The sequence below is a fragment of the Bacillus sp. z60-11 genome (genome assembly GCF_046464135.1).
In the GTDB taxonomy this organism is placed as follows: Bacteria; Bacillota; Bacilli; order Bacillales; family Bacillaceae; genus Bacillus; species Bacillus sonorensis_A.
In genome coordinates, this window is sequence record NZ_JBIYSN010000002.1 from 1 (window position 1) to 452,217 (window position 452,217).

At 45.6% G+C, this 452,217-nt stretch carries 487 protein-coding genes, 1 tRNA gene, 1 other RNA gene, 13 pseudogenes, 4 riboswitches and 1 other annotated feature (1 of these 507 only partly in view); of the genes and pseudogenes, 105 read left to right on the top strand and 397 right to left on the bottom strand.

All coding sequences use genetic code 11. The annotated features are described in order from the left end of the window. The first annotated feature begins 214 nt into the window (after nt 1–214). On the top strand, nt 215–415 hold the full coding sequence (gene cspD, locus ACINLD_RS06615) for a cold-shock protein CspD (protein WP_003153604.1): 201 nt from the start codon (nt 215–217) through the stop codon (nt 413–415). 55 nt (nt 416–470) lie between these two features. Here cspD and ACINLD_RS06620 read toward each other — a convergent pair whose 3' ends face one another. After that, on the bottom strand, nt 471–653 hold the full coding sequence (locus ACINLD_RS06620; protein WP_077736596.1) for a hypothetical protein: 183 nt from the start codon (nt 651–653) through the stop codon (nt 471–473). Nucleotides 654–813: 160 nt separating this feature from the next. Here ACINLD_RS06620 and ACINLD_RS06625 point away from each other — a divergent pair, with 160 nt between their 5' ends. Beyond that, a complete protein-coding gene (locus tag ACINLD_RS06625; protein ID WP_026587548.1) occupies nt 814–1,080 on the top strand; it encodes a DUF2564 family protein in 267 nt (88 codons plus the stop codon). Between the two features lie 35 nt (nt 1,081–1,115). Here the strand turns inward: ACINLD_RS06625 and ACINLD_RS06630 are convergent, their stop codons facing one another. Both ACINLD_RS06630 and ACINLD_RS06635 read right to left on the bottom strand, forming a co-directional pair. Further along, a complete protein-coding gene (locus tag ACINLD_RS06630; protein WP_026587549.1) occupies nt 1,116–1,301 on the bottom strand; it encodes a zinc-finger domain-containing protein in 186 nt (61 codons plus the stop codon). Further along, nucleotides 1,294–1,975: pseudogene (locus ACINLD_RS06635) on the bottom strand (reverse transcriptase-like protein). Before ACINLD_RS06635 ends, ACINLD_RS06630 begins: the two are co-directional and overlap by 8 nt. Before the next feature lie 76 nt (nt 1,976–2,051). Here ACINLD_RS06635 and ACINLD_RS06640 point away from each other — a divergent pair. The 3 genes from ACINLD_RS06640 to sspL are packed head-to-tail and all read left to right on the top strand — an operon-like array spanning nt 2,052 to nt 3,327. Further along, nucleotides 2,052–2,753: a queuosine precursor transporter gene (locus ACINLD_RS06640; protein WP_026587551.1), complete on the top strand. Its 702-nt coding sequence runs from the start codon at nt 2,052–2,054 to the stop codon at nt 2,751–2,753. After that, nucleotides 2,743–3,138, top strand: coding sequence for a reverse transcriptase-like protein (locus ACINLD_RS06645; RefSeq protein ID WP_026587552.1), 396 nt, complete (start codon nt 2,743–2,745; stop codon nt 3,136–3,138). The genes ACINLD_RS06640 and ACINLD_RS06645 overlap by 11 nt, the downstream gene beginning before the upstream one ends. A 42-nt stretch (nt 3,139–3,180) precedes the next feature. Further along, entirely contained in the window at nt 3,181–3,327 is a 147-nt protein-coding gene (gene sspL / locus ACINLD_RS06650; RefSeq protein ID WP_026587553.1) for a small, acid-soluble spore protein L, read from the top strand. A 13-nt stretch (nt 3,328–3,340) separates the two neighbouring features. Here sspL and ACINLD_RS06655 read toward each other — a convergent pair whose 3' ends face one another. From ACINLD_RS06655 to ACINLD_RS06715, 13 genes are all read right to left on the bottom strand, one after another. Beyond that, nucleotides 3,341–4,228 (bottom strand): 5'-3' exonuclease, encoded by an 888-nt coding sequence (locus tag ACINLD_RS06655; RefSeq protein WP_026587554.1) that lies wholly within the window; start codon nt 4,226–4,228, stop codon nt 3,341–3,343. Nucleotides 4,229–4,321: 93 nt separating this feature from the next. Continuing rightward, entirely contained in the window at nt 4,322–4,471 is a 150-nt protein-coding gene (locus ACINLD_RS06660) for a hypothetical protein (RefSeq protein WP_179115717.1), read from the bottom strand. A 78-nt stretch (nt 4,472–4,549) separates the two neighbouring features. Further along, nucleotides 4,550–4,819: a YpbS family protein gene (locus ACINLD_RS06665; RefSeq protein WP_077736594.1), complete on the bottom strand. Its 270-nt coding sequence runs from the start codon at nt 4,817–4,819 to the stop codon at nt 4,550–4,552. A 67-nt stretch (nt 4,820–4,886) separates the two neighbouring features. After that, nucleotides 4,887–8,453, bottom strand: a complete 3,567-nt coding sequence (locus ACINLD_RS06670) for a dynamin family protein (RefSeq protein ID WP_077736593.1) — start codon at nt 8,451–8,453, stop codon at nt 4,887–4,889. Nucleotides 8,454–8,589: 136 nt separating this feature from the next. Next, nucleotides 8,590–8,679 carry a Fur-regulated basic protein FbpC gene (gene fbpC, locus ACINLD_RS06675; RefSeq protein ID WP_035428152.1) on the bottom strand — a complete coding sequence of 30 codons (90 nt, stop codon included), beginning with the start codon at nt 8,677–8,679 and terminating at the stop codon, nt 8,590–8,592. Between the two features lie 62 nt (nt 8,680–8,741). Beyond that, on the bottom strand, nt 8,742–9,245 hold the full coding sequence (locus ACINLD_RS06680) for an isoprenylcysteine carboxyl methyltransferase family protein (RefSeq protein ID WP_026587557.1): 504 nt from the start codon (nt 9,243–9,245) through the stop codon (nt 8,742–8,744). 1 nt (nt 9,246) lies between these two features. Next, nucleotides 9,247–10,350: a type III polyketide synthase gene (locus ACINLD_RS06685; RefSeq protein WP_077736592.1), complete on the bottom strand. Its 1,104-nt coding sequence runs from the start codon at nt 10,348–10,350 to the stop codon at nt 9,247–9,249. Between the two features lie 52 nt (nt 10,351–10,402). Then, nucleotides 10,403–10,954 carry a GNAT family N-acetyltransferase gene (locus ACINLD_RS06690; protein WP_077736591.1) on the bottom strand — a complete coding sequence of 184 codons (552 nt, stop codon included), beginning with the start codon at nt 10,952–10,954 and terminating at the stop codon, nt 10,403–10,405. Between the two features lie 72 nt (nt 10,955–11,026). After that, nucleotides 11,027–12,343, bottom strand: a complete 1,317-nt coding sequence (locus ACINLD_RS06695; protein ID WP_077736590.1) for a nucleobase:cation symporter-2 family protein — start codon at nt 12,341–12,343, stop codon at nt 11,027–11,029. Further along, the gene (locus ACINLD_RS06700) at nt 12,340–12,924 is read right to left on the bottom strand and encodes a xanthine phosphoribosyltransferase (RefSeq protein WP_026587561.1); all 585 of its coding nucleotides are present in this window, start codon (nt 12,922–12,924) and stop codon (nt 12,340–12,342) included. The genes ACINLD_RS06695 and ACINLD_RS06700 overlap by 4 nt, the downstream gene beginning before the upstream one ends. Nucleotides 12,925–13,042: 118 nt before the next feature. Next, nucleotides 13,043–13,142, bottom strand: a riboswitch (purine riboswitch). Between the two features lie 139 nt (nt 13,143–13,281). Then, nucleotides 13,282–14,784, bottom strand: coding sequence for a carboxypeptidase M32 (locus ACINLD_RS06705; RefSeq protein ID WP_179115716.1), 1,503 nt, complete (start codon nt 14,782–14,784; stop codon nt 13,282–13,284). Between the two features lie 124 nt (nt 14,785–14,908). Further along, nucleotides 14,909–16,828, bottom strand: coding sequence for an ATP-dependent DNA helicase (locus ACINLD_RS06710; protein WP_077736588.1), 1,920 nt, complete (start codon nt 16,826–16,828; stop codon nt 14,909–14,911). Between the two features lie 110 nt (nt 16,829–16,938). Continuing rightward, complete coding sequence (locus tag ACINLD_RS06715; protein WP_179115715.1) at nt 16,939–17,115, bottom strand: hypothetical protein; 177 nt, start codon at nt 17,113–17,115, stop codon at nt 16,939–16,941. A gap of 273 nt (nt 17,116–17,388) precedes the next feature. On the opposite strand from ACINLD_RS06715, the gene ACINLD_RS06720 reads away from it, so the two are divergent. Beyond that, entirely contained in the window at nt 17,389–17,883 is a 495-nt protein-coding gene (locus ACINLD_RS06720; RefSeq protein WP_077736587.1) for a hypothetical protein, read from the top strand. Between the two features lie 107 nt (nt 17,884–17,990). Here the strand turns inward: ACINLD_RS06720 and ACINLD_RS06725 are convergent, their stop codons facing one another. The 8 genes from ACINLD_RS06725 to ACINLD_RS06760 all read right to left on the bottom strand — a co-directional run bounded on the left by ACINLD_RS06725 (nt 17,991) and on the right by ACINLD_RS06760 (nt 25,433). Further along, a complete protein-coding gene (locus ACINLD_RS06725; protein WP_026587565.1) occupies nt 17,991–19,142 on the bottom strand; it encodes a class I SAM-dependent RNA methyltransferase in 1,152 nt (383 codons plus the stop codon). 94 nt (nt 19,143–19,236) lie between these two features. After that, an RNA gene (gene rnpB / locus ACINLD_RS06730) (RNase P RNA component class B) lies at nt 19,237–19,623 on the bottom strand. A 49-nt stretch (nt 19,624–19,672) separates the two neighbouring features. Beyond that, on the bottom strand, nt 19,673–19,972 hold the full coding sequence (gpsB, locus tag ACINLD_RS06735) for a cell division regulator GpsB (RefSeq protein WP_026587566.1): 300 nt from the start codon (nt 19,970–19,972) through the stop codon (nt 19,673–19,675). Nucleotides 19,973–20,052: 80 nt separating this feature from the next. Beyond that, complete coding sequence (locus tag ACINLD_RS06740; RefSeq protein ID WP_026587567.1) at nt 20,053–20,604, bottom strand: DUF1273 domain-containing protein; 552 nt, start codon at nt 20,602–20,604, stop codon at nt 20,053–20,055. A gap of 97 nt (nt 20,605–20,701) precedes the next feature. Continuing rightward, nucleotides 20,702–20,995, bottom strand: coding sequence for a CotD family spore coat protein (locus tag ACINLD_RS06745; protein WP_410206964.1), 294 nt, complete (start codon nt 20,993–20,995; stop codon nt 20,702–20,704). Nucleotides 20,996–21,257: 262 nt separating this feature from the next. Beyond that, nucleotides 21,258–22,544 carry a ribonuclease H-like domain-containing protein gene (locus ACINLD_RS06750; RefSeq protein WP_077736585.1) on the bottom strand — a complete coding sequence of 429 codons (1,287 nt, stop codon included), beginning with the start codon at nt 22,542–22,544 and terminating at the stop codon, nt 21,258–21,260. Nucleotides 22,545–22,552: 8 nt separating this feature from the next. Continuing rightward, nucleotides 22,553–24,826 (bottom strand): DEAD/DEAH box helicase, encoded by a 2,274-nt coding sequence (locus ACINLD_RS06755; protein WP_035428154.1) that lies wholly within the window; start codon nt 24,824–24,826, stop codon nt 22,553–22,555. A 100-nt stretch (nt 24,827–24,926) separates the two neighbouring features. Continuing rightward, complete coding sequence (locus ACINLD_RS06760) at nt 24,927–25,433, bottom strand: PTS glucose transporter subunit IIA (protein ID WP_026587571.1); 507 nt, start codon at nt 25,431–25,433, stop codon at nt 24,927–24,929. 178 nt (nt 25,434–25,611) lie between these two features. Here ACINLD_RS06760 and ACINLD_RS06765 point away from each other — a divergent pair, with 178 nt between their 5' ends. Beyond that, nucleotides 25,612–26,031: an Hsp20/alpha crystallin family protein gene (locus tag ACINLD_RS06765; protein ID WP_026587572.1), complete on the top strand. Its 420-nt coding sequence runs from the start codon at nt 25,612–25,614 to the stop codon at nt 26,029–26,031. An 18-nt stretch (nt 26,032–26,049) separates the two neighbouring features. On the opposite strand, the gene ACINLD_RS06770 is transcribed toward ACINLD_RS06765, so the two are convergent. After that, nucleotides 26,050–26,466 carry a YppG family protein gene (locus ACINLD_RS06770; RefSeq protein ID WP_026587573.1) on the bottom strand — a complete coding sequence of 139 codons (417 nt, stop codon included), beginning with the start codon at nt 26,464–26,466 and terminating at the stop codon, nt 26,050–26,052. Nucleotides 26,467–26,647: 181 nt separating this feature from the next. On the opposite strand from ACINLD_RS06770, the gene ACINLD_RS06775 reads away from it, so the two are divergent. After that, nucleotides 26,648–26,848 (top strand): YppF family protein, encoded by a 201-nt coding sequence (locus ACINLD_RS06775; RefSeq protein ID WP_026587574.1) that lies wholly within the window; start codon nt 26,648–26,650, stop codon nt 26,846–26,848. A gap of 29 nt (nt 26,849–26,877) precedes the next feature. On the opposite strand, the gene ACINLD_RS06780 is transcribed toward ACINLD_RS06775, so the two are convergent. Both ACINLD_RS06780 and ACINLD_RS06785 read right to left on the bottom strand, forming a co-directional pair. Next, entirely contained in the window at nt 26,878–27,252 is a 375-nt protein-coding gene (locus ACINLD_RS06780) for a YppE family protein (RefSeq protein WP_236251137.1), read from the bottom strand. Between the two features lie 54 nt (nt 27,253–27,306). Continuing rightward, entirely contained in the window at nt 27,307–27,534 is a 228-nt protein-coding gene (locus ACINLD_RS06785) for a YppD family protein (protein ID WP_026587576.1), read from the bottom strand. 204 nt (nt 27,535–27,738) lie between these two features. On the opposite strand from ACINLD_RS06785, the gene sspM reads away from it, so the two are divergent. Next, on the top strand, nt 27,739–27,843 hold the full coding sequence (sspM, locus tag ACINLD_RS06790) for an acid-soluble spore protein SspM (protein WP_026587577.1): 105 nt from the start codon (nt 27,739–27,741) through the stop codon (nt 27,841–27,843). A gap of 32 nt (nt 27,844–27,875) precedes the next feature. Here sspM and ACINLD_RS06795 read toward each other — a convergent pair whose 3' ends face one another. After that, nucleotides 27,876–28,808, bottom strand: coding sequence for a DUF2515 domain-containing protein (locus ACINLD_RS06795; RefSeq protein WP_051290419.1), 933 nt, complete (start codon nt 28,806–28,808; stop codon nt 27,876–27,878). Nucleotides 28,809–28,886: 78 nt separating this feature from the next. Between ACINLD_RS06795 and recU the strand changes: the two genes are divergently transcribed. Both recU and ACINLD_RS06805 read left to right on the top strand, forming a co-directional pair. Beyond that, nucleotides 28,887–29,483, top strand: coding sequence for a Holliday junction resolvase RecU (gene recU, locus ACINLD_RS06800; protein WP_026587579.1), 597 nt, complete (start codon nt 28,887–28,889; stop codon nt 29,481–29,483). Nucleotides 29,484–29,541: 58 nt separating this feature from the next. Continuing rightward, the gene (locus tag ACINLD_RS06805) at nt 29,542–32,196 is read left to right on the top strand and encodes a PBP1A family penicillin-binding protein (RefSeq protein WP_026587580.1); all 2,655 of its coding nucleotides are present in this window, start codon (nt 29,542–29,544) and stop codon (nt 32,194–32,196) included. Between the two features lie 33 nt (nt 32,197–32,229). Here ACINLD_RS06805 and ACINLD_RS06810 read toward each other — a convergent pair whose 3' ends face one another. The 18 genes from ACINLD_RS06810 to ACINLD_RS06895 all read right to left on the bottom strand — a co-directional run bounded on the left by ACINLD_RS06810 (nt 32,230) and on the right by ACINLD_RS06895 (nt 48,472). Next, a complete protein-coding gene (locus tag ACINLD_RS06810) occupies nt 32,230–32,724 on the bottom strand; it encodes a YpoC family protein (RefSeq protein ID WP_026587581.1) in 495 nt (164 codons plus the stop codon). Next, a complete protein-coding gene (nth, locus tag ACINLD_RS06815) occupies nt 32,721–33,383 on the bottom strand; it encodes an endonuclease III (protein WP_026587582.1) in 663 nt (220 codons plus the stop codon). Before nth ends, ACINLD_RS06810 begins: the two co-directional genes overlap by 4 nt. A 17-nt stretch (nt 33,384–33,400) precedes the next feature. Next, complete coding sequence (locus ACINLD_RS06820) at nt 33,401–34,096, bottom strand: DnaD domain-containing protein (RefSeq protein ID WP_026587583.1); 696 nt, start codon at nt 34,094–34,096, stop codon at nt 33,401–33,403. A 75-nt stretch (nt 34,097–34,171) separates the two neighbouring features. Next, nucleotides 34,172–35,464 carry an asparagine--tRNA ligase gene (gene asnS / locus ACINLD_RS06825; RefSeq protein WP_077736584.1) on the bottom strand — a complete coding sequence of 431 codons (1,293 nt, stop codon included), beginning with the start codon at nt 35,462–35,464 and terminating at the stop codon, nt 34,172–34,174. Between the two features lie 160 nt (nt 35,465–35,624). Next, complete coding sequence (locus tag ACINLD_RS06830; protein WP_026587585.1) at nt 35,625–36,809, bottom strand: pyridoxal phosphate-dependent aminotransferase; 1,185 nt, start codon at nt 36,807–36,809, stop codon at nt 35,625–35,627. A 22-nt stretch (nt 36,810–36,831) separates the two neighbouring features. Then, nucleotides 36,832–37,317 (bottom strand): cell wall elongation/penicillin-binding protein regulator TseB, encoded by a 486-nt coding sequence (gene tseB, locus ACINLD_RS06835; RefSeq protein WP_026587586.1) that lies wholly within the window; start codon nt 37,315–37,317, stop codon nt 36,832–36,834. Nucleotides 37,318–37,325: 8 nt separating this feature from the next. Continuing rightward, on the bottom strand, nt 37,326–37,496 hold the full coding sequence (locus ACINLD_RS06840) for a YpmA family protein (RefSeq protein ID WP_076758946.1): 171 nt from the start codon (nt 37,494–37,496) through the stop codon (nt 37,326–37,328). Nucleotides 37,497–37,662: 166 nt separating this feature from the next. After that, nucleotides 37,663–40,440 (bottom strand): ATP-dependent DNA helicase DinG, encoded by a 2,778-nt coding sequence (gene dinG / locus ACINLD_RS06845; protein ID WP_410206965.1) that lies wholly within the window; start codon nt 40,438–40,440, stop codon nt 37,663–37,665. Nucleotides 40,441–40,573: 133 nt separating this feature from the next. Next, a complete protein-coding gene (gene panD, locus ACINLD_RS06850) occupies nt 40,574–40,957 on the bottom strand; it encodes an aspartate 1-decarboxylase (RefSeq protein WP_026587588.1) in 384 nt (127 codons plus the stop codon). Nucleotides 40,958–40,959: 2 nt separating this feature from the next. Beyond that, nucleotides 40,960–41,823, bottom strand: a complete 864-nt coding sequence (panC, locus tag ACINLD_RS06855) for a pantoate--beta-alanine ligase (protein WP_026587589.1) — start codon at nt 41,821–41,823, stop codon at nt 40,960–40,962. Further along, complete coding sequence (panB, locus tag ACINLD_RS06860; RefSeq protein ID WP_026587590.1) at nt 41,820–42,659, bottom strand: 3-methyl-2-oxobutanoate hydroxymethyltransferase; 840 nt, start codon at nt 42,657–42,659, stop codon at nt 41,820–41,822. The genes panC and panB overlap by 4 nt, the downstream gene beginning before the upstream one ends. A 233-nt stretch (nt 42,660–42,892) precedes the next feature. After that, the gene (locus ACINLD_RS06865; RefSeq protein ID WP_077736582.1) at nt 42,893–43,876 is read right to left on the bottom strand and encodes a biotin--[acetyl-CoA-carboxylase] ligase; all 984 of its coding nucleotides are present in this window, start codon (nt 43,874–43,876) and stop codon (nt 42,893–42,895) included. Then, on the bottom strand, nt 43,861–45,054 hold the full coding sequence (locus ACINLD_RS06870) for a CCA tRNA nucleotidyltransferase (RefSeq protein WP_077736581.1): 1,194 nt from the start codon (nt 45,052–45,054) through the stop codon (nt 43,861–43,863). The genes ACINLD_RS06865 and ACINLD_RS06870 overlap by 16 nt, the downstream gene beginning before the upstream one ends. Continuing rightward, nucleotides 45,014–46,192, bottom strand: coding sequence for an N-acetyl-alpha-D-glucosaminyl L-malate synthase BshA (bshA, locus tag ACINLD_RS06875; protein WP_026587593.1), 1,179 nt, complete (start codon nt 46,190–46,192; stop codon nt 45,014–45,016). Before bshA ends, ACINLD_RS06870 begins: the two co-directional genes overlap by 41 nt. A 2-nt stretch (nt 46,193–46,194) precedes the next feature. After that, nucleotides 46,195–46,893 carry a bacillithiol biosynthesis deacetylase BshB1 gene (gene bshB1 / locus ACINLD_RS06880; RefSeq protein ID WP_026587594.1) on the bottom strand — a complete coding sequence of 233 codons (699 nt, stop codon included), beginning with the start codon at nt 46,891–46,893 and terminating at the stop codon, nt 46,195–46,197. Then, on the bottom strand, nt 46,886–47,299 hold the full coding sequence (gene mgsA / locus ACINLD_RS06885; RefSeq protein WP_026587595.1) for a methylglyoxal synthase: 414 nt from the start codon (nt 47,297–47,299) through the stop codon (nt 46,886–46,888). Before mgsA ends, bshB1 begins: the two co-directional genes overlap by 8 nt. Before the next feature lie 19 nt (nt 47,300–47,318). Then, complete coding sequence (dapB, locus tag ACINLD_RS06890) at nt 47,319–48,122, bottom strand: 4-hydroxy-tetrahydrodipicolinate reductase (RefSeq protein ID WP_026587596.1); 804 nt, start codon at nt 48,120–48,122, stop codon at nt 47,319–47,321. Between the two features lie 11 nt (nt 48,123–48,133). Continuing rightward, nucleotides 48,134–48,472, bottom strand: a complete 339-nt coding sequence (locus ACINLD_RS06895) for a nucleotide pyrophosphohydrolase (RefSeq protein ID WP_026587597.1) — start codon at nt 48,470–48,472, stop codon at nt 48,134–48,136. Nucleotides 48,473–48,608: 136 nt separating this feature from the next. Between ACINLD_RS06895 and ACINLD_RS06900 the strand changes: the two genes are divergently transcribed. Then, a complete protein-coding gene (locus ACINLD_RS06900) occupies nt 48,609–49,478 on the top strand; it encodes a YitT family protein (RefSeq protein ID WP_026587598.1) in 870 nt (289 codons plus the stop codon). A 43-nt stretch (nt 49,479–49,521) separates the two neighbouring features. On the opposite strand, the gene ypjB is transcribed toward ACINLD_RS06900, so the two are convergent. From ypjB to ACINLD_RS07080, 36 genes are all read right to left on the bottom strand, one after another. Next, a complete protein-coding gene (ypjB, locus tag ACINLD_RS06905; protein ID WP_026587599.1) occupies nt 49,522–50,322 on the bottom strand; it encodes a sporulation protein YpjB in 801 nt (266 codons plus the stop codon). A 77-nt stretch (nt 50,323–50,399) separates the two neighbouring features. Further along, nucleotides 50,400–50,948, bottom strand: coding sequence for a DUF1405 domain-containing protein (locus ACINLD_RS06910; protein WP_163170580.1), 549 nt, complete (start codon nt 50,946–50,948; stop codon nt 50,400–50,402). Between the two features lie 276 nt (nt 50,949–51,224). Next, a complete protein-coding gene (locus ACINLD_RS06915) occupies nt 51,225–51,992 on the bottom strand; it encodes a menaquinol-cytochrome c reductase cytochrome b/c subunit (RefSeq protein WP_026587601.1) in 768 nt (255 codons plus the stop codon). A gap of 30 nt (nt 51,993–52,022) precedes the next feature. Continuing rightward, nucleotides 52,023–52,697 carry a menaquinol-cytochrome c reductase cytochrome b subunit gene (gene qcrB / locus ACINLD_RS06920; protein WP_026587602.1) on the bottom strand — a complete coding sequence of 225 codons (675 nt, stop codon included), beginning with the start codon at nt 52,695–52,697 and terminating at the stop codon, nt 52,023–52,025. Between the two features lie 2 nt (nt 52,698–52,699). Next, entirely contained in the window at nt 52,700–53,206 is a 507-nt protein-coding gene (locus ACINLD_RS06925; protein ID WP_026587603.1) for a ubiquinol-cytochrome c reductase iron-sulfur subunit, read from the bottom strand. A gap of 145 nt (nt 53,207–53,351) precedes the next feature. Next, nucleotides 53,352–53,798: a YpiF family protein gene (locus tag ACINLD_RS06930; protein ID WP_026587604.1), complete on the bottom strand. Its 447-nt coding sequence runs from the start codon at nt 53,796–53,798 to the stop codon at nt 53,352–53,354. A gap of 81 nt (nt 53,799–53,879) precedes the next feature. Further along, a complete protein-coding gene (locus tag ACINLD_RS06935) occupies nt 53,880–54,419 on the bottom strand; it encodes a ReoY family proteolytic degradation factor (protein WP_026587605.1) in 540 nt (179 codons plus the stop codon). A gap of 68 nt (nt 54,420–54,487) precedes the next feature. Further along, a complete protein-coding gene (locus ACINLD_RS06940) occupies nt 54,488–55,762 on the bottom strand; it encodes a tetratricopeptide repeat protein (RefSeq protein WP_026587606.1) in 1,275 nt (424 codons plus the stop codon). 214 nt (nt 55,763–55,976) lie between these two features. Then, a complete protein-coding gene (gene aroA, locus ACINLD_RS06945; RefSeq protein WP_026587607.1) occupies nt 55,977–57,263 on the bottom strand; it encodes a 3-phosphoshikimate 1-carboxyvinyltransferase in 1,287 nt (428 codons plus the stop codon). Nucleotides 57,264–57,273: 10 nt separating this feature from the next. Next, nucleotides 57,274–58,389 (bottom strand): prephenate dehydrogenase, encoded by a 1,116-nt coding sequence (locus tag ACINLD_RS06950; protein ID WP_077736579.1) that lies wholly within the window; start codon nt 58,387–58,389, stop codon nt 57,274–57,276. 49 nt (nt 58,390–58,438) lie between these two features. Continuing rightward, nucleotides 58,439–59,521: a histidinol-phosphate transaminase gene (gene hisC, locus ACINLD_RS06955; protein ID WP_026587609.1), complete on the bottom strand. Its 1,083-nt coding sequence runs from the start codon at nt 59,519–59,521 to the stop codon at nt 58,439–58,441. Between the two features lie 12 nt (nt 59,522–59,533). Then, entirely contained in the window at nt 59,534–60,337 is an 804-nt protein-coding gene (gene trpA, locus ACINLD_RS06960) for a tryptophan synthase subunit alpha (protein ID WP_026587610.1), read from the bottom strand. Next, entirely contained in the window at nt 60,306–61,532 is a 1,227-nt protein-coding gene (trpB, locus tag ACINLD_RS06965) for a tryptophan synthase subunit beta (protein WP_077736578.1), read from the bottom strand. Before trpB ends, trpA begins: the two co-directional genes overlap by 32 nt. Then, nucleotides 61,513–62,169, bottom strand: a complete 657-nt coding sequence (locus ACINLD_RS06970; protein WP_026587612.1) for a phosphoribosylanthranilate isomerase — start codon at nt 62,167–62,169, stop codon at nt 61,513–61,515. Before ACINLD_RS06970 ends, trpB begins: the two co-directional genes overlap by 20 nt. After that, nucleotides 62,162–62,926, bottom strand: a complete 765-nt coding sequence (trpC, locus tag ACINLD_RS06975; protein WP_026587613.1) for an indole-3-glycerol phosphate synthase TrpC — start codon at nt 62,924–62,926, stop codon at nt 62,162–62,164. Before trpC ends, ACINLD_RS06970 begins: the two co-directional genes overlap by 8 nt. Next, nucleotides 62,919–63,935: an anthranilate phosphoribosyltransferase gene (trpD, locus tag ACINLD_RS06980; RefSeq protein WP_026587614.1), complete on the bottom strand. Its 1,017-nt coding sequence runs from the start codon at nt 63,933–63,935 to the stop codon at nt 62,919–62,921. The genes trpC and trpD overlap by 8 nt, the downstream gene beginning before the upstream one ends. Beyond that, nucleotides 63,907–65,454, bottom strand: coding sequence for an anthranilate synthase component I (trpE, locus tag ACINLD_RS06985; protein ID WP_026587615.1), 1,548 nt, complete (start codon nt 65,452–65,454; stop codon nt 63,907–63,909). Before trpE ends, trpD begins: the two co-directional genes overlap by 29 nt. Nucleotides 65,455–65,697: 243 nt before the next feature. Further along, on the bottom strand, nt 65,698–66,081 hold the full coding sequence (gene aroH, locus ACINLD_RS06990; RefSeq protein WP_026587616.1) for a chorismate mutase: 384 nt from the start codon (nt 66,079–66,081) through the stop codon (nt 65,698–65,700). Continuing rightward, complete coding sequence (gene aroB / locus ACINLD_RS06995; protein ID WP_026587617.1) at nt 66,078–67,166, bottom strand: 3-dehydroquinate synthase; 1,089 nt, start codon at nt 67,164–67,166, stop codon at nt 66,078–66,080. The genes aroH and aroB overlap by 4 nt, the downstream gene beginning before the upstream one ends. Further along, nucleotides 67,166–68,338: a chorismate synthase gene (gene aroC / locus ACINLD_RS07000; protein WP_026587618.1), complete on the bottom strand. Its 1,173-nt coding sequence runs from the start codon at nt 68,336–68,338 to the stop codon at nt 67,166–67,168. Before aroC ends, aroB begins: the two co-directional genes overlap by 1 nt. A gap of 71 nt (nt 68,339–68,409) precedes the next feature. Beyond that, on the bottom strand, nt 68,410–69,177 hold the full coding sequence (locus ACINLD_RS07005; RefSeq protein WP_026587619.1) for a CheR family methyltransferase: 768 nt from the start codon (nt 69,175–69,177) through the stop codon (nt 68,410–68,412). 152 nt (nt 69,178–69,329) lie between these two features. Further along, nucleotides 69,330–69,776 (bottom strand): nucleoside-diphosphate kinase, encoded by a 447-nt coding sequence (ndk, locus tag ACINLD_RS07010; protein WP_077736577.1) that lies wholly within the window; start codon nt 69,774–69,776, stop codon nt 69,330–69,332. Between the two features lie 124 nt (nt 69,777–69,900). Next, nucleotides 69,901–70,863 (bottom strand): heptaprenyl diphosphate synthase component II, encoded by a 963-nt coding sequence (hepT, locus tag ACINLD_RS07015; RefSeq protein ID WP_026587621.1) that lies wholly within the window; start codon nt 70,861–70,863, stop codon nt 69,901–69,903. A gap of 29 nt (nt 70,864–70,892) precedes the next feature. Continuing rightward, nucleotides 70,893–71,591 carry a demethylmenaquinone methyltransferase gene (locus tag ACINLD_RS07020; protein WP_026587622.1) on the bottom strand — a complete coding sequence of 233 codons (699 nt, stop codon included), beginning with the start codon at nt 71,589–71,591 and terminating at the stop codon, nt 70,893–70,895. A 5-nt stretch (nt 71,592–71,596) separates the two neighbouring features. Continuing rightward, nucleotides 71,597–72,370 carry a heptaprenyl diphosphate synthase component 1 gene (locus ACINLD_RS07025; RefSeq protein WP_026587623.1) on the bottom strand — a complete coding sequence of 258 codons (774 nt, stop codon included), beginning with the start codon at nt 72,368–72,370 and terminating at the stop codon, nt 71,597–71,599. A 131-nt stretch (nt 72,371–72,501) separates the two neighbouring features. Beyond that, nucleotides 72,502–72,732: a trp RNA-binding attenuation protein MtrB gene (mtrB, locus tag ACINLD_RS07030; RefSeq protein WP_026587624.1), complete on the bottom strand. Its 231-nt coding sequence runs from the start codon at nt 72,730–72,732 to the stop codon at nt 72,502–72,504. A gap of 21 nt (nt 72,733–72,753) precedes the next feature. Next, nucleotides 72,754–73,326 carry a GTP cyclohydrolase I FolE gene (gene folE / locus ACINLD_RS07035; RefSeq protein WP_026587625.1) on the bottom strand — a complete coding sequence of 191 codons (573 nt, stop codon included), beginning with the start codon at nt 73,324–73,326 and terminating at the stop codon, nt 72,754–72,756. A gap of 195 nt (nt 73,327–73,521) precedes the next feature. Further along, entirely contained in the window at nt 73,522–73,800 is a 279-nt protein-coding gene (gene hbs, locus ACINLD_RS07040) for a non-specific DNA-binding protein Hbs (RefSeq protein ID WP_003183006.1), read from the bottom strand. 392 nt (nt 73,801–74,192) lie between these two features. Then, on the bottom strand, nt 74,193–75,671 hold the full coding sequence (gene spoIVA, locus ACINLD_RS07045) for a stage IV sporulation protein A (RefSeq protein WP_026587626.1): 1,479 nt from the start codon (nt 75,669–75,671) through the stop codon (nt 74,193–74,195). A 188-nt stretch (nt 75,672–75,859) separates the two neighbouring features. Next, nucleotides 75,860–76,588 (bottom strand): hypothetical protein, encoded by a 729-nt coding sequence (locus tag ACINLD_RS07050; RefSeq protein ID WP_077736576.1) that lies wholly within the window; start codon nt 76,586–76,588, stop codon nt 75,860–75,862. Between the two features lie 20 nt (nt 76,589–76,608). After that, nucleotides 76,609–76,812: a DUF2768 domain-containing protein gene (locus ACINLD_RS07055; RefSeq protein WP_026587628.1), complete on the bottom strand. Its 204-nt coding sequence runs from the start codon at nt 76,810–76,812 to the stop codon at nt 76,609–76,611. A gap of 323 nt (nt 76,813–77,135) precedes the next feature. Further along, nucleotides 77,136–78,173 carry an NAD(P)H-dependent glycerol-3-phosphate dehydrogenase gene (locus tag ACINLD_RS07060; RefSeq protein WP_026587629.1) on the bottom strand — a complete coding sequence of 346 codons (1,038 nt, stop codon included), beginning with the start codon at nt 78,171–78,173 and terminating at the stop codon, nt 77,136–77,138. 14 nt (nt 78,174–78,187) lie between these two features. Continuing rightward, nucleotides 78,188–79,498: a ribosome biogenesis GTPase Der gene (gene der / locus ACINLD_RS07065; protein WP_026587630.1), complete on the bottom strand. Its 1,311-nt coding sequence runs from the start codon at nt 79,496–79,498 to the stop codon at nt 78,188–78,190. Between the two features lie 131 nt (nt 79,499–79,629). Next, nucleotides 79,630–79,824, bottom strand: a complete 195-nt coding sequence (locus ACINLD_RS07070; RefSeq protein ID WP_026587631.1) for a capping complex subunit for YIEGIA — start codon at nt 79,822–79,824, stop codon at nt 79,630–79,632. After that, complete coding sequence (locus tag ACINLD_RS07075; protein WP_026587632.1) at nt 79,821–80,720, bottom strand: YIEGIA family protein; 900 nt, start codon at nt 80,718–80,720, stop codon at nt 79,821–79,823. Before ACINLD_RS07075 ends, ACINLD_RS07070 begins: the two co-directional genes overlap by 4 nt. Further along, nucleotides 80,717–81,319 (bottom strand): hypothetical protein, encoded by a 603-nt coding sequence (locus tag ACINLD_RS07080; RefSeq protein ID WP_026587633.1) that lies wholly within the window; start codon nt 81,317–81,319, stop codon nt 80,717–80,719. The genes ACINLD_RS07075 and ACINLD_RS07080 overlap by 4 nt, the downstream gene beginning before the upstream one ends. A 72-nt stretch (nt 81,320–81,391) precedes the next feature. Here ACINLD_RS07080 and ACINLD_RS07085 point away from each other — a divergent pair, with 72 nt between their 5' ends. After that, nucleotides 81,392–81,523 carry a YpzI family protein gene (locus ACINLD_RS07085; protein WP_077736575.1) on the top strand — a complete coding sequence of 44 codons (132 nt, stop codon included), beginning with the start codon at nt 81,392–81,394 and terminating at the stop codon, nt 81,521–81,523. A gap of 32 nt (nt 81,524–81,555) precedes the next feature. Here the strand turns inward: ACINLD_RS07085 and fni are convergent, their stop codons facing one another. The 17 genes from fni to ACINLD_RS07170 all read right to left on the bottom strand — a co-directional run bounded on the left by fni (nt 81,556) and on the right by ACINLD_RS07170 (nt 98,021). After that, entirely contained in the window at nt 81,556–82,605 is a 1,050-nt protein-coding gene (gene fni / locus ACINLD_RS07090; protein WP_026587634.1) for a type 2 isopentenyl-diphosphate Delta-isomerase, read from the bottom strand. Between the two features lie 13 nt (nt 82,606–82,618). Further along, on the bottom strand, nt 82,619–83,767 hold the full coding sequence (rpsA, locus tag ACINLD_RS07095) for a 30S ribosomal protein S1 (RefSeq protein WP_026587635.1): 1,149 nt from the start codon (nt 83,765–83,767) through the stop codon (nt 82,619–82,621). 220 nt (nt 83,768–83,987) lie between these two features. After that, nucleotides 83,988–84,668 (bottom strand): (d)CMP kinase, encoded by a 681-nt coding sequence (cmk, locus tag ACINLD_RS07100; RefSeq protein WP_077736573.1) that lies wholly within the window; start codon nt 84,666–84,668, stop codon nt 83,988–83,990. Nucleotides 84,669–84,747: 79 nt separating this feature from the next. Then, nucleotides 84,748–84,924, bottom strand: coding sequence for a YpfB family protein (locus tag ACINLD_RS07105; RefSeq protein ID WP_163170561.1), 177 nt, complete (start codon nt 84,922–84,924; stop codon nt 84,748–84,750). 161 nt (nt 84,925–85,085) lie between these two features. After that, entirely contained in the window at nt 85,086–86,438 is a 1,353-nt protein-coding gene (gene ypeB / locus ACINLD_RS07110) for a germination protein YpeB (protein WP_077736572.1), read from the bottom strand. 17 nt (nt 86,439–86,455) lie between these two features. Next, complete coding sequence (gene sleB, locus ACINLD_RS07115) at nt 86,456–87,367, bottom strand: spore cortex-lytic enzyme (protein ID WP_372709714.1); 912 nt, start codon at nt 87,365–87,367, stop codon at nt 86,456–86,458. 317 nt (nt 87,368–87,684) lie between these two features. Beyond that, a complete protein-coding gene (gene prsW / locus ACINLD_RS07120; protein WP_026587639.1) occupies nt 87,685–88,353 on the bottom strand; it encodes a glutamic-type intramembrane protease PrsW in 669 nt (222 codons plus the stop codon). Nucleotides 88,354–88,430: 77 nt separating this feature from the next. After that, the gene (locus tag ACINLD_RS07125) at nt 88,431–89,399 is read right to left on the bottom strand and encodes an asparaginase (RefSeq protein WP_026587640.1); all 969 of its coding nucleotides are present in this window, start codon (nt 89,397–89,399) and stop codon (nt 88,431–88,433) included. Nucleotides 89,400–89,504: 105 nt separating this feature from the next. Further along, the gene (locus ACINLD_RS07130) at nt 89,505–90,470 is read right to left on the bottom strand and encodes a YpdA family putative bacillithiol disulfide reductase (protein ID WP_026587641.1); all 966 of its coding nucleotides are present in this window, start codon (nt 90,468–90,470) and stop codon (nt 89,505–89,507) included. Between the two features lie 87 nt (nt 90,471–90,557). Then, nucleotides 90,558–91,832: a Glu/Leu/Phe/Val family dehydrogenase gene (locus ACINLD_RS07135; RefSeq protein ID WP_026587642.1), complete on the bottom strand. Its 1,275-nt coding sequence runs from the start codon at nt 91,830–91,832 to the stop codon at nt 90,558–90,560. 195 nt (nt 91,833–92,027) lie between these two features. Continuing rightward, nucleotides 92,028–92,612: a genetic competence negative regulator gene (locus tag ACINLD_RS07140; RefSeq protein WP_026587643.1), complete on the bottom strand. Its 585-nt coding sequence runs from the start codon at nt 92,610–92,612 to the stop codon at nt 92,028–92,030. 153 nt (nt 92,613–92,765) lie between these two features. Beyond that, complete coding sequence (locus tag ACINLD_RS07145) at nt 92,766–93,536, bottom strand: metallophosphoesterase (protein ID WP_077736571.1); 771 nt, start codon at nt 93,534–93,536, stop codon at nt 92,766–92,768. Between the two features lie 87 nt (nt 93,537–93,623). Continuing rightward, the gene (locus tag ACINLD_RS07150; RefSeq protein WP_077737215.1) at nt 93,624–94,013 is read right to left on the bottom strand and encodes a YpbF family protein; all 390 of its coding nucleotides are present in this window, start codon (nt 94,011–94,013) and stop codon (nt 93,624–93,626) included. Between the two features lie 122 nt (nt 94,014–94,135). Further along, nucleotides 94,136–94,894 carry a LysM peptidoglycan-binding domain-containing protein gene (locus ACINLD_RS07155; protein WP_026587646.1) on the bottom strand — a complete coding sequence of 253 codons (759 nt, stop codon included), beginning with the start codon at nt 94,892–94,894 and terminating at the stop codon, nt 94,136–94,138. After that, nucleotides 94,830–95,480, bottom strand: coding sequence for a CPBP family intramembrane glutamic endopeptidase (locus ACINLD_RS07160; RefSeq protein WP_026587647.1), 651 nt, complete (start codon nt 95,478–95,480; stop codon nt 94,830–94,832). Before ACINLD_RS07160 ends, ACINLD_RS07155 begins: the two co-directional genes overlap by 65 nt. After that, nucleotides 95,474–96,970, bottom strand: a complete 1,497-nt coding sequence (locus ACINLD_RS07165) for a RecQ family ATP-dependent DNA helicase (protein ID WP_026587648.1) — start codon at nt 96,968–96,970, stop codon at nt 95,474–95,476. The genes ACINLD_RS07160 and ACINLD_RS07165 overlap by 7 nt, the downstream gene beginning before the upstream one ends. Next, complete coding sequence (locus tag ACINLD_RS07170; protein WP_077736570.1) at nt 96,963–98,021, bottom strand: helix-turn-helix domain-containing protein; 1,059 nt, start codon at nt 98,019–98,021, stop codon at nt 96,963–96,965. Before ACINLD_RS07170 ends, ACINLD_RS07165 begins: the two co-directional genes overlap by 8 nt. 265 nt (nt 98,022–98,286) lie before the next feature. Here ACINLD_RS07170 and ACINLD_RS07175 point away from each other — a divergent pair, with 265 nt between their 5' ends. After that, nucleotides 98,287–98,535 carry a ferredoxin gene (locus ACINLD_RS07175; RefSeq protein WP_003183064.1) on the top strand — a complete coding sequence of 83 codons (249 nt, stop codon included), beginning with the start codon at nt 98,287–98,289 and terminating at the stop codon, nt 98,533–98,535. A gap of 80 nt (nt 98,536–98,615) precedes the next feature. Here the strand turns inward: ACINLD_RS07175 and ACINLD_RS07180 are convergent, their stop codons facing one another. Beyond that, nucleotides 98,616–99,200 carry an ECF transporter S component gene (locus ACINLD_RS07180; RefSeq protein ID WP_026587650.1) on the bottom strand — a complete coding sequence of 195 codons (585 nt, stop codon included), beginning with the start codon at nt 99,198–99,200 and terminating at the stop codon, nt 98,616–98,618. Between the two features lie 157 nt (nt 99,201–99,357). Next, a riboswitch (FMN riboswitch) is annotated at nt 99,358–99,492 on the bottom strand. A 253-nt stretch (nt 99,493–99,745) separates the two neighbouring features. On the opposite strand from ACINLD_RS07180, the gene serA reads away from it, so the two are divergent. Continuing rightward, complete coding sequence (serA, locus tag ACINLD_RS07185) at nt 99,746–101,323, top strand: phosphoglycerate dehydrogenase (protein WP_026587651.1); 1,578 nt, start codon at nt 99,746–99,748, stop codon at nt 101,321–101,323. Nucleotides 101,324–101,470: 147 nt separating this feature from the next. Here the strand turns inward: serA and ACINLD_RS07190 are convergent, their stop codons facing one another. The 20 genes from ACINLD_RS07190 to ACINLD_RS07285 all read right to left on the bottom strand — a co-directional run bounded on the left by ACINLD_RS07190 (nt 101,471) and on the right by ACINLD_RS07285 (nt 121,451). Further along, nucleotides 101,471–102,211, bottom strand: coding sequence for a peptidoglycan DD-metalloendopeptidase family protein (locus ACINLD_RS07190; protein WP_256860384.1), 741 nt, complete (start codon nt 102,209–102,211; stop codon nt 101,471–101,473). 130 nt (nt 102,212–102,341) lie between these two features. Beyond that, nucleotides 102,342–103,466, bottom strand: coding sequence for a hypothetical protein (locus ACINLD_RS07195; protein WP_026587653.1), 1,125 nt, complete (start codon nt 103,464–103,466; stop codon nt 102,342–102,344). Then, entirely contained in the window at nt 103,402–103,986 is a 585-nt protein-coding gene (gene sigX, locus ACINLD_RS07200) for an RNA polymerase sigma factor SigX (RefSeq protein ID WP_026587654.1), read from the bottom strand. Before sigX ends, ACINLD_RS07195 begins: the two co-directional genes overlap by 65 nt. Nucleotides 103,987–104,252: 266 nt before the next feature. Then, complete coding sequence (locus ACINLD_RS07205) at nt 104,253–105,170, bottom strand: LCP family protein (RefSeq protein ID WP_077736569.1); 918 nt, start codon at nt 105,168–105,170, stop codon at nt 104,253–104,255. A 72-nt stretch (nt 105,171–105,242) separates the two neighbouring features. Further along, complete coding sequence (locus tag ACINLD_RS07210; RefSeq protein ID WP_077736568.1) at nt 105,243–106,079, bottom strand: polysaccharide deacetylase family protein; 837 nt, start codon at nt 106,077–106,079, stop codon at nt 105,243–105,245. 333 nt (nt 106,080–106,412) lie between these two features. Next, on the bottom strand, nt 106,413–107,534 hold the full coding sequence (locus tag ACINLD_RS07215) for a WD40 repeat domain-containing protein (protein ID WP_179115714.1): 1,122 nt from the start codon (nt 107,532–107,534) through the stop codon (nt 106,413–106,415). Continuing rightward, nucleotides 107,534–108,985, bottom strand: a complete 1,452-nt coding sequence (locus ACINLD_RS07220; RefSeq protein WP_077736566.1) for a sensor histidine kinase — start codon at nt 108,983–108,985, stop codon at nt 107,534–107,536. Before ACINLD_RS07220 ends, ACINLD_RS07215 begins: the two co-directional genes overlap by 1 nt. 3 nt (nt 108,986–108,988) lie before the next feature. Further along, entirely contained in the window at nt 108,989–109,690 is a 702-nt protein-coding gene (locus tag ACINLD_RS07225; protein WP_026587659.1) for a response regulator transcription factor, read from the bottom strand. A 438-nt stretch (nt 109,691–110,128) separates the two neighbouring features. After that, nucleotides 110,129–111,910 carry an ATP-binding protein gene (locus ACINLD_RS07230; protein ID WP_026587660.1) on the bottom strand — a complete coding sequence of 594 codons (1,782 nt, stop codon included), beginning with the start codon at nt 111,908–111,910 and terminating at the stop codon, nt 110,129–110,131. Continuing rightward, complete coding sequence (locus tag ACINLD_RS07235; protein ID WP_077736565.1) at nt 111,907–112,629, bottom strand: response regulator transcription factor; 723 nt, start codon at nt 112,627–112,629, stop codon at nt 111,907–111,909. The genes ACINLD_RS07230 and ACINLD_RS07235 overlap by 4 nt, the downstream gene beginning before the upstream one ends. Before the next feature lie 140 nt (nt 112,630–112,769). Beyond that, entirely contained in the window at nt 112,770–113,945 is a 1,176-nt protein-coding gene (gene ccsB / locus ACINLD_RS07240) for a c-type cytochrome biogenesis protein CcsB (RefSeq protein WP_077736564.1), read from the bottom strand. A 24-nt stretch (nt 113,946–113,969) separates the two neighbouring features. Then, a complete protein-coding gene (locus tag ACINLD_RS07245; protein ID WP_026587663.1) occupies nt 113,970–115,598 on the bottom strand; it encodes a cytochrome c biogenesis protein ResB in 1,629 nt (542 codons plus the stop codon). Then, nucleotides 115,598–116,131 carry a thiol-disulfide oxidoreductase ResA gene (resA, locus tag ACINLD_RS07250; RefSeq protein ID WP_026587664.1) on the bottom strand — a complete coding sequence of 178 codons (534 nt, stop codon included), beginning with the start codon at nt 116,129–116,131 and terminating at the stop codon, nt 115,598–115,600. Before resA ends, ACINLD_RS07245 begins: the two co-directional genes overlap by 1 nt. 88 nt (nt 116,132–116,219) lie before the next feature. Next, complete coding sequence (gene rluB / locus ACINLD_RS07255; protein ID WP_026587665.1) at nt 116,220–116,954, bottom strand: 23S rRNA pseudouridine(2605) synthase RluB; 735 nt, start codon at nt 116,952–116,954, stop codon at nt 116,220–116,222. 157 nt (nt 116,955–117,111) lie between these two features. Then, nucleotides 117,112–117,648 carry a spore maturation protein gene (locus tag ACINLD_RS07260; protein WP_026587666.1) on the bottom strand — a complete coding sequence of 179 codons (537 nt, stop codon included), beginning with the start codon at nt 117,646–117,648 and terminating at the stop codon, nt 117,112–117,114. Between the two features lie 4 nt (nt 117,649–117,652). Beyond that, a complete protein-coding gene (locus ACINLD_RS07265) occupies nt 117,653–118,240 on the bottom strand; it encodes a nucleoside recognition domain-containing protein (RefSeq protein WP_026587667.1) in 588 nt (195 codons plus the stop codon). Then, nucleotides 118,228–119,379, bottom strand: a complete 1,152-nt coding sequence (locus ACINLD_RS07270; protein WP_077736563.1) for a D-alanyl-D-alanine carboxypeptidase family protein — start codon at nt 119,377–119,379, stop codon at nt 118,228–118,230. Before ACINLD_RS07270 ends, ACINLD_RS07265 begins: the two co-directional genes overlap by 13 nt. Nucleotides 119,380–119,507: 128 nt before the next feature. Next, nucleotides 119,508–119,996 (bottom strand): YpuI family protein, encoded by a 489-nt coding sequence (locus ACINLD_RS07275; protein ID WP_026587669.1) that lies wholly within the window; start codon nt 119,994–119,996, stop codon nt 119,508–119,510. 113 nt (nt 119,997–120,109) lie between these two features. Further along, a complete protein-coding gene (gene scpB, locus ACINLD_RS07280) occupies nt 120,110–120,703 on the bottom strand; it encodes an SMC-Scp complex subunit ScpB (RefSeq protein WP_026587670.1) in 594 nt (197 codons plus the stop codon). Continuing rightward, a complete protein-coding gene (locus ACINLD_RS07285; protein ID WP_026587671.1) occupies nt 120,693–121,451 on the bottom strand; it encodes a segregation/condensation protein A in 759 nt (252 codons plus the stop codon). Before ACINLD_RS07285 ends, scpB begins: the two co-directional genes overlap by 11 nt. 180 nt (nt 121,452–121,631) lie before the next feature. Between ACINLD_RS07285 and ACINLD_RS07290 the strand changes: the two genes are divergently transcribed. Beyond that, a complete protein-coding gene (locus ACINLD_RS07290) occupies nt 121,632–121,727 on the top strand; it encodes a YjcZ family sporulation protein (protein ID WP_077736562.1) in 96 nt (31 codons plus the stop codon). 139 nt (nt 121,728–121,866) lie between these two features. Next, nucleotides 121,867–122,394 carry a DUF309 domain-containing protein gene (locus tag ACINLD_RS07295; protein ID WP_077736561.1) on the top strand — a complete coding sequence of 176 codons (528 nt, stop codon included), beginning with the start codon at nt 121,867–121,869 and terminating at the stop codon, nt 122,392–122,394. 10 nt (nt 122,395–122,404) lie between these two features. On the opposite strand, the gene ACINLD_RS07300 is transcribed toward ACINLD_RS07295, so the two are convergent. The 8 genes from ACINLD_RS07300 to ACINLD_RS07335 form a co-directional block, all read right to left on the bottom strand. Beyond that, nucleotides 122,405–122,779, bottom strand: a complete 375-nt coding sequence (locus ACINLD_RS07300; RefSeq protein ID WP_026587673.1) for a GNAT family N-acetyltransferase — start codon at nt 122,777–122,779, stop codon at nt 122,405–122,407. Between the two features lie 101 nt (nt 122,780–122,880). Continuing rightward, on the bottom strand, nt 122,881–123,345 hold the full coding sequence (ribE, locus tag ACINLD_RS07305; RefSeq protein WP_026587674.1) for a 6,7-dimethyl-8-ribityllumazine synthase: 465 nt from the start codon (nt 123,343–123,345) through the stop codon (nt 122,881–122,883). Nucleotides 123,346–123,379: 34 nt separating this feature from the next. Beyond that, the gene (locus ACINLD_RS07310; protein ID WP_077736560.1) at nt 123,380–124,576 is read right to left on the bottom strand and encodes a bifunctional 3,4-dihydroxy-2-butanone-4-phosphate synthase/GTP cyclohydrolase II; all 1,197 of its coding nucleotides are present in this window, start codon (nt 124,574–124,576) and stop codon (nt 123,380–123,382) included. 19 nt (nt 124,577–124,595) lie between these two features. Next, entirely contained in the window at nt 124,596–125,243 is a 648-nt protein-coding gene (gene ribE / locus ACINLD_RS07315) for a riboflavin synthase (protein WP_077736559.1), read from the bottom strand. Between the two features lie 11 nt (nt 125,244–125,254). Further along, nucleotides 125,255–126,325, bottom strand: a complete 1,071-nt coding sequence (ribD, locus tag ACINLD_RS07320) for a bifunctional diaminohydroxyphosphoribosylaminopyrimidine deaminase/5-amino-6-(5-phosphoribosylamino)uracil reductase RibD (RefSeq protein WP_142246149.1) — start codon at nt 126,323–126,325, stop codon at nt 125,255–125,257. A 138-nt stretch (nt 126,326–126,463) separates the two neighbouring features. Beyond that, nucleotides 126,464–126,614, bottom strand: a riboswitch (FMN riboswitch). A 101-nt stretch (nt 126,615–126,715) separates the two neighbouring features. Beyond that, nucleotides 126,716–127,060 carry a hypothetical protein gene (locus ACINLD_RS07325; protein ID WP_026587678.1) on the bottom strand — a complete coding sequence of 115 codons (345 nt, stop codon included), beginning with the start codon at nt 127,058–127,060 and terminating at the stop codon, nt 126,716–126,718. 490 nt (nt 127,061–127,550) lie between these two features. Next, a complete protein-coding gene (locus tag ACINLD_RS07330; RefSeq protein ID WP_077736557.1) occupies nt 127,551–127,988 on the bottom strand; it encodes an Hsp20/alpha crystallin family protein in 438 nt (145 codons plus the stop codon). 151 nt (nt 127,989–128,139) lie between these two features. Continuing rightward, the gene (locus ACINLD_RS07335; RefSeq protein WP_026587681.1) at nt 128,140–128,577 is read right to left on the bottom strand and encodes a peptidylprolyl isomerase; all 438 of its coding nucleotides are present in this window, start codon (nt 128,575–128,577) and stop codon (nt 128,140–128,142) included. A 111-nt stretch (nt 128,578–128,688) separates the two neighbouring features. On the opposite strand from ACINLD_RS07335, the gene ACINLD_RS07340 reads away from it, so the two are divergent. Next, nucleotides 128,689–128,850 carry a hypothetical protein gene (locus ACINLD_RS07340; protein WP_179115713.1) on the top strand — a complete coding sequence of 54 codons (162 nt, stop codon included), beginning with the start codon at nt 128,689–128,691 and terminating at the stop codon, nt 128,848–128,850. Nucleotides 128,851–129,007: 157 nt separating this feature from the next. After that, nucleotides 129,008–129,904, top strand: coding sequence for a DUF1002 domain-containing protein (locus tag ACINLD_RS07345; RefSeq protein ID WP_026587682.1), 897 nt, complete (start codon nt 129,008–129,010; stop codon nt 129,902–129,904). 69 nt (nt 129,905–129,973) lie between these two features. Here ACINLD_RS07345 and ACINLD_RS07350 read toward each other — a convergent pair whose 3' ends face one another. Together ACINLD_RS07350 and lysA are read right to left on the bottom strand one after the other, a co-directional pair. After that, complete coding sequence (locus tag ACINLD_RS07350) at nt 129,974–130,762, bottom strand: poly-gamma-glutamate hydrolase family protein (protein WP_026587683.1); 789 nt, start codon at nt 130,760–130,762, stop codon at nt 129,974–129,976. Nucleotides 130,763–131,003: 241 nt separating this feature from the next. After that, entirely contained in the window at nt 131,004–132,326 is a 1,323-nt protein-coding gene (gene lysA, locus ACINLD_RS07355) for a diaminopimelate decarboxylase (RefSeq protein ID WP_026587684.1), read from the bottom strand. A 380-nt stretch (nt 132,327–132,706) separates the two neighbouring features. Between lysA and ACINLD_RS07360 the strand changes: the two genes are divergently transcribed. Further along, nucleotides 132,707–133,024, top strand: a complete 318-nt coding sequence (locus tag ACINLD_RS07360) for a hypothetical protein (RefSeq protein ID WP_026587685.1) — start codon at nt 132,707–132,709, stop codon at nt 133,022–133,024. Between the two features lie 44 nt (nt 133,025–133,068). On the opposite strand, the gene ACINLD_RS07365 is transcribed toward ACINLD_RS07360, so the two are convergent. The 19 genes from ACINLD_RS07365 to ACINLD_RS07455 all read right to left on the bottom strand — a co-directional run bounded on the left by ACINLD_RS07365 (nt 133,069) and on the right by ACINLD_RS07455 (nt 147,617). After that, nucleotides 133,069–134,556 (bottom strand): spore germination protein, encoded by a 1,488-nt coding sequence (locus tag ACINLD_RS07365; RefSeq protein ID WP_026587686.1) that lies wholly within the window; start codon nt 134,554–134,556, stop codon nt 133,069–133,071. Beyond that, complete coding sequence (locus tag ACINLD_RS07370) at nt 134,510–135,118, bottom strand: stage V sporulation protein AE (RefSeq protein ID WP_026587687.1); 609 nt, start codon at nt 135,116–135,118, stop codon at nt 134,510–134,512. The genes ACINLD_RS07365 and ACINLD_RS07370 overlap by 47 nt, the downstream gene beginning before the upstream one ends. Nucleotides 135,119–135,124: 6 nt before the next feature. Then, nucleotides 135,125–135,475, bottom strand: a complete 351-nt coding sequence (gene spoVAE / locus ACINLD_RS07375) for a stage V sporulation protein AE (RefSeq protein WP_026587688.1) — start codon at nt 135,473–135,475, stop codon at nt 135,125–135,127. A 1-nt stretch (nt 135,476) separates the two neighbouring features. Further along, a complete protein-coding gene (gene spoVAD / locus ACINLD_RS07380) occupies nt 135,477–136,496 on the bottom strand; it encodes a stage V sporulation protein AD (protein WP_026587689.1) in 1,020 nt (339 codons plus the stop codon). Between the two features lie 12 nt (nt 136,497–136,508). Further along, a complete protein-coding gene (spoVAC, locus tag ACINLD_RS07385) occupies nt 136,509–136,958 on the bottom strand; it encodes a stage V sporulation protein AC (protein ID WP_026587690.1) in 450 nt (149 codons plus the stop codon). Between the two features lie 13 nt (nt 136,959–136,971). After that, nucleotides 136,972–137,397 carry a stage V sporulation protein AB gene (locus tag ACINLD_RS07390; RefSeq protein WP_026587691.1) on the bottom strand — a complete coding sequence of 142 codons (426 nt, stop codon included), beginning with the start codon at nt 137,395–137,397 and terminating at the stop codon, nt 136,972–136,974. Beyond that, nucleotides 137,387–138,007 (bottom strand): stage V sporulation protein AA, encoded by a 621-nt coding sequence (locus ACINLD_RS07395; RefSeq protein WP_026587692.1) that lies wholly within the window; start codon nt 138,005–138,007, stop codon nt 137,387–137,389. Before ACINLD_RS07395 ends, ACINLD_RS07390 begins: the two co-directional genes overlap by 11 nt. Nucleotides 138,008–138,169: 162 nt before the next feature. Then, a complete protein-coding gene (gene sigF / locus ACINLD_RS07400; RefSeq protein ID WP_026587693.1) occupies nt 138,170–138,937 on the bottom strand; it encodes an RNA polymerase sporulation sigma factor SigF in 768 nt (255 codons plus the stop codon). A 12-nt stretch (nt 138,938–138,949) separates the two neighbouring features. Then, nucleotides 138,950–139,390, bottom strand: a complete 441-nt coding sequence (gene spoIIAB / locus ACINLD_RS07405; protein ID WP_026587694.1) for an anti-sigma F factor — start codon at nt 139,388–139,390, stop codon at nt 138,950–138,952. After that, on the bottom strand, nt 139,387–139,740 hold the full coding sequence (gene spoIIAA / locus ACINLD_RS07410; protein ID WP_026587695.1) for an anti-sigma F factor antagonist: 354 nt from the start codon (nt 139,738–139,740) through the stop codon (nt 139,387–139,389). The genes spoIIAB and spoIIAA overlap by 4 nt, the downstream gene beginning before the upstream one ends. Before the next feature lie 93 nt (nt 139,741–139,833). Further along, complete coding sequence (locus ACINLD_RS07415) at nt 139,834–141,006, bottom strand: D-alanyl-D-alanine carboxypeptidase family protein (protein WP_026587696.1); 1,173 nt, start codon at nt 141,004–141,006, stop codon at nt 139,834–139,836. A 152-nt stretch (nt 141,007–141,158) separates the two neighbouring features. Beyond that, nucleotides 141,159–141,974: a purine-nucleoside phosphorylase gene (locus tag ACINLD_RS07420; RefSeq protein ID WP_077737214.1), complete on the bottom strand. Its 816-nt coding sequence runs from the start codon at nt 141,972–141,974 to the stop codon at nt 141,159–141,161. 20 nt (nt 141,975–141,994) lie between these two features. Then, nucleotides 141,995–143,179 (bottom strand): phosphopentomutase, encoded by a 1,185-nt coding sequence (deoB, locus tag ACINLD_RS07425; protein WP_077736555.1) that lies wholly within the window; start codon nt 143,177–143,179, stop codon nt 141,995–141,997. 192 nt (nt 143,180–143,371) lie between these two features. Further along, nucleotides 143,372–144,262: a site-specific tyrosine recombinase XerD gene (gene xerD / locus ACINLD_RS07430; RefSeq protein ID WP_026587699.1), complete on the bottom strand. Its 891-nt coding sequence runs from the start codon at nt 144,260–144,262 to the stop codon at nt 143,372–143,374. A gap of 6 nt (nt 144,263–144,268) precedes the next feature. Continuing rightward, complete coding sequence (locus tag ACINLD_RS07435) at nt 144,269–144,493, bottom strand: YqzK family protein (protein WP_026587700.1); 225 nt, start codon at nt 144,491–144,493, stop codon at nt 144,269–144,271. A gap of 118 nt (nt 144,494–144,611) precedes the next feature. Continuing rightward, on the bottom strand, nt 144,612–145,061 hold the full coding sequence (locus ACINLD_RS07440; protein WP_026587701.1) for a Fur family transcriptional regulator: 450 nt from the start codon (nt 145,059–145,061) through the stop codon (nt 144,612–144,614). A 118-nt stretch (nt 145,062–145,179) separates the two neighbouring features. Beyond that, nucleotides 145,180–145,836: a stage II sporulation protein M gene (gene spoIIM / locus ACINLD_RS07445; RefSeq protein ID WP_026587702.1), complete on the bottom strand. Its 657-nt coding sequence runs from the start codon at nt 145,834–145,836 to the stop codon at nt 145,180–145,182. 118 nt (nt 145,837–145,954) lie between these two features. Continuing rightward, nucleotides 145,955–147,286, bottom strand: a complete 1,332-nt coding sequence (locus ACINLD_RS07450) for a PTS sugar transporter subunit IIC (RefSeq protein WP_256860482.1) — start codon at nt 147,284–147,286, stop codon at nt 145,955–145,957. A 31-nt stretch (nt 147,287–147,317) separates the two neighbouring features. Continuing rightward, nucleotides 147,318–147,617 carry a PTS sugar transporter subunit IIB gene (locus tag ACINLD_RS07455; RefSeq protein ID WP_077736553.1) on the bottom strand — a complete coding sequence of 100 codons (300 nt, stop codon included), beginning with the start codon at nt 147,615–147,617 and terminating at the stop codon, nt 147,318–147,320. A 299-nt stretch (nt 147,618–147,916) separates the two neighbouring features. Here ACINLD_RS07455 and ACINLD_RS07460 point away from each other — a divergent pair, with 299 nt between their 5' ends. The 3 genes from ACINLD_RS07460 (at nt 147,917) to ACINLD_RS07470 (ending at nt 150,609) form a co-directional block, all read left to right on the top strand. Next, on the top strand, nt 147,917–149,353 hold the full coding sequence (locus ACINLD_RS07460; protein ID WP_372709710.1) for an NCS1 family nucleobase:cation symporter-1: 1,437 nt from the start codon (nt 147,917–147,919) through the stop codon (nt 149,351–149,353). A gap of 122 nt (nt 149,354–149,475) precedes the next feature. After that, complete coding sequence (locus ACINLD_RS07465; RefSeq protein ID WP_077736552.1) at nt 149,476–150,027, top strand: GNAT family N-acetyltransferase; 552 nt, start codon at nt 149,476–149,478, stop codon at nt 150,025–150,027. A gap of 21 nt (nt 150,028–150,048) precedes the next feature. Then, nucleotides 150,049–150,609 carry a GNAT family N-acetyltransferase gene (locus ACINLD_RS07470; protein WP_077736551.1) on the top strand — a complete coding sequence of 187 codons (561 nt, stop codon included), beginning with the start codon at nt 150,049–150,051 and terminating at the stop codon, nt 150,607–150,609. A gap of 890 nt (nt 150,610–151,499) precedes the next feature. On the opposite strand, the gene ACINLD_RS07475 is transcribed toward ACINLD_RS07470, so the two are convergent. From ACINLD_RS07475 to ACINLD_RS07490, 4 genes are all read right to left on the bottom strand, one after another. Then, the gene (locus ACINLD_RS07475) at nt 151,500–152,306 is read right to left on the bottom strand and encodes a TylF/MycF family methyltransferase (RefSeq protein WP_026587708.1); all 807 of its coding nucleotides are present in this window, start codon (nt 152,304–152,306) and stop codon (nt 151,500–151,502) included. A 123-nt stretch (nt 152,307–152,429) separates the two neighbouring features. Continuing rightward, nucleotides 152,430–152,885, bottom strand: coding sequence for a GNAT family N-acetyltransferase (locus ACINLD_RS07480; RefSeq protein WP_026587709.1), 456 nt, complete (start codon nt 152,883–152,885; stop codon nt 152,430–152,432). 21 nt (nt 152,886–152,906) lie between these two features. Beyond that, nucleotides 152,907–154,070, bottom strand: a complete 1,164-nt coding sequence (locus tag ACINLD_RS07485) for a TIGR00375 family protein (protein WP_026587710.1) — start codon at nt 154,068–154,070, stop codon at nt 152,907–152,909. Next, nucleotides 154,067–154,624, bottom strand: a complete 558-nt coding sequence (locus tag ACINLD_RS07490) for an NUDIX hydrolase (RefSeq protein ID WP_142246147.1) — start codon at nt 154,622–154,624, stop codon at nt 154,067–154,069. The genes ACINLD_RS07485 and ACINLD_RS07490 overlap by 4 nt, the downstream gene beginning before the upstream one ends. 77 nt (nt 154,625–154,701) lie before the next feature. On the opposite strand from ACINLD_RS07490, the gene mciZ reads away from it, so the two are divergent. The 4 genes from mciZ (at nt 154,702) to ACINLD_RS07510 (ending at nt 156,843) form a co-directional block, all read left to right on the top strand. Next, on the top strand, nt 154,702–154,824 hold the full coding sequence (gene mciZ, locus ACINLD_RS07495; protein ID WP_026587712.1) for a Z-ring formation inhibitor MciZ: 123 nt from the start codon (nt 154,702–154,704) through the stop codon (nt 154,822–154,824). 79 nt (nt 154,825–154,903) lie between these two features. Then, nucleotides 154,904–155,512 (top strand): TetR/AcrR family transcriptional regulator, encoded by a 609-nt coding sequence (locus ACINLD_RS07500; protein WP_142246108.1) that lies wholly within the window; start codon nt 154,904–154,906, stop codon nt 155,510–155,512. Between the two features lie 7 nt (nt 155,513–155,519). Beyond that, nucleotides 155,520–155,864 (top strand): DoxX family protein, encoded by a 345-nt coding sequence (locus tag ACINLD_RS07505; RefSeq protein WP_026587714.1) that lies wholly within the window; start codon nt 155,520–155,522, stop codon nt 155,862–155,864. A gap of 58 nt (nt 155,865–155,922) precedes the next feature. Beyond that, nucleotides 155,923–156,843: an aldo/keto reductase gene (locus ACINLD_RS07510; protein ID WP_077736548.1), complete on the top strand. Its 921-nt coding sequence runs from the start codon at nt 155,923–155,925 to the stop codon at nt 156,841–156,843. Between the two features lie 40 nt (nt 156,844–156,883). On the opposite strand, the gene ACINLD_RS07515 is transcribed toward ACINLD_RS07510, so the two are convergent. After that, nucleotides 156,884–157,114, bottom strand: coding sequence for a YqkE family protein (locus ACINLD_RS07515; protein ID WP_026587716.1), 231 nt, complete (start codon nt 157,112–157,114; stop codon nt 156,884–156,886). A gap of 158 nt (nt 157,115–157,272) precedes the next feature. On the opposite strand from ACINLD_RS07515, the gene ACINLD_RS07520 reads away from it, so the two are divergent. Beyond that, entirely contained in the window at nt 157,273–158,202 is a 930-nt protein-coding gene (locus ACINLD_RS07520) for an alpha/beta hydrolase (RefSeq protein WP_026587717.1), read from the top strand. A gap of 21 nt (nt 158,203–158,223) precedes the next feature. Here the strand turns inward: ACINLD_RS07520 and ACINLD_RS07525 are convergent, their stop codons facing one another. Both ACINLD_RS07525 and ACINLD_RS07530 read right to left on the bottom strand, forming a co-directional pair. Further along, on the bottom strand, nt 158,224–158,463 hold the full coding sequence (locus ACINLD_RS07525) for a YqkC family protein (protein WP_026587718.1): 240 nt from the start codon (nt 158,461–158,463) through the stop codon (nt 158,224–158,226). Nucleotides 158,464–158,476: 13 nt separating this feature from the next. After that, the gene (locus ACINLD_RS07530; protein ID WP_026587719.1) at nt 158,477–158,800 is read right to left on the bottom strand and encodes an iron-sulfur cluster biosynthesis family protein; all 324 of its coding nucleotides are present in this window, start codon (nt 158,798–158,800) and stop codon (nt 158,477–158,479) included. Between the two features lie 111 nt (nt 158,801–158,911). Here ACINLD_RS07530 and ACINLD_RS07535 point away from each other — a divergent pair, with 111 nt between their 5' ends. Further along, entirely contained in the window at nt 158,912–159,109 is a 198-nt protein-coding gene (locus ACINLD_RS07535) for a CDGSH iron-sulfur domain-containing protein (RefSeq protein ID WP_026587720.1), read from the top strand. Nucleotides 159,110–159,126: 17 nt separating this feature from the next. On the opposite strand, the gene ACINLD_RS07540 is transcribed toward ACINLD_RS07535, so the two are convergent. From ACINLD_RS07540 to ACINLD_RS07550, 3 genes are read right to left on the bottom strand one after another with little or no spacing between them, the layout of a single operon-like run. Next, nucleotides 159,127–160,095 (bottom strand): GNAT family N-acetyltransferase, encoded by a 969-nt coding sequence (locus ACINLD_RS07540; RefSeq protein ID WP_077736547.1) that lies wholly within the window; start codon nt 160,093–160,095, stop codon nt 159,127–159,129. Continuing rightward, nucleotides 160,092–160,448: an antibiotic biosynthesis monooxygenase family protein gene (locus tag ACINLD_RS07545; protein ID WP_026587722.1), complete on the bottom strand. Its 357-nt coding sequence runs from the start codon at nt 160,446–160,448 to the stop codon at nt 160,092–160,094. Before ACINLD_RS07545 ends, ACINLD_RS07540 begins: the two co-directional genes overlap by 4 nt. A gap of 11 nt (nt 160,449–160,459) precedes the next feature. Beyond that, complete coding sequence (locus tag ACINLD_RS07550; RefSeq protein ID WP_026587723.1) at nt 160,460–160,930, bottom strand: GNAT family N-acetyltransferase; 471 nt, start codon at nt 160,928–160,930, stop codon at nt 160,460–160,462. A gap of 469 nt (nt 160,931–161,399) precedes the next feature. On the opposite strand from ACINLD_RS07550, the gene ACINLD_RS07555 reads away from it, so the two are divergent. Further along, nucleotides 161,400–162,035, top strand: a complete 636-nt coding sequence (locus ACINLD_RS07555) for an esterase/lipase family protein (RefSeq protein WP_026587724.1) — start codon at nt 161,400–161,402, stop codon at nt 162,033–162,035. Nucleotides 162,036–162,222: 187 nt separating this feature from the next. Here the strand turns inward: ACINLD_RS07555 and ACINLD_RS07560 are convergent, their stop codons facing one another. Continuing rightward, nucleotides 162,223–162,435: a hypothetical protein gene (locus ACINLD_RS07560; protein WP_026587725.1), complete on the bottom strand. Its 213-nt coding sequence runs from the start codon at nt 162,433–162,435 to the stop codon at nt 162,223–162,225. A gap of 283 nt (nt 162,436–162,718) precedes the next feature. Here ACINLD_RS07560 and nikA (ACINLD_RS07565) point away from each other — a divergent pair, with 283 nt between their 5' ends. Genes nikA (ACINLD_RS07565) through ACINLD_RS07590 form a run of 6 tightly spaced genes read left to right on the top strand, consistent with a single transcriptional unit; the run spans nt 162,719 to nt 169,014 of the window. After that, nucleotides 162,719–164,260: a nickel ABC transporter substrate-binding protein gene (nikA, locus tag ACINLD_RS07565; protein ID WP_026587726.1), complete on the top strand. Its 1,542-nt coding sequence runs from the start codon at nt 162,719–162,721 to the stop codon at nt 164,258–164,260. Beyond that, on the top strand, nt 164,257–165,198 hold the full coding sequence (nikB, locus tag ACINLD_RS07570; RefSeq protein ID WP_026587727.1) for a nickel ABC transporter permease: 942 nt from the start codon (nt 164,257–164,259) through the stop codon (nt 165,196–165,198). The genes nikA (ACINLD_RS07565) and nikB (ACINLD_RS07570) overlap by 4 nt, the downstream gene beginning before the upstream one ends. Continuing rightward, nucleotides 165,195–166,031: a nickel transporter permease gene (nikC, locus tag ACINLD_RS07575; protein WP_077736546.1), complete on the top strand. Its 837-nt coding sequence runs from the start codon at nt 165,195–165,197 to the stop codon at nt 166,029–166,031. Before nikB (ACINLD_RS07570) ends, nikC (ACINLD_RS07575) begins: the two co-directional genes overlap by 4 nt. Before the next feature lies 1 nt (nt 166,032). After that, complete coding sequence (locus ACINLD_RS07580; protein WP_026587729.1) at nt 166,033–166,875, top strand: ABC transporter ATP-binding protein; 843 nt, start codon at nt 166,033–166,035, stop codon at nt 166,873–166,875. Next, entirely contained in the window at nt 166,872–167,657 is a 786-nt protein-coding gene (locus tag ACINLD_RS07585) for an ABC transporter ATP-binding protein (protein WP_026587730.1), read from the top strand. Before ACINLD_RS07580 ends, ACINLD_RS07585 begins: the two co-directional genes overlap by 4 nt. A gap of 16 nt (nt 167,658–167,673) precedes the next feature. Further along, the gene (locus ACINLD_RS07590) at nt 167,674–169,014 is read left to right on the top strand and encodes an MATE family efflux transporter (protein ID WP_077736545.1); all 1,341 of its coding nucleotides are present in this window, start codon (nt 167,674–167,676) and stop codon (nt 169,012–169,014) included. A gap of 37 nt (nt 169,015–169,051) precedes the next feature. Here the strand turns inward: ACINLD_RS07590 and ACINLD_RS07595 are convergent, their stop codons facing one another. The 4 genes from ACINLD_RS07595 to ACINLD_RS07610 all read right to left on the bottom strand — a co-directional run bounded on the left by ACINLD_RS07595 (nt 169,052) and on the right by ACINLD_RS07610 (nt 172,155). Next, nucleotides 169,052–169,690: a FusB/FusC family EF-G-binding protein gene (locus ACINLD_RS07595; RefSeq protein WP_026587732.1), complete on the bottom strand. Its 639-nt coding sequence runs from the start codon at nt 169,688–169,690 to the stop codon at nt 169,052–169,054. A gap of 226 nt (nt 169,691–169,916) precedes the next feature. After that, nucleotides 169,917–170,255, bottom strand: coding sequence for a YolD-like family protein (locus ACINLD_RS07600; RefSeq protein WP_026587733.1), 339 nt, complete (start codon nt 170,253–170,255; stop codon nt 169,917–169,919). Nucleotides 170,256–170,270: 15 nt separating this feature from the next. After that, nucleotides 170,271–171,533, bottom strand: coding sequence for a DNA polymerase thumb domain-containing protein (locus tag ACINLD_RS07605; protein WP_026587734.1), 1,263 nt, complete (start codon nt 171,531–171,533; stop codon nt 170,271–170,273). Nucleotides 171,534–171,720: 187 nt separating this feature from the next. After that, on the bottom strand, nt 171,721–172,155 hold the full coding sequence (locus tag ACINLD_RS07610; protein WP_077736544.1) for a DUF6376 family protein: 435 nt from the start codon (nt 172,153–172,155) through the stop codon (nt 171,721–171,723). A 695-nt stretch (nt 172,156–172,850) separates the two neighbouring features. On the opposite strand from ACINLD_RS07610, the gene ACINLD_RS07615 reads away from it, so the two are divergent. Both ACINLD_RS07615 and ACINLD_RS07620 read left to right on the top strand, forming a co-directional pair. Continuing rightward, nucleotides 172,851–173,060 carry a YqzH family protein gene (locus ACINLD_RS07615; RefSeq protein WP_026587735.1) on the top strand — a complete coding sequence of 70 codons (210 nt, stop codon included), beginning with the start codon at nt 172,851–172,853 and terminating at the stop codon, nt 173,058–173,060. A gap of 124 nt (nt 173,061–173,184) precedes the next feature. Then, nucleotides 173,185–174,426, top strand: coding sequence for an MDR family MFS transporter (locus tag ACINLD_RS07620; protein ID WP_026587736.1), 1,242 nt, complete (start codon nt 173,185–173,187; stop codon nt 174,424–174,426). Between the two features lie 40 nt (nt 174,427–174,466). On the opposite strand, the gene ACINLD_RS07625 is transcribed toward ACINLD_RS07620, so the two are convergent. From ACINLD_RS07625 to ACINLD_RS07690, 14 genes are all read right to left on the bottom strand, one after another. Next, nucleotides 174,467–174,868 (bottom strand): VOC family protein, encoded by a 402-nt coding sequence (locus tag ACINLD_RS07625; RefSeq protein ID WP_026587737.1) that lies wholly within the window; start codon nt 174,866–174,868, stop codon nt 174,467–174,469. A 20-nt stretch (nt 174,869–174,888) separates the two neighbouring features. Next, the gene (gene coaA / locus ACINLD_RS07630) at nt 174,889–175,848 is read right to left on the bottom strand and encodes a type I pantothenate kinase (protein WP_026587738.1); all 960 of its coding nucleotides are present in this window, start codon (nt 175,846–175,848) and stop codon (nt 174,889–174,891) included. 307 nt (nt 175,849–176,155) lie between these two features. Further along, on the bottom strand, nt 176,156–177,121 hold the full coding sequence (locus ACINLD_RS07635) for an ABC transporter permease (protein ID WP_077736542.1): 966 nt from the start codon (nt 177,119–177,121) through the stop codon (nt 176,156–176,158). Continuing rightward, entirely contained in the window at nt 177,099–177,761 is a 663-nt protein-coding gene (locus ACINLD_RS07640; protein ID WP_026587740.1) for an ATP-binding cassette domain-containing protein, read from the bottom strand. Before ACINLD_RS07640 ends, ACINLD_RS07635 begins: the two co-directional genes overlap by 23 nt. A 115-nt stretch (nt 177,762–177,876) precedes the next feature. Next, a complete protein-coding gene (locus tag ACINLD_RS07645; protein WP_026587741.1) occupies nt 177,877–178,365 on the bottom strand; it encodes a hypothetical protein in 489 nt (162 codons plus the stop codon). A 393-nt stretch (nt 178,366–178,758) separates the two neighbouring features. After that, nucleotides 178,759–179,370: an undecaprenyl-diphosphatase gene (locus ACINLD_RS07650; RefSeq protein WP_026587742.1), complete on the bottom strand. Its 612-nt coding sequence runs from the start codon at nt 179,368–179,370 to the stop codon at nt 178,759–178,761. A gap of 115 nt (nt 179,371–179,485) precedes the next feature. After that, on the bottom strand, nt 179,486–180,220 hold the full coding sequence (locus ACINLD_RS07655) for an ABC transporter permease (protein ID WP_026587743.1): 735 nt from the start codon (nt 180,218–180,220) through the stop codon (nt 179,486–179,488). Next, complete coding sequence (bcrA, locus tag ACINLD_RS07660; RefSeq protein ID WP_026587744.1) at nt 180,213–181,133, bottom strand: bacitracin resistance ABC transporter ATP-binding subunit BcrA; 921 nt, start codon at nt 181,131–181,133, stop codon at nt 180,213–180,215. Before bcrA ends, ACINLD_RS07655 begins: the two co-directional genes overlap by 8 nt. Before the next feature lie 79 nt (nt 181,134–181,212). Next, the gene (locus ACINLD_RS07665) at nt 181,213–182,247 is read right to left on the bottom strand and encodes a sensor histidine kinase (protein ID WP_077736541.1); all 1,035 of its coding nucleotides are present in this window, start codon (nt 182,245–182,247) and stop codon (nt 181,213–181,215) included. Next, on the bottom strand, nt 182,234–182,953 hold the full coding sequence (locus ACINLD_RS07670) for a response regulator transcription factor (RefSeq protein WP_026587746.1): 720 nt from the start codon (nt 182,951–182,953) through the stop codon (nt 182,234–182,236). The genes ACINLD_RS07665 and ACINLD_RS07670 overlap by 14 nt, the downstream gene beginning before the upstream one ends. 138 nt (nt 182,954–183,091) lie before the next feature. After that, complete coding sequence (locus tag ACINLD_RS07675) at nt 183,092–183,598, bottom strand: DUF3189 family protein (RefSeq protein ID WP_026587747.1); 507 nt, start codon at nt 183,596–183,598, stop codon at nt 183,092–183,094. Between the two features lie 55 nt (nt 183,599–183,653). Further along, nucleotides 183,654–184,379: a poly-gamma-glutamate hydrolase family protein gene (locus ACINLD_RS07680; protein ID WP_077736540.1), complete on the bottom strand. Its 726-nt coding sequence runs from the start codon at nt 184,377–184,379 to the stop codon at nt 183,654–183,656. A 432-nt stretch (nt 184,380–184,811) separates the two neighbouring features. Then, complete coding sequence (locus ACINLD_RS07685) at nt 184,812–185,594, bottom strand: SDR family NAD(P)-dependent oxidoreductase (protein ID WP_026587749.1); 783 nt, start codon at nt 185,592–185,594, stop codon at nt 184,812–184,814. A gap of 10 nt (nt 185,595–185,604) precedes the next feature. Then, nucleotides 185,605–186,558 carry an MBL fold metallo-hydrolase gene (locus ACINLD_RS07690; RefSeq protein WP_026587750.1) on the bottom strand — a complete coding sequence of 318 codons (954 nt, stop codon included), beginning with the start codon at nt 186,556–186,558 and terminating at the stop codon, nt 185,605–185,607. 144 nt (nt 186,559–186,702) lie between these two features. Continuing rightward, nucleotides 186,703–186,905 (top strand) — a binding site (T-box leader). A 44-nt stretch (nt 186,906–186,949) separates the two neighbouring features. Between ACINLD_RS07690 and proC the strand changes: the two genes are divergently transcribed. Then, entirely contained in the window at nt 186,950–187,771 is an 822-nt protein-coding gene (gene proC, locus ACINLD_RS07695) for a pyrroline-5-carboxylate reductase (RefSeq protein ID WP_410206966.1), read from the top strand. A 35-nt stretch (nt 187,772–187,806) separates the two neighbouring features. On the opposite strand, the gene ACINLD_RS07700 is transcribed toward proC, so the two are convergent. Next, the gene (locus ACINLD_RS07700) at nt 187,807–189,429 is read right to left on the bottom strand and encodes a M20/M25/M40 family metallo-hydrolase (protein ID WP_077736539.1); all 1,623 of its coding nucleotides are present in this window, start codon (nt 189,427–189,429) and stop codon (nt 187,807–187,809) included. 133 nt (nt 189,430–189,562) lie between these two features. Here ACINLD_RS07700 and namA point away from each other — a divergent pair, with 133 nt between their 5' ends. Further along, nucleotides 189,563–190,633 carry an NADPH dehydrogenase NamA gene (namA, locus tag ACINLD_RS07705; RefSeq protein ID WP_236251272.1) on the top strand — a complete coding sequence of 357 codons (1,071 nt, stop codon included), beginning with the start codon at nt 189,563–189,565 and terminating at the stop codon, nt 190,631–190,633. 128 nt (nt 190,634–190,761) lie between these two features. Then, nucleotides 190,762–191,529, top strand: coding sequence for an alpha/beta fold hydrolase (locus tag ACINLD_RS07710; RefSeq protein ID WP_026587754.1), 768 nt, complete (start codon nt 190,762–190,764; stop codon nt 191,527–191,529). A 38-nt stretch (nt 191,530–191,567) separates the two neighbouring features. Here ACINLD_RS07710 and rpmG (ACINLD_RS07715) read toward each other — a convergent pair whose 3' ends face one another. Further along, on the bottom strand, nt 191,568–191,717 hold the full coding sequence (gene rpmG / locus ACINLD_RS07715; RefSeq protein ID WP_006637447.1) for a 50S ribosomal protein L33: 150 nt from the start codon (nt 191,715–191,717) through the stop codon (nt 191,568–191,570). Nucleotides 191,718–191,836: 119 nt separating this feature from the next. Beyond that, the gene (gene rnz, locus ACINLD_RS07720; RefSeq protein WP_026587755.1) at nt 191,837–192,757 is read right to left on the bottom strand and encodes a ribonuclease Z; all 921 of its coding nucleotides are present in this window, start codon (nt 192,755–192,757) and stop codon (nt 191,837–191,839) included. A 246-nt stretch (nt 192,758–193,003) separates the two neighbouring features. Here rnz and zwf point away from each other — a divergent pair, with 246 nt between their 5' ends. Continuing rightward, nucleotides 193,004–194,467: a glucose-6-phosphate dehydrogenase gene (zwf, locus tag ACINLD_RS07725; RefSeq protein ID WP_035428361.1), complete on the top strand. Its 1,464-nt coding sequence runs from the start codon at nt 193,004–193,006 to the stop codon at nt 194,465–194,467. Between the two features lie 242 nt (nt 194,468–194,709). Here zwf and ACINLD_RS07730 read toward each other — a convergent pair whose 3' ends face one another. The 9 genes from ACINLD_RS07730 to brnQ all read right to left on the bottom strand — a co-directional run bounded on the left by ACINLD_RS07730 (nt 194,710) and on the right by brnQ (nt 204,194). After that, complete coding sequence (locus ACINLD_RS07730) at nt 194,710–196,692, bottom strand: TRAP transporter permease (protein ID WP_026587757.1); 1,983 nt, start codon at nt 196,690–196,692, stop codon at nt 194,710–194,712. After that, a complete protein-coding gene (locus tag ACINLD_RS07735; protein WP_236251139.1) occupies nt 196,685–197,212 on the bottom strand; it encodes a DUF1850 domain-containing protein in 528 nt (175 codons plus the stop codon). The genes ACINLD_RS07730 and ACINLD_RS07735 overlap by 8 nt, the downstream gene beginning before the upstream one ends. 83 nt (nt 197,213–197,295) lie before the next feature. Then, on the bottom strand, nt 197,296–198,291 hold the full coding sequence (locus ACINLD_RS07740; protein ID WP_026587759.1) for a TAXI family TRAP transporter solute-binding subunit: 996 nt from the start codon (nt 198,289–198,291) through the stop codon (nt 197,296–197,298). Nucleotides 198,292–198,690: 399 nt separating this feature from the next. Then, the gene (locus tag ACINLD_RS07745; protein ID WP_077736538.1) at nt 198,691–199,668 is read right to left on the bottom strand and encodes an ornithine cyclodeaminase family protein; all 978 of its coding nucleotides are present in this window, start codon (nt 199,666–199,668) and stop codon (nt 198,691–198,693) included. Nucleotides 199,669–199,744: 76 nt separating this feature from the next. Then, complete coding sequence (locus ACINLD_RS07750; protein ID WP_077736537.1) at nt 199,745–200,926, bottom strand: NAD(P)/FAD-dependent oxidoreductase; 1,182 nt, start codon at nt 200,924–200,926, stop codon at nt 199,745–199,747. Continuing rightward, entirely contained in the window at nt 200,923–202,155 is a 1,233-nt protein-coding gene (locus ACINLD_RS07755; protein ID WP_077736536.1) for an NAD(P)/FAD-dependent oxidoreductase, read from the bottom strand. Before ACINLD_RS07755 ends, ACINLD_RS07750 begins: the two co-directional genes overlap by 4 nt. Next, nucleotides 202,148–202,489, bottom strand: a complete 342-nt coding sequence (locus tag ACINLD_RS07760) for a (2Fe-2S)-binding protein (protein WP_026587763.1) — start codon at nt 202,487–202,489, stop codon at nt 202,148–202,150. The genes ACINLD_RS07755 and ACINLD_RS07760 overlap by 8 nt, the downstream gene beginning before the upstream one ends. Continuing rightward, a complete protein-coding gene (locus ACINLD_RS07765; protein ID WP_026587764.1) occupies nt 202,486–202,755 on the bottom strand; it encodes a (2Fe-2S)-binding protein in 270 nt (89 codons plus the stop codon). Before ACINLD_RS07765 ends, ACINLD_RS07760 begins: the two co-directional genes overlap by 4 nt. Nucleotides 202,756–202,838: 83 nt before the next feature. Continuing rightward, a complete protein-coding gene (brnQ, locus tag ACINLD_RS07770; RefSeq protein WP_077736535.1) occupies nt 202,839–204,194 on the bottom strand; it encodes a branched-chain amino acid transport system II carrier protein in 1,356 nt (451 codons plus the stop codon). 602 nt (nt 204,195–204,796) lie between these two features. Here brnQ and ACINLD_RS07775 point away from each other — a divergent pair. Next, nucleotides 204,797–205,345, top strand: coding sequence for a helix-turn-helix domain-containing protein (locus ACINLD_RS07775; protein ID WP_077736534.1), 549 nt, complete (start codon nt 204,797–204,799; stop codon nt 205,343–205,345). A 117-nt stretch (nt 205,346–205,462) separates the two neighbouring features. Here ACINLD_RS07775 and ACINLD_RS07780 read toward each other — a convergent pair whose 3' ends face one another. From ACINLD_RS07780 to ACINLD_RS07820, 9 genes are all read right to left on the bottom strand, one after another. Beyond that, nucleotides 205,463–206,176 (bottom strand): GntR family transcriptional regulator, encoded by a 714-nt coding sequence (locus ACINLD_RS07780; RefSeq protein ID WP_026587767.1) that lies wholly within the window; start codon nt 206,174–206,176, stop codon nt 205,463–205,465. 120 nt (nt 206,177–206,296) lie between these two features. Beyond that, the gene (locus tag ACINLD_RS07785; RefSeq protein ID WP_077736533.1) at nt 206,297–207,712 is read right to left on the bottom strand and encodes a glycoside hydrolase family 1 protein; all 1,416 of its coding nucleotides are present in this window, start codon (nt 207,710–207,712) and stop codon (nt 206,297–206,299) included. Between the two features lie 15 nt (nt 207,713–207,727). Beyond that, nucleotides 207,728–209,044 carry a PTS cellobiose transporter subunit IIC gene (gene celB / locus ACINLD_RS07790; protein ID WP_026587769.1) on the bottom strand — a complete coding sequence of 439 codons (1,317 nt, stop codon included), beginning with the start codon at nt 209,042–209,044 and terminating at the stop codon, nt 207,728–207,730. A 37-nt stretch (nt 209,045–209,081) separates the two neighbouring features. Beyond that, on the bottom strand, nt 209,082–209,414 hold the full coding sequence (locus ACINLD_RS07795) for a PTS lactose/cellobiose transporter subunit IIA (protein ID WP_026587770.1): 333 nt from the start codon (nt 209,412–209,414) through the stop codon (nt 209,082–209,084). A gap of 5 nt (nt 209,415–209,419) precedes the next feature. Next, nucleotides 209,420–209,728 (bottom strand): PTS sugar transporter subunit IIB, encoded by a 309-nt coding sequence (locus ACINLD_RS07800; RefSeq protein ID WP_026587771.1) that lies wholly within the window; start codon nt 209,726–209,728, stop codon nt 209,420–209,422. A gap of 147 nt (nt 209,729–209,875) precedes the next feature. After that, nucleotides 209,876–211,534 (bottom strand): alkaline phosphatase, encoded by a 1,659-nt coding sequence (locus tag ACINLD_RS07805; protein WP_026587772.1) that lies wholly within the window; start codon nt 211,532–211,534, stop codon nt 209,876–209,878. Nucleotides 211,535–211,675: 141 nt separating this feature from the next. Beyond that, on the bottom strand, nt 211,676–212,461 hold the full coding sequence (locus ACINLD_RS07810) for an SDR family oxidoreductase (protein ID WP_026587773.1): 786 nt from the start codon (nt 212,459–212,461) through the stop codon (nt 211,676–211,678). Between the two features lie 118 nt (nt 212,462–212,579). Further along, nucleotides 212,580–213,989 (bottom strand): NADP-dependent phosphogluconate dehydrogenase, encoded by a 1,410-nt coding sequence (gene gndA, locus ACINLD_RS07815; protein ID WP_026587774.1) that lies wholly within the window; start codon nt 213,987–213,989, stop codon nt 212,580–212,582. Nucleotides 213,990–214,075: 86 nt separating this feature from the next. After that, nucleotides 214,076–215,332: a DNA polymerase IV gene (locus ACINLD_RS07820; RefSeq protein ID WP_026587775.1), complete on the bottom strand. Its 1,257-nt coding sequence runs from the start codon at nt 215,330–215,332 to the stop codon at nt 214,076–214,078. Nucleotides 215,333–215,411: 79 nt separating this feature from the next. Between ACINLD_RS07820 and ACINLD_RS07825 the strand changes: the two genes are divergently transcribed. Together ACINLD_RS07825 and ACINLD_RS07830 are read left to right on the top strand one after the other, a co-directional pair. Then, complete coding sequence (locus ACINLD_RS07825) at nt 215,412–215,693, top strand: hypothetical protein (protein ID WP_026587776.1); 282 nt, start codon at nt 215,412–215,414, stop codon at nt 215,691–215,693. Nucleotides 215,694–215,746: 53 nt separating this feature from the next. Further along, complete coding sequence (locus tag ACINLD_RS07830) at nt 215,747–216,574, top strand: membrane protein insertase YidC (protein WP_372709193.1); 828 nt, start codon at nt 215,747–215,749, stop codon at nt 216,572–216,574. A gap of 109 nt (nt 216,575–216,683) precedes the next feature. Here the strand turns inward: ACINLD_RS07830 and ACINLD_RS07835 are convergent, their stop codons facing one another. Both ACINLD_RS07835 and ACINLD_RS07840 read right to left on the bottom strand, forming a co-directional pair. Further along, nucleotides 216,684–217,802 carry a tripeptidase T gene (locus ACINLD_RS07835; RefSeq protein ID WP_026587778.1) on the bottom strand — a complete coding sequence of 373 codons (1,119 nt, stop codon included), beginning with the start codon at nt 217,800–217,802 and terminating at the stop codon, nt 216,684–216,686. Between the two features lie 19 nt (nt 217,803–217,821). Continuing rightward, nucleotides 217,822–219,351: an acyl-CoA carboxylase subunit beta gene (locus tag ACINLD_RS07840; RefSeq protein ID WP_026587779.1), complete on the bottom strand. Its 1,530-nt coding sequence runs from the start codon at nt 219,349–219,351 to the stop codon at nt 217,822–217,824. Nucleotides 219,352–219,448: 97 nt separating this feature from the next. Between ACINLD_RS07840 and prli42 the strand changes: the two genes are divergently transcribed. After that, nucleotides 219,449–219,550, top strand: coding sequence for a stressosome-associated protein Prli42 (prli42, locus tag ACINLD_RS07845; protein WP_372709190.1), 102 nt, complete (start codon nt 219,449–219,451; stop codon nt 219,548–219,550). Between the two features lie 108 nt (nt 219,551–219,658). On the opposite strand, the gene ACINLD_RS07850 is transcribed toward prli42, so the two are convergent. From ACINLD_RS07850 to ACINLD_RS07870, 5 genes are all read right to left on the bottom strand, one after another. Continuing rightward, nucleotides 219,659–220,618, bottom strand: a complete 960-nt coding sequence (locus ACINLD_RS07850; RefSeq protein WP_026587780.1) for an aromatic acid exporter family protein — start codon at nt 220,616–220,618, stop codon at nt 219,659–219,661. Nucleotides 220,619–220,690: 72 nt separating this feature from the next. Then, on the bottom strand, nt 220,691–221,413 hold the full coding sequence (locus tag ACINLD_RS07855; RefSeq protein WP_026587781.1) for an amino acid ABC transporter ATP-binding protein: 723 nt from the start codon (nt 221,411–221,413) through the stop codon (nt 220,691–220,693). Beyond that, nucleotides 221,406–222,068 (bottom strand): amino acid ABC transporter permease, encoded by a 663-nt coding sequence (locus tag ACINLD_RS07860; RefSeq protein WP_077736531.1) that lies wholly within the window; start codon nt 222,066–222,068, stop codon nt 221,406–221,408. The genes ACINLD_RS07855 and ACINLD_RS07860 overlap by 8 nt, the downstream gene beginning before the upstream one ends. 90 nt (nt 222,069–222,158) lie before the next feature. Continuing rightward, nucleotides 222,159–222,923 (bottom strand): transporter substrate-binding domain-containing protein, encoded by a 765-nt coding sequence (locus ACINLD_RS07865; RefSeq protein ID WP_026587783.1) that lies wholly within the window; start codon nt 222,921–222,923, stop codon nt 222,159–222,161. A gap of 223 nt (nt 222,924–223,146) precedes the next feature. Next, nucleotides 223,147–223,584 (bottom strand): BrxA/BrxB family bacilliredoxin, encoded by a 438-nt coding sequence (locus tag ACINLD_RS07870; protein ID WP_026587784.1) that lies wholly within the window; start codon nt 223,582–223,584, stop codon nt 223,147–223,149. Between the two features lie 183 nt (nt 223,585–223,767). Here ACINLD_RS07870 and ACINLD_RS07875 point away from each other — a divergent pair, with 183 nt between their 5' ends. Beyond that, the gene (locus ACINLD_RS07875) at nt 223,768–224,670 is read left to right on the top strand and encodes a YegS/Rv2252/BmrU family lipid kinase (RefSeq protein WP_026587785.1); all 903 of its coding nucleotides are present in this window, start codon (nt 223,768–223,770) and stop codon (nt 224,668–224,670) included. 25 nt (nt 224,671–224,695) lie between these two features. On the opposite strand, the gene ACINLD_RS07880 is transcribed toward ACINLD_RS07875, so the two are convergent. The 8 genes from ACINLD_RS07880 to ACINLD_RS07915 form a co-directional block, all read right to left on the bottom strand. Continuing rightward, nucleotides 224,696–225,955 carry a dihydrolipoamide acetyltransferase family protein gene (locus ACINLD_RS07880; RefSeq protein WP_077736530.1) on the bottom strand — a complete coding sequence of 420 codons (1,260 nt, stop codon included), beginning with the start codon at nt 225,953–225,955 and terminating at the stop codon, nt 224,696–224,698. A 21-nt stretch (nt 225,956–225,976) separates the two neighbouring features. After that, a complete protein-coding gene (gene bfmBAB / locus ACINLD_RS07885) occupies nt 225,977–226,960 on the bottom strand; it encodes a 3-methyl-2-oxobutanoate dehydrogenase subunit beta (protein ID WP_026587787.1) in 984 nt (327 codons plus the stop codon). A gap of 13 nt (nt 226,961–226,973) precedes the next feature. Beyond that, complete coding sequence (locus ACINLD_RS07890) at nt 226,974–227,966, bottom strand: thiamine pyrophosphate-dependent dehydrogenase E1 component subunit alpha (protein ID WP_077737212.1); 993 nt, start codon at nt 227,964–227,966, stop codon at nt 226,974–226,976. A 22-nt stretch (nt 227,967–227,988) separates the two neighbouring features. Then, the gene (gene lpdA / locus ACINLD_RS07895) at nt 227,989–229,410 is read right to left on the bottom strand and encodes a dihydrolipoyl dehydrogenase (protein ID WP_077736529.1); all 1,422 of its coding nucleotides are present in this window, start codon (nt 229,408–229,410) and stop codon (nt 227,989–227,991) included. Continuing rightward, nucleotides 229,400–230,506, bottom strand: coding sequence for a butyrate kinase (gene buk, locus ACINLD_RS07900; RefSeq protein ID WP_026587790.1), 1,107 nt, complete (start codon nt 230,504–230,506; stop codon nt 229,400–229,402). Before buk ends, lpdA begins: the two co-directional genes overlap by 11 nt. Before the next feature lie 34 nt (nt 230,507–230,540). Continuing rightward, complete coding sequence (gene bcd, locus ACINLD_RS07905; RefSeq protein ID WP_026587791.1) at nt 230,541–231,635, bottom strand: branched-chain amino acid dehydrogenase; 1,095 nt, start codon at nt 231,633–231,635, stop codon at nt 230,541–230,543. Nucleotides 231,636–231,638: 3 nt separating this feature from the next. Continuing rightward, entirely contained in the window at nt 231,639–232,550 is a 912-nt protein-coding gene (gene yqiS, locus ACINLD_RS07910) for a phosphate butyryltransferase (RefSeq protein ID WP_026587792.1), read from the bottom strand. A gap of 127 nt (nt 232,551–232,677) precedes the next feature. Further along, a complete protein-coding gene (locus ACINLD_RS07915; protein WP_142246145.1) occupies nt 232,678–234,744 on the bottom strand; it encodes a sigma 54-interacting transcriptional regulator in 2,067 nt (688 codons plus the stop codon). Between the two features lie 153 nt (nt 234,745–234,897). On the opposite strand from ACINLD_RS07915, the gene ACINLD_RS07920 reads away from it, so the two are divergent. Then, entirely contained in the window at nt 234,898–235,143 is a 246-nt protein-coding gene (locus ACINLD_RS07920; protein ID WP_077736527.1) for a DUF2627 domain-containing protein, read from the top strand. A gap of 36 nt (nt 235,144–235,179) precedes the next feature. On the opposite strand, the gene ACINLD_RS07925 is transcribed toward ACINLD_RS07920, so the two are convergent. From ACINLD_RS07925 to ACINLD_RS08075, 31 genes are all read right to left on the bottom strand, one after another. Continuing rightward, complete coding sequence (locus ACINLD_RS07925) at nt 235,180–235,908, bottom strand: glycerophosphodiester phosphodiesterase (RefSeq protein ID WP_077736526.1); 729 nt, start codon at nt 235,906–235,908, stop codon at nt 235,180–235,182. Nucleotides 235,909–236,060: 152 nt separating this feature from the next. Continuing rightward, nucleotides 236,061–236,681, bottom strand: coding sequence for an N-acetylmuramoyl-L-alanine amidase (locus ACINLD_RS07930; protein WP_035428363.1), 621 nt, complete (start codon nt 236,679–236,681; stop codon nt 236,061–236,063). 35 nt (nt 236,682–236,716) lie between these two features. Beyond that, nucleotides 236,717–237,025 (bottom strand): hypothetical protein, encoded by a 309-nt coding sequence (locus ACINLD_RS07935; RefSeq protein WP_026587797.1) that lies wholly within the window; start codon nt 237,023–237,025, stop codon nt 236,717–236,719. A 421-nt stretch (nt 237,026–237,446) separates the two neighbouring features. Then, the gene (locus ACINLD_RS07940; RefSeq protein WP_236251141.1) at nt 237,447–238,016 is read right to left on the bottom strand and encodes a serine O-acetyltransferase; all 570 of its coding nucleotides are present in this window, start codon (nt 238,014–238,016) and stop codon (nt 237,447–237,449) included. Nucleotides 238,017–238,360: 344 nt separating this feature from the next. After that, a complete protein-coding gene (gene spo0A, locus ACINLD_RS07945; protein ID WP_026587799.1) occupies nt 238,361–239,161 on the bottom strand; it encodes a sporulation transcription factor Spo0A in 801 nt (266 codons plus the stop codon). A gap of 290 nt (nt 239,162–239,451) precedes the next feature. Beyond that, a complete protein-coding gene (spoIVB, locus tag ACINLD_RS07950; RefSeq protein WP_026587800.1) occupies nt 239,452–240,735 on the bottom strand; it encodes a SpoIVB peptidase in 1,284 nt (427 codons plus the stop codon). Nucleotides 240,736–240,915: 180 nt separating this feature from the next. After that, the gene (recN, locus tag ACINLD_RS07955; RefSeq protein ID WP_077736503.1) at nt 240,916–242,646 is read right to left on the bottom strand and encodes a DNA repair protein RecN; all 1,731 of its coding nucleotides are present in this window, start codon (nt 242,644–242,646) and stop codon (nt 240,916–240,918) included. A 29-nt stretch (nt 242,647–242,675) separates the two neighbouring features. Continuing rightward, nucleotides 242,676–243,125 (bottom strand): transcriptional regulator AhrC/ArgR, encoded by a 450-nt coding sequence (gene ahrC, locus ACINLD_RS07960; RefSeq protein WP_026587802.1) that lies wholly within the window; start codon nt 243,123–243,125, stop codon nt 242,676–242,678. 106 nt (nt 243,126–243,231) lie between these two features. Continuing rightward, nucleotides 243,232–244,077 carry a TlyA family RNA methyltransferase gene (locus ACINLD_RS07965; protein ID WP_026587803.1) on the bottom strand — a complete coding sequence of 282 codons (846 nt, stop codon included), beginning with the start codon at nt 244,075–244,077 and terminating at the stop codon, nt 243,232–243,234. Continuing rightward, complete coding sequence (gene dxs, locus ACINLD_RS07970; RefSeq protein ID WP_026587804.1) at nt 244,074–245,975, bottom strand: 1-deoxy-D-xylulose-5-phosphate synthase; 1,902 nt, start codon at nt 245,973–245,975, stop codon at nt 244,074–244,076. The genes ACINLD_RS07965 and dxs overlap by 4 nt, the downstream gene beginning before the upstream one ends. 261 nt (nt 245,976–246,236) lie before the next feature. Next, complete coding sequence (locus tag ACINLD_RS07975; protein ID WP_026587805.1) at nt 246,237–247,127, bottom strand: polyprenyl synthetase family protein; 891 nt, start codon at nt 247,125–247,127, stop codon at nt 246,237–246,239. Further along, on the bottom strand, nt 247,117–247,377 hold the full coding sequence (locus ACINLD_RS07980; RefSeq protein WP_077736502.1) for an exodeoxyribonuclease VII small subunit: 261 nt from the start codon (nt 247,375–247,377) through the stop codon (nt 247,117–247,119). Before ACINLD_RS07980 ends, ACINLD_RS07975 begins: the two co-directional genes overlap by 11 nt. After that, a complete protein-coding gene (gene xseA, locus ACINLD_RS07985; RefSeq protein ID WP_026587807.1) occupies nt 247,370–248,719 on the bottom strand; it encodes an exodeoxyribonuclease VII large subunit in 1,350 nt (449 codons plus the stop codon). The genes ACINLD_RS07980 and xseA overlap by 8 nt, the downstream gene beginning before the upstream one ends. 71 nt (nt 248,720–248,790) lie before the next feature. Continuing rightward, entirely contained in the window at nt 248,791–249,639 is an 849-nt protein-coding gene (gene folD, locus ACINLD_RS07990; protein ID WP_026587808.1) for a bifunctional methylenetetrahydrofolate dehydrogenase/methenyltetrahydrofolate cyclohydrolase FolD, read from the bottom strand. Between the two features lie 16 nt (nt 249,640–249,655). Further along, a complete protein-coding gene (gene nusB, locus ACINLD_RS07995) occupies nt 249,656–250,045 on the bottom strand; it encodes a transcription antitermination factor NusB (protein WP_077736501.1) in 390 nt (129 codons plus the stop codon). 290 nt (nt 250,046–250,335) lie between these two features. Then, on the bottom strand, nt 250,336–250,719 hold the full coding sequence (locus tag ACINLD_RS08000) for an Asp23/Gls24 family envelope stress response protein (RefSeq protein WP_035428366.1): 384 nt from the start codon (nt 250,717–250,719) through the stop codon (nt 250,336–250,338). Between the two features lie 47 nt (nt 250,720–250,766). After that, nucleotides 250,767–252,119: an acetyl-CoA carboxylase biotin carboxylase subunit gene (accC, locus tag ACINLD_RS08005; RefSeq protein WP_026587812.1), complete on the bottom strand. Its 1,353-nt coding sequence runs from the start codon at nt 252,117–252,119 to the stop codon at nt 250,767–250,769. Nucleotides 252,120–252,131: 12 nt separating this feature from the next. Continuing rightward, nucleotides 252,132–252,617, bottom strand: a complete 486-nt coding sequence (accB, locus tag ACINLD_RS08010; RefSeq protein WP_026587813.1) for an acetyl-CoA carboxylase biotin carboxyl carrier protein — start codon at nt 252,615–252,617, stop codon at nt 252,132–252,134. A 174-nt stretch (nt 252,618–252,791) separates the two neighbouring features. Further along, the gene (locus tag ACINLD_RS08015) at nt 252,792–253,442 is read right to left on the bottom strand and encodes a SpoIIIAH-like family protein (protein ID WP_026587814.1); all 651 of its coding nucleotides are present in this window, start codon (nt 253,440–253,442) and stop codon (nt 252,792–252,794) included. 3 nt (nt 253,443–253,445) lie between these two features. After that, nucleotides 253,446–254,129: a stage III sporulation protein AG gene (gene spoIIIAG, locus ACINLD_RS08020; protein ID WP_026587815.1), complete on the bottom strand. Its 684-nt coding sequence runs from the start codon at nt 254,127–254,129 to the stop codon at nt 253,446–253,448. After that, the gene (gene spoIIIAF / locus ACINLD_RS08025; protein WP_026587816.1) at nt 254,122–254,751 is read right to left on the bottom strand and encodes a stage III sporulation protein AF; all 630 of its coding nucleotides are present in this window, start codon (nt 254,749–254,751) and stop codon (nt 254,122–254,124) included. The genes spoIIIAG and spoIIIAF overlap by 8 nt, the downstream gene beginning before the upstream one ends. 13 nt (nt 254,752–254,764) lie before the next feature. Beyond that, nucleotides 254,765–255,973 (bottom strand): stage III sporulation protein AE, encoded by a 1,209-nt coding sequence (gene spoIIIAE, locus ACINLD_RS08030; protein WP_026587817.1) that lies wholly within the window; start codon nt 255,971–255,973, stop codon nt 254,765–254,767. Nucleotides 255,974–255,997: 24 nt separating this feature from the next. Then, a complete protein-coding gene (gene spoIIIAD / locus ACINLD_RS08035) occupies nt 255,998–256,393 on the bottom strand; it encodes a stage III sporulation protein AD (RefSeq protein ID WP_256860478.1) in 396 nt (131 codons plus the stop codon). Between the two features lie 12 nt (nt 256,394–256,405). Next, complete coding sequence (gene spoIIIAC / locus ACINLD_RS08040; protein WP_026587819.1) at nt 256,406–256,612, bottom strand: stage III sporulation protein AC; 207 nt, start codon at nt 256,610–256,612, stop codon at nt 256,406–256,408. A gap of 22 nt (nt 256,613–256,634) precedes the next feature. Then, nucleotides 256,635–257,150, bottom strand: coding sequence for a stage III sporulation protein SpoIIIAB (gene spoIIIAB / locus ACINLD_RS08045; protein ID WP_026587820.1), 516 nt, complete (start codon nt 257,148–257,150; stop codon nt 256,635–256,637). Beyond that, nucleotides 257,144–258,067, bottom strand: coding sequence for a stage III sporulation protein AA (gene spoIIIAA, locus ACINLD_RS08050; RefSeq protein WP_077736500.1), 924 nt, complete (start codon nt 258,065–258,067; stop codon nt 257,144–257,146). Before spoIIIAA ends, spoIIIAB begins: the two co-directional genes overlap by 7 nt. Nucleotides 258,068–258,159: 92 nt before the next feature. Further along, a complete protein-coding gene (locus ACINLD_RS08055; protein WP_026587822.1) occupies nt 258,160–258,441 on the bottom strand; it encodes a YqhV family protein in 282 nt (93 codons plus the stop codon). Between the two features lie 145 nt (nt 258,442–258,586). Further along, nucleotides 258,587–259,144 carry an elongation factor P gene (gene efp / locus ACINLD_RS08060; protein WP_026587823.1) on the bottom strand — a complete coding sequence of 186 codons (558 nt, stop codon included), beginning with the start codon at nt 259,142–259,144 and terminating at the stop codon, nt 258,587–258,589. Between the two features lie 30 nt (nt 259,145–259,174). Continuing rightward, nucleotides 259,175–260,236, bottom strand: coding sequence for a M24 family metallopeptidase (locus tag ACINLD_RS08065; protein WP_026587824.1), 1,062 nt, complete (start codon nt 260,234–260,236; stop codon nt 259,175–259,177). Between the two features lie 12 nt (nt 260,237–260,248). Then, nucleotides 260,249–260,683 (bottom strand): type II 3-dehydroquinate dehydratase, encoded by a 435-nt coding sequence (gene aroQ / locus ACINLD_RS08070; protein ID WP_026587825.1) that lies wholly within the window; start codon nt 260,681–260,683, stop codon nt 260,249–260,251. Between the two features lie 92 nt (nt 260,684–260,775). Next, nucleotides 260,776–261,312 (bottom strand): YqhR family membrane protein, encoded by a 537-nt coding sequence (locus tag ACINLD_RS08075; RefSeq protein WP_026587826.1) that lies wholly within the window; start codon nt 261,310–261,312, stop codon nt 260,776–260,778. A 250-nt stretch (nt 261,313–261,562) separates the two neighbouring features. On the opposite strand from ACINLD_RS08075, the gene ACINLD_RS08080 reads away from it, so the two are divergent. Next, nucleotides 261,563–262,516, top strand: coding sequence for a DUF1385 domain-containing protein (locus ACINLD_RS08080; RefSeq protein WP_077736499.1), 954 nt, complete (start codon nt 261,563–261,565; stop codon nt 262,514–262,516). Nucleotides 262,517–262,556: 40 nt separating this feature from the next. Continuing rightward, a complete protein-coding gene (locus tag ACINLD_RS08085) occupies nt 262,557–262,943 on the top strand; it encodes an SA1362 family protein (RefSeq protein WP_026587828.1) in 387 nt (128 codons plus the stop codon). On the opposite strand, the gene ACINLD_RS08090 is transcribed toward ACINLD_RS08085, so the two are convergent. The 3 genes from ACINLD_RS08090 to ACINLD_RS08100 form a co-directional block, all read right to left on the bottom strand. Beyond that, on the bottom strand, nt 262,940–263,815 hold the full coding sequence (locus tag ACINLD_RS08090) for a patatin-like phospholipase family protein (protein ID WP_026587829.1): 876 nt from the start codon (nt 263,813–263,815) through the stop codon (nt 262,940–262,942). The two genes, ACINLD_RS08085 and ACINLD_RS08090, sit on opposite strands and share 4 nt — an antisense overlap. A gap of 121 nt (nt 263,816–263,936) precedes the next feature. Further along, on the bottom strand, nt 263,937–264,365 hold the full coding sequence (gene mntR, locus ACINLD_RS08095) for a transcriptional regulator MntR (RefSeq protein WP_026587830.1): 429 nt from the start codon (nt 264,363–264,365) through the stop codon (nt 263,937–263,939). 91 nt (nt 264,366–264,456) lie between these two features. Then, nucleotides 264,457–265,293: a biotin/lipoate A/B protein ligase family protein gene (locus ACINLD_RS08100; RefSeq protein WP_026587831.1), complete on the bottom strand. Its 837-nt coding sequence runs from the start codon at nt 265,291–265,293 to the stop codon at nt 264,457–264,459. Between the two features lie 175 nt (nt 265,294–265,468). On the opposite strand from ACINLD_RS08100, the gene ACINLD_RS08105 reads away from it, so the two are divergent. Beyond that, a complete protein-coding gene (locus ACINLD_RS08105) occupies nt 265,469–265,855 on the top strand; it encodes a rhodanese-like domain-containing protein (RefSeq protein WP_026587832.1) in 387 nt (128 codons plus the stop codon). Nucleotides 265,856–266,016: 161 nt separating this feature from the next. Here the strand turns inward: ACINLD_RS08105 and ACINLD_RS08110 are convergent, their stop codons facing one another. From ACINLD_RS08110 to gcvT, 6 genes are all read right to left on the bottom strand, one after another. Beyond that, nucleotides 266,017–266,898 carry a glycine betaine ABC transporter substrate-binding protein gene (locus ACINLD_RS08110; RefSeq protein WP_026587834.1) on the bottom strand — a complete coding sequence of 294 codons (882 nt, stop codon included), beginning with the start codon at nt 266,896–266,898 and terminating at the stop codon, nt 266,017–266,019. Further along, complete coding sequence (gene opuAB / locus ACINLD_RS08115) at nt 266,898–267,752, bottom strand: glycine/proline betaine ABC transporter permease subunit OpuAB (protein ID WP_026587835.1); 855 nt, start codon at nt 267,750–267,752, stop codon at nt 266,898–266,900. Before opuAB ends, ACINLD_RS08110 begins: the two co-directional genes overlap by 1 nt. A 1-nt stretch (nt 267,753) precedes the next feature. Further along, entirely contained in the window at nt 267,754–269,010 is a 1,257-nt protein-coding gene (gene opuAA, locus ACINLD_RS08120) for a glycine/proline betaine ABC transporter ATP-binding protein OpuAA (RefSeq protein ID WP_026587836.1), read from the bottom strand. A gap of 345 nt (nt 269,011–269,355) precedes the next feature. Then, on the bottom strand, nt 269,356–270,816 hold the full coding sequence (gcvPB, locus tag ACINLD_RS08125) for an aminomethyl-transferring glycine dehydrogenase subunit GcvPB (RefSeq protein WP_077736498.1): 1,461 nt from the start codon (nt 270,814–270,816) through the stop codon (nt 269,356–269,358). Beyond that, nucleotides 270,809–272,155, bottom strand: coding sequence for an aminomethyl-transferring glycine dehydrogenase subunit GcvPA (gene gcvPA / locus ACINLD_RS08130; RefSeq protein ID WP_026587838.1), 1,347 nt, complete (start codon nt 272,153–272,155; stop codon nt 270,809–270,811). The genes gcvPB and gcvPA overlap by 8 nt, the downstream gene beginning before the upstream one ends. 30 nt (nt 272,156–272,185) lie before the next feature. Continuing rightward, entirely contained in the window at nt 272,186–273,280 is a 1,095-nt protein-coding gene (gene gcvT, locus ACINLD_RS08135) for a glycine cleavage system aminomethyltransferase GcvT (protein ID WP_026587839.1), read from the bottom strand. A gap of 232 nt (nt 273,281–273,512) precedes the next feature. Further along, nucleotides 273,513–273,615, bottom strand: a riboswitch (glycine riboswitch). 248 nt (nt 273,616–273,863) lie between these two features. On the opposite strand from gcvT, the gene ACINLD_RS08140 reads away from it, so the two are divergent. The 4 genes from ACINLD_RS08140 to sinR all read left to right on the top strand — a co-directional run bounded on the left by ACINLD_RS08140 (nt 273,864) and on the right by sinR (nt 277,072). Further along, nucleotides 273,864–275,543 carry a DEAD/DEAH box helicase gene (locus tag ACINLD_RS08140; protein WP_077736496.1) on the top strand — a complete coding sequence of 560 codons (1,680 nt, stop codon included), beginning with the start codon at nt 273,864–273,866 and terminating at the stop codon, nt 275,541–275,543. A 3-nt stretch (nt 275,544–275,546) separates the two neighbouring features. Next, nucleotides 275,547–276,341 (top strand): YqhG family protein, encoded by a 795-nt coding sequence (locus tag ACINLD_RS08145; RefSeq protein WP_077736495.1) that lies wholly within the window; start codon nt 275,547–275,549, stop codon nt 276,339–276,341. A 185-nt stretch (nt 276,342–276,526) separates the two neighbouring features. Continuing rightward, nucleotides 276,527–276,703, top strand: coding sequence for an anti-repressor SinI (sinI, locus tag ACINLD_RS08150; RefSeq protein WP_026587842.1), 177 nt, complete (start codon nt 276,527–276,529; stop codon nt 276,701–276,703). Nucleotides 276,704–276,736: 33 nt separating this feature from the next. Continuing rightward, the gene (gene sinR, locus ACINLD_RS08155) at nt 276,737–277,072 is read left to right on the top strand and encodes a transcriptional regulator SinR (protein ID WP_006637528.1); all 336 of its coding nucleotides are present in this window, start codon (nt 276,737–276,739) and stop codon (nt 277,070–277,072) included. A gap of 109 nt (nt 277,073–277,181) precedes the next feature. Here sinR and tasA read toward each other — a convergent pair whose 3' ends face one another. The 3 genes from tasA to tapA all read right to left on the bottom strand — a co-directional run bounded on the left by tasA (nt 277,182) and on the right by tapA (nt 279,354). After that, nucleotides 277,182–277,976, bottom strand: a complete 795-nt coding sequence (gene tasA, locus ACINLD_RS08160; protein WP_026587843.1) for a biofilm matrix protein TasA — start codon at nt 277,974–277,976, stop codon at nt 277,182–277,184. 68 nt (nt 277,977–278,044) lie between these two features. Next, complete coding sequence (gene sipW, locus ACINLD_RS08165) at nt 278,045–278,629, bottom strand: signal peptidase I SipW (RefSeq protein WP_026587844.1); 585 nt, start codon at nt 278,627–278,629, stop codon at nt 278,045–278,047. Next, a complete protein-coding gene (tapA, locus tag ACINLD_RS08170) occupies nt 278,626–279,354 on the bottom strand; it encodes an amyloid fiber anchoring/assembly protein TapA (protein ID WP_077736494.1) in 729 nt (242 codons plus the stop codon). The genes sipW and tapA overlap by 4 nt, the downstream gene beginning before the upstream one ends. Nucleotides 279,355–279,623: 269 nt before the next feature. Between tapA and ACINLD_RS08175 the strand changes: the two genes are divergently transcribed. Beyond that, nucleotides 279,624–279,941: a YqzG/YhdC family protein gene (locus ACINLD_RS08175; RefSeq protein ID WP_026587846.1), complete on the top strand. Its 318-nt coding sequence runs from the start codon at nt 279,624–279,626 to the stop codon at nt 279,939–279,941. Nucleotides 279,942–280,026: 85 nt separating this feature from the next. On the opposite strand, the gene ACINLD_RS08180 is transcribed toward ACINLD_RS08175, so the two are convergent. The 9 genes from ACINLD_RS08180 to ACINLD_RS08220 form a co-directional block, all read right to left on the bottom strand. Then, on the bottom strand, nt 280,027–280,212 hold the full coding sequence (locus ACINLD_RS08180) for a YqzE family protein (RefSeq protein ID WP_026587847.1): 186 nt from the start codon (nt 280,210–280,212) through the stop codon (nt 280,027–280,029). A gap of 71 nt (nt 280,213–280,283) precedes the next feature. Continuing rightward, nucleotides 280,284–280,649: a competence type IV pilus minor pilin ComGG gene (gene comGG / locus ACINLD_RS08185; protein WP_026587848.1), complete on the bottom strand. Its 366-nt coding sequence runs from the start codon at nt 280,647–280,649 to the stop codon at nt 280,284–280,286. Between the two features lie 13 nt (nt 280,650–280,662). Beyond that, nucleotides 280,663–281,151: a competence type IV pilus minor pilin ComGF gene (gene comGF / locus ACINLD_RS08190; protein ID WP_277691019.1), complete on the bottom strand. Its 489-nt coding sequence runs from the start codon at nt 281,149–281,151 to the stop codon at nt 280,663–280,665. After that, a complete protein-coding gene (gene comGE, locus ACINLD_RS08195; protein ID WP_277691020.1) occupies nt 281,060–281,407 on the bottom strand; it encodes a competence type IV pilus minor pilin ComGE in 348 nt (115 codons plus the stop codon). Before comGE ends, comGF begins: the two co-directional genes overlap by 92 nt. Continuing rightward, nucleotides 281,391–281,834: a competence type IV pilus minor pilin ComGD gene (comGD, locus tag ACINLD_RS08200; RefSeq protein ID WP_236251143.1), complete on the bottom strand. Its 444-nt coding sequence runs from the start codon at nt 281,832–281,834 to the stop codon at nt 281,391–281,393. Before comGD ends, comGE begins: the two co-directional genes overlap by 17 nt. Next, on the bottom strand, nt 281,834–282,127 hold the full coding sequence (gene comGC, locus ACINLD_RS08205; protein ID WP_026587852.1) for a competence type IV pilus major pilin ComGC: 294 nt from the start codon (nt 282,125–282,127) through the stop codon (nt 281,834–281,836). The genes comGD and comGC overlap by 1 nt, the downstream gene beginning before the upstream one ends. A gap of 14 nt (nt 282,128–282,141) precedes the next feature. Further along, nucleotides 282,142–283,179 (bottom strand): competence type IV pilus assembly protein ComGB, encoded by a 1,038-nt coding sequence (comGB, locus tag ACINLD_RS08210; RefSeq protein ID WP_410206967.1) that lies wholly within the window; start codon nt 283,177–283,179, stop codon nt 282,142–282,144. Next, nucleotides 283,166–284,233 carry a competence type IV pilus ATPase ComGA gene (comGA, locus tag ACINLD_RS08215; protein WP_409444622.1) on the bottom strand — a complete coding sequence of 356 codons (1,068 nt, stop codon included), beginning with the start codon at nt 284,231–284,233 and terminating at the stop codon, nt 283,166–283,168. The genes comGB and comGA overlap by 14 nt, the downstream gene beginning before the upstream one ends. A gap of 169 nt (nt 284,234–284,402) precedes the next feature. Continuing rightward, nucleotides 284,403–285,254: an STAS domain-containing protein gene (locus ACINLD_RS08220; RefSeq protein ID WP_409444621.1), complete on the bottom strand. Its 852-nt coding sequence runs from the start codon at nt 285,252–285,254 to the stop codon at nt 284,403–284,405. A gap of 118 nt (nt 285,255–285,372) precedes the next feature. Between ACINLD_RS08220 and ACINLD_RS08225 the strand changes: the two genes are divergently transcribed. Beyond that, nucleotides 285,373–285,444, top strand: a tRNA-Gln gene (locus ACINLD_RS08225). Nucleotides 285,445–285,504: 60 nt separating this feature from the next. Here the strand turns inward: ACINLD_RS08225 and ACINLD_RS08230 are convergent. Beyond that, the gene (locus ACINLD_RS08230; protein WP_035428189.1) at nt 285,505–285,882 is read right to left on the bottom strand and encodes a Spx/MgsR family RNA polymerase-binding regulatory protein; all 378 of its coding nucleotides are present in this window, start codon (nt 285,880–285,882) and stop codon (nt 285,505–285,507) included. 208 nt (nt 285,883–286,090) lie between these two features. Here ACINLD_RS08230 and ACINLD_RS08235 point away from each other — a divergent pair, with 208 nt between their 5' ends. Next, complete coding sequence (locus ACINLD_RS08235) at nt 286,091–286,336, top strand: DUF2626 domain-containing protein (protein WP_026587856.1); 246 nt, start codon at nt 286,091–286,093, stop codon at nt 286,334–286,336. A 41-nt stretch (nt 286,337–286,377) separates the two neighbouring features. Here the strand turns inward: ACINLD_RS08235 and ACINLD_RS08240 are convergent, their stop codons facing one another. Further along, the gene (locus ACINLD_RS08240) at nt 286,378–287,016 is read right to left on the bottom strand and encodes an MBL fold metallo-hydrolase (protein WP_026587857.1); all 639 of its coding nucleotides are present in this window, start codon (nt 287,014–287,016) and stop codon (nt 286,378–286,380) included. Between the two features lie 158 nt (nt 287,017–287,174). Here ACINLD_RS08240 and ACINLD_RS08245 point away from each other — a divergent pair, with 158 nt between their 5' ends. Further along, nucleotides 287,175–287,348 (top strand): DUF2759 domain-containing protein, encoded by a 174-nt coding sequence (locus tag ACINLD_RS08245; protein ID WP_003183486.1) that lies wholly within the window; start codon nt 287,175–287,177, stop codon nt 287,346–287,348. Between the two features lie 75 nt (nt 287,349–287,423). Here the strand turns inward: ACINLD_RS08245 and ACINLD_RS08250 are convergent, their stop codons facing one another. From ACINLD_RS08250 to ACINLD_RS08265, 4 genes are all read right to left on the bottom strand, one after another. Beyond that, entirely contained in the window at nt 287,424–287,735 is a 312-nt protein-coding gene (locus tag ACINLD_RS08250; protein WP_026587858.1) for an MTH1187 family thiamine-binding protein, read from the bottom strand. 16 nt (nt 287,736–287,751) lie between these two features. Then, entirely contained in the window at nt 287,752–288,861 is a 1,110-nt protein-coding gene (locus ACINLD_RS08255) for a hypothetical protein (RefSeq protein WP_077736427.1), read from the bottom strand. 55 nt (nt 288,862–288,916) lie between these two features. Further along, nucleotides 288,917–290,041 carry a M14 family metallocarboxypeptidase gene (locus tag ACINLD_RS08260; RefSeq protein WP_026587860.1) on the bottom strand — a complete coding sequence of 375 codons (1,125 nt, stop codon included), beginning with the start codon at nt 290,039–290,041 and terminating at the stop codon, nt 288,917–288,919. A 413-nt stretch (nt 290,042–290,454) separates the two neighbouring features. Next, nucleotides 290,455–290,718 (bottom strand): hypothetical protein, encoded by a 264-nt coding sequence (locus tag ACINLD_RS08265; RefSeq protein WP_142246103.1) that lies wholly within the window; start codon nt 290,716–290,718, stop codon nt 290,455–290,457. Between the two features lie 237 nt (nt 290,719–290,955). Between ACINLD_RS08265 and ACINLD_RS08270 the strand changes: the two genes are divergently transcribed. After that, nucleotides 290,956–291,039, top strand: a complete 84-nt coding sequence (locus ACINLD_RS08270) for a putative holin-like toxin (RefSeq protein WP_201278511.1) — start codon at nt 290,956–290,958, stop codon at nt 291,037–291,039. A 282-nt stretch (nt 291,040–291,321) separates the two neighbouring features. Here ACINLD_RS08270 and ACINLD_RS08275 read toward each other — a convergent pair whose 3' ends face one another. The 12 genes from ACINLD_RS08275 to ACINLD_RS08330 all read right to left on the bottom strand — a co-directional run bounded on the left by ACINLD_RS08275 (nt 291,322) and on the right by ACINLD_RS08330 (nt 302,158). Continuing rightward, on the bottom strand, nt 291,322–291,552 hold the full coding sequence (locus ACINLD_RS08275) for a hypothetical protein (RefSeq protein ID WP_051290388.1): 231 nt from the start codon (nt 291,550–291,552) through the stop codon (nt 291,322–291,324). A 230-nt stretch (nt 291,553–291,782) separates the two neighbouring features. After that, nucleotides 291,783–292,727, bottom strand: coding sequence for an iron-hydroxamate ABC transporter substrate-binding protein (locus tag ACINLD_RS08280; RefSeq protein WP_026587862.1), 945 nt, complete (start codon nt 292,725–292,727; stop codon nt 291,783–291,785). 181 nt (nt 292,728–292,908) lie between these two features. Continuing rightward, nucleotides 292,909–294,819, bottom strand: coding sequence for an LTA synthase family protein (locus tag ACINLD_RS08285; RefSeq protein WP_277691024.1), 1,911 nt, complete (start codon nt 294,817–294,819; stop codon nt 292,909–292,911). A gap of 180 nt (nt 294,820–294,999) precedes the next feature. After that, nucleotides 295,000–295,971 (bottom strand): ROK family glucokinase, encoded by a 972-nt coding sequence (locus ACINLD_RS08290; RefSeq protein ID WP_026587864.1) that lies wholly within the window; start codon nt 295,969–295,971, stop codon nt 295,000–295,002. 26 nt (nt 295,972–295,997) lie between these two features. Next, the gene (locus tag ACINLD_RS08295) at nt 295,998–296,195 is read right to left on the bottom strand and encodes a YqgQ family protein (protein WP_026587865.1); all 198 of its coding nucleotides are present in this window, start codon (nt 296,193–296,195) and stop codon (nt 295,998–296,000) included. 99 nt (nt 296,196–296,294) lie between these two features. Further along, a complete protein-coding gene (locus tag ACINLD_RS08300; protein WP_026587866.1) occupies nt 296,295–297,749 on the bottom strand; it encodes a spore germination protein in 1,455 nt (484 codons plus the stop codon). 74 nt (nt 297,750–297,823) lie between these two features. Further along, nucleotides 297,824–299,362 carry a rhomboid family protein gene (locus ACINLD_RS08305; protein ID WP_026587867.1) on the bottom strand — a complete coding sequence of 513 codons (1,539 nt, stop codon included), beginning with the start codon at nt 299,360–299,362 and terminating at the stop codon, nt 297,824–297,826. An 89-nt stretch (nt 299,363–299,451) separates the two neighbouring features. Next, nucleotides 299,452–299,625 carry a hypothetical protein gene (locus ACINLD_RS08310; protein ID WP_201278477.1) on the bottom strand — a complete coding sequence of 58 codons (174 nt, stop codon included), beginning with the start codon at nt 299,623–299,625 and terminating at the stop codon, nt 299,452–299,454. A 56-nt stretch (nt 299,626–299,681) separates the two neighbouring features. Further along, a complete protein-coding gene (locus ACINLD_RS08315) occupies nt 299,682–300,242 on the bottom strand; it encodes a 5-formyltetrahydrofolate cyclo-ligase (RefSeq protein WP_026587868.1) in 561 nt (186 codons plus the stop codon). A 49-nt stretch (nt 300,243–300,291) separates the two neighbouring features. Beyond that, nucleotides 300,292–300,441: a 50S ribosomal protein L33 gene (rpmG, locus tag ACINLD_RS08320; RefSeq protein ID WP_077736422.1), complete on the bottom strand. Its 150-nt coding sequence runs from the start codon at nt 300,439–300,441 to the stop codon at nt 300,292–300,294. Nucleotides 300,442–300,542: 101 nt separating this feature from the next. Continuing rightward, nucleotides 300,543–301,670, bottom strand: coding sequence for a glycosyltransferase family 4 protein (locus ACINLD_RS08325; protein WP_410206968.1), 1,128 nt, complete (start codon nt 301,668–301,670; stop codon nt 300,543–300,545). Further along, nucleotides 301,667–302,158, bottom strand: coding sequence for a hypothetical protein (locus tag ACINLD_RS08330; RefSeq protein WP_409444619.1), 492 nt, complete (start codon nt 302,156–302,158; stop codon nt 301,667–301,669). The genes ACINLD_RS08325 and ACINLD_RS08330 overlap by 4 nt, the downstream gene beginning before the upstream one ends. Before the next feature lie 176 nt (nt 302,159–302,334). On the opposite strand from ACINLD_RS08330, the gene ACINLD_RS08335 reads away from it, so the two are divergent. Both ACINLD_RS08335 and ACINLD_RS08340 read left to right on the top strand, forming a co-directional pair. Further along, entirely contained in the window at nt 302,335–302,685 is a 351-nt protein-coding gene (locus ACINLD_RS08335) for a hypothetical protein (protein WP_026587871.1), read from the top strand. Then, the gene (locus ACINLD_RS08340) at nt 302,682–303,176 is read left to right on the top strand and encodes an endolytic transglycosylase MltG (RefSeq protein ID WP_026587872.1); all 495 of its coding nucleotides are present in this window, start codon (nt 302,682–302,684) and stop codon (nt 303,174–303,176) included. Before ACINLD_RS08335 ends, ACINLD_RS08340 begins: the two co-directional genes overlap by 4 nt. 89 nt (nt 303,177–303,265) lie before the next feature. Here ACINLD_RS08340 and pstB (ACINLD_RS08345) read toward each other — a convergent pair whose 3' ends face one another. From pstB (ACINLD_RS08345) to ACINLD_RS08385, 9 genes are all read right to left on the bottom strand, one after another. After that, nucleotides 303,266–304,045, bottom strand: a complete 780-nt coding sequence (gene pstB, locus ACINLD_RS08345; RefSeq protein WP_409444618.1) for a phosphate ABC transporter ATP-binding protein PstB — start codon at nt 304,043–304,045, stop codon at nt 303,266–303,268. Between the two features lie 13 nt (nt 304,046–304,058). After that, nucleotides 304,059–304,880 (bottom strand): phosphate ABC transporter ATP-binding protein PstB, encoded by an 822-nt coding sequence (pstB, locus tag ACINLD_RS08350; RefSeq protein ID WP_026587874.1) that lies wholly within the window; start codon nt 304,878–304,880, stop codon nt 304,059–304,061. A 15-nt stretch (nt 304,881–304,895) separates the two neighbouring features. Beyond that, a complete protein-coding gene (pstA, locus tag ACINLD_RS08355; RefSeq protein ID WP_410206969.1) occupies nt 304,896–305,783 on the bottom strand; it encodes a phosphate ABC transporter permease PstA in 888 nt (295 codons plus the stop codon). Then, nucleotides 305,783–306,712, bottom strand: coding sequence for a phosphate ABC transporter permease subunit PstC (gene pstC, locus ACINLD_RS08360; RefSeq protein ID WP_077736417.1), 930 nt, complete (start codon nt 306,710–306,712; stop codon nt 305,783–305,785). The genes pstA and pstC overlap by 1 nt, the downstream gene beginning before the upstream one ends. 75 nt (nt 306,713–306,787) lie before the next feature. Further along, entirely contained in the window at nt 306,788–307,705 is a 918-nt protein-coding gene (locus tag ACINLD_RS08365; protein ID WP_026587877.1) for a phosphate ABC transporter substrate-binding protein, read from the bottom strand. A gap of 203 nt (nt 307,706–307,908) precedes the next feature. Next, complete coding sequence (locus ACINLD_RS08370; protein ID WP_026587878.1) at nt 307,909–310,026, bottom strand: peptidoglycan D,D-transpeptidase FtsI family protein; 2,118 nt, start codon at nt 310,024–310,026, stop codon at nt 307,909–307,911. Nucleotides 310,027–310,135: 109 nt separating this feature from the next. Beyond that, nucleotides 310,136–311,422 carry an MFS transporter gene (locus ACINLD_RS08375; protein ID WP_409444617.1) on the bottom strand — a complete coding sequence of 429 codons (1,287 nt, stop codon included), beginning with the start codon at nt 311,420–311,422 and terminating at the stop codon, nt 310,136–310,138. A 122-nt stretch (nt 311,423–311,544) separates the two neighbouring features. Further along, nucleotides 311,545–312,153, bottom strand: coding sequence for a superoxide dismutase SodA (sodA, locus tag ACINLD_RS08380; protein WP_026587880.1), 609 nt, complete (start codon nt 312,151–312,153; stop codon nt 311,545–311,547). 186 nt (nt 312,154–312,339) lie between these two features. Then, nucleotides 312,340–312,825 (bottom strand): DUF456 domain-containing protein, encoded by a 486-nt coding sequence (locus tag ACINLD_RS08385; RefSeq protein WP_026587881.1) that lies wholly within the window; start codon nt 312,823–312,825, stop codon nt 312,340–312,342. A gap of 150 nt (nt 312,826–312,975) precedes the next feature. Between ACINLD_RS08385 and ACINLD_RS08390 the strand changes: the two genes are divergently transcribed. From ACINLD_RS08390 to ispG, 3 genes are all read left to right on the top strand, one after another. Further along, complete coding sequence (locus tag ACINLD_RS08390) at nt 312,976–313,734, top strand: DUF1189 domain-containing protein (RefSeq protein WP_077736416.1); 759 nt, start codon at nt 312,976–312,978, stop codon at nt 313,732–313,734. A 74-nt stretch (nt 313,735–313,808) separates the two neighbouring features. Beyond that, entirely contained in the window at nt 313,809–314,111 is a 303-nt protein-coding gene (locus tag ACINLD_RS08395) for a LysM peptidoglycan-binding domain-containing protein (protein ID WP_026587883.1), read from the top strand. A gap of 106 nt (nt 314,112–314,217) precedes the next feature. Then, on the top strand, nt 314,218–315,336 hold the full coding sequence (gene ispG / locus ACINLD_RS08400; protein WP_142246142.1) for a flavodoxin-dependent (E)-4-hydroxy-3-methylbut-2-enyl-diphosphate synthase: 1,119 nt from the start codon (nt 314,218–314,220) through the stop codon (nt 315,334–315,336). Between the two features lie 35 nt (nt 315,337–315,371). Here ispG and ACINLD_RS08405 read toward each other — a convergent pair whose 3' ends face one another. Continuing rightward, a complete protein-coding gene (locus tag ACINLD_RS08405; protein ID WP_026587885.1) occupies nt 315,372–315,746 on the bottom strand; it encodes a hypothetical protein in 375 nt (124 codons plus the stop codon). Nucleotides 315,747–315,884: 138 nt separating this feature from the next. On the opposite strand from ACINLD_RS08405, the gene ACINLD_RS08410 reads away from it, so the two are divergent. Then, entirely contained in the window at nt 315,885–316,469 is a 585-nt protein-coding gene (locus ACINLD_RS08410) for a hypothetical protein (protein WP_077736415.1), read from the top strand. 53 nt (nt 316,470–316,522) lie between these two features. Here the strand turns inward: ACINLD_RS08410 and ACINLD_RS08415 are convergent, their stop codons facing one another. From ACINLD_RS08415 to ACINLD_RS08435, 5 genes and pseudogenes are all read right to left on the bottom strand, one after another. After that, nucleotides 316,523–316,951, bottom strand: coding sequence for a Fur family transcriptional regulator (locus tag ACINLD_RS08415; protein ID WP_026587886.1), 429 nt, complete (start codon nt 316,949–316,951; stop codon nt 316,523–316,525). Beyond that, complete coding sequence (locus ACINLD_RS08420; RefSeq protein ID WP_026587887.1) at nt 316,929–317,789, bottom strand: metal ABC transporter permease; 861 nt, start codon at nt 317,787–317,789, stop codon at nt 316,929–316,931. Before ACINLD_RS08420 ends, ACINLD_RS08415 begins: the two co-directional genes overlap by 23 nt. Then, complete coding sequence (locus tag ACINLD_RS08425) at nt 317,789–318,109, bottom strand: AAA family ATPase (RefSeq protein WP_409444678.1); 321 nt, start codon at nt 318,107–318,109, stop codon at nt 317,789–317,791. The genes ACINLD_RS08420 and ACINLD_RS08425 overlap by 1 nt, the downstream gene beginning before the upstream one ends. A 6-nt stretch (nt 318,110–318,115) precedes the next feature. After that, nucleotides 318,116–318,541 (bottom strand): annotated as a pseudogene (locus tag ACINLD_RS08430) (metal ABC transporter ATP-binding protein); the annotation flags it as partial. Nucleotides 318,542–318,708: 167 nt separating this feature from the next. Beyond that, on the bottom strand, nt 318,709–319,590 hold the full coding sequence (locus ACINLD_RS08435) for a YitT family protein (RefSeq protein WP_077736414.1): 882 nt from the start codon (nt 319,588–319,590) through the stop codon (nt 318,709–318,711). 122 nt (nt 319,591–319,712) lie between these two features. Between ACINLD_RS08435 and ACINLD_RS08440 the strand changes: the two genes are divergently transcribed. Next, entirely contained in the window at nt 319,713–319,967 is a 255-nt protein-coding gene (locus ACINLD_RS08440) for a DUF2624 domain-containing protein (RefSeq protein ID WP_026587890.1), read from the top strand. A gap of 25 nt (nt 319,968–319,992) precedes the next feature. Here the strand turns inward: ACINLD_RS08440 and ACINLD_RS08445 are convergent, their stop codons facing one another. Then, a complete protein-coding gene (locus ACINLD_RS08445) occupies nt 319,993–320,886 on the bottom strand; it encodes a deoxyribonuclease IV (protein ID WP_026587891.1) in 894 nt (297 codons plus the stop codon). 11 nt (nt 320,887–320,897) lie between these two features. After that, nucleotides 320,898–322,217 (bottom strand): DEAD/DEAH box helicase, encoded by a 1,320-nt coding sequence (locus ACINLD_RS08450; RefSeq protein ID WP_077736412.1) that lies wholly within the window; start codon nt 322,215–322,217, stop codon nt 320,898–320,900. Between the two features lie 253 nt (nt 322,218–322,470). On the opposite strand from ACINLD_RS08450, the gene vrrA reads away from it, so the two are divergent. From vrrA to ACINLD_RS08465, 3 genes are all read left to right on the top strand, one after another. Beyond that, nucleotides 322,471–323,103: a VrrA/YqfQ family protein gene (gene vrrA, locus ACINLD_RS08455; protein ID WP_077736411.1), complete on the top strand. Its 633-nt coding sequence runs from the start codon at nt 322,471–322,473 to the stop codon at nt 323,101–323,103. Between the two features lie 117 nt (nt 323,104–323,220). Further along, nucleotides 323,221–324,165: a 4-hydroxy-3-methylbut-2-enyl diphosphate reductase gene (locus ACINLD_RS08460; RefSeq protein WP_026587894.1), complete on the top strand. Its 945-nt coding sequence runs from the start codon at nt 323,221–323,223 to the stop codon at nt 324,163–324,165. Nucleotides 324,166–324,390: 225 nt separating this feature from the next. Next, on the top strand, nt 324,391–325,968 hold the full coding sequence (locus ACINLD_RS08465) for a Na+/H+ antiporter (protein WP_077736410.1): 1,578 nt from the start codon (nt 324,391–324,393) through the stop codon (nt 325,966–325,968). A gap of 191 nt (nt 325,969–326,159) precedes the next feature. On the opposite strand, the gene ACINLD_RS08470 is transcribed toward ACINLD_RS08465, so the two are convergent. From ACINLD_RS08470 to rpsU, 25 genes are all read right to left on the bottom strand, one after another. Next, a complete protein-coding gene (locus tag ACINLD_RS08470) occupies nt 326,160–327,281 on the bottom strand; it encodes a Nif3-like dinuclear metal center hexameric protein (protein WP_077736409.1) in 1,122 nt (373 codons plus the stop codon). Continuing rightward, complete coding sequence (locus ACINLD_RS08475; protein ID WP_077736408.1) at nt 327,274–327,990, bottom strand: tRNA (adenine(22)-N(1))-methyltransferase; 717 nt, start codon at nt 327,988–327,990, stop codon at nt 327,274–327,276. The genes ACINLD_RS08470 and ACINLD_RS08475 overlap by 8 nt, the downstream gene beginning before the upstream one ends. Nucleotides 327,991–328,111: 121 nt before the next feature. Then, a complete protein-coding gene (gene cccA, locus ACINLD_RS08480; RefSeq protein WP_026587898.1) occupies nt 328,112–328,471 on the bottom strand; it encodes a cytochrome c550 in 360 nt (119 codons plus the stop codon). Between the two features lie 368 nt (nt 328,472–328,839). Further along, nucleotides 328,840–329,961: an RNA polymerase sigma factor RpoD gene (rpoD, locus tag ACINLD_RS08485; RefSeq protein ID WP_003183609.1), complete on the bottom strand. Its 1,122-nt coding sequence runs from the start codon at nt 329,959–329,961 to the stop codon at nt 328,840–328,842. 202 nt (nt 329,962–330,163) lie between these two features. Continuing rightward, nucleotides 330,164–331,987, bottom strand: a complete 1,824-nt coding sequence (gene dnaG / locus ACINLD_RS08490) for a DNA primase (protein WP_077736407.1) — start codon at nt 331,985–331,987, stop codon at nt 330,164–330,166. Between the two features lie 32 nt (nt 331,988–332,019). Continuing rightward, nucleotides 332,020–332,511: a YaiI/YqxD family protein gene (locus ACINLD_RS08495; RefSeq protein WP_026587900.1), complete on the bottom strand. Its 492-nt coding sequence runs from the start codon at nt 332,509–332,511 to the stop codon at nt 332,020–332,022. 264 nt (nt 332,512–332,775) lie between these two features. Further along, complete coding sequence (locus ACINLD_RS08500) at nt 332,776–333,588, bottom strand: pyruvate, water dikinase regulatory protein (protein WP_026587901.1); 813 nt, start codon at nt 333,586–333,588, stop codon at nt 332,776–332,778. Between the two features lie 25 nt (nt 333,589–333,613). Continuing rightward, nucleotides 333,614–334,252 (bottom strand): helix-turn-helix transcriptional regulator, encoded by a 639-nt coding sequence (locus ACINLD_RS08505; RefSeq protein WP_026587902.1) that lies wholly within the window; start codon nt 334,250–334,252, stop codon nt 333,614–333,616. A gap of 200 nt (nt 334,253–334,452) precedes the next feature. Then, entirely contained in the window at nt 334,453–336,492 is a 2,040-nt protein-coding gene (gene glyS / locus ACINLD_RS08510; protein WP_026587903.1) for a glycine--tRNA ligase subunit beta, read from the bottom strand. Beyond that, nucleotides 336,485–337,372 carry a glycine--tRNA ligase subunit alpha gene (glyQ, locus tag ACINLD_RS08515; protein ID WP_026587904.1) on the bottom strand — a complete coding sequence of 296 codons (888 nt, stop codon included), beginning with the start codon at nt 337,370–337,372 and terminating at the stop codon, nt 336,485–336,487. The genes glyS and glyQ overlap by 8 nt, the downstream gene beginning before the upstream one ends. 352 nt (nt 337,373–337,724) lie before the next feature. After that, a complete protein-coding gene (gene recO / locus ACINLD_RS08520) occupies nt 337,725–338,495 on the bottom strand; it encodes a DNA repair protein RecO (RefSeq protein WP_077736406.1) in 771 nt (256 codons plus the stop codon). 37 nt (nt 338,496–338,532) lie between these two features. Further along, nucleotides 338,533–338,676: a YqzL family protein gene (locus tag ACINLD_RS08525; protein WP_077736405.1), complete on the bottom strand. Its 144-nt coding sequence runs from the start codon at nt 338,674–338,676 to the stop codon at nt 338,533–338,535. Between the two features lie 156 nt (nt 338,677–338,832). Beyond that, on the bottom strand, nt 338,833–339,738 hold the full coding sequence (era, locus tag ACINLD_RS08530; protein ID WP_026587906.1) for a GTPase Era: 906 nt from the start codon (nt 339,736–339,738) through the stop codon (nt 338,833–338,835). Further along, nucleotides 339,719–340,129, bottom strand: a complete 411-nt coding sequence (locus ACINLD_RS08535) for a cytidine deaminase (RefSeq protein WP_026587907.1) — start codon at nt 340,127–340,129, stop codon at nt 339,719–339,721. The genes era and ACINLD_RS08535 overlap by 20 nt, the downstream gene beginning before the upstream one ends. 133 nt (nt 340,130–340,262) lie before the next feature. Next, the gene (locus ACINLD_RS08540) at nt 340,263–340,643 is read right to left on the bottom strand and encodes a diacylglycerol kinase family protein (protein ID WP_026587908.1); all 381 of its coding nucleotides are present in this window, start codon (nt 340,641–340,643) and stop codon (nt 340,263–340,265) included. Then, nucleotides 340,621–341,097: an rRNA maturation RNase YbeY gene (gene ybeY / locus ACINLD_RS08545; RefSeq protein ID WP_026587909.1), complete on the bottom strand. Its 477-nt coding sequence runs from the start codon at nt 341,095–341,097 to the stop codon at nt 340,621–340,623. Before ybeY ends, ACINLD_RS08540 begins: the two co-directional genes overlap by 23 nt. Next, entirely contained in the window at nt 341,094–343,178 is a 2,085-nt protein-coding gene (locus ACINLD_RS08550) for an HD family phosphohydrolase (RefSeq protein ID WP_142246141.1), read from the bottom strand. The genes ybeY and ACINLD_RS08550 overlap by 4 nt, the downstream gene beginning before the upstream one ends. Before the next feature lie 109 nt (nt 343,179–343,287). Further along, nucleotides 343,288–344,247: a PhoH family protein gene (locus ACINLD_RS08555; protein WP_077736404.1), complete on the bottom strand. Its 960-nt coding sequence runs from the start codon at nt 344,245–344,247 to the stop codon at nt 343,288–343,290. Beyond that, on the bottom strand, nt 344,244–345,440 hold the full coding sequence (gene yqfD / locus ACINLD_RS08560; protein ID WP_026587912.1) for a sporulation protein YqfD: 1,197 nt from the start codon (nt 345,438–345,440) through the stop codon (nt 344,244–344,246). Before yqfD ends, ACINLD_RS08555 begins: the two co-directional genes overlap by 4 nt. A gap of 16 nt (nt 345,441–345,456) precedes the next feature. Continuing rightward, nucleotides 345,457–345,738, bottom strand: a complete 282-nt coding sequence (yqfC, locus tag ACINLD_RS08565; RefSeq protein ID WP_026587913.1) for a sporulation protein YqfC — start codon at nt 345,736–345,738, stop codon at nt 345,457–345,459. Nucleotides 345,739–345,801: 63 nt separating this feature from the next. Next, nucleotides 345,802–346,239: a hypothetical protein gene (locus ACINLD_RS08570; protein WP_026587914.1), complete on the bottom strand. Its 438-nt coding sequence runs from the start codon at nt 346,237–346,239 to the stop codon at nt 345,802–345,804. Nucleotides 346,240–346,268: 29 nt separating this feature from the next. Further along, nucleotides 346,269–347,261, bottom strand: coding sequence for a flotillin-like protein FloA (gene floA / locus ACINLD_RS08575; RefSeq protein WP_026587915.1), 993 nt, complete (start codon nt 347,259–347,261; stop codon nt 346,269–346,271). Between the two features lie 24 nt (nt 347,262–347,285). After that, nucleotides 347,286–348,611: an NfeD family protein gene (locus tag ACINLD_RS08580; protein WP_035428196.1), complete on the bottom strand. Its 1,326-nt coding sequence runs from the start codon at nt 348,609–348,611 to the stop codon at nt 347,286–347,288. Between the two features lie 144 nt (nt 348,612–348,755). Further along, a complete protein-coding gene (locus tag ACINLD_RS08585) occupies nt 348,756–349,202 on the bottom strand; it encodes a GatB/YqeY domain-containing protein (RefSeq protein WP_026587917.1) in 447 nt (148 codons plus the stop codon). A gap of 14 nt (nt 349,203–349,216) precedes the next feature. Continuing rightward, nucleotides 349,217–349,390, bottom strand: a complete 174-nt coding sequence (gene rpsU, locus ACINLD_RS08590; protein ID WP_003183654.1) for a 30S ribosomal protein S21 — start codon at nt 349,388–349,390, stop codon at nt 349,217–349,219. A 185-nt stretch (nt 349,391–349,575) separates the two neighbouring features. Between rpsU and ACINLD_RS08595 the strand changes: the two genes are divergently transcribed. Beyond that, nucleotides 349,576–350,511, top strand: coding sequence for a Na/Pi symporter (locus tag ACINLD_RS08595; protein ID WP_077736403.1), 936 nt, complete (start codon nt 349,576–349,578; stop codon nt 350,509–350,511). A gap of 91 nt (nt 350,512–350,602) precedes the next feature. Here the strand turns inward: ACINLD_RS08595 and mtaB are convergent, their stop codons facing one another. The 12 genes from mtaB to gpr form a co-directional block, all read right to left on the bottom strand. Continuing rightward, entirely contained in the window at nt 350,603–351,958 is a 1,356-nt protein-coding gene (gene mtaB / locus ACINLD_RS08600) for a tRNA (N(6)-L-threonylcarbamoyladenosine(37)-C(2))-methylthiotransferase MtaB (protein ID WP_026587919.1), read from the bottom strand. A 2-nt stretch (nt 351,959–351,960) separates the two neighbouring features. Beyond that, a complete protein-coding gene (locus ACINLD_RS08605) occupies nt 351,961–352,728 on the bottom strand; it encodes a 16S rRNA (uracil(1498)-N(3))-methyltransferase (protein WP_026587920.1) in 768 nt (255 codons plus the stop codon). Nucleotides 352,729–352,752: 24 nt separating this feature from the next. Next, the gene (gene prmA / locus ACINLD_RS08610) at nt 352,753–353,688 is read right to left on the bottom strand and encodes a 50S ribosomal protein L11 methyltransferase (protein ID WP_026587921.1); all 936 of its coding nucleotides are present in this window, start codon (nt 353,686–353,688) and stop codon (nt 352,753–352,755) included. A gap of 23 nt (nt 353,689–353,711) precedes the next feature. Next, the gene (gene dnaJ / locus ACINLD_RS08615; RefSeq protein ID WP_077736402.1) at nt 353,712–354,839 is read right to left on the bottom strand and encodes a molecular chaperone DnaJ; all 1,128 of its coding nucleotides are present in this window, start codon (nt 354,837–354,839) and stop codon (nt 353,712–353,714) included. Between the two features lie 181 nt (nt 354,840–355,020). Next, nucleotides 355,021–356,853, bottom strand: coding sequence for a molecular chaperone DnaK (gene dnaK, locus ACINLD_RS08620; protein WP_077736401.1), 1,833 nt, complete (start codon nt 356,851–356,853; stop codon nt 355,021–355,023). 23 nt (nt 356,854–356,876) lie between these two features. Continuing rightward, nucleotides 356,877–357,464 carry a nucleotide exchange factor GrpE gene (grpE, locus tag ACINLD_RS08625; protein ID WP_026587924.1) on the bottom strand — a complete coding sequence of 196 codons (588 nt, stop codon included), beginning with the start codon at nt 357,462–357,464 and terminating at the stop codon, nt 356,877–356,879. Between the two features lie 80 nt (nt 357,465–357,544). Beyond that, nucleotides 357,545–358,576 (bottom strand): heat-inducible transcriptional repressor HrcA, encoded by a 1,032-nt coding sequence (gene hrcA, locus ACINLD_RS08630; RefSeq protein WP_026587925.1) that lies wholly within the window; start codon nt 358,574–358,576, stop codon nt 357,545–357,547. 80 nt (nt 358,577–358,656) lie between these two features. Next, nucleotides 358,657–359,796, bottom strand: a complete 1,140-nt coding sequence (gene hemW, locus ACINLD_RS08635; RefSeq protein WP_077736400.1) for a radical SAM family heme chaperone HemW — start codon at nt 359,794–359,796, stop codon at nt 358,657–358,659. A 58-nt stretch (nt 359,797–359,854) separates the two neighbouring features. Beyond that, complete coding sequence (gene lepA / locus ACINLD_RS08640) at nt 359,855–361,693, bottom strand: translation elongation factor 4 (protein WP_026587927.1); 1,839 nt, start codon at nt 361,691–361,693, stop codon at nt 359,855–359,857. Nucleotides 361,694–361,835: 142 nt separating this feature from the next. After that, entirely contained in the window at nt 361,836–362,159 is a 324-nt protein-coding gene (locus tag ACINLD_RS08645) for a YqxA family protein (protein WP_026587928.1), read from the bottom strand. 15 nt (nt 362,160–362,174) lie between these two features. Continuing rightward, nucleotides 362,175–363,380 carry a stage II sporulation protein P gene (spoIIP, locus tag ACINLD_RS08650; protein WP_026587929.1) on the bottom strand — a complete coding sequence of 402 codons (1,206 nt, stop codon included), beginning with the start codon at nt 363,378–363,380 and terminating at the stop codon, nt 362,175–362,177. Between the two features lie 115 nt (nt 363,381–363,495). Beyond that, a complete protein-coding gene (gpr, locus tag ACINLD_RS08655; protein WP_409444614.1) occupies nt 363,496–364,602 on the bottom strand; it encodes a GPR endopeptidase in 1,107 nt (368 codons plus the stop codon). Between the two features lie 207 nt (nt 364,603–364,809). Between gpr and rpsT the strand changes: the two genes are divergently transcribed. After that, on the top strand, nt 364,810–365,076 hold the full coding sequence (gene rpsT, locus ACINLD_RS08660) for a 30S ribosomal protein S20 (RefSeq protein WP_026587931.1): 267 nt from the start codon (nt 364,810–364,812) through the stop codon (nt 365,074–365,076). Nucleotides 365,077–365,236: 160 nt separating this feature from the next. On the opposite strand, the gene ACINLD_RS08665 is transcribed toward rpsT, so the two are convergent. From ACINLD_RS08665 to holA, 3 genes and pseudogenes are all read right to left on the bottom strand, one after another. Then, nucleotides 365,237–365,530: an RNA polymerase alpha subunit C-terminal domain-containing protein gene (locus tag ACINLD_RS08665; protein WP_026587932.1), complete on the bottom strand. Its 294-nt coding sequence runs from the start codon at nt 365,528–365,530 to the stop codon at nt 365,237–365,239. 170 nt (nt 365,531–365,700) lie between these two features. Then, nucleotides 365,701–366,031 (bottom strand): annotated as a pseudogene (locus tag ACINLD_RS08670) (winged helix-turn-helix transcriptional regulator). A gap of 218 nt (nt 366,032–366,249) precedes the next feature. Continuing rightward, nucleotides 366,250–367,272 (bottom strand): DNA polymerase III subunit delta, encoded by a 1,023-nt coding sequence (gene holA, locus ACINLD_RS08675; RefSeq protein ID WP_409444676.1) that lies wholly within the window; start codon nt 367,270–367,272, stop codon nt 366,250–366,252. A 234-nt stretch (nt 367,273–367,506) separates the two neighbouring features. On the opposite strand from holA, the gene ACINLD_RS08680 reads away from it, so the two are divergent. Beyond that, nucleotides 367,507–367,638: a YqzM family protein gene (locus ACINLD_RS08680; protein WP_026587934.1), complete on the top strand. Its 132-nt coding sequence runs from the start codon at nt 367,507–367,509 to the stop codon at nt 367,636–367,638. Between the two features lie 111 nt (nt 367,639–367,749). On the opposite strand, the gene ACINLD_RS08685 is transcribed toward ACINLD_RS08680, so the two are convergent. The 3 genes from ACINLD_RS08685 to ACINLD_RS08695 form a co-directional block, all read right to left on the bottom strand. Beyond that, nucleotides 367,750–370,080, bottom strand: a complete 2,331-nt coding sequence (locus tag ACINLD_RS08685; protein WP_277691095.1) for a DNA internalization-related competence protein ComEC/Rec2 — start codon at nt 370,078–370,080, stop codon at nt 367,750–367,752. A gap of 6 nt (nt 370,081–370,086) precedes the next feature. Beyond that, on the bottom strand, nt 370,087–370,656 hold the full coding sequence (locus ACINLD_RS08690; RefSeq protein ID WP_077736398.1) for a ComE operon protein 2: 570 nt from the start codon (nt 370,654–370,656) through the stop codon (nt 370,087–370,089). A gap of 68 nt (nt 370,657–370,724) precedes the next feature. Beyond that, nucleotides 370,725–371,354: a helix-hairpin-helix domain-containing protein gene (locus ACINLD_RS08695; protein ID WP_077736397.1), complete on the bottom strand. Its 630-nt coding sequence runs from the start codon at nt 371,352–371,354 to the stop codon at nt 370,725–370,727. 83 nt (nt 371,355–371,437) lie between these two features. Between ACINLD_RS08695 and comER the strand changes: the two genes are divergently transcribed. Then, the gene (gene comER / locus ACINLD_RS08700) at nt 371,438–372,259 is read left to right on the top strand and encodes a late competence protein ComER (RefSeq protein WP_026587938.1); all 822 of its coding nucleotides are present in this window, start codon (nt 371,438–371,440) and stop codon (nt 372,257–372,259) included. 67 nt (nt 372,260–372,326) lie between these two features. Here comER and ACINLD_RS08705 read toward each other — a convergent pair whose 3' ends face one another. From ACINLD_RS08705 to ACINLD_RS08740, 8 genes are read right to left on the bottom strand one after another with little or no spacing between them, the layout of a single operon-like run. Continuing rightward, nucleotides 372,327–373,082, bottom strand: coding sequence for a class I SAM-dependent DNA methyltransferase (locus ACINLD_RS08705; protein ID WP_277691101.1), 756 nt, complete (start codon nt 373,080–373,082; stop codon nt 372,327–372,329). Further along, complete coding sequence (rsfS, locus tag ACINLD_RS08710; RefSeq protein WP_026587940.1) at nt 373,082–373,435, bottom strand: ribosome silencing factor; 354 nt, start codon at nt 373,433–373,435, stop codon at nt 373,082–373,084. The genes ACINLD_RS08705 and rsfS overlap by 1 nt, the downstream gene beginning before the upstream one ends. A 13-nt stretch (nt 373,436–373,448) precedes the next feature. Beyond that, nucleotides 373,449–374,012, bottom strand: a complete 564-nt coding sequence (gene yqeK / locus ACINLD_RS08715) for a bis(5'-nucleosyl)-tetraphosphatase (symmetrical) YqeK (RefSeq protein WP_026587941.1) — start codon at nt 374,010–374,012, stop codon at nt 373,449–373,451. Further along, nucleotides 374,002–374,571: a nicotinate-nucleotide adenylyltransferase gene (locus ACINLD_RS08720; protein WP_026587942.1), complete on the bottom strand. Its 570-nt coding sequence runs from the start codon at nt 374,569–374,571 to the stop codon at nt 374,002–374,004. Before ACINLD_RS08720 ends, yqeK begins: the two co-directional genes overlap by 11 nt. A gap of 20 nt (nt 374,572–374,591) precedes the next feature. Beyond that, a complete protein-coding gene (gene yhbY / locus ACINLD_RS08725; RefSeq protein WP_026587943.1) occupies nt 374,592–374,882 on the bottom strand; it encodes a ribosome assembly RNA-binding protein YhbY in 291 nt (96 codons plus the stop codon). Further along, entirely contained in the window at nt 374,876–375,712 is an 837-nt protein-coding gene (gene aroE / locus ACINLD_RS08730; protein WP_026587944.1) for a shikimate dehydrogenase, read from the bottom strand. Before aroE ends, yhbY begins: the two co-directional genes overlap by 7 nt. A gap of 18 nt (nt 375,713–375,730) precedes the next feature. Further along, nucleotides 375,731–376,831 carry a ribosome biogenesis GTPase YqeH gene (gene yqeH, locus ACINLD_RS08735; protein WP_026587945.1) on the bottom strand — a complete coding sequence of 367 codons (1,101 nt, stop codon included), beginning with the start codon at nt 376,829–376,831 and terminating at the stop codon, nt 375,731–375,733. A 3-nt stretch (nt 376,832–376,834) separates the two neighbouring features. Continuing rightward, the gene (locus ACINLD_RS08740; protein WP_026587946.1) at nt 376,835–377,353 is read right to left on the bottom strand and encodes a YqeG family HAD IIIA-type phosphatase; all 519 of its coding nucleotides are present in this window, start codon (nt 377,351–377,353) and stop codon (nt 376,835–376,837) included. Between the two features lie 363 nt (nt 377,354–377,716). Between ACINLD_RS08740 and ACINLD_RS08745 the strand changes: the two genes are divergently transcribed. Continuing rightward, a complete protein-coding gene (locus ACINLD_RS08745; RefSeq protein WP_026587947.1) occupies nt 377,717–377,857 on the top strand; it encodes a sporulation histidine kinase inhibitor Sda in 141 nt (46 codons plus the stop codon). A gap of 113 nt (nt 377,858–377,970) precedes the next feature. On the opposite strand, the gene ACINLD_RS08750 is transcribed toward ACINLD_RS08745, so the two are convergent. From ACINLD_RS08750 to ACINLD_RS08765, 4 genes are all read right to left on the bottom strand, one after another. After that, nucleotides 377,971–378,117, bottom strand: a complete 147-nt coding sequence (locus ACINLD_RS08750; protein WP_179115706.1) for a hypothetical protein — start codon at nt 378,115–378,117, stop codon at nt 377,971–377,973. A gap of 80 nt (nt 378,118–378,197) precedes the next feature. Continuing rightward, a complete protein-coding gene (locus tag ACINLD_RS08755) occupies nt 378,198–378,929 on the bottom strand; it encodes an SGNH/GDSL hydrolase family protein (RefSeq protein ID WP_035428200.1) in 732 nt (243 codons plus the stop codon). A gap of 136 nt (nt 378,930–379,065) precedes the next feature. Then, complete coding sequence (locus ACINLD_RS08760) at nt 379,066–379,821, bottom strand: GNAT family N-acetyltransferase (RefSeq protein WP_026587949.1); 756 nt, start codon at nt 379,819–379,821, stop codon at nt 379,066–379,068. 12 nt (nt 379,822–379,833) lie between these two features. Then, entirely contained in the window at nt 379,834–380,199 is a 366-nt protein-coding gene (locus ACINLD_RS08765; protein WP_026587950.1) for a DUF2294 domain-containing protein, read from the bottom strand. 309 nt (nt 380,200–380,508) lie between these two features. Here ACINLD_RS08765 and fdhF point away from each other — a divergent pair, with 309 nt between their 5' ends. Both fdhF and ACINLD_RS08775 read left to right on the top strand, forming a co-directional pair. After that, a complete protein-coding gene (gene fdhF / locus ACINLD_RS08770; protein WP_409444675.1) occupies nt 380,509–383,448 on the top strand; it encodes a formate dehydrogenase subunit alpha in 2,940 nt (979 codons plus the stop codon). Between the two features lie 19 nt (nt 383,449–383,467). Next, nucleotides 383,468–383,947, top strand: coding sequence for a DUF1641 domain-containing protein (locus tag ACINLD_RS08775; RefSeq protein ID WP_409444613.1), 480 nt, complete (start codon nt 383,468–383,470; stop codon nt 383,945–383,947). Nucleotides 383,948–384,004: 57 nt separating this feature from the next. Here ACINLD_RS08775 and ACINLD_RS08780 read toward each other — a convergent pair whose 3' ends face one another. Beyond that, on the bottom strand, nt 384,005–384,184 hold the full coding sequence (locus ACINLD_RS08780; RefSeq protein WP_051290390.1) for a hypothetical protein: 180 nt from the start codon (nt 384,182–384,184) through the stop codon (nt 384,005–384,007). A gap of 356 nt (nt 384,185–384,540) precedes the next feature. On the opposite strand from ACINLD_RS08780, the gene sigK reads away from it, so the two are divergent. Beyond that, nucleotides 384,541–385,266, top strand: a complete 726-nt coding sequence (gene sigK / locus ACINLD_RS08785) for an RNA polymerase sporulation sigma factor SigK (protein WP_003183729.1) — start codon at nt 384,541–384,543, stop codon at nt 385,264–385,266. A gap of 50 nt (nt 385,267–385,316) precedes the next feature. Here the strand turns inward: sigK and ACINLD_RS08790 are convergent, their stop codons facing one another. Both ACINLD_RS08790 and ACINLD_RS08795 read right to left on the bottom strand, forming a co-directional pair. Beyond that, nucleotides 385,317–385,724, bottom strand: coding sequence for a hypothetical protein (locus ACINLD_RS08790; RefSeq protein ID WP_410206970.1), 408 nt, complete (start codon nt 385,722–385,724; stop codon nt 385,317–385,319). Nucleotides 385,725–385,894: 170 nt separating this feature from the next. Beyond that, nucleotides 385,895–386,503 carry an FMN-binding negative transcriptional regulator gene (locus ACINLD_RS08795; RefSeq protein WP_245117905.1) on the bottom strand — a complete coding sequence of 203 codons (609 nt, stop codon included), beginning with the start codon at nt 386,501–386,503 and terminating at the stop codon, nt 385,895–385,897. A gap of 146 nt (nt 386,504–386,649) precedes the next feature. Here ACINLD_RS08795 and ACINLD_RS08800 point away from each other — a divergent pair, with 146 nt between their 5' ends. Together ACINLD_RS08800 and ACINLD_RS08805 are read left to right on the top strand one after the other, a co-directional pair. Continuing rightward, entirely contained in the window at nt 386,650–388,041 is a 1,392-nt protein-coding gene (locus tag ACINLD_RS08800; RefSeq protein WP_410206971.1) for a PLP-dependent aminotransferase family protein, read from the top strand. Between the two features lie 201 nt (nt 388,042–388,242). Further along, nucleotides 388,243–388,506, top strand: a pseudogene (locus tag ACINLD_RS08805) (RNA polymerase subunit sigma-70); the annotation flags it as partial. A gap of 105 nt (nt 388,507–388,611) precedes the next feature. Here ACINLD_RS08805 and ACINLD_RS08810 read toward each other — a convergent pair. The 7 genes from ACINLD_RS08810 to ACINLD_RS08840 all read right to left on the bottom strand — a co-directional run bounded on the left by ACINLD_RS08810 (nt 388,612) and on the right by ACINLD_RS08840 (nt 394,618). After that, nucleotides 388,612–389,844: an alanyl-tRNA editing protein gene (locus tag ACINLD_RS08810; protein WP_077736382.1), complete on the bottom strand. Its 1,233-nt coding sequence runs from the start codon at nt 389,842–389,844 to the stop codon at nt 388,612–388,614. Nucleotides 389,845–389,867: 23 nt separating this feature from the next. Then, nucleotides 389,868–390,974: a D-TA family PLP-dependent enzyme gene (locus tag ACINLD_RS08815; RefSeq protein WP_077736381.1), complete on the bottom strand. Its 1,107-nt coding sequence runs from the start codon at nt 390,972–390,974 to the stop codon at nt 389,868–389,870. After that, a complete protein-coding gene (locus ACINLD_RS08820; protein ID WP_256860377.1) occupies nt 390,971–391,312 on the bottom strand; it encodes a RidA family protein in 342 nt (113 codons plus the stop codon). The genes ACINLD_RS08815 and ACINLD_RS08820 overlap by 4 nt, the downstream gene beginning before the upstream one ends. A 65-nt stretch (nt 391,313–391,377) precedes the next feature. Further along, nucleotides 391,378–392,352: an asparaginase gene (locus ACINLD_RS08825; protein ID WP_026587964.1), complete on the bottom strand. Its 975-nt coding sequence runs from the start codon at nt 392,350–392,352 to the stop codon at nt 391,378–391,380. 42 nt (nt 392,353–392,394) lie between these two features. Continuing rightward, a complete protein-coding gene (gene thrC / locus ACINLD_RS08830; protein WP_026587965.1) occupies nt 392,395–393,498 on the bottom strand; it encodes a threonine synthase in 1,104 nt (367 codons plus the stop codon). A 74-nt stretch (nt 393,499–393,572) separates the two neighbouring features. After that, nucleotides 393,573–393,947: a RidA family protein gene (locus tag ACINLD_RS08835; protein WP_077736379.1), complete on the bottom strand. Its 375-nt coding sequence runs from the start codon at nt 393,945–393,947 to the stop codon at nt 393,573–393,575. A 5-nt stretch (nt 393,948–393,952) separates the two neighbouring features. Beyond that, entirely contained in the window at nt 393,953–394,618 is a 666-nt protein-coding gene (locus tag ACINLD_RS08840; RefSeq protein ID WP_077736378.1) for a transcriptional regulator, read from the bottom strand. 228 nt (nt 394,619–394,846) lie between these two features. On the opposite strand from ACINLD_RS08840, the pseudogene ACINLD_RS08845 reads away from it, so the two are divergent. Then, nucleotides 394,847–395,021: pseudogene (locus ACINLD_RS08845) on the top strand (sigma factor-like helix-turn-helix DNA-binding protein); the annotation flags it as partial. Between the two features lie 816 nt (nt 395,022–395,837). Here ACINLD_RS08845 and ACINLD_RS08850 read toward each other — a convergent pair. From ACINLD_RS08850 to yidD (ACINLD_RS08875), 6 genes and pseudogenes are all read right to left on the bottom strand, one after another. Next, on the bottom strand, nt 395,838–396,128 hold the full coding sequence (locus ACINLD_RS08850) for a hypothetical protein (protein WP_077736376.1): 291 nt from the start codon (nt 396,126–396,128) through the stop codon (nt 395,838–395,840). Between the two features lie 345 nt (nt 396,129–396,473). Continuing rightward, complete coding sequence (locus tag ACINLD_RS08855) at nt 396,474–397,070, bottom strand: class I SAM-dependent methyltransferase (RefSeq protein WP_026587970.1); 597 nt, start codon at nt 397,068–397,070, stop codon at nt 396,474–396,476. A 244-nt stretch (nt 397,071–397,314) separates the two neighbouring features. Further along, on the bottom strand, nt 397,315–397,938 hold the full coding sequence (locus ACINLD_RS08860; RefSeq protein ID WP_077736375.1) for a L,D-transpeptidase: 624 nt from the start codon (nt 397,936–397,938) through the stop codon (nt 397,315–397,317). A 213-nt stretch (nt 397,939–398,151) separates the two neighbouring features. Further along, complete coding sequence (locus ACINLD_RS08865) at nt 398,152–398,568, bottom strand: GNAT family N-acetyltransferase (protein WP_163170564.1); 417 nt, start codon at nt 398,566–398,568, stop codon at nt 398,152–398,154. A gap of 272 nt (nt 398,569–398,840) precedes the next feature. Further along, nucleotides 398,841–399,683, bottom strand: a complete 843-nt coding sequence (locus ACINLD_RS08870; protein ID WP_077736374.1) for a sialate O-acetylesterase — start codon at nt 399,681–399,683, stop codon at nt 398,841–398,843. Nucleotides 399,684–400,194: 511 nt separating this feature from the next. Then, nucleotides 400,195–400,419, bottom strand: a pseudogene (gene yidD, locus ACINLD_RS08875) (membrane protein insertion efficiency factor YidD). Nucleotides 400,420–401,181: 762 nt separating this feature from the next. On the opposite strand from yidD (ACINLD_RS08875), the gene ACINLD_RS08880 reads away from it, so the two are divergent. Next, nucleotides 401,182–401,517, top strand: a complete 336-nt coding sequence (locus tag ACINLD_RS08880) for an MmcQ/YjbR family DNA-binding protein (protein ID WP_026587972.1) — start codon at nt 401,182–401,184, stop codon at nt 401,515–401,517. A gap of 599 nt (nt 401,518–402,116) precedes the next feature. Here ACINLD_RS08880 and ACINLD_RS08885 read toward each other — a convergent pair. From ACINLD_RS08885 to phoB, 6 genes and pseudogenes are all read right to left on the bottom strand, one after another. Continuing rightward, nucleotides 402,117–402,686, bottom strand: a pseudogene (locus tag ACINLD_RS08885) (flavin reductase family protein). 25 nt (nt 402,687–402,711) lie between these two features. Next, complete coding sequence (locus ACINLD_RS08890; protein ID WP_201278478.1) at nt 402,712–402,876, bottom strand: hypothetical protein; 165 nt, start codon at nt 402,874–402,876, stop codon at nt 402,712–402,714. An 82-nt stretch (nt 402,877–402,958) separates the two neighbouring features. Then, nucleotides 402,959–403,804: a MerR family transcriptional regulator gene (locus ACINLD_RS08895; RefSeq protein ID WP_026587974.1), complete on the bottom strand. Its 846-nt coding sequence runs from the start codon at nt 403,802–403,804 to the stop codon at nt 402,959–402,961. A gap of 176 nt (nt 403,805–403,980) precedes the next feature. Further along, nucleotides 403,981–404,365 (bottom strand): annotated as a pseudogene (locus ACINLD_RS08900) (GntP family permease); the annotation flags it as partial. Nucleotides 404,366–404,645: 280 nt separating this feature from the next. After that, entirely contained in the window at nt 404,646–405,353 is a 708-nt protein-coding gene (locus ACINLD_RS08905) for a DUF4352 domain-containing protein (RefSeq protein WP_026587976.1), read from the bottom strand. A 68-nt stretch (nt 405,354–405,421) separates the two neighbouring features. Next, on the bottom strand, nt 405,422–406,810 hold the full coding sequence (gene phoB / locus ACINLD_RS08910) for an alkaline phosphatase PhoB (RefSeq protein WP_026587977.1): 1,389 nt from the start codon (nt 406,808–406,810) through the stop codon (nt 405,422–405,424). 371 nt (nt 406,811–407,181) lie between these two features. On the opposite strand from phoB, the gene nikA (ACINLD_RS08915) reads away from it, so the two are divergent. The 8 genes from nikA (ACINLD_RS08915) (at nt 407,182) to desR (ending at nt 415,625) form a co-directional block, all read left to right on the top strand. Then, complete coding sequence (nikA, locus tag ACINLD_RS08915) at nt 407,182–408,801, top strand: nickel ABC transporter substrate-binding protein (protein ID WP_410206972.1); 1,620 nt, start codon at nt 407,182–407,184, stop codon at nt 408,799–408,801. A 9-nt stretch (nt 408,802–408,810) separates the two neighbouring features. After that, a complete protein-coding gene (gene nikB, locus ACINLD_RS08920) occupies nt 408,811–409,755 on the top strand; it encodes a nickel ABC transporter permease subunit NikB (RefSeq protein ID WP_077736370.1) in 945 nt (314 codons plus the stop codon). Next, entirely contained in the window at nt 409,752–410,582 is an 831-nt protein-coding gene (nikC, locus tag ACINLD_RS08925; RefSeq protein WP_026587980.1) for a nickel ABC transporter permease subunit NikC, read from the top strand. The genes nikB (ACINLD_RS08920) and nikC (ACINLD_RS08925) overlap by 4 nt, the downstream gene beginning before the upstream one ends. Before the next feature lie 17 nt (nt 410,583–410,599). Continuing rightward, complete coding sequence (gene nikD / locus ACINLD_RS08930; RefSeq protein WP_026587981.1) at nt 410,600–411,418, top strand: nickel import ATP-binding protein NikD; 819 nt, start codon at nt 410,600–410,602, stop codon at nt 411,416–411,418. A gap of 31 nt (nt 411,419–411,449) precedes the next feature. Beyond that, nucleotides 411,450–412,271: a nickel import ATP-binding protein NikE gene (gene nikE / locus ACINLD_RS08935; RefSeq protein WP_026587982.1), complete on the top strand. Its 822-nt coding sequence runs from the start codon at nt 411,450–411,452 to the stop codon at nt 412,269–412,271. Between the two features lie 445 nt (nt 412,272–412,716). Next, nucleotides 412,717–413,775 carry a fatty acid desaturase DesE gene (gene desE / locus ACINLD_RS08940; RefSeq protein ID WP_026587983.1) on the top strand — a complete coding sequence of 353 codons (1,059 nt, stop codon included), beginning with the start codon at nt 412,717–412,719 and terminating at the stop codon, nt 413,773–413,775. 118 nt (nt 413,776–413,893) lie between these two features. Further along, nucleotides 413,894–415,006, top strand: coding sequence for a sensor histidine kinase (locus ACINLD_RS08945; RefSeq protein WP_077736368.1), 1,113 nt, complete (start codon nt 413,894–413,896; stop codon nt 415,004–415,006). 19 nt (nt 415,007–415,025) lie between these two features. Next, nucleotides 415,026–415,625 (top strand): two-component system response regulator DesR, encoded by a 600-nt coding sequence (gene desR, locus ACINLD_RS08950; RefSeq protein ID WP_026587985.1) that lies wholly within the window; start codon nt 415,026–415,028, stop codon nt 415,623–415,625. 544 nt (nt 415,626–416,169) lie between these two features. On the opposite strand, the gene ACINLD_RS08955 is transcribed toward desR, so the two are convergent. Continuing rightward, nucleotides 416,170–417,219: an NAD(P)/FAD-dependent oxidoreductase gene (locus tag ACINLD_RS08955; protein WP_409444603.1), complete on the bottom strand. Its 1,050-nt coding sequence runs from the start codon at nt 417,217–417,219 to the stop codon at nt 416,170–416,172. 630 nt (nt 417,220–417,849) lie between these two features. Between ACINLD_RS08955 and ACINLD_RS08960 the strand changes: the two are divergent. Continuing rightward, nucleotides 417,850–418,294: pseudogene (locus ACINLD_RS08960) on the top strand ((2Fe-2S) ferredoxin domain-containing protein). A gap of 10 nt (nt 418,295–418,304) precedes the next feature. Continuing rightward, entirely contained in the window at nt 418,305–419,297 is a 993-nt protein-coding gene (locus tag ACINLD_RS08965) for a CobW family GTP-binding protein (RefSeq protein WP_026587988.1), read from the top strand. Nucleotides 419,298–419,588: 291 nt separating this feature from the next. Here the strand turns inward: ACINLD_RS08965 and ACINLD_RS08970 are convergent, their stop codons facing one another. The 3 genes and pseudogenes from ACINLD_RS08970 to hemB all read right to left on the bottom strand — a co-directional run bounded on the left by ACINLD_RS08970 (nt 419,589) and on the right by hemB (nt 421,607). Then, a complete protein-coding gene (locus ACINLD_RS08970) occupies nt 419,589–420,383 on the bottom strand; it encodes an MBL fold metallo-hydrolase (RefSeq protein WP_409444602.1) in 795 nt (264 codons plus the stop codon). Continuing rightward, nucleotides 420,380–420,624, bottom strand: a pseudogene (gene yidD, locus ACINLD_RS08975) (membrane protein insertion efficiency factor YidD). Before yidD (ACINLD_RS08975) ends, ACINLD_RS08970 begins: the two are co-directional and overlap by 4 nt. After that, a complete protein-coding gene (hemB, locus tag ACINLD_RS08980) occupies nt 420,621–421,607 on the bottom strand; it encodes a porphobilinogen synthase (protein WP_410206973.1) in 987 nt (328 codons plus the stop codon). The pseudogene yidD (ACINLD_RS08975) and the gene hemB overlap by 4 nt, the downstream one beginning before the upstream one ends. A gap of 112 nt (nt 421,608–421,719) precedes the next feature. Between hemB and sufU the strand changes: the two genes are divergently transcribed. The 4 genes from sufU to ACINLD_RS09000 all read left to right on the top strand — a co-directional run bounded on the left by sufU (nt 421,720) and on the right by ACINLD_RS09000 (nt 424,948). Next, on the top strand, nt 421,720–422,160 hold the full coding sequence (gene sufU / locus ACINLD_RS08985) for a Fe-S cluster assembly sulfur transfer protein SufU (protein WP_409444672.1): 441 nt from the start codon (nt 421,720–421,722) through the stop codon (nt 422,158–422,160). 314 nt (nt 422,161–422,474) lie between these two features. After that, the gene (locus ACINLD_RS08990; protein ID WP_409444671.1) at nt 422,475–423,428 is read left to right on the top strand and encodes a metal ABC transporter substrate-binding protein; all 954 of its coding nucleotides are present in this window, start codon (nt 422,475–422,477) and stop codon (nt 423,426–423,428) included. A gap of 42 nt (nt 423,429–423,470) precedes the next feature. Continuing rightward, nucleotides 423,471–424,178: a metal ABC transporter ATP-binding protein gene (locus ACINLD_RS08995; RefSeq protein ID WP_409444601.1), complete on the top strand. Its 708-nt coding sequence runs from the start codon at nt 423,471–423,473 to the stop codon at nt 424,176–424,178. Next, nucleotides 424,124–424,948 carry a metal ABC transporter permease gene (locus tag ACINLD_RS09000; protein ID WP_026587995.1) on the top strand — a complete coding sequence of 275 codons (825 nt, stop codon included), beginning with the start codon at nt 424,124–424,126 and terminating at the stop codon, nt 424,946–424,948. The genes ACINLD_RS08995 and ACINLD_RS09000 overlap by 55 nt, the downstream gene beginning before the upstream one ends. Nucleotides 424,949–425,216: 268 nt before the next feature. On the opposite strand, the gene ACINLD_RS09005 is transcribed toward ACINLD_RS09000, so the two are convergent. After that, a complete protein-coding gene (locus tag ACINLD_RS09005) occupies nt 425,217–425,606 on the bottom strand; it encodes a tautomerase family protein (protein WP_077736363.1) in 390 nt (129 codons plus the stop codon). 377 nt (nt 425,607–425,983) lie between these two features. On the opposite strand from ACINLD_RS09005, the pseudogene ACINLD_RS09010 reads away from it, so the two are divergent. The 4 genes and pseudogenes from ACINLD_RS09010 to ACINLD_RS09025 form a co-directional block, all read left to right on the top strand. Further along, nucleotides 425,984–426,226: pseudogene (locus tag ACINLD_RS09010) on the top strand (gluconate permease); the annotation flags it as partial. A gap of 376 nt (nt 426,227–426,602) precedes the next feature. Further along, a complete protein-coding gene (locus ACINLD_RS09015) occupies nt 426,603–427,616 on the top strand; it encodes an AraC family transcriptional regulator (RefSeq protein WP_077736362.1) in 1,014 nt (337 codons plus the stop codon). Between the two features lie 50 nt (nt 427,617–427,666). Beyond that, a complete protein-coding gene (locus tag ACINLD_RS09020) occupies nt 427,667–428,461 on the top strand; it encodes an SDR family NAD(P)-dependent oxidoreductase (RefSeq protein ID WP_409444599.1) in 795 nt (264 codons plus the stop codon). Nucleotides 428,462–428,724: 263 nt separating this feature from the next. Then, complete coding sequence (locus ACINLD_RS09025) at nt 428,725–429,522, top strand: thermonuclease family protein (protein WP_409444598.1); 798 nt, start codon at nt 428,725–428,727, stop codon at nt 429,520–429,522. A 132-nt stretch (nt 429,523–429,654) separates the two neighbouring features. Here the strand turns inward: ACINLD_RS09025 and ACINLD_RS09030 are convergent, their stop codons facing one another. The 3 genes from ACINLD_RS09030 to ACINLD_RS09040 form a co-directional block, all read right to left on the bottom strand. After that, the gene (locus ACINLD_RS09030; protein ID WP_179115757.1) at nt 429,655–431,430 is read right to left on the bottom strand and encodes an acid phosphatase; all 1,776 of its coding nucleotides are present in this window, start codon (nt 431,428–431,430) and stop codon (nt 429,655–429,657) included. A gap of 221 nt (nt 431,431–431,651) precedes the next feature. Beyond that, nucleotides 431,652–434,198, bottom strand: coding sequence for a heavy metal translocating P-type ATPase (locus ACINLD_RS09035; RefSeq protein WP_409444597.1), 2,547 nt, complete (start codon nt 434,196–434,198; stop codon nt 431,652–431,654). Nucleotides 434,199–434,200: 2 nt separating this feature from the next. Next, nucleotides 434,201–434,530, bottom strand: a complete 330-nt coding sequence (locus ACINLD_RS09040; protein ID WP_026588001.1) for an ArsR/SmtB family transcription factor — start codon at nt 434,528–434,530, stop codon at nt 434,201–434,203. 405 nt (nt 434,531–434,935) lie between these two features. On the opposite strand from ACINLD_RS09040, the gene ACINLD_RS09045 reads away from it, so the two are divergent. Both ACINLD_RS09045 and ACINLD_RS09050 read left to right on the top strand, forming a co-directional pair. Next, the gene (locus tag ACINLD_RS09045; protein ID WP_026588003.1) at nt 434,936–435,697 is read left to right on the top strand and encodes an MBL fold metallo-hydrolase; all 762 of its coding nucleotides are present in this window, start codon (nt 434,936–434,938) and stop codon (nt 435,695–435,697) included. Nucleotides 435,698–435,919: 222 nt separating this feature from the next. After that, entirely contained in the window at nt 435,920–436,018 is a 99-nt protein-coding gene (locus tag ACINLD_RS09050; protein ID WP_236251279.1) for an ester cyclase, read from the top strand. Nucleotides 436,019–436,252: 234 nt separating this feature from the next. On the opposite strand, the gene ACINLD_RS09055 is transcribed toward ACINLD_RS09050, so the two are convergent. From ACINLD_RS09055 to ACINLD_RS09085, 7 genes and pseudogenes are all read right to left on the bottom strand, one after another. Continuing rightward, entirely contained in the window at nt 436,253–437,032 is a 780-nt protein-coding gene (locus ACINLD_RS09055) for a sulfite exporter TauE/SafE family protein (RefSeq protein ID WP_026588004.1), read from the bottom strand. A gap of 101 nt (nt 437,033–437,133) precedes the next feature. Beyond that, nucleotides 437,134–438,546 (bottom strand): rhodanese-like domain-containing protein, encoded by a 1,413-nt coding sequence (locus ACINLD_RS09060; RefSeq protein ID WP_409444596.1) that lies wholly within the window; start codon nt 438,544–438,546, stop codon nt 437,134–437,136. Nucleotides 438,547–438,675: 129 nt separating this feature from the next. Then, nucleotides 438,676–439,875, bottom strand: a complete 1,200-nt coding sequence (locus ACINLD_RS09065; RefSeq protein WP_026588006.1) for an FAD/NAD(P)-binding oxidoreductase — start codon at nt 439,873–439,875, stop codon at nt 438,676–438,678. A 188-nt stretch (nt 439,876–440,063) separates the two neighbouring features. Beyond that, nucleotides 440,064–440,708, bottom strand: a complete 645-nt coding sequence (locus ACINLD_RS09070; RefSeq protein ID WP_026588007.1) for a response regulator — start codon at nt 440,706–440,708, stop codon at nt 440,064–440,066. Next, nucleotides 440,683–441,753, bottom strand: coding sequence for a PAS domain-containing sensor histidine kinase (locus ACINLD_RS09075; protein ID WP_026588008.1), 1,071 nt, complete (start codon nt 441,751–441,753; stop codon nt 440,683–440,685). Before ACINLD_RS09075 ends, ACINLD_RS09070 begins: the two co-directional genes overlap by 26 nt. Before the next feature lie 477 nt (nt 441,754–442,230). Then, nucleotides 442,231–442,329 (bottom strand): annotated as a pseudogene (locus tag ACINLD_RS09080) (thioredoxin); the annotation flags it as partial. A gap of 135 nt (nt 442,330–442,464) precedes the next feature. Further along, the gene (locus ACINLD_RS09085) at nt 442,465–443,301 is read right to left on the bottom strand and encodes an alpha/beta hydrolase (protein ID WP_026588010.1); all 837 of its coding nucleotides are present in this window, start codon (nt 443,299–443,301) and stop codon (nt 442,465–442,467) included. 643 nt (nt 443,302–443,944) lie between these two features. On the opposite strand from ACINLD_RS09085, the gene ACINLD_RS09090 reads away from it, so the two are divergent. Next, complete coding sequence (locus ACINLD_RS09090) at nt 443,945–444,466, top strand: hypothetical protein (protein ID WP_077736356.1); 522 nt, start codon at nt 443,945–443,947, stop codon at nt 444,464–444,466. 322 nt (nt 444,467–444,788) lie between these two features. On the opposite strand, the gene ACINLD_RS09095 is transcribed toward ACINLD_RS09090, so the two are convergent. Continuing rightward, nucleotides 444,789–446,024 (bottom strand): cytochrome P450 family protein, encoded by a 1,236-nt coding sequence (locus tag ACINLD_RS09095; protein ID WP_409444595.1) that lies wholly within the window; start codon nt 446,022–446,024, stop codon nt 444,789–444,791. A gap of 197 nt (nt 446,025–446,221) precedes the next feature. Between ACINLD_RS09095 and ACINLD_RS09100 the strand changes: the two are divergent. After that, nucleotides 446,222–446,343 (top strand): annotated as a pseudogene (locus tag ACINLD_RS09100) (gfo/Idh/MocA family oxidoreductase); the annotation flags it as partial. 71 nt (nt 446,344–446,414) lie between these two features. Here the strand turns inward: ACINLD_RS09100 and xynB are convergent. Further along, nucleotides 446,415–448,016, bottom strand: coding sequence for a xylan 1,4-beta-xylosidase (gene xynB / locus ACINLD_RS09105; protein ID WP_409444594.1), 1,602 nt, complete (start codon nt 448,014–448,016; stop codon nt 446,415–446,417). A gap of 36 nt (nt 448,017–448,052) precedes the next feature. After that, nucleotides 448,053–449,426, bottom strand: coding sequence for an MFS transporter (locus tag ACINLD_RS09110; protein ID WP_026588014.1), 1,374 nt, complete (start codon nt 449,424–449,426; stop codon nt 448,053–448,055). Between the two features lie 362 nt (nt 449,427–449,788). Here ACINLD_RS09110 and ACINLD_RS09115 point away from each other — a divergent pair, with 362 nt between their 5' ends. After that, on the top strand, nt 449,789–450,583 hold the full coding sequence (locus tag ACINLD_RS09115; protein ID WP_026588015.1) for an SDR family NAD(P)-dependent oxidoreductase: 795 nt from the start codon (nt 449,789–449,791) through the stop codon (nt 450,581–450,583). A gap of 33 nt (nt 450,584–450,616) precedes the next feature. Here the strand turns inward: ACINLD_RS09115 and ACINLD_RS09120 are convergent, their stop codons facing one another. After that, a protein-coding gene (locus tag ACINLD_RS09120) for a GH32 C-terminal domain-containing protein (protein ID WP_409444593.1) crosses the window boundary here: on the bottom strand, nt 450,617–452,217 show its 3' portion. 433 nt of this gene lie beyond the right edge of the window; 1,601 of the gene's 2,034 nt are visible here — the last part of the coding sequence; its start codon lies off the right edge, out of view — the gene reads right to left on this strand; the stop codon is at nt 450,617–450,619.

The following is a 452,217-nucleotide window of genomic DNA, read 5'->3' on the forward strand; positions in this document are numbered from 1 at the left end:
TGATCAAGCAATACGAATTCGGCTTCGTTTTGAGAAGAATTTCTGGTGTAGAACATTAGCAAAACACCTTCCTTTTAAGTCCTTTTCTTTATTATAAAATGAAGAAATGGATGATTTAAGGAAAAAATAAAAGACTGTCGAGATTTTCTCGACAGTCTGATGATGAAAATTTTTTTTAGCACTTTGTGCTACAGTACTAGGAGGATTAAGCAATATGCAAAACGGTAAAGTAAAATGGTTTAACAATGAAAAAGGCTTCGGCTTCATCGAAGTTGAAGGCGGAGACGATGTATTCGTTCATTTCACTGCAATCGAAGGTGAAGGATACAAATCTCTAGAAGAAGGACAAGAAGTTTCTTTCGAAATCGTTGAAGGTAATCGTGGACCTCAAGCATCTAACGTTGTGAAGCTATAAGCGAATCAAGACAAAATGAAACTTCAAATAAGAGGAGAGGCTGTATAAGCCTCTCCTATTTAATTTTCAGCTGAATTTCAATGGCCAGGATGTTTTGCTTCAGCCTCTGCTCAATTTCCTCGATGTTTTTCTCCAGAGAAGGCCGGCCTTTTTTCGCGATATCCACAAGCTGTTCCAGATCTTTATATACCTCCACAAATGTCTTGTGAAGAACGGTTTGCAATTCACTACGTTCCACTTTTACAGGCTCCTTTTTTGACTAAGATACCTAAATTAGTAATATAGACTTATATTTTTCAGGTTCAATAGTTATATCGGATTAATTTTATGATATTTTTTCTTTTTTGGCACATAAAAATGCTTCTTTTTTTAAAAAATAAAGCCGGAGGTGTTTGATCATGAAATCAGAGCGTCACGATGATATCAATACAGGGTTCAATCAGCGAAAGCAGCTTGAATTAGCTGTGGAAACCGCGCAAAGAACAACGGGGATGGCGACTAGGCAAAACAGCTCCACCCTGCTGAAATCGGCTTATCAATCAATTGAAGACGCAAGAAAACTGTCACAGTCTGAAGAATTGTCCGCTTTGGATGAGGATTTTTTACATCAGCAGCTGGCGATATTAAATAACTGTGAACACCAGCTTGACGAAGCACAGCATTAAAAACAAAAAAACCGCCATAAAGCGGTTTTTTTCTGTCAGTTTTTATTTGTCAGCTCTTCTCCATATGTACGGAGCTTTTCGCCGACTGTGCATTTTGAAATGCAGAATGCATGTGCATACGTTTTACCGTATTCTTTTCTGAAATGTTTTTTGATAAAACACCCATCACAATACGTATCATGCAAATGGGCGAGTTCTTTAAAAATCTCCTTCTTATCCAAGGCTTTCATCTCCGTTATTGATCTAATTTCGTGCAGCTTTCCACCATGGTATGCTCAAGCATTTTTTTTGCAAGCTGATCCGCTTCCTTATTGTCTTTGCGGCTGATTTGCATATAGGTCGGTGTGAGCTTTAAGCGATTGAGCTGTTTTTCGATTCTGTCCAGCCACTTCGAGTGAACCGGATCATAGCATGGCCAATTTCCTTCGAGCTGATTCAGCACGACAAGCGAGTCCCCTTTGATGACGACGGAATTCCGGCTTGCGCCAAGATCTCTCAGCTCGTTTACGGCTTCATAGAGAGCTGCATACTCCGCCTCGTTGTTTGTCGTCAGCCGGAAGCTTTTATTTTTTCTGATCCGATACCTCTCCCCGCCGAGGGAATAGTATATCACGATGCCCAAACCGGCAAGCTGGCTCTCTTTGTCATAGCTCCCGTCAAAAAACACCGTGATGTCATCCGGTTCGTGCGCAAGCTCTTCTTTTAGCTTTTCGAGCTCTTTCAGCGTCCAGAAGCTTCCCTTTTCGTCCTCAAATTCGAGGTCTTTGACATACGGATATTGAGAAAGCTGGCGGCCGAGCGTTACAGCATCATTTGTCTCAATCCATTCGTCAGCCGTAAATGAAACGGATGGCGATGCTTTCAATTTTATTTTCATACATGCTCTAAGTTTCACAAAATCACCTTTATTCAAATCTTGGCTTGTTATGCTATAATCAAAACAGTTTATTTTAGAAAGGAAGTACCTGTTCTTGTATAACGATTTGCTTTGGATTGGTTTTGCAATCATTCATTTTATCATTGTTCTCTTTTTTTTCAAACGATTTGGCAAAATCGGCTTATTTGTCTGGATCGGATTTGCGACAGCTGCGGCGAATATCGAAGTCACAAAAACAGTCGAACTGTTCGGCCTGACAGCAACGCTCGGCAATATCTTGTACGGCAGCGTGTTTTTTGCGACAGATGTGATCAATGAAAGATATGGCAAAGAAGAAGCGAAAAAAGCCGTTTCACTTGGCTTTTTCATCCTGATCAGCCTGACCGCCGTCATGCAGGGGGCACTGCTTTTCAAGCCGCATCCGTCTGATATCGCACAGCCGGCGCTTGAGACGATTTTCGGATTTCTGCCGCGCGTTGCGCTTGGAAGCCTGCTTGCGTATATCATCAGCCAAACCCTTGATGTTTATGTATATTCGGGGATCAGAAGGTTATTTCCTTCCGATCGCGCCTTATGGCTGCGCAATAGCGGGAGCACCGCCGTCAGCCAGCTTCTCGATACATTGATTTTTACGAGCGTCGCTTTTATCGGCACATATCCTGTTGGTGTCTGGGTGGAGATTTTTATCACCACATATGTGTTAAAATTTGTCGTCGCCCTTTTGGCAGCGCCTTACGCTTATGCCGCCAAAAAGATCACCCCTCTGGATGAAAGGAGTGAAACCGATGCCGGTTGAGGTATATATTGACGGAGCAAGCGCCGGCGATCCGGGCCTTTCCGGACTTGGCATCTTTATTAAAAACGGGGCACAGTCTGAATCATTTTCTCTGCCCGCCGGCCGATTAAGCAATCACGAAGCGGAATTTTCGGCTCTGATCGAAGGGATGAAGCTTTGCGCCGAAAGGCAGTACCCGATTGTTTCGTTTCGAACAGACTCTGAGATCGTTGAGCGCGCGGCGGATTTGGAATTTGTCAAGAACGAGGCATTCAAGCCTTACCTTGATGAAATTCTCCGTCTGAAGAAAGCTTTCGATTTGTTTTTTATTAAATGGATCCCTTCCAAAGACAATCAGACGGCTGACAAATTGGCGAAACAAGCGATTTTGCTCAATTCCGAGTAAAAGCGGCTTTTTTTGCGCATCATAGTCCTTGAGGTGGTTCAAGTGGATAAACAACAGCCTGCCGGAAAAGGCCGTCTGACCGGCGGAGTTACGCCGCAGGGAGACATTGTCACAAACCGGCATAACCAGCACACAGATCCAAAAACCGAGCTTGAAAACAGGGCGAAAAAAAGCAATACAAAACATTAGAGAGATCGATTGTTTAACCGATCTCTCTTTTTTCCATTTTTATAAGCAGTGGTTCAATGCCCCTGATCTGATGCATTCTCAGCATGTCCCTGGCCTTGTCAAGCGACAGCGAAAAGTCGGCATCTTCCAATGAACACGACAGCGGCACATCGCATTTGATTTCAGCGAGTATTTTAGACAGTTTGAGGTCTTCAAGGCTTTCGGCGATTTTCTTCTGCTGGCTTTTTGTCAGCTGATCGAGGTTTTCAAGCATCTTTTCCACGGTTGAATACTCCCTGATCAGCTTGTAAGCCGTTTTTTCGCCGATTCCTTTGACACCGGGATAATTGTCGCTAGCATCCCCCATCAGCGCTTTAACATCGATCAGAGCATTCGGCTCGATGCCTGTTTCTTCAACAAATGTATCTTTTGTATACACTTTGTAGTTGCCGATCCCTTTTTGCATCAATGCGACTTTGACAGTGCCAGCCAAAAGCTGCAGCAAGTCTTTATCTCCCGTGAGGATGGTGATATCCGCTTTTTCGCGGAACAGCGCTGACAGCGTGCCGATACAGTCATCCGCTTCAAACCCCGCGAGGCCAATGTTTAAAACACCCAGCTCTGCTGCGGCTTCCTTTGCCAGGTCAAACTGGGGAACCAATTCAAGCGGCGGCTCGCCGCGATTTGCTTTATAATCCTTAAATAAATCATTGCGGTATGTTTTGCTCCCCATATCCCAGCAGCAGACGACATGGCTCGGTTGAAACGCCTCCACCGCCGTCAGCATATGCTTTAAAAAGCCGTGAACCCCGTTTGTGGGAATTCCTTTATCATTCATCATAAAATTCCGGTGTACCGCCGTTGCGAAGAACGACCGGAATAAGAGCGCCATCCCGTCAATAAGCAGCAGCTTCTTCGTCATCACTTTAAAACTTCCTTTCACTATACAATGCACCTATTGTACCACAGGAGCAAAAATGATCAAAACAGCGCCCAAGGACGCTGTTTTGATTGGTTATTCCTGATGGTTTTTCTTGTTTGAGATCATCTTCGCGGCTTCCATTTGCGCATAAGAATCAGAAGAAAACTCGGTATTAAAACCGTTTTTCTTTTTAGCGTTATTGTTGCGCTGCGCATTTGCATTGCCGAGCTTTGTTCTTCCCATTAACCTTCACCTCCAGCGGGCGGCTTGGATCTATTTTTTGCAATAAATCGAAAGCGCACTCGCGGAAGGATCAACCAGCTATGCGCGCGCGCTTTTACGGCTGACATATTCCTCGATCATTTCTTTGGTTACAAGCCGCCTTTCCGGGACGATGCCCTTCTTGGACAGTTCGTTCATTTTCGCCGTAATGTGATTGATGTTCTCGGTGGAAAACGGTTCATGTCGTTCACACTTGATCACGGCTTCCTCTATCGCTTTTTCTCTTTCCTGTTCGAGAAGAATGAACGCCTTGATATGCTGGTGCTGTTTTTTGGAATGTGCTGATATCGCTTTATGGACGTCTGTCATCGGTTTATCCCCTTCTCTTTTTATTTAGTCTATCATGCTTTCTTTCATGTATCCACATTCAAATTGGCTATGAATCGATCCCGGAGAGCCATTCACCCGCTGACGTATAGGCCTTTTCGATTTTGTCCCTGTCACCGCTTTCTAAAGGTTCGTGGAAATACGTTTCTTTTTGCTCGCTGATCTGCGTGAAAGCGGCCTGAACAGCAGCCTCCTCCAGATGGCGCGCGCTTTTTTCGGCGCGGCTGAAAAAAGCCTGTTTTTGCTCTTCAACCCAGTCGGCTGTTATCTCGGAAAGCTTTGAGGTGAGCGCTTCGATCAGCCTCGCTTTTCCATTTTGCTGAAAAAATGACTTCGGTGCTTTGAATGGTTTCAGCTCATCTTTAAACAATCCCTCATCTGCCGGAGGCTCCGCCCATTCTGCGCTGTTGCCTTCCGGAGACTCTGGGGCGATATGAACGGAAAAGTATGGATTGTCCGCTATTCTCTGCTTGATGGCCGCAATCCACTGCTTGTCGGTGATGCTGATCATCTCCTGCTCCAGCCGAATGTCGAGGGCTTTCAGTTCCTGCACGCATTCAAACGCATACTCCTTCAAACAGCTTTTCAAAGCTTTTTGCAGATTGTGCAGCCAACTCCCGTTTTGCAGGCCGGGATGAATCGCTGCTTTGAACAAATCATGCGCATAAAAAGACAGGCGCTGCTTCATATAATAAAATTGCTCTTCGATATCTTTTTCGATCATCTGAAAAACGGCGGACCCTTTTTCGACCTCGGCTATCGCTGTGCATGCGGCTTCATAGGCCTTCGCGATTCGCTTTTTCTCGGCTTCCGCTTCTTGTGCGGAGCGATGGAAAGAGCGGCGGAGCTGAATCACTGTCTCGCACAGCTTTTTGCCTTCATATATCAGCTGATCGACGGCCGCTTTTGTCAAGCCGTTTTCAATAAAATCGTCGAGCGCTTTTTTCAAGAAGCCGAAATGGTTAAACGACGAGGATTGACCGCTCAGTTCCTGTTTGCTTGAGACGTGATAGAAATGCGGATGCTGAATCCCTTCTTTCAGAAGCTCTCCCCTCACATATTCTTCGACTGTCCTCAATTCTTGCGAGCTTTCAGCCAGATCTGCCGCGTTTAAAATAAAGAACATTTTATCCAAGCTGAAAGCGTCTTTGATTAATCCAAGCTTTCGCAAAAACGACCGGTCCGCTTTGGAAAACGCATGCTGGTAATATGTGAGGTAAAGGAGGGCGTCAGCATCTTTCATATACTGAAAAGCGAGCTCAGTATGCCGCTTGTTGACGCTATTGGCCCCTGGCGTGTCGACAATCGTGATTCCTTTATCGGTGACAGGTGTGTGCAAATAGACGGTCACTTCCCGCACGACGCAGGCCGTTTCCTCTTCAGCCACATAGGGCTTTAGCTCGCCTGAGGCAATCGTTAATATATCCTGGCTTATGATAAAGTCGCGGAATCGTTGATACGCCTTGGCAAAATGTTCTGTGATGAGACGTTCATCATCATCGAGCTTGCCTTTTTTCAATAGGTGCTCAAGCTTTTCCGCAAGAGTGCCTCTTTTTAGAGCGGATATTTTCCCATCTAAAAGCTGATCCAGTTCGGCGGCGATTTCCGCTTCTGTTTTAAAGGATACATCAGCCGTCCCGTCTTGTTTGGCTCCCTTCGGTTTTGTGATTTTATTGATCGTTGCCGTTGTCGGCGTCGGAGAGGACGGGAGCACTTTTTGGCCGCAGAGCGCGTTGGCAAAAGAGGATTTGCCTGAACTGAAAGCGCCGAAAAGCGCCAATGTGAACTGTCTTGACTGAAGCCGCTCCGTTTTTTGCAAAAATGCCTCCCTCTGCTTTTGTAAAATCGGGATGCCTTCTAGATGACGGGCGAGCTCTGCAAATTTTTCCATGTATTCTGAAACGTTCATTTTTTGTATCTGTGTCTTTTCCGCAATGTCTGTTTTTTGGGAAATTCCGCTGTCACAAGGCGCGGCGGTCGCAAATGAATCTAGCACCGCCGCTTTTTCGGCCGCGTACCAGCCGCCTTGATCGGTGCCGTCTCCTCCGTTTTCCCACAGCTCCCAAAGACGTTTTGCCTTTTGATATGATTGCTGCTGCTGCTTCAGCCGTTCTTCTAATGCGGCGAGCTTCGCTTTTTCTTCTTCATATTTGCCTGTTGCCGCCTCCATGGCCCGCATTTCGTTTTGCTCCAGCAAGCTTCTAAACTGATCAATGAGCGGCTGAGCGCTCCGTTTTGCCTCTCTTCTGATGTTTTCAGCCAGATCCTTTGTATAGTTCAGCACATATTCAGACGTCAGTGAAGCCCCTTTTTTCAGCGAACGGAGCAAGTGGTCTTCACCTATGTCTGTCGTGAACTGCAAAGTTTGCTGCAGCAAATCATCGCTCTTAACCTCATAGCGGTTCATGTACGTTTTCAACACTTCTATGATGTGCCAGTCGATTTCAGCCTGGACCCTATTTTGGACGTCTGAAAGAAAGGCTTTTTTGCGCTTTTGTTTTTCTTCAAGCGTTTTCGTTTTGCTGAAAATAAACCCTTTTTTAAAGCCTTTATCGGTTGATTCCAAATAGGATGCTGCAAGCTCCCTCATATGAAATGGGGTTACATTCGCATTTTGAATGATGGTTTGGATTTCTTTTCTGATTTGTTCCTCCGCCTGTAGACGTTGATCTGCGGATTTGGCCAGCTGCTCATTCAGCGACTCGACTATGTTGGCCTGGGAAGCGGTTTCTTCGGCAAGGGATGAGTCCTCATCAGTGATGAGCATCTCAGCATGCTCATTCATTAAACGGACCACTTTTTGCTCGGTATAGGAATCCAATTGTTGTCCAGCCTGATGCTGCAGGCGCTTCAGCACGTCACGCAGCCGCTTGAATTCATTAAGAGGGTGTTCAATATCTATTACCGATGTAAAAAAGAGATGATCCTCGCCGATTCCCTCTTTCTTCAGCATGTTAAGGACCTCATGTTTATAGCTGGCGAAATCCGTTTCTGTTTCATCGTGACGGTCAACTTGGTTGACGATAAAGTAGATGTTCGGAATTTTTTCTTTTATTGAACGAAGAAAATTGATGTTTTCCTCAGAGTGGACGTGATTGTAATGAACGACATAAAACAGTGCATCGGCCTGATGAAGAATCGAAGAGGCCGACAGAAAATGGGCGTCATCTGTTGAATCAATTCCGGGCGTGTCAATCAGGACGGCGTGAGGCTCGAGTCCGGAAAACGGCCCCTCGATTTCCACCATTTCAATTTGGCTGCCATCCTTGCAGTAGACCTGCACTTTTTGTTTGTCATAAGCGCCCTTTAGCTCGGCGTATTTCCCATCGGTCGTGTGGAGCGCGGTTTTCAATTCTCCCCGGCGGACGAGGACGAGATTCGCGCTTGTCGGAATCGGACTGGTCGGCAAAACGTCTTCCTGAAGCAGCGCGTTGACCAAAGACGATTTTCCCGCCGAATAGTGGCCGGTTAAAGCGATGTAAACTTCTCTTTTTAGCCATTTTCGGATGATGCCCGCAAGCTGTGCCGCCCGCTTGTGATCTCCGTTTTTCTTCAGCTCGCTGAAAACAGCTCCGGCTCTTTTCGCCAGATCGTCTTTTATGTTGATGTGTGCCATGATTCTTACCCCTTTTATGCTTTGTTGTTAGCCACCTTAGCCCTTTTCCCCCATTTTACACAACATTTGTGTACTTTTGTTCACATTTTGCAAGAAAACATAAAAAAAGCCGCCGTTACAGCAGCTTTGCTTTATTTTATGCGGAGCGCTTGGCTATCCCCTTTAAGACAAACCCGATCAATAAGCTGTATGTACTCACAGCTGCCAGAAGAAAAAACATCGTCATAATCGCTCACCATCCTGTAATGAGAATGTTTTTCATTATTATACACGAGGTGAGAATCATTTTCAATGGCATAATTCTTTCAGCGCCCTTTCTTCGGCACGGATGCGGATCAACATCAAGACGGCATTTGAAACCGTGAATATTACTGCGGTTAAATACGCCTGAAACAGCAAGGGAAGGAGAAGCAATTCAAGGGCTACAGCCACATAATTCGGATGTCTGATCCACCGGTACGGACCTTTTCGAATAAGATCCGTTCTTGGGATGATGAGAATTTTTGTGTTCCAGCACTTTCCTAAAGAAAACAGTGACCAGTAGCGAAGCACCTGAACGAGGACAAGCCCCGCCAAAATGAGCGCTGCAGATGGTGCGGTTCCGCGCTGAAAAATGATATGTTCCCAAATCAAAGAAATGAAAAAGAGGACATGCATGGCGACGATATACGGATAGTGGTACTTGCCGTATTCGACAGCCCCCCGCTTGAACGCGTATTTTTCATTGCGCTTTGCAACCGCAAGCTCAATCAGCCGCTGGCCGATAAAGATGATCACAATCGTCCAAAACATGTCAACCACTCTCTTTTTGCGTCCATTCCATCAGGAGAAGTTCTGAAGAGAAGCCCGGACCCAGCGCTCCCATAAGACCGTATGTTCCTGATGGGGGGGTGTTGTTTAGCATATACTCTTTGAGACAATACAAAACGGTTGCCGAAGACATATTGCCGTGCTTCGCCAAAATCTTCCGTGAGCTTTCAAGGTGTTTTTCAGAAAAACCCAGACTTTCTATATAGGCATCAAGCACTTTTTTTCCGCCCGGATGAGCTAAAAACACCTCGATGTCGGGAAAACCGACATGCTTCTGCTTGAGAAAGGCTTCTACATCCGTCTTAAAATGGGTCTTGATCAAGGACGGAATATCCCGGGAAAAAACGACTTGAAAACCGCTGTTTGCAATCTCCCAGCCCATCACATCTTCAGTGTGTTTTAAAGTGACCGATTGTGAACCCCGCACTTCCGGAAGCGTGTGAAGCTTGGAGAAAGCGGTCTCCGCTTTTGTTCCGCACATTAAAACAGCGGCAATTCCATCGCCGAATAGCGATGTGCCGATGAGATTGCTTTTCGTTTTATCCTGTACTTGAAATGTCAAACTGCACAGCTCCGCCGCGATGACGAGGACATGGGCCTTCGGAAAGGCTTTGCAGTACTCAAATGCACGGGCAATGCCTGATGCTCCTCCCGCACACCCGAGCCCCCAGATCGGAATGCGCTTCGTCCGATTTGAAAAGGGAAGAATGTTCATGAGTCTCGCTTCTATGCTGGGAGTTGAAATGCCGGTTGACGACACAAAAAAAACCGCTTCAATGTTTTCAAAAGGGCATTCATCTGTAAGAAACCGCTCATCGGTTAAGCACTTTGTGACGGCATCGGCACTGTGCTGAAGAGCCGTCTCTATGTACGCCTGATTTTTTTCCCTGAAGCTCTTTTCTTCTTTATACCATTCCAAAGGCATGACAAACTGCCTTGACTCGATTTCTCCATTTTTGAATGAAGCGAGCAGGCGATCAATGTCTTTAAAAGAATGTTTGAACATCTCCTTGGCAAATCGTGCGGCCTCTTCCTGATCCACATGAAAACGGGGAATGCTTGTTCCCGCCGATACGATATAGGCCATAGCACCACCTCTACCCTACAGCGTCTCCCAAAAAAAAATCTGTATGCAATCCTCATCTGGCTGACTCAAAAAAATAAGCCATCAGCACCTCGTCTTCAAAAATTCCGTTTGCCAAAATTTGTTCCTTTTGCACACCCTCGATGATGAATCCGCTTTTTTTATATAATGCAAGCGCCGCTTCATTTGAAGGAAACACAGTCAGACACAGCTTATGGAGCGAATGGCGCCTGCACCAATCGAGTGTGTAGGACATGATTTTTTTGCCGATTCCAAGCCCCTGTGCCCTGCTGTGAAGCCATGTTCTGAACAGGCCGGTGTGCTTTTTCATCTGAAGTTCGCCGCGGATGACTCGGGCGATTCCATACACCTTTCCGTCCATTTCCACAGCCGCATACATATTATCCTTTTCTCTCATCTCATGGATAAAAGCCGTTTCTTCCTCAAGCGTCCGCGGACGCTCCTTTTGAATGTAGACGCCGGAATTCATCACATCCGCGACCGCTTCAATGATATCTCCCGCATCTTCCGGGCGGACGGGGCGGATCACTGCCTCTTTGCCGTCTTTTGTCCGGATGTGTTCGACATGCTCTTTCTCTGTACCCATCGGATAAGCCCCCCTTTTATACCGATAGTATGTCTTTTGACAGAACAAAAAAACCTCACGAATCGTGAGGTTTTAAACGGCGGATTTTTCGCCTGCTACCGTATCATGGCGCTCAATCGGACGGGAGAACGGGCGGATATGAAAGATCATATTCAATAAAATGGCGGTGAAACTTCCTGCGACAATCCCGTTTTCTGTCAAAAGCTTAAGCGCATCCGGAAGGTTTTGAAACATTTGCGGCACGACTGTCACGCCAAGGCCGATTCCGACTGAGCAGGCAACGATCAAAAGGTTCTCCTGTTTAGCAAAATCAACTCTGCTCAGCATCTTAATGCCGTAGGCGATGACCATGCCGAACATCGCCACCATAGCGCCGCCGAGCACCGGTTTTGGGATAATGGTCGTCAGGGCCGCGGCTTTCGGAAACAGGCCCAAAAGAATGAGAAATCCGCCTGCCAGAGCAATGACACTGTTCTTTTTGACGCCTGTCAGCTGAACGAGCCCGACGTTTTGCGAATAAGCCGTATAAGGAAAGGCATTGAAAATCCCGCCGAATAAAACGGCAATCCCTTCTGCTCGATATCCTTTTGCTAAATCTTTTTCCGACAGCTTTCTGTCCGTCAAATCACCCAATGCAAAGTAAACGCCTGTCGACTCGACAAGGCTGACGATTAATACAAGGGTCATCGTGATGATTGGTGTGATTTCAAACACGGGAGTGCCGAAATAAAAAGGATGAATCATCTGCATCCAGCCCGCGTTCGCCACTTCAGTAAATTCGACCTTCCCCATCAGGCTTGCTGCAGCTGTTCCGACAATGAGTCCGATCAAAATGGAAATCGATTTTAAAAACCCTTTTGTAAAACGGTATAAAAGGATAATCACCAAAAGAACCGAAAAGGCCAAAGCAAGATTTGACAGAGCGCCGAAGTCGCTGCTGTTTTCTCCTCCAGCCATGTTGTTCATGGCAGCGGGAATCAGCGTAATACCGATCACCGTCACGACAGATCCGGTGACAACCGGAGGGAAAAACCGGACCAGCTTTCCGAAGAAAAAGGAAAGAATGATGATGATCACACCTCCGGCTATAATGCTCCCGTAGATGGCGGGAATCCCGTATTTTCCGGCAATCGCAATCATCGGAGAAACAGCCGTGAACGTACAACCCAGCACGACTGGCAAACCGATACCGAAAAAGCGGTTTTTCCAGACTTGAAGCAATGTCGCCACCCCGCACATCAGAATATCGGCAGATACAAGGTAAGTGAGCTGCGCCGGAGTCAATCCGAGGGCATCTCCGACAATAAGCGGAACCACAACAGCTCCCGCATACATGGCGAGGACATGCTGAATACTTAGTGAAACGGCTTTACCGGCTGTGAGTTTCATGAACGAACCTCCTGTAAAAAGGTGACTTTACCGCCTGCAAGCGAGGCGATTCTTGCCAGTGACTCGACCCTGATTCCAAGTCCATCCAGTTCTTTTCTTCCGCTTTGAAATGATTTTTCGATCACGATTCCGATGCCGCTGACCTGTGCACCGGCTTGTTCGATGATGGAGACGAGCCCTTTTGCGGCTTGTCCGTTTGCCAAAAAGTCGTCAATGACAAGAACTTTATCATCTTTTGACAGATGGCTGGCCGATACGGCAATCGTGCTTTCTGTTTTCTTCGTAAATGAATAGACAGAAGCCGTCAGCAGATTTTCCGTCAATGTGAGAGATTGCCGCTTTCTTGCAAAAACGACCGGTACGCCAAGCTTCAACCCCGTCATGACGGCAGGTGCGATTCCAGAAGATTCGATCGTGACAATTTTCGTAATTCCTTCGCTTTGAAAAAGAGAAGCGAACTCTTCGCCGACGGCGAGCATGAGCGCCGGATCAATTTGATGATTTAAAAAAGCATCAACCTTCAGCACATCATCTGATAAAACAGTGCCTTGCTCTCTAATTTTTCGTTTTAGCTGTTCCATGAATAAACCCTCCGTTTATTGAAATGCCCTTTAACAAAAAAAGCATTGCCTGCTCAGTTCGACATACTGAGCGGGCAATGCTAAAAAAGACGAAAACCGTCTGCTGCATCAAGACGTTCGTTTACATGCGCCCACTCATAGTCGGACATTTACGGTGTCCGGTAGAAACTTGCGTGCCATATCCACGCGATTATACGAGTGATATAATGTATCAAATTATAACAACTTTCGCCCGGATTGGGAAGACTAAAACAAAAAATAACGAACCCGCAAGGTAAATTCAGAGGGAATCGTTCGTATTTAACAGAAAATTCAGACCTAAAAACCCTCCCGATACACCGGGAGGGTTTTTTTCGATTACAAATACAAGCTCGTGTATTTTTCTTCCAAGTAGCGGATTAAATAGCGGACGTTCAGTTCTTCGCCTGTCGCTGACTTTATCATATCAAGCGGTTTTTTTCTTTTGCCGTGGATATGGACGTGATCGGTCAGCCACTGTCTGATCGGCTGAAGATCGCCGTTTTCAATAAGCATGTCGAATTCCGGAAGATCTTTCAGCATGCTTGATTTCAGCTGCGCGGCATACATATAGCCGAGCGCGTATGAAGGGAAATAGCCGAAGTCTCCGCCGGACCAATGGACATCCTGCAAGATTCCCTTGGCATCGTCAGGCGGTGTAATCCCAAGATATGCTTCATATTTGTCGTTCCAAAGCTTTGGAAGATCCTCGACAGATGCTTCACCGCTGAAAATCGCCTTTTCAATTTCGTAGCGAATCATGATATGAAGCGGATATGTCAGCTCATCGGCATCGACCCGGATGAGTGAAGGCTTTGATTCATTAACCGCTCTGTAAAATCCTTCGGCTGTGACATCTGCAAATTGTTCGGGACAGACATCTTTGATTGTATTGAAATACCGTTTCCAGAAGCCTTGATGTCTGCCGATGAAGTTTTCGTAAAACAGAGATTGCGATTCGTGGATTCCCATTGAGGCCCCGTCTGCCAAATTGGTCCCGCTTAATGCTTCATCGATATTTTGTTCATAGATGGCGTGCCCGCACTCGTGAACCGTTCCAAAAACCGCTGAGCGTAAATCGGATTCGTTAAAGGCTGTCGTGACCCGGGCGTCCCCGCGGCTGATCGTCACCTGGAACGGATGAACCGTCTCATCAAGCCGTCCGGCATCAAAATCATACCCGAGCTCCCTTAAAAAGAAGTTGCATAGTTCGCGCTGCTTTTCTTTTGGAAAATGCTGATGCACAAAGCTTGTATCCGGTTTTTTCGGGCTTTGGGCGATCTTTTGGACGAGCGGTACGATCGCCTCGCGCAATTCGGCAAAAAGGCTGTCCAGCGCCTCCACGGTAACCCCCGGCTCATACAAATCCAAAAGCGCATTATAAGGATGCCCTTCATACCCCCAATATGTAATAAACCGTTTTTTAAAGTCGATGATCTTCTCCAAATAAGGGGCGAACAGCGAATAATCAGAGGCTTTTTTCGCTTTTTCCCAGACCGATTCCGCTTTGGATGTCAGCGTGGTATATTCTTTGAATTCGTCTTCGGGAATGTTGCAGTTTAGATCATACTCCTTTTTGGCTTCTTCAACCGCTTTCTGCGTATCAAACGGCAAGCTGTTTTTTTGAGCCCATAATTGATCCAGGAGCTCCTTCATCCGCTTTGATGTTTTCATTTGAAAAACATCGGCGGACAGCTGGCCGATCGCTTCAGCCCGGTGCTCTTCCCCCTTTTTCGGCGCACCGGTTCTCATATCCCAGTACATGACATTAATCGCTTGTTCATACTGGCTGATTTTTTTCAATGTGTCTAAAAATTCTTTTTCGTATGTATTGATGCTCATCATACCATCCTCCTCTTCCCATTGATGTTGATGAATTGTAATCAGACTAATGGAAATATTTACGAAAGTCAACTTTTTTGCAGTCGGCCGCAAAAAAAAGAAAAGCGAAAAAACCGCTTTTCTCTTACATATAGACGGGCTGAACAGAGAGAACAGCCTCCACCTCTTTTATGACGTCCCATTCTTTTTCATCTGCTATGAAAATGCCGATCGTGCCGCGGTCTTCATTTGACCGGATCAAACGTCCGATTCCCTGGCGCAGCCTTAACAGCATGTAAGGAAGATCGACTTCACGAAAAGCGTTTGCCACGCTGCTCCGCTTCGCTTCAAAGACCGGATCATGCGGCGGAAAAGGAAGCGACCAAATGATGACATTTTCCAGCGACGCGCCCGGAATATCGAGCCCTTCCCATAGATGGACAGAGCAAAGAACCGACTCTTCAATCGTTTGAAATTTTTGCACGATCGTGCTGATTTCTTCATCGCCTTCAAAATAGACTGGAAACGGCAGTGTTTCCCGGGATGCTTGCTGTTTAAACGCTTCAAGCTCCTCAAATGACGGGAACAGGATAAGCGTTCTCCCTCCGGATTCTTTCATGCTTGCAATGGCCGCATGTCCTTTTGATTCCGCGTCATCCATTCGGTGGATATGCACTTTCATCTGCTCTTCATAATCGTAAGGCGAATCGACCGTGAGCGATAGATAGTCGCGGATGCCGAGGCTCTTCGCCAAGTAATCGAAAGATCCGTTTTCCGATAATGTCGCGGAAGAAAAAATGAACGGAATCTCTTTGGAAAACACTTTCTCTCCAAGGACTTCCGATACCGTCCTCGGCATGACAACAAATGTCGATTCAAACTCTTTTTGTTCCAGCCAGCTGATCGCGTTCTTTCTGTACAAGGAAAGAGAATAAGCCATCTGCTCAAGGTATTCTTCGACGACTGTCAGCGCGTACTGGTCAATCGTGTACAATTCCCCTTCAAAAACGAGCGCTTCACCGATTTTTTCAAGCAATTCGTACAGCTCGCCGGCCGCGCTCTTCACTTTGGCATGATCCTTGATCCGCAGGCGGTCTGAACCTTCCGCTTTTTCAGCGCTCTCTTGAAGCAGGCTGAAAAATTCATCATTGACGCGGAGCGCTTCTTCCACAAGCTCTGCAAATTCCTCCCTGATGTCATTTCCGAGAAGGCGTTCAAGAAACATTTCCAATGTGGATTGTTTCACCCGGTATGTGAGCGCTTTTTGCGCCGCAAATTCAAGGAGATGTCCTTCATCAAAGACGACCGCGCTGTGGTCAGGCAAAAGCGGAAGCTGTCCTTCGCGCTTTCTCGCTTCCTCTGTCCAGACATGCTCCATGTAGAAATCATGAGAACAGATAATGAAGTCCGTTGATTTCCGGTAATGGTCTCTTGACAGCGTCAGACCGCAGCGGTGCCGCATATCACAAGTCAGACAGTCTTGAAATGAATCATAACCGATTTCGGCCCATTCATCATTTGACAGAGCCGAATATTCCTTGCGGTCGCCGTATGGATAAAATGACTGCATGCCTTGGGACTCATGAACAAATTGAGGCAGCGCCTCATACAGATCAAGCCATTTCTCATCATCAGAGCGCTGCATCGTTTTCTCCAGCTTTTTCAAGCATAAATACTGGTCATGGGATTTGCTGAGCCGTGCGTCGATCGTCAGACCCAAGTGTTCGGAGATTTTTTGAATGTCCCCTTCTTTTTTGACAAGCTGCTCGATCAGCGTCTCGTCCGCACAGGCTATCACCGCGGGCTTCCCCGTATACCTGGCATAACTGAGTGCAAACAGAAGATAAACAAGCGTTTTTCCCGTTCCGACACCCGCTTCGGCAAACATGACGTTCTTTTCTTTAAATGCCCGCTCTAATTGAAAGGCCATAAAGATTTGCTCGTCACGCAAATCAAATCCCTTTTCAGGAAGAATATCGTAAAAGACATCACCAATCCAATTGTTCAGTTCTTCATAAAAATTTTTTGTTTTTGTTAAAGAAAAAGGCAGACGAGATGCTGTCACCCTGCTCCAACCCCCAACTATCAAGTTCTCAGAATTACTATCCTATCACTACGGCTAGAAGAATTCAACAAGAAAAAATTTCGCTAAAAAAAGCGGGGGGCCAGAAGCGCTTATTTCCGGTTAACCAGGTACGTCTGAAAGGGATGGTCTGTTGATTCCATATGACTGATCGCGTTTTTCAGATCTTCCTTTGCATATGTAAGCCGTTCTTCACCAAGGCTTTCCAGCTTGTTTGTTGTAGCCTCAAGCGCTTTTTGAATCATGTCGATATGCTCGTTGTTTAACATAACGTCACCTCTATACGAATGGAATAATCCCGAGTATATGCAGGATGATCCGCTTTTATACAGGCTGTTTTCACATTTTTTGCAAAGCTGTTTCCAGCGGCGAATGGCGTCTTTTCAGGAATTTGTCAACGCCTCTCACATCCCGGTGTTCTTGAAAAAGAGAGCTTTTGCTAGACAATGTGCTTTTGATCCAAAGCAACAACCCAGTCTATTCCATTTTTTCATCATATTCTGTAGGGAATTTAAAAATTATAGACAAAAGGTGGAGAGTTTATGTATTACTACGTACCGGCAAAAAAAGATTATTGGGATTATGATCCTTATCAAAAGCATGATGACTATTGCAAGAAAGATTTCTATTATCACGAGCCGTGCAAAAAGCATGATGACTTCTCTAAGAAAGACTGCTACCATCACGAGCCGTGCAAAAAACACCATGATTCCTACAAGAAAGACTGCTACTATTATGAGCCGCACAAAAAGCATGACGACTATTACAAGAAAGACTACTACTATTATGAGCCGTGCAAAAAATATGATGACTCCTATAAGAAAGACTGCTACTATTATGAGCCGCACAAAAAGCATCACGACTCCTACAAGAAAGACTGCCACTGCTATGAGCCGTGCAAAAAAGACTACGGATATGACCATTGCAAAAAAGATTATTACGATTATGAGCCGCGTAAAAAAGACTGCTATTACCGCGAGCCTCGCAAAAAATATGATCATTCATACAAAAAGAAAAATGATTCATGGATCGTCTAGTGAATCATTGGTTTAACCATACCTTCCTTATCTAATCAGAAACCCCGCTTCTTTAAAAGAGCGGGGATTTTCTCCAAAAAAAGACGGCTTTTACCCGGCAGTCCGATTTATTCAGCTTTTTTTGGCCTTGGCGGCCTTTTGCCCCAATACTGATAATAATCCGTTTTAATAAAGCCGTTAAAAAGCTTTCGTTTTTTTGTCGCTTTTTTTCCGTAGCATTCCTCAAACCGTTCATTTGAAGTCAGCATATAAACAGACCATGTATCAAGCCCGGCAAATGCTTTCCCCATGTCCCTGTACATGTTTTCAACCGCCTGCTTTTCGCCGAGACGCTCGCCGTACGGCGGATTTCCGACAATGACACCATATTCCGCTTGTGTCGTAAAATCCTTTACCTGCATTTGTTTAAAATGAATGAGATCAGAAAGACCGGCTTCTTCGGCATTCGCTTTGGCGATCTCGATCATGCGGTGGTCGATGTCGTGCCCAAAAATGGCAAGCGGCTGATCGTAATTCGCCTTTTCTTCGACTTCCAGTCTCGCTTGATCCCAAGCCTCTTTTCCGATCCATTCCCATTTTTCAGAGGCGAAATCCCTGTTGAATCCCGGTGCGATGTTTTGTCCGATCAAAGCCGCTTCGATCGGAATCGTTCCCGAACCGCAAAACGGATCAACAAACGGCCTGTCCGGGGTCCAATTTGTCAGCAGGATGAGCGCTGCGGCGAGGGTTTCTTTCAGCGGAGCCTCCCCCTGGCCTGTACGATAGCCCCTTTTATGCAAGCCAACTCCTGATGAATCAAGCGTAATCACCGCTTTATCCTTCAAAAGCGAGATCTCTATTTTGTATTCAGGACCCGTTTCCTCAAGCCATTCGCTTTGCTTTCCGAATTGTGCTTTCAGCTTTTCGGCAATCGCTTTTTTCACGATCCGCTGGCAGTCGGGCACACTGGCGAGAACCGATTTGACCGATTTGCCTGTCACGGGAAAGGTCGCATTCTCAGGAATAAAGGCGCTCCAGTCAAGTGCTTTCGTTTTTTCAAACAACTCATCAAATGTTTTCGCCGTAAATTCGGCAACCTGGACCTTGACCCTGTCCGCCGTTCTCAGCCACAGGTTGGCTCTGCAGATGGCAAGAGCATCGCCTTTAAAAACCACTTTTCCATTGTCAACGGTACAGTCGTATCCGAGTTCCCGCACTTCTTTGGCGACGATGGCTTCGATGCCCATCGGCGCGGTTGCGATTAATGTAAAGGTTCTCATCATATCACCTGTTTTTATGTATTTTTTACATGATAAAAGCTCTCCTTTTGGCGGAGAGCTTATACATGTTCATGATCATTAATGGTGTGTAACGTTCTGTAAGCCATGTTTTGTTCCATCGTACTGCGGTCGGCTTTTTCAGCCTCGTACTCAGGTGGTAATCATCTATCTACAGAGTCATCTCTGTCCTTCTTTCCGTTCAATTCCTTCCAGAAGGTTCCCCTACCAAAATTTGGGTTTCTCGCTCGAGGGGTTTACCGCGTTCCACTCTCACCATTTCTAGTGAGACTTCGTCACTGTGGCACTTTCAAGGATACTCAGCCATATCTGAAAAGACGTAGGCTTTTTTCCTGCCGTCAGCCTGATACAGGCTGCCCTAGCTTATGGTTTCGCTAGGCACGAACACTACGGGCATCTCAGCACCGTGCGAGCATGGACTTTCCTCTACAGATTCAAAGATCTGCAGCGATTACCCGAACGTTAAGACATCCACTATTATACCCTACTTCCCATCAAAGGACAAGGTTTTTTCATTCATCGTATAATTTACTTCCAAATACATGTTTTTCCAAGTTGGACAGCCGTTTCAAGATATCAAAATTGGTCGTATTGGATTGTGCAGGCTGTCTCTTGCTGGCTTCTTCCAGCTGCTTTTTCAAATTCAGGTTCTCCTGCTGCAATTCCTCGATTTCCTGGTGGAAGGCTTCATAGTCTTTAATCACCATGTCCAGAAATTTATCAACATCTTCCTGTTTGTAGCCTCTGACGCCTGTTTTAAATTCTTTTTCTAAAATTTCTTTAGCAGAAAGCTTCACTTTATCAGCAAGCATCTTTTTCACCTCATATCGTGAATCATCATCTTATATTTTTTCAGAAAACGTGTGTGATGTCAAATTTTCTCTCCGGCTGTTTATTCTTCTGAAAAGCTGTGTTCTTCAACGGTCACTCTCAAATCATCCATCGTAATCGTGTAGATCGGATAATCGCGTTTTTCCTGGGCTTTTTTGGCCTCGTTCAGCATGTAAACCGGAGACCCTTCCACTTCTTCATCATAAAGAATCAGCAAGCCGTCAGATTTTTCAATAAAAAAACGGTTTTTCTGCCTAAATTGAACAGGGCTTTCATACGGCCTGTGCGTCAGGCTTTCCGTGTAGTCGCTTTGAGCTAATACGTCTTCATAAAGCTCCTTGTTTTTCTCATTCCAGTTCTTTTCCTGTTCCAAAAACGGAGTGATCACCGCCACCTTCAGCTCCGGATACTCTTCCTGAAGGGAAAAAGCGACCTGTGCCGTCCAGATTTCCGCTCCAAGCTGACCTGAGATGAGAATCCATTCGAGCCCTTCATCAAGCAAAGCGAGCATCCGGTTTTCAATGGCTTTTTTTATGTAAAAAAGGGCTTGATCATCTTGTTTAAATACTCCGATTTCAAACGGCTTGTACCCTGTGACAGCCAACACTTTCATTTGATCACCTGCTAAAAAATGGGGCCGGAATCCGCCCCATCTTTTGAAATATTCTGTTTCCGATCTTGATTCATCCTCGCAAAACGTCCGTCATGTTTTAGTAAGGGCCCATTCCCATTCCTGGACCCATTCCCATTCCTGGGCCCATTCCTGGGCCCATTCCCGGTCCTGGTACAGGTTCCTGTCCCGGGCTGACAAAATGCTGGTGGGAGGCCTCATTGACAGATGATTGTGTTTGCGGATAGTAATGGACGTGCTGAAAATGCTGATGATTAATATTGGTTGTATGCTGCGGATGAATGTGCGGAACGATCGTATTGCTTTGCGTATGATTATAACAGCATTGTGTAGGATGAACAATCGGCGACATCATGTTTGGTTTACAGTGCATGAACAAATCCCCTTTCCTAAAGCTTCTATATACACTACTAAACTATGAAGCAAGGGGTAAACATGTACTAATATAAAAACCTATTTTAAAAGTAAGCGATAAAGCTTTCCTTGAAATTGGTCAAAACAAAAACGATAAACAAGACAACGACAAAAAACAAATAAAACAACCCCTTATACATATCAGCGCTCCCTTCAAACATTTCTAACGTCATTTTACAAGAATCGCTCCGTTTCTACAATCCAAAACATGTTTCCAATGTTTACAGGCGAAGATCGTCGCTTCCTGCGCTTGCCCGGGGAATATTTTGCCCGTATTTCCTCTTCAATCGCTGACGGCGGAGGTCAAGGGCTTCTCTTTCTCTTTCCGTCAGCTCAACCTTTTCCGGGCTGCACCGCTCAAGAAGGTGCTGTGTCGTTCTTAAAGCCGCCGGTATATCGCGAACTTGATGTTCAAAATATTTGGCGAGCTCAATGCCGGCCCGGAAGACGGTCTTCCCGTCCGCGCCATTTTGCAGCTTCACCCATAGTCCGGCGGCTTTTTCAAGCTTGCCTTGTTTTTTATATTGCATCGATAAATCAAACGAGGCCCGTTCAGACTGTTCAAAACGCTCGAGTTCAAGCTCCTTTAGCTGCTCTGTCGCAAGCTCGGTTTCCCGGTTGGCCATGAGCCATTTAGCCAGCGCGTATTTTTCATTTGCTTCCGGTGTCTGATCAGGGGAAAGAATTTTCTTCGAGATATGGATATAAAGCGTAATTAAAGACAGGACGTCAAGCTCATTGTGATGCAAAACGCCTTCAATGATCTCCGGCCGTTCTTCCTTTAAAAATTGAAAATAGATCATCGGCGCGAGATACCCCGGTGTATCCTCCGTCCGCTGAACGCCGAGCTCTTCTTTTTCCACGGTGCTTAAAGACACGCGGTCGAATTTGTGCTTCCAGAGCCGCCGCGCCCCGTGAAGCAGGTCAAAGTGGCCGAAATCCGGGAGCTCGGGAACCCTGTCGCGGATCAGCGTGTGCCTCGTTTTGACCTGGGGCCAGTCAAAAGCTCGTCCATTATAAGTGACTAGCGATTTGATATCGACCTCGCTCAAAAAACTGTGGTAAAGCGCCGCTTCGTTTCCCGGCTTGGGCAATAGATGCTGTTTGACGACGACTTTGTCATCATAGACCCTGGCATGTCCGAGGAGGAAGATCGTGTTGCCCGCTCCCCCTCCGAGCCCGGTTGTTTCCGTGTCAAAGAAAAAAAGCTGGCTCGGGATGTATCCTTTGCTTGAAAGGTCGTGGGATACACCGCTCTGATTCCATTGATTGACCGTTTCATGAAGCTCGGCAAACGAGTACTTTCCGTGAACATGTGTCAGCGGATATTCGACTTCACGGATCAGGCAATAGCCGTCTTCAAACACGTACGGCCTTGCGCCGAGAGCAGTCCATTCTTTAGAAAACGAAGGGGCGGGATGCGCATTCTTGTCAGCTTGCTTTTCTTCTTTTTTTTGCGTATTTCCCAGGTGATGCTTAAAACGGTTAAGCTTTCTTTTTAAAGACATGTTCAACCTCAACCTTTCCAGCTTTCTAAAAGGCGCAGCGCATTGTCTTTGGTCTGATTGGTTTCACCGTGGACACCGATGCATGACGGACAGCCTGACCGGCACGGGCATTTGGCAATCAGCTGATGCGCTTCTCTGATGATGTTCGGCATTTGTTCGTAAACCTTCTCAGATAATCCGACGCCTCCGGGATAACGGTCATATAAAAAAATCGTCGGCTTTTCATTATGGACGGCTTTAATTTGCGGAAAAACATGCAAGTCAGACGGATCGCACATGACCTTGAGGGCGGCGACATATCCGAGGACATTCGCAGCCCCGAGCAAAGCCTCTTCCAATTTGATCTCGTTCCAATTCCGGCGCTCTTCGTCATTCACCTGCACCCAGGCAGCATTTGTGTGGAGCTCCTCTTCAGGGAGGTGAATCGGACCGGAGCCGATATTTTCATGTGTCTCAAATTTTATTTTTTTGAAAATAGTCGCCTTCGCTTGCACGGTGACATCGCCAAAACCGAACGCTGCCATATCTGTTTCCTTTATTTTATCTATTTCCAGCACTTTCAGCATGACGGCGAGATTGGCATCCGTATAATAGTCGGCTTTCACCTCGCGGACGAACGCTTTTTTCTCCTCCCAATCGAGCTTTTCCACCTGGTATTGAACCCCTTGATGCAAATAAATAGCTTCATCGTGCAGCAATGTCATCGCACTGAACCTGTCCATTTCACCAATCACTCGCGCCTTTTCACGTCTGGACTGGTCAATAATGACAACATTCTCCTGTGATGCCGATCTCAGGCTGATGCCGTGGGCCGGAAAGGCGTCATTCATCCAATGGTATGTGTCGCCGTTTAAGTACAGCACCCTTTCTTCAGCCAAATATTCTAAAATATCTTCTACTTCCGTCTCGCCAAAAGTCTCGTTTCGCTTGAAAGGAAGTTCAAACGCGGCGCATTTGAGATGATCGACAAGGATCACAAGATTGTCCGGGTTAATGACGGCCGTCTCCGGATTTTGTTTGAAGAAATAGTCCGGGTTTTGCACAATGTATTGATCAAGCGGCGCCGAGCTTGCCACCATGACGATCAGCGCTTCATTGTGCCTTCTTCCGGCCCTGCCGGCCTGCTGCCAGGCGCTTGCAATCGTCCCCGGATATCCCGTCATAATACAGGTTTGCAGCTGGCCGATATCGACGCCGAGTTCAAGGGCGTTCGTACTGACGACACCTTTGATATCCCCGCTGCGCAGCCCTTTTTCAATGGTCCTTCGTTCGTGCGGCAGATATCCCCCTCTGTATCCCTGGATGGAGTGGGCGCCGACAATCGGCTTCATGACATCCTGCAAATATGTCAAAATAATTTCCACCCTGACTCTGCTCCTTGCGAAAACAATCGTTTGAATCCCGTTTTGCAAAAATTCGGAGGCAAGCTTTCTGACTTCAAGTGTGGCGCTTTTTCTAATGTTCAGCGAGCGGTTGACAATCGGCGGATTATAAAATAAAAAGTGCTTTCTTCCCGCAGGAGCGCCATTTTTGGCAATGAGATGCATCGGCTGTCCTGTCAGCGTCTCGGCGAGCTCCAAAGGGTTGGCGATCGTCGCGGACGTGCAGATAAACTGCGGTTTGCTCCCGTAAAACGCGCAGATCCGTAAAAGCCTCCTGATGACGTTGGCAACATGGCTTCCGAAAACGCCCCGGTAGACATGAAGCTCATCAATCACGATATATTTCAGGTTTTCAAACAATGACACCCATTTCGTATGATGGGGCAAAATCGCCGAATGCAGCATGTCGGGATTGGTGATGACGATATGTCCGGCTTTTCTCACCTTCTGCCTTATCGCAGGCGACGTATCTCCGTCATACGTATAGCAGTTGATGGATGCATCGATTTCATCAATCAGTTCATTCAGCTCGCTTTTTTGATCCTGTGACAAAGCCTTGGTTGGAAACAGGTACAGAGCCCGGGCATCGGGGTCTTCCGTGATCCTCTGAATGACGGGAAGATTGTAGCAGAGCGTTTTTCCAGATGCTGTCGGCGTCACAAGCGTGACGTTTTTTCCGTTTTGACTCTGGTAAAACGCGTCAGCCTGATGGGAATAAAGCTTTTCAATTCCTCTTTTATGTAAAGCATGAACGATTTTTTCATGCAGTTGTTCCGGAAAGTCGCGGTAGTCCGCTTCCTTTTTCTCGATTGTATGCCAATGAACAATTTGTCTCTTGAAAGCTTCGTCTTCTTTCAGAAACTGGATGATATCGGTCAAATTTCGTTTTTGAAACAACATTGTCACCTCTTCTCTTATATTTTAGCGAATGTCCGTTCGTTCTGGAAGAGGTGATGGCAAGAAAAATAAAAAGCAGAGAATCGCTCTCTGCCTTTCATCTTTACTTGACTTTAAGCTCCATCAGCTTCGTCTCACTTTTTTTCGCTTCTTGTTCTTCATGCTTTGTCACGCGCTCCAGCACATCGCCGTTCATGATGACGATCGGCGTAATCGTGCTGCTCGCCTTCTCTTTGATCAGCTCCAGGTCACAAGTCATTAAAGGATCTCCGACACTCACTTTGTCGCCTTCTTTGACATGGGCGGTAAAGCCTTCACCTTCCATATTCACGGTTTCCAGCCCAATGTGGATCAAAATCTCCACCCCTGACAATGAGCGGATACCGATGGCATGCTTTGTATGAAACAGCTGGATCACTTCTCCGTCAACCGGTGACACGATCTCTCCGCTGGAAGGCTCAACGGCGATTCCGTCGCCCATCATTTTTTGAGAAAAAACGGGATCAGGCACTTCCGAAAGCGCCAGCACTCGTCCATCTACTGGGGAAAATACGGTTTCTTCTTTCACTTCATCCTGTTTTTGACCGATACCGAATAATTTTTTCAGCAAGACAATTGGGCTCCTTTCAATCAATATGCCTCTGTTTTCGCCTGGAAAAAGAGGGGCGATTGAATATCATTCTTTGGATTCCCCACTATTTAACCACACTTTCAAAATCCCATCAATTAATAACCATATGAACAGCTCCTGCATAAGCTGAAAATAAAATTTGAGGAGGTGGTCAGACATGGATTCTAAGGAAAATGAAAATCATTCCCTCAGCAAAAAGGACGATTTTCAAGAGGCCATTGAACAATTATTTTACGCCTCTCCTTTTCACGAAATCTTAAATTCATTCCAAAAACTCATATCTGATCAGCTGGAGTCCGCACGCATTTCAATGGAGATCAGAGAAGAAAACGGAGCGCTTTGTGTCGACATTGCTGTCCCGGAATCCTTTCAAAACGGTGACATCATGATCGAAGCGAAATCGAGATATTTGCATATCGCATTAAAAGAAGAAGCCAAAAACGGTGACTCGTCATCATGCACAAGCTTGTCAAGAACCATCCTGCTTCCTTATCCGGTGCGTGAAGAAACGATGAAAACCTCGTGGAAAGGCAATGTTCTCACCGTGACATTCCCAGACGTAAAAAAGCATGAATGATTTTCATCCATGCTTTTTTTATTTAAAGAATCCCATAAAGCTTTTGGCAAGCGTCCCCATCTGGTTGACCGTGTTCATCATTAAACCGGCCGTATCCATCATTTTGCTAAAATCAAGCTGTCCGTTCTTTTTCTTAAATTGCGACAGAAAGCCCTGAAACTGGGAAGGCTGATGGAGATTTGGCCGCGGCGACGGATATGGGTTCGGGTAAGGAGTGATATGAAATGGCTGGATCTGCTGATGAACGGGCTGCTGATAGCTTGAATACGGATCAACATATGGCTGTTCATAAGCCGGCGGACGCTGGACTGGTGCAGAATATTGGAACGGTTCTTGGTATTGCTGGAGGTACTGGTTCGTGTCAAGCTGCGGATGAACGGGATAATACGGCTGTTGACCGGAAAAGGGGTATCTGGCGTCTCTCCTCTCTTCCATCTTTCATCTCTCCCTTTAGAGCCCTTTTTTTATCAGTGTATGACATGGGGGCAATTCCCGTTCCAATGGGCTGTCACAATTCTGTCAAAAAGTGTCGAAAGTTTTAATTTTTGAAAAACAGAAAAAAGTCGAATTGTTATGGTACTATATTATTAATACGAAACGAGAGGGGATGCACCACATGAACGTATCATACTTAAGAAATTGTTTTGCCGAGATGAAGCAGTACGAGACAGACTGTATGAATAAGCTGATGGATTTTGCCAAGTTTTTGTATATCCAGGGGCATCTGACATTAAACGAATTTCGCACGAGTATGAAAGTTCTTGAAGCCAATGGAGCACAGCACCCTGCCTATGACATACATTCAGACGCCGGCTGAACCGGCGATGGAAAAAGACGACCGGGAATTTATCCCCGGTCGTCTTTTTCAATGTCGTCTTCAAGATGTTTCAATGTATAAAGCACTGATTCGGCAAGATCTTTAAAGCGTTTTTTATGAATTTTGCCGAAATATGACTGCAGCACGATCTCATTCAGGTTTTCCTCAACCGCTCGCAGCTGTTCTTCATACAAGTACTTCGGGCGATATGCCTTAATATATGATAAACTTTCTTGCAGCCAGCTCTTCACTGCTTGTTCAGACCGCTCCACAGACGGTTTGACGACGCTGAAAAAGTCGTGCTCCGCGCCTTCCTCTCTGCCCTTTTGATAGCGGGCTTCCGCTTCTTTTGCCAGGGCGATCAGTTCCCGTGTTTTCTCAAGAAGAGATTGTTTTTCCAACATGCTCACCTCAAATGCTATCGTATCAAAGGAAAAGGTTCGGCACAATGAAAGAGGCTAAGCGGACTCCTCATGAGGCTTGACACCCATCAGCGTGCTGTTTAGGCAGGATGAAAGCTCCGTCAGTTCCTTTTCAATGAGATCAAGCCGTTCGTTCCAAGCTTTGCTTTTTTCGTCTTTCTCCCTGGTGACGGCGTCTGTCAGCGCTGTTTCCGCAGATTCCAGTTCTGTTTCCGTTTCCAAAAGCATTTGAAGGACCGAATCTTTGCTTACAAATCCGCTCATTTGCTTCCCTCCTTTTTAATAGCCATCTATCTTTTCTTCCTTTCCTCCGGCCTTTCCTTCACAGCTGACAAAACTAGAAGGAAAATGGCAAAGAAAATCAATTTCCCAAAAGAACGCCCGCGAATTCGACAAAGCGGGTTCTGCGAAAAATGGTATGAACGGCGCTTTTCCTGAGAAATCTATAGAGGTAAGGAGGTGCCCGCTGTGGAAAACAACAAAAAGAAATCACCTGCGAAAACCAAACCTGACGTGAAACAGACGGATACATTGGATAAGAAATTAGGCGGACCAAACCGGCCGTCCACTTAAAAAGCAAGGATTTTCCTTGCTTTTTTCTTTTGCTATTTTTTTTTCAGCAAGCGTTCCAGAGAAAAAACAGCCTCGAGCTGCCTCCTCTTTTGAAAATACCATTCCGTTAGTTCAATCGTTTTCGGCAGCTTTTCATCGCGAAACATCCCCTCCTTATCTTCCCCGCGAAACCAATCGCTTTTTGATCCGTCTAATGAATGGGTGATGACTGGATAACAGGTTCGCAAAAACGGCGAAGATCTGGATTTCACACCGGCCCAGCGCTCCATATCAAAGCGCGAGCCGGTATGCGGAACATAGGATGTAAAGTGGAAGAAAGACGGGAAAAGCTCAGGGCTGAACAAAAGCCGGCTTAATTGCTTGCCGAGCTTGATCCGTTCTTTTAAGCTTGTAAACCGCTTGACAGACACTCCGTAAAAAACGCCTTCAACCGTAGGAAAGATGACCGTGTTGAAGTGAAACCATTCATAAACCTGAAAAGGAATCGTGTGAAAAACATTCTTTTTGAACAGAGGATTTTGTATAATAGGAGTTTGGATAGTGTTTTGTTCATTGATGATGAGAGCGTACATGAGCCTTTTTTGATCGCGCTCGCGCCAAAATCGCTCCCACTCCGTTTTCATGAACAAAGACACGCCCAATCCGGGAAGCAAATCAAACAGCGGCTGTCCGATATCTTTGGACCACTGATATAAAAGAAGCTGCGGATAAGCGTCAGAAAAAATCAGCCAGTTCGCCCGTTCATATGTGATGAACAGCCATTTCTGCTGAAAAGCCGAAAGGCCGATCTGAAACAGGCGTCCTTTTAAATCGGTCATCGACCAGCCTGCATTACGGGAAACAAATGACGCCAAAAGCGACCACTTGATCTCCGGATGGCGGTCAAAGTAGCTTTTATAGGCATATGTCCGCGAAATATTATCTTTATTCAGCTTTCCGGTCAGCTCTAGTATATGACGCGTCAGCTCTCCCCCGGAGAATCTGTTTCGCAAGACCACCACTTCCGTTTATGTCCAGATTTTTTTAAAAGGAGGATGAAGAAAGTGATTCGCTATCCGAACGGCAAAGCCTATCAGCCGAAAAATGCTGCCTCATCCTTAAAAAAGAAGCCGTCATACAGCAATCGCGGGATGACCCTCGAAGACGACCTGAATGAAACGAATATGTATTATCTCAATCATTCGATTGCGGTGATTCATAAAAAACCGACACCTGTCCAAATTGTCCAGGTCGACTACCCGAAACGAAGCGCGGCAGTGATCAAAGAAGCCTACTTTAAACAGTCGTCAACGACTGATTATAACGGGATTTATAAAGGGCGCTACATCGATTTTGAAGCGAAAGAAACAAAGAGCCGGACATCGTTCCCCCTGCAAAATTTTCACGATCACCAGATCGAGCATATGAAGCAGGTGGTGGCCCAGGACGGTATTTGCTTTGTTATTATATCCGCATTTGAAGAAATTTATTTTTTGGAAGCAGAAAAATTATTTTATTTCTGGGACAGAAAGCAGAAAAACGGCAGAAAATCGATTCGAAAAGATGAACTGCAGGAAGCTGCTCATCCCATTTCACTTGGATACTCGCCAAGAATTGATTATATTAAAGTTATTGACCAGTTGTATTTTTCGCCATCATAAATTATGATTTTAAAGTCATGTGAGCGGAAAGGTTTTAACTACGAAAGGTTGAGATGTTATGTCAGATCAATTTAACAGCCGCCAGGAACGGCGAAAAGCCCAACAGGGCAAAAGCAGGTCTAATACTCATACGAAACCCAAGAAAAAGAAGAAAGCAGGACTTTTTAAGAAAATCCTTTTATCTATTTTGATCATTGGCGTCATCGGCCTGATCGCCGGAGGCGTGACGTTTGCAGTCATGATTGCAGACGCACCGTCGCTTGATGAGTCAAAGCTGAAAACGCCTTACTCATCCATCATTTATGATAAAAACGGTAAAGAAATAGCAGAAATCGGTGCGGAAAAACGGACATACGTGTCGATCAAAGATATACCCGACACTGTGAAAAACGCTTTTCTCGCCACTGAAGACGCCCGTTTTTACGACCACCACGGAATCGACCCGATCCGCATCGGGGGAGCGCTTGTCGCAAACCTTGAAGGCGGCTTCGGCTCAGAGGGCGGAAGTACGATCACACAGCAGGTCGTGAAAAACTCCCTTCTTTCACATGAAAAAACGGTCAAACGGAAAGTTCAGGAAGTATGGCTTTCATTCCAGCTTGAAAGAAAATATTCAAAAGACGAAATCCTTGAAATGTATTTAAACCGGATTTATTTCTCGCCGCAAGCCTATGGTGTCGGCAAAGCGGCTGAGCAGTTTTACGGGGTGAAAGACTTAAACGACTTGACAGTGGAACAGGCTGCAACACTCGCGGGAATGCCGCAGAGCCCGAATAACTACAACCCGATCAAACATCCGGAACAGGCCGAAAAAAGACGGAATGTCGTTTTAAGCCTGATGAACAAGCATGGCTTCATTTCCGACGCAGACTACAACAAGGCGAAAAAAGTATCGGTGAAAAAAGGCCTTGTTTCTTCTGAGGAGTATGCAAAATCGACTTCAAACAAATACAGCATGTTCGTTGAACAAGTCGTGGAAGAAGTTGAAGAGAAAGCCAACGTAAATCCTGGTAAAGACGGATTAAAAATTTACACAACGCTTGATACAGAAGCACAGGACTATGTAAATGAGCTCATGGACGGCGATTTAATCCCGTACACTGATAAAATGCAGGCCAGTATCACCCTGCTTGATACGAAAACCGGAGAAATCCGTGCGGTCGGAGGCGGTCGAAATCGAAAGGCCGGCAACTACAACTACGCAACCCAAGGAAGAACCCAGCCGGGCTCAACGATCAAACCGATCCTTGACTACGGGCCTGTCATTGAAAACAAAAAATGGTCGACTTATGAGCAGATTAAAGATGAAGAATATACGTATTCAACAGGGACACCGATCCACAACTATGACAACCGCCACAAAGGCTGGATGTCGATGAGAGCGGCGCTTGCCGATTCAAGAAACATCCCGGCTTTAAAAGCGTTCCAGGCAGCCGGCAAAGAAAACATCGTCAAATTTGCCAGCAACCTCGGCCTTTCGATTGATTCAGATGAATTAGTTGAATCATATGCGATCGGCGGCTTTAAAGATGGTGTGTCTTCTATGGAAATGGCAGGAGCGTACAGCGCCTTCGGCAACAACGGCTATTACAATGCGCCGCACACCGTCACAGCCGTGGAATTCAGCGACGGTACAAAGCTTGACCTAACGCCTGAATCAAAAGCAGCCATGAGCGATTACACCGCCTACATGATGACGGATATGCTGAAAACGGCCGTTCAAACGGGAACCGGAACCGCCGCCCAAGTCCCTGGCGTTACAGTGGCCGGGAAAACCGGGACAACGAACTTCCCTGAGGATATCGTCAACAAATACGGCTTAAACCCGAATGGTGCAAAAGATTCGTGGTTTGTCGGCTACACACCGCAATATACGGCAGCCGTCTGGACCGGAAAAAAAGGCTACAATTCGCTTAATACGAGCGAACAGCAAATCGCCAAGCTCTTGTTTAAAAAGCTGATTACCGAAGTCGACGACGGCAGCGGCTCATTTAAGAAGCCGGACAGCGTTGTCGAGGCGACCGTCTTAAAAGGATCAAATCCGGCGGTCTTGGCCAGCAGCAATACGCCGAGCGACAAAAAGGTCACCGAATTATTCGTGAAAGGCACACAGCCGACGACTGTTTCGAAAAAATATGAGGAAAAAGAAGAAGCTTCCAAGCCGACCGGCTTGAGCGCGGAATATGATGAATCATCAAAAAGCATCAAGCTGTCATGGTCTTACTCAGGTGAAGACGATGATGACGTCACATTTAAAGTCAAACAGTCTGTCGACGGCGGCGGATACAGCGAGATTCAAAACAGCAGTGCTAAAGAAGCCGTGATTCCGAACGCGAAAGAAGGATCTGTCTACAGGTTCCAGGTCACAGCCGTCACCGAGGATAATGAAAGCGATCCTGCTTCTGTGACGCTTCAAGTCAACGCTGCCAGCGACGATGAATCAAAAGAAGATGAACAGAAACAGCAGGACGATGATAAACAGAAGAATGATCAAGACAAGGACAAACAAAATAACGGAAACAGCAATCAGCCGGATGACAAAAAGCAGAATCCCGGCGATACGAACAATGGCAACCAAAACCCAGGCAATTCCGACAATAATGGCAGAAAAGATGATGAAGACCAGGATGATTCTCCTGACAATGGAACGGGCAATGACAAAGATCAAACCAATGATCCCGGAAGCCAGACGGAAACTCAATCCGGCACTTAAACAAAAAGACCACTCACACGTTGTGAGTGGTTTTTATTTATTCATCGCCGCATATTTATAAAACTGTTTTTTCATTTCCGTAAACAGTTCGTCAAGCTGAATAAAACAATGATATTGAGTCGGCTTGAGCAGGATAAATTCGAGCCGCTCCGTCCAATTGATCGGCTTGACGGGAAAATGTTTTTCAATGAGTGACTCCCAGTTCAGCGTAGTCACAGGCTCCCCCATCGTCCAATGGAAGCATGCGATCAAACAGCATATCCCGCCAAGCATCTCATCCTGGCTGCATCTCGACTTCCTCGTTTGAAATACGGGGAGAAGCCTTTCTTTCGTATTCTCCCAAATGTCAAAAAGGAGCGGCACCCATTCCTGCTGATCTTTCCATGGTTTGTGCGCCCCTTCTTCCGGCGAGAAATCAAAGTGGAGCGGATTTGCTGAAAGCACCGCAAACCGGTCACCGTTTACAGGTTTTCGGGCGCGTTCTCTCAACGTTTTTTCATAGGCATCTAACAGCGATACACTTGTCACGGCAGCTTCACCAGCCCTTTTTTATACCGTTTCTGCCCTTCCCTGCACAAAGAAAACAGCGGACATGTTTCACATTGCGGCCTTTGCGCCTTGCAGTGGTAACGTCCGAAAAAAATGAGCCGATGATGGGTGACCGACCATTCGGACTCAGGTATTTTTTTCATCAACGTTTTTTCCACTTCTGTGACTGAATCTTTCCAGCGGCAAAAGCCGAGCCTTTTTGACACGCGCTCGACATGTGTGTCCACGGCGATCGCCGGAACGCCGAAGGCAACGGAAACGACGACATTGGCGGTTTTTCTCCCGACGCCCGGCAGCTTTACCAGCTCGTCCCTGTCGCGCGGAACGTCTCCTCCGTATTCTTCAAGCAGCATTTTGCAGAGCTTTTGGATATTTTTCGCTTTATTGCGGTACAAGCCGATCGATCTGATATCCTGCTGAAGCTCTTCAAGCGGGACGGCTAGATAATCTTCAGGCTTTTTATATTTTTTAAAAAGCGTTTTTGTCACCTTATTGACCAGGGCATCTGTGCATTGTGCCGATAAAGCGACGGCGATGACAAGTTCAAATGGATTGTCGTGGACCAGTTCGCATTCAGCATGCGGAAACATGTCACCTATGGTTTCTAAACAATACTCGATTTGTTTTTTCGTTAACATCTCTTCACCTTTTCACTTTAATGTTCAAGCCAATTGTAAAAAGGAACCTGTCTTGTATACTCCTTTTGATCGCTTTGCCGTGGCGCCTTCCGCCTGAATTTTTGGCTGTAGCTTGCGGCTTGTTCAACTGTTGTGATTCCGTTTTTCTTCCATTCGAAAAGAATGCGGTCGATATAGCGGAAATTCAATTTCCCCAACATGACGGCCTCTTTCAGCGCCTGCTTAATCATTTGCACATCGTGGTGATCCTGGTCAAGCCAGATGCTGAGCGTCTCGCATTCCAACGGAGACAAAGGTCTTGCAAACTCTTCTTCAAAAATCGTGTAGAGGCTTTTTTCTTCCCCTCTATTCTGTTCGTGCTGTTTTTCCTTCTCCTCCATTTCGAGATAATCAAAAAGCTTGCCCCAAAGAGGCTCAAGCGAATATTTTTCATACTTGATGCCATTCTGGTCTTCGCATTCTTCTATATAGATAAAGCCTTTTTGGATAAACATCCTCAGCATATTCATGCATTGTTCGGTGGCGATCGTCATCGTTTTGCTCAACTCTTCGGGAGTTGGAAACAATGAGCCTCTTTCCACATGCATTTTGATGTTTAACAGCAGCATAAACTCTGTTTCATTCAGACCAAGCTCACGGTAATTGCTGAAGAGCAGATGAGGAATGCTGACAGATCCCATTTCCTGCATCTTGATAAATTGCTGTTTTTTCATTTGATACACCTCTTACCTTCCAGTATATCATGGATGACTGTGAAAAAGTCTCCTGTAAAAGCAGGAGACTTTTTTTTAAGGATATAAGCGATTTAAGAGTCTTGGGAACGGAATCGTTTCGCGTACGTGCGGCGCGCCGCTGATCCAGGCCACCGTCCGCTCCAATCCGAGGCCGAAGCCTGAGTGCGGAACAGAACCATATTTTCGCAATTCCGCATACCATTGATAAGCGTCAGATTCTAAACCGTGTTCTTTCAGCCGCGCTTCAAGAAGCTCAAGATCATGGATGCGTTCTGACCCGCCGATGATTTCACCATAGCCTTCCGGTGCGATCAAATCGGCGCATAACACAACATCCTCTCTGTCAGGCGCAGGCTGCATATAAAACGGTTTTAATGATGTCGGATAATGTGTGATGAACACAGGCTTGTCATAGCTTTCGGCAATCGCCGTCTCATGAGGCGCCCCAAAGTCATCTCCCCATTCAATATCATCAAACCCTTTTTCCTTCAGGAACTGAACCGCTTCATCATAGGTGATTCGCGGAAACGGCGCTTTGATCTGTTCAAGTTTGGACGTGTCCCTTCCGAGCGTATTCAGCTCGATTTTGCAGTTTTCAAGCACGCTTTGAACGATAAAAGAGACGTAATTTTCCTGAACTTCGAGGTTTTCATTGAACTCGACAAAAGCCATTTCAGGCTCGATCATCCAAAATTCGATCAGATGGCGCTTCGTTTTGGATTTTTCCGCTCTGAACGTCGGTCCGAATGAGAAGACTTTTCCTAAAGCCATTGCAGCGGCTTCCATATAAAGCTGGCCGCTTTGGGACAGATAAGCGTCTTCATCAAAATACTTCGTCGCAAAAAGCTCTGTCGTTCCTTCAGGAGCGCTTCCGGTCAGAATCGGCGGATCGACTTTGACAAAGCCTTCCTTATTGAAAAACTCATATGTAGCGCGAATGATTTCGTTGCGGATTTTCATGGTCGCATGCTGCCGTTTTGATCTGAGCCACAGATGTCTGTGATCCATCAAAAACTCAGTTCCGTGTTCTTTAGGTGTGATCGGGTAGTCCTTCGCTTCATGAATGATTTCAAGCGAAGTCACGGCAAGCTCGAATCCGAGAGGTGAACGCTCGTCTTCTTTGACAATGCCCTTCACATATAAAGAAGTTTCCTGTGTGACCGTTTTAGCGGTTTGAAACACCTCTTCAGCCACTTCAGCCTTAACGACGACGCCTTGGATAAAGCCTGTTCCGTCTCTAAGCTGTAAAAACGCAATTTTACCGCTTGAACGTTTGTTCGCGATCCAAGCGCCGATTGTCACTTCTTCACCAACATGTTTGTACACTTGGTTGATTGTTGTTTTCACTATCGTTTCCCTCCAAAACACGAGAAAAAGGGTCTCTCCCTTTTCTCTCTGACATCCATAACGTATATTATACCTTTTTTGAACGGATCAGGTCAATGCAGTTCAGACCCGGAGTCGGTGCCGCAAAAAAGCGTCCGGGCAGACGGACGCTTTTATTGCCTTAGCGGCTGTGATTGACGACAAAGCGGCGGATTCGCTTTACCGCTTCTTCCAAAAGTGACAGGGATGTGGCATATGACAAACGGATATTATCCGGTGCGCCAAACCCTGATCCGGGAACAATCGCGACTTTCTCCTCTTCAAGAAGCGCTTCTGCAAACGTATCGACGCTCGCAAAACCGCAGGCTTCAGCTGCCTGTTTCGCATTCGGGAACAAGTAGAAAGCCCCTTCAGGCTTAAGGCAATTCAATCCAGGAATGTCGATCAGCAGTTCATATACTTTGTTGAGCCGTTCTTCAAATGCTTTTCTCATTTCTTCCACAGGCTCTGACGGACCATTATATGCGGCAATGGCTCCGTATTGGGCGACTGATGTCGGATTTGAAGTGCTGTGGCTGGCAAGGTTTGTCATCGCCTTAATGACGGTTTCGTTTCCTGCGGCATAGCCGATTCTCCATCCTGTCATACTGTGCGATTTTGAAACGCCGTTGATGATGATCGTTTGATTTTTAAGCTCGGGAGAAAGCTGTGCGATCGACACATGTTTTTTCCCGCCGTATATCAGTTTTTCATATATTTCATCGGAGACGATTAAAATATTGCGGCGGAGACACACTTCACCGAGGGCTTTCAGCTCGTCTTCGGTATACATCATGCCCGTCGGGTTGCTTGGAGAATTGATGATCACCGCTTTTGTTTTTTCCGTTACGGCCTCTTCGAGCTGCTCCGGAGAAATTTTGAAGCTGTTTTCTTCAAGCCCTTCCACAAATACAGGCTTGCCGCCTGCAAGCTTCACCTGTTCAGGGTAGCTTACCCAATACGGCGTCGGAATGATCACTTCATCTTCCTCATCCAGCAGCACTTGAAAAAGTGTGTAAAGAGCATGTTTTGCACCTGTGCAGACAATGATTTCAGACAGGCTGTATTCGATTCCCTGATCGCGCTTGAATTTTTCGCTGATGCTTTCTTTAAGCGCGAGAAGACCGCCGGACGGCGTATATTTTGTGTGCCCTTCATTCATGGAACGGACAGCCGCGTCAATGATGTGCTGCGGTGTATTAAAGTCCGGCTCTCCGGCGCCAAGGCCGATCACATCGTGTCCTGCCGCTTTTAATTCTTTCGCTTTTGCAGTGATTGCCAATGTTGCAGACGGTGTTAACGCTGATACTCTTTTAGCTAGATTCAACTTGATTTCCCCCTGTTTCATCTTATGGCGTAATATTTTTGTGAATTTTTCCGTTTATAAAGTCCACATAACTTAAACTGTACTGCCCATCTTGATTTAAGTATGTAACTTCCCACAATAGCACATTGCCTTCCCTTGCCAAGTGCACCTCTTGAAGCGATGACATCAGACCTTTATCCTGGACCGCTTTTGCGGCCTGGCGGCTTGTGATGCCATCCGATGCGTTTTTAACTATCGTTTTCTGCTTTTTGTCAGCCGGTACCCAAACGTACATTTTTTCGCCTTTTTTATTTTTGCCTATGACGATGTACTGCTTTTCTTTGCCGACAAATGTTTCTACATTGTCAACTTCTTTTAAGCCGGCTTCCTTTTTCGCCGTTTCAGCAGCTTCTTCATGGCCGCTTTCCTTTTGGCTCATTGCTGTCTGGTAGACATTCGCCCCCGTAAGAATGGCCGTTACAAAGATAATACCAAATATCAGTATGAAAATTAATGTTTTTTTGCCCATTTTTCCTCCTATGTACGATAAATTGTAAAAATGGCCTGTTTTTGATCCTCTTCGTCAAGGGCGAGTCCAAACATTAAATCATCCCGTTTGAGCGTCCGGTTTAACAGATCGACGATTTTGTAAAGATCTTCTGAGTGCTGCACACTGACGGTTGAAAGAATTTCAATTTTATTGTCCATATTCAAATACCTCCGAGACGAAACAATTATTGTCATTCATACTCTGTCTGGCATAGGCCATACTAGTTGTTACAACGGGAATCCCGTTTTAGATAGACAGCCAAAAAATAAACCTTAATCCACACCATTTTTTCAAGAGGAGCCGCTTTCATGCGGCTTTTTACATTTAAGTCCTGAAGACATAGTCTTCCAGCTCAAGAAGCGTCGGCTCTTCGATTGAAGCGGGAGGCAGCGCCTGCAAAAATACTCTGCCGTATGATGATGTCCGGATTCTGCGGTCAAGGATGACGACTGTACCGCTGTCTTCCTCAGTGCGGAGGAGCCTTCCGATTCCCTGCCTGAAGGTTAAAACCGCTTCGGGCAAAGAAACAGCTTGAAACGGGCTTTCCCCCATTCGCTTCGCCCTTTCACACTTCGCCGATTCCACCGGATGGTCAGGCGGTCTGAAAGGGAGCCTGGCGATGATCAGCGTTGTCAGTTCATCACCGGGAAAGTCAACACCTTCCCAAAAATGATTGGTGCCGAGAAGAACGGCATGCTGATATGATTTGAACAGTTTCATGATCTTGACAGGACTTCCGCCTGAAATGCCCTGAGCCAGCAATTGACAAGGAAAGTCATCATCATTTTTCAATTCCTGATATACCGAGCGCAGCATGTCATGAGACGTAAACAAAACGAGCGTTTTCGCGTTCTGCTGTCTGGCCAGCGATTTAATGGACCGGGAAACGTCATGAATATAGCTTTCAGGATGATCATTGATCGGACTGATGTCGGTTGGAATCAAGATTTTCATACGCTTATCATAAGAAAAAGGCGACTCGATTTGCAATGTCCTCGGATAGAAATCGTTTAAACCAAGCTTTTTAATCATATAGCTGAATGAGTTTTCCACAACGAGGGTCGCCGAAGTCAGAACAACGCTCTTTTTCTCGGTGAAAAAACGATCGGCGAGCAATTCGCCAGCATCAAGCGGCTGTGCATAAACCGATGCGGCATTTTTGGCCCCTTTTGCATCGATTTCAATCCAGACGACTTCATCTTCTGCAGGATCAAAAAACAAACGGCCGAGCTTTTTTCCATATTCCTCGAGATAGACCATGCACGATTGGTATTCTTCCAAAAGAAACGCCTGACGGCTCGTAAAAGAAGACTTTTGCTCAGAAAGCTTTTCCATTTGCTCGACAAACAGCCCGTGCATATCAAACAGCATGGCACACAGCCTTCTGGCTCCTTCCTCAAGCCTGTTCCACGCCCTGCCCTGTTCTTTTCCGACCTTATAAAGAAGACGATTCAGATCGTTTTTTGGTTTCCTGCGTTTAACAAAAGAATGGACTGAAGTAAAGAACATATCGCTTTCTTCGAGAAGCTGACTGAGCCATTCATCCATTTGAAAGAAGGACTCTGAAGTGAAGCCGGCGGACCGAAACAGCCGCTCGGCTTTTTTTAACAGCCCTTTCTGCTTCAAGGTGCCGAGCTGCATCAGTTTTTTGTGCAATGAAACATAGTCGGCCCTCGCGCCAAACTGTTCACCCGCTACCCGTTCAAAGTGGTGGGCTTCATCAATGATCACCGTATCCGCGTGCATGGTGCGTTTATTCGCTTCGTCAGTCAACAGGAGGGCATGGTTGGTAATAATGAGATCGGCTTGTTTAGCCTTCGCTTTGGCCCGTTCATAAAAACAGTATTCCCTTAACGGAGCGTTGCGCGCAAATGATCGATCATCATATGAGATTCTGTCCCAAAGCAGTTTGCCTCCGGAGGGCAGATTGAGTTCAGACAAGTCTCCCGTTTCAGTATCGGTAAGCCAAACAAGGATTTGCGCCTTGGCGAGAACGGCATCGTAATTATCATCTTCCTCCTGCAAAATATGCTCGAATTTGTGAATCGATATATAATGGGAGCGCCCTTTCAAAACCGCCGCCTTGATCGGAAACGGAAAGACCTGCTCCAAAAGCGGGATATCCCGGGTTAAAATTTGCTGCTGCAACAATGTTGTAAAGGTGCTGATGACGACCGGTTTTCCGGTCTGTCTGGCGCGCAGGGCTGCAGGTACGAGATATCCGATCGTTTTGCCGATTCCCGCAGCAGCTTCAATCAGGACATGCTCATGATGATCAAAAGCGGTCCAAACCTCTTTCATCATTTTGGTTTGCCCTCTTCTATTTTCAAAATGCTCAAGCAATGAGCGAAGGCCGCCGTCCTCTTCCCAAATCAGCGGATCAGCATTGACGGGTTCGCGTTCTTCCCCGCGCTCTTCCATTGTTTGCACAGGCTCTTTAATCACAAATGAACCGGTCTTTATATAGCCTGCTTCAAGTTCTGCTCGGCTATCCTTCTCATGAATCAAACGGTCCAAAAGCTCCTGCGCGTCGCTGATCAAGTGCCAGGATAACCGCCTGATCGCTTTTAGAACAGGCAGAGGGAGCCGCTTCAGCTTCTCAAGCATATGCAGGAAGATCAAAGCGGTCAATTCCGCGTCACTGTCAGCCCTGTGAGGATTTTCATGCTGCAGGTTCAGCTCTTCACTCAGCTCTGTCAGTTTATACCCGTCAAAACGGGGAAATACGATTCTTGCCAGTTCTACCGTATCAAGTACATCGCATTCAAGTTCATCAAAGCCTGCCCGCATTAGCTCATGTTTCACAAAGCCGAGGTCGAAGTGAATGTTGTGGGCGATAAAACAGCTGCCGCTGAGGAGTTCATATATCTCTTCGGCAATGGCCGAAAACGGTTCTTCGCGTTCAACCATCTCGTTTGTGATTCCCGTCAGCTGTTCAATAAAAGCCGGGATCGGCTGATCCGGATTCACATATTTGGAGAAACGTTCGGTAATCTGTCCATTTTCAATGACAACCGCTGCAATTTGAATTATTTTATCGCCTTTTTTGGGCGAGTTCCCTGTCGTTTCCACATCAATTACTACATATCGTTGATTGTACATTAAATGGACACCTCAATTTTGTTGCGTTCGACAAAAGTGTAACACGTTTTGGAAAGATGCGGGAGCCGCTCAGTAAAAAAAGGCGGACTGACCGATGATCTATCCACATGAAAGCCCCCTAAGGCAAAGGGGGCTACAGAATGGTGCGGGCCGGCTCTTGACCCAGGATTTGCTCGATTTCGTTCTTTTCGTTCAAAACGGCTACTTTCGGCTTGTGGGTCTTTGCCTCTTCTTCAGACATCATTGCATAGGAGACAATAATGACGACATCTCCGACCTGTACGAGACGAGCTGCCGCGCCATTTAAGCAAATGACGCCGCTTCCCCTTTCACCGGGAATAATATATGTTTCCAGCCGGGCTCCGTTATTATTATTTACAATTTGCACTTTTTCATTTGCCATCATTCCGACAGCATCCAATAAATCTTCATCGATCGTTATGCTGCCGACATAATTTAAATTGGCTTCCGTTACTCGCGCTCTGTGCAGCTTGCCGCTCATTAACGTTCGGTACATGATCAATCCTCCTTTCGATCCAACGGGATATCGACGATGATATTATCAATTAAGCGGGCCTTTGAAAATTGAACGGCAACCGCTATGATGATTTTTCCAGCCAGTGTTTCCCGTTTTTCCAGATCGGGATAGGAATAAACATCTGCATAATCGATGACACCGCTTGTTTTTTCTATATGAAGGCGGACCTCTTTCTTAACGGCCTCCGGGTCCCGTTCCCCTTCCCGAATCAGCCGGGCTCCGCGCTTGAGCGCTTCATAAAGAGCGGGCGCTTCCTTTCGTTCATCCGCATTCAGATTGACATTGCGGGAGCTTTTGGCAAGCCCGTCTTCCTCACGCATCGTTTCAACCGGAACGAGCTCAATATCCATAAAGAAATCAGTGATCAATCCGTCAACAACTGCCACCTGTTGAGCATCCTTCATTCCAAAATAAACCCTTGTCGGAGCCGTGAGGTTGAACAGCTTCGTCAAGACGGTTGCAACACCGTCGAAATGCCCTTCCCTTGACCGTCCGCAAAGGACATCCGTTCTTTTTTTCACATTGACGATGACGGTTGATTCCTGTGGATAGATATCCGCCGCGCTTGGCGTGAACAATATATCCACTCCGCCTGCTTTGGCCAGCTTCCTGTCTCTTTCAATATCTCTTGGATAAGCTTCAAAATCTTCACCCGGGCCGAATTGCAGAGGATTGACGAAAATGCTCATGACCACGATGTCATTGTGTTTTCGCGCTTCTTTCACAAGCGACATGTGGCCTTCATGAAGAAATCCCATTGTCGGCACAAAGCCGATTGTTTTTCCTTCTTTCCGGTATGATGTTGTCAAGTTTTGTATATCTTTTGCGCGGTGGATTTCAATCATGATGATTTGCCTCCGTATAATCCTTCCAGCACTTCATGGTCGATGCGGAAGGAATGCGCGTCTTCGGGAAAAAAGCGGTTTCTCACATCTTTAACATAACCGGTAAGCGCTGCTTCAATCGGCTGATCGATTTGCGCATACTGTTTTACAAATTTAGGCGTCCGGCTGACTCCGTGTCCGAGCACATCATGGTAGACGAGAACCTGTCCGTCCGTACCTGCGCCGGCTCCAATGCCGATGACCGGAATGGTGAGCTCTTTTGCGATCCGTTCGGCAAGCGCCGCCGGGACGCACTCAAGAACGAGTGCAATCGCTCCTGCTTCTTCACAGCGCCGGCTGTCATCTATTAGTTTCCGAGCGCTTTCTTCGTCTTTCCCCTGGACTTTATAGCCTCCGAGAACGCCGACGGATTGAGGTGTCAGGCCCAAATGGCCGACCACCGGGATTCCGCCCCTAGTCAAAGCCGCAATCGTGTCAAACACACCGTCACCGCCTTCAAGCTTCAAGGCATCGGCACCGCTTTCCTGCACGATTTTCATCGCGTTTTTCAGTGCACTTTCCTGTGAGCAGTGGTAGGACATAAAAGGCATATCCGTGACGATGAATGTATCCTTTGCCCCGCGTTTGACGGCCTTTGTGTGATGAATCATGTCCTCGACAGTGACATAGACAGTCGAATCAAGACCGAGAACGACCATTCCAAGAGAATCGCCGACAAGGATCATGTCCACTCCGGCTTGTTCGGCAAGTTTCGCCGCCGGACAGTCATAAGCCGTCAGCATGACGATTGGCTCCCCGTGCTGTTTCATTTTTAAAAAATCAAGTTTTGTCTTCATGTTTCTCCTCCTCTTCATTCAGAGGAGATGAGCTGCCGTTTTTTCGGACAGTAAAAAAACCTTCCGCTAAAAGAAGGATTTTTTGACTCCGCGATCGGCAAGAATCATCCCTCTGTCCCAGTCCTTTTTTGGATCAAGGCAGACTTTTTTATTCCGCAATATTTCCTAAAAGGTGCAGTTCCCCAAGGATACTGCCCAACCGAAGTATACCAAAAACCAGCCGTTTCTTCCAACTAAGAAGGACTGATTTCGATATCGGCGGAGTATATTTTTTGTATGCCTTTACTTGTTTCCAGAAGCAGAACACCCTCATCGTCTATGCCGAGCGCTTTGCCGTGAAACGTTCCATTCAGCGTCCTCGCCGTCAATTCGCGGTGCAATGATAGAGCGTAGCTTTCCCACAACAGCTTGATCGGCTGAAAACCGTGGGTAAGATAGTCTCTGTACCGTTTTTCAAATGTTAAAAGAATCGTCTGAATCAAGGCCGCCCTGTCGACCTTTTTGCCGCCTGAAAGCCGGAGGCTTGTGGCCGTCTCCTGCAATTCTTCCGGGAAATCGTCTCTCAGCTGATTGACATTGATCCCCGTTCCGACAATGACGGAATGAACCTGGTCGGCCTCGGCCTGAAGCTCAGTCAGAATTCCGACCGCTTTTTTGCCGCCGATTAAAATATCGTTCGGCCATTTGATTTCCGCGCTGATGCCGGTTGCTTCTTCGATCGCCTGAACAAGGGCGACTGCGGCCAAAAGGGTCAGCTGCGGCGTTTTTTGCACAGGGATTTCCGGCCTGAGGATGATGCTCATCCAAACGCCGTTCCCTTTAGGAGAATGCCAGCCTCTCGCCATTCTTCCCCTTCCTTCGGTCTGCTTGTCGGCGACGACGATCGTTCCTTCCGCGGCACCGTTGTTCGCCAGTTCATGAGCGATTTTTTGAGTTGAAGCCACGACGTCTTGAAAATAAATGGTTTGTCCCATTTTTTCCGTTTTTAAGCCGAGTCTGATTTCGTTTTCGCTGATTTTATCAGGCTTTTTTTTCATTTTGTAGCCGAGCTTTCGGACGGCTTCCAGCTCGTAACCCGATTTTCTTAAGTCCTCGATATGCTTCCAGACCGCCGTTCTGGAACAGCCGAGCTCCTCGCTGATTTTCTGGCCCGAAATAAATTCACCGTCAGCTTCTGTAAACAATTGAATCAGTTTTTTCCTTAAGTTTGATTGCATCCTTTTAGCCACTCCTCTATGGCTTTTTTTCGATTGGCAAGTTTCCCGTGCAGTACGGCCTGCTCAATTCGTTTTAAATCTTCAGATACCCATTTTCCAGGCGCTTTTTTCCTGAAGTTGACGAGATCCCCGCCGGTTACGGCCAAATCTTTCAGACTTTTGATCGGAAGCGCCTCGTACGCCTGCCTCACTTCAGCTAAACGGCGCTGATCGACTTCACGGCACTCATTCAGCATTTGAATCGTCAAGGCGGAAATCAGCGTCTCTTCCCCCGCTTCATACATGGAGGCCACATCCCACTTCTGCCCGATCCGGGCCGCGGTCTGCACCGCTTGTTTGATGACTTTGCCGGGCAGCTTCCACTCTTTTAAAAAGCCGTGTGCATCGGCAGGATCGATTGACATTAGAATCACGAAGGCCGCCCAGATGTCCGCTCTTCTTTCAAGTTTGAAAAAAGGAAAACGGCCGGCAGCCTGGATGTCTTCTTTTTTACCGTCCAGTCCCGGGAGTTCTCTGAAAAGGCCTGTTTCAGCTGCCGCTTTTAGCGCCTGTCCAGCCGCTTTTCCTTTTAAAAGCTTTTCAAATTCAGCCGTTTTCCGTTCTGTGGAAATATGCGCCAAAAGCCCGCTGTTTTCAAAAATCGCCTGTTTTGTGTTCGGCGAAAGCCTAAATTCAAGCTGGCTCATAAAACGAAGCGCCCGCAGCATGCGGAGCGCATCTTCATGAAAGCGCTCCGCCGGGTCGCCAACGGTTTGAATCAGCTTTTCCTTGATATCGTGAAGGCCGCCGAAATAATCGATCAGCCGTCCTTCAGCATCCATGGCCATCGCATTGATCGTCAAATCGCGCCGCTTCAAATCTTCCTTCAGCGATTTGATGAACTTAACGCCGCTCGGCCTTCTGAAATCCTCATATTCAAGCTCAGCGCGAAATGTTGTCACTTCATAAGACTCACCATCCATCAGCACAATGATCGTCCCGTGTTCTTTGCCGACATCAATCGTTTTCGGAAAAATGTTTTCAATTTCTTCCGGAGGTGCGTCTGTTGCGATATCCACATCGCCGACGGACCGGTTCATATGCGTGTCCCTCACCGCTCCGCCGACAAAATATGCCTGCCAGCCGTGCTTTTCCAGCTCATGAAGGAGAGGAAGAGCTTTTCGAAAGAGATCCTCCATTATCCGACTCCTCCTCTATCAATTGTTGATAAATATCCTCATACTGGCTGATGATGCTGCCGGAAGAAAAACGCTCCTTAATGTTTTTCAGCGCTGCTTGTGCAAAACGATGATGCAGACCGTCATCTGTTAAAAGTCGAACCGCCTTTTCAGCCGCATCATCAACATCTCCGACATTCACCAAATAACCGGAGGTTCCGTCTTTAATTACTTCCGGGATGCCTCCGATATTTGTGCCGATACAAGGAACACCGCAAGCCATCGCTTCGAGCAGGACAAGACCGAAGCTTTCCTTTTCAGAGAGAAGCAGCTTTAAATCGCTGATCGCGTAAAGCTCTTCAAGACTGTCCTGTTTCCCGAGAAAAAGGACATCGTCTTTTAAACCGAGCTGCCGGACGAGCTGACAGATGACCGTCATTTCAGGTCCATCACCGACAAGAAGCAGCTTCGCTTGCAAGTGTTTGACAATACGGCTGAACACATGGATGACATCCTGAACGCGCTTGACCTGTCTGAAATTCGAAACATGGATGACCACTTTTTCCTCAGGGGAAATCCCGTACTGCTCTTTTAAAGAATGACGGTCCTGTTTGACATAAACGCGTTCATCGACAAAGTTGTAGATGGTTTCGATTTTTTTGTCCGGCTTGATTAAATCATACGTCTGGGCCGCGAGAGCCGATGAGACCGCCGTTACGCGGTCGGAGGATTCGATCGCAAATTTGATCAGATCCTTTAAAGACGGGTCGTATCCGAGAACGGTAATATCTGTGCCGTGCAAAGTCGTAACCGTTTTGATATTTCCGTCAAGCATTTGTTTTGCCAGGAAAGCGGAAATCGCGTGAGGCACCGCGTAATGGGCATGCAGAACATCAAGCTGTTCACGTTTTGCCACTTCCGCCATTTTGCTGGCCAAAGCCAAATCATACGGCGGGTACTTAAACACGGCATATTGATTGACTTCGACTTCATGAAAATAGATATTGGAATACACTTTATTGAGCCTGTGCGGAATGCTGGATGTAATAAAATGGATTTCATGTCCTTTTTCCGCCAGCAGCTTGCCGAGTTCTGTCGCGATGATGCCTGATCCGCCGACGCTCGGATAACACGTGATTCCGATTTTTAGTTTTTTCATCATCAGCCCCCAAATAAATCATTGTTTAACAAAAGCGTTCCCTTGGAAAAGAATCCTTCCGCATATTGGACGCCGGCTTCTTTGCCCAACAGCTTCTCCCTGGCCTCAACCGTTTCAATATAGCCGTTTGTCAACGGTGTTTCCACTGATTGCTGCAATCGGCTGAACTGGCTCTTGTACGCCTTGAGGCTTTCGATTTTCACATTGATCGTCTCGGAAATATCGATGACAAATTCAGGTTTATGAAAACCGTTGATCATATAGTAGTAAATATTCTGCACTTTGTGCGCCGGCTGTTTGTTTTGATCTTCATATTTATGTATTCCGGCGGAAAAAACCGCTTCTTCGACGATGTCTGCCGCATGCCCATGGTCAGGATGCCGGTCTTTTTGATAAGGAACAAAGACGATCTTGGGCTTATACTTCCGAATGACGGAGACTGCTTCCCTGATTGCTTCCTGGCTGAGGAACAGCCCTCTGTCAGGAAGTGCGAGGGAAATCCGCGGACTGGCGCCCAAAATGTCAGCCGCCAGTGCCGCTTCGCTTTTTCTCGTATCGACAGTACCGTTTGAAGACAATTCAGCCCGGGTTAAATCGCAGATGCCGATTCGATAACCTTTTTTAGTATATTTGGCAATGGTTCCTCCCATGCCGATTTCCACATCGTCGCTATGTGCGCCAAAAGCCAGTATATCAAGCATCCTGATCCACGCCATGAACAAGCTTTCGAAAATCAAGCGCACCTTCTTCAACAGACCGGATCAAAATTTCCGCCGTTCCCATATTGGTTGCAAGCGGGATCGCATATACATCGGATAAACGGATTAATGCCGACACATCAGGTTCATGCGGCTGGGCAGTCAGCGGGTCCCGCAAAAAAATAACGAGATCGATGTCATTCTTTGCGATCATCGCGCCAATCTGCTGATCTCCGCCAAGCGGTCCTGATTGAAATCTCTCGATGGGCAGTCCTGTCGCTTCCGTGATTTTCAAACCGGTTGTTCCCGTTGCAAACAGTTCATGTTTTTTTAGGATGTGTTTGTAAGCGGTTGTCAGTTGAATCATATCCTGTTTTTTGCGGTCATGGGCAATTAAAGCGATTTTCAAAGCGATTTCCCCCTTTTTGTTACTCTATAATATTTTCCAGGCCGTAGACAAGCTGATCGATTTTCATGACTTGTTCAACAGCCAATTTCACCCCGGACATAAAGGATGCGCGGTTATATGAATCATGGCGGATTTTAAGAGTTTGGCCGTCTCCGCCGAACAGCACTTCCTGGTGGGCGATCAGTCCCGGCAAACGGACGCTGTGGAGGCGGATTCCGTTTTGCTCTGCACCTCTTGCGCCCGGCAAAATTTCTTGTTCATCAGGATGGCCCTGCTGTTTCGCTTCGCGGACTGCCGAAATCATTTCCGCTGTTTTCAAAGCTGTTCCGCTTGGCGCATCGAGCTTTTGATCATGGTGCTGCTCGATGATTTCAACATCGGAAAAATAGCTGGCGGCCATCTGTGAAAACTTCATCATCAGGACGGCCCCGAGCGCAAAGTTGGGCGCAATGATCGCACCGATCCCTTTCTCATCCGTCAGCTCCATCAGCTCATTCAGGTCGCTTTCAGAAAATCCGGTCGTTCCCACGACAGGACGGACGCCGTGCTCCAAGGCGATTTTGGTATGGACCTTGCCGATTTCCGGCGTTGTTAAATCGATCAGCACATCCGGAGCTGTTTCTGAAAAACATTCGTATATGTCTGTATATATGACGGCCTCTGACCGGCAAGGCATCACATCTGCCAGCTTCTCCCGATTGTATGTACGGTCTATTGCACCTCGCAGCTCAAAATGAGGGGTGTCTTCTACAAGCTTAACCGCTTCGCTTCCCATTCTTCCTCGCGGTCCTGCTATGACGATTTTGATTGTTTCCTTTGACATATGAATCTCCTCTACTTTCCTTCTTCTTTTCTTGTCCAGCGGTCTTTGTCACGGGTGTTGAATTTCTCCATGACCATATCATGCGCTTCATCCAATGATATATGAAGCGAATTGGCCAGACAAACCAAAACAAACAGAACGTCTCCTATTTCTTCGTCAATTTTCTTTTCAGCTTCTGTTTTTTTCTTTGGCTTTTCTCCGTAATGATGGTTGACTTCCCTCGCCAGTTCTCCGAGTTCTTCTGTCAGCCTGGCCATCATCGCAAGCGGACTGAAGTAGCCCTCTTTAAATTGGCCGATATATTCATCAACCTCACGCTGTATCTCTTTCATCGTTTTTTCCTTCGCCATTCGGTAAAACCTCCTGTCATCTCTTACATGTTAGCGAATTCAAACAAGTTTGACAAATGTTTAAAACGGGTTTGCTGTTTTAAGTGGGATAAACTATAATATTAACGCCAGCTTATGGAAGGAAAGGGGTTTTTTTATGCTCGGAAATATCAGAATGAAAAACGTCTTGTTTATATTGGCAGGTGCCGCAGTGTTTTCTTTTGGACTCGTGCATTTTAACATGCAGAACAACCTTTCGGAGGGCGGTTTTACCGGAATCACTCTGCTGCTTTACTTTTTGTTTCATATTGATCCTTCCATTTCCAACCTGGTATTAAACATTCCGGTTTTTATTATCGGCTGGAAGCTTCTTGGGCGAACGGTTTTTTCCTACACCATTCTCGGGACAGTCGGCTTGTCCGTGTTTTTGTGGATTTTCCAGCGTTATCAGATCCATATGCCCCTTCAGCATGACCTTGCGCTGGCCGCACTTTTTGCCGGAGTTTTTATCGGAACAGGGTTGGGGATTATTTTTAAATACGGGGGAACGACAGGCGGCGTCGATATTATCGTACGGCTCATCAACAAGTATTTTCAAGTCCCGATGGGAAAAGCGATGTTTGTTTTTGATGCCTGTGTCATCACGCTGTCGCTGATTTTTTACCTTTCCTATAAGGAAGCCATGTACACGCTTGTCGCCGTATTTGTCGCTTCCAAAGTGATTGATTTTATGCAGGAAGGCGGATACGCGGCAAAAGGTGCCACCATCATTTCTGAAAAGAACGATCAGATTCAGCAAAAAATCATTGAAGAAATGGAAAGAGGTGTCACCGTTTTAAAAGGCCAAGGTTCTTATACGAAAACAGAGCGGGATGTATTATACTGCGTCGTCCCGAAAAACGAAGTGTTCCTGTTGAAAAATGTGATTACTTCCATAGATCCGCATGCATTTGTCGCTGTAAGCGATGTTCATGATGTACTCGGGGAAGGTTTTACATTGGATGAAAACAAAAACCCCATCACCTGACCCTCAAAAAGCAAAAAAGAAGCTCTCAGATGATAGGAGCTTCTTATTTCGGCCAATCTTTTTCTCTTTTTTTGCGCTTGTCCCCTTCTGCTTTATACTTTCTGAACCCCACATATGTCAGGGTGGATAAAATGATGCTTCCGGTTGTCAAAATGACCCACAACAAGGAAGGGTCTGCGTCATCTTCCTCCACCTGATTAAAGACATCTTCCAAGTCTTTTTCCAGCATCGTCAAACGCTCAAGCTTGCTGCTTTCCGTCATCTGCTGAAAATCGCCGTGATCGACAACTTCAATATGGTTGGATACATTCTTTAACTGCTTCGGCGAGATATCAATCGTTAAGCTCGGATAAATCGTTTCATACAATGATAAAAAATGATTCCACTTTTCCCGAAACGTCAGGCTGTCTTCTTTCTGAATACCGGCTTTTAGCGCCCTGAATGAATCCATGATCGGTTTTTTTAATGAACCCCAAAGCGGATCATGATCGGATTCGATGGCATCCATCAGCATTCTAAACTGGGCAGCGGTTTTGAACTTGTCATTTTTCGCCATTCCTTCGTTTTCCAGGCTTTTCAGCAGATCGTGGTATGCCAGGTTAACCTGGCGGATCTCGGAACCTGTCATCACATCTTCAGCCCCGTCTCTCTTTGCGGTTTTCAGCCGCTTTTCAAAATATTGAAGAATCTGAACTGCCTCCTCATACTGAGCCTGTCTTGTTAATTGGAATACCGTATCAGACAGTTCGGTCAGCTCCTCTAAAGCGGATGAATCTTCCGCTTTTAAACCGTTCGCAGGAACAACAAGCGCAAGCAGCATGCAAAGGATCACCTTTCGTATCATTCACGGTCCCTCCCACTCCTTCTATTAAATCGTATGAAGAGAGGGACAAGGTTAGACCAAGATTGTTGAGCAAACCTTTACAGTTTGAATGCTTTTTTGGACAGGACAAGGTAATAGGCCAAGCCGATCGAAGCAATGCTGAGCCAAAATGTAAAATAGCCGATTTGCGGCATGTATTGATCAAGCATCGAATAATTGGGCATCATTCCAAACACATAATCAATGATGTCATTGTGCAGCGTCCAAACTGCCGCAAGCGCCAAATGCCATCCTTTGAACCGGTAATATGGTGCATACAGAACACCTTGCACTGCCATGGCAAAATGGGATGCAATCAGCATATATCCCGTCCAATGCAGGCTTCCGGTCGTCACAAGCACGAGGATATTCATGACAACGGCCCAGAGGCCGTATTTGACGAGCGTCACAAGCGCAAGCGCTTCAAAGAGAGAAGCGTTGCTCTTCAATAAAAGGCCGATTAGGACAAATAAAAAAAACAGGGTGGCTGTCGGGCTGTCAGGGACAAAGATCAAAAATTTTGCAGGTGTATTCGTCAGCTGGGGAAGATACCAATAATAGCCGTACACCGTTCCCAAAAAATTAATGATCAAAAGCATGATCGTCATCGGCTTTTGCCCAAGTATGTAAGATATCAATTTCAAACGAATCAACTCACAGTCTCTTTAAATCAAAAAATACGGCACGGGTCACTTCCTCAGGGATATGTCTGGAAAATATCGGACGCGACAGAACCTTTTTTGGCTCGCAAACGGCCCTATACATTCAGATGTCCAAACATGAAAGAGGCCATCGACATCGTCGACAGCCTTGAGAGGCTGACCAAGCGTCAGCTTCAGCTCTATCAAGAGTATAGCCTGCCTTTATCATCTTGACAACACTTTTTACTTGGCTGTTGTTTCAGAGATGAACTTAGACAGTTCTTTCAGTTCTTTATCTGATCCTTTAAAGACGCCGGCTGGCATTTGTCCCTTTCCTTCTTTGGCGATTTTCGCAATTTCTTCAGGAGACAATCCGTTATCGACGAGAGACGGTCCGGCGGCCCCTCCCTGCATATTATCTCCGTGGCATGAGATACAGCCCTGCTCCTGGTAAAGCTTGTAGCCTGCTGCACTCGTATCAATATCGGCTTCCTCTTTGATTTTCCCCTGCTCTTCAGCGGCGGCCCAATCGTGGGTGGCAACCGACTGCCATGTTAAGAAAACCGTCGCCGCCAGCGCTAAAAGCATTAGCCCTACGGCAACCGGGCGTTTATAAGGCCTTCTCTCTGGGCCCCTGTCGAGAAACGGGGCCAACAGGAGCGCCCCGAATGCAATCGCCGGAATGACAATGGCGCCGACCACCGTATACGGTCCGGCAGCATATTCATACTTGAGCAATTGGTACAGAAATAGAAAATACCAGTCTGGCAAAGGTATGTAGCCGGTATCCGTCGGATCCGCCATCCGCTCGAGCGGAGGTTCGTGAACGACTGTCAGCACAAGAAAACCGATGAGAAAAACCGCGCCGACAAGCCATTCTTTAAGCAGAAAGTTCGGCCAGAACGCTTCCGTTTTTCCCGGAAACTCGGAATAATCTTTTGGAATATTCGGTTTTCTTTCCGCCGGAATCCTCGAATCTCCGACAAATTTCATTCCTTTTCCCCTTTTCATGCCATCCCCTCCTTCTTTTGAGTCATTTGCTTAAAGCGGCCCTGAAATGCCTTGCTTCCGAATCATGATAAAGTGTGCTGCCATAAGGGCGAACAGAGCGGCTGGCAGGAAAAAGACGTGTATGGCGAAAAAGCGCGCCAACGTCTGAGCGCCGACAATATCAGGATGACCGGCAAGCAGTGTTTTGATTTGCGACCCGATCAGCGGTGTCGCTTCAGCAATCTGCAAACCGACTTTCGTCGCAAACAGAGCTTTCATATCCCAAGGCAGAAGGTAGCCTGTAAATCCTAACCCGAGCATGACAAAGAAGATCAGCACGCCGACGATCCAGTTCAGCTCCCTCGGCTTTTTATAAGCCCCCTGGAAGAAAACCCTCAGCGTATGAAGAAACATCATCACGATGACCAAGCTTGCCCCCCAATGATGCATCCCTCTTACGATCTGCCCGAATGCCACTTCATTTTGCAGGTAATAAACCGATTCCCAGGCGTTTTTAATGTCGGGAACATAGTACATCGTCAAAAACATGCCGGAAAGAACCTGAATCACCGTTACGAAAAACGTCAGTCCCCCGAAGCAGTATACAAAGGCGGAAAAATGGTGAGCGGGATTGACATGTTCAGGAACTTCATGATCGGCAATATCCCGCCAAAGCGGCGTGATATCCAGTCTTTCATCAACCCAGTCATAAATTTTGTTTAGCATGATCACCCTTCCTTCCTCGGCTTGGCTTTTCCTAAGTAAAGAAAGCCGTCTTTAACCTCTTGCTCATAGCGGTCTAGCGGAGCCAGAGGCGGAGTTCCGGGTACGTTGGTACCATCCTTTTCATAAAGCCCGTAATGGCACGGACAAAAGAACTTGTTCGGATTTTTAGGATCGCTGTTCCAGTTGACCGTGCACCCCAAATGTTTACAAACCGGTGATAAAGCTACAATTTCTTCCCCATTTTTGAAAACCCACGCAGACCTCGATTCTTCAGACTCGTACCAGGCGTCGACTTGCTTGATTTTAAAGTCGAAGCGCTGCGGTTCATTTGTCAGTTCATCAACGCTGACAACCTGAACCATGTCCTGTTCCTCAGTCGGTCTTAAAACCGGATCGAGCGCGAAGCGAACCATAGGCATGAGCATTCCGGCCGCCATAAAACCGCCGACTCCGGTCAGCGTGTAGTTCAAAAATTGACGTCTGGATACCCGATGTCTTTTTTCGCTCATCTTCATATCCCCCCTCAAGTCCCCAGCTACAATATAACTGAAATAGAAAAAAATTCATGAACTAGGACACCCTCATAATATATCAATATTTTAGGAAGGTCAACATTGCCAAAATCATTATCCAAAGGAAATGTAAGTGTTTTTATTAAGAGTTCCAATTTTGTAACAAAATGTTCAATATTTGCTCAATTTGGTCTTCCAAAAGCTTTTGCTTTAATGAATCTTTCATATGTTCGAGAGGAATCGCCGGAATCCAAAGCAGTTTCTGCTCATTTCCAAGCACTTGCTTCCAGCGCTCGTCCGTCGTCAAAAACACGATGTGCCGGAAATGCCGAGCTGCCATTTCCTCCAGATCAGCAAGATCCTCGGCGCTTTTCTCATCAGCGTGCAAATATGTATAGGGCGGAAACAGGTAGACGCGGCCCTTCAGCTGCCTCTCCAGCTCCTCTGCCAGTATAGACGTAAATTCCCCTTTTGATACGGCCGATTTGAATTGATCCCCCAACTGAACCGAAATCAGCGGGATCACGGCTGTATCGATATATTCTTTTGCATTCAGATAAACATCCGCATCATGCGCATTCCATTTCACGCTTCCGACTCCTCCTTATGACAGCGCTTACTCCGCCAGTTGAACAAGCCTTGCGTTTCGGCAAGGCTTGTTATTGGCGATTTATCGCAGCTGATTCAGTTGTTTCGCAAGTTTTTCGAAGCTTTCTTTATCTTGGCGGTCTAGTGCTTCATCTATTTCCCGCAGCAGCTTTTGTCTCTGAAATGTAGAAATGGAGTGCTCCAAAATCTGTTCAGCGACAATCTTATCTTTTTCATTTTCGTACAGGTCTTTCGGAATATGCGGATTAGCTTCCAAAACAGCCGCGTATTCCGGTGAATTATAAGCTGAACGGAAATTCAGCTGGATGAAGAGATCCTGCTGCTTATTCAGCCTGATATCATGAAACGATTTCTCTGCATCGGTCGTCATGACGTTTTCTTTATAAAAACGAAAAGGCACTTCTTCGACACAGTGGGTGGACATGATAATGCCCCTTGGGCAAAATTCGGCCTGCTCGACAAAATGCACTTTTTCCATCAGCGAGTCATGGCTCATTAAATAATTCAGAATCCATACACACTCTCTACGCTTTAGCTGATAGTGGTTTAAAAACCAGCGGATAAAATCTTTTTTTTCATTGACAGAAACAGGGGTCTGCATGTTATTCCCTCCTCTATCGCATCTTGTGTATTACATTAATAATTCCACACAAACCGGTCATATCCTTCTTATTCAAAGGAATTTTCGTCTTCGATTCTGAAAATCATCTCCTGGGTTTCCGTGTCTGCGGGGTTAAGCTCTGCCAGCTTTTTCAACAGCGGCAGCGCTTCTTTCCGCCTTCCTTCTTCAAGCAAAAAGCGCGAATACTCGTAAAGGAAATCTCCGTCATCCCGATAGTGCTCAAATGCGCTCTCATATTCCTGCGAAGCCTTCCCATACTCTTCCTCCCCCCTGTAAGCCGAAGCCAGAAACCAGCTGAATTTAGGGTCATCCTCGCCGTATTTGCGGACTTCGTGAACAAGGTCAATGATCCCCTCATAGTCTTCTTCTTCGAGGTAAAGAGCGAGCAGGGTTTGGACAGCTTCAATATAACCTGGATCAAGCGCCAGCGCTTCACGAAGGAGATCTGCCGCTTCTGAATGCCTTTTCGTTTTAAGGGCTGCTTTTGCTGCAGAAAGGTAAAGCTCTTTATTGAATTCATCTACGCGGATACCTTCTTTTGCCGTTTCAAAGGCCTCCTCATAAAGCCCCTCGGCTTCGTAGCTGTTCGCCAAAGGTTTATAAAGCGAAGAATAGGACGGATCCATTTCCTTGAGCTCTGTCAACTGCTTGATCGCAGTTTTAGAATACCCCGCTTTCCAAGCGGTAAAACCGAATCCGAACAGCGTATTGGGCTCCGGATTTTCCTGAGCGGCTTTTTCATACCATTCCAGCGCTTCTTCAAACTCCCCTGACGAGCTCAATGATTCAGCCAGCCTCTGATAAACATTGACACCCCCGATGACAGCTTTTTCACGGGCTGCTTTTTTGTATTGCCGCACCGCTTTTCCGTAAGCCCCTTGAGTAAAATACAACTCTCCCAAAGCAAAATCGATCACCGGTTCATCTGTCAAAATCGATTTCGCCTTCAAGAGCTTCTGCTCGCTGACTTCAAACAGTCCTTGCATCTGATAGAGATCGGCCATCAAGAGCAGGCTTTCCGGGTATGCCTGATCTGTTTCCGGAATCGTTTCCAGGACCGCGAGCGCTTTTTCTTCCTGATCGGTTTCAATGAGGAGCTCAGCATAAAAACAAGTCAGTTCTGTTTCTTCCGGATAAAGTTCATGCAAATCATTCACAATGGCAATTGCTTTATCAACAATTCCCCATTCATAGTACAGCTGGGCTGCTATTAATTTGTCTTCATCATGAAGACTGGACTCGATATCAGCAAGCTTTTTCAATCCGCTTTCCGTATGGCCTGCTTCAACTAATTTTATGGCTTCTTGAATCGAAGTATTCAAATCTAAACGTCCCTTTCTTTCGTCAAATCATCGCCTGCTCTCTTTTAGGCAATACTTTGTAAGATTATTTTTATCATAATTCACTGAAGGCGTTGTCGGCAAATTTGTTGCCCGGGTTTTTGTAAGAAAAGGGGAAGCGGATAGATTTCGCTTTAAGACAAGCTATGCTGTCATGCCCCGTTTTATGCGTAAAAAAGCCTGGAGCACGGAGGCTTCAGGCTTTTTTTGCAAGCTTTTCGATATGTTCAAAAAATGTCGGATACGATACGCTCACAGCTTCCGGATGTAAGATGTCGATTGGATGTTCACAGATCAAAGCGGCAATTCCAAGCATCATGCCGATGCGGTGGTCGCCATGGCTGGAAACTTCCGCTCCGCCTTTCAGCTGCGTCTTTCCGTAGATCTTCATGCCGTCTTCGGTCGGCTCGATACGCGCGCCAAGTTTTTTCAGCTCGGATGCGACGGTATCGATTCGGTTGGTTTCCTTCACCTTCAGTTCGGCGGCGTCTTTAATGATCGTCATCCCTTCAGCCTGTGTAGCAAGCAGGGCGATGATCGGAATTTCATCGATCAGCCGCGGAATCAAATCACCGGAAATTTCCGTGGCTGTCAGGGGCGCCGTCTTGATTTTCAAGTCGCCGTATGGTTCGCCGCTTGCGGCATCATTCGGCTCGATTTCGAGATCCGCACCCATCTTTTCAAGGACATCGATGATTCCCGTTCTTGTCGGGTTTAACCCGACATTTTTCAGAACGATTTCACTGTTTGGCACAAGCGAACCTGCTGCAAGGAAAAATGCCGCTGATGAAATATCTCCAGGGACGAATACATCGGCTGCCTTTAACGTCTGTCCCCCTGTAATCGAAACAGAGGTGTCGCTTTCCTCGAGCGTAACGCCGAACATCGAGAGCATCCGCTCTGTGTGATCTCTTGATTTGTGAGGTTCTGTCACCGTCGTGGTGCCGTCGGCCTGAAGTCCGGCGAGGAGGACGGCCGACTTGATTTGCGCGCTGGCAACAGGTGACTGAAAATCGATCGCTGTCAGATTGCCGCCCCGGACAGAAAGCGGTGTGTATTCTCCCCCGGCGCGGCCGTCGATTTTTGCACCCATTTGCTGAAGCGGTTCTGTTACACGCTTCATCGGCCTTTTGGCGATGCTTTCATCCCCAGCCACTGTACTGTGAAACGGGCGGCCGGCCAAAATGCCCAGCATCAGTCTGATCGTCGTTCCGGAATTTCCGACGTCAAGAAGCTCTTTCGGCTCAGAGAGCTGATCAAGCCCTTTGCCGTAAACCGTGACGTCGCTTTCGTTCTGTTCGATGCCAACGCCCATTTTTTTGAAGCACTCGATCGTGCTCAAACAGTCTGCTCCCGGCAAAAAGTTTTTGATGACGGTTTTTCCTTCTGCAATGGCGCCAAACATAACAGAACGATGGGAGATCGACTTATCCCCCGGAATATGAAGTTCTCCATTAAGTGAACTGACTTTTCCTCTTTTCATTTGTTCCACCTCAATCAGCGTAAAATGTTTCATATTTTGCGCGCGTTTGAATGCATTTTTCAGCTCGTTTGCGATCTTCGTCAGATTGAAAACTGATCCGGAGAACACCGTTTATCTCTTCCCTTGTCTCGATAATCCGGATGTTCGTGATGCTGATTTGTTCCTCGGCGAGAATCGCCGTTATTTCCGAAATGACCCCCGGATGGTCAGGGACATCGACATAAAGATCGTAAAAGGAAGGGATCGCGCCTTTTTGCCGCAAAGGCAGTTCATCACGGTATTCCTTCGCCTGCCGGAAAAATTCAAACAGCCCGTCTGCATCTTCATTTTCAACAAAAGACTGAATTCTGTCCAGCTCCTGCTTCCATTCGTCAAACCGCTCGATAATTTTGTCTTTATTGTGCAGAAGAATGTCCCGCCACATCGCCGGACTGCTTGAAGCAATCCGCGTAATATCGCGGAAACCGCCTGCGGCAAAACGTTTGACGAGCGGATACTGGTCTTCGAATTTGACCGTCTGGTGGACGAGGCTGGCCGCCACGATGTGAGGGAAATGGCTGATGACGCTTGTGACGGCATCATGCTCTTCCGGAGTCATTTCCACAAACTTTGCATTTGTCCCTTTTAAAAGCTCTTTTAACGAGGCGACGGCTTCTTTGTCGGCGGACCGGGAAGGCGTCAGAATATAGAACGCATTTTCAAACAGCAGTTCTTTGGCAGCGGCTACTCCTGATTTGTGGGAGCCGGCCATCGGATGGCCGCCGATAAACTGATACTCGTTAGGCAAAACTTTTTCAGCATGGCTGACCACCTTCTGCTTTGTACTGCCGACATCGGTAATCAGCATCCTTTTCTTCATGCCGGATGCGGCCAGCTCATCGAGCATGTAGAGCGTCTGTTCGACGGGTGCGGCTAGAATAACCGTCGATGCTTCTTTGATTCCTTCTAAAAAAGAAGCGGCCGGGGCGTCAATGACACCAAGCTTCTGTGCGGCTCTTGCCTGCTCTCCGGAAACATCAAATCCGATGATCCTTCTTTCCGGATGCTCCTTTTTAATAGCTAGGGCAATGGAACCGCCGATTAAGCCCAAGCCGGCCAAAAATATCGTTTCATTTGATTGAGTCATGATTATCACCTGGTTCAATAGACTAAAGAGGTGACTGAAACATCACCTCTTACAACATACCGGCTAAAGTTTTTAAAAACGCTTCGTTTTGTTGTTTCGTGCCGACGGAAATTCTGATATAAGTCGGGAAGCCGAGCGCATTTCCGGATCTGACGATATAGCCCTTTGTAAGCAGTTCGCGGAAGAGATCGTCGCCATTCCGCTTAAAGTCGATCAGCACAAAGTTCGTTTGTGAAGGAAAATACTTCAGCCCATGCTCAGAGCAGAAATCGTAGTACTGCTTAAGCCCTTCATTGTTTTTCCTAACACAATCTTTGATAAACGCCTGGTCGCCAAGGGCGGCCAGCGCGGCAGCCTGACCAAGCCGATTTGTATTAAACGGCTGTCTCGCCGGTTCAATCGCCTGAACCAGCTGTTCTGAAGCGATGCCGTATCCGACCCTTAAAGCAGCCAAACCGTATGCTTTGGAAAACGTTCTGAGAATCATCAGATTCGGGTAGCGTTTTAAAAGCGGAATGGTCTCCGGATAATCCTCTGCTGTTACATATTCATAATACGCTTCATCGACAACAATGAGCACGTGCTCCGGCACTTTTTCCAAAAAGCGGAGCAGCTTTTGCTCTGATTCATAAGTGCCGGTCGGGTTATTCGGGCTGCAAACCCAGACGACCTTCGTTTGTTCATCGATCGCCTCAAGCATGGAATCGAGATCATGACATCCGTCCTCAAGCAGATCGATTTCCCGGATCTCTGCACCTTCGATGACTGCATTATGTTTGTATTGTGAGAATGTCGGGTTCGCCATGACGGTGTTTAGACCCGGCCCCAGCAAAGAACGGGAGATGATCTGAATGACCTCATCTGTCCCGTTTCCTAAGATGATGTTCGTTTCGTTTACGCCAAGGTGCCCCGCAAGCTTTGTTCTCAGTGCGGCGCTATAGCCGTCTGGATAAAGCGCCATTTGCTGGATTTCAGTCTGAATCGCTTCTTTGGCCGCTTCTGAACAGCCGTACGGATTTTCGTTTGAAGCAAGCTTGACGACTTTTTCCAGATTGAATTCTTTTTTGACCGCTTCAATCGGTTTGCCTGGCTGGTAAGGCTTTAACTGCTTTAATTGTTCTTTGATTTGCAAGATGCTGTCACCTCATTTTACCATGTGCGATACGCTGAATGTTTTAGCGTATTCCTCAAACGTTTTTAGGGCTTGCTCTCTTGTCTCGAGATTTGTGAGATCTTCTTTCAGCTCCTCGATTTTTCTGACAAGAGCGCTTCCTACGACAACACCGTCTGACAGTTCGTTCATCATCTCCACTTGTTTAAAGCTGGAAATCCCAAAACCGACGGCAACAGGGACGGAGCTTTTTTCTTTTACAGATCTGATAAATGAAGAAACAGAATCGTCAAATTCGTTGCGCACACCTGTGACACCGAGCGAAGACACGCAATAGACAAACCCTTCGGCCTGCTCTGCGATTTTTTGAATGCGGTTTTCGCTTGTCGGCGCGACAAGCGAAATATATGTGATACCTTGCTTCTTACACTCCTGCTGCAAATATACGCTTTCTTCAAAAGGCAGATCCGGAACTAAAAGTCCGTCAATTTGATTTTGTCGCAGTAAAGCGAAAAAGTGATCTGTATCTAATTGTAACACAGGATTGTAATACGTAAAGAGAATAATCGGGATATGGACGCCGTTTTTTTTCATTTCACCGCCGAGCTTGATCGCTTTTACAATGTTCATATCGTTGTCAAGCGCGCGTTTGGAAGCGCGCTGAATAACGGGTCCGTCGGCAAGCGGATCAGAATATGGAACACCGAGTTCAAGAGCCGATGCGCCCGCTTCCTGAAGGGATTTTGCCAGTTCGATCGAAACCTCCGGCAGCGGATCTCCGGCTGTAATAAACGGAACGAATAGTTTATCTGACGACTGATTTTTCAGATTGAACATCTTTATTCACCTCTTCTTCCAACACCTTCATCAAGGTGTGGACGTCTTTGTCTCCCCTGCCTGACAGGCAAACCAGAATACTTTTTTCTCCCGGCATTTCTTGTGCCATTTCAAATGCTTTAGCCAACGCATGGGCCGACTCGATCGCCGGCAAAATGCCCTCTGTCTCCGCAAGTTTTTTTAATGCCGAGACAGCCTCGCCGTCTGTTACCGATTCATAGCGGACGCGGCCTGTATGATGAAGATGGGCGTGCTCAGGACCGACGCCCGGATAGTCGAGTCCGGCCGAGATGGAATACGGTTCAATGATCTGACCGTATTCATCTTGAAGCAGATAGGTCAAAGAGCCGTGTATCACACCTTTGGTACCTTTTGTAATCGTGGCGGCATGAAGGGGCGTGTTGACGCCTTTGCCCGCAGCTTCAACACCGATCAGCTCGACAGGCTCTTCAATAAATGAAGTGAACATCCCGATTGCATTGCTTCCGCCGCCGACACAGGCGACCACTTTATCGGGAAGTTTCCCCTCCGTTTCATAAAACTGCGCCTTCGCTTCATCACCGATCATCCGCTGAAATTCTCTTACAATATAAGGGTATGGATGCGGCCCGACAACTGACCCGATCATATAAAAATGATCCTGGCAATGCTGGACCCAGTATCTGATCGCTTCGTTTGTCGCGTCTTTCAACGTTCCATTTCCGCTTGAGACCGGGACGACTTCCGCCCCCAAAAGCTTCATGCGGAAAACATTGAGCGACTGTCTTGCAACATCTTCCTCACCCATAAACACGATGCACGACATGCCGAACTTTGCGGCCACGGTTGCCGCGGCGACTCCGTGCTGTCCGGCACCTGTTTCAGCGATCAGCTTCGTTTTTCCCATTTTCTTAGCGAGCAGCGCCTGGCCGAGCGCGTTGTTGATTTTATGGGCGCCGGTATGGTTCAAATCCTCGCGCTTCAAATAAATTTTCGCTCCGCCCAAGCGCTTTGTCAGCTGGTCTGCAAAGGTCAGAGCGGTCGGGCGTCCCGAATATTCAAATAACAGTTTTTTGTATTCCTCTTGAAATGAAGGATCATCTTTTAATTGACGAAACGCTTTTTCGATTTCTTCCAAAGGCTGCATGAGTGTTTCCGGAACAAACTTCCCGCCAAAATCACCAAATCTGCCTTGTTCATTCGGATATGAATACATGATTGTACATCCTTTCTTCTAAAAGGTTGATCAGCTTTCCGCTTTTATGCCCGTTCTCTTCAATTCCGCTTGCCAGATCGATGCCCGGCGGCTCCCAGCGCAGAAGATCTGCTACGCTTTCGGGATTGACGCCTCCGGCAATCAACAGGCGCTTACCTGCCCCGGCAGCCGTTTCTTTATATTCCGGGACGCTTTCCCATGAAAATGAAATGCCTGTTCCTCCCCTCATGCCCTTTACGGAAGAGTCAATGACAAACCCGTCTGCATAGGGTGCGGCGGCTTTCATTTTCGCGATCGTTTCGCTACCGTGGTGAAGCGCCTTCCAAATCTCGCAATCTGTTATACTTCTGAGATGCTTGATATCCTCCACCGTTTCATCCCCGTGAAGCTGAATGACGTCCAACCGAACGTCTTTTACAATTTCGGCGATGCGGCGGCAATCCTCATTGACAAACACGCCGACAAGCTTTTTTTCTCCCGTATCAACCTGACTGCGCCAGCTTTTCACAACGGCGGGATCTGCCGCCCGTTTGCTGTCCGCAAAAATAAATCCAAGGTAGTCCGCCTTCGATCGGACCGTCAGCCGCAAATCTTCCAAAGAATGAATCCCGCAATATTTTAAGCTTGGTCTATTCATCGCCGGCTTCTCCGAATAAAGCATGGACCGCTTTCAGCTGTGACGCCTCTCTCATCAAGGATTCCCCGACAAGTACGGCTTGCGCCCCACAGGCTTTAACAAATGTGAGATCCTCCTTTTTGCCGATGCCGCTTTCGCTGACAAGAACGGTGCCGTCCGGAACCAGTTTCGCGACCTGTTCCGTCTGGCTGACGGAAGTTTCAAAGGTTTTTAGATTTCGGTTGTTCACACCTATGATCTCAGGCGTAAAGACGTTTAAGATCCCTTCAAGCGTCCCTTCCCCATGAACTTCAACGAGCACATCCATTCCTTTTTCAACAGCTTCTTCATGAAGTTCGAATAGTTTTCCGGGCTCAAGCGCCTCGCCGATCAGCAGGATCGCATCAGCTCCGATGCGGCTCGCTTCTTCAACCTGAATCGAATCGATGATAAAGTCCTTTCGCAAAACAGGCAGGGAAACCGTGCGCTTCACCGCTGACAAATAATCGTTTCTTCCTTGAAAAAAAGGAGCGTCCGTCAGCACAGACAAACAATCGGCGCCCGCCTGTTCGTATTGTTTCGCAATCGCTTCCGGCTGAAAATCCGCTTGGATGACTCCTTTTGAAGGAGAAGCTTTTTTGACTTCGGCGATTAACGCGACAAATCGGTTTGGAGACAGGAGAGCCTTTTTAAATGACCGCTTCGGCAGATTCAGATCCTCCGGCAGCATGATATTCAACAGATCTTCCCGTTTTCTTTCAATAATTTGATTAAGCATACATCTCTTCCTCTTTCTGTTTTAATCGCTCCAGCTGGCTGAGCGCTTCACCGCTTGCGATGGTTTCAAGCGCCATTTCAACCCCTTCTTTCAAACCGCCCGCCTGACCGGCGACATACAAAGCGGCTCCGGCGTTGAACGCAGCGATGTGAAGCGCCGATTCAGCACTCCGGTTTTTCAGGATATCGATGATGAGGCGGCCGCTCTCTTCAGGCGTCTCTACCTGGATATCGCTAAACTTCCCCGCCGGCAGCCCCACATCGTTCGGGTCGACGGTATATTCATATCTTTTGCCGTCTTTCAGTTCTATCACATCTGTCGGCGATGTGATGGACAGCTCATCAAGGCCGTCCCTGCTGGAAACCAACAGGACATGATCCGGTTCAAAGGATTCTAAAGCTCCGGCCATCAGCTTCGCTTTCTCAAAGGAGTAGACGCCGATGACCTGGCGTTTCGCCTTCATCGGGTTGCTGAGCGGTCCAAGCAGATTAAACACCGTTCTAAATCCGAGAGCCTTTCTCGGCACGGTGACATGCTTCATGGAAGAATGATAGCTTGGCGCATATAAGAACCCCATATTGCGCCGTTCAATACTGCGTTTTGTTTCCTCAGGCGTCGTCTGTATGGAAACGCCGAGGTATTCCAGCACGTCCGCACTCCCGCTTTTCGAAGAAACCGATCGATTTCCGTGTTTGGCAATTTTAGCCCCGGCGGCTGACGCAATAATGGCTGCAGCAGTGGAAATGTTGAAAGTCGAATTGCCGTCTCCACCCGTCCCGCACGTATCGACAACACGTTCAGGACCGGCGATTGTAAAAGCTTTCTCCCGCATCGCTCTGACAAAACCGGTGACTTCTTCGACGGTCTCCCCCCGGTAGGCGAGAACGGATAGCAGCCCTCCAATTTCAGCTTCAGTCAGTTCACCGTTCATCATCAGATGCATGATGTTGTTCGCTTCTTCTTCATTCAGTGTGCGGCCATTAACGCATGATTTCAGCAGTTCGTTCATTGCCGTCCTCCTCCTTTTCCAGAAACATATCCTCAGCTATTTGGATCGTTTTCAGCAAAGCACCGGCCTTATTACACGTTTCTTCCCATTCATTTTCGGGGACTGAATCAGCCACAATCCCCGCACCGGCCTGGATGGAGGCCACACCGTCTTTGACGCTCATCGTGCGGATCGTAATGCAAGAGTCAATATTGCCGTCAAAGCCGATATAAGCGATGCATCCTCCATACGTTTCCCTCGGGGCGGGCTCCAGCTCATTTAAAAGCTGCATCGCCCTGATTTTCGGCGCCCCTGTCAGCGTGCCGGCGGGAAAAGCGCTCATTAAAGCGTCAACCGGATGGACATCTGCTTTCAGCGAACCGGTTACGATCGATATAATGTGCATGACATGGGAGAAGGAAACGATTTTTGTAAACTCGGGCACCTGAACCGATCCGTATTCGGCGACTCTGCCGATGTCGTTTCTCGCCAAATCGACGAGCATATAGTGCTCGGCTTTTTCTTTTTCATCTGCCAAAAGCTCTTTTTTCAGGCGCTCGTCTTCGGCATGGTCTGCTCCTCTTTTTCTCGTTCCGGCGATCGGATGGATTTCAAGATGGCCGTTTTGGACGTGGATCAGCCGTTCCGGGGAGCTTCCGACAAGCTCGCGGTCAGGCAGCTTGATATAGTACATGTATGGCGACGGATTGATCATTCTCAGCACTCTGTACAGCTCGAAGGAACTGACATTGACCGGGATATCAAACCTTTGGGAAAGCACTCCTTGAAAGATGTCCCCCGCTCTAATGTACTCTTTTAATCGTTCGACATCGGCTAAAAACTGCGGTTTTTCATATGTTGATTGAACATGTTCAAAGCTTGGAGTGTCATACCGTCCTTGCGGGAGAAAAAGCTCTTTCGCCGTTTTTCGGTCTGCCAGCCTTTTTGTAAGTTTTTTCAGCTCATTTTTAGCCTGTTGAAACAACAGCGATTTTTCGTTCTCTGTTTCACTGCCGTTAAGCCTTACATATTGAATAAAGTGCAGTTTTTTCTGCTCATGATCATAAGCGATCATGGTGCTGCAGACAAACAGCAGACATTTTGCCATCTCTGTTTCCTTTTCATGCCTTTTGATGGCCGGCTCAACAAGCGGCATCAGATCATAGCTTAAATAACCTACGGCGCCGCCGGTAAACGGTATATCAAGATCAGGCGCCTTAATTAAGCATGTTTCCGACATCCATTGAAGAACTTCCTTTAGCTGTGAAGCGGTGTATAGCTTCTCCATGTCCTCTCCGCAAGCATGAAACCGACCGCATTCTTCTTTAATCGTCAAAAAAGGGCGGAGTCCGATAAACGAATATCTTGACCATGCCGATGTGTCGTCTTTGCTTTCCAGCAAATACACGATGTCATTTTCAAGCTTTTCAACCATTTGAACAGGTGTCAGCGTATCGACGGAAAAGCTTTCTATAATGGGAATCGTTCTAAAATGTGAAGTGTCCTCCATAAACGAGGAAAAATCGCTTTGATATGTCAATGGTTTCTCACTCCTTTTTCAGGCGGAGGAGAATGAGAAGAAGCCTCTGAGGCAGACAAATTGATTGAAATGTGGGGAATAATAAACAAACCCAAAAGAACAGCGTCTTTTGGGTAGAATTTGATAAACGTTTTGTCTCAGCTCATCTCAACTCATTCTCTAACTACCCTAGTCTCATACTCAGCTTTCATTGTCAAACCTATATACACACTCCTGTGTATTTCCAAGGTTTCTACAATCGTATTACAATTCAGTCTTTTTTGTCAATGATAAATCTGGTCTGAGTGTCACCGCTTTTTCCAAATAGACGTGCCGGACTTCATCCTGGCGCTTTTCGGTCTGAACCGTCATCATCACCCTGATGCATTGTTTAAGACCATGCTCAACATCCATTTCCTGCATGCACATGACGGGGACGTGCTGCCAACCGTCAAACGTTCTGACGACTTTGGCAGGAAAAGCGGCGTGAATGTCGGAAGTAGCCGAGATCAAAATCTGCACCACTTGCTCAGGTTCGATTTTATTTTCAACAATCATTTTTTCGATCAGCTGCTTCGTTTTCGCCGTGATCTCTTTGTCTGTATCTTGTTCAACAGTTGTCGCTCCCCGAATCCCGCGCATCATCATTCGTCTCCCTCCAATCTCCACAGATTCAGCCATCGTTCGATTTCCCGAGCTTCAAAGGAGCTGAGATGTACACTGCCGATCTCATCAAGCAGGACAAATTGAATGATTCCACCGCGCGTTTTTTTGTCATTCATCATTCGGTTGACCAGCGCTTCTGTTGATATCTCTTTTTTCACGCTTCCCGGGTAGCCGAGCTTTTGCAGCCAGTTTGACATGCCTTTGACATCAATCGGAGCATTCAGGACCTTTTCACTGACAAACAAGGCGAATTGCATGCCTAAGGCAACGGCGTCTCCATGCGTGATCTCTCCATATCCATATTCGGCTTCAACAGCATGGCCGAGCGTATGCCCAAAGTTTAAAAAGGCTCTGATTCCGGCTTCACGCTCATCTTTTGAGACGATCGCCGCTTTTATCGAAATGCCTTTATAAACCATTTCATTCAGCTGTTCATTTGTCACTTCTTCGATCGAGTCTATTTTCAGAAGGTCTTGCAAGAACGATTCGTCGTGAATAAAAGCGTGCTTGATGACTTCGGCCATCCCCGACCTCATTTCTTTTTCAGGGAGAGTTGCCAGGCATTCCGTATCGTAAATCACCGCTTTCGGCTGATGGAAAGCGCCGATTAAGTTTTTGCCGAGCGGATGGTTGATGGCGACTTTGCCGCCGACCGCGCTGTCATGTGAAAGCAGAGTCGTCGGGAATTGAACATAATCGATGCCTCTCATAAAAGTCGAAGCCACAAATCCCGCAAGATCACCGACGACACCTCCGCCCAGCGCCAAAATGCATGATGAACGGTCAAGCTGAAACTGAATGGCTTCCGTTTGCAGCATCATGAACATATCGATCGATTTGGCCTGCTCGCCGCTGGGGACGGCTACCTTCTTCACTTGCCATCTGCTTTGGAGTAGATTGAACAGCTCTGTTCCGTAGCGTTTGTCAACTTCTTCATCGGTAATCAAAAGCAGTTTTGTCATGGGAAGGTTTAAAGATGACAAAAGCTCAGCCGCGTTTTTTCTGATTCCCCCTCCGATAAAAACCGGGTAAGACAGAGATGCGGTTTCGATTTGAAGTGATTTCATTAAAACTCCCTCGCAAGTCTTCTCATTTTCTCGACGTTTTCAGCGATGCGATCCATTTGATCGACGCCAAACTGTTCGACGACCGCATTGGCGATCTCCCATGCCACTACAGCTTCTGCCACAACGCTTGCCGCAGGGACAGCACAGGAATCGGAACGTTCAATGCTGGCTGTGAACGGCTCTTTCGTCTCGATGTCAACGCTTTTCAGCGGTTTATATAATGTCGGAATCGGCTTCATAACGCCTCTGACGACAATCGGCATGCCTGTTGTCATTCCGCCTTCAAGTCCGCCCAGACGGTTCGTGGCCCGCGTATAGCCTTTTTGTTCATCCCAAATAATTTCGTCATGGACTTCACTGCCGTTTTTCCTTGCCGCTTCAAAACCGATGCCAAATTCAACGCCTTTAAATGCATTGATGCTTAAAACAGCAGCCGCGAGCTTGCTGTCGAGTTTCCTGTCATAATGAACATAGCTGCCGACTCCGACCGGAACTCCTTCGACGATCACTTCGACGATTCCGCCGATGGAATCTCCGTTTGCTTTCGCCTCGTCGATCGCTGCCATCATTTTTTTGCCCGCTTCCTCGTCATAGCATCTGACAGGAGATTCTTCCGTCACTTTTTGCAGCTCTTCGATTGAAGCGTAATTTGTTTGTTCGGCCTTGACGCCGCCGATTTCAAGCACATGGCCGGCCACTTTTATGCCGAGCTGTGAGAGAATCTTTTTAGCGACAGCACCCGCCGCAACCCGAACGGTTGTCTCCCTTGCGGAAGAACGCTCAAGCACATTTCGCATATCCCTGTGGCCGTATTTGATCGCGCCGTTTAAATCGGCATGACCAGGTCTCGGCCTTGAAATCTGGCGCTTCATTTCGCTTTCCTCTTCGGCTGTAATCGGTTCGGAGCCCATGATTTTCGTCCAATGCTTCCAGTCATTGTTTTCAACGACAAGGGCGATCGGCGATCCGAGAGAACGCCCGTGCCTTACGCCGCTTGTAATTTGCGCCTCATCTTTTTCAATTTGCATCCGCCGTCCGCGACCGTAGCCTTTTTGACGTCTCTGCAGCTCATAGCTGATGTCTTCTTTCGTGATTTGAAGTCCTGCTGGAACCCCTTCAATAATTGTCGTAAGCTGCGGGCCGTGAGATTCCCCGGCTGTTAAATACCTCATGCTTTCGTTCTCCCTTCATCACATTAACGCTTTTAAGTAAAACTATAACATAACCTCTTATAAAAAGTCAGCTAACTTTTTTGATAGAAAAACGTATCTGTTGACCGGAAACCGTATTTTTCCGGATTGAAGATCTGTTCGGTGCTTCCCACAAACAAAACGCCGTTTTTCTTCAGACTTTTGCCGAATTTATGATAGATCGTCTCTTTCGCATCCTCCGTAAAATAGATTAATACGTTTCGGCATACGATAATATCAAAGTCTTTTTCGTAAGGATCAGCCAATAAATTGTGTTTTTGAAAGCGGATGTTTTTTCGAATGTCATCTTTAACGGTAAAACGGCTTCCATTTTGTGTGAAAAACCGTTCCTTCATTTCTTTCGGCACTTCCTGCAGGGATCTCTCCTGATAAATTCCTTCTTTTGCTTTGGCAAGCACCTTGTCATCAATATCAGTGGCGATGATTTGATAGTCTGACAGATCCTTCTGCCTGCTTAAAATCATCGATAATGTATAAGGCTCTTCTCCCGTTGAGCACGCCGCACTCCAAACCTTCAGTGTTTTGGAAGGCTTTAACAGCGGAAGAATCGTTCTCTCGAGCACATCCCATCTTTTATAGTTTCTGTAAAATTCAGAAACATTAATCGTCATCCTGTCTAACGTCTCCTGCAGAAGACGGTCATTCTTTTCAAGGGCGAGAGCAAACTCCCGAAAATCGCCAAATCCCTTCTTTTCATAAAGGGATGTCAGCCTTCTTTTCATTTGCGCCTCTTTATATAATGCCAAGTCAACACCCGTCATTTTTTTCCATTTATCAACGAAGAAGCTGTAATTGTCCATGTTTTCTCTCCTAATCCATCATGCTGATATGACTACAATTATAGCCTGTTTTCCTGAGAATTTGTACGTTTAAAATGAAAAAACGCCCGCTTCTTCGAAAAAGGGAAAGCAGACGTTAAGTTCCATATAAAAAATCAGCTTTTCAGCTGATTTTAGTAGATCCATTGGTTCATTAATTTTTCGTGTTCAACAAGTTCATCCTGTTTAAAAAACAAATTGATTTCGCGAAGTGCGCTTTCAGGAGAATCTGAACCGTGAATGATATTTTTCCCGACAATCATGCCGAAATCCCCGCGAATTGTACCCGGAAGCGCTTCCTTAGGATTCGTTTTCCCGATCAGCTGCCTGGCGATCGCAATCGCGTCTTCACCTTCCCATACCATGGCAAATACGGGACCGGATGTGATAAAGTCAACAAGCTCTCCGAAAAAAGGCTTCTCTTTATGCTCTTTATAATGCTCGCCTGCCGTCTCCTCTGAGACCTTCATCAGCTTGGCTCCGACTAAATGTAAGCCCTTACGTTCGAATCTTGACAAAATCTCGCCGATCAGCTGACGCTGAACGCCATCAGGTTTTACCATTACAAAGGTTTTTTCCATATTCGATTCTCCACCCCACTGTTATGTATAGGCTTTCAACACTACATCGGAAATATAACATTTTTCAATCAATTAATCAATAAAGGGTGGAGAATATTCATACTTTTGACTCAATTGCCGCCGCCTAGAATTTTCGTTTGCCAATATATTTCGCAATTTGTCCCAACGCTTTCCTGGCGCGGCTTTTCGGAAGCGTTTCAAGCAGGCGGAACGCCTTATTTAAATACATTTCACTGACTTTGAACGATTGTTCAATAGCATCGGTTTGTTTCAGATCTTCGATCAGCGGTTTGATTTGTTCAGGTGTCGTTTCACTGTTGACCAGCTTTAGGCGGGCTTTCAGTTCAGGCGATTTGAGCGCGTACAGAACAGGAAGCGTAACATTCCCCTGAAGCAAATCGCTGCCTACGGGCTTGCCAAGCTCTTCTGCGCTGGATGTAAAGTCGAGAATGTCATCAATGATCTGGTAAGACATTCCAACATAGTAACCAAACCAGTAAAGGGTTTGATGAATCTTTTCTCCGGCGCCGGCGGCGATGGCTCCAAGCTGGCAGCTCGACGCGATCAAAAGCGCCGTCTTGCGTTTGATCCGCCTTAAATAGGTTCTGAGGTTCTGCTCCATGTTATATTTATCTTTAATTTGTTCAATTTCTCCAAGACAGACTTCAACGATCGCCTTGGATAAAATTTCGTGGGCTTTCGGCTCGTTTATTTTTGTCATGGATTCCAGCGAACGGGCGAACAGATAATCGCCGGTATACATCGCAATCCGGTTATCCCACTTCGCTTTGATTGTCGGCTGTCCCCTTCTCAGCTCCGCATCATCGATGACATCGTCGTGGACGAGCGAAGCCATATGTATCAATTCCAATGAAACGGCGACATTTTTAATTTTGCTAATGTCGTATTCACCAAACATGCCGGAAAGCAGAACGAACACAGGACGGATCCGTTTGCCCCCGGCCTGCAGCAAATGAAGGCTCGCTTCACTCAGCAAAGGATAGTCGGAGTGCACGGTTCTTTCCAGCTCTTTTTCTATTAAATCAATATCGTCATTCAAAAAAGAATATAACGTTGTCAATTTCATTTCGATTCACCCGAGAGTTTCAGTAGTCATCATCGCTTCCAGCCGACATGTGTAGCAGCTACACCGCCTGTAAAGGGATGATATTGAACATTTTCTAATCCGGCCTTTTCAAATAAAGCGGCAAGCTCTTTCATACCCGGAAATTCCCTGGCGGACTCTTGAAGCCAGGAATACTCTTTATAGCTTTTGGCAAAGAGCTTTCCAAACACAGGCATAATAAAGCGGAAATACAGAAAGTAAAGCTGTTTGAATCCGAACATTTCCGGCTGGGACGTTTCAAGGCATATGACCCGACCGCCCGGTTTCGTGACCCGGGCCATCTCTTTTAGGACAGTTAAATAGTCAGGTACATTGCGAAGGCCGAAGCCGATGGTGACATAGTCGAACGTATTGTCCGGAAATGGAAGCTCCATCGCATTACCGTGGATCAGTTCGATCTGGCTGTAGTTCTTTGTTTTTTGCTCGGCGATGCTCAGCATATTTTTGCTGAAATCAAGGCCTTTGATCTCGCCATTTTCTCCGGCAGCATCCGCCAGCGCGATCGTCCAGTCCGCCGTTCCGCAGCATACATCAAGCGCTTTGGCTCCTTTTGGAACATTCATGATCCGCATCGTTTTGTCGCGCCATTTTTTATGCTGCCTGAAGCTGATAACGGAATTCATCTGATCGTAATTTTTATAAATTTTTTCAAACACGCCATGTACGCGCTGTTCTTTTGACTGCTCCATGATGGTTACCCTTCTTCCACTTTCTGATGATAAGTTCGTTTTTCAGGCCTGATCGCTTGCAGGCGGTCCAAAAGCCATTTCTGAAAGGCCGGCTTCTTTGCAAGGGATTGGTCAATCTGCAGCTTGGCTTTTGCATAAGCCGCGTCTGCCAATTGCCCGCATGAAGCCTCTTCCGGAAACTCTTCCTTTAAAATCGTCTCAAGCAAACGGGAGTCCGAAGCTTTTTCTTCGGCCGCAAACCTTTTAAACACAAGAAAGTCGTTGGCAGCTGTTTTCCAGTGAGGCAGATAAAAGTGGTCGGCGAGATGATGAAAAAGGGCAGCTTCTACGATGCTGACGCTTTTTGTCAGGCTGTTTAAGTCTTTTGCGGAATGATCATAAAGCCTAATTTTGTGTTCATTGATTTCTTTAATAGCGGCAGCCAGCGTCCGAATCATATAGATATCCTTCATTCCCGATAACAGGGAATAGTACATGCCGCTGAAATAGTCCCCGGCCAAAACCGTCAGCTGCCGGTTTTTATAGTCATCTTGCTTGATTGAAGCTGCGGTCGTGACTTCATCATGGGTGTCAAGGGCTGTTTGAACAAGCATCGCCGTTAAAATGTAATTTTCTTTGTCAGCTTCTTTTAATTCCGTTTCATCAAACAGGGCATAAAAAAGAAACAGCTTATCCTCATCCACTTTTGGCGCAGTCAAATGCTTGGCCAGATAAGGATGTGAGAGCTTTTGATTCAGCTTGAATTTCAAATGAGATAATTGTCCGTAGATGTCTTGCAAAGATATCACCCTTGTCCCAAAATTCGCAGTTTTTCTCATGATTGATTATATGCAGCGGAGAAAGTTTTAGTATATCATACTATGATAAAAAATAATCTTTTACGGCGCCTGAATAGGCTGAAAGATGTGCGCTATTTTTTCGCTTCGCTTTTCATTTCGCCGTAAGCTGTTTGAATCAAAGCCTCGCCGCGCACCTTTATGGCGGAGGTATGCTCTGTAAACTGGCAGATCATCACTTCGCCTTTGTCGAGCTTTTCAGAATGATGAAATCTCGTGTCTGTTCCTCTCGTGAGGCCGATCACGTTTACGCCGTCTTCAACGGCCTTGATCACCACATAGTCATTCGATTGAATATTGCTCATGTTCATCGCACCTTCTCATTTTTAATCGTGATGTTTAATGAGCTCCAATACTTCGGAGCGAGCGGCTACATCTTGTCTGAATGTTCCTCTTACAGCAGAGGTGACGGTTTTGGCCCCGGGCTTTTTCACGCCCCGCATCGTCATGCACATATGCTCAGCTTCAACGACGACCATCACGCCATGAGGCGTCAGCGTGTCCACGATGCTGTCTGCAATTGTCGACGTAATCCGTTCCTGCAGCTGCGGACGCTTCGCCACCGCTTCAACTGCTCTCGCCAGTTTGCTGAGACCGGTGACTTTTCCCCCCTTGGGAATATAAGCGACATGCGCTTTCCCGTAAAAAGGAACCAAATGATGTTCACACATGGAATAAAAGGGAATATCTTTAACAAGAACAAGCTCTTCGTGGTCTTCGCCAAAAATCGTTTTAAAATGCTCTTTCGGATCTTCGTTTAGACCCGCAAATACTTCGGCATACATCTTCGCGACCCGTTTTGGTGTATCAAGAAGGCCTTCGCGGTTCGGGTCTTCACCGATCGCTTCCAAAATCTGACGGACAGCTTGTTCAATTTGTTCTTTGTTGATTTCTCTCATTGTATTATCCTCCAGAAACGCATACATTTAATTCAGATTCTAGCACAATTCAGCTTATAAAAGCAAAATGAAAGGTATTGAACCGGGAAAAAAGAATCTCATCTGAAAAATATGAAAAGCCCCTTTTAAAAGGGGCTTTCCTGTGAAGAAACAATACGGTATGTATAACGCGTAAAAAACGGCATATACATACGATTATTTGCCTGCTACAGCATCTTTAAGCGCTTTACCTGGTTTGAAAGCAGGCACTTTGCTTGCAGGGATTTCGATTTCTTCACCTGTTTGAGGGTTGCGTCCTTTACGAGCAGAGCGCTCACGAACCTCGAAGTTACCGAAACCGATCAATTGAATTTTTTCACCGTTTTTAAGTGCATCTAAAATTGTATCAAAAACAGAATCAACTGCTTTGGTAGCGTCTTTTTTAGATAATTCGCTTGCTTCTGCAACCGCATTGATTAGTTCTGTCTTGTTCATGCATTTCACCTCCTCCCAAAAGATATCAATCAATAGATTATCATCATTTCTTCACAGTTCAACCTGTTTCTATACCTGTTTGAACAGAAATTTCAACTCAATATAGAAAAGGCATTTCACAGCTTTCAGGTGAAAATTTCACTTTTAGAGGAACGATTGTCCAACAAAGTGAAGATTTTCTGTATGTAGATTAACACATATGAAAAGCCATATCAAGCATTTTAAAGCTATGATCCCTTATTCGTCAAGGTTTAAGGCAAAATACGGCGAACGAATATTCCTGTTTTTCCTTTTTTCATCAGATTCTCTCCTATATTTCCAGCCCGCTGCGCCGACATTTGTACATAAACACAATAAAAAAAGACCTCCCGTATATAAAGAGGTCTTCCCTTTTATAAGATGATCGCAATCAAGCCGCCTGAGCCTTCGTTAATGATGCGCTCCAGCGTCTCCTTCAGCTTGTATCTTGCATTCTCCGGCATGAGAGACAGCTTTGCCTGTATGCCTTCCCTGACGATTGAGCTGAGGCTTCTGCCGAAAATGTCGGAATTCCAGATAGACAGCGGATCGTCTTCAAAGTCCTGCATCAAATACCGGACAAGCTCTTCGCTTTGTTTTTCCGTCCCGATGATCGGGGCGAATTCGCTTTCTACATCGACTTTGATCATGTGAATCGATGGCGCTACCGCTTTCAGGCGAACGCCGAATCTCGATCCCTGCCTGATGATTTCCGGTTCATCAAGGCTCATGTCGGTTAATGCCGGTGCAGCGATTCCGTAGCCGGTCTGTTTCACCATTTTCAAAGCGTCTGACACCTGGTCATATTCCGTCTTGGCATGGGCAAAGTCCTGCATCAGCTGGAGAAGATGGTCTTTTCCCCTGATTTCAACGCCGACGACTTCCCTTAAGATTTCATCGTACAGATCATCAGGAGCGTACAAATCGATTTCTGCGATCCCCTGCCCCATTTCAATTCCGGCGAGGCTTGCGCGCTCGATGAAATCAAATTCGCTGAAGTGCCCTACGACGCGGTCAACATCTCGTAATCTTTTAATATCTTTGACGGTCTCTTTTACTGAATCCTGATAGTTTTCCCGCAGCCAGTGATTTTCCTTCAGCACCATGACCCAGCTCGGAAGATTGACGTTTACTTCAAGAACCGGGAACTCGTAAAGCGCCTCTCTGAGAACGCTTAAGACATCGGCTTCTCGCATGCTTTCCACACTCATCGCCAGCACCGGAATATCATATTTTTCCATCAGTTCATTTCGAAGCGCCTCTGTTTCAGGATGATATGGACGGACGGAATTGATCACCATGATGAACGGTTTGCCAACCTCTTTCAGCTCATCGATCACCCGCTCTTCCGCCTCAATGTAATCCTGTCTGGCAATTTCGCCGATCGTACCATCGGTCGTAATGACGACGCCGATTGTAGAATGCTCCTGGATAACCTTTCTCGTGCCGATTTCCGCCGCTTCATGAAACGGAATCGGCTCCTCATACCAAGGCGTGTTGATCATCCTTGGGCCGTTTTCATCTTCATAGCCCTTCGCTCCAGGGACAGTATAGCCGACACAGTCTACAAGTCTTATATTCACATCGAGTCCGTCACTGACATGAACTGACATCGCCTGATTCGGAACAAATTTCGGTTCGGTTGTCATGATGGTTTTGCCAGCGGCGCTTTGAGGGAGCTCATCTTGTGCGCGCGCCCGGTCTGCTTCATTGTTGATATTCGGGAGCACCACTAGCTCCATAAATTTTTTAATGAACGTAGATTTTCCTGTGCGTACGGCTCCTACGACACCTAAGTATATATCGCCTCCTGTTCGTTCAGCGATATCCTTGAAAATATCGACCTTTTCCAAGTGATCCCCTCCCGGACTTCCAATCCTTTTCAATTTTTTACTTCTTCATCAATCAAAAACAGGACATTACAGTGTATGACGTTGTCCTATTTCAATATGACAGCTCAGGGAAATTTTTTCGGCATGCATGAAAAAACCTTTCTCCTTATTGTATGCTGCGGAGAAAGGTTCATGACTAATTCTTGCGCTTACCGTTTAGGTTGTTCTAAAAAAACCGGTTCCTGCTTATCATTGACGCTGTATTTCACAGAAAACGCCGGCACGAAAGGCGTTTCTTTCCACATGACATCCTGGATTTCATCACCCGGTTTTAAAGCCTTTTTTGATTTTTTCAGCAGTTTGGCCAAATCCATCCGGTAATCTACTTGTATGTCGCCTTTTTGATCGACAAGAAGCGGCAGTGAATCGCCTGTTACCGGACTTGTGACAGAAGGGGGTTCTTTCAGCCCCAGCTTCTGATAATCGAGTGTAAATAAATTTTTCGCTACGACTTTTTCATACGGGGGATACCGATGCTGATCTTTGTACATTTCGATCCGAAGCTTCAATTCCTTGACCGCTTCCGACATTTTCACGTCAATAAGCTTGACCGTCGGATTTTTTTCAACATCTACGAGAACATATACATACTCTCCGCCGTTTTCATAGGAAGTGCCGGGAGGCTCCTCCAAATACCGCGGAGACAGCCTGTTAAAATCGATAGGATATTTTTGATAGATTGGGATGGACATATCTTTTGTTTTAATCGGAAGGAGCCCGCCTGTCGCTTTCCTGAATTCGTCGACCGCGGCCTGCACTTCATTGAGCTGATGTTGATAGGGGACGTTGTTTTTCGCTCTTTTTTGTTCAGGGTATAAACATCCGCTTAAAAGAATGGCTGTGAGCAAAAGTGTGAACAGTACGCTGATTGTTTTCATATGCATCTTCCTTTTGAACATTATTCATTAACGGGACCGCTGAAGACGACGAAAAAAACGATCACGCCCGAGATCAGCATGCATGTATAAGCCAGAAACGACGTGACGATTTTGAGAAAAGGATTTTTGAATTTGTACCTGCTTATGTATATGGCAATCACCGCTAAGAACATCAGGCCCATCGCTCCTAAGGCAAACCACATTTTTAACAGACCGGGATTCACGCTAAAAGCCCTCCTTCTATCATTCTCTTGTGTTGTAAGCGTTATATTTCATTTTATATAAGAAAAACCAGAAGTTCAACAGCTTTTCCAATTTTTAAGAAGCGGGCATAGGCAGTAAAAAAACCTGAAGCAAAGAGGGGGACTTTGCTTCAGGCTTGTGAATGGTGACTATATAACCCAATGATTAGATACAGCTCTTCCAGACTTCGATTCTATTTTATGCAAGTGTTCGGACAAATGTATCCTCTCTTGCCTAAGTCTCCAAATGTTTCAGTTTTTTAAAAACGAACCTGGAGGAGAGCGTTAACGCCATTTCGGGCTGGTCATTTGATTTGATTTTCGAACGTGTTCACAAGATCTTCCATCTCGTGTGTTTTCACTCTTGCCATCAATGATTCAACGGCAATATCAACTTTTTTGCCATCAAATAAAACTTTATGCAGCGCTTCAGTGATCGGCATTTTGACGTCATATTTTTGTGAAAGCTGATATGCCGCTTTAGTCGTGCGTACCCCCTCAACGACCATCCCCATTTCTTTCAGAACTTCTTCAAGTTTGAAGCCTTTACCCAGCATATTACCGGCCCGCCAATTTCGTGAATGAACGCTTGTACAGGTAACGATCAGATCGCCGATTCCGGCAAGGCCTGAGAATGTCAGCGGATTTCCTCCCATTTTCGTGCCCAGGCGTGCGATTTCCGCCAAGCCTCTTGTGATTAAAGCGGCTTTTGCATTATCGCCGTATCCCAAGCCGTCGGCAATTCCAGCGGCAAGCGCAATCACGTTTTTCAGCGCACCGCCGACCTCTACTCCGATAATGTCCGGGTTGGTATAGACGCGAAAATTCTGATTCATAAACAAATCCTGAATGGTCTGTGCGACTTCGATGTTTTTCGAGGAAACCGTGACTGTTGTCGGGTGTCTTAAACCGACTTCTTCGGCATGGCTTGGACCGGAAAGGACGACGATGTCTTCCCGTAATTCGGCAGGAATTTCGTCTTCCATCATCTCTGAAATTCTGAGCAGTGTGTCAGGTTCGATTCCCTTTGAAACATGGACGAAAATCGTTTTTTTCTTAATAAAGGAGACAGCCTCTCTGAGAACCTCCCGGATCGCCTTCGTCGGAACGGCGACAATGATCGTTTGCACATCGGCCAATGCAGCCTGCAGATCCGTAGTACCGCAGACGGCATCAGGGAGTTTGACTCCCGGCAGATAATCTTCGTTTTCATGTTTTTCATTGATTTGCTTAATCAGCTCTTCGCGGTGTCCCCATACGCAAACATCGTGGCGATTGTCCGCCAGCACAAGGGCCAATGCTGTTCCCCAGCTTCCGGCTCCTAAAATCGATACTTTAGTCATTCCACTACACCTCTTTATTTTCTTGCTCTTGCGAAAATCTTGATCGGTGTTCCTTCAAATCCAAACGCATCGCGTATCCGGTTTTCCAAAAAGCGCTCATAAGAAAAGTGCATCAGCTCCGGATCATTGACAAACACGACAAAAGTCGGCGGCTTAACAGCCACTTGGGTCGCATAATAGATTTTCAAGCGGTTTCCGTTGTGGGTCGGCGTCGGATTCATGGCGACCGCATCCATAATGATATCATTCAGGATGTTCGTCTGCACCCTCATCGAATGGTTTTCACTTGCCGTCATGACGGCCGGCATCAGCGTATGAATCCGCTTTTTGGTTAGGGCGGACATGAACAGTACAGGCGCGTAATCTAGAAACAGAAAGTGATCTCTAATATTTTGCTCAAATTCCTTCATTGTCCGCTCATCTTTTTCGACCGCATCCCATTTGTTCACGACGATGACGACGGCTTTTCCCGCTTCATGCGCATAACCGGCAATCTTCTTATCCTGTTCAATGATGCCTTCCTCACCGTTTAAAACGACGACGACGACCTCTGAGCGGTCAATCGCTTTTAAAGCTCTGAGCACACTGTATTTTTCAGTTGACTCATAGACCTTGCCTTTCTTTCTCATCCCGGCCGTGTCAACGATGACAAAATCGCGCTGATTGTATGTAAACCTCGTGTCAATCGCATCTCTTGTCGTTCCGGCAATATCGCTGACGATCACGCGCTCTTCGCCGAGCATAGCGTTGACGAGGGACGATTTTCCGACGTTCGGACGTCCGATCAGGCAAAATTGCACCACTTCATCTTCATATCTCGTTTCCGGAATGTTTTTAAAATGTTCGCTGACGGCATCAAGCAGATCCCCGAGGCCAAGGCCATGCGTACCTGAGATCGGATACGGCTCCCCAAAGCCGAGCGAATAAAAATCGTAAATATTGGCCCTCATTTCCGGATTATCAAGTTTATTGACCGCCAGGACAACCGGCTTTTTCGTCCGGTATAAAATTTTCGCGACTTCTTCATCAGCAGCTGTGATCCCTTCGCGTCCATTCGTCATGAATATAATCACATCCGCCTCTTCCATAGCGATTTCCGCCTGATGGCGAATTTGCGCGAGAAACGGCTCATCACCGATTTCAATTCCACCGGTGTCAATCAGATTAAAATCATGGTTCAGCCATTCGGCAGAGCTGTATATCCGATCCCGTGTCACACCGGGTGTATCTTCCACAATCGAAATTCTTTCGCCCGCGATCCGGTTAAAGATCGTGGACTTCCCAACATTGGGTCTTCCAACTATGGCTACGACAGGTTTTCCCATAGTACCCTTCCTTTCAATTCTCTTCAGGAGCATTGTCAAATAATCATCGTGAAGAAAGAAACCCTTCTTTGTTCATGCAGAAGGGCTTAACTCATATATTATATCAATTTCTAAAGAGATCACAACTCTAATCAAAAATGTTTCACAATCAAATACAGATCATCCCCTATCCCATGGGCGATTCCGTCGAGAATGGCCTCAAGGTTTTTGGCATAGGTATCCATTTCCTCCTTGTTGTCGCAAAAAAACACGGCTGTGCCTCCAATCACCCGATCTCGCCTTGTTGTGACGACTGCCAAAATAAATTTTTCGATCGACTCGCTCATTTTATCACCTTACCGTGCTTTTCTTTTATAAATTCCATCGGCACCCGAATGGCATTTTCAAGCGTTGGGACATCTCCGATCACTTTGATGGCCATATCCTTATCCCTGATGGTCGGAAGGACAAATACTGCGACTCGCCCGTCATTTAAATCCCTTTTCGCTAAAGGGGTGAGCGACGGTTCCCCTGAATCCCTGTAGACGCCGAGTACATTTGAGACATCGAATAATATCGCCTGCCTTTGGCCGAGATTGGCGAGCGTCACCGCTGAATTAAAATTTTTCGGCTTCAATATGAAGCCCATGCCATGTTCAAGGATCAACTTTTGCTTTTCGGGAATACCGATGTTCATGATGTAAATATCGTCGACATACAAGCCTGCGCCCTCAAAATGCGGCTTTTGATACTCTATATCGGCAATGTGCTTAATAAAACTGCCGGACATTAAAATTCTCCCGGCGATAAAACAGATCACGACAACCGCAAGCCCTGCCCATACGGAAGAAAAAAGGATATAGGCCAAAGTCGTTAAAAGCGATGTGAAAATGACGATATAGTTCCGGCTTTCAAAGGCTATCGCAATCCCTTCGATGTATGTGCTCCCTCTTGAAACGAGCTCATAGCCGTCAAGCTGTGTCAAAGTTTCCCTTTCCATATTGCGGACATCCCTGAATTGGGTGGCAGCCAGCGTTAAAAAGGTGATCGCTGTATAATCGGACTTTAATATGGACGGTATGATGATCGCTCCGATGCTTGCAGCGATCATCGCCAGTGCGATATGGATCGTTTTCCCGTGAAGATAGGTGGGATACTGGCGATAATCGGTCCTCAGCATATACACTCTGACGCCAATACCTGCTGTTATTCCCAAGATAATCGGATAAGTATAATGAGTCATGACATTTTTGTTGCTCCTTTATTCAATCGCTTCCATTTTTGATGAATCTGTTGGACAAGCCGCTCATATTGGGAAATCCCATACACGAGAACGATGCCGGCTGAGCACATGGACAGCCAGGTATATCCGCCGACAACGATGTCCCCGTAAAGCTTTCTGATGATAAGCGAGTACAAAAGCTCCCCCTGGCACATGCCAAGTACAAACAGCGCCAGGCGGCTGGCGAAGCTTTTTTCAAAAGCCGCCGTCATGATCATAAACAATACGATGATCAGCCATTCAGGCTTTAGGATAAACCAAACCGGATCATATAATGCAAAAAGAAACAAAAAGCCGTAGGCAAACACCATTGCAAGATGGAGAAACAGGCGCTTGATGCTTTTGTGAATCGACTGATAGCCGCCCATGATCAAAGCGCCTGTAAAAAAAAGCAGATACGCCGCATTAAAAGACAAGGAGAAGTGCAGCTGATACATACTTAAAATAATGTTGAGCAAAATAAATGCCGAAGCAAATAAACGGCTCCTGTTTTTCTTTAGGATAAACGTTGTCAAAACCCACAAAAACCACATTGACCAAAAGTAATAAAATTGTTCCATTTTTCCATCCTCCATATTTCAGTATGGAGCGGCTGACCGAATTTTAAACCTGTGTAAAGGAGGGGAGCAGGAATGGGAAAAGACAGGCAGGAAAAGAAATTGAGAAAAGACAGGCGCACCGAGTCTGACCGGGATCAGTCCATCAGGCATAACGGAGCGACCTCTCTCGAAAGCGCTGAAGAAGCACGCAGGCGAAACCCATAAAAAAACCGGCTTGGTTAACCAAGCCGGTTTTTTTAACGCAAACTGTAAGCGGAAGGATCAATACCTCTTGCTTTCAGCCAATGATATGTCTCCCCTTTTATGACGAGAGGAGCTTTTTTGAGTTCTTCAATGGTCTGACAGCCCAAAACGGTCATGATCCTTTTCAAATCTTCGATCAGGCTTGTGATTTCCTCGACTAAAGCGTCTTCGCCTGATTCTGTCAGCACCTTAAGAAAATAGCCGGCCATGCCTGCAGCAGACGCTCCTAAAGCAATCGACTTTGCCAGATCAAGAGCATCCTGAATCCCCCCTGAGGCGATAACCGGACGATTCCTGAAGGCAGAGCAGACCTCGGCTACACTTGCAGCTGTCGATATGCCCCATTGATTGAAAAACCTGACCGCTTTGTCCCTGCGCAGATTCTCGATTTTTGAAAAATTCGTTCCGCCAAAACCGCCGACATCCACCGCTTGCACCCCTGCTTCAAACAGTTTGGCAGCGGTGTCCCTGCTCATGCCAAAGCCCACTTCTTTCACAGAAACGGGCACAGAGACTTTGCGGCAAATGTCCTCGATCTGGCGCAGTCTGCCGGTGAAATCGCGGTCCCCTTCAGGCATGACCATTTCCTGAATGACATTGAGATGAATTTGGAGCATGTCTGCTTCAATCATATCAACGGCTCTTTTTGCCTCATCAACCGTCGCTTCGCTTCCTAAATTGGCGAACACAAGCCCATTCCGGTTTTCTTTACGGACAATTTCATAAGAGGGCCGTTCATCAGGGTCTTTTAAAGCGGACATTTGCGATCCTACGGCAACGGGTATGTTCACGGCTTTGGCCGCTCTCGCCAGCGCTTTGTTAATCTCAAGCGTTGCTCGTCCCCCTCCGCCGGTCATTGCATTGATAAAAATAGGCGAACTTAAGAACAGTTCGCCTATTTTTGTTGAAGTATCAACTTGTGACAATGCCGTTTCCGGAAGGCTGACGTGAACAAATGTAATATCATCAAACCCTGTCTCGCGTTTTTGTCCGGTGGACAAGGCGTGTTCAATGTGTTCCTTTTTTCTCTCGGCTCGCGTCACCATTATCACCAAATTACTTTAATTTATTCAGTTTATCTCCAATCATTTCACCAAGCTGGAATCCTGTCGATTCTTCCTTCGCCTGATATTGGCGGTAATCTTCCTGTTCAGCTTTTTCATTGTTTTCTTCAAGCTCTTTCATGCTTAAAGAAATCCGTTCTTCGGCTTCATTGACATCGAGAACTTTAACCTTCACGTCCTGGCCTTCTTCAAGCACTTCGTGAGGTGTTCCGATGTGTTTATTTGAGATTTGGGAGATGTGAACAAGTCCTTCAACCCCAGGAAGCACTTCGACAAAAGCACCAAAGCTTACCAAACGCTGCACTTTACCGTCAAGGACGTCTCCAGGCTTCACTTTTTCGCCGATGTTCGCCCATGGTCCAGGAAGCGTCTCTTTGATCGATAATGAAATTCTTTCATTGTCGCGGTCAACTGAGAGGACCTTGACTTTGACTTCCTGGCCTTCTTCAACAACGTCTGACGGTTTCTCAACGTGTGAATGGGAAAGCTGGGAAATGTGGACGAGGCCGTCAATGCCGCCGATATCAACGAATGCTCCGAAATCGGTCAAACGCTGCACCTTGCCCTCAATAACCTGTCCGGCTTCCAATGTCTGCAGGAATTCCTGCTTTCTTTCGGACTGCTCTTTTTCAACAACCGCGCGGTGGGATAAAATCACGCGGTTTTTATCTCTGTCAAGCTCAACGACGATTAATGTAAGCGTCTTTCCTTTATAATCTGCAAAATCTTCAACAAAGTGTGCTTCGACAAGTGACGCAGGGATAAATCCGCGCACGCCTATATCGACCACAAGACCGCCTTTGACGACGTCTTTGACTTCGGCTTCAAACACTTCTTTTGACTCAAATTTTTTCTCTAGGTCTTCCCAAGCGCGGTCTGCATCAACAGCACGTTTTGATAAAATCAATGCATCGTCTTCCACTTTTGTTACTTTTAATTCAAGCTCATCGTCGATATTCACGACATCTGACGCTTTTTCAACATGGAGACTTGATAATTCACTGATTGGGATAATACCGGTTTGCTTGCAGTTGGGGATGTCAACATCAACATGCTTGTCCTCAACTTTCGTTACAATACCTTTCACCACATCTCCAACCTCTGGCACCTGAACATCAATTTGATTCATTTCCTCTGTCATTTCAATAACCTCCTTGGTCCAAACCTACACAGCTTTTGTGAAAACGGTTATTCCGAACCGGATGCAACACCCAGTCCGGACAGCCGAATATGTATTCAAGAACCATTCAAAAATGGATATTTGAATGTTCTATAAAATGATTTATTATTACTAACTTCTAATAAAAGCCTGTGTTTGTCAAGTCAAAACATGTAGACAATAAGTAATTTGCCCGGAATTTTTATTTTTGAGCCTTTTTGTCTACAATTTGCAAAATTTTTTCAGCCACCTCATCAATGGACAATGATGTCGTATCGATTTCAAGCGCGTCTTCCGCTTTTCTTAAAGGGGAAATCTCACGCTCGGAATCCAGCTTGTCGCGGCGTCTGATTTCTTCTGCAAGCGTTTCATAGTTTACATTGTACCCTTTTTTGACGTTTTCTTCAAAGCGGCGTTTCGCCCGCTCTTCAACGGACGCCAAGAGAAAGATTTTCACTTCCGCATCCGGAAGCACATGTGTGCCGATGTCACGGCCGTCCATTACGACTCCGCCTTTTTCGGCAAGCTGCTTCTGCCTTTTTGTCATCTCTTCGCGAATGCCCCCGTGTTTGGCGACGATCGACACTTGATTGCTTACATCGTCCGTTCGGATGGCTTCCGTTACATCCTCGCCTGCGATATATACCTTCTGCTCCCCTTCTTTTGTAACCGAGAGATCGATGACGGCGCCTTTCAATAAAGCCGTCAGCGAGGCTTCATCTGTCAGATCGACGCCCTTTTCGAGCGCTAAATACGTGATGGCCCGGTACATAGCGCCCGTATCAATATAAACATAGCCCTTTTTTTTAGCCACGATTTTCGCCACTGTGCTTTTTCCGGCAGCGGCCGGGCCGTCGATTGCGATACATAATTTCTTTTCCATAATTCCTCTCCTTGCTCTCTGGTACTCCTTATAGGATTGTATCATGTTCTAGGTGAAAAAGGGGAGATTTTCATGTGATTTACGGTTTAAATGTCTCGATCCATTCGCCGATTTTCATTTTGTTGACACCTTCATACTGCACGACTTTTGACAGATAAGGCTCGGCTTTTGAAAAATGAAAAAGAAGCTGGACACATAATAAAATCAGGCCTTGCACGATGAGAATTTTCAGCAGTATACGCTCAATTGTCTTCATAATGATTCCTCCGTGGAGACGTCCGGAAAACACCGGATCGCGCCATTTTTCAGGAAACGGCAGATGAAGCCGCTTTCCATACCATCAGTATGGAAATGTTCGGGTTTAATTATTCCACATGCCAAAAAGGAAAAGGCAGATGAGCGCCTTTTCCTTTTTGTTTAAAGATCCTTGTAGATTGGTTCCGCACTTTTCATTTTTTCGATTTTCTCTTCGCTGCCGTCATCGGCGTTGATGAACATTCGGAAGGTGTCATTTTCGATCGTACCGAGTATTTCATAGCATAACACTTCCTGAGAAAGGTCGTTTGTAATCAGTGCGAGGCGCGTTTCCTGAACCTTCACATTCGGGTTGAGGTTCGCTTTCGCTTTTTCCGGCGTCAATTTAGGCTTCGGCAGATCTCTTTTTTTATGAGCCGTGAGAAAATCCTTGGCGTTAAAGCCGACGATTTCACCGTCATCAAGAGCGACTTTGATCCGGATGCTGTCCGGATAAAGCCATACATCATCCTGGACCGGGACGAATGAAAAGACGCCGATACCGTCATATTGCGAGCTTTCATCCATTTCCAGTTCGCCGACGTTATAGCCGTTCTTTTTCAAAAACTGAAGCGCCCGGTTTGATGCATCATTCAAACTGATTTTTTCGTCTTTGATCTGTTTATTTTGGATGAGATAAACCGGATATCCGCCTTTTTCTGTAATATCCATATAAATATCAGCTTTTTGGTCAGGGTCTTTCATGCTGATGCTGTAGACATCCCTGTTCGTTTTCTTCCCGCTTTTTGCCACTTTGATATTATGGTTTTTATCCGGGGCGAACTTTTGGGCAATTTTGCGCGCTTCTTTTTCGGTTATTTTTTCACCCTCTAAATGACCGTATCCCTGCTGCTCTTTTTTCATGCTCGTCTTTGTGCCCGCGCCAAAATCGCTTTCCGAAATGGCGCTTGCGCTTTTTTCCACCGTTTTAAAGCCGTTGATAATCGTGTTGTCGCTCTGCTTTTGCCCTGATGCCAGCGCAAGCTCGACGTCCATCCATCTTAAATTATTGTCAATGACCAAATGCTGGACATTGCGCAGCTCATTTTGTATATCCTTTGCATTTTCATAAAGCTTGTTTAAAGAGGCGTACTCCTTTTTGCTCAGCGGCTCTTTATCAAGGTCCCGCACCGCTGCTTTATAGCTGAAATCCCCGACGTTTGCCAAAAACTCTTCCGTTTTGTTAAAAGGCATTAACGTCAGCGGCAGCTGGCTGACATTGTTGTGCGCTTCAGACGTCGTTTTCCACACTTCCGCCAAAGCGGGAGACAGCGTTTTTTTGCTGTTCATGGCAAGCGTGCTGCCGATTTTATCATGGAGCTGGTCCACCTGATAGGTTAAATCGTGGAACGCCCGCTGATAATTGTTTTCTGCGTGCAGGAGCACCGCATCTTTTTCCTGATGTTCTTTATAGCCCCAATAGCTTGTTCCGACAATGGCGATTCCTAAAACGGCGATTAATATTCCTCTGATCAATTGATAACACCTCGCTTTTATTCACAGAAAATGTGTTTGCCGATTCTTTTGATTTGAGGTCTTCCCCATATCCATGAGCTTGTGGCCGTATCGGGATTAAAATAGTACAAAGCGTTTTCCGAAGGGTCCCATCCGTTGATGGCATCAAGCACGGCTTTTTTCGCCGTTTCATTCGGCGTCATATAAATTTGCCCGTCAGCCACAGCGGTAAATGCCAGCGGCTCAAAAATAACGCCGGCAACTGTATTTGGAAAAGTGGAGCTTTCAAGCCTGTTTAAGATGACAGCCGCAATCGCAACCTGGCCGTCATACGGCTCCCCGCGCGCTTCTCCGTAAACCGCCTGGGCCAAGAGGTTGATGTCATTGTTTGAAAAACCGCCCGGCATGTTGGCAGCCACGGCATCTTGTTTCTTAGGTGCAGCATCCTTCGGCTTAGCCTGCTTTTTCGGCTGTTGAGGAGCTGCCTGCTGCTGTTGCTGCGCGGTATCCTGCTTTGGAGCGCCCTTTTGGCGCTGTCTGGCTTCCGCCTTCTGTCTCGCCTGACGCTGCACCTCTTTCGAAGGCTTCGTCTGATACTTCAGCGGCATACCGCCGTAATGTGTGAATTGATTGCCTTTTCTTAGCTGTCTGTGAACATAGTCTTTGTAATATTTCGTATGATTGATCAAATATCGTTTCGTTTTCGGACCGACGAGACCGTCAGTCTCATTTAATCCAAACTGATGTTGAAAATTGCGGACGGCCCAGTATGTCGCCCATCCATAAACTCCGTCAATTTTGCCATTATAATAGCTGTTATATTGAAGTCTTGCCTGCAGTTCAATCACATCATCCCCCGTTGCCCCCCGCTGTATCACCTGATCAGAAAAGGCGGAGCTTTTTTGACTGAATGGAAGTGAAAGACTGATGGCCATAATGGTACAAAACATGACTCTTAAACAAAAAGAACCTTTCGACTTCATGTTTTAAGCCTCCTCCAGCATTTTTGTATCCATATCTTTTGTAGAGAGGCAGATTTTATACACGCTTTCCTTTCTGTTTCATCCGCGGCAAAAAAATGGCAGGAACGCGATTTCAGCCAATAAAAAAAGCCGCCTCATTGGCGGCTGTCGAATTTTTGTCGTCCTTTCGCGGACTTTCAGCGGTGTGAGGACGCGGCTGTTCAGGAAGGACGTCCTGAGCCATCAGCCGCCGTTTCTCAGCACACCTGTCAACAAATATCAGCACTGAACCGGTTGACGAACGGCTAGAACTGCAGCGGCTGTTCTCCGGCATTGACTGAGCGGGCTTTTTTTGCTTTCCGCAAACCGAACCACCAGAGAAAAGCCATAAACGGCAGTATAAAATAAATCCAGTTGTTCAAGGCAAGAAGAATATAGTCATAAAGGCCGTGCAAAACGGCCGGGATCAGGAGCGAGAGCAAAAGCCATTTCCTCATCGTTTTCCGGGTTGAAAAACGGGCTTTGCCGATATAAAAACCCATGATCACGCCGAATAAGGCATGGCTTGAGACAGGGAGCAAAGCGCGCATGAATGCGTGCTCCACCCCGTTTCCGATGAGGTATAAAATATTTTCCAGCGTGGCAAACCCCAATGAAAGGCTTGTCCCGTAAACGATTCCGTCATAATGTTCATCAAAGTCGGCATGCTGAAAAATGCTGATCATCAGCAAAAACCACTTTAAAAATTCCTCTAAAAATCCGGAAGATAAAAACGAAATCAGAAAGCTGCCCTCGGAAATGTGTTCTTTTTCCAAAACATACTGTATAAACATTGTCGGAAAAACGAGCAAAACCCCCAGTATAAAGAGGCGGATCACCATATGAATGGGCTCTGATTCATATTTTTCCTTTAAGTAAAAATACATTAACAATGCGATTCCGGGAGCTATGCCTGCGGAGATAATTCCGAACATGAGGAAACCTCTTTCCTTTTCATCTGATTCTATCCTATCATGATTCGGAAGGTTTTGAAATTGAAAAAGACGCTCCGTTAGTAGCAGAACTTTTCCTTTATGCCGCTCTCATAGCTGGCAAGCAGAACCGCCAATTTCATCCTCGCTTTTTTGCTGTCGTAATCTTTGCCTAATATGACGCCTTTCTTTACCAAATCATAGCAGCTGCCGGCATAGTCATAAGTGGTATAAACTTCGCCTTCCTCAGCGCTTGTCGTGATGACGATATATACACCCCTTTTTAGCGCATCCTCAATATCCGCCATCATCTTCGGGGTCACCTGTCCCCTTCCGACCCCCTCCAGCACGATGCCGCTAGCGCCTTCATTTACAGCAGCGCGGACAAATTTTCCGTCTGCATCGAGATAGCATTTGATAATATCCACTTCCGGGAGAGGCTTTTTCAGTTGATGAACGTCCCGTCTTAATGGTTTTTGATAAACATACACTTTATCATTGTCAATGATCCCCAGATAGCCAAAGCCAAAAACGTCAAAGCCCTGCAGATTGGAGGCATGGACTTTTTTGACATAGCGCGCATTAAATATTCTTTCGTTAAATACAACAACCGTGCCGGCTCCCATGAGTTCCTTGCTGCATGCCGTATAGACGGCGTGCCTGATGTTTGAATAGGCGTCACTTCCCTGCTGCTCGGGAGCGCGCTGCGAGCCTGTGACAACGACAGGCCGGTCATCCTGGATTGTTAAATCTAAAAAATACGCCGATTCTTCAAGCGAGTCTGTCCCGTGCGTGACAACGGCTCCGTTATAAGTCGGGTCCTGAAAAGCCTGTTCGACCGCGTGTTTAAGCTCCAAAAGATGCCGAAAGGTGATATGCATGCTTGGAAGCTGAAATGCCGGGAACACATCAATCTCAACATCTTCAGGAAGGTTGCAGATTTTGGCCAGCTCCGTCCCGCTGATAGCTCCCGCAGCAAGTCTTCCGCTTTCGGTTTTTCTGCTTGCGATCGTTCCGCCTGTTGTGATGAGAGCTACTTTGTTTTTCATCTCGTGCCGCCCCTTTTCGTCATGATCTGTGTGCCGATAAAAAAGAGCACATCTATGTATAGAATGTGCTCTTCTTTCCGCATTACACATCATGAAGCGGGAAATTTAGATCCGTTTGGCGATTTCAGCGGCGATTAAACCGCCGTGAAAGCGGCCGTTTTCAATGAAAATTTCATTGGCATTGTTGCCCGCTGCGATCACACCCGCTATAAAAATGCCATCCTCATTCGTTTCCATTGTGTCTTCATTGAAAAACGGACGGCCTGTTTCAGCATCGATCTGAACGCCCATTTTTTGCAGGAAGCTGTGGTCGGGATGATAGCCAGTCATCGCGAATACGAAATCGTTTTTGATGCTCTCCTCCTGCCCGTCAACCGTAAAAATCAGCCGGTCCTCCGTAATTTCTTTGACGACCGCACGGAACTCCATCCGGATTTTTCCGTGTTTGACAAGGGAGACAAATTCCGGAAGAATCCACGGTTTGATGCTTGAAGAATACTCTTTTCCCCTGTATAAAACCGTAACCCTCGCGCCTGCTTTCACAAGCTCCATCGCAGCGTCAACACTCGAATTTTTCCCGCCGATGACCGCTACATCTTTATCAAAATATGGATGGGCTTCTTTGAAATAATGAAAAACCTTCGGAAGATCCTCACCCGGTACATTCATATAGTTCGGATTGTCGTAGTACCCGGTCGCAATGATGCAAAAAGAGGCCAAATAAGTGTCTTTGGACGTTTCTACTTTAAACTGGTTCTTTTCGGTTTTCGTTACGGAATGAACCTTTTCAAAAGCGTTAATTCTCAATTTTTTCCGTTTCGCGACTTCTCTGTAATAAGACAGCGCCTGGTTTCTGACCGGCTTGTGATTCTCGGTGATAAATGCCACATCGCCAATCTCCAGCTTTTCGCTCGAACTGAAAAAGGTCTGGTGTGTAGGATATTGATAAATACTGTTTACAACATTTCCCTTTTCAATGATGAGAGCGTCCACCCCGATCTCTTGCATGTGGATGGCTGCAGAAAGCCCGCAGGGGCCGCCGCCGATAATGATCACTTTTTCTTCTTTCATGTTCCGTTCATCTCCTGTCATATCCGAAAAACAAAAAATCTCCTATTTTAGGATAGGAGATTTTTTGACTTGTTGCAAATGCTATGCTTAAATCCAGCCTCTGAACCTGGATGCTTCCGCCATCTTGCGGACGCCCACCATGTAGGCGGCCAGCCGCATGTCGATTCTGCGGTTGTGGGACATTTCATAAATATTATTAAATGACTTCACCATCATTTTTTCCAATCTTTCTTCCACTTCTTCTTCCGTCCAGTAGAAGCCCTGATTGTTCTGCACCCATTCAAAGTAGGAAACCGTCACACCGCCCGCGCTTGCCAGCACATCAGGCACAAGCAAAATATCGCGGTCGGAAAGGATTTTCGTCGCTTCAAGCGTTGTCGGCCCATTGGCGGCTTCTACAACGATTTTCGCTTTGATGTTGTGCGCATTTTCCGCCGTAATTTGATTTTCAATCGCTGCCGGCACTAAAATGTCGCACTCCAGTTCAAGCAGCTCCTGATTTGTAATCGTGTCATTGAACAGCTTTGTGACGGTTCCAAAGCTGTCACGGCGGTCAAGGAGATAATCGATGTCAAGTCCGTCCGGATCGTACAGACCGCCGTATGCATCGGAAATTCCGACGACTTTCGCCCCTGCATCATACATGAATTTCGCCAGGTAGCTTCCCGCATTTCCGAACCCCTGCACGACGACAGCAGCCCCTTCTATTTCGATGTCCTTTTTCTTCGCCGCTTCTTTAATGCAGATTGTAACCCCTTTTGCTGTCGCAGATTCTCTGCCGTGAGAACCACCTAAAACGAGCGGTTTTCCGGTAATGAAACCCGGAGAGTTGAATTCATCGATTCTTGAATATTCGTCCATCATCCATGCCATGATTTGAGAATTAGTAAATACATCGGGAGCCGGTACGTCTTTTGTCGGTCCGACAATTTGGCTGATCGCCCGAACATAGCCTCTGCTTAGACGTTCCAGTTCAGGAAAGGACATATCCCGCGGATCACAAATGATCCCGCCCTTTCCGCCTCCATATGGAAGGTCGATGATGCCGCATTTCAGACTCATCCATATAGAAAGCGCTTTAACTTCATTTTCTGTAACTCCCGGATGGAAACGGATGCCGCCTTTTGTCGGCCCTACTGCATCATTGTGCTGAGCGCGGTATCCCGTAAAAATTTTAACAGACCCATCATCCATGCGAACCGGAATTTTCACCGTTAAAAAACGAATCGGTTCTTTTAATAATTCATACACTTCTTCCGGATACCCTAATTTTTCAAGCGCCTTATGTATCACCGTTTGCGTTGATTTCAAAACGTCGAGTGTATTTTCTTCAGTATGACCGGTGTTTTGATCGGCTACCATTTTCAGTTAACCTCCTAAAGTCTTTCTGGCATGTTGTCCTTTCAGAGAATAGTATACACCCTCGCACTAATGATGCAAAGAACAATCAACCATTTTTCGTGAAAATATTCGAGAAAAATCTTATTTGTTATATTCTTATTTTCGGCAGAAAAAAACTGCTGTTTAACACAGCAGAAAAACTTTTGTAAATGCGGTCTATTTAAAGTATGTCTGAATGGTCTGGACGGCGTTGTTTTCCATGATTTTATTCCCGTATTCCTGAAGCCTGTAAATGGTTAAAGTTGTCGGGCTTCCATATTCGGCAAGGATTGAGATCACGCCGTCGACGGAACGGGAGTCGAAATCGTCGAGGCTCAGGAAGTATCTGTTTTCATAGTGATACACCGTGCCGCCTTGGATTCCGATCCGGTCGAGGTTTTTAGACAGCTCGATCAGATGCTCAAACGTTTGGAATTCATATATAATGTCAACACTTTCGCCAAGCTTGACCTGCATTTCGATATAATCCTCATCATACTCATTATCATCTTCATCTGTTTCTTGATTTTTGGTGACAATGATGACCATTCCTTGTGCCTGAAGAGAATACACTTCCACAGCAATTGGGCCATTCGCTTCAAACCCGAGCTCTGTATTCGCTTCGTTCATCATGTCTTTAAACAGCTGCTGAACTTTAAATGAGTCCTTCCAAAGGTCTTCTTTCGTCAGCCCCCGGTCTGTCAGATCATCAAGTGTCAGAAAAATCTTGATCTTATTGTAATTTAGACGCTCAAGCCGCATAACGTTCCCTCCTGCCTCTTCTTGCACACATCATATATCTTATTATATGGAGATGATGAGTCATAGGTTCTTAATTTTGATACCAGTTTACACTGTGTTTGGGTGGAAGACAAGCACTACGCCGTCTTTTCGTCCGTTTTCACTGAAAAATGCTTATTTATGTTTTGGTACGAGCTTGATGAGATGGGTTTCAGGTCGCGCCCCGAGCCTTAACGGAAGCTTAGTCGTCCCATAGCCGTTGCTGATCAGGTAATATGCTTTGTGAACGGTTCCCGTTCCCCCTTTTTCATAAAAGCCCAGCCTGCCGATGCGAATTTGCCCGCCGTGTGTATGTCCGCTGAATACGGCGTCAATTCCGTCGGTCTCCTGTATTTGATGATGAATCGCCGGATTATGTGATAATAAAAGGGTCGGAGCCTCCTTTTGGATGCGGCGCACCGCCTCCTGATAATCATCCAATTCAAGCCTGATATCGTCGACTCCGCAAATATTGATGACTTCAACGTCATGATCGTATAAAACCGATTCATTGCGCAAGGCCGTGACACCATACTTCTCAAAAATAGCGGACAGCCTCTCCTGATCGACTTCATAATCATTGTTTCCCCACACAAAATACGTTTTTCCAAGGCTTGAAAGCCTTTTGATATTGTCTTCAATCGCCTGAAATGAAACGCCCTCTTCCGCCAGGTCGCCGCCGATGAACACGAGCTTAACCTTCTGCTCTTTCACTTTTTCAATGATTTCACTGCTGACGGTTCGTCTGTGAATGTCCGAAATAAAAAAGATGTTCAGCGGCTTTTTAAGTCCCCCGATCGGAAACAGACAAGAGACGATCCTCTCTTCTTTGGCGATGGCCGACATTTTCCAAATAAACGCGATGCCGCAAATCAACGCAACCATTAAGATGAGTATACAGATCATACCGATTCTCCATTCATTTTGGCTTTTTCTATAAGACGCTCTGATAAAAAAAGACGTTTCTCTTCTTAAGAAAACGTCTTCTTTCTTTTATTTGCTTTCGAAATAAAGGTTGATGTCATACTCTTGTTTCATGATCTTAAATACCGTTTCCCTTGATTTCCACATGTCAGGCTGAGGCCATAAATCCGTGCTTTTCTGAATAATCTCGCATCTCAGCTTATGGAATTCCCCCTCCGCTTTATCTTCCTTCTTTTTGAAATAATAAGCGGTGCTGTAGGCGAAAGCGGCCGACATGATCCAAAACAGGTAAATCGAATCATTGAGCACCTCGGATAAAAAACCGTTTTGCCCCAGTCCTTTCGCAGCAAGAAACAAACAAAACGAAGCGGCGCAAATCAGGGCGGCTGCCTGCCATCTGATTGTCTGCTTTCGGTAGTTTTCATACTTTCGCTTCCTTTTAATCAAACCGCGGAGCATTTGTATTGTAGGTTCGTCGGTAAAACGATCCAGTTGATCAAGCGCGCTTCCCACAGATCCTCACACCTTGTCCTATTTGTTAGTACAATGTATATGAAGATGCCGCGGGGATCATGCCATGGTTAATAAAAAGGGATATCCAGCACCTGTCCCACATAGACATCGTTGCCGGATAATCCGTTGTAGTTGCGAATGATTGCTTCTCCTGACCGATCCTTATAATATTTCATGGAAATTCTGAAGAGGTTTTCTTTTTCAGCGACCGTATGCTGAATCACCTTTTTCGGCTTTGGTTCGGGGGATTTTTGCGCCGGCTCTGATCTAGCTGTGTTTTTCTCTGCTGCCGCCCGCTTTTCCGAAGTTTTGGCTGTTTCTTTTTCTTCAGGTTCAGGCGCAGCCTTTTTTTCGGCCGGCTTTTGTTCAGCTTTTTGCTTTGGCTTCTCTTGCTTTTCGGCTTTTTCACTTTCCTTCGGTTTTTCTTCTTGGGAGGCAGCTGCAGCGGACTGGGCGTCTGCTTTTTGATCAGCCGACTGGCCGCTGTCTTGTTTTTCATTGAGCATCCCTGTCTCCCCCGATTTCTCATAAAACACATCATCATACTGGCCGGGCTCAGGATCGGAACCGTTTTGGTTCAGCATATACATGAACACAAGAAAAACGATGATCGGGATGAAAAAAAACATGACAGCAAGCGATGTAAATAAAGGATTTCTGTTTTTATTCTTTTTCCGGCTGTGTTTCTTTTTTTCACGATAGGACTGCCTGGATGGGAGCTCATCAGAGATCTCCGGCTCCGCCGGAGGCTCCCAGCTGAAGTCAGCCCGGGCTTTCTCCTGCTCCTGTTTCTTCCTTTTCCTCTCTATCCTGGACATCTCCGCCATGTGAACTCCTCCTTACATGTAGAAAACGAATCTGGCACGCAAATACAACATCAATCAAAAAATGCGCCGTGACAGGTACGAATAAGTTATCTGTCTGTTGAAAGCTCAGTCCGAGCAAAAAGCTGATCGAAACAACCATGACAAAAAGCAGCCATTTTTTCAGATAGCGAAAATGCAATATCGCAAAAATGATGCTTGCAGTCCAAATGCCGAAATGAGTCTGGATGACGCCCCTGAACAATATTTCCTCGGTAAACGCGATAAACAGCGTCAGGATCAGAATATGCGGATATGACCGGTTTCGAAAAAGCTTCTCATTAATCCCTTCATCGTCATACATATGCCGGGGAACCCATTTCATCACTGCAAGATCCGCCAGGATCACGAAAAACGCTAATGGAATCCCAAAAGTCAGGATGTTTAGGTCGAACAATTGCCAAAGCGAGAAAAAATCGCCGGCATCGGCAAATAAAAAGACGCCAAAAAGCATGGCCAACACCAGCATCAAAATTTGCGAAAAATAGAGCTGCTTCAACATTTCCCCGTCTGAAAGCCGCCTGATGATGTCGCTCTGTTTTTTCAGCATAACCGATCACGGCTGGCTGCGAATATCCTATCCAATTCCACATTCCAGGCTGTTAATGTATTCATCAATGGACGATCTCCTTTAATTTCATATGCTGCAAGATCCAATCCGCAATATGTACAACAGGCTGAATCACCCGTTTTTTGCGGCTTTCGTTTTTCATTAAAATAAGCCAGCAGGTTTTCGCGGAAGCATTCTTCGTTTTCGGTGATCGCTGCGAAACCCGCCATCTTTTCTAATTTCAGCTGTTTGCGCCTGTCCATTTCCCGGTGGATCAGCTTACGGCCGTCATCGCCTAAATGGCGAACCTTAACGTAAAGGTGTGCGAAATGGCGGGCTTGCGTTTCTGTCAATCCCGATTGTTCGAGGATTTCTCTCAAACTACGTTCATCCTGCCGGTCGGCAAGCTTTTCATATAAAAAGCCGATCTCGCTTTGGCTGAGAGATTCGGTTTCAATCAGCTGTTCTTGAATGCCTTCATCTCCCGGGGCTTTCAAGAGGATGCTGATGCTCTCTTTCCCGTCGCGGCCCGCACGTCCGATTTCCTGCATAAAAGCTTCCGCGGTCTGCGGGAGGCTGAAATGGATCACGTATCTGACATCCGGCTTGTCAACCCCCATTCCAAAGGCGTTTGTACAGCAGACGGCATCAAGCTGATTGCGGATGAATTGCTGCTGGATGAGCATTCTGTCTACCGGATCCATGCCGCCGTGATAATGTCCCATCCTGAGCCCTGTCTCTTCAGCCAGCCTGTCAGCGAGCTCCTCAGCCCATTTTCTCGTGGGACAATAGATAAGGCCCGGCCCTTCCAATTTACGCACCAGTTCAACAAGCCTTTCCGCCTTCTCGGCTGCATCGTGCAACTTTTCAATATGGAGGGCGATATTCGGCCTGTCCACAGAATGAATGATAAATTGGGCTTTTGTCGTCTTGAGCATCCTGGAGATATCCTTTAATGTTTCCTCAGTAGCCGTCGCTGTAAGCGCCAGAGTGACCGGGTGGCCCAGCCGCGTTTTAATGTCGCCAAGCTTCGAGTAGTCGGGCCTGAAATCGTGTCCCCATTGCGAAATACAGTGGGCTTCATCTACGACAAAAAGGCTGATATTCATGGCTTCAAGCCGGCTCATCATCTGCTCGGACTGGAGTGCTTCAGGTGAAATATAAAGGAATTTCAGGCGGTGAAGCTGTCTTAAGATGTAGTCTTTTTCCTGATAGGTCAAGGCGCTGTTATAAGCGGCCGTCCTTTTTTCGCCGCGCATCTTCAGCTGCTGCACCTGATCTTCCATTAATGAAAGCAGCGGGGAAACGATCAGCACCATTCCATCCGCCAAAAACCCGGGGAGCTGGTAGCACAGCGATTTCCCTCCTCCAGTGGGAAGCATCGCTACCGTATCCCGCCCTTGCAGAACGCTTTTGATGATCGTTTCCTGTCCCTTTTTGAACGAGCTGTAGCCGAAATGGCGGCGAAGGGCCTGATGCAGCTTATCCATGGCGGCTCACCGTTTTCGACAGGGCCAGACGGATTTTAAAATAGCTGAATCGGCCCCCAAGACCTTCTTTAATATGTCTGATTTTATTGGTTTGATTGGTTTGTGCATAATCGGCAATGATTTTCTGCTCCTCTTTTGAGACATAGCTTTCAATGGAAAAAGCCGGGTCATGAATAGCGATTTCCACGATATGATCCTCGATCGTCGCCTTTTTCAGCTTCCGGATTTCCGCAATCCGATCGATGGATTTGCCTTCTTTCACGAGAAACAGCGTTTTTCTCGTCGATTGTGTCAGCGCATCTTTCAATGGGATGTCTTGAATCAGCGATTGCAGAGCAGGACTTTCACCATTTTGGGCGGATTGAATAAAATAGTGCAGCACATCCCAAAACAGCGCATATATGTACCATTCATCACGATGCATCTTTTCCGCAAGCTGTTTAACAGTAAAGCCGGCCTTTTGAGCCGATGTCAAAGAATGCACAAAAACGGAAGCCTGTTCGTGATGGTTCAATGCCTGAAGCCTTTCTTCCAGTTCCTTGTGAAGGCGTGCGGCCGTTTCTTCGGAATTGCGGTTTTTCAAATAGCGCTTGACCCAGTTTTGAATCTGGTAATCTTTTGTGATCGGCAAATAAACGCGCACACCGTGAAGCCTGTTTGACAGCACCTGGATTAATAGAGACATCCTCGCCCACATGATTTTGGCGGCCGCATGATAATATGCCCCGTGAAAGTGCGGCGGCCATGGATTGTTGCTGAAGCAGCGGGCGAGTTCATCCGCGCCGCTCTCAGTGACAGTATAAGCGTCAGTTCCCGTTTTGTCGGCAATCAACGATTCCCGGTTCAATTTTTGAACACTTTCGTTTAACCGGTCTCTCGAAAGGGATGGACAAAATCCGAAATATTTTGAGACGGCAAACAAACCGGCGTCTTGTATCGTCTGTGACGATCTTTTCCCTTTTAATAAATGAAACACGGCGCTTTTCGACCGCTCTCCTTTCATAGACGAAAGGATGTCGAGGACAATGGCGTCAAAAAAATGAACCGACATAGCATCACCTGCATTCTTTTAGGACAGCATTCGAGATTTTTCTTCTTTTATTTTAACAGATTTTGCGGAGAAATCGATGTTTAAACTCATTTAAAAGGGGTATGTTAGCAGTAGAACCCTTATGTGATAAGCATTCTCAGTATTTTTGAGTTGAAATGTCAGATTAACACCATTACAATAAGGAATGGGAATAGGTTTCATATCGGATAGATAGAGGGTTAAACCATTTGTTCCACCGAAGAACAATCTGGGAGGTTTTTTATTCATGCCAAAATATACAATTGTAGACAAAGATACGTGCATCGCATGCGGTGCTTGCGGTGCAGCGGCTCCTGATATTTACGACTATGATGATGAAGGAATCGCATTTGTCACGCTTGATGATAATCAAGGTGTCGTCGAAGTTCCTGATGTCCTGGAAGAAGATATGATGGACGCGTTCGAAGGCTGCCCTACTGACTCAATTAAAGTAGCGGATGAGCCGTTTGAAGGCGACCCGCTTAAACACGAATAGAGCAAACAAATATCCGGCGCTCCTTCCGCCGGATATTTTTAAAGCAAAGCCCGGCGTTTCCCGCGCCGGGCTTCTTTAAATTATAATTGTTTGGCCATGCGCACATTTTCTTTCAGCCACGGCTTCAGCTGAAGGAAAATCGCGGTGGACACTAAAGCCACTGCAAGGCCCTTGATGATATTAAAAGGCAAAATGCCTGCCAGTATCGTTGTCTTCAGCGCGCCTGCCGATAAAGCCGGAGCGTTTAAGAACCATGTGTAGGCAGGGAGAAACAAGACATAATTTAAGATGCTCATGGAAAGTGCCATCAAAATTGTCCCTGCAAAAAGAGCTGTCACAAATCCTTTGGCGGAATTTGTTTTTTTCAGCAGCAAAGCGGCCGGCATGATAAACAAGACTCCGGCGACAAAGTTTGCCGTCTGGTCGATCGGTACACCTGATGCACTTCCCGCAATAAAGTAATTCAGCACATTTTTCACCGCCTCAACGGCAATTCCCGCCCCGGGACCATACAATATAACAGCGATTAATGCAGGGATGTCGCTGAAGTCGATCTTTAAATATGGAAATGCGCCTAAAATCGGAAAGCTCAGCATCATTAAAATAAATGCAATGCTGCTCAGCATACTGATGGAGACGAGACGTCTCACCCTGGTGTGTTTCATTTTTTGTCACTCTCTCCTTTTCGATCACATCTCACGAAAAGAGGAATGGTTCTTCCCCCGCCTAAACACAAAAAACCCGCTTTTTAACGAAAGCGGGGCGGTTTTAAGACAGGTCGAATAAACGTTTGAAAGCATTTCATTTCAAAACGCGCGGAACCTCCATCTTCTCCCATCCAGACTATACTGTCGGCTTCGGAATCGCACCGAATCCTGCCTTAAAAAGGCTCGCGGGCTTAGAGCGTTTAAACTCATCACCGCCGGTAGGGAATTTCACCCTGCCCCGAAGATTGATCTGTATTTTTTAATTTTGATATTATTATAAATTAATTGTGAAGAAATGTACAGATCGATGCTCATAGGACCAGCAGTTTTCGGCGCAACGCGAGCCGTATGAAGAAAGCGCTATCTCTCATTTGTGCAAAAACCGCACATTCACAGTATTTTCATTTTTAATTTTCGTCTTTTGCCGAAAACTCATTGACACCTTTTATGGAATATGGTAAATTATCAGATATTTATGACGTCTATTTAGGAGGAAATCTTACATGTTTCGAGTATTGGTCTCAGATAAAATGTCAAGCGACGGCCTTAAACCATTAATGGAAGCAGATTTTATTGAAATTGTTGAAAAAAACGTCACTGAAGCGGAAGACGAGCTGCATACGTTTGACGCTCTGCTGGTCAGAAGCGCCACGAAAGTAACGGAAGAACTGTTTAGCAAGATGACCTCATTGAAGATCGTCGCCAGAGCAGGAGTAGGCGTAGACAACATCGATATTGACGAGGCGACAAAACACGGCGTCATCGTCGTCAATGCGCCAAACGGAAACACGATTTCAACCGCTGAGCATACTTTCGCTATGTTTTCAGCGCTGATGAGGCATATTCCGCAGGCGAATATCTCTGTTAAGTCCCGGGAGTGGAACCGTTCCGCCTATGTCGGTTCTGAGCTTTACGGCAAAACGCTGGGCATCGTCGGAATGGGGCGCATCGGAAGTGAGATTGCGAGCCGCGCCAGAGCATTCGGAATGACGGTTCATGTATTTGATCCATTCTTGACACAGGAAAGAGCAAGCAAGCTCGGCGTTAATGCGAACAGCTTTGAGGAAGTCCTGGCTTGTGCGGATATCATTACCGTCCACACCCCGCTGACGAAAGAAACGAAGGGGCTTTTGAATAAGGAAACCATCGCCAAGACGAAAAAAGGCGTGCGTCTTGTCAACTGTGCACGGGGCGGTATCATTGATGAAGCGGCCCTTCTTGACGCGCTTGAAAGCGGACATGTCGCAGGGGCGGCTCTCGACGTCTTTGAAATCGAACCTCCTGTTGATTCAAAACTGATCGATCACCCGCTGGTCATCGCGACTCCGCATTTGGGAGCTTCCACAAAAGAAGCGCAGCTGAATGTAGCCGCACAAGTGTCGGAAGAAGTGCTCCAGTACGCACAAGGAAATCCGGTGATGTCCGCGATCAACCTTCCGGCCATGACAAAGGATTCCTTCCAAAAAATCCAGCCTTATCATCAGTTTGCCAATACGATCGGAAGCCTCGTTTCCCAGTGCATGAACGAACCGGTTCAAGATGTGGCCATCGATTATGAAGGCTCCATCGCAAAGCTTGAAACATCGTTTATTACGAAAAGCCTTTTGGCCGGATTCCTGAAGCCCCGCGTAGCGGCTACAGTCAATGAAGTCAACGCCGGAACCGTTGCAAAAGAACGCGGCATCAGCTTCAGCGAAAAGATTTCTTCCAATGAATCAGGATATGAAAATTGCATATCTGTTAAAGTGACAGGCGATGTCACAACATTTACGTTAAGAGCAACATATATTCCTCATTTCGGCGGACGCATTGTCGCATTGAACGGCTTTGGCATCGACTTTTCTCCAGCCGGACATCTCGTCTACATTCACCATCACGATAAACCTGGGGTGATCGGTCATGTAGGTGCGATTCTCGGAGATCACGACGTCAATATCGCAACGATGCAGGTCGGACGAAAAGAAAAAGGCGGCGAAGCGATCATGATGCTTTCATTTGACCGTCATCTGGAAAACGAGATTTTAGATGAGCTGAAAAACATCGCAGGCATCGTCTCTGTTAAGGTAATCGACCTTCCGTAAACAGTGAGCGGAACTCAGGAAAGTGTCTTTCCCGAGTTCCGCTTTTTTTATGTCGTTCTTTTCAGGAGCTTTCCATAATTTTAAGCGGCTGCCGGGGATAGATCTCATCCCCTTTCAAATCGTTCCACTCCTGAATCCTCCTGACGGTTACACCCATTTTATCAGCAATCTGACCAAGCGTGTCTCCCTTTTGGACGATGTAAGTGCTTTGACCAGCATGACGGCCGTGGTCTCGCGAAGAAGCAATTTCTGCCCAATGTAGAGATGCGAATCGGCCAGGCCGTTGATTTCCATTAGCTTCTCGACAGATATCCCGTTTTCTTTGCTGATCCGCCACAACGTATCTCCTTTTTGCACGGTGACGGCCCAACCTTTCTCAGCATCCCCTTGCTGAACATGAACAGCATTTTGCTGAAACGCCTGTTCATGGTAAACCGCCAGCGGATTAATCGCATTTTTCTTATTTTCCGTCCATGAACCATGGTGCATTTCAAAGTGGAGGTGGGTTCCGGTCGATATGCCGGTATTGCCGATGATGCCGATTTCTTCACCTTTTGCAACGCGGTCATTCTTCTTTTTCAGACGTTTGCTTAAATGGGCATATACGGTTTCATACCCATTATCATGTTTGATAAAAATCACTTGGCCGTAAGAATCGGATCTGTACGATTTGCTGATCGTTCCATCTGCCGCTGCCAAAACGCTTTCTCCTTCAGGAGCAGCGATGTCCAGTCCTTTATGCTTGCCGCCTCTTGTACCAAATGGGTCGGTGATCTCGCCTTTTATCGGCTCGATCCATTCCGAGGCTTCGGCTGCCGGCGGGTTTAAGGCAAAACCTGATATCCATATTGCTGCTAACAGGAAGTGTAGATGTCTAAGCTGTTTCAAGTGGTCTAGGCCTCCTATGGCCTCCTATTACATGCATCTTTCGGTAAAAATTTCTCTTTTTGGCGACAGCTTAGTATAATTCCAAATCCATTCTTTTTATACATCAAAAAAAGACCCATACGGGGTCTTTTCAGTTTTCTATCGTCATCGGATTCGGCGCATATGGAACCTGTACAGATTTTGACAAGTCATAGCTTCCGATCCTGTCGATTTTCGCATTTTCAAATCTGACTTGATTAAATCCAAAGTCCTTTGCTGTCAGGAGCAGACCTTCCACCATTAAGATGTCATCGGTTTGATTTTGAATGTCTGCAGCGGATGAGAATTGGATGACAAGCTCTTTTCCTTTTTCCTGAACATCTTGAATGAGCTTATCTCCGGTTATAATCGATTTTAAATGAGAGCCGCTTTCCGCTGTTTGCATCATTTTGACCGCTTCTTCTATACTTTGATACGATTCTTGTGACGGTGCGAGAAATCGCTTGCCGTCAGAACTTTCATATAAAAAATAGCCTCTTTGCCCCTGATGTGTGATCGCAATGTCTGCCTCCATTCCAAAAGAATCGTATTCAGCGCCAGACTCGCCTCCGTTGGATGACACAAACAATACAGAGTCATAGGACCCCCATTTAAAGGTTTGATTGATGGTTTCCCTCAACAGATTGAAATCCTCTTCAGAAAGCCCGGGGATCTTTTCATTGACTTGGATCGTCACTTTTTTGCTCTTTTTCTCTTCGCTGAATGTCACCTGATCAAGATAGGAAGTGTTGAATGATGTAAACTGGTCGACATCCAGCCGAGTGTAGGCATCCAATGCATCTTCCATATCATTGATGGCGACGTTTTTACGAAGGCTGATCGGCACAACGACAGACTTGGAATCATCAACAAATGCAAAGGTGATATAGTTGTCTTTTTGCTCGCGCGGGACGACAAAGGTGCTTGAAACTGCTGTGTCCGCGGTATCGGCCATCTCCTTTTTGCCGCTTTGGGGCTGCACCACAGAGGGCATATTCGCGTCAGAACCGTTTTGGGATCTGATTTGGTCGATTAATTGAGGAGACATCAGCATCAGAAGAAAGAGAACTAAAACCGTCGCAGCAACTGCGCCCGCCCGCTTTTTAGGCAATTTATGTTTCGGCTGTGCCAAAACCAACTTTTGATAGATCTGATTTGCCGAACGGTTATCCTTAACCGTTGGAAGTTGGCTTAGTAACGCCTTTAGCCGTTCTTCGTTCCATTCTGACTTCTTCATCCTTTTGATCCTCCTTCAAAAGCTCCATCTGTTTACGAAGCACTTTCAGACCGCGGTGCTGAGTCGTTTTCACCTTGCTTTCAGAAAAGTTTAAGGCTTTCGCCGTTTCTGAAATCGAATAGCCTTGAATGAACCGCAAAACAATGACAGATCTCTGGTCCAGCGTACATTTATCCAGCGCCGCAAAAATTTCTTTCAGATTTTCGCTCTGCATCACGATGTCTTCAGGCAGAGGCTTTCGGTCTTTTACCTCTTGTTTATCCCAGTCAAACGTCCCCAAAATCCGCTGGCGGATCGTCTGCTGCTTTCTGAACCAGTCGATTGCGACGTGACGGGCAATCGAAAGAAGCCAGGTTTTTTCGCTGCTTCTGCCTTCAAATGTCTCATATGAGTTCAAAACGCGGATATATACTTCCTGCACCAAGTCTTCCGCCTGATTTTTGTCTTTTACCATATAAAATAAGAATTGAAATAAATCCTGATGGTATTGATCATATATTTTCTGAAAGGTTTCTTCCACCGGAAACCCCTCCGTTCAATTTATTGTCGTTTGTCAATCGAAAAAAGTTACATTACAACTATTACAACTATATTACGGTTATATGAAATATGGAAGGGGATTTTGATAAAGTTAAGGTTAATTTTAACTAAACTAAAGCATAAAAGCACCCGTTCTAAATGAACAGGTGCCAAGCTTATAAGGAACCCTCGTTTTCACTAAGTGCGCTTTCGTTCTCCATATCGGCAAGTTGGCGGATTCTTTGACATGGACTGATTTCTATCCGTTTATGACTTTAAATCCAATTGTCGGCGTAGCTTTTTTGAGACCCCCTTTCTCTTTTCGTCAGTCACCAGGTGGTACCATAAGCCGTCAACTTTTTTATCTTCACCTTCAATTTCTATTTGTTTAATATCCTGACCAGCTTCTTTATAAGAGCTTTGAATATCGATCATGTTGTCAAGTGTTAAGTTCGTTTTGACGTTTTTTTCTAATGCCGTTAAAATCTCTTGATAGTTTGCTAATGATTTTAATTGTGCACCTTCATGAATAATTTGGTTGATAATCTCACGCTGACGCTCTTGACGTCCAAAATCACCGCGGGGATCGTCTTTTCTCATCCGGGCATATGCAAGAGCGGTCTGACCATCAAGATGTTGTTTCCCTTTTGCTAGATGCACCCCTTCAAGGGTAAAATCAATATGATTATTCACCGTAACTCCGCCAACCGCATCTACAATATCTTTAAACCCTTCCATATTTACTTTGATATAATAATTGATGGGAATGTTCAAAAATTGTTCCACAGTTTGAATAGTCCCTTCAATTCCGCCATAGGTGTACGCCGAATTCATTTTGGAAAAGGTATTCTTAGATTTTATAAATACCCTCGTATCACGCGGAATACTTGTCATTGTCGTTTTTTTTGTCTTCGGATTAACAGTGACCACAATCATCGAATCCGGACGGCCTTTATCACCGGGGCGCTCGTCTATCCCCAATAAAAGAATGGATATCGGATCGTGTGAAGCAGCTGCATTCTCCTTCTCGGATTCACGATGAAGAGGTTCGTACATATGACTGATTGATTTTGCCACGTTACGGTAAATGCCGTAAGACACCAAACCGCCACTAGATATCAATAGAACTAGAACCAGCAATATTATATTTTTCATTTTTAATTTTCTTTTTCTCATTTTCACTATCCCTTCCTTGTCGATGCCTGCTCATATTGCTTCCGCAGTCGAAACCGTTATCGTTCTCTGATTATTGTTGATTTATGAATTCCATCTAAAATGAACCGGCTTTATCGAATCGTGAATGGCTTTCATTTCATACCCGTTTTCTTGTAAGTATTTCAATAATTTTTCCAAATGCGCTGCAGTCGTCGGTTTTTCATGCATTAATACGACAAGCGGCTCAACTCCGGTCAGGTTATTGACTTGCTGAATCGCATTATTGACGAATTGACCATTTGTATTTGCAGACTTCCAGTCCTCTGAATCAACCGTCCAATCCCAAATGTTAAAATGCTCACGCCTAATGACTGCCTGAAATGGACCCGTAATATAAGGCTTTGATCCATATGGCGATCTGATCAAATGTGTGTTGACGTTTGCTGTTTCTTTGATCGTTTTAAGCGTATCGTTCATTTCTGCCGCAAAGCTTTCGGGAGATTGATAGATTTTCGATACTTGATGCGTCACTCCGTGTGACCCAACGGAGTGGCCGTTCTCCACCATTTTCCTCACGATTTCCGGATTTTGTTCGATATTAGGTTTTAACATAAAAAACGTCGCTTTTGCATGATATTGACTGAGCAAACTTAGAATTTTTTCTGAAGCAGCCGGGTTTGGCCCGTCATCAAATGTCAAATAGACGACCTTTCCGATTTCCGGCGGTGTTTGTTTACTTTCCTTTTTCTCTGCTGTATGTTTGCTCCTTTCCGCCACCTGCTCTGAAGCGGCGGCACTTCCTTTTATTGACTTCTGCTTTGAACCTGCAAGTGCATTCCAAGACATGCATAACAAAGTCACACCCAGGACAGTCAGCATACCCAACACTATTTTTCCTAGCCTGTTCAATTTATGAACTTTTCTTGGTGAATTCGACACTTTTTCCAACTCCTTGACTGTAGATATGATCACTAGGTTTCTTGTAAACTCGTCACATACAAATGACAATTTTTTAGTTTTGCTGATTAAAAACAAAGTTTGCTAAGAAGGATGCTCTTTTAATATAAGGGGAAGATATCGCAGAAGTTCGACCAACTTGTAAACAAAATGTCACAAAAAGAAGGGAAACATCATTTTTTTCGGGGATAAAAAACAAGGACTTATTACCCTGTTTGACATGATGTGATCGTAATCAACAGGAGAACATCACGAGGTAAGAAAAAAACCTTATTTCGGTATGAACTGAAATAAGGTTTTTTAGAGAACAATCGGTTATTTAAATGTGATGATATAAGCTTGATCATCAAAAAATCGCGCTGAAGCACTTTCCGTAGAAGAATACTGGTTTTGCGCATTCACGAGCAGGCTGTTGCCATCGGGACTCCAATATATTTCTGACGGTATGGTGCCGTGGTATACCGGTTCTTCATACAGGATATTTTTTCCTTGAAGCTTACCTGCATAAATACTGTCTTTATCATTCAAAAAGTAAGCGATTTTCTTTCGGTCATTTGAAAATGTGAACGCGGCTACTTTTTCGAGCAGAGCAGAAAGCTCGCCGTTTCGGCGATCGTATTCGTACAGGGTTTCCCCGGTACCGAGGAATACAAATTGATCATTGTTTAACCAAACAGGCTCGCCAAGGCTGTTTTGACGCTTGTCCTGAATATCGATGCGATTGCCGTTAACGGTTCCCATCATGATGCTTTCTTTCTTCCCCATCTGTAACACGGTAAGCAGCAAGCCGCGTCCATTATCAGAGATGTGAACTCCCGTAAGCGAATCTTTCTCGGCAAAACCCTTCAATAAATACGTTTTGTGCGTTTTGGAATCTGTATCGAAAACATGAAGGCTAGTCTGACCATCTTGCCCGGCATCTATGACTAGATAACAAACGTATTTGCTGTTATTTGACCATGAAACATCTTGGACATAAACCTCACTGCTTGAGGCGAAACTTGCGATTTCCGTTTTTTTCCCGTTTACCAACGAGATCAGATTCATTGACGCCTTATTTGATGACACGGTTACCCCGGCGATACTCTTTCCGTCCGGAGACACCTTTAGGTTGGACGTATTGCTTTCAATCCCTTGCAGATTTTCAGCTTTTTCATAAGGGGAGGATAGACGCTGAAGACGGTGTTTTGCACGTTCAGATGTCTCATCTCCCTTGAAAAACCCAACGACGGAGTCCGATGAAGACCATCCAAGCAACTGATCTGCTCTTGGAAGGCGATATATTGTTTTTACTTGAAAGGGGCGGTTCTTCTGAACATTCTCTTCCTTGCTTGGTATAATAATGGTTTCCGAGCGTTTTCCCACATTATAACTGGACACGATAATAACGAGAAACAACAGCACCCCTGCCCATATGATAAATGGTTTGTTCTTCATTATTTCTCAACCTTTGCGTAAGCTAATTCAACCTGAATCGTTGTATCGTTTTCCTTGTAGAACATCTCAATAGTTCCTCCGTGTTCATCAACAATTGTTTTCACAATGCTTAATCCCAAACCTACACTTCCCTCTTCCGTGATCTTTTGGTTGACCGAATAAAAGGGCTGAAACATTTTAGAGTGTTGGTTATGTTCAAATGGAGCACTCGGATTCTTGAACGTAAAAAGAACTTTTTCTCCAACGATCCCGGCTTTAATGATGATTTCCGAATGGGATAAGCTGTATTTGATCGCATTGTCCAGCAAATTGATAAAAAGCTGGCGCAGCCTATTCACCTGACCGTGAACGTATAGATCTTCTTCAATGCCACAGGTGATCGTTTTCTTATACCGTTCCGCCCGAAACTTCATCGATTCGCAAACATCTTTTAAAATGTCCCCTGCGTCGATTCTGGCAAACTGATCATCCTTGGACACTTCCCGGGATACTTCAAGAAGCTTGATCACCAAATTGTGCAGGCGCCGGCTTTCTTCAACAATGTGGTTCATTCCTTTATCAAAAAATGCCCGATCCGCTTCCCCTTTTGCTTTTATGATCTCGGCATATCCTTGGATGGAAGTCAAAGGTGTTTTCAGCTCATGCGTCATATTGTCAAAAAAGCGTTTCTCTTGCTCGTTCAGTTCCTTTAAGCGATCCCGATCCCTTTCAATGGTTGAAATCTGTTCTTTAATCCTGTTGATCATATCATTGAAATTGACGGCAAGCTGGCCAATCTCATCTTTTCTCTGAAAGTGGATATCCACATCCAACTTGCCCTTTTTGACTTGTGATGAAGCCTCTGTCAGCTTCACGAGCGGAATCGTGATATGTCTGGAGAGGATATAGGAGAAAAGAAACGCCGCCACAAATATGGCAAGGGCGATGTAAAAAACGATATCGAGAATCTCTCCGCTTTGCTTATAGAGCAGGTCAAAATCTTTCGAAAAACGCAATATGCCTACTTTTGTTCCGTCAATGACAACTGGATATGAGAAAAATACCTCCGCTTTATTTCGATCATAGGTGATATGATAGGCGGTCTTTCCTTTGATAGCCTGTTTAAGATCATCATCACTTCCTTCGGAAAACACCTTTTTGTCGGAAGAAGACAGCAAAGTGCCATCCACGGTATAAACACCGACATTGCTTCCTGTAGAGTGATTTAAATTATCCACCATTTCATCGGCCATATCGCCAAAATAAAGTTCATTGTTTTTATAATGATTGATTAAAAATGCTTGGTTTACATACACGGTACTGTTTTTTTTCAATTCGACCAAATCCGATGTCACAATGTTTTCATTACTCGACCAAATGACGTTCTTGACCGTGTGATTGAGCACAAGGAAGGAGAGAGAAAAAATCAGAAAAAAGCCCACAATAAACTTGCCCTTGATGGTGCGTAACACGCTCTACTCCTCCTGCTTCTCGAATTTATATCCGATGCCGAACACCGTTGTGATCAAGTCGCTTGCATCAAGCTTTTTACGGAGTCTTTGAATATGGGTATCAACTGTACGTGTATCCCCGGCAAAATCGTATCCCCAGATGAATTCCAAAAGCTCTGAACGCGTGAAAACTTTTCCGCGATGGCCAATCAAAGTCATGAGCAAATCAAATTCTTTAGGAGTCAATTCGACTGCCGTTCCGTTTTTTGTCACAAGCCTTTCACCTGGAACAATCACAATATTTTTAAAGCGAATAACATCCTCTTTTACCGTTTCCTGCTCATTCAAATGATGAGCTTGTTCGAGACGGCGAAGAATCGTACGAATTCGGGCCACAACTTCGCGCAGATCAAACGGCTTTGTAATATAATCGTCGGCCCCGAATTCCAATCCAAGTACTTTATCCGTGATATCTGACTTTGCTGTGATCATTAGTATCGGAATATTGTAGCTCTCGGTTACTTTTTTACAAATATCCAATCCGCTGCAGTCCGGCAGCATCCAATCGAGAAGCAGAAGATCAGGTTTGGATTGATCTATTTTACTCATTCCTAACGAACCGCTATTGACAGTACACGTTTCAAACCCTTCCGCCGCCAGCCCGTAAGAAAGCAAATCAGCGATTGGTTCATCATCTTCAATAATTAGTATTTTGGTTTTATCCATTAAACATCACTCATTCCCTGTCTCATGCGCTTATTTTGCATTGCATCCTTCTATAGAGATTATACATAAATCCAGGCTAAAGTCTTCATTAGATGGACTCCACCTGATTCATTCCTCCCCAATCAATAGGGGATGGCTGCCATACTCCCGCTTTAAGCGGAAGCGGACTTTACGGTTTAGAAAAAAACGGACTGCCTTTATAGGGTATCAGAATGGAAACGACTATTTCCATATGCACTTACGACTATGAAAATTTCCGGCTTTTCGCATTCTCCGCCCGTTTTATTTTCATCTTCTCACTCTTTTAACGACAACGAAGACCTAAATGTTTCAAGGTGAGCGGAATGTTTACAAATTGGTTACATTTTTGCTGAAAAACATAAACACCTGTTCGAAATGAACAGGTGCTCTCTGTTTCTTATGGAACAATATTCTTCGTCAAATTTGGCCAGCATCTTTCCTTTTTCTTGGAATATAGAACGTAAATGTCGTTCCTTCATTCAGCCTGCTGTGGACCGCGATCGATCCGTTGTGCGCATCGACGATGTTTTTGACGATCGCAAGTCCGAGACCTGTTCCGCCTTTTCCCCTTGTTCTCGCTTTGTCGGCTTTGTAAAAGCGTTCAAAGATAAACGGAAGGTCTTCTTCCGGTATACCGCTTCCCGAATCTTTTACGGCAGTCTTCAAGCCGCTTGCGGCGGACTGCACTTCAACATGGACGGTGCCACTTGCATTTGTATGGCGCAACGCGTTGTCAATCAGATTGGTCAGTACCTGCTCCATTTTGTCCGGATCAAACTCAAATTGCGCTTCCTGCAAATCGAGATTGTGGGAGAGGGTGATCTCCTTGTCTGCTGCCACTCCATAAAACTTGCGGAACACCCTCTCGAAAAATTCTTTGAGCTCAACAGTTTCCACATTTAAGGAAATATGTCCAGCTTCCATTCTGGCAAGATCAAGCAAGTCGTTTACCAATCTGCCCATTCGCAAAGATTCATCATAAATCACCTGGGCGATTTCCTTTTTCTCTTCTTCAGAGCTGGCGATATCATCCACTATGGCTTCGCTGTACCCTTGGAGCATCGAAATCGGTGTTCTCAGCTCATGGCTGACATTGGCGATAAAATCTTTTCTCAGCTTGTCGAGCCGTCGTTCCTCTGTCATATCCCTCAAGACGGCGACAGCTCCGCGCACATGTGCCTGGTTGTAAAGCGGGCTCATTAAGAGCACCCATGACCTTCCCTGCAACGTCATTTCAATCATCTGTTCTTTTTCCGTGCTGACGGTGTTTTGAAACAGTTCCCTCGCTTCGGGAGGCAGCTCATGTCCCTCTTTTACATTCATGTTCTGCTCATAATACCACGCCTGCAAAAAGCGCTCTGCCGGAGGGTTGGTGACAAGGATCGTGCCGTCGATATTGATGGTGATCACACCGTCGGCCATGCTGCTTAAAATGTTTGATAAATGCTCTTTTTCCTGATTTAAAGCCGTAATATGAAACTTCAGCTGGCGTCCCATTTGGTTAAAAGCGATCGCCAACTCGCCGATCTCATCCTGCGTTAAAATCGGAATTTTCGTGTCAAACTTTCCTTTGGCCAAATCCTGTGCACCTTGCCGCATTTTTCTGAGCGGGTAAGTGATCCGGCTTGACAGGAAGAACGCGAAGATCGTCGTCAAAACGATCGCGATCGCCGCAGCAAAAAGGATATATCTTGTCGTATGCTGTGTCGTATCCTTGACGGCGAGAAGCGACTGGGAAATAAACACCATGCCCCCGTTATCGCCTTTCCCGTATGGAACACCGACAATCAGCTGATCGTTTTTATGGTTTTTGAGGGCCAGCCGCTTTTGCACTTTTTGATGATGGGTGAGCGCATCATTCAAATCGGAATCCCGTTTGATTTCCTTTAAAGTGATCTGGGACACCTTTTCATTTTTGCGCGGAGAATTCCAATATTCATCATCACTTTTTATGATCGCGATACTCGTCAGTTCATCCGCAAGCTCCCATGAGATGGACCTGGCGACCTCCTGGTCTTTGTGGTTTTCCATAATCACAGCCACTTTGCTGGCGAGCTTCGTCAGATCGGCCTCCGCTTCATCGACATGGTAGTTTTCAATGAATTCAAGCAGAAAAACGGTAAGAATAAATAAGACAAATGAAACCAAAAGAAGGATGGTAAACCAGAGCTTACCAACGACACTCTTCCAAAACTTCATTCGTTTCCGACCTCAAATTTGTAACCGACACCCCACACTGTGACGATTTTTTTGGCCGCCTTCGGAGAGACTTTGTTCAGTTTTTCACGTAAACGTTTGACATGGGTATCGACCGTTCTTAAATCCCCGAAAAACTCATACTGCCAAACTTCTTTGAGCAGCTTTTCGCGGTCGTAAACTTTATCAGGGGTTTTTGCCAAAAAGTAAAGAAGCTCATACTCTTTCGGGGTCAGGCTGACCTCTGTTCCGTCTGCCATGACTCTGTGAGCATCATGGTCGATGGACAAATGAGAAAAAACAAGAACATTCTTTGCTGTTGTATCCGTATTGAGATAAGAGGTTTGCGATGATCTTCTCAAGAGCGCTTTGACCCTCAACACCACTTCCCTCGGGCTGAAAGGCTTGACAATGTAATCATCTGTACCGACCTCAAATCCCTGCACCCGGTTGGCTTCTTCCCCTTTTGCCGTCAGCATAATGATCGGTGTCGCTTTTTTATCTCTGACTTGGCGGCACACTTCGATACCGTCCGTACCCGGCATCATCAAATCGAGCAGGATCAGATCATAGTGGTTGCCAAGCGCTTTTTCGATGGCTTCATCACCGTTTTCGGCTTCTTCAATCACATAATTTTCTCTTTCAAGATACATTTTTAAAAGACGTCTGATTCTTGCCTCATCATCTACTACTAATATTTTTGTCTCTTTTGTCTGTTCCATCGTAAACCTCCTGAATTGAATCTTCTTACATTCATTTTATTAGAAAAATGATAGTAATCCAAGCTGAGATTATTCCTCCATTTGACAAAAAACATCCGGAAGGTTCAGGAACCTCCTGAACCTTCCATTGCCTTCAATGGTTATGCATACGAATGTAGCCCTGCGATCACAAGGTTTACAAAAATAAGGTTGAACATAATAATGGCAAAACCGATCACGGCAAGCCATGCCGACTTTTCCCCGTGCCAGCCTCTTGAAAGCCTGAGATGCAGATAGGCGGCATAAAATAAAAAGGTGATCAGCGCCCATACTTCTTTTGGATCCCAGCCCCAGAACCTGGTCCAGGCCAGCTGCGCCCAAATCATCGCAAAAATAAGCGCGCCCAGCGTGAAAACGGGAAAACCGATGGATACGGAGCGGTAGCCGATTTCATCGACAAGATCGAGATTCACATTCTTCACCAGCGGCTGTAACAGCTGGCTGACACGTTTTCTGATGATCAATCTGATCAAGCCGTAAAGCAACATACCGGCACCGAATGACCAAATGACCGTATTCAGCTTGCGCCCGGAAAAAACAGGCGGCACATTGAAAAGCGGCTCCATTTTTTCCTTTGTCAAAAGCTCTCCCTTATTCGGGCCGATGAGCGCAGGAAGCTCGTAAACCATGACATCTTCCTGACCGTTTTTATCGATCCACTTGAACTGCGCCTCATAACCCCCTATTCTGAATGCGGTGGTTACAATGATGAATGCAAGCGTCGTCACGAGCATAAACATCACAAACTCAAGCCAGAACGTTTTTTTACCCGGTTTTGATTGATCGACATGCTTGAGCAGAAAGATGGCGCCGGCGACAAAGCTGATGGCGAGTATCGCCTGCCCGAGCGCAGCCGTTGTCACATGAATATACAGCCAGCTGCTTTGCAGCGATGGTATCAGCGGCGTAATATCAGTCGGGAACATGCTGGCATATGCGATTAAAAGCAGGACAACCGGCAGTGTAAACAGCCCCAAAGCGGAAAGCTTGTAAATAAAATAGATGATGAGAAAGGCCAGTACCAGCATCATGCTGAATGCCGTTGTGAATTCAAAGAGATTGCTGACCGGAGCATGTCCTGATGCGATCCATCTCGCAATAAAATATCCCAGCTGGCATACAAATCCGGCGATCGTGATCAAAACGGCGATGGATGCCCACCGGTTCTTTTTTACTGGCGCTGATGTTTTGCTTCTGATTGAGCCGCCAAAAAAGAAGACCGCTGCGAGATACAAGAGAAATGCCGCGTACAATAAATTGCCGCTAAGCTCTGCCATGAAAACCCCTCCCTATGCTGGCGTTTATTTTTTTTCCTTCAACAGTTCTTTTTGGTCGGCCGGTTCGCTTATCCCCGTGTCCGCCAGTACTGTCTGAAAGTCTTTTTTCAACCCGTACCAGTTTTTGTTTGTATGTCCGCTGGCGAGCACCTGTCCGTCTTGCGTTCTGAGCCAAATCCTTCTGTGGTGCCAATACATACCTTGTATAACACCGATCATAAAGATGATGCCGCCTGTCATGAGCACCCATAGTGTCAAATCTTTTCTGACCGTAAGCCCTGAGAGGTTCTTCGTTTCAACATGGTCAAACTTCATTTTGTATTTGTTGTTGTCAGAGCCTTCTATCGTCTCCTGAATCGCTACAAAGCTCTTTTCCCCTTTAGGCCTGTCCGGCGCGGTGATCTGAAAAACGAAAGCCGGATTGTTCGGATTTCTCGTTTTCGTGCTCGGTTCACCGGCTTTATTAAAATAAAAATCTGGCAGATAGCTTGCGAGATGCACCTTGTAACCGTTGCCAAGATCGTAGTCCGACTTCGGCTCCAGAAGGTCGATCGACACCTTGCCGAACGATTTCCCGCTGTCTTTTTCGATAAGCTGGAACACCATCTTGTCGAGCTCGCCTTCCCTGTAATCCAGCTGATAAAGCGCAAAAGAATCGAATTTCAGCGGATCGTTGACTCTGATCGTGTCGTTTTTCACTTTTTTTAATTCAGGGTCTTCACCGGGAAGGCTGGCATGTTCACTTTCATAAAGTTCGACATCTGTCTGAAAATTCTTCGCCACCATTCCGTCTCCGGCTTTATTGATCGCTTCCGAAAATACTTCTTTTTCCTTTTCACTCTTGTACATTTCCCTTTTAAACTGGTGGTTCTTCAGATAGTAGCGGCCGTCCGTACCCGGAATAGGGACGGTTTCCCCTTCCCTGATCCAAAGGGTTTCATCGACATACATACCCGGAACAAAACGAAGCATGACACCGATGAGGAAAATGATCAGACCGACATGATTGACATAAGGGCCCCATCTTGAAAAACGCCCTTTTTCAGCAAACAGGTTGCCGTTTTCCTCCTTCACGCGGTAGCGCTTTTGTTTCAGCCGCTCGATGATTTGCGTCCTCACGCTTTCAGACATGACGGAATCGGTCCGGCTGAACAGCCTCTGCCTCTCCATAAAATTCGGATTGCGGATCACTCCCTGATTTTTCAAGGCCCTGTACAGCGGGACGACGCGGTCAAGGCTGCAAATGACCAGGGAAACGCCGATTGAGGCGACGAGGATGATAAACCACCATGAGCCGTAAAGGTTGTGAAACCCGAGAAGATAATAGATTTGTCCCAATAGTCCGTATTGTTCTTCATAATATGTATCAGCCTGCGCACCCGGCGGCAAAAACATTTCCTGCGGAAAAATCGTTCCGAAAGCCGAAGCGGTGAGCGTAATCACGATCAGCCAGACGCCGACCTTTACAGATGAAAAGAAGTTCCAAATTTTATCTACAATCGTTTTATTGTAAGTTTGGGAGCGCCTCGCGCTGCCGTCATATCGCATATCAAGGAGTTTGGCGTCCTGTTTTTTCAGCGGCTTTCCGCACGATTCGCACAGAACGGTTCCTGTCGGATTTACATGACCGCATTCGCATTTGATTTCTTTCATCATGATGATCCCTCAGGCTTGATCATTGTCATGTAATCATGGATCATGCGCTCCGTCATTGTCCCTGTGACCACTTTGACGATCTCGCCTTCCGGGTTGATCAAAAATGTGGTCGGAAGCGGGGTGACATCGTACGCATCCACCACCTGCCTGTCCTTGTCAAGCACCACGGGAAAATTGACGCCGTAGGCTTTCATAAAGTTTTGCACGGCAAGGTTTGATTCCCCGACATTGACGGCAACGATCTCCACTCCTTGATCCTTAAACTCCTTATACTGTTTAGCCATATAAGGAAATTCCTTTTTGCATGGTTCACACCACGTTCCCCAAAAGTTTAAAAAGACCCCTTTGCCTTTTAGTTCGTCCAGCTTGAGACGGTTTCCGTCCACATCCTCCAGCGAGAAATTGGGCGCTTTCTCCCCCACTGCCGCGCTTTCGTTGTTTTGAAATACAGCGCTGTAAAGCGTATAGCCAAGCGCCGCCAGCAAAACAAGGAGAATGACTGTCCGAATGTAAAAACGCTTTTTCTTCATATTCCGCCCCCTCATTTAGACACTCAGTATCATTATAGCATCCTGATACTGACTGCCTTTTTTCTTTTTTTGAAGGTTGTGTGAAAATTTAGAAAGCATGTTTGCCGTGTTCCGCCATGGCCCTGAGCCTCTTTACTTCATGCGGTGTCAGCTCTCTCTTCTCTCCCGTTTTCAGCCCCTGCAGATTCAAAAAGGCGTATTCCTCCCTTTTCAGTTTGACCACTTCATGGCCGATCGCTTCAAACATCCTCCGCACTTGCCGGTTGCGTCCTTCATGAATGGTAATTTGGACGATGCTGGTTTGCTTTTTCTTGTCGAGCGAAAGCAGTTTCACTTTAGCCGGGGCGGTTTTTCCTTCCTCAAGCTTGACGCCGCGCTCGAGCGTTTTTAAGTTTTCCTTTGCCGGGATGCCTTTCAGCTTGGCCACGTACGTTTTGTCGATCTGGTATTTCGGGTGCATCAATTTATTGGCGAAGTCCCCGTCATTCGTCAGCAGAAGCAGTCCGCTTGTATCATAGTCGAGCCGTCCGATCGGGTAAATCCGCTGCGGAACCTCTTGGAAAAAATCGGTCACCACTTTCCGCCCTTTATCATCTTTCACCGCGGAAATCACGCCCCTCGGCTTATAAAAGAGGAAATAAACCGGCTCTTCGGATTCAAGCTGAATGCCGTTTACTTCTATCCGGTCTGAACTCGTCACTTTGACGCCGAGCTCTCTGACTGTTTTGCCATTGACCGTCACTTTTCCTTCTTTTATCAGCTCTTCCGCCTTTCTTCTTGATGCAATTCCGGCGTGAGCGATCACTTTTTGCAGTCGTTCCATATCTTTCACCTCATGTATTATCTTACTTTTTTCCAATTCAACAAACAAGCATTCAGTGCGGCTTGTTCGCGTAAAAACCTGAACTCCGCCCTTTAATGTATCCTTTCTCAGCCCAAAAGTAAAACAGTTTTGGCCAAAAAGCAAAAAAAGCGCCTGTTTAGGCGCTTCCAAACAACAAGGCAACAATGATGACAGAAGCGATGACACCCGCTAAATCGGCAAGCAGGCCCACCTTTAAAGCATCCCCCATTTTTTTGATTCCAACCGCCCCAAAATAGACGGTCAGGACATAAAGGGTCGTGTCAGTCGATCCCTGCATGACGGAGGCAAGACGGCCGATAAACGAATCAGGCCCGTAAACGGCGATCAGATCTGTCGTCATGCCGAGCGCCGCCGTTCCTGAAATCGGCCGGATCAAGGCGAGGGGCACGACCTCTGTCGGCATGCCGACGGCAGTAAAAACGGGTTTCAATATATCCATAAAAAAATCGAGCGCCCCGGAGGAGCGGAAAACCGTGATCGCCACAAGCATCCCGACCAGGTAGGGGATGATGGAAAACGCAATTTGGATCCCTTCTTTTCCCCCTTCTACAAACGCTTCATAAGTCGGAACTTTTTTAAATGTGCCATATAAAAGAATCGAGGCGATGATAAACGGGATAAGGGCTAAAGAAAGCCAATTGATGAATTCCAAACGCTCACCCCTTCTTTTTTCTTCTATAATAAAAATACCTGTCGATGATAATCGCAACAATTCCTGATATCAGCGTCGCCAAAATCGTCGGTCCGACGATGTCTGTCGGCGATTTTGAATCATAAGTCATTCTGACCGCAATCACCGTCGTCGGAATGAGTGTAATGCTTGACGTATTGACCGCCAAAAAGGTGATCATCGAACGGCTCGCCTCGGCGCGGTTTTGATTGAGCGCCTTCATTTGTTCCATCGCTTTGATGCCGAGCGGTGTCGCCGCGTTGCCAAGTCCGAAAAAATTGGCCATTAAATTGGATAAAATGTACCCCATCGCCGGATGGTCGGGAGGAATATCAGGAAACAGCTTTGAAATGAACGGACGGCACATGCGGCTGAATTTGTCGAGGAGCCCGGACTGCTCGGCTATTTTCATCAGCCCCAGCCAGAAGACCAGGACACTCATCAGTCCGATCGCGATGGTGACCGCTTCTTTCGCTCCTTTAAATACAGCTTCGTTCACTTCTTGAACCGTTCCGTTCACAAGCGCAAACACAAGACCGATGACCGTTAAACCGACCCAGATTATATTGACCATGATGGACCGCCCGCCGCTTTTTTAAAAACAGATTGAAAGGTATCAAGGAACGATTTTTTCGGCTTTTTGTTCCGTTCATTTTCATAGTACACAGGCAGGTCGGCAATCGTTTTTCCGTCCAGTTTCACCTTCATCCTGCCAATGATGTCCGGAATCGCTTTTTCGTTTTTCCGCCAAGATTTCTTCGGCTCGAGAAGTTCTAAGTCGATCTTCACCTCGTCTTTTTCCTCATCGCTTAAGAGATACTTGACATCGCGTTTAATAAAAACTTTGCTTCCATAAAACGAATCCCGCAGCCTGTGAATTTCTCCTTTTTTGGCAACAACATACGTTTTATAATGATCGTAACAATAGCTGAACATATTGATATGATCATTCCAATCATCAGGAGCGTTGATCGTGACCGCGATCAGATCTGTGCCGTCTTTAGAGGAAGTGGATACGAGCGTGCGCTTTGCAAGCTTTGTGTACCCCGTCTTGCCCCCTGTGCTGTAGCGGTACAAGCCTGTTAAAAGCTTGTTTTTGTTTCTCCAGATTCCCTGCATCGTTTCCGCTTTGTAATGCTTTGTTCCGGCGATTTTTCGGTATGTCTGATTTGTCATCGCATATTTTGTCAAAAGCGCCATGTCATATGCGGTTGAATAATGGCCGTCATGATCATCAAGACCGTGGGGATTGCGAAACACGGTGTTTTCCATCCCGAGATCGGCCGCTTTTTGATTCATCATATACACAAAGCCTTCAAGACTGCCGCCGACGTGTTCGGCAATCGCCACGGCGGCGTCATTTCCCGATCTCAGCATGAGACCGTATACAAGGTCTTTTAGCTTAACTTTTTGTCCGCTCGTCAAATATATGGAAGAACCTTCCGTACCTGCAGCCCTGTCTGAGACTGTCACGGTATCCTCCAATTTTCCCGACTCGATCGCCAAAATGGCCGTCATGATCTTCGTGATGCTTGCAATGCGCCGCTTTTCATGTTCATCCTTGGCAAATAAAACCCTGCCGGATTGACCGTCTATGACAATTGCGCTTTTTGCGCTGACATGAATGGAAGCCTCTGCTTCAGCGATTTGAAAAGAAGAGAAAAAAAGAAAAAAAAGAATGGCCGCTGCTGCAGTTCGTTTTAGAAAGCGCATTTTTCTCACGTCCTTGTTGTTGTTTGTACAAGTTTATGCGCTTGTCTAACCGATATGATCATCAAATGTGCAATTCTTAAAAAATCGCATGAAAAAACTCCCCCTCAAAAGGGAGAGTTCGGGTAATTTTATCTTGGATGAACCACCTTCATCTGATAGTCCGTTGCATAGTATTCCAATTCTTCTCTCATCGATTGGTATCCCGTTTCAAGAGAAGCCATCAATTTTTTTAATGAGGCCGGCGCTGGTTCGTGAAAGCGAATGGCGTGCCTTCCCGTATAAGCTGCTCTGCTGTCTTCATACCACGTTTCTTTTTTCGGTGTAAAAAATTCCTCTATGCATCGATGATAAATCTGATAGAGCGTCCTTTCCGCCGCAGCATCCCGAAAAGGCTCCTGCTGCAGCATGACTCGACAGGCTGAAAGTCCTTCTTCACAGTAGACCGTAAGCTTTCTTAAATTGCTGAGGACATCCCGGAAATAGGCGCTTCGTCCCGGTTCTTCCGTTTCCAGAGATGAAAGCGTTGTTTCGTTCAAATAATCGCTCAGCGTCTGAACAGCCTGTGATAAAAATTCCTCTGCCTGCTCGGTTTGGGCTCTTGCCATAGATTTTCCCATTGGTGTCGGCACCCTCTCCTCATCGCTTTGTTACAATCGTATTCTTACGTCGTTTAAATTAAACATAAAAAATACGATAATATATATTATCATACTTCGTTCTTAAGGTGAATCTATTTTAAATCTTCAAACGTCTGATTGAAATTCTCGAAGAATAAATCAGCTTCCTCCTGCACCCCGTCTTCTTCGACGTTTTCAGGCAGCGGCGGAAGTTCTTCAAGCGCCTTTAATCCAAACTGCTCTAGAAATGTGTCTGTCGTTCCGTATAAAATCGCCCGGCCCGGCCCATCCGCTCGTCCTACTTCACAGAGCAGCGCTTTTGCGACAAGGCTTTGGAGAATCCGTTCGGATTTAACCCCCCTTATATCTTCGACTTCAGCCCTTGTAATCGGCTGTTTATATGAGACGATGGCCAACACTTCAAGCGCCGCCTGGGAAAGCCCTTTTGAAGGAGCTTCGATCAGCTTTTTCAAATAGACGGCAAATTCTTTTTTTGTCGAAAGCATGTAAGTGTCTGCGTATTCAACAAGCTCAATGCCTCTGTCTTCCTGTTCATAGCTTTCCTTTACGTCGTGCATAATATCCTGAAGCTCTGTTTCATCGATTTCCAAAACGGATAACAGCTGTTTTTTGGTAAGGCCTTCGTCTCCCGCCGCATAGAGCAACGCTTCGACAATGGCCTTCCAATTCACGATATCAAGCGTCATGAATCGCTTCACTCCCTGTGATGTAAATATCTGAAAAATTATGTTCCTGTTCAATGATGATCAGCTGATTTTTCATCAGCTCCAATATCGCTAAAAACGTCACGACCAAATGCTCTTTTTGTTCATACGGAAACAGTTCCGTAAAGTTGATTCTTTTTCGGGCCGATTTCAAATTGTCGACGATTTGCGCCATTCTTTCTTCGATCGGGATTTCCTGCCTTGAAATCCTCGTTTCCGAAGGACGGCTGATTTTCTTCCGGTTCAGCACCTTTTGAAATGCGCCGAGCATATCATAAACCGTTACCGAAAGCTTTTGTTCGCTCAGCTTGATTTCCTTGGCGTAGCTGCTTAAGTCGCTCGGCGGTTTGGCGAACGATTTTTGCCGCTCTTCTTCACGCTCTTTTAAATTTTGCGCCGCACTTTTGTACTTTCTGTACTCTATCAATTTTTCAATCAATTCTTCTCTCGGGTCCTCTTCCTCTTCAAGAAACTCCTCATCAAACAGCTCTTCTTCTTGTTTCGGAAGGAGCATCCGGCTTTTAATGCTGAGCAGGGTGGCGGCCATCACCAAATATTCGCTCGCTACATCTAACTCAAGCTCACGCATCGTATGCACATATAATAAATATTGCTCGGTTATCTTCGCAACAGGTATGTCATAAATGTCTATCTCGAGCCGATTGATAAGATGCAAAAGCAAATCCAACGGTCCTTCAAACGCCTCGATTTTCACCTGATATTCCATGATCATTTCTCACCATTTTCACAATCGCTTCTTTGCCGGCCTAAACTGGCTACCCTTAAGTATAAATTACGCGTCTATCCGAAGTCCAATATAATTTACAAAGCCTCGGGAGGCATCCGCCTATACAAATTGAGAAATACACACATAGAATATGGTGAATTCTTAAATAGAGGAGGGAACAGCATGAGCGGTCAAGGCTTCGGCTACGGCGGAGGTTTTGCTTTGATTGTGGTTCTGTTTATTTTGTTAATTATTGTAGGAGCCGCATGGATCTATTAATATAAAAACGGCTGATCGCCATGAGCGTCCGCAATAAACGGACGCTCATTTTCCTAAAAACTCGCGGGCACTCCCTCGCGTTTTTTCTTTGCCGGGTTCTTGTGATACACTTGAACGGAAAAGAAAAGGAGGCTGTCGGATGTATCCCGAAGCTTACATCGATTATCTGGCTGAATTTCATGGATCAAGGGATTATTTTGAGTGCCATGAAATTTTGGAGGAACATTGGAAAAAAGAACCTCCGGGAGCACGGAAGCTTTACTGGGTCGGTTTGATCCAGCTGGCCGTCGCCCTCTACCATCAGCGGAGAAACAACTTCACCGGCGCGAAAAGGTTAATGGCAAACAGCATCCGCATTCTCGAAGGCGAGCAGACGGCCGTTGAATCACTCGGATTAGACTACAGCCGGCTCATCAGCCTGCTAAAGCATACTTACCGAAAAATCGAATCGCATTCTCCTTACGAAAGCATCATGCTTCCCATTGCAGACAAGGCGCTTGAGGAGCGATGCCGAAAAAAATGCGAACAGCAATCCTATCCATGGGGGCGGACAAGCGTTGTACAGGACGCCTTCCTCATCGATAAACACCGGCTGAGAGACCGGAGTGAAGTGCTGGCCGAACGGGAAAAAGAAATCGCGCGGCGAAAAAAGAGCAGAGGCCGATAGCAGCCTCTGCTCATTTGTTATATGTGATGTCTTCATTTTCGTGATCCTGACAGCGTTCAAAAAATCCTTTCGTTAATTCATTCGGAACCAGCGGTTTTGGGTCAAACATCTGCGAAACGGCCGATACCATTTTTTTGCCGATTCCTTGATGACGGTGAGACGGGTTTACACTGATATGCTTAATTTCAACTTCTTCTTCTCTTTTTTCTACTCCTACACAGCCGACGATATCCTCGCCTTCTTTCCAGAGGAAAAGCTGTCTTTCAGCGTCCGTTTCATAGTCTTTTATTGTCTGCTGAAGCTGCTTGACATCCTTCTCATTCGGCATGAACGAAAGGAGACCCATCGCAATCTTTTCGAATGACTTTTTATAACGAATTAACATAAATACCCCTCAATATATCAAAATGTGGATCTTACGAAGGCTAGTCGCTTCACATCACATTATAAACATTTTTAATACCTTTTTAAACTCTTTTTCGGCAATTATTGAAGCGACCGGGTCAGGTTTGCCATTTCAATCGCCGCAACAGCAGCCTCAGCGCCTTTATTGCCGGCTTTCGTTCCGGCGCGTTCTATCGCCTGCTCTATCGTTTCAGTCGTCACGACTCCAAAGATGACCGGAACACCAGTCGACATGCCGCTTGCTGCGATTCCCTTTGCCGCTTCATTGCACACATAGTCATAATGGCTTGTCGCCCCCCTGATCACCGTACCCAGCGTGATCACCGCGTCATACTTTTTCGTTTCAGCCATTTTTTTCGCGATCAATGGAATCTCAAATGCACCGGGAACCCAGGCGACATCGATATCATCAGATTTGACCCCATGTCTTAAGAGCGTATCTTCTGCACCGCTTAACAGCTTGCTTGTAATAAAATCGTTGAATCTTGATACGACAATGCCGATTTTCAAATCTGTTCCAACTACATGGCCTTCAATTTTATTCATATGAATCCCGTCCTTTTTTGTGATGATTTCTGTATTAAAAATGAAGCATATGCCCCAGTTTTGATTTTTTCGTTTTTAAATAATGTTCGTTGTCTTTGTTCGCTTCCATCTGCAGCGGAATTCTGCCGGCGATTGTTAAACCGTAGCCTTCAAGACCGGCAATTTTCCGCGGATTGTTCGTTAAAAGCTTCATGTTTTTCACGCCTAGATCCCTTAAGATTTGAGCGCCGATGCCGTAATTTCGCAGGTCTGGACGAAAGCCAAGCTGTTCGTTTGCCTGTACGGTGTCATAGCCTTCCTCCTGAAGCTTGTAGGCCTTCAGCTTATTGATCAGACCGATGCCTCTTCCTTCCTGCCGTAAATATACGAGGACGCCGCGGCCGGCTTTTTCAATTTGCGACAGCGCGGCGGCGAGCTGCGGACCGCAGTCACAGCGGTGAGAGCCGAAAACATCGCCCGTCAGACACTCTGAATGAACCCTGACAAGCACAGGTTCGTCACCAAACGGAACATCCCCTTTGACAAGGGCAATATGCTCTTTATTGTCAATTTCGTTTGTGTAGCCAAACACCTTGAAGGTGCCGAAATCTGAAGGAAGCGTGATGCCTACTTCGCGGTTGATCAGCGTTCCTTTGCTGTATCGGTATTCGATGAGATCTTTGATCGTAATCATTTTCAGACCGTGCTGATCAGCAATTTTTTTGAGCTCCGGAACCCTCGCCATCGTCCCATCTTCATTCATGATCTCGCAAATAACGCCGGCAGGCTTGGAACCGCACGCCGCCGCAAGGTCAACGGCCGCTTCCGTATGCCCTGCTCTTTTGAGCACGCCGCCTTTTTTCGCGATCAGCGGGAAAATATGCCCCGGTCTTTTAAAATCAAGCGGGCCGGCGTTTTCGTCGATCAGCGACATCACCGTCAAAGAGCGCTCCTGAGCGCTGATTCCTGTCTTTGTCTCACGGTGGTCCACACTGACCGTAAAGGCGGTGTGATGAGCATCTGTATTTTCATCCACCATCGGATGAAGGTCGAGCCTTGACGCGATCTCTTCGGTCAGCGGCGCACAAATCAAGCCTCTTCCATGGGATGCCATGAAGTTGATCACCTCTGGTGTCGCATGTTCGGCCAATGCGACGAAGTCACCCTCATTTTCCCTGTCTTCATCATCGACCACGATGATAACTTTCCCCTGCTTTAGATCGTGTATCGCTTCATCAATTGTATGAAACATGGGCATGCGCCTCCTTTCATCAAAACCCGTTTTCTTTTAAAAATGCTGCAGTGATTGTCGGTGTCTGCTGTTCTTGATTTTGCTGGTGAAGAAACCGGTAAATGTATTTGCCGATCATATCGCACTCAATATTGACGATGCTTCCGACCTTTTTTTCCGGAAAAATCGTTTCATCCAGTGTGTGCGGAATGAGCGAGACAGTGACTTGATCCTCGGTCAATCCGAAGATCGTCAGGCTGACGCCGTCAACGGCGATGGAGCCTTTTATAACAAGCATTTTCGCCAATGCTGGATCAAGCTTTAAATCATAGTATACGGCGTTTTCCGCTTTTTCTATCCGGACAATGGTTGCCGTGCCGTCGACATGCCCCGACACCATGTGGCCGCCAAAACGGCCGTTCGCCGCCATCGCCCTTTCCAGGTTGACGGCACTGCCTTTTTTCAATGTGCCGAGCGATGTCGCTTTCAGCGTTTCCAGCATGACGTCGGCGGTAAACTGACCTTTTTTAAAATCATTGACGGTCAGGCAGACTCCGTTGACCGCAATGCTGTCGCCAAGCTTGACATCTTCGGTCACTATGTTTGATTGAATGACTAAAGACATGGCGTTTCCTGCCTTTTTCAAGTCTAAAATCGTTCCGACTTCTTCAATGATGCCTGTAAACATGGGCCACCACCCTATTCTTTTATCGGTTTAGCTGCCAGTTTTACATCCTGGCCGATTTTCGTAATGGTTGTGAATTGTAATAAGGGGACATCTTTCATCGATTGAAAGCCTTCACCGGAGATGGCACTGGGAGAAGAAAACCCTCCGATTAATTTTGGGGCAAGATAGAAGATGATCTGCTGATAAAGTCCTTCTTTGACAAAGCTTGCATGAACGGTCGATCCGCCTTCAACATAGACAGAAGCGATGCCGTTTTCCGCCAGATGCTGAAGCACTTCCTTTACTGAAATCGACTCGTTGTCGAAAACAATGATCTGAACGCCTTTTTCCTCGAGATGGCGGACGATGTCTGGATCGGCCTTGGATGTCGTGTAAATCCAAGTGGGCGCTTCTTTGTCATGAATCACCTTGGCGTCAAGCGGAATCGTCAGGCTGGTGTCGAGTATCACCCTGACCGGCTGATTCACCACATCGGGCAGCCGGCACGTCAGACTCGGGTCGTCCGCTTTTATTGTGCCCACACCGACTAAAATACTCTGATGATTTTTTCGGTACTTATGAGCATCCATCCTGGCTTCACTGGAGGTGATCCATTTGCTGTCGCCTGTACTTGTAGCCGTTTTGCCGTCAAGGCTTGCAGCGGCCTTTAATGTAACATACGGCAGTCCCGTCCGCATGAAATGCATGAATTTTTCGTTCAGCTCTTCCGCCTGCTCTTTGAGAACACCTGTCGTCACTTCAATTCCGGCTTCCTGCAGCATCTTGATTCCTCTTCCGGAAACAAGCGGGTTCGGATCTTCGGCAGCAACAACGACTCTGCTGAGCCCGGAGCGAATGATCAGCTCCGCGCATGGCGGCGTTTTTCCGTAGTGGCTGCAAGGTTCAAGCGTGACGTATATCACAGCTCCTTCTGCATGGCGCCCCGCCATTTGAATGGCGTGCACTTCAGCATGCGCTTCACCGTATTGTAAGTGGGCCCCCATTCCGACAACCTGACCGTCCTTTACGACGACAGCTCCGACAAGCGGATTGGCGCCGGTCTGCCCCTCGCCCTGTTTTGCCAGCTCTAATGCGAGATTCATATAATCCTCGTCCTTCAATTCCTTCCCTCCCTTCTTTTGTAAGCTTCACGCAAAAAACCCCGGAATATACATTCCGGGGTTTAATTTTTGTGCATGAGAAATAAAACTATGCATGACAATATTTTTCACATAGTTTACATCATCCTTCTCCCATCCAGACTTTCACTGTCGGCTTCAGCTTTTCACTGAATCCACCGCCTGCATAGCGCAGAGCGGGTCACGGGCTCTAAAGCGTCTCCAAAGCTTTACTACCGCCGGTCGGGATTTTCACCCAGCCCCGAAGGATACAATCGATATTTTCTTGTCCTTATGCGTATTATAGCGGCCCGATGTCGAAATTGCAATGAAAACCGCTTTCTATAGAAAAAACCCTCTGCAGGCAGAGGGCCGTTAGTTCGTCACCTTGACGACTTTTATCAATCCTTCGATTCTGTTTGAATTGCTGAAATATGCTTTGACTTTGTCTCCTTCTTTAATATCGGACAAGTCCTGATCGAGATTTTTCGCATCAAAAATAATTTTTGTTCCGTTATCAGCAATTCCGTGGTACTCAGTACCATCAATTTTAGTTATTTTATATTGATGAATGGTATAGTCTTTTTCTCCGGATGAGACCGTTTGACTGAGCGCTGTTGAAGCATCCTGCATGCTTCCGTTTTTTAAATAGTAGAAGCCCCCTGCCAGCACGGCGGCCAAAATCATCAGCACCGTGAGCTTGACTTTTATTTTCCCCATGATCAAAACCTCCAGAACACATTCTGAACTATCATATGTTTTTTCACTTTATTTGATGAAATAAAAACATTTTCGATTCAGACGGAAAATATGTGGTTTCTAAGTATAACGCAAAATAGTGGCAAATCGTTTCATATTCGGGAGAAATACTCCTTATAACCTACGAATGTACATTCTGTCTTCAGGGGTTGATAGGTCATTAAGACTAAAACGAGACTAAAAGACTACAAAGCCCGATCTGCCTCTTTCACCCGAGCCAAAATCGCCGGGAAGCTTTGCCCGGGGAACACCTGCCGATAACTGCAGATCTGCTGAACGGGCCATTTGATGCAGAATTTCAACAAAACACGCGCTGGCTTACCTATTATTATAAAAAAAGCCCATCCATCCTTCCAGAAAAACGCCGTGTTTTTTGTGTCGCTGTTCCTTATCAGGCGCCGAACCTAAAAAAGATCCCCAGGCAGGAATCTTTTTTGCAAGACGCACCGTCTCAGTGAAATTCAACATCTATTTTTCTTTTATGGTCTTGGTTTTCCTTTGGCATCCTTACTTCAAGCACCCCGTTTTTATACGATGCTTTTATACCCTCATGGGAGACAGAAGCCGGAAGCATCACAGATCTGTGAAAACGGCCGACAAACCGCTCCTTTCTGTGCATGTTTTCTTCTTGCACTTCATTCGATCTGTTGACAGACCCGCTGATGTGCAGCATGTTGTTTTCAACATCAATATGAACATCTTCCTTGCTTTCAAGCCCCGGAATATCACAGGAGGCCACGATTTCATTTCCGGTTTCATGAACATCCACCCGAATGTCGCCGAACCCGTGCTCTCCTCCGGCATTTGCCGGAAAGTCCGCAAACACCCTGTCAAACTCTCTTCTGATCGTATTTAAATGTTTAAATGGGTCATAAGGTACTAACGGCATCTTTTTTCCTCCTCCTTGTTCTCATGCCTTATTCGTTATGATTCATTACTTTTTACATATTTATACATACAGAATCACCTAAGGGATGGGTGGCGGGCGATCTATAAAAAAAACAGCCCGCATATACCGGGCTGTTTCAAACATTTATGTTTTATGCGTCGTACACTTCGACTTTTTCCATTCCTTGTCCCTGCTCCATTGAAGTCACAGCATCAAGACCTGATGTGACTTTGCCGAAGACCGTGTGAACGCCGTTCAGGTGCGGCTGTGGCTCATGGACGATAAAGAATTGGCTGCCGCCTGTGTCTTTGCCGGCATGCGCCATTGAGAGAGAACCGGCTTCATGTTTATGGGGATTTCCCTCTGTTTCACATTTGATCGTGTAGCCGGGACCGCCTGTTCCTGTGCCGTGCGGGCAGCCTCCCTGGCTGACGAATCCCGGAATGACGCGGTGAAATTTCAGTCCGTCGTAAAACCCTTCGTTCGCAAGTTTTTCAAAGTTGGCGACAGTGCCTGGCGCTGCCTCCGGATATAATTCAAACTCGATTTTTTTGCCGTTTGTTAATTGTATGTATCCTTTTTTAGCCATCTTGATTCTCTCCTTTCATTTGACAAGGCTCATTATATCACAGAAGGGAATCGCAGAGCCAATGCCGAAGCAAATATACACGGCATCTTTTTTCCCGAGGAGGGCTTATAATTGTTGGAACTCTTAATGGCTCCAATGGCTGTCATCGCGATCAGCGTCATATTGTTATCCTGTTTTATGGCTTCTGTCAAAAATTCAAGAACGATCGCCGAACAAAATGAGATCATCATTGATATTTTGCGAGACATCAGGAAGGAACTGAAAAAGAAGTGATTGAATGAAAAGGCGGGTGTAACAAGCAAATCATTTTGAAACCTCCCCCGCTTTTTATCCGTCTATATTGTCGGAATGGATAAATTCGTTCCGGCAGGCTTCTATCCCCTACAGCAATTTCTGCCTGAAGCCTGCATTTTTAAGGAGGGCATTTAGCTTGAAAAAAACACTACTTGGAATTTGCACAGCATTGTGTCTGCTCATCTTTCCGCAGGTCAGCTTTGCTGACGCCGCAGCGGGAGACGTGATTATTACACTGGGAAAAGACCTGTCAGCTCAGGACAGACAAAAAGTGCTGAATGAAATGAATGCGCCTGATAACGCGACGATCATTGAGGTGACAAATGCTGAGGAGCATAAATATTTAGGAGATTATATCCCGAAAGCGGACATCGGCACTAGAGCGATATCTTCTTCTTCGATTACGATAGCGAAAAAAGGCACCGGTTTGGAGGTCCAAACGAACAACATCAGCAAAATTACCGATGAAATGTATTTAAACGCGCTGATGACGGCAGGAGTCAAGGATGCCAAAATCTATGTCACCGCGCCTTTTGAAGTATCCGGAACAGCCGCTTTAACAGGGCTGATGAAAGCGTATGAAACAACTTCCGGCAAAGAGATTTCCGAAGATGTCAAAAAAGTCGCAAATGAAGAGCTTGTCACCACTTCTGAGCTCGGCCAACAAATCGGCGCTGACAATGCATCAGCACTGCTGGCCAAAGTCAAAGAAGAAGTCGCGAAAAACGGCGGTTCACAATCGAAGGAAGAGATAGAAAAAACGATTGATCAGGCTGCATCTGATTTGGGCATTACATTGACAGATGAACAGAAAAAATCGCTTCTGTCATTGTTTGACAACATGAAAAACATCAACATCGACTGGAACCAGGTTGGAGACCAGCTTGACAAAGCCAAAGACAAAATCACTAAATTCCTAGATTCTGAAGAAGGGAAAAATTTCATTCAAAAACTGATCGATTTCTTTATTTCCCTGTGGAATGCCATCGTTTCCGTCTTCACGGGCGGCGGCGCTTCGGAATCTAATGGATGATCGAATCTATAGTAAAAACACCTCCTTTGATTGCAGGAGGTGTTTTTCTATGAAAGAAGAGAAACTCTCTCAGTCTTGATAGTTTTTCTGAATGAAATCTGCTAACAGCTTTGTGAAGCGGTAAAATGCCGGATTTTGCGTGGACGCCCTGTCTTTCAGTGTGAAGACATCGAATAAAGATTTTCGAAAACCGGTGCTCATTTCAAGCTGGATGCTCAGTCCTGAAATGGATTTGTTGGCGATATTGTCCGGATGGGTTCCGGCATATTTGTCATCGGTGTCAAGCATTTCGGCGGCAAATCCCGCTTTGTTCAATTCGATGACCAGCCGTTTGATTTTTGTGCGGTCTGTCCCGCCCACTTTAATCAGACGTTCCTCCCCATAGTACCCGTGAAGCGACATGATATATTCATGGCTTGCAGCCATCTCGAGCGCTGTTGGCTCGTCGAAGCGGGTGCTTGTAATATGAAGCACACTGTTTCCTGAGGATTTCAGCCCTTCAAACAGGTACATGGAATAGCTTCTGGACAATTCGTTGGCTATTTCGCTTGTTCCCGGTTCTATTCCGCCCCCGTGGATTGCCATGATCAACATCCGGCTGCCGCCATGTTTGGCAACGATTCGGTAATCGGCCGGGTCTTCATGATTTTTTAGTTCTGCAAAGCTGTCATATTGATCAGCGGATTGTGAAGAAAATCCGTGAGCCGCTATTGAAAATGGGAATGAAATCACAGCTAAAATTAATAAAATATTCACAAATCTGTTGATTGCTGTAAATGACTTTGCTGTGTTACAATCAACACATTGCTTCAGGCAATGGAGCATGCGGTGGAGTAGGGATACTTTGGCCGGTTTCATCTACTCCGCCTCTACATCTGAAATCCTTCGCATTTTGATCATGTACTGAACCATCTCCTTTTGTTAAATTTTTGTTAAATTCCCAATATTATATACAATTAGCCCGGATGCTGTTCTATGTATGACATGTTCTTTTTCATAAAAAAAAACACTTCCAAAAATCTGAAAGTGCTGTTTGACATTGAGCCCCGCCGCGAACGCATGAAAAAAGGAGATACCCATCGTGAGCATCTCCCTTTTGTTATGACTGTTTGACTTTCGACTTCAACGGCAGGTCCAGTTTGACAATATCTTCATAAGACTCCCTCTGAATGACGAGCTGCGCTTCCCCATCTTCAACAAAGACGACGGCCGGGCGCGGAATCCGGTTGTAATTGTTGGCCATGCTGTAGCCGTATGCACCGGTGCAAAAAACAGCAAGAACATCGCCGTCGCGGACTTCCGGCACCTCTAAATCCCATATCAGCATATCGCCGCTTTCACAGCATTTGCCGGCAATCGACACCGTATCATCACAGGCAACATTCATTCTGTTGGCGACCGCTGCTTCATATTTTGCTTCATAAAGCGCCGGTCTGATATTGTCGCTCATTCCTCCGTCAATCGCCACATATTTGCGGATGCCGGGCACCTGCTTTTGCGAACCGATCGTATAGAGCGTCGTTCCCGCATCTCCGACGAGCGACCGGCCAGGTTCGATCCAGATTTCCGGAATGTCAAAGCCGAAGTGTTCGGCGTTTGCTTTAACCGCCTCAATAATTTTCTTGACATAAACATCTGCACCCAACGGCTCATCCTCTTTTGTATAACGGATGCCGAAGCCGCCGCCAAGGTTGAGCACGCTCGGGATAAAGGAGTAGGATTCCCGCCACTCTGCGAGCTTTTCGAAAATTTTGTCTGCAGCCAGAACAAAGCCCGCCGTATCAAAGATTTGCGAACCGATGTGACAATGTACGCCAAGCAGCCGGAAACCCGGTGCGCGGAGTACCTGCTCGATGGCTTGTTCCACCTGCCCGTTATGCAGATCAAAACCGAATTTGGAATCTTCCTGACCTGTCGTAATGTAATCATGTGTGTGCGCTTCAACTCCCGGCGTAATTCTGAGCAATACATCCACAGTTTGTCCGGAGCGTTTGCACAGCTCTTCCGTGATGGCAATCTCGTGAAAATTGTCGAGCACAATGCAGCCGATTTGATGCTGAAGCGCCATTTCGATTTCCTGCGGACTTTTATTATTTCCATGAAAATGAATCCGTTCTGGCGGAAAGCCTGCTTTGATCGCTGTAAACAGCTCTCCGCCTGAAACAACGTCCAATGACAGCCCTTCTTCATCGGCAAGCTGAATCATCGCCACAGATGAGAACGCCTTGCTTGCATAGGCGACTTGCGCCTTCAAACCGGCTTCCTGAAACGCTTGTTGGAATTTCCGGGCGCGTTCCCTGATCAAAGCTACATCGTATACATAAAGGGGAGTTCCATATTTTTCTGCTAATGATAGAACATCAACACCGCCGATTTCGAGATGTCCTCTTTCATTTTGTCTGCTGGTACCATGTAAAAACAATTGTCATCCCTCTTTCTCTATCTATAAAGGTGAAAGGAACAGTCCGGATCACTGCCCGATGCATCTTTCGCTTCATAGTGCAATTTCTTATGTTGTATTATAACATTTCGTATCAAAATCTAAACCACCATTTGTCTAAATTTTCTCGCTTTAAATTGAAAATGATTTCCATTCTTCTCTATTAACTCTAGCATAACAGAAAACAGCAATCGATCGAAATAGGCATTCTCAACATCTATGCGATATTGAAAGCCCGGCTTCATGCGGCTTCCAGAAAAAAATGAAAAATTGGGCGCTTCACCTATACAGGTAGGCACTTATCTGAATATACACATAAACAGAGTGTCAAGAAAAAATCATGTCAGAAAGAGGGTTTCAGCATGTATCAACACATTTACCCCCACCCTCCTCTTCCAGCCTATATGTATGAGGAGAGGCACGATCCATATGGGGCACCTCCGTACGATGAACTGAGAATTTATGAGCCATATGAAGGCCAGATTATAACCGCCCCTGCCAATACAAGGTTCTGGCGGAGAGGCACAGAGGTATTCCTTCATTCGTCAACCATTGATCCGTCCGGCCGCGAAATGCTGTACATCGTCTATCCGATCAGACGGCAGAACAATATTTGCAGCCTCAGGGCGGTGGCGATATCAGCCAATGAATACAGAGGAATGCAAAGATACGGATATTAAAAAAAGAGGCTTTTCATTTATGATAAGCCTCTCTAAAGTGATGGTTAAGAATGTTTCGGCTGCCTGACCCTGTTTTTCGGGTGAACAATACTCGGCCTCACTTTCCCTCCCGGAACGGATGTGCGGACAAGGACGTGCCAAAACGCTTTCCCGTTAAAGGGGAGGAGCGGCCAGAGATACGGCGTTCTCAAGGAACGGATGGAAGTCATCACAACGGTTAATATCGTTAAGCCGACGACAAACCCCTCGACCTTAAAGATGGCGACAAGGATCAGCATGAAGAGCTTCACCATTTTGTTCGCCAGGCTCAGCTCATAGCTCGGGGTAGTATAAGCGCCGATCGCTGACAAGGCCACATATAAAATGACTTCAGGGGAAAACAGTCCGACATCGATCGCGATATCGCCGATCAACACGGCGGCGATCAGACCCATGGCCGTTGACAGCGCCGTCGGCGTGTGAATCGCCGCCATTCTTAAAAACTCGACCCCGAGATCGGCTAAAAAAATCTGCATAATGATCGGGATGTGTGATTCTTTATTTAAGCCGATGTATGAAAGGTTCTTCGGTAAAAGCGACGGTTCAATGACAAACAAAAGCCAAAGGGGCAGCAAAAAGGTAGAGGCAAAAATGCCGAAAAAGCGCACCCATCTTAAAAACGTGCCGACAGCCGGCGTCTGCCTGTATTCCTCCGCATGCTGAACGTGATGAAAAAAAGTGGTCGGCGTGATGATGACGCTCGGCGATGTATCGACAATCACGATCACGTGCCCCTCCAGGATATGGCTGGCTGCCACATCCGCTCTTTCCGTAAATCTGACAAGCGGAAAAGGGTTGAAACCCTGGCCGACGAGAAATTCCTCGACCGATTTGTCAGACATCGGCAGCCCGTCGATTTTCACGTTTTCAATCTCTTTTTTTAAAACCTTGACAAGATCCGAGTCTGCCACATCTTCCAAATAGCAAAGGCAGATATCAGTCTTGGAGCGCTCCCCGATATGAAGCATTTTATAGCGGAGGCGTTCATCCCTGATCCGGCGCCTGATGAGAGCCGTGTTGACAATGATGTTCTCGACAAACCCGTCCCTCGCCCCGCGCACGACTTTTTCCGTATCAGGCTCTTCCGGCGTTCTTCCCGGATAGCTTCTGACATCGACAATAAAAGCGAAGTCCGCTTCTTCGACGATGATAGCGACCAGTCCGGACAGCACTTGATCGACAGCTTCATCAAGCGTTTTCGCTTTTGACACCTGCTGATTCAGCAGCCTGTTTTCAACGATTTCTTCAGGATCGCCCGACTCTTTTTCCGAATCATTCAGGTGAACCAGTTCTCTTAACAGGTGAATGATGTATTGCGTGTCACATAATCCGTTCACATAATAAAGCTGAACTTCACGGTCAAGGACCATGACCTTGCGGACGCCCAGGTCAAAGCTCTCCCCCATGCCGACGAACTTCTTAAAATACGCTTCATTCTTAGAAGGATCAAGGAATATTTTTGTCTTCTCTTTCTCTTTTGGCTGAGCACTCATGATACCCGCTCCTTTCTAAAATGAGCTCGACCGCTTTCATTGTGATCGGCGAACCTTTTTTCACATCGTCCTTTCTGCCCATTTTTCCAATATCGCCGATGCCGACGACAATCGGCACATCAAGCTGGTCAAGACAATAGACCGTATCACCGTTCATCCGCTGCACATCAAATTCTCTCACACCGTGTTTATCGACTCCGTATTCTGTCAGCTCACCCTCCGCATCAATCGACACATCGACTTTTGTCCACTCTGCATAATGGGTCTTTGAGGCGACGGCGATAACGCCGAGGACTTCGATATCGGGATGCTTCGCCACATATTTCATGGCCGCCTCCCCCGGTCCTTCCCCTTGCAGGCCGGAATCGTCAAACATGACAAAAACGGGATCATGCGGCGTTTTCAAAATCAGCGAAACAAGCTCGGGGCCGGTTTTCACGCTTGGGTTTCCCATCGATTGGGAAATCGAGCGGCCTCCCGTCTTCCTTGCTGCATATTCAATGGCTTTTGCAGCGTATATATCGCCGTCTGTGACCAAAATGACCTTGCGTTTTGCTGTCATCTTTTTTTATCCTTTCGGTTTAAAAATCACGGCTACGATAAAGGCGAACAAAATAGCGGCGGAAATACCGGCGGATGTCAATTCGAATATTCCCATTCCAATCCCGATCAAGCCGTGTTCTTTTGCCTGATGCATCGCTCCGTGCAAAAGGGAGTGTCCGAAGCTGACGATCGGCACCGTTGCGCCTGCTCCGGCAAAATCAATAAACCTGTCGTAGATGCCGAACCCGTCCAGAATCGCTCCTGCTACGACAAAGGTTGACATGACATGAGCCGGCGTCAGCTTAAAGATATCTAGCAGCAGCTGTCCGATGACACATATCAAGCCGCCCGCAATAAATGCAATCACATACTCCATGTTAGGCACTCCCCCTTTCGGATCGTTCAAATACGACGCCATGCGCAATGCAGGGAATCGATTCTTTTTGCTGGATAATGGTCGGGCTCAGAAGCGCACCCGTGGCGACGACAAGCACCTTCTGAAGCCGTCCCGCTTGGATTTCTTTAAAGATATGGGCGAATGTGACGACGGCCGAGCAGGCGCAGCCGCTTCCTCCTGCAAACACCTGCTGATCAGGCGTATAGATCATCAGTCCGCAATCATTGTGCTTTGTCCCGACATTGATCCCTTCTTCTTTTAAAAGGTCCTTTACAATCGGGCTGCCGACGCCCGAAAGATCCCCGGTCAAGATCAAATCATAATCATCCGGGGTGCGGCCCATATCTTCCAAATGCTGTTTAATCGTATCCGCAGCGGCAGGCGCCATTGCCGACCCCATGTCCTGTGAATCTGTAATGCCAAGGTCGATGACTTTGCCGACCGTTGCACTGGTGATTTGAATATCGCCCGGATCTTGGCTGAGGACGACCGCACCGCTTCCCGTGACGGTCGAAGTCGCGGTGCCCGGCTTTTGCCCGCCGTATTCGGTCGGATAACGAAACTGCCTTTCGGCTGTGGCATTGTGGCTGCTTGTCGCGGCGAGCGCGCGTTTTGCAAAACCGCCGTCGATCAATGCCGAGCTGATCGCAATCGATTCCATGGAGGTGGAGCATGCGCCAAATAAACAAAGAAACGGAATCTTCAAATGTCTCGCTACATAGTTGGCTGTCACATTTTGATTGAGCAGATCTCCGGCTAAAAAGATATCAATGTCTTCCTTTTTGAGGTTTTGTTTCGACAAGGCGGCCTGAATCGCGTCCTCCATCAGCTTTCGTTCCGCCATTTCCCAATTTTTTTGGTTGCAATGCATTTCATCGTATGAATGATCAAATAAATGTCCTAAAGGCCCCTGCTTTTCTTTTGGCCCAACAGCTGTTCCGCTCGAATTAACATACAGCGGATTTTCGAATTCCCATGTTTGTTTTCCCTTCAGTTTCATGATGTTTTCCTCCTAAAACAGCTTGTCAAAGCAAAAGCGGATCAACCCGACAATATACGCGGCCACAACGCCGAAGACGATGACATTGCCGGCCAGTTTAAACATATTGGTGCCCACACCGAGAACATAGCCTTCACTTTTATGCTCAAGCGCCGCACTGGTCATGCTGTTGGCGAACCCCGTCACAGGAACGGCCGACCCCGCACCTGCAAACTGTCCGATTCTGTCATAGATCCCAAGCCCTGTCAAAAGGGCGGATATTAAGATAAGTGTGGCAACTGTAGGGTTTCCCGCCGTTTTTTCATCAAAATGAAAAACGGCCATATAAAAGTTTTGAAAGGCCTGACCGATCGCGCAGATCAGCCCCCCGACGAGAAAAGCCTTAATACAGTTCAGCACATAAGGCGGGGAAGGCTGATACTCTTTCACTTTTGACTGATAATCACCTTTTAAACTTGACATCATAATCCTCCTTTTATGACAGATGAACAAAGATAAGCCATTGAAACAGCGATCCGAGAATTTTCCCGAACACGATGGCCATCAAAAGAATTAAAATCCTGTCCCCCATGCCGATCCGCTTTGCCAAAATCGGCAGGACGTTCAGCACTTCTGTAAGCGCAGCTGCAAGCATTCCGATAAAAACGCCCGCGAGAAGCCCGATTGGAATGAGCAGCCATTTGGATAAAAAAAGCCGGGTCATATTCAACGATTCCCAGCCTCCAAAAACGGCGCCCAAAATAACAGCCCATTCGTACGCCTGGATAAACGCCCCGGTTTTCGTCAGCTGGGTCAGCCTCGGAATAATGCCAAGGACCGTAAGGAAAGCGACAAATCCTGATCCTACCGCGATCCCTCCCGCAAAACCGAGAAAGATGATCAAGAGCGTATTAATGATCATGAATATCCTTTGTCGTTTCTTTATTTTCGTTCATCGCCACATACTGATCCAAATCAAGCTGATATTTAAACATCTCGACTTCCAGCGGACTGGGCTCCTCATTGAAACGTTTTTTAAATAAGTGGTTAAAAAACAAAATCATACCGAGGCCGAGGCCAATGCTGTACGGTATCTGCAACAGGTATGGATAACGATTGATCTTCCCCGTCACCATTTCATAGAGCAGAATATGCACGTCCCTCATGCTGACATCTTCATGAAAATTCATGACCGCAAGGCCGGCGCCGACAAACAAAAGCAGCCAGACAGCGATGAACAGCACTGGGGATAAATTCCGTTTTGGATATTGGATCTCCACGATGGTTTCAGAGCTGCCGACGGTTTGGACATCAAGGTCTGGACACGATATATGTATGGCTTCGATCACCTTCATCACATCCAGAACTACCATGCTTTGATCCGATTTCTTTACCTGGTAAACAGGCAGCTGTTCAAGCTTTTCCTTAAACCGACGGTCTCCCGCCACCTGTGCGATATGGCCGAGCCTGATCAATTCATCCGGATCTGCCTTGAGCCGGTGGCGGAGTCTGATAAAAACTTGACGTTCCATCTGGGTCACTTCCTATATGATGGTTATGGTTGTAGTATGTGGTTCATCCCATTTACGCATTCAGCAAGCTGCCAAAGTCCATAAATTACCACACGCAAAAAAGCCGGCCTCAGGAGAAAGCCGACATTTCAAGTTAAGGAGGCCGCCGTTAACGGCAGCCCTTTAGTTTTCCGAATGATCCATTTTGTTTTTGATCTGTTTCAAGATTTTTTTCTCGAGTCTTGATACTTGAACTTGTGATATGCCGAGGCGGTCGGCTACTTCAGATTGCGTCTTGTCCTTGTAGTACCTTAAATAAACGATCAGCTTTTCCCGCTCGTCCAGATCTTTGATGGCTTCCTTCAGAGCGATTTTGTCGAACCATTTATCCTCGGACTGATCGGCAATCTGGTCGAGAAGTGTGATTGGATCTCCATCGTTTTCATAAACCGTTTCATGAATGGACGAAGGAGAACGAACGGCTTCCTGAGCCATCACGACCTCTTCAGAGCTGATCTCAAGATGCTCGGCGATTTCCTGGACGGTCGGAATTCGTCCGTTTGACTTTGAGAGTTCATCTTTCGCCCTCCTGATTTTATTGCCGAGTTCCTTTAGCGATCTGCTGACTTTGACTGTCCCGTCATCCCTGATAAACCGCTGAATTTCGCCGATAATCATCGGAACAGCGTAGGTTGAAAACCGGACATCATAGGAGAGATCGAATTTGTCGACGGATTTCAAGAGGCCGATACAGCCGATTTGGAAGAGGTCGTCGGGCTCATAGCCCCTGTTCAAAAAACGCTGAACGACAGACCAAACAAGACGCATGTTTTTTTCTATGAGGAGGTCTCTTGCTCTTTGATCGCCGTTCTGGCTGTTTTTAATCAGTTCTTTTACCTCGTGGTCTTTAAGCTGAGTGTTCTGGTTTTCTTTTTTAACCTCCACATCCATAACAAATCTCCCTTAATTGCAAAGCGCTTTGCTTTTTGATAAGTGCTTTGTTAAGTGTATTGTGGTCCCCATCTCAGGTGAGGAGTCAATCGTGATGTCGTCCATGAAATTTTCCATAATCGTAAAGCCCATTCCAGACCTTTCAAGCTCCGGCTTGGTCGTGAACAGCGGCTGGCGCGCTTCCTCCAAATCGGTGATGCCGATGCCTTCATCGCGAATCGTTAAATAGACGGTATGGTCTTCAAGGGTGACAGAAATGTATACGTTACCCTGGCCTGAGTTTTCATAGCCGTGGATGATCGCATTTGTAACCGCTTCTGAGACAACCGTTTTAATTTCGGTTAATTCATCCATTGTTGGATCAAGCTGTGCAATGAAAGCGGCAACCGTCACCCTGGCGAATGATTCATTTTGGCTGAGCGCGGAAAACTGAATGTTCATTTCGTTTTTCATGACGCCACCCCCAATGTGACAAGCGCATGCTGTTCCGACTGCTCCAGACGGATGATTTTGAACAGGCCTGACATATCGAACAGGCGCTTGACCGCAGGGGAAATCGCACAGACGATCATCTCTCCGCCCACCTGTTTAATTTCCTTATATCTGCCCAATATGACACCTAGACCTGAGCTGTCCATAAACGAAAGGTCTTCAAGATTCAAAACAATGTGGCGGATGCCGTACTGCACGAAATGATCGCTGACTTGTTTTCTTAAGGTTTCTGCTGTATGGTGATCAAGTTCACCTGTTAACCGAACGCAAAGCACGGATTCTTTGACGTTAAAGTCGATTCCGAGGCTCATCCTCATTCCTCCTTGATTTAAATCGGATAATGAGTGTTTCGATTCAGACTTTGCAAATTCCTTCACCATGACAAAACTAGTGGCCGTTCGGCATTATTCACTCCACTTTGTCCAATTTGTCATCGTCCGTTTGAACAGTGTCCACATGCCTGCTTTTTCCATATCTTTTTCTGCGACAAGAGGGCTTTCATGGAGCACCTTGCCGTCTTTTTTGAGGACGAGGGTGCCTAGTTCTGTGCCTTTTTTGACAGGCGCTTGAGTCTCGTCTTTCAGTTTGACCTCTTTTTTGACGGATTCCATATTTTCACCTTTTTTCGTCAAAAGGGAAATCGGTTCTGATGTCACGAGGTTGATGTTTTGATCGCGGCCTTTATTGACCTTCAATTCGGAAATGACTTCACCCCGCTTATACATCGGATGTGTTTCATATTGACTGAACGCGTAATCGAGCATTTTTGTGACTTGCGCATTCCGATCCTTTGGCGTGCTTGCGCCGAAAACAACGGCGATCACGCGCATGTCTCCTTTTTTCGCCGAAGCCGTCAGGCAGTATTTGGCTTCATTTGTGAATCCTGTCTTGACTCCGTCGACACCCGGATAAAATTTGATAAGCTTGTTTGTATTGACCAGCCAGAATTTTTTATCCGAATCTTCTCTCAAGTAGTCTTCATATGTGCCCGTAAACTTCGTGATTTTATCATATTTTAAAAGCTCTTTGGCCATGATGGCCATGTCATAAGCCGTGCTGTAATGGCCTTCTTCAGGAAGACCTGTCGTGTTTTGAAAAGATGTATCTTTCAGGTCCAGCTCAGCCGCTTTTTCATTCATTCTTTTGACAAATTCCTCTTCAGATCCGGCAATATGCTCTGCCATGGCTACAGAGGCGTCATTTCCCGACCCGATGGCGATTCCTTTCAGCATGTCTTCAACGGTCATTTCTTCACCGGGTTCAAGGAAAATCTGCGAACCGCCCATTGATGCGGCGTACTCGCTTGTTCTGACCTTATCCTTCATTTTAATCTTGCCTTCATCAAGGGCTTCCATGATCAAAAGCATGGTCATGACCTTTGTCATGCTGGCCGGCGGAAGCTTCTCATGGCTGTTTTTGTCATACATGATTTTTCCGGTGTCCCGTTCGATCAGAACGGCGGATTTCGCTTCATGAGCAAGCTCCGTCGATTTCTTTCCACTTTCTTTGGCAAACGCGGATGGCGCTGTCATAAGGATTATCGTAAAAATCAGCAATTTGGATAAATGACGTTTCATCACCCAGACCTCCATTTCGTAATCCTTTTTATTTTTTCCAAATCAGGTGGATTTATACGGATATTTTGGTAAAAATTTCTCCAAATCTCAAAAGAAAAAGCCAATGTCAGCTCTCTTTTTTAGAACTGGCATTGGCTTGGATGATCGTTTATTTATTGCATTTGACCGATTTTCGCAACGGCGGCTTTGACAAACCGTAAAAAGTCGGCTTTTACTTTTTCTGTTACCTCGATGACTTCATCGTGTGACAACGGCTGATCGAGAATCCCGGCGGCCGCATTTGAAATGCATGAAATACCAAGGACGCGGAGGCCGGAATGCCTTGCGACGATGACTTCCGGAACGGTTGACATACCGACGGCATCGGTGCCGATCGTTCTGAGAAAACGGACCTCGGCCGGTGTTTCATAGGACGGGCCGGAAACCGCCGTGTATACACCCTCTTGTACGCTGATGTCCAGCTCCTCGGCTGTTTTCTTCGCCATTAGGCGAAGCTCTCTATCATAAGCCGACGACATATCTGGAAATCGTACGCCAAGCGCTGAATCATTGGGCCCGATCAGCGGGTTCGTTCCCATATAGTTGATGTGATCCGAGATGAGCATCAAGTCGCCGGGACGGAATGATTCATTCACACCACCTGCAGCGTTTGTAACGATTAATGTCGAGACGCCAAGCTCTTTCATCACTCTCACAGGGAAGGTCACCTTATCGAGAGAGTAGCCTTCATAAAAATGAAAGCGTCCTTGCATTGCGACGACTTGCACATTGTCAAGCTCGCCGAAGACAAGCTGTCCGGCATGACCTTCAACAGTAGAGACCGGAAAGTCGGGGATGTCTTCATACGGAATGTGAACGGCATCTTCAATCTCATCGGCGAGCACACCGAGGCCAGATCCCAAAATCAAACCGACAGCCGGTTTGTGCTCCGTCTTTTCTTTAATATATTGCGCGGCATTTGAAATCATCTGTTTCACGTCGTTTCCTCCTATTTCAGCAGGGATAAAAAGCTTTTTCCGTATGTCGGCATTTTCGTGTTAAAGTTGTCGGCGATGGTCGCGCCGATATCCGCGAAAGTGTCGGCGAGCGGAAGCTGCCCCGTTTGTTTATGTTTCTTGCTGTATACGAGAAGCGGAACATATTCCCTTGTATGGTCCGTCCCGTGGTGGATCGGATCATTTCCATGGTCGGCGGTGATGATGAGCACATCATCTTCCCGCATTTTTTCAAATACCTCCGGAAGCCTTGCGTCGAATTCTTCGAGCGCTTTTCCGTATCCTTCAGGATCACGGCGGTGTCCGAATAAGGCATCAAAATCGACGAGGTTGACGAAGCTGAGGCCGGTAAAGTCCGCCTCAAGCGTTTGGATCAGCTTGTCCATCCCGTCCATATTGGATTTTGTTCTGAGCGATTCTGTAATGCCCTCGCCGTCGTAAATATCGGAAATTTTGCCGATCGCAATCACGTCAAAGCCGTTATCTTTCATTTCATTCATGACGGTTCTGTCAAACGGTTTCAACGCGTAGTCATGACGGTTCGGCGTCCGTTTAAACTCACCCGGCTTGCCGACAAACGGCCGTGCGATGACGCGGCCGACCATATATTTTTCATCAAGCGTCAGCTCGCGGGCGATCTCGCAGATCTTGTAAAGCTCATCAAGCGGCACCACTTCTTCGTGGGCGGCAATCTGCAAAACGGAATCCGCTGATGTATAGACGATCAGCGCCCCTGTTTCCATATGTTCGGCGCCGAGTTCGTCTAAAATCGCCGTCCCTGACGCCGGCTTGTTTCCGATCACTTTTCTTCCCGATCTTTTTTCAAGTTCATTGATCAATTCATCAGGAAAACCTTCGGGAAATACCCGGAATGGTTTGTCTATGTACAGCCCCATGATTTCCCAATGACCCGTCATGGTGTCTTTTCCATTTGAGGCTTCTTTCATTTTGCCGTGGTAGGCAAGCGGCTGATCTGCCACCGGCACTCCTTTGATCTCGCGGATGTTGCTGAGCCCGAGCTTCGCCATGTTCGGCAGGCTGATGCCTCCCATATGTTCAGCTATATGGCCTAATGTATCCGCACCCTTGTCATTAAATTTTTCAGCGTCAGGCGCTTCACCGATCCCGACGGAATCCATAACGATTAAAAATACGCGGTTGTAATGATATGCAGGCATTTGATGGCCTCCTTTTTCCTATGATCTTTATGCTTGGCATAAAAAAACCAAAATACCGCTATTAGCCAAGTATAAACCGTTTACACAACGGTTGACAATACGAACGGAAATAGTGAGAAACTTCCCGCAATTCGTACGCCAAAAAAGCCTTCCCCCGGCAAATGAAAAACCGCGCCTTGTTCTCTAGCGCGGCTATGCCCGGGGATGATACTGCTTATAGACGTCTTTCAGTCTCGTTTTCGTGACATGGGTATAGATTTGCGTCGTCGAAATGTCGGCATGTCCGAGCATTTCCTGTACCGCCCTGAGATCGGCGCCGTTTTCAAGGAGATGAGTGGCGAATGAGTGCCTTAAGGTATGGGGAGTGAGCTCTTTTTGAATCCCCGCCTCCAAAGCGATTTTCTTTAAGTTTTTCCAAAACCCCTGCCGGCTCATCTGTCTGCCGTGATGGTTCAAAAACAGGGCGTCTTCCGTGTTTTTCTTCAAAAGCTTTCCCCTGGCCTTTGAGAGGTATTCTCCGATGGCATGTGAAGCCGCTTCGCCGAGCGGAACGATCCGCTCTTTCCTCCCTTTTCCGAAGCAGCGGATAAACCCCATCGACAAGTGGACATCGGAAAGCTTCAGTTCGATCATCTCGCTGACGCGGATACCTGTCGCATACAATAACTCCAGCATCGCTTTATCCCTGTACCCGAACGGGCTGGTGAGCTTCGGCGTGTCCAGGAGGATTTCGACCTCCTGTAAAGACAACACTTTCGGAAGCGTCCGTTCCGTTTTTTGCGATTCGATATGGACGGAGGGATCCTGGGCGGTCACTTTTTCTCTCAGCAGAAACTGGTGAAAGGCGCGGATGGAAGCGAGATGTCTGGCGATTGTCCTGCCCGATTTTCCGGCGTCTTTCAAATGCTTTAAAAACTGGATAATGTGGAGTCTTGTCACCTGATTGAGAGAAGTGAGACCTTCCGTTTTCTCCAAATGTGCGGCATAGTTGTTCAAATCCCGTTCATAGCTGACAACCGTGTTGTGGGAAAGCCCTCGTTCAACAACGGCATAATGGATAAAATCTTTAATATGAACTTTCACGCTATTCTACTCCCCGTTTAAATAAAAAAAGATTAACCGGTCAAACCAGCTGTTCTCGTCGTCTCCTTCCATCGAGGCGACCTTCATAGCGGCTCCTTCCGGTTTATCATACCGATGATAGTTTTCATACTCTGAATTTATCCATATCATAGCATAATAAAACAAGACGGTAAAACCGGTAAACAGCACGAACACTTTGATCATGTCGGCAGCCGTTTTCAGCATTTTCATCGCTCTCAGGTCCCTTCTTTTGATTCCATTACTAAAACTTATGCCAAAAGAGACAAGTTTTATACGTATGAATCAAAAAAGAACCCGCTCAGAGATGAAAGGGTTCTCGCTATCCGGTCTATTCCGCTTCTTTTTGCTGGCAGTCATGGCAGATACCATGGAATGTCAGCCTGTGGTCTTTTATTTTAAATTTCCAATCCTTTTCAACGATGTCTTCAACATCTTCAAGCAAATCTTCTTCAATTTCGACGACCGATCCGCATTCCATGCAGACGAGATGGTGGTGGAAATGAGCGGCTCCTTCTTTGCGAAGGTCATACCTTGACACACCGTCGCCAAAGTTGATTTTATCTACCACTTTTAATTCGGTTAATAATTCAAGCGTACGATATACTGTGGCAAGACCAATCTCAGGAGATTTCTCTTTTACGAGGAGGTATACATCTTCTGCGCTTAAATGGTCTTCCTCATTCTCAAGCAGCACCCTTACAGTTGCCTCGCGCTGAGGGGTGAGTTTATAGCTGGAAGAATGCAATTGTTTTTTAATTCGATCGATACGTGTTTCCATTGACTTTCCCTCCTACGCCGCATTACCTAGCTTATTATATCAAAATGGACGCGGAGAGCCAACTATAATCATTATAAATTGATAAACAAAATGAATATTTTCTAATAATGATTATAAATTAATGCTGTTTCGGCAAAATGTAGTTTGTCAATTTTTCCATCAACAGCGGTGAAAGATAAGCTTCCAATAATGAGGATGCAAAAGACATCGAAAGAATCAGCAAGAGGACAAGCGCGTACCGTCCAAACCATTGGGCCGGCGCTTCCGTGATGCTCCGCTTCACAAACAGCTGCCTGATGAGCCTGAGTGAAAAGGCAATCGCGCATGTGCCCATGATCAGGTAAGCCGGGATCAGAAGGACGTTTTGCGGGAGCACTGACACGAACGACAGGAAAAAACCGTTGATTCCCATTTGATTCACTAAAAAGCCGACTGTAAATCCGACGACGATCCCTTTTAAAAAAACCATGATAAAAATCACGGGCAGTCCGATGATCGAGATGCCGAGAATCCACATCAAACCCAAATATTTTATATTATGAAGAAAGCTTTGTACAAACATTTCCTTTGAGCCTGCCGCTTTTCCCTCGGAGAGCTGTCCAAAAAACCGGTTCAAATAATAGAACAAATCTTCTTTTTGGCTGATCGTCATACTGTTCACGATCACCGCGCCGAAAATCACACCCATCAAAAATAATACCGAAACAAATAAATAGATCGACAGATGATCCTTCAAATGCTGAAATATCTGTTCTTTCATCGTGTGTTTTCGCATCGTTCTTCCTCCCAGACGCTCTTTTGATTTTAATAGATTGTATGAGAGAAACGAGAACGGCATGACTTTTTTTAAAAAATAAAAGGAAGGCTTCAGGCAAGGCCTCCCTTTACGAGTGTTATGATTCTCGTTTTTCAGGCTGCTGATCCCCGCCGAGATTCGCTGTCTGATTGGCGGCGATCACAAACGGTAGATAGATGATCGTTGAAATGGCCAGACAGAGAAGCCCGACACCAAGCGCAATCCAATTGCCGCCCGTCCCGAGAAACGGAATCAGCGGGCCCGGGGTCGTCCACGGAACGGCATAGGCGATCGGCGGAATGATCTGAAACTTGATAAACAAATACCCGACGACAGTATTGACTGCCGGCACAATGATAAAAGGAATCATAAAGATCGGATTTAATACGACCGGCAGCCCGAAAATCACAGGTTCATTGATATTAAATAATCCCGGACCGATCGAAAGCTTGCCGATATCTTTGTAATCCCGGCGCTTTGAAGCGATAAAAATCGCGATCAAAAGCCCAAGCGTCATCCCTGAACCCCCGTAATTTGCAAAAGCGTCATTAAGCGCCCATGTCTCCGGGAAAGGAGCATTCCAGGCAGATCCCGTCTTCGCCGCGAAAGCGAGATTTTCCAGATTGGCTTCGGCAAAAATCGTTTCTCTGATCGCCGCGATCGTATTGGGCCCATGGATCCCGAACAGCCAAAGGAAATTGGCGACGACACCGAGAAAGACAACCGTGAAAATATTGGTGCCCATATCCCTTAACGGCGCTTGCAGAACGGTATAAACCAGTTCGTGCAGACCGTTTTTCGTCAGCGATGTCAGCGCGAAGCTCAAGATGGCAAAGCCGATGGTGATAAAAATGATCGGAAACAGCACTTTGAACGTCCTTGCCACCGCCGGCGGAACTTGCGGGGGCATCTGAATTTGCAGACGCTTGGCGTTTGAAAGTCTGCTGAACACTTCACCGACGATGATCCCGATGATCAATGCGACAAACAGGCCCTGGGCGCCGAGCCATTTCATTGTTAAAAAGCTTTCGTTTTCGATCAGGCGATACGGCGCATAAATGATAAAATAGCAGGAAACAGCCGTCAGGCCAGCCAGCAGCTCATCCGTTTTCATGGAGATCGCTAAATTGCGCGCTACGAGAAACACGACAAAGATCGACATAATGTCAAGCGATCCCCGTAATACAGGCGTGAAAACCGCCTGATAATCGGCTAAATTCGGAAACCATTTTTCAAGAAACAAAATTTTGGCGATGAACCCGTCCGGCGACAGGATGGCAAAGTTTAATAAGATGATAATGGAACCTGCCATAATAATCGGAAAGGATAAAATAAAAGCATCGCGTATCGCACAGATGTGTCGTTGTGAATTTAGTTTTGCCGCGATCGGAACTAAAAACCGTTCGACATTTCGTTCAAATTTCTCCATAAATCCGCTCAAAACACTGATCCCCTCCTTTTTATTCAATAAGCGCTAAAGCTTTTTCCAGCACGGCTTTGCCGTCCATTGTTCCGTAATCGCGCATGTCGATCACTCTAACGGGAATGTCTCCCGCTATTGATTCAACCTGGGATTTTTGATATCTGACCTGTGGACCTAAAAGAACGATGTCCGCGGAAGCAGCGGCGCTCCCAGCTTCTGAAACGGGCAAAGCGATGATGTCGACCTCTTCCTTCAGCACCTCTGCATGCTGTTTCATTCTGCTGACGAGCAGGCTCGTAGACATCCCCGCTGCACAGACCAATACAATTTTCTTCACATTGACCCCTCCTCATAGTGATCCGTACAGAAAGCGTTTTCATATTTGTGGATAAACGCCTTCCCGGTCTTTTATCCTATGAATGAAATAAACAACTGTTTCATAAAAAGCGAATATTTTTGCTCGCCCCTCTCCGGCATGTCTGATCCTGCTTTTAGTTAACCTTCATAAACGCTGCAAAAAAATTGTTTAGTTTGTCTGATGGAATTTTCAGATTCTTAAGTTATATTTCTTAAAAATGGAAGATCGGGAGGGATGACATGAAATCTAGCAGTCAAGAAAACATTCGCGGAGAACATATGCTGATGAACAAGGATTTGCTGCCTTTAAAGCCGGAGGAGCGCAACTGGAAAGCCGTCAATTTTGCCTCGATTTGGATGGGATGCATCCATAACATCCCAACATATGCAACAGTGGGCGGGCTCATATCTATCGGGCTTTCCCCGTGGCAGGTGTTGGGGATTATCGCTGTTGCTTCCCTTGTCCTCTATATCGCCCTTGCGCTGAATGGCCATGCCGGCGCGAAGTACGGCGTTCCCTTTCCCGTGCTGATTAGATCTTCCTTCGGGATTTTCGGCGCTAATATTCCAGCGCTTCTTCGCGGTTTTGTCGCGATTATGTGGTTTGGCATTCAAGCTTTCGCCGGCAGTACGGCGATTCACATCCTGGTTTTAAATCTGTGGAGCGGCTTTGAAAACATCGGCGGGGATTGGAATTTGTTTGGCCTTCGCTTGCCGGGCCTTTTGTCGTTTATTTTCTTTTGGGGGATCCATCTGCTCGTGCTTCACCACGGCATGGAGTCGATTAGGAAGTTTGAAGTCTGGGCCGGCCCGCTCGTTTATCTCGTTTTTGGCGGTATGGTATGGTGGGCGGTCGATATCGCAGGCGGACTTGGCCCCATCTATCAACAGCCGGGAACATTTCATACATTCGGCGACTTGATTTGGCCTTTCCTGGCCGGAGTGACGGGAATCATCGGCATCTGGGCAACGCTGATTTTGAATATTCCCGATTTTACGAGATTTGCCTCAAGCCAAAAGGAACAGATAAAGGGGCAGTTTTACGGTCTGCCGGGCACATTCGTGCTATTTGCCTTTGCAAGCATCACCGTCACGTCAGGTTCACAAGTGGCCTACGGCAAGCCGATTTGGGACGTGGTCGACATTTTGAATCATTTCGATAATCCGTTGATCATCGCGCTTTCAGTCATTACGCTCTGCATTGCCGCCATTTCGGTAAATGTCGCGGCAAACATCGTCTCTCCCGCCTATGATTTGGCGAATGCGCTGCCGAAATATATCAATTTTAAGCGCGGAAGCTATATGACCGCAGGCTTTGCCCTGTTTACGTTCCCGTGGAAGCTGATGGAGAATGAAGCAAGCGTGTTTTCCTTTCTCGGCACGATCGGCGGAATATTGGGGCCTGTCGCCGGTGTGATGCTTGCCGATTATTACATCATCCGCAGGCGCACGCTTCACATCGAAGAGCTCTACTCTCTAAACGGGAGGTACACGTACTATAAAGGCTACAATTACCGCGCATTTGCCGCAGTCGGGCTCGGAGCGTTTATGTCTCTGATCGGGACATACTTGCCGGCTTTGAAGCCGCTCTATGATATTTCATGGTTTTCAGGCGTGCTTCTCGCTTTTGCGGCATATGTCTTTTTAATGCGCATCCATCCACCCGGCGCCCTTAGAGATCAAACCGCTGATTACGCTGCCGAAAGCAATGGATAAGGTTAAGGCCGTAAGCTATAGACCGCGAAAGCGACCACCGCGGTCTATTTTTGTTATATTCAGTCATTTTCAACTAAAGAATGTGATAGACTATTGGATATAAAAAATGATTGGAGTACCTCATGAACGAAAAACACTTTGATGTCAAAGGGCTGAGCTACATTGTCAGGCCCGCCGGACGACAAGATGCAAAGGAATTGTCGGCTTTAAGGGTACAGATCGATGGAGAAACCGAATATTTGGACAGGGAAAAAGGTGAAGGCTTTATTGATGAAGCGGACTTTAGAGAACTGATAAAAAAAGACAGCGAACATGAACGCCGCTTGTTTTTAGTGGCGGTCGCGCAAAACAAAATCGTCGGCTTTTCAAGATGTGCCGGACAGGATTTAAAACGCTTCTCTCATCAAGTGGAGTTTGGTATATGCGTGCTGAAAGAGTTTTGGGGATACGGCATCGGAAACCGCCTTTTAAACGAATCGATTGTTTGGGCCGACACCGCAAGCATTCAAAAAATAACCCTGCGCGTGTCGGAAACAAATAAGAGGGCTTTTAGTCTATATCAAAAGCTTGGCTTTGAAATAGAAGGAATTTTAAAAAAAGACAAGCGGCTTTCTGACGGCACATATGAAAACACGATTGTGATGGGAAGATGGCATGATGAACAGGGCATTTAAGAAAAATTGGAGGAGACCCGTATGAATCCGATACTGCTTGATTTTCCGGACAGCTTTGAAACCCCGCGCTTTTTTGTCAGAGCTCCAAGGGCAGGCGACGGCGCGGCCGTCCATGACGCCATTCGAAAATCGTTGCCTGAGCTGAAGCCGTGGATGCCGTTTGCCAGGGAGCTGCCGAAGGCGGAAGAAACAGAAATCAACGTCAGACAGGCGCAGGCCGATTTTATTTTGCGGAAGGATCTGAGAATGCATATTTTCCATAAAGAATCCGGCGCTTTTATCGGCAGCACCGGCCTTCACCGCATGAACTGGGAAGCGAAGCGGTTTGAAATCGGCTATTGGTGCCATTCCGAATTTGCCGGAAAAGGATATATGACAGAAGCGCTCAAGGGCCTCATCGATTTCGCAAAGAACGCTCTCGGGGCAAAACGGCTCGAAATACGCTGTGACAGCACCAATCACAGAAGCAGAAAAATGGCTGAGCGGCTCGGTTTTCAGCTTGAAGCGGTTTTGCATCATGACGATCTTTCGAATGACCTGAGCGAATACAGGGATACTTGTATTTATGCCGCCGTATGTTAAGGTGTATTTTTTCCTTGAAATACAGTCAATGATATCATCAAGTCGGTTTTGAGCCGTGGATTCACCAAGCCCAGGAGCAGAGCATTAGAAAAGAGGATGTGCTGTGAAAAACGTTTGATCGGATTGGAAGAGGTTTGGTGTTTTGATACTTTTTCATGACCTTCTTTCAGAATCACGAATGATAATTCGTCCTGCTGAACGCGTTTTTTCAATTGAACTACAGAAAAAATTCCTATGGCCTATAAGGGTTTTATCATATACCTTTTCACTCGTTTCAAAATCCTTCGAAATACTAGAGCACTTAAAAATATAGCAAATAAAACAGTTCATACTTCATTACTTAAATCATATACAGAATTAAGAAACAATACTGCGATGATATACAGTGTTAAAAATATGTAAAACAACACTTCTCGTGTCCACCTCTATTCGTTTAAGAGCTTGAATTTGTTATTGTACCATGGATCCAAAAAGTGATAAAAATTCCCATACACATGGCAAAGAAAAAAATCTCTCTTTCCCTTCTGCTCAAATAAGAAAATGAATTTTGCATGAAAGGGCAAGCGAGCAAGTAGTTATAGACCCTCCAATGAGAAATACGCGCGCTTTGCGATGTTATGAAAAATGCGGTTTTAAAAAAGTGCGAATCCTTCCGAAATTAACTGCATGAGGCGAGCATCAAGATTGCGTGTTGATGGAATACAACAAACAAACTAAATCTCATCTCCTTTCACAACAGCCGCCTATTGCAAAGACGTCGCTCCCCTTCACCCGGTTTCTTGAATATTTTCCGGTATAACCTTAAGAAAAATGTACAGAAAAGAACTCGGAGAGTGAATCGATTTGAAAAAAGGTGCATCTAACCCTGAAGATGCACCTTCGGTTTTCCTTTACGGCTTTCGCCAATAAACGGAGTATGGATCGATGGGAACGAGCACGGATTGATCCAGCCCCTGTTCTTTCAGGAAATCAAGCACGGCTGCGCGGCATCCTTTTAGAGTGAAGTCATCAATAATGATAAAGCCGCCTTTTGACACCTTGTCATATAAATTGGACAGACTATCCATTGTCGATTCATACATATCGCCGTCAAGCCGCAAAATGGCGAGCTGGTCAATTGGAGCTTCAGGCAGCGTGTCTTTGAACCAGCCTTTCAAAAATTGAACGCCCTCATCAAGCAAGTCGTATTTTTGAAAGTTTTGTTTCACTTCCTCGAGCGAAACCCTTAAAAAATCAACCTTATGATGCCGGTCCCCCGTGTCTTGCGGGTATTTTTCGATGTCCGGCGCCGGCAGGCCTTCAAAGGAATCCGCCACCCACACTTTGCGGTTATCGACTCCATGCACTTTCAAGAACCCTTTCATAAAAATACAAGCACCGCCCCGCCATACACCTGTTTCGATGAAATCTCCCGCTATGTCTTCTTTCAATACCGTTTCCATGCACATCTGCAAATTGTTCATACGCACCCGGCCGATCATGCTGTGGGCAATCGGCGGCCAGTCCGTTCCCGCTTTGCGGGATTCAGGATTAGGAGCGACACAGCGCACAATTTTTAGATTGTTCCATCCGATCCTCCTTTGCAATTCATGCGGGACAGGTACATTGACCGGTATATAACGTTCATGCTCCTGCCAAATTTCAAATAAAATGGCTTTTTTTAATAGCTCTACATACATTTGCTCAGCCTGTTCCATATCATAAATGCCTCCTGTGCCAAACATTATATTTAGCATCTTATGTGTGATATGAAAGTCAGGTTCTGGTTATTTCAGCCAAAGAAAAATCCTCCTTTAGAAAAGGGAGGATTTTTCTCTGTTTTATTTTTTCTGTTGGACATTCTTGAGCATATCGACATGTGGGATGCCGTCTTCTAAATAGACTTCCGAAACTTCCGTAAATCCAAATGAGCTGTAAAAGGAGCGCAGATGGTCCTGGGCGCTGATTTTGACAGCCTTCTCTCTCCACTCGCTTTCCAAAAAACCGAGCGCCTTTTCAAGAAGCGTCTGCGCGTATCCCTTGCCTCTGTCCTCTTTGCGGACGATCACCCGGCCGATTGACGCCTCTTCATAAACCGCTCCGCCTGGAAACAGCCTGCAATAGGCCAATATCTCACCTTTTTCCTCTAAAAATAAATGGTGGGCCAGCTCATCCAAATGATCAAGTTCATGGTACGGACAGTTCTGCTCGACGACAAAGACGTCTATTCGCAGCTTTATGATGCGATACAGCTCGTCTTTTGACAAACCTTCAAAAGATTTCAGCTTCCACTCCATTCTCTTCCTTAAGTCTCCTTTTTACATTTGTACTTTTCCGTAGGTCCCTCCGCCTCCCGCTTTTAGCTCAAGCTCACCTTTTCTCGCTTTGATCACAAGCTCGGCCGTTTGCGGACGGAGCATGCCGAAAAGGTCGCTTTCCTCGGCGTAATGAAGAATATTCATTTCCGTTCCGAAGGCCTCTTTCAGCTTCTGAATCGTTTTCGGGCCGACGCCGGGGAGGAGCTGAAGCGGCACCTGGTGCACATAAGGCGGACGCTTGACCGGGCTTGTATGTTGATCGTACAGCTCTTTTAAGCGGGTGCTGACCCCTTTTGTAAACTTTGTGCTGCCGCATGCTGCGCATTCCGTTTCGCCGGCTTCTTTTAGGCGGCTGCATTTCTCACAGGCAGTCTGATAATACTTGCCAAGCTGCGGATTCATTCCGTAGTTAGCCGCGATGCGCCGCCCTTCCTCATTCTTCAAAGCAAGCGAAAATTCTTTAAAGCTCGCCTGCTTCAGCAGCAGCTTATTGTATTCCCTGCCGATTTTTGCGAGAGAATGGGCGTCGGAATTGGTCAAAAAAGCATACCGGTTCAGTTCAGACACATGCGAGGCCATTTCTGTGTCACTGCTCAGTCCGAGTTCGACCGCATCGATCAGCCGCTCATCAAAGACCTCTTTCAGGGAGTACCTGACTCCTTTTCCGTACAGGCTCTTATGCGGCGTGAAAATATGAGCGGGAATAAACAGACCGCCCAGTTCTTTGACCTTCTCCTGAAGGCGGACGCCTGTCTCATAGATGCGCTGTGAGCTGAGATGAATGTTTGTGACCCTTTCGGAGAGCCAGTCGGAAAACTGCTTCATCCTCTCGATCGTCGGCATGAACGCCAAGACGTGAATCGGCCCGCGGCATCTGCCATCATAGATTTCCAATTCAGATCCGCATAACAGCACAGTCTCTTTATATTTGATTCCGCCGTCTTCAAGCTCGGCATAGCGTCCGGACGCCACTCCTTTTTCGATTTCGGCCAGCACCTCAGGCGAATGGCAGTCGATAATGCCGATCAACCCCATTCCTTTATGTTCGCTTGCTTCAATTAAAATCTCGTCAAGCATGAGCGAGCGGGCCGCCGTTATTTTCACCGGCCTTCCTGATTCGGTCTGCCCGATATGGATATGCATGTCCGCAAAGATTTCTTTCATTTTTTTGCTTGCAAGGCTCTCTTAAGCTCAAGATACTGGATGGCATAAGCTGTCTTCGCATCGTAGATGTCCTGGCTTTCCATCATCTTCAGCGCCCCGTCAAGCGGCACCTCCATTACTTCAACAAATTCGTCTTCATCAAGTTCGCGCTTTTCTTCCAGAGGTGTCAGCCCTTCCGCCAAGTACAGATGCACCAGTTCGTCGGCAAACCCCGGAGATGTATAGAAAGCGGTGATTTTTTTGAGCACGGACGCCGTATACCCCGTTTCTTCTTCAAGCTCCCGCATTGCGGTATATTCAGGCCTCTCCCCTTTTTCGAGCTTGCCTGCCGGAATTTCGACAATCGTCCGTTCAAGCGCTTTTCTGTACTGTTTGACGAGGATGATGTTGTCTTCATCGGTCAGTGCCAAGACGGCCACAGCACCGGGATGTTTGACGATTTCGCGCTTGCCTGTTTTGCCGTTCGGCAGTTCGACATCTTCCAGATACAGATCAATTACCTTGCCTGAAAAAAGCTTTTCTTTTGATATTGTTTTCTCCTCTAAGCGTTTCAGTTTGATCATCTCCTAAGTTCTGTTGCTGCTGTTTATCCCATACATTTTATCATACACCACGAAAAGGGGGACGCGCCATGAAGATCTACCGTTTAGCCGACAGAATCGTGATGTCGGGAAAAGCGTGGGAGATCCGCGCCAAGCTGAAAGAATACGGGCGGATGTATGAATATGTGAGAGAATGGATTTCAGATCAATAATTGACAACCTATGATGCGATATGAAATAATACTCGTCAGTAACATTACTGACGAGTATTATTATGTGAGGCGATTCAATGTGGAAAATGAAAAAGGACGAAAAGGAAAGGAAAGCAGACAGCGATTGCTTAAAGTGGCGGCAAATGAATTTGCCAGCCGGGGATTTCACGACACAAAGGTGAGTACAATCGTCAAAAAAGCCGGACTGACCCAGCCCTCCTTCTATCTTTATTTTCAAAGCAAAGATGCCATCTTCAAAGAGTTAATCACCGATTTTCATACGAGTTTAAAAAAGCAGATCGAGTCCTTTCGCTTAGAAAGTGGAATCGAACGAAAAGATGTTGCAAAACGGGTGTTGTCTGCTGTAGAAACCGTTTTTATGTTTCTGGCTGAAGACCCGGATTTAACCCGCATCGGCTTTTTTCTCAATCCGGAAGCCAAACAAATCAAAAGGGATTTGACGGTGGCGCTGAAAGAAAACTTAGAAGCTGAACAGCGGCTCGGCTATTTTCGCTCCGGGTTGGATATGGAAACCGTTGCGGAATGCCTGATCGGGATAATCGAACACCTGACAGACTTATACTTGCTTACAGGAACAAAAGATCCGGCGGGTCTGGCGGCACACACAGTCGACCTTTTCATACACGGCATGCTGCCGTCTCCTGAACAGCCAGCGGAAACGGAGTGAATCTCAGATGGTATTGCTTTTTTTAAAAATCGGTTTGGCGGCGTTTATGTTGACTGGAGGCGTCATCAAGGTTTTACACGTTCCATTCCAAGTGGAACATTGGCGCCATTATCAATACCCGTTATGGTTTCTTTCAATGACAGGGGGTCTTGAAATCGTTGGGGCGCTCGGCATGGCATGGGGAGTGTGGAATCCGTATTCGGCTCTTTCTTCAGGGGTGTTGTTCTCCATTCTCATGATCGGAGCCATCCATGCTCACATATTCCGGGCCCGCCAATCTTTTTTAATGGCCATTCCCGCGGCAGTCTGTTTCATTTGCTCTCTGGCCATCGTGATAATGGAGCTGATTTAGTTGAAAACTTCGCTTCTTTGTATTACGTTCAAAGTAGCAGAAAAGGAGAGTGAAGCATATGGAAAAACGAACGCTTGGACGATCTGAATTAAAGGTGAGTGAAGTCGGCCTCGGCTGTATGTCCCTCGGAACAGACAAACAGCGTGCACGGTCCATCTTGGATGAAGCATTGGAGCTTGGCATCAATTATGTCGATACTGCCGATCTGTACGACTTTGGATTAAATGAAGAAATGGTCGGTGATGCAATCAAGGCGAGGCGCCATGACGTCATCCTCGCCACCAAAGCGGGAAACCGCTGGGAGGAAGGAAAACCGGGCTGGTTTTGGGACCCGAGCAAAGCGTACATAAAAGAAGCTGTCAAACGGAGCTTGAAGCGCCTGCAAACGGATTACATCGATCTCTATCAGCTTCATGGCGGAACGATTGAAGACAATATCGACGAAACGATCGAAGCGTTTGAAGAATTAAAGCAGGAAGGCGTCATCCGCTATTACGGAATTTCTTCGATCCGTCCGAATGTCATCAAAGAATACGTCAAAAAATCGAATATCATCACTGTTATGATGCAGTACAGCTTGCTCGACCGCCGGCCTGAGGAATGGCTGTCCTTCCTGGAAGAACACGGAATCAGCGTCATCGCAAGAGGACCGCTTGCAAAAGGTCTCCTCACCGAAAGACCTATTTCCCAGGCAAACGCCAATATCAAGAAAAGCGGTTATTTATCTTATTCTTATGGCGAGCTGATCAAGACAAAAGCTGATATTGAGAAAACGGCGCCGGATCTGACCGCAACCGAAACCGCCATGAAATACGTTCTCGCCCAGCCTGCTGTTGGCGCGGTCATCCCGGGGGCAAGCAAAATCCCGCAGCTTCGGGAAAACGTCAAATCTGTCGGCGGACGCCGTCTGACAGACCAGGAAATCAAAGCGCTGCGCTTTTATACGAAGCGCGGCGTGTATACCGCCCACCGCGGCTAGAAAACATGACAAAGCACCGTCTCACACAGACGGTGCTTTGTTATTTATACTGTCTCCAGTCGAGCCCGCTTTCATTGAGCAGTTCTTCAAAGGTTTTATTTTTTTCCTTTTCTTTTCTCTGTTTGATGAGACGCTCTTTCTCGCGCTCTTTTCTTTTTTCGTCTTCTTCTTTTAATTCGTTTTTCATTTGCTGAAGCTGCTGTTTTAGATCGTCGGCGAGCGCATCTTTCAGCTGCTGTTCATGTCGCGGCTCCTGTTTTTTCTTTGCCATGCGATTCCCTCCTCCTCCTTCGTTTGTGATGATAGTTTATCAGGAGCAGCCCATTTTCCACAAGCGGAAGGTCGTGAGGTTTTTTTACATATTTTCACGTTTTGATATGCTAAGATAGACTGCAGAAGCTTTATTTTACAGAAAGGAAGAAACAGCTGATGTACATTTTGTTTGCCGTGCTTGGGGCGGCGCTCCTGCTTCTCTTCACACTGGGCATCTATTTTACGAACCAAATCATGTATATTAAAACACGGACAAATCAATTCATTCTCGAACGGGAAACGGCGGACGGCCATTATGCGGAGGAAGAGTTTGAGGCCCTGCCCAAGGAAAGCATCACCCTGCGCTCTATTTACGGCTATGATATTAAAGGATACTATGTCCACCCCAACAAGACGAAAAACACCGTCATCATCTGCCACGGGGTCACCATGAATTTGCTGAATTCTATTAAATATATGAATTTGTTTTTGGAGCTCGGCTGGAATGCCGTCATCTATGACCATCGCAGACACGGGATGAGCGGCGGAAAAACGACAAGCTACGGCTACTATGAAAAACATGACTTGAAAACGGTGGTCGACTGGCTGAGAAAACGGAACGGGAATGATGCGCTCATCGGCATCCATGGCGAATCAATGGGCGCCGTGACGACGCTACTATATGCCGGCATGGCCGATGACGCTGCCGATTTTTATATCGCCGACTGCCCGTTCGCTACTTTTGAAGAGCAGCTGATCTACCGTCTGAAGGAGGATTTCCGCCTGCCCGGCACGCCGATTCTCCCGCTTGCCAACCTTTTTTTGAAATGGCGGGACGGCTACCGGATCCGCGATGTTGCGCCTCTTTCGGTCATCGATCAAATTCATAAGCCGGTGCTGTTCATCCACAGCAAAGATGACGACTACATCCCGGCGGAATCAAGCGAGACGCTCTACGAGAAAAAAACCGGGGAGAAACAGCTGTACATCGCCGAAAAAGGAGCGCACGCGATGAGCTACACGCAAAACCGGAACAGCTACAAAAAAGCGGTTCGGGAATTTCTCCAGAACGTCACAGGCATGAACAAAGAAAGCGAACGGGCATAAAGACCCATTCGCTTTTTTGCATTACAGGATATCTGTAATGTCTTTCATATTCTCGCCGATCCAGGCAATGGCCGACTCAATCGTATCGAATTCCTTTGTTTCAAAGGTCATTTCATCCTGAAGGAGCCAAACATCCTTTTGGACGGATTCTGTTCCGCCGATTGACCAATGGAGAAGGCTGTATGGATGATTTTGATGTAAAAACGATACCCATGTTTTGTTTTGAGCGGTTTGTTTTAACGATTTCACCTTTTGATTCAAAAAAAACGCCACCCTATTTCACTAAAATACTCATTCTCGGAGAAAGCACCTGGGCCGGACTTTTCAGCATCAGCGCCCCCGCTTTCTCATAATAGTCGATCGTCATCGCTTCATCAAAAAAGACTTTTTGCGATGATTGGATATAAACGGGAATCCCGTTTGTTTTTAACGGCTCACATGTTCCCGACAACTCGTCTGTCAGCCAAAGGACGGGAACGCCGCTGACCGCGCATCCGCAGCCTTCTGAATCATAGCGGAGCTGGATTTTTTTATCCGGGTAGGCCGCTTTCGCTTGTTGAATGGCTTGTTTGGCCTGTTCGGTGATTTCAAGCTGCATCATATCATATCCTTTTGTTTTATTTTACCGACATTGTACCACATGATCAGGCCAAAGCGCATGGTTTCCGGGCTTCAGACATACATATGGAAGAGGATCGGAGGTGGAGAGATGTCAAAAAAAGCGCAGATTAAAGTGATGGATCACGGCGGATTCAGAGTGACGGGAGAAGTTGAACTGATCGACATGGAAGGAAATCCATTTCCTAAAAAAGCGGCTTTTTCCCTGTGCAGATGTGGAAAATCGCTGAAAATGCCATATTGTGACGGAAGCCATAAAGGCACGTTCGACTCTTGTGTCAGAGCCTGAAGCCGGAAGGGGCGTCACTAGTCCCTTTCGGCTTTGCCCCACCCTTTAGCCAGACGCTCCGTCTCTTTGATCCAGCCGGCTTTGCCGTTGACATAGCAATTGATTTGCCGCGGAAACCTCTTCGCCAGCCTTTTTTTCAATTCTGCGTACTCTTCCGCCCGCTCCGGATGGGCGATTAAATAATCCCTAAACAATAGATGCCGCCTGATATCAGGATGCCCGCTTTCATAAATGTGCACGTGGTGTGTCCGGTTTCGCCCGCCTTTTTGAAAATATCTTCTTCCTGGAATACCGTTTTCACCTTTCGCTTCATAGCCGAGCAATTCCATCCCTTTTTCAAAGCGGGCGCAAGATCCGATATCCTTCACTTCGAGCAAAATATCAATGACCGGTTTGGCGCTCATGCCCGGAATCGACGTGCTGCCGATATGATGGGTGTGAACAATTTCATCACGGTAAAGCGCTTCAAGCTGTCGCTTTTCTTTGATAAATTCATGCTTCCACTCTTTGTGGTAAGGCACGACTTCAACCTTTCTCGGCGCATGCAGAAAAAACTTTGAAAGAACAACCCCTTTTTCAGGCTCAAACTGCTCCATCTCAGTAAACCCCAGCTTTTGATACAGCGCTTTTGCCGGTTCATTGCGCGCTCCTGTGGTCACCTCGAACACCTCTGCTTCATCTTCCATCAGGACATAGTGAAGCAGCGCCAAGGCGATCCCTTTTCGAACATGAGCTGGATGAACGGCCAGCCTGCAAATGACAAGCTTTCCAGCCGCTAATGTGTATGAAGCTATTCCTGTCAAGACTCCGCCTTCAAACGAGCCGATAAATGTTTCATCTGTGTTGCTGATGTCAGAGACCGTTTCATACAGCTGCGGAATCCCGTCAAATTGAATGATCTCCGCTTCTTTTTGATAGGCCGGGATTTGAACATTTAAAATGAAGCGGGCGGTATCAGGATCTTTTTGATTGAGCAATTGAATCATCGCGATTCCTCTCTATCGACACCCTCAGCTTCCGAAAAACGTGCGCTTTCCACCTTCGCTACGCGCACCGCAAAGTCAGCATACCATTCTTTTCGTCCCCTTTCCTTCGCGTGCAAGTGTTCTGTGTGATACTTCCAGCCGTCAATGGCTTCAAGGCTTTCCCAATAGGAAACCGTTATCCCGTTGCCGTTTTTGTCCTTCACACTTTCCGCTCCCAAGAAACCGGGCTGGGCTTCGGCGAGCTTTACCATGTGTGCGGCCGTCTTTTCGTAGCCGTTATCCCCATCTGTTCTGACGGATGTGAAAATCACCGCGTAATACGGCGGCTCAGGTGTTTTTGAAATCATGTTCATCCTCCTTTTGTTCACAGCTCTTTTACAAACAGAACACGATCTTGATTCGGTCCGTCATAATTTGAAAACACATGGATGCCGTCCGATATTTTATCTCCTTTTTCGATTGAAAATCCCATTTTCCGGTGATAAGCGATGGACACTTTGTTGACAGGCGAAGTGATGCAACGGACTGTCTTGCACTCCGCCTCCTTCGCTTTCCGGTAAAAGGCTTCATAAAGTTTTTTGCCGACTTGGATTTTTCTGTAATCCGGATGAACACCGACAAAATGAATATACGATTCTTCCGGATTAGTCTGTGATAAAAAGCCGATCAGAAAGCCGATCAAATCTCCGCCTTTCTCAGCTATAAAACTCGTATGTTGAAAATGGTCGAAAAATAATCTCGGCAGTTTATCCTGCATGTTCCTTCCGCCCCACCAATCGTTAATGACCGGTGCAACCTTTTCATAATCTGCAGCTTCGGCATGGCGAATCAGCACTGTTCAACTCCCCCTTGTCACCTGAATGTTTCACTCGGACTTCTACCGGTACTCGTTCCTTGTTGCCTCCGCAATCAGCTTGTCATGATAATCGGCATCCCTTTTGCCGCGGGTGGAAAGGATTGCGAGCACAATCGGGTCACCTTGCACCCTTGCGGATCACCCCTTTATCAATAGATATTATGTTCTATTATAACGTTTTTTTCTTCCGCTCCGCCATTTTAATACGTCAGCAGATTAATAGGATAAAGCTCTTAGTTCTTATTCAACAGAACAAACATTTCCGCTCCCCTCTGGGAAAGCTCCTCTCTCCTTGTCCTAAAGAGGTCAGCAGGAAGCGGCGGGAAAGTAGTGTTTCATATACTGCTCTTTTTTCGGGTGGAAAAATAGATAGATGTACACTTCTTTGTCATATGTTCGTTTTATAGAATTGTCGTTGTGAATTTACTATTATTGAGGAGGAGAGACAATGCGTCGTCATTCATTTTTATCCATTCTATTGATTTGCATGCTGTCTGTTGTTTCCGTATTTTCGCTAAGGACTCCAACAGCTTCCGCCGCTTCCCACAATCCCGTTGTCATGGTTCACGGCATCGGCGGAGCCGATTATAATTTCATCGGCATCAAATCGTATTTGCAATCTAACGGGTGGTCAAGCAATCAGCTTTATGCCGTCAACTTTTTCGATAAAACCGGAAACAACCTCAACAACGGGCCGAAACTATCTGAATACGTCAAACAGGTCTTAAATAAGACGGGAGCGGAGAAAGTCGACATCGTCGCCCACAGTATGGGCGGGGCCAACACCCTCTATTACATTAAAAACCTGGACGGCGGAGATAAAATAGAAAATGTCGTCACGATCGGAGGAGCGAACCGGTTGGTCACAAACAAAGCGCTGCCGGGAACCGATCCTGATCAAAAGATTTTGTACACATCCATTTACAGCACGAGCGATCTCATCGTCTTAAACAGCCTTTCTAAATTGGAAGGGGCCAAAAATATCCAGATCTCGGGCGTAAGCCATGTCGGTCTGCTGTTCAGCAGCAAAGTGAACGCCCTCATCAAAGAGGGTCTGACAGGCGGAGGCCAAAATACCAATTAATGTGAAAAACCTTGGAGAGACAAGCCTCTTCAAGGTTTCACTTTTAGAAAGCACCATGTACGGTTTAAACTTTTCATCCGCGCAAAGCCCCTCTCTTTTTGTCCACCTGACGTGAAATAAAAAGGACTCTAAATAAACGCACCCTGTGATCGTTCATTCAGTGTCCGCGGAAGCCCACCGGTATGTTTTATTCTACAATGATTTCAAAGACTCTTTGTTCAAGGTTGTATTTAGCATCCTGGAAGGAAAATTTATAATCATCCGTTTCAGCATCAGGTGAAAGCCAAGCTCCGTATTTTCTGATTGTCTGGACGATATCTTCAATTTCAGCGGGAGTGAATTCTCCGATGTCCGTGCCTTCATTTTCGGCAGTATGGCGTATTTTAACTGTAATCCGCATCACTATGGCTCCTTTCACTTGCTGTTTCAACATCTTATTAACAGCATATTTTTTTTCTCTGAAAATCGTGCCATTAACTCTTTCGTTTCACATTATTCGGGCTTTCTTTTTTACAGACCTTTTTTTAGGGAAAAGCCGGCCTGTCCGACGATAAAATTGTGATCATGCAGAAGCCCCGCTAAAATCCAAATTGCCGGGGCAAAAATTCCTGTTTACAAAGGAGAAAATATCCCCTATGATAATGAAGATAAATCGTAACTATTACTTTTTGGAGGTGTAACATATGAATTACATAGCAAAGCGCTTCATCATGCCGATTGTTTCCCTTTTCCTGCTCGCTTCCTGCTCTCTCGGAGGCGCTGATTCAACCGCTGAAAACCAGGAAGGTGATGCGAAGAAACTCACCTTTCTTTTCAATATTCCTAGTCAAACCCTTGATCCGAATTTGGATGTCAATTATACCGCCGTCCGTGCAGGTGTCAGCGAAACGCTTGTCAAAATCAGTTCCGAGTTAACCATCGAGCCGTGGCTGGCAAAGGATTGGAAAAGCAAAGACGGGCAGACGTGGATTTTCACTCTTAAAGGCAATCTGACGTTTCAAAACGGCAAAAAAGCGGATGCAAATGCGGTAAAAGCGTCTTTGGAACGAACGATACGCGACAGCGAAGCCATGAAGAACGCTTTAAAGATCAAAGACATGAAAGCGGATGGACAAACATTGACCATTACAACGCAAGAGCCTTTTCCCGAATTCCCTTCAGAATTGGTTCATCCGAATACATCGATCATCGACGTCAGTGCGGGCGATATCGCTCAAAAACCGGTCGGAACAGGGCCTTTCCAAGTTTCCTCCTTTGAGGCCGGCCATAAGATTGAACTTGAACGATATGACGATTATTGGGACGGAAAACCAAAGCTGAAGCACGTCACATTCGCGTTTAATGAAGACGCAAACGCCCGCGTCATGGCTCTTCAGTCAAAAGATGCCGACATTATTTACAGGCCGAGTATTGAGAATATTGAACATATTCAAAAGGATTCATCAATTATTGTTGATTCGGTGCCGAGCCTGCGTGTTCACCAGATTCTCTACAATACAAAGAAGGAGGAGCTCGCCGATCGTCACCTGCGCCGAGCCTTTGATGCATTATTGGACCGCAAAGAAATCGCAGAAAGCATTTTAAACGGACATGCCCAGCCTGCGGACGGCCCTTTTTTGGCCGACTTCCCGTTTGCCTCTGGCAAGGTTCAGAAGCCAAGCGGACTGAAAGCTGCAAAAGCGGAACTGAAAAAAGCGGGCTACCAGCTTGAAAACGGCAAAGCCGTGAAGGATGGAAAAGCCTTATCTTTTACACTGCTAACCTATCAGTCTCGTCCGGAATTGCCTTTAATCGCGCAAATACTTGAGTCAAATGCGAAGGAACTGGGTATTTCGATTAAGATTCAGCAGGTGGAAAATATCGACGAGTATTTGGCGAAAAACAAGGATTGGGATTTGGCGACATACAGCTCGATGACCGCGCCTAGAGGCGACGCCGGCTATTTGCTGAACACCGCCTATATACCGAATGGCGCTTTAAACTACAGCGGGATCGAAAATCAAACCTTGATCAAATGGATTGAGGAATTCAACCGTACCATTGAGGAACAAAAGCGGAACCGCCTCGCCAAAAAAGCGGCTGAATTGATCGAGAAGGAGACGCTGAACTCTTTCCTCGTCACTCCGCAAAACATCACAGCCTATCAAAAGGATGTATTAAACTGGAAAACCAGCCAAAGTGAATATTATATGCTGACGAAGGATTTGGATGTGAAAACGAAATGAAGCAGATTGCCAAGCGGCTGTTTGAACTGATCCTGTTCTTATTCATGCTTTCATTTATCAGCTTTGTCTTTATGAAAGCAGCTCCCGGCGATCCGGTGAAACAGATGCTTCGCGTGGATGACGTGGCAGTGACAAATGAGCAGATAGAGGAATTCAGAGAAGAACTCGGATTGAACAAACCGGTCTATATTCAATATTGGAACTGGTTTAAGCGTTTTTTCCAATTTGATTTAGGACATTCCTATACGACCCGCCAGCCCGTCATCGACGAGCTCGGCCAAAAGTTCCCGGCGACATTGCTTTTGACCGGTACATCTCTTCTCATCATGCTGCTGATTTCCGTGCCGGTCGGAACGCTTTCCGCTTTATACCGGGATCGATGGGTCGATCATCTCGGCCGCTTGCTCGCTTTAGTCGGAGCCGCACTCCCCAGCTTTTGGCTCGGATTGATTTTGATTGATCTTTTTTCAGTGAGGCTGAATTGGCTGCCGTCGATGGGGGCCGGAACGTTCAAACATCTGATTCTCCCCTCTCTCACGCTTGGAATCGCAATGTCGGGCGTTTATGTCCGGCTTGTGCGGTCAAGCTTAATTGAAAGCCTTGGACAGGATTTCATCAGGTCGGCAAGGGCACGCGGCATCAGTGAAGCGAGAATTTTCTTCTTTCATGCGTTTCGCCACTGCCTGATCCCTGTGATTACGATATTCGGGACGAGCCTTGGCAGCCTGCTCGGCGGAACGGTGATTATTGAAGTCCTTTTCGCCTTTCCCGGCGTCGGCAAGCTTGTCGTTGATGCCATCATTCAGCGCGATTACCCGATCATCCAGGGCTATATTCTTTTCATGGGAATCACAGTCGTTCTGATCAATCTTTTGGTTGACCTCTCCTATCGGTACCTCAATCCGGAAATTCGCTTAAAGGAGGCTGGACGCCGATGAGAAAAAACGTCAAACACGTATTCCGCTCAAAAACAAGACTGCCAGAACTTATACTGCTGCTGTTTTTTGCCGCACTGTTTACAGCCCCCTTCTTTTTGCCGTTCGATCCGCTCCGCACCGATATGGCAAACCGGCTCCAGCCGATCAGTATTCAGCATTGGCTCGGGACCGATCATTTGGGAAGGGACTTATTTTCCCGGATGGTCGCCGGTGCGAAAGCGACGGTCGGCACCGCCTTGGCCGCGATTCTGATCTCCGTTTTCATAGGTGTTCCCGCCGGACTCGCCTCCGGCTTTTTCGGCGGACGGCTGGACCGGATTATTATGAGAATCGTTGACGCTGTTATGGCATTTCCCGAGTATATTGTCGCGATTGTCTTAAGCGGTTTGCTTGGCCCGGGCCTGATGAACTTAATATTGGCCGTCGTCGCTGTCAAATGGGTCGGCTATGCGAGGCTGGTCCGCAGCACGGTTTTTGCGGAAAAACAAAAAGACTATATCGCTTTGGCCGAGCTCACGGGCTTACGGTCCGGAGCGATTTTAAAAAAACACCTGCTGCCCCACGTTCTCGGGAATGTTTCTGTGCTTGCCACCCTTGACATTGGAAAAACGGTGTTAATGATTGCCGCCCTGTCCTATATCGGACTGGGTGCCCAGCCTCCATACCCGGAATGGGGCGCCATGCTGAACGACGGAAAAAACTACTTTTTGCATGCGCCACAGCTCATGATGATCCCCGGCTTTGCGATCATGCTCATCGTCCTCTTGTCAAACCTGTACGGCGATCGCTTAAGAGACCGGTTTGATGTCAAAAACAACAAAGGAGTTTCTTAATATGCCGATTTTATCCATTGAGAGCTTATCGATCAGCTCTCGGCAGCAAACCATTGTCAAAAACGTTTCTTTTTCGATTGGCGAAGGGGAATGGCTCGCGCTGCTCGGGGAAAGCGGCAGCGGAAAAAGCCTGACCGCGTCAGCCATCACCGGGCTGCTTCCGGACGGATTAACGGCGTCCGGCGGAGATGTGCGATTCATGGGGCATCATATGCTTCAGGCCGGCCGCAAAGCGCTCCAGCGCATGCGCGGAAAAGAGATCGCCTGCATTTTTCAGGATTCTCACGGGGCATTCACCCCTTTTATAAGAGTCGGAAGACAAATTGATGAAATGGTCAAAACACATACGAATTGGCCGAAGAAAAAGCGAAAAGAAGCGATTCTCCGCTCTTTTCAAGATGTCTCTCTTCCGGAAAACAGAGTATATGAAAGCTACCCGTTTCAATTGAGCGGCGGACAGCTGCAAAGGGCTGCGATCGCTCAAGCGATGGTGCTCCGGCCGAAGCTTTTAATCGCCGACGAACCGACGACGGCTTTGGACAGCATCACGGCGGCGGACGTTTTAAAGCAGTTGGCCGTACTGCGCGATAAAACAAACTGTGCGATCCTTTTTATCACCCATGACTTGAGGCTTGTCAAAAAATATGCCGACAAGGCGGCCGTCATGCAAAACGGGGAAATTGTTGAAACCGGCTTAACCGCCGACTTCATCAACCATCCAAAACACGAATACACGAAGCGTCTATTCGCGGCCGTTCCGCCGCTTGAAAACCCTCCGCTCAGGCTGATGGCACAGCCTGCAGAAAAGAAAACGGCGCTTTCGGGAACAGGAGGTGCTTCATGACCCATCCAGAGGAGACCATCCTTCGTGTCAGCAATCTGACAAAACATTATGCTTGCGGCCACAAAGCGGTTGACAGCGTATCATTTTCCATTCGAAAGGGTGAATGTCTCGGGCTTGCCGGTGAAAGCGGCAGCGGGAAAAGCACCCTCGCCCGCTGCCTCCTGCTGCTGGAACAAATCGATCAGGGAGAGATTTGGCTTCATCAACATCGCTTGAGGAGCATAAACAAAAAAGAAGTACGCAGACAGCGCCGGAAGCTTCAGGCTGTTTTCCAACATCCAGCCGCATCATTAAATCCAAAGCTGAACATCATCGATTCATTAATGGAGCCGTTGGATGTTTCCAAACAAGACATACCGCCATTTTTAGAGGATTGCAGAGGCAGCCGCCGGCTGGCCGCTGAACGGCTGTTTTCCATGGTCGGTCTAAAGCCGCCCCTTCTTGACCGCTATCCCCATGAATTAAGCGGTGGACAGCTGCAGCGGGTTATGATCGCCAGAGCCATCAGCACCCAGCCTTCTTTCATCATCTTTGATGAGCCTACGGCAAGCCTTGATGTCACGAGTCAGGCGAAAATCCTGAACCTTCTCAAAGATTTGCAGGACGAGATGGGGCTTTCCTATTTGTTTATTTCCCATGATCTTGCGGCTGTCCACTTCATGAGCCATCGCATCATGGTGATGAAAGACGGGCAGATTGCCGATCAATTTGCAAAAGAAGAGCTGTTTTCCACAGGAAGGCACCCTTATACAAAAAAGCTGCTTCAGGTGTTTCAATCTTAAGGGGGGTTACAAAAAAATGAATCACAGGCATTATCTTGCGGTGGCCGTTCCGCTGATCATTTCAACGATCACCACTCCGCTGCTCGGAGCGGTTGATACGGCGGTGGCCGGACAGCTTTCTTCCCCTGCTTACATCGGCGGCGTTGCGGTTGGAACGATGATCTTTAATACGATGTATTGGCTCCTTGGTTTTTTAAGGGTGAGCACATCGGGATTCGCCGCTCAGTCGCTCGGCGCCCAAAACAGGTCGGAGAGCGTGCTGGCTCTCGCCCGGCCCGTTTGCATTGCGTTTTTTGCCGGACTGATGTTCATCCTTTTGCAAAAACCCCTTGAATATACGGCGCTGATCATGATCCAGCCGGATCAGCACACGGCGGAATTTGCCTCGCAATATTTTTCGCTCAGGATTTGGGGAGCTCCTTTTGCTTTAATGAGCTATTGCATTCTCGGCTGGCTGATGGGAATGTCCCTCATCAAAGTGACATTGCTTCTGCAAGTGTCGATGAATATCTTAAATATCGCCCTTGATATCGTCTTTGTTTATGTCTTTCATATGGAAGTGAACGGCATCGCGGCAGCCACCCTGATTTCAGAATTGACGGGCTGCCTGATCGGCTGCTGGCTTGTGAAAAGAAATGCCGCCATCTCGTTTAAACTTCCGCCTGTCAAGCTGTTGTTCGACCCAAAACCGTTTAAAAAAATGATGATCGTCAACCGTGATTTATTAATCAGAACATTGTGCCTGCTGACGGTTTTCAATTTATTTACGGCTAAAGGGGCTGATTTCGGAGCTGAAATTTTGGCCGCAAATGCGATCTTGATCCAAATTCATTACATGATGGCTTACGTTTTTGACGGGTTCGCCAATGCATCAAGCATTTTTACAGGCAAAGCTGTCGGGAGAATGGATCGGGAGCTCTATGCCCGCACGCTTTCCCTTTCGACCCAGTGGGCGCTTATCTCTGCAGTGCTGCTTTCGGCCGGCTATTTTCTCTTGAAAGATGCAATCATTCCTTTATTTACACCGCTTGAAAGCGTCCTGGAAGCGGCGAAAACATATGATGTTTGGATTGTTCTCTTTCCTTTGGCCGCAAGTTTTGGACTGATTTTTTACGGGATCTTCATCGGAGCCACTGAAATCGGCCCGGTTAGAAATTCGATTGCTTTGGCCGCTCTTGTCTTTTTAGCCGCCTTTTTCACCGCTGTGCCCGTTTTCGGAAACCATGGGCTGTGGCTCGCCTTTCTTTTATTCAGCTTCGGCCGTTCCTTATTTTTATGCATGGCTGTGCCTGGACTGACCAGACGGATTTTCGGAAAACGGGAGCTGCATGAGATGAAGGCTGAAGCCGAATCATAAAGAACCCGGCTCGGGAGCCCGAGCCGGGTTTTTCAGGTCAATATTTCGTTAATTGCATGACGAAATCGTTCAAATGATCTAGTGTCATGATATTTTGGTTGCATGTTTCACTGTCATAGCAAATGTAATTGCCCCTGTCCGTATAGGTTTCTTTGCCGCTTTTCACCCTGGACATGAACAGTCCGATCTCTTCGGCCCTGTTGCATATCGAACAGATTCCTTTTTTATTGCTGGGTCTGATCGTTCCGTATATTCCCGTCAGCTTTCCGCCGATATCCACAATCATATATTTTCTGCCCGAGCCTGCATCATTCCATCCTAAATAGGAATATCTCCTGAAATCCATCTGCTCAAATTCGGGAGTTTTTAACTTTTTCACCTTAGAAAACAGCTTTTTGACCTTTGCTGCCGTTACCTGCTGAAACGGGATCACAAGGTCCTCTAACTCGGCTAAAAAGCGCGCGGCTCCGCTGTTGTCTTCGACTTCAACCATTTTGCTCAGCAAAGCCTTTTGGTCATTGCTGAGATCAGGAAACAGATCTAAGACTTGATGGAAAGCATTGGATTTCAAAGCGTCAAGCACGTTTCCATCCTTGACGTTCGCATGCCCCTGGACAAGGCTGTCCGTTTGAAATTGAATAAAATGATATTGATCATTTCTGATAAAAGGTTCCATATTCGCTGTATTTACATTCTTCACTTGTGCCAGCTCCTTATTTATATATTTTAAAAATAAGGTGCAAAGCCGTATGATCAGAAATGATACCTTACAATCAGGCGATTCGTTTAGAGCTCCACCTCATGCAAAGTATCGCCTTTCAAGATAACAGGCTTTGCATGAGACGCTGCAGTTGGCAAATGAATGTCATTTACCATTTTACCACCTCCGAATGATGAATCTATTATACATGATCATCGTATTCAATCTCAATAATATCATCGAGCTTTAATCTGTGGTGTTGATCTGTACAGCTCATGATGCGGAGCTCCCGCTTCAGGGCGTCAACATAGTGAACGCGGCCGGCCAGCTTTTTCATTTCCCCTTGTTGGTAATAAGTAAATTGCAAAGGCCTGTTTTCTTCCATCGCTTCACAAATCCGTTCATTCAATTCTTCATATTTTTGTTCATCTAAAACCGGTTTTTCATGTTTATGAAGGCTCTCATGATACTCCCTAAGCAATTCCACGTGTTCCGGCAGCATCATCGAGACCCATTTGATGCTGCCTCTGTCTTTTAGCATCACACGTTCTCCTTTCTATGCCTGATGTCCGCCGACAAGCTTTGACCGCAGACGGGCGGTCCCGGCGTTTGTATAAGAAGCGGCGCGCAAAAGCGCTGTTGAACCGTACCGTTCCCTGATGCCGTCCATCACATAGCCGAGCATCCGCTTTTTTTCCTGATCGGGATGGAAAAGGTCGAGCTGCATATAGATGTCATCCTCGATATTGGAAAGGGAAACGGAAATTTTCCGAACCGTTTTTCCTTCATAAAAGCGGTCAAACAAGGCAAGGCATGTGTGATAAAGGTCCAGTGTAATATTTGAAGGACGCTCCATCGTTTTCGAACGGTAAAACCCGCCGCCAAGCTCATCGCGGCTGTATTCGATTCCGAGGCTGACGGTCCGTCCCGCCTGCCGGTGGGCGCGCGCCCTTTTGGCCACCTCTTCGCACATTTCAAGGATGACATGTTGGACTTCAGCCGGGTCCGGATAATCGCGAAGCAGAATCTGGCTCTTCCCATAGCTGACCTGTCCGGCCATGATCGGCGCTCCGAGCGCTGAAAGGTCAATGCCCCATGCATGATAGTACAGCTGGTTTCCCATCACACCGAATGTTTTCTCAAGGCGCTTGAGATCATATTGCGCCAGCTGGCCAACCGTAAAAATCCCCATCCTGTTCAGCCTTCTTTCCAGCCTGGAGCCGATTCCCCACATTCGCCGCAGCGGAGACAGCGGCCAAAGCTTCGTTTTCACATCTTCATAACCCCAAACGGCCACACCGTCCGGCGCCCTTTTCGCTTCAAGATCAAGGCACAGCTTAGCCATCAGCATATTGGGCCCAATTCCGACGGTACACGGCAGACCAAATTCCCTTGCCATGTCGTCCTGTATTTTCATGGCGATCGTCCGCGCGTCTCCCCACATGCTCTCGACGCCGTCCACCTGAATAAAGCTTTCATCAATGCTGTACGTGTGAATGGCGTCATGCGGAACATAGCGGCCAAACAGCCGGGTGAGCTCTGTGGAAACGCGGACAAATACCGCCATCTTTGGATTGACGAGCTGAATGCGCGGATCGTCCGGAATCTGATACACCCTTGTCCCTGTTTGAACACCGAACTCTCTTTTCAGAGCCGGAGAAGCCGCCAAGACGACGCTCCCCTGCCGCTCCGTATTCCCGACAACCGCCAGCAGGCAAGTCATCGGATCAAGTCCGAGCAAGACGGCGGCACAGCTTGCATAAAAACTCCGCATATCAACACACAAAATCGAGCGCGCCGGATATTGACTGTAATCCATCATCTTCACCTTCCAAAAGAACTGATGTTCGCACAATTAGTGTATGAATACTATACTGCGAATATACGTTCGATTTCCAGGTGTAAATTTACCCAATGAAAATATTCCCTTTGAGTCTTTCATTTTCCGTTAACTGAAACCGGGTTTTTGAGTAATAAAAAAAGCATCCCAAACCGGGATACTTTTTCTATTCGGTCAATTTTTCAATCTGGCCCATCACATCGCTGATCTGCTGAGCGCTTTGCACCAGCTCTGACTGCTCCAGCTTCTCAACTGTTAATTTTCCTTCCTCAACACTTTTCAAAACATCCTCAGCGCTTTTTTGCAGTGTTTCATTATGCTTCTCAATCGTCTTATGAATCTCGGCTGCGGCATCGGGAGGGGTTAATTCATTAAAATCGGCTGCAGCCTGCCGAACAGACTCAAGCTGCGTTTCCAGCTTTTCTCTTGCATGCGTGTCGTTTACAGCCTGTTCAGCTAAGGAAGGTGCCTCCTCCGCAAATGTTTTCACTTTTTGAATATAGCCGGCCGCTTCATTTGTATAGTTCAATCCGTCAAGCATTCCGCATCCGCCCGCACCTAAAAGGCCGATTCCGGCAAGAACTGTAAGAATTCTTTTCATTGTTTACCTCCTCACCGTTTCTTCTTGATTTTTTCTTTCACAATCGAAATTCATTTTTCTTTCGCTAAAGGCAGACCTTTCTTCACCAGTTCACGCTTCAGCCATTTCCTAAGCTTGGACACAGTCAGTCTCCTTTCCCTTTTGATAAAAATGAAAAAACTCCACCGATTTGGTGAAGTTGATAAACAAAAAGACCTTCACCAAATCAGATTTGGCAAAGGTCTCGCTAACAATTAGATTGCCAGCAAAGCCGAGGATTTAAGACATCCCGTAATGACGACTTTACTGTGACAGCTACTCCCCTTTGGAGTATTCATTTTATTACTTTGATTTTAAAGCACAAAGCCTATCCAGTCAAATTCCTGCTAATCGGCTTATGAAAGAAATCGCTCTTTCCGCAAAAAAACCTTCTTTGGAAAGAAGGCGGTCTGGCTCACTCCCTGTGAAAAATATGATTGCCGTGTTGTCGAAACATAAAGCTTGAGCCCTGACAAGTTCGGGGATGGTCTATCTATGGGCCTGCTTTCCTACAAGCCGGAATGTTGCCGTATTCCCGGTTCTTTTTCATTTTGCGGTTTTATGCCCTCATTATACTCTACGAAAAAAAGAAAACAATTCAAAACAGGCTAAGCCGCTTGAGAACAGTGTTTTTTCTTAGTAAGATAAAAGAAGAAACGCCTAAAAGGAGAAGGCAAATGGATGAGAAACTGATTGAAAAAATGCTGGGACAGGCTCTGCGGCAGTATGGGCGAAATGTAGCAACCGATCCGCTCAGCCCCCATGAAAAGCAAATCCTGAAGCTGGCGCTGAAGGAAAGGCGGATCGAGGAGCCTGACGAGGGGCTGCATGCGCATATTGAAGACGTCATTTATGATTATGTGACAAACCAGGGCATGTTTTCCTAAACGTGACAGGCTTTAGGCTTCCTAGAAGGAGGCTTTTTTCTTTCCCACATTATAGAAAAACCTCTATTCAGCACCATCTGTTTCATGTATGATAGTACAATAAAACATGTCTGGAGAGTTCATCATGAAACAGAAATGGCAAAGTATCCACCCGCTCAGCTGGACCATTATTGTCGGAACGATTTTCGGACGGATGGGCACGACAATGAGCATTCCTTTTTTAGCGATTTACTTGACACAGGTAAAAGGCGCTTCAGCGTCTTTTGCCGGAGCCGTGATAGCGGTAAGCTCCCTGATCGGGATTGCGGCGAGCTTTTATGGAGGGTATTTGTCAGACCGGTTCGGCCGGAAAAAGATCATGCTGCTGTCGATTTTCGGCTGGGTGCTCGTATTTGCCGGCTTTGCCCTCGCTGATCACGTATGGACCTTCTTTTTGATGAATGCCTTAAACGGATTGTGCCGCGCCCTGTTTGAGCCGACTTCAAGAGCGCTGCTTTCGGATGTATCCAAACCTGAGACGCGCCTCTTTGTCTTCAACCTCAGATATGCGGCGATCAACCTCGGCGTTGTCTTCGGGCCGCTTTTGGGCCTCTACCTCGGCTCTTCGAAAACGACGCTGCCGTTTTTTATCGCCGCTTTTATTTATTTGCTTTACGGAGCGGGCCTGGTGATTCAATTTAAAAACCACGACGTCCCGGCGATGGAGACGAACAAGCGCATCAAAGTAAAGGATGCCTTGCAGGTGACAAGAACGGACCGGGTGTTTACGATCACACTGATCGGCTCGATTCTTTGTTTGTTCGGCTACTCCCAGTTTTCATCAACGCTGGCGCAGTATATGTCGGCAAGCCCTTTCATCGAAGACGGAACGAAGATATTCGGGATCATGCTGACGTTAAATGCTGCGACCGTGCTGATCGTACAGTACCCGATCGTACAAATCGCAAAACGGTTTTCGCCGATTTTGTCGCTCATCACAGGCAATGTTTTGGTCAGCATGAGTCTGTTCAGCCTTTCATTTTTCCATGACCTCTTGTCGATCACCTTCATTGTCATATTGTTTACAATAGGAGAAGTGCTGTTATTTTCGATGATGGATATATTGGTTGACCAAATTGCACGCCCTGAACTGAAGGGGACCTACTTCGGAGCGATGGGCTTCACCCAGCTGGGAAGCGTCATCGGCCCGTGGGCAGGCGGAATACTGCTGGATACGTTCGGAGCGGGAAAGCCTTTTTTCACCTTTTCGATCCTGGCCCTCGCCACCCTTTGCGGCTCACCTTTCCTCTTTGCGGCTTTCCGCAGAGTCAGAATGGTGGAAGCTGCAAAAGTGAACATCCATGCAAAGAAAACATTGCAGCATTAAAAAAAGCGCCTGGCCATCTTCCAAAGGCCGGCGCTTTTGATTATACAGTCTGACGAAAATCGGCCGGCGCCACGAGTTCAACTTTGATGCGGTCGGGATCTTCCGCATACAGCGCATAATGCCCGTCCCCGCCGGCGAACGGATGTCTGTCTTCATAGAGCAGCCGATAGCCGCGTTCCATCAGCTGCTCTGTCATATCATCGACCTGGGCTTTTGAATCCGCCTGAAAGGCAAGATGATTTAAGCCGACCCGGCGTCTGTGATAGCCCGCTTCTATAAATCTCTCTTCGGCCTGAACCAAAACGATGTAAGCCCGTTCCTTCTTCCAGCTGATGCCACCCTCCCAGCGCTGGTAAGCCTCATAGCCGAGCTCCTGTAAAAACCATCCCCAAAAACGCTTTGACCTGTCTAAATTGGAAACATACAGTTCGATATGATGAATCACAGCTTTTCCTCCCCGCTTTACACCCGTCTGACCAAAATCTTTTCGACCTTGTGGCCTTCCCCTTTTTTCAAAATTAAATCCGACCGGAATTTTGTCGGCAAAATGTTTTCATACAGGTTGGGGCGGTTGACCGTCTCCCATATCGATTTCGCCATCGCATCCGCTTCGGGATCTGTGAGATCTTTAAATTTATGAAAATAAGAAGTCGGATCTTGAAAAGCCGTCTCCCTGAGCATCCGGAACCGCTCGAGATACCATTTGATAATGAGAGCTTCCTCTGCATCCACATAAATTGAAAAATCAAAGAAATCAGATACGAAAACCCGCGGCTTTGTCCGATCATCTTCAATCGTCGGTGTTTGCAGCACATTGACGCCTTCAATAATGACAATATCCGCCTCCTCCACCGTTTCATAAACGCCTTCCATTCTGTCGTATGTTAAATGGGAGTAGACGGGTGCTTTGACGCTTTTCTTCCCTGATTTTAAATCGTTTAAAAATTCAAGCAGCGCCTTTACATCATAGCTTTCCGGAAATCCTTTTCTTGACATCATCTGTTTTTCTGAAAGAACCGCATTTGGATACAAAAACCCGTCCGTTGTAATCAGGCTGACCTTCAGACGCTCCCGCAAGCGGGAAAGCGCGGTTTGAATGATTCTGGCCGTCGTGCTTTTCCCGACCGCCACGCTTCCGGCAATCCCGATGATAAACGGAATTTTGGCTGCATGGGGGTAATTCAGAAAACCGTTCACACGGGAGTTCCGTTCATATTGAGAAGTCCGGTGCAAGTAAAGAAGCCTTGCCAGCGGAACATAAATCGTCTCAACCTCCTCCAAAGACAGATAATCATTTAAACCTTCAAGCTCTTTCGCCTCCTCTTCGGTCATCTCTACCGACATATGTCCGCCCAGATGCGCCCAGGCGTCCCGGGTATGACTCGTATATAACGTTTGCAAATTCAAATCTTGGTTTGCCATATTCTCACCTGTCCCTCTGTTCATACGCTGTATGACTAGATATCTGATCCAAACCGCTTTTTCTATTATATAGAATTTTTAGAATATTTACGAGGGATCAGGATCGAGAAATGCTTATATCAGAAAACTGTTTTGATTTCCGTTTTAAATCAAACGGCTTCGTCAAGGTGCCCCCTGGCAGGCTCACCACGGAATGCTGAATTCGCCGGATGGGAGATCCTCAATATCCGCTTGGCTTTCTGCCGAATCCTTCTGTTTTGACAATAAAAAAAGAGCGCAGGTTCGCACTCTAAAAACAGCCGGGCATTCACACGACATATTTGCTTTGTCTGTGCGCCGCGTAATAAGCGGCGGCCGACAGCAGGCCGATGGCGGCGGCCAGAATCAGGATGATCGGAAAGATCTCTACCTTAACCGGTGTAAACAGCTTAAAATGGCCGTTGAAATTGAAAACCGCATGCCCGAGATTGGACAAAAGGTTTTTCAAATCAAATTTGCCCAGTACCGGAACCAGCAGGCTGTAGATGATATAAAGCAGAGCAGGCGCCGCAAAACTCCTCAACAGAATGCCCAAATAAAACCCGATCGTTGTGAAAATAAAGCTGACTGCCGCTATGACAATAAATTGAAGCAGGATATTGCTTTTTGACACCTCCGGTATTGTGAACTGGTCGACCGGAATCGTCCGCGCTGCCTGGGAATAAAGAATAAGGCTCGACACATATGCCGCACATAAAACGGCGGACATTCCGACAAGCAACACCATATAGACCGAGCACTGTTTGGCCAGCAAAACCGACTTCCAATCATGTCTGACCGCCTTGATTTTCACCGTCTTAAATCGTATGTCATAGGAAGAAATATAAATGGCGTAAAGCGTAAAGGCGAGCGGAAACAAAATAAACCCCATCCACTCCATCGTGGTGACGACCGCTTGTTTCGGCTGGAGATTGTGAAGCGACAGCACGAAATTCTCATAGTCATATCTTAAAATATTTTCAACGATCTCCCCGTCGCCGTCCTTGCTTTTGAGCTCCCCTTCCTTCACCTTGACTGGCGAGTCAAGCGCCTTTTGAATATCGATACCGAGCTGTTTGTATTCAGCTTCGGTTTTCAAAAACAGCCGGTAGCTGCCTTCTGTATTCTGATACTGAAAGTATATGTACCCGAATGAAATCAGCAACAGAGGAATGATCAAAAGCAAGAGCATTTTTGAATAGTATTGATAGGCAAGCTCGTTCTTCAGGATTTTATAAATATTCTTTATAGACATCGCCCAAATCTGCCCCATTCGCTTTAAAATTTTCCACATGAACAGCCGAACCGTCTTTCAGCACGAACAATTGATCAACGATCGAAGAGTAAAATTCGAATTGGTGACCCGCAGCCACAATCGTCATTTCGCTTGACCAGTCATTGATCATCTCCTGAAGCTCTATCATTGAACGATAGTCAAATCCGTTTGATATCTCATCCAAAAACAAGTACGCCGGTTTGTTTAAGGCGGCGATCGTTAAAGCGAGCTTTTTTCTTTGCCCGTAGGAATAGGTTTTGACTTTCTTTTTCAAGAGCGAGTGATCGAGAAATGTTTGCGACGTCTGTTCGAGCTCTTCTTTTTTAACGGGTTTGTTTAATAAGATTTTGATGTTTTGATAGCCTGTGAGATTGAAATAAAACGGGGAATCATCATAAATGACATGCACCCGGTCTCTGACGGCTTCAAGGGGTTCGCCGTCATAGCGAATGCCGCCTTCGTAGTGTTCCAGCTTAAGCAGGCATTTCAAGAGCGTCGTTTTTCCGGCGCCGTTTTCCCCCATCAGGAAGCTGACTTTATTTTTTTCAATATTCATATTGAGACGGTTGAAGACCGTCTGATTTCCATACATTTTTGTCAAATGATTGATGTTAATCAATGGAAAAATCCTTTCTTAGGCGAGGATGGTGTTGCAACATTCTCCATTATACAACGCTGCCAAGATTTTCAAAATAGTCTTTTAGCAGCGTTGTATGCCGTTTGTTTATTTCAAATTAATCCTTTCCATATTTGCCTTTTTTGTTGACCCATCTTCTGTCGGTATAGGTTGTGCTGGCAAATTCAACATCTCCCCACGGCGTCACACTCCCGATACTGTGCGTTTTTTTCGCCCGCCATTTGTGAAGCCCCGTGGATTTGTAATACCTTTTGATCCCTTTCGCCCTCACGACATTCGGAAAGATGTAGCCCACATCCTGGAAGCCGCTGCTTTTGGATATTTTTTTGCCGTTGTAGTACCAGTCAATCTCATCTTTCGACCAAGCGAGAAAGCTCCCTCTTTTAATCGTGAGCCTTTTTCCCGAATAGGCCGAGAGACCGCTTTGAACACCGGCCTGTTTCGGAAGTGACTGGACATACTCTGTTTTGGCCTCAAGCAGTTCTTTCTGTTCATCTGTCAGCCGTCCGTCTTCTGAAGCCGCCGCAAACGAGGATGGAACCAGAAGCGCTGCCGACAAAGACACGCCTAAAATTGTTTTTTTCATTTTAACGCCCCCGTATTTTTTCAACATTTTTATGTATGTCTTGAGATGGCACCCGTGAAACATTTCCAGCAGCAAAAACGGTTTACGGTCGCGCATTCTATTATTTTAAGCGATGGAAAGAGTGAGTCCTAGAAAATCAGACCATTTTATTATTACCTATTGGAAATTATCACCTCCTATATTCTATATTGTAGCATATTTTTCCTTATTAACAATTCTATTTTCTAAGAAATAACGAATCTGTTACCGACTACTATATTCCATAAAATGATAATGGCATCTTCTTAATAGGGATTTTTTTAATTCTTGGAACTTGAGACCCAGGCGTCAGACTGATTCTCAAACTGAACGGAGGCCATGTGCAAAAAAGACGGCCAAAAATCAAGGCAGTCTTTAAATGTTGTTGGATTTATCGTCTGATTTACTTTTGGAAGGAAACATCCGCTGTTCACCCTTTTCATAAAGAACGAGCAATTGCCGAATGATAGACAGCTTTGGCGCTGTCCAGTATACAAACAGAGCTGACACGATGCCAAGGAGAGCTCCCGCGGCCACATCAAATGGATAGTGGACGCCGGACCAAATCCGGGAAATCCCTACGGCGAATGCGAGCACAAGCCACAGCCATCCCGTTTTTTTATGAAACAGGAAAAACATAAAACCGATTGAAAAAAACAGGATCGTATGGTCGCTCGGAAACGAATTGTCAATATCGTGTTCAATCAGCTTGTTGACATTTCTAAGCACGGCAAAGGGCTGATAGTTGGAATAAAGAGAGCCCGCCATTTTCCCGAGCATTTCGGCTATCGCAAATGAGATGACCGCATAAATGACCATCAATCTGTTTCTGGAAGTCCGGGTCAGCCAAAAAACGACAAGACCCAATGCGAGGACATACATCATATATTCAGCCAGAAAGTAAACGGCCGGATTCAGTATCGAATACATTTTTCCCAACTCATGAATGAAACGAAAAACGTGAATATTTAATTCTGAAAAAGACACGACTCAAACTCCTTTTTTATACTTAAATTCAATATATATCCATTTTAATTGCGTAAAAAAGCTTTAAACGATAATGAGGAATGTGCAATGGCCGGCCGCACATTCCCTTCATGTATCAATGAATATCGATTTTCTTAAAGTAGACGATCGTCGCGGCTAATCCAAGAACGGTTGTGGCGATGACACTGATAAAAGAGAATGCAGGCGGATATTCCGGAAAGAACGTACCCGAGGCGATCACCCATACCGCCGACCATGGGAATAAAGCGCTGTACTCCGTGCCGTATACCATAATGCTGACCATTGAGATAATGATCGTAAAGATAATGGTCGGCACATAATTTTTAAACAGCAGTGTCACAAATATAATTGGACTCAACAGGAAAAAAAGAAGTGCCCCGCCTGTCATAAATTGTTTCAACTCTTCTATTAAAACCGCCGAGCTGAGACCTTCAAATTGTCCGATCAGCCCAAACAGAAGCGTCAGCACCCAGGCGATTAACGTCAGCAGCATGATCCAAATGAAGAGCAGGACCAATTTGCTGATGATCAGGCTGATTCTTGAAACAGGAATCGTCAAGAGATTCTTCAGCGTGCTTTCGGCGTATTCCCGATTGAATAAATATGAAGTAATGACACCGTAAAGCGGGACTCCGATCAACAGGACAATGTACAGATTGGTATCGGAAAAAGTCTCGCTGAAGCGAATCGGTACATCAGGATACTTGGCTTTTTTAGCCAAAGATGATATAAAACAAATGAAAGGGGCTGCTGCCGCTCCCAAGATGCTGACCAGAAACATCTGTGAGCGCTTGAGCTTCAGCAGTTCGGTATACAGCAAATCAACCAATCGTCCCGCCCCCTATCAATTTGACGAAGTAGTCTTCAAGACTGTCTTCGCTCACCGTGATCTTCAATACGTCAATTCCGTTTTCGACAAACATTTTATTGAGCTTTCCCCGCTGGCCCAAGTGGGAATATACCCGGACGATTCCGTTCTGGTGAACGTCATAGTCGTGAATATTAAAATGCTGTTCCAGCAGCACGACGGCTTTATTTTGATCGGACAGTTGAAATTCCAGATATTTGCGGTTTCTTTTTCTGAGATGATCAAACGGAATTTCTTCAAGCAGCCTTCCTTCATGAATGATTCCGACATGATCGACGAGCTGTTCGATTTCAGACAAAATGTGGCTCGATATAAAAATGGTGATGTTTCTTTCTTTGGCGAGAGAATGAATGAGACTTCTCATTTCCTTGATGCCGATCGGGTCGAGGCCGTTTGTCGGTTCGTCCAGTATCAACAGCTCCGGATAATGAAGCAGGGCTCTTGCAATCCCCAGTCTTTGCTTCATTCCCAAGGAATATTTGCCGACGAGCTTTTTCGTTTCATGATGAAGCCCCACGATCTCCAATACTTCATCGATCGCATTTTTTTTATGGACACCGATGATTTTCGCGTTGATCAAAAGGTTTTCCCTTGCCGTCAGGTTCGCATAAAAGCCCGGCACTTCTACAATGGAGCCGATTCTCCTTAAAATTTCTTTTTTGTTTTTAAAAAAGTTGTCTCCGAAAATTTCAATCTGTCCATCGGTCGGTTTGATCAGCCCCAACAGCATTCTGATCGTCGTCGTTTTCCCGGCGCCGTTTCGGCCGAGAAAGCCGTATATACCTCCTTGTTTGACGTTGATATTGAGGCGGTCTACCGATCTTTGCGACCCGTACATTTTCGTGAGATTCGTCGTTTTAATGATCGTGCTCAAATTTGCATCACTCGCTTTCACTAACCTTATGGCTACATCATAAACAGAAGGATTTAATTCCTTCTTAACCAATTCTTAATTAATTCTTAAATGTATGGAGATAGCTTTGTTTAGGCAGTGAAAAAGCAAACGTCGTTTTTTCCCAGGGAACGCTCTTTGCCCATATGCGACCGCGGTTTTTTTCGACAAGCGATTTGGCGATGGCAAGCCCCAAGCCGCTGCCGTCATCAAGACTTCTCGAGCGGTCTCTGCGGTACATCCTTTCAAACACGTTTTCGATATCGCTTTCCGGAATCCCCGGCCCTTGATCCCAGACGAGAAGCTGATATTCATGCTCTGATTCCGTCAGCTCGATTCCGAGCACCTTTCCCTCTTTTCCATGGTGAATGCCGTTTCTGACGATGTTTTCGAGCACGCGGATCAGACTGAGCCGATCAGCGGTTACCCAACATTTCGTTTCCGGAATCTGCACCTTCAATTCCATATCGTGTTTTTTCAGCTCTGGCAAAAAGTCGATCAGCGTTTCTCTTGCGACTTCAGCAAGATCAAAGGACTCTGTTTTCAGCTGGATTTCGTTTGCATCGAGTTTTGCCATATTGAACATTTCATCGATCAATTGCTTTAAGCTGTTGGATTTTTTAGAAAGAATGTCGAGGTATTCCCGCCTTTCTGCCTCGGATGAAGCGACACCGTCTTTCAATGCATCCACATAGCCGATGATTGATGTGAGCGGCGTCCGGATATCATGGGAAATGTTGGACAGCAGCCGTTTCCTTGCCGCTTCCGATTTTGCGGCGTTGATTTGGATTTTTTCGAGCTTGTCGATCAATTCGTTAATGGAAAACATGATGTCATGAAACGGCTCGTCGCCCTTTGCGAGCAATCTCCTTCTTACATTCCCGTCGGCCACGCGTTTCAGCTCGGTCTCGATCACCTTTAAGCGGCTGATGAAGCCAAGCCTCATCACAAACAAGAGGGCGCTGATCCCAAACAGAATGATAAACAGCGTGATGCTGTAGACCCCGAGGGATGCGCTCTTCATATGAATGAACAAAAGTCCAGCAAGCGCCGCACATTGCAGGATGAGAAGCAGCAGCTTTTTATCGCGCAGCATCTTTCTCACCTACAAACTTATAGCCGATTCCCCAAACGGTTTGAATCAATTGGGGATCGGACGGGTCCGGCTCTATTTTTTTTCTCAGCCTTCTGATATGCACCATGACCGTATTATCATCTTCTATGTATTGGTCTCCCCAAGCGTTTCGAAATAGCTGCGTCTTCGTAAATACCTGTCCCGGATTTGAGGCGAAAAACTTCAGCAGTTCAAACTCCTTCGCCGTCAGGGAGATGTCCCGTCCGCCTGCGGTGACCGTATATGTTTTCAAATCGATGGTCAATCCTTTAAATTGAATCTTTGATTGTTCATCAGAAGAGCGGCTTTCGCTGCCGAGGACCAAAAAACGCCTCAGCATAGCTTTGATCCGCGCAAGCACTTCGTTCACACTGAAAGGCTTCGTTATATAATCGTCGGCACCGATCGACAGCCCTAAAATTTTATCGCCTTCAAGGTCTTTGGCTGTCAGCATCAGGATCGGAATGTTCGTATGATTCCTCATCCTTCTGCACACTTCGATGCCGTCGATTTTCGGCATCATCACATCCAATACCACGAGGTGGTAATGGTTTTGTTCAAACAGCCTCAGCGCATCGTCTCCGTCAACTGCCACATCAACCTCATAACACTCTCTTTTTAAATATGCTTTCAATAAATCTCTGATCTCTTTTTCATCATCCGCTATCAGCACTCGAATAGCTTCCATTTGATTCACCCGCCTTGACTAAATTCGGAAAACTTCCCTCTCATTTCATTTTTACATTATAGCAGAGAAAAAACCTTCCAATTGAAAAAGGCACCTTTTTCAGGCACCTTTTTTAAACATATATTTCTTGCTCATCATTCAATCAAGAAAGCCATTGTCCAGCACATCAATGAAAGAAGAGGTTGTTTTCGCGTGCTTTTTCGTGCGTTCAACAAGTTGGATGATATCTTGATAGGCCTGCTGTGAACCCAAAACCAATAATGGTACGCCGAGCGGATCGATTTTCAGCCTTCTTGAAAACAAGCCCCCAAAGGTCATGGCTAATGGGACTGTGGGAGATGTATTTGAAAAAATCACTTTTTCACTGAGCATTCCACTGTTTTCAAACAGTTCAAGGACTCCCCGCATGGCCGGAATAACGGCTTTTGATGATCCCCTGCCGATCGTATACACCTTGCTGCCTTCTTCATCAAGTCCGTGATAGATTAATTTCCCCATTTCTTTGGGGCTGAGCCGGTTAAAGCAATCCGTGTTTAATATTTCGTTTTTGGTCGGCTTTCTGCTGAGCGGAAGTTTCTTAAGATGATAAGCGGCGGCCAGTGCAGATGAATGGGTGCCGCCATAACAATTGTAAATATAAATCAACATGATCACCCTCTGCTTGACGTCTTGTCTTTAATGTAGCCTAAATATACATTCTTTATTTCAATCTTTCTTCCAACACTTCTTTGATGACTGCTACATATTCATTAAACCGTTCATTCGACGTGCTTTCTCTCGTCTTCAATCCGAACCGCGCAAAAAAAGCCTCCCGCTGAGGAGTGCTGATCTCCAATTGAATGCTTAATCCCGTTTTACATTTATTATTCAGATTGTCCGGATCTGTCCCGGCAAATTTGTGGTCTTGATCCACCAGTTCAGCCGAAAAGCCATGCTCCTTCAGCGCCTTGGTGATGGCCTGTCTGCCTTTTTTGTCCGTTCCCCCGACAAGGGTATGTTCTTCCGTATCCTCATATCCATGAAAAGCCAAAATATAGTTGTGTGCGCTAACCGCTTCCAGCGCTGTCGGCTCATCGAAATGATTGCTCGTAATGTGCAGATCCCAATTTTGTGACGGCTTTATTCCTTCAAACAAATAGGTTGAATACTCATCGCTGAACGCCCGGACAAGTTCGCTGACCCCGCCTTCAATCCCGCCGCCGTGCGGAGATAAAACCAGGAGATCCGTTCCCATGTCGGTATATTCTATACGATAATCCTCCCCTTCTATTTCGTTTTCAGCAAGCTCGGCAAAGTTTACGTACTTATCCAAAGCCGCCGACGCTTTATTGTCCAGCGGAAATTGACAAAAGACGCATGTGCATACTCCCATGATCAACCCGATGATGCAACGTTTTTTCATCACTTGGTTCCATTCTTCCCGCACTGTTTGAAACTCCTTTTTAGCGTATTTTGTTCTCGTCATTCTTCCTTTCATTTCGGCATTTTCATAATATGGTAAAAATTTACTGATACCTTTCGTCCATTTGCCATTTTATATGTCGATTACAGCGGAATGAAACCGACCTTTACCTTATTTTTAAAAAGCGGCCCCGCCGTGTTTCCAGACGCACCGGAAGTGTTTCGAGACGCTGTTTTTATATCGATCGCCTCACACGGCCTCGGTGCCTTCAGATCACAGGTCGCCGAAGCTTGAACAGCTGAAGCGCTTCCATTTTTTTAAAGGGTAAAAGTCTTCCTGCTTTTATATGATATTTTGCGTCCCTCATTCTCTGATGGAAGGGAGTAAACCAATAAAAAAAACGGATTTGCCTTGGGGCAAATCCGTTTTTTTAGAACCCGCCGAATGCGGTTCGGACTACTTTTTATAAAAAGCGCTGCGGCCAGCCCTTTCAACAAGAGCCGGAAACAGCTGGTATAGTTTGCTGACCGCGTTCATCCAGCGCGGCAGATTGATTTCACGCTTGTTCGTCATCATGATCGAAACGATTTTCAACGCCACTTGATCGGCGTCCAGCATCCATTTCCCGACGCTTTCCACATAATCACCCTTTTTATCGGCTGTCTTGAAAAAATCGGTCTTAATCGGACCGGGATTTACCGTAGTCACATGGACTCCTGTTCCGGCAAGCTCCATTCTCAGACTGTTGGAGTACCCAAGCACCGCATGCTTTGTCGCAGCATAAAGACTTGACTTCGGGGTAGAAATTTTGCCGGCCTGTGAAGCGATATTGATGATGTGACCGCTGTTTTGCGCGATCATACGCGGGAGTGCCAGCTTCGTGCAGGCAATCAGGCCAAAGACATTCACTTCAAACATCGCTTTCATATCTTCAAGAGATGATTCCAAGGCCGGCTCAAAGATCCCGAAGCCCGCATTATTGACGAGAATGTCAATCGGCCCGGCCTCTTCGAATGCCGCTGCAATTTCGTCCGTCCGGCTGACATCCAGAACGATCGTCCGGCACTTTGCATGGAGCTCGGTCGATATTTTTTCCTTCAATTGGTCAAGACGCTCTGCTCTGCGCGCCGCGAGAATCACTTCCGCTCCTGCCGCTGCGGAATAATAGGCGATCCGTTCGCCAAGTCCGCCTGAAGCGCCTGTGATCATAACCCTTTTGTCTATTAAGCTTTTTTTCATCCTTCTTCACCTACTTTGTACGATAATATTGAATTCCGATTCTTTCTTCGCTTGTGATGCGGCCGCGCGCCGCCAAATCGTCAAGCTGGCCGACCGTTTCAGACATTGTCAAAAACAGCTGCTTCTCATAAACCGAGGAAAACAGCTTCCGGCACAGGTCAAATGCGCTATGAGGTCTTTCCGCAAGCATGCGGTATACCTCGTCCGCCCTGTTTTGCTGCTTTTCCAGCCGCTTGGCGATCAGCTCCCCAGCATCATAAATCCTTTCGCCGTGGCCGGGGAAAATCACCTGTAATGGAAGCTCAGGCAGGCGTTTGAGTGATGATAGATAATCCAAAAGCGGCGTCGGACGCTCTTTTCCTTCTTGCGGCATTTCCAATAAAGGGTTGGAAGAAGACGGTTTCAACAGCAAATCTCCGCCGAACATGCTGCCGTTTGTTTCATGATAAAGGACGATATGTGAAGCTGCATGCCCCGGTGTTTCAAGAACCCGCCACCCTTTGAGCCCGTCAATCCGATCGCCTTCTGAAACGGTTTGCGTCAACGACCGTTTACACGAATACCGGTACGACTGCTTGATCGCGAGGCTGACTGGACTGATATCAACCGGGACGCCGAGCTTATGAAACAGATATGTAAAAAAGGACTGCTGTTTTTGGATAAAGGCGGGATTTTGGCTGATATACGGTTCATTATAGCGATGGCCGATGATCTTGATCCCGTCGGGCAATTCATCCAATAAACCGGCATGGTCTGCGTGATGATGGGTCAGCACCACCTGGTCAATATCGCTTACCGTCAGACCGAGTTCGCCGAGCTTTCTTGTTAAAATCCCGGCAGCTTCCTTTGTTTTCGGGCCTGCATCAATCAGTGTCAGCGCCTCTCCTATCACCAAATAAATGTTGACGTCTCCGATCGCAAACGGAGTCGGCAGCGAAACGGGGATAATACGTTCTTCTGTCATCATGTTCTTCTCCTATCCTGCAAATTGACGTTGATCATATTTTACCTTTTTCCCCCTCGTGTGTCATTTTTGCTTCACCTGCCTGTTGACATACGCTAGCCCCTCATTGCATAATGAACAACAAATATATGATGCTGATCATAAGAAGACGCAATGAAGAGGAATAGTAAACAGGCAATGGTTAAAGAGAGTGAAATTCCCGGCTGAAAGATTTCACAGCCCGCTTTCCTGTTGAACCTGCCCTCAGAGCGCTTAGGCAAACCTAAACGTTTCCCGCGTTACGGGACAAGAGCTGAGCATGTCATATGCTAATGAAGGTGGTACCGCGAAACCTTTTCGTCCTTTAAGAAGACGAAAAGGTTTTTTGTTTTTTTAAAAGGAGGACTTAAAGATGAAACGAATTGGATTTATCGGAGCGGGTTCGATGGCCGAAGCGATGATGAAAGGACTTGTCAAAAACGGTGCGGTTGCGCCCGGTCAGATTGCCGTTACAAATCATTCGAACAGCGTCCGGCTCAAAGAGCTTGAAGAAACGTACGGAGTGCGCGGCGAAACCGATACAGCAAAAGTCATCGGCTTTGCAGATACACTTGTGTTGGCGATGAAACCGATAGACGCCGCAGACGGGATTGCCGCCATTGCACCGCATTTAAAAGAAGAACAGCTGCTGATTTCGATTCTTGCCGGCATTCCGATTGATACAATTCAGCACTACACAGGAAAAGAACTGCCGGTTGTCCGGGCGATGCCAAATACGTCGGCTTCCATTCAGCAATCGGCGACAGCCCTTGCGGCCGGCCCGCTTGTTTCAGCGGCGCAGATTGAGGAAGCCTCGGCACTTTTTGCGACGATCGGCAGCGTCACAATCGTGGAAGAAGCGGCACTCGATGCGGTGACAGCCATCGCGGGAAGCGGTCCGGCTTTCGTTTACCGTTTTGTGGAAGCGCTGGAGGCGTCGGCCCGGGAGTTGGGTCTTGATGAAGGGACGGCGAAACAGCTGATCACCGACATGATGGCGGGAGCAGTCAAAATGCTGGAAACCGGAAGAGACCCGTCTCTGATGCGAAAGGACATCACAAGCCCGGGAGGTACGACGGAAGCCGGCATTCGGGTTCTCGAAGAGCTGCAATTTGAACAAACGGTCATATCGTGTATAAAAGAAGCCGCACACCGTTCTCAAGAGATCAGAAAGCAGTTTGCCGTCCACATATAAAAGCCGGAACGAATCAAAACCGTTCCGGTCTTCCTTTAAAGCTGCACATTACTAGATAGCAATCTCTGAATTGCAAACTGAAGCAGATCGGGCAGTTTCCCGAATGAAAAAGGCACATGAAGGCGCTCCGTCCATTTATGAGGATCTTTGCCGACGGGTCCGATGTTAATAACCGGCACAAAGAGCGCATTCTCTTGTCCGGAAGGCAGTGAATAGCCATGATTAAACAGCGGCATGTTGTCTGTAAAAGCGGAAATCGACTGTTTTTGCAGCTGAAGATAGCTTAGATCCGAAAGTCCAGGGAAATATTGAATTTCCTGAAACTCAAAGCCGTACCGCTCCTCCGCATAGTCCGTCACTTCGCCGATCACCTTGCGGATGAGCGGGTCGTCTTTTGAAGAAACGGCAGGGTAGAACGGCGGACTGTAAAATAACACGATCATGGGGGTGTCATCTTTGCAGAGCGAAGCCAGGTCGGAAACCAATTTCGTGGAAAAATCGCGATCGCCAAGCTCTCCTCTGTTGGCGAACGCAAAATGAAGAATCCGCTCCGCCTCAGCCCTGCCGGCTTTTTCTTTTGCTCTATCCCACAATTCGCCAAAGGTGAGGACGGAGATGGTCCGCTCAATTGGCGTAAAAGCGGCGAACCGCTGAAAGTCCAGTGCTTTCCGTTCCATATTCGCTTTGATGTTAGCGGCCGCTTTTTTAGCGGTATCCATGAGCAGCTGATGAAGCTCCTCTGCCGAACGCTTCATCGTCAGCACATTGAACAGCGACACGGCCGTATGCGGAGTCTGTACAGAGTAGGCTTCCTTTAAATCTTTTTGCATCAGGTTGACCGGAGGAGGTGTCACCTCTCCGTCGACTTCTTCGCAGTAGTCCGCACTTAATTCAAGGAGCCGGTTGATTTCCGATACCATCAAATTCGCGTTCAAGCCTGAAAACGGCTCGCCTACATGCGTTTCAATCCCTTTGCAGAAAAATCCGGCGAGCACTTTGCCGATGCTTCCCGAATAGACGTAGTGCTTCGGGTCCCCCGGGTATTGTTCAAACATCGGTTCGGAGTTTAAACAGGATGTATATTGCAGGTCAAATGCTTTTTCCCACGCTTTCAGCGTCGGCACAGCTTCAATCATCCCCTGTGAATTGACTTCTTCATCCGGTACGGTGATGAGAAGAAGGTTTCCGTCGAACTCGCCGTTCATGGCCCGTTCAAGCATGGATAACTGAACGGTAAGACCCGCTTTCATATCCATGCTCCCCCTTCCGAACAGCCACTCGCCGCTTTCCAAGTCTTTTTTGACCCGATCGGGCAGCGATTCTTTTTTTTCCGTCAATGCATCCATCAGTTCCGGCGGTTTGCATGCCATGTGCTGAAATTCCCCATAATCCGCTGTATCAACGACATCAAAGTGGCTGATGAGCAGCACCGTATTTTTTTTCGTCGACTGTTTGACAAGCGCTGTCAAAAACCAGCGTCCGTCTTTCATCGGATGAAGCTTCAAATGCTCCGGATGCTTTTGAAAATATGACCGCTCCTTTAATACATTGTACATATACTCTGCAAGCGCTACTTCCCCAGCCGTACCGGATATGCTCTCATATTGAATGAGAGAAACGAGCAGCTGCTTTAGTTCCTCCTCTGTCTGCCATTTCATGAAGCAAGCCTCCTCTTCTGATTGCCGAAGATATATTCGAAATCATATGTTGATAAAAATAGAATAATAGACAATTTTATTGTACAGAAAATTGGTATATACGGAAACGACTTGAGCAGTTTATATGACGAGGATGGTCAGAATTGGTATAATCGTTTCGAAAACTTACGGGAGGCGAAAAAGATTGAGTAATCGAAAACTGTTTACACCATGGAGCTTAAAAGGGGTTACAATAAAAAACCGTATCGTCATGTCGCCAATGTGCATGTATTCCTCCCATGAAAAGGATGGGAAAGTGCAGCCGTTTCACATGACGCACTACATAACACGCGCCGTCGGACAAGTCGGGCTGATTATGGTTGAAGCCACCGCCGTCAAGCCTGAAGGAAGAATTTCCGATCAGGATTTAGGAATCTGGGATGACAAACATATCGAAGGCCTGGCCGCTTTAACATCGCAAATCAAACCTTACGGCAGCAAAACGGCGATTCAGCTGGCTCACGCCGGAAGAAAGTCAGAAGTTGACGGGGCCATCTACGGACCGTCTGCGATTCCTTTTGACGAAAACTCCCGGACACCTGTTGAAATGACAAAAGATGATATAAAAGACACCGTTCTGGCATTTAAAAAAGGCGCGGAACGCGCGAAAGCTGCGGGCTTTGATATCATTGAAATTCACGGAGCCCACGGCTATTTGATCAACGAATTTTTATCACCTCTTTCCAACAAGCGCGAAGACGAATACGGCGGATCTCCGGAAAACCGCTACCGCCTGCTTCGCGAAGTGATCGACGCGGTAAAAGAAGTATGGGACGGTCCTTTATTCGTGCGCGTTTCAGCTTCTGACTATCAGACAAACGGCCTTGATGTAGCCGATTACGTCGGCTTTGGCAAATGGATGAAAGAACAAGGCGTTGATTTGATTGACGTCAGCTCCGGTGCAGTCGTACCTGCTAATATCAACGTATTCCCTGGATACCAGGTCGGCTTCGCCGATACGATCCGTGCACAAGCGGACATTCAAACAGGTGCTGTCGGTTTGATTACAAACGGATTGCAGGCGGAAGAAATTCTCCAAAACGGCCGCGCAGACCTCATTTTTGTAGCAAGAGAGCTTCTCAGAGATCCGTATTGGCCAAAAACGGCGGCAAAACAGCTGAATACAGAAATCGAAGGACCTGTTCAGTACGGCAGAGCCTGGTAAGCAGCAAACTTTAAAAAATATCCCGTTTTCCGCGGGATATTTCTTTTTTTCCATTCCGAGAGAAACGATCCTCCTCTATTATGCGTCTTTCCTAGTAGAACACCATATACAGAGAGAGGATGACCTCCATGAATCCAAATATTATGGAAAAAACATATACAGTTGAAGGGTGTAGATTTCATACAAAACATCGCAAAGGAAACAGTTGCGCCACCATTATCTTTGAAGCGGGCTACGGTTTTTCTTCGGATACATGGGCGCCGATTTTACCGGATATAGACGAAGATCTCGGGCTTTTTGCATATGACCGCGCCGGCCTTGGAAAGAGCGGACCGTCCCGCAAAAAAAGGACGGCGGATCAAATGGTGAAGGAGCTTATAGGGCTCCTGGATGCAGCAGAGGTTAAGCCGCCATACTTGTTTGTCGCCCATTCCTTCGGCGCCGTCATCGCCAGACTTTTCGCAAGTCGTTTTCCCGATGACGTCGTCGGCATGGTCCTGCTCGACCCCGCATGTGAAGACCAGGAGCGGAAAGTGCTGCCCCTTTTGCCTGAAAAAGCGCGCGAAGACTACTTCAATCAATTTTCTCTCGAAGCTTCACATGAAGAATTTGAGCAAAGCCTGAACATGCTGAAACAGGAAGAAGATCATTTAGGGACCATCCCTTTACTCGTCCTTTCGGCTGGAAAACGGACGCCTGTTATGAAAAAAGCCCATCAAGAATGGCTGAAGCTGCACAGCCGGCTGTTGTCGCTTTCACATCAAAGCGGCTGGATTCAGGCGAAAAACAGCTCTCATTTGATCCACCTTGATGAGCCCCATATCGTTCAGCTCGCCATTTATGATGTATGGTATGCCGCACAACAGTACGGTTTTACGTACCAAACCGCTAATTAATATAAAAAACCAGCAGGTCAGAGACCGCTGGTTTTTGATTATTTTGTTTCACGATGGATCGTGTATCTTTTCAGACGCGGGGAATATTTTTTCAATTCCAGCCGGTCCGGGTTCGTGCGTTTATTCTTTGTCGTGATATAATTTCGATCTCCTGTCTCAGTGCATGCCAATGTAATTTTAACTCTCATGCTGATCCTCCTTAAAACGTAATCATTACGCTTTATTATACAGGACTGCGGCTTCTTGTCAACAAAAAAAGCTTCTGAAGTTCCTGATTAGCGGAACAAGAAGCTTTTTTCACCGTCTGTCATCTGTTCACATCAAACTCATAAAAGTCATAAGCCGCCGTGCTGTTTGGAAAAACCTCGCGTGCTTCATCGACCAATTCACTGACGCTTTCCCCCTGATATCTGGCGCTGATATGAGTAAGAATCAATGTCTTGGCGCCGGCTTCTTTGGCCGTTTCGGCAGCCTGCTCGGCTGTGCTGTGATCATAATCACCGGCCAGTTCCCGGTCGCCTTTGGCAAATGTCGCTTCATGCACGAGCACATCAGCTCCCTCCGCCAGCAGTCTTACATTATCACACGGCTTCGTATCTCCGGAAAATGCGACTATCCGCCCCTTTTTCGGCGGGCCGATAAAGTCCGGACCATGGATTGTCCGTCCATCTTCCAGTGTCACCGTTTCACCGTTTTTCAATTTTTGATAGACCGGTCCCGGGGAAACCCCGATCTCTTTTAAGGCTCCGGCATCAAGAGCCCCGGGTATATCCTTTTCCTGCACCCGGTATCCGAAAGCCGCTATTCCGTGAGAGACTCGTTTTGCCGTTACGGTAAACTGGTCGTCTTCAAAGATTGTTCCCTCTTCAATCTCCTCGATGACCAATGGATACGTGACATACGTTCCCGTGACTTCGAGCGCGGTTTCAAGAAACGTTTTGATTCCTTTCGGCCCGTAAACGGTCAGGCGGCTCTCCCCTCCTTGAAAAGAGCGGCTGCTGATGAGGCCCGGCAGTCCGTATACATGGTCCCCGTGAAGATGGGTGATAAAGATTTTTTCGATTTTTCTCGGTTTAATGGATGTATGTAAGATTTGATGCTGTGTGGCTTCCCCGCAATCAAACAGCCAGACAGACCTCCGTTCTTCCAAAAGCTTCAGTGCGACAGATGTCACATTTCTTGTTTTTGCAGGAATACCTGCCCCCGTTCCTAAAAATAATAATTCCAATATCCTTTCCTCCTGTTGCTGATCAACATCTTACCTACAAGCATACAGGAAGTCGAAAAAAAAAGAAATGCAGGCCTTTTAGCGTACATTCAGCCTCGATCCTGAGCACAATTCCCCGCCTGTTTTCGGTAAACTTTTCATATGAAATCAGCTCAAATGTTTGCTTTACAGGATTATTAGCTTTAAAATGAAGAAAATAAACTTATGCTCGAAAAAGTGAGGTACGTTTAGTTGAAAAAAGATCAAATGCAACCAAAAGCAGTAATCGTTATATTTGGCGCAACAGGGGATTTGGCAAAACGAAAACTATATCCATCCATCCACAGGCTGTATGAAAACGGCCAGATCGGCAAAGAATTTGCTGTCGTCGGCGTTGGCAGACGCCCGTGGACGAATGAAGACCTCCGCGACACCGTTCAGCAGTCAATTTCGAAATTTCCGTTGAATGAGAAGGATGTAGATGAGTTCACCTCTCACTTTTACTACCATCCGTTCGATGTGACAAACCCAGGCTCATATCAGGAATTAAACAGCCTGTTGGAAAAGCTTGAAAGTACATATGATATTCCGAATAACCGGATGTTTTATTTGGCGATGGCGCCTGAATTCTTCGGAACCATCGCGAAGTTTTTAAAATCGGAAGGCGTCACTTCCACAACAGGATGGTCGCGGCTTGTCATCGAAAAACCGTTCGGCCACGACCTGCCAAGTGCAAAAGCATTGAATCAGGAAATACGCGAAGCATTTACGGAAGACCAGATTTATCGGATCGACCACTACCTTGGCAAGCAAATGGTGCAAAACATCGAGGTCATCCGCTTCGCCAATGCGATATTTGAGCCGCTCTGGACAAACCGGTACATCTCGAACATTCAAATTACTTCTAGCGAAGATTTAGGTGTTGAAGACAGGGCGAGGTATTATGAAAAATCGGGTGCGCTGAGAGACATGGTGCAAAACCATATTCTTCAGATGGTGGCGCTTCTTGCGATGGAACCGCCAATCAAGCTGAATACCGAAGAAATCCGCAGCGAAAAAGTCAAGGTGTTCAGAGCCCTCCGCCCGGTTCAAAAGGACGAAGTCGATCAATTTTTCGTGCGCGGGCAGTATGATGCAGGTGTGATTGATGACAAGCAGGTTCCCGCCTATCGCGATGAGCAAAATGTGGCGAAAGACTCCAATACGGAGACATTCGTTGCAGGAAAACTCTTGATCGACAACTTCAGATGGGCCGGAGTGCCGTTTTACATCCGAACTGGTAAACGAATGCAGAAAAAATCGACGCAGATCGTCGTGCAATTTAAAGATATTCCGATGAACCTTTACTACGGAAACGGAAATACGATGCATCCAAACCTTTTGGTCATCCATATCCAGCCGGATGAAGGCATCACCCTTCATTTAAATGCGAGAAAGCTTGGCGGCGGCACATTTGCACAGCCGATTAAACTCGACTACTGCCATAATTGCGGCGACGGGATCAACACGCCTGAAGCTTATGAAAAGCTGATTTTGGACTGTCTGCACGGAGACGCGACAAACTTCGCCCATTGGGATGAAGTCGCCCTTTCCTGGAGCTTTGTCGATGCGATCTCACAGCATTGGGAAGAGAACAAAACACTTTCTCCAAACTATGAAGCAGGTTCTATGGGTCCTAAAGCTTCCGACGATCTTCTCGCCAAAGACGGCTTCCATTGGTGGCCGCTTTAATACAGCAAAACAGCCTTCAAATATGAAGGCTGTTCAGATTGTTGACAAAATCCCAAAACGGATTTTAGTTTTGGGATTTTGTCATCCTTCTTTCAGCGTGATTGAAAACCTTTGCAGTCTAGGAAGGCCGAGCATCGGAGCGGAGCGAATGTTGCAATTCGTGAGCACCGACGCGCAGGCCTGACAACGAATGCGAAGGTTTGTCGACATGCTGAACAGCCTTCAATATGAAGGCTGTTTTTTTACGCTTTTAAAGCCGAAACTTCTTCCGGGCGGCTTCTGTCCCGCTTCCACATGAGCTGAAGGACGAACAGGAGAACGAACATTCCGAGCCCGATCAAATCTGTATATCCTTCGGGATAAATCAGCAATAGACCGCTAAGCGCCGCCCATATTCTTTCATACCAAAACACTTTTCTCATCCAGAAGCCGATCATCCCGGCCCCGATGGCAATCATCCCTGACAATGCGGTCACAATCACCCAGATGATCTCATACCAGTGGGCATCTATCATGAGAAGCTCCGGTGACAGGACGAATATATACGGAATAATAAAAGCGGCGATGGCGAGTTTGGCGGAATTGATTCCGGTTTTGATCGGCTCCCCTCCCGCAACGCCCGCCGCCGCAAAAGCGGCCAGGGCAACAGGCGGGGTGATGTCCGCCACAATGCCAAAATAAAAGACAAACAGGTGGGCCGACAGATCCGGTACATTCAATAAGATCAAGGCAGGCGCGGCAATCGTGGATGTGATCACATAGTTCGCCGTTGTCGGCGACCCCATTCCGAGGATCAAAGCGGCGACCATCGTCAAAAAGAGTGAAGGCAATAATGCGCCGCCCGCCAAGTCGAGCAGTCCGTTTGCCAGCTTAAGCCCGAGCCCCGTCTTTGTAACGACGCCGACGATAATCCCGGCTGCAGCCGTTGCCGCGGCCACTGAAAGCGCCATTCTCGCCCCTTCAGCCAAAGCGAGCACAATCCCTTTCAGCCCCAGCCTCGTTTCTTTGTTGAAAAAACCGACAACAATAGCCAGCACGATCGAGTACAGCGCGGCATGCATGACGATGATTCCCGACATGAGCAGCAAGACGACTGAAATGATCGGCAACAGGAGGTAAATCTTTTTAAATACTTCCTTCCGATTCGGCATCTCTTCTTTTGATAGCCCCCGCAACCCCAGGCGCTTCGCTTCAAAATGCGTCATTATCCAAATGCCTGTAAAGTAAAGAACAGCCGGAATCATCGCCGCTTTTGCAATATCCCAATACGTAATCCCGCCGCCGATGAATTCCACCATTAAAAAGGCGGCCGCCCCCATAATCGGAGGCATCAGCTGTCCGCCAGTCGATGCGGACGCTTCAACGGCACCGGCAAACTCCCTTTTATAGCCAAGCTTTTTCATCATCGGAATCGTAAACGACCCCGAAGTGACGACATTGGCAACGGAGCTGCCGCTGATTGTTCCTTGAAGGGCGCTGGAGAAGATCGCTACTTTGGCGGGCCCGCCCGTGCTCCTTCCGGCGATGGCAACGGCAAGATCGTTAAAATATTGCCCCACTCCTGTTCGGACGAGAAACGCGCCGAACAAAATAAACAGGAAGATAAAGGTCGAGGAAACAGCAAGAGGCGTTCCCAAGATCCCTTCTGTCGTAAAATACATCGTTTGGACAAGCCTTTCCAAAGTCAGCCCGTTGTGAGACAGAAACCCCGGCAGATAGGAGCCGTAAAGCCCGTAAAGAAGAAACAAGCCGGCGATGATCGTAATCGGCAGGCCGACAGCCCTTCTTGTCGCTTCCAATACCAAAAGGACAGCCAGAAGACCGACATAAAAGTCGGTGGTTGTAATCAGGCCGATGCCGCCGACAATCGTTTTATAATTGATGACCCAGTAGGCGCCGACACCGGCTCCCATAACGGCTAACAGACAATCATACCAGGCCACTTTAAACTTGCCGGTTTTCCGCATGCGTTTTGTCGCCGGAAACAAGAGAAAGATCAGACCGAGCGCAAATCCTAAATGGACGGACCTTTGAATTTGAGCCGGAAAGACCCCGAAAATGGCTGTATATAATTGAAACAATGAAAATGCGAGCAAACCGATAAATGATATGGCCCCCGCCAATCCCTTCAGCTTTCTCGTTCCCTGTTCCGGATCGTATTTTTCCAGCAGTTCCTGCTGCTCTTTTTCAGAAAGTTCAGCAATGTGCTCCTTTTGCTCAGCCATTTATCTTCACTCCCCTCAATTGTTGCAAGACATTTAATTTTTGAACGGACATCCTTGTCCATGAGCCGGGGCGGATATACCGTTTTAATTCATGGACTTTGCCGTTGTACCTGATCCGGTGGTTCGCCCTGACTCTCCCGATTCTCATATCGATATATGGGAATGTCCGCTTCATATTGGAGATGGTGTATATGCCGTTTTTGATGACGAGCTTTTCCCCTTCTCCCGCGTTCGCCGGCATTCCGACTGCCGGATCATGATAGCTCAAAGCTGTTTGTCTGATCTTTTTGTTCTCCCATACATACGATTCAACCACCTTTGTTTTGTGGATGGAATGCGTATAGATCACATCAAAGTTTTTCTTCTTTTGGAGGGGAAGAAAAGCGATGAGATCACCGCTGTCTTCTTTCATGAATACAACGGCCGGCTGATATGGTATCAAACATGCTGCAATCGCTATGAAGATAAATGATAATGCGGCCAGCCCTTTCACCAGCTTCTTTTTTCTTATTTTTTCCACATCCTCATACCGAACAGAAAATCGATAGACCGTCGTTTCACCTAAAAGCGGTCTATCGATTTCGGGATGATTCCCGGTCAAAGTTATTCGTTTGGCTTTTCGATCCCTTTTTCTTTGTAATACTTGGCTGCCCCCGGATGGATCTCGATATCGCCCAATCCTTCAAGCGCTGTTTCCGGCTTGATAAACTCGCCCTTTGCATGATTGATTTTATCCGCTTCAAAAAGCGCTTTTGTCATCTTGTAGACGGTGTCTTCATCCAGCTTGTCGGTCGCAACAAGCATCGCTTTGACCGCCACTGTGTTCACATCTTTGTCGATCCCGTACGTTCCGCTTTTAATCGTATCCTTCGCATAAAACGGATATTTCTCCATCAGCTTTTTCTGTTTGTCTTCTCCAATGTTTAAGATTTTGATTTTATTTTGTGCAGACAGCCCTTCAACTGCCCCTGTAGGCGTTCCGGCCGTAATAAATGCAGCGTCGATCGCACCGGACTGGATGCCGTCGGTTGATTCTTCAAATGAAAGATTTTGCGGTTTGATATCGTCAAAGGTAAGCCCGTGGACCTCCAAAATCTGCTTGGCGTTGATGTTGACCCCTGCGCCCGCTGCGCCCACGGAAACCGTTTTTCCTTTTAAGTCTTCAATAGAATCGATCCCGCTTTTTTCCGTCGTCACAATCTGCACCGTCTCCGGATAAAGGGCGGCAATCGCTTTGATTCCGTCAATTTTTTCTTGAAACATCTCTTTGCCCTCTACGGCATAAGTGGCAATGTCAGTCTGAGAAAAAGCGACTTCAGCTTCCCCTTTTTGCAGAGTGGCCATATTTTCAGCCGATGCCCCTGTTGTCTGTGTGGTAAATTTGTCTCCTGTCGCATCCTCCCACAGATTTGCAAACTGCCCGCCAAGCGGATAATATGTACCGCCGGTTCCTCCTGTAAGCAGACTGTAGCTTCCTGATCCTTTTGACGCAGATCCCCCATCCTTATTTCCTGATGCATTGTCGCTTCCGCACGCGGCCAATCCCATGACAAGCGCCAGCATCAATACTAACCATGATAAGCTTTTCCACTTTTTCATTCATTCTCCCCCTTTGCTTGTTGGACAAATAACAATTCTATCGTACCATGAAAATTGGATTAATTGTCAATATATTCTTTCATTTCTAATTCTTTAGTCAATTTTATGAGCGACCGGTTCTTAATATGCCATGTCCGCGGCAAAATCCGTTCACCGGTCTAGGTTCGTCCAACCAACCACAAAATGGAAGTTTATTTACAAAGAAAAAATTAAAACCTGATAAAACGTCATCTTCTCAAGGACACGAAAAAGTGACCCGAGATAAAAGGACAAGTGAACCTGGAGCCAACGGTCTGCCGCACACTAAAAATGAGCATCCGCCTCCAAAAAAGAGGAAGATGCTCATTCGGTACATGATCACTTTGATATGAAATAAAGGAGAAAAATCATTTATGCAGCTTAAAAAGGAATATGAATCCCAACCTTATGTTCAATAGCCTTTTGATAAAAATATTGAGCGACTACAATATCCACAACAGCTAATCCAACTGATTTAAAAACAGTGATTTCTTGATCATCGACTCGTCCGTTGCATTCTCCGCTTACAATTTGCCCAAGCTCTCCGTAGATGTCGCCAGGCTTAAAAACGCCTTCGCTTATCGGAACTTGTAAATCACCAGTCTCCTCTAATGCTGCTTCACTAGATTCCACTACGACTTTATCGGCTAGAGACATGACATGAGATGGCAACTCTTGCATTGCTGGTCTAAATGAACCTACTGCATTGACATGAACCCCCTGTTTTAATGGCTCTGAAAATACCGGTGTTGTAGAATTTGTTGTCGTTACAATAATGTCAGCTTCACGTACTGCTTCATCCGGGTCTGAATAGACGCGTACTCGTTTATTAAATTTCTTTTTAATATATTCGCTAAATTGTTGTGCTTTTTGTTCTGTTCGGTTATAAAGTAAAACCTCTTCAATGTCTCGAACAGCGAGTACAGCTTCAACCAGACCTTTTGCTTGTTCCCCTGTACCGATTATACATAGCTTTTTTGAATCTTGGCGGGATAAATATTTCGTTGCTACACCTGATAAGGCGCCTGTTCTCATCATCGTTAAATAAGAGCCTTCCAAAAGAGCGATTGGTTCTCCTGTTTTGAAGTCTGACAACATCACAACACCATTGATCGTTTTCTTCCCTAAGGTCTTATTATGAGGCGCTACGGTGACTATTTTTAATCCAAGGGTCCTGAGCTCTTCAGCTACCGAAGGCATGACCAATGCAGTATTTTGACCATGATCAAACTGTAATGAGGCACGAATCGGTGTAATTGTTCTTTCTTCTGAAAATTCTTTCAATGCGACAGCGGCGCTTTCAATGATCTCATTCATATTGACTAAACTTTTTTGTTCATCAGCGTTTAAGATTAACATGTTTTTTCATCCTTCCCTGCAAATTGCGGAAGACTCATTCCGTTCTTTTGTTTCTGGTATGGTGTCTTCATGACGATCACTGCTTGACATGGACATTGAATCTGTCATACCGGAGTGGTTCAATCGAAATCGATGTATCATGTTCATTGATCATTTCTGAAATGACTTGACCTGTAATCGCCGCTAAGCTTATGCCGTCCCCTTCATGTCCCGCTGCTATATAAAATCCCGGCACCTTTTCAACATGTGAAATAATCGGAAGGTGGTCAGCGGTCCACGGCCGTAATCCCGCGTATGTTCTGATCACCGTCATATCGGCAATTTTAGGGTAAAAACGAACAGCTCTTTTGGCGATACATTTCATCACTTCATGATTCACTTTTGTGTCATATCCATTAAATTGACGACTGCTGCCAATTAAAAAGTTTTGGCTTTCGGTAGGCTCGAAAACCAATGCAACTCCGTATTGATCAGTTAAGGGATCCACTTTCCTCTCCCCGCCAAATTTTGAAATAAGGTAGCCAAATTCCATGACATTTCTTAATCCAACAGACTGTTGTCTAGAAGCAACCATGACCTGACCTTTACGCGGCTTTATTGGAATGTCTATACCGAGCATCTCTCCAATAAACGGAGCCCATACCCCGCACGCATTGACAACCTTATTCGCTGTAAAGGTTCCGTTATTTGTCTCAATGACAAATTGATTGACTTGATTTTGATAAAGCTGTTTCACTTCCGTATTCGTATGTACTTTCGCTCCGAATTGTTGGGCACGGTGAATCATCGAGTATGTGAGCATATAGGGACTGACGATCGAATCAGTCCTGCACTCAAGCCCGCCTGGGAGATCGTCTGAAAAGTAAGGAGATTCATTGCGCAAGTCTTCCCGATCCAACAGTCGAAAATCCAGGCCTGCATCTTGTTGTTGCCGGACCCATTTTTGTGCAGCTTCCATTTCCGTGTCGTTTTCACAAACTAAAACACTGCCAGGGTTCCGATATTCAAATGGGATTTCAAGCTCATGGCTTAATTCATGCACCAATTGTTGACTTTTTAGAGCCATTTGACTATCAAAGCCAGGATCCTTATCCACTGCTAAAATATTTCCATCGCATTTAGAGGATGTTCCACTCGCCAATTCATTCTTTTCGAGAACCGTAATATCCAAACCGGATTTTGAGCAATAGTAAGCGATCGCTGAACCGATAATTCCACCCCCGATGACAACAACATCGCGATGAAATGTGCTATTCATGTGACCCCGCCTCCTAGACTTCTTTTAGTAGATTGATAAACTTCCCATTGCTGTGAGATTTTCTTTCTTCCGGCCTCTATTTTCGGGTGGAATTGTATATACGCACGATTTCTGATCTGTTCAGTCATTTTAATAGAATCTTGAATCTCCATATCCAATCCTTTCTTTCCGGCGCGGTGTGCAATTGATAAACCTGCCGTTTTCCCCTGTGCAGCAGCAACCTTTGCTCCTTCAATACCCGTAATGTTTCCCGCAACATACAGTCCTTCTAAAGGGCTTTCCATCCTTTCATTATGTAAAGGGACATAGCCTCCCAGTTCTTCCACTAAATAAAATGGACAACCTGCAACTGCCGCTAATTCAGCTAATGGGTATAAACCTCCGGCAATACAAACGAAATCCACTTCAATCTGTTCCTCACTGCCATAAACGACTTCCCCATCGGCATTAATTGTTGCTATTGTCACGCCTTCCACTTTATTCTCGCCATAAATCTCGATGACAGCTTTTCGAAGTTGAATGGGAATGCCCCACATCTTCACTCCTTTTTTAGGGTATAACTGAACGCCCAATTTTTTCATAAAATCATTCTTCATGAATTTGCTGCCATAGCGAACAAGTCGAGACGGAGCCATATGGGAGACATGAAGAAGTGAATCCATGACTTCTCCTGGATGACCGGCACCCTTTGTCATACCGTTCATCTTTGGTAAAGTGAGACAAGCGATCTCTACGCCAGCTAGTTGTAATTCCATAGCAATGGCAGCCGAGAGAACATTCACACCGATTATCACCCCGCGCTCCCCGGGCTTGATCCGATGAACATTTGTCATCACCTGTGCGGCCCCAACCGACATAACGCCGGGTAATGTCCAACCGGGTACAGGTAGAGGGGATTCGGCTGCACCGGTTGCTAACAACAAATGATTGGTATGAAATGTTTGTTTTTCCGTATAAACAACCCAGCGTCCATTTGATTTCTCGATATGATGTACCGCTACATTTAAATGAAATGTCACGCCAAGCTTCACAGCTTTTTCATATAATGCAGCTGATTCTTTCATCCCATTCCACCAAGACCCATTCGGTTCTTCATAAAGCTGTCCGAGCAACCTGCCGCCAGCTTTCATATATTCATCAATGACGACAACATCCACTCCATTTTCTGCACAAGTCACTGCCGCTGTTAAACCTGCAGGTCCGGCGCCTATAATCATCGCATTATCCATTTCCCAGTCCTCCATCTCCTTTACTGGCTGGTTGCAGTCCGCCGCTGCTTTCAACAACCATTCCCTCTTTAAGAGGTGTAAGACATGCCCGGATCCCCTGTTGACCGTCTACCGATACTCTACACTCATAACAATGGCCAATATTACAATAGATACCTCTTGGTGACCCGCTCTTTTCGTGATGTCGAAGCGTGCGAATTCCATTGGCTAAAAGTGCCGCTGCCAAAGATTCATTTTCCAGCCCTTTGTAGACCTTATGATTAAATGTAAAGGAAACATCATGATCATCCTCAATTTTTCCGAGTATAGGGTGGTTTAAGATTCTGCGCGTCATCGATCTTCCCCTCCTAAATTTTTAAAGCTAACCGGTCGTATAGGCGGCTGATATTTCAATGATACACATGTCGGATTTTGATGATTCGCTGCCGCCGCTATTTGATCGACAATAGTCCGGCATGTTCTTCCGCCGCAATAGCCCATGCCCGCCCTCGTACGAAGCTTTAATTCCCTGGACGAGCATTTATACCTGGCGGCTGTAGTCTCCAATTCCTTGAAACTGACTTCTTCACACCTGCATATAATCATTTCATCTTCTTTCATTGGAAACACCTCAATTTATACTTGATGAATACGGGATGAAACCGGAATGATCGTTAGACGGTTACAATCTTAAATGAACGATATCAGGACACTTCTTCATTCCCTATATCAAGCTTTCTTTCTTCCGATTTATTCAAAACAGCGATAATCATACCGATAACAGCTCCAATCAGTCCAGTTATGATCCATCCCGCCCCGATATGAAACAGCGGGATGAAGGAAAAGGTTTGACTAATAAAATCCGCAAAAATATTTGCTTCTTTTAAAGCATCTAACAATGCGACAAATCCACTGCCAATAATTGAACCGATATATACGGATTGATAACCTTTGAATAGATTATTGATGAAGGAAAGAACAATTAACGTAATCGCTATTGGATATAAAAGAAGGAGAATTGGCGACGCTAACTCAAGTATTGTGTTCAAACCAAAATTGGTAATGATTAAACTAACAACAGCTAAGAGCACTACCCATTTTTTGTAAGAAACTTTCGGGTAGATTCTATTAAAATATTCTGCTACTGATGATAAACATGCTATGTTTGTTGTGATTCCGGTTAAAAATATAACAGTCCCTATTAAAAATACTCCGCCATATCCAAACAAATGGATTGCACTTTTTGCCAACACTTCTCCGCCATTGCTGGCATATCCAATCGCCTCAACACTCGATCCTCCTATCCAGGCTAAAGATAACTGCAAAAGCACCAAGCCAACGACCGTTATCATTCCTGCTTTCATAAAAACAACGGATATTTCTTTTTTCCCTTCAACTCCCACATTTTGAATCGATTTAATGAAAATTCCTCCGAATGTAAACGCGGCAAGAACATCCATTGTATAATATCCTTGAACAAACCCTTTAAAAAACGTATCTTGTATATACGGTTCTTTCGGTTCACCAAAGCTCCCCATTGGGGTCATCAATGACTTGACGATTAAGATGATTAAAAGCGTAACAAATATAGGCGTTATCATTTTCCCCAACCGATCGACAAACTTACTTGGGTTAAGAGAAAGCAAAACAGTCATGAGAATAAACAGAAAAGAAAACAGAAATAAGAAAGCATGATTTGATTGAACCCTCTCAGTGATGACAGGGTTTACCGATATCTCATATACGACTGATGTCGTTCTTGGAATGACGTAGATGGGTCCTAAGGTTAAAAAAAGAGCGATCGAAAATATCATCCCGAACTTTGGATGTACTCTTGACGCAAGCTTCTCTACCGTACCTCCCGAGATGGCTAATGCGATAATGGCTAATAAGACGAGTCCGACACCTGTAATCAAAAACCCTGACATCGCAATCCATGTGTTCGTTCCTGCAAGTTGACCGACCATTGGTGCGAATATGGTGTTACCGGCCCCGAGAAACATCGCAAATAACATCAGACCGATAGCCATAAGTTGTCCTGCCGACAAAGTATTTTTCATTTAAAGTCCCCCTTATCATGTAAAGAACCTCTCTCTGCATATCATCCATCTCCCTTTGTAAACGCTTTAATTTGATGCAGAGAAAATAAAAACGGTTAGCCATCACAGTGATACCTTATCCATGAATTGAACGGACACTAAAATCAACATTTAAAAATTTAAGTGACAATTAAATTTTAGACTAAAAATAATAGATAGAAGGAAACGCTAATAAAATAACTTCACCTCCTAAAGTCCATATTTTAAAACAAATTAAATTTTTAAGTGTCACTTAAATTTTAAGTGTTGATGTTATTATACTTTTCATTTTCTAAAAATTCAATCATTTAATGATTTTTCTTAAAGCATATCTTTGGTCACAGTTGTTTTTAAATATGAGAGGTAAAAATGAGATAACTTCACTTTCCAAGGTCGACATGTTAAAATTAAGAATAATTAAAAATGGATTCTTTTAAGCAGTGGTTAAATTATAAAATGAAACAAATCGGGTCGACAACTGCTTCGTGAGAACATATTACAGACGATTTCTTTTGACAAAGTTTTTTGAACCCGGATCTCTGTAATGTTGAACAGACCAGCAGCTTATTTTTTGGGGGTAAAAAATGGATTCAGATGTAGGACATTTAATTAAAAGGCTCCGCAAAGAGAAAAAAATGACATTGAAGGAAGTCTCCGAAATAACAGGCTTATCGATCAGCTTCATATCCCAGGTAGAACGTTCTCTATGTTCCATTACATTGCTTTCCTTACGAAAAATATCTGAAGCTCTCGGGGTCAGTCCCAGTTATTTCTTTCCCGACAATATACAAATTGACAAAAACATGATTAGACGAGCTTCTGACAGACAAGTTGAACATAAGACATCCTTTACCTATTCGGATCTATCCGGCAATGTATCGAACCCCTTGTTTGTGCCCATTTTCGTTACCCTGATGCCTGGTGATAAAAGAGGCATACCTTTTTCTCATGAAGGGCAGGAATTTATTTACGTCATCGAAGGCATGATGACGATCATTTTTGATGACGTAGAATACGATCTTTTCCCCGGGGACAGCATCCATATAGAATCAACCAAACCTCACAACTGGTTTAACAAAACAGACAAACCTACGAATTTTATATTTGTTAGTGCCGCCCCCTCTCGTGATTGATTCCATATCTCAACAAGTGTCTTACGGGACAAGCAGTGCAAAATAAAGGATCGATTTTTTAAAAAAATCGATCCTTTTGTTATGGCTATGCAAACACTCCTACTCATGCAGTTTTGATCATTTCCGAATATGAACGCTGGAAAACACAAATTTATCATAGCGATGTCTTGCAAAAGAATATTCAAACGGCTCCCCCGTATTTAAAAATGCGACCTGTTCGACTTCAAGCACCGGATCGTCGGCAGCGCATTCCAGATATTTGCGGTCCAGTTCCGTCGGCTTATCCGCCCTGATTTTCCGGTGGGAGCCGGCGATTGTCAATTTCAGCGTTTCCGTGATATGCCGATAAACAGAGCTGTGAAGCACATCTTCGTTTAATTCTCGAATCACGTTGGAAGGCATGTATGTTTCTTCAATGACATACGGTTCGCCTTCGACCTTCCGGAGCCTGATGATGTGATACACCGGAACGCTCTTTTCGATTGATAATCGATCAGCCACTTCCGGCGACGGAAACTCAACATCAAACTGAATGATGCGGCTTTCGATCTGTTTGTTGGCGAGAAGTTTTGTCAACCCAAGGTTTTCACGATCCGTCACGCTGACGGGGAGATCCTGAATGGATGATTTCACAATAAAGGTGCCGTGCCCCCGTTTGCGGTACAGCATACCTTCTGAAACGAGAATGTCGAGAGCCCTTTTCATCGTCATTCTGCTGCAGGAAAATTCTTTGGCGAGAGAAAGCTCATCAGGTATGGGCTGATCGACCGGATAGTATTCCTCCTGAATCCGCCTCCTCATTTCATTTGAAATATATTCGTATTTTCTCATGTTTTAACCACCAGTACTAAGGATTCTATTTTTATGTTCTGTCCATTCTTTCTTATTATATCTGTTTTAGGCTGGAAATAAAAAGATGGCCTAAAAGACCATCTCTTCTAACAGAACCGCTTAAAATCCGTTATTTTCGCTGACCCGCTTAAACCAGTGGCCGCTCTTTTTAACCGTCCTCTCGCCGTTTTTGTCAAGGTTGACAGACACAAAGCCGTAGCGGTTTTTATAAGCGTTCGTCCACGACCAGTTGTCCATGAATGTCCACAGGTGGTAGCCCTTTACATTCGAGCCTTCCTGAATGGCTTGATGCACCCATTTTAAATGCTCTCTAATAAACGCAATCCGGTAGTCGTCATGGATCATGCCGTCTTCGCCAAGAAAACGCTCCTCTCCTTCAACCCCCATTCCGTTCTCGGAAATAAAGCATTCAATATTACCGTAGTTGTTTTTGAGATTGATTAAAATATCATAAATACCCTTTTCATAAATCTCCCAGCCGCGGTGGCGGTTCATTTTGCGGCCCGGCATCTCATACTTGTCAAAAAAGCGTTCAGGCATAAATGGCGCATCCGGGTGCGGCAGATGTTCTTTTGCTTTGACACGCCTCGGCTGATAATAGTTGACACCAAGCAGATCGACCGTATTCTCTTTGATCACGTCCAAATCGCCAGGCTTGGTTTCAGGCATGTATCCTTCCTCTTTTAAAATATCTGTTAAGTCTTGCGGAAACTCGCCTTTTACGGCCGGATCAAGAAACGACCTGTTGAAGAATGCGTCGGCAATTTCAGATGCTTTAACATCTGCCGGATGACGGCTTCGCGGATAGGATGGCGTTAAATTTAAAATGATGCCGATTTTTCCGTCCCCGCCAAGATTCCGGTAGGCTTCGACCGCCTTGGCGTTTGACAAAATTTCGTGGTAGGCCACCTGCACGGCTTTCGCAAAATCCACTTCATTCGGATAATGAAAATCGTATAAATAGCCGCCTTCCGCCGGAACAATCGGCTCATTATGGGTAAACCATTTTTTGACCCGGTCCCCGTAAAGGCGGAAGCAGGTTTCCGCGTATGAAACGAAATCGTCGACAACTTTCCGGTTTTCCCAGCCGCCGATTTCCTGAAGCGCAAGCGGCATATCAAAATGATAAAGGTTGACAAACGGTTCGATGCCTGCCGCAAGCAGCTCGTCGATGACTCGATTGTAAAAGGCCGCCCCTTCCTCGTTCAACAGACCTTTTCCTTCAGGAAACAGCCGCGACCATGAAATCGAAAAGCGGAAAGAATTGTGGCCAAGCTCCTTCATCAGCTGAATGTCTTCTCTATAAGTCTCGTAAAAACGCGACGTTTTTTTTGGCCCCACTCCGTCGAAAAAACGATGGGGTTCTTTTTCATACCAGTGGTCCCAAATATTTTTCCCTTTGCCTCCTTCATCGGCCGCCCCTTCGGTTTGAGTGGCTGATGCTGCCGATCCCCACCAGAAGTTTTTTGGAAAACGATATGGAAGTCGCTCTGTCTTTATTTCTGCTTTTGTCATGTCATCAATCTCCTTTTACAACCCTATCGTCGTCTTATTTTGTTCTGAAGCGCTGGTTTCCTGTTCTTTCTTCATATTCATACGGTCGATGAATTTCAAAAACGGGAACCAGATTAAAAAGACAACGGCTAAATTAAAAATCTGCAGGATGCCGCCGGCGAGCGAATTGGTGGCCATCATGCCGCTGATAAAAATCGGCACTGTCCAAGGAATCGTGACACCCGTCGGCGGCGGAACGATTCCTGAGGCCATGGCAAAATACGTGATCAGCGTGACGATCATCGGCGAGATGACCCACGGAATGAAAATCAGCGGATTCATGACGATCGGCAGGCCGAAAATAATCGGTTCGTTTACATTAAAAATGCCCGGAGCCGCACCAAGCTTTGCCACCTGCTTCATCTGCTTGCTTCTCATAAACAATAGAATCGCAACGATGACGGCCAGCGTCATCCCGGTTCCTCCCATTCCGACGGTATAGACTTCCATAAACTGTTTGTTGATGATGTGCGGCACCTCACCTGTTGCCGTATAGCTGTTTAAATTTTCAATAGATAGTGTATTCCAGATCGGATCCATCACCGAATTGATGATGATTTGTCCGTGCAGCCCGAAGAACCACAGCAGCTGCGTAAAAAAGATGGCGACAAGGGTCGGAATGATACCGCTTCCAAGTCCGACAAGCGGCGCCTGAACGAGAGTGTAGATCAAATCATGCATATTCGTGTTGAACACCTGGGTGATGATGATATTAATGATTAAATAGACCGACAGCGTCATCACCGCCGGAATCAGCGCGGCAAATGATTTAGAAACCGCCGGCGGGACACCGGAAGGCATTTTAATCGTATAATTTTTCTGGACAAAAAACCTGAATATCTCGGCCGATGTAAAGGCCGTTATCATGCCGAGGAACATTCCTTTTGCACCGAGCCTGTCAATCGGAATGACATTGGAGACCGTTTCTCCGCCTTCTCCGTTTAAAAAGAACGGCGTAAGCAATAGGAACGACGCCAAAGCGACGACTCCCCCAAACACCGCCTCGACTTTATAGCTTTTGGATAGATAGTATCCGATCCCGAATACGACAAACACAGACATGATGTTGATCGTGGCATTCGGAGCAATGCTTAAAACGGACTGAAAATTTTCAAGCGCTGATTTGCTCATCATTTTATTAAGGAACGGCAAATTCGTTAATACGACGATAATCGATCCGAAAATCGTGAGCGGAAAAGCCAGCATGAACGCGTCCCTAAGCACGCCTAAATACCGGTTGTTATTCAGCTTCCCGGCAATCGGAACGAGAAGATTGCTTAGTTTTTCAAACATGGTCGAAGTTTCCCCCTTATCCTTCGCCTTTTGCGGCTTATAGTTTTTTCTCTTTGAACAATTCCAGCAACTCAGAGACAAGTTCCTTCATCGTAAGCGTCGACATGAAATGATCTTCCGCATGCAGCAAAAGTAAAGAAAACTCGTTTTTCTCCCCGCCCGCTTCCCTTTGGATCATTTGAAAATGAATATCATGGGACTGCCGCAGATCATCCTCGGCCTGCTTGAGCAGCGCCATCGCTTTTTCTGCCCTTCCCTCTCTGTATTCCCTGAGGGACTGGATGACTTTGCTGCGGGCGTTTCCGCTGTGGAGAATCAGCTGAAAACAAATTTGTTCGTCTGTTAATTCGGCAAATGTTGTTTTTTCCATCACTGTCAATCCCCGATCAGGCTTAAAGCCTGCTCATATGCTTTTTTTCCGTCAGCCATGCCGTAAGCCATCATATCAACCACATCGACTTGGATGCCGTACTTTTCCGCTTCCTTTTGCAACTCGTCTTTCAAAAAGCTCATTTGCGGACCGATTAATACAACGTCGGCTTCTGCCATTTCTTTTTTAGCCTGGTCTTGTCCAACCGCCCAGATTGTCACTTCATCACCAAGCGATTTCGCGTATTCCTCCATTTTTGTGACAAGGAGGCTTGTTGACATTCCTGAACTGCATGCCAATAAAATTTTCTTCATGATGATCCCCTTCCTTTATTAAAAGCGCTTTCACACACTATTATTATATCGTTTTATTTTTAAATGTCTATACATTTAAAAATAAATGTTTGTATTTATTTTGTCATATCAAAAAGCCCCTCTCTTTCTGAGAGGAGCTTTTTCCGGCTATCGGGTATGCTTTTTAAAGAGCTTGACGGCTTCTTCCGGCACATAGAATGTTCCATTGCTTTCGACGATGACGCTGTCCAATTCATATTCTTTTCCTTTGATCTTGATGATGTTTTTGTTGACCGGCATTTCTGCTTTGGTGTTTTTGCGGGATGCGACCAGCACCGGGTTTTCCGGATCTTTTTTGTCGATGGTCACGCTGGCTCCCGCTTTCTTAAACGCCTGTTCGGCTTCAATAAACAATTTTTTCGTTAATTTGTTTAAGTTAAAGCCCATGGCCTTTGCCATCGTTTTCGCGATGTCGGTATTATCAACGAGCCCTTCAGGCTTTTTCGGACCGTACGAATACAGGAAGACGTCTTCCCCGGTATGACCGCCCGTTGTGAAGCCGATGTTCGCCCGGTTTGCCAGCATCTTTTTAAAGACGTCGGCTGCTTCTTCCTTGTTTTTGACACCTTGCAGCTTTTCCTTCTCAGAAGCCGTTAAATTGTCGAGGCCATACAGCCCGGCTGCTTCTTCGATATTTGATAAATCATCTTTCAGCTTTCCTGTTGCACCTTCGAGCGTCATTTTGGCTTTTTTCAGCGGATCAATATAGGCGGAAACCGGTGTTTTGTCATAGCCTTTTGTCGTATTGCTGTTCCCGATTGAAATGCCGCTGTTGCCATGGTCGGTGACGGCGATGACCATCGTGTTTTTGTCTTTCTTGGCAAAATTCAAGGCTTCTTTGACCGCGTCATCAAATGCCAGGACATCGCTGATGATGCCGATCGGATCATTTTGATGCGCCGCCCAGTCCGGCTTGCTGCCTTCAACGAATAAGAAGAAACCGTCTTTATCCTTGGACAGCGTCTGAATCGATTTTTTCGTCATCTCGGCCAGTGTCGGCTGATCGGGATTTGTGATGCTGCGATCCATATCATATGCCAGATCGCGCTCGGCAAAAGCTCCCCAGATTTTTTTCGATTTTGACTTGACCAGATCTTGTTTTGTTTCCACAAAGTCATATTTTTTGTCATGAATCACGCTGACAAGATCTTCATTGTCCTTGCGGCTCTTTTCACGATTACCCGGCTTTAGCGATTCTTTTCCGCCGCCGAGAACGACATCGATGTTTTGATAAACCTGCTGTTCGCCCAGCACTTCAAAATTGTTTCGGTTCAAATGGTGCGCGGAATAAGAGGCAGGTGTCGCATGCTGAATTTCTGATGTCGCGACAATTCCGGTTGCTCTGCCTGTCTGTTTCGCTCCCTCGAGGACATTTGCCACAGGGCGGTAATGGTCTTTCTCACTGACGGGCTCTGCACCAGGCGAATTGACGACTGAAGGCAGTACACCGACATAGGAAGAATTTGATTTCCTCCCGGTTGCCATCGCCGTTCCAGCCGGTGCTGAATCTGTGATCGCCGATTCAGCGGAAAACGTTCTGACACCGCCGGTGACGATTTGATCCAGCGCTAAAGGCTCGCCTTTATACCAGCGCGCCAAAGTCGTCGCCGTTGAGCTTGTTCCGTCCATGACCATCATGATGACGTTTTTTGCTTTCGGTTCCTTTTTTTTCGCTGTCTCCATTGCCGCGCTGCCCGTTCCAGCTGAACCTAATGCGACAGCGCCCGCCAATGTAAAGCCGATGATTCTGTTGCGCAAAAAACCCATTATGTACCCCCTCCAAAGCTGTTGATTTGTTGACACCCCTTACTTTATCACCGCAATGTTAACAGGGTTTTTTCTGTCTATTAATCTTATGTAATGATTGTTGTCTTATGATGAAAAGAAGGCCTTTCGCCTTCTTTTTCATTACCCTTTTCCGGCTTGAAAGCCCGGGTATTTTGTCATTCCGCCGTCCACATACAAGGTCAGCCCCGTCACATAGCTCGCTTCATCTGACGCCAGCCAGGCCGCACATGCGGCGACTTCCTCCGGTTTTCCGATATAGCCGATTGGAATCAGTTCAATCACCCCTTGTTTTAATTCAGGATCGGCAAACTTCTCGGCGTTGATCGGCGTATCGATTGCGCCCGGTCCGATCGCATTGACCCGAATGCCTTTCGGAGCGTATTCAAGGGCGAGTGTTTCCGTCAATAATTTGGCGCCTCCTTTGCTCGCTGCATAATGGACAAAATGAGGCCACGGGATTTGCTGATGGACGGATGACATGTTGATCACAGACCCTTTGATGTCATGCGCAAGCATATAATCAATCGCTTCCCGGCAGCCCAAAAACATACCGGTCAAATTCGTCGAAATGACGCGGTTCCAATCTTCAAGAGATAAGTCTTCAGAAGGGACTTCGTTTTCCACTCCCGCATTATTGATCATCACATCGACTGAACCGAATGTATCAACCGCTTTTTTGATGAGCGTTTTCACATCTCCTTCTTTTGAGACATCTCCTTGAATCGCAACCGCACGGGAGCCGCCATCTTCTATTTCTTTCACCGTTTCCCCCGGATTTTCTTCTTCTTTAAAGTAATTGATGACAACATTGGCCTTTTCCGCTCCAAAACGCAGCGCCATCGCTTTTCCAAGGCCTGTCCCGGCTCCGGTGATGACAACCGTTTTTCCCTCTAAACTTGGATACATCGTATTGATTCCTCCTTATGAATGCTGATGTTTCATATGTTTCCACATAACCGCTGAAAGCATGCATTTCCGGAGTCATCAAAAAAACCGCAGCCTCTCGGCTGCGGTTTTTGCTTGTTTATTTCATCCACTCGGTGTGGAAAATGCCTTCTTTGTCTGTGCGCTCATAAGTATGTGCTCCAAAATAATCGCGCTGCGCCTGGATTAAGTTGGCCGGCAGTGTCGCAGTGCGGTAGCTGTCAAAATAAGCGAGAGCGCTTGAGAAGCAAGGTACAGGGATTCCCTGTTCAACAGCAAGGGCAATCGTTTTGCGGAGAGCCCCCTGATAGCTTTCAACAATGTCTTTGAAATAAGGATCAAGCAACAGGTTATCAAGCTCAGGATCACGGTCGTACGCTTCCTTGATTTTTTGCAGGAAGGCCGCACGGATGATGCATCCTCCGCGGAAGATCATCGCGATGTCACCGTATTTCAAATCCCATCCGTATTCTTCTGAAGCGGCTTTCATTTGGGCAAAGCCTTGCGCGTAAGAACAGATTTTGCTCATGAAGAGAGCTTTTCTGACGGCTTCAATCAATTCTTCTTTGTTCTCCGCAACTGTTTTCGCCTCAGGGCCTGCAAGAAGCTTGCTTGCCTTGACGCGCTCGTCTTTCATCGCGGAAATAAAGCGGGCAAAAACGGACTCGGTAATGATCGGAAGCGGAACGCCAAGATCAAGGGCGCTTTGGCTCGTCCATTTTCCTGTACCTTTTTGGCCGGCTTTGTCCAAAATCACATCAACAAGCGGCTTGCCGGTTTCATCATCTTTTTTCGTAAAGATGTCAGCCGTGATTTCGATCAGGTAGCTGTCAAGCTCTCCCTTGTTCCACTCGGAAAATACCTCGTGAAGCTCATCAGATGACAAGCCGACAAGGTGTTTAAGAATAAAGTAGGATTCAGAAATCAGCTGCATGTCTCCGTATTCGATGCCGTTATGAACCATTTTCACATAATGGCCGGCTCCGTCCGGACCGATATAAGTCGTACATGGTTCTCCGTCGACTTTTGCAGAAATCGCTTCAAGTATCGGCTTGACAAGCTCATGGGCTTCCTTCTGTCCGCCCGGCATGATGGACGGGCCTTTCAAGGCGCCTTCTTCACCGCCGGATACGCCGGTTCCGATGAAATGAATACCGCTTTCGGCAAGCTCTTTGTTTCTTCTTTGCGTGTCTTTATAATATGTATTTCCGCCGTCAATCAAAATATCGCCTTTCTCAAGGTGAGGCAGAAGTGATTGAATGGTAGCATCAGTCGGTGTTCCGGCTTTGACCATTAGGAGGATTTTACGCGGCTTTTCTAGAGATTCAACGAATTCTTCTATGCTGTATGTGCCGACAACCTGTTTTCCCTCTGCTTCTTTGAGAAATTCGTCGGTTTTCTCGCTTGATCTGTTGTATACAGAAACCGAAAACCCGCGGCTCTCAATATTTAAAGCGAGGTTTTTTCCCATTACTGCTAAACCAACTACACCAATTTGTTGTTTTGCCATGTCTAACGTCCCTTCTAAAGCGTTTAGCATTATAGTTTAATTTTTATTTAAATTGAAATTACCACACTTTGACCCATCTTTTCAAGCTATTGATCTTTTCTCCCGTCTTGGAAAAAATCTTTGTTGAAACTTGTTCCGCTTGTACGGCTCTCTTTCCCTGCGATTTTGATTCCTTTTTGGATAAGATCCGTGCCATATTTCCCGTTCAGCTCCTCGATCACCTTTTGGATCGGCTCATCTTTGGCATCCTGCTGAAAAGAAAACAAATCAAGCTGTTTGACCGCTTCTTTCCGTTTGACAAGATCTGTCCCCGTCACACCTAAAAGCCTGACGGCGCTTCCTTGCCAATGCTGTTTAAACAGCGCTTTCGCCTCTTCGGCAATCGCGTCTGCGACATCGGTCGGATTGAGAAGGGTCTTGCTTCTTGTGATATTCGTCCAGTCAGCATAACGGATCATGATAAACAGTTTCGAAGCCATGACTTCTTTTCGTCTCAGCCTGTTGCTGACCGAAACGGACAGCTTGTCGATGAGGCCGGCGAGCTCTCTTTCATCTGTAGAGTCATGCGGAAGCGTCGAGGAATTGCCGACGCTTTTAAATTCATAAATTCTCTCCGGGTTCACCTCGCCTGTGTCGATTCCATTGGCCCGTCTTTTCAGCCTTGGACCGTTGATGCCGAGCAGCTGTTTTAAAGCGTGCTCATCTGCCGCGGCCAGATCCCCGATCTTCTCAATTTCCAGCCCTCTGAGCTTTTCGGCCGTTTTTTGCCCAACTCCATACATTTCGCTGATATCAAGGGGCCAGAGCAATTGCGGCACTTCCCGTTTTCTTAAAATCGTAATTCCGAGCGGTTTTTTCATGTCTGAAGCCATTTTCGCCAAAAATTTATTAGGCGCAATCCCAATGCTTGACGGGAGAAGCAGTTCTTTTTGGAGGCGCTTTTGGATTTCCAGTGCGGTTTCATATGCTTGATTGCGGTAAGGTGTCTCGGTCAAATCCATATAGCCTTCATCAATGGAAACGGGTTCGACCAGATCGGTGTACTCCCTCAACACTTGAAACATTTCTTTTGAAGAGCTGCGATAACGGTCAAAATTCGGCGGTTTCACGATCAGTTCAGGGCAGATGCGCTTCGCTTCCCAAAGCGGCATCGGGGGCTTTACTCCGCGGGCTCTTGCTTCATAGCTGCATGTCACAACGATCCCCTTGCGCTCTTTCGCATTTCCCGCAATGGCGAGCGGCCTGCCGCTCAAGGAAGGATCATACGCCATTTCAACCGAAGCGTAAAAACTGTTCATATCGATATGAAAGATGACTCTTCCTTTTGGTTTTCCTGCAGTCAAAGCGTCCCCCTCCTGATTGTCCCATTAGACATCGAAACGTTCATATAGTAAGATGGTTATTGAAACGGAAGTGATCATGTTGATTCTTGAAACTTTTAACGATGCTTTTTTTCTGTTTGAGTTTTTCACAATCATTCTTCCCGCATTGACCGCCATTGGAATCGCCCTGATTTTAAAGGATTGCTGTACGGATAACGATTGGAAAAACAAACGGATTGAAGAATATAAAGCGATTCATTTTATTTACAAAATCGATTTTCTCGTTATCCTATATCATCGCATTACGGTATGGATAAGTAAAGTCATACGCATGAAGACTTCATCGAATGATGATGAAGACCATCGTCTCCTTCTTCTTTGATTTTCAATTGGACAAGGGGCTTAAAAAGAGCCCAAAAGAAGGAGGAGAACGTGTTGAACACGACATTAAAAAAATTCTTTACAGCAGCCTTGCTGCTGCTTTCAACGCTATTGATCGGAGGGCATGCCTCGGCTGCCACAGGCAGCTCCCCGGCGGGAGACGGCAACTTCTTCCAACATTATATCGTGGTTCCGTTTTCAGATCTGATCAAAGGAATCGCCGGTTTGTTTCACGGAAGCTACGGGCTTTCGATTATTCTGGTGACGATCATCGTCCGTTTTCTCGTCTTGCCTCTGTTTGCCAACCAGTTTAAAAAGCAGCGGGTCATGCAGGAAAAAATGGCGCTGGTCAAACCTGAAATGGATGCGATTCAAAGCAAATTGAAAAAAACGAAAGACCCTGCCAAGCAAAAGGAGCTTCAGCAGGAAATGATGAAGCTTTATCAAAAGCACAACATTAATCCGCTGGCGATCGGATGCCTGCCGATGCTGATTCAATTTCCGATTTTGGTCGGTTTATATTATGCCATCCGGTCGACACCTGAAATTGCATCCCATTCATTCCTTTGGTTTAACCTTGGGCATGCTGATGTGTTCATGTCTTTATGTGCAGGCTTGATGTATTTCATCCAGTTTTATGTGACGCAAAAGATGAACGCGCAGACTTCTGCTCAGTCTAACCCGGCGGCTCAACAGTCCGCCAAGATCATGGGATTGTTTTTCCCGGTGATGATGACGATCTTTTCTCTCAACGTCCCGGCAGCACTGCCGCTTTACTGGATGACAAGCGGGCTGTTTTTGACGATTCAGTCCGTCGTTCTTCATCACCTTTACCGAAAAAACAAGCACGCGGTTCAGCCGGCTGAACAAACATCAAAATAAAAAGGTTGCGCCTTTAAAAGGCGCAACCTTTTTTTACATTCCTTCGATGTTTCGGAAGAGTTTTACTGGCAGAAAGGTTGGCATGTTGATTTCCATGTCAACCGCCGCTTTATGACGGATTGGCCACTTCCTCAATAATCGCAAGCACCATTTCTGCTGTTTTGACAAGTTCTTCAATCGGCATTTTTTCATTTTTTGTGTGAATTTCTTCATATCCTACCGCAAGATTGACGGTTGGAATGCCGTGACCGGCGATGACATTGGCGTCGCTTCCCCCGCCGCTAGTCAACAGCTCATATGGACGGCCGATTTTTTCGGCAGCTTTTTTGGCAATCTCCACAACGGGATCCCCGTCTTGATACTTGAATCCGGGATACATGACTTCGATCTCCACCTCGGCTCTTCCGCCCATTTCGGCGGCAGCCGTTTCAAAAGCCTGCTTCATTTTTTCCGCTTGCTTCTCCATTTTTTCAGGTACGAGTGACCGAGCTTCCGCCAGGATTTCGACCTGGTCGCACACGATATTGGTTTGTGTTCCGCCTTCAAAGCGGCCGATGTTGGCCGTCGTTTCCTCGTCGATGCGGCCAAGCGGCATTTTAGCTATCGCTTTTGAAGCGATCGTAATAGCGGAAACGCCTTTTTCCGGTTCAACTCCTGCATGAGCCGTTTTTCCGTAGACAGATGCCCTGATTTTCGCCTGTGTCGGCGCAGCCACGATAATATTGCCGACCTTGCCGTCTGAATCAAGGGCATAGCCATACTCCGCTTTAATGAGCGACCGGTCCAAAGCTTTCGCTCCGACAAGCCCCGATTCTTCTCCGGCCGTGATGATCAATTGGATCGTACCGTGCGGAATGTTCCTTTCCTTCAAGACTCTCACGGCTTCAAGCATGGCCGCAAGCCCTGTTTTATCGTCGGCTCCCAGGATCGTCGTACCGTCGGTTTTGACATAGCCGTCTTCAATGACAGGTTTTACCCCTTTGCCGGGGACAACCGTGTCCATATGCGATGTAAAGTAAATCGTGTCCGCCTCTTTTGTTCCGGGAAGTGTACATACCAAATTGCCGGCTCCATGTCCGGTTGATGACGCACTGTCATCTTCAACGACCTCCATTCCCAGAGCCGTAAATTTTTCTTTCAGCACTTTGCAGATGTCTGCTTCGTGCTTTGTCTCCGAGTCGATTTGCACAAGCTCTAAAAACTCTTCCAACAGTCGTTTTTCGTTCATGCTTGTTCCCCCTCCATTTTTAAAGCGGTATATTTCCATGCTTTTTTATCGGCCGAATCTCCTGCTTGCTCTTCAGCATGTCAAACGTCTGAATCAGTCTTTTCCGCGTCTCTTTCGGATCAATGATATCATCGACCATCCCGTGACGGGCGGCGATAAACGGACTTGAAGCCTGCTTGCACCGCCGGACCTTGCGAGCCCTTTCCGCCTCCGGATGTGCCGAGCTTTCAATTTCTTCGGCAAACAGCAGGTCAGCGGCTTCTTCGGCTCCCATCACCGCGATCTCGGCATTCGGCCAGGCAAATACGGCATCCGCCCCAAGGGCCTTGCTGTTTAAAGCCACATAAGCTCCTCCGTACGCTTTTCGAATAATAACCGTCACTTTGGGTGTGGTGGCTTCTGCATAGGCATAAAGGATTTTTGCTCCATGTCTGATCATCCCTCCGTGCTCCTCGCGGATTCCCGGAAGAAACCCTGGTACGTCGACCAGCGTCAGAATGGGGATCTGAAACGAATCGCAAAAACGGATGAATCGAGCAATTTTATCAGCCGCATCCATGTTCAGACTGCCTGCCAGATGTCTCGGCTGATTGGCGACAACGGCCGTCACTTCACCGGCGATCCGTATAAAGCCGATCACGGCGTTTTTGGCAAAATGCTGCTGTACTTCAAAGAATGTCCCGCAGTCTGCGATTTCATGGATGATGTTTTTCATATCGTACGGCCGCTGGCCATCGCTGGGCAGTATCGTCAAAAGAGTGGGCCTCATATCGTCGTCTTTTGCCGGCTTCATTTGAACAGGAGGTTTTTCTTCGTGATTCTGCGGGATGTAGGATAAAAGCTTGCGCACATCCTTGAGGACGGCCTCATCGGAATCCCCGGAAAAGTGCGCGTTTCCGCTGATTGAATTATGTATGGACGAACCTCCTAATTCACCGGCTGTGACATTTTCTCCCGTTGCTTTTTTGATCACTTTCGGCCCGGTAATAAACATCTGTCCGGTTTTTTCGCTCATCAGAACGAAATCGGTCAGCGCCGGTGAATAAACGGCGCCTCCGGCACAAGGTCCGAGAATGACAGAGATTTGCGGAATGATGCCAGAGCAAAGGACATTTCGATAAAAAATATGACCGTATCCATCTAATGATAGCACACCCTCTTGAATTCTCGCACCACCTGAGTCGTTCAGACCGATGAAAGGGGTTTTATTTTGAAGAGCCAGATCCATGACGGCGGCAATTTTTTTCGCATGCATCTCTCCAAGCGCCCCTCCGGTGACGGTAAAATCCTGTGAAAATAAATACACCGGCCGGCCGTCGATTTTTCCGAATCCAGTCACAACCCCATCTCCTAGAGGCCCGCCGGACTGCCTGCTTCTGACAAAGGCGTTCAGTTCAGTGAAGCTGCCTTCATCAAGCAAGAGCTCGATTCGCTCCCTGGCCGTCAGCTTCCCTTTTTGCTTCTGCCTGTCGATCCTTTCCTTCCCTCCGCCGAGAGAGGCAATGCGGCGGGTTTGAGCTAAATCATCGACTCTTTCAAACATGTCCATTATTTCTGCTCCTTCTCTAAAAAGATTGTGTTCTCGTGGCCTTCGCTTGTCCGATGAAGAAAAGCAGGATAAAATAGTGGAAGAATAGAAAACAGAGGTGAACAGCTTGTCCCAAAAATTTATCAAAATCATGGTGATTGTCATGATCAGTATTATGGTACTGACGAGCGTGCTTACAGGAATCAGCATGATATTTTAAACGATACATGTTTTAAAAGATCGTATGGATCACTGATCCGCCAGACAAAAAAAGACCGCATCGATTTCTCCTTCATTAGATTGGCCAATGAAGGAGAAACTCATGCGATCATGCAGGAGATTTAATCCCTTTAAAATAACTTTTGATCACCAAATACCTTTCCATTTCACCGAGAAAGTTAAAAAGGGCTGCGCGCGCTTCAAATTCCTCGCGCGTCGTCGGCAGCTCCATCTCTTCGAATGCCTCTCTCATCTCAACGAGACGCTTTAAAAATTTGTGAGCCGTATTTCCCGGATGGATGGCTCCCCTCAAATCATGAATAAACGCTGCGATGATATGGCCCTGTTCCACCGTCATCGAGATCGATGTAATCTTCGGCAGCACCCTTTCGATAATTTCGAATTGTTTTTCCCGCATTTTAAAGTAGTGATAATAAATATTTTCATGGCGCAGGACATGATTTTCGACATCGCGGTATGCCAATGTTTTCGCCTCGTCGATCAAACGATGCGTTTCAGGGATTTCCTTTCCCGTCCAATCCTGCTCTCCTGTCAGCAAATAGCGCTCGATCTCTTCGAAGATTTTGGCAAAGTTATCTTCGATTTTCTGCTGATACCCCTTAAGCTGTTTGTCCATGCTCGGCATATACAAGTTCATGAGAAGAGCGACCCCGATCCCGGTGACGATGATTAAAAATTCATTCCAGATCAACGGAAGGGTGATTCCCTCTGACATATAAAGATGAAGGACGATGACCGAGCTCGTCACAATGCCTTCTTTTATTTTCAAAAAAACGGTTGTCGGAATAAAGAACAGCAGCATGATCCCGATGACAATCGGATGATAGCCGATCAGTTCAAAAAAGCAGTAGGAAAAAACAATCGCCAGGCAACATGCCGCAAAACGGGCCCATGAAGCTTGAAGAGACCGTTTTTTCGTCACTTGAATACAAAGGATTGTAATAATGCCTGTTGAAACAAAATTGTGGAGGCCGATGAGCTGTGCGATATAGATGGCCAATGCTGTTCCAAGCGCTGTTTTTAATGTGCGATAACCTATTTTAAACATCGTTAACCCCAATCTTTTCTGCTAGTCTTAGTGAATAAAAAAGAAGAAGATCAGCATCTTCTTCAGCTTATTTTATAGTATTTTCTCTAAAAAGTCTTGAGCTCTTTTCGATTTTGGAGAAGAAAAAAACGCTTTCGGATCATCGTCTTCGACAATGGTTCCTCCATCCATGAAAAGCACTCTGTCGGCGACTTCTTTGGCAAATCCCATTTCATGTGTGACAATCACCATCGTCATTCCGGTTTTCGCCAGATCCTGCATCACTTGAAGCACTTCTTTGACCATCTCCGGATCAAGGGCTGATGTCGGTTCGTCAAACAGCATGATATCCGGATTCATCGCCAGCGCCCTGGCGATCGCGACGCGCTGCTTTTGTCCGCCTGATAAACGGTTTGGATAATCATCTTTTTTATCGAGAAGGCCGACTTTCTCAAGCAGTTCTTCCGCTTTTTTGACTGCAGCCTGTCTGCTTTCTTTTTTTACATTAACAGGCGCATAGGTAATGTTTTCAAGAACCGTTTTATGCGGAAATAAGTGAAAATGCTGAAAGACCATTCCGATATTTTCTCTGACTTTGAGCACCTTTGCTTTTGGATTTGTGATTTCTTCGCCTTGGATGAAAATGCTTCCTTCAGTCGGTTTCTCAAGCAGGTTCAAGCATCTTAGAAATGTCGACTTGCCTGAGCCTGAAGGGCCGATAACTGCGGCTACTTCGCCTTTTTCAAAGGAAACGGAAATATTTTTGAGCACCTCATTCTTTCCGAAGGATTTCGAGAGTTGGCTAACTTTAATCATTGACATTCAGCTTCCTTTCAATCGCTTTACCGATAAACGTCAAAATCAGGACGAGCACATAATAAATAAGGCCGGCGAAAAGCATCGGTTCCAGCGGACTGTAGATGGCAGCCCCCGCCTGATAGCTCCGTCTCATAATATCGCCGAGTCCGATGACTGTCACAACGGCTGATTCCTTTGTCAGTGTAATGGACTCGTTGATCAAAGCCGGCATAATATTTTTAAATGCCTGCGGAAGCAGCAGATCCTTCATCATTTTTGCATACGGCACACCAAGAGCCATCGCCGCCTCTTTTTGCCCTTTGTCGATCGCATTGATTCCGGCTCTGATGATTTCTGATACATAAGCAGCGGAATTTAAGCCAAATGCTGTCACGGCCGCCCAATAGGCGTCAATATCAAAGCCCAGTAATTGCGGCAGACCGTAATAAACGATCATCAGCTGGAGAACAAGCGGTGTCCCCCTGAATATTGACGTGTAAAAATCCGCTATCCAAGCGAGCGGTTTTATCGAGCTGATTTTCAGAAGCGTGATCAAAACCCCTAGCAAAAATCCAAACACCGCCGCAGCAGCGACAACTTTTAAGGTAACACCCAAGCCTTCCAGGATGAAAGGCATCTCAGGTATTGTACTAGAAAAATCAAGAAAATTCATGATGATGACTCTCCCTCTCCCGCCTCAGGTAAAAGAGGCGTACAATCACTTTAGAAAAAAAAGTTCAACAAAAAGTTGAACTTTTCATGCTTACTTTTTTGTTTCTCCGCCGAACCATTTTTCTTTCAGCTTATCAAGTTCTCCGCTTTTCTCCATTTCTTCAAGCGCTTTGTTGAACTTCTCGGTCAAATCGCTTCCCTTTTTGAAGGCGATCGCAGAGCCGGCTTTTTCATCCGGTTCTTTCGGCAGATTGTAGCCAACCAGTTCTTCATTTTTATCAATATATTTTTCGGCAACGATATCTTCAATGATTGCTGCGTCAAAGCGGCCCGCTTTGATTTCTTCCGTTAAATCCGAGATGCGGTTGCGGTTTTCCACTTTTAAGTTGTAGTCAGAAGTCAGTTCCTTCGCTTTTTCTTCCTGGATGGAGCCAAGCTGCACGCCGACCGTCTTACCTTTCAGGTCATCAAGCGATTTGATGCCGCTCGATTTTTTTGTGACGATCATGTTGTGGGCCGTATAGTAAACCTTTGAGAAATCAACTTGCTTTTTCCGTTTTGGAGTCGGTGTCATGCCTGACAGCACAATGTCTACCTTATTTGTTTTCAGCGCTGTCACCAAACCGTTGAAGTCCATGTCCTTGACTTCGATTTCATGACCGGTTTTTTTGGCAAGCGCTTTGGCCAAATCGACGTCAAAACCGACGATCTTGTCTCCGTCCTTCGATTCAAACGGCGGATAATCGGCAGAAGTTCCCATGACCAGCGTTTTTTTATCTTCAGAGCTGCTTGTCCCGCAAGCTGCTAAAGCCAATGTGATACAAGCTGTTACCAACAGCAACATCCATTTTTTCATGTTGTATATCCCCCTGCAATTCTTTTGAATATTTATTCGTTGTTATGTATTTTAAACATTTTTCGAGCCTATTGCAATACTTTTTGAAAAATTACTTAAAAACCCTTTTATATGCCTTGTTGAAACAACCGAAACAGAACCTTACCCGCATGTCATATTGCATATAAATAGAATTTTTATACATAAAAAAAGCCTGCCGCAAATGATCGGCAGGCGTGTTTTCTTATACTTCTTCGCAATATTCTTCAAACAATCCTTGAAGCTTCGTGATGACAGCCATCGGCTCATAGCCTTCTATTTCATGGCGTTCCACCATTTTTACAATTTTGCCGTCCTTTAATAAAGCAAATGACGGGGAGGAAGGCGGATACCCTTCAAAATATTCTCTTGCTCTTGCGGTGGCTTCTTTATCCTGCCCCGCAAATACGGTGACAAGCTGGTCGGGCCGCTTGTCATAATGAACTGCGTGATATGCGGCAGGGCGTGCGATTCCCCCGGCGCAGCCGCAGACTGAGTTGACCATGACAAGTGTAGTGCCTTTTTTCGTCAGCGCCTCGTCCACTTCTTCTGCACTTTTAAGCTCCTGGTAGCCGGCTGCCGTTATTTCCTGTCTAGCTTGGCGGACGACATCATTCATAAATAAATTAAAATCCATGTTCACCTTAAGATCTCTCCTTTTTAGCCGCTTTAGAACCAAGCAGCTGTATGATCCATCTTTTCTAATGATACTTGGAAACCGTTCATACCGCAAATCAGGTGTTTCATTTCCCCTTCAAGGGTTTATCGGTTTAAGCAATCGGGGAAAAATAAACAAACAGACGACTTACAGACAAAGGAGAGCAAAATGGATCGACGGAAAGCCTTATTGATTTATAACGGCAATGCCGGACAAAAAAACGTTGAAAAAACGCTCGGTACAGCGGTGCCGATTCTTTCCCAAGCCATAGATGAGCTGATTGTAAAGCAGACAAGACAAAAGCATGATGCATTCCGTTTTTGCCGGCACATCAGCGAAGATATCGAGCAGATTTATATTTTAGGCGGAGACGGGACGGTCCATGAATGCATCAACGGTCTCAGTCCGCTTGCGGTGAAGCCTGAGATCGGCATTCTTCCCGGCGGGACCTGCAACGATTTTTCACGGGCGCTCCAGATTCCGCAAAATATCGGGCAAGCGGCGGAAACACTTGTCAATGGTCACACCGTTGCCGTCGATGTGCTCAAGACGGAAAGCCATTACTGTTTAAACTTTTGGGGCATCGGCTTGATTACGGAAGCCTCAAGCCGGATCAATCAAACGGAAAAAGCGCTGTTGGGGAGGCTTAGCTATTTCACAAGTGCATTGCGGACAATCTCCGGCCTTAAGCCATTCCCCTTTAAGATGTCCATTGACGGAGAAAATCTGACAGATGAAGCGGTAATGATTATGGTGCTGAATGGCCATTTTATCGGCACGAGCCGCATTCCGCTTCAGGGGGCAAGCATTTGTGACGGCAAAGCCGAAATCCTTGTATGCAGAAATACGAATCTGGCTGCATTAAAAGAGCTCTTCTCCATGGAAGAACCAGAGCTGGAACCATTTAAAGGAGAGCTTTCATACTATCAAGGCAAGTCCATCAAAGTAGAAACGGCAGCGGAAATGGACGCTGATACGGATGGGGAAATCTGCACAAAAGCGCCGGCTTCGATTGATGTGCTTAAGGGGCATCTGCGGATGCTTGCACCGGCAAATAGAGAAAAAAGCTGATCCGTTAAAGGGATCAGCCTTTTCTTTAATAAACAGATGTATTCTCATCGATATGTTCAAGGATCTCTTTTACTCGGGCCAGGAATCGACCGCAGATCAGACCGTCGAGCACCCTGTGATCGAGTGACAGACAGAGATTGACCATATCTCTGACAGCGATCATGCCGTGGTCCATAACGACCGGACGCTTCACAATCGATTCAACCTGGAGGATGGCCGCCTGCGGATGGTTGATGATCCCCATGGACTGGACGGAGCCGAACGAACCGGTATTGTTCACCGTAAACGTCCCGCCTGACATATCAGCGCTTGTCAGCTTACCGGTTCGCACCTTATTCGCCAGCTCGGTGATTTCTCTGGCGATGCCCTTGATTGTTTTTTCATCGGCATGTTTGATGACAGGCACATACAAGGCATCTTCCGTCGCCACGGCGATGGAGATGTTGATGTCCTTTTTCTGAATGATTTTATCGCCGGCCCACATGCTGTTGACCTGCGGGAATTCTTTCAGCGCTTGCGCAACCGCTTTGACGAAGAAAGCAAAAAAGGTCAGGTTGAAGCCTTCTTTCTTTTTAAATTCGTCTTTTATTTTGTTGCGGTAGCTGACAAGGCTTGTGACATCGACCTCCATCATCGTCCAGGCATGGGGAATTTCATGCTTGCTCTTGACCATATTGGAAGCAATGGCGTTGCGGATGCCTGTGACCGGAATTTCGATATCGCCCGCTGCGCTTTGAGGCGCAGGGCTCTCTTTTCGCGCAGGTTCTGGGGTCGGCGCCGCCTGTTCGGCCGGCTGATGATCAACTGCCGGCTCTTTTGCAGGTGTCACACCGGAGTCGATGATTTGCTGAATATCCTTCCTTGTAATCCTCCCGCCTTTGCCGGTGCCTTCCACCTGCTCCAAATCAATGTTATGCTCCCCGGCAAGCCGTAAAACGGCAGGTGAAAAGCGTTTTTTATTCGATGTATCCGCGGGTGCCTGCTGCCGCCCTGCCGCTTCTTTCGGTTCTTCTGAAGCTGAAGGGGTCTCCTCTTTTGTTGTTTCATTTGTTTCGACTTTGCAGATAATGTCTCCAACCTGCAAGGTCTCTCCTTCTTTTCCGACGAGCTCGGTAATCGTCCCGGTAAAAGAGGAAGGCACTTCAGCATTGACTTTATCTGTCATCACTTCGGCGATCGGGTCGTATTTGTTGACATGATCCCCGACGCTGACGAGCCATTTGCTGATCGTCCCCTCGGTGACGCTTTCTCCGAGCTGGGGCATTGTCATCTGTTCCACTGCCATACGATTGTCCTCCTTATGTGTTTAAAACTCGGCCAGTTCTCTCATTGCCGCTTCTGCTTTATCAGGATTGACCATAAAATATTTTTCCATTGTCGGCGCATACGGCATAGCCGGGACATCCGGTCCGGCCAACCGCTTAATCGGCGCGTCCAAATCGAACAAGCAATGCTCTGAAATGATGGCCGCCACTTCGCTCATGACGCTGCCTTCTTTCGTATCCTCGGTGATGAGAAGAACTTTGCCCGTTTTCGATGCCGCTTCAATGATCGCTTCCTTATCAAGCGGATAAACCGTTCTTAAATCAAGGATATGGGCGGAAATTCCGTCTTTTTCAAGCCTTTCTGCCGCCTGAAGCGCAAAGTGGACGCAAAGCCCGTACGTAATCACGGTGATATCGTCGCCTTCCCGTTTGACATCCGCTTTGCCGATCGGCAGTACATAGTCGTCATCCGGCACTTCGCCTTTGATCAGGCGGTAGGCCCGTTTATGTTCAAAGAAGAGCACCGGATCTTCATCGCGAATCGCCGCCTTTAAAAGCCCCTTCACATCATAAGGCGTTGACGGCATGACAATTTTCAGCCCCGGCTGGTTGGCAAACACGGCTTCAACCGACTGTGAATGGTACAGCGCGCCGTGCACGCCTCCGCCGTAAGGTGCGCGGATGACGATCGGACAGTTCCAGTCATTGTTAGAGCGGTAGCGGATTTTTGCCGCTTCGGAAATAATCTGGTTGACAGCGGGCATGATAAAATCAGCAAACTGCATTTCGGCGACCGGTCTCATCCCGTACATGGCAGCCCCGATTCCGACGCCGGCGATCGCGGATTCCGCCAATGGCGTATCCATGACCCGCTCTTCTCCAAACTGGTCGTAAAGGCCGGCAGTCGCCTTAAACACGCCGCCTTTTTTCCCGACATCTTCGCCTAAAACAAAGACGCGGGAATCCCTTTCCATTTCTTCTTTCAAAGCTAAAGTGACAGCATCTATATATGACATAACAGCCATTTGTGATTCCCCCTTACTCTGCGTAAACATGCCGCAGCGCCTCTTCAGGATCGGCATATGGGGCATGTTCGGCATAATCTGTTGCTTCATTGACAACATTTGTGATCTCGTCTGTCATTTCTTTTTCAGATTGCTCATCCAACAGGCCGGCATCTTTCAAGTATTGTGCGAATTTGATGATCGGGTCGTTTTTCTTCGCCTCCGCTACCTCTTCGCGCTCTCTGTAGCTTCTGTCATCATCATCACTTGAGTGCGGGGTCAGCCGGTATGAAATCGTTTCGATCAATGTCGGGCCTTCACCTCTTCCGGCACGTTCCCTCGCTTCTTTCACCGCTTTGTAAACTTCAAGAGGATCATTTCCGTCAACTGTCTGGCCGGGCATACCGTAGCCGACGGCGCGGTCGGAAATGTTCTCACAGGCCACTTGCTTTTCGTAAGGGACGGAAATCGCGTATTTGTTGTTTTCACACATGAAAATAACAGGAAGCTTATGAACAGCGGCAAAGTTTGCCCCTTCGTGAAAATCCCCCTGGTTTGAAGAGCCTTCTCCAAATGTGACAAATGTCGCGATATTTTGATTGTCGAGCCTGCCGGCAAGCGCTACGCCGACAGCGTGGGGCACTTGTGTCGTCACAGGTGAAGACCCTGTGACAATCCGGTTTTTCTTTTGGCCGAAGTGGCTCGGCATTTGTTTGCCTCCGGAGTTTGGGTCCTCCTTTTTCGCAAAGGCGGACAGCATCAAATCTTTTGCCGTCATGCCAAAAGCGAGCACCACCCCCATATCTCTGTAATACGGGAGGACATAGTCGTTGTCGCGGTCTAAAGCGAAAGCTGCACCAACCTGTGCCGCCTCCTGTCCTTGACAGGAAATAACAAAAGGAATTTTCCCGGCGCGGTTTAAGAGCCACATCCGCTCATCAAGCTTTCTGGCTAAAAGCATGGTTTTGTACATTTCGATTGCTTGTTCATCCGTTAATCCCACTGCTTCATGACGATTATTGCTCATGTTTTTCACTCCTTCATGCTTGTTAAAAATGAATCGCTTTTCCATCCACGCCAAGAGCGGCTTCTCCGATGGCTTCAGATAGCGTCGGGTGCGGATGGATTGTTTGGCCGACCTCCCACGGCGTCGCATCGAGCACCTTGGCGAGCCCCGCTTCAGCAATCATATCCGTCACATGCGGGCCGATCATATGGACGCCGAGAATGTCATCTGTGTCCTCGTCAGCGACAATTTTGACGAAGCCGGCTGATTCGCCGTAGACGAGCGCCTTGCCGACGGCCTGAAACGGAAATTTGCCGATTTTGATCTTCCGGCCTGCCGCCTTTGCCTCTTCCTCAGTCAAGCCGACAGACGCCGCCTCTGGACTGGAGTAGATGCACTTGGAAACAAGCGAGTAGTCAATGGCATGAGGCTGATTGCCGGCGATGTGTTCAACAGCGGTGATCCCTTCGTGGGAAGCCGCATGGGCAAGCTGCAATCCGCCGATGACGTCACCGATCGCATAGATATGGGACTCTTTTGTTTGATACATGCTGTTTGTCGCGATAAAGCCGTTTTCCACCTGTATATCCGTGTTTTCCAGGCCGATTCCTTCGACATTGGCCTGCCTTCCGACTGAAAGGAGCATTTTTTCAGCGGCAAAGTGTTGCGTATCTCCGCCTTTTTCTGCCTGTATGGTGACAGACTCCCCTTTTTCCAGAGTGTCAGGAAGCACTTTTGCCCCCGTGACAATCTTGATGCCTTTTTTCGTCAGCAGGGTTTGCATTTCTTTTGAAACGTCTGCATCTTCCGTCGGCAAAATCCGTTCGGCATATTCAAGCACCGTCACGTCAACACCGAAATCGGACAGCATGGAAGCCCACTCAATTCCGATGACACCGCCGCCGACGATCAAGATGGACTCCGGAAGACGCTCAAGCTCAAGCGCTTCATCAGATGTCATAATCCGTTCACCGTCCGGCTCGAGCCCCGAGAGCGAACGGGGCCTTGAACCGGTGGCGATGATGACGTTTTTAGGGACGAGCATTTCATTTTCTTCTCCGTTCGCCATCTCGACAGATACCGTGCCCGGCATCGGCGAAAATATCGACGGTCCGAGAATCCGCCCGATTCCTTCATATACGTCGATTTTCCCTTTTTTCATCAAATGTTTGACACCATTATAAAGCTGGTCAATAATCCTTTGTTTTCGTGTTTGAACCTGGGAAAACCGCAGTTCGGTTTCAGGAATCACCACTCCGAATTCTTCCGCTTTTTGCGCTGTCCGATACACCTCTGCGCTTCTCAAGAGCGCCTTTGACGGAATGCAGCCTTTATGAAGGCATGTGCCGCCAAGCTTCCCCTTTTCCACAACAGCTGTTTTAAGCCCCAGCTGAGATGCTCTGATGGCCGCCACATAGCCGCCTGTACCACCGCCAAGAATGACGAGATCGTATTCAGTTGCCATGACTTTCCCTCCTCTGGTTCGGATATTGTTTCGCCTTTTCTTCGCCGTTCAATACACGAAAAGCGCCTTCAGCCAAAGCCTGCAGCTCATTTTCACCGGGTAAGACGACGACATCCGAAATCCAGTCTATGTATTTTCTGATCGAGGCAACAAATGATTTTCCATAAGCCAGCCCGCCCGTCAAAATGATGACATCGACTTCACCCTTTAAAATGGCGCTGGCAGCCCCGATTTCTTTGGCGATTTGATAAGCCATCGCTTCATAGATGAGCGCGGCTTTTCGATCGCCTTCCTTGATCATTTTTTCCACTTTTACGGCATCGGTCGTGCCGAGATAGCCGGCAAGCCCGCCGCCGCCAACGAGCATCTTCATGAGCTCGTCACGGGTATATTCGCCTGAGAAACACATATCGATCAGATCTCCGGCCGGAATGGTTCCGGCCCGCTCCGGACTGAGCGGACCTTCCCCGTGCAGGCCGTTGTTAACATCGATGACACGTCCATTGTAATGAACGCCTGTCGTAATCCCGCCACCCATATGGGTGATGATCATTTTCATATCTTCATACCGCTTTCCAAACTGCCAGGCCGCTTTTCGGGCGACCGCTTTTTGGTTGAGCGCATGGAAGATGCTTCTTCTTTCGATTGCCGGGGTTCCGGAAATTTTTGCGACGGGAGACATTTCATCGACGACAACGGGGTCGACGATAAAGGCCGGTATATTTAAGCCGTCGGCAATTTCCCTGGCGATGATCCCGCCAAGATTTGAAGCATGCTCGCCGGCATAGCCGTTTTTCAAATCCTCGATCATCGCGGCGTTCACTTCATATGTGCCGCCTTCAATCGGGCGGAGCAGACCTCCTCTTGCACAGACGGCGTTCAGTTTTGAAATATTGATGCCCTGTTCATGCAGCGTCTCCAAAACAGCCTGCTTTCTGAACGCATATTGATCAATGATGGTTTCGAATTGCTTTAGCTCTTCCTCGTCATGACGGATTGATTTTTCAAAAATGGAACGGTCATCGTGAAAAACGCCGATCTTAGTAGATGTTGATCCCGGATTGATGACGAGAATACGCTTTTCCTGTATTTGCATTTCCTTGAACCTCCAGTGTATATAGGGGGTGTAATTAACGTCTGCTTAAAATGTGATGGCCGTTTTGCAAAAATTGGCTTCTGGAATGGCGCATCCGTTCTATCCGCTCCTCAGCCAGACGGTCCGCCGCCAAGTAAGTTGGAATTCGATCGCGCTTAGAGATTTCCAGAACCCGTTCGATGTTTCCGTAAATCCCTTCGACTTTTTTCAGCGCGCGCTCTGCATTATAGCCGTATAGTTCGTCGGCGACATTGATGACGCCCCCGGCATTGATGACATAATCCGGTGCATAGACGATGCCCATGTCGTGGATCTGGTCCCCATGGCGGGTCTCTTTCAGCTGATTGTTGGCTGCTCCGGCAATGACTTTGGCCTTCAGCTGCGGAATCGTATCATCGTTGATCGTCGCTCCGAGTGCACACGGTGCATAGATATCACAATTCTGCGAATAAATATCATCAGGGTCGACGGCGCGGGCGCCGAAATCCGCGACGGCGCGCTCAACAGCTTCTTTGTTAATGTCGGTGACGATCAGTTTCGCGCCTTCTTCGTGAAGATGGCGGCAAAGATTGTAGGCAACATTGCCGACGCCTTGGACAGCAACGGTTTTTCCTGCAAGTGAATCCGTTCCAAACGCCTCTTTCGCTGCGGCTTTCATCCCTTTATACACACCGTAGGCTGTGACAGGCGACGGATTGCCCGAGGAACCGAAAGCCGGTGAAATGCCTGTGACAAAGTCTGTTTCATCATGAATGATATCCATATCTTCAACAGTAGTGCCGACGTCTTCTGCGGTAATGTATCTTCCGTTCAGTCCTTGAATGTAGCGGCCGAATGCCCGGAACATTTCTTCATTTTTATCTTTGCGCGGATCTCCGATGATGACCGTTTTGCCTCCTCCGAGATTCAATCCGGCCGCCGCGTTTTTATAGGTCATCCCCCGCGCCAGGCGAAGCGCATCTTCAATTGCGGCTTCTTCGCTTTCATATGTCCACATTCTCGTGCCGCCCAAAGCGGGTCCGAGCGTCGTATCATGAATCGCGATGATCGCTTTTAAACCGGACTGCTTATCTTGGCAAAACACCAATTGTTCATAGTCATACTGTTCCATATATCGAAATAGTTCCATTTCTTATTCCTCCTCATGTCGTCCTTCAGACGTGCATAACGCCAAAGCAATCGAATACAGCTTGTTTTCTGCGGAATCGGCCCTGCTTGTTAAAGCGATGGGCGCTTTTGCCCCTGCTAAAACGGCTCCCACTTTCGCACCCGCAAAATGAATCAATGATTTATAGAGGACATTGCCTGTTTCAATTGAAGGAACAAGCAGGATATCCGCTTGGCCCGCCACAATCCCGGAAATGTTTTTATGCCGGGCAGCAATCTCTGAAATCGCGTTATCCAAAGCCAGCGGACCGTCAACGATGCAGTCCTTGATTTGTCCTCTGTGATTCATCTGTGTTAAAGCAGCTGCATTCAATGTGGCTTCCATTGCAGGATTCACCGTTTCAACAGCAGCCAGACAGGCGGCTTTCGGCATTTGGACTCCGACTGATCTTGCGACGCGGACGGCATTTTCTAAAATTTGCTTCAGCTCTTCAAGCTTCGGATTGATATTCATAGCCGCATCGGTTACATAGATGAGCCTGTCAAACCCGCTGACTTCGAATGCCGCTACATGTGACAGCACGTGAGAGGAGCGCAGCCCGTATTCCTTATTTAAAACGGCTTTTAACAGGACGGCTGTCGGCACATTTCCTTTCATGAGTACATCCGCATTCCCGCTTTTTACAGCTTGAACAGCGATTCTTGCTGAATCTGCGGGCGTTTCCGAATGGATGATATCAACATGCTGTTTTGAAATGTTCTGCTCTGTCATCATATGTCTGATTTTTTCTCTGTGCCCGATCAGCAAAAACCGGGCGAATTGCTTGTCAACCGCAAGCTTGACGGCTTGAAGCACTTGATCGTCTTCTGCATGTGCGACGGCGACCGTTTTGTTGTCGAGCTCCGCCGCTTTTTGAAATAGTTGTTTCAGCTTCATAGTACCCACCTTTCTAAGCAAACATCCGCACTCTTTATCATGCAAGATTCGTGCCACTGTCAATAAAGCGGATCGGCTCAATGATCTTGTTTTAAAGTTTGCATGATTCTGCATGTTTAACTGCAACTTATTGCATGCCGCCTTTTGCAAGATTGTATTTATCCATTTTGTAATAAAGGTTGCGGATGCTGACGCCAAGCGCTTTTGCTGTTTTCGTCCTGTTATATTGATGCTTTTCAAGCATTTCTTTAATCACATGAGCTTCAAACCGTTCAACGGCGTCGGAAAGCTTTTCATTTTCGATATCCGGAAAAGCGTATCCGATTTCTGTTTTCTTTTTCGGGAGGTCTGCTTCAGGCAAGTGTTGGAGATCGATTAATTCCATCTGCGGCTTCAAAAAAATCATGGCCCGCTCCAGGACATTTTCAAGCTCCCTGACATTGCCCGGCCACTTTCGCGCTTTTAAGGATTTGAGCGCATGTTTCGTCAGGCCCTTTACATTGCGGCCGTATTCCTGATTGATTTTTCCGATCAAATGCCGGCTCAAGGCTTCGATATCTTCCTTTCGCTGTCTGAGCGGCGGTATCGATATCGGATAACGATTGATCCGGTAGTACAAATCTTCGCGAAATCTGCCGTCTGCCAGCGCTTTTTCAATATTAACGTTTGTTGCGGCAATAATTCGGACGTTTACAGGAATCGGCTTCGTCCCGCCGACCCTGACGATTTCCTTCTCCTGCAGCACACGGAGCAGCTTTGCCTGTGTATTTAACGAGAGTTCCCCAATTTCATCCAAGAAAATGCTGCCGTTGTTCGCTTCTTCAAAAAAGCCCTTTTTTCCGCCGCGCCTCGCTCCGGAAAAGGCGCCTTCCTCATAGCCGAACAGCTCTGATTCCAGCAGCGATTCTGAAATGGCCGCACAGTTGACCCGGACAAACTTATTATACTTTCGGTCACTTTCGTTATGTATGGCATGGGCAAAAAGCTCTTTCCCCGTTCCGGATTCGCCTCTCAGCAAAATCGTCGCAGGGGTCTTCGCCCCCAATTTTGCCTGTTCAAGCGCGACAAGCATCTGCTCGCTTGAGCCGATAATATCGGCAAATGTATATTTCGCTTCAAGCGTACGGATAATTTGACGAGCCCTGTTGAGCTCGTTCGTCAGCGATTGGATTTCTGAAACGTCGTGGATGACGCCGATGCTGCCTTTCAGGATACCGTCAACGATAATCGGCGCGACATTGACGATCACTTCCTTTTTATTCGGTCCGACCTTCATTCTGACGCCTCTGACCGGCCGCCTTGTTTCAAGCACCTTTAAATGCATGCTTTCACCTTCTGAAATATCCGTGTTCGCAGGTTTGCCGATCACCTGCTCTTTCGTCAGGCCCGTCATCTTTGTATACGCCCTGTTGATCATCATTCCGTTTCCGTTTTCATCGACGACAGAAATGGCTTCATCAGAAGACTGAATAATCGCTTCAAGCATCGTTCTGACTTCCTTCAGGTTCGTCACCTCTTCAGCCAGTTCGACCGCATCGGTAATGTCTTTAAATATGCTGAGCGCACCTAAAAGCGTCCCTCCGTCATCGATGATCGGAATTCTCGTCGTGACAATCTGTCTGTTCGGATGCAAAAACTGTTTTTGGTTGTATTCAGGCTCCCTCGTATTCAGGATGCGGGGAAGCTTCGTAGTCGGAATGACATTCTTGATGTGCTGACCGATCGCTTCACGGCGCTTTGTTCCGGTCATTTCTTCAGCCATTTTGTTGAACAGGATAATCTCTTCACGAATGTCGATAAAAATCATGCCGTCATTCATTGAATTAAAAATGCGGTCATGCTTATAGGTTTGTTCTTTGAGCATCTGGATCAGCTGCTGTTTTTCATTCATCAGCTGGGAGATGATATATGCGAGCGAACCCGGCACAACAATCGTTCTGTCGTGTTTTTTCCGCATCACTTGCTGCAATACATCAGGATCACCGGTTGTTTCAATGATGATGTCGATCTGTTTTGTTATGTATGGCGTCCAGTCCAGAGCCGTTTCGATCTTATTCTCCTGAGCAAAGATGAGCCCGGGAGCCGCTGGGTTTTTGTCAATGACTGCGGCGATATTGAGCGACTTTGTTTTCAACAGCAAATCTAAGAGAGCTGTTCCCCCTTTTCCAGCACCAACAATCAGTACTTTTTGTATCATCCCTTAACCCCTTTGTATGAAAAATTTTGCATACCATAATCATCATTTGCAACAATTTGCACAACATCTATGTTATCATGTTTTCCATTCTTGACAAACTTTTTTTTCGAATAGACAATAAAGGTAAATCTTTGGTAAGGGGATTCGTGTATGGGGAGACTGATCGCACTGCTGATTTTGCTGATTCCCGGCGCTTTGGCTGCTGCAGGCATCAAATTAATGCGGGACACGGTTTTCGGGGTTTTAATCGATCCTTTTCAAATCCTTTGGCTTCAAGGGCTTACCGGTATGATTTGTTTTACCGGCGGACTGTATTTGTTGGGCGGATTTATTTTTTACAGAGACCGCAAGCGAAACCAGGTGAGCCCTCGATTTAGAAAAAAACAGAACAATTAACGGCAAAAAAACCGCGGATCAATCTCCGCGGTTTTTTTACGACATGGTTTTCTTGAGCTGGAGCGCTTTTTCGGGAAAATCGGTGAAGAAACCGTCAACACCGGCTTCCATCAGTCTTTTCATATCCTCCTCGCGGTTGACGGTAAACGGCCTGACTGCTTTCTGCTTCTGGTGAGCGTTTTTGATCGTATGTTCCGACATGGAGCGGAGGTAGGGATGAAACCCGGAGGCGGGAATCATCTCAATATACTGTTCAGGCTGATAAATCACATCCATATAAAGGGCGGCCAGTTCGATTTCAGGGTTCAGCCGCCGGCAAAGAACGAGACTTTCATGATTAAAAGAAGAAAGAATCATCCGATCCTGAAGCTGATATTCGGAAATCAGCGCCATCACTTTTTCTTCCATTCCATGATAGCGGACAATGCTGTTTTTCAGTTCAACATTCACGAAAAAATCGCCTGTCGCCGCCCAATCAAACACCTCTTCAAGAGTCGGGACCGGGACAAAACCGGTCTTTTCAGAAAAGCGATGACTTGCGTCTCCCGTTTTGAGGTCCTGATATGTATAATCTTTAACATAACCTGTCAGCGATGTCGTTCTGTCAAGCTTTTCATCGTGAATCACGACAAGCCGGCCGTCTTTCGTCATTTGCACATCCAACTCGATGCCGTCGGCGCCTAAAGCGGCCGCATGTTCGAATGCCGTCATTGTATTTTCAGGAAACGTCCCTGAAGCGCCTCTGTGTGCAAAAATTTTCGTCATGTAGGTTTCACCTCTAAAAATGAAATAAACGTTACTCCTCATTATGAATACTTTACTGCTTTCTTTCCACCTTTAAGCCCTTTTTTAACATCAAAAACCTCTTCGCCTCGATGACATGCAAAAAGCCCCGGTGCTAACGGGGCTTAAAGAAGTTATTCATAATAAGAAACGACAGCTTCAGCAATCGAATCGGCCGCTTTTTTTTGATATTGTGAACTGATGAGTTTATCGGCATCAGATTCATTTGTGATAAAACCCAGTTCAACTAAAGCACTCGGCATTTTTGAATGCTTGATGACATAAAACGGCGACTCTTTTACTCCTCTGTCCGCGGTTTCCAACGCACCGGGAAGCCGCTCTTGGATTTCCGATGCCAGGCGCTCGCTTTCAGCCGCTTGATACGTCGAGTCAAAATACGTCTCTGTACCTGAAGCTTCAGGTACAGCAGAGTTTGCATGAATGCTGATGAAAAGATCTGAGCCGTCGGCATCCGCCTTTGCCACACGATCGTCAAGGGTCAAAAACGTATCATCCGTTCTCGTCATGACTGTGTCTGCCCCTTCATCCTGCAATTTTTCATTCAGCAACTTGGATACATCAAGATTAACATCCTTCTCCAAAAGTCCGTTTCCGACCGCTCCGCTGTCTTCTCCCCCATGCCCTGCATCGACATAAACCGTTTTTCCGGAAAGCGGTTCTGCCGCAAAAGCACCGGGAAGAACCATCACAAAAGAACATAGCACTATAAATAAGCTCTTTACTAGCCATTTCACCGTTTCTTCCTCCCACATCTCCATTTTACGATCCATCATTCTTTCTTTTTGATATCTTCAAGCTGCAATGTGCCGTCCTCAGCTTTCGTATAATTGACCTCCACCTTTGTCTGTTCTTCGATTCCTTTATAGCTGTCCCGTTTATCAGGCGGGACCTGCAGCATCGTCTCTTTGCCATCAATATTGACGGCTACGGTATGCTGATCAGCCAAACCGACAAATGTACCTTCCTTTGTCATGATTTCCGCGCCCGTTTCATCCTCGTTGCGGCCGTTGTGCTGAGAAGTGCCGCAGCCTGTCAAAAACAGTATGGCGGACAAAATCAGAACGACTCCTTTTTTCACTTCGATCACCTCATCCGCTGGATTTTGTACACCTGTACCTTATCTTCAACCCTCCTTAGCTGTAAAGCTCATCACTCCGGCCCATCACTCTTGAATTCCACCTTCCAACGGCTCAGCGATTTCCGGTTGTTAGCAGCCATCCGCTCTGATTCGTCCATGAAAAATGATCTATCCCGGACGGAAAATGGATGAAAAATGGAAGGGAGCCAATCTTTTTCATCATTTTTTGCTGAAAAGTTCAATAAGCGATTTTTTTGTATGAAAAAAACGCCTTTTTTCTTTTCAAAAAGACGTTTAACACGGCTTGGCTTTATATCCTTCAGTTTATGTAAAGGTTATGATGGCGTGCGACCGTTATCGCCATTTAGTCAGCTGTCTGAAACATACGGTTTCTGTTGGGTTGCCATGCTGAAAAATGGGCTTATCCTTGCTGCTGCACAACCTGTTTCCCTTTAATTTTTTTGGCCGGTACGCCGGCGATCGTTATGTTTGCTTCAGTAAAAGATTTGTTGACTACGGCGTTCGCTCCGATCGAAATGCCGTCGGCAATGTGAATGTTGCCAAAAAGCTTGGCTCCAGGTCCGATCCAGACATTGTCGCCAATCGTAGGAACATCATGATGATCATGATTTTGCCCGATGTTAACCCCTTGATGAATGTCGCAGTTTGCGCCTATTTTAGCATTGCTGTTGACGATGAGCATGCCGTAATGGTTGATTCTCAACCCTGGGCCGAATACATTCACCGGGATATCATAGCCGAGCCTCAATCCTTTCTTTTTATGCAGATACCGGTAGATGTGCTTGAACACCTTGGAATTGGTATTTGTATAATATTCATGTTTGCGAAGGGCTATCTGATACTTCCATATATCATCGCCAAACCATTTAGCCCGCTTGCGTTTGGAGATTCCCAACGCTTTTTTGTCTTGTTCGAGATAATAGCGAAGATCAGTTTTCGTTAAGATCACATCGTCACCCACTTTTTTCATAATTTTAACACAATCATCCTGCTTTGTGATCGGTTTTTCGGAGGTCTTTAGTCCATGTCAAAAAAATAATCCCGTCCGAAAAGACAGGATGTTAAGGCAAAAACAAAGGAGAATTCCCCCAGGTATCAAAGGCATTACTGAATTCCATCATATAGCTTTCGGGCATGTATCAAACGTGCTGCAATTACAATATTTCGGCATTTCGCAAGTGGGCAGTTAGGGCTTGCTTAACAAATGAGACAAATGACACATTGCACATGTTGTTTACGATTCACAAAAAATAACCTCGCCTATCAAAGACGAGGTCTTCACTTATTGGGTAAATCAATCAGCAATATCCGGGCTTAAGACGCCTTATGCTCCAGGCGCAGCTTGTCGGCGACCATCGCGATGAACTCGCTGTTGGTAGGCTTTGCTTTTGACATGCTGACCGTGTAGCCGAACAGCGATGAGATCGAATCGATGTTGCCTCTGCTCCATGCGACTTCGATCGCGTGGCGGATGGCCCGTTCGACTCGGCTTGCCGTTGTGTTGAATTTTTTAGCGATATCTGGATACAGCACTTTTGTGATGCTGCCTAAAAGTTCAATATCGTTATACACCATGGAAATGGCTTCACGTAAGTATAAATATCCTTTTATATGAGCGGGAACACCGATTTCATGGATGATCGTCGTGATGCTGGCATCGAGGTTTTTCTTCGGCGATTCAGGCTGCGGACGAAGCACGCTGCTTTGCGAAGACGGCGCGCGGTGCGTCAATTGTGAACCATTTCCGCTGACCTGGCGGATATGGCCGACCAGATTCTCCATATCAAACGGCTTTAGGATAAAATATGACGCGCCTAAATCAACAGCTTTTTTCGTCACGTCTTCCTGTCCGAACGCCGTCAGCATAATGACATTCGGCTGTTTTTTGAGCTGTGACTCCCTCAGCCTTTCAAGCACAGCCAGGCCGTCAAGATGAGGCATGATAATATCAAGAACGAGCACGTCGGGCTCCTTGTCTTTAAACAAAGAAAGACATTCCTGCCCGTTATAAGCCACACCGAGCACTTCCATGTCGTTTTGCCCCTCAATATATTCGCTTAACAGTCCGACAAGTTCTCTGTTATCATCAGCAACACATACTTTAATTTTCTCCACGTTTCTTCCTCCCCAATGTGTATGTTGATCATTTTCATTAATCTTTTTCTAATATGTTTAATTCGACAAGACCACTTTATTCCCTTTTTTAAAAAATGATTTTTCCAATATTAGTGGTTTATCTCTCTTTTTTTTCGTTTTTCTCAGATTTTCTTGATTTTTCGACTTGATATGCAGTTTGACAAACGGAAGAACGCGAATTTGTCGAAAAATCTTTCTTGTTTTATTTTAACTCACAGTGCGGGAGAATGAAAGGTGAAAACAAAAAACTGCCGGGGGATTCCCGGCAGTTAGCTTGCTTGATCCTTTTTGTAAATATCGATCCCGGCTTCGGACAGCATCCATTCGATGTGAACGCCGTAGCCGCTCGTCGGATCATTGACGAAAACGTGTGTGACCGCCCCAATGATTTTTCCATTTTGAATAATCGGACTGCCGCTCATTCCTTGAACGATACCGCCTGTCTTATTCAAGAGCTTGGGGTCGGTAATTTTCAGCACCATTCCTTTTGTTGCAGGAAACTTTTGCGGTGTTGTGCTGACGATTTGAATATCAAATTTCTCGACCTTATCGTTTTCAATGACTGTTAAAATTTGCGCAGGCCCTTCTTTGACTTCATTTGAAAATGCGATCGGCACCGCTTTGTCAGCCACATGGTTTTTGATCGATTCATGCAGCGTCCCGAATATCCCAAACGGGCTGTTTCTGTTAATGTCGCCGATCACTTTTCGTTCAGAAGTAAAGCGCGCCAGTTTTTCACCGGGGTTTCCGCCCTTTCCTTTTTCGATGGAGGTGACAGTCGATTTCACAATCTGACCGTTTTCCACGACAATCGGCTTTTTCGTATCCATATCGGAAATCACGTGGCCGAGCGCTCCGTATTTTTTTGATTTTGGTTCATAAAATGTCATGGTGCCGATCCCTGCGGCAGAATCCCTGATATATAAACCGATTCTGTATTTATCCTCAGCCTGATCTTTTTTCGGGACCAGTTTTGTTTTGATCTCCTGTTTGTCCCTTTTGATTAACAGATTTAGCGTTTCACCTGTTTTCCCTGCTTTTTGAATGAAAGGGGTGATGTCATTCATTTTTTCTATTTTCGTGCCGTTGATTTCGGTGATGATATCGCCTACCGCGATTCCGGCAGCCTCGCCGGGGGACTTTTTGCCATCAGGCGTATTGATTTGATGAAACCCGACGACCAGTACGCCGACAGAGTGTAGCTTGACGCCAATCGACTGCCCTCCTGGAACGACCTTAAGATCCGGCAGGACATTTACTTTTGTTTTTTTAACTGGAAATCCGGCAAAGTCATAAACGAGTTCTGCCTTTCCGTTTTTTTCACCTTTGATCTCGACTTCATGTTTATTCTCTTTTAATGTGAATGCCTCTGATGATTCATCTTGAGGAGTATGGACGGCTAAGCTTGTCTCTATTGCTCTTGAACCCGTCTCAAAAATGTTCATGTTTTTTGGTATTTCAATGTATTCTTTCACCGGTTTGTAAAATCCTACACTTATTAAAGAAACAAGGAGAATTATACCCACAGCTTTTCTGATTTTTTCAACATCCACCTTTTCACTCTCCTCGCACCTAACCCACACCATCTAAATTCTTTCGCTACATTCATTACTTTTGCCTTCCTGACAGTGATTTATAACTGCGAAGAGAAGAAAAACATTGGATAAAATGATAAAGAAACGTTGGAATAAGAAAATGAGACAAAAAATAAGCTGTTCAAAAGATTGAACAGCTTATCCGCCCGTTTTGACAAGTTTTGCTTGATGCAGAAGCTCTTTGGCGTGGCGTTTTGTCAAATCTGTCACTTCAACGCCGGCGATCATCCGGCCGATCTCAGCTATTTTTTCCTGTTTTGACAGCGGAGTGACGCTCGTCGTCGTCCTTCCGGCTTTCGATTGCTTCGTGATCAAAAGGTGGGTATCCGCCATGGCGGCCACTTGCGGCAAATGGGTGATGCACAGCACTTGTGAACCGATTGAAACACGGTGGATTTTTTCAGCAATCGCCTGGGCCACTCTTCCGCTGACACCTGTGTCCACTTCATCAAAAATGATCGAAGTGACGTCCTGCTGCGCGGAGAAAATGCTTTTCATCGCCAGCATAATCCTTGACAATTCTCCTCCTGAAGCAACTTTTGATAAGGATTTGAGCGGTTCTCCCGTATTTGTCGATATTAAGAAGCGAACGCTGTCAATGCCTTGTTTCGTCAGCTGGACGGGTACGCCGTTGACGGTAGGAGCGTCATCGCGGGCATCTGCCGTTTTGATTTGAAATTGTGTGTCAAATGTCGATTTTTCCATATAAAGCTCTTTGAGCTCCTGCTGGATTTGTCCGGCGAGCTTCTTCGCCCATGATTTACGAATGTCTGAGACATTTACCGCTTCAATCGCAACATCTTTGCCGACTGATTCAAGCTCTGCCTTTAATGCCTGAAGATGGCTGTCGCGATTTTGAATGCGGTCGATCTCTTCCTCTATTTTGGCTGAGTAGGCTTGTATGTCTTCGACAGTGGCGCCGTATTTCCGTTTCAGCTGCTTGATTTCATTCAAGCGTGATTCGATGAAATCAAGCCGTTCGGGATCATATTCCAATTCATCGAGCATGTTTCTGATCTGAAATGTTGAATCCTCAAGAATGTAATAGGCATTCGCCACTGACTCAGAGATTTTTTTGAGCCCGCCATTGATCTCTGATACATTCTCAAGCTCGCTTGAGGCCATCCCGACCCAATCGAGCCCGGCTTGCTCATTGCGCAGGGCGTTATAGGCATGCTGAAGCCCTTCATATATTTTCTCATAATTGGCAATTTGCTGGCGTTCTTCTTGCAGCAGTTCGTCTTCTTTCGGCTGAAGATTGGCGGATTCGATTTCATCAAGCTGAAATTGAATCAAATCGAGCCGGTGCGCCATTTCCTGTTCGCTTTCAGAAAGCTGCTTGACCTTTTTGACGACATTCATATAGCGGTCGTATACTTCTTGGTAAGCTTTTAATGCCTTATCAATTTCTTCGCCCGCATATCTGTCCAACAGCTGAAGATGCTGATCATCTTCCATTAGAAGCTGGTTGTCGTGCTGGCCGTGGATGTCCAATAAAAGTCTGCCGACTTCCCTGAGAGCTGCGATCGTCACAAGTTTTCCATTGACGCGGCAGATGCTTTTGCCGTTTGCATTAATATCTCTTCTCATAACGATCATATCATCCGAGGCTTCAATTCCAAGTTCGGCGCAGAGATCAAAAACGGGATGTCCGCTGTCAAGCAGAAACAACCCTTCTAATTCGGCCCTTTTCTCTCCATATCTGACATATTCACTCGACCCTCTGCCCCCGACAAGCAACGATACTGCATCAATGATGATCGATTTTCCAGCTCCAGTCTCTCCGGTTAATACAGTAAGCCCTTTTTCAAATGAAATGGTTAACTCTTCAATAATGGCAAAGTTTTTGATCGATAATTCAGCTAACAAACTTTTGTGACACCTCTTTTCGGGCCTATTTATAAAAGTTCCAGAATTTTTTTCTGAACATGTTCCGTATCTTCCTGAGTTCTGCAGATAATCAAAATCGTATCATCGCCGCAGATCGTCCCCATGATTTCTTCCCAATCCAAATTGTCCATCAACGCACCGATTGCCTGGGCGTTGCCGGGCATCGTCTTCAGGACGATCATGTGGCTTGCCGAATCAATTTTGACAAACGCATCCATCAATGATCGCTTGAGCTTGGAGAGCGGATTAAACCGCTGATCAGCAGGCAGGCTGTATTTATAGGAGCCGTTATTTGTCGGCACTTTCACCAGGTGAAGCTCCTTGATATCGCGTGAAACGGTGGCCTGTGTGACATTGTATCCGTCTTTCTTTAAAATATCGACGAGCTCATCCTGTGTCTCAATCTCATTTGCAGTGATAATTTCCCTGATTTTAATATGCCTTTGACCTTTGTTCATATTCCACCTCTGCTTATACACACATTGTGTATGTTTATACATTTATGTTATATGATTTTGCCGAAAAAGTACACGTTTGCAGCAAAAAAGGAATAATAGCCCACTATTATTCCTTTTCATCCGACTTTTTCGCTTTTAATGTGTCGTGAGCCTCTTCGACAATTTGATTGACCATATGTTCTGCGATCGGTGTTCCGGGCTTATCTGGCCCTTCCCAATGCAAATGAAGCAGAAATTCAATGTTGCCGTCTCCTCCTGTTATCGGAGAAAATGATGCATTTTTGCAATGATATCCTTCCCGGGCGGCAAATTGGCTGATATCGTTCAGCACAGCTTTATGGACGAGAGGATCGCGGACGATGCCTTTTTTCCCAACTGATTCACGGCCGGCTTCAAACTGCGGTTTGACCAGAGCGACGCAATCGCTGTCCGCCACCAAAATGTTTTTCAACACTGGCAATATGATTTTCAGCGAGATAAACGAGACGTCAATGGTGGCAAACTCCGGCATTCCTGCCGTAAAGTCAGCTGGAGTACAGTAGCGGAAATTCGTGCGCTCCATCACGATCACCCGCTCATCCTGCCTTAATTTCCAGGCAAGCTGATTATAGCCGACATCCACCGCATAGGAGCGCAAAGCACCGTTTTGCAGGGCGCAGTCGGTAAATCCGCCCGTTGACGAACCGATATCGATCATCAATTTGCCGCGGACGGAAAGTTGGAATTCCTTCAATGCTTTTTCAAGCTTTAATCCGCCTCTAGAGACGTATTTTAACGGGTTCCCTTTAATGGTCAGCGGAATCGTGCGGTCGACCTTTTCACCCGGCTTGTCCAGCCTGTTTTCATTCGTATAGACAATACCGGCCATGATCGCCCTTTTCGCTTTTTCCCGCGTTTCCATTAACCCTCTTTCTACTAATAAAACATCAAGCCGTTCTTTTTTTGCTGTCATGATCCAATTCCTTTATGAGTCTTTACAGGTGTCAGCATCCTTATTCGTCTGATGACTTCTTCTTTCGTTAAGCCGATTTCTTCAAGCAGCTTTGCAACGCTTCCATGTTCGATGAAACGATCAGGAATCCCCATTCTGTCAATCATCGGACTGTATGACTGATGGTCATGGGCAAATTCAAGAATCGAGCTGCCGAAACCGCCTTGAAGGACAGCCTCCTCGATCGTTAAGATCGGAAGACCTTCGTTCAGAATCCCCTTGAGCATCTTTTCATCAAGCGGTTTGATGAAGCGGGCATTCACTACTCTGACGGAGCGCCCTTCTTTTTGGAGCTCCTCCGCCGCGGCAAGCGCCATCGGAATGGTTGTGCCGAACGTTAAAATCACGGCATCAGTTCCGGGCCGCAACACTTCCCATGTCCCGATCGGAATCGTCTTCAACTCTTGATCCATTTTGACGCCAAGTCCGTTTCCGCGCGGAAAACGCATGGCGATAGGACCGTCATTGTATTTGACAGCCGTATTGACCATATGCTGGCCTTCATTTTCGTCTTTCGGCATCATCAGCACCAGATTTGGAATATGCCTTAAAAAGGCAATATCAAATACGCCTTGGTGGGTTTCTCCGTCTGCGCCGACAAGCCCTGCTCTGTCAATACCGATAAATACGTTTAAATTTTGCCGGCAGATGTCATGGACAACCTGGTCATATGCGCGCTGAAGAAAAGTGGAATAGATCGCCAAAAACGGCTTCATATCCTGTGTGGCAAGACCGGCAGCCATCGTGGCAGCGTGCTGTTCGGCAATGCCGACATCAAACATCCGCTCCGGAAACTCGCTTGCAAACCCTTCAAGCTTCGAGCCAACCGGCATGGCCGGGGTGATGGCCACAATCCGTTCGTCTTCGCGCGCAAGCTTCCGGACCGTTTCACTGACAAGTGAGCTCCATGACGGAGCGGCGGCTTTTGGCTTGACAAAATCCCCCGTATCGATTTTATAAGGGCCGGTTCCATGCCAAGTTCCGGTTTTATCGGTTTCCGCAGGTTTGTAGCCTTTTCCTTTTTTGGTGATGACATGGAGAAGGACAGGCCCCTTCGTTTTCTTCGCATACTGCAGGTTTTCGAACAGCTCTTCGTATGAGTGCCCGTCAACAGGCCCCAAATACGTGAAACCAAGCTCTTCAAAAAACATCCCTGACACCAACAGATATTTCAGGCTGTCTTTGATTCGCTCAGCCGTTGAGGCAAGTTTTCCGCCCACAGCGGGTATTCTTTTGAACAAATATTCGAGCTCATCTTTCACCCATTGATACTTTCCGGCTGTGCGCAGCCTTCCGAGCATGGAATGAATCGCTCCGACATTTGGAGCGATGCTCATTTCATTGTCATTTAAAATGACAATCATATCTTTTTGTTCGTGTCCGATGTGGTTCAGCGCTTCAAGCGCCATGCCGCCCGTCAGAGCGCCGTCGCCGATGATCGGGATGATGTACTCGTTTGTACCTTTTAAATCTCTGGCAGCTGCCATTCCCATCGCACCGGAAAGAGAAGTTGAGCTGTGGCCTGTTTCCCAGACATCGTGTTCGCTTTCATTTCGTTTCGGAAAGCCGCACAATCCCAGATGCTGGCGCAAAGTCGCAAAATCTTTTCCGCGGCCGGTCAAAAGCTTGTGTACATAAGATTGATGCCCGACATCCCATAAAAATTTATCTTTCGGACTGTTGAATTCTTTATGCAAAGCAATGGTCAGCTCAACGACGCCGAGATTCGGACCGATGTGCCCCCCTGATTCGGAAAGCGTTTCAATTAAAAAGCGGCGAATCTCAGCGCTTAAATCCTCCAGTTCCTGAAGGGAAAGATCTTTTAAAAATTTGGGGTCTTTTATAGATAACAGATCCAATCGGATCAACTCACTTTCAGCATGATTTCTGCAAGTATGCGCCTTGCTCATTTTCAACTGCATTTTAAGGACTGCTTTCATTATGATCAGCTTGGATTATTATATGATGAAAACATCCTCATGCGCAAACGTGCATATCGGGACGCTTTTTAATCTGAAAAAACAGCCGCTAACACATCGTGATAACGGCGCGGCGTTTCCGGTTCAACTGCTTCTATTTTAGCATAATCAGCCTTGTGTGCTCAAATGGAAACAAAGGCATCAGTGATCCCGGCGGGCAATCATCTCGCAAAAATCATAAAGGAGTTCTTTTTCCAAAGAAAGCGTCGAGATTAGCTCTTTCGCCTTTTCAATATGCTCGCTGAGCTTTTGTTTAGCGCCATCCACAGAAAGGATTGCTGGATAGGTCGATTTCCCGTTTGTCGTGTCAGAACCGATCCGCTTGCCGATTTTATCCTCGGACCCCTCCAAATCCAAAATATCGTCTCTGATTTGAAAAGCGATGCCGATATGATGGCTGAATTCGCGGAGCTTTTCGATTTCATCTTCAGGTGCATCGGCCAGAACGGCGCCGGCAATCACGCTGAAGCTGAGGAGCTTGGCCGTTTTTCCTTCGTGAATCGTCTGCAGGTCCTCAAGGGAAATGGATCTTGATTCAGCTTCCATATCTAAAATTTGGCCGCCGACCATCCCTTCGGCCCCCGCCGCTGAAACCAGCTCATTTACCAGTCTCAGGCGCTTTTCGGCGGAGACGTCTGCCGGCATCTGCGAAGCAATCAATTTAAAGCTCTCGGTCAATAATGCGTCTCCTGCCAGAACCGCTGTCGCTTCTCCGAAAATTTTATGGTTTGTCGGTTTTCCTCTTCTTAAATCGTCGTCATCCATACAGGGAAGATCATCATGGATCAACGAATAGGTGTGGATCATTTCGACCGCACATCCGACCGGAATTCCGTCCGCTTCATTTTTGCCGTAAGCATGAAGAAGCGCAAGCACCAAAATCGGTCTCAGCCTTTTTCCTCCCGCTTCCAAAGAATAAAGCATGGATTCTTTCAGGGATGTCGGCGCTTGCAGTTCTTGTATATATATAGGAAGGCGTTCTTCGATCAATGCTTTTCTCGTTTTTAAAAAAACATCCAGATTAACGCTCACCTTTTTCCTCCTCCCGGACACTGAAAGGAGTTAATTCGCCATTTTCCCGCAAAATATAGTCCATTTGCTTTTCAACATTTTGCAGTTTTTCGTGGCACATTTTTGAAAGAGTCATGCCTTCCTGGAAGTAATCGATCGCTTTTTCCAAAGGCACATCCCCTTCTTCAAGCTTTGCTACGATCTGTTCCAGACCTTTCATGGCCTCTTCAAACGTAACGTCCTCCTGGTTTCTTTTCTTATCTTCAGCCATTTGTTTCGCCTCTCTTTTGCCGTACTTCACAGGCCAAAGTCCCGTCGTTTAATTTGACAAGGATTTCGTCTTTTTCCTCGACCTGTTCAATACTTTTAATCAGTTCGTTTTCCTTATATGTCAAACTGTACCCTCTTTCCATGACTTCAAGAGGGCTCAATGCATTCAGTTTACCAAGAACCGTTTGAAACTGCGAGTGAATGTGCTTAAGCTGCACTCTCATGTTCCGTTTCAGCCGGTTTGTCTGTTCCTCATGGCGCCTTTTCGCTTGTTTCAGCTGTTCAGCCGGATGTAGCATTTCCAATTTGTACGTCTTTTCGTTCAGCATCTGTTTTTTTTGCTCCAGTGTCAAGGCCAGCTGTTTTTGAAAACGGTCAAACGCGAGATCAAACTCCTGTTCTTTTTGGGCATAGAGCCTTTTGGGATAGCGGAAAGCATAGGACGACTGAAGGTGTTTCACCCGCTCCTGTCTTTTTTTTAGATCCTGTTGCATCGTGTTTGTGATTCTTGCTTCAAGTGTTTTTAAGCGCTCCAGCAAATCAATGATATTTGGGACCGCAAGCTCGGCGGCACCCGTCGGAGTTGCAGCCCGCAAATCAGCTGTGAAGTCGCTGATCGTAAAATCCGTTTCATGCCCGACGGCGGAAATAATCGGAATGTCGGACGAAAAAATGGCTCTGGCGACGATCTCTTCATTGAAAGCCCACAGCTCTTCAATCGACCCGCCGCCGCGTCCGACGATTAATACGTCGCACAACTCTCTGCGGTTGGCTTCTTCAATGCTGTTGACGATAGACTGGCTCGCGTTTGTTCCCTGAACGAGAGTTGGAAGGACGATCACTTTTACAAGGGGATATCTTCTTTTAATGGTGGTGATGACATCCCGTACAGCCGCTCCTGTAGGAGAAGTGACAACACCGATGACAGATGGAAAGGCGGGGATGGATTTTTTATGTTTTTCGTCAAACAAACCTTCTTGTGAAAGTTTTTTCTTTAATTCTTCATAAGCCAGATGAAGCGCACCGATGCCGTCTGGTTGCATTTCCTTCGCATAGAGCTGATAGCTGCCGCTCGGTTCGTAAACCGAAATGCCGCCTCTCACCAACACCTTCATCCCGTTTTCAGGGGTGAAGCCGAGACCTTTGTTTTGTCTGGCAAACATAACGGCCTGGATGCGGGCATTGTCATCCTTGAGCGTAAAATAAATATGTCCTCTGCTATGTATTTTCACATTTGACAGCTCGCCCTTGATCCAAAGATCATCAAGATGGGGATCGACGTCAAACTTGCGTTTAATATATTTTGTCAAAGCCGTGACCGTGACAAATGATACTTCACTCATGGCACAGTCTCCTTTCTTAGAGGCACAGGTAGGTTCATCCGCCGGACATCATCCGGCGGGTGAACGTTTTTTTAAAGGGAACGTTTCGCTGATTTTACCGTGTTATGGGCAAGCATTGTAATCGTCATCGGACCGACGCCTCCGGGTACAGGCGTGATATATGATGCTTTTTCTTTTGCCTCATCAAACGCCACATCTCCGGTGAGCTTTCCGTTGTCAAGGCGGTTGACGCCGACATCAATGACAATGGCTCCTTCTTTTATCTGATCCGCTTTGATAAAATTGGCTTTCCCCACAGCTACGATCAGCACATCGGCTTTTTTCGTGTGCGCCGTTATATCGGCCGTCCTTGAATGGCAATATGTGACGGTTGCGTTTTCGTTCAAAAGCAGCTGGCCAACCGGTTTCCCCACGATATTGCTTCTGCCGACGACAACAACCTCTTTCCCTGACAGATCAATGCCGGTTTTCTTCAGCAATTCGACGATTCCCGCCGGTGTGCAAGGCAGGAATGTATCTTCGCCGAGCAGCATCTTTCCTACGTTCAGCGGATGAAAACCGTCAACATCTTTGTCAGGAGATATCCTTTCAATCACCGCTTGTTCGGAAATATGATCCGGAAGAGGCAGCTGGACAAGAATTCCGTGAAAGTCGTCATTCTTGTTGTACTGGTCGATGACTTCAAGAAGTTCCTGTTCAGAGAAATCTGCGTCAAAATGGTCCAATTGGAAGCGCATCCCCATAGCTTCAGCTGCTTTTTTCTTTCCGCGTACATATGAAAGAGACGCCGGATCATCACCAATTAAAATAACGGCCAATCCCGGGGTAACTCCCTGTTTTTTAAGCTCTTCAACTTCCTTGGCCAGCTGCCCGCGCTTTTCTTTCGCTGTTTCTTTTCCGTCGATGATGGTTGCTGTCATTTGCTCTCCTCCTAAATTATTCAAGGTCTGATTTAATGTTAGAAAGAACACCGTTTACAAACTTCGCTGACTTGTCATCACCAAATTGCTTTGCCAGTTCTATCGCTTCATTCATAGAGACGTTGACAGGTATGTCGTCCAAAAACAGCATTTCATAAGCGGATAAACGCAGAATCGCGCGATCGACATTGGCGAGCCTGTCGAGCTTCCAATTGACGAGATGACGCTTGATCATCTCATCGATTTTGCTTTTGTTCTCTAAGACCCCGTAAACAAGCTGTTCGAAAAAAGCATCGCTTTCAAGGTCGTCAAGGGCATGCTGCATTGCTTCTTTCGGTTCTATATCGCTGACATCAATCTGGAATAATGACTGCAAAGCCTTTTCTCTTGCTGTTCTTCTTTTCATCCTTACTTTTTCTCCTTTAATCCTCTTTGCTGCTGCCGCTTAAGCCACAAAGAGATCATATCATATTTTTAGTGTTTTCGCATGCGAAAATCGTGATTTTATCGCCAATAACCGAATAATAAACAATAAACTCCCAACAACATTCGTTTTTATTTTTGCGCCGGGTCTTTCATTGCTTTTATTTTTGATCGATACCACCGGAATGATGCTTATGAAAAATGATTTTTTAAACACACGGAACATGAAAAAACCAAAGGGCCGACATTCCCCTTGGTTCTCCCAAAAAAGTGCTACATCTCTTGATCGATTTCCACTTCTTGTGTTTTTGAATCAAATTGGACTCCAACGATATGAATGTTGATTTCGTTAATCGACAGAGCCGTCATATTCAGGAGCGTCTGGCGGATATTATCCTGGACGGCATTTGCAACTTTAGGAATGGAAACGCCGAATAGCATCACACAGTAGACGTCAATGATAATGCCGTCGTCGGTCAGATCAACTTTGACGCCCTTGCCGTGATTCTTTTTTCCAAAGCGTTCTACAACACCTGTTGCGAAATTGCCGCGCATTCCGGCAACGCCTTCAACTTCGGAAGCGGCGATTCCGGCAATCACCTCAATGACCTCCGGAGCGATCTCCACTTTTCCTAAATGATCTTCTTCATGGCTCATTTCCAATAAGCTGTTGTCGTCTTTCAATCTGCTCACCTCCGTATAAATTACGACCCCATTACATCATATATTTCTAAAAACTTCGTATTAAATTCTCCGCTTACAAATGTTTCATGGTCAAGCAGCTTCAAATGGAAAGGGATCGTCGTATGAACGCCTTCGATGACGAATTCGCTCAGCGCCCTCTTCATTCTTTGGATCGCTTCCTCCCGCGACTTTCCATATGTGATGACCTTGGCAATCATGCTGTCATAGTACGGCGGAATCATATAGCCCGGATATGCAGCTGAGTCCACTCTGACGCCGAGACCGCCCGGAGGCAGGTACATCTCGATTTTTCCCGGAGAAGGCATGAAGTTTTTCTCCGGATTTTCCGCGTTAATCCGGCATTCGATCGCCCATCCGTTAAAGGCGACTTCATCCTGGGTCAGGCTCAGCTTCTCGCCTGAAGCCACTTTGATCTGCTCTTTGATCAAATCGACGCCGGTCACCATTTCCGTCACCGGGTGTTCAACCTGAATCCGCGTGTTCATTTCCATGAAGTAATACTTTTGTTCGCGGTAGTCATAAATGAACTCGACTGTTCCCGCTCCCGTATACTGAACGGCTTCAGCCGCTTTGACCGCCGCCTGACCCATCTGCTCCCTGATTCCTTCATCAAGCGCAGGCGAAGGGGTTTCTTCAATCAGTTTTTGCAGCCTTCTTTGGATCGAGCAGTCACGCTCACCCAAATGAATCGTGTTTCCGTGTGTGTCTGCAAGGACTTGAATTTCGACGTGCCGGAAATCTTCAATATATTTCTCGATGTACACACCGGGGTTGCCAAACGCTGTCGCGGCTTCCTGCTGGGTGATTTTGATGCCGTTGATCAGCTCTTCTTCCGTCCGGGCAATCCTGATTCCTTTTCCGCCGCCTCCGGCAGTTGCCTTTATAATCACAGGATACCCGATATCGCGTGCCAATGAAACCGCATCTTCTATATCCTCAATAATTCCTTGAGAGCCCGGTACGATCGGAACGCCGGCCTGCTTCATCGTTTCCCTTGCGACATCCTTTGTTCCCATTTTGGAGATCGCGTCCGCGGTCGGTCCTACGAAGGTGACGTTTACTTCTTCGCAAAGCTCTGCGAAATCTGAGTTTTCCGCAAGAAAGCCGTAACCTGGATGAATCGCGTCCGCCCCGGTCATTTTAGCAACGCTGACGATGTTGGTGATGTTTAAATAGCTGTCTTTTGAAAGCTTGGGTCCGATGCAGAATGCTTCATCGGCCATCTGTACATGAAGCGCCTCTCTGTCAGCCTCTGAAAAGACGGCAACTGTATCGATTCCCAGTTCTTTACACGCTCTGATAATTCTGACAGCAATTTCTCCCCTGTTCGCAATTAATAGCTTTTTTATCATCTCAATTGCTCCTTACTCTGCTTTTACTAAAAATAAAGGTTGTCCGTATTCAACAAGCTGGCCGTTTTCAACCAGCACCTCAACGATTTCACCTTTTACTTCAGCTTCGATTTCATTGAAGAGCTTCATCGCTTCGACGATGCAGACAACGGAAGATTCCGTCACCTTTGAACCGACGGTTACATAAGGATCAGCTTCAGGCGAAGACGATGCATAAAACGTCCCGACCATAGGGGAGGTGATTTTATGAAGGTTTTCATTGGCGTTGGCGGCTTCCTGTTGAGCCGGCGCTTCCTGGACGGGCGCTTGCTTTGCCTGAACAGCAGCTTCTTGTACCGGAGCCTGAACAGGAACGGCCGGCGCCTGCTGGATGGTTTGTACGACACCGCTTTGTTTTTTCAGTTCAACCTTCGATCCTTCGTTTTCATATGTAAATTCATTTATCGAAGATTCATCAATTAATTTTATCAATTCTTTAATTTCATCAATTTTTAACATGCTATCGCACTCCTAATGAAAAGATTTATCATGTTTATCAGTTAGTACTAAAAGTACATACTATATTCATCTTACAGGAGAGGAATGCCGAATTCAACTACAATCATAAAGGCGCCTTGTCAGCCCGCGGCTAATAGGCGCAAAAAATCCCGCTTTCTGCAAGCGGGAAACGGTTTAATCAGCAGGCTCAAACGTTACGGCCACATCGTTTAAGTTTTTGACTTCTTTTGCGACGATATCGATGATATCAGCAGCGGCAGATTTGGAATGTTCTTTCGCTTTGACGGTAATGTTGACTTTGTCGCCGTCAGCATTTACAAGAGCGTCCTTGTATCCTTTTGTTTTGATCAATGTCTCCAGCGTTTTTTCTGTTCCCTCCGCTTCGCTGAGCTCATTCATTTTATCGTAGGCTTCGCTTTTTTCCTTAGCTGTCGCTTTGTCGCTTCTGACGATCTCGGTTAGCTGCTCCCTCTCTCTGCTGCGCTGATCGTCCATTTCCATCCGATATGTCGTAAATACATCGTCGCCGGATGATTCCTCTGTGACAACCTCTCCATTGCTGCCGCTCTGTTCACTGGCTGACGTTTCTTTATCTTTTCCTTCGGTCTTTCCTTTTTCGGACTCTGTGCCTTTATCTTTCCCAGGTTCCTCTTTTGCAGGTTCCTCTTTCGCCGGTGCTTCCTGCTTTTCTTTTTCCGCGGCTACTTGTCCTTCTTGATCCACGGAAACGACGTTCTCTCCTTCAGGTGACATGATGTAATAGACACTCAGCACAACGACAAGACTTAACATGGTTAAAAGCCAGACCGTTTGTTTTTTCAGCATCATTTATGAATCCTCCTTCATTTTTTTAGGGGCGACAGCGACGCGGTGGCTCGGGACATCCAAAAACCTTGTCACTGCTTCAATAATGGTCTTTTTTATTTGAACGTTGTCGACTCCCTGAGCGACAACGAGGACACCTCTGATCTCGGGTTTTTTCGTCTGAACGACAACAGGTGTTTCTTCCTGGCCGTTTTTAATCATGACGATCTCTTCGTCTGAAGAAATTTCCGTCACCGTCCGTTTGCCTCCCTGTTTATCCGTCTCACTTGTCGATGTCTCTTGCGTCTTCTGATTTTTTTCAAATACTTTCAACGATGTTGCGTCAACATTGACGACGATCGAGACATCGTCAACACCGATGATCGTTTCCAAAATTTCTTTCAGCTGATTCTCGTATTCTTGTTCATAATCATCGATAGACTCCTTCGGCTTCTCATTGCCCGTCGGTTTAAACACTTCTTTTTCCCGGCCCTTTTCGCTCGTTTCAGTGCCGGCTTGCTGCGATGATGCGGGCTCGGTCTTGTGATCTTCAGAAGGTTCGGCAGAAAAGATCTGGCTTACCAGCATGAAGGAGACACCGAGAACAAACAACAGCAGAAAGTAATGATATTTTGTGAGCTTCTTTCCCTCTTTCTCTTCGTTCGGGAGCAGTTGTCCGATCAGCTTTCCGATCCAATTTTTATTCATGGCCGCTTTGTTCTCCCCCTTCTAAATGAACTGTGATCTTGCCGGGGTCCATTTCCCATATGTCTGCCAGCTGCTCGGCGATTCTTTCCGCTTCTTTCTCCTCTTGATCGCGCTTCGAGCTGTAGCTTTCCCCCGGGTTGATGTCCACCGGGGCGACGGCTTGGACCGTTTTTTCGGAAGCGGAGCCCATGAAGACTGCAACCTTCATATGTTCAGCGATGTCTTTCTCAGATTTCAGGTGTTCGTCTGAAGAGATTTTGACTTGTTCTATCATATATTGGTCATGATTGAACATCTCCTCCGCCCTCTTTTTTAATTGAACAGCCATCTGTTCTAAAATATATGCTTGCTGTGAGGCTTGTATTTCTTTTTTTTCTGAATTCAGCTGATTTTTTATTTCTCCTGACTGAACTTGTCCATTCTCGGTCAGATGTTCGAAAATGACTTCCGGATCGGTGCGGAACAGCGTGAAGATCGGCTTCAGGATGACGACGATCAACAGCAGGCTGATGACCATCTTCGCGTATTTTTGCATGCTGGAATTCGGCAGAAGCATATCGATGACGATGGCAAGCAGAATAAATAAAATAATATTTGTGAGCCACTCCGTCAAAAATTCCACATGAGCCCCTCCCCTACTTCATCATCATGGTCAGATTCCCGGCTGTAATAATGACGGTTAAGCTTAAGAAAAACATCAGCGAGACGATAGCCATCGCCGCGAAAATATAGATCACGCTTTTGCTGATGACATCAAGGCAGCTGATCACCGGCCCTCCCCCAAGCGGCTGCAGAACAGCGGCGGCTATTTTGTAGATCAATGCCAGCGAGAGGATTTTGATGGCGGGAAAAGCGGCGATGCAGATCAAGATCGCAACACCGAGGATTCCGACGGTGTTTTTCAGCAGAAGAGAAGCGCTGATCACCGTATCTGTCGCTTCTGTAAACATGCGGCCCAAGACGGGGATGAAATTGCCGGTGATGAATTTGGCCGTCCTCAGGGTGATTCCGTCCGTAACCGCAGCTGAGGCGCCCTGTACAGATATGACCCCGAGAAATACGGTTAAAAAAGCGGCCAGCGTCCCGATTGCCACATTCCTTAAAAGCTGGGCGAGCTGTGTGACCTTGTATTGTTCTGTCATCGTGCTGACGATGCTTAAGATCGCTGATAAAAACAAGAGCGGCAGGACGACATATTGGATAAACAAACCGCTGGAGTTCATTAAAAAGAGAATCACAGGATGAAAAAAAGCGGCTGAAACGGCTCCTCCTGAGCTTGCCAGCAGGGCGAGGAGCAGGGGTATGAGCGACAGAATAAAGCTTGTCATCGATTGAATCGCTTCATTCGCATACGTGACGGCGATCCGAAAACTGTTTAGCGCAAGAATAATCAGGACCATGTAAACGATCGCATAGGCGACTTTGCTGACGGTGCTCTGCTGGAACGCATTTTGCAGCAGCTGGAGCAGCACACAAAATATCGTTAAGAGAATCAAGGTCCCCAGGAGTTTTCCGCCAGCCAGCACTTCATGGAACAAGTAGGAAAACAGCGCCTTGACCCATTCTTCAGGGGAAAAATGCTTTTCTCCTTTTATAAAATCCAATAAACTTCCTTTTTGACTTTCAGGAAGATAGCCCCCATAGTCTGTCATGATCTTGTTCCAAAACTCTCCCACACGGTCGAGTTCCAATGCCTCGGCCTGCTCTTTTGCCATCGCTTCAGCGGATTCTTCCGTTTCTTGGGCTGAGCCTGCTTCCTGCGGCTCCTCGTCCGCTGCTTGTACATCCCGCGCTCCGAAGCATATCATCCCGATGACAAACAGCCAGAACAGAAAACGCTTCATACTAAAGAACATCCTCCTTTCTGACTAGGACATCGAAGGGATCAGCCCGATGATGGTTTCGATAATGACGGTTAAAATGGGAACGGCCATGACCAAAATGAGGATTTTTCCTGCCAGTTCGATCTTCGAAGCAATCGCCCCCTGCCCGGCGTCCTTGGCCAGCTGTGCGCCAAACTCCGCGATATACGCGATACCGATAATTTTCAAAATCGTTTCGACATACATCATGTTGATATTTGCATTGGCGGCTATTTTTTCAATCATGCGGATGATTTCATAGACCTGATCCATTAGGAATAAAAAGATAGTGCAGCCTGCAAAAACGACAATGAGAAAAGCAAAAGTCGGTTTCTGCTCTTTGACAATCAAGCTGAGGAAGGTTGCAATCATTCCCAATCCTACGATTTGAACGATTTCAATGAGTAAGCCCCCCTATCCTTGAAATAGAAAGACAGCTTTTATCTTTTGGAACAGATCATCGACGACAGTAGCCACCATGAATAAAATATAAATAAATCCTAAAAGCGTGACCCATTGGGCATATTCTTTCTTCCCCATTTGGTCGAGTATGGTGTGGAGAAATGCGACGACGATTCCGACGCCGGCTATTTGAAAAATAATGTTTACGTCTATTCCCATTTCATGTATGCTCCCCTCTTCATTACATCAATAGAAGAATCAGCAGCAGTCCTGACAGGAACCCAAGGCTTTTGACCATCTTTTCGTTTTTCGCCTGCGCCAGATTCGCTTCAGCTTCTTCTGTTTCTAAATGGGTTAACGCCAGTTTGATATGTTTTTGCTGAGAAATCAGATCATGACGGCCAAGGGTTTCTCCAAATTGCCGCAAAATATCAAGCTCTTTTTTCTTTAGAGCCGTTTGCGGCCATACTTTCTGCAAACTTTCTTCCCACGCCGCTCCGGCCGAGACGCTTCCTTCTTCCAGTTTTTCAGAAAAGGTTGCAAATATGGAAGCGACGGGCTCTTGCATCTGCTCTGCGATATGATGGGAAGCCGTGCGGAGCGGTGTGTGTCCATACATGATTTCAGCTTCCAGCGACTGCAAGGCGGCCAAGAGCTGACGGATTTGCTTCGGCCTTTCCCTGAAAGGTTTGGCCATTTCAAATCCCGTCCATGTGGCAGCTGCCAAAATCAGCGCTGCTCCCAAAAGCTTCAGCATGATAACACCCTCTGATTCGCCCCGAGCGGTTCTCCATCACCATTGTAGATGCGGTTTAAGCTGCCCGGGCCGTTCTTTCTGGAAAGCTCGACAATTCGCTGAAATACGCCGTATTCCCTGAGCAGCTTCAGCGACGGGCGCTTGGCGATATCTGAATATGTGAATCCGTGGGCGGACACAATAATTGTCACTCCTGCATGCACCGCTTCCAAAAGCGCTTCAGCGTCTTCCATTCGGCCAATTTCATCTGCAATCACAACGTCCGGGCTCATCGAACGGATCATCATCATCAGACCTTCCGCCTTCGGACAGGCGTCAAGAATGTCGATGCGATCGCCGAACCGGTATTGAGGAATGCCGTTAACACAGCCGGCAATTTCCGACCTTTCATCAACGATCGCCACCTTTTTGGCGGGGATGCTTCCGTTCCCCGCGCTAATCAGCCTTGCAAGATCTCTAAGCAGGGTTGTTTTGCCTGTTTGCGGGGGACCGATGATCAGCGTGTTGAGCCACATGTGTTGAAACAAATGGGATGCATACGGCTTGGCGATACCGATTTTTTCTTTGGCAATGCGAATATTGAATGATGAAATGTCCCTGATTCCTTTGACGGCCCCGTTTTCCACGACAACTCTGCCGGCCAGGCCGACCCGGTGTCCGCCTCTGATGGTGATATAGCCTTTTTTCAGCTCTTCTTCAAGCGTATACATGCTGTAATCGCCCAGTCTGGTCAAAAACAGCGCCGCATCTTCATGTGTGGCGGTATAATTCAAAAAAAGCGAATGCCCCTGGCGGACCAGTTCCAGCGGACGACTTGTCCTTATCCGAATTTCTTCTATTTGATCTGCTTCTTGTTTTTTAAGTCCGCTGAGCGCGCGTTTTATCGTGTCAGGGAGAATCTCTGTGATGTGGTGCAAAAACACTCCCTCCTTCTCCAAGCTTGTCTTCTATAAAAATGTATGTTCAAAGGAAGACTTTATGACAAGTCCGTCTCTCCCCGCTGTTTTGGCTATTTGTAGATGCCTGCAATAATAAAAACAACACCCATGAAAATCAAAACAAGTTTGGCATATGACAGCTGCCCTGCAATTTGATATATTCCGATTGTCATCGTAATAATAAAGATCAGCGGTCCGACCATTGCCAGAACGCTGTTAACCGCCACCGCTTTGCGGACATCGTTCATCAAAAGCATCACGATGGCGGCCGTCAGCTCAATCAGGGAGGAGACAACCCTTAACGCAGCCATCGATAAAACCGTCGGATTGACTTGTCCAAAGAAAAACTTCATCATCTTAAACCTCCAGTAACACTTCCGGCTTTTTTTACAATCTATGCTCTCTTTTGAAAAAGTAGTCTTCTAAATTTTCCATTTGAAGGTAGAATGAAGGCAAAAAAAAAGAGCCGGCTTTAAAAGCCGGCTCTTTATCCTGATGTTATGCTCTTGATACGTAGGATCCGTCAGAAGTGTTGACAACGAGCGTATCGCCTTCGTTCACGAAGAACGGCACGTTGACAACAAGACCTGTTTCAGTTTTTGCTGGTTTTGTTCCGCCAGAGGCTGTATCGCCTTTTATGCCCGGTTCTGTTTCAACAACTTTCAGCTCGACTGTATTCGGAAGTTCAATTCCGAGAGTCTCTGTCTGATACATCATGATTTGAACGGACATGTTTTCAAGCAAGAATTTGAGTTCGTGCTCGATTTGGGAAGCATTCAGCTCAAGCTGTTCATAGGTTGTTGTATCCATGAAAACGTGCTGATCGCCGTTCGCATATAAATACTGCATCGTTTTTGTTTCAATTTGAGCGCGCGCTACTTTTTCACCTGCACGGAAGGTTTTCTCCTGAATCGCGCCTGTGCGGAGATTTCTCAGTTTTGAGCGGACAAAAGCAGCACCTTTTCCCGGCTTGACGTGCTGAAAGTCAACAACGCGCCAGATGCCTCCGTCTACTTCAATTGTTAAACCTGTGCGAAAATCGTTTACTGAAATCATGATTATCCTCCTATTGCTCCAATCAACGGATTATAAAATAATTAATTCTTTTGCGGAATGGGTAAGGGATTCGTTCCCGCCGTCGGTCAGCACGATATCATCCTCGATTCTGACTCCGCCTTTACCCGGTATGTAGATTCCCGGTTCAACCGTGACGACCATGCCCTTTTCAAGCGTCTGGTCTGAACGCGCAGAAAGCGCCGGACTTTCATGAACTTCCATGCCAAGGCCATGGCCTGTTGAGTGGCCGAAGTAATCGCCGTAGCCCTTTGAAGTAATGTAGTCCCTTGTCAAAGCATCAGCCTGTTTTCCGGTGATTCCCGGCTTGATAGTCTCCATGCCGATGGCCTGTGCTTCAAATACGGTCTGATAAATTGTTTTCAGCTCGTCGCTCGGCTCGCCCACCGCGATCGTCCGCGTCATATCCGAGCAGTATCCTTTATAGTAGGCCCCAAAGTCGAGCGTCACAAAGTCGCCCTTCTCGATGGCTTTTTCGCTTGCCACTCCGTGGGGGAGGCTCGAACGCAATCCGGAAGCGACGATCATATCAAATGAGGAATGATCGGCTCCCTGCTTCCGCATGTAAAATTCAAGCTCATTGGCGATGGCGATTTCCGTCATGCCGGGCCGTATAACCGTGAGAATATGGCTGAATGCATCATCTGCTATCTTTGCAGCTTCCTTTAATATCTTAATCTCTTCACTTGACTTAATCAAGCGCAACTTTTCCACAGATTGTGAAACCGGAACAAGCTCGGCTGATGGAAGCTGCTTTTTATAAGAAGCATACGTCCCGTATGTCATTTTATCCTGCTCAAAACCGATTTTATTTAATCCCATTTCTTTGATCACTTCGGCTGCCTTTTGGACGATGCCGCCTGTATGCTGGACGACTTCAAAGTCTGCGACCTGCTTTTTCGCCTGCTCTGTGTAGCGGAAATCCGTGATGAACACCGCTCTGTCCTCTGAAATGACCGCAAGTCCCGATGATCCGGTAAAGCCTGTTATGTAACGCAAATTAATGCCGCTCGTCACCAAAAGCCCTTCGATTCCCAGGCCGCCGAAAAGCTCTCTCAATTTGTTCAGTTTCATTTTTGACTCCCCCTATTGGTTATTGTTCAAAAAATAACAGACAGCAAGCTTATAACCTTCAAATCCAAGCCCGGTGATCTGGCCTCTTGTGACAGGAGCAATGACCGATCGGCGGCGAAACTCTTCCCTTGCATGAGGATTTGATAGATGGACTTCGATCACCGGAATCCCGATCGCTGCCACCGCATCGCGGATCGCATAGCTGTAATGTGAAAAAGCCCCGGGATTTAAAACAACGCCATCATACTGTTCATCTGCTTCATGAAGAGCGTCGATGATATCCCCCTCATGATTGGATTGAAAAAAAGTCAGCTCGGCATGCACGCCTTCAGCAAATTGAAAAAGCTTCTGCTCCAAATCAGTCAATGTGTCTTTCCCGTATACTTCCGGTTCGCGTTTGCCCAAACGGTTTAAATTCGGACCGTTCACTATTAAAATGTGCGGCAATTCTCTTCCCCCCTTTTCACTCAAAACATTCTCACGCCAAAAAAAATGTCCACTTACAGTGAACATTTTATCATATTGATCCGGCATCAACACTATTCCCTTGTTTCCCCCAGCGCCCGCGAAAGCTTTTCCTCATTCAGTTCATTGTACTCAAACGAAATCGAGTAACCGACAAACAAGCCGTAAAGCAGATAGATACAGAGCGTCGTCACCACTGTTTCCCTCTTTAACTCAGGGACAGTCCGGACATCGGGAAACATAGGGTTAAACAGATAAAAGACAATGAGCCACAAAACAACCCCATACGCCATACCGCCCCAGATGCCTTTCACTTGTTTCAGACAGCCGAAATAAATCAGTGCAGCTCCGATGGAGATAACTCCGATCAATAGAATACTGATCACCGTGCCGAGAAATCCGTTTTTCCAATCGCCGATGACAAAAGGCTGAAGAATCATGTTCGGATTGACTTCCGAAAATTTAAACAGATATGCCAGTTCACCGATGGTTCCCCAAATCAGTCCGCCGAAAAATCCCGTAGTGATCACCCTGCCGCTGAAGGACATCGGACTTTCCCGCTTATTCTGCTCCAACTCTTCCGATTGTTTCTGATTGTCTTCATTGCTCATGATGCTCTCGATCACCTCCATTTCCAGTATGTCCAAAAACAGCGGAGGCAACATCATTTTGCCAATATTTTTAAACCGGAGTGTAAAAATTGCACAGGCGGGTATACTTAAATTAGATTTGGCATTCGCCGGGTGTGAAATTCTTGATTTTTTAGGCCCGTCAATCTAGAGGTTTCAGCATTTTTCCTGTACAATAGGTGTAAGGAAATGGTTAATGTAATCATAGATTGATACAGATAGGTTGATGCATATGTCAAATCAAAAAAAACGCCCCGCATACGGAGGGCAGGCTGTCGTCGAAGGCGTCATGTTTGGCGGCAGGCGCCATTATGTAACAGCGATCCGCAGAAAAGACCGGAGCATTGAATTTTTCAAGCTGCCGCGCAAAACGAACCCGATGCTTGACAGGTTAAAGAAAATCCCTTTTCTCAGAGGGATCATCGCCATTATCGAAGCAAGCGCAAACGGGACGCAGCATTTGAATTTCTCCAGTGAACGTTATGACCGTGACCCCTCTTTAGATGAGCAATTGAAAGAGGAGAAGCCGTCGAAACTGACGATGATTTTCGGTCTTGCCGCAGTCGGTGTGCTTTCATTTGTTTTCAGTAAGTTTGTTTTTACGCTTGTTCCCGTGTTTCTCGCGGAGCTCACCAGGCCGGTATTTCAGTCCGACGTCGCACAGATTGTGATCGAAAGCTTTTTTAAGCTGCTCCTTCTCTTGGGCTATATATACGCGATATCGTGCACCCCTTTTATTAAAAGGGTTTTTCAATATCACGGAGCCGAACACAAGGTCATAAACTGTTACGAACAAAATCTGCCGATCACGGTTGAAAATGTTCAGCGCCAGTCAAGACTTCACTATAGATGCGGAAGCAGCTTCATTTTATTTACCGTGATCGTGGGCATGTTTGTTTACTTGCTTGTTCCTGCTGACCCTCTCTGGGTCCGTATTTTGAATAGAATCGCACTGATACCGGTTGTTCTCGGCATTTCCTTTGAAGTGCTGCAGCTGACCAACAAAGCGAGAAACATACCAGTGCTGAAAGTGCTGGGCTACCCGGGCCTTTGGCTGCAGCTTTTGACGACAAAAGAGCCGGCAAACGATCAGGTGGAAGTGGCAATCGCAAGCTTTAACGAGCTTCTTCAGATGGAGACCAAAGCAGAGGACGAACAGAAGGAACCTTCTAATATCGTAATTTGAATTTTAACGAATCGGTTAATTTTTTGGGAGGTGGACAATTATGAAGCAACGCGTACATCCTGTCTCAGCTTTAATTATGGCGTTTGGAATTTTTGGCTTTGCCTATTTTGCCTTCACAAGTCCAGGCCAGCTGCTGCAATACCTGCTCGTGTTTGCTGCAGTCGGCGCGATCATCTACTTTGTGATCAGGCGTATTTCCAATCGTGCTATGGGCAGTGAAGGAGCCGCTTTTAAAAAGGCAGCCAAACAATCCAACAGGCGTTTTCAGGACCATAAAAAACGCTCCTCAAAAGGCCGTGTCAATCATCTTAGAAGCGTGCCTTCTATCAATAAATCAAAGCCTGTACTGGTCAAGAAAAAAAGCCAGACGCAGCTGACAGTGATTGAAGGCAAAAAAAGCAAAAAGAAAAACAGGGCTTTCTTTTAATACGTCCACTGTTTCAAAAATAATTCTGTTCGTTTTTTACCTAGCTCAATCAGAGCTAGTTTTTTTTCTGCTGAAAGCGCAAATTCAGTCGACAGCACTTCTTCCACGGGCAAAAAAATCACGTTCCGTTCATGCTTCGTGGAAATATGCCTGGCATCGTGCGCTTCCTTCATGGTTTCAAAAAGCGCCCCGAACAGCTCAAACGCATTATTGATCGTTTTCTTCGGCCTCTCTTTTTCATTGGGCATCAATGTGACGCCTAAAACCGGGCGCTTTTTTTCAGCGGTAAACAGCCAAATCGGAAAATTGCTCAGCACCCCGCCGTCAACAACTGTACTAATGCCGGCCGAGGATTTCAGTTTAACCGGTTCAAAAAAATAAGGGATGCTGCAGCTCATCCGCACCGCCCTCGCAACCGAAAAACGATCCGGATTCAAACCGTATCGATGAAGATCGTCAGGCAACACAAGCATCTTACCGTTCGTCAAGTCGGAAGCGATCACCTTGAGCTTTCCCTTTTCAAAATCGCCGAACACGGAAATGCCTTTCTCTTTTAATTTCGCGGAAATCCAGTTTTCTAATTTATCTCCTTTATATAACCCTAACCGCCAATAAATCGAGACCCACTGCAGCAGCTTTAAAGGCAAAAACGAAAAACGCGGATCAAGAAGATCGCCTTCATTTAGTTCCTCCAACATTCTGCGGATCTCTTGACTCGTATACCCGGCTGCAATAAACGATGCAATAATTGAGCCGGCACTTGTTCCGGCCAGTCTCTTAAAACGGAAGCCCCGTTTTTCAAGCGTTTCATATGCCCCTGCCAGTGCGATGCCTTTCATTCCGCCGCCTGAAAAAACCCCGTCTATGTACATGCCCTTCTCCCCCCTTAAAAGATGGCCCTAACACCATTTTAAGAAGGGATCGGTAAAAAAAGACCATAAGACAAGGAGGCCGGCAAATGAAAAAAGCCGCCGGTGATCCGGTCGGCTTTTTTTACTGGTTTTCCTGTTCATTTCTTTTTTGAACGCTTCTCAAGTCGTCGATTCTTTTGCGGTCGTCTTCAAAGTATTGCACAAGATCTCCGACCCGATCGATGCTGTTCCAGCTTAAATGATGTTCAATGCCTTCGACATCATCATATATTTTCTCTTCGTCAACACCAATGATTCGCAAAAACTGCTCCAATAATTCATGTCTGTATACTAAACGCTTGCCTATTTTTTTCCCTTTAGGCGTCAGCACAAGTCCGCGATACTTCTCATAAATCAAATATTCGTCTTTATCGAGTTTTTGAACCATTTTTGTAACCGAGGAGGGATGGACGGCTAAAGCTTCTGCAATATCTGAGACTCTGGCATATCCTTTTTCTTCTATCAGCATATAAATTTGTTCTATGTAATCTTCCATACTCGGTGTTGTCATCAAATCCCTCCAAATCACACCTATTCAAATCATAACAAGTTTACACTATGTGCATGTAAAAAACAAGCAATCAGATAACGTTTTCACAGAGTTATCTCTTATAGTTCCATTCATCTGTCACATATTTCGTCCGGGCAAGTTCCTCGACAAATTCGGTTTCTTCCCGTGAGAGTTCATAGGGCTCCAAATGGATGTTCAGCCCTTTTTCAAACCCTGTTTTAAACGCAGCGCTCGCTTCTTCAATCGTCACCCGTTTGGCCGCGAGCTCATTAATGGCGACCGCCTTCTCCTTAAAGCTTCGCTGCATGCGCTCTCTGATGCGGTCGTTTTTGTAAATGAACAAATCAAACAGCTTGTCTTCATCAAGATCAAGGAGAATCGACCCGTGCTGAAGAATGACCCCTTTTTGTCTCGTCTGGGCGCTTCCGGCAACCTTTCTGCCCTCGACGACGAGCTCATACCAGGAAGGCGCGTCAAAACATACGGATGACCGCGGGCTTTTGAGGCTCTGCTTTTCTTTCTCTGTTCTCGGGATAGCGAAATACGCGTCAAGCCCCAGCTCCCTGAATCCTTGAAGGATGCCCTCAGAAATAACCCTGTAGGCTTCCGTCACCGTCTTCGGCATTTCCGGATGTTCTTCAGAGACGATGACACTATATGTAAGCTCTTGATCGTGGAGAACACCCCTTCCTCCCGTCGGCCTTCTGACAAAACCTAAACCGTGTCTTTTGACGGCTTCGAGGTCGACTTCCTTTTCAATGTTTTGAAAATAGCCGACCGATAGCGTTGGCGGATTCCATCCGTAAAAGCGGATGGTCGGCGGAATTTTCTGCTCGCTGTGCCAATAAAGCAGCGCCTCGTCAAGTGCCATATTATAAGCGGGGTCTTGTCGCCCCGAATCGATAAAACACCAAGTTTCCTTTTCCATCAACACATACCCTCTTTTTCTTTGGTATAAAATAAGTCTACCATTCCCTTTGAAAATTGAAAATAAATTCAGCTTAATCAGATGACAGATTTCTGTGCCTTTACTATAATAGTAGTTGTCTTACATATCGAAAAATCCCGCTTACAGGGATGATGGAAAAAGGAGTCGGATCAGATTGTCTACCAGCAGTATTATCATTCTCATCATTTGCGCCGCGCTCATTGTCTATGCGGTCGTTTCATACATCTATCAGCAGCGGATTATGAAAACCTTGACAGAAGAAGAATTCAGGGCCGGTTACCGGAAGGCGCAGCTCATTGATGTGCGTGAACCGAACGAATATGAAGGCGGTCACATTTTAGGGGCACGAAACATACCGCTCTCACAGATGAAACAGCGAAAAGCTGAAATCCGCCCTGACAAACCCGTTTATCTATACTGCCAAAACAATGTCAGAAGCGGGCGCGCCGCACAGATGCTGCGCAAGCACGGCTGTCAGGAAATCTACAACCTGAAGGGCGGCTTCAAAAAGTGGAGCGGAAAAATTAAAGCAAAAAAATAATGAAGCGAGCTGTCCCTTTAGACAGCAGACTGCACAAAATCCTAAAGCTTAAACGTTTTAGGATTTTGTTATGTTTATTCACCCGGCTTGGCCCTTTTAAAATACCGGGAACACAGCTTTTTTACGCAGAGAAAAAGCCGGCGCAACCGCCGGCTTCTGCATTATTTCTTCAGATCTTCAATTGAATTGACATCTTTCATATATGTTGGAACGACTAGGCCGAGTTTGACTCCGGTCATGCTTGTTCCGATGTCTTCAAACTTGCCTTCATATTTTTCCGCATATGTTTTGTGTGTTTTCGGCAGCCATGCAGCTGTTGAAGCATCGATGCTTCCGTTTGCGATTCCAGTCCACATCGGGCCGGCTTCCACTTGGCTGAGTGTGACGTCATAACCCAGATCTTCAAGAACTTTCGCGACTACATTTGTGCTGGCGATTTCACTGTCCCATGCGACATAGCCAAGCTTAATTTTTTCGCCGTCGGCTTTCTCAACGCCTTTTGTCCATTTTTCAACGAGATCTTGATGTTTTTTCACGAAATCAGCTGCAGCGTCTGCAGGTTTTTTGCCTTCCTGGATGGCAAGCATCACTTCACCCATGTCATCTTCCGTCCAGCTGAATTGGCTTAACAGCTTGTTTGCGCCTGGGTGATCGTCTTTAAATCCTTTGCGTGTTACGGTATGGATTTCTTCGGCATCACCGTATGAACCTTTAGGGTCTTTTAAATATTTAAGATCATATTTTGCGAACATCCAATGCGGTGTCCATCCCGTAATGATAATCGGTTCTTTTTTGTCGTACGCTTTTTTGAGGGCGGCTGTCATCGCCGAGCTTGATCCAGATGTTACCGTCCATTTGCTCAGATCATAGTCTTTCACCGCTTTATCCGTCGCAGTCATGATGCCTGCACCCGGATCAATACCGGTAATTTTATGATCGACCTGCTCACCTACTGAAGCATTTTCATTATTGCTGCTTCCGCAAGCGGCCAGCCCTAATGTCAGAGCAGCCGCGGCGCCGATTCCGGCCATCTTTTTCCACATTATGCATTCCCCCCGTTTTTTTTCAGTTTTATATTTTGTGTAACCCGGTCAAGTACGATTGCGATAATGACAATCGCAAGGCCGGTTTCAACACCAGTTCCCGTTTTCAGCTGTGTCACTGCGCGGTAGACTTCTTCTCCGAGTCCTGGCGCGCCCACCATTGAGGCGATGACAACCATTGATAAGGCAAGCATGATGCTTTGGTTGATACCCGCAAGGATCGTTTTTGTCGCCAGCGGCAGCTGAACCTTAAAGAGCCTTTGGCTTGTCGTCGACCCGAATGCTTCCGTTGCTTCGATCAAATCCTCAGGCACCTGCTGAATGCCCAGGATCGTCATCCGGATGGTTGGAGGCATCGCAAAAATAACGGAAGCCACAACACCCGGAACAACCCCGATATTGAAGAAGAAAATGGCCGGAAGCAGATAAACGAACGCCGGCATCGTCTGCATTAAATCAAGGATAGGCGTAACGATTCTTTGGACCGTTTTCTTTTGAGATCCCCAAATGCCGACGGGAATCCCGATAATGACGGAAATCAAAACGGATGTGACGACGAGCGCCAATGTCTCAAGCATCGCGTCCCAATACCCGAGATAATCGATAATTAAAAATCCGATCAATGTGAAAAGTGCGATTCCTCTTTTGCTGATCAGCCAAACGAGCGCGGCAAATATGACGGTCAAAATGACCGGCGGAATCATGCCGAGCCCTTGAACAATCGAATCAACAAACGTTTCCAGCCCGTTGGCGATTCCGTCGAACACGCCTCCGAACGACATGGTCAGCCAGTCGACGAACTGATCGATCCAATCGGCCAAAGGAATGCGGGGAAGCGAGGATAGTGTAAACATCTTATCTCACCTCCTGGATGACAGCTTCTGTTTCTTCAGCTGCTTGATGATCTGCGTTGATATATTGGTCATTACCGGCGAGGGCCCCGATCAGAGCGCCTTTAACGATAATGCCTTTCATCCGCTCATTTTCATCGACAACAGCGATTGGAATGCTGGCGTCTGAAACCATTTCAAAAATGTCAGTGAGGACGACATCATGTTGAACCGTCCTTATGTCTTTTGAAATGACCGTTTCCAGAGGCTGGCCTTTTTCAGCCGCTTTCTTGGCAGTCTCCGCATCAATTGTGCCAAGGAGCCTGCTGTGCTTATCAACCGCGTAAATGGATGAAATCCCCAGGTTTTTCATCAGCGTCAATGCAACACGGGGACCTTTATCAACGGGCACGGTTTCCGCGCGCTTCATAATGTGGCCGGCCGTCAGCACTTTGGATAAATCAACATCCTCAACGAATTTTTCAACATATTCGTTCGATGGATTCATCAGGATTTCTTCCGGCGTGCCGATTTGCACGATGTTCCCGTCCTTCATCAGCGCGATGCGGTCGCCGATTCGCAATGCTTCATCGAGATCGTGCGTGATGAAAATAATCGTTTTACCTACAGATTCATGCAAATCCAAGAGTTCATCCTGCATATCTTTGCGGATCAGCGGATCAAGAGCGCTGAATGCTTCATCCATCAGCAGAATATCGGGATCATTCGTTAATGCGCGGGCAAGTCCGACGCGCTGCTGCATCCCGCCGCTCAGCTGATCCGGATATTGGTGTTCATACCCTTCAAGACCGACAAGCTTTAATGATTCAAGCGCTTTTGCCTGGCGTTTCGCTTTGTCTACCCCCTGAAGCTCCAAACCATACTCCGTATTTTCCAGAATGGTTCTGTGCGGAAAGAGGGCGAATTTTTGGAAGACCATGCTGATTTTTTTCCGGCGGACTTCCCGAAGCTGGTCTTTGGACATATTTGTTATCATGTCACCATCTATGTACACATTTCCGGCAGTCGGTTCAATTAGGCGGTTTAACATCCGCACCAAAGTTGATTTACCGCTCCCTGATAGACCCATGATGACAAATATCTCACCATCGTACACGCTGAAATCTGCTTGGTTCACACCAACGGTTGCCCCAGTTTCTTTTAAGATTTCTTTTTTTCTTTTGCCGGCGGCAAGCAGCTGCAGCGCTTTTTTTGTCTGTTTTCCGAAAACCTTTGATACTTTTTCGACTTTTATTTTAATCGGTTTATCATCTAAATTCATATTTCTCCTCCCGTTCTAAGCAATCTTATATACCGTAACACTTATGTAACATATCAGACAAACGGCATATTCTCTTTAATTTTGTATCATACCTTCATATACCTCGCTGTCCCCCTGTAACCTTGCGAATGCTTCTAAATGCTCCGGTATCCTCTTTTATTAAGGTAAATTAAACCATTACCTTATGAAAAACCCTTGAAACTATCACGTTTTTAAAGATAATTATCATTTTTCATTTTAATTTACTCGTTTTTACTATTCCAGAAAGGTAAAATCCTGTTGGACCGCTATAGAATCCGCTTACAAATATAAAAAAAGCGGCGAGATCAACTCGCCGCTTTTTGGTCAGTTCTTTTGAAAGCGAAGCACGGGCTGGCGTGCCGCTTTTGTCTCGTCCATTCGCTTAACAACGGTTTTGTGGGGGGCTTCCTGAACGATTTCAGGGTTTTCCTCCGCTTCTGTTGCAATCTGGATCATCGTTTCGATAAACGCATCGAGCGTTTCTTTTGACTCCGTTTCCGTCGGCTCAATCATGATGCATTCTTCAACATTGAGCGGAAAGTATATGGTCGGCGGATGGAAGCCGAAATCCAAGAGGCGCTTGGCGATATCAAGCGTTCTGACACCGAGCTTTTTCTGACGTCTGCCTGACAGCACAAATTCGTGTTTGCAGTGGCGGTCAAACGGGAGATCGTAATGTGATGCAAGCTTTCTCATCATATAGTTCGCATTCAACACCGCATTTTCCGTGACCTCTTTCAGCCCGTCGGGACCCATGGAACGAATATACGTATAGGCTCTCAGATTAATGCCGAAGTTTCCGTAGTACGGCTTGACTCTGCCGATTGACTGCGGGCGGTCATAGTCAAATGTATAACGGCCGTCCTTTTTGACTAAAACAGGCTTCGGCAGATAAGGAATCAGCTCTTTTTTAACGCCTACCGGTCCTGAGCCCGGTCCTCCTCCTCCGTGGGGGCCTGTAAAGGTTTTATGGAGGTTTAAATGCACGACGTCAAATCCCATGTCGCCGGGCCTTGCTTTGCTGAGCACGGCGTTTAAGTTGGCACCGTCATAATACAGCTTCCCTCCGGCTTGGTGAACGATTTCAGCCATCTCTAAAATATGTTCCTCAAAAAGGCCGAGTGTGTTCGGATTGGTCAACATCAATGCTGCCGTCTCTTCGTTTACAACCCGCTTTAAATCGTCAAGATCGACAAGCCCGTCGGCGTTTGATTTGACCGTAACCGTTTCAAAGCCGGCAACCGTTGCCGATGCAGGATTTGTGCCGTGGGCCGAGTCGGGTACGATGACCTTTGTCCTTTTATGATCGCCGTTTGCCTCATGAAAAGCGCGGATCATCATCAGCCCCGTCCACTCTCCGTGTGCGCCGGCCGCCGGCTGCAGTGTGACTTCGTCCATGCCTGTAATCTCTTCCAAATGCCCGCTCAAATCGTAGAGCAGCTCGAGCGCCCCCTGGACGGTCCGTTCATCCTGAAGCGGATGGATCGAAGAAAAACCGGGAATTCTCGCGATTTTTTCGTTCAGCTTCGGATTGTACTTCATCGTGCAGGAACCGAGCGGGTAAAAGCCCGAATCCACGCCGTGGTTGCGCTTTGATAAAGCGGTGTAATGGCGCATAATATCAAGCTCAGACACTTCCGGAAGCTCGGCCGGCTCTTCTCTGAGATAGGCATCATCAAGGAGGTCTGATACATCTGTTTCAGGGACGTCCAGCTCAGGCAGGCTATAGCCGATCCGGCCTTCTTTTGACACTTCAAAAATAAGCGATTGATCGTGATTATTCATGGCGATCCCCCAATTCGTTCATGAGTGTATCGATTTCTTCTTTCGTTCTGAGCTCTGTGACGGCAATCAGCATGTGCTGCTTTAAATCCGGGTATGCAGCGCCGAGATCGAAGCCTCCGATGATCTCTTTTTCAAGCAGGCGTTCATTCGCTTCTGAGACGGGCTCATTCAGCCTGACGACAAACTCGTTAAACATCGGCCCTTCAAATGCGACTGTAAGTCCCGCCCGTTTGGCAGCTTCTTTGGCGTACGCCGCTTTTTGCATGTTCTGCCAGGCGATTTCCCTGACACCCTGTTTGCCGAGCGCCGTCATGGCGACGGAAGCGGCAAGCGCGTTGAGCGCCTGGTTGGAGCAGATATTCGATGTCGCTTTATCGCGCCTGATATGCTGCTCTCTCGCCTGAAGGGTTAAAACGAAGCCTCGCTTGCCGTTTTCATCTTCCGTCTGGCCGACAAGACGGCCCGGAACCTTTCTCATCAGCTTTTTCGTGACAGCGAAAAAGCCGCAGTGCGGTCCTCCGAAAGCGGCCGGAATCCCGAATGGCTGGGCATCCCCGACGACGATGTCGGCACCGAATGCTCCGGGCGGCGTTAAAAGCCCGAGAGCGAGCGGATTGGCGGAGACAATAAACATGCATTTTCCTTTGTGGGCGATCGGCTCAATGTCTTTTAACGGTTCAATCCGGCCGAAAAAGTTTGGATACTGCACGACCACGGCAGCGGTTTCTTCACAAACTGCAGCATCAAGGGCTTCAAGATCTGCCATGCCATTTTTCGCAGGCACTTCAAGCACATCGATGTACTGTCCTTTTGCATATGTCTTTAAAACGTCGCGCGATTCGGGGTGAACGGTTTCGGAAACGACGATCTTTTTCTTTTTCGTATGCCCTGAAGCCAGCATCGCGGCTTCCGCCAATGCTGTTCCTCCGTCATACATCGATGAATTGCTGATATCCATTCCGGTCAATTCGCAGATCATCGTCTGAAACTCGAAAATCGCCTGAAGCTCCCCTTGAGAAATCTCCGGCTGATACGGTGTATAAGCCGTATAAAATTCAGACCGGGAAATCACATGGTCGACAATCACCGGCTGGTAATGATCGTAGACGCCGGCGCCCAAAAATGAAGCGTATGCGCCTGTGTCTTTATTTTTGGCCGCGAGCTTGACGAGTTCTTTCGTCAGCTCTGTTTCGGACTTCGCCCTTTTGATTTGATATTCGCCTTTAAATCTGACGCTTTCCGGAATGTCAGAGAATAAATCGTCGATCTTTTCAACTCCAATGGCTTCGAGCATCTCTTTTTTATCCTGATCTGTCGCTGGAAGGTAGCGGTGCTTCATCTTCAGTCTCCTTTCATGATCATGGCAAACTTATGGCTGCCGTTTATAAAATGGGGTTTTGACAACTTTTGCTTTCAGCCGCTTTTTTCTGATTTCCACTTCGACTTCGGTGCCGATTGCGGCGGCTTCTTTTTTCAGCAAGGCGAGACCGACGTTTTTTTTCAAAGTCGGCGACTGTGTTCCCGTTGTCACTTCACCGGCTTTTTCACCCTGGTAATAAACGGCGTATCCGTGTCTCGGAATCCCTTTATCAATCATTTCAAGACCGACGAGCTTTCTGTCCGGCCCGTTTTCTTTCTGGGCTGCCAAAGCGGATTTTCCGAAGAAATCAGCTTCTTTATTCGTTTTGACGGCAAAGCCGATCCCCGCTTCAACCGGAGTGATCTCTTTTGTAAGCTCCTGTCCGTATAATGGCAGCTTCGCTTCAAAGCGGAGGGTGTCTCTCGCGCCGAGGCCGCACGGCACAAGTCCCTCTTCCTTGCCCTTTTCTAAAAGAAGCTGCCAAATGTATGCGGCATCCTCATCTCGGCAGTAGATTTCAAAACCGTCCTCACCTGTATAGCCCGTTCTGGAGACAAGCGCCCGCACGGTGCCGATCGCTGTTTCATCACGGAAGGTAAACGGCGTTAACGCGGAGAGGTCAATGTCTGTTACTTGTTTTAAAATTCGTTCGGCTTTCGGTCCTTGAAGGGCAAGCAAAGATATATCGTCAGACAGATTGTTGATCACAACATCGCCTTCGGCATGCCTGTTCATCCAATCGATATCCTTGTCGATATTAGCCGCATTGATCACCAATAGATAGCGATTGGGTCCTTTTTGATAAACCAAGAGATCGTCAATCGTTCCGCCGTCTTCATAGCACATGGCCGTATATTGCGCCCCGCCTTCAGTCAGTGCGGAAACATCATTGGTCAAAAGCCTTTGCAAAAACGGAAGGCTGCCGGTTCCTGAGACTTCGACTTCCCCCATATGTGAAACATCAAACAGCCCCGCATTCGTCCTCACCGCTTCATGCTCTTCTTTAATCGATGAAAACTGAACAGGCAGCTCCCAGCCGCCAAAGTCAATCGTTTTCCCGCCATACTCCTTATAAAGATCAAATAAAGGCGTTCGTTTAAGCATTCTGCTTCCCCCTTCGATTTCAATCTAAACCAAGTTTGCCAATCATCAGAAAACGCGAAAGATTCCGTCATCAAATCCCGTTTGACGGCACAAAAAAGGACAGAGAACCCCCTTAGTCAGTTCGGAGGTTCTCTGTCCTGGCACCTGAAAGTTTACTTTGCTAAAAAACGCAAAGATGTCCCCTTTGGTGGTTTGCTAAACATGAAGATGATACAAACTCTCTCCAGAGTTGCGTCAAGCAAGAGTTCTTTTGCCTGAGAGATTCGCTATTTTTTGAGCTTGCTCCTTCGGCGCCGTCGGTTACGTTCCCCTTCGGTCTCTCCCCTTGCTCTCATTCGCTCATATTCATTTCTTTTCATGGACATACTAGATAAAGCTCACGATATTTTCGCTGATGATCTACAAATATCCTACCATCATCAAAGCGTTTGGGCAATAGAAAAAACCATTAACATTTTATTATTTTTTGTTTTCAATGTTCGTTTTTTATTGATTTCTGTATGAAATCATCTTTAAACAGAAAAGATTTTCTAAAAAAAGAGAACATTTATCTGATTTAGTATCGAGGAAAGGCGGCGTTACGATGAAACCAGACATTCATTTTGACAATGAATGGCCCGAACAGTTCAAAAAACATCTTCAGGAAGACGGACCTTGGGCGAATTGGGAGCTTTACCAGCTTTCCTGCGAGGTGCAAAAAAGGCTGGCGATTCCAACCTTTGAAGGACTGCAGGCTCCGTTTCATCTGCCTGATTTCACCCCGCTTCCCCATCAGCTTGAAGTCGCCCAGAAAGTGGTGGAGGAGATGAACGGAAAAGCCATTTTAGCCGATGAAGTGGGCCTCGGCAAGACGGTTGAAGCCGGGCTGATATTAAAAGAATACATGATTCGGGGGCTGGCAAAAAAAATTTTGATCCTTGTCCCCGCTTCCTTAGTGTCTCAATGGGTGAAAGAGCTGCGCGAAAAATTTCTGATCCCGGCCGTAGAACAGAAAAAAAGCTATGTATGGGAGCAGTGCGATGTTGTCGTCTCCTCTCTTGATACGGCCAAACGGTCACCGCACAGAGAAACCGTTTTGTCGATTCAATATGATGTCGTTATCATCGATGAAGCTCACAAACTGAAAAACAATAAAACCAAAAACTACGAGTTCGTCCGCAATCTCAAGAAAAAATATTGCCTGATGCTGACGGCGACACCGATCCAAAACAAGATTGACGAAATATTCAACCTCGTCTCCCTGTTAAAACCCGGCCATTTAGGCAATGAGAGCAATTTCAACAAAGACTATTCAAAGCAGATCAATTCAAAAGAAACGCATGAGCGCTTAAAATCGCTGATCAACAAAGTGATGATCAGGAACAGACGGCAGGATACGGGCATCACGTGGACAAAACGCCATGTCGAAACCGTACCTATCTCGTTTTCACCGACTGAGCAGGCTTTATATGACGAGATTCGAAAGCTGAAAAAAGACCATCTGCATTCATCAAGCATGTTTTCCATCATGACCTTGGAGCGGGAATGCTGTTCAAGCAGAGAAGCGGTCTACATGACGCTGAAAAACATGCTTGACAAAAAAGACAGAGAAGCGCCTGTTATCGGAGAGTCTGCGATTCATCATCTGATCGACAAAGTAAATGAAGTGGCGCAGAACTCCAAAGCCATGAAAGTCGTCGAGCTCATCCAGGAGCTCGATGACAAAGTCATTATTTTCACAGAGTACAGAGCAACGCAAATCTATCTGCAATGGTTCCTCCAGCAAAACGGCATCACCTCTGTACCGTTCAGAGGCGGTTTTAAAAGAGGGAAAAAAGACTGGATGAAAGAGCTCTTCCGCGGCAGAGTGCAAGTATTGATCGCAACTGAAGCGGGCGGTGAAGGGATCAACCTGCAATTTTGCAACAAAATTATCAATTATGACCTGCCGTGGAATCCGATGCGCCTTGAGCAAAGAATCGGACGGATTCACCGCCTCGGCCAGGAACGGGACGTCTACATTTATAATATGGCAACAAAGCATACGGTCGAAGAACATATCTTAAAACTGCTCTATGAAAAAATTCACCTGTTCGAAAAAGTAGTCGGGGACTTGGATGATATTTTAACAAAAATAGAGGTCGGCAATTTTGAAGAGCATCTGCACGACATCCTTTTTTATTCGGCTACTGACGATGAAATGAAGATCAAGATGGAAAACCTGGCGTCATTCATTTCCTATGGAAATGACGCGGCAGGAAGCCATAAACAGATTGGAGGCTGACAGATGCGTCAGGAAGAAATACACCGCTTTTTGGAACGCTTTTTCACGGCAAACGGATGTGATATCACCGACAAAAGCGACGGCCATTTAACCGTACAGCTGACGCCCGAAGTCGATAAACAAATCATGAACAGGCCGTTTTACTGGCATTGGCTTGAAAAGACGGGCGGCGAGCCAAACCCGATGAAAATCACGCTGATTACAAATGAAGATCTGGCGCCGGACGGTATCGAAGGCGATTTCATTCATTTTGGCTCGCCAAGACTTTTTCAAATTTTTCAAGCGGTCAAGAAAAACGGAAGATTCATCCGCCTTTATGAAAAAATCCATTCTCAAGGAACGCAAATTCCACTTGAGCCCTGGCTGGGGATGAATGTGACGATCTCTTATCAGTCTGATAAGAAAAAAGACAAGCTTTTGTCTCTCGGCCTTCACTTGATCAGCGGTCAGCTCATAGAAGAGTTTCAAGAGCAAATGGAGGAGAGAGCTCTTTCTTCGCAAATATCCGATTACTGCTTTACGATGTCGCCATTGATCAAACCGGAGAGCGGCATCAAACGGATTGAGCGGTATATCGAACAGGCGGCCAGAAATGAGCCGCTCGACTGGGCGGAGGCTTCCCATAAAAGATGGGAGAGTGACCTTGCACTGCTGAATCAATTTTATGAAGAAACAGAGGAAAAACCGGAAGAGTATGAAATTGAAAAAAAGGCGCTCCAATCGCTTTACGAGCCGAAAATTGAAATAAAGGTGGAAAGCGGCGGGTTATTTTATTTGCAGAAAAAAATTTCAGGATAAATTTTCCGATTCGACATCGTTCTTGTTTTTATTCAAAAGCGGGGAATTATAATGAAATTATGGAGACAAACTATTGTTTCATTTTTTGGACAAGGATGGAAAAGTGGTGAGCCTTGAGATTTATCTTTGTTTATGACATCACAGTTGACTGAAATACATAATCAAGTATTTTAGGGGGGAAATATATGAATAAAGATAAAAATGAGAAAGAAGAATGGGATGAGGAATGGGCAGAGCTGATCAAAAATGCCCTGAAAGCAGGCATTAGTCCAGAAGAAATACGGTTTTTTCTTCGTTTAGGAAAGAAGTCTTCCGAAGCTTCCACATCAATTGAAAGAAGTCATTCAATAAATCCTTTCTGAATGTGCTATAATATCGAAAGGAAGGTGATGACATTGATTGGCCAGCGTATTAAACAATATCGAAAAGAAAAAGGCTACTCACTATCTGAACTAGCTGAAAAGGCTGGGGTAGCGAAGTCTTATTTAAGTTCTATAGAAAGAAACTTACAAACAAACCCCTCCATTCAATTTCTAGAAAAAGTCTCCGCTGTTCTGGACGTCTCGGTTCATACCCTGCTTGATGAAAAAGATGAAACCGAATACGATGGTCAATTAGATAGTGAATGGGAGAATCTAGTACGTGACGCTATGGCTTCAGGGGTTTCTAAAAAACAATTTCGAGAATTTTTAGATTATCAAAAGTGGAAGAAAAGACAAGAAAAGGAGTAAGTGCACATCTCTTACTCCCTTTTGGTCTTTTTACGCGAATACTGAGCCAATTCTTTAATAAACATAAAAAAACGGATCATTCAGATCCGTTTTTTCGCATTGCTCCATATTACTTATCTTCACTGTGAGCTCTTTCGTTTTCTTTTACATATCCGTTTTCGTCAGCATGTTTTTTGCCGTCGATTGTCAGGCCGTTCCATTGAGTGCCTTCGAATGAGAAGTCAAGCTGCACAGAATCTCCTTGATATTTGTTCTGCACCATTCTGCCATCCTTATCCGTTGTTTTGTCATTGACAAACTCAATAACAAGCTGCACTTTGTCAAAGTCATACGGATCTTTAGGAATGCCGTCATATTCAGGTGCAGTTTTGCCGTCGATTGTCGCGACATTGATTTTGCCGTTGTCATGCAGGAAGCCCGGCGCAATTGCTTTTTTGACTTTTTCCATTGCCGCTTTATCTTTCTTCGCAGACATATTGTACAGGTCGTACAGGTTCGCTTCATCTAAAATGATGTTTTTAGGATAGCCGTTTCCGCCTTCAACTCCGACAGTCAGAACGCTGACTTTAAATTGTTTCAGGAAGTCTTCAGCAGAGTTTTTCCCGCCGTTTTTCGCGTTTCCGTCAATGAAATTGCTGTAGCCAAGCTGCATCAGTACTTCTTTAATAGCAAGTGAGCCATCATTTTTGAATTCGAAATCTTTGGTGAATTTGTCGCCTGGTTTCAGGTTAGACAAGTTCACTCTTGCAGATGTATCTTTAGCGTTTAGGTCAAGTGTACCTGCCGCATAAGTGGCTTGAGTTGTTTCGATATCGTTGAACGCAGCCCAAGTTCCTCCTCCTACTAATGCCAGTCCCAGCGCAGCGGAAGCAACGCCTAATCCGATTTTTTTCTTTGTACCCATTGATAAACTCCTCCTTTTATAATAAAAACTCTATATATGGAACCTGAATATCAGGTTGCCAACGAAGATTACATGGAAACTGATTGATCTTTTCCGGCAGCTTCGATCGCTTTTGCTTTTTGATCTATTTCTCTTAAAGCCGCTGATACTGTAATGACTGCGTAAAGAATCAATAAGAGTCCAGGCACGATTAACAAGATGGCCGTGCCGATTGGTTTGCTAGCAAAATCCAGCACATAGCCGGCATACGGTACCGTAAAACCCGAATATTTTGCTACTACATTTTCCGCCAAAACAGGATCAGAATCAGGGTTTTGGTTGTTGTCACCCTTTGTTTGAAAGATAAGATTTGATTTATTTTTTGTTATACCGATAATTCGGTGGGTAACCATTGTGTCTTTGTCTTGCATGAATGAAATGATGTCTCCCTTTTTCAATGAGGCGGGATTTTTCACCTTTTCAACGGCGATCACAGAGCCTGTCATAAACTCCGGCTCCATCGATCCGGATAAAACCGTTTTCAATTGATAGCCGAACAGCTGCGGCTCTCCGCCGGACGATTTCGTTGAAATCACAACGATCACCGCCGCGATGATCAGCGTGAAAATAATCACATACAAAATGTTGCTGACCCATTTCATTACTCTTTTCATGACGATTCCTCGCTTTCTAATGAATGGTCTTCGTTATTTTTTTCTTCATTGACCGATTGACTGCCGTCTGTTGTTTCTTTATGTGTGTCTTGTTTAGATTTTTTCTGTACGTCTGTCTTGTCTTTTTCTGTTGATGTTGCTTTTTTAGGTGGCTTAGGTGTTTCTTCTTTGCAATCTTGAAGAACCATTGCTTTAGACCAGATGAAAGCTTTTCCCTGTTTTTGATCAGGGTGGCCTTCAGGCTTGATCAGTTTAAACGCGTATGTTCCTTCCTTTACTGCCCGCTTTGACTCGATCCTGTACACGCCGCCTTTTCCTTCTTTTGAAACCACACCTTTATCAATGACAGTTCCGTCCTTCGGTGTCTTCGCCGGATTCTCCAGTTTGTGAAGCTCCCATTTCCATTCCGAGCTGGTTATCTTGTCACCGCTGTTTTTATATTCGGCATATAAGGCGCTAGGCGCACACACTGTCTTGTTCGTCTCGGTCTGTTTCTGAAGCTTCAAATCGCTTCCATCCCAAAGGACATCATCTGCTTGATCAAACTTTGCAGACGCTTTCAAGGGCATGCTGTAATATTCGACATCATGAAACGATGCGTTCGTATATTGATTCAGCTGACTCCCCAATCCAATTAAAAGGTAAATGATCAAAATCATTTGAAAACCGATAACTATTTTCTTGTCTCTTTTTCGGCATCTCCTAGTGCGAGAAAATCGGATCATGACCACCCTCCTAGCGAGTCAAAGTATATCCCGTTCGTTTTAAAGAACCTTATAGTTAGAGTATAAAGAACAGGGGTAAGGTTGAAAACTGTCAAAATAGTCGATTAAGTTCGTTTTACAGAACATTATCGTTTAATTCCTCAAAAAACCTCTTAAATTCTCATCTTTTTGAAAACTTTGAAGTTCTTTATAATGTACACAATTTCTTCTTAATTTTTGTATAAACCGTGTTGACAAGGAAAAAATAGTGAAGAAAGGATGATAACCCCATGCTGAAAAACTCCATCTTATGTTTGTTTTTATTGCTGGCAGGTTTCGGGCCGCTTCAACAAGCGGCAGCTCAAGACACAGCCCACATGTCAAAATGGGAAGAAAAAGCGGTTCAGGAAGCAAAAAAAAGGTATCCGTCAGCAGAAGTGCGCCTCACGAAAAAAGTATGGGATCGAAAGCGCACAGACGAAGCGGTCAAACAATACCATGTGACTCTTAGCGAAGGAAACAAAAACTTTGGTGTTTTTGTCACCATTTCATATGAACCCACAACACATAAAATTAATAAAGTGGTCGTCGTAGAAGAATACAAATAAGCCGCTTTGCGATGCAAAGCGGCTTTCATGTTGAACGAAAGGGAAGCGGTTTTCTCAGGTGGAAAGGATTTTGCCGACTGACATTTTATTTATCGCGGCGTTTAAACAACATGGCACAGCCGACCGGCAATATGCCAAACCAGCGGTAAATTCTTGACGAAGGTTTGCTCTCCCTGCGCCTCTCTTTCATCTGTTTTCTTTCGTCCTTTGGCGTGTCCATATACTTCACAAGCTGTTCTGTCATATATTTTACATAATCGTTCGTTTTCATCAAATCACCTCATCATTCCTATATGAAGAAGTGTTGTCACCCGGCCTTTTATTTATACATGCTTGAAAGGTCTAATACTCCTTCCATTGAAGGATGTTATTTTCCTTGAAACGAAACAGAAATTCGGCATGTTTCACCGCTCCCTCCGCTGTCCTGGCCGTGATCTTCACACGCTTCATCTGTTGATCAGCTTGGGTAACAGTATATGTCGCAAGTCCATAAGCCGTTTCAACCTCTCCATCCGTCTCTTCGCGAATGTTCCGAACAGCGTGCAGTATGCCGTTTTGGAGAAGGTTTTGCTGAGTATAAAATTCTTTTGTCTGTTCTGCAAAGTCAGACCTGGTGATCAATGAAACAGCCGAATGGACAGCGCAAAGCATGCAGATCACAGCCATAAAAACAGATGCGGGATAAATGAACCCATTTGAATTGTTCACACTTGACCACCCTCTAAGCTGAATGATAGATCGGACATGCTGTATGATATGCCTTGCCGCTCAGACTTGTCACTTCAAGGTTCAATTGATGATCTTGAACCTGAAATGTGATCTGTTTGACATTTTGTAAAATCGGCACGTGGCCTTTTGAATCGACCCTTTTGCGGATGATTGTTTGATATTGTTCGTAGCGGACCGTCCGTCCCAGTGAGTTGATCATCTCCAATGCTTGACGACCGCTTTTCACTTTGACATCAACGGCAGCCCTGCACTCTTTTACAAGCTGCTCGGCTGTAATGGTCCACTCTTGCAAATTGAGATCTCCTTGTCTTGCGGGAGATAAAAACAGCTGAAAAATGGATGCCATTGTTCCGGCTATAAACAGGTAAACCGTAAATGAGAATAAAACATTAAGAAGGGTAAAGCCCTTTTGTCTGTAAAATGGTGAAGCAGTGTTTTTCCTTTTTTCCAGGTTCGATGGAAATACAGACTTTATAGTCATCCCCTTTCTCCTTCCAATCAATATTAAAACGGGTCCCCTGATACACCTCGGTTTCCCGCGGCTGAAACCGGCCTGTCAGCATGTAGCGGCTGATCTTTTCATCGAGTATGCGATACGCCTCCTCTTCTTTTTCTATCATGTCCCGATGTAATGCAATCTGATGAAACATTGGGATAAACGAGACGGTGATCATCGTCCAAATACTGAAAGCGGAGACGGCCTCAAGCGTTGTAAAACCTTTATTTCGTTTGAACATTGATTTTGCCGCTTCCTAAATAAATCGTCAATTCAAAATAAGCATCACCTGTTTCAATCACCATTTTCCCTCCTTGATTCGGGGCTCCGTTTGGACTGTAGGTTAGCTGCCGTTTCAGCGTCGATTTTTTGATGGAGATTTTACGATCATAGGTTCTTGTCAGATAAGGGTCAGAACGTTTATCAGCAGGCAGAATAACGTATTTGAAATGGTCAAAATCAAACTGCACCTTTACCTTCGTATTTTGTGCGAGCGCTGTCTGCTGCGCATAAAGCAAATCCTCCTCAAGCTGGGAAACGAAGTTCTGAACGGCTTTTTTTTCATAAATGGGAGGCAGTCCGGCAAATAAAATGACCATCATCAGTGAACTGATCATCAAAACCGTTAAGCTTTCTAAAAGAGTAAACCCTTTTTCATCCATCTCCATTAATCAGACTGCACCTTGCCGTTGGAAATTACAATCGCCTTCCCGTTTGGACATCTTACATTCTTTTTAACATATCCTTCTGATTCAAGCTCGCTCAAGCTTGGCGTCTTGCCGTCATGGTCCATCTGGTAAGCTGTGATTTGCGCTTGAATCATATTTTTCAGCCCTTCACAGCCCTTCTTTTGGATGCTTTGATTATGTTTTGTGACATTGGGGATTGTGATCAAAAGCAGAATGGATACAACGAGCATGACGACGAGCATTTCGATCAAAGTAAATCCCTTTTCATTCAAACTGTCGCCCTCCTTTATAGCTGATTCATCATTTGATACATTGGCAAAAGCATAGACAGATAAAGAATGAGTATCATCAGCGCGGTCAGTCCGTAAATCATTGGCTGGATCATGCCTGTCCACTTTGCCGCTTTCTTTTCGAGACGATCGAGCAGAAATTGGCTGTACGAATATAGTTCTCTGTGAAGATGACCGTTTAACTGGCCGTGAACAATCGCTTTGGACAAATCTTTTTCATAATAGGGGCGTCCGGCTATCATTTCATCGATCGCTTCCCCTTGTTTCAGCCTCTTGATCAAACACTTGGCCTCGTGCTGATAAAACGGCAAAAAAGGCTGGCTCTCAAATGCTTTTAGACTTTCGTATATAGACAAACCGGATTTTAAAAGGTTGCTCAGCTGAAGTGAAAAAAAATAGCTGTTAAATAATTTGAGGATTCTGCCAAGCAGAGGAATTTTGATGAAAAGAAGCATTCGGGCTTCAGGAGGCTTATGCCGGAAGCGGCAAACATAGTACACAGCTAAAACTGCGACCAACAGCAGCATGAGGATGAACAGCCATGTGAAACTGTCAAAAAACAAAAATATGAAGGAAGTCAAAAAAGTTCTCTCGATATTCATCGAATCGTAGATCGCTGAGAATTGCGGCAGAATGGCCGATTTTAAAATATAAGAGATGAGACAGACCGTCAAAATTAAGAATAAAGGATACTTTGCGGCTTTCTTGATTTTTTCGGCCTGGCCGATTTTACGGTGAAGCAGCTCTCCGCTTTGGCAGAAAGCGAAGGGCAAATTCCCATGCTGCTCGGCAAAATAGACAATGCTGACGGCGTCTTGATGAAATGACATCATATTCAAAACTTGAAAAACAGGGTGTCCTTCAGTAAGCTTCCGTATTCCAAACGAGATGTCCGCTCTTTGATGTTTGTTCAATTGCAGCGCCAGCATGCTTAAAGCGTCCAGCAGCGTATAGCCGTTTACTATCATCTCGCCGAGCTTTTCAAGAAGCTCCGCCTGTTCCCGCACAGGCCATTTGCCTTTATTCCGACTCATGATCAACCCAGCGCTCATAGGCTTCCGCCGGCAGATAGCCGAGCGCAATTCCTTTTCGAATCAGCATGCCTAAAGTTTCATCGCGGACAACGGCATATTCACCTTTTGCTTCTTTTACACATTGGTGAAGCCTTTTCCCATAAAGCAGCTCAAAAATGCTTGCTCTTCTCACAGGCCTGGACAATCGGCAAAACAAAGAGCATCTGTCGCCGCAAAACGGGCAGACAAGCCCTACCAGGCGCTGAGCGCTTACTGCGATGAGCGTCTGTTCAATTTCTGTTATGTCAATACCAAACTCAAGAAGCCTGTAAATCGTTCCCTTTGCATTTTTCGCATGCATGCTCGTGAGGACGAGATGTCCTGTCAGCGCAGCTCTGACTGCGGTTTCGGCTGTTTCAGCATCACGGATTTCCCCCAGTATGATCATGTCCGGATCATGGCGGAGAACCGCCTTTAAACCGGCCGAATACGACATTCCCGCTTTTTCATTCACCTGTACTTGCAAAATATTTTCGCTTCTCGATTCAACCGGATCCTCCAATGTAATAATGTTGCGGTTAAAGTGGCGTTTGGCATATTCGATCAGCGAATAAAGTGTTGTCGACTTGCCTGATCCGGTCGGACCGGTAAAGATCATTAAACCGTGAGCATGTTTCAGGAAAGACAGGAGCTTGAATGTTGCGCTTGGAAACAAAGAAAGCTTTTTGAGCGGCTGTTTGCTTGTCTGCGGCAAAACGCGGATCACCAGGCTTTCTTCATTTATGGTTGGCAATGTGGACATTCTTAAATGAACGGGCTCCCCCTTCATGTGCAAGGTCAAGGACCCGCTTTGCGGCTGCCTGCGTTCACCGATATCCATGGAAGACAAAAATTTAAAATGAGAAATAAGCCTCGAGCATTCATTTTTCGTTAATCGATGCTTTCTAAACAGCTCACCATCAATTCTGAAGCGTATCAGCGCGTCTTTTTCTCCCGGAACAATATGGATATCCGAAGCTTTCATCATGAATGCCTCTTCGATTAATTTCCCGCTAAATGATTCAGTCGTCTGCAAAAACCTTGCGCCTCCTTTCTAACCGCAGTTTAAACGAAAAACACCAGCAGCATCAAACCACAAAAAAATGAAAATCAGCTGAAACCGGCAGAAAAAAATAAGTTTTGGAAGGCGCAATTCTCTATTTTAGATAGCTTTCAAAGCTCATTTTATAAAATTCATCACGCGTCTACATTAGGTCGCTGCCGGCTTTATTTTCCTGCAAGCCGTGTTCTTCCCTGATGCAAAAGCCTTTTTTTCCAAGAGCTTTAGCCAAACTTTGCTCTGTTTTAATATGAGAAAAGTCGATGCCGAGCTTCACGACCGTCTGGGCGATTTCCGGGCGAATTCCCGAAATAATCGTTTCAATCCCCAAAAGTTTTGTACTGTCAACGACCTTGAACAATTGATAAGCAACCATTGTATCGACGACCGGCACACCTGAAATGTCGATAAACAGATGGGACAGGTGAAGTGCTGTACATTGGCTGAGTGCCGATTCAATAATCACTTTTGCCCGATGTGTATCGATTTCTCCAATGAGCGGTAAAATGCCGATTTGCGCTGAGATCGGAATAACCGGAGCGCTCAATTCATGAATCATCTCTTTTTGCGCTTTCAAACAGCTTGCTGTCGCCTGATCATATTCAGAAAGAAAATGTTCAATGATTTCATCCATCAGCGAGTGAAGCCGTTTGTTCCAAGCAAATAGATGTTTTTTTGAACAGTCATGATCATTTGAAAACGCTTGGATCTTATCCATTAAAATACAGCGGAAGATTTTAAATCCCTTTACGCTTTCCATAACAGGCATTTGCCTTGCGGCTCTGTCCCTGGCCATTTGTTTCAGACAAATGCCGGCTTTTTCCCAATATTTCTCCGTCTTTTCCTCTGTTAGCACATTCGAGACCGCGTGTACAAAATATTGAAATTCTGCCGCGATGTTGTCTTTTTCCGAAGGAATTTGAGCCATCCATTCATCAGCGATTTGATCCGCTTGTTTCATCAAATAATGATAAAGAGCGGAATTCGTGCTATCCATTTTCAATCCTCCTCACTAAAATTGCTCACAAATTCAGAATGTTTCACCTGGATCTGAGAGTTTTTCATCCATATGTATAAAACAACAGATATTGTCCAACACTATTCCTACAGTACGTTGGGCTATAGCCAAGCGGTAAGGCAACGGACTTTGACTCCGTGACGCGCTGGTTCGAATCCAGCTAGCCCAGTTGTTCCATGCGAAAAAACGAAGATTGCTGAATGGGCTTTTCAGCAGATCTTCGTTTTTTTCAGGATACTGATCGATGCAGCGTGTTTTTCTTTAATTTCAAAAGTTCGCTGGGATTATATCCGACAACAAGCTTTTCTCCATTGACGATAATCGGACGTCTCAACAGTTTCGGTTTTTGAATTAACAGCTCCAATACTTCGCTGACTGTTAATTCTTCAATATTCAGGTTGAGCTCTTTAAACGCCTGGCTTCTTGTTGCCAGTATTTCATCAATGCCTTCGGTCGTCAGAGCCAGAATCTCTTTCAGTTCTTCTTGATTGGGCGTCTCTTTGAATAAATGACGCTCCTTAAAATCAATCTGATTGGCTTTCAGCCAATGTTTTGTTTTTCTGCATGATGTGCAGCTCGGGTATGAATAAAAGATCAAGTCTCCCATATGATGTCCCCTCCTCCTGTTATGTTTGCCTTTGTTATGTGTAGTACCCTTGATCTTTTTGCCTTAAACACGGCAAAGTGAATTTTTTATCCGTCATTTCATCACAAAATTGTAAAAAATGAATTGTTTTTCTCAAAATGAAAATGTTTACATTTAAAGTTCAATTGATTTATAATAGATGCAAAGGGGCTTTTTGGGAGGGATATCAATGAATCGCATGTTCCGCGTATTAGGTTTCTGGACAGGTATCTTTGCGGTCATGTTTTATTTAGGAGATATGAAAGATGCGTCACTGCTGTTTTTCGGTCAAACGGTTTTCTTCGTCTTCTTATCGTATCTTAACTTGACCGAACGAATGTATATTTATATTTTCGGGGCATACTTGACGATCTTTTTTGCCGCTTTTACATACTATTCTGTTTTTATCATGGTTCCCGGTCAGGGGGGCCATTAAGAAAAAAAGAGACGATCCTCCGGATGCGTCTCTTTTTTATGTTAAATCGTAAACCCGTTAATGAACGGATTTTGTTCCTGTTCTGTCGCTATATCTGTTTCAGGGCCGTGGCCGCTTAACACCAGCGTCTCTTCAGGAAGGGTAAGAAGCTTTTGATGAATGCTTTTAATTAAAACTTCATGGTTCCCTCCCGGCAGATCTGTACGGCCGATGCCTCCTCGGAACAAAACATCTCCCGAGATGATGAGTTGTTCTTCTTCCACATAATAGGAAACACTTCCAGGGGAATGTCCCGGGGTGAAGAAAACACGCAGCTGAAACGGACCGATTTCAAGCACCTGCTCTTCTTCGATCAGATGGTCGGCTTTTTCAGCTGTAATCGTCTGTCCGGTTAACAGAGCTGATCCGTTTAATGATGGATCTTGCAGCCACTCTGCTTCATTTTGATGTACATATACAGGAATGTCCCATTCTTTTCTTACCTTGTCCACCGCGCCGATATGGTCGAAATGGGCATGCGTCAGTAAGACGGCAAGCGGTTTAAGCCCTTTTTCTTTTATGTATTCGTTTAGTTTTCCGGCTTCGCTTCCGGGATCAAAGATCAGGCATGCGCCGTCTTCTTTTGCTAAGATATATGCGTTTGTTTGAATAGGGCCTAAAGGCATTCTTCTCCACTTCATTTCTTTCACCTCGGATTGATCATTCTTTGTTCCATTATGAAGGTTTTGTGAAAAACTTTCAATGAATCAGGTTGCCCTCGACAAAACAAATGAAAACGGTTAAAATTGAATTATTGGAAATAAACTGCAGGGGATCCAAACGAAGGGGGTTTATATTGATGTTGCTCGTGATCATATTCGGTCTTGTCACGATATTATCAGCTCTGGGTGTTCTTCGTTCGCTTAAACAAATCAATGTGCTCGGCATTTTGTTCGGCGGAGCTGCTTTTTTAGTCTTCGGCTGGTTTACGGTCATGACGATTATAAACAGCGGATATCCGACGGTACACTAAGCTGTTTCCTTTTGGACAATAGGACAGCCTTGCACCGGAAAACGCGGAGCAAGGCTTTTTCTCTGCCGTCTTTGATCATTTTAAGCGATTTTGTACGCTTGACAGCTTCCCTTCCATTGTCGTTTTCTTATCGCGCCGGTCATCAATCCTGATGTTTGTCGCCACTCTGTGTATGCCTTTTTGAAACGGCGCTTCATGAATGGTTTGAATCACCTCGAACAAAGCGCTTAGTTCCCCTTCGATTAACGTATTCATCGGTGTCAGCTGATATTTGATTTTTCCTTCTTTTTGAAATCCCTCTAAAATCGTCTGAATCTCTGCCACATACTCGCTTACGCTCGGCGTTTCCGTTCCGATCGGTATAATGGTTACATCTGCTATTGCCACTGTTTAATACTCCTTTCTATTCCTTGATCACAAGGGGCTCGTATTGACTGGTGCGGAGTGAAATGATCTGATCCCGTGTATACCCGTATAATGCATATTTCCCGTCAGGAGACAATTCAATCGGAAGCATATCGATATCCTTAACAATGACCTTCCGTTTTCCGGACTTGAGATTGACGGATATCAGATCAAACAGAGATCCTGATTCACTCGGCTGATATGTGTAAAACAATTGATGTTGATCATCATAGCCATATTCCGCTGGCGAAAGACTTGAATATTCGGAGAACAGCGGAAGCGTGAACGAGCGCAGCTTTTCCGAAGAGGAAACATCTGAAAATATGTAGGTCCCGTTTTTGCTGTCTGCGGATGTCTTAACAACCAGCCGCACGTTGTTGAAGACGTCGAGCAGCACAGCTTGATCAGCGATTTTCTTTTCCCGTCCGTCCGCCATATCATAGGAATAAACAGGAGCCGGTTTTTGCCGGTCCTGGTTATTCCATTTCAAGAATTCGAAAGAGTCGGGAGACGTCCAGTGAATAAAAGCGGCCTGGACGATGTCTCTTTTTATTTTGGCTTCTTTTGCATTGAGCAAATATGATTCATAATTCCAATCTTTCGTAAAAGCTGTCACATATAAAAGGTAAGGATCGTGCTCATTCCAGTCCACCTGCAGTTCATGTGTGCGAAAGCCTCTTGAAAAAAGCTCATCTCCCTGCACATTCATCAGCGTTAATTTGATTTCAGACCCGTCGCCGGCGGTTTGAATGAGCATCATGCCTTTTTCCCTGTTCAACTCCAGTGATATCAGTCTTTTATCTGTTTTGTAGATCGTTTCACCCGTCCCTTTAAATATATCATATGATCTGATTTCACTGCCTGCAACCGGATGTGTTCGCGTATATAAAATGGTTTCATGATCGAGCCAACCCGCAGCTTCATCAAAATGCCGGTCCTTGAGTGCTGCAACTTTTTTTTCCTCGACTACTTCATCGTTTTTCCGCTTTTTTTCAGAATGTTCCTGATGAACGTTTTCCGAGCCGCCCATGTGAAAGGGCGTACAGGCAGCTGACAAACCCGTCATCACAGCGGCAATGATACATAATGAAACTCTCAAACCGGCCATTCTCCCTCCATCAATGATTCTCTGTCTTACATTACGGTTTTGCATCAAAAAGGTTTCAGCTCTCAAAAAAACAGGATGCCCACAAGATTCCTCTGCTTTTACAATATATATCGTCAAATTGTTTCAACGGTAAAGGATTTTTCCCTTTGCCGAGTTCAACTGTATACCCTTCTTTTTGATAAAAATGAATGAACCAATCCCTGAAACCCGCATAGCTGTCAATATATCTGACTCCTTGATATCCGCTGAGACGCTCAAACGTTTGGATGACACTGAAAGATTCAGAAGGCTCAAAGCCTTTATATCCCCAATAAATTTCTTCACCCTGCGTATGAAGCGCCACAAGACGATCAGGCGGCCGGCTGGCGATTAAATCCCTCATGGCGACCGCCTCCGGCTCGGTCAGCGGCGCATCACCGGGATAGTCTCTGTACGACGGTCCTTTAGGAGGCTTGCGCTGTTTCTCGATTTCCCAAAAAGACGGAAACTGATTATTTAAATCGACCCCGTTGATATTGGCTTTCCATTCCTTAAAATCGGGCTGATGCTCATTTATGTCATCAAGTGCGCCTGACTCTATTCCCAGAGACTCGGGACCGTTCAACACCAGATCAACTCCGTCGGGATTCACGAGCGGCACGATTGAAAGCTTAGTCTGGCAAAAAAGCGCCGGTGGTGAGTAATCAAACAGTTGGCGGCCGGTACATAAATAAAGGCAATATTCTTTAAGCCATTTCATCAGCACAGAGGTGGTAATCCATTCGTTGGCATGGAATGAAGCATTGATATGAGTCGTTTTTTCTGCATCCCGGGATCCGAGGCGCAGTTCATAAATCGGCTGCCCCAGCACGGAGCGGCCAATCACGCGGGTTGTGATAAACGGGAAGCAAGACGTCAGCTTTTCGATTTCGTTTGTCAGCGCTGTTGAATCATACACGGCCGTTTCTGTCAGCCATTGTTCATCGAAGTTTCCCCGTTCCTTTACCAATAATTTCATCTGTTCATATGTTTCTGCTGTTGGGGTGTTATTTCCTGCTTCTAAAGATGCTCCCGGAAAATAAAATTCTTCTACAGAAGCGCCAAGGTTTGCGCTGATTAAAAGTTGTTCGGGTATGTTCAGGATGTCAGACAGCCTTGACAAGTTTTGTTTTAACTCCGGTTTGATTTTGATAAATGCCATCAATGATCCCTCCCACAATAGCATATGACCGATGATTCAAATGGTTTTCGCAGATTTTCATTCCCTTTCGATCCCTGCTTTATTTTGCTGTTCGTGTTGTTTTTTTGTTACTTATCAGTTGCCGTTTTTGCTGCCGGAACATATCAACATGCTCTGCGATAGACGAAAAAGGTCGATACTCGTTATGGGAAGAGTTATATGTGAGTCAATGTACCCCTGGCCATTTGCCGTATTTAAACCGCTGCCCTTTTTGAATGGGGCAGAAACCGGGGAAATCATTTAAAAATTCATTACATACATCAGATCAAGAAGGTTTTTCATGCCGCGGATTCAAAGGAGACACTAACCTCATTAAATTTGAGGATGTTGCAGGTGTAGAAATGAAGTAAGTCCTTCTTTCAGCAGAAAGGGCTTTACTCATTAGAAACTGTTTTTATTCCAAGCAGTTTTTTTGCTTCGATATGTTTTCTTATAATAATTGTCGTACGAATATGTTTTAGTGAGTTTTGACTCCTCCAAAAGCTTTTATGGCTTTTTTGATCTTTAACCGCTTTAACTAAGCTGGCCAGTACGTCACCAACAGCACCTATACAACCTAGGGCTCCTTCAGTTTTGAATGGCTTGTCCGATTGTTTAGCACATAAAAGTGTTGAGAATTCAAATATCACCATACTCAAGTCTTGGAAGTTGCCTAACTATTGATGTCTTCTTAGGTTTCTAACGATTAGCAATATTTAAGACAAAAATTGTAATGCATTTCATATGAATTGCAGGACTTCTCATCAATATTTGCTCATTGGATAATGAAAAAACACTCTCAGTGTTTGAAAGTGTTATGGTAAAATATTCATTGTACAAAGTTTTGGCTCACTCAAGGGAAGTTGGCTCATCCCCTATGAAAGGGGGTGATGCTAATGGCAACTTTTCATGCGATTTATTTAATGATCGCTTTTGGCACGTTTATTCTTGCCTTGTTGTCGTATATAAACAAGAAATAGACTTCCCTTGAGCCCGCAAAGTTCCAGGGAAAGTCTATTCAAAAGACGCTTTGAGCCAGCCCCTTGAGGGCCGCTTTGTACTTCTGACTCGACTGTTGGCGCAGTCGGGTCTTTTTTAGTTTATGCAAAGATGAATAAGAATAAACCATGTAATGCATTACATTCTTTATTTAATAGTAATCAAATTTCATTACGTTGTAAACGATTTTGTTTACATGTATGAACATTTAAAGTGCCTCTTCAACGTAAAAGAGCAGGCTTATATCCACAACCAATTTATGGTTATAAACGTGATTTTCCTGCCTTCGTCACGGCTTTCAATTCGGATTCTGTGTATGCTTTTAAAGAGGTCGATGCATTCTTTTCATCATCTTCTTTTGATCCGTCATCCTTTGATTCATCTTTGCTCCCGGTTTCATCTTTGATTAATTCACAGTCAAATTGTTCATTGTCTTTGAGATAGAGATAAACCGATTTTTTGACGTTTCGCTCTGCTCTCAGAAGTTGATTCAAAAGCTCTTGCCTCAGTCATTATTTCCATTGCGCTAGTCTTTCTGCGATAGGAGAGAGGCTATTCATCGTTAAATATGTCGAATGAAATAGGTGCAAATTAAGTCTTACTTAATAATGAACATATGTACTCTCCCCGTTTCCAAATGAAAAAGCGTCTTTGTGAACGCTTCCTTAACGAAAGAAAAAAGCTTCCGGCCTCTCCTCCGGAAACTTTAAGACAGCTTTTTATTCTACTTTGTTAAACTTTCAGTGATAAACTTCAGCTGGCCTTCCAATGAGATCGGATCAGAAAAATAGAAAGCCACCGGATCGATTTGATACACATGATCATGCTTGACGGCGTCGAGATTTTTCCAGATGGAAGTATCAAATACACCGCCGTCTTCACCGCCTGACTGCCATGGCCCGATAAAAATATAGTCTCCGGCGAAATCAGGCAGCTTTTCAAGGGAAATGCTCGTATATCCCGGACCTTCTTTGATTGTTTTTTCTTTCGTCAGCTTTGTTGCATTCAATCCGAGGTCATGATAGACGATCCTTCCGCCTCTTCCGAATTTATCGCCGTACACATAGATCTCTTTGCCATTCGTTTGCATAATGGAAACCGTTTTGTTGCCGATGGCTTTTTGAACTTTTGCTTTTGCCGCGGAAACCTTCTTGTCCCACTCAGCCAGCCATTTTTCCGCTTTATCTTCCGTATCGGTCATTTTAGCGAAATCCTTCAGCTGTTCGAGGCTGTCCTTGCCGTATTTCAAGGCAACCGTCGGGGCGATTTTTTCCAGCTTTTCAATATCTGCATCCTGCGTCGTCCAAACCACAATCAGGTCCGGCTTTAATTTAATGATTTTTTCAGCGGAAACACCGTCTCCTATGTTTGTCACGCCATCGGTTTTCCCTTTGAAGTACGGGTTTTCAAATACCCTGTCAGGCGCCCCGACCACGTTGATCCCAAGCGTCTTGAAATATCCGTAATAGTCGTCAGCCATGACAACTACTCTTTTCGGATGCTTAGGGATTTTAACCGTTCCGTTTTCAGCCTTGTATGTAATGGTCTCTTCCTGCTTTGCATCAGAAGAAGATCCTTTATTCTCTGATTGATTTCCGCATGCCGCCAAAGCCGCAATCATGAGTAAGGCAAACAATGCAGCTCCGATTTTCTTGCACTTAAACGTCATCTGTCATACCTTCTTTCAATGTTTATATGATAAAGAAAATCATTATCAATTATACCATGGAAAGTATGATTGACACACTGTTTTTTGTAAAGTGAGCGAACTTCACAGAACGGAAAAAACAGGCCGGATCTGTCGAAAACCGGCCTGTAAAAGCTGCCGCTGTTAAAGAACGGAAGCTTTTTTATTCTTTTTGGCTGCCCTTTTGTTGACCGGCAGCCGGCTGTTTTTTCAATCGTTCACTGTCGTAAAATCTCAACAAATCGCCGTATATGATCTGATCTGAGAGTGAAAGCTCCTGTTTGGCTTTTTCGATGTAGGGCTCACAGCTCTCTTGATTCTTCACAGGCTGTCCCGTTGATTTATCATAGCATACACCGTCTGTGTAAACTTTGTCTTTCGTAATAAAGCTTCCGTCGCGAAGCACCGTGAACTCCTCTTTATCTTTGGAAAACAAGTCATTTCCGAACTGGATTTGATCGCTTGAGTCAATTCCAAGCAAATTCAGCAGAGTCGGCCTGATGTCAATTTGCCCGCCGACGGTATCAATTGTTTTCGGTTCTTTGTCGGTTACGCCTGGAATGTGAATCACCAGCGGCACTCTTTGAAGCTGGACTTCCTCAAAAGGCGTTACTTCCCTTCCGAGGAACTGCCCCATCGCTTCATTGTGGTTTTCGGAAATGCCGTAATGGTCTCCGTATAACACGATGATGGAGTTCTCATAAAGGCCGTCCTCTTTCAGCTTTTCAATAAAACGCTTGAGCGCCTCATCCTGATAGCGGACTGTAGGAAAATATCTGTTTAATGTGCGGCTCTTTGAATCATATTCGTCAATCATCTTATCTTCTTCATCAAGTTCAAACGGAAAATGATTCGTCAGCGTGATCAGTCTCGTGTAAAAAGGCTGTGGCAGATCTTTCATCAGCTCTGACGTCTGCTCAAAAAATTCTTTGTCTTTCAGCCCCCAGCCGACAGAGTTTCCCTCATTGACTTCATATGAATTGATATCATAAAATTTGTCGTATTCTAAAGACTTATACATGATATCCCGATTCCAGAAACTTTTGTTGTTCGCATGAAATATCGCGGAATAGTAGCCGTGATTTTTCAAAATTTCCGGAGCTGCCGTATATTCATTTCCGGCATTCGTAAAGAAGACCGCTCCCCTTCCCAGCGGATAAAGGGAATTATCGACGATAAATTCTGAATCTGAGGTTTTTCCCTGGCCTGTCTGATGATAAAAGTTTTCAAAACTGTAGCTTTTTTTAATCAAGTCGTTCAAATATGGCGTAATTTCCTTGCCGTTCAGCTTCTGATTGATGACGAAGCTTTGGGTCGATTCTAAAGATACGAGAATCACATTTCGCCCTTTGGCGATACCGGCTAAATCTTTGTTTGTTTCCGTCCTGTTCGCATTGACAAAGTTTTCAACCTCTGTGAGGCTGTTGCTGTCTGCCAGAGCGCGCTGGGCGGACTGCTTCGACTGGATGAGGCCGTCATAGATATGGTAGTTGTAAAGGCTGATGTTTTTGACAAGCACCTCTCTGTCGAACGATCTCGTCAAGAGCTGCGGCCTTTCAGCCTCTGACATTCCCAAATTGAAAAAGAAAACGGCTGCGGCAAACAAAAAATATGCCGCTCGCTCCTTTCTCGTTAACGTGTTGCCGGATTTGGCGGCATGGCGTTTGTGAAGCCAAATCAAAATCGCGATGTCTACGACAAGAAGCAGGTCGGCAGGCATAAACAAAGATGTGATGCTGCTTCCCAAATCCCCCATATTATTCGTCTGGAATAAGACAGGAATCGTTAAGAAATCGTTGTAAAAACGATAGAAAACCATGTTGGCCAAAAGAATAAGTGTCAAAACGATACTCGTTCCGATAATGAAGCGGTTTCTATTTTTTTCTTTAAAAAACAAGCCGATTCCGAAAACAACAAGCAAAAAGCTTAACGGGTTGATGAACAAAATAAACTCTTGCATGAAGTTTTCAATTTTAATGTTAAAGCTGGTTTTATAAACGACATATGTTTTCAGCCACATCAGCAATGTCGCAAGCAGCAAAAATGATACTTTCGAAAAAAATGGCTTTCTCATGCCAAACCTCCCTCTACAGCAAGACGCATAATTCCGGGAAATACTATTTCCACATCCTGTTTTTAGAAAATTAACAAAATGACTAAACGATATCTTAACCTGATTGGACAAAAAAATCAAACTTTTTTAATATTTGTTTCAAAGTGTTCAATATCTGCTTCCATTAACCGCGGAAAAGGTTTATATCACAGGCTTTGCTTGATTTTTAAGCCATGCGTTTTTCGCAATCCATGCGCCGCCGATGACTCCCGCGTCATTTCCAAGGGAGGCGATGACAATTTCAGCGGCCTTGCCCGCTCTTGGGAAGGCGTATCGCTGAAACGACTTTTCCACTTTTGAACGCAGGATTTCACCTGCTTTTGAAACGCCGCCGCCAATCACGATTTTTGCTGGGTTCAATGAGCTCGCCAAGTTGCCGAGAACAAGGCCCAAATGGTTCGTCACATAATCGATGACCTCCAAGGCGGCCGGATCGTTTTGTTCAGCGGCTTCAAAAATATGACGAGCCGTTACATCAGGAATGTCCTTTAAAACCGAATCACAGCCGGCTGCGATTTTCTCGTTGACGATTCTGACGATGCCTGTTGCAGACGCGATCGTTTCGATACAGCCGGTTTTTCCGCAGTTGCATGGCGCTCCGCCTTCAGGAACCGATGAGATGTGGCCGATTTCTCCCCCGGCTCCGTTTTTTCCGTGGACAATTTCTCCATTGACAATAATGCCGCCGCCGACTCCCGTTCCCAGCGTGACGAGAATCAAATCCTTCGCGCCGTCTCCGGCCCCTTTCCACATTTCGCCGAGAGCCGCGATGTTCGCGTCGTTTTCAATGGCCGCAGGCAAACCTGTCTCAGCCTCCAAATGGTCTTTTAAAGGATAGTTTTCCCAGCCCATATTGGTTGTTTTATAAACAATGCCTGTCTCTATATCGACCGGGCCGGGCGCTCCCATACCGATCCACTTCAATATCTGCTTCGGCTTTCCGATTTCCTCCAGTTTGCTGTCGATCGCTTTTGCAATGCTTAATGTAACGGTGTCACCCGATTTATCGGTTGGAATTTCCCACTTATGCTGGATCTCTCCATAAGCGCTTACAAAAGCGAGTTTTACAGTCGTTCCTCCAAGATCGATCCCGACCAGCCAGCTGTCATTCATTTATAAATCCCCCTAGTCCAACTGTTTTATTTTTTCTTTATATTCGTCAGTTCATTCTGCAAAATCGACATGGCTTGAATCCATTGTTCTTTTTCGATCAGATTTGAAAGGAAGATTTCTTTCAGTTCTTCCATCATGAACTCAATCTCGAGCTTTCGATCTCCGAAATATACGAAGCATCCGAATCGTTTCAGAAGCTGCTGTACATCATATACGGTTTTCATTTTATTCACCAAGCTTCCTGAGGTCTAACAATAGGTTATAAATAATGCCTGCCTGCGTCAAGCAAAAAAAAGCCTGCTTTCGGAAATGAAAGCAAGCTTTTAACGGTCGGGATCCTGAGGATTTAAAAATACGGGCCGTCTATTTTTGAGAGGCATCGGCGTGCGAATCGCGATATCGCGAAACGCTCTGTAGTCAAAGGGAATGAACGGCCATAAGTATGGGACATGGAAGGACTTCATTCTGACCAAATAAACAATCCAGCAGAAGATGGCGATGACAAATCCAATCGGTCCGAATGCGCCGGCTGTGAGGAGCAGCACGATCCTGACCAGCCGGTTCGCAACACTCATTTCATAGCTTGGCGTGGCAAATGTGCCGATGGCGGCGACGGCCAGATAAAGGACAACCTCATGCGAAAACAGTCCGACTTGCACCGCGACTTCTCCGATCATTAACGCCGCGACAAGTCCGAGTGCTGTTGCAAGCGATGACGGCGTATGTATTGCAGCCATTCTCATCATGTCGACCCCTATTTCGATGATCAGAAACTGCGCGAGCAAAGGGATGGCCCCCTTTTTTTCAGGCCCGATATATTGAAGGGCATCAGGCAGCAGTTCAGGATGAACGGACAGCAAAAACCAGAGCGGAAGCAAAAAGATCGAAGCTAATACTGATATAAAACGGACAAACCGCATATAGGCACCGGCAAGAGGCTTGTTCCGATACTCTTCGGCATGCTGCAAATGGTGCCAGAAAGTAGCCGGAGTAATCAGTGCGCTCGGTGAACCGTCGACAAAGACGAGGATATGGCCTTCATATAAATGAACGGCAGCAGTATCCGGTCTTTCAGTATAGCGGACCGTCGGGTAAGGGTTCCAGTGCCGGCCGCCGATGTATTCCTCCAGCGTCTTTTCAGCCATCGTTAAAGCGTCCGTGTCGATCGCTTCCAATGACTGCTTTAGTTTTTTGACATTCTCCAAATCAGCGATGTCTTCAAGATAGCAGACGACGACGTCTGTTTTGCTTCTTCGTCCGATTTGCATATACTCCATCCTCAAGGAACGATCGCGGATTCTTCTTCTTGTCAACGCTGTGTTAAACACAATCGTTTCGACAAAACCGTCTCTCGATCCCCTGACAACCCGCTCATTATCGGGTTCTTCAGGGCTTCTGGCCGGATATGTTCTGGCATCTATGATAATCGCGTGATCAATGCCGTCGACAAGCAGCGCGGTCGGACCTGACAAGACCTGGTCTGCTACTTTGTCCAGATCGTCCTCAGTTGCAATTTCCACATAGGGAATATACGTCTTAATCAGATGTTCGAGCGGATCCTCTTCCAAACAAGCCGGTGAGAGCTTTGACAGATTTTTTTGGAGATAGTGCATGATATCGTCTTTTACAAACCCGTCGACAAGGTAAAACGCCATCTTTCTCCCCGCGTACACCACATCGAGCCTGATCATGTCAAAGCTCTTATCGACTCCAAGCTTTTCGTTTAAAAACTCAATGTTTTCAGCTAAATCTTTTTGCACAACATGCTTTTTTTCCATGATAAAAGCTCCCGTCAAATGAGTCTGTTCTCTGTTAGACCATTTTTAACATAACGGAAGCTTTTCATACTTGATCACCTAAGCCGTTTCTTTTTTAATTTGTCATGCAGCGTTTGATAGATGTCTTCATCAGGCTTTTCTTTTAAGGCCTTTCGGACGGATTGTTCCGCTTTTGACCATTCGCCTTGTCTCGCGTAAACAACGGCCAGGTTATAATGGGAGGCATGGTCTGAAGGATCTTTTTTGACAACCATTTTCAGGTGTTTTTCTGCACCTTCATATTGGTCGAGCTGCATTTCAGAGACGGCAAGCAGCTTCAGGCTTTCGATCGAAGCATTCGGGTCGTCGCCTGCCTCCTTCAACACCTCTTTTACCTTCTCATACTCGCCTTGTTCATACCATTTTCCCGCCTGATACAGCATGGAGGTTTCATGAATCGGCGCTGAATGTGTCCCCCAGTAAAGAGAACAGCCTCCAATAAGCAATAATAGCACCCAGCCGGCCAAGCGATGGACAGGCTGTCTTTTTCCCGGCAGACCGACTGCCAGCGCCGTCAGAAGTCCGCCGATCAATCCGCCGATATGGCCCGCGTTGTCAACATTTGAAATGGCGAAGCCGAGGCCGAGATTCAGAATGATCATCACCATAATGTTGGTGCCGATCGTTTTTAAGAAGGCTTTGCGATTTGAAAAGGCGAGATATAGTAAAGCGCCCAAACAGCCAAAAATGGCCCCTGACGCTCCTGCTGAAGGATACGGGTTGAACAGGAAGCTGCCGATCGAACCAAATATGCCGGCTGATATATAAATGACAAGAAAACGAAGTGAACCGAATACTCTTTCTGCGGCTGCCCCCACCGACAATAATGCAAAGGTGTTAAACATCAGATGGACGAGTCCGATGTGGAGGATGATCGGCGTCACAAGCCTCCACCATTCACCGGCTAAAAGAAGGCTGTTTTCCTTCGCTCCAAACCGAATAAGGGTATCGGTATTTTGACTTCCGCCCGACATTTCCAAAAGCAGAAACATCAAAACTTGAAGAACCGCGAAAAACCATGTAAAAACAGGCTTTCCTCTTTCAAATACCGCCGCTTCACGCCGCCTTTCTTCATCTCTCTTTTTGGCCGCAGCCAATACCTCGGCTCTGATCTGGTCAACATCTTCGTATGATGCATCCCGGATCAGGCCTGTGAGATCATCAGGACTTATATTTAAGGCAAGGGCAATCTTATGTAAGCCTTCTGCTCTTGAAGTCTGTTCGATAAAAATCGGCACGATGCTGACGCGCTGATCCGCAACCGGCTGGCTTGTGACATCCTCCCATTCATCAACAGGCGCCTGCTCCGATAAGTAGATATTCAATATGGACAGCTTGCGTCTTCCCGAAGCCGTTCTCAGACGTTCGGCCCTTTCAAAAAGATCTTCAAGATCGCGGACGAGCTCCTGCCTGAAATCGACATCCCGCCTGTAGATGCGGATCAAATCATACGGGGCATTCCCCCTCGCTTCAAGCCAAGCTTCTTCAAACGAAGGGTGAGTCTGTACAAGCTCAAAATCTCGTTTTAAAAGATTACCGATTAAATTCCAGTACATATAATCAACTGAATACATCTTTAGACGCTCCATCATTATTTTTGTCCATTATATCAGGAAACACGTCTGATTGCCCCTTTAAAAAACCCCGTTATTCAAAACGGGGTTTAGAAAGCCTGCTGGATAAATTTATTACGAACAAACGGAATCCTCATGATCCAGTGGATAAAATAATGGCGGATCCGGTTTTGGCCAAGAATGACATTGATTACACGATAGCGGTTTTGAAAAAGAATGAGAGCGGCAAGTGTGCCTAATAGAATAAACGTAACTTTTCTCATATGATCCCTCCTATAACCGTATCGTGTCTCAATTTTTTATATTTATTCAGGAGACTTCACTGACAAATGAGAGTCGTTTTTTCCGTGAAAATTTGACTGACAGGGATGTCGTGTGCCTCATGGGGAACCTTGTCGATGATCTGACAGTGGAATGCGAGAGAAGCCGTCTCTTTTGTAAATCCGGCCAAATACCTGTCATAATATCCTCCTCCATAGCCGATTCTGTACCCCCGCGGATCAAAGCATATCCCCGGAACTAGAATAAAATCGATGTCTTCGGGCGCAAGCTGCTCGGTTTTATGTACAATCGGTTCCTGCAAACCGAAGTAAACGACTTCCAATTCGCTTTCGTCTTGAAAGCGGCGGAAATGCATGTCACTTGTTTCCGGCAGACATTTCGGAATGCAAACCGTCTTCCCTTCTTTCCAGGCCCGCTCAATGATCGGCTTTGTCGCCACCTCGGGCTTTCTCGAGATCGTAAGGGCGATGACGGATGCTTCCTTCCATTGTTTTGAGCTGAAAAAAGCCTCGTGAATGGCATTTGTTTTTTGCTGATATTCTTTGTCCGTCATCTGTGCAAGCTTCGTTTTCATTTCATTCCGCAAAGCGCGCTTCATTTTTCTCCCCCCTTTAAAATTGAAAAAACAGCAGGAAAATCCCTGCTGCTTACTTTGTTTCGCGGTGTAAAGTTGTTTTTTTGTCACGTGGGCAATACTTTTTGAATTCAACGCGATCTGGGTTGTTACGCTTGTTCTTTGTAGAAATATAGTTACGCTCGCCGCAATCAGTGCAAGCCAAAGTAATATTTACGCGCATTTATTTTTCCCTCCAAACTATATATCATTTGCTGTTCAGACTTATCTATAATACCACTTCTGGCGCCGGAATGCCAGGCGTTTTTTTCGTTTGTCCGCGGTTTATTCAAATGACGGGCTGTACACACCTTTCAAAAACGATTTTTTTATCCTCTCCGGGTGATGGAGATCGAAGATGAATGCTTTTCCCGCCTGTCTGACCTTTCTCAAAGCCGCCTTGTTGCGAAGAAGTCCGTCCAGCTTGCGGCCGGCTTCATACGCATCCGTAAAATCGATGTGAAAGCCTGTTTTAAAATCCATGACAAAATCGTTCCATCCTCCGGTTTTTCCGACAGCAACGGGAACGCCCGCTGCCATGCTTTCCTGAACAGCGATGCCGAATGGCTCATATCCGCTTGGAAAAACAGCCATTTCACAGAATCCGAGCCAGTTCTCCCTTTCTTGATCTGAGAGGAAAGGGAGAACTGTGAGGCGATCCTCCATGCCTAACGATCTGGCTTCTCTCTCATATGCGCTTTTGAGAGGGCCTTCACCGGCTATGACAAGTTCAAGACCGTCCTGTAGCCTCGCGAGTTCATTAAAGGCGCGGATGAGCTGCAAAAAACCTTTTTCCGGAACGAATCGGCCGTAAGAAAAAAGATATGGGGCGGTTTTCGGCCGGCTTTTTACCGTTTTTGTTTTTCGGCACGGATTGGGAATGATTCGAACTTTTTCCGCCGCTTCTGGAGATCTTTCTTTCACGAAGTCTTTCATCATGCTGCTCAACACGATGATGCGCCCGCTTTCTTTTAATAGCAAACGCTCAAGCAGCAGCCTGTAGGGGTGCGCTTTCCGGCCAGCCGCTTTTTGCCGGTCGCTTTCAAAGCCGTGTACGGTGGAAATGAGCGGGAGATTTAAGGCGCGTTTGAGGTAAACGGCGGCGGGAGCCGTGACATCGTCATGAGCATGAATGATGTCAAAGCTGCCTTTATATTCAAACGTTTTTTTGATCATCTGAATATTCATCTCTGCCAGCGCATCCTCAAAAGAAGCGTGTGCTGCAAGTTCGAGCGGAATCTCAAGCGTTTTCCATTGACCGCCGCCATCGAAGCACCGTTCTCCTCTGTGCGTCGTTAAGACCGTAAACATGATGTCCTCTTTTAATAGGTCAAGCTGGTTTTGCAAATACCGTCCTGCTCCGCTTTTGATGGCACAAGGATTTTCAAGCGACAGCATCAGCACCTTCATCATGTGGCAGACCCCTTTCCTTCATTTAAAGAATATCCCGTATATGCGGAAAATTGATCGACCCAGTCATGCCTTTTGTCCTCCGGGTAAAAGAGCCGGCCGGCTGCGATCCCGTTTTTCTCCAGATAGAAGCGGTCAGAGCTAAGAATCGACAGCGATATGTTCAGCGCATTATAAAGCCTGTACTCCGCTTTGTAATAAGCGCCGCCTGCAGCCTGAGAAACGGTCACTTCCCCTTTGAACGATTCGATATGTATCGTCTGCACCATTTTTTGCCCGTCTTTTATGCAAGTCAGCCGTATTTGCTTTTTGATATCTCTTTTGTCTTCTAATAGCACGGCTTCAGCAGCCGAAAGGAGGGCGTCCGTCAGTTCCCATGTTACGGTCAGTGCTGCTTGATCATCTGACGTTATTTTTAAAATATCGTTAGAAAACGACAAGTCGTTTCGAATACTTTCTTGAAAAGGTTTTTTCCCATCTGTCCTTTTCACCGCCACGCCCTCCCAGGGAAAGTTTTTTATTTCCTATCCTATTGGAAAGGTCCCTTGTGATGCAATAGAAATTAATTTTTTCGGCAAAATTTTTATTTTTTTGCGTAACTCCTTTTGAAGCTAGCGTTTTTATGGTATAAAAAAGAAGGAGAAAATAAGAATTGAAGGTGATGAACGTGGAAGTTGCTATCATTGCGCTGCTTGTTGTCAGTATTGCGCTGATCGCATTCTCATATTTTCAAAGAGAACCGATTAAAGAAGTCGAACAGGAATTGGAAACCCTTCAGCTGTCCGCCATGCAGGAAATTTATAAGCTGAAAAAGAAAATGACGGTGCTCGAGGAAGAGCTTCTCGATTCAAGCGTTGTCGTCCGCAGGCCAAACGCAGGAATCAGCCAGCATATCGCAAAGCAGATTCTTTCAAAATACCAAAACGGCATGTCAGTGGATGCCATTGCAAAAGCGGAGCATGTCTCTGTTGAGGATGTCAGGGCGATCATCAAAGACAACGAGAGGGTGCTTGTATGACCAGACAAAGTATACAGGCTTTTGCCGGAGGCATGATCTTGGCGACGGCGGTTCTTGCAGGCGCATTTTATCTGACTGACAACGGCAAGGCCGAAGCTTCAAAGGACGGTCAGAAAATCAGTGACGCGGATGTCAAAACCTATTTGAAAGACAACCAGCAGGTTTCTGTTAAACGTGAAGAATACCAGGAGCTTCTGCACTACAAAGAGACGGCGCTTAAGCAGGCTGACGCCTCCCAAACGAAAAAAGACAAAGAAAACGAGCAAAAAAACGAGAAGAAAAAAGAAACCAAATACAAGCTTGAAATTAAAAGCGGCATGAGCACTGCAGAGATCGCAGACCTCCTTGAAAAAGAAAAAGTCATCTCATCCGCCGACGACTTCAAAGATTATGTGAAAAAGACCGGATATGAATCCAAAATCAAAGCCGGCAAATTTGAATTAAAACGCGGAGACAGTTTGAAAAACATCGTCAAAACACTGTCCAAATAAAAAACCAGGCTGTTTCATTTCAGCCTGGTTTTTTCATATGTTTCGCTGCTCATATCAACAGGCCGCCGATCAAATCGGCGGCCTGTTTTTTAACCGAAACGGCCGGTAATGTAGTCTTTTGTCCGATGGTCACTTGGGCTTGAAAACATTTTGACTGTATCATTGCACTCTATGAGCTCTCCCATTAAAAAGAAAGCGGTTTGATCAGAGATGCGGGACGCCTGCTGCATATTATGAGTAACAATGGCAATCGTATACTTTTCTTTCAGCTGCAGCATTAGTTCTTCAATTTTTAAAGTGGATACAGGGTCAAGGGCAGATGTCGGTTCATCCATCAGCAATACATCCGGATTTGTCGCCAGCGCTCTTGCAATACAGAGTCGCTGCTGCTGGCCCCCTGAGAGGCCGAGCGCCTGAGAATGAAGACGATCTTTCACTTCATCCCACAGCGCCACATCAACAAGCGCCTTTTCCACTATTTCATGTAAAACTTTTTTATTTCTCTGTCCGTGAATTCTCGGGCCGTATGCGACATTATCAAAAATCGACTGCGGGAATGGGTTTCCTTTTTGAAAAACCATGCCGACTTTCTTTCGCAATTCGACAAGATCGACTTTGCTGTTTAGGATGTTGCTGCCGTTATAGCTGATTTCACCGGTCATTTTGACATTCGGAACCATATTGATCATCAAGTTCAGCGTCTTAATGAACGTTGATTTTCCACATCCCGACGGTCCGATAATGGCGGTGATCTCATATTCAGGAATGGTCAGATGAATGTTTTTTAAAGCGTGATGCTCACCGTACCATAAATTCAAATCGTTGATCTGGTACACATTTTTTGTTTTTACTGCTGTTGCAGCGCTCACGATGCCGTCCTCCTTATCCGAACCTGCCGTTGATATAGTCCTCTGTCTTTTTTTCCGACGGATTCATAAAGATTTTTTCCGTTCTGTCATATTCAACTAAATCGCCATTTAAGAAAAAGGCTGTTTTATCGGAAATTCTCGATGCCTGCTGCATATTATGAGTAACGATTATAATCGAATATTCCTCTTTTAACGAGACGATCAATTCCTCGATTTTCGCGTTTGAAATCGGATCCAGCGCAGAAGCGGGCTCATCCAATAAGAGCACTTCCGGCTTCATGGCAAGCGTCCTTGCGATGCAGAGGCGCTGCTGCTGGCCTCCTGACAGAGACAGAGCGGATTGGTGAAGCCGGTCTTTTACTTCATCCCAGAGCGCGGCTTTCGTCAAGCTTTCCTCCACGATATCATCCAGCACCGATTTCTTGCGCTCTCCCGCATATTTCACCGCATGGGTGATATTGTTGTAAATCGATTTTGGAAAAGGATTCGGCTTTTGAAACACCATTCCGATTTCTCTGCGCAGGTTGACGACGTTAATATTGGAATCAAGGATATTCAGCCCTTCATACAATATGTTGCCCGTTGTTTTGGCGGACGGTATCAGATCATTCATCCGATTGATGCTTCTTAAAAAAGTCGATTTGCCGCAACCCGAAGGACCGATCAGCGCGGTTACGGCCTGTTTGTCAATATTGAAAGAAATGTTTTGGACCGCACGCTTTTCCCCATAATGGATATTTAAATTCTGCACTTTCAAAATATGCTCTTTTACTTCAGGGAGCGGAGCCAATCCGATATCGTCACGCACAATTTCCAAAGTCGGGACCTGAACCATATGATTTCACCCTTCCTATTTATTTCCCGTTAATTTTTTGTGAATAAAGGAGCCCAGCCATCTTGCAGCCAGATTAAAGACCAAAACGGATAAAACAAGAACCGCTGAAGCGCCGTTTGCGATCGCCTCGGCATCGGGAATAATGCCCTGTGTGTTGACATTCCAAATGTGGACGGCAAGCGTTTCCGCCGGTCTGAAAATATTAAGCGGAGACGTTTCCGAAAATGGATTCCAATCAGCAAAATTCAATCGCGGTGTTGTCAGTCCGGCTGTGAACAGCAATGCTGCAGCCTCTCCAAAAACCCGCCCTGACGCAAGGATCGCACCGGTGATGATCGATGGAACAGCCCCCGGAATCAAAACGGTTTTGATCGTATGCCATTTTGATACGCCTAATGCTAAGGAAGCTTCTTTTTGTTCTTTCGGCACGGAACGAATCGCATCTTCTGTCACCCGCACCATGACGGGAAGGTTAAAGATCGTTAAAACAAGCGCTCCGCCGATAATGCTGTATCCCCAGCCCGTCAGGTTGACGAACATCAGCATCCCAAACATCCCCATGACAATGGAAGGAAGGGATGACAAAACCTCAATACAGACTCGGATAAAATCGGTCAGTTTATTGTCTGGCGCATACTCCGCCATGTAAATACCGCCTCCGACACCTAGCGGAACAGTGATCAGCATCGTCAGCACTAAAATATAAAATGAGTTAAACAGCTGATCACGAATGCCCCCTCCGCTTGAAAGCGCGCTGGAACGCGATGTCAAAAAGTCGGGGTTGATTTGTGAAACACCGTTGATCAAAATATAAGCGAACAGTCCGACAAGAATGGCGGAGATAATCAAGGCAATCAATCCAAAAACACCGGTTGCTAGACGATCTGTTACTTTGCTGTTCATTACAGTTTCCTCCTGGATGACAGATAACGGATGAGCAGAATGAATAAGAATGACATGATCAACAGAACAAGCCCCATTGACCAGAGCGTATTGTTTTCCACGCTGCCATACGTTGTGTGACCCATGTTCAGCGTGATAATCGTGGTCAATGTTCCCGCTGGATCCAACAGGCTCTCGAAAAGATTCCGGGAGTTTCCGATCACCATCTGCACGGCGAGCGCTTCGCCGAATGCCCTCGCCATTCCCAAAACGACAGCTGTCAGAAGCGAAGGCAGCGCTGCCGGAATCAAAACCTTTCGGATCGTCTGCCAACGCGTAGCCCCCAGCGCATATGATCCTTCGCGGAGATTTTTAGGAAGCGACATGAGCGCATCTGTTGAAATGGATGTCACCGTCGGTAAAATCATGACGGACAGGACGATGGTTCCCGCCAACAGGCTGTGTCCTGATCCGCTTGCTTTAAACTGCCCAATAAACGGAACTAATACTGTAAGGCCTATGAATCCATAAACGACGGAAGGAATGCCTACAAGCAATTCAATTACCGGCTGCAGCACTTTTCTTCCCCATGAAGGTGCGATTTCCGTCATAAAAATCGCTCCTCCTATGCCAAGCGGCGCCGCAATCAGAGATGCAAGAAGGGTCACTGAAAATGATCCGATGATAAACGGAAGCGCCCCGTATTTGGGGTGATCATTCATTGGATTCCAATCTAGACTGGTTAAGAATTCAATCGGACTTACACCACTAGTCAGAAAAGATTGCAACCCCTTATTTCCCAGAAAAATCGTGATTGAAATCGCTGCTGCCATCATGATTAACGCGCACGTTGAAACCAGAATTTTTCCGCGAACTTCATCCATTTTGCGGTTTTGCTTGGAGCTGATCAGCCGCTCTTTGGCGGACATTTTCTCTATTTGTTGAGTCATTTTTTACACTCCTATAAATACAAGTCATAATAGGGAAAGTGGCTAAGCAGCACACTTTCCCATCTTCTGTTTTCATTATTTTGCAGTTTGCTTTCCATCTGCGTCACGTTTGACTTCCATTTGTGTTGCCGGAATATAGCCCTGTTCTGTCACAATCGTTTTTTGAATTTCGTCACTCATTAAATAATCCAAAAATGTTTTAGCCAATCCTTCCGGTTCACCTTTTGTATAAGAATGCTCATAAGCCCAAATCGGGAATTTACCTTTTTGCACATTTTCTGCCGTCGGTTTCACACCGTCAATTGAAAGTGCTGTAACTTTATCGTCCGTCAGATATGAAAATGCGAGATATCCGATCGCTCCAGGTGTTTCAGCGATTAATTTCTTCACCGTGTTTGAAGAATCCTCAGTGATTCCTTCAGCAGGAGTTTCTCCATCAAGCGCATACTTCACAAAAGTTGCGCGCGTTCCTGAAGAATCGGGACGGTTGACAAGAGTGATCTTTTGATCTTTCCCGCCAAGCTCTTTCCAGTTTTTGATTTTACCCGTGAATACCTTTTTCAGATCCTCTAATGAAAGATTATCGATGCCTACTTCAGGGTTGACGGCTGCTGCCATACCGACAACGGCTACCTGATGATCCTTGAGCTCATCGGCAGGAATGCCTTCTTTTTCTTCAGCAAATACATCAGAGTTTCCGATTTGAACGGTTCCTTCAGCCACTTGGGAAAGGCCGGTTCCAGAACCGCCCGCCTGCACTTGAATGTCGGCATCTGGATTTTCATCCATGAATTTTTCCGCCGCGGCTAAGACAAGAGGCTGCATCGCTGAAGATCCGGAAATCGTTAAAGAGCCTGAAGCCTTATTTTCTGTTTTATCGTTTTGTTTGCCTTCTTCTGCATTACCGTTTGTATTATTGCTCCCACATGCTGCTGCGAAGACAACTAAAACGGACATGATGAACATCAGTGTGATCTTTTTAAATGGTTTCACTTCTAATCCTCCCACGTAAATGTGTAATTTGTCCTACGTGTATAGCGTACCTTTCTTGTATTAATCTTGTTTAAATGAATTATTAAGGTTTTGTAAATTAAGCTTGAATATTGTATAAAAGCAGGAAAGAAAGGGAAAAGAAGCAAAAAAAAAGCACCCGCATGCTTGATGCGGGTGCTTCTTTCAAAAAAGGAACTTAAGACCTATTCGGTTGCTTCTTTTTCAATTTTGTCCTTATTTTTTTCTTTTGTGTTCTCTTTGTCCTGTTTTGATTTCAGCTCAAAATACTTATCCAGCACTTTTCTGCCAATATCATTCGTAATGGAGTATCTTTTGCTGTAATCATTGTAGGCCCAAGGAACAACGACGGAAATGGCGACCTCCGGGTTGTCGTAAGGCGCATAAGCGACAAGTGTCGTATTATACGTAGGCATTCCCGTCTTCGATTTATCCGGTCCGTCATAGAAAGACTGGGCCGTTCCCGTTTTACCGGCGGGTTTATACGATGCAGATGCAAACTCTCCTGCTGCCGTCCCATTCGTCATAACCCGTCTGAAACCTTTTTGGACGGTTTCGATCTCTTCCTTGCTCATGTCCACTTTGTTCAATACTTCCGGCTGAATCGATTCCGTCACGGCTCCGATGCCTTTTTTCGAATCAGGCTCTCTGATTTCCTTCACGATCTGGGGCTTCATGCGGTAGCCGCCATTGGCAATCGTTGACACATACTGTGCCAGCTGCAGCGGTGTGTACGTGTCATACTGTCCGATGGCAAAGTCGAGCAGGAAACCTGGCAGCTTTTTGGAGCCTTGGTATCCCGTTGCTTCATTCGGAAGGTCGATGCCGGTTTTAACACCGAGACCGAATTGATTGAAATAATACCTGAATGTACTGAAGGCTTTCGTATTAAGGTCCAGCGGCTGGTGGGGCTTATACTGCCCTTTTCCGACCGCTATCGCTGTTTTAAACATAAATACGTTCGAAGACTGTTCCAGCGCTCCCTGGATGCCCAATGTTCCGAGATTGCTGGACCAGGACTTTTTCGGTTTGCCTTGCCCGATATAAAGCGGTTCATCATAAAACGTCGTATTTAAATTAATCGCTCCCGTTTGCAGCCCTGTTAAAACGGTGGCTCCTTTGACAGCGGATCCCATTGCATACGAAGACGTCATCGTGCCGAGCGCATAGTCTTCGACTTTTAAATTGCCGTTTTTATTTTTAAGCTGCTTGCCGGCAACCGATAAAACTTCGCCGTTTCTCGGGTCCATCATGACGACGAAGGCGCGGTCGAGAAAAGGTGCGCTGTGCTGGGTTTTGGCTTTTTTCAGCTCATCCCCGATGATCTTTTCAATCGCCTTTTGCATCTCGACATCGACCGTCAGCACCAGGTCTTTGCCGCTTTCGCCCTTTGATAAGATTTCCGTGTCGACGATTTCCCCGTTTTTATCGGTTATATTTTTCACTTTCGATTTTTGACCCTGCAGCACATCTTCATATTCCGCTTCAAGATAGCTTTTTCCGACCCGGTCATTTCGGTTGTAGCCGCGTGACAAATAATAGTCGAGCTGGTTTCTCGGAAGACCTTCATTCGAATCGGAAATGCTTCCGATCATCGTTCTGAGCAGCCCGTTATACGGATAGTCGCGCTTCCAATCGGCCGTCACGTCAACTCCCGGAAGCTCGTCCAAGTGTTCGCTGACAACAGCCATTTCTTTTGAAGTCACGTCTTTATTTTTAATATATTGCGGTGTCGACGCATAACCGGAATCCATCTGCCGTTTAATCGCGAGCACTTCCAAATCTTTGTCCGTTAATTCGTTCAGCATGTCTTTTGTAATTCTGTCGAGCTGAAGCTGGTACAGATCGTCTTCGGATAATGTACCGTCTTTGACTTTCTTCCGGTCCTTTGCGGTGATCAGTTTTTCAGCTTCCTTCGGCCTCGTTAATATCCAATAGTCCTTTTTATCCCGCTCCGTTATTTTATCCGTGTCTACGTCGATCATCTCCGCCAGCTTTCGTGCAACTTCCAGGCGTTCCTTCTGCGGGGTTGAGGACGTCCTTGTGTATGTAATTGCGTTCAGCGGCTTATTTTTGACGATCGTATTTAAGTTCCTGTCATAGATTTTTCCTCTTGGAACAGTTGAAACGCCGACGTTATCCTCCTGCTGAACTTCGTTTTTATAGTCTTCCCCGTATACGATTTGTACCACGCCAAGGCGTACGACGACTGCTGTAAAAATCACAAACGCAAGAAAAAACAATATATTCAGCCTGATGGGCAGCGTTTTTCGCTTTTCTGTTTTCGGTTTCCTTTTTATCAATTGCATCACCTTCTTTAAATAAAGAAAAGACACCTTATGAAAAGGTGCCACATATATTGTAAAGTTTTTTTCGGCATTTTTCTACTAATTTCCCTCAAGATTAAAAAATTCACCTTTTGCCTTCGATATAGCTCGGTTCGGCCGTTTGCTTCTGCGCATCCTTTCCGACCGTTTCCCGGGCGGGTTCTGCCAGTTGAATATCTTTGACGAAGTAGTAAATCAGCGTATGGCCGGCCCCAAGCAATACTAAAGAAACGGGTATTCCCAAGTCCTCCTTTAATAATGAGACAAGGAGCAAAAAAACCAAAATGGAGGCAATCCGCCCGATGTTTAAAAAAACTTCCCGTACCACGATATATTCAATCCTTGCTTTCCTCGCGTACCTCGCTTTGCCGATCACATCGTAGGTCAGCGATGAATACGGAACAAGCAAAATCGGATAGCCGATCGCAATCGCTATGGCATAAAGAAGCAGTGTCACATATGTCATATGAAACAATATAAGGAAAAGGGCTCCGAATAAAACAAGGCCTCCGATTAAAATGGCTTTTTTGCGCGTGTTTTTTTTAATCATCCTTGTCGCAAAATAGTAAGCAAAAAAAGAAACAGCCGAATTCAACAGTCCGAATTTCCCCAGGGCCATCTCGCTCTTTGTCGTAATAAAGACAAAGACATTGATCAAAAAAACAAAAATCCCTTCACGAAGCCCCTGGAAAAAGTGGGCATTGGTAACGTTGCGCCAGTTTGCATCCGCATTTCGCTCCGCCCAGATTCTTTTCAACATATACCGGCCGCGCGACTCCCTTCGCTTTAAAAAGAAGCTGGTGATCACAGCTACTGTAAACAAAGCCAGCGAAAGGCTGAAGATCACCGTATATCCCGTATTGTCAGCGAGTCGCGAGATGACATAACCGGCGACGATCGGTCCGATCATGCCGGCGCCTGAATTTAAAACGCCGAGAAACCCGTTAAAAAAATCTCTCGTTTCCGGTTCAGTGATTTCAAATGTCAGTACATTAAAAGCAAGCCAATAAAATCCGTATCCGACTCCAAGGACACCGCCGAGCAGCACCAATCGCGATCCGGCATTTTCCCCCGCCACTAAAACGGTTAAATAAAACACGGCTAAAAAAGATACGCCAAACCTTAAAATAAAGACTCTGTCGATTTTTTTTGCCAAGCGCCCGGCTAACATAAAGGTAAGCGGCTGCATGACAACGATTGACAGATTATAAATCGCCAAGTCAAGAAACTTTCCCGACTGCTTCCAGAGATACACGTTCACAAACGTATTTGAAAGCGCAATGCTCAGCGAATAAAGGCCGCCGACAGTAAGCAAAAGCAGCAGGTCTCTGTTTACTTCAACATCGCCTATAATGTTTTTGATTCTGCTCATAACTGACTCCCCTTTACTGATACACCTTAGTCTGTCACATCAAAAGTCAGTTATGTACCAAGATCCAAAAGAAACGAAAAACAAAAAAGGCCCGCTTTCGCGGACCTTTCCTGCGGTCAATATTATTTTGCTTCGCTGTATAGGCGGGCAACTTCATCCCAATTGACGACATTCCAGAACGCTTTAATGTAGTCTGGACGACGGTTTTGGTAGTTCAGGTAGTAAGCATGCTCCCAAACGTCAAGGCCTAAAACAGGTGTTTTACCTTCTGAAAGCGGGGAATCCTGGTTTGGCGTGCTTGTGATTTCAAGCTCTCCGTTATTTACGACAAGCCATGCCCAGCCGGAGCCGAAGCGTCCTGCAGCTGCCGCAGCGAAATCTTCTTTGAATTGATCAAAGCTGCCGAATTTTTTGTCGATCGCTTCAGCCAGTTCACCGCTAGGAACGCCGCCGCCGTTTGGTGAAAGAAGCGTCCAGAAAAGAGAGTGGTTGGCGTGTCCGCCGCCATTGTTGCGAACCGCTGTGCGGATGCTTTCCGGAACAGCATCAAGATTTGCTACAAGCTCTTCAACAGACTTGCTTTCAAGATCTTGCTTGCCTGCCACCGCCTCATTCAATTTTGTAACATATGTGTTATGGTGCTTCGTATGGTGAATATTCATCGTTTCTTTGTCGATGTGCGGTTCTAACGCATCGTAAGCATAAGGTAATTCTGGAAGTTTGTAAGCCATTATCAATTCCTCCTTAAAATTGTATGTATTGAAATGCCGCCATTTAGCAAGCCTTTCCTCTTTCAATTTATCAAAAGAAAGGGCTTGTTTCAATGGAAATGCTCACAAAATGATCACAAATACATTTCTTTAGCGGACATACTCAACTTTATCCCTTCCTTCTTTATTTTAAACATCTTTTCGGGATTATTTCAAAACTGTATAGAGGAAAAAGCCGATCATGATCAGCTGGATCACACCTTTTGCAAACACACCGGAGATGAAACCGATGAGCGACCCGACTCCGATCTTCGCCGCGGTTTTGATGTCTTTTCGATGGACGATCATCTCTCCGGCCACAGCACCGATGAAGGGACCGAGTATAATGCCCGCCACAGGGATCGCAAACGGTCCGATCAAAAGCCCAGCCGTGCTGCCCCATATCGCCGCCCTGCTGCCGCCGAAACGTTTGATTCCGAGAAGATTTGTTACATAGTCGGCTGCAAATAAGACGGCCGTAAATATCCCTTCCACAATCCAAAATATGTATGAGTAATCGCCGAATGTAAATAAAAACCCATAGAGCACGAAGCCAGCAACGATAAATACGACACTCGGAATAATCGGAAAAACAAGCCCGGCAAAAGCAACGGCAAACATGGCCGCAATAATGAGCCAGTATAAAACGTCCATTTTTATGTCGCCTCCTGTCTAAAAATTTGCTTTTATTATACCTTGTTTCCCCCCAAAACACTCTTCCTGATCGATAAAGTTCCTTGTGTTCATTCATTTGTGACGATACAATAATGCAGATACATTATAGAAATAGGAAGTGAAGTCTGAATGAAGTTATTCCAGCTGCTATTTAAAAGTACATACTCCCCGCCCGCCGTCGCCAAAACGCGATTTCAGGGGATAGGAAAATCCATTTTATACGTGTTTCTGCTCAGCATCATCGCCGCTCTGCCCAACCTTTACCATACGAGCAAAGGCATGGTGCAGACCATGAACAGCTTTCAAACAGCGGTTAAAGAAATTCCCGATTTCTCCATTAAAAACGGCACTTTGGATACGGATGCAAAGAAAGCGAAGGAAGCACAGTCGTTCGGATTTGTCGTCGTCTTTGATCCAACCGATTCTTACGGGACAAAACAGATTAAAGATAAGCGCAATTCCCTCGGCATTTTAAAAGACAAATTCGTGATCGCAATCGATGGACAAGTTCAGGAAATGCCTTACACCATGCTGCCGGAAGACATGACAAAACAGGATATATTGTCGCTCATCGAACAAAACAAATCGGTGATCGTTCCCGTATTGTGCGCGCTGCTGTTTTTGGCGACTGCTGCAGGCAAATTCATTGATGTGACAGTCCTTGCTGTCATCGGACTTTTGATTCGGAATGCGCAAAAGAAAAAGCTGTCCTATAAACAGCTGTGGGTGATGTCGGCTTATGCCATGACGCTTGCCACCGTTTTCTTCATGGTGATGGATAGCTTGCAAGCCCTTGTCCCGAGTCAGTTTTTATTAAATTGGGCTGTCAATTTTATCATGCTGTTTCTTGCTGTGAAAGAAGTGCCTTCCCAAAAAACAGCGGGATAAGCCTTTTTGTTGTCATGTTAAAAAAAGGACAAGCGTAAAATAGTAAAAAACAAACGAAATGGGGACAAGTTAAAATGAAGCGTCTTATCGTGTTCCTTTCTATTTTGCTGACCTTGTTCATTGTTTATTATGACATCAAATCAGGCACCATCCCGCAAAAGGCTCTGCCTGTAACAGCTGCAGCCCAAGAACCCGCCGGTGCCCTTCACTATAAAACGGTTACCGTAAAACCGGGACAAACGGTTTTTTCAATCATCGGCGAAAAGCATATTCCCGCTGACAAAATCGCGCAGGACTTTGAAGCGCTGAATCCGAATGTCAAAGCAGGCAGCATACAGGCAGGAGCCACCTACAAATTCCCCGTTTATCAGGAGTAAACGTTAATTTCTTGTCAGTTTCATGAACGGGCGTTACAATAAGACTTGTAAACGATTCGGTATAAGAAATGGGGCTTTCTGCTCCAGAATTATACTTAAGGAGCGAATTCAAGTGAGTGAAATCACACATCGTACAAAAACGCGTCCCGTCAAAGTGGGACCTTTAACAATAGGCGGCAACAATGAAGTCGTCATCCAAAGCATGACAACAACAAAAACGCACGATGTCGAAGCAACGGTCGCCGAAATCAACAGGCTGGCTGAAGCCGGATGTCAAGTCGTCCGCGTTGCCTGTCCTGATGAACGGGCTGCCGACGCGATCCCTGAGATCAAAAAACGGATCTCCATTCCGCTTGTCGTGGACATCCATTTCAACTATAAACTCGCGTTAAAAGCAATCGAAGGCGGAGCCGATAAAATCCGCATCAATCCCGGAAATATCGGCCGACGTGAAAAAGTCGAAGCCGTCGTTAATGCGGCAAAGGAAAAAGGCATTCCGATCCGCATCGGTGTCAACGCGGGATCTCTTGAAAAGCGGATTCTTGAGAAATACGGCTATCCAACGGCTGACGGTATGGTCGAAAGCGCCCTCCATCATATCAAAATCCTTGAGGACCTTGATTTTCACGATATCATCGTCAGCATGAAGGCTTCAGATGTCAATCTGGCTATTGAAGCTTATGAAAAAGCGGCGAAGGCATTCGACTATCCTCTCCATTTGGGGATCACAGAGTCAGGCACATTGTTTGCCGGAACAGTCAAAAGCGCTGCCGGCCTCGGTGCCATCCTTTCCAAAGGCATCGGAAACACCCTGCGCATTTCTTTAAGCGCGGATCCGGTTGAAGAAGTAAAAGTGGCAAGGGAATTGCTGAAATCTTTCGGGCTTGCTTCAAATGCCGCAACACTGATTTCCTGCCCGACCTGCGGAAGGATCGAAATCGACCTGATCAAGATCGCCAATGAAGTGGAAGATTATATCGCCAAAATTAAAGCCCCGATCAAAGTCGCCGTACTCGGCTGTGCAGTCAACGGTCCGGGGGAAGCGCGGGAAGCTGACATCGGCATTGCGGGCGCCCGTGGCGAAGGCCTTCTTTTCCGGAAAGGGGAAATCGTTCGAAAAGTCCCTGAGGAAACGATGGTCGAAGAGCTGAAGAAAGAAATCGACAAGCTTGCCGAAGAGCATTATGCCAAACAAGAGGCTGAAAAAGAAAAATTAAACACATAACAAAAAGCTTGACGGAAATCCGTCAAGCTTTTGCTTTAGAAAAATGGCGCTATAAATATGCCAAGTACTAAAGAAACTGCACCGATACCCATTGCCCAGGCTCCTAAGCCAGCTGCTCCTTGTCTTCTGGCTATATAACCGACAATGATCCCTGCGATTCCCAATAATACGGGAAGCATAAACAATGAAATAATGGAAAGCGCTAATGCGATATATCCGGTTACACGTCCGCCTGCTGCATCGGCATCACCGTTAACAGCTTCTCGATCGCGGCCGTTTTCCGCACGATACGGCTGCGGGGCAACTTCTGCGGCCGTTTCTTCTAAATATTCATCATTATCACCTAAAGTCGCATCGACTAGGTCTGCATCATAACCAGCACGGTTACGGGTTTTTTGATCTCGGTCCATTCGTTATCCCCCCTCTTTAATCCATAAAGGAGCATTTATAGTGTAAGCATTCTTGGACGAATTCATGTTTGCTAAACTTTACTGTAAATGTTAAAAGTTTATGATAAACTGAAGGAATGGATGAGAAGGAGTGTGGACATGTTACATTTAGGAATCGATATTGATGGAACGATCACAGCTCAGGATACTTTTGTTCCCTACTTAAACGAGTCATTCAGCCTTTCCATCACATTGGACGATATCAAAGACTATGACTTGACAAAGCTTTTGAACATTTCTGATGAGGATTTTTGGAAATGGATGAATGAAAATGAGCCCCGCATATATCAGGAAGCATTGCTTGCACAATACGCCAAACAGACGCTTGACGAGCTGAAACAGCAGCACAGGCTGATATATATTACAGCGAGAAGGAACCACCTCAAGGACATTACCTTTAACTGGTTCCGCCAACACAATATTCATTACGATCACATCGAACTTGTCGGCGGACACGACAAACTTGAAGCTGTGTTAAAACACGGCATTGATGTTTTTTTTGAAGATCATCATGGAAACGCCACAATGATCGCCAAAGAAGCTGATATCCCTGTCCTTCTGTTTAACACACCTTACAATCAGCTGCCGTCCGATTCAAATATTATCAGAGTCAACAGTTGGCTTGAAGCCGCAGACTGGCTCAGAAAAAACAAAAAATATCTCGAATCAAAAAAAAGCATGTAAGTCAGACTTACATGCTTTTTTGCAAGTATAAACCGGCAATTGCCGAACGATGTCTACACCTCGATGCCGCTTTCTTCACAGTTCGGGCATGTGCCGTAAATTTCAAACTTATGACCGCTGATCTGATAACCGTCAAGATCATCGGTGAGCTTCTCCATCGGACACAGTTTAATTTCTTTCGTCTTGCCGCAAACCATGCAAATGAAGTGATGGTGGTGATGAACGGAAGAGCATTTGAAACGGAACAGCTTTTCACCTGAAAGCTCTGTCGTTTCCAATATGCCAAGCTCCTCAAACAGGGACAGATTTCTGTAAATCGTATCAAAGCTTAAACCAGGGTAATCATCATTCAAAGCGTTCAGTACATTCTTCGCCGTTAAATATTTATCAGAATCACTAAAAAGCTGAAGCATATCCTCCCGCTTGCTTGTGTATTTATACCCTTTCTCCTTTAACAGATCAAGCGCTTCCTGTACGTTCACGGCGAATCCTCCTTTTGATTTTATTAAAGCTGATGCATAATATCAGTATGAAAATAGACAGCAGCACGATCGTTCCGCCCGGTGCAAGATCCAGATGGTAAGCGAGCACAAGCCCGATAATGACGGACAGCTCCCCAAACAGTACGGAAAAGAAAATCGCCTGCTTAAACCCTTTCGCTATGCGCATGCTTGCGGCGACAGGGAGCGTCATCAGCGCGGAAACAAGCAATGTACCGACGATTCTCATCGAGGCGGCAATGACAAGTGCCACGATCAAAATAAAAATAAAATGAATCCATTTCGCGGAAATGCCTGATGCTTTGGCATGCTCTTCATCAAACGAAAGCAAAAACAGCTCTTTAAAAAGAGAAAAAATCACGATGAGAACAGCGGCCGAGATGCCGACGATCACCAGCAGGTCTTCGCGCGAGACCGCGCTGACGCTTCCGAACAGATAGCTGAACAGATCTGTATTAAATCCTTGTGCAAGCGAAATAAAAATAACGGAAACACCGATGCCCCCCGACATAATAATCGGAATCGCCAGCTCCTGATAATGCTTATAAACCGTTCTGAGCCTCTCGATAATCAAAGAACCGCCCACAGAAAACATCATCCCGAAATAGATCGGGCTGACACCGGCCAGCATCGTAAACTGCTTTCCCAAATAAAGGCTTGCAGCAATTCCGGCTAATGAAACGTGGCTGAGCGCATCTGCGATGAGTGACAGGCGCCTGACAACAATAAAGACGCCGAGCAACGGTGCGATCAAACCGATCAATATTCCTGAAATAAACGCGTTTTGCAAGAAATCATATTGAAAAAAAGGTGTCAGCATTATTCGTGTCCTCCATGATGATGGTTATGGCTGATGGCTTGGACATCATGACCGTAAAATTGCGAGAGGTCCTGATCTGTCATCGACTCAAACTCTTCCGCATTGCCGTGAAAATGAAGATGCTTATTCATACAGGCAACATGTGTGACTTTATCGGAAACCGTCCCGACATCATGTGTGACAAGAATCAATGTGATCCCTTTTTCCCGGTTTAAACTTTCCAGCAGCTGATAAAAGCCTTCAACCGTTTTTTGATCGACGCCAACCGTCGGTTCGTCAAGAATGAGCAGTTTCGGTTCGCTGACTAGCGCTCTTGCGATAAATGTCCTTTGCTGCTGTCCACCGGAAAGCTCGCCGATATTTCTGTCTTTCAATTGTGTAATCCCGACGGCTTCAATCGCCTCAGCCACTTTCTGTTTATCGGCTTTTGACATTCGTTTAAACAGGCCGAGCTTGGCGGTCAGACCGCTGGCCACCACTTCATATACCGAAGCGGGAAACCCGGTATTAAAGCTGTTTGCCTTTTGGGAAACGAAACCGATCTTATTCCAGTCTTTAAATTTTTTGATCGGGACGCCGAATAATTTCAACTCACCTTGTTGCGGCTTTATTAATCCGAGTATACATTTTAACAAGGTTGTTTTTCCCGAACCATTCGGACCGACCAACCCGAGAAAAGCGCCTTCATTAACCGTTAAATTGATATCTTCTATCACATTTCGATGTTCATAGGAATATGAAACATCTTTCATTTCGATAATGGGTTGTTTCACTTTCTTTCACCTTCAAATTCTCCAGAATCATTACGATTTAACACACAAAAAGAAAATGGCAGCCGGATGCCAGCAAGCCATTTTCAACCGATTGAACAGTTCATTCTTAAATTATACATAGAATCATAAAAAAAGTAAATAAAAGCCTAATGAATCGCGTTTTTAAACCGTCCGCCCCGCGTTTCATGCGTGTCCATGATCGTAATAAACGCCTGTTTGTCAATATCGAATACGATCGATTTAAGCTTCGTCACCTCAAGCCTTGTGACGACAGCGTAAATCACTTCTGTATCTTCATCAGAATAGCCGCCTTTTCCTTTCAGCTTTGTTGTCCCCCGTCCAAGACGGTGCAAAAGCGCGTCAGAAATTTCTTCGTATTGGTCTGATACGATAATAACGGCTTTTGTCTCATCAAGCCCTTGAATTACGGCGTCGATCGTTTTCATCGCGATATAGTACGTCATCACGGAAAACATCGCCTGTTCAGGCCCAAACACAAAGCCGGCCCACGTAAAAATAAAAACATTGACGAACATCACAAATTCGCCGACTGAAAACGGCAGTTTTTTTGTGAGCAAAATCCCCAGAATCTCCGTTCCATCCATAGAACCGCCGTTACGAATCACAAGCCCTACGCCGAATCCGAGCAAAAGTCCGCCGAAAACAGCAGCCAATATAGGCTGAGTCGTAACCCCTTCTACATGATGCAACAGTGTTTCAATAATGGACAAGCTGAATATACCGATCAGTGTAGAAATAACAAACGTTTTCCCAATATGCTTGTAGCTGGAAACCATGAATGGAATGTTCAGGACCACAACAAGAAGGGCGAAGTTGATGTAAGGTGTATCTTTAAAAAGGTAGTCTAAAATTAGAGAAATCCCAATGATGCCCCCATCGATAATGTTGTTTGGAACTAAAAATAATTCAATGCTTGCGGCTGCACAGGCAGCACCGATCAGAATCATGATGATCCGAAATAGCATCCGGACCGCTGATTCTTTTTTATGCTGTTTTTTCGTTGCCATGCTGTCTCTCCTTTTGAGCTGAACTGTCCTTTCTTATCATCATATCATTTAACAGAATGAAATAAAAAAAAGACACATTTTCCGTACTCCGCCATACATTAGTTCAGAGGGGAGGAATGGACGTGATTTTATTTCAGAAAATGGTCCTTCAGCGCTTAAACCAGGTGACGGCCGATGATGTGCTGAAGTATGCTAAACAATACGGAATTGATGTGACACGAAAACAGGCTCTCGAGGTCGAAAAGCTCGTCAACGGGAAAAACATTAATATTTTCAATGAAGAAGAGCGAAAAAAACTGCTGCGGCAAGTTGAGGCTGTTACTTCAAAGGAAGCCGTCCAGCTTTTAAATCAGCTGTTCGCACAATATGTATCATAAAAGGGGCTCTATAAGGCCCCTTTCATCATTGCGCTTTAATTTTTTCCAAAAGCTCTTCATCAAACGCTTTATTTTTAAGCATTTCGATTTCGAATTTGTATGGAGGCTTTTTATTTTTCTTATCCTCTCCTACATAAGGTGTTTCAAGGATCTTCGGGATGCTTTCAAGCTGATCGTGGTGAACGACGTATTGAAGCGCATCAAAGCCGATTTCCCCGAACCCGATGTTTTCATGACGGTCTTTTCTCGCTCCTCTGACATTTTTGCTGTCGTTGATATGAAGCACTTTTAAACGGTCGATCCCGATGATTTTATCGAATTCGTTCAACACCCCGTCAAAATCTGAAACGACATCATAGCCTGCATCGTGTGTATGGCACGTATCAAAGCAGACCGACAAATGTTCATTGTGGGTGACGCCGTCGATGATCTGTGCAAGCTCTTCAAATGTCCGGCCGCATTCCGAACCTTTGCCGGCCATGGTTTCCAGAGCGATTTGCACGTCCTGTTCAGGATCGATTACTTCATTTAGCCCTTCAATGATTTTTTTAATGCCTGTGTCAGCTCCGGCACCGACATGAGCGCCTGGGTGAAGGACGATTTGTTTCGCCCCGATGGCTGCCGTCCTTTCAATTTCAGACCGGAGAAAGTCGACGCCAAGCTCAAATGTCGCCGGGTTTGTCGTATTGGCAATATTGATGATATATGGCGCATGGACGACAATATCGCTAATCCCGTGCTCTTCCATGTGGGCTCGTCCGGCTTCAATATTCAAATCCTCGATTTTTTTTCTGCGGGTGTTTTGGGGCGCTCCCGTATAGATCATAAACGTATTGGCGCCGTATGAACTTGCCTCCTGACTGGCCGCCAGCAGCATATGTTTTCCGCTCATTGAAACGTGTGAACCGATTTTTAACAAAATGGTTTCCCCTACTTTCCTTTTCTGAATTGTTTTCTTTTTTCCTGTCTTTTGATCTTATTGATTTCTGTTTTCATTTTTTTCTTATAGCCGGGCTTGACCTTTCTCGGCTTTTTCACAAGCCGCTTGGCGATTTCATCCGTTTCATCCGGCTTTTTTTTGCGATTTTGCCGGCGCTTTCGGTCATCGATCTTTTTCCATTCGCCTTTTTCAAGCCGCTTGTTTTCAAAGACGATCCCCATTTGCTCAAGCCTTGTCAGCGCGTCTTCATCAGATGTATCATAAAATGTCATCGCCGTTCCCGATGACCCGGCGCGCGCTGTACGGCCGACGCGGTGAACGTAAAAGTCAAGGTCTTCCGGCAGCTCATAGTTGATGACATGGCTGACGCCTTTAATGTCAATGCCCCTTGCCGCCAAGTCAGTCGCAATGATGTAGGTGAACTCAAGGTCGCCGATTTGCTTCATGACTTTTTTGCGTTCTCTCGGGGTAAGCCCGCCGTGAAGAAGCCCCACTTTCATCCCTTTGTCAGAAAGGAACGCGGCGATATCGTCAGCGGTTGTTTTTGTGTTGGCAAAGACGATCGCCAAATATGGGTTTAAGTGTGTCATGACCTCCAGCAACAGTTCATGTTTATCCCTGTGCCGTGAAGGGATCAAAATGTGCTCGATTTTTTCGGCTGTAATATGCCTCGGTTCAACATGCGCATATTTTGGATTGGCCATATATTTTTTTAAGAACGGTTTTAACTTTTCGGGAATCGTCGCGGAAAATACGAGCATTTGCAGATTTTCCGGCATGTGGGAACCGCTAAAATCAACATCCTCTAAAAAGCCCATATCGAGCATTAAATCAGCTTCATCAATGACGAGCGTTTCCGCTTTGTGCACGTCAAGCGCCTGTTCTCTGATCAGATCGGCGATCCTTCCCGGCGTCCCGACTGCAAGATGAGGCTGTGTTTTCAGTTTATCGATCGTTTTCTGCTTATCAGTACCGCCGATAAAACATTTTGAACGAATCGCTTCATCCGGACGGCAAAATTTTGTGATTTTCAGCACTTCCTGATGAATTTGATTTGCCAGCTCTCTTGTCGGAGCCGTAATCACGGCCTGAACGATATCTTTTTCAGGATCGATTCTGCTCAAAATCGGCAACAGATAGGCATGGGTTTTTCCCGTCCCTGTCTGCGACTGCCCGATGGCGCTCTCCCCTTTGAGAGCTGAAGGGATCAATCGTTTTTGAATATCTGTCGGCTCATAAAAACCTAGCTGGTGTACGGCCTCTATGATAAACGGCTTTAAATCGTACATGTCAAATTTCGTTTGTTTCATTTTCCCAACTCCTTCTTGGAAGGCGTCAAAAGACGCTCCAAGCATTATCCTATATGGCTGAATTGTGCGCTTATGTATGCTTTTTTATGCCGCAGCGCCAAAAAAGGCTGGTATCATGTCCATCATTAAATTATAACTGATACCGCGAAAAAAAACCATCTTTGCCAACGCAGCTCGGGCGCCAGAGACAAAAGCACTTTAGACAGAGGCTGCATACCCTATCAAGAGAAGGATTTGGAAAGGAGGTACAAGTATGTATCAACAACAGCCGATGAGAAATCGGCCGGGATTTGGGCCGCAGCGGCCATCCAGAACCTTAATGCAGCGAAATACGGGAATGAGGATGTACCAGCAGCCTCCCGGACAACAGAGGTTTCAGCAGTTTTTTAACCCTCTCGGCCCCGTTCAGCAGCAGCCCGCCGCCCGCGGAGGCGGAATTCAGGGATTCCTGTCCAAATTGCTGCCGGGCGGATCAGCAGCAGGAGGAGGAACAGGCGCCGGATTCGGAGGCGGAGGTGCAGGAAGCGGACTCGGCGGAATTCAGGGGCTTGCCAACCCGTCTTCTATTTCAAACATGCTCGGCAATGTGCAAAAGGCGCTGGGCGTCGCTCAGCAAGTGACCCCGATGATACAGCAATACGGGCCGCTTGTCCGCAATCTGCCGGGAATGGTGAAAATGTTCAGACAGCTGAATTCGGAAGACAGCGCTGAGGAGAACGCAGAAGAGGAAAAAGAAGAACCGGAAAAAAAGACAGAAACAAGTGTCAAAAAAGAGGCTTCCAAACCGGAAAAAGCGAAATCCAAAGACAGCCTTCCGCAATCAGGACGTTCCGCCCCTAAAAAGGAAAGAAAAACCGGAGACTCTAAACCAAAACTGTATATATAACATTCTTTGATATCTCCTCCTGGATCAGATATAATGAGGGCAAAGAGACTGCAAGAAAATAAGCCGTTTTTACGGCTTTTTATATGCCCGGTCTTAACGTTATAGGAGGACTAAAGAATGAACGTTATTAAAATATCGCCGCGCGGCTACTGCTACGGTGTCGTCGATGCCATGGTGATCGCAAAAAACGCGGCTCTTGATAAAAGTCTGCCAAGACCGATATATATTTTAGGAATGATCGTTCATAACAAGCATGTCACAGATGCATTTGAAAAAGAGGGCATCTATACGCTTGACGGTCCAAACCGACTCGAAATTTTAAATAAGGTTGACAAAGGAACCGTTATTTTTACCGCACACGGCGTATCTCCGGAAGTCCGCAAAGCGGCTGAAGAGAAAGGGCTGGTCGCCATTGATGCAACATGCCCCGATGTGACGAAAACGCATGATCTAATCCTGAAAATGAAAGCTGAAGGCTACCATGTCATCTATATCGGCAAAAAAGGGCATCCTGAACCAGAAGGCGCTGTGGGCGTCGCCCCTGACATCGTCCATTTGGTCGAAACCGAAGAAGATGTAGAGCGGCTGGATGTGGATTCAGACAAACTGATCGTTACAAATCAAACAACAATGTCCCAATGGGATGTCCACGATATTATGGAAAAGGTAAAAGAAAAATATCCTCATGTCGAGTTTCACCAGGAAATCTGCCTGGCCACCCAAGTTCGGCAGGAAGCGGTTTCTGAACAGGCGAAAAAAGCCGACCTGACGATTGTCGTCGGCGACCCGAAAAGCAATAATTCCAACCGCCTCGCGCAAGTGTCTGAAGAAATCGCCGGTACAAAAGCATACCGGATCGGCGATTTAAGCGAATTGAAGCTGGAATGGCTTGAAGGTGTCGAAACGGTGGCAGTGACCGCCGGCGCATCAACACCGACGCCGATCACAAAAGAAGTGATCCGCTTTTTAGAACAGTTTGACCATGAAGATCCGTCCACATGGTCCGTCAGCCACGATGTGCCGCTGCAAAAAATATTGCCTAAAGTTAAAGCAAAAAACTGAAGCTTCAGGTCAGCTTGTAGAGAAACCGATGTTTTTCTGCAAGCTTTTTGTTGTTTTAAATGGTTTTGATGCCAGCGTATTTTTCTGCTTTGAACTTTTTACCTCAGCATCATATGGCGTTTTTTGTTTTCTGCAGACTGACAAAGGGCTGTCTTACATATGATATGATTACAAATGACAACATGAGGGTAATTCTTTAGTTCGCATTAACAAAAGGAGGTCTCGATGGAACACTTAGACTTGCATCATATATTTGAACTAGGTTTTTTGTTGGTCATGATTGCAGCAGGAATCACCGCGATCGCCAAGAAGTGCAGGCAGCCTTATCCGATCGCGCTTGTGATTGTCGGGACGATCATAGGACTTGTACATATTCCGCTCTTTGAACCATTGAAAGATTTTATTACTGAAGGAGAAGTCTTTAACTTCGTCATCATCACGCTGTTTTTGCCGGCTTTATTAGGGGAAGCGGCGCTGAAGCTTCCTTTTTCCCATTTGAGAGAAAACAAACGGCCCGTTCTGGCACTTGCTTTCGGCGGTACGCTCATCTCGTTTCTGATCGTCGGCTTTTCTTCCATGTGGCTGATGCATTTGGCCATTCCGGCAGCATTTGTCTTTGCCGCACTGATGAGTGCCACAGATCCTGTCAGTGTATTGTCGATTTTCAAAAGCGTCGGCGCGCCAAAAAAGCTTGCGATCGTTGTTGAAGGAGAAAGTCTGTTCAATGACGGGCTGGCGGTTGTGCTGTTCAACATTTCCGCTTTTTACTTGATGACTTATTTGGATCTCGGCATCCAAGGCGCCGGTTTAGGCTTGTGGGAGTTCATCAAAGTGATTTCTCTCGGACTTATCATCGGTGGCGTTCTAGGATATGTCTTTTCCCAGCTCACCAAGTATTTTGATGATTACCCTTTAGAAATTATTTTCAGTATTATTCTGTTTTACAGTTCATTTCTTTTAGCTGAAATGGCGGGAGCCTCCGGGGTAATCGCCGTCGTTGTCGCAGCGCTTATTTTCGGCAATTATGGCGCCAGAATTGGCATGAGCCCGACGACAAAGCTGAATATCAGTAACTTTTGGGATGTCGCCGCCTTGCTCGCGAACTCCCTTGTCTTTTTAATGGTTGGGCTCGAGATCACGAGAATTGACCTGACTGACAAATGGGGGTTGACCATGATGGCGATTGTGATAGTGCTCATCGCCCGAAGTGCCGCCGTCTATATCAGTCTGGCCTTTATCAAGAAATTCCCGGTTACATGGAAACATACCATCAATTGGGGCGGGCTGAAGGGTTCTCTGTCCATTGCACTCGTGCTGAGCCTGCCGAGAGACTTCCCAGGGCGTGAAGACATTCTCATTTTCGCCTTCAGTGTCGTTTTGTTCTCCCTTGTTGTTCAAGGGCTCACGATCAAACCGCTTCTTGAACGGTTAGGCGTGAATCAAAAAGAAGAAGGCAATCAGGAATATGAGGAATTGCTTGCAAAAGGACATCGCTTAGAAACCGCCATTCAAGAAGTCCAGCAAGTCAAACGCAATTTGCTTATACACGAAGCTGTCTCCAGCGAACTGACAGATCAGTACAAAGAAGAGATCAGCCAGCTGCATCAACAAACCAACAAATTATTCGACACATATCCGGAACTCAAAAACAAACAGCAAACCATCTTGAAAAAACATTCGTTATACGCCCAACATCAAGCGATCGAGAACTTATCAAAGGAAGGTATCATCTCAAACGAAGTCGCTGAACAAGAGCAAGCGCGAATCATTGATGAAATCGTTCGTTTGGAAAATGACCATTAACAAACACAGAAAAGCAGACCGCCCGCAGTCTGCTTTGGGCTTGTAGAGAAACCCATGTTTTTTCTACAAGCTTTTTTGTTATTTCATATCTTGATTCATGTTTCTAAAAACTTCTGGCACAGGGCTGTGAAGAAAACTGGTTCCGTTTTCCCCTCAATCTGCAACTAGCCTGGAGAAATCCACAGCCTTTTTTATATAAAAGTAAACGGATTTGTATTTGTTTCTGACGGAAAAATGGTGACATCGTATTTTTTCTTTTCACACATGACCGACAGCTTTTTTGTGACGCCCTCTTTCATGATTTGCTCGGCGTAGTGGCCTGGATCAACGACATTCAGACCGATCATCATCGCATCATGCGCCGTATGGAAATAAAGATCACCTGTAACGTAGACATCAGCCTCCATTCTTTTTGCCTGGTGGATATATTTATTTCCGTCTCCCCCGAGTACGGCGACTTTCTTCACTTTTGCATCAGGCTTCCCAACCATCCGTGCGCCATTCGCCTGAAGTTTTTCCTTCACATGGCGGGCAAATTGTTCAAGCGTCATGTCTTCCTCCAGCTCGCCGATCCGCCCGAGCCCTTTTTGCAGCGGCGCCTGCTCGACCGGATAGATGTCAAAGGCGACTTCTTCATATGGATGAGCCTTCTTCATCGCTTTGATCACCGCTTTTTCAAGACTGGCAGGGTAGACGGTCTCAATCCTGACTTCGTGAACTCGCTCAAGCTTGCCGGTCTCGCCGATAAATGGGTCGGCTTCATCTAGCGGACGAAAGCTGCCGATGCCTTCAGAGGAAAACGCACAGTGGCTGTATGCGCCGATATGGCCCGCTCCCGCATCTCCAAGCGCCGCCCGGACCTGATCCTCGTAATCCTTCGGAACGTAGACAGCGAGCTTTTTAAAGGGCTCTTCATAGGTTGGAATGAGCACCTTTGTTTTCGTTAACCCCAATGCTTCCGCGAGCATATCATTGACGCCGCCGTCCGCGACATCGAGATTTGTATGTGCCGCATAGACCGCAACATCATGCTTGATGCATTTTTCGATCAGCCTTCCGCCCGGCTGGTCTGTTATGACATGTTTCAGCGGCCTGAAAACCGGGGGATGATGGGCGATGATCAAGTCGACGTTCTTTTCAATCGCTTCGTCCACCGTTTCTTCAAGCACATCAAGCGTAACCATGACGTGTTTGATTTTTTTGTTAAGCGTACCGATTTGCAGACCGATTTTGTCTCCTTCAACGGCAAAAGACTTTGGCGAAAATTGTTCAAACAATTGAATGATTTCATTTCCGTTGATCGTTTTAACCACGTTCGAGAACCTCCTTGAGCTGCTTTATGCGCTTTAGCACGTCTTCATGCTTCAGTTTATTTTCCGCAGTCGGAGCCGCTTTCTCCAACCCGCGGCTAATGCCTTCCAAATGGCTGAGCTCCTTTGACCATTTCTTTATAAAAACGGCGTTTTTTTCTTTGGACAAAAACGGGCCTGTCAACAGACCGATTTCAAAATCAACTCCCTGGTACGGACGCGCTTTGTCTCCCGGGCCGGCGGCGAGCACCTCGTAAAACTTGCCGTCTTCTTCAAGAATCTCCTCGCCGATTAGCTCATAATTCTCTTGATAGAGCCATTCCCTGATATGATAAGCGTGAATATTCGGCTGCAGAACAAGCCGCTTCACCCCGCTGAGCTTCCCCTTTCCATGTTCGAGAATGCTTGTGATCAATGCCCCGCCCATTCCGGCAATCGTCACCGTATCCGCTTCACCGGGCTTGACGACCTCTAGTCCGTCGCCTTTTCGAACCGATATCAAGTCGGACAGCTCCAAGCGCTCCACTTGATTTTTCGCGGAATTGAACGGGCCGTCTGTAATTTCGCCTGCGATCGCCCGCTTGGCCAAACCGTTTAAAAGCGCATAGCACGGCAAATACGCATGGTCTGATCCGATATCGGCAAGCACCGCGTTTTCAGGTATGTATTTTGCGACCGTTTCAAGTCTTTTGGACAACTTTACTTCATTCACTACACCATCACTACTTTTCTATATTCATTTTATCCCTTACCATCATATTAAAAAATCGCTTTTTTTCCAAGCGCCTTGCCGCCAAATAAAAAAGCCCTTTGTAAAAGGACTTTTTGGATACCTATTTAATGTTTGACACCCATTTGGCCATCTCATCAAGCTTTTCAGGCGGTACAAGTCCGGCGGGCATTCCGTTTCCGCCTTTTTGAATTTTCTCCTTAATGGCAGCTGTATCCATGTGATCGCCGACTCCTTTTAGCTTGGGACCTGAAACACCTTCATAGTTTTCACCATGACAAGTCACACAGTTCGCCTTGTAAATTTCTTCAGGCGACGCATCCGCTTTGCTTTCTTCAGCGGTTTTATTTCCTTCACCCGCAATTTCTTTTGCATCATTCAGTCCCTTGAATGAAAGGAAAAAAACTAGTGCAATGCCCATAATGGCAATAAGCAGAAATGGTATCAACGGATTGCGGTTCATTTTACATCCCCCTTTTTAATTAACCCAGCCCCTTATGTAAACACTTCTAATTCTACTTTAATTTTACAAAAAGTAAACCGGTTATGAAACAAAAGCTGATGAAGTTCACACTTTAGACAAAATGATGAACAAAGAAGCCGATCATCCTGATTTTTTGATTTGCCATTTGAAAACCATATTTTGAATACGGTTACAGTAACAATTATAAAGGGCTTTTCCGGCAATCTCAAGGTTATAATGGCTTAAAATGAACTTCCACAAGTATTTGCAATATCGAAAGAAATTAAGTAAAATATAATCGAGTTTACCAATAATAGCGCTTTCATAAAAAAGATTGAAAAAAGAACGGATCTTGTGACCCGTTCAACTTATTCGAGAAAATCTTTCAAACGTTTGCTTCTGCTTGGGTGTCTCAATTTACGAAGTGCTTTAGCTTCTATTTGACGAATTCGTTCTCTTGTTACCCCGAATACTTTACCAACTTCTTCCAATGTCCTTGTCCGTCCATCATCTAGACCGAAGCGAAGGCGCAAAACGTTTTCTTCACGGTCTGTCAGCGTATCAAGCACATCTTCCAGCTGTTCCTTCAGAAGTTCATATGCTGCATGATCTGACGGAGACGTTGCTTCCTGATCTTCAATGAAGTCACCCAGATGTGAATCGTCTTCTTCACCAATCGGAGTTTCGAGTGATACCGGCTCCTGAGCGATCTTCAGGATTTCACGGACTTTTTCCGGTGTCAGATCCATGTCTTCAGCAATTTCCTCAGGCGTTGGTTCGCGGCCGAGATCCTGAAGGAGCTGTCTTTGCACACGGATCAGTTTATTGATGGTTTCCACCATATGCACAGGAATCCTGATTGTTCTCGCCTGGTCGGCAATGGCTCTTGTGATCGCCTGTCTGATCCACCATGTAGCATATGTGCTGAACTTGTATCCTTTGCGGTAGTCAAACTTTTCAACAGCCTTCATCAGACCCATGTTTCCTTCTTGAATCAGGTCTAGGAAAAGCATTCCGCGGCCGACGTAGCGCTTTGCGATGCTGACGACAAGCCTTAAGTTCGCTTCAGCCAGACGCCGCTTTGATTCCTCGTCGCCTTCTTCTATCTTTTTCGCGTATTCAATTTCTTCTTTCGCGGATAAAAGGTTTACCCGTCCGATTTCCTTCAAGTACATCCGGACAGGATCATTTATCTTAACGCCCGGGGGCACGCTTAAATCATTCAGGTCAAATTCTTCTTCGGCCTTGGCCAGCTGTTGAATATTAGGATCCTCAGTTTCTTCGTTCTCACTAATTAATTCAACACCTTGCTCTCCTAAAAATTCATAATACTCATCCATTTGGTCTGATTCGATATCGAAACTGGACATGCGCTCAGCAATTTCTTCATATGTGAGCACACCACGTTTTTTTCCGGCCTCTGTTAATTGGTCCCTTACCTGTTCAAACGTGAATTCAGTTTCGGTCTCGTGCGCTTGTTTATCAGCCATTCATGGATCCCTCCTTCCAAACTTATAGACGAATTCTAAAAAGCATCCCGCTTTATTTGTTCCTATTTCACGTTGAAAGCCTTCTTTCTAGTCTAGAGCTTCACGTAAAAGCAATCATAAATTGACAATATGTGATTAGGACAAGCATTTGCTCCTCCGTAAGGATTCATTGCCAAAAGCCCATCCTATTAGATATAACGTTTTATTTGAGCGAACGGTTCAACTTTATGATTTCTTGAGCCAATGCAGCCGCTTTGAGGAAATCTTTTTGCCTTTCGGCTTCAGCCCTTTCAGCTTCTTTTTCTTTTATCATTGACCAATTTCGATAATTCAACACTTTTTTTACATAATCAGATAATTCTGCTTCGCTCAGTTCTTCGTTTACCTGAAGCATTAAAATATCCGTCAGGAGCTGAGCAAGCTCCTGATCCTCGATTCTATTGAAGAGCTGCTGGGTGGAAATCTCAGCCCCCTCTTCATACATGGCATACAGATAAGCGGCAACAGCGCGATGCTGGTCAAGGTTAAATTCCAAACCCACCCGCTCCAACACCTTACCGATGACATCGCGGTCATGAATCATGTGGGCGAGCAGCATCCGTTCCGCATTCTCATGTGCCGGCCGCAGCCCCGTTCTCTTTCGCGGGGAGCGCGAGATAGCTGCGCGCTTTTCGTTTGATTCCTGACGGCTGCTCTCCTTATTGCGCCCCGCAGCCTGCTTAATAAAGACGGATAGCTGATCCTTTAAGGAATCGAATGAAATTGAAAATTCATTTGCCAGCTGCTTGAGATATATTTCCTGCTCCAAAGGCCCGCTTAGCATGCTGGCTTCTTTGAGCACATCGTTGATGTAGGCCAGGCGGTCTCCTTCATCTGAAAGGTTTTTCCCCTTGCGGAAATAGTTCATTTTAAAGGTCATTAAGGTGACGCTGGCCCCTATTACATCCCGCTTAAACTTTTCGCTTCCGAATGTTTTGATGTAGTCATCGGGGTCCAGTCCGTCCGGTATCATGGCCACTTTGACCGTGCAGCCCTTTTTCTGAAGAATGTCGGCCGCTTTCAGCGTTGCTTCATAGCCGGCCTGATCCGAGTCATAGCACAGGATCACTTCACCGACATTGCGCCGGATGATTTTTGCATGCTCTTCAGTGAGCGATGTCCCCATCGTCGCGATCGATTCTTTCACACCCGAACTAACGGCTGATATGACATCGGCAAATCCTTCAAACAGGACCGCCCTCTCTTCTTTGCGGATATGAAGGCGAGCCTGATGAAAATGATAGAGCAGCCTGCTTTTTCGAAAGAGCGGCGTTTCCGGGCTGTTCATATATTTCGGCTGTTCACCCGTGAACGTCCGGCCGGAAAAAGCAATGGTTGTGCCGTGATGGTCATGTATCGGAAACATAATCCGGTTTCGGAAGCGGTCGAAATAACCGTCCCCGTTTTCGCGCCTGATAATGAGCCCTGCTCTTTCCATCAGTGCGGCATCAAAACCTCTCCGTTCCAAAAATTTCGTTATGAAATCCCATGAATCAAGAGCATATCCGATTTCAAACTGCTCGATCTGTTCCATCTTAAAGCCTCTCTCGAGCAGATAATCGAGCGCTTCCTGACCTTCCTTTGTATTGACCAGCAAATGATGGTAAAATTTCTTTAACAGCTCATGGGCTTCCGCCATTTTCTGTTCATTTGAGCTGCTGCCGGTAGCGGCGGTTGTTGAAATAGCCGCTTCAGGAAGATCGATGCGGTATTTGTCCGCCAAGTGGGACACCGCTTCAACAAATGAATAGCCTTCCATCTGTCTTAAAAATGAAAAAACGTTTCCTCCGGCTCCGCATCCAAAACAATGGAAAATCTGTTTTTCTCCAGAAACGGAAAAAGATGGTGTGTTCTCACCATGAAATGGACAGAGCCCAAAATAATTACGCCCCTGTTTTCTTAGCTGGACGTACTCTCCAATTACTTCAACGATATCGGCTGATTTTTGTACTTGTTCCACAATTTCATCTGGTATACGATTGCCCATGTTCCAACACTCCGTCGTACATAATTCGCTGCTTAATACGTAAATCCTTCATTTTTCGACAAGATTTTTTGCAGCTCTTTGACAAATCGCTCCCGGTCTTCTTTGACCAATTTTTTCGGGCCTTTTGTATGGCGTCCGCTTCTTCTCAATTTTTGTGAGACGTGACGGCGGTATAGAGCATGGTCGATGGAACTCTCTTTGAAAAGAAAGCCTCTCTCCGACATCACAAAGACCTTTTTGCCCAGCAAGAGCGATGCAAGCCCGATATCTTGTGTGACGACCACATCGCCGGGACGAACATGGTTGGCAATATACAGATCGGCAGCTTCTTTATGAGGATCGACATAATGCCAATTCTCTTCTTCCTTCCTCGTGACTTGAAAATGTTCAAATGAGGCCACAAAAACGACATTCACTCGGAAGTCCGCTGCTGTTTTTAACACTTCATCTTTTACCGGGCATGCGTCTGCATCGACAAAAATCGTCCTTTCTTTTTCAAGAAGACTAATTCTCCATCCCTCCATCAATCTCCTGCTATAAATACAGGCAAAATCACACAGGTTTAAAAACGATCGAGCTATAAGAATTTGTCGAAAGTTTTTTTCTTGAAATTCTTGACACGATACCCATAATAGTTTATTCGTTCTGTACTTAGCTTAAACCTAAAAGTTAATTATTTTATCACAATTTTTTATTATAATACAAATGGGTAAAAGATGCTATCATTTTCAACTTTCCCGATACCGTCAAAGCAAAAACCCAGGATGGGGTGTCCTGAGTTTTGTTCGTTAGGCCCTTTTTGTCATCATGTTATGGATAATGTTGGCCGTTTCCTCGACCGCCTTATTCGATACATCTACGACTTCACAGCCGATGCGGTTCACGATTTTCTCAAAATATTCGAGCTCCTCTTTGATGCGGTTGATATTGGCATAGATCGCTTTGTCGTTGAGACCGAGCGATTTCAGGCGCTCTTTGCGGATATGGTTCAGCTTGTCAGGGCTGATTTTCAACCCGATACATTTGGCGGGGTCAACCGAAAAAAGTTCTTCAGGAGGATCCACTTCCGGAACGATCGGCACGTTGGCCACCTTGAGACGCTTGTGGGCCAAATATTGCGATAAAGGGGTTTTGGACGTTCTTGACACGCCGATCAGCACGATGTCCGCCTTCAGAATGCCCCGCGGATCTCTGCCGTCATCATATTTCACGGCAAATTCGATCGCTTCCACCTTTTTGAAATAATCTTCATCAAGCTTACGAACCCGGCCCGGTTCATATTTTGCATTGAAACCGTAGACGGATTCCATTTTTTCGATCAAGGGGCCGATAATATCATAATAGACAACATTCGCTTTCTCTGCTTCGGCAATTAAAAATTCGCGAATCTCCGGCACGACGAGGGTGAAGCAGATGATGCCGCCGTCCGCTTCGGCCAGTGCAATCACTTCTTTAATTGTTCCGCGGTCTTCCACATAAGGTATCCGCCTGATATTGGTATGTTCAGATGAACCGTTAAATTGACTGATCGCCGCCTTGACTACGAGTTCAGCGGTTTCGCCGACAGAGTCGGATACAACATAAATCGTGCGGTTACTCATGATATCCCCCCATTTGTTGTTTGCTCTACATGATTTCATTTTCAGATAAGCTGACAAGGATTTTTGTCATGTTCGTTTTGGTGATTCTCCCCACCACTTCATAGCCTTTTTCCGTATCTTTTACAACAGGCAATGCATCAATCTGTTTTTCAATCAGCATTTTGGCAATGTCCAAAATGAAATCATCACGCCTGCACAGCGTAATGTTCGGCATTCTCGTCATGATAATATGGACGGGAATTGAAGGGAGCTCCTGCTTGCCGATGCTTGCTCTGAGCAAGTCTTTTCGTGAAAGTACACCGACTAAGATGGCATTATCATCAACGACAAAAAGCGTTCCTACGTCCTCTAAAAACATCGTGCAGATCGCATCATAGACGGAAACATTTTCATGGATCACCACCGGGATGGACTGAAAGTCTTTTACCTGCAGCTTTTTCAGCTTATCTGCCAAGAGCTGCGTGCCTGTCTTTCCGGTATAAAAATAGCCGACTCTCGGCCTTGCTTCCAAAAAACCCGACATTGTCAAGATCGCCAAATCCGGGCGGAGAGTGGCCCTTGTCAAATTCAATTTCTCCGCTATATGCTCCCCTGTGATCGGTCCGTTCTCTTTGACGATCTGCAAAATTTGCTCCTGACGTTTATTTAGTTCGATTGTACTCACCACCTTTAAGTCAGCCCCGTGTTTCGTGCAATATGTATAAAAGTCGATAACATATTATAACGCATAAAGCCGCGAAAATAACAGCAATTATATTTGGATTCTATGAAAAAGACAGGCGCATTTTGACAGGGATGTGAAAAATCGATACCGTTAGTTTAAAAAAGACGATTGCCGGGCTGTCAGCAACCGTCTTTTGCCGTTTATTTTACAATGATGGCATCGATGTTTGCAAAAGAGCGAATCAGCTCCGCCAGACTTGCCATTTGCGCCAGGCGGTTTTCTTTTAATCTTTCATCTTCAGCATGAACCATCGTATGATCAAAATATGCTTCAATCGGTGTTTTCAGCTTAGACAGTTCGCTGAAGGCACCATCAAAATCTTTTGCTTCATAAAAGCCTTCAATCCGACGTTTGCTTTCCTCATAAGCTTTAAAGAGCATTTCTTCCTGAGTGTTTTCAAACAGGGACGCATCCACATGGCCGTCTCCGCTTTTTTTGCTGATCGAGATGACCCTGGCCAGCGCTTCGGCCGTTTCTTTAAAGTCCGGCTTGGCGGCTGCATTCTCCAGCACAACGGCTTTTTTGAGCGCTGAATACGGCTCAAGACCGGTGCTTTCAAGCACGGCTTCGACAATATCATAACGGATGTGTTCAGCTGTCAGGACATATTTAAGGCGCAGTTTGAAGAAATCAAGCAGTTCGCTGTTTTCTTCCTGCCCTGCAAAAGAGGCGAGCTCCTCAAAGGAAATTCCCCAATTCCGGTCCAGCAGAATTTGCACGATTCCGCTCGCCTGCCGTCTTAATCCGTACGGGTCTTGAGATCCGGTCGGAATCACACCGATTTTGAAAAATGAAGCCACAGTATCAAGCTTATCGGCTAAAGCGACAACGGCACCGATGACTGATGACGGCGTCTGTCCGCCGGCTTGCCTTGGCATGTAATGCTCATTGACCGCAAGCGCCACTTCTTCTTTTTCGCCGAGCATCCGCGCATATTTTTCACCCATGATACCTTGAAGCTCAGGGAACTCGTATACCATATGGGTCACAAGGTCGAATTTGGAAATGTGTGAAGCGCGTTGAATCAGCTCAAGCGTTTCTTGATCGACACCGATTTTCCGGGCGATTCGTTCTGCGATTGCGCTTGAACGCCTTACCTTGTCTCCGAGCGAACCGAGCTCTTCATGGAAGACGATCTTCTCAAGCTTTTCAACATTCTCTTCGATATTCAGTTTTTGATCTTCCTTATAGAAGAAGGCTGCATCTGAAAGGCGGGCTCTCAGCACCTTTTCATTCCCTCTCGCAACGTTTTCAAGAGCGCGGTCATTCCCGTTGCGCACCGTCACAAAGTAAGGGAGGAGACTGCCGTTTTCGTCTTTGACAGGGAAGTAGCGCTGATGTTCCTTCATCGTTGTCACAAGGACTTCTTCAGGAATGGAAAGGAACTCTTCTTCAAATGCTCCGAACAGAACGGTCGGATATTCAACCAGATGGTTGACTTCCTCCAATAAACCTTCGTCTCTCGGAATATCCCATGATTTTTCCGCGGCTAATTCATCCAGCTGCTTCGTGATCAGCTGCTTTCGCTTTGCCGGATCAGCGATGACAAATTCGCTTTCCAGTTTTGTTTCGTATTCTGCAGGCGAACCAAGCTCCGCCGCTTTGCCGAGGAAGCGATGTCCTTCCGTCACCCGGCCGCTTTCAACATGGGCGACAGAAAACGGAACAATCTCGCTGCCGAAAAGGGCGACAATCCATTTAATCGGCCTGATGTATTTCAGCTCCTCGCTGCCCCAGCGCATATTTTTCGGAAAATGGAGACTTGTCACCAAATCGCGGAGCTCGGGAAGAAGTGTCATCGTCTCTTGGCCTTTTTGGAATTTCTGTACAAATACATACTCTGTTCCCTTTACATCTTTAAAATACAGGTCTTCCGGGCTCGCCCCTTGTCCCCGTGAAAAACCGATTGCCGCTTTCGTCCATTCACCGTTTTCATCAAGGGCGATTTTCTTTGCCGGTCCTTTGGCTTCTTCCTTCACATCTTCCTGTTTTTCAGCAACATCTTTGACAAGGACGGCAAGCCTTCTCGGCGAGTTAAAAAGCCTGACTTCCCCGTACGCGATTTTTTTGTCTTTCAGCCAGCTTTCAAGCTTTTCCCCCAATTGGGTCATGCTGTCGTGCATGAAACGAGCCGGCATTTCTTCCAGTCCGATTTCTAAAAGCAAATCTTGATTACTCATGTGAAGCCTCTTCCTCCTTCAGCATTGGAAAGCCTAACTTTTCGCGTTCATCATAATACGTTTTGGCTACTTTTCTAGCCAGGTTTCTGACCCTTGCGATGTATCCTGTCCTTTCCGTAACGGAAATGGCTCCTTTGGCATCAAGCAGGTTGAACGTGTGGGAGCATTTCAGGACATAATCATACGCCGGATGAACGAGTCCCTGATCCATTTGCCTGATCGCTTCTTTTTCATATGTGGCAAACAGTTCGAACAGCATCTCCACATCAGATGTCTCAAACGTGTAGACTGAATGCTCGTATTCGGCCATCAAGAATAAGTCTCTGATCGTATAGCCGTCTGTCCATTCCAGATCAAAGACATTTTCTTTATCCTGAATGTATGAAGCAAGCCGCTCAATCCCGTATGTGATTTCAACGGAAACCGGCTTGCATTCAAGACCTCCGACCTGTTGGAAATACGTGAATTGGGTGATTTCCATGCCGTCAAGCCATACTTCCCAGCCGAGCCCTGCGCAGCCGAGTGACGGGTTTTCCCAGTTGTCCTCAACAAACCGGATATCATGCTCCAAAGGATCAATTCCGAGCGCTTTTAATGAATCCAAATACAGCTCCTGAATATTGTCCGGAGACGGTTTGATGATGACCTGGAACTGATGATGCTGGTAAAGCCTGTTTGGATTCTCGCCGTATCTTCCGTCAGCCGGGCGCCTTGACGGCTCAACATACGCTACCTTCCACGGCTCCGGCCCGAGGCTCCGCAAAAATGTATAGGGGCTCATTGTTCCCGCGCCCTTTTCAACATCGTACGACTGCAAAAGGACACAGCCTTCATTAGACCAATGCTTTTGCAGTGTCAGAATCATTTCTTGAATATTCAAATCAAGCACCTCCACAGAACGTGTTTCGTTTTTTCATATTGGCATAGGGCTAAAGTTTTAAGCAGAAAAAACTCCCGTCCCTATGCTTGTTTTCCCACAAACATAGGGACGAGAGTTCTCCCGCGGTTCCACCCTAATTGCTGAGAGGTTCGTCCCAGCCTCTTTTTTAAAAGTTGCTCATGGAATGCCTTTCATTACGCTCTCATCCCCGGCTTTCACCGTCCCGGGGTCGCTTCAATGAGGGGGCGCAACTACTTCTTTCCGTCGCCGCAACACATTATTGAAACTTATAAGCGGACTTTTAGATCCCGCAATCTTTATGACATGATCTTATAAAAATATGAAGAGGATGTCAACTTTTGTTTTCTTTCCCCAGCATTTTTTTCATATTGTCCATTTGCTCCATGAAGCGCCGTGATTTCAAATAAATCCCGGAGTACTCATCATAATAAAGCTGGATGACTGTTTTCAGCTCCTCTTTCGTCTCCTGTTTGACCGATACATTGCCAAGCCTTGAAAGGTCAAAATAAAAAAACAGCCTCAAGAGCCTTACGGATGCAGGAGACAGCGGAACCCTGTACGGATCTTTCGCAAAACAGCGATGGCAAATGAAGCCGTTGTCCCGAATGGAAAAGTGGAATGTGCCTTCCTTACTTTTGCAGTGGACACATTCGTTTAATTCCGGATACAGGCCGAGCACACCGAGCATTTTGACTTCGATGAGATTGGTGATGATGTCGGGATCTGTACCGTCATTCAGCCTTCTCATCGACTGAAGAAGCAGTTCGAATAAAAACGGATTCGCCTTCTTTTCCTCAGTCCCCTTATCAATTAATTCTGCGATATATGCGGCATATGCCGTTAAAAAAAGATCCTCCCGGATATTCCGCATGCTATCGATCATTTCGCCCTGCTCCAATGTGCCGAGACCTGATGACGTTCTGAATAAAAACGAGCCATAAAGAAACGGCTGGGAAATGGCGGACAGGCGGCTGTTCGGCTTTTTTGCCCCCCTGGCCAGCACGCCGATTTTCCCATTTTCCCTCGTTAACAGTGTAATGATTTTATTTGATTCTCCGTAATCATTTGTACGAATGACGATACCTTCACATTTCGTCAGCATATGTGCACCATCCAAAAATCGGAGGGGTCAAGCTTGATCACAAAATTGGAAAGTCAACTTCTGCTAGCTCTTCGTCAAGTGCTTCGGGTCTTTCCAGGTTCTCCTTCTCCAATTCCTTGAAAAGGAGGTACGTATCAACGTTTCCTGTTTGTGAAAATACATTCCAAGTAAAATTCAACATAAAAGCCCCACCTTTCTGTTTATAACTAGCTTTTCAAACATCCAAATTCTTAAGATTATCTTGACCTTGAATCCTCCATTTCATGTTAAACAATTTTTTCTAATATCGCTTTGATTTCGAGAGATTTTGTAACGACTACCCGGTCAAGTGTGCCGATCAATACTCGTCTTCTCTAAATCCAAAATCACGAAGCTGAGACATCTTATTGCGCCAGTCTTTTTGCACTTTGACCCACAGCTCCAAATAAACCGATGAGCCGAGCAGCGCTTCGATATCAACCCGTGCCCGTTTGCCGATTTCTTTCAGCAGACTGCCTCTCTTACCGATGACAATTCCTTTTTGCGAATCGCGTTCGACGACAATGGTCGCACTCACATGTACAGACCCGTTTTCCCGTTTTTCAATCGAATCAATCGAGACCGCGATGCTGTGAGGGATCTCTTCCCTTGTCAGATGCAGCACTTTTTCCCGAATCAGCTCAGAAATGATAAAGCGTTCTGGATGATCGGTCACCTGGTCACTCGGGTAAAACTGCGGACCTTCCGGCAAATAATCTTCAATTTGCCTTAGAAGAGTGTCGGTATTATTCCCCTCCAGGGCGGAAATCGGGATGATTTCTTTAAAAGGGTATCTGGCTCTGTATTCATCAATAAGCGGAAGCAGTTCATCAGGGTGAATCTGGTCGATTTTATTGATGATTAAGAAAACGGGAGTGTTCAGCCCTTTTAAGCGCTCGATAATAAATTCGTCGCCTTTTCCATACCCTTCCGCCGCATTGATCATGAACAAAATTAAGTCGACTTCTTTCAGCGTGTTTTGCGCCACTTTCATCATAAAGTCGCCCAGCTTATGCTTCGGTTTATGAATGCCGGGCGTATCGATAAAAATCGTTTGAGAAGTTCCGGTGGTCAAAACACCCTGCACCTTGTTTCTCGTTGTCTGCGGTTTGTCGCTCATGATGGCGATTTTTTGGCCGATCACGCGATTTAAAAAAGTAGATTTTCCTACGTTTGGTCGTCCGATGATGGACACAAATCCTGATTTAAAGCTGTTCTGTGTCATTTAGATCCTCCGATGAAAAAGCTCCTGGCAGTAATTCTTGAACCGTCATTTCTTTCACTTGGCCGTTCAGATTGGTTAAAACAACAGGCATGTTTTTTGAACAAAGTTCAGAGATGACCTGTCTGCATGCTCCGCACGGTGAAACGGGCCCCGGTGTATCAGCGGCAACGGCGAGCATCTTAAAGGCTTTTTCACCTTCGGAATACGCCTTGAATAATGCCGTCCGTTCGGCGCAATTGCACAGGCTGTAAGCAGCATTTTCAATGTTGCAGCCTCTGTACACCTTGCCGTCCTCCGTCAAGAGGGCGGCTCCCACTTTGAACTTTGAATACGGAACATATGCATATTCTCTTGCTTTTAACGCTTCTGTAATCAATTCTTGTTTGTTCAATGTGTGTATTCCTTCCTATAGCGGCGATGATACCGCTAACACTTTTATTTTACATAAAAATGGCTGTTATTTCACGCCCAAATCAAAAATGTAAAATTTTTGTAAGAATCTTTTGCCAGGGCGCATACGCTGATCAAAACAATTTTGGCAAAAAGATGAGTAATCCAATGATACACGAAACAAAGGCAAACACGCAAACCGCTCCTGCCGCGGCATCCTTAGCGGCTTTTGCCAGCGGATGATTCTCTTTTGTGAAAAGGTCGACAGCATGCTCAACCGCGGTGTTCATGAGCTCCAATGCAAGCACTCCGCCGATGAGGATCAAAATGACGGCCCATTCCGAAGCGGTCAGCCTGAAGATGAAGCCGCAAGCGATCACAACGATTGCGGCTCCGGTGTGAATTTGAAAATTGCGCTCGGACATGAACGTTTTCAAAATTCCCGTGAAGGCGTGTGAAAAGCTTTTTCTCAGCCTGATCCATTCACTTTGTTTATGATGATCTTGAAAGCCCATAGCGATTTAACAGTTCCTTTTGCTTAGTGAACATGATTTTCTCTTCTTCCTCTGTCATATGGTCATATCCGAGCAGATGCAAAAAGCCGTGAACCGCAAGAAATCCCAGCTCTCTCATCAAGGAATGTCCGTACTCTTCCGCCTGTTCTTCCGCTTTATCTGCACTGATGATGATATCGCCGAGAACGGGCGGCATGTCGGCGCCGATAATCTCCACTTCTCCCTCACCGTCCTCTTCAAGAGCAAATGAGATGACATCTGTCGGATAATCTTTCCCCCGGTATTCTTTATTGATTTCCTGTATTTCTTCATTCCCTACGACCGTAACGGACACTTCGGCCTGATCGGCGACGCCTTCTTCCTTCGCCGCAAATTGAAGAAGCTTTTCAATTTCCTCGAGCTGCCCCTCTGAGAGACGCCCTGTTTCATCTGAGATATCGAGATTTAAACTCATGATTGTTTCACCTTCTGTTTTGGATTGGCCTCCGGATATTCGATCCGGGAATGGAAAATGCCTTTTAACGTTTCACATAGCGTCTTGGCAATGATGTTCAGTTCTTTTAAAGTCAGATCGCATTCATCAAATTGCCCGTCTTGAAGCTTATCGGAAATGATGCCGCGCACAAGCTTTTCAATCCTTTCCGGATTCGGGTTGTGCATCGACCTGACGGCGGCTTCCACGCTGTCGGCCACGGAAATGATCGCCGCTTCTTTTGACTGCGGCTTCGGCCCCGGATAACGGAACTCTTCTTCTGTCGTCTGATCGCCTTTTTCCTTAGCTTTGTAGTAGAAAAACTTGAGCAGGGATGTACCGTGGTGCTGTTCGGCGATATCGACGAGCTCCTTCGGCATTTTATGCTCCCTCAGCATGTCCGCTCCATCTGTCGCATGCGAGATGATGATGTTTTTGCTCAGCTGCGGTGACAGTTTGTCATGCGGATTGTCAATATTCATTTGGTTTTCGATGAAATACTGAGGCCGTTTCGTCTTACCGATATCATGATAATACGCACCGACCCTTGCGAGCAATCCGTTCGCTCCGACCGCTTCGCACGCCGCCTCCGATAAATTGGCAACCATGACGCTGTGATGGTAGGTTCCCGGTGTTTCAGTCAGAATTTTGCGCAGGAGCGGGTGATTCGGATTGGAAAGCTCAAGAAGCTTCATCGTCGACAAGATCCCGAACCCGCTTTCAAAAAACGGCATGAAACCGAGGACAAGAACGGAAGATCCAATGCCTGAAACAGCTCCCATCACGAGATATGTGCCCATCTCCAGACCGGATTGGGCCGTATTTTGAATCAGCTGGAGGGTGAACATGACAACGATGTTGACAAACGAAACAAACAGTCCCGCCTGAAGGATCTTTGTTCTGGCATTATGCTTTCCTAAAAACAGTATGCCCGCTATCGAACTAATTAAGAAATACGTTCCGATCGCATAGTTAAAAGTGCCTGTGACACCCTGGTTAAACATCATGCTTCCGCAGATGGAAAGGATCATGCTCGCGAGAATCGCCAGCCGCTCGTTAATCAGCAGCTTGATCAGCATGACGCCCATTGCAATGGGCACGATATAGCCGATATGGCTGAATTCGAGCTCTTGAAACAGGCTGATGACTTCCATGACGATCAATACCATCGCTGTTATCAAGGAAAAGAGCATCAGCGATTTCGTCTTCGGCAGCCGATTGCTGTATTGTTTTTCAAAATAGTAAATCAATGCCGAGATGAAAAGCGCGATCAAAAGCAGCAGTCCGCCGACCGGTTTAAATATATTGGCTCCGCTTAACAGCCCCGTCAATTGAAGCTTCCGGTACACTTCCCTGTCGATCAGCTGATTTTCCTCAACGAGAATCTGCCCCTGCTTGATCTGCACCTGCTGAACGCTGTCCGCCGCTTCCTGGCGCTTTTGCTCCGTTTTGTCGGGATCATAGACATAATTGGGGATGATCGCAAAGCGTCCGATTTCATTGGCGGCATTCTTCAGTTTTGAAGGGACCGAGTTGCCCTTCAGCTCCTTTGTAAGATTTTCTTTTGCTTCGTCAAGCTTTCCGGCAGGGATTTCTTTGCTCATCACATCGTTGACGGCCGTTATGACCGAATCCTGTGTCATGGAAAGCTCTCCGTCGCTCGCCCGCAAAAGGTTTTTGACAGAGTCCTCTGACAGGGAGTCCGTCACATCAGAAGTCAATTTTTCTTCCACGGATTTAATCTGTTTTTTTTCCTTTTGATCCCCGCTTTCTTTTTTGACTTCTTTAATGATGTCGAAGATAGACGATACAAGATCGACCCTGTTGTCAGAGTACTCTTTTTTCAGGGTGTACTGATCGGGGACCTCTTCCCTTGCTTCCTGTTTTTTGGCAGATGTTGCCTTTTGGTCTTCTACCGTAGCCGGTGCATAAATCGTATTTTCGCTGATTGAAAACAAATCAAGATCAAGCGACTCGGGTCTGACATGGAAAAAAAGCAGAATAAACATCAGCGCTGATATGGCTGTATAAAGAATAACGGGGAGAAAACGGGCTTTTTCCATTCGGGTAAGCCGGTTTTTACCGCCTCTTTTTTTCTTTTTCAACAATAGCACCTCTTTCCGGCGAGAAACTAAAAAATGGCCCGATAGCGGGCGATCGGGCCATTCGGAGTTATTTTGTCTGTTCGTATGCTTCGATAATTCGGGCGACAAGCGGATGTCTGACCACATCTGTCTGATCCAGTTCAACGAATGAAATTCCTTCGATATCAAGGAGCATGCTTTTCGCGACGGCAAGTCCTGACTTGACTCCCTTTGGCAAATCGATTTGCGTAATATCGCCTGTAATGACCATTTTAGAACCAAAACCCAATCTCGTCAAAAACATTTTCATTTGTGCAGGCGTCGTGTTTTGCGCTTCGTCCAAAATGACAAAGGCATCGTCAAGCGTCCGGCCCCTCATATAAGCGAGCGGCGCGATTTCAATGGTTCCCCTTTCAAGGAGCCTCGCTGTATGGTCCGTTCCGAGCACATCGTGGAGGGCGTCATACAAAGGCCTTAAATAAGGGTCGACCTTTTCTTTCAGATCACCGGGCAAAAAGCCGAGGCTTTCTCCTGCTTCAACGGCCGGCCTCGTCAAGATGATTTTTTTTATGCGTCCGTTTTTCAGTTCATGAACGGCTTTTACGACCGCCAAATAGGTTTTTCCCGTTCCGGCGGGACCGATGCCAAAGATTAAATCGTGCTTTTTCATTGCCGTGATATACTCTCTTTGCCCGATGGTTTTGACTCTGATCGGCTTCCCTTTGGCATTTTTCGTAATTTCCTCTTCATACATACTTTCAAAAAACTCAAGCTTGTGCTTTTTCGCCATCTTGATCGCATAGATGACATCCCGTTCAGAAATCTCAATTCCTTTGCGGATCAGATTCAAGAGGGACGCGAGCAGGCTGTCAACGATTTGAAACGTGTTCTCGTCACCGGCTACATAAACGGTTTCACCCCGTGTAACAATCGAGACGTTCAGCTCTTCCTCCATCATTTTTAGATGCGAATCCTGATTTCCAAACAGCGCCTGAGCTTCATTCGGACTTTCCAATTGCTGATTAATCGCAAGTAAGTGTTCTGTCATTCTTTAGTCTCCTGAACGATTGGTGTTGTTTGAACAATGTCTTCAATAACCTGGTAAAGGATGATCAATTTAACTTTACCATTCTCACTCGTTTCGTGCAAAACTTTTTCATTGATAATGTCCCCATCTTCGCCAATTTTTTTCCGGACGTCCCTTTTTCCCATTTTGATGCCTTCCTGAACCGCTTCTTTTTTAGTATACACCCTTTTGACCTGTTCGCTTTCCCGCGTCGTTTCTTTTTCATAAGCGATGGGAAGCTTAAAGTTCATGAAGTGAAGCGAATGTTTTTCGACTTCGGTCTTCGGACGCAAAAGCTCTTCTTTTTTCAATGCAAATCCCCAAAAAGGAACGGAAAGTGAACCGATGGAGAGCTTGTGCTTTGTCCTTACTTTACCCGTAAAAACATCAAATGATGTCTCAAGCGGTACCGTCACTTTAGACTTGTACCATGTTTCACCGTAAATTTTGCCTTTGGCGCCGACCTTTTGCTTCTCATCCTCTGTTCCGATCAGCCCTGAAACGAGCATCTCCCCTTTTTCAACATGCTGATTCACCGTAACGAGCGGCTCTCCTTTTTCAACAAACATCTTGGAGATGGTCGCTTCTTTTTTGGCGATGATATGCCTTGGACCGATGTATTTTTCCTTATCAGGCTCATTTTTCTCCACCACTTTCATGTGAAGGGCTGTCCCGTTTAATTCGATTCCGACCCAAGTAATATTTTCAACGCTCTTTGTCAGCGACTGCTGAATGTTCTCCGGGGTCAGCATGGTGAATTGAAAGCGGCCTTTTTTCACTCCGATCTGGTCAAGGTGCTGCCTGATTTGGTGCTCTGTTTCCGGATTGGCGCCGGAGATGTCAATCTTCCACAGCATATTGGAAAGGAGGAACATGATGATAAAAAAAGCTGCGATCCCCAAAGTAAACCCGCTGTTTCGCATCGATTGCCTGATGATGAAAGGCAGGCCTTTCCGTTTTAAAAAACGGCATTTGCAGTCAAAGGTCCTGATGACTTTTCGAAAGGCATGTACATCGGAAAGCAGAATATAAAGAAAGACAGAGTCTTTCTTTTTTTTCACATTAAACATCGGGATGCCGCGCCTTGTGCACTCATTTAATAAACGTTCGATTCCCATTCCCGTCACTTCAAGCTGAATCTTTCCTGAGAAAAAAGAAAGCCATTTATTCTTCACGTCTCTTCCCCCTGACTTATGAATCGATATAGCGGACGAGCTCTATCGTGCCTTCAAGCAAAATTTCCTCAGGCAGGATCGTTTTAATGACAAAGTCCTTGCCCTGGATGATGCACTGCCCCTGCTTCAGCAGCAGCCTTACTTCACGGTCGCTGAAAAGCAAAAGCCCTCTATGATTCTCGATATATATGTGAAGTCTCCCTATCATCGTCATTCGCGGAAGATCCATCATGACATCAGGGGGAATTTCCAATGTTCTTGTCAGCCACGCTTTAAATCGATTTTTCTTTTGCGCCATAAAAAAAGAACCCCCTTTCATCTCATATGTATGAGTGAGAAAGGGGTTCTAACACTTTAATTTTTAAGGGCGGCGCCTCATCGTGTAATGCGGTTTTCTTGAGCGCGGCGGACCGAATACTTCGCCGAGGACAATTCCTTGGACAACACTTTTCTTATTGATGTCAAGCCGTTCGGCATGCGGCTCTAACATCCGCTTGCTTTGCTTTTTGACAGCCCGTTCCACAGCCGGCATCGACCGTTCGGCATCCGCTTTGATTCTTTCAAGCTCCTGAACGAGGTCATTGCTCTTTTTCATGGCAGCGGGCTTTGCAGTTGGCTTTTCCGCTGTCTGATGGCGCTTTTCCTGCTGCTTCGGCGCTTTTGTTTTGCGCTGTTCAGGCGCTTTTTTGCGATTATTTTCTTCGTTTTCATCATTTTTTCCGATCTTGTTGAAAATGACGGAAATGATTCCGACGATGACTGCCATGATGATCGGATTGTCGAACAATAAATCAAGCAATGCGCTCCCTCCTTTTTACGGGGGCTTGTTTATTTATGATCGTCTTCATTTTGGTCTTTCGTCATTTTACCAAAGGAATCACGCATATCTGTGTCGGCATCGATGTTTTTCATATTGAGATAATCCATGACCCCGATTTTTCCGCTGCGCAATGCTTCGGACATCGCAAGCGGAACTTCCGCTTCCGCCTCGACCACTTTGGCGCGCATTTCTTCGACGCGGGCCCGCATTTCCTGTTCTTGGGCAACCGCCATGGCGCGGCGTTCTTCCGCTTTGGCCTGAGCGATGTTTTTATCGGCTTCAGCCTGGTCTGTTTGAAGAATGGCGCCGATGTTTTTGCCGATGTCCACGTCAGCGATATCGATCGACAGAATTTCAAAAGCCGTGCCTGAATCCAAACCTTTGCTCAAGACCGTTTGTGAAATCATATCCGGATTTTCAAGCACCTTTTTATGATTGTCAGACGAACCGATCGTCGAAACAATCCCTTCACCTACACGGGCGATGATTGTCTCTTCGCCTGCACCCCCGACAAGGCGGTCAATATTTGCACGAACGGTAATTCTCGCTTTCGCCTTCACTTCGATTCCATCCATCGCAACACCCGCGATAAACGGTGTTTCAATAACCTTCGGATTAACGCTCATTTGAACGGCTTCAAGCACATCGCGTCCAGCCAAATCAATGGCCGCACATCTGGCAAATGTCAATTCAATGTTAGCGCGTTGGGCGGCGATCAGCGCATTGACAACGCGGTCGACGTTCCCCCCGGCCAAGTAGTGGCTTTCAAGCTGGTTGATGGCTACATCCAGTCCCGCTTTGTGCGCTTTGATCAAAGGATTGACGACGCGGTTTGGAATGACGCGGCGGAGCCTCATACCGATCAGTGTAAAAATGCTGATTTTGACGCCTGCGGCCAAGGCCGAGATCCACAGCATCACCGGAACAAATGTAAAGAAGACAGCTAATAAAATGATGCCGGCTGCAATGATAACCAAAAGTAATAGAGTTGACGGATCCATAATATTCCTCCTAAAAAGTATGGTTTATATTTCTCTCACGACGATGCGCGAGCCTTCCACTTTCACCACTTTGACTTTCCTATCCTTTGCGGTGAACGAGCCTTCGGAAACGACATCGAGCCGTTCATCGCCGATAATAACCGTTCCGGCCGGTCTGAGCGGTGTATATGTGACACCGGTTTTCCCGATCAGATCGCGCCGGGTTTCATTTGAGACATAGCCGCTTTCCGAATTGGTAGAGTCGGTTAATATTAATTTTTTAAAGAATTTCATTCTTTTCCCCAACACCCTTGTCAGTAGAATGGATGCCGCTATCGAAACAGCGGTTGCAATCAAAATCGAGACGGCCATGACCGTCACGCTTCCCGATGCTAAAAAGAGACTTAGAACAACGGCTGTGAGGCCGATAATTCCCGCGATGCCGCCCGGCAGAAAAAGTTCTAAAATAATCAATATGATACCGGCAATAAACAGAAGGAGGGTTTCCATTCCGGCGAGCCCAGCCACAAGGTGGCCGTAGAAAAAGAGCATCAGCGCCGCAAGGCCCATAGAGCCGGGAATTCCAAAGCCCGGTGAATAGAGTTCGACGATCAGCCCGAGGCTTCCGATTGAAAGAAGAATCGGAATCACGACCGGATGTGTGAGGAAGCGCGCCACTTTTTCGGCAAAACTCACTTCAGCATGCTCGATTTCGGCCCCTTTTAAATTCAGCTTTTTTAAAAGGTCGTCAAAGCTTGAGACCGTGCCTTCCGAATAGCCGACTTTCAACGCTTTGTCAGAGCTCAATGTCAAAAGCTCTCCCTTTGGCGCCCCTACTTCTTTGGCGTCAACGTCCGGATCTGCCATCGCGAGCGCATATTTTGGATCACGGCCGTTTTTTTTGGCCGCATCTTCCATTTCCGCCAGCCACAGAGATTCCGCCTTTTGATCAGCAGCGTTTCCCTCTGCATCAATGATCGCCGCGGCTCCCATTTTTCCGCCGGGCGCCATATAAATGTCGTCTGCATTCAAGGCGAGGTACGCGCCTGCCGAAAGGGCCCTTCTGTTGACATAAGCGGTCACCGGAATGTCGGAGTTATGTATCGTATCAGCCATATCAAGGACTGCGTCAACCGCTCCGCCGGGGGTATTGATATCCAAAATAATATGCTTGGCATTCATCTCTTTTGCTTCTTGAAATGAGCGCTCAAGAAATTTTGAGAGTCCCTTTTCAACCGTGTCTTCGACCGGGATCACATACACTTTGTCTCCATCGGCATCGGCTTTCACGGTCAAATGAACGCTTAATAATAAGAATAAAACAAAACCGCACGCCACAGCAACTAAAATTCTACTTTTTTTCAACAGCACCGATTTTTGACTCCTCCTTCCTCCTTTATCATTAACATTACATACGTTGTAAATGTATCAAAGGTTTCAGATTTTTACTCCTTTTCTATTTATGACCGCGCATAAAAAAAGACACCTTTCAAATGGTGAAAGATGTCCTTTTCTTTAAGACAGTTGTTTGCTGACAAGCTTATTGACGAGGCCGCCGTCAGCCTTGCCTTTAACCTTCGGCATGATCGCGCTCATCACCTTGCCCATGTCCGCTTTTGAAGAGGCGCCGACTTCTGCGATCGTTTCGTTTACGATCGCAAGCAATTCCTCTTCCGTCAGCTGTTCAGGCATATAAGCTTCCAGAATGTCTAACTCTTTTTGAACTTTATCTACTAAATCTGAACGATTAGCGTTTGAAAATTCATGGAGGGAGTCTTTACGCTGTTTTAATTCACGAGAAAGAACAGTCAGTTCTTCATCTTCGGTCAGCCTGTCTTTCTTAAGCTTGATTGCTTCGTTTTGAAGCGAAGCCTTCACCATGCGAATGACAGTCAGTTTGTCTTTCTCACGGTTTTTCATATAGAGCTTCATGTCTTGATTCAGACGCTCAAGAAGACTCATAAATCCACCCTCTTTTAGTATTTGCGCTTTCTGGCAGCTTCAGACTTTTTCTTGCGTCTTACGCTAGGTTTTTCATAAAATTCACGCTTTCTTGCTTCTTGCAAAGTACCTGTCTTTGATACACTGCGTTTGAAGCGACGAAGAGCATCTTCAAGCGATTCGTTTTTTCTAACGACCGTTTTTGACATTCTCTTTCCCTCCCTCCGAATACACCAATCGACTGCTTTAAAAAAAGATATACATTTAAACATGTACCTTGACATTATAATATAAGCATTCGGCAAGGTCAACCAAACGAGATTGTTTTATTGTTTAGTCATCATTTCGGCAGCTTGTCTGTATACATTTATAAAGGAGGCTGTTCGAAAATCTGATGCTGATCTTGATCTTATTTGTGCTGCTGATCAGCCTTTTTCTGGCGGGCATGGGCATGCTGAGAAAAGGCCTGATCTCCCTGACGTTCGAGAAGATTGAAAAGCGCCTGCTTTTTTTTACGGATCATCCATTGAAGGCTTTCCTGGTGAGCATAGTGTTTACAGGCGTTCTGCAAAGCAGTTCGGCATTTATGGTGATCGTCATCGGGTTTGTCAGCATCGGCGCTCTTTCTTTTAAACGCTCGATTCCGCTGATTTTGGGGACAAACATCGGCTCCACATTCACAACTGAATTTTTGGCCGTAAAGCTGGAATTTTTGATTTTCGCCCTTTTTGCGGTTGGCGCGGTCCTTTTCCTCACCAGAAAACCGCCCTTTCGGCATGTCGGGGTGAGCCTGATCGGTTTGGGTGTGATTTTTTTCTGCATCAGCGGGTTCAGCAGGCTTGCCGTTCCCTTGTCACAGCTTGACTCAGGCGCCTATATCGTCCGCCTGGTCGAACATTCATCACTTTACGCACTTGTCATCGGCACGGTGCTGACTGCCATCATACATTCAAGCTCGGCCTGTGTTGGCATTCTGATGAGCTTTATGGATCAGGGGGTCGTCGGACTGACTGAGGCGATGAGCGTTGTCCTCGGCTCCAATATCGGGACATGCATTACTGCAGTCATGGCGGCTTTCAAAGGGGGCCCCGCCGCCAAGCAAACGGCTTATGCCCATGTGCTGTTCAATGTGATCGGCGTGGCGGCCGTCTATCCGCTGCTCACATCTTTAACCGGATTTATTTCCGCCCTTTCGGCAAGTCCGGCACAGCAGATCGCCCATTTCAGCCTGCTGTTTAACGTTGTGACTTCGCTGTTGTTTTTGCCGCTGACCCATTTATTTCATTCGTTTATCATGTTCCTCATCCCAAACAACGGCCAGGCCCGCTAATGTTTTGCTCTAACTGTGGTACCGCGGCAGCAGCCGTCTGTAAATCCGCAAAAAAGCCGGGATCACATGGCTGTGAACCCGGCTTTTCATATTAAGAGGATAAGCGGATGTTCTCCTCCGCCGCATCCTCTGCGATGCGGACGAACAAACCTTTATTGTAAGGATAGCCCGCTTTGATAATCTTCACTTTGACAAGCTTGCCGATCATGTCTTCAGACCCTTCGAAAACAACTTTCATATAGTTGTCGGTATAGCCGACAAACAAGTTGTCTTCGCCTGTTTCGGTGAACGGCTCTTCAGGGATGATTTCGAGCACGTCGCCTTCATAGTCTGAAGCATACTCTTTTGCAAGCTGGTCTGAGAGGGCGATCAGCTTGTGAACACGTTCGTTCTTCACGTTTTCATCAACCTGATCGTCCATGCGTGCGGCCGGTGTGCCGGTCCGTTTGCTGTACGGGAAGACATGGAGTTCGGAAAACTTGTGCTCTTTAATAAAATTGTACGTTTCCATAAATTCTTCATCCGTTTCCCCTGGAAAGCCGACGATAACATCTGATGTGACCGCAAGCCCTGGAAGAGCTTTTTTCAGCTTTGTTAAACGGTCGGCGAAAAATTCCATCGTATATTTTCGTCTCATCCGCTTCAACACGCTGTTTGAACCGGACTGCAAAGGAATGTGCAGATGTCTGACGATTTTATCGGACCGATCCAGCACCTCGATGACTTCATCGGTGATCTGGCTCGCTTCAATAGAGGAGATTCGGATTCGTTTCAAGCCTTTCACACGGCTGTCCAATTCTTTCAAAAGCTGTGCAAAGTTATAATCTTTCATATCTTCTCCATATCCGCCGGTATGGATGCCGGTCAGGACGATTTCTTTATATCCGGCGTCAACCAGCTGCTGCGCCTGGCGGATGACTTCTTCCGGATCGCGGGAGCGAAGCAGGCCGCGCGCCCATGGAATGATGCAGAATGTGCAGAAATTGTTGCAGCCTTCCTGAATTTTCAGAGAAGCTCTAGTCCTGTCTGTAAACGCGGGAACGTCAAGCTCTTCAAAAACCCTTGCTTTCATAATGTTGCCGACGCCGTTGATCGGCTGTCTTTCTTCCTGATACTGCTCAATATATCCAAGCATTTTTTCGCGGTCCTGAGTGCCGACGACGATGTCAACGCCCGGAATGGCCATGATTTCCGCCGGAGACGTCTGAGCGTAGCAGCCCGTCACACAAATCACGGCATCGGGATTTTGGCGAATTGCCCGTCTGATCACCTGTCGGCTTTTTTTGTCGCCCGTATTGGTCACGGTGCACGTATTGATCACATATACATCAGCAGTGCTTTCAAATTCTTTTCTTTCATAGCCGGCTTCTTTGAAAAGCTGCCAGATCGCTTCTGTTTCATAATGGTTGACCTTGCAGCCAAGTGTATGAAATGCAACGGTTGCCATTGTTATTCACCTCTTAATAACTCTGTATGATAAGAAATTGCCGCCAGCGCGTACAGCGGGGCTGTTTCCGCTCTTAATATCCTCGGACCGAGACCGCAGGCGGCGGCTCCTTTTTCTTTAAGCGCCTCGATTTCCGCTTCTGAAAATCCGCCTTCAGGACCAAATACAATGAGCACCGAAGAACCTTCCGGCAGGCTTTTGACCGCGGATTGAAACCGGCTCTTCTCACCCTGTTTAGATGATTCCTCGTATGCAACGACACATTTATCGAAACCCTCAAGGCTGTTCAGCAAGCTTTGAAAAGTATGGACGGCGGCCACTTCAGGAACGATGTTTCGATGGGACTGTTCCGCAGCTTCTTTGGCGATTTTCGCCCATCTTTCCCGTTTTTTCTTTGCTTTTTTATCATCAAGCTTGACAACAGACCGGGACGCTTCAAAGGGGATAAATGAACTTGCGCCGAGCTCCGTCCCTTTTTGAATGATCCATTCCAGTTTATCGCCTTTCGGCAGGCCGTTTGCAATGTGGACCCGAACCGGCAGTTCGCGATTGTCACCGGTCCACTCGACAATGCTCAACACAACCTCTTCTTTTGATAATGACTCGATTCGGCATCTGGCCTCATGCCCGTCTTTGGCACAGCAAACGACGTGATCGCCGGCCGACATTCTCATCACATTGACGATATGGTGAACGTCCTCTCCTTGAATGGAGAGCATAGGTTCCGCTTGAACCTCTTGTTTTGTTTGTTCGATAAAATATCGTTGCATACGCTTTTTGACACCTACTAACGATTATTTTTGGGCAATGATGCTGACCCAGTCTTCCATCGAAAGAACTTCAATGATTTTGAATCCTTCTTTTACAAGGGCGTCTTTCACTTCCTGTTTTTTCTGCTGAATGATGCCTGAAGTAATGAAGTAGCCGTCCTTTTTCAACAGGCTGTGCGCCTGTTCTGTAAACCGCAAAATCACCTCAGCTAAAATATTGGCGACGATCACATCTTTTTCTCCCTCGACACCGTCGAGCAGATTGTTTTGTTTGATGGCGATCTGGCCGCTGACTTTATTCAGCTTTGAATTCAGGCGGGCGCTTTCTACAGCTACCGGATCAAGGTCGTACGCCTCGACACTGCCTGCCCGCAGCATGGCGGAAGCGATGCTTAAAATGCCCGTTCCCGTGCCGACATCGACGACTGAATCCCCTTCCTTTACATACCGCTCAAGCGCCTGGATGCAAAGAACGGTCGTCGGGTGCGTCCCCGTGCCGAAGGCCATTCCAGGGTCCATTTCGATAATCAGTTCATCCGTATGAACAGGCGTGTACTCTTCCCAGGTTGGAACGATCGTAAACTTTTCGGAAATTTTGACGGGGTGATAATATTTTTTCCACGCCGTCGCCCATTCTTCTTCATTCACTTCGCTGATGGTGATCTTATTTCTCCCAAGGTCAATGTCATATAACAGCAGGTTATTGATCGTTTCCTTGATTCCGTCCACCGTTTCTCCCAAAAAGCTGTTGATCGGGAGGTACGCTTTGATGATGACCCCTTCATCCGGGTAATCGTTTGGATCGAGCTGGTAGATTTCTCCGTACACATTCTCACGTTCTTTGATTAAATCAAGCGGATCTTCGATGACCACTCCACTTGCGCCAGCTTCATGCAAAATATTCGAGATGGGCTCAACCGCTTCATGTGTTGTGTGAATGCAGATTTCGGACCATTTCATACTACCAACTCCTCATCCAATCATTAATCGCCTTTAAATGCGCGCTTTACTTTGTCAAAAAAACTCATTTCCTGTTCATCTGGCATATTTCCGCTTACTTCAGCAAATTCGCGGAGAATATTTTTCTGGCTTTCCGTCAAATTCGTCGGCGTGACGACGCGGACAACGATATGCTGATCGCCCTGGCCGTAGCCGCGGACATTGGCAACGCCTTTTCCTTTCAAACGGAATTTCGTACCCGTTTGCGTTCCTGCAGGCACCTTTAACTTCACTTTTCCGTGAAGAGTAGGCACTTCGATCTCGTCTCCGAGCGCCGCTTGTGCAAAGGTCAACGGCATTTCACAGTAAATGTCGTCTCCATCGCGCTCGAAAAATTCGTGCGGCTGAACGCGGAACACGACGAATAAGTCACCCGACGGTCCTCCGTTCACCCCAGGTTCACCTTGTCCGGAGACCCTCAGCTGCTGGCCGTCATCCACACCCGCCGGAATGGTGACATTGATTTTTTTGCGTGTTTTCACTTTTCCGGTGCCGCCGCATGTTGAACACTTGTGTTTGATTTGTTTGCCCGTTCCATTACAGTAGTGACATACTCTTCTGTTGACGACTTTGCCGAACGGTGTGGACTGCTCCATGTTCAGCTGGCCTGATCCTCCGCAGTGTGAGCATGTATCCGGTTTTGTACCGGGTTTTGCTCCTGAACCGCGGCATGTGTCACACGTTTCTTCACGCGGGATTTCAATCGTCGTCTCTTTTCCGAAGGCCGCTTCTTCAAAAGACAGCGTCATCGTGTATTGCAGATCCGCTCCCTGCCGCGGGGCATTCGGGTCTCTCCGTCTTGTGCCGCCGCCGAATATGCTTGAGAAAATATCGTCAAACCCAAAGCCTCCAAAGTCGCCGCCACCGAAGCCGCCGCCGCCGAATCCCTGGTTTGGATCGGTGTGGCCGAACTGATCGTAATGCGCCCGTTTTTGGTCATCAGAAAGTGTTTCGTAGGCTTCTTTGACTTCTTTGAATTGCTCAGCCGCTCCGGCCTCTTTGTTAATGTCAGGGTGATATTTTTTAGAAAGCTTGCGGTAAGCTTTTTTTATCTCATCTTTCGAAGCGCTCTTACTTACCCCAAGCACCTCATAGTAATCACGCTTACTCATCTTTTCACACTCCCGATTTTCTCACATAAATTAGATTGTATCATTTCAAATTACGTTTTTTCAATTCCTTTTGTCCCCTGGGAAGAAAAAAGTCAAAGCCAAGAGATCCTGACTTTGACTTTCGCGCCTGTAAGGTCATAATGACTGTGCGGAACGGAGCCGCACAGTCATTCTATTTTTCTTATTTTTTATCGTCGTCGTTCACTTCTTCATATTCAGCATCTACGACATTGTCATCCGCTTTTTTCGCTTCTCCGCCTTCTTGCTGGGCTTGAGCTTGTTGAGCCGCTTCTTCGTAAAGCTTCATGGAAAGCTCCTGAACGATCGTTTGCAATTCTTCTTTTTTCGCCTTGATTTCTTCAAGGTCATTTTTCTCAATTGCGCTCTTCAACGCGTCTTTTGCTTCATTCGCTTTTTTCACTTGCGCTTCGTCGACCTTGCCTTCGAGGTCTTTGAGCGTTTTTTCAGTTGTGAAAACGAGCTGATCGGCTTCATTGCGAAGCTCGATTTCTTCTTTTTTCTTCGCATCCGCTTCCGCGTTTTCTTCAGCTTCTTTGACCATGCGGTCGATTTCGTCATCGGACAGGCCTGAAGAAGATTTGATCGTAATGTTTTGCTCTTTGCCTGTACCAAGGTCTTTTGCGCTTACGTTAACGATACCGTTTTTATCGATATCAAAAGATACTTCGATTTGCGGCACACCGCGCGGAGCCGGCGGGATGTCGGTAAGCTGGAAGCGTCCAAGCGTTTTGTTGTCGGCAGCCATCGGACGCTCACCTTGAAGGACGTGAATGTCAACCGCTGTCTGGTTGTCAGCCGCTGTTGAGAACACTTGGGATTTGCTTGTCGGGATTGTCGTGTTGCGCTCGATCAGCTTCGTGAACACGCCTCCCATTGTTTCAATACCAAGTGACAGCGGAGTTACGTCAAGAAGGACAACGTCTTTTACGTCACCTGTGATGACACCGCCTTGGATCGCCGCACCAAGAGCCACGACTTCATCAGGGTTTACGCCTTTATGCGCTTCTTTTCCTGTTTCTTTTTTGATCGCTTCCTGAACGGCTGGGATACGAGTTGATCCGCCGACAAGGATGACTTTGTCGATTTCGCTTGCAGAAAGGTCTGCATCTTGAAGCGCCTGGCGGACAGGACCCATTGTGCGCTCAACCAAGTGTGAAGAAAGCTCTTCAAATTTCGCGCGGGTCAGCGTCAGTTCAAGGTGAAGCGGACCTGCGTCTCCCGCTGTGATAAACGGCAGTGAGATTTGTGTAGAAGATACGCCGGAAAGGTCTTTTTTCGCTTTCTCAGCCGCATCTTTCAAGCGCTGAAGCGCCATTTTATCTTTTGAAAGGTCGATGCCGTTTTCTTTTTTGAATTCTGAGACGAGATGATCAATGATCACTTGGTCAAAATCGTCTCCTCCAAGGCGGTTGTCACCTGCTGTAGAGCGGACTTCAAATACGCCGTCTCCCAGTTCAAGGATCGAAACGTCAAATGTACCGCCGCCAAGGTCGTATACAAGAATCGTCTGATCTTCTTCCGTTTTATCTAAACCGTAGGCAAGCGCAGCTGCAGTCGGCTCGTTGATGATCCGCTCAACTTCGAGTCCGGCAATTTTACCGGCATCTTTTGTCGCTTGACGCTCTGCATCATTAAAGTATGCAGGAACGGTAATAACCGCTTTTGATACAGTTTCGCCAAGATAGCTTTCAGCATAGGATTTCAAATGCTGAAGGATGATGGCGGACACTTCTTGAGGCGTGTACTTTTTGCCTTCGATTTCAACCGTATGGTCGGTTCCCATGTGGCGTTTGATTGACATGATTGTATTTGGGTTTGTGATGGATTGGCGTTTCGCCACTTCACCAACCTGGCGTTCTCCGTTTTTAAATGCAACAACCGACGGAGTCGTGCGGGCTCCTTCTGGGTTTGGGATGACTTTCGGCTCTCCGCCTTCAAGCACTGCAACGCATGAGTTCGTTGTTCCCAAGTCGATTCCGATAACTTTACTCATGTTCAAAACCTCCTGCTATGTAGTTATTGATTTACTTTTACCATAGAAGGACGGATTACCCGGTCCTTAAGTTTGTAGCCTTTTTGCAGCTCTTCAACGACTGCATTGGATTCGTAACCTTCTTCCTCAACCTGCATCACGGCCTGGTGCAGATTCGGGTCAAATTGTTCGCCGACTGAAGGAATCTGTTCAACCCCTTCATTTTTAAGGGCCTCCAAAATTTGACGGTGCACCATTTCCATCCCTTGCAGCAGGCTTTTCGTCTGCTCATTGTCAGGCTCGATCTGCAGGGCGCGTTCAAAGTTGTCAAGCGCCGGAAGCAAATCGCCGATGATGCGCTGTGAACGATATTTCTCCGCTGCCTCAAGATCAAGACGGGCACGTCTTTTATAGTTTTCAAAGTCTGCTTGAACACGTAAAAGTTTATTTTCTTTTTCTTCAAGACTCTCTTGAAGCTCTTTTAATTGTTTTTCAAGCTCCACAGTTTGGTTTTCTTCTGTCCGGTCATCGGCTTCCAAAGCCGCATCCTCTGCTTCGGCTGTTTCCGCCTCTGTCTGGTTCAGTTCTTCTTGATCCATTCGTTCTTCTTGATTTTGTTTTTCTTCTGCCATCTGTGTTCACCTCCCTTAAAGGTTCGTTTCATGATGAAGAGAAGGGAGCAGTCCCTTCTTCGGTGTTTGCTAATACTGCCTTACCCATCATACAAACTAGTCAGCGCTTTTGACAAGTCAGACGATACGTGCTGAAGCAAGCCGACGACTCGCGAATAGTCCATCCGCGTCGGACCGATGACCGCAATCGAGCCGATCTGTTTTGATCCGACTGTATATGTCGCGGTAATCAGGCTGCAGTTTTCCATTTCTTCATAGTCATTTTCCTTACCGATTTTAATGGTGATTCCGGATTCCGTCGATTGAAAGAGCCTCAGAATCTCCTGTTCTTTCTCGATCAGCGACAAGAGTGATTTTATCCTGTCAATATCGTGAAATTCGGGCTGATTCAGCATATTAATCTTGCCGCCGAAAAACAGCCGGTCGGTATGGACTGAGGAATCAAATGTAGCGCCGAGCGCTTGCAGGATTTGGTCATAGTTTTGAATATGCGACCGCAAAAAGATGACAACCTCTTTGAAAATCCTGTCTCTCAGTTCAGAGATCGGCACGCCTGCGAGGCGCTCATTTAATATATTAACCAGCTTTTCGAGATCTGACAGTTCGACCTCGGCCGGAAAATTAATCGTTTTATTTTCGACATGGCCGGTGTTCGTCACAAGAATGGCAACGGCCTTATTGGGCTGAATCGGTACAATTTGAATTTGCTTCAAATGGTTTTCGCTCAGTCTTGGACCGAGGACAATCGATGTATAATTCGTCAGGTCAGATAATACTTGGGCTGACTTCTGAACGGCTTTTTCAAGTTCAAAGATTTTCTCTTTGAAAATGGAATGAATTAATCGCAAATCCGTTTGGCTCAGCTTCCCTGGAGAAAGCAGATGATCCACATAGTAGCGGTAGCCTTTTTCAGAAGGAATCCGGCCTGAGGAAGAGTGTGTTTTTTCGATAAAACCGAGCTCTTCCAAGTCGGCCATTTCATTTCTGATCGTGGCCGAGCTGAATGTGATGTCTTCCTTTTTAGATAGCGTTCTTGATCCAACCGGCTGAGCTGAACGAATGAAATCATTAACGATGACCTGCAAGATTAACAGCTGACGATTTGTTAACATCCATATCACCCCTGTTAGCACTCTCAGACAACGAGTGCTAATTGTATATCAAAATTACCAAACCGCAATCAAAATGTCAATTATAACTCACCTAAGAATGCCTGAAACACTTCATTTCCCAACAGTTTTCCATGATGTGTCAAACACACGCTTTTGCTCGTGTTTTGGATCAGCCCTTTTTCTTCGAGCGTGCGGAGCACTTCAGGAAAGAGGCTGTCAAGCGCTTCTCCGTATTTTTCAAAAAACCTCACCTTACTGACGCCGGCGGTTTTGCGGAGACCGAGAAACATCTCCTCTTCAATCCGTTCGTTTCGTGTCACCTGATGCGTTTCTTTATAAGGAAAACCGCAGTTGTCGATCAGGTCGATATAATGCTTGACAGGGCCGGCGTTGACGGTCCTTTTTCCATTGATATAGCCGTGTGCGCCCGCCCCGAAACCAAAGTACTCTTCATTGTTCCAATACGTGAGGTTGTGCTTGCTTTCACAGCCTTTTTTTGCGTAATTGCTGATCTCATACTGGCTGATGTCCGCTTCAGCCATCTTGTTCATGACAAGCTCATACATCTCGGCTTCCTGATCCTGCGGCGGGAGGTGGAGACGGCCTTTTTTCATCAAATTATAAAAGACGGTTTTCGGCTCGACAATCAGCGAGTAAACCGAATAATGCTCGGCGCCGAGCGCGAGCGCAGTGTCAAGTGAAGCGGCGAGATGATCGATTTGTTGCCCCGGAAGGCCGAACATCAAATCGAGACTGATGTTGTCAAAGCCGGCGCTCCTCGCTCTCTCAAAGGAGACGAGCACGTCCTTTTGCTTGTGGACCCGGCCGATTTTTTCCAAGAGCTCGTCTTCAAACGTTTGGACGCCAAAGCTCAGCCTGTTGACACCCGCGGCTTTCAAGACGTTCAGCTTTTCAGACGACAAATCGTCGGGATTGGCTTCCACTGCAAATTCGATCATGTTTTCAGACGGCTTTAAAATGTTGCGGATTGAATCAAGCAATTGTTCAAGCTGGCCGGCTGACAAAGATGTCGGCGTTCCCCCGCCGATAAAGATCGTTCTTAGCTCCGGATGTCCGGCTTCTTCCATTGAATTGGCCATTTCCTTCTCAAGCGAACGCAAATACTCGTCAACAGGCTGGCTCTGAATAAAAAATTTATTAAAATCGCAATAATGGCATATATGCTCGCAAAACGGTATATGGATATATGCTGATTTCATCGTTTTCACCTTCTTTACAGGAAGAAGCCGCAGTTGTTACGCTGCGGCGAAAAAGGATTTATGATTTCTGGCCGCTGTCGTCCATTTTCAGGACAGCCATGAAGGCTTCCTGCGGTACTTCGACAGAACCGACCTGTTTCATTCTTCGCTTTCCTTCCTTTTGCTTTTCTAGCAATTTGCGCTTTCGGGAAATATCTCCGCCGTAGCATTTCGCCAAGACGTTTTTCCGCATCGCCTTGATCGTTGAACGGGCGACAATTTTTGTGCCGATGGCAGCTTGAACCGGCACTTCAAATTGCTGGCGCGGAATCAATTCCTTCAGCTTTTCGACGATGACCTTTCCGCGCTCATACGCATAATCGCGATGAACGATAAAGGAAAGGGCGTCGATTTTTTCGCCGTTCAGCATAATATCCATTTTCACAAGCTTGGACGGTTTATATCCGATTAACTCATAATCGAATGATGCATAGCCTTTCGTATTCGATTTGAGCTGGTCGAAAAATTCATAAACGATTTCAGCCAGCGGGATTTCATAAACAATGCTGACGCGGTTTGCATCAAGATACTGCATATCGATAAACTGGCCGCGTTTGCCTTGGCACAGCTCCATGACCGCTCCGACAAAGTCGTTCGGCACCATCATCGTCGCCTTGACGAACGGTTCCTCTACCCGGTCAATCTTTTGCGGATCAGGCATATTTGACGGGTTGTCGACGATGATCTTTTCACCGTCTGTCATGTAGACGTCATAAATAACGCTCGGCGCCGTCGTGATCAGATCGATTTTAAATTCGCGTTCAATCCGTTCCTGAATGATTTCCATGTGCAGCATCCCAAGGAAACCGCAGCGGAAACCGAATCCAAGGGCTTGCGATGTTTCAGCTTCATACTGCAGGGATGAATCATTGAGCTCAAGTTTTTCGAGCGCTTCCCGCAAATCGTTGTATTTCGCTGTATCGATCGGATACAGTCCGCAATAGACCATCGGGTTCAGTTTTCTGTAACCTGGCAATGCTTCCGGCGCAGGGTTCTCCGCGCTTGTAATCGTATCCCCCACACGAGTGTCCCCGACGTTTTTGATCGCAGCGGTCAAAAAGCCGACATCGCCGACCGTTAATTCGTCAACCGGAACAGCCTTAGGTGTGAACACCCCGACTTCAGTGACTTCAAACTCCTTTCCGGTCGCCATCATCTTAATTTTTTGACCGGCCTTCACCGTTCCCTGCACTACCCTGATATAGGCGACAACACCCCTGTAGGCATCATACAGCGAATCAAAAATCAAAGCTTGCAGAGGCGCATCAGGATCGCCGCTTGGAGCTGGGACCTTTTCAACGATCTGCTCAAGGATCTCTTCAATTCCGATGCCGGCTTTTGCCGAGGCAAGGACGGCTTCCGAAGCATCAAGACCAATGACGTCCTCCACTTCCTGGCGGACGCGCTCAGGCTCAGCGCTCGGCAGGTCGATTTTATTGATGACCGGCAGGATTTCGAGGTCGTTGTCGAGGGCAAGGTAGACGTTTGCCAGTGTCTGCGCCTCGATCCCCTGGGCGGCATCAACGACAAGAATCGCGCCTTCACAGGCGGCCAAGCTTCTTGACACCTCATAGGTGAAGTCGACGTGTCCCGGGGTATCGATCAGATGAAAAATATATTCCTCTCCGTCTTTTGCTTGATATTTGAGCTGTACGGAGTTCAGTTTAATGGTGATTCCTCTTTCGCGTTCTAAATCCATCGAGTCGAGCAATTGCTCTTTCATTTCTCTTTGAGTGATTGCCGCCGTTTTTTCCAATATTCGATCAGCCAGGGTTGATTTTCCGTGGTCGATATGGGCGATAATCGAGAAATTCCGGATTCTCGACTGTCTTTGCAATCGTTTGTCTTTGTCTGTCACACTTATCACTCCTACTATGAAACGCAACATGCGCTAGCTTAGATTATATCAATAGGGTTATGAAGATTCAATACGTGACAGCCTTGTGGCCGGTGCTCTGTTTTTTAAAGAAAAAAAACGAGGCGGGCGCCTCGTTTTCCGGCTATTCGGTTTTCTCTTTCACCCAGTCATAAACCGACCTGGCGGAGTTTGTAACAAAATCGGACAGCGCGCGGCCGGCAGAAGAAAAAAGGTTGAATGCTTCCAGTTGTTCAAGCTCTTTCTGTTTTTCTTCCAAATCGACTTCATGGCCGAGGATGGACGCCTCTTTTGCGTCTCCTTCGGAAACCGTGAGGGCGCCTTTTAAATCAGGGTCCTGATAGCCCTTCATTTCGATCATCCCGTTATTCGCCTGCTGCATGCCGAACAGCACACCGAAAAACATGACAGCGCAAGCCAGTATGCATTTCCCCAGAAAAGAAGCCACTTTCATCACCTGCTCCTATTGTTTTGTCTTATCGTCTTCACCTGAATTGCCATCGACCTTCTCAGCATCCCAATACATTTCGCTGAAGACGTCCGCCATGGCGTCCGCGGACCGTTCGAGTTCCTTGCGGTTATTGTCAACGCCGCCAAACTCTATTAAAATGGAGCGTTCATTTAAATCCTGGTTATAGACCCCATTATCCCCAGAAGCGCCTTTGGATATAACGCCGCGGCTTAAGCCGGGGTATTTTTTTTCAAGCCGGTCATGCAGCTCTTTCGCCAGCTTGAAGTTGGCTTCAAAATTGGAGCTTTTTTTGCCGATCACAAACGCGAGCCGCGCATAGCTTTTCCCGTTGATCGTCGTTGTCGTCGTTTTTTTGCGGGACGCATCCCTGTGAATGTCGATAAAATACTCGAGATTTTTATTTTCGGCCATCGCTTCTTTAACAACCGGTCTAGATTGGTCATATGACCGCGAATAATCCCAGCCCTTTTTCTTCAGGTTCGCCTGAACATCCGTTTTGTCAACCATCGCGCCGACGCCTTGGGATTCCAGCGCATCACCGAACATATCGCTGACAATCGTAACATTGGCCTTTGAATGAATGGCAAGATTCGGATTGGTCTCACCCTTTAAAAAGGGAAGATAGGATTCCGTATTATGGGTGTTGTAAATAAATACGACTTTGCGGTCCCCTGTGGACTGCTCAGGCGGACTTTTCTTCTCTTCTCTCTCTTTCCCGGTCCCTTCAAGCTCTGCAAGGTTTGCTTCTCTTTCTTCTTTTAACACTTCGGTCGGCGGCTGAGATTCAGATGGCATGTTCGTATAATCCGTCCCCTGCCCCGCCACGAGAATTTCTGAATCATAATGGGAAAAGCCCGGGAGCTCGCGGCCGAGAAAGCTGCGCGGATCTTTTAAATTAATGCTTGTCGCCAGCTTCAGGATCAGAGGTGAAAGCTCGAACTTCTTATGGGGTTCAGGCAGCTCGGAAGCAAAGTAGTGGTTTTCCATCCCTAAAATGCGGCCGAATGTCTCGCCCCCCAGCTCATCCGCCACCCGATACAATGTTGAAGACGGCCTTAATTCAGGACGGAGAGATGTAAGTGCTCCTGACAAAATAAAAATCAACACAAGGCTTGCGATAAACAGGAAGACCGCCTTCACCGCGTTTCTTCCATTTACAGCCAGAACCAACTGACGGTTTCTGCCTCTTCTTTTCATCATCTATCCCTCCAGAGCTTGTCTAGTAAATAGACTATGTACAAGATAGAAGAAGTAGAACAAGTTCTCGGGATTCGCAAAAAATACAAAAAGGCGGCTGTTCAGCCGCCTCTCCTTAGTGGTTGTACATCCCTTTGTTTTCCTGTGACACTTGTTCATGAAGTGCGGTGTTCAGCCCGTTTGCAATGACATTGGCCATATCATCGATAAATGTATCGACTTCTTTTGGCGTCACCATTAAATTATGACCCAGCGGAGCAAGCACTTCATAAATAAGCTGTCTCTTTTCATCCTCTGCCAGGCCTCCGACGATGCCGAGAAACGATTTGCGCTCTTGTTCATCAGGAAGATCTTCATCAGTGAGCACTTTCTTTTTCCCAAAGCTCATCCCCGCCGGAACGAGGGAGCGGGACGGACTGTCATCTTTCATCTCCCGGCCGAAGTGCTTGAGCATATAATCGATCGTATCGCTTGTTATGGTTACCGCATCGACAACGGTCGGAACGCCGATTGCAATGACAGGGATGCCGAGCGTCTCCTTGCTCAGCTCTTTTCTTTTATTTCCTACGCCAGATCCGGGATGGATTCCGGTGTCAGAAATTTGGATGGTAGAGTTGACCCTTTCGATCGCTCTAGATGCCAGAGCATCAATGGCAATCACAAAATCAGGTTTTGAGCGGTCGATCACACCCTGGATAATATCGCTCGTCTCGATCCCCGTCAGGCCCATCACTCCAGGCGAAAGCGCGCTGACCGGACGATATCCATCCTCGACATTTTCCGGCTGCAGCTTAAACAGGTGCCTTGTGACCAATAGGCTTTCGGTGACCAGCGGTCCAAGCGAATCCGGCGTGACATTCCAGTTTCCAAGCCCTACGATCAAACAGCTGGCGGCTTTTTGGATATTTAAATAGTCCAGAAAAGCGGAAAATTCCTTTGCAAACACATTGATCACATTGTCTTGCATGTCTGAGTCCTGGTGGCGGATGCCCTGGGTCTCAAACGTCAGATAACGGCCGGCTTTTTTTCCCGACAGCTTTGCGCCTTCTTCATCAATATCCATCGTCTGGATCTTGATGCCGTCTTCTTCATACTCTTTGATTGTAAATCCTTTCAGCTTATTTGTCGGGGCAGCTTCCTTTTCCTGCGCCAAATCCTTTGCCTCAACGGCCAAATCTGTCCGCACGGTATATTGACTTAAGTCGAGCTTTTGATTGTCCATCACTAGCACTCCCTTCAAAACATTAACTGTTGTTTAGTGTTGCCCAGCCGATCTGTAAACATTCCCTTCAAGAGGTGCTTTCAAACAAAAATACTTTACATTTATATTGCAATCTAAAGGTGTGTTTGATAGAATACAATTTGTTCTATTGTGAAGATTTAACCTATCGAAAAGGAACAGAGGTTATGTCTTAGGAGGTGAAACACATTGCCAAACATTAAATCAGCGATCAAACGCACAAAAACAAACAACGAGCGCCGCGCACACAACGCTACAATCAAATCTGCAATGCGCACTGCGATCAAACAAGTTGAAACGCTTGTAAGCAACAACGAAGCAGACAAAGCGAAAGCAGCTCTTTCTGCAGCAGCGAAGAAAATCGATAAAGCAGCGAAAAAAGGTCTTGTCCACAAAAACACTGCAGCTCGTTACAAATCAAGCCTAGCAAAAAAAGTGAACGGACTTTCTGCATAATAGAAAGCTTGGCCAAAGCCAAGCTTTTTTGCTTGCCATCATAAAAACGGCTCTCTAAGAAATGAAGGGAACTTCCTTTGGAAGTTCCCTTTCTTGTCCGAAGACAGCAAATAAATTCTCGGTTATACAACTTTTCGTTACATATAATCATTCTTGATGTCTAGCTTTTAAATGTTAACCCATTTTCATTCAAAACAGCCCTTAATTTAGGTAAAGATGCCGGCCCCATACCGTGAAATTTCAAAATCTCTTTTTCGCTGTATTTTGATAGCTGCTGCAAAGAAGTTATTCCATTGTGTTCCAATGCTCGTCTGGCTGGTGCAGAGAGTAATGAAAGAAATCCGTTGTCAGGTTTGCGCTCTTGCTCACAAATCGGGCAAACAGGACAATCACTGCTTTTATAATACTGGTGTCCTTTGCTGCAAGTCCTTAAATTCTTTTTTGAGGTTGTCATTTTTACATTTCTCCCTTTCTCAATTATTATTTTCCAGCAGACGTTCAATCCTTTGCTGAATGGGCGCAAAATTGCATAAGCTCTGATAAAAGGCAGACCAAAATGTATGGCCGGACCTATATTTATTCGAACATGACAAGCAGCGAAAAATAGAAGGTATGTAAAGATTTTTAAGACAAACTCTCTTCATCATTTATTTGCCGCACAAAGTAGAGATGCTTATATCCCCAGCTGCACATACCGGTCAACACCGGCGCCAACGTTTTCCATGCTCGGTTAAACTATATTCGACCTTCGGAGGGATTTACTGACACACTTAAAACATCATGTTCAAGCTCCCGAAGCTGATTAGTCAGCATACCCTATGTAATTCCAGGGAGCATCCGGCTCAGCTCTCCGAAGCGTTTGGTGCCTTCATGAAGTAATATCAACCAGGATCAGCGTGATCCCATTTTCCCCTATGGCATCCAATGTGATGATGATCCCTTCTGTCGTCTTCATTTCTTAGACGTTTGACTTCACCTATATCAACTCCCGATTCGGTATTATCAGTTACGTTACCATATCATCCAGATTCGCGGCAGTACTCTTATTTTACATACATCGTACATTTTACCGTATTACTATGAAAAATTCTGCCGCCGTCAAAAGAACAAATAAAAGGCTGTCGAGAAAATCTCAACAGCCTGACGGCTCTCTCATCTAAGAGAACCGTTTTTTCAATCGGACTGCAAAAGCTTCAGCAAAAACAGCTCAAGCACAAGCTGCTTGTCCTTTTTGCCTGTTTTCATTTCATAATCCATGACGGCGAGCTGCTCGATGATGCTTTTCAGCTCTTCTTCTGAAAACAGCCTCGCCTGGTCAATCGCGAGCTTAACCCTGAACGGGTGGACTTTGAGGTTTGAGGCGATTTGCTTTTGCCCGTACCCCTGCTGCGAAAAATACTTGGTCTGCATTAAGAGTCTGAACTGGTTTGCGATCAGCGCCATCATTTTGATCGGTTCTTCATTTTGCTTTAACAGGTCATAGAAAATTTGCAGCGCTTCTGTACGCTTCCGGTTCACGACTTTGTTGATCAATTCAAAAATATTTTGCTCAAGTCCTCTGGCAACGAGCTTTTTGACATCGTCAAGCGTGATCGAGTCACGATCACCGATATATGTACTCAGCTTTTTCACCTCTTGGGCAATGGCCGACAGGCTGGCATTACACAGGATGACAAGCTCCTCCGCCGCCTCTCGTTCAATGAGCTTCCCTTCTGATTTTGCAAGCCCTGCGATAAAATCGGCCGTTTCCCGGCCGTTCAGCTCTTTCGCTTCGACCATTTGGGCGTGTTTTTTCAACAGCTTGGTCAGCTTTTTACGCTCATCAAGCTTCTCATAAGGGGCGAGCAGAACAAAAACGGAATAAGGCGCCGGCTGTGCAATATAATCCTCCAGACTCCCCAGGTTATGTTCCAGTTTATCTTTCTTTTTTTCAGCTGTTAAAAAAGACGGGTTTTTGGCAACGACAAGACGCCTCTCCCCCATAAACGGAAAGGTTTCAGCATCTTCAACGGCAAGGTCTAATACCTCTTCTTCCAAGTCAAATACGGAAAGGTTGAAATCCTTCGTCTCTTCATCAACGACAGCTTGTCTAATCCTTTGAACCGTCTCCTGCAAAAGATACGTCTCTTTCCCGTACAAACAGTAAACAGGATGAATATCGCCTTTTTTTAAGCTTTTCCAAACATCAAATACCATCATCTGCTCTTTCCTCTCTTTTCATCCTTCCCTTCATATCGTAAATCCTGTTCAGCAATTAGTAAAGAGAGAAGCGGACTCATCCGCTCTCTCATTTATAATAAACGCCTTCTATAAACCCCCGGGTCAGTTTATAAAAGACGATGTTCATAAATTGTAGAAAACGGTTGCATACAGCTTCTAGATTTTTGTAAAGAATTGAATTATACTGGATATCAATAGGAGGGGTAAATTGTGAATGAGTTTGAAAAAGACGTACAAAGCAAACGCAACGATCTTGTAGATTCAGGTGTCGGCTTTATTGTGACTTTTGGATTTTTCGCTACAATGTTTATCATTGCCACAGTTATCCATCTCGCCGCTTAGATCGAACTTGGCGGAAAATCCGGATGCTGCTTCGAACGGGTTCCCGGCCGAAAGCTTCGCTTTTTATCAGCCCGGCTTTTTTATGACGACTGCTCAAGGCGGCAGTCTTTTTTATTGCGTGGAATGTACTTTATCATATGGGGGATGGAGCAAAAACGTTCCCTTTCCCCTGTCAAATAGGTATTGAACTGCTCCGTCGCGATCTGTCCGGTATACCTTGACGCGATGGCGTTTTAAGATGTCTAACACCTCCTTGTGCGGATGGCCGTACCGATTATGTTCCCCGGCTGAAATCAAGGCTGTCTTCGGTTTGATTTGTTTGATGAAATTCTCTCCTGTCGACCCTTTACTCCCGTGGTGCCCGACTTTCAACACATCGGCTTTCAGTTCCGGATAGGCTTTCATGATCTCCCTTTCGCCATCCTGTTCCAAATCGCCTGTTAAAAGCCATGTTAAACCACCCAGCTTCATCCACAAAACGAGTGAGCTGTTATTTTTGCTATCGCCATCCACCTTTTCCGGTGAAAGCACATAAAACTGCAAACCGCCTATGTTCAGCTTATCGCCTCTTTTGGCAGCTTTTACAGCAACCCCATGTTCGATAGCAGTGCGAAGCAGCTTTTCATCCGCCGGATCGGCCGCATAGCCTATCGGAACAACCAGCTCTTTCACCTTATGTTTTTTGATGAGTACTTCCGCTTCACCGACATGGTCTTGGTCGGCATGCGTTAAAATCAAAGCATCAAGCTGTTGAACCCCTTTGGTAGCGAGAAACGGGATAATCGCGTTTTCCGCCAGGGAAAAAGCTTTTTTTCTTTCTCTCCACGGCTCCTTTTTGAACGAAACCATTCCCCCGGTATCAATCAAAACATTCCCTTTCTGTCGGGGCCCACTGATATAGATGCTGTCACCCTGTCCGATATCAAGCATGGTAACCTCTCCATCTTGTGTGAAATGCGGCAGCATCACATGCCAGAGAAAAACGGAAATGAAAAGACAGGAAGGGATGAAAAGTTTTCGGAGGGAGACCGCATTTTCCATAGCAATAAGGAGCATACCGATGGACCCGAGATAAAAAAGCAGCTGCAGCCCATCCGGTTTGCTGGCAGCGAATGTGAACATATCTGCCGAAGATATGATTTTGACAGCCTCGTGGCTCCATCCAAGTAAAATGTCAAGGATTCCCGCCGCTATTTCCCCCGCGGGGCGAATCAACATCAGCCCCAGCAAGCTGGCGAACGACAGCGGGATCACGGCAAATAAATAAAATGGTACGAAAAATAGATTCGCCAGAACACTGAGAAAGGAAAACTCCTGAAAGTGAAAAAGGAGGATCGGAAGCGAGCCGAGCTGAGCAAGAAAAGATGCAAGCAGCAGCTGCGCCGTTTTGTTTTTCGGTCTGAGCAATATGCCTTTTGAAAGAATAAAAACGAAGGATACTGCAAAGGAAAGCTGAAAACCTGCCTGAAAGAGCAGATACGGGTTGTACAACAGCAGGCCGAGGAAGGCTATGCTGAGAACATCGGCGCTTTTCAGCCGTTTTTTAGACAATGAAGAAAGCAGATAGATGTCCGACATAAACACGGCCCTCAACACGGACGGAGCTCCGCCGGTGATCACGGCGGCAGCGGGAAGTGCAAAAATCAAAATCCATTTTGCACCTTCCCTCGTAATGCCAAGACGCAGCAGGCAATAAAACAGCGCGGCGGCCAAAATGCCGACATGGAGACCCGAAATCGCTAGCAGGTGGATGATTCCAAGGCTTTGATATCCGTCAAGGACTTCCTGTTCAATGAGAAACCGATCGCCGAATATCAGCGCACATACAACCCCGGCCGCGGTTTCCGACATGTTATCTTCAATAAAATCGAGACCTGATTTTCTGATGTTTAACAAAATGGAAGAAAGCGCGTCTTTCTGCTTGCAGTTTTTGATAGATTGAATGGCAAAGTTCCAGTGGATGCCTTGTGTGCGCAAATATTCTTTTTCATTAAATGTTCCGGGGACCGTCGCGTTTTTAGGCTTTTTCAATTCGCCTTTCATGAAACATATACTGCCGGGGCCAAGGTCGGCCAGCTTTCTTTTTTCTTCCCGTGACTGAATGGTATAGCGGGCTTTCAAGGACTCTCCGTCCGGGGTTTCGGCTTTGAAAGAAAGGCGGTCGCCGTCGATTGTTGGAACATTTCCGACTGATGCGGACGTTTGAATGGCACCCTCTTGATAGATGGAGCCGTTTAAATGGTCAATCACCAAAAAATAAATCGAGTAAAAACCGCAGCACACTGCGCAAAATAGAAAAAGGAGGTACTGTTTTCTGACCATGCTGACGGCGGCCGGCACCGATATGAACACGGCGAAGAAGAGGAATGATGAAGAGTGGGCGAAGGCAATTCCAACCGCCGCTGAAATTGCCCCGCAGGGGAGGAGTCGGTGTTTGTCCATTCCAGATTAAACATAGCTTGTGAACAGTTTGTTGGCCTGCTCATGTATGTTTTTGATTTCCTCTTCCTCAAGCCCTTTTTCAGACAGCTTCCTGATCAAATCGGCTACAAATGATAATTTCTCCTGGTTTTTCAAATCAATAATCATTTCTTCCAATTCAACCTGCTCCACTTTAACGGAAGCCTGTTCAAACAGCTCCACTGCATAAGGGTGGTTTTTATAATCCTTCGCATAATAAATCGTTTTAATTCCTGCTTGTATAATCGATTTGCAGCATTGAATGCACGGAAAGTGAGTCACATAGATTTCGGCACCTTCTGTCGGAACGCCGAATTTTGCGCATTGCAGGATCGCGTTCATCTCGGCATGAATCGTCCTGATGCAATGCCCGTCCACGATATAGCAGCCTTCATCCGCACAATGGACGCCGCCTGCGATTGATCCGTTGTATCCTCCGGCTATGATGCGTTTATCTCTGACAATCGTCGCTCCCACGGCAAGCCTTGTACATGTGCTGCGAAGCGCGAGCAAATGGCTTTGCGCCATAAAGTATTGATCCCATGAAATGCGTTCCACTTGTTTTCCCTCCAAAAATACGATGTAAGCTTCCCTAAGTGTACATATGTTTATCCAAGGACGTCAATTTACTTTACCGATATTGACGATTTTATTTTTTCAAATGATTTTTCTCCAATACCTGACACATTGGTAATGTCTTCTATCGTCTGAAATGGGCCGTTTTCCTCCCGATATGTGACGATCGCTTCCGCTTTTGAAGGGCCAACACCGGGAATGTCCTCAAGCTCTTTTGCAGAAGCTGTGTTGATATTGATCATGTTTTCCGCTTCTCCTTCTGCCAAATACGCCCCTGATTCAGAATGAGCGGAGGCTTCTTCTCCTTGAAACGGAATATAAACGACCATGCCGTCCCGTAAAATGGCGGCTAGGTTGACTTGTTTTTGATCGGCTTTTTTCACGGTGCCGCCCGCTTTTTTTAGTAAATGATGAACTCTGTCACCTGCCTTCATTTCGTAAACACCGGGCTGCTTGACCGCCCCCTTCAGATCGATGACGATTTCTTCTTTTTCTTCGTTTTTCTTATCCTCTGGCAAACTTGCCGTCTTCTCAGGTGATTGCAAAGCTTCATCCGGCACACTCGAATGAGCTGAGGATAGATCGTCACCGCCCTTTGTGACGACTGCGGCGGCAATGATGACCACTAGCGCCAATCCCCCTGCCGCAAACCATTTGTATTGTTTGAGCCAATTTAGCATACAGTTCACCCGCTTTCATACATAAATTAACTGCCGCTTTCATATCGTTTAAAAGATACAGGTTGAAAAGGAGGGGAGAACGATTGAATATCGGCTTTATCGGAACAGGAAACATGGGGACGATACTCATTGAGGCGCTCATTGAATCCAAAGCGGTCATTCCCTCATCTTTAACAATCACAAACCGAACGATCGACAAAGCGTTGAACATAAAAAAACGATTTCCGGAAATCCAGGTTGCAGAGCGGCCGGAAGATGTCATTTCCGAAAGTGAAGCCGTATTGATTTGCGTGAAGCCGCTTGACATTTTTCCTTTGTTAAAACGATTGGCACCCGCGTTCACAAAAGATCAGATTCTCATCACGATAACCAGCCCGGTACAGGTCGAACAGCTGGAAGCGGTCGTTTCCTGCCAGGCGGCAAGGGTGATTCCGAGCATCACAAACAGGGCGCTTTCAGGCGTTTCACTTTTAACGTTCGGCGAAAGCTGCACCGAAGAGGCGAAAGAAAAAATCACAAATATGATGAAAAAGATTTCGATTCCGCTGGAAATCGAAAGCGGCATTACGCGAGTCGCCTCAGATATCGTCAGCTGCGGCCCCGCCTTCATCAGCTATTTAACCCAATTATTCATTCAAGCCGCTGTTGAAGAAACGGCGGTGTCAAAAGAGGACGCCATCTTGATGACGAAGGAGATGCTGGTAGGTCTTGGGAAACTCCTTGAAACAGAGCTTTACACACTGCCCGCTCTTCAGGAAAAGGTTTGTGTAAAAGGAGGTGTCACCGGGGAAGGCATCAAAGCGCTGGAAAACGGTGTCGGGGATATGTTCCGGCAGCTGTTCCGCAACACGCATCTGAAGTATGAAGAAGATATCGCCGCAGTCAAAAAGCAATTTCCCGTTTGAGCCATTGTTTCACATCTTGAACGCCTGCTCAACAATGGAAAATGGCATTTTTAAAACCATCGTCATATTAAACGATGGTTTTAGCTTTTTTAGCGATATAAAAATGCCGTTCTGTATCCGCCTCTGGTTCAAGACCGGAAAAATCGGCCGTGATCTTTTGAATGTCAAATCCGGCCTTCTCCAATAAGCGGATGTATACCTCAGTCTCAAATGTCCGTTGTTCATGGGATTCATCAAACCGTTCATAAACGCCGCCGCTTTCTACGAAAAACGTCAGGTCATGCATAACGGAATGAGCTTCTTCCCCTGCATAGCTTTGCCAGATGACGCTGATGGCCTCATCCTGGTCAGCGTACGTGCTGCCCGGAAATACAACGTCCATCTTGTAGACGGAATGGACATCAAACAACAGAAGGCCGCCGTCTTTTAACAACGAAAAAACGTTTTTAAAGGTAGCGAAAACACCTTTTTCATCAGGTAGATAATTTAATGAATCACAGCAAATGACAACGGCGTCAAATGCTCGGCCGAATCCCCCAAGCTCACGCATATCCTGCTGTAAAAATTGGATCTCCAGCCTGCGGTCAGCCGCTTTTTGCTGGGCCTGTGACAGCATATCTTCACTGAAGTCAACGCCTGTGACATCATAGCCTTTTTCGGCAAGGCGCACAGATATTTCACCTGTTCCGCAGGCCAGGTCAAGAATGCGAATATCTTCTTTCCGTTTTTCGCTGAGCGCGTTCTCTATCCATTCGACCCACTGATCGTAAGGAGCATGGGCCATCAGGCTGTCATAAATGCCGGAAAAACCTTTATAAATCATTAATTGACTCCGAATGAAAGGTCTTCAAGAGGAGCATCTCCCCACAGTTTCTCAAGGTTGTAATAACCTCTTTCTTCCTTGTGGAAAACGTGAACGACGACATCGCCTAAATCAATTAAGATCCATCTGGCTTCGTCAAACCCTTCCATTTTCTTTACGTCAATTCCATTTTCTTCAGCCTGATCCTTTATTTCCCGGGCAATGGCTTGAACCTGCTTATCAGAATTTCCGTGGCAAATCAGAAAATAATCAGCGACAAGGGAAATCCCTTGCATATTCATGGCGATGATATCTTCTGCACGTTTATCATCACAGGCTTCGGCAGCTATTTTTAATATTGAAGCTTGATCCATTCACAAATTCCTCCTATTGTCTTTCTTTTACAAAAGCATTATATGTCGCGACCGTTTCCGGATAAACGGCTTGGTTCTTTGATAGTAAAAAGGTAATCGTATTTTTCAGCGCCTGAATGAGCGCAAGATCCAAATCTTCTTCAGCCAGTGAACGAACCTCGTCAACCCCCGGAAAACGGCGGCCCGGTTCAATATAATCGGCTACATAAACCACCTTGTCGAGCAGGGTCATGTTCGGCCTCCCCGATGTGTGATATCTGATCGCCGACAATATGTCTTCATCGGTGATTCCGACTTCGGCTTTGACAAGCGCCGCCCCGGCGGGTGCATGCCACAATTCATGATGAAAATCGAGCACATCCAAGGGCCTGCCTTCTTTTTGAATGATATGTTTCAATTCCTCTTTTGGACGAAATTTGGCATAGTCATGAAAAATCGCTGCGGTTTCCGCTTTTTTCACATCGGCGCCAAACCGTTCCGCCAGCTGCACAGCCGTTTCCATTACCCCGATTGTATGGATGTAGCGCTGCTCTGTCAGCTGCTCTTTCACACAAGCTAGTGCTTCCTCACGTTTCATATAAATGATGCTCCTTTACATAGACCTTTACATCGTCAGGAATTAAATAATCGGTCGGCTGACGATTTTTGATGCGGTCCCTGAGTAAAGACGATGATACTTCAAATACCGGCACGTCTACGAAAACAAGCGGATAGGGCGTTTCAATTTGAAAGCCCGGCCGCTTGACCCCGACGAATTGGATCATTTCGATCAGCTTGTCAATGTTAGACCATTTCGGTAAATATTCAATCATATCCGCCCCGATGATAAAATAAAATTCGTCATTCGGATACCGCTTCTTCAACAGACAGACCGTATCATATGTATAGGAAGGGCCTTCCCTTTCAAGCTCGATCGTCTCCAGTTTAAAATTCCTTTTTCCCTTGATGGCGAGCTTCAGCATTTCAACACGGTGACGGCTTTGCGAAAACGAATTTTCCTGTTTATGCGGCGGAATTTGATTGGGCATAAACCATATTTCATCAAGACCCATTTTATACAGCACTTCATTTGCCATCAGCAAGTGCCCGTTGTGCGGAGGATCAAACGTCCCTCCAAAAACCCCGATTTTCCTCATGTCTACCACCTTTTAAGAGCCTAAGGAAGTTCAATTTGTTTATTTTCTCTTGACTCCTTGTACAGCACAATGATATTACCGATCGTTTGCACCAGTTCGGCGCCTGCTCCGCTTGCCAAAGCATCCGCGACCTCGTCTTTCGGCTGTTCGCAGTTTTGCAGCACGCTTACCTTAATCAATTCTCTGGCTTCAAGCGCTTCGCTGATTTGTTTTACCATATTATCGTTGACTCCGCCTTTTCCGACTTGAAAAATCGGTGACAGATGATGCGCTTCTTTTCGTAAATAGCGCTTTTGTTTTCCAGTTAACATGTTGTTCCTCCTAATTTTCGCAAAACAATGGATTTCATTTTTTCAATATTCGGCTCACGTCCGGTCCACAGTTCAAATGATAAAGCGGCCTGGCCGATGAACATGCCGACACCGTCCAGTATTTTCAATCCCTTTGCTTCAGCTTCTTTCAATAAAGCGGTTTTGAGCGGATTGTAGATGATGTCGCAAACAAGGCTCGCCTCTTTTGCATTCGCTAAAGAAATCGGGGCGTCATCGACGTCCGGGTGCATGCCGACAGATGTCGTTTGAATCACGACATCGTACGCTGACAGGTTGGCTTCCGCCTCCTGCAAAGTCAGCGCCTGCACCTCTCCCTCAAAAAGCCCGGTAAACGCTTCTGCTTTTTCAGGTGTGCGGTTTGCCACATCAAGCCGCTGCGGCCGCTGTGACGCAAGCGTCGTAAAGATCGCCCGGGCCGCGCCTCCCGCGCCGACAATCAAAACAGAAAGCTCGCGAATCGGCCGATCAAGAGACTGTTTCAGCGATTTTAAAAATCCTTCCCCATCTGTATTATATCCGACAAGCCCGTCTTTTTCTCTTCTGACAGTGTTTACCGCTCCGAGCGCTTTGGCGCTTTCATCAATGCGGTCAAGGTATTTCATAATGGAGACCTTATGCGGCACCGTCACATTAAATCCTTGCACACCGAGGGCCCGCATACCTTTGACCGCATCTTCCAGATCGTCTTTTTCAACACGGAAAGCATGGTAATGCCCGTCCAAGGAAAGGTCTTGCAAAGCGGCATTATGGATGTCCGGAGACATGGAATGTGCGACAGGATTTCCAATCAGTCCGTAAATCGGTTTCATCATCCTCTCCCCCTATCTTCAGATTAATGATCTGCGCAAAAAGACGGAAACGCCTTTAGGAGCGTGTGCGACAATTCTTTGCTTAGCGCCCTGAATCGTCACCCAGCCAAGCCCTGAAAAGACGACATCGGTTTTCTGATCCTTTATCGTGAATGTGTGTCTGACAAACTCGGGAAACGTTTCAAGATCCTCTTTCGCAGGTGGGGCCAGCATGTCCCCCGCATGCTTTTCATAAAGCTGATCCGCGTTTTCAAGCTTTGTTCTGTGAATATTGAGTTCATTTGGCATATAGCATACAAACGGCGACCTGTCTCCGGATTCAAAGTCAAGCCTTGACAGTCCGCCGAAGAAGAGCGTCTGCCCGTCATTCAGCTGAAAAGTGCGGGGCTTCAGTTCTTTTTTCGGCGACAATATTTTCAAATCGCGTTTTGCGACGTAATGGGCCATCTGATGGTGATTGATGATTCCCGGAGTGTCGTACATTGATGAGCCGTCATCAAGCGGGATTTCAATCGCGTCAAGCGTTGTGCCGGGATACTGGGATGTTGTGATGATGTCTTCTTCTCCCGACACCTCTTTGATAATCCGGTTGATAAAAGTGGACTTTCCGACGTTCGTGCATCCGACGACATACACATCTTTGCCGTTTCTGTAATGCTCAATCGCATCGATCGCTTCTTTCATACCCTGGCCGCGCCCTGCGCTGACAAGCAGAACATCGACGGGCTTTAACCCGAGCTCTTTCGCTTCGCGTTTCATCCAATGAACTAGGCGATCCCGCTTGACCGATTTCGGCAGAATATCCGCTTTGTTTCCTATTAATAGGATCGGATTGCCTCCGACAATACGGCTTAATCCGTTAATCCAGCTTCCGTTGAAATCAAAAATGTCGACGATTTTCACGATAAGCGAATCCGTTTCCCCAATGCCGTGCAAGATGTTTAGAAAATCATCATCCGTCAGAGAGACGTCCTGGATTTCGTTGTAATTTTTCAGTCTGAAGCAGCGCTGACAAATCACGTCTTCCTTCAGGAGAGATGATTCAGGCGCATAGCCCAGTTCATTTTTATTTTCGGTTTGGATGGCAACTCCGCATCCGATACATACTACCTTTTCCATGCTTTAATCCTCCCACTGAATATGGCCTTTTCGTTTTAACGAACTGAGAATCCTCCGTTCCACCTGACGGTTAAAACGCGTAAAAAAGCCATCGGAAGCGGCCACAGGCACAACAAGAATCGTGTGAAAGCCATTGCGGTTTCCTCCGAGGACATCGGTCATGAGCTGATCCCCGATCACCACAACGTCCTCTTTTTTCAGTCCCATATTTTTCACAGCTTTCCTGAAAGCTCTGCCCATCGGCTTTTTCGCTTTATAAATAAACGGGATATTCAGCGGTTCCGAGAAAATTTTGACCCGTTTTTCATTATTATTGGAAACGATGGTAACTTTAATGCCGTTCTCCTTCATCTCTTCAAACCACTCGATGAGACGCGGTGTAGCGCTTGGCCTGTCCCATTCCACAAGCGTGTTGTCCAAATCCGTAATAATCCCTTTAACATTGCGCTCTTTCAGCTTTTCAGGGGTAATATGAAAAATATTTTTAACAAATTCATCCGGCAGAAAAAACTTTTTTAACACAAGCCGCACCCTTTCCTTTCACTTACTGCTTTTTTCTATGTGTCGAATCAAATCTAAAAGTGTCTTAAAAAATCGGCTGTCCGAAAAGTTTTCGACATATAATAGGATTCTTCAACAGGTGTGGATAAAATTACACACAGTATCCACTCTTATTTCATCAACCTTTTATTAAATTATAAACATGATACCCACAAGTTATCCACTTTTTGGTGTGGATAACAGAACGATTGTTCTTGCCCAATATTCATGATAGATTATAGGTACTTCAAACAAGATCATATAACTTAACATTTTATGCAGTTTCAAAACTGGTTATTCCAATTTTCATGAGGAGGTGTCTTCCCCATTAAATGGGTACCAAGTATGAGAAAGCTGTCTGATGAACTTTTAATAGAATCATACATTAAAGCAAATGAGATGAATTTAAACCGCGAATTCATCGAGCTGATTGAATCTGAAATCAAAAGAAGGTCGCTCGGTCATCTGCTTTCCGTCTCTTCTTAAGTTGGCACTTCCGGGCGTTCTTGCCGCTTTTTTCACTTAGGTTGATATTATATCACTTGAATAATACGCTTACTACTGTTTTTCATGAAAAAACACCTCTGTCAGAAGAGGTGCTATTTGAAGAATCCGTACGGACTCAACCAGTAAAATCCACCGATCACCAGCAATACGACCAAGAGAACGACAACAAAAGCATAGCCGTATGCTGCACCTGCGTAGCCGGGATAAGCCGGATATGAATACGGATATCCGAAGGCCATCACATCATTCCTCCTTTTAAGACTATTGTAGTAACAGCCTATGACCAAAAAGGAGAAATGGCTAGGCCGTTGACCGATTCTCAAGAAGTTTTTATGACGCCGCTTTTTTTGATGTCTTCAAAAATGATCCGAGCGCCTTTTGGGGTTAAGTGATTTCCCGACGGATCGATATACCCCGATTTGATCAAGTGCTCATCCGTTTGTCCGCCAGCCTTGTCAACGATGCTTTTCCAGTTGTCAATGAGTGGCACATCCAATTTGCGCGCCGTTTTCCTTGTGACCTCATTATAGGAATCATGCCACTTTCTCGCTCCTCCGTACTTTTCAAACGAAGCAGCCCTGTATCTCGAATAATAAAAAATGTTGTTCCCGCTTCCTTCAACGAGCGGAAGACATGTCATCAACACCGGTTTTATCCCATGGCGGCGGCTTTCTTTGACGAAATAAGACAGATTTTCTCTAAATCTTTTTTTCGACACGCGCGGAACCCCTTTTGCAAGTATTGCCGCATCATTTGTTCCGAACATGATCAAAAGGTATGCCGGATGCTTGTCGAGCACATCCTTTCGAAAGCGAAATCTGGCGTCTTCCGTCGTTTCTCCGCCGATACCCGCATTCACGATGCTGTACTTCCCGCGAAGAGAAGTTTGTAGTAAATTGACCCACTTCTCCGCTTTTGGATATTCGCGAAACTGCCAATTTGAACCGCGTGTATTGCTGTCACCGAACGCAACGATTTTTCGGGTGCCGTCCTTTCCGCATCCGGAAAGAAGCAGCAGGAAAACGAGGACCATTGCAAACATTTTTTTCATCGTTTCACCTCCAAAAGCCAATAATACGATCATATAAAAGAGATTGGTCAATTTCAACGGAGAAACTCTCTCTGAATGATTGATACTACGCTTTTAATCTGTTCTTTTCGACTCAGGAACATTCACATCCGCCCGTTTATCCGACAAACAATGAATAGGTTTTGATGGGGCGAAACCCCAATTTCCCGGCGAGCCGGATGGACGCTTTGTTTTGCGAATCACAATCCCAGCGCGGCTTTATCCCAAGATCCTGACAGTATGAGATGAATGCGCGGGCGCATTGTGCGGCAAATCCCCGTCCCCTGAAATCCGAATGTGTGGCGATATCAATCTCAGCGAAGCGTTCCGAGCGGAAAATCGCGACGCATTCGCTGACCGTCCGCCCTTCATAGAGGATTTTAAAACCGAAGCCGCTCTTCAAAAAATTCGCGGTTCCTCCCCAATATTCATCAGCATACTGTTCATCGAAATGCACGCTGCGCTTCAGATCGCCTTCGGAAAACATTTCAACGACTGCACCGACGTCTTCCTCATCATGATCAGGCTCCTTTGTAAAGGAAAAGACGGTGCGCTTCATCTGTTTTATATCATCCAGGGCGGCTCTTAAAAAAGCGTCCCATTCCGCCGAGCCGGAAAAGACGGTAAACCGCCCGGCGTTCCTTTGCTCATTCAAGTAATGATGCCATTTGTCCCGCTTCATTTCAGGGGGACTCCCGGCAAGATAATAAATTCCCGAAGGTGTTTGAAAAAGCGCTGTGCGCGGAACATCCGATCGATCGGCAAATATTTTGCCGCCTGTGACTCCGTCTGCTATCGCATGGGCAAATGTCGGACTGCCCTCGTGCAGCATCAATTTTGCCTTGGACATATCTGCTGTTTTTAGCCGTATCATCTTATCCTCCAATTAATTTGCCGCCTCATCGCTTCCGGCGATGTTCCGGTCAAAAATAAACACGGAAACGGCAATATCCTCCTGGATTTTGATATCTGAAAACAGATGCTCCAATTTTGCACCGATCAGCTCTTCCATGCCCTCCGGGGTATGATTGGAATAATGATCCTGAATCAGGACCGTCCTAGCCGCATGCACCATTTCTTTGCCTTCAGGTGTACTTGCGATAAATTGCTCGCTTGCGGTCAAATTGCCGTAAAGCGTCGAAACCGCCATATTGTCGACAAATACGGTATGAATCCGTTCAGGCCCCTTGCCGAACAGCTCTTTCCGCAGCTTGCGAATGATATCATTAAACTGATGGATTTTTTTAGACATTGTTATACCCCTTCCCCTTTAAACCATGCAAATTATCGTGATGTTCCCTTAAACACTTAACTTGGTTAAAATTTTCCTGTTCTATTGAATTATAATAAATATTATTTTATAATAAAAGTTATGTTGATGGATTTATGATAGAGACATGTTATAAATCTATCTGTTTCTACATATTGGGATTGGTCTGTTAGTAAGGATTGCTAGTAAACTACTCCGCCATGTATGTTTATGCCGCTTGCCAGGACGGGAGCCGGTATATGTGTACATGGCTTTTTTTGATTTCTTGACAACGATGGAGGGACAAAAATGATGGACGAAAAGCCGCTCAAGATCTTAATAGACGGCACAGAATACGTGGCTCGGGAAGGGGCGACGGTTTTAGACATCTTAAATGAAAACGGGATCGAACATCCGCAAGTTTGCCATGTTCCCGAGGTTGATCCCATTCAAACGTGCGACACCTGCCTCATCGAAGCAGACGGAAAATTAAAGCGCGCCTGTTCGCTGAAAGCGGAAAACGGCATGTCGATCAGCCTTTCGAATGAGCGGGTGAAAAAATCGCAGAAGGAAGCGATGGACCGAATCCTCGAAAACCATCTGCTTTATTGTACGGTTTGCGATAATAACAACGGCAACTGCAAGCTGCATAATACGGCGGAAATGATGGGCATTGAAGAGCAAACATACCCTTATATGCCGAAGGAAGATCCGGCGACTGCCGTCGATATGTCGCATCCTTTTTACCGCTATGACCCGAACCAGTGCATTGCGTGCGGACAATGTGTGGAAGTGTGTCAAAATCTCCAGGTCAATGAAACGCTGTCGATCGATTGGGAGCGGGAACGCCCGCGGGTCATCTGGGATGACGGTGTTTCGATCAACGACTCTTCATGCGTCAGCTGCGGACAGTGCGTGACCATCTGCCCGTGCAATGCGCTGATGGAAAAGTCAATGCTCGGGGAGGCCGGATTTTTGACAGGCATCAAACAGGACGTCATGGAGCCGATGATCGACCTCGTGAAAAACGTAGAGCCCGGTTACAGCAGCATTTTCGCCGTTTCCGAAGTAGAAGCGGCGATGCGGGAAACTCGGACCAAAAAGACAAAAACCGTCTGCACTTTTTGCGGTGTCGGCTGCTCCTTTGAAGTTTGGACGAAAGGCCGGGAAATCTTGAAGGTCCAGCCGGTATCAGACGCGCCCGTCAACGCCATTTCCACCTGTGTCAAAGGAAAATTCGGCTGGGATTTCGTCAATTCCGAAGAGCGGCTTACAAAGCCTTTAATCCGGAAAAACAATACGTTCGTCGAATCCACCTGGGAGGAAGCGCTTGATCTTGTCGCCAGCCGCTTAGGGTCGATCCGCCAGCAATATGGGAAGGGGTCTGTCGGCTTTATTTCTTCTTCCAAAATTACGAATGAAGAAAACTACCTGATGCAAAAGCTGGCACGGCAAGTCTTTGAAACGAATAACGTCGATAACTGCTCCCGCTACTGTCAATCACCGGCAACGGACGGGCTCTTCCGCACGGTCGGAATGGGAGGTGACGCAGGTACGATCAAAGATATCGCAAAAGCCGGCCTCGTCATTATCGTCGGGGCAAATCCGGCCGAAGGCCACCCGGTCCTTGCAACCCGCATTAAGCGGGCCCATAAGCTTCACGGGCAAAAGCTGATCGTCGCCGACCTTCGCAAAAACGAAATGGCCGAGCGTTCAGACCTGTTCATCAGACCGCGCCAAGGGACGGATCAAGTATGGCTGATGGCCGTGACAAAACACATGATCGATCAAGGCTGGCATGACCAGGCGTTCATTGAAGAAAACGTGAATTTCTTTGAGGATTATAAAGAATCTCTTGAAACATATACCCTTGAATATGCAGAAAACGTCACAGGCATCAAGCAACAGACGCTGATCGAAATCGCGGAAATGATCCGGGACGCTGACGGCACCTGCATCTTGTGGGGAATGGGCGTGACTCAAAATACGGGAGGCTCTGATACGTCTGCGGCGATTTCAAATCTCTTGCTTGCGACCGGAAACTACCGCCGGCCCGGTGCCGGAGCCTATCCGCTTCGCGGCCACAACAATGTCCAAGGCGCCTGTGACATGGGGACGCTGCCAGGCTGGCTTCCTGGATACCAGCATATTTCCGATGACAAAGCGCGGAAAAAATTCGCAGAGGCTTACGGCGTGACAATCGACAGTGCACCCGGCCTTGATAATATCGAAATGCTTCATTCGATCGAAAAAGGTGATATGAAAGCGATGTATATCGTCGGCGAAGATATGGCCCTTGTCGATTCCAACGCCAACCGCGTCCATGACATTTTATCCGGGCTTGAATTTCTCGTCGTTCAAGACATATTCCTTTCGAAAACGGCTCAGTACGCCGATGTTGTCCTGCCTGCGGCGCCTTCTCTCGAAAAAGACGGAACCTTTACCAATACGGAGCGCCGTGTTCAAAGGCTGTATCAAGCACTCCCTTCCCTCGGGGATTCAAAGCCCGACTGGCAGATCATCCAAGCCATCGCAAATCGGCTCGGAGCTGACTGGAATTACAATCACCCGGGAGACATTTTCTCAGAAATGGCGAGCCTGTCTCCACTGTTTGGCAAAGCGAGCTACGAAACGCTTGAAGGCTGGAACAGTTTTCTCTGGGGCAGCTTGAGCGGAGAAAGCACACCGCTGCTTTATGAAGACGGATTTCACTTTCCTGACAGAAAAGCGCGCTTTGCGCCGGCCGATTGGACGGAGCCGGCCGAATTCCCTGAGGAATACGACCTCCATATTAACAACGGGCGGATGCTTGAGCACTTCCACGAAGGAAATCTGACCAATAAATCGGCAGGGATTCAAGCGAAAGTACCGGACGTCTTTGTTGAGATTTCACCCGACCTGGCAAAGGAACGGGGAATCTGTGACGGATCTCTCGTAAGGCTCGTCTCTCCATACGGCGCCGTGAAATTGACCGCGCTTATTACGGATCGCGTGCGGGCGAATGAGCTGTACCTGCCGATGAACTCAACAAATAAAGAATCGGCGATTAACTTTTTAACCGGTCCGGCAGTCGATGCGCGCACGAACACGCCAGCCTATAAACAAACGAAAGTACGAATGGAAGTCCTCGAAGGCTGCACAGCGCCGCCGCTGCCGAAAACGAATCCGCGCAACAAAAAACGCAACCCGCAAAACGGGGTCGAAGTGGAGCGTAAATGGAAACGTCCGGGATATATCCATCTGACAGACTAATGCAAGGAGGAAATCATACATGGCCACCCCCATTACTGCGATTCAAAAGGAGCGCAAATCAGAGGAGCAAATCAAGCTTGAAAAACTGGAAGAGCTAAAATCGCTATTGGCAGAAAATGAAGACGCCCTCTCTAAAACGATGACCCTCATCGGCGAGCTGAACGGACTCGGCGTCTTTGATGCCGCAGACAGCATGCTGCAGGCGAAAGAAGACATCGCTAAAATCGCGCTCGGCCAGCTGTCCCGTGAACCGGTCGTCAACTTGATCAACACGGCAATGGCGGCCGGCGGAGCCCTGTCAAAAGCCGATCCCGAATTGACGGGAAAGCTTGCGGAAAGCCTGGTAGCAGGTATAGAACAAGGTCAGCACTTTTTAAAGGAAGATCAAAAAGTCAGCGTCTTCGCCCTGCTAAAAGCCATGAACGACCCTGACATCAACCGCGCCGTCGGCTTCGGCCTTCAGTTTTTAAAAGGCATGGGGAAAGCGCTGAAAGAGTAAAATGAAAAAACCGGCTCGCTTGGTCCGAGCCGGTTTTCTGATGATGAGGGCCATCGTTCATTTGCTGTGTGTTCCATCCTGTTTGCTCAACGATTCTTTTAAAATCTGAAATACGGTCGTCACAATGACTACAATCATTAAACCGGTCGTGAGCGGGGTCGCATGTGTTTCCTGAATTCCAATCATAATGACGCTCAACACAATCAATGAAAGAATGAAAATACGTTTGTTTTTCATTTGCCGCACCGGACTTCATTTATGATCGCTTTTTGCTTGACCGTCCGGCACCCTCACCCCCTACCTTTATTATCACGCACCTGTTAACTTTTGTAAATACACAAAAGGCGGAAGCGGTTGCAAAAAGCATTGGAAGGCATGCCGGTTTAAGATTCGTCTAGCACTGAAGCCTCATTAAACTGATCAGCTTCAGCGCTCGGTTAGTTCTGACTGCCTGTCCATCTCCTCCTGATTTGATTATAAGGTTAAATCCCGCAAAAATCCGGTAATTTTATCGTACAGACACAGACGACCCCCAACCCACATACATTTACATATAGGCTTCTGCCTACATACATTTTGTGGAGGTGCCGTTAATGACAGGTGTTTTTGCAGCGCTCGGCTATGTCATCAAGGAACTCGTTTTTTTAGTATCGTATGTGAAAAACAATGCCTTTCCACAACCGCTATCAAGCAGTGACGAAAAAAAGTATTTAGAATTGATGGCCCAAGGGGATGAGCATGCGAGAAACATGCTGATTGAACACAATCTCCGGCTGGTCGCCCACATCGTCAAAAAATTTGAAAACACCGGCGAAGACGCCGAAGACCTGATCTCCATCGGAACGATCGGCCTGATCAAAGCGATCGAAAGCTATTCTGCAGGAAAAGGAACAAAGCTTGCCACTTATGCCGCGCGCTGTATTGAAAACGAGATTCTCATGCATTTGCGCGCCTTGAAAAAAACAAAAAAAGACGTCTCCCTCCATGACCCGATCGGCCAGGACAAAGAAGGCAACGAAATCAGTTTGATTGATGTCCTCAAATCGGAAAACGAAGACGTCATCGACACCATCCAGCTCAACATGGAGCTTGAAAAAGTGAAAAAATACATCGACATCTTAGACGGCAGAGAAAAGGAAGTCATCGTCGGCCGCTTCGGCCTTGATTTGAAGAAAGAAAAGACGCAGCGGGAGATTGCGAAGGAGCTTGGGATTTCGCGGAGCTATGTGTCGCGGATTGAGAAACGGGCGCTGATGAAGATGTTTCATGAGTTTTATCGGGCGGAGAAGGAAAAGCGGAAGAAGGCGAAGGGGAAATGAGGTAGGAAAAGGCCAGAATAATTTAAAATTCTGGCCTTTCAAAGATAGAATTAAACTGGTGAAGTAACTCTTTTTAGTGTGTCCACATTCTTTTTAAATTCTTCGTATATTGGTTTATTAACAGCTTTTGTAGCTGAAACTAAGCGTATAAACTCTTGGGTTGCATCTTTTAGCACATCGGCTTTTTTAAGGTTTCCATTTACTACTTGTGATGTTCCTTCATCTGTAAAAGAAATGCAAGCTTCTAATATATTTGACCATATGCGTTCATAATGAGACAAAGATTTTCTTGTTTCATTTTTGAAGCTCAAATCAAAGAGATTAACAATTTTTTCATTTAATATGAGATCCATACTCGCAGATATTATTGACATTATGATATATATTGAACCACTATGCGATAAATTGTTTAATAAGGTTATCTCATTCTCAAGTAGTTGGTTAGAACTCTTTTTCATTCTTAATTTTTTTTTATACGATAACAATGCCTGATAAAGTGAAAAAACAAACATTATGAAAAGGAGTAGGGATCGCAACATTCAAATTTTTCATTGTAAAATTCCTCCAAGTGAATATTCTATTGATTAGCTTCCTCGTTCTGTAGTTTGACAGGAATCTCGGTATTGACTCAATTTTTATTTATATTTTCTTGCATGAGACTGGAGATGGTCTGTTCATTTGTATGTGGTATTTGCTTGAGTTGTTTAACGACCATTTCTTGTCGCAAAATTGAATGGTTTTGGCTTAATTTCGCTTTCCCCTCGATTTTGTTGATTTTGATTTTAAAACCTTCTACTCCTTTGTTCATGCCCGCCAACAATTTAGAATCAACTTCCTCCAATTTATATGGACTGTCAGGGCTTTCATATTTCAATACCAAATCACTCATTGATTTTGCAGTTTCTTCCTCGTCTAGAAGTTCAACTTCCCCGTAAACATGAACAGCTACATAATTCCATGTAGGAACAGCTTGATTCGTCTCATACCACGAGGGCGAAATGTAACAATGAGGTCCTTGAAAAACTGCTAAAACGGGTTGGTTTACAATATCTTTCCATTGGGGATTTGCCAGAGCAAAATGACCGTATAAGCAATTTTTGTCGACACTCATCATCAATGGCAAGTGAGTTGCATATGGCATACCATCATGCATTGAAAACAATGTTGCAAAACCGTTCTCTTTGATCACATCGCAAGCTTCTGTTTCACTCAGTTTAAAATGAGCAGGGATAAACATGAAAAACTCTCCTCTCGTACTAAATTGGAACACATGTATTTGAGTTCTAAAATGGTTCCATTACAGCTTTTAGGATATAATATGATACAGACTGACATTTTCAAAGGTACAATTTCGGATAAATAAGCATGTCAGAGGAGAAAGCGATGAAAAATATCATTTTTGCTTTTAAAGATGATGCTCCAAAATACAAACAAATTTACGAGCAGTTTAAATTATTAATTGAACAAGGAAATATACATGCCAATGAGCAATTACCATCTATTCGTGAACTGGCGAACTCCCTGCAAGTAAGCCGCAATACCACGCTTATGGCCTATGATCAGCTTTTAGCGGAAGGCTACATTCGGGCAGAAAAACGAAAAGGGTATTTTGTAAATGAAGTAGAACCCCATTTATTTCAAGGGAAAGATGACTCTTTACAAAATAAGCAAACAGAAACGATACAACCGGTTTTAATTGATTTCCGTGCGGGTGCCGTAGATCAAGCGCATTTCCCCATGAAAATATGGAGGAAATTGTCCAATCAAGTTTTGACATTCCAGAAAAGCTATCAATACGGTGAAGCATTCGGGGAAATGTGCCTCCGTGAACAAGTGGCTACGTATCTATTAGAATCCCGGGGAGTAAAAACAGAGGCAAATTCCATAATCATTGGCAGCAGTACACAGCAGATGCTGATTTATCTTGGTCATATTCTGAAAGATGAGTTTTCTGGAGTTATAATTGAAGATCCCGGATACGACGGTGCGAGAGAAGCATTTCGATTTCATGGGTTTACTCTGGAAACGTTACCGGTTTTTGAGACAGGAGCTGATTTTTCTAACTTAAATCGACTGCAAGAAAGATTAATCTATGTGACACCTTCTCATCACAGTCCTTACGGAGTAAGCATGCCGATTCAGCAACGGCAAACGCTTATTAATTGGGTCAATAAAAAAGAGGGGTATATTCTTGAAGATGATTATGACAGTGAATTCCGTTATACGCAGCAGCCATTTCCTGCCCTTGCCTCCATTCATTCAGAAAGAGTTATTTATTTAGGGAATTTCTCAAAGTCCTTTCTCCCAGGCATTCGTCTCAGCTACATGGTATTGACGCAGCCGATTTTACACCGGTACAAAAAACGATTTCGTCAATTCGAAAGCACCGTTTCTGTACTCAGCCAGCTCACCATGGTCGAGTTTATGAAGGAGGGAGAATGGCTTCGCCATATTAAACGCATGCGCGTTGTGTACAGAAAAAAAATGCAGCACTTTATTTCCAATATAAAGCACGAGCTCGGAGATCATGTAACGATTATTGGCGAGCAGTCTGGATTATACATCTTAGTGAAAGTTCATCTGAACTGTTCAGAAGAAAGGCTAATACAGCGTGCCTTTAAATACGGAGTAAAAGTATATCCTACTAAGATTTATTTCGTTAACAGAAATCCTGAAACACCCGTCATTAAACTAGGTTTCGGCCATCTTGACTTTGATGAAATAACACAAGGTGTAAAACTTTTGAAAAGTGCTTGGTTATCATTACACAGATAACTTCTTCATCTAATATAATTTGGTCATTCCATAGGTTACGCAATACGATTTTTTACGGGTTGACTTTCCATATAAACTCTTGAAGTACTGTTATGTTAACAAAGTTGCTAAATAAGAGATGAATTTGACCTTGTGATTCCTGAACAAAAAAAGCCAAACTCTTTATCACTTTAACGAAACAAAAACGGATAACCTGTGAGTGGCATTGAAATTTCGCTCATCGATGTCTTAAAATCTGAAAACGAAGACGTCATCGACACCATCCAGCTCAGGCACAGAGCTTGAAAAAGTCAAAAAATACATCGACATCCTGGACGGCAGAGAAAAGGAAGTCATCGTCGGCCGCTGCGGCCTTGATTTTCGCGGAGCTATATGTCGCAGATTGAAAAGCGGGCGCTGATGAAGATGTTTCATGAGTTTTACCGGGCGGAGAAGGAGAAGCGGAAGAAGGCGAAGGGGAAATGATGTCATGGAAGCCGGCCTAAAACACCGGCTTCTATTTCTTTCCACCAGGCCCTCAATAAAGCTGGAGCTTGTTATCCAATTACAGAGGCCTGTTGAAGTTACCTTTTAATTTTCTTCTGGGTTTACTTGTGCTGCTATAATGTTCATAACCTTTTTCATAAATTCCTCTTTTGTTAATGAAGCAGTCCCTCCGCCTTGAGCGAACATTTTATTTCCTCCGCCTTTTCCATTAATGAGGGAAAGGGTTTCTTGCATTAGGTCTCTCATGTTCATTTTATTTGCTTCTCCTCGCCCGCAAACCAATTGGAAGCGATGATCGTTCTCTGATAAGAAAAAAATAAGGGACCGTTTTTCTCGATCAGCGATCATTTTTGCTAACTTTTGAAGTTCTTGAAGCGATCGATCTGAAAACGTTTCTATCACCATTACAGTATCATTTTCAATTGCGCTTTTTGCTAATAATTCATTGGCTTCATACTGAAGGTTTTTTTCATTAGATTCTAGAAGCGCTTTGTCTAGCTTCTTTACATTTTCTAGTAACCGTTTGACAGCTTCGCTTAATTCCCCTTCAGGACGATTAAGTAATCCAGTCAATTCAACGATTGCTTTTTGTTTTTGATCGAATTGGGTTATGACCCGATTACCGCATACAAAATACAGACGAATTTTTTTCCTCTGTCTTTCCCAATTCAATACTTTTATTGCTCCGACTTCTCCTGTAGCGCTCGGGTGTGTTCCGCCGCATCCGTTGTAATCAAATTCATCAATCATGACAAGACGAATATTTTCTTTTACAGATGGGAGTTTACGAATCGGATAATTTACTAAGTCATCATATTCTACCCACTTCGCGACGATGGACCTATTTTCCATTATGATCTCGTTTGCAAGCTTCTCTGCTTTGCCTGCCATTTCCTCTGTTAATTCTGATACATCAAGGTCAATGGTAACCGTATCATTTCCAAGATGGAATCCAACTGTATGAAGATCATACAACTGCGCGAATGCCGCCGACAAAATATGCTGCCCGGTGTGCTGTTGCATGTGATCAAAACGACGTTCCCAATCAATAACCCCAACCACCTGATCATTTAAATGCGGCAAAGGCCTTTCTACATAATGACGAATTTCTCCATCTATCTCTTCAACGTTTAAAACTTTGACTCCGTTCAATGTTCCTGTATCATGAGGCTGGCCCCCGCCTGTTGGATAAAAGGCTGTTTCCTCTAGGGTAATATAAACATCACCTTTTTTGTCCTGTTGTTGTGTCAAAATTTTCGTTTCGAACGTTTTAAGATAGGGATCTTTGTAAAACAGTTTGTGATGATTCGGACTCATGCCATCTCCCCTTATTTTTTAAATTATTGAAGTCTTCCTCTACCTTCAATATTTAATTCGTCTACAACCTCTCCATTATCGACTAGATAGGCTTTATCGTGCAAGTTACATACTGGACAGATATGATTTGGAATAATTCGCACCTTATCTCCAATGCTTACTTTTTTGTTGAATTCTTCATGATAAATAATAGCATGTTCGTCGAATACGCCATGAATATAAACGTCCTCGTATTCTTTGATACGGCCAAGCCCTTTGGTTGCAGTAAGCCCTTCGCTTCGTGTTTGGGCAGTAATTCCCTTAGCCCCTACATCTGTAATGACTCGTTCTTTTGTTGGTTTACTAATCACGGTTGTGAGCACAGAAGCAGCACAGCGATCATACGTACCAATTACATTTGCTTGTGAGGCGTCCATAAAAATGTAAGTGCCAGGTCTAATTTCTGTAACCCCTTCTGGAATATCAAACTTAAACATGAAGGGAGGAGTAGAGCCAATACTAACCACTTTCGGCTTTAGATTCATTTCTTCCGCAATTCGGGCGAAATGTAATGTTCGTTCTACACTTTCTTTATAGATTTCTTTACAATGTGCTATACTTTTCGCTTTATAAGAATGTCCGTCATGTGAGAAGATTCCTTTAAGCTCGACATTTTGACACGTTTTGATTAATTCTAATAAAGTACGAAAATCATCTTCTTCAATAATCCCGGAGCGTTGTTCTCCTACTTCAATTTCCACTAACACTTGGGCTTTCTTTGTGGCTCCTTCAAATACTTCTTCAATTTCACGTACTTGATACGCACTATCGATTCCAAAAGAGATATCAATCGTTTCAGATAGTTTTCTAATACGTTCAAGCTTTGGTTTCCCAACAATTTCATTTGCGATAAAGATATCTTTTAAGCCATTTCTGGCCATCACTTCAGCTTCTCCTACTTTCGCTACAGCGATTCCTACAGCTCCCATTTCTTCTTGCAGTTTAGCTAATTTAGGCATTTTATGTGTTTTTGTATGAGGGCGTAAGCTTACCTTCTGTTCGTTAGCGTAATTTTGCATATCCTTCATATTGCTTAACATCACGTCTTTATCGATTAAAAGAGCTGGTGTATCTAATTGTAAATCATTCATTGTGCCCCCTCCTTTATCACTGCAATGGCTTCAACTTCCACCAGACATCCGGCATATAAATGATTTGATGGAACAACTACTCTTGCCGGTTTATGATTGCCGAAGAAATGAGCATAAACCTCATTGATATCCGGCCAATACTTGACATCTGGGGTATAAAGTCGGCATAATATCACATCTTCCTTGGCTAATCCCCGTTCCTTGAGGACAAGCTCCATATTTGCCAATGCCTGTTTTGCTTCTTCTTTTATGCCCCCAGCTGGAATTTTCCCCGTTTCCGGATTCATCGACAGCTGCCCTGAAATATAGAGAACATCATTGTGTTCCATAGCTGGCACGTAATGGCCTCCATCACGTGTTGAATATTTCGTGTGTACAGACTTCAATATAATCTCCCCCATTCCTAGTATTTAAAGCTAGCCTCATCAATCTTCTGGTCAGCAGCCAGCAAAACAGCCAGTTTGATCCTTGCTTTCTTACTGTCATAGCTGCCGCCTAGTATGATTCCGACATCTGCATATGTTGAAGCACTTCCTTGGAATCCATATACTCCCTTGACTTCACCTTCGTCAGCACTTGTTGTCAGAACGACAGTAATTCCTTTCTCTGCGGCTTTCTTTGCACTTTCTAAAATTGCCGGAGCCGTATGGCCTCTTCCCGGCGCCTCAATAATGATTCCTGCACTCCCGCACTCGGCTGCATAATCTATAAACTTTCCGTCTGATCCAAGTGAACACTTAATGAGTTCTACATTTGGCAATGGTTGAATCAGCTGATACGTCTCACGCTTGATTAATCTTTGATGAATTGCGATCTCATCTTGATCGGCCGTTCCCAAATAACCGAATCCCGGTGAGAAAAAACCATCAACATTTGACGCATGCTGTTTTTTCACATATCGAGCAGCAAAGACCCTCTCATTAAACAACACTGTTACCCCTAAGCCTCTCGCATCAGGATGTGCCGCTAATAAGAAAGCTTGTCTTAGGTTCACAAATGCATCTGTACCGTCAAGTGTCGGTCCTCTTTGTGACCCTGTTAACACAACCGGCCTTTCATCAGAAATAACCAGATCAAGGAAATACGAAGTCTCTTCAAGGGTATCTGTCCCATGCGATATCACAATTCCGGCAACATCTTCATTCCGGAAAAAACTCTCTATATTTTCTTTTAAAATTTTAAGGTGATGAAATGTCATATGGCTGCTGGGTAATTGAAAGACTGACTTAATTTCAATATCTATATGAGAAGGCAGTCGGCACATTTCAGAAAGCTCTTCACCTGTCATAGCACCTGCTTCTAATAGACCTGTTTCAGGATCAGGCTTACTTGCAATTGTACCGCCGGTACTCAGCAAAATGATTTTCTTGTTTTCCATGTTAACTCCCCATTTTCATATTAAAGGTTTCTCTCTTCGTTCCTAATTAGATTTAATCCCAGCCCCGCATAATGGAATCACGATTTTTTCATCAGAAGAATGACTGTATTTTAAATATCCTGCATAGTTAGCCGCTGTTGTTGGCTCAACATAAAAGCCTTTACTTGCTAATGCTGTACGAGCTTTTAGAATCTCTTCCTCATTGGTTGTAATGATTTGACCGTTTGTGGCACGGATGGCTTCTAATATTTGAGCAGATCTTGCCGGTTTGGCAATCGCGATGCCCTCTGCAAGTGTTCCGCTGTTTTCGACGGGTTCAGCAGCTTGTTGATTGTTGATAAATGCCTTTGCCAACGGCGCACAATTCTCTGCCTGTATCGCAACCAGCCTTGGCATTTTGTCTATACATTTGTTCTCTAGTAACTCTTTAAATCCATAGTAAACCCCAAGTAATAACGTACCATTGCCAACTGGAATAATAAGCGTATCCGGCGCTCCATTCATTTGTTCCCAAATCTCAAAGGCATACGTTTTTGTTCCTTCATAGAAATATGGATTAAAAACGTGACTGGCATAGAATTTTTTCTCTATATCCACAGCCTTTTGCGCTGCTTCAGCCACATCTTCTCTTGTGCCTTCAATTTCGCGAACGTTGGCTCCATGCGCTTTCACCTGCGCGATTTTCTTAGGCGATGTACCCTTTCGAAGAAAGATGTCACATGCGATGTCAGCCCGCTTGGCATAAGCTGCAATAGATGTCCCTGCATTTCCGCTGCTGTCGGCGATCACATGCTTCACTCCCAGCTGCTTTGCCTTAGCTATTAATACAGCCGCACCGCGATCTTTAAAAGACAAAGTAGGCATCATATAGTCCACTTTCACAAAAGTATTCGGCTCCCCGCTGTCTAACACGATGAAAGGCGTGTATCCCTCCCCCATCGTGATACCGCGCCATATGTCGGAGTCGCGATCAAATGGCATAGCATCAATATATCTCCACATAGAAGGCATATCCTTGAGCACTTTTGAATCGGACCATTCTACTTTTTCTTTTACAAGGTCTAACACCCCGCCACACTGGCATTTCCACACCTGTTCAGACACATTGTATTTCGTACGGCAGGAATGACATTGATACTGTTCCATTATTTTTAGACCTCCTATTATATATTTTTTTATATGTTATATATTTTTTTATATGCTTTAGACAAAAAAATATATTACAGACTGGCGATTGCTTCAATTTCAACCTGAAAACCGTAATGCAGCTCGTTCGTCGGAACAACTGACCGTGCTGGGCGATAATTGTGAAAAAAACCCTGACAGACATTGTCAACACGGTCTAATAAATTGATATCGTGTAGATATAGGGTCATCTTTACAATTTTGCCTTTATGACTGCCGGCTTTTTTTAAGATATACGCTATATTTGACAATGCCTGTAAAGTCTCTTCTTCAATGGTGCCAAATTTCTTTTCCTGCGTGATGGGATCAATGGCAAATTGCCCTGATACATAGACCGTGTTTTGATGAACCACAGCTAACGCATAATGACCGTTCGATTTTAAATTGCCTGCCTCAAAAATACTCTCCACTTCGCTCACTCCGATTGTCTTTTTTTCACTTCATCCAAATAGCTGTAGACTGTGACCTTTGAAATGCCTAATTGTTCTGCTACTTTATCAATGGCACCTTTCATGAGGAATATCCCCTTTTCATCCATAAATCTGATCAGCTCGATTTTTTCCCGGCGTTTCATCATAGAGTGTTTGCGGTTCGCTACAATTTGTTCAATTAACTGGTTCGTGATCTCTTCTACATTCTGAATCGAAGCTTCCTGTTCCGCCGTATTCGAAGTTTGTATTTGATTTTTCTTTTCAACACCAGGCATAAATGCATCTAACATTTCTTTCATTTGAATCATTACATTCATGTCATAGTTGGTGCAAAAAGCCCCAATCACCTGCTGTTGGCCATCTCTAATGAGGGTAGTCGATGATTTTATTGTTCTCCCATCATCTGTTTGAATTTCATATCCAGCTAAGTAATCCTCTTTAAATTCATTGGATAAAAGAACCTTTTTCACTAAGTGGTCAAAGGATTGGCCAACCTCTCTTCCTGTTACATGATTGTTGATTGTGAAAATGACGGAAGACTGTGGTGTTGTCAAATCGTGAATGACGACCTCACAATTTGGACCAAACATTTCCCCTATCGTTTTTGCAAATGGTATGTAACTTTTTAAAATCTGTTTTGCTTCAGTCAAAACCTGAACACCTAACTTTCATTTACCTGCATTTATCTCAAGTGATTTCATTCATGGATTCATTATATAATTTTTTATACAAAAATGAAACAAAAATATATTTTTTTATACAAGGGATTGATCATTCATTACACTTATTTGCACCTTTTTTGGGCCACAAAATGGGCTATATTTTAAGCTATAAATAAACCACTGAACAATTGTTGTCGTGCATCGATATCCTCTGGCGAGAGAGAATACATCGTCGGCCGCTTCGGCCTTGATTTGAAGAAAGAGAAAACGCAGCAGCGGGAAATTGCAAAGGCTCTCGGAATTTCGCAGAGTAGTGTCCGGACCTGAGAAACGTGCACTGCTGAAGATGTTTCACGAGTTTTATCGGGCGAAGAAGGAGAAGCGGAAGTGACAAATAAGAAAATATGAAGCTACTTATATTAAGTACGTATGGAATCTTTCGTTCTTCATGGAAATACGTTGATGCATTAAGACTGCTTCACGACTTAATAAGAAAATAATGAATGAATAAGACTTAAAGCTCTTGGATGGTTTTTTATGCAATGAACATAAAAGGGGCTATACTACAGCCCCTTTCTTTTGCACGTTTAACATACTTGATTCAACATTTAAAAAACTAATTTAAAGACAATGAAAATAACTAACGTTGTAAAAATTTGACTTCCTATAAACACTACATATCCTTTGCGAACTTGGCTATGTTGAAGAAATTCACTTCGCTTACGAAAGATTACTTGTTTTTTCTCCTCAAAATGTTTAATCAATAGATACTCGGTAGCAAAACAAGTGAAATTGGCAAGAAATAAGAAAATGAACGTTAAATAAAATCCATTCTCATCGCCTATGAATGCCCGGGAAAATAATATGATTGTTATTCCAAGAAAAATATACGAAAAGTAAAATTTTCTAAAATAATTCATTATCTCTCAACCCTTTTTAAAAATTACACATTTTTAACACAGGGTGCTTCCTAAATAATATGCAGTGGATATGATAAATGGAATCGAGGCTGAAAGCCCGCCTGAAATCCCAAGAGCAAGAGCGCGGCGGTATAAGAACCAGAATGAATCAAACCAATAGCCCCTAGTACATTACTACATGTGATAACACTGTTGATCCTTATTTCGCTAGCCCCATCTTTTGTAATTTCGGCTAAGTCACTAGAAACATCATTTGTAAAATCAGATACAGCGCCATCTTTCCCAATTCATTCATTAAAGTTATGAATATAACCTTCCAATTCAGAGGCAGTCATCGAATATTCTAATTCAGCAAGCCCCTTATCTAAAGCTTTTTTATCAACAATTTTCATTAACTTTTTACCATTGTCATCAACATATGTATGTAGGTGTTTCATTATTAATTCAGCCGCTTCGAAGTCTTTATCGCTCCATAAATCACTGACGGTTTTTGATGATGTAGCTTTAGCAATAAACGGACCCGAAAAAGTCGTTATTGCAAGTATAAGAATCAGAAAAAAGCATTTTTTAACATTCAACCATTCAATCCTAATTTTGCATTTCAATTGGTATTTCATTGCCATGCTAACATAATTAAGAAAATCCTCGCAATATCAAAAATTAGGAGCATTTAAAAAAATACATTGATAAAAATCCCATGCTTCTTTCTGCGATCTTTTAGAAAAAAATGATCTTATTTTTTTAATATCCTATTCTACATTTATATTTTCTCACAGAAGCTTTTATCCTCATTTCGATAACCAAAATACGCTGCTGATTGTATCATCACTTACACGGATAACCTCTAATACTCAATGAAATCAGCAAGAGGAAGCCGGATTTCATTTTCCGGCTTCCTCTATTTCATTTTAAAAAACAAGAAATCACTTTATGCTGCTGGATATAAACATTGAAGCATCTTGATCCATAAAAATACGATGGCCGTGATAGAATGTCTTCATTTCAGTTGATTTAAATCCAACATCGGATAATCTTTTTTTCAATTCTTCGTGCGAAAAACCGCTGTGAACTTTCGGATGTTGAATTTTATCGTTTTTGTCAAAATCAATAATCAAGAGCTTGCCGCCATTATTTAAAACACCGAACAATTCTTGTAAAATTTTATTCGTATCCGGAATATGAAGAAGGACGAGTGACATTAAAACGATGTCTGCCTTCAGTTCAGGAGTTTCTTCGGTAAAATCTGAATAAAGCACTTTTGCGTTGGCAATTCCTTTGCGAAAAATTTTAGCTTTCGCCACCTCCAACATTTGTTTTGATGAATCGACCAACAAAATAGAGTGTACTAAATCTGATAATTCTAAACTAATGAGACCAGTACCACTCCCATAGTCGATTAAAGATTTTGATTGACTATTTCGCAATTCCGGTCTTACTTCATTCACGATCACTTTTGCTATTTCAATTCTTTCTTCTGTATCATATCGTTTTGCCATCTGTTCAAAAACGTTATGTTCCATATTCCACTCCCTATTTTTATTTAAAAATAAAGCTACATCGTGGTCATTATAGCTTGAGGTGCTCCACTCAGGACTTATGGGCGGATTCTATTTGCTCTTTTGAGCAAGGATATAAAACCATACAATTTTGTCAGCTTGCGGCCCGTTGAAAAAAAGCCGCACCGGTATACTGCCAAGCTGACGGAAAATATCCCAGACATCCTCATGAAATATCCTGCCTGAAAGGCCTTCAAACGAAGCCAAATCAGCTGATCACTACTTTTGTTTTTTCAGGTATGTTTTCATAAATCCATTTTGCATCTGGAATCGCAAGCCTGATGCATCCATGGGAAGCTTTTTTTCCTAATTTTTTTGCTTCCTTTTCAATGACTTTTTTATCTTTGTTGAATGGTACGCTATGAAATAAGAATTCACCATGATTTTTCCATGAAACCCAATACTCTGCACCTTCCTGATATTTTGGGGAGAAAAACCACTCACCTCGTTCAGGCCCTACATAATATGTACCCTTTGGTGTTGAATCATCCTCTGTTTGATCGAGACCTGAGGAAATATTCATCGTGTAGATTGTTTTACTTCCATCTTTTATGTAGGCCTCCTGTTTTTTTGTAGACACATCAATCCAGATGAAATCTTTATTTTTAATGTCAGGGTATTTTCCGTCTGAAGGTTTTGTCCAGTCGATTTCTTTTTTCTCCGTTTTTGTTTTTACATTCTTAGATGTTTCTGTTGATGACGTATCAGCAGGCTTGCTTACTTCAGCGTTCACCTGTTCCATTTCAGCTTTTGACTTTGAACAAGCTGCCATTGTGCCAACCAGAGATACAGAAGCTACTATCAATAATCCAATTCGCCGTTTATGCTTCATATGAAGTCTTTCCCCCTATATAAATCTTAAACATTACGATTTGGATTGTAGCTTAGTTCATCCTTTTTTGTCAAAGCACAAGGCCATTCAAAAAAGCTCAGGCTTCATTCAAACTCGGAGCATCTTCATTTCCATGCTTCTCTAAAACTCGTTTTAATCTAAGCACTGCCGGCACTTCAGTCAATTGTTGTCGTGGTCATTTTTAAACGTTAGCTAAAATCTTTCCTTAGATTGAAATTCCTTTTTTAGCACCGAAACTATAAGCTGGTCAGCAGGCTTTCCCTGAAATTCTCCGCTTTCTCGCAAACAGCCCTCATAAGAGAAACGAAGTCTCTGAGGTACAGCGAGGCTTCGTTTATTTTGGCTGATCACTTTTATTTCTAAGCGATTTAGCCCTCGCGTCTGATAGGCAAAAGCAGCCAGCTGTTTTACAGCTTGTGTCACGAGTCCTCTTCCCTCAAAATCCGCACCTATATAGTAGCCAATAGAGGCTGTTTTGATTCTGTCATTGATTTGATATAAGCACACTTTCCCTGCCAAACGGCCTTTTTCAAAAATGTCGAGATGCAGCGAAGATCCGGATTCCGCTTCTTCTTGTGCAAACGTAATGAACCCTTGACTGTCTTTCACACTTTTCACCTCATCACCCACGGAAGCCATTCATTCAAAAAACAGGTTCAATATCCACTTTTTGCAAACCATTAATAATACCGGTTCTTTTATCAATGAGCAGTTGATCATCCAGAGGTAAACTCATATGAACACCTCTCTAACAATGAATTTTCTATTGGTATTTTGAGATGTGACAGCATGTGTTCAGAATGCCATAATGCAATATGTCCATTGCACCACGAAGCGAGCTCCGGGGTTTTGGATTAGAAAGCCAAGGATAAGTAAGGGAATTATGGTTTCATCACCTTCGCCATCCGCGCCTCAAATTCCGCGTACGTGATTTTACCCGAAGCCAAATCCATACTATGAAGGTAAATCTGTTCAGTTTTAGAATAGTCACCATTCACTTTCAGTGATTGCTCCTCTCCCGAGATGGGTTTCAGGATATGGTGCTTTTTCGAAAAAGCCTCGAAATAGCGGTAACCGAATTTGCGTTGTGAAGCTGCGTCTAAATGAATGCCATCAGGATTCGCAGTCAAACCTGCTGCAGTAACAAAGTAACAATTCTGTTGTTCATTAGCAAAACGCAGCAATTGTTCATTAACCTGTCGAAATTCGGTCGCGTGCTGTCCAAAACCGGTCTTCCCAAGAAAGTCACCAAGCCCTCCAATAATCAACGGTACCTCATCAAGTTTCAACTCGTTTCTTAGCGTTTCGATAATAAGGGTTAATTTCTCGTAATAAGTTTCATGTAGCGAACGATAACTGTCACTCTCACCTTGGTGCCAAAGGATTCCACAAATTTGACTGGACCGGAGGGCGAAGCGGGCTTCGGACAAAGCATGCTGAAAAAGGATGCCTTCCGGATGCCAGTCATTCAATGAACTGCCACCTTCCGCACAAGGGATCAAGCCAATTTCTTCATCGGGATGAGCTCTCGACCATGCATCTGCAAAAGATGCCGCCAGGCCAACGCCGGAAACCGGACGGTCGTAATTAATCGGCTCTGTCATCATCTGCCACTGTCCATTGCGCAGCATTTTTATTTTTTCATTATAGATAGGGTCTACTTCATTCAAAAATCCACGGCCCGCCATATTCGACTGCCCCAACATTAAAAAAGACTTTATCATCTAATTTTCACTTCTTTACATCAATATTTTGGTCTAATTAGACTATAGTGAATTCAGTTTGTCTTGTAAAGTTTTAACAGGTTTTATTTTTTTATTAGCATGTATGAAAAACAAACTAACATTGAAAATTTGGTGGATGTATTTGTGAAATAGCATGTTCTTTTGCTTTTCTTATTCAACTATCGGGGGCTTTAGTTTAATAATAACGATCTTCCACAATCGGGCGCGATTATTGAACAAGAACTAAAGGAGTTATACATATTAGTCATGTAAAATATGTATAACTCCTTATTTTTTATGACTTTTTTTGATTTAGGTCTTGATAAATAACGAAATTTCTCGTATAAAAATACACAATTAGATGACCGGGTGTATTGCTGAAACATACACCCGGTCATCTTTATGCAGCTTTTCAATTACTTCCCTGAATGTGCAGGTATTCTTCAGGAAAGCGGTCAACTTCCCCTGCCTGCCCCGCAAGTAAAAACGTTCGAAAAAAGTTAAATCCTATTTAATTTGAATTTCCTTCACTTTTTTTATCTGTTTTGCTTGGAACAGGATCAAAGCCTCCCGGATGAAGAGGGTGGCATTTCAGTAATCATTTGATGAGCAGATAACTGCCTTTGATAAACCCAAACCTTTGAATCGCTTCAAGACCGTAGTTGGAACATGTTGGATAAAATCTGCAAGTTGGTGGGAAAAGAGGTGATATCGCCTTTTGATAGAATCGAATCAATACTTCGCTGCCCGTTTCATGATTCCTCCCGAAGAAATTTTGCTATATCCTTTGCAAAATATGTAACAATCAGATCCGCACCCGGCACTGCCGCTGATCTTTCGTCAGCCGACAGGTCACCATATTAATCGGTTAAAGTAAATGTTTAGAATAAAAAATAGAAGATAACATGACTCCAACGAGCTATCGCTTTTGTCAAAATTGTGACCAAAAAAAGCTTTTCTTGTTGATATGAACGTTACATCTGCATGATTCAGAAAAGTGGTTTTTCTCGTGAGATTCTTCACTTGACAAGATCTCTTTTTCGGGGAAATAAAGAAGAGTAGCGGGAGATCATGTTAGCAGATCAGTTTCTTTGTTCATTTTTTGGACACTGAGCAGAAACCTTCAATGAAGAGCCTCCATCTCATCTCTCGTCACTATACTATCCTCTGTGTCTGCTCTCGTTTAGATATTTACTGGTTGTGGTAAAATAATATGAAGAAATTCAATGCAATATCTGAACAACAAGGCAGGCGATGCCGGATTCCTTGATTGTGCGTGAATATGATCACCCGACAACACAAGGCTCTGAAGTGAAATTCAAACAAAGGTTAGAACAAATTTCAGATTGGACTAAAAGGAATAATGAATAATTGGAACACTTGGCATTCCTCTAAGATCAAGTTGTATAGAAGAAGCCTATATCTTTTTGGATATTCATATTCTTTGCAGCCGTTCTTACACAATGTGAATTTTACAAAGAATGGAGGTGTCCTATTTATGACGAAAGCTGAAATAATCGAGTACTGCCTGTCTTATTCAGATACTTATAAAGACCACCCTTTTGGTGAAGGATGGACTGCGATGCGTCACAACGGTAATAAAAAGTTGTTTGCTCTTATCTTTAATCTTGATGGCCACTTATGCGTAAATCTTAAATGTGAACCTCATCGCGCTCATTTTCTCCGCGGCATATTTAAAGAGGTGAAGCCTGGGTATCATATGAATAAAGAGCACTGGAATACCATCATATTAGATGGTGATCTCCCAGAGGATGATCTTCATGATATGGTGCAGCATAGTTTTGAATTGACTAAGCCAAAGGCACGTATCTGATACACATTTATTTATTGCATTAAATCGATAACGTCTCTAGGTATTAATGAACTCCCCTTAGGGATTGACCGAGTTGTTTATAAAGAAAAGGAACCTCTGATGAGTTCCTTTTTGTATATCATTGTGTTTATATAAAATACCTCTGTAGAGCCCTGACATATAAGAACTCAAAAGTCAGCCCATTTCAAAACATGATGAAAACTTCTGTGCCGGAGTTTTTTTAACGCTTAATTATACAGATAACTCACCTTCAAACACTTTTTCCTCACTTTGATTGTAGGTGAACAACTATAGGCTCAAGCACTCTTCATTTTGTGAGGACATGATAGGAGCATCTTTCCATGGTGAGGGCTTATACATATCAAAAGACCGCAAAGCTTTCTTGAAGAAGCTTTGCGGTCTGCGGGTCTCTTTTTTGCTTAGTATAGTCAATGGATTCCAGCAGAATCCACACATATATCATTGATGTTTTATTTTGATGTTTCCTCTTACGAATCATTTGTCTGAGAAGATAGAATTCATTTGGACCCGTGTGAGATGCACCCAAGCCATAGCGGCTTTATGCCATGTAACAATAAATGTGGAGGAACCTGCATGTCTCAGTTAGTTTCGGGATAAAATGCGTGTTGATGTTCCTCTGCTTCACTATTTAATATGCGATAGCTAGACCCTCCAATATGAAGCGGAATATCCAGTTTCTCTAAATTTGGCATTCCATTTCTTAAGAAAAGCTCTTTATCTTGATATCTCTGTAAAACTTCTCCCACAATCCACTCTTGATCCCCTAAAGTGGAAACACTGTGTACTTTACACTCATAAGCAAAATACGCATCAGTTAAAATCGGTATCTCAGCTCTTCATCCTTCTTCGTATTGAATATGAAATGCTGCAAACTTATTGATATCTCTGCCGCTATGGGTGCCTAATGCTTGAATTAATTCCGAGCATCTTCCCGGAAGAAAATTCACACCGAAAACACCGCTTTTCTCAATCAATTTGTAGGTATATGTCTCTTTGTTTACTGATACCCCATACATTCCGGGAGAAGATCCGATATACGTATGCCACCCGGAGGCCATTGCGTTTTTTTCACCTTTATATTGAGCCGTAACGACAGCTACCATGCCGGGGTAGGCGTACCAAATTGGTTCATCGATCGGTGCTCTCATCTTCATCGCTCCTTTTGTTTTAGATTCATTTTTTATTAAAATTTGAGAGGCTCGCATCAACATCGACATGTTCTTCTTCAAATGGACCGTTCGTTTTAGCTGCAAGCCAGTTTAACAAATGGACTCCCGGCGGGTTGTTTCCGACTTGCCATTGCGGCGTGAGTAACCGAAGCGTCTTATTTTCTGTCATCTTACACATCCTTCCTTTCCAATATTCACGAGAAGATGCATAAATAATAAACCCTATAGCAACTATAGGGTCAAAGGGTTCGTTATTTTTTCAGCACTCTAAATTCTGTGAGGAAGTCTTCTTCTTTTAATGAGTTATAGCTGTTTGGAAAAGAAACTTGATATACTTTTCCATCCGTTTGAATGCCGTGAGATTCAATAAAATGGTACAGTTTTTGATAGTATGAAAAATAATTTGTTGAAGAGCAATCAAATGAAATACATACATATTCACCGGACGGGATCGTATCTATCCCAATATTTTGTTCGTCTGTATCTATCTTTACTCCATCATAAATCGTCGTATAAACACTGTTGCAATAAATATCACCGGAATTTTTATAAGGCTTTAAATCATAAATCAGTCCATAATAGTTATCAACCATATCTCCTCTTTCTTCAAGGACTTCAGCCAGTTTGCGGTAATACCAATCTGATTGATTATGAGGATTCACTTGAGGTGTCGCTGCTTTTAAAATGGTTTGGCCTTCTATATGCCGAACATAAACCAGACCTTCTTCTTTTTTAGTGCGTATCTCCAATTGTTCGTGAAGCTGATTCTTTCTTCTTTGAAGCAATTGCCTGGCACGTTCGAGTCTTTCCATTTCACGCTCAATCACGCTTTCTTGCTCTTCAAGAAAGGTTTGCATCAGTTCAGGGGTACATGTATATGAGATCATGCGCTTAATTTCTTCCAAAGGCGTTTTAATAGATTTGAGATATTTTATAATATCCAAATAAAAGAACTGTTTAACATGGTAATATCGATAGCCATTATCCCGGTCTGTACATTGAGGCTTGAAAATTCCGATCTTATCATAATAGCGCAATGTTTGAATGGAAATGTGATTTAGACGGGCTGTTTCCCCAATTGAAAAATATTCCTTCATCAATCCCACCCTTTCTTTTATTCTTTCTTCCACTATATACGATTACCGTCAAAATCCTAACTGAACGACCTTGAGAAAAAAACTGTCTAAGACGATCTTCATTTTGTTCTATGTTGAACATATCCACGAAGACATGATCTTTCCTGTCTCATCACGATTGTATGAGCCGCTCAGGAAATATCGGCTTCTTTGAACAGATTTTTCGTAAAAAGGATATACAGCAAAGACGACATCAAACAGGCTGACTCCGCTTTACGTTAAAATCGCACCCATCAATACGATAGCGACCAGCCTGACAATGGTCTTCGCAATCGACGCAACCAAACCGGAAATCTCGACGACCTTCCCGAAAATAGCGCCAAGCAGAAATACCGGAAAGTACAGCTTAAAAAACCCGCCATCTTTTCCATAAATACTGTTAGAAAAAGGAAGTGTAAAGCTTGGATCTGTCAACAGCACAGCAAATAAAGCACCAATCGGAGCAAACAAGATGACGACAAATCCCCGATAGACGAAAAACATCAGCAACCCCACCGCCAAAAGAGTAATGATCATGTCCACAAACATCCCCTCCCTTTCCGCCATATTATCGTGCAAGTTCCGTGCCAGTTGCCAAAACTCCATTTCAGCCTCCCATATTTTCAGGGAACATGAGCAACAACGATTCCGGCCAGGCGGATTTTTCCGCTTTTACGGAAAAAAAGAAAGCTCTTTTTTAGAGCTTTTCTCATCTCCTTCCCGGGACGGCAATAAAAGCAATCCGGTCACCAAGCTCTCTCTCGAGCCCCTTATTCGTCGGAAGCCGCTAAAAAACCTCCCGTACATACACGGGAGGCCGTCATTAAAACTCAATTTTAATTTTTTGCGAATCACTGATTTTCTTGTGGTTTTTATCAAAAACGTCACTCGTGGTGATCTCGATCCACTTCAAATCCTTTGTCTTCTTGTTGTCTTCTGCTTCCTTGTGATGCCCGTGTCCGCTTGCTGTGTTAACGATAAAACCTAAGTTTCCGGCTTTTGCAGCGCCGCCTTCTAATTCTCCATTTAACTCCTCAAGGTAAATATCCTTTTGCCAATCAAAGGTTTCACCTGTGTTTGTTTTCAGTAATGCAATTGGTGCAAAATTCACTTTCTCAGAAGACTTGTTTTTGATTTCAACGAAAACCTTAACGAAATCAAACTCCTCATCATGTGTCAACACGTGAAAATAATCAATCATGCTGTAATCCGGACGTAGGTGAATCAGCTTCATGTTTCTTACGGTTAATTCGATTGCTCCGATGTCATATGTTTTGTTCACGTTTTTGATATCTTTTAAAACGGCTTCACCTTTGTCATCAGCAAATGTTTGATTAACCTTTTCTAAAGACCTGTCATCTGTAACTTGCGGATTAGGCTGGTACTCATTTATTTGCCTGTCTGCTTGAGCTGAAACGTTCTGCGTTTTGACTTCTGCTGTTTGGCCGCCGCCTGTATTGTTATGGCCGGCGTTTGATGAGCAGCCGGCAAGCATCATGATCGAAAAAAAGATGAAAAGAGCCTTTCTCACCTTAATGGCCTCCATTCAAAATAGAGATCCCGTCACTTCATACAAGCAACGGGACACCTTGTATTCTCTTACTTATCGTTAATCTTGATTTTGTATTGTAAAGCATCAAAAACATTTTTGGCGATTTCAGTGTTATCGATTTGCCCGGCAAATGTCTCGCTTGACGGTCCGTATGCATAGACAGGAACATCTTCACCTGTATGTCCGCTCGTTGTCCAACCGGTGTGAGAGCGCTTGTTGAAAATGTCTTCAATCGCATTGTCGATATCAAGCACTTTCTTCGATTTGGCTGCTTCTTCAACCGATTGAATTTCCCCTTTCGTTAAGGCTAACTTTTTTTGATCAATATATGTCTTTAATGTTTTTTCCACATCCGCACCGCCGGCGATTTTTTCTGCCATAAAGTCAGGCGTGCGCTTTGCGGCTTTAATCGGTTCACTGAACCAGTTGTAGATGCCGTCTGCACCGATGGAGTATCCGCCGGTTGAGTGGTCAGCTGTTGCGACAACCAATGTATGCTTGTCTTTTTTGGCGAACTCAATAGCCGCCTTATAAGCTTGTTCGAAGTCTTCCATTTCACTCATCGCGCCGACAATATCATTGTCATGGCCCGCCCAGTCAATCTGGCTGCCTTCAATCATAAGGAAGAATCCGTCTTTATCCTTGCTTAATTTTTTAATCGCTGTGTTTGTCATATCTTTTAATGAAGGAATATCCTTCGTGCGGTCCATTTTTTTAGGCAGGCCGCCGTCAGCGAATAGGCCGAGAACTTGGCTGTCTTTATTTTTCAGCATGTCCTTGCGGTTATCCACATAGCTGTATCCCGCTTTTTTGAATTCCTTGATCAAATTGCGGTCCTTACGGTCAAAATTGCTTTTTCCACCGCCTAAAAGGACATCGATTTTGTGCTTGCCGTTTACCATTTCATCAAAATAATCATCGGCAATTGCGTTCATATTTTTCCGGCTGTGGTCATGTGAACCGAAAGAAGCCGGAGTGGCATGTGTAATTTCTGAAGTGGCCACAAGTCCTGTTGATTTCCCTTTTTCTTTTGCCGCTTCAAGAACGGTTTTGGCCTCTGACCCGTCGTTATCCACCGCAATGGCGTTATTGTATGTTTTAATTCCCGCAGACATGGCCGTTGCCGCAGCTGCAGAATCCGTCACATTTTGCTCAGGGTCTTCGGGGTAAGTCGTTTGCTGGCCGACAAGATATTGGTCAAAAGCCGTAGGCTCCACAGCCTTTGTCTTTTTATTATCCTTTAAGTAGCGATAAGCGGATGTATACGACACACCCATGCCATCACCGATTAGAACGATGACATTTTTAATGTCATTTTGCTTCCCCTTCTTCTTTTCTTGAGCGCTGGCTTCAAGCACACTGCCGCTTGCTAAGCTGCTGAACGCAATAGATGATAAAACCGCGATAGGCAGTAATTTCTTCGGGAATTTTTTCAACTGGATAACCTCCTAAAAATATATGAATCTCAGGGTGACAACCCTATTATATTTTTAAAGTATTAAGTTCATATTAATCGTTTATAAAGATTGGATTTACAAGATGAGAAACGCGGACAAATTATGTAAAGGAAGCGGGATGGTGGTTTGCGAATCCTGACCTTCCATTCTCTATCACTTTCATGTAAACGAAATGTCTTCTTTTTTACATCCAAACCTAACTCTGTCTTCATGCAGGAAATTTAAAAATCTAAAACAGGATCTTTAAATGTTTTGCTAGAAACCCAATGTCTATATTCTTACATTGACAAGAATATGCTTCCTCCTTAAAATGAAAATGATTATCAACATCATTCAGGAGGAAACTATGCATGTTTAGCGGAAGGATTAGTTTGAAAATTAAAATTACTTTCTTATCGATACTCGTCTTTTCAATCTTATTAGCTGGATGTACAAACGCAGAAAATTCAACAGAGACGAAAGATCATAACAATATGATCACAATGGCTTGGCCAAGAGATATAGGCGAACTGAATCCCCATGTCTATAATCCTTCTCAATTGTTTGCCCAGTCGATGGTATATGAACCTTTGGTCACTTATGAAGCGGGCGGAAAGCTTAAACCGCATTTAGCAAAATCATGGGATATATCTGATGACGGCAAAGTGTATACGTTTCATTTGCGTAAGGATGTCAAATTTTCAGATGGAACAGCGTTTAATGCAAAAATCGTGAAAAGGAATGTTGATTCCATTTTAAAACATACAGAGCTGCACAGCTGGTTGGGGTTTATCACAAAAATAGCTCAAACGGAAGTGATCGATGATCATACATTTCAATTGACGCTGACTGAACCATATTACCCAACCATTCAGGAGCTGGCAGTTGTTCGGCCGGTTCGGTTTTTAGGAGAAGCTGGATTCCCTAAGGATGGCGATACATCAAAAGGTGTCGAAAAACCGGTGGGAACGGGTCCATGGGTATTGGAAGAGTATAAAGCTGATGAATATGCGGTTTTTAAACGCAATGAACATTATTGGGGCGAAAAGCCAAAAGTCGAGAAAATCAAGGTGAAAGTCATCCCAGACGCAGAAACAAGGGTGCTGGCATTTGAAAAAGGTGAACTGGACCTCATTTACGGTGAAGGCGTCATCAGTTTGGATGCATACAAGCAGCTGCAATCGACAGGTAAATATGAAACAAGCCTTTCTGAACCAGTGGCGACGAGACAGCTTGTCATGAATACGAAAAAAGAACAGCTTTCAGATGAACGGGTGCGCCAAGCCCTTCATTATGGTTTTAATAAAGACGCCATGGTCGAAGGTATCACCTCAGGGTTAGAAGAAAAAGCAGATTATATTTTGCCGACAACCTTCCCATACACGTCTGATATTGATGTAAAACCAGTAAAATATGATATTGAAAAAGCGAAAGAGCTGTTAGATGCTGCAGGCTGGAAGCTTTCGAACGGAAAGACGGTGCGTGAGAAAGACGGAAAGCCGCTTGAATTTAGTTTAATGTATGATTCAGCAGAATCCATTCAAAAAACAATGGCAGAAACCCTGCAAGCAGAATGGGCAGCGATCGGGGTAAAGTTGAATCTTGAAGGAGTAGAATTGGCAACTCAAGTAAAACGGTTTAAAGCGAATGAGTTTGATATGAACTTCTTTAGCAACTATGGTGCGCCTTATGACCCGCATACATTTTTAAACATTGTCGCGTCAAAAGGATTTGGATTTAATGAAGCGATCTCAGCCTATCCAAACAAAGAGAAGTTATTGAAGCAGATGTCAAAGGTCCCTCAAACAACTGATGCAAAAGAGCGGCAAGAGCTTTATTCATCTATTTTAAAATCTCTTCAAGAACAAGGAGCCATCGTTCCGATCTCTTATATTAAAAAGACAGCGATCTATCAAAAGAATATCACCAACTTTTCTTTCCCTGCTAACCGTGACGAACATCCGTTTACAGGTATTCGCATTAAGCAGTAGGAGGTTTTTATGGGCAACTATATATTGAAACGAATCATATCCATTATTCCAGTGTTTCTTTTAGCTGCGCTTTTGACAACTGGAATGATTCATCTCTCACCTGTTGACCCAGCTGAAGCGTATTTAGCCGCAGCGCATATTCAGCCAACCGATGAAATTTTAGCGCAAAAAAGGCATGAGTTTGGCCTAGATCAACCATTCTTTATTCAATATGTCAACTCTATTTTGAAGATATGCCAATTCGATTTTGGCATATCTTATGTTTCGAATCAGCCGGTTTGGGACGAGGTTGCACTCAGGATACCAGCAACGATCGAGCTTGCGCTTGGGAGTTTATTGATCGCGGTGCTTGTCAGTGTCCCTCTCGGCTTCTTTGCGGGAATCAAAAGAAATGGGGCAATTGATCATATCAGTCGCTTCATTTCCTTTTTCGGAGCATCCATTCCGACCTTTTGGTTAGGGTATATGTTGGTTTTTTTCTTTTCTGTTCAATTAGATCTTTTTCCTGTAGAGGGAATTGGGACTTGGCAGCACCTCGTACTGCCGTCAATGACGTTGGCGCTTCCTTTAATTGCGATGTATACAAGGCTTTTGCGCGCCAGCGTGATTGAAAACTTGCAAGAACCATATGTACAATTCGCACGAATCAGAGGACTGAAGAATCAACACATATTGGCCAAGCATGTGTTGAGAATGGCCATTTCTCCGATGATTACAGGACTGGGAATGAATCTTGGGAAGCTGCTTACCGGAACCATTATTGTTGAGGTGGTTTTTTCTTGGCCTGGCTTTGGCCGCTATTTTATTGAGGCGATTTTCAATCGCGACATCCCTGTCATTCAATGTTATGTGTTCATAGCAGCCACCTTATTTATATTGAGCAGCTTAATCGTTGATCTGATTCAAATGTATATTGATCCGCGCATTTCGAGGAAAGAAGGACAGCATCGATGATCACAAGCATACGCAGAATATACAAAGGTCAAAACGTGATAACGGCATGTATCATCATATTATCCATTCTGTTTATCATCGCTGTATTTGCCCCCTGGATTGCGCCGCATAACCCAGTTGCTGTTCATTTGGCTTATAAGCTGCAGCCTCCGTCCTGGACGTTTCCTTTAGGAACCGATCATTTAGGAAGATGCAACTTATCCCGCCTTTTGTATGGCGCACGGATTTCTCTGGGGTTTGCGATGCTCATTTTTATTTCCTCCCTGGTTATCGGTCTCATTGTCGGTACGATTTCAGGGTATAAAGGCGGCTGGATTGATCAACTGTTAATGAGACTTTGTGATGGTGTGATGGCTTTTCCGAACTTAATTTTAGTTCTTGGTCTTGTGGGCATATTCGGACCTGGACTTCCTCAAGTCATTCTTGCCCTCATCCTTGTGCAATGGGTCTATTATGCAAGAATCTTTAGAGGAATGGTGCTAAGTCTGAAAGAGAAGAACTTTATTGCGGCTGCAAAAATCAACGGATCTTCGCAGTGGAAGATTATTAAAAACCATATCATTCCCAATGTGCTCCCCCCTCTCGTCGTCATGGGTACATTGGAGATGGGCTGGGCGATTATGGATATATCCGCTATGTCGTTTCTTGGATTGGGGGTTCAGCCTCCGGCGGCTGAATGGGGAGCGATGATTCATGAAGGTAAATCGTATATTCGGACGAACCCTGAGTTGATGATTTATCCAGGGATGATGATCATGATTGTCGTTGTGACGTTCAATTTATTGGGCGAAACCTTATCAGAAAAATACGGAATCAAACGTCGATAATAAAAGGAATGAGGAAGTTGGGAACAGAACAATCACCGGTGCTGAAAGTGAGAGATTTACATGTCCAGACCAAAACGCCAAAAGGCGCTTCTACCCTCGTGCAAGACATCAATTTCGACCTGAAGCGCGGCCAAGTCTTCGGTCTGATTGGCGAGAGCGGATGTGGAAAAACGGTCACAAGCATGTCTATTCTTCAAATACACGATCAAAAAACAACCAAGGTGGAAGGAAGTATCGGATTACAAGGTCGAGAACTGAACGGATTAACAGATAAGGATATGCGTAAAATCCGCGGCAAAGATATTGCCTACATTATGCAAAATCCGATGAACGCTTTCACACCCGTTTTCACGATTGGTCAGCAAATGATCGAAACGATTCGCTCCCATACGTCACTCACAAAGAAACAGGCAAAAGAGCTTGCAATCGAAGCATTGCATGATATGAACTTACCCGCTCCTCTTAAGCTTTTAAAATCTTATCCTTTTCAATTAAGCGGGGGAATGCTTCAACGGGTTATGATTGCAATCGCTGTATGCATGCATCCAGCCATTCTCATAGCGGATGAGCCCACCACTGCACTGGACGTGAATAATCAAAAGACAGTGCTGAAACATTTAAACGACATGCGTTCTAAATTTGGAACAGCGATTTTGCTCATATCTCATGATTTAGGAGTCATTGCTGAAATGGCAGATGAAGTCGCTGTGATGCAGTATGGAAGAATCGTAGAAAAAGCAGATGTGTTTCAGCTGTTTGATGCACCAAAGCATGACTATACAAAGAAGCTGTTAAATGCACGTATGACCTTGCCAATTGCTATTGGGTCAATTTAACAAAAGATCGGCATTTTAATGGGGTGAACAAGTGAGTTTATTACAAGTGAAGGAAGTCACTCATCGTTATGCGGAGCGTTCATTGTTCAAATGGAAATTTCAGTCTAAACAAGTCCTTTCCGATGTCAGCTTTTCGATTGAGAAGGGCACATGCTTAGGCATGATTGGGCCAAGCGGGGCTGGTAAGAGTACATTGGGAAGAGTGCTGCTTGGTTTAGAGCGGCCGCAATCAGGTCAAATCCTTTTCCAAGGCCATGATGTATATCAAGCAGATCAATCGATCCGCCGCAAAATTCGCCGCGACCTTCAAGCCGTCTTTCAGGATTCATACTCGGCCGTCAATCCGCGAATGACGGCGGAACGGATTATTGCAGAACCATTAGAAAACTATGAAACTCTCACCATCTCAGAGCAAAGGCGAACCATTATCGAGCTGCTGGAACGAGTCGGCTTGAGTGAAAAGGATTTAACAAAATACCCACACCAATTCAGCGGCGGTCAATTGCAGCGGATCAATATCGCAAGAGCCATCTCGCTCAAACCGAAGCTGATCGTATTAGACGAATCAGTCAGCAGTCTGGACATGGTGACCCAAACGCTCATATTAGATTTGTTAAAAGAGCTCAAAGACGATTTTGGGTTATCGTATTTTTTTATTACGCATGATTTGAAAGCCGCTTATCAATTGAGTGACACACTAGCTGTATTGGATAAAGGCAAATTAGTTGAGCTTTACGAGTCCAAACATCAGTTTTTTTCGTCAGATCATCCAGCTGTAAAAAAGATGAAAAGTTCCATACTTGCAGAACACCCGCGCTTTCGTTCGATAGGAACAAAGACGATGCAACAATAGTTGGTTACTTAGCTTGAGGCGCCGCGAATGATTGGGGGTGTTACAGCGAACCGGCCCTGCTATATTCCCCTGTGCTTTCCCTTCTGTTTGATCAAGTGGTGCTTTTTTTCCGTTGCGCTGTTTGATCTTTTGTTACCTGATCATCAGGTTTCTACTGAGTGTTTTCAACCCAAATATGAGCCACTTTTAGAAAGGTGGCTCATATTATTTTTCATATTTTCCCCTGAACACTTTCCCGCCAAAATTCCCTTTAAAAAACAGCTGACAGGGATACTAAACCTGTGACTCAGCATCAAAGTGCGAGTTGACAGGGCGGTATTCAACACATATCGAAGGAACTGTATATGACAAGTGTCATGTATGAAGCATGATGTGTGCTACTACAAAGTATGTGTCTCTTAGGCGTATACTTAAGCGAGACACATCAATGAGAGGATACTTTACTATGACTGAACAAACCATCGCCCATAAGCAAAAACAGCTGACAAAACAAGTTGCTGCTTTTGCTCTGCCTGATAACAAAAAAAGTCTGATTCAGCTCTTCAATACGTTTGTCCCTTACTTCGGACTGTGGTTTCTTGCCTATCTCAGCCTCGATGTCTCCTATCTCCTTACTTTAGGATTAACAGTGATTGCCGCGGGGTTTTTGACGAGAATTTTCATTATTTTTCACGACTGCTGCCATCTCTCCTTTTTCAAACAAAAGCGTTATAACCATATGCTTGGTTTTTTGACAGGCGTTCTGACGCTATTCCCATACCTTCAATGGCAGCACAGCCATTCGATTCATCATGCGACCAGCAGCAACCTTGACAAACGCGGGACGGGTGACATCTGGATGTTGACGGTAAACGAATATAAAGCCGCGCCTCTCCACACAAAAATCGCATACAGACTTTATAGAAATCCGTTTATCATGTTTATTCTCGGACCGATTTATGTTTTTCTGATCACAAACCGTTTTAACAAAAAAGGCGCCAGACGGAAAGAGCGTGTGAACACATACCTGACGAACCTTGCAATCGCGGCTTTGGCTGCTCTGTGCTGTGTCATCTTTGGCTGGCAATCGTTTTTGCTCGTGCAAGGTCCGATCTTTCTGATCTCCGGTTCAATCGGCGTTTGGCTGTTTTATGTTCAGCATACATTTGAAGATTCTTATTTTGAAGCGGATGAAAACTGGAGCTACGTTCAGGCCGCGGTAGAAGGAAGTTCATTTTATCAACTTCCGAAACTGCTTCAATGGCTGACAGGCAATATCGGGTACCACCACGTTCACCATCTGAGTCCAAAGGTGCCCAACTATAAACTTGAAGCAGCTCATGAACAGCACGAACCATTAAAAAACGTCCCGACAATCACCTTAAAAACAAGCCTGCAATCACTCGCCTTCCGCCTTTGGGATGAAGAGAAAAAGCAATTTGTGACATTTCGGGATATCAAACAAATACCGATCCACCTTCCGCCTGATTCTATAGAAAGACAGAAGCTGCGGAAAAACGCCTGATGAAGAGGAGGTCTTCTTATATCCAAGAAGACTTCCTTTTTATGGTTCAGTGATGCAATCCGGCTCTGGCAATGGTAAAGTTACTCTTAAGACGAAAAGTTGAAAATGAGGTTATATCATGGTTAAAAAGCATTTTACATTTCAAAAACTAAGCGGGATCTCGCCATATATATGGACGATATTTTTTATCCTCCCCTTCTACTTCATATTCCAATCACCATCAACGTTTGTGATCGTCGTCGGCATCATTTTGACGCTTTTATTTTTTTCGATTTACAGATTTGCTTTCGTCTCAAAAGGCTGGGCCGTTTATTTATGGGCGTTTATTTTAATCGGCATTTCAACGGCTTCGATTACACTGTTCAGCTATATTTATTTTGCTTTTTTTATCGCATATTTTATAGGAAACATTAGAGAACGCGTCCCTTTTCACATTTTATATTACATTCATTTAATAAGCGCAGCCGTCGCCAGCAACTTCAGTCTCGTGTTAAAAAAAGAATTGTTTCTGACACAAATTCCTTTTGTGGTCATCACGCTCATCAGCGCGATTTTATTGCCATTCAGTATAAGAAGCCGCAAGGAGCGCGAACGGCTTGAAGAAAAACTCGAAGATGCAAATGAACGGATTGCCCATTTGGTAAAATTAGAGGAACGGCAGCGGATCGCCCGCGACCTCCACGATACACTTGGACAAAAGCTGTCTCTAATCGGTTTAAAAAGCGACTTGGCGAGAAAATTAATTTACAAAGATCCCGATCAGGCAGCGCATGAGCTAAAAAGCGTTCAGCAAACAGCGAGAACTTCTTTAAATGAAGTCAGAAAAATTGTATCCTCTATGAAAGGCATCCGGCTCAAGGATGAAATCAGAAACATCAAACAAATTCTCGAAGCAGCTGACATCACGTTGATCTATGAAGAAGAAAAATTGCCGGAAAATATCTCATTGCTCAATGAAAACATTTTGAGCATGTGCTTAAAGGAAGCTGTCACAAATGTCGTCAAACACAGTCAGGCGAAAACCTGCCGTGTTGACATTCAGCAGCTTTGGAAGGAAGTTGTCATTACAGTGGCGGACGATGGAGAGTTTCAAGGTGAAGAAAAGTACTTTTCAAAAGGACATGGCTTACTCGGGATGAGAGAACGGCTTGAGTTTGCCAACGGCAGCCTTCACATCGATACCAAAAACGGCACAAAGCTTACCATGACAATCCCTAATAACTCAAAATAAACAAAAAGGATGGCTTAGCATGATTAGTATATTTATTGCGGAAGATCAGCAGATGCTCTTGGGTGCATTAGGATCGCTCTTGAATTTAGAAGATGATATGAAAGTCGTCGGCAAAGGAACAACCGGGCAGGATGCCGTTGACTTCACCAAAAAACATCGGCCTGATGTATGCATTATGGATATTGAAATGCCCGGAAAAACGGGACTTGAAGCTGCTGAGGAATTAAAGGATACAGGCTGCAACATCATTATCTTAACCACTTTTGCCCGCCCCGGCTACTTTCAGCGAGCGATTAAAGCCGGTGTTAAAGGCTACTTGTTAAAGGACAGCCCGAGCGAAGAGCTTGTGAGCGCCATCCGCAGCGTCATGAACGGAAAGCGCATCTATGCGCCTGAATTGATGGAAGATATGTACGGTGAGGCCAACCCTCTCACAGATAGAGAAAAAGAAGTGCTCGAACTCGTAGCCGATGGAAAAAACACAAAAGAAATCGCCCAAGAACTCAGCATCAAAAGCGGGACGGTCCGCAATTATATCTCAATGATTCTTGAAAAGCTGGAGGTGAAAAACCGAATCGAAGCCATTACCCGTTCTAAGGAAAAAGGCTGGTTTAAATAAAAAGAGGATCTGGTCAAGATCCTCAGCAGGTAAGTGGATTGGCTATTCAACTCGGCATTTCTGCCACATCATGGATACTTTAGAGAGACTAAGTAAATGGCGACGAAGGAAAAACCACCAACTAAATGAGATCGGCAGTAGACCACTTCCCCAAAATATTGAATACTTCCGTCAATTCTTTCTTTTATTTCAAGGAATTGTATTTTTCATTGGAGCAATTTATGCGTTTAGGCTGCACAGAAATGAAACGAAATAATTTTTAAAAAGAATTGTTATACAAGTATGGCAGCAAGTCTTTTTTAGACTGATCCATTAAACTTCTTTTCACATTTCATTCTTGAGGCTACGGCATAAGTTCGCACATAACTTTTATGTTCCGCGGATAGAGTTCTATATTCCTTCTATTAACGGATAGTTCAGGTTGTTAAAATGAATATAATTAGGATTCAACCTTCTCACGAACAAAGGGCGTTCCTTGGTCTGAAATATCAGAGCCGGCGAACACCCTTTTGCTTTTTGTTTTTATCTTGAGTGTGCCTTCGGGCTACCCGAACATCTTCTTCACAAGCTCGCGGTTGCGCTCTTTGAAAACCTCATTATGCGACGACACCATCGCGCTCTTATGCGCTTCGGGATCAATATAGCGTTTGGCGCTGTTCACTGCGTTTGCCGCATCCTGAAACGCACCGGCGATCAGGTGCAGCTTGCCGTCGTAATGCAGGATATCCCCAGCCGCATACAGCCCTGGCACCGAAGATTGAGAGTTGGCGGTACCCGCGATAAAATAGTCATCAACCCGGGTAATATCCAGCCGGCTGTTCTCCAGCAGCGATTTGTCGCGTTCATATCCATGATTAATAATGACTTCGTCTACAGGCAGCTCGATAACCTCACCGGTTTGAGCATTTGTGAGCTCGACTCGTTCGATCACCTCATGATCATCTGAAGCGATCAGCTTGGTAATCTCGGTATGGAAGAAGCAGCTCACCGAGCTGTTCAGAAGCTGATCCACCTGGGCCTCATGCCCGCTGAGCGCTTCTTTACGGTAAGCGAGGTAAACCTTCTTCGCTACAGGCTCAAGCTCGTTGGCCCAATCGACAGCCGAATTGCCGCCGCCTGAGACAATGACCGTTTTATCTTTAAAATGCTGCAGCGACTTGACCGTATAATTCAGATTGGACACTTCAAAACGCTCTGCCCCTTCAATCTGAAGCTTTTGCGGATTCAGGATACCACCGCCTACAGCAACGATGACCGTCTTGGACAAATGCACCCCTGAGGCAGCCGTATGTAATTCAAACAGCCCTTCTTCATTACGGGCAATCGACTCCACTTTCTCATTCAGCAGCACTTCCGGATGAAATGTTAATCCCTGCTGCACCATCTGTTCAATCAGCTTCGCTCCCGATATCGGCGTTTGCCCTCCGACATCCCAAATCATTTTTTCCGGATAAACATGGACCTTCCCCCCCAGCACGTGCTGATATTCAATAATCTTTGTTTTCATCCCCCGCAGTCCGCTGTAAAAGGCGGAATATAATCCAGCCGGTCCTCCGCCGATAACCGTCACATCATATACTTCATTCCTGTTCATCGCTCTTCACTCCTAGTATAGTGCATGGCTTATCTCCATGTCGTAAATGATTATCATTATCATTTAGTGTACTTTGACTTGTTCATTTTTACAATCCATTTTTGATTAAAAATTGATCTTGCGGGTCCACACAATCATCAAAGCGGCCGATCATCAGTGAGGCTTTTAAAAAAAAACTGCAACCTCTCCATTACAAAAAGATTCGATAAAGTCATAAATCTTTTGTTCCAATGTGAAAATGTGTATATCTTACACGAGCAAAGATGAACAATACACTCGTCTTTATCGGTGATGATTTAGACCATGACAATCTTCAGAAAATGCTGTGTGACTTAAAGAATAGGAGCGTATCAACGGCTCATTCATGCAATTTAGCCTTTTCTTCTGTTTGCTTTTGACTTTGAAAAGAGATAAAATAGGTTGTAAGTCGTAATTATTACGATTTCATTGACTATGGATCGGTGCAAAAGCTGGCGAGCGGTTTATCCCCTGCTCGTTTGTATCATCTTTGTGAAATGACAAAAAGAGCCGGAGGATGTTTAAGACAGTTTATGATCGGCGCTTTGATGCATTTAAATGCTCCATTACAAATCGTAATAATTTTGTTTTATTTGGAGGGAAATGACACATATGGCGACATGGGATTTAAGTAATATGAAACATCATATCTTTATTTGCAACGGCAGCAGTTGCAATCGGGTCGGAGCTGAGGAACTGACTCAAGTGATTCGGCAAGAAATCTCAGACCGGGAGCTTGACAATGTTATTCATACAACGCGCACGCGCTGTAATGTCAGACCGGGAGCTTGACAATGTTATTCATACAACGCGCACGCGCTGTAATGGCAGATGCCAAGATAAGTGCGTGGTCATCCACTACCCGAAAGGAACTTGGTATAAAGATTTAAAACCTGAGGATGTCCCCCTCCTGATTGACTCGCTTTGTACCAATGAAGATTATAAAGAAAAAGCAAGCCATTTGTATGATGGCCAACGTTTCGAGCGTTCATCTGACGTCATCGCCGGAGTTGCAAAAGACAAAGAAAAAGTAGTCAAAGTATCGAAAAAATTTTAAATGGAGTCGAATGATCATGCCTTTAACTAAAAAGAAAATTCCTGTCACCATTCTCACTGGATATTTAGGCGCCGGGAAAACCACACTTTTAAATCGAATACTTACGGAAAAACACAATCAAAAGGTTGCGGTTATTGTTAATGAGTACGGAGAAGTCGGGATAGACAATCAGCTCGTCGTTGATTCTGAAGAAGAAATTTTAGAAATGAACAACGGCTGCATCTGTTGCACGGTCCGCGGAGATTTGATTCGTATTCTGAGAACTCTTGTATTCTCAATGGATCAAGGGAAAGTTGCATTTGATCGCGTTTTAATCGAAACAACGGGACTGGCTGACCCTGCCCCCGTTGCCCAGACTTTTTTTATGGATGAACTGTTATCCGACATATTTGAAGTTGACAGCATCGTCACGGTAGTAGACAGCAAGCATGTCACCAGACATCTGGATGATCAGGATGAAGCGCAAGAGCAAATCGCATTTGCTGACGTCATCATCCTCAATAAAACAGATTTAGTATCGAATAACGATCTGAAATCCTTGGAGCAAAGACTTGTCAACATTAATCCTACGGCTAAGAGGCTGCATGCCAGAGATTGCAAGATCAATTTAAGAGATATACTGGGAATCAATACGTTTGACGTCAATCGAAAAATTGAAATCGATCCTCATTTTCTAAAGGATCATCATCACCACCATCATGATGATAAAGTGTCTTCTATTGCTTTTCGGGAAGAGAAGCCTCTTGACTTGGCAAAGGTGGATCATTGGATGAGTTATCTCGTACGGGAAAAAGGAGAAGATTTATTACGTTATAAAGGAATCCTTTCTATTAAAGGGGAAGAATATCGAATCGTATTCCAAGGGCTTCATATGTTGTTTTCAGGACGTCCCGATCGGAAGTGGAGCGAAAACGAGACAAGACAAAGCGAACTTGTTTTCATTGGAAAGGACTTAAACAAAGAAGAATTGGAACAGCAATTTAAAAACTGCATAGCGAAGTAGCCTTAAATATTTATGATCAACTGTTGACATCAATCAAGAGCAATATGTGCTTCTACGCTTGGACGTTATAATAAAACGAACAAAATAGCAGCCTTCCTCAAGGGAGGCTGCAAATATAATATCTTAAATAATGGTTTCAGTTATCTACATGTTAACCTCAGCTATCATCTCCGCTTAACCATATTCAATAGGATGAAACTTCGCTCTGTTTATTCAACACATCCCATGAATGAGAGGCAATGAAAAAAACGAACTTCTCTTCCTGTACTTACTCAAATATATGTCCTGTGGTCAGGATAAAATATCAATGGGTTTCCATTGATATAATGAGTCTCTGTTTTCAATCATACCAAGCCCCGGGTAAGGAAAATGACAGGAATGAATGAAGGCTTGCTCCTTGCAAGCCAATTGTATCAATTGATTCCTAGTAGTTATCCCCTGTACAGGATCTTCTTCTAGTACGACACGCAAACTTGTATTAGAAATGCTGTGTGGAATATTGAATACATCATTCGTGATCAAATATACGCCATGATTTGTACGGACTTCAACAGTTAGATGTCCGGGTGTGTGACCCGGTGTATGTTTCAGCCATACATCCGGTAATATTTCAGTATCCTCTTCAATCAATGTCAGAAGCGGAAGTACTTTGTTTATGACCTTGAATTGTCTGGAATCAGGAGTTTGTTTCGCATATAACCATTCTTTCTTACTCATGATATGAACGGCATTTGGAAAAGCAGGTTTTTCATTTTTTACAAGCCCTCCGGTATGGTCTGCATGACTGTGTGACAAAACAACGTAATCAATCATATGACGATGAATCCCAGATTGTTCTAAGCGTGTTAATAAATGCCCTGACTCCTGTCCGCCTGCCTCTCCAAACCCTGTATCAATTAAAATAAGCTTACTCCCGATTTGCAGGCAGACAAAATTCAGCGCTACCTCGAATTCACCAGGAAAGCGCTCAACTTCCCGGTCACCATTTGCCCCTGCCAGAAAAAAATCCTTTGTTACAGGAAACTGTCCATCAGAAAAAACCATCATGCGAAAAGAGTCAAATTTGATTTGATATGGCCGGTTCACAGGGAGTCCCCCTCACTTTTTTGATCTGTTTTGCTCGGAACAGGATCAAAGCCTCCCGGATGAAGAGGGTGGCATTTCAGCAATCGTTTGATGAGCAGCCAGCTGCCTTTTATAAATCCAAACCTTTGAATCGCTTCAAGCCCATAGTTGGAGCATGTTGGATAAAACCTGCAGGTGGCGGAAATAGAGGTGATATCGCCTTTTGATATAATCGAATGAATGCGATCGCTGCCTGTTTCATGATTCCTCCCGAAGATATCTTGCTATATCCTTTGCAAAATATGTAACGATAAGATCGGCTCCGGCCCGCTTCATAGAAAGCATGCTTTCCAATACTGTATTTTTTTCATCAATCCAGCCGTTTTGCGATGCTGCTTTTATTTGCGCATATTCGCCGCTTACTTGATATGAAACCAGCGGAATATGGAGAGAATTTCGCATATCCCTCATGATATCTAAATAAGGAAGACCCGGTTTAATAATAATAAAATCTGCTCCCTCTTCAAGGTCAGACTGAGCCTCGCGAAAAGCTTCTAAACGATTTGCCGGGTCCATCTGATAGGTTCGACGATCACCGAAAGCAGGCGAATTATCCGCGGCATCTCGAAATGGTCCATAATAGCTTGAAGCATACTTGATACCGTACGACATGATCGGTATGTCTTGATAACCGGACTCATCCAGCGCATGTCGTATATACGTCACAAATCCATCCATCATGCTTAAGGGCGCCAGAATATCGGCACCTGCCTCAGCTTGAGATATGGCGACTTTTGCATGTATATCTAAAGACACGTCATTATCAATCCTGCCGTTTACCGGTATGCCGCAATGGCCTTCTGTTTGATAGTGACATATACATGTGTCTGTTATGATGACCAAATCAGAATCTAAAGCCTTGATTTGCCTAACCGCTCGTTGAACAATGCCATCTGATGTATAAGCAGACGTTGCAAAATCATCTTTCCAACTCGGAATGCCGAAGAGAAAAATCGCTTGAATCCCCAGCTGTTTTAATTCTTGAATTTCCTTATCTAATAAATCTAATGTCAGTTGATAAACGCCTGGCATGGAAGGTACTTCTGTCTTTAACCCGATACCCTCTTGGACGAACAGAGGATATATGAAATCGTTAATGGAAAGCCGATTTTCTCTTACCAAATCCCGTATACCTGGCGTTGAACGCAGTCTGCGATGCCGAGAGAATGTGAAAAATTGCTTCAATGTTATTGCACCACTTTTCTAAATGAGTTAACCTTAAATCGTAATTATTTCGATTTGTATTTTAAAGTATATACAATCACATCAATCATTTCAATGTTAAAGGAAAGGAGCAATCATGATGTTAGAAGATTTATATCGAGCCGTTATCATGGACCACTCAAAATATAAGCGGAATTTTCGAAGAATCGAGCATCCCAACGCTTTATTTGTTCATTATAAAAACCCCACTTGCGGCGACGTCATCACTCTGTATATTGATATAGAGGATAACAGGATAAAGGACGCTTCCTTTATAGGGGAAGGATGCAGCATTAGTATGGCGTCTTCATCCATAATGACTGACCTTATAAAAGACAAAACAATGACAGCAGTCGAAGACATGCAAAAATCCATGGAAGATATGATACGCAATGGGACAGAACCACAAGAGGAAACACTGGGAGATGCGGTTTCCTTCATAGGCGTTCACCCTTTAAAAGCTCGCCATAATTGTGCTTTAATGCCTTGGCAAGCCTTAGAAAAAATGAAAAAATTGACGGAAAAACCGCAATAAATAAAAACGACCAAGCTCGCAAAAGTATCCCATGGTTCATGCAGCCTCACGATAAATGAGCCTGCAAACGACTGCCAGCTCCCTCCTTCCCTGTCAGGAAGTCTGTGGCTTGTTCCGACCTGCTGACATTCGATCTATGCATAAAAGGTCGTAATACTGACGATCTCGCACCTAAAAATAAAAAACACTTCACAAATCGTAACGATTATGATTTAATAGGGAATTAGTTCATGAAGTTAAGTGTTTTTGTTGATTTGAATGATCAATCACACGAAATGAACGAATCAATACTTTTCAAGAAAGAAGGAATAAACATGAAAAAATATACGACAGCAGCTTTGATTGCGGCGACATGTCTTTCACTATTTGCTGGATGTTCGGGAAATGAGGAAAAACAAGCAAGCGGTTCCTCATCAGATGATCAAAAATTACAGGTCATCACAACATTTTACCCAATGTATGAGTTTACAAAGCAAGTTGCCGGAGAAAAAGCAGATGTTGATCTTTTAATTCCATCTACTGTTGAACCCCATGAATGGGACCCCTCTCCAAAAGATGTTCAAAAGATCGGGGAAGCGGATGTCCTAATTTATAACAGTCCTTATATGGAAACATGGGAACCCTCTATCGAAAAAAGTGTAGGAAAAAATGGACCGACTTTTGTAAAAGCAAGCAAAGGCATTGAACTGATGAAAGGAACTGGAGAAGAGGAAGAAGAACATGAAGAATCCGGGCATGAGCATACATATGATCCCCATGTATGGTTAAGTCCTGTCCTTTCCCAGCAGGAAGTAAAAAACATTACAAAAGCGCTTGAAAAAGCAGACCCGTACAATAAAGCTTACTATGAAAAGAATCGCGATGCGTTTTTGCAGAAATTAGAGGATCTCGATCAACAATATGAGTCAACATTAAAAGATGTTCTAAACAAAGAGCTCATTACACAGCATGCAGCGTTCGGATATTTAGCGAAACAATATGGATTAACGCAAGTGCCTATCGCAGGCCTTTCCCCTGAACAGGAGCCAAGTGCAGCTAAGCTCGCAGAATTAAAGAAGTTTGCCCAGAAACACCATATTCAAACCATTTTCTTTGAAGAACTCGCTTCTCCGAAAGTTGCGAAAACATTAGCAGATGAAATTGGAGCTAAAACAGAAGTGCTCCATACGTTAGAAGGACTAAGTAAAGAGGAGCAAAAACAAGGGCTGGATTATATTGATTTAATGAAAAATAATTTAAAACAGTTAGAATCGTCATTATCTCAATGATGAGACACGCAACATGTTTTTGATGGAAAGGTAAGATTGATATTGGAACTTATTTCATTACACAATGTGATATACGGATATGAGCATACACCTCTATTGGAAGATATCACATTCACCATTAATAGCGGAGAATTTGTCGGGATTACGGGACCTAACGGAGCCTCAAAATCCACGCTTCTCCGCCTTATGCTTCGTTTGTTAAAGCCCTGGCATGGACGTGTGGATATCAGCGCAACCAATTCTAGCGGAGAACGTTTGAAAATCGGATACTTGCCACAGCAGATCGCATCTTTTAATGCAGGGTTTCCGAGTACTGTACTTGAGCTTGTACGCTCAGGGCGGTACAAGAAAGGAAGCTGGTTTAACAAATTAAAGGAACAAGATCATAAAAAAATAGAAGAATCACTAAAGATGGTCGGAATGTGGGAATTTCGTGATCGCAAGATTGGCCATTTATCTGGGGGACAAAAACAAAAAGTTTGTATAGCAAGGATTTTGGCTTCAGAACCTGACATACTTGTCCTGGATGAACCTACAACAGGTATGGATGCTGAAAGCCGCCGGTCCTTTTATCAAATGATGGACCGGCAAGTGCAGCAACACCAACAAACCGTTATCATGATCACCCATGACCAAGACGAAGCGGAGCCATATTTAACAAAGAATATTCGATTAGAGAGAGGTGAGAACAGCAGATGGAAATGTTTCATTTGGAATTCATGCAAAGAGCCTTCTACGCAGGATGCTTAATCGCGATCATCGCTCCATTACTCGGGGTCTTTCTCGTCCTCAGACGACAGGCTCTAATGGCCGATACTCTATCTCATATTTCACTAGCCGGCGTCGCCATCGGTTTCTTTGTCCATACGAATATCACGTTATCAAGTTTTTTAGTTGTAACGGTTGGAGCCGTAGGCATTGAATATATGAGGAGGGCTTACCGTACGTATTCCGAGGTCTCCATTGCCATTTTAATGGCTGCTGGTCTTTCTTTTGCCCTCTTTTTATTAAGTGTTACAGAGGGCGGTATGACAACGAATATTGAGCAATACTTATTTGGCTCTATTGTAACGATCAGCACTGAACAGCTTTACATTATGGGCGGAATTACGCTGCTTGTCTTATTATATTTCTTTATGTTTAAAAGACAGCTTTATTTAATGACTTTTGATGAGGATACAGCCGAAACAAGCGGAGTAAATGTTCGGCTGCTTTCTCTTTCATTCAGCATTCTAGTTGGAATGACAGTCGCTGTGATTATACCAACAATCGGCGTTTTGCTTGTGTCGGCATTATTAGTGCTTCCAGCGGCATTTGCCATTCGGCTGTTCAAAGGCTTTACAGCTGTTTTTTCGGTTTCTATCATCATTGCTCTTTTTAGTATTCTCTCTGGTCTTACCTCTTCTTATAAGTGGGGTACACCTCCGGGAGCAACCATCACTTTATTGCTAGTCGTATTTTTAATAGCGGGATTTATGATACAGAAGGCCGCTTTTCTGGTCAAAAGAACACGACTTTAAGATTTTTTAAAGAGGTTGAATCGGGCACAAAAAGGAAAAATCAATGAAGAGGCCTGGGATGATATAATCCCAGGCCCCCTTTTTAATTGGTGTCGCTTTAAGTAAGGGAATCATTTAAACATAACTGCCTGACGGGGCGAGTAGTCAGCTCCATTCCCCCGGCTTCTAACCGTAGCATTCCAGACAGCTAATGATACTTTTTGTGAAATAAGTTACGCCAAGGTAAATGTGTCTCTTTCAAATTTCCTCAATCATCCCTTTCGAGACCTTACAGCTTCCCAGTCAAAAACTGCGCTTCGCCGAGGCCGAAACTCCAATCGGCATCTCCGTTTTCGGTAATGGAAACCATTACATCTTCAGGGGAAATTCCGCATTCTGCTTCAAGTTTTTCAGCCAGTAAGGCGTACAATTTCTCTTTTTGACTCTTCGTTCTCGTTTTACTGGTGATACTGATCACAACCAAATCCTTGGATCTATTTAATCCCAAACCTGTATCTTGAATAATGAGCTCATTTGCCGGATGCTGATGGACAATTTGATAGCGGTCTCTCTCAGGAACGTTAAAAGCTTCCACCATCGCATCGTGTGCGGCATCCAACAATGTTTTTAATGCTTTTTCATCGCGGCCCTCTATTAAATCGAAACGTAATAATGGCATCTTGTTGATTTCCTCCTTCATGGTTTCAAAGCTTGTTAGAGAAATAAAAGGGTATTATTTCGATTTGTACACAACGGTTATATCCAAAATGATTTCTGCTAACTTGATAACAACATATCACATAACCAAAACATAATCAACAATTAACCATTTGTTATTTTGTCTGACACAGGATAGAAAACGTCCATTCTGAACGTAAAAAGTGTTGATGATACATTGTGACAAGATTAGTACGGAAATAACAGTTAATCAAAACATAACAATAAAATAATCATAAAGTGATTGATCCATATTTCAGAAAGTGCCTTTTTGTATTCTGGTTTGATGGTCATTGTTTGGCTCTGTTAAAAGACACACAATCTCCCGGAGGTTATGTGATGTCGATTTTCATTGTGGCCATTGGCATTCTTATTCTGCTGTTTCTCATCATCAAAGTAAAATTAAATACCTTTATCTCGCTTTTGGTCGTTTCATTTATAGTGGCAATCGGGCTTGGGATGGATCTTGACAAAATCGTTCTTTCTATTGAAGCCGGAATCGGCGGTCAGCTTGGTCACTTAGCTCTCGTTTTCGGGCCGGGTGCGATGTTAGGGAGGCTTGTGTCAGACGCAGGCGGCGGTTTGATTCATCTTCCGCTCCGCGCCTCCTATGGCTGAACCATAACAAAAAAGCTATGCTCCTCTGTCCCTTTTCAGGCCCTCCCCTATCTACAACCATCGTAAAGTTGCTGTTCAAATGAAACGATCTTCCAAGATAAAAGGAACGAATACTGTCTTAACAATTTTGAATATCACTTCATATGAGAGGTTAATGATAAAATGAAGCATCGGCTGCATCGATAGCAGCCGGCTTGTTGCAGCCGTTACAAATTTCGACGTAATCGGCAAGTAAAATGGCGCCATTTGCTAGTTACAAAGCGCCATTGGGTAGGTAAAGTCATAACTGTCCCGGCAACAAGGCGGAATTCTAAAACGAAAACTTAGGAGGCCGATCTGTATGACGTCCCATACTCGTATAAAAATGCCGGCGGGATTTTGGGCAGGATTACGTCAATTAGGGATTGCCCCCCACGATGTGGTCCGAAAAGCACGACTGCCGCTCACCATTATAGCTGAACCGGTTGTCACCACCGCCCAATATTTCGCGATTTGGCAGGCTTATTCCGATCTCATTGATGACATTGCCGAAGGAATCATCAAGCTTACAACCGCCTTTGAAACAGCACATTTCCCACCGACCGTCTTAGCGACTTACCATGCCCGTGACTATCGCGACGCGCTCAAGCGAATGGCCCGCTACAAACAACTGTGCCCCCCGGAAAGGTTACACATCACTGAGAAAGGTGAGCACTGTACAATCGAACTGGAATCGCTGAATACCGAACAATCGGTTCCTCCGATGCTGGTGGGTATTACGCTGGCATTTCTTCTGGAGCTGGGCCTCCGGGGGACTGGTCAACATTTGCAGGCGAGGTTCGTCGAATTTTCGCAGCCAATGGGCAATGTGCAAGCACTTGAAGCTTACTTCGGCTGCCGTATTCAGATCGGTACAAATTGTAACCGGTTGACATTGCATCGAGAAGATCTGGACCGCCCCTTTATCTCGTACAACGCTGAGTTGCTGGAGGTTCTGACCCCTGTGCTGGACCAATCGTTGAATCAGCAGCAAGCAAGCCTCTCAATCACCGGAATGGTCAAGTGGATATTGAAACGCAGCCTAACGAGCGGGCGCCCCGATATTCAGACTGTCGCGAGCGAATTGGGGATGAGCGATCGTACCTTGCAGCGTCGGCTTACAGACGAAGGCACAAGCTTCAAACAGCTGTTGACACATGTCCGTCACGAGCAGGCTCGAGAGTACTTGGCAGACCCCTTGCTTGATATTAAAGAAGTGGCCTTCCTGATTGGCTATGAAGACCAAAACTCGTTCTACCGCGCCTTTCGCCTTTGGGAAGGTGAGACTCCTGCAAATTGGCGTACTGAACACTTAGGTGCAAACTCGGATAAATGAACATTGTCTTAAACGTAAATTTTTCAACACGATAAAAGGAGAACTCGATAATGGATATGGGATTAAGCAATAAAACAGCTTTAGTTACTGGATCAACGAAAGGCATCGGTAAAGCCATTGCCATCGAACTTGCCAAGGAAGGCGTGAATGTACTCATCAACGGCCGAAGCGCTGAAGAGGCGGAACGAACTGTAAAGGAAATCAAATCCGCTTTTCCGGCCACCTCTCCGCAAAATGCTGCAGCCGACATTGTCGATATCGGACAAAGAGAAGCTTTATTTGAAAAATATCCCAATGTTGATATTTTAGTTAACAATATGGGGATCTATGAAATAATGCAATATGAGGACGTGGATGATGAAGTATGGGAAACATACATCCGCACCAATGTTCTTGCTGCAAATGGTTTATCTAAATTTTATTTACCTAAAATGCTGAACAATAATGATGGCCGGATTATCTTTATTGCGAGCGAAGAAGCCATTATGCCTTCAGGACAAATGCCTCAGTACTCTATGACAAAATCAATGCTGTTATCATTGTCAAAAAGTCTATCGAAATTAACAAAAGGAACAGAAGTGACTGTCAATACGATCATGCCGGGACCAACACTTTCTGAAAATGTGCAGCAAATCATTGAGGGTATGTACCTTGATGAAGAGATGACGTTTTCAGAAAAAGAGAAAGACTTTATGGCAGCAAACTTGCCGCAATCTGAAATACAGCGTTTTATCAAGCCAATTGAAATCGGCAGACTCACAACATTTGTATGCAGCCCTTATGCATCCGCCTTTAAAGGTTCGCCAATCCGTATGGACGGAGGGATGGTACCGACTATTTTTTAATATTTTCATAGTTAGAGAAATTAACCGTGATCAAGGGTGAAATTCAACGGTTTAGCGATTTGACTTTTCGGTGATGGATGAAACGGCGGTTTTGATGTTGGAGCATCCTATCGTTTAACAAAACATACTGCATCTTTCCTGCGCTCTCTTATGAGGGCTTTTTTCACATTAAAAACAGCAATATTTTTTGTAAATCCTCTTGAAAATGACATGTTTTTGGAGGATGATTATAGATGTTTTTTAAACGATAGGGGGAATTCTTTTTGAAAAAATGTTTACTGGCTATAGCTGCATTGACTTTCAGTTTTTCATTGACAGCTTGCAACTCAAGTACCGCTTCTCATAAAACCGAAGAAACCGCCGATGTGACGGCTGAAAACGCGGATCGTGTTCCTGTAACACTGACGAAAGCTGTTGATGGAGATACAATCAAAGTCAAGTACAAAGGAAAAGAAGAAACAGTCCGCTATTTACTGGTTGATACTCCGGAAACAAAAAAACCAAATTCATGTGTCCAGCCCTACGGAAAAGACGCTTCTGAGAGAAATAAAGAATTGGTTAGCAGCGGAAAACTCGAATTGGAATTTGATAAAGGTGACCGCACTGATAAATATGATAGACTGCTGGCCTATGTTTATGTCGACGGTCAATCCGTCCAAGAAAAGCTGTTAAAAGAGGGCCTTGCCAGGGTGGCTTACATATATCCTCCAAATACAAAATACGTGGAGCAATATAAAGAAGTTGAAAAAAGCGCGCAAAGCAAACAACTTGCGATTTGGAGTAAATCCGGCTATGTAACCGATAAGGGTTTTAATGGGTGCGTTTCCGCCAAAGCAAAAACGGTACAAAAAACAAATCCAAAACAGAGCGCTCCTCAAAAACCGGCCAATTCGCCAAGTGAAAAAAGCGCTTCTGACTCCGCTCCGGCAACAGGAAGTACTGAAGTTTTTGCAAATTGTACCGAATTGAGAAAGAAATACCCGAATGGTGTGCCAAGCTCTCACCCCGCTTATCAATCAAAAATGGATCGCGATCATGACAATTATGCTTGTGAACGATAGATAACTCGACCACGGGCTTTTTAGGCTTCAACACATTCAAAACAAGCTGGGGCGATAAGCGCCAGCTTGTGAGGTATATGATTGAACTTATAGGGCCGGCGCTTTTCTGATCACCATTTAAGCCGGCAGGACTCAAATCGACTTAGACTCGATTTTCAGTTTGATACTGTTGGATTTATAGATCACCTTCACATTGTACTTACTCGGCAAACCCTTCGTCTCGATTGAAGAAAATGATCCATGACCTTTATTAAAGGTGATGATCGCAGCTCCATCGGCCGGTACATAATTGTTCGAAAAATGGAGGCGCAATGTCCCTTTCATTTTTGCCTTGCCTTTGATTTTAAGGATATCTTCTTTACCGCTAAGATTGAGCTCAAGTACACCTTTGGCAGATTGTTTGTAGTCTCCCCCGATGATCAGTTTTCCTGACACATCTTCCTTCAGAGTGCCTCCGTTGTTTGACACATCACCTCTTCCAAAGGCTGTTTCCGAGCCGCCTTCAAGTGTTCCCTGGTCAATCCTTGTACCGCCGGAATAGGTATTGTTCCCCTCCAGCTTTAAAGTGCCTGTCCCTTTTTTGGTCAGCTTTCCGGAGCCGGAGATATCGTTGCGCCAGCGATCCCATGCATAGAAGCCGCCTTTTGCAGAATCCATGGTCACGGTAACGTCTTTAGGAAGTGCCCCATATCCATCGGCTGCGGAAAAGAGATTAAGCCGCCCCCACCCTTCAGCATCATCAAGAACAGGATATCCGGAAGGAAGTCCGGTAGTCGCTAAAACCAAACGGCGCTGCTTTTTATCAAAGTATGGGAAGCGTGTTTCCAGCAGGACTTCAGCGCCCTTAGGAACCACCATCGGTTTCGTCGTCCGCTTGATTTGACCAAATCCATATGTTAGTCGCTGCGTATATTGTTTTTTATTGACACTATAATCGTTGAATCTATCTTGGGCTGTACCTGTTTCGGTTAACAGCTTGCTGTGAGCTTCATCATAAGCAGCCTTCTTCAAGCTTTCATTGGCTGGATCAGATAGGATAGCAGCTGCCAATGCGGTTGCCATGACCCGTCCTCCCATGACATCGAGCGGGGAATGCATACCGGCGACAATACGGTTATGGCCGAGCTCCGAAGCCCTGGTAAGCAGCTCCTGATAGCGCTCCGGTATTGCATAGGCCATGGCAAAAGCGCTGAGATATGCGGCATTTGTATGTCCGCTCGGAAAACCTCCATCTTTGTTTGGATCAGGATTGATAGCGGGAACAAGGGTTGGAACAATGATGGAATTGTCTTTCCAGCGAAACGGGCGAGGATAATTGAAATAGCCTTTAGCCGGATTCGTTGAAGAATAGTTGCCGCGTAAAGTGTTGACCAAGCTCACGACGTGACCAAGACTCGAACCCGTGCTGCCTGAATTGGTTCCTTCATCATGATATTTTATCATCGAGGCGTCGGCCGGGATGCTGTTGATCGTTGTCGTCGCTCCCGCTTTCGTTCGATATACGTCAGTAAGTGAACCAAGACCATCAATCACACTGTAGCTCTGCTGCCTGCGATCATCAAAATATGCAGCATTTTCCTCAAGCGGGGTCCGGCTTTCAGCAATATCAACGACTTTTTGAATATTGGCATCCAACACGCCGCTGTTCAGCTTGATACCGCTATCCCACGTATGTCCGGGAACCCAAAGCTGATTAAATCCGGAAAGCATCCCGATCACCGGATTGGAATTCACTGTCATATTAGCAGCGTTATTGTTTTTGTAATGATCTATGAAATGTCCTGAAGGGGTCGGAGCTGCTGTTCCCATTTTGGTTGCCGCGCCCGCATGGCTTACACTCAGGGAACTTTGAAGAAGCGCCAAAGAAAATACAGCGGCCAATAGCTTTCTCATCCTTAGTCGTTTCATTCTCACATCATATCTCCCTTACTCTTAATCTCCAAAAGCGTTTCCCAACGATCAAGTTATAAATGATCGTATCGTAAATTTGTTAATCAAATCGTGTTGTTTTATTAATGTTTTGTTTATATTTTGGGATTTACGGGCTGGAGAAAAGCTAAAAAGAGGCCGGAAAAAATTCCGCCCCCTTTTATGAATTCCATTTTCGCAGTGGTTCGCGTGCCTTTACTTTACATCTGCCCTTTAAATTTTAACAGCCTTAATGCGTTTAAAATGACGATCAAGGCTGCGCCTGTATCACTTAATACGGCCATCCAGAGGGTAAGCCAGCCGGGAAAGATCAAGGCTAGCGCAGTGATTTTAATGATGATCGAAAACCATATATTTTGTTTGATAATGGCTAAGGATTTCCGGCTTAATGTTAGGGTGTGAGGAAGTTGATCGAGATGATCCGCCATTAAAACAATATCTGCTGTCTCCATCGCTGTGTCGGTTCCTGCTCCCCCCATGGCTATCCCTAAATCAGCCGTTGCCAGCGCGGGAGCGTCATTAATGCCATCTCCGACCATGGCTGTTTGATACCCTTCCTTTTGCAATGTCTTGACGATATCAACTTTATCCTCCGGTAATAATTCAGCAAAATAACGATCGACCTTCGCTTCTGCAGCCACCATTTTTGCAGTTCCTTTGTGATCTCCAGTCAACATGACCGTTTGCGCTACTCCGCTGTCTTTTAATGCTTTTAAAGCAGAAGCAGTGGTTTCACGAATAGGATCAGAAACGGCGACAAGCCCAATCAATTGCGTTTCCGTCCCTATCAAAACAACCGTTTTTCCATTGCTCTGCATCTCTTGAACATGTTCCTTCACATTCTCTAATGATATATTCTTTTCACTGAACAGTTTAGGATTTCCCGCATAAAAAAGAGTGCCATCAATTGTCGCCTGAACGCCTTTTCCGACTATGTTTTTGAATAATCCGGCATTCTTAGCCTTTATTCCTTTTTCATTCGCGTAATCGACAATCGCTTTCGCAATAGGGTGTGTTGAGTAGGTTTCCAGCGTTACAGCTGTTGAAAGCAATTCTTCCTCCGGGACATTCAATGCTTTTATTTCTGTCACTTTAGGCTTACCTTCGGTTAAAGTACCTGTTTTATCAAATGCAATCGCATGAATAGAGCCTGCGACCTCTAAGAACGTTCCACCTTTGATTAAGACTCCGTTTTTCGCCGCATTGCCGATGGCAGATACAATGGCAACTGGAGTTGAAATGACTAAAGCGCACGGACAAGCGACAACGATTAGTTCGAGCCCTTTATAAAACCATTCTCCCCAGGCGCCGAATCCAACAACCGGAGGCAGAACCATGACCGCTAAAGCTAAAAGGAAGACAACCGGTGTATAAATACTTGCAAACCGATCAACAAATGCTTCAGTCGGCGCTTTTTGCTCCTGAGCTTCTTCAACTAAGTGAATGATTTTTGATATGGTTGTATCTTCAACCAGCTTTGTCACTTTGATCTCCAGTGATCCATTTTCATTGATCGTCCCTGCGTATACTTTGTCACCACGTACCTTATCGACAGGAATGGATTCTCCTGTGATCGGAGCCTGATTGACGCTTGATTCTCCTTGTATGATTTCACCATCTAAAGGAATCTTATCGCCCGGCTTGACGATGATCGTCTCCCCTATGGATATTTCTTCGACAGGCCTCTTCATGATCTCAGCATTCCCTTTAACCCAAGCTTCAGGAGGGGCCAGATCCATTAGATCCCGTATCGAACTCCTTGTACGATCAATTGATTTGGTTTGCAGAAAGTTGCCGATGGCAAATAGCCAAATCACAGTAGCACCTTCAACCCATTCCCCTATAAGAGCGGCTCCGATTGCCGCAGCAGACATCAGTACATTCATATCAAGGGATCGACTTTTGATTGCATAAAAAGCACTTTTAACCGGCTTATACCCACTGATCACCATTGCAGCTGCATAAAGCAAGGCAGACACCAATGCTGAAACACCTGTCAAGGATCCGATAAAACCAAAGGCAATGAATAAACCGGACATGATGATCAAGCCGCTTTCCTTATTGCCCTTTTTCACTTGTATTGGTTGGCTTCTCGAATGTAATGAAGCTTTATAACCGATTTTAGCTGCTTCAGAAATGATTTCTTCAACACGGCCGGAATGCGCAATTTTCATTTTTCCGGCGGAGAAATTCACACTGACATGTTGAACAGACGGATGAGTGTGAAAGTGATTTTCAATGCTTTTGGCACAACTTCCACAATCCATACCTTCAATATTGTATATTTTAATATTTTTATGTTGATTGAAAGATTCTATAGCATATCCGAGTCTGTTTATTTCATTCTCAATCGGAAGCAAAGCATCTGCGCGATCTGCAGTCACAAGCATTTTTGCTGTACCGTAGTTAACCTTGACCTCAACGATATCACTTAAGGCCATTAAACTTTTTTCGATCGTTTTTGCACAAGCGGGACAATCCATACCGTGAACGCTATATTCTTTCCGTACCGTTTCTTTTGAACTGCAGCAATTAGACTGTTCTGTAACCGCTGGGCTGCAACAGCTGCCGTCTTCTTGTGTATTCTTGTTGGATTGAGAGTGACTGCAGCAATTAACTTCACCCGGAATGCCATCAGACACCGAAGAAGAATGAATAAATCCAGCTTTGTTCGCGGAACAACAACTTGACATCATTTTTCCAGTTTTTTCGCTGTTGTGATTTGTACTGCAACATTTGTCAGCCATTTTCATTCCCCCTGATCGATATGCCTGTCACAACACGCAACATCATGCTGAACATCACCTAAAACAATATCGAACATCGCCAGCAAGTCTCTTATATGTTGATTGCGTAAACTGTAATAGCAGTATTTCCCCTCATTTCTGCCGACAATAATTCCACAACCTTTTAGGCAGGCAAGGTGTTGTGAAATATTTGATTGATTGCCGTTGATCTCTTCTACAATCTGAGAGACTGTTTTTTCTTTGTCTTTGATACATTCAAGAATTTGCAGTCTTGTTTTATTTGAAAAGCCGTGAATTAATTTCACTTTTGTATCTATTTTGTTATGTTCCATCTATTCTCCCCCTCACATATTAGCCACACCTAATATGTTTGTTGCTATCATATTAGCGCTGTCTAATATGTGTGTCAATCAAAAGAAGAAGAAAATGGCCGTTACAATAGAAGTTTAGCGACTCTTTTTCTATATATGCGGCGCCATTGATCCTTGATCCCCTCCTGCTGAAGCTGCAAAACCCGCTGCAAAATTAAGCTTTTCCTTTTGAAAACCGGATGAATTTTAAAAAAGTGCAGTTCAGCACATTCACAATAAAACTCAAGCTTGATTGTTCTTTTATCTTCATGCAAATACATACTTTCAAAAATCAAGTCAAACCGCAGAAAGACTTGATTTGTTCCATGTATTTATTAAAAGGCTGTATTTATACTATACATATCTTAAAGAAAAGGAGTTTTACACGTGAACATTCAACAAATTCGTAATGCTACACTTGTTGTCGAATATGCAGGCAAAAAGTTCTTAATAGATCCAATGTTAGCCGAGAAAGGTGCTTATCCTCCATTCCCGAATGCGCCAAGACAGAATCAAAACAATCCTTTAGTTGAATTACCAACATCTGTCGACAATATGATTAAAGATATTGATGTTGTTATTGTTACCCATCTACATTATGATCATTGGGATGAGGCTGCTAAAGAGGTATTGCCAAAAGATATCAAGTTGTTCTCCCAAAATGAAGAAGATGCAGCTGAAATACGAAATGCCGGATTCAAAAATGTCGAAGTGTTAACAAAAGATACAGTATTTGAAGGTATTCAATTAATCAAAACGAAAGGCGAACACGGAAGAGGAGACATGTTAAAAATGGCAGGCCTTGTATGCGGCGTCGTCTTCAAACACCAAAGCGAGAAAACATTATATGTAGCTGGAGATACCGTATGGTATGAGGGGATTCAAGAAGAGATTGATACACATCAACCAGAAATTATTGTCGTAAATGGCGGTGATAATCAATTCTACGAGGGCGGTTCTCTCATCATGGGTAAAGAAGATATCTATAAAACGCATAAGGCTGCCCCGCATGCGAAAATGATCGTGAGCCACATGGAAGCTGTGAACCATTGGGGATTATCAAAAGAAGAATTAAAATCCTTTATTCATGAAAAAGGAATCGCTTCTCATGTTTTAGTGCCTGATGATGGGGAATCCTATTCATTTTAAATTGAAGCGTGAGTGTCTTGTAGTTAAGGAGAGGAGTGTTCAGATGTCAGTTGAAAACAATAAAGAATGAATCCGTCGATACTTTGAAACAATTGAACAGGAAAAGTACGATGACTTAAAAGACTTTTGCCATAAAGACTTTGTATTCTATCCGCAATTAGATACACTGTTTCCAGGTGTAGAGGGTTTGCTTTCCCAAGTTTCAAAATGCCGATTAAAGCGATGACAGCTGAAGGTGATCTTGTAGCCGTTTATTTTATTTTTGAAGGTAAGCACACAGGTGCCCCATTTGCCGGAGTTCCTGCGACGAGGAAATGTTAAATTCTCTCTTATGATGTTGTTACGTATTGCCATGTGGATGTACATGATATTCTTGTCCAGCTTGGCGCCAATGCCTAGTGAGAGAAATAAGAAAACCATTTTACTTCAGAGATCAAGCAATGGCTTGGTCTCTTTTTTTATGTTGTGAAGCCTGCCTCGGACTATTTTTAGACGATGATAGCATTTCATCACTCTAGATCACCACCTGTTACAAATCCGATCTTCGCGGTCATATCACATCATGATCTCAATCCAAATGTTCAAAGCGGTACCAAGAATCAACACCGCAAGAATGGCCCGAAGAACTTTGGTATTCATTTGCTTGCTTAACATCGTTCCCAGTGGCGCAGCCATCATACCGGCGATCACCATGATGAGAGAAGGCCAGACTAACACAGCACCAGCCATCAATTTCCCGATAGCTGATCCGATGGATGATATGAATGTAATGGCAAGTGAAGATCCAATCGCGATTCTCGTAGGAATCTTGAGGATGATCAGCATCATTGGGACTAAGATAAACGCGCCTCCAGCTCCGACAATACCGGAGGCGATTCCGACAATCAATGCGAATAATACAGCAGTTGTTTTATGAAAAGTAACGCTCGTTACCTCCCGCTCATCGATTCCCCTTTTTGGCATGAACATCATGATCACAGCCATAGTAGCCAAGATGGCATACACGACATTGATGACATCTGCCGAGAGGAATCTTCCGCCATATCCTCCCAACAGACTTCCGATAATAATAGCGCTACCCATATACAAAACGAGCTGATAATGGATCAGCTTGTCTTTTCGTAAAGACCAGAGAGCTGAAAGGGTGGCAGAAAAAGTTTGGATGACAATGATTCCGGATACTTCGTGGGATGTGTAGGCCGCAAATCCGAGCGCTGGAGGAATGTACAGAAGCATGGGATAATTGATGATCGATCCCCCGATTCCAAAAAGCCCGGACATAAAAGATCCTGTAAAACCGATCAAAAACAATGTCATAATCAAACTGATTGTCATATGTTCCCCTTTCACCCTAAGCGCAGTTGGAAATGTCAAACATGTGTCTTCCAGTTGCGCCGGGGAATCGATTTGCATAAAAGATTAGAGGCTGCCCCTTATCACACCAGGGCCAGGCCGTCTTTCTGCCACTGGACAATTCCGCCCTTCAAACTCAAGACTTGTTTGAAACCGCCGTTAGCTTGCAAGATGCTGGCCCCAATGGCAGACCGGGCTCCGGAACGGCATTGCACAAGGATCGGACCGTCTTTGTTGATTTCTTCCAGCCGCTCTTGAAGCGTTCCCAGCATGATGTGCTGCGCATTCGGTATGTGACCTTCCTGCCATTCAGTCAGATTGCGAACATCAAGTACGTGTACAAAACCGTCTTCCACTAATTTTGCGATCTCAGGTGGTGTGATTTCCGCGTATGTTTCAAGTGAAAAAGCACCGCTTGCCAGGATTTTTTCACGATCCACAAACCCTCCCACATTGTCAATGCCAATGGAGCGGAGTGCTTTTAGGAGTTCATCCACTTCATCCGGAGTCGTGATGAAGTACACAGGACGATTGTAGTCGATAAACCAGCCTGCCCAGTTCGTAAATGCTTTGTTAAATGGAATGTTGATCGTACCTTCCACATGTCCTTCGGCAAATTCCCGGGAAGGGCGGGTATCGACAATTTGTCTGTTTCCCTGCAAACTTTTTACTTGGTCCATCGAGGTGATTTCCCGCACGGCAGGGAGGTCTTTAAGCAAGGCAGGGCCTTCTTTATTGACCCGTTTCATCACGGCGAAATATGTTGGCGGTTCCGGTTGTCCATCAAGCAAAGCTTTGACGAATTCCTCTTCATCGCTGTAACCCATTGCCCAGTTAAACATCTTCTCATAGCCAACGGTGGAAGAAGGAATCGCTCCAAGTGCCTTGCCGCAAGCGCTGCCCGCGCCATGAGCCGGCCACACCTGCAGATAATCCGGAAGTTGTTTGAACTTCAAGAGAGACTTGAACATCTCTTTTACCCCCGCTTCTGACGTTCCCTTGATCCCCGCCGCTTTTTCCAGCAAGTCGGGTCTGCCGATGTCGCCTACAAAGACGAAATCTCCTGTAAAGATGCCGATAGGACGGTCTTTATGTCCTCCGCGATCTGTTAACAGAAAAGAAATGCTTTCAGGGGTATGACCGGGGGTATGGATAACCTCAAACATCAGGTTTCCGATCGAAAAGCGATCGCCAGCTTTCACTAGTTGATGGTTCAATTCATCGGCATATTGATATTTCCAATCTGCATCGCCTTCATCGGAAAGATACAGCTTCGCTTGATGGGTAACGCCGAGTTCGCGTGCACCGGAAACAAAATCGGCGTGAATATGAGTTTCAGCGGCCGCTCTGATTTTTAGCCCTTCTTCTTTGGCTGTTTTCAAATATGGTTTTAGATTGCGGCCTGGATCAATTACAATCGCTTCCCCTGTTTTTTGGCAGCCAACCAGATAGGATGCATGGGCCAGCTTTTCATCGTAAAAGTAACGCAGCAACATGTTACATTCCTCCTCTTGGATCATGATTTGTTTTTCTCTATATGCACTTTTAATAGCGATTGGATAGCGCAGCATTTTTACCGGAGATTATGACCGTTTCGGGGCTTGTCCTTTTTTCGGTGTGACGTCTTACATCCATCCTTTTAACATGCCATTCCAATAAATCATGGGAAGCAGCCTTCTTTTCAGCAGGTACATGCTGAACCGTTCCTTAGACTGATCAAACGGAAACGTTTCCTGCGGCACCTTGTTGTAGTCAAACTCAGCCAGTACCAATTTATTGTATCCTGTCACAAGCGGGCAAGAGGTATAGCCATCGTATTTCGCATTTAATGGCGAGCCGTTCATCAAAGACGTCAGGTTTCGGACCACAACCGGCGCTTGTTTGCGAATCGCTGCTCCTGTTTTGGAGGTCGGGAGGCTTGCGCAGTCTCCAATTCCGAAAACATTGGCAAACTTTTTGTGCTGCAGCGTATACGGATCAACATCGACCCATCCGCCGGCATCCGCCAACTCGCTGTCTTTTATACATTCAGGCGCTTTCATCGGCGGGGTGACATGAAGAAGATCGTATGTTAATATTTCCTGTTCATTCGTCTCCAGATTCTCGAACAAAGCTTCTTTTGAATCCGGCCGAATTTCGATCAGGTTTCTTTTGTACATCGTTTGGATGCCCTTGCGCTGGACGACTTTTTCGAGCGCATCTGCATATTTCGGGACATCAAAAATGTTTGCTTTCGCTGACGCAAACATCAATTCCGACCGGTTGCGAACATTTGACTTGCGGAAATAATCGTCTGCCAAGTACATAATTTTCTGTGGAGCTCCCCCGCATTTCACGGGAGAATCAGGATGAGTGAAAATGGCGGTTCCACCTTTAAAACTGCGGATATTTTCCCATGTGCTGTCCACCGTATGGTATGAATAGTTGCTGCAAACCCCGTTTTTTCCCACCGCATCTTTCAAGCCTTTGATCCCGTCCCAATCGATTTGCAAACCGGCTGCTGCAACGAGATAATGATAGGAAACAATCATTCCTTGTTTGGTCAAGAGTTTGTTTTGTTTCGGCTGAAACCCTGTTACAGCATCGCCAAGCAAGTCAACGCCGGCAGGGATCAGGGTGGCTAGATGACGCTCCGACTCTTCCTTCTTCACTACACCTCCCCCAACTAATGTCCACAAAGGTTGGTAGTAGTGCTTGGTTTTCGGGTCAATGATGGCAATTTGTCCTTTGAGTTTTTTCGAAGCCCGGACAAGACGGGCAGCTACCGAAATACCAGCAGTCCCAGCCCCTACAATGATCACCGAATAATGAACGTGTTTTGTCATAGTTCCCCCCCTTTTCTGTAACTGGATCCTTTAGTGCGTGTTGATTTTTCATAAGATGCATATCTCTATTTTTAAGTATACGCTCGTACCATTTTTTCCATATAGGGGAACTCCCCTATTTATGCAGGCCCCTGCACCCTCAAAAAAAATCCCCTGAACTGCCAAGAGACAGGTCAAGGGACGAGAGGTTACAACGCCAGCTCCAAATACTTGTTTTTGATCGCATATTGGATTAACTCGTGTTTGGAATCCAGCTCTAACTTCTGCATGATATTCGATTTGTGGTTTTCCACTGTTTTAACACTAATTGACAGTTGATCAGCGATTTCCTTATTGGCATAGCCCAGTACAATGAGCCTGACAATCTCCTTTTCGCGAACGGTTAAAACAGAAGGCGGTTTTTCCGACTCTGATTTCAGCCATTGACTGATCATGTGTTGGGATACGGATGTCTTGTAAAAGTATTTTCCCCTGTTTACCTCGACAATTGCCTGAAAAAGCAGTTCGCAATGGCTATTTTTTAAAACATACCCTTGAGCCCCTGCTTCGATTGCTTTATGGACAAAGATCTCCTCGTCATGCATCGTCAAAATGACGATTTTAACCGATGGTTTCAACTTTCGGATCTGACTGCTCGCTGTAAATCCATCCAATCCATCTGGCATCGACAAATCCATCAGCACCACATCAGGTTCCAACTGATTCGTCTTGATGATAGCCTCGTTACCATTGTGGCTTTCTCCCACAATGGTGATTTCGGGATAACCTTCTAAAAGCACACGGATACCTTTCCGAATCATCGTATGATCATCGACCAGCAATACCCTGATCACTCTCCTTCCCCTCCCTATACTGTACTTGCACATGAATAGATGTCCCTTTCCGGGGAATGGAGTGAATCTGAAGACTTCCTTCAATCTGATCTACTCTTTCTTTTAGATGGTTAAGTCCCAGACCTTCCTGCACCAGTTCGCGCTTAAATCCTATGCCGTTGTCCTGAATCTTCAACATCAAATCGTCGCCTACTTTGAACAAGATGACCTCAATCAGCGTGGCTTTCGCATATTTCAGGGCATTATGCAGCGCTTCCTGAATGACACGGTATAAATTGATTTCCAAAACCGGCTGCAAACGATCATTGACATTGCTGCAGGTAAACGTAATCGAAACATCCTGATGAGTCTTGTTCAAGCTGCTAACGAGATGCTTGATCGCAGGGACGAGTCCCAGCTGATCGAGACTTTGCGGACGTAATTGGAGAGAGTAGAGCTTGACGTCTTGTATCGCTTTTTCCAGCTCATCCACGATCTCCTGCATGTACGTTCTATATTTCTCTTCCTGGTCAATGCGCGATTGAATCGCTTGAATACCTACTGAAACCGAATAAAGCGATTGTCCTAAGCCATCGTGCAGCTCCTGAGCCAACCGCTTGTGTTCGTTTTCCTGCGCTTCCAACGTCTTCTGCAAAACCAGCTTGGAGATCCTCGCTTCTTCTTCCTTTTTCTTCATCGTTAAATCTTTTAAAACCAAAAGGACTTTCTGTTTCTTTTGTTCACCGTTTTCATAGATGACAGCCGTGCTCATCTCCATGTCGACGAATCGTCCCTCATAGGTAGGCATTGAGGAAAGAAAATAAGGAGCTTCCCGCTTGGCCAGCAAATAACAACGCTCCTCTCCCGCTTCCAGTTTTCTCGCTTGACAGTAGGAACAGTACGGTACCTTGTCCCCCAATTTCCATCCCGTCATCTTCTCTGCTGATGGATTCATCACCAGAATTCTACGTTCCTGATCCATCATAATGATTCCATCTTGCAAGTGTTCGTAGATTTGCCTTAAATAGCGGCATTCCAGCGCTCTTCCTTTTCCATCTGGTAGCAAACCATTAGAAAATGTGCCTGTCTCCAATGATTGACAACAATTTTTGTCGCCGCGGGCCAGCTTTTTACGTTTCAATTTAGATCCCCCTTACTCATGATGAGAGAATGACCTTCAAAGATTCGATAGATTCCGCCATTTATAACAAGGATGTCTCGCTATGCGGGTTGCTCTCTCTTTGGACAGACTCATCAAAGTGGTCTACATGCGGTTGATTGGCAATGACTGCATCGAACGTGGTCAAGCTGACTAAACAATTTTATTAATCTCTTGTAAGAATTCAGGAATGGCGGGCAGGTGCCTTGCTCCGATCGCGATTCAAAATGTTTCATTTCGAATGATTGAATAACTCTTTTCTTTATTTTACCTCTAGCCGATGACGGAATACATGGACAAAATCAAGTCTTTTTGCCGTTTGAATTGATTTTTGAAAGAGTTTAATCTATGGATCAATGCCCTTTCCCTGGAGTGAAATGACTCTTTATACAATTGATAGATTGTGTTCAACTTTTGTTCCAATTGTTCAAAATGTATAAAACGGGCTTCTCTTAAAAGAAGCACAGGAATTGTGAAGACTGAAAGCCAATTGAAATACGGGTTGAAGCCCGATTCTGAACCTCTTGGGTGTAAAACAAACGATTTAATTTAAAAAAAACCCTTTTGAGGGCTTTTTTATAAGAAAGCTTGTGCCGCTTCAGCACTTTACAAATCAACTTATTTGTTTTTCTCCTTTAAAAACGCCATAACAGCTTTTGTCAAATCCTGTGCTTCTGTCGGTGCATCCGGAGAACCGAGCATTTTATTTAAATTGCTGTGAGATAAGTTCTTGACTCGGTAAACAAAATCAGACCCTTTCGCATGGTTTGCGATTTCTGCAAATTTGTAAACAGCAGGATCTTCCCATCGGGTAACTAAATAGGCCGGCGGCAGATTGGAATGGTTGATGTAGGTGAGCGGTGATGCTTCTGTCCACACCTTTTCATCAGAGCCAAACACCTTTTTGTAGGACGGGATCGCTCCGATGAATGACTTCAGATTCAAAGGCCCGTCTAATATCACAATCGACTTGAGTGATGCCGGTTTTAGGCCTACACTGTTTAAATATTTAGCATCTGCGGCGATTAAGCCCGTTAAGTGCCCTCCTGCCGAATGTCCCATCACATTGATTTTCGATTGGTCGATTTGATACTCATCTGCATGATTCACCACCCATTTGATGGCTTGGGCAACATCATAGGCCATATCATCATACTGAGCATCAGGATGAAGCCGATAGTTTAAAGACACGAAAACATAGCCGTTTTCTGTAAAAAACGCCGGCTTGGAAGCAGCCCCGCTCTTGTCCCCGCCTGTCCATCCCCCGCCGTGAATGTAGATGAGAACGGGATGTTTTTCATTTTCGTCGGTCTTCGGTGTATAAATATCCAGTGTTTGTTTTTCGTCCTTTGCATATTGAATATTTTTTGCGTTTTTGTCTGCATTACATGCGATGAAGCTGATACATAGAATGACTAATGCTGTAAATGCTGTCCATTTGATGATGTTTCTCAAATTTACACACCTTTCTTCTTCAGCGTTTTCAAGCTTTCCGACGGTGGACTCATATTCCGATCAATTTCTCAAATCTCATTGGGTGTTTCACTTAAAATGCCATGCTTGTTTTGCTTCTAAGGTTTCTCAAATGCATATCCTTTTTTATCACCGATGACACCGATAAGAAAACACTTTTTCAAGCTTTGATCTATCTGCTCTGATGCCGAATTAGGCGTATGATGCTCCATTTTTATAATAAAAACTACTTCTGAAGTTGTTTTTATTATATTTTAATTTCCTGCTTAAAGATACAGATTTGTTCTGTTTTTCACACAAATTCTACCACAAGACCAAGCACTTCATTTCCTGGCGAACAAAATTTTTTCTGTTAGCACCCCTACTGCGATATGCTAAAAGTACTAGTTTGCGTCATAGGATAAAGGTCTTCTCCGGCTCCTTAATCTGCGATTTATAGCAATCATCATAATTTGATTTTTGGAAGAACACCAATAATACAAGTGAATCTAATTGCTATTTCCCTTCTAAAGTACATAAGCAAAAAGAACTGAAATCTTTAACAAAAATGGTAAATCACTGTTGAAAAAACATGAATTTTAACCTATGATAAAAGACGTATAAAATAACATAGGGGGACATGATCATGAAAAAATTTTTAGTCTTATTCTTATCGCTTGGTTTAGCTATGGCATTAGCTGCCTGTGGCTCAACTGATGATGTATCAACTGGGGCAGATGATTCAAAAGATAAGAAGACAGAAGAAAAGAAAGATGATGATTCAAAAAAGATTGATGCCAGCAGCCAAAAGACTGAAGCTTTAGGAATGAAAGTTAACTTAGGTGATATTAAAATCATGAAAGACAAAATTAATGTCGGCATCAACATTGAAAATACGACTGATAAAGTATTAAACTTTTATCCTGATCAAGGAAACGCAGTAGTTGGAGATATGCAATTGTCAGCCAACATGTTTTTAACTGACGGTGATGTTGGTGGAGAAGTCCAAGGCGGGGTTAAACAAGATGGCGTTCTTGAATTTACAGTGCCGGAAGGAAAAGAGCTTGATATTGATCAAGTAAAAGAAATCAAGTTAAACTTTGGTGATGTAACGACTGAAGACTTTATGAAAAATCAAGCTGTTTCACTGACTGTTCAAGTAAAATAGCTCATCTCTGATTTCCTGCTGTCCGCTTGGACAGCAGGAATGATCAATATTAAGACGGCGGGCAAGCACGGTTCATTCCTTTCCAACCCTCTTTTTCTTTTAAGATACTTTCCCGTTTATCGTTCCGAAAGAGCGCTTCAAACTCCAACCTCCTCTTTCCGCCGGTATTTGGACCATCAGAGGCATACCCCTATTCAAAAAATGGCAGCGAACCCAATACCCTTACATCCGCTTTTTCAGCAAAGCCTCCTTTTCGGAAATGAATCCATCAAAAAGTGAAAGACTCAGGATTCCCTTCCTTCAGATGGATAGCACGACATGATTAGAAACGCAATGGCAGTTCTTCTAAAGCTCGCATCAAAAAGTTCCCTTTCCATTTGATCTGTTCCCTTTCGCCATTTATCTGTAGATTTGGGCAGCGGCGCAATAATGTTGAAATGCCTATCTTTGCTTCCAAGCGGGCAAGCGGTGCGCCGAGGCAAAAGTGGCTGCCGTGGCCAAAGGCAATATGGCGATTGTTCTTTCTTGCAATATCAAACATTTCGGCATTCTGGAATACTTGTTCGTCGCGGTTTGCCGATGCCAATGAAATGATGATCACATCTTTTCTTTTGATTTCCTGTCCGTGTAATGTAAACGGTTCAGCCGCCCAGCGCAAGGTCGTTAATTCAACAGGGCTGTGGAATCGTAACGCCTCTTCTATCGCTGAATCCATCAAGTCTGGATTGAGGAGAAGCTTCTCCAATTGGTCAGGGTGACTCAGCAAGGCATATATCATATTGGTAATCAGGTTTACGGTCGTTTCATGACCTGCAACGATAAGCAGCATAATCGTCGAGTACAGCTCTTCTGTGCTTAATGTTGTTCCTTCACTTTCCGCCTCAATTAATGCACTGATTAAATCTTCTGCAGGCTCATCTCTTTTTTTATGAACTAAATATTCCAGGTATTTTGCGAATTCTCCTATTTTCTGATTGTTTTCCTCCATGCTTTCAGGGGTATCTGGAAACTCAATAATCGCTTCCGACCAAACCCTGAATTTTTGTCGATCTTCAAGGGGAATGCCAAGCATTTCACTGATCACGATAATCGGCAGAGGGAAAGCGAAATCGTCTAGAAGGTTCATAGAATGGGTGGGATATACTTCATCCAGTAAAGAATCAGCGATATGTTGGATTCTGTCTTCAAGCTGCAAAATCATCCGGGGAGTAAATGCTTTTTGAACAAGGGTCCTCAAGCGGCTGTGATCAGGAGGATCTGAGTTCAGCATATGCTTTGTCAAGGCTTCTTCATTTTCCGAGAGAATGGGGCGGTTCTCTTCTTCCTCGGTGAATACATTTTCATAGTTTTTCTTTAATTTTGCATCCTTTAATAGACGTATTGCATCATCATACCTTGTCATGAGCCAGCCTTCCCCCAGATCCCCCAAAGATACAGGATAAAGAGGACGGGAAACGCGCAATTCTTTGTAGAACTCATACGCCTCATCTTTAAATGCCGCCGACGATAAGTGTTGTTCCGATAAAATAGCGGAGCTTTCCTCATTTTTTGAAACCATTCCTGCAAGCCTCCTTTTCCCGTAAAACATTGTTAATTTAATCCTTTATTAGCATTATAAACCACAATGGTAGATTATGCTATCTATATCCAACATTCGAAAAGTGCAGCAAAGTATTTTCAAATGCCGGTTCTTCCTTACAACTTTTAGATATGATGAAAGAATGAGCTTCGATATCTTAAAATCCGTACACGAAGAAAAACCGCGGAAATGAAGAAACGTTAAAAACGTGATATACCCTCACATTGAAGGCATACGCTGGATGGAAAATTGCGTGCGTTCGGCTGAACTTGAGTCAGCATGGGTTGATTTTAAATAAATGCGCCGCTATATCACAAGGCATTTTAGGCCGTGGTATGATCACGGCCTCTTCTATTGAACACTTAAAATTTAAAGCTCTTTATACATAAAATAGGAAAAGTCGGCATGTTTACACGCTCCGCTTGTATCCTGGCACTGTATGCCTACAAAAGCTCCTGTGAAGAATCCCCCTCCTCGGATATAATCGTCTGATAACTTTTTAGACTCTAACATGAGCTCAATTTTATGCCAGTCTTCTTTGTTAAAAGAATACGAGTAATGATACGTCTCATATTCTACATTTACCCTTAAATAAACATATTCTGTTTCGCCGGGGATAACAATTTTATCTTTTAGCGGCTGTGAAAACGAAAAGTTATCACATACCGTTACATCCAGAATGCGCCCAAGGTTTTCATCATACGTGATTTGCAGAGCCGTCCAATTCTCGGTGTTGTAGTAATTCACCAATCCGGCTGCTTGCTGAAAGGTATCGGGGTGGAATTCAACGGCCGTTTCCGCAACAAAATGGAGGCTTTGCCAGCGCCTTGCCACAAACGACTGGGTAAATGTGGATGTTAATGAGTCCTGGCCGAATAAGCGTAAATGGTTCGGCCTTTCCGTTAGTGAGCCTAATTCTTTCGTAAATGGAATCCGTAATGTCTGAAAGTTGATATTTAATGTTGAATCTTCAAATTGATCAATTTGCGGGTATGTCGATGGAAACTTTGTTTCACAAATACGGGGCGCTTCCACCTCAAGGCTCCCTTCTTTTCCCCCGACCACATAAGGCCATCCGTCTTTCCATGCCAACTTTTGAATCGCTGTTTCTCTTCCCAGAGGACAATATCCTCTTTGGTGAATCACCGAATCGTCATCCGGGTGAATCGGACGCCCTGTCAAATGAGCCAAATACCACTCACCTGTATGTGTTTGCACAATTGATGCATGTCCGCATTTTTGCAATGGATGTTGCGGAGCGTGCCAAGACGTTAAAATTGGGTTATCAGGGTGAACTTCGTACGGCCCTTCAATGTTTTTTGAGCGGGCAATCGTGGCTGCGTGCTCGAACCGTGTTCCGCCTTCCGCCGTTAATAAATAGTAATAATCCCCGATATGATAAAGGTGCGGTGCTTCAGTCAGTTTGATATCTGTACCTTTAAAAATGATTGTCGGATGTTTGATCAGCCTTTTTTCCTTTTCCGAATATTCCTGCATCACAATGCCCCCAAATGAATGGCGGTCTGTTCGATGGTCCCACAGCATATTTAATAAATATTTTCTTCCGTCCGTATCATGGAACAAAGAAGCATCAAAGCCGGAACGATTTAATGTGATGGGTTCCCCCCAATCACCGTCAACGGTTTCACAAGTGACCAAGTAGTTACGGCAGTCTTTCCATGCTCCATCGACAACCTTTACATCCGTATATACGAGCCAAAACTTGCCCTCGCTGTAGCTTAAACAAGGCGCCCATACCCCGCCTGAGTCGGGATTTCCTTTCATATCCAATTGCGAAATCCGCTGCAATGGACGGGCAACCAAACGCCAATTCACCAGATCTTTTGAATGATGGATTTGCACCCCCGGAAACCATTCAAAGGTGGATACAGCTATATAATAATCCTCACCGACTCTGCAGATGCTCGGATCGGGATTGAAGCCTTTCAGTACCGGATTGCTAATTTTCATCTTCATTCCTCCTCATCTTGAAAGTGCTAAGCTACCTTAAATGTCCAAGTCAACTTTATCTCTATTCTCTAATTCACGTACGACTTTGGCATATTTTTCTTCGTTTAAATGATAAAAATTAATGTCGATCATCGCTATGATCAGGAATATAACAGGGACGACAGTTGTCGTGATTAATATCCCTGTCAATGCTTCAGGAGATTGAACTTGACCGGCAACATAGCCGAACTTGTCCAGTATCAGTCCCGGAACGATTCCGCCGAGTGCCATGCCGAACTTAAAGAAAAAGCCGATAATCGCATAAATCAATCCGCCCAAGCGTTTTCCTGTCCGATATTCGCCGTATTCGATCGTTTCCGGAATAAGCGCCCACATATATCCCCCTGCTGTAACACTTCCTACTGCGGCAATGACACGAAAGAAGAGCACCAGAAACACATTGCTTGGCGGAATAATGAGAATGGCTAAAAGTCCAATGATATTTAATAATAAAGCGGCATTTAACAGCTTTCTCTTTCCCAGCCATTGATTGATTCGCGGTATAAACGGCAGAACGGCCAATGCAGGAAGACTTCCCAGCAAGCCATACCATTTCACAAGGTCTTCTCTGCCAACATTGTATGTCATGTAATAGATTCCGACAGAATTGCTGATCGAGTTGACGCCAAAGATAATAATGAAGAAAATGCTCAGTACAACCAATGGCCGATTCACCCGGAATTGCTCAAAAATATCAGAAAATTTGATTTTCTCATCCGGATTTTTCAGGGTGACCCTCTCTTTTGTACTTTTAAAACAAAAGATTAACAAACAGGCGCCAATGATGCTTAACATGCTCATCGTCAGCTGCCAGCCAAGAGCTTTGTTTCCGGTTGTATCACCTAAATAAGCAGATAATAATGGAACGAAAAAAGATACGATCAGTCCGCCGAGATTGGCAAAGACCATCCGAACAGATGTGATGCTGACGACCTCTTGATGATTTCTCGTCATTGCGGAAGTTAACGCACCGTATGGCACATTTATCGTCGTGTATGTAAGCGATAAGCCGACATACGTCACGTAAGCGTAGACTAATTTGCCCATATGGGAAAAGTCCGGTGTTGTGAAACAGAGGATGGCAAGTACAGAAAGAGGAAACGCACCAAACAGCAAATACGGTCTAAAACGCCCAAATTTACTATTTGTTCTGTCTACGATTGTTCCGATAAAAGGATCGGCAAGCGCATCAATCATTCGCACAACTAAAAACATCGTGCCGGCAGCCGCTGCTGATAAACCGTACACATCGGTATAGAAAAATAAAAGATACGTTGAAACGGTCGTGTAAATCAAATTACATGCCAGATCTCCAGAGGCGTAGGCAGATTTCTCAAACATACTGATTGTTTTAACATGTTCACCAGCCATATTCTTTCCCCCCTAAAAGCAGACGCTTTTTGATATCTACTAACCACTCAAGGTTTGTCCCCATCACAAGCTTTCAAACAATCGCGCTGCAATTCAGCGGATTTCTCCTCCAAACACGGCAAGCCTCCTTTCATTTTTTGTTCTGGACAGTGATCGCCCAACTTTGTTTATTCGTTAAACTAAGTTTAGTTCGTTATGAAAGCGTTGTCAATCATTTGTTATATGACACAAAAACAGATAGAAACAATGTGCTAAAAGGCACTAAAAAGTACCTATGTGACTTAAAAGTGCGCACTTCTTTTTTTGACTCTTCTGTTTGATAATGGGTATAGATGGTTATAAAGAAAACGGAGGGATGGATGATGAAACTTGATTTACAAAGAAAAACGGCATTGGTGACCGGGTCCACATCAGGGATCGGCAAAGCCATTGCCGCTTCACTCACGGAAGAAGGGGCGGCTGTCGTCATCAATGGGCGCCGGGAAGAGAAAGTCATAGAAACGATAGACGAATTGAAAGCGCGGTATCCTGAGGCTGTTCTTTATCCGGCGGCTTTTGATCTTGGGACCGAAAACGGATGCCAAGACTTGTTTGCCGCATTCCCTCAAGTTGACATTTTGGTGAATAATTTGGGGATTTTTGAGCCGGCGGATTTCTTTGAGATACCGGATGAGGAATGGTTTCGCTTTTTCGAGGTGAATATCATGAGCGGGGTAAGGCTCTCGCGCAGGTATTTACAGAAGATGATCGAGAAAAAGGAAGGCCGGGTCATTTTTATTGCAAGCGAAGCCGCGGTGATGCCATCACAGGAAATGGCGCATTACAGTGCGACGAAAACGATGCAGCTCTCCATTTCCCGGAGCCTGGCAGAGCTTACATCGGGCACAAATGTGACGGTCAATACCGTTATGCCGGGCTCAACCTTAACTGAGGGCGTTGAAACGATGCTGCATTCTCTCTATCCGGGCGAAAACCTGACCGCAGAAGAAGCGGAACAGCGTTTTATGAGAGAAAACCGGCCGACATCGATTATCCAGAGGCTGATTCGTCCGGAAGAAATCGCACACTTTGTCGCGTTTTTAAGCAGCCCGCTTTCCTCGGCGATCAATGGTGCCGCATTGCGGGCGGATGGCGGATTGGTCCGCAGCGTCATTTAAAAAAAGGCTGGAATGTTGATTCCAGCCTTTTTTTCATTGATTGACGTAAACATTTTGAAAGAATGCCGTCGCCTCCCACACGTTTAAACCAAGTAAGCCGCTGGAAAAAGTTGAGTCATTGGCATCGATCACTAAGCGGCCATCTAAATAGATGTTAAAGCGGGTACCGTTAGCCACCGTTTTAAGATGATAGGTTTGATTGATATCGATCGGTGTTTTATATTCGGCGATGATTGTAGCGTTTCCGTCTACAAACTTAAAAAATTTAACGACGTCATGTTTGGCGTCAACATTGGCAAGATAGCCGTTTTTGACATCTTGGTCAGCCCGAAACACAAGAGCCCCCGCCCCTCTTCCATTTCCATCCTTTATCGTGATATCGGATTCGTATGTGAAGTCTGTTCCCGATTTTGAAGATACAATGAAAGAATCACCGTCAGAGCGCCCTTGTTTTCCATCTATTGTGTCGGCCCACACGCCGTTGACAGTCGTCCAGCCGGTTAAATTGGACTTGAAGGGTGACGACCTCCATATGTTTTGCAGAGGTTGGATCGTAAGCGAGTTTAGCTTGACTAAACCGTTTGACGCATACAGCTCAAGACCTTTGCTGGATGGATCAGGGAGAATGATATCGGTGATCACCCGCCGTCCATCGTTTCCAAAGACTTCGACTGACGAGCGGTCCACAAAAATGCGCATCTTCACCTTTCCATCAATCGGACGCATTGGCGCCATATGCTTCCCATTGTTAAAGCTCGGATTGAAGGATATGTTTCCTGAACGGCTCCGGTCAACGAACAGACCGGCGCTGTTTGAATCATAACCGATTTTTGTATATTGATCTCCTTTTTTTCGCACCTTAAAACCGAATTCGGACGTCATCCCCGACAATATTTGAAATTCAGCATTGATTTCATAGGCATCCCCTGAAAAACCGGCCAGCAAATTCCTGCTTCGCGGTGAAATCATCTTGTGTCTCCACTCTTGTGACGCTCCCCGGATTGATTGAAGCTCCGCGACTGGGGTTTGAACGACTCTGAATCCCTCGGAAAGCGCTTTCAATTTTAGCTGTCTTGGAAGGGTCATGGCCCCTCTCCACGGGGATGTCGGCACATCGTTGGCATATTGCCAGTTGCTCATCCATCCTAACCAAAGCCGCCGTCCGTCTGAAGACGGGATGTCTGACCAAGTAACAGCCGCATAGAAGTCTTTACCGTAATCTGTCCAAAGGACCTGTTCCGGCGGATTTTCATTCTTAAAGGTCGTTCCATCAAAGCTGCCAACGAAGTACTGCATGCCTGATCCTCCTGAAACCGATCCGTTTCCAACACTGACTTGCATGACCCATTTTTTTTGATTTGGACGGCCTTCCACAGGAAGCTCAAATAAATCCGGACATTCCCATACTCCTCCATGGCTCCCCTGCCCGTGGCCAAATTGACTTGCATAAGCCCATTCCTTCAAATCGGGCGATGTGTACATCAAGATGCGATCTCCGGCGGCAAGCACCATCACCCACTTGTTTGTCTTTTCATGCCAAAACACTTTCGGATCGCGAAAGTCTTTTTTGCCCGGGTTTGGAATAACAGGGTTGCCTGCGTATTTCGTCCATGTTCTGCCTTTGTCATTGCTGT

Excerpts from the sequence above, each read along its gene's own strand:
- ACINLD_RS07805 (WP_026587772.1), bottom strand. The coding sequence starts at position 211,534 with ATGGGTTTTTTGCGCAACAGAATCATCGGCTTTACATTGGCGGGCGCT.
- nusB (WP_077736501.1), bottom strand. The coding sequence starts at position 250,045 with ATGAAAAGAAGAACAGCAAGAGAAAAGGCTTTGCAGTCATTATTCCAG.
- ACINLD_RS08230 (WP_035428189.1), bottom strand. The coding sequence starts at position 285,882 with ATGGGAGACTTGATCTTTTATTCATACCCGAGCTGCACATCATGCAGA.
- gcvT (WP_026587839.1), bottom strand. The coding sequence starts at position 273,280 with ATGCTTAAACGAACGCCTTTATTTGATCTTTATAAGGAGTATGGCGGG.
- ccsB (WP_077736564.1), bottom strand. The coding sequence starts at position 113,945 with ATGGCAGAGCTTAGCGGCAATTTATTGTACGCGGCATTTCTCTTGTAT.
- trpD (WP_026587614.1), bottom strand. The coding sequence starts at position 63,935 with ATGAACGAACTGCTGAAATCATGCGTTAATGGCCGCACACTGAATGAA.
- pstB (WP_026587874.1), bottom strand. The coding sequence starts at position 304,880 with ATGGTTCAGGTCCCGACTTTGGAAATTGTGCGTGACGATATCGGATTG.
- ACINLD_RS09090 (WP_077736356.1), top strand. The coding sequence starts at position 443,945 with ATGAAAAAATTTTTAGTCTTATTCTTATCGCTTGGTTTAGCTATGGCA.
- ACINLD_RS07875 (WP_026587785.1), top strand. The coding sequence starts at position 223,768 with ATGGATCGACGGAAAGCCTTATTGATTTATAACGGCAATGCCGGACAA.
- ACINLD_RS06805 (WP_026587580.1), top strand. The coding sequence starts at position 29,542 with ATGTCAGATCAATTTAACAGCCGCCAGGAACGGCGAAAAGCCCAACAG.
- ybeY (WP_026587909.1), bottom strand. The coding sequence starts at position 341,097 with ATGAGTTTAAATCTCGATATCTCAGATGAAACAGGGCGTCTCTCAGAG.
- ACINLD_RS06655 (WP_026587554.1), bottom strand. The coding sequence starts at position 4,228 with ATGACGAAGAAGCTGCTGCTTATTGACGGGATGGCGCTCTTATTCCGG.
- ACINLD_RS07755 (WP_077736536.1), bottom strand. The coding sequence starts at position 202,155 with ATGGATAATGCGATGATTATAGGCGCCGGACCTGCAGGTTTAACAGCG.
- ACINLD_RS09000 (WP_026587995.1), top strand. The coding sequence starts at position 424,124 with ATGGAAATGTTTCATTTGGAATTCATGCAAAGAGCCTTCTACGCAGGA.
- gpr (WP_409444614.1), bottom strand. The coding sequence starts at position 364,602 with ATGGACAATCAAAAGCTCGACTTAAGTCAATATACCGTGCGGACAGAT.
- ACINLD_RS06645 (WP_026587552.1), top strand. The coding sequence starts at position 2,743 with ATGCCGGTTGAGGTATATATTGACGGAGCAAGCGCCGGCGATCCGGGC.
- nikB (WP_026587727.1), top strand. The coding sequence starts at position 164,257 with ATGAAGCAGATTGCCAAGCGGCTGTTTGAACTGATCCTGTTCTTATTC.
- ACINLD_RS08460 (WP_026587894.1), top strand. The coding sequence starts at position 323,221 with ATGAACGTTATTAAAATATCGCCGCGCGGCTACTGCTACGGTGTCGTC.
- ACINLD_RS08290 (WP_026587864.1), bottom strand. The coding sequence starts at position 295,971 with ATGAATGACAGCTGGCTGGTCGGGATCGATCTTGGAGGAACGACTGTA.
- panB (WP_026587590.1), bottom strand. The coding sequence starts at position 42,659 with ATGAAGACAAAACTTGATTTTTTAAAAATGAAACAGCACGGGGAGCCA.
- yqeH (WP_026587945.1), bottom strand. The coding sequence starts at position 376,831 with ATGGAAAAGGTAGTATGTATCGGATGCGGAGTTGCCATCCAAACCGAA.
- ACINLD_RS09050 (WP_236251279.1), top strand. The coding sequence starts at position 435,920 with ATGACAGCTGAAGGTGATCTTGTAGCCGTTTATTTTATTTTTGAAGGT.
- nikA (WP_410206972.1), top strand. The coding sequence starts at position 407,182 with ATGTTTAGCGGAAGGATTAGTTTGAAAATTAAAATTACTTTCTTATCG.
- ACINLD_RS07510 (WP_077736548.1), top strand. The coding sequence starts at position 155,923 with ATGGAAAAACGAACGCTTGGACGATCTGAATTAAAGGTGAGTGAAGTC.
- sigF (WP_026587693.1), bottom strand. The coding sequence starts at position 138,937 with ATGGATGTGGAGGTTAAAAAAGAAAACCAGAACACTCAGCTTAAAGAC.
- ACINLD_RS07560 (WP_026587725.1), bottom strand. The coding sequence starts at position 162,435 with ATGCGGATTACAGTTAAAATACGCCATACTGCCGAAAATGAAGGCACG.
- ACINLD_RS06770 (WP_026587573.1), bottom strand. The coding sequence starts at position 26,466 with ATGGAAGAGAGGAGAGACGCCAGATACCCCTTTTCCGGTCAACAGCCG.
- ACINLD_RS08605 (WP_026587920.1), bottom strand. The coding sequence starts at position 352,728 with ATGCAACGATATTTTATCGAACAAACAAAACAAGAGGTTCAAGCGGAA.
- ACINLD_RS06870 (WP_077736581.1), bottom strand. The coding sequence starts at position 45,054 with ATGGAGGATCTCTTTCGAAAAGCTCTTCCTCTCCTTCATGAGCTGGAA.
- ACINLD_RS08765 (WP_026587950.1), bottom strand. The coding sequence starts at position 380,199 with ATGTCTAAAAAAATCCATCAGTTTAATGATATCATTCGCAAGCTGCGG.
- celB (WP_026587769.1), bottom strand. The coding sequence starts at position 209,044 with ATGTTTGAAAAACTAAGCAATCTTCTCGTTCCGATTGCCGGGAAGCTG.
- ACINLD_RS08240 (WP_026587857.1), bottom strand. The coding sequence starts at position 287,016 with ATGAAGTGGAGAAGAATGCCTTTAGGCCCTATTCAAACAAACGCATAT.
- desR (WP_026587985.1), top strand. The coding sequence starts at position 415,026 with ATGATTAGTATATTTATTGCGGAAGATCAGCAGATGCTCTTGGGTGCA.
- ACINLD_RS08540 (WP_026587908.1), bottom strand. The coding sequence starts at position 340,643 with ATGGGCTTTCAAGATCATCATAAACAAAGTGAATGGATCAGGCTGAGA.
- ahrC (WP_026587802.1), bottom strand. The coding sequence starts at position 243,125 with ATGAACAAAGGTCAAAGGCATATTAAAATCAGGGAAATTATCACTGCA.
- ACINLD_RS09065 (WP_026588006.1), bottom strand. The coding sequence starts at position 439,875 with ATGACAAAACACGTTCATTATTCGGTGATCATTGTAGGGGCTGGGACT.
- ACINLD_RS07300 (WP_026587673.1), bottom strand. The coding sequence starts at position 122,779 with ATGTTAATTCGTTATAAAAAGTCATTCGAAAAGATTGCGATGGGTCTC.
- ACINLD_RS07840 (WP_026587779.1), bottom strand. The coding sequence starts at position 219,351 with ATGGACATGTTTGAAAGAGTCGATGATTTAGCTCAAACCCGCCGCATT.
- ACINLD_RS07275 (WP_026587669.1), bottom strand. The coding sequence starts at position 119,996 with ATGGGAAAATCTATGGCAAGAGCCCAAACCGAGCAGGCAGAGGAATTT.
- yqfC (WP_026587913.1), bottom strand. The coding sequence starts at position 345,738 with ATGGCGCAAAAGAAAAATCGATTTAAAGCGTGGCTGACAAGAACATTG.
- ACINLD_RS06705 (WP_179115716.1), bottom strand. The coding sequence starts at position 14,784 with ATGAGCATCAATACATACGAAAAAGAATTTTTAGACACATTGAAAAAA.
- rpmG (WP_077736422.1), bottom strand. The coding sequence starts at position 300,441 with ATGCGCGTAAATATTACTTTGGCTTGCACTGATTGCGGCGAGCGTAAC.
- ACINLD_RS07750 (WP_077736537.1), bottom strand. The coding sequence starts at position 200,926 with ATGAATAGCACATTTCATCGCGATGTTGTTGTCATCGGGGGTGGAATT.
- ACINLD_RS07435 (WP_026587700.1), bottom strand. The coding sequence starts at position 144,493 with ATGAAAATGCTGAAAACGGCTGCCGACATGATCAAAGTGTTCGTGCTG.
- ACINLD_RS07165 (WP_026587648.1), bottom strand. The coding sequence starts at position 96,970 with ATGGATAAGCTGCATCAGGCCCTTCGCCGCCATTTCGGCTACAGCTCG.
- ACINLD_RS07085 (WP_077736575.1), top strand. The coding sequence starts at position 81,392 with ATGGGAAAAGACAGGCAGGAAAAGAAATTGAGAAAAGACAGGCGCACC.
- ACINLD_RS06970 (WP_026587612.1), bottom strand. The coding sequence starts at position 62,169 with ATGAATAGACCAAGCTTAAAATATTGCGGGATTCATTCTTTGGAAGAT.
- ACINLD_RS07690 (WP_026587750.1), bottom strand. The coding sequence starts at position 186,558 with ATGACAGAAGAACGTATTATCCCCGTTTCGCTGCCGACTCCGTTTGCG.
- ACINLD_RS09055 (WP_026588004.1), bottom strand. The coding sequence starts at position 437,032 with ATGACAATCAGTTTGATTATGACATTGTTTTTGATCGGTTTTACAGGA.
- ACINLD_RS07420 (WP_077737214.1), bottom strand. The coding sequence starts at position 141,974 with ATGATTTCAAATGCCGCGCAATATATTAAAGAAAAGACGGAGCACAAA.
- ACINLD_RS07795 (WP_026587770.1), bottom strand. The coding sequence starts at position 209,414 with ATGGAAAAAACAACATTTGCCGAATTAACAGACGAACAAATTTGTTTT.
- gndA (WP_026587774.1), bottom strand. The coding sequence starts at position 213,989 with ATGGCAAAACAACAAATTGGTGTAGTTGGTTTAGCAGTAATGGGAAAA.
- dnaK (WP_077736401.1), bottom strand. The coding sequence starts at position 356,853 with ATGAGTAAAGTTATCGGAATCGACTTGGGAACAACGAACTCATGCGTT.
- bshA (WP_026587593.1), bottom strand. The coding sequence starts at position 46,192 with ATGAAAAAACTAAAAATCGGAATCACGTGTTATCCGAGCGTCGGCGGA.
- mciZ (WP_026587712.1), top strand. The coding sequence starts at position 154,702 with ATGAAGATCTACCGTTTAGCCGACAGAATCGTGATGTCGGGAAAAGCG.
- pstA (WP_410206969.1), bottom strand. The coding sequence starts at position 305,783 with ATGAACAGCAAAGTAACAGATCGTCTAGCAACCGGTGTTTTTGGATTG.
- bshB1 (WP_026587594.1), bottom strand. The coding sequence starts at position 46,893 with ATGCTTGATATACTGGCTTTTGGCGCACATAGCGACGATGTGGAAATC.
- ACINLD_RS08260 (WP_026587860.1), bottom strand. The coding sequence starts at position 290,041 with ATGGCATTTATCAAAATCAAACCGGAGTTAAAACAAAACTTGTCAAGG.
- hrcA (WP_026587925.1), bottom strand. The coding sequence starts at position 358,576 with ATGTTAACAAATCGTCAGCTGTTAATCTTGCAGGTCATCGTTAATGAT.
- ACINLD_RS08395 (WP_026587883.1), top strand. The coding sequence starts at position 313,809 with ATGAAGCGTCTTATCGTGTTCCTTTCTATTTTGCTGACCTTGTTCATT.
- cmk (WP_077736573.1), bottom strand. The coding sequence starts at position 84,668 with ATGGAAAAGAAATTATGTATCGCAATCGACGGCCCGGCCGCTGCCGGA.
- ACINLD_RS07480 (WP_026587709.1), bottom strand. The coding sequence starts at position 152,885 with ATGGAGTGGAAGCTGAAATCTTTTGAAGGTTTGTCAAAAGACGAGCTG.
- prmA (WP_026587921.1), bottom strand. The coding sequence starts at position 353,688 with ATGAAATGGTCCGAAATCTGCATTCACACAACACATGAAGCGGTTGAG.
- ACINLD_RS09040 (WP_026588001.1), bottom strand. The coding sequence starts at position 434,530 with ATGGAACATAACAAAATAGATACAAAAGTGAAATTAATTCACGGCTTT.
- holA (WP_409444676.1), bottom strand. The coding sequence starts at position 367,272 with ATGGTATTTGATGTTTGGAAAAGCTTAAAAAAAGGCGATATTCATCCT.
- ACINLD_RS08585 (WP_026587917.1), bottom strand. The coding sequence starts at position 349,202 with ATGAGTCTTCTTGAGCGTCTGAATCAAGACATGAAGCTCTATATGAAA.
- ACINLD_RS06925 (WP_026587603.1), bottom strand. The coding sequence starts at position 53,206 with ATGAGCGAAAAAAGACATCGGGTATCCAGACGTCAATTTTTGAACTAC.
- ACINLD_RS07080 (WP_026587633.1), bottom strand. The coding sequence starts at position 81,319 with ATGGAACAATTTTATTACTTTTGGTCAATGTGGTTTTTGTGGGTTTTG.
- lpdA (WP_077736529.1), bottom strand. The coding sequence starts at position 229,410 with ATGGCAACTGAATACGATCTCGTCATTCTTGGCGGTGGTACAGGCGGC.
- dinG (WP_410206965.1), bottom strand. The coding sequence starts at position 40,440 with ATGTACAATCAACGATATGTAGTAATTGATGTGGAAACGACAGGGAAC.
- fbpC (WP_035428152.1), bottom strand. The coding sequence starts at position 8,679 with ATGACGATGTTTTTTCTTCTGGCAGCTGTGAGTACATACAGCTTATTG.
- tasA (WP_026587843.1), bottom strand. The coding sequence starts at position 277,976 with ATGGGTACAAAGAAAAAAATCGGATTAGGCGTTGCTTCCGCTGCGCTG.
- ypjB (WP_026587599.1), bottom strand. The coding sequence starts at position 50,322 with ATGATACGAAAGGTGATCCTTTGCATGCTGCTTGCGCTTGTTGTTCCT.
- ACINLD_RS07370 (WP_026587687.1), bottom strand. The coding sequence starts at position 135,118 with ATGACAGCAAAACGCAAGGTCATTTTGGTCACAGACGGCGATATATAC.
- ACINLD_RS08235 (WP_026587856.1), top strand. The coding sequence starts at position 286,091 with ATGAATCGCATGTTCCGCGTATTAGGTTTCTGGACAGGTATCTTTGCG.
- ACINLD_RS07475 (WP_026587708.1), bottom strand. The coding sequence starts at position 152,306 with ATGGAACAGGCTGAGCAAATGTATGTAGAGCTATTAAAAAAAGCCATT.
- folE (WP_026587625.1), bottom strand. The coding sequence starts at position 73,326 with ATGAGAGAAATCAACAAAGAACAAATTGAACAAGCTGTCCGTCAGATT.
- ACINLD_RS07135 (WP_026587642.1), bottom strand. The coding sequence starts at position 91,832 with ATGGTAGCCGATCAAAACACCGGTCATACTGAAGAAAATACACTCGAC.
- ACINLD_RS07940 (WP_236251141.1), bottom strand. The coding sequence starts at position 238,016 with ATGAAAAAAGTGGGTGACGATGTGATCTTAACGAAAACTGATCTTCGC.
- ACINLD_RS07710 (WP_026587754.1), top strand. The coding sequence starts at position 190,762 with ATGAATCCAAATATTATGGAAAAAACATATACAGTTGAAGGGTGTAGA.
- ACINLD_RS06900 (WP_026587598.1), top strand. The coding sequence starts at position 48,609 with ATGCTCGGAAATATCAGAATGAAAAACGTCTTGTTTATATTGGCAGGT.
- ACINLD_RS09035 (WP_409444597.1), bottom strand. The coding sequence starts at position 434,198 with ATGGCTGACAAATGTTGCAGTACAAATCACAACAGCGAAAAAACTGGA.
- mtaB (WP_026587919.1), bottom strand. The coding sequence starts at position 351,958 with ATGGCAACCGTTGCATTTCATACACTTGGCTGCAAGGTCAACCATTAT.
- ACINLD_RS07350 (WP_026587683.1), bottom strand. The coding sequence starts at position 130,762 with ATGAAACCGGCCAAAGTATCCCTACTCCACCGCATGCTCCATTGCCTG.
- aroB (WP_026587617.1), bottom strand. The coding sequence starts at position 67,166 with ATGAAATCACTTCAAATCGAAACCGCATCTCTGTCTTACCCGGTTTTT.
- ACINLD_RS09020 (WP_409444599.1), top strand. The coding sequence starts at position 427,667 with ATGGATATGGGATTAAGCAATAAAACAGCTTTAGTTACTGGATCAACG.
- ACINLD_RS08090 (WP_026587829.1), bottom strand. The coding sequence starts at position 263,815 with ATGTACATAGACGGGGTTTTTTCAGGCGGCGGAATGAAAGGCATCGCA.
- ACINLD_RS07620 (WP_026587736.1), top strand. The coding sequence starts at position 173,185 with ATGAAACAGAAATGGCAAAGTATCCACCCGCTCAGCTGGACCATTATT.
- ACINLD_RS07865 (WP_026587783.1), bottom strand. The coding sequence starts at position 222,923 with ATGAAAAAATGGATGTTGCTGTTGGTAACAGCTTGTATCACATTGGCT.
- ACINLD_RS08100 (WP_026587831.1), bottom strand. The coding sequence starts at position 265,293 with ATGGAAAAGGAAACTTGGTGTTTTATCGATTCGGGGCGACAAGACCCC.
- ACINLD_RS07855 (WP_026587781.1), bottom strand. The coding sequence starts at position 221,413 with ATGATTAAAGTTAGCCAACTCTCGAAATCCTTCGGAAAGAATGAGGTG.
- ACINLD_RS07245 (WP_026587663.1), bottom strand. The coding sequence starts at position 115,598 with ATGAAAGAAATCAAATGCGAATGCGGTCATGTAAATCCGACAGGAACC.
- ACINLD_RS07775 (WP_077736534.1), top strand. The coding sequence starts at position 204,797 with ATGGATTCAGATGTAGGACATTTAATTAAAAGGCTCCGCAAAGAGAAA.
- tapA (WP_077736494.1), bottom strand. The coding sequence starts at position 279,354 with ATGATCCGATTTTCTCGCACTAGGAGATGCCGAAAAAGAGACAAGAAA.
- ACINLD_RS08745 (WP_026587947.1), top strand. The coding sequence starts at position 377,717 with ATGAGAAAGCTGTCTGATGAACTTTTAATAGAATCATACATTAAAGCA.
- spoIIM (WP_026587702.1), bottom strand. The coding sequence starts at position 145,836 with ATGCGAAAACACACGATGAAAGAACAGATATTTCAGCATTTGAAGGAT.
- sigK (WP_003183729.1), top strand. The coding sequence starts at position 384,541 with ATGACAGGTGTTTTTGCAGCGCTCGGCTATGTCATCAAGGAACTCGTT.
- ACINLD_RS06755 (WP_035428154.1), bottom strand. The coding sequence starts at position 24,826 with ATGTTGTTTCAAAAACGAAATTTGACCGATATCATCCAGTTTCTGAAA.
- opuAB (WP_026587835.1), bottom strand. The coding sequence starts at position 267,752 with ATGTTTACACTATCCTCGCTTCCCCGCATTCCTTTGGCCGATTGGATC.
- sipW (WP_026587844.1), bottom strand. The coding sequence starts at position 278,629 with ATGAAAAGAGTAATGAAATGGGTCAGCAACATTTTGTATGTGATTATT.
- aroC (WP_026587618.1), bottom strand. The coding sequence starts at position 68,338 with ATGAGGTATTTAACAGCCGGGGAATCTCACGGCCCGCAGCTTACGACA.
- spoIIIAB (WP_026587820.1), bottom strand. The coding sequence starts at position 257,150 with ATGCTGAAGCTTTTGGGAGCAGCGCTGATTTTGGCAGCTGCCACATGG.
- brnQ (WP_077736535.1), bottom strand. The coding sequence starts at position 204,194 with ATGAAAAATACTTTGTCGGCAGGACAACTTATGGCTATCGGTCTGATG.
- mntR (WP_026587830.1), bottom strand. The coding sequence starts at position 264,365 with ATGACAACACCGAGTATGGAAGATTACATAGAACAAATTTATATGCTG.
- ACINLD_RS07605 (WP_026587734.1), bottom strand. The coding sequence starts at position 171,533 with ATGGATTACAGTCAATATCCGGCGCGCTCGATTTTGTGTGTTGATATG.
- fdhF (WP_409444675.1), top strand. The coding sequence starts at position 380,509 with ATGGACGAAAAGCCGCTCAAGATCTTAATAGACGGCACAGAATACGTG.
- ACINLD_RS06680 (WP_026587557.1), bottom strand. The coding sequence starts at position 9,245 with ATGTTTTGGACGATTGTGATCATCTTTATCGGCCAGCGGCTGATTGAG.
- ACINLD_RS07760 (WP_026587763.1), bottom strand. The coding sequence starts at position 202,489 with ATGACGCGCAGAATCTTAAACCACCCTATACTCGGAAAAATTGAGGAT.
- ACINLD_RS08015 (WP_026587814.1), bottom strand. The coding sequence starts at position 253,442 with ATGCTGAAAAAACAAACGGTCTGGCTTTTAACCATGTTAAGTCTTGTC.
- hepT (WP_026587621.1), bottom strand. The coding sequence starts at position 70,863 with ATGAAATTGACAACGTTATATTCTTTTTTGAATGACGATATTGATTTA.
- ACINLD_RS07730 (WP_026587757.1), bottom strand. The coding sequence starts at position 196,692 with ATGGCTGAGCAAAAGGAGCACATTGCTGAACTTTCTGAAAAAGAGCAG.
- ACINLD_RS08855 (WP_026587970.1), bottom strand. The coding sequence starts at position 397,070 with ATGGAACATAACGTTTTTGAACAGATGGCAAAACGATATGATACAGAA.
- ACINLD_RS07745 (WP_077736538.1), bottom strand. The coding sequence starts at position 199,668 with ATGTTAATCTTAAACGCTGATGAACAAAAAAGTTTAGTCAATATGAAT.
- ACINLD_RS08465 (WP_077736410.1), top strand. The coding sequence starts at position 324,391 with ATGGAACACTTAGACTTGCATCATATATTTGAACTAGGTTTTTTGTTG.
- dnaG (WP_077736407.1), bottom strand. The coding sequence starts at position 331,987 with ATGGGCAATCGTATACCAGATGAAATTGTGGAACAAGTACAAAAATCA.
- coaA (WP_026587738.1), bottom strand. The coding sequence starts at position 175,848 with ATGGCAAACCAAGATTTGAATTTGCAAACGTTATATACGAGTCATACC.
- ACINLD_RS07470 (WP_077736551.1), top strand. The coding sequence starts at position 150,049 with ATGAATCCGATACTGCTTGATTTTCCGGACAGCTTTGAAACCCCGCGC.
- ACINLD_RS06715 (WP_179115715.1), bottom strand. The coding sequence starts at position 17,115 with ATGTTAAACAACGAGCATATCGACATGATTCAAAAAGCGCTTGAGGCT.
- ACINLD_RS07590 (WP_077736545.1), top strand. The coding sequence starts at position 167,674 with ATGAATCACAGGCATTATCTTGCGGTGGCCGTTCCGCTGATCATTTCA.
- ACINLD_RS07505 (WP_026587714.1), top strand. The coding sequence starts at position 155,520 with ATGGTATTGCTTTTTTTAAAAATCGGTTTGGCGGCGTTTATGTTGACT.
- ACINLD_RS09015 (WP_077736362.1), top strand. The coding sequence starts at position 426,603 with ATGACGTCCCATACTCGTATAAAAATGCCGGCGGGATTTTGGGCAGGA.
- ACINLD_RS07070 (WP_026587631.1), bottom strand. The coding sequence starts at position 79,824 with ATGAGCGAGTCGATCGAAAAATTTATTTTGGCAGTCGTCACAACAAGG.
- efp (WP_026587823.1), bottom strand. The coding sequence starts at position 259,144 with ATGATTTCAGTAAACGATTTTCGCACAGGTTTAACAATTGAAGTAGAC.
- nikA (WP_026587726.1), top strand. The coding sequence starts at position 162,719 with ATGAATTACATAGCAAAGCGCTTCATCATGCCGATTGTTTCCCTTTTC.
- ACINLD_RS07395 (WP_026587692.1), bottom strand. The coding sequence starts at position 138,007 with ATGGAACGTCAAGTTTTTATCAGACTCCGCCACCGGCTCAAGGCAGAT.
- ACINLD_RS06915 (WP_026587601.1), bottom strand. The coding sequence starts at position 51,992 with ATGAAAAGGGGAAAAGGAATGAAATTTGTCGGAGATTCGAGGATTCCG.
- ACINLD_RS08245 (WP_003183486.1), top strand. The coding sequence starts at position 287,175 with ATGTTGCTCGTGATCATATTCGGTCTTGTCACGATATTATCAGCTCTG.
- ACINLD_RS08300 (WP_026587866.1), bottom strand. The coding sequence starts at position 297,749 with ATGGAAAAAAAGCATGTTGTGCAAAAAGATTTAGCTGAAAACATTGAG.
- yqiS (WP_026587792.1), bottom strand. The coding sequence starts at position 232,550 with ATGAAGCTGAAACAACTATTTCAAAAAGCGGCGGAGCTCGACAACAAA.
- ACINLD_RS07060 (WP_026587629.1), bottom strand. The coding sequence starts at position 78,173 with ATGACTAAAGTATCGATTTTAGGAGCCGGAAGCTGGGGAACAGCATTG.
- ACINLD_RS06820 (WP_026587583.1), bottom strand. The coding sequence starts at position 34,096 with ATGAAAAAACAGCAATTTATCAAGATGCAGGAAATGGGATCTGTCAGC.
- cspD (WP_003153604.1), top strand. The coding sequence starts at position 215 with ATGCAAAACGGTAAAGTAAAATGGTTTAACAATGAAAAAGGCTTCGGC.
- yqeK (WP_026587941.1), bottom strand. The coding sequence starts at position 374,012 with ATGAAACGTGAGGAAGCACTAGCTTGTGTGAAAGAGCAGCTGACAGAG.
- ACINLD_RS08220 (WP_409444621.1), bottom strand. The coding sequence starts at position 285,254 with ATGGATAGCACGAATTCCGCTCTTTATCATTATTTGATGAAACAAGCG.
- ACINLD_RS06685 (WP_077736592.1), bottom strand. The coding sequence starts at position 10,350 with ATGGCCTATATCGTATCGGCGGGAACAAGCATTCCCCGTTTTCATGTG.
- comGF (WP_277691019.1), bottom strand. The coding sequence starts at position 281,151 with ATGACTATAAAGTCTGTATTTCCATCGAACCTGGAAAAAAGGAAAAAC.
- der (WP_026587630.1), bottom strand. The coding sequence starts at position 79,498 with ATGGGAAAACCTGTCGTAGCCATAGTTGGAAGACCCAATGTTGGGAAG.
- ACINLD_RS07390 (WP_026587691.1), bottom strand. The coding sequence starts at position 137,397 with ATGATCATTAATACGCTCTTGATCATCTTTCTCGGTTTTGCGGGAGGG.
- ACINLD_RS07195 (WP_026587653.1), bottom strand. The coding sequence starts at position 103,466 with ATGAAGAAGTCAGAATGGAACGAAGAACGGCTAAAGGCGTTACTAAGC.
- ACINLD_RS08495 (WP_026587900.1), bottom strand. The coding sequence starts at position 332,511 with ATGGAGGGATGGAGAATTAGTCTTCTTGAAAAAGAAAGGACGATTTTT.
- sleB (WP_372709714.1), bottom strand. The coding sequence starts at position 87,367 with ATGTTTTGTACCATTATGGCCATCAGTCTTTCACTTCCATTCAGTCAA.
- ACINLD_RS08375 (WP_409444617.1), bottom strand. The coding sequence starts at position 311,422 with ATGAGCAGAATCAAAAACATTATAGGCGATGTTGAAGTAAACAGAGAC.
- ACINLD_RS06660 (WP_179115717.1), bottom strand. The coding sequence starts at position 4,471 with ATGGGAAGAACAAAGCTCGGCAATGCAAATGCGCAGCGCAACAATAAC.
- spoIIIAE (WP_026587817.1), bottom strand. The coding sequence starts at position 255,973 with ATGAAGCGTTTTCTGTTCTGGCTGTTTGTCATCGGGATGATATGCTTC.
- ACINLD_RS07785 (WP_077736533.1), bottom strand. The coding sequence starts at position 207,712 with ATGACAAAAGCAGAAATAAAGACAGAGCGACTTCCATATCGTTTTCCA.
- rpsA (WP_026587635.1), bottom strand. The coding sequence starts at position 83,767 with ATGACAGAGGAAATGAATCAAATTGATGTTCAGGTGCCAGAGGTTGGA.
- ACINLD_RS07150 (WP_077737215.1), bottom strand. The coding sequence starts at position 94,013 with ATGCTCCGCGGTTTGATTAAAAGGAAGCGAAAGTATGAAAACTACCGA.
- ACINLD_RS08000 (WP_035428366.1), bottom strand. The coding sequence starts at position 250,719 with ATGAGCCATGAAGAAGATCATTTAGGAAAAGTGGAGATCGCTCCGGAG.
- ACINLD_RS07175 (WP_003183064.1), top strand. The coding sequence starts at position 98,287 with ATGCCAAAATATACAATTGTAGACAAAGATACGTGCATCGCATGCGGT.
- ACINLD_RS08315 (WP_026587868.1), bottom strand. The coding sequence starts at position 300,242 with ATGAAGCGCGCTTTGCGGAATGAAATGAAAACGAAGCTTGCACAGATG.
- ACINLD_RS07535 (WP_026587720.1), top strand. The coding sequence starts at position 158,912 with ATGTCAAAAAAAGCGCAGATTAAAGTGATGGATCACGGCGGATTCAGA.
- ACINLD_RS07335 (WP_026587681.1), bottom strand. The coding sequence starts at position 128,577 with ATGGCTAAAAAAGGATACATACAATTAACAAACGGCAAAAAAATCGAG.
- ACINLD_RS08860 (WP_077736375.1), bottom strand. The coding sequence starts at position 397,938 with ATGAAGCATAAACGGCGAATTGGATTATTGATAGTAGCTTCTGTATCT.
- namA (WP_236251272.1), top strand. The coding sequence starts at position 189,563 with ATGGTCAGAATTGGTATAATCGTTTCGAAAACTTACGGGAGGCGAAAA.
- ACINLD_RS06665 (WP_077736594.1), bottom strand. The coding sequence starts at position 4,819 with ATGACAGACGTCCATAAAGCGATATCAGCACATTCCAAAAAACAGCAC.
- ACINLD_RS07635 (WP_077736542.1), bottom strand. The coding sequence starts at position 177,121 with ATGTCTATAAAGAATATTTATAAAATCCTGAAGAACGAGCTTGCCTAT.
- ACINLD_RS07360 (WP_026587685.1), top strand. The coding sequence starts at position 132,707 with ATGTATCAACACATTTACCCCCACCCTCCTCTTCCAGCCTATATGTAT.
- ACINLD_RS08870 (WP_077736374.1), bottom strand. The coding sequence starts at position 399,683 with ATGATAAAGTCTTTTTTAATGTTGGGGCAGTCGAATATGGCGGGCCGT.
- rsfS (WP_026587940.1), bottom strand. The coding sequence starts at position 373,435 with ATGGATCAAGCTTCAATATTAAAAATAGCTGCCGAAGCCTGTGATGAT.
- ACINLD_RS07880 (WP_077736530.1), bottom strand. The coding sequence starts at position 225,955 with ATGGCAGTGGAACAGATGACAATGCCCCAGCTCGGAGAAAGCGTCACC.
- sinI (WP_026587842.1), top strand. The coding sequence starts at position 276,527 with ATGAATAAAGATAAAAATGAGAAAGAAGAATGGGATGAGGAATGGGCA.
- ACINLD_RS08810 (WP_077736382.1), bottom strand. The coding sequence starts at position 389,844 with ATGAGTCCGAATCATCACAAACTGTTTTACAAAGATCCCTATCTTAAA.
- ACINLD_RS08955 (WP_409444603.1), bottom strand. The coding sequence starts at position 417,219 with ATGAACAGGAATGAAGTATATGATGTGACGGTTATCGGCGGAGGACCG.
- hemW (WP_077736400.1), bottom strand. The coding sequence starts at position 359,796 with ATGAAATCAGCATATATCCATATACCGTTTTGCGAGCATATATGCCAT.
- ACINLD_RS08750 (WP_179115706.1), bottom strand. The coding sequence starts at position 378,117 with ATGGCCTTCGGATATCCGTATTCATATCCGGCTTATCCCGGCTACGCA.
- xynB (WP_409444594.1), bottom strand. The coding sequence starts at position 448,016 with ATGAAAATTAGCAATCCGGTACTGAAAGGCTTCAATCCCGATCCGAGC.
- tseB (WP_026587586.1), bottom strand. The coding sequence starts at position 37,317 with ATGGGCAAAAAAACATTAATTTTCATACTGATATTTGGTATTATCTTT.
- ACINLD_RS06720 (WP_077736587.1), top strand. The coding sequence starts at position 17,389 with ATGTATTACTACGTACCGGCAAAAAAAGATTATTGGGATTATGATCCT.
- ACINLD_RS07310 (WP_077736560.1), bottom strand. The coding sequence starts at position 124,576 with ATGTTTCATACAATTGATGAAGCGATACACGATCTAAAGCAGGGGAAA.
- ACINLD_RS08760 (WP_026587949.1), bottom strand. The coding sequence starts at position 379,821 with ATGATACGGCTAAAAACAGCAGATATGTCCAAGGCAAAATTGATGCTG.
- ACINLD_RS09115 (WP_026588015.1), top strand. The coding sequence starts at position 449,789 with ATGAAACTTGATTTACAAAGAAAAACGGCATTGGTGACCGGGTCCACA.
- ndk (WP_077736577.1), bottom strand. The coding sequence starts at position 69,776 with ATGGAAAAAACCTTTGTAATGGTAAAACCTGATGGCGTTCAGCGTCAG.
- ribD (WP_142246149.1), bottom strand. The coding sequence starts at position 126,325 with ATGAATCTCGCATTAGAGCTGGCAAAACAGGGCGAGGGGCAGACCGGC.
- ACINLD_RS08795 (WP_245117905.1), bottom strand. The coding sequence starts at position 386,503 with ATGTTTATCCCTGCTCATTTTAAACTGAGTGAAACAGAAGCTTGCGAT.
- ACINLD_RS06700 (WP_026587561.1), bottom strand. The coding sequence starts at position 12,924 with ATGGAACAGCTAAAACGAAAAATTAGAGAGCAAGGCACTGTTTTATCA.
- ACINLD_RS07670 (WP_026587746.1), bottom strand. The coding sequence starts at position 182,953 with ATGGAAGCTATTCGAGTGCTGATAGCGGATGATGAAAAAGAGATCAGA.
- ACINLD_RS06745 (WP_410206964.1), bottom strand. The coding sequence starts at position 20,995 with ATGCACTGTAAACCAAACATGATGTCGCCGATTGTTCATCCTACACAA.
- ACINLD_RS07545 (WP_026587722.1), bottom strand. The coding sequence starts at position 160,448 with ATGAACATGATTTCAAAAACACCTGAGCCGCCGTATTACGCGGTGATT.
- vrrA (WP_077736411.1), top strand. The coding sequence starts at position 322,471 with ATGTATCAACAACAGCCGATGAGAAATCGGCCGGGATTTGGGCCGCAG.
- spoVAD (WP_026587689.1), bottom strand. The coding sequence starts at position 136,496 with ATGAAACTGAAGGGAAAACAAACATGGGAATTCGAAAATCCGCTGTAT.
- ACINLD_RS07645 (WP_026587741.1), bottom strand. The coding sequence starts at position 178,365 with ATGAAAAAAACAATTTTAGGCGTGTCTTTGTCGGCAGCGCTTCTGGTT.
- ACINLD_RS06785 (WP_026587576.1), bottom strand. The coding sequence starts at position 27,534 with ATGAGCGGATTTGTAAGCAAAGATTCGGTCCTTCAAATGCTTTTGGAA.
- ACINLD_RS06740 (WP_026587567.1), bottom strand. The coding sequence starts at position 20,604 with ATGAAAGTGTTGGCTGTCACAGGGTACAAGCCGTTTGAAATCGGAGTA.
- panD (WP_026587588.1), bottom strand. The coding sequence starts at position 40,957 with ATGTACCGAACGTTAATGAGCGGCAAGCTGCACAGAGCGCGAGTAACG.
- yhbY (WP_026587943.1), bottom strand. The coding sequence starts at position 374,882 with ATGTTAACTGGAAAACAAAAGCGCTATTTACGAAAAGAAGCGCATCAT.
- ACINLD_RS08385 (WP_026587881.1), bottom strand. The coding sequence starts at position 312,825 with ATGGACGTTTTATACTGGCTCATTATTGCGGCCATGTTTGCCGTTGCT.
- comGE (WP_277691020.1), bottom strand. The coding sequence starts at position 281,407 with ATGTTCAAACGAAATAAAGGTTTTACAACGCTTGAGGCCGTCTCCGCT.
- gcvPA (WP_026587838.1), bottom strand. The coding sequence starts at position 272,155 with ATGAAGCACCGCTACCTTCCAGCGACAGATCAGGATAAAAAAGAGATG.
- pstC (WP_077736417.1), bottom strand. The coding sequence starts at position 306,712 with ATGACTCAACAAATAGAGAAAATGTCCGCCAAAGAGCGGCTGATCAGC.
- ACINLD_RS07020 (WP_026587622.1), bottom strand. The coding sequence starts at position 71,591 with ATGGAGCAGTCAAAAGAACAGCGCGTACATGGCGTGTTTGAAAAAATT.
- ACINLD_RS08775 (WP_409444613.1), top strand. The coding sequence starts at position 383,468 with ATGGCCACCCCCATTACTGCGATTCAAAAGGAGCGCAAATCAGAGGAG.
- ACINLD_RS08825 (WP_026587964.1), bottom strand. The coding sequence starts at position 392,352 with ATGGAAAACAAGAAAATCATTTTGCTGAGTACCGGCGGTACAATTGCA.
- hbs (WP_003183006.1), bottom strand. The coding sequence starts at position 73,800 with ATGAACAAGACAGAACTAATCAATGCGGTTGCAGAAGCAAGCGAATTA.
- bfmBAB (WP_026587787.1), bottom strand. The coding sequence starts at position 226,960 with ATGGCTGTTATGTCATATATAGATGCTGTCACTTTAGCTTTGAAAGAA.
- recO (WP_077736406.1), bottom strand. The coding sequence starts at position 338,495 with ATGCTGACGAAATGTGAAGGTATCGTCATTCGTACAAATGATTACGGA.
- ACINLD_RS07860 (WP_077736531.1), bottom strand. The coding sequence starts at position 222,068 with ATGAATTTTCTTGATTTTTCTAGTACAATACCTGAGATGCCTTTCATC.
- panC (WP_026587589.1), bottom strand. The coding sequence starts at position 41,823 with ATGATTGAAATCCACCGCGCAAAAGATATACAAAACTTGACAACATCA.
- ACINLD_RS08075 (WP_026587826.1), bottom strand. The coding sequence starts at position 261,312 with ATGAGCAATGAAGACAATCAGAAACAATCGGAAGAGTTGGAGCAGAAT.
- ACINLD_RS07235 (WP_077736565.1), bottom strand. The coding sequence starts at position 112,629 with ATGGAACAGACAAAAGAGACAAAAATATTAGTAGTAGATGATGAGGCA.
- ACINLD_RS08800 (WP_410206971.1), top strand. The coding sequence starts at position 386,650 with ATGAAAAATATCATTTTTGCTTTTAAAGATGATGCTCCAAAATACAAA.
- ACINLD_RS07450 (WP_256860482.1), bottom strand. The coding sequence starts at position 147,286 with ATGGAGAAATTTGAACGAAATGTCGAACGGTTTTTAGTTCCGATCGCG.
- ACINLD_RS07555 (WP_026587724.1), top strand. The coding sequence starts at position 161,400 with ATGCGTCGTCATTCATTTTTATCCATTCTATTGATTTGCATGCTGTCT.
- ACINLD_RS08780 (WP_051290390.1), bottom strand. The coding sequence starts at position 384,184 with ATGAAAAACAAACGTATTTTCATTCTTTCATTGATTGTGTTGAGCGTC.
- ACINLD_RS08270 (WP_201278511.1), top strand. The coding sequence starts at position 290,956 with ATGGCAACTTTTCATGCGATTTATTTAATGATCGCTTTTGGCACGTTT.
- ACINLD_RS07615 (WP_026587735.1), top strand. The coding sequence starts at position 172,851 with ATGGATGAGAAACTGATTGAAAAAATGCTGGGACAGGCTCTGCGGCAG.
- ACINLD_RS07105 (WP_163170561.1), bottom strand. The coding sequence starts at position 84,924 with ATGAAGACAATTGAGCGTATACTGCTGAAAATTCTCATCGTGCAAGGC.
- bcd (WP_026587791.1), bottom strand. The coding sequence starts at position 231,635 with ATGGAACTATTTCGATATATGGAACAGTATGACTATGAACAATTGGTG.
- dapB (WP_026587596.1), bottom strand. The coding sequence starts at position 48,122 with ATGTCAAAGGAAACAATCAAAATCGTCATAGCAGGACCGCGAGGAAGA.
- thrC (WP_026587965.1), bottom strand. The coding sequence starts at position 393,498 with ATGGAACAGTATCAATGTCATTCCTGCCGTACGAAATACAATGTGTCT.
- spoVAC (WP_026587690.1), bottom strand. The coding sequence starts at position 136,958 with ATGTCAAGTTTAAAAGGTGATTATCAGTCAAAAGTGAAAGAGTATCAG.
- ACINLD_RS08790 (WP_410206970.1), bottom strand. The coding sequence starts at position 385,724 with ATGAAAAAGAGTTCTAACCAACTACTTGAGAATGAGATAACCTTATTA.
- zwf (WP_035428361.1), top strand. The coding sequence starts at position 193,004 with ATGCAACCAAAAGCAGTAATCGTTATATTTGGCGCAACAGGGGATTTG.
- ACINLD_RS08705 (WP_277691101.1), bottom strand. The coding sequence starts at position 373,082 with ATGATTTATAAAGGTTTTTCCGGCATTTATGACAGCCTGATGGCCCAT.
- aroH (WP_026587616.1), bottom strand. The coding sequence starts at position 66,081 with ATGATGATGCGCGGGATTCGGGGAGCGACAACTGTTGAACAAGATACA.
- ACINLD_RS07515 (WP_026587716.1), bottom strand. The coding sequence starts at position 157,114 with ATGGCAAAGAAAAAACAGGAGCCGCGACATGAACAGCAGCTGAAAGAT.
- ACINLD_RS06765 (WP_026587572.1), top strand. The coding sequence starts at position 25,612 with ATGGATTCTAAGGAAAATGAAAATCATTCCCTCAGCAAAAAGGACGAT.
- mtrB (WP_026587624.1), bottom strand. The coding sequence starts at position 72,732 with ATGAGCAATATTCAATCGAATGACTATGTGGTGATCAAGGCCGTTGAA.
- aroA (WP_026587607.1), bottom strand. The coding sequence starts at position 57,263 with ATGAAAAGAGGAAAAGTCAGTTCACTTAATGGAGAACTTCATATTCCG.
- ACINLD_RS06840 (WP_076758946.1), bottom strand. The coding sequence starts at position 37,496 with ATGGACAATAAAATTGAAATTCTTTCAACCGTCAGTGTGCAGCACTCA.
- ACINLD_RS07665 (WP_077736541.1), bottom strand. The coding sequence starts at position 182,247 with ATGCTGCGCGATAAAAAGCTGCTGCTTCTCATCCTGCAATGTGCGGCG.
- dnaJ (WP_077736402.1), bottom strand. The coding sequence starts at position 354,839 with ATGAGTAAGCGTGATTACTATGAGGTGCTTGGGGTAAGTAAGAGCGCT.
- ACINLD_RS07440 (WP_026587701.1), bottom strand. The coding sequence starts at position 145,061 with ATGGAAACACGTATCGATCGAATTAAAAAACAATTGCATTCTTCCAGC.
- folD (WP_026587808.1), bottom strand. The coding sequence starts at position 249,639 with ATGACAGCAACCATCATCGACGGAAAAGAAACAGCGAAAGAAAAGCGC.
- ACINLD_RS07270 (WP_077736563.1), bottom strand. The coding sequence starts at position 119,379 with ATGCGCTTTCTAAAACGAACTGCAGCAGCGGCCATTCTTTTTTTTCTT.
- proC (WP_410206966.1), top strand. The coding sequence starts at position 186,950 with ATGAAACGAATTGGATTTATCGGAGCGGGTTCGATGGCCGAAGCGATG.
- ACINLD_RS08500 (WP_026587901.1), bottom strand. The coding sequence starts at position 333,588 with ATGAGTAACCGCACGATTTATGTTGTATCCGACTCTGTCGGCGAAACC.
- scpB (WP_026587670.1), bottom strand. The coding sequence starts at position 120,703 with ATGACGCTTGATATCGTGAATTGGAAGGCCATTGTCGAAGCGTTGCTC.
- ACINLD_RS07685 (WP_026587749.1), bottom strand. The coding sequence starts at position 185,594 with ATGAAAAAAAGCTTAATAGACAAAAGGGTTATGATCACAGGCGCTTCA.
- buk (WP_026587790.1), bottom strand. The coding sequence starts at position 230,506 with ATGCAAATACAGGAAAAGCGTATTCTCGTCATCAATCCGGGATCAACA.
- ACINLD_RS08945 (WP_077736368.1), top strand. The coding sequence starts at position 413,894 with ATGGTTAAAAAGCATTTTACATTTCAAAAACTAAGCGGGATCTCGCCA.
- ACINLD_RS07155 (WP_026587646.1), bottom strand. The coding sequence starts at position 94,894 with ATGGCGGAGATGTCCAGGATAGAGAGGAAAAGGAAGAAACAGGAGCAG.
- ACINLD_RS07125 (WP_026587640.1), bottom strand. The coding sequence starts at position 89,399 with ATGAAAAACAAAGTAGCTCTCATCACAACAGGCGGAACGATCGCAAGC.
- ribE (WP_077736559.1), bottom strand. The coding sequence starts at position 125,243 with ATGTTTACAGGCATCATTGAAGAAGTCGGAACGATTTTAGACTTGAAA.
- xseA (WP_026587807.1), bottom strand. The coding sequence starts at position 248,719 with ATGAGTGAAGTATCATTTGTCACGGTCACGGCTTTGACAAAATATATT.
- ACINLD_RS07365 (WP_026587686.1), bottom strand. The coding sequence starts at position 134,556 with ATGAGTGCTCAGCCAAAAGAGAAAGAGAAGACAAAAATATTCCTTGAT.
- nikB (WP_077736370.1), top strand. The coding sequence starts at position 408,811 with ATGGGCAACTATATATTGAAACGAATCATATCCATTATTCCAGTGTTT.
- ribE (WP_026587674.1), bottom strand. The coding sequence starts at position 123,345 with ATGAATAAAATTGAAGGCCATGTAGTTGGAACAGATTTGAAAATCGGC.
- trpC (WP_026587613.1), bottom strand. The coding sequence starts at position 62,926 with ATGCTTAATCAAATTATTGAAAGAAAACGGGAAGATCTGTTGAATATC.
- ACINLD_RS08965 (WP_026587988.1), top strand. The coding sequence starts at position 418,305 with ATGATCATGCCTTTAACTAAAAAGAAAATTCCTGTCACCATTCTCACT.
- ACINLD_RS07215 (WP_179115714.1), bottom strand. The coding sequence starts at position 107,534 with ATGAAGAACAAACCATTTATCATATGGGCAGGGGTGCTGTTGTTTCTC.
- ACINLD_RS07265 (WP_026587667.1), bottom strand. The coding sequence starts at position 118,240 with ATGGTCAATATAATCTGGGTCGGTTTAACGGTCATCGGTCTTGTGTTT.
- ACINLD_RS07325 (WP_026587678.1), bottom strand. The coding sequence starts at position 127,060 with ATGGGGAAAATAAAAGTCAAGCTCACGGTGCTGATGATTTTGGCCGCC.
- ACINLD_RS07540 (WP_077736547.1), bottom strand. The coding sequence starts at position 160,095 with ATGATTCAATTGCTCAATCAAAAAGATCCTGATACCGCCCGCTTCATT.
- trpA (WP_026587610.1), bottom strand. The coding sequence starts at position 60,337 with ATGTTCAATCTGAAAAATCAGTCGTCAGATAAACTATTCGTTCCGTTT.
- resA (WP_026587664.1), bottom strand. The coding sequence starts at position 116,131 with ATGAAGAAAAAGCGTTTTTACATTCGGACAGTCATTCTCCTTGTTTTG.
- ACINLD_RS08110 (WP_026587834.1), bottom strand. The coding sequence starts at position 266,898 with ATGTGGAAAAAGATGGCCGGAATCGGCGCCGCGGCTGCTCTGACATTA.
- ACINLD_RS07460 (WP_372709710.1), top strand. The coding sequence starts at position 147,917 with ATGCTGATGAACAAGGATTTGCTGCCTTTAAAGCCGGAGGAGCGCAAC.
- spoIIAB (WP_026587694.1), bottom strand. The coding sequence starts at position 139,390 with ATGAAAAACGAAATGAACATTCAGTTTTCCGCGCTCAGCCAAAATGAA.
- ACINLD_RS08895 (WP_026587974.1), bottom strand. The coding sequence starts at position 403,804 with ATGAAGGAATATTTTTCAATTGGGGAAACAGCCCGTCTAAATCACATT.
- ACINLD_RS07850 (WP_026587780.1), bottom strand. The coding sequence starts at position 220,618 with ATGTTTAAAATAGGTTATCGCACATTAAAAACAGCGCTTGGAACAGCA.
- ACINLD_RS07145 (WP_077736571.1), bottom strand. The coding sequence starts at position 93,536 with ATGATCTGTATACTCATCTTAATGGTTGCGTTGATTTGCGGCATCGCG.
- opuAA (WP_026587836.1), bottom strand. The coding sequence starts at position 269,010 with ATGAATTTAGATGATAAACCGATTAAAATAAAAGTCGAAAAAGTATCA.
- ACINLD_RS08285 (WP_277691024.1), bottom strand. The coding sequence starts at position 294,819 with ATGAGAAAGCCATTTTTTTCGAAAGTATCATTTTTGCTGCTTGCGACA.
- ACINLD_RS08420 (WP_026587887.1), bottom strand. The coding sequence starts at position 317,789 with ATGCTGACACCTTTTTTTCAATATGATTTCTTGCAAAACGCGTTTATT.
- ACINLD_RS07225 (WP_026587659.1), bottom strand. The coding sequence starts at position 109,690 with ATGGATAAAACCAAAATACTAATTATTGAAGATGATGAACCAATCGCT.
- ACINLD_RS06910 (WP_163170580.1), bottom strand. The coding sequence starts at position 50,948 with ATGACGATCATGCTTTTGATCATTAATTTTTTGGGAACGGTGTACGGC.
- ACINLD_RS07050 (WP_077736576.1), bottom strand. The coding sequence starts at position 76,588 with ATGAAAACAATCAGCGTACTGTTCACACTTTTGCTCACAGCCATTCTT.
- ACINLD_RS08390 (WP_077736416.1), top strand. The coding sequence starts at position 312,976 with ATGAAGTTATTCCAGCTGCTATTTAAAAGTACATACTCCCCGCCCGCC.
- ACINLD_RS07290 (WP_077736562.1), top strand. The coding sequence starts at position 121,632 with ATGAGCGGTCAAGGCTTCGGCTACGGCGGAGGTTTTGCTTTGATTGTG.
- ACINLD_RS07005 (WP_026587619.1), bottom strand. The coding sequence starts at position 69,177 with ATGGACAATTACAGCTTCTTCGTTGATAAATGGAAAAAAATGACGGGT.
- era (WP_026587906.1), bottom strand. The coding sequence starts at position 339,738 with ATGACACAGAACAGCTTTAAATCAGGATTTGTGTCCATCATCGGACGA.
- ACINLD_RS08555 (WP_077736404.1), bottom strand. The coding sequence starts at position 344,247 with ATGACAGAACACTTACTTGCGATTAATCAGCAATTGGAAAGTCCGAAT.
- ACINLD_RS08180 (WP_026587847.1), bottom strand. The coding sequence starts at position 280,212 with ATGAAAACGAACGATTATGTAAAATATATGACAGAACAGCTTGTGAAG.
- ACINLD_RS07810 (WP_026587773.1), bottom strand. The coding sequence starts at position 212,461 with ATGTATCCAAGTTTAGAGGGAAAAACGGTTGTCATCACCGGAGCCGGG.
- ACINLD_RS09005 (WP_077736363.1), bottom strand. The coding sequence starts at position 425,606 with ATGCCATTATTACGTTTCGATTTAATAGAGGGCCGCGATGAAAAAGCA.
- nikC (WP_077736546.1), top strand. The coding sequence starts at position 165,195 with ATGAGAAAAAACGTCAAACACGTATTCCGCTCAAAAACAAGACTGCCA.
- ACINLD_RS06690 (WP_077736591.1), bottom strand. The coding sequence starts at position 10,954 with ATGGGTACAGAGAAAGAGCATGTCGAACACATCCGGACAAAAGACGGC.
- ACINLD_RS07920 (WP_077736527.1), top strand. The coding sequence starts at position 234,898 with ATGGGGAGACTGATCGCACTGCTGATTTTGCTGATTCCCGGCGCTTTG.
- ACINLD_RS08295 (WP_026587865.1), bottom strand. The coding sequence starts at position 296,195 with ATGAAAACCGTATATGATGTACAGCAGCTTCTGAAACGATTCGGATGC.
- spoIIIAC (WP_026587819.1), bottom strand. The coding sequence starts at position 256,612 with ATGGGAATAGACGTAAACATTATTTTTCAAATAGCCGGCGTCGGAATC.
- ACINLD_RS08145 (WP_077736495.1), top strand. The coding sequence starts at position 275,547 with ATGCGTCAGGAAGAAATACACCGCTTTTTGGAACGCTTTTTCACGGCA.
- ACINLD_RS08525 (WP_077736405.1), bottom strand. The coding sequence starts at position 338,676 with ATGTTGAATTTTACTTGGAATGTATTTTCACAAACAGGAAACGTTGAT.
- ACINLD_RS07765 (WP_026587764.1), bottom strand. The coding sequence starts at position 202,755 with ATGAAAGAAGATGAAATGATTATATGCAGGTGTGAAGAAGTCAGTTTC.
- ACINLD_RS07295 (WP_077736561.1), top strand. The coding sequence starts at position 121,867 with ATGTATCCCGAAGCTTACATCGATTATCTGGCTGAATTTCATGGATCA.
- ACINLD_RS08405 (WP_026587885.1), bottom strand. The coding sequence starts at position 315,746 with ATGGACCGAGATCAAAAAACCCGTAACCGTGCTGGTTATGATGCAGAC.
- ACINLD_RS06625 (WP_026587548.1), top strand. The coding sequence starts at position 814 with ATGAAATCAGAGCGTCACGATGATATCAATACAGGGTTCAATCAGCGA.
- floA (WP_026587915.1), bottom strand. The coding sequence starts at position 347,261 with ATGGATCCGTCAACTCTATTACTTTTGGTTATCATTGCAGCCGGCATC.
- ACINLD_RS08065 (WP_026587824.1), bottom strand. The coding sequence starts at position 260,236 with ATGAAACTGAACAAATTGAGAGAGCTTTTCGGCGGCCTGGGAATCGAA.
- ACINLD_RS06670 (WP_077736593.1), bottom strand. The coding sequence starts at position 8,453 with ATGGCACACATCAACATAAAAGACGATCTGGCGAAAAGAGCCGGAGCT.
- trpB (WP_077736578.1), bottom strand. The coding sequence starts at position 61,532 with ATGTATTCATATCCGAATGAACAAGGCAGATTTGGTGATTTTGGCGGG.
- ACINLD_RS08325 (WP_410206968.1), bottom strand. The coding sequence starts at position 301,670 with ATGATGAAGGTGCTGATGCTGTCGCTTGAAAATCCTTGTGCCATCAAA.
- glyS (WP_026587903.1), bottom strand. The coding sequence starts at position 336,492 with ATGAGTAATCAAGATTTGCTTTTAGAAATCGGACTGGAAGAAATGCCG.
- ACINLD_RS06895 (WP_026587597.1), bottom strand. The coding sequence starts at position 48,472 with ATGGCGAAGGAAAAAACGATGAAAGAGATACAGCGTGAGGTTGATGAA.
- rluB (WP_026587665.1), bottom strand. The coding sequence starts at position 116,954 with ATGGAACGACTGCAAAAAGTGATCGCTCACGCCGGAATTGCATCAAGA.
- ACINLD_RS08310 (WP_201278477.1), bottom strand. The coding sequence starts at position 299,625 with ATGAGAAAAGTTACGTTTATTCTATTAGGCACACTTGCCGCTCTCATT.
- ACINLD_RS06725 (WP_026587565.1), bottom strand. The coding sequence starts at position 19,142 with ATGAGAACCTTTACATTAATCGCAACCGCGCCGATGGGCATCGAAGCC.
- spoIIAA (WP_026587695.1), bottom strand. The coding sequence starts at position 139,740 with ATGAGCCTCGGAATCGACTTTAACGTCAAAGAATCCGTGCTTTGCGTT.
- rpsU (WP_003183654.1), bottom strand. The coding sequence starts at position 349,390 with ATGTCAAAAACGGTCGTTAGAAAAAACGAATCGCTTGAAGATGCTCTT.
- ACINLD_RS07330 (WP_077736557.1), bottom strand. The coding sequence starts at position 127,988 with ATGCCGTTAGTACCTTATGACCCATTTAAACATTTAAATACGATCAGA.
- ACINLD_RS08755 (WP_035428200.1), bottom strand. The coding sequence starts at position 378,929 with ATGAAAAAAATGTTTGCAATGGTCCTCGTTTTCCTGCTGCTTCTTTCC.
- qcrB (WP_026587602.1), bottom strand. The coding sequence starts at position 52,697 with ATGCTAAACAAAATTTATGACTGGGTTGATGAAAGACTGGATATCACG.
- comGB (WP_410206967.1), bottom strand. The coding sequence starts at position 283,179 with ATGAGTCGGAATAAAGGCAAATGGCCTGTGCGGGAACAGGCGGAGCTT.
- spoVAE (WP_026587688.1), bottom strand. The coding sequence starts at position 135,475 with ATGGAGTATGTGATTGCATTTATTGCGGGCGGCTTGATATGTGTCATC.
- ACINLD_RS07130 (WP_026587641.1), bottom strand. The coding sequence starts at position 90,470 with ATGAAAGAAGAAAAAGTGATCATTATCGGCGGCGGCCCCTGCGGGCTT.
- ACINLD_RS08175 (WP_026587846.1), top strand. The coding sequence starts at position 279,624 with ATGCTGAAAAACTCCATCTTATGTTTGTTTTTATTGCTGGCAGGTTTC.
- ACINLD_RS07485 (WP_026587710.1), bottom strand. The coding sequence starts at position 154,070 with ATGAAAGAAATCTTTGCGGACATGCATATCCATATCGGGCAGACCGAA.
- ACINLD_RS09095 (WP_409444595.1), bottom strand. The coding sequence starts at position 446,024 with ATGGTTTCAAAAAATGAGGAAAGCTCCGCTATTTTATCGGAACAACAC.
- ACINLD_RS08815 (WP_077736381.1), bottom strand. The coding sequence starts at position 390,974 with ATGAATGATTTACAATTAGATACACCAGCTCTTTTAATCGATAAAGAC.
- ACINLD_RS07890 (WP_077737212.1), bottom strand. The coding sequence starts at position 227,966 with ATGAGCAATAATCGTCATGAAGCAGTGGGATTAACGGATGAACAAGCA.
- gcvPB (WP_077736498.1), bottom strand. The coding sequence starts at position 270,816 with ATGAATAATCACGATCAATCGCTTATTTTTGAAGTGTCAAAAGAAGGC.
- ACINLD_RS08340 (WP_026587872.1), top strand. The coding sequence starts at position 302,682 with ATGACCAGACAAAGTATACAGGCTTTTGCCGGAGGCATGATCTTGGCG.
- deoB (WP_077736555.1), bottom strand. The coding sequence starts at position 143,179 with ATGCCTGCATATCATTACAACCGCGTATTTTTAATCGTTATGGATTCC.
- ACINLD_RS08890 (WP_201278478.1), bottom strand. The coding sequence starts at position 402,876 with ATGACAGAAAATAAGACGCTTCGGTTACTCACGCCGCAATGGCAAGTC.
- grpE (WP_026587924.1), bottom strand. The coding sequence starts at position 357,464 with ATGGCAGAAGAAAAACAAAATCAAGAAGAACGAATGGATCAAGAAGAA.
- ACINLD_RS06950 (WP_077736579.1), bottom strand. The coding sequence starts at position 58,389 with ATGACTCAATCAAATGAAACGATATTTTTGGCCGGCTTGGGCTTAATC.
- ACINLD_RS07700 (WP_077736539.1), bottom strand. The coding sequence starts at position 189,429 with ATGAAATGGCAGACAGAGGAGGAACTAAAGCAGCTGCTCGTTTCTCTC.
- ACINLD_RS08720 (WP_026587942.1), bottom strand. The coding sequence starts at position 374,571 with ATGAGGAAAATCGGGGTTTTTGGAGGGACGTTTGATCCTCCGCACAAC.
- ACINLD_RS07585 (WP_026587730.1), top strand. The coding sequence starts at position 166,872 with ATGACCCATCCAGAGGAGACCATCCTTCGTGTCAGCAATCTGACAAAA.
- comGD (WP_236251143.1), bottom strand. The coding sequence starts at position 281,834 with ATGGAGATGGATGAAAAAGGGTTTACTCTTTTAGAAAGCTTAACGGTT.
- spoIIP (WP_026587929.1), bottom strand. The coding sequence starts at position 363,380 with ATGAAAAGAAGAGGCAGAAACCGTCAGTTGGTTCTGGCTGTAAATGGA.
- serA (WP_026587651.1), top strand. The coding sequence starts at position 99,746 with ATGTTTCGAGTATTGGTCTCAGATAAAATGTCAAGCGACGGCCTTAAA.
- ACINLD_RS08280 (WP_026587862.1), bottom strand. The coding sequence starts at position 292,727 with ATGACGTTTAAGTGCAAGAAAATCGGAGCTGCATTGTTTGCCTTACTC.
- sodA (WP_026587880.1), bottom strand. The coding sequence starts at position 312,153 with ATGGCTTACAAACTTCCAGAATTACCTTATGCTTACGATGCGTTAGAA.
- ACINLD_RS08695 (WP_077736397.1), bottom strand. The coding sequence starts at position 371,354 with ATGCTAAATTGGCTCAAACAATACAAATGGTTTGCGGCAGGGGGATTG.
- cccA (WP_026587898.1), bottom strand. The coding sequence starts at position 328,471 with ATGAACCGCAATCCGTTGATACCATTTCTGCTTATTGCCATTATGGGC.
- ACINLD_RS07180 (WP_026587650.1), bottom strand. The coding sequence starts at position 99,200 with ATGAAACACACCAGGGTGAGACGTCTCGTCTCCATCAGTATGCTGAGC.
- ACINLD_RS07530 (WP_026587719.1), bottom strand. The coding sequence starts at position 158,800 with ATGCAGCTTGAAATCACCGAACAGGCCAAACAAGCCATTCAACAAGCG.
- ACINLD_RS08435 (WP_077736414.1), bottom strand. The coding sequence starts at position 319,590 with ATGGCAACGAAAAAACAGCATAAAAAAGAATCAGCGGTCCGGATGCTA.
- ACINLD_RS09060 (WP_409444596.1), bottom strand. The coding sequence starts at position 438,546 with ATGTTGCTGCGTTACTTTTACGATGAAAAGCTGGCCCATGCATCCTAT.
- ACINLD_RS06750 (WP_077736585.1), bottom strand. The coding sequence starts at position 22,544 with ATGTCTTTAAAAAGAAAGCTTAACCGTTTTAAGCATCACCTGGGAAAT.
- ACINLD_RS09110 (WP_026588014.1), bottom strand. The coding sequence starts at position 449,426 with ATGGCTGGTGAACATGTTAAAACAATCAGTATGTTTGAGAAATCTGCC.
- ACINLD_RS08085 (WP_026587828.1), top strand. The coding sequence starts at position 262,557 with ATGAAGCAACGCGTACATCCTGTCTCAGCTTTAATTATGGCGTTTGGA.
- nth (WP_026587582.1), bottom strand. The coding sequence starts at position 33,383 with ATGTTAACGAAAAAACAAATCGAGTATTGTTTAGAAACCATAGGTGAC.
- ACINLD_RS07600 (WP_026587733.1), bottom strand. The coding sequence starts at position 170,255 with ATGCTAAAAGACAGAGGCAGCATCAAATGGGTCTCGATGATGCTGCCG.
- ACINLD_RS07520 (WP_026587717.1), top strand. The coding sequence starts at position 157,273 with ATGTACATTTTGTTTGCCGTGCTTGGGGCGGCGCTCCTGCTTCTCTTC.
- ACINLD_RS08305 (WP_026587867.1), bottom strand. The coding sequence starts at position 299,362 with ATGTATTCAGTTGATTATATGTACTGGAATTTAATCGGTAATCTTTTA.
- ACINLD_RS07835 (WP_026587778.1), bottom strand. The coding sequence starts at position 217,802 with ATGAACGAAAAACGACTGTTGGAAGAGTTTTTAGAGCTTGTGCAAATC.
- ACINLD_RS08410 (WP_077736415.1), top strand. The coding sequence starts at position 315,885 with ATGTTACATTTAGGAATCGATATTGATGGAACGATCACAGCTCAGGAT.
- ACINLD_RS07925 (WP_077736526.1), bottom strand. The coding sequence starts at position 235,908 with ATGACGAAAATTTTTGCACACAGAGGCGCTTCAGGGACGTTTCCTGAA.
- ACINLD_RS08880 (WP_026587972.1), top strand. The coding sequence starts at position 401,182 with ATGACGAAAGCTGAAATAATCGAGTACTGCCTGTCTTATTCAGATACT.
- ACINLD_RS07800 (WP_026587771.1), bottom strand. The coding sequence starts at position 209,728 with ATGAAGAAAATTTTATTGGCATGCAGTTCAGGAATGTCAACAAGCCTC.
- ACINLD_RS08595 (WP_077736403.1), top strand. The coding sequence starts at position 349,576 with ATGCTGATCTTGATCTTATTTGTGCTGCTGATCAGCCTTTTTCTGGCG.
- ACINLD_RS07075 (WP_026587632.1), bottom strand. The coding sequence starts at position 80,720 with ATGACTCATTATACTTATCCGATTATCTTGGGAATAACAGCAGGTATT.
- nikC (WP_026587980.1), top strand. The coding sequence starts at position 409,752 with ATGATCACAAGCATACGCAGAATATACAAAGGTCAAAACGTGATAACG.
- ACINLD_RS06695 (WP_077736590.1), bottom strand. The coding sequence starts at position 12,343 with ATGAAACTCACAGCCGGTAAAGCCGTTTCACTAAGTATTCAGCATGTC.
- ACINLD_RS08450 (WP_077736412.1), bottom strand. The coding sequence starts at position 322,217 with ATGAAACAAACGAAATTTGACATGTACGATTTAAAGCCGTTTATCATA.
- aroE (WP_026587944.1), bottom strand. The coding sequence starts at position 375,712 with ATGAAACCGATTTACGGACTGATTGGAAATCCTGTCGCACATTCCATG.
- ACINLD_RS08140 (WP_077736496.1), top strand. The coding sequence starts at position 273,864 with ATGAAACCAGACATTCATTTTGACAATGAATGGCCCGAACAGTTCAAA.
- ACINLD_RS07980 (WP_077736502.1), bottom strand. The coding sequence starts at position 247,377 with ATGGCTGAAGATAAGAAAAGAAACCAGGAGGACGTTACGTTTGAAGAG.
- ACINLD_RS06935 (WP_026587605.1), bottom strand. The coding sequence starts at position 54,419 with ATGCAGACCCCTGTTTCTGTCAATGAAAAAAAAGATTTTATCCGCTGG.
- ACINLD_RS08255 (WP_077736427.1), bottom strand. The coding sequence starts at position 288,861 with ATGGCCGGTTTGAGAGTTTCATTATGTATCATTGCCGCTGTGATGACG.
- ACINLD_RS07580 (WP_026587729.1), top strand. The coding sequence starts at position 166,033 with ATGCCGATTTTATCCATTGAGAGCTTATCGATCAGCTCTCGGCAGCAA.
- rpoD (WP_003183609.1), bottom strand. The coding sequence starts at position 329,961 with ATGGCTGATAAACAAGCGCACGAGACCGAAACTGAATTCACGTTTGAA.
- ACINLD_RS07140 (WP_026587643.1), bottom strand. The coding sequence starts at position 92,612 with ATGCGGCTTGAGCGTCTAAATTACAATAAGATCAAGATTTTTCTGACA.
- ACINLD_RS06775 (WP_026587574.1), top strand. The coding sequence starts at position 26,648 with ATGAACGTATCATACTTAAGAAATTGTTTTGCCGAGATGAAGCAGTAC.
- gpsB (WP_026587566.1), bottom strand. The coding sequence starts at position 19,972 with ATGCTTGCTGATAAAGTGAAGCTTTCTGCTAAAGAAATTTTAGAAAAA.
- ACINLD_RS06780 (WP_236251137.1), bottom strand. The coding sequence starts at position 27,252 with ATGTTGGAAAAACAATCTCTTCTTGAGAAAACACGGGAACTGATCGCC.
- ACINLD_RS07160 (WP_026587647.1), bottom strand. The coding sequence starts at position 95,480 with ATGCTGAAAAAACAGAGCGACATCATCAGGCGGCTTTCAGACGGGGAA.
- rpmG (WP_006637447.1), bottom strand. The coding sequence starts at position 191,717 with ATGAGAGTTAAAATTACATTGGCATGCACTGAGACAGGAGATCGAAAT.
- ACINLD_RS07965 (WP_026587803.1), bottom strand. The coding sequence starts at position 244,077 with ATGACAGCAAAAAAAGAACGGCTTGATGTTTTATTAGTAGAAAGAGGG.
- ACINLD_RS07740 (WP_026587759.1), bottom strand. The coding sequence starts at position 198,291 with ATGAAAAAGTGGAAAAGCTTATCATGGTTAGTATTGATGCTGGCGCTT.
- ACINLD_RS08990 (WP_409444671.1), top strand. The coding sequence starts at position 422,475 with ATGAAAAAATATACGACAGCAGCTTTGATTGCGGCGACATGTCTTTCA.
- desE (WP_026587983.1), top strand. The coding sequence starts at position 412,717 with ATGACTGAACAAACCATCGCCCATAAGCAAAAACAGCTGACAAAACAA.
- ACINLD_RS07465 (WP_077736552.1), top strand. The coding sequence starts at position 149,476 with ATGAACGAAAAACACTTTGATGTCAAAGGGCTGAGCTACATTGTCAGG.
- prsW (WP_026587639.1), bottom strand. The coding sequence starts at position 88,353 with ATGTTCGGAATTATCTCCGCAGGCATAGCTCCCGGAATCGCATTGTTA.
- ACINLD_RS07610 (WP_077736544.1), bottom strand. The coding sequence starts at position 172,155 with ATGAAAAGAATTCTTACAGTTCTTGCCGGAATCGGCCTTTTAGGTGCG.
- ACINLD_RS07780 (WP_026587767.1), bottom strand. The coding sequence starts at position 206,176 with ATGAGAAAATACGAATATATTTCAAATGAAATGAGGAGGCGGATTCAG.
- accB (WP_026587813.1), bottom strand. The coding sequence starts at position 252,617 with ATGTTAAAAATTGATGAAATTAAAGAATTGATAAAATTAATTGATGAA.
- ACINLD_RS06865 (WP_077736582.1), bottom strand. The coding sequence starts at position 43,876 with ATGCAATCAAACTTAAGGAAAAAACTGATTCAATTGTTTACAGAAGCT.
- ACINLD_RS08055 (WP_026587822.1), bottom strand. The coding sequence starts at position 258,441 with ATGAAGTTTTTCTTTGGACAAGTCAATCCGACGGTTTTATCGATGGCT.
- ACINLD_RS07170 (WP_077736570.1), bottom strand. The coding sequence starts at position 98,021 with ATGTCGGTTCATTTTTTTGACGCCATTGTCCTCGACATCCTTTCGTCT.
- ACINLD_RS07230 (WP_026587660.1), bottom strand. The coding sequence starts at position 111,910 with ATGAAGTTTTGGAAGAGTGTCGTTGGTAAGCTCTGGTTTACCATCCTT.
- ACINLD_RS07595 (WP_026587732.1), bottom strand. The coding sequence starts at position 169,690 with ATGGAACCTTTTATCAGAAATGATCAATATCATTTTATTCAATTTCAA.
- ACINLD_RS07415 (WP_026587696.1), bottom strand. The coding sequence starts at position 141,006 with ATGAAACGTCATTTATCCAAATTGCTGATTTTTACGATAATCCTTATG.
- ACINLD_RS08080 (WP_077736499.1), top strand. The coding sequence starts at position 261,563 with ATGTCAAATCAAAAAAAACGCCCCGCATACGGAGGGCAGGCTGTCGTC.
- ACINLD_RS08665 (WP_026587932.1), bottom strand. The coding sequence starts at position 365,530 with ATGACAACCTCAAAAAAGAATTTAAGGACTTGCAGCAAAGGACACCAG.
- ACINLD_RS08685 (WP_277691095.1), bottom strand. The coding sequence starts at position 370,080 with ATGGACAAACACCGACTCCTCCCCTGCGGGGCAATTTCAGCGGCGGTT.
- spoIIIAG (WP_026587815.1), bottom strand. The coding sequence starts at position 254,129 with ATGAATAAAAATTGGATCGGAAAGCTGATCGGACAACTGCTCCCGAAC.
- accC (WP_026587812.1), bottom strand. The coding sequence starts at position 252,119 with ATGATAAAAAAGCTATTAATTGCGAACAGGGGAGAAATTGCTGTCAGA.
- ACINLD_RS09030 (WP_179115757.1), bottom strand. The coding sequence starts at position 431,430 with ATGAAACGACTAAGGATGAGAAAGCTATTGGCCGCTGTATTTTCTTTG.
- ACINLD_RS08550 (WP_142246141.1), bottom strand. The coding sequence starts at position 343,178 with ATGGAAAAAGCCCGTTTTCTCCCCGTTATTCTTTATACAGCCATATCA.